The sequence below is a fragment of the Pseudacidovorax sp. NFM-22 genome, assembly GCF_021401245.1.
Taxonomy (GTDB): domain Bacteria; phylum Pseudomonadota; class Gammaproteobacteria; order Burkholderiales; family Burkholderiaceae_C; genus Xenophilus.
The window spans coordinates 114124-563913 of record NZ_JACBFY010000004.1 but is presented as its reverse complement, the minus strand read 5'-3'; the positions used below and the strand labels follow the sequence as shown (position 1 = coordinate 563913).

The 449790-nt window shown below is 69.2% G+C and carries 421 protein-coding genes, 10 tRNA genes, 1 other RNA gene, 1 pseudogene and 2 riboswitches (2 of these 435 cut by a window edge); of the genes and pseudogenes, 206 read left to right on the top strand and 227 right to left on the bottom strand.

Going from position 1 to position 449790, the window contains the following annotated elements; translation table 11 throughout:
* On the top strand, positions 1–375 hold the 3' end of the coding sequence (locus L0984_RS17530) for a PLP-dependent cysteine synthase family protein (protein ID WP_234195002.1). It extends 699 nt beyond the left edge of the window; only the last 375 of its 1074 coding nucleotides appear in the window; the start codon falls outside the window, past its left edge; its stop codon occupies positions 373–375.
* A 135-nt stretch (positions 376–510) separates the two neighbouring features.
* Positions 511–1617: a lipocalin-like domain-containing protein gene (locus tag L0984_RS17525; RefSeq protein ID WP_234195001.1), complete on the top strand. Its 1107-nt coding sequence runs from the start codon at positions 511–513 to the stop codon at positions 1615–1617.
* An 84-nt stretch (positions 1618–1701) separates the two neighbouring features.
* Here the strand turns inward: L0984_RS17525 and L0984_RS17520 are convergent.
* The 12 genes from L0984_RS17520 to folC form a co-directional block, all read right to left on the bottom strand.
* Positions 1702–1778 (bottom strand) — tRNA-Asp (locus tag L0984_RS17520).
* A gap of 47 nt (positions 1779–1825) precedes the next feature.
* A tRNA-Glu gene (locus L0984_RS17515) sits at positions 1826–1901 on the bottom strand.
* Between the two features lie 21 nt (positions 1902–1922).
* Positions 1923–1998 (bottom strand) — tRNA-Ala (locus L0984_RS17510).
* Between the two features lie 60 nt (positions 1999–2058).
* A tRNA-Asp gene (locus tag L0984_RS17505) sits at positions 2059–2135 on the bottom strand.
* A gap of 47 nt (positions 2136–2182) precedes the next feature.
* Positions 2183–2258 (bottom strand) — tRNA-Glu (locus L0984_RS17500).
* 46 nt (positions 2259–2304) lie between these two features.
* Positions 2305–2380: transfer RNA gene (locus L0984_RS17495), tRNA-Ala, on the bottom strand.
* A gap of 64 nt (positions 2381–2444) precedes the next feature.
* Positions 2445–3839, bottom strand: a complete 1395-nt coding sequence (gene gltX, locus L0984_RS17490) for a glutamate--tRNA ligase (protein ID WP_234195000.1) — start codon at positions 3837–3839, stop codon at positions 2445–2447.
* On the bottom strand, positions 3836–5062 hold the full coding sequence (locus tag L0984_RS17485; RefSeq protein WP_234194999.1) for an O-succinylhomoserine sulfhydrylase: 1227 nt from the start codon (positions 5060–5062) through the stop codon (positions 3836–3838). The genes gltX and L0984_RS17485 overlap by 4 nt, the downstream gene beginning before the upstream one ends.
* A 2-nt stretch (positions 5063–5064) precedes the next feature.
* On the bottom strand, positions 5065–6585 hold the full coding sequence (gene purF, locus L0984_RS17480; protein ID WP_234194998.1) for an amidophosphoribosyltransferase: 1521 nt from the start codon (positions 6583–6585) through the stop codon (positions 5065–5067).
* Positions 6586–6607: 22 nt separating this feature from the next.
* The gene (locus tag L0984_RS17475; RefSeq protein WP_234194997.1) at positions 6608–7093 is read right to left on the bottom strand and encodes a CvpA family protein; all 486 of its coding nucleotides are present in this window, start codon (positions 7091–7093) and stop codon (positions 6608–6610) included.
* Positions 7094–7105: 12 nt separating this feature from the next.
* Complete coding sequence (locus L0984_RS17470) at positions 7106–8038, bottom strand: SPOR domain-containing protein (protein ID WP_234194996.1); 933 nt, start codon at positions 8036–8038, stop codon at positions 7106–7108.
* Between the two features lie 70 nt (positions 8039–8108).
* Complete coding sequence (folC, locus tag L0984_RS17465) at positions 8109–9416, bottom strand: bifunctional tetrahydrofolate synthase/dihydrofolate synthase (RefSeq protein WP_234194995.1); 1308 nt, start codon at positions 9414–9416, stop codon at positions 8109–8111.
* A 163-nt stretch (positions 9417–9579) separates the two neighbouring features.
* On the opposite strand from folC, the gene L0984_RS17460 reads away from it, so the two are divergent.
* The 3 genes from L0984_RS17460 (at position 9580) to ppnP (ending at position 10995) form a co-directional block, all read left to right on the top strand.
* Positions 9580–9933, top strand: a complete 354-nt coding sequence (locus L0984_RS17460; protein WP_234194994.1) for an ArsC family reductase — start codon at positions 9580–9582, stop codon at positions 9931–9933.
* A gap of 79 nt (positions 9934–10012) precedes the next feature.
* The gene (locus tag L0984_RS17455; protein WP_234194992.1) at positions 10013–10585 is read left to right on the top strand and encodes a hypothetical protein; all 573 of its coding nucleotides are present in this window, start codon (positions 10013–10015) and stop codon (positions 10583–10585) included.
* A gap of 86 nt (positions 10586–10671) precedes the next feature.
* The gene (gene ppnP / locus L0984_RS17450) at positions 10672–10995 is read left to right on the top strand and encodes a pyrimidine/purine nucleoside phosphorylase (protein ID WP_234194991.1); all 324 of its coding nucleotides are present in this window, start codon (positions 10672–10674) and stop codon (positions 10993–10995) included.
* A gap of 8 nt (positions 10996–11003) precedes the next feature.
* Here the strand turns inward: ppnP and murB are convergent, their stop codons facing one another.
* On the bottom strand, positions 11004–12059 hold the full coding sequence (murB, locus tag L0984_RS17445; protein WP_234194990.1) for a UDP-N-acetylmuramate dehydrogenase: 1056 nt from the start codon (positions 12057–12059) through the stop codon (positions 11004–11006).
* Between the two features lie 104 nt (positions 12060–12163).
* Here murB and L0984_RS17440 point away from each other — a divergent pair, with 104 nt between their 5' ends.
* Positions 12164–12649 carry a YajQ family cyclic di-GMP-binding protein gene (locus tag L0984_RS17440; protein WP_234194989.1) on the top strand — a complete coding sequence of 162 codons (486 nt, stop codon included), beginning with the start codon at positions 12164–12166 and terminating at the stop codon, positions 12647–12649.
* A 263-nt stretch (positions 12650–12912) separates the two neighbouring features.
* Entirely contained in the window at positions 12913–13587 is a 675-nt protein-coding gene (locus L0984_RS17435) for a retropepsin-like aspartic protease family protein (protein ID WP_234194988.1), read from the top strand.
* 36 nt (positions 13588–13623) lie between these two features.
* Here L0984_RS17435 and L0984_RS17430 read toward each other — a convergent pair whose 3' ends face one another.
* The 12 genes from L0984_RS17430 to L0984_RS17375 form a co-directional block, all read right to left on the bottom strand.
* Positions 13624–14379, bottom strand: a complete 756-nt coding sequence (locus tag L0984_RS17430; protein ID WP_234194987.1) for a hypothetical protein — start codon at positions 14377–14379, stop codon at positions 13624–13626.
* A gap of 56 nt (positions 14380–14435) precedes the next feature.
* On the bottom strand, positions 14436–14789 hold the full coding sequence (locus L0984_RS17425) for a RidA family protein (protein ID WP_234194986.1): 354 nt from the start codon (positions 14787–14789) through the stop codon (positions 14436–14438).
* An 11-nt stretch (positions 14790–14800) separates the two neighbouring features.
* The gene (gene plsY / locus L0984_RS17420; RefSeq protein ID WP_370646041.1) at positions 14801–15445 is read right to left on the bottom strand and encodes a glycerol-3-phosphate 1-O-acyltransferase PlsY; all 645 of its coding nucleotides are present in this window, start codon (positions 15443–15445) and stop codon (positions 14801–14803) included.
* Positions 15446–15574: 129 nt separating this feature from the next.
* Positions 15575–16072, bottom strand: a complete 498-nt coding sequence (locus L0984_RS17415) for an aminoacyl-tRNA deacylase (RefSeq protein ID WP_076508675.1) — start codon at positions 16070–16072, stop codon at positions 15575–15577.
* 1 nt (position 16073) lies between these two features.
* Complete coding sequence (locus L0984_RS17410) at positions 16074–17135, bottom strand: aldo/keto reductase (RefSeq protein WP_234194983.1); 1062 nt, start codon at positions 17133–17135, stop codon at positions 16074–16076.
* 121 nt (positions 17136–17256) lie between these two features.
* Positions 17257–18270 (bottom strand): XdhC family protein, encoded by a 1014-nt coding sequence (locus L0984_RS17405; protein WP_234194981.1) that lies wholly within the window; start codon positions 18268–18270, stop codon positions 17257–17259.
* A 5-nt stretch (positions 18271–18275) separates the two neighbouring features.
* Entirely contained in the window at positions 18276–18830 is a 555-nt protein-coding gene (locus L0984_RS17400; RefSeq protein ID WP_076508682.1) for a CoxG family protein, read from the bottom strand.
* Positions 18831–18859: 29 nt separating this feature from the next.
* Positions 18860–20071 carry a vWA domain-containing protein gene (locus tag L0984_RS17395; protein ID WP_234194979.1) on the bottom strand — a complete coding sequence of 404 codons (1212 nt, stop codon included), beginning with the start codon at positions 20069–20071 and terminating at the stop codon, positions 18860–18862.
* Positions 20072–20087: 16 nt separating this feature from the next.
* Entirely contained in the window at positions 20088–21026 is a 939-nt protein-coding gene (locus tag L0984_RS17390; RefSeq protein WP_234194978.1) for an AAA family ATPase, read from the bottom strand.
* Positions 21027–21036: 10 nt separating this feature from the next.
* On the bottom strand, positions 21037–21828 hold the full coding sequence (locus L0984_RS17385) for an FAD binding domain-containing protein (RefSeq protein WP_234194977.1): 792 nt from the start codon (positions 21826–21828) through the stop codon (positions 21037–21039).
* Between the two features lie 26 nt (positions 21829–21854).
* Positions 21855–24296, bottom strand: coding sequence for a xanthine dehydrogenase family protein molybdopterin-binding subunit (locus L0984_RS17380; protein WP_234194976.1), 2442 nt, complete (start codon positions 24294–24296; stop codon positions 21855–21857).
* 17 nt (positions 24297–24313) lie between these two features.
* Positions 24314–24817, bottom strand: coding sequence for a (2Fe-2S)-binding protein (locus L0984_RS17375; RefSeq protein WP_234194975.1), 504 nt, complete (start codon positions 24815–24817; stop codon positions 24314–24316).
* A gap of 157 nt (positions 24818–24974) precedes the next feature.
* Here L0984_RS17375 and L0984_RS17370 point away from each other — a divergent pair, with 157 nt between their 5' ends.
* The 4 genes from L0984_RS17370 to trxC all read left to right on the top strand — a co-directional run bounded on the left by L0984_RS17370 (position 24975) and on the right by trxC (position 27475).
* On the top strand, positions 24975–26072 hold the full coding sequence (locus L0984_RS17370; RefSeq protein WP_234194974.1) for a GAF domain-containing protein: 1098 nt from the start codon (positions 24975–24977) through the stop codon (positions 26070–26072).
* Between the two features lie 115 nt (positions 26073–26187).
* Complete coding sequence (locus L0984_RS17365) at positions 26188–26508, top strand: thioredoxin family protein (protein WP_234194973.1); 321 nt, start codon at positions 26188–26190, stop codon at positions 26506–26508.
* A 76-nt stretch (positions 26509–26584) separates the two neighbouring features.
* Complete coding sequence (locus L0984_RS17360; RefSeq protein ID WP_234194971.1) at positions 26585–26941, top strand: hypothetical protein; 357 nt, start codon at positions 26585–26587, stop codon at positions 26939–26941.
* 69 nt (positions 26942–27010) lie between these two features.
* Positions 27011–27475 (top strand): thioredoxin TrxC, encoded by a 465-nt coding sequence (gene trxC / locus L0984_RS17355; protein ID WP_234194969.1) that lies wholly within the window; start codon positions 27011–27013, stop codon positions 27473–27475.
* Between the two features lie 179 nt (positions 27476–27654).
* On the opposite strand, the gene L0984_RS17350 is transcribed toward trxC, so the two are convergent.
* A complete protein-coding gene (locus L0984_RS17350; protein WP_304307964.1) occupies positions 27655–28002 on the bottom strand; it encodes a DUF1304 domain-containing protein in 348 nt (115 codons plus the stop codon).
* 89 nt (positions 28003–28091) lie between these two features.
* Here L0984_RS17350 and L0984_RS17345 point away from each other — a divergent pair, with 89 nt between their 5' ends.
* The 5 genes from L0984_RS17345 (at position 28092) to L0984_RS17325 (ending at position 35202) form a co-directional block, all read left to right on the top strand.
* On the top strand, positions 28092–28673 hold the full coding sequence (locus L0984_RS17345) for an IMPACT family protein (RefSeq protein WP_234194965.1): 582 nt from the start codon (positions 28092–28094) through the stop codon (positions 28671–28673).
* A gap of 193 nt (positions 28674–28866) precedes the next feature.
* A complete protein-coding gene (gene poxB, locus L0984_RS17340; RefSeq protein ID WP_234194964.1) occupies positions 28867–30591 on the top strand; it encodes a ubiquinone-dependent pyruvate dehydrogenase in 1725 nt (574 codons plus the stop codon).
* Between the two features lie 186 nt (positions 30592–30777).
* A complete protein-coding gene (mutS, locus tag L0984_RS17335) occupies positions 30778–33372 on the top strand; it encodes a DNA mismatch repair protein MutS (RefSeq protein ID WP_234195058.1) in 2595 nt (864 codons plus the stop codon).
* A 35-nt stretch (positions 33373–33407) separates the two neighbouring features.
* Positions 33408–34238 carry a proteasome-type protease gene (locus tag L0984_RS17330; protein WP_234194963.1) on the top strand — a complete coding sequence of 277 codons (831 nt, stop codon included), beginning with the start codon at positions 33408–33410 and terminating at the stop codon, positions 34236–34238.
* A 163-nt stretch (positions 34239–34401) separates the two neighbouring features.
* A complete protein-coding gene (locus L0984_RS17325; RefSeq protein WP_255697476.1) occupies positions 34402–35202 on the top strand; it encodes an alpha/beta fold hydrolase in 801 nt (266 codons plus the stop codon).
* A 210-nt stretch (positions 35203–35412) separates the two neighbouring features.
* Here the strand turns inward: L0984_RS17325 and L0984_RS17320 are convergent, their stop codons facing one another.
* From L0984_RS17320 to L0984_RS17265, 12 genes are all read right to left on the bottom strand, one after another.
* Positions 35413–36237, bottom strand: coding sequence for an undecaprenyl-diphosphate phosphatase (locus tag L0984_RS17320; RefSeq protein WP_234194957.1), 825 nt, complete (start codon positions 36235–36237; stop codon positions 35413–35415).
* 114 nt (positions 36238–36351) lie between these two features.
* A tRNA-Pro gene (locus L0984_RS17315) sits at positions 36352–36428 on the bottom strand.
* Positions 36429–36493: 65 nt separating this feature from the next.
* Positions 36494–37021: a MerR family transcriptional regulator gene (locus L0984_RS17310; protein ID WP_234195056.1), complete on the bottom strand. Its 528-nt coding sequence runs from the start codon at positions 37019–37021 to the stop codon at positions 36494–36496.
* 160 nt (positions 37022–37181) lie between these two features.
* Entirely contained in the window at positions 37182–37562 is a 381-nt protein-coding gene (locus L0984_RS17305; protein WP_017760992.1) for an integration host factor subunit alpha, read from the bottom strand.
* Between the two features lie 16 nt (positions 37563–37578).
* Positions 37579–40008, bottom strand: coding sequence for a phenylalanine--tRNA ligase subunit beta (pheT, locus tag L0984_RS17300; RefSeq protein WP_234194955.1), 2430 nt, complete (start codon positions 40006–40008; stop codon positions 37579–37581).
* Positions 40009–40023: 15 nt separating this feature from the next.
* Positions 40024–41067 carry a phenylalanine--tRNA ligase subunit alpha gene (gene pheS / locus L0984_RS17295; protein ID WP_234194953.1) on the bottom strand — a complete coding sequence of 348 codons (1044 nt, stop codon included), beginning with the start codon at positions 41065–41067 and terminating at the stop codon, positions 40024–40026.
* A 177-nt stretch (positions 41068–41244) separates the two neighbouring features.
* Entirely contained in the window at positions 41245–41604 is a 360-nt protein-coding gene (gene rplT / locus L0984_RS17290; RefSeq protein ID WP_017758897.1) for a 50S ribosomal protein L20, read from the bottom strand.
* 28 nt (positions 41605–41632) lie between these two features.
* Positions 41633–41836, bottom strand: coding sequence for a 50S ribosomal protein L35 (rpmI, locus tag L0984_RS17285; RefSeq protein ID WP_017758898.1), 204 nt, complete (start codon positions 41834–41836; stop codon positions 41633–41635).
* A gap of 142 nt (positions 41837–41978) precedes the next feature.
* Positions 41979–42575 carry a translation initiation factor IF-3 gene (infC, locus tag L0984_RS17280; protein ID WP_081682094.1) on the bottom strand — a complete coding sequence of 199 codons (597 nt, stop codon included), beginning with the start codon at positions 42573–42575 and terminating at the stop codon, positions 41979–41981.
* Positions 42576–42680: 105 nt separating this feature from the next.
* Positions 42681–44588 (bottom strand): threonine--tRNA ligase, encoded by a 1908-nt coding sequence (gene thrS / locus L0984_RS17275; RefSeq protein WP_234194952.1) that lies wholly within the window; start codon positions 44586–44588, stop codon positions 42681–42683.
* A 395-nt stretch (positions 44589–44983) separates the two neighbouring features.
* The gene (gene aceA / locus L0984_RS17270) at positions 44984–46315 is read right to left on the bottom strand and encodes an isocitrate lyase (RefSeq protein WP_234194951.1); all 1332 of its coding nucleotides are present in this window, start codon (positions 46313–46315) and stop codon (positions 44984–44986) included.
* Positions 46316–46654: 339 nt separating this feature from the next.
* On the bottom strand, positions 46655–47104 hold the full coding sequence (locus L0984_RS17265; protein WP_234194949.1) for a gamma-glutamylcyclotransferase family protein: 450 nt from the start codon (positions 47102–47104) through the stop codon (positions 46655–46657).
* Positions 47105–47226: 122 nt separating this feature from the next.
* On the opposite strand from L0984_RS17265, the gene L0984_RS17260 reads away from it, so the two are divergent.
* Both L0984_RS17260 and L0984_RS17255 read left to right on the top strand, forming a co-directional pair.
* On the top strand, positions 47227–48114 hold the full coding sequence (locus L0984_RS17260) for a DMT family transporter (protein ID WP_234194947.1): 888 nt from the start codon (positions 47227–47229) through the stop codon (positions 48112–48114).
* Between the two features lie 160 nt (positions 48115–48274).
* Positions 48275–48673 carry an SWIB/MDM2 domain-containing protein gene (locus tag L0984_RS17255; protein ID WP_017757410.1) on the top strand — a complete coding sequence of 133 codons (399 nt, stop codon included), beginning with the start codon at positions 48275–48277 and terminating at the stop codon, positions 48671–48673.
* 113 nt (positions 48674–48786) lie between these two features.
* On the opposite strand, the gene L0984_RS17250 is transcribed toward L0984_RS17255, so the two are convergent.
* Complete coding sequence (locus L0984_RS17250) at positions 48787–50493, bottom strand: thiamine pyrophosphate-binding protein (RefSeq protein WP_234194946.1); 1707 nt, start codon at positions 50491–50493, stop codon at positions 48787–48789.
* Positions 50494–50595: 102 nt separating this feature from the next.
* On the opposite strand from L0984_RS17250, the gene L0984_RS17245 reads away from it, so the two are divergent.
* The 12 genes from L0984_RS17245 to L0984_RS17190 all read left to right on the top strand — a co-directional run bounded on the left by L0984_RS17245 (position 50596) and on the right by L0984_RS17190 (position 62454).
* Positions 50596–51240: a TetR/AcrR family transcriptional regulator gene (locus tag L0984_RS17245; protein WP_234194945.1), complete on the top strand. Its 645-nt coding sequence runs from the start codon at positions 50596–50598 to the stop codon at positions 51238–51240.
* 100 nt (positions 51241–51340) lie between these two features.
* Positions 51341–52318 (top strand): tripartite tricarboxylate transporter substrate binding protein, encoded by a 978-nt coding sequence (locus L0984_RS17240; protein WP_234194943.1) that lies wholly within the window; start codon positions 51341–51343, stop codon positions 52316–52318.
* Positions 52319–52382: 64 nt separating this feature from the next.
* Positions 52383–53123 (top strand): phytanoyl-CoA dioxygenase family protein, encoded by a 741-nt coding sequence (locus L0984_RS17235; protein WP_234194941.1) that lies wholly within the window; start codon positions 52383–52385, stop codon positions 53121–53123.
* A complete protein-coding gene (locus L0984_RS17230; RefSeq protein WP_114802474.1) occupies positions 53123–53944 on the top strand; it encodes an ABC transporter permease in 822 nt (273 codons plus the stop codon). Before L0984_RS17235 ends, L0984_RS17230 begins: the two co-directional genes overlap by 1 nt.
* 46 nt (positions 53945–53990) lie before the next feature.
* Positions 53991–54989 carry an ABC transporter substrate-binding protein gene (locus L0984_RS17225; RefSeq protein WP_234194939.1) on the top strand — a complete coding sequence of 333 codons (999 nt, stop codon included), beginning with the start codon at positions 53991–53993 and terminating at the stop codon, positions 54987–54989.
* Between the two features lie 31 nt (positions 54990–55020).
* The gene (locus L0984_RS17220) at positions 55021–55848 is read left to right on the top strand and encodes an ABC transporter ATP-binding protein (RefSeq protein ID WP_234194937.1); all 828 of its coding nucleotides are present in this window, start codon (positions 55021–55023) and stop codon (positions 55846–55848) included.
* Positions 55838–57295, top strand: coding sequence for a hypothetical protein (locus tag L0984_RS17215; RefSeq protein WP_234194936.1), 1458 nt, complete (start codon positions 55838–55840; stop codon positions 57293–57295). The genes L0984_RS17220 and L0984_RS17215 overlap by 11 nt, the downstream gene beginning before the upstream one ends.
* A 42-nt stretch (positions 57296–57337) precedes the next feature.
* Positions 57338–58513 (top strand): Gfo/Idh/MocA family protein, encoded by a 1176-nt coding sequence (locus L0984_RS17210; RefSeq protein ID WP_234194933.1) that lies wholly within the window; start codon positions 57338–57340, stop codon positions 58511–58513.
* Between the two features lie 25 nt (positions 58514–58538).
* Entirely contained in the window at positions 58539–59726 is a 1188-nt protein-coding gene (locus L0984_RS17205) for a dihydrodipicolinate synthase family protein (RefSeq protein ID WP_234194932.1), read from the top strand.
* A complete protein-coding gene (locus tag L0984_RS17200) occupies positions 59726–60604 on the top strand; it encodes a sugar phosphate isomerase/epimerase family protein (RefSeq protein ID WP_234194930.1) in 879 nt (292 codons plus the stop codon). Before L0984_RS17205 ends, L0984_RS17200 begins: the two co-directional genes overlap by 1 nt.
* A 71-nt stretch (positions 60605–60675) precedes the next feature.
* Complete coding sequence (locus L0984_RS17195) at positions 60676–61590, top strand: DMT family transporter (protein ID WP_234194929.1); 915 nt, start codon at positions 60676–60678, stop codon at positions 61588–61590.
* Between the two features lie 64 nt (positions 61591–61654).
* Positions 61655–61827: riboswitch (FMN riboswitch) on the top strand.
* A gap of 123 nt (positions 61828–61950) precedes the next feature.
* Entirely contained in the window at positions 61951–62454 is a 504-nt protein-coding gene (locus tag L0984_RS17190; RefSeq protein ID WP_043112514.1) for a 6,7-dimethyl-8-ribityllumazine synthase, read from the top strand.
* A gap of 53 nt (positions 62455–62507) precedes the next feature.
* Here L0984_RS17190 and L0984_RS17185 read toward each other — a convergent pair whose 3' ends face one another.
* A complete protein-coding gene (locus L0984_RS17185) occupies positions 62508–62975 on the bottom strand; it encodes an EVE domain-containing protein (RefSeq protein ID WP_234194927.1) in 468 nt (155 codons plus the stop codon).
* Positions 62976–63050: 75 nt separating this feature from the next.
* Positions 63051–63887: an SAM-dependent methyltransferase gene (locus L0984_RS17180; protein WP_234194925.1), complete on the bottom strand. Its 837-nt coding sequence runs from the start codon at positions 63885–63887 to the stop codon at positions 63051–63053.
* A 29-nt stretch (positions 63888–63916) separates the two neighbouring features.
* Between L0984_RS17180 and arsC the strand changes: the two are divergent.
* A pseudogene (gene arsC, locus L0984_RS17175) lies at positions 63917–64270 on the top strand (arsenate reductase (glutaredoxin)); the annotation flags it as partial.
* A 126-nt stretch (positions 64271–64396) separates the two neighbouring features.
* Here the strand turns inward: arsC and L0984_RS17170 are convergent.
* A complete protein-coding gene (locus L0984_RS17170; RefSeq protein WP_234194923.1) occupies positions 64397–65644 on the bottom strand; it encodes an MFS transporter in 1248 nt (415 codons plus the stop codon).
* A 153-nt stretch (positions 65645–65797) separates the two neighbouring features.
* On the opposite strand from L0984_RS17170, the gene L0984_RS17165 reads away from it, so the two are divergent.
* On the top strand, positions 65798–66709 hold the full coding sequence (locus L0984_RS17165; RefSeq protein WP_234194921.1) for an AraC family transcriptional regulator: 912 nt from the start codon (positions 65798–65800) through the stop codon (positions 66707–66709).
* On the opposite strand, the gene L0984_RS17160 is transcribed toward L0984_RS17165, so the two are convergent.
* Positions 66657–67601, bottom strand: coding sequence for a LysR substrate-binding domain-containing protein (locus tag L0984_RS17160; protein ID WP_234194919.1), 945 nt, complete (start codon positions 67599–67601; stop codon positions 66657–66659). The genes L0984_RS17165 and L0984_RS17160 overlap by 53 nt on opposite strands.
* A gap of 209 nt (positions 67602–67810) precedes the next feature.
* On the opposite strand from L0984_RS17160, the gene L0984_RS17155 reads away from it, so the two are divergent.
* The 3 genes from L0984_RS17155 to L0984_RS17145 all read left to right on the top strand — a co-directional run bounded on the left by L0984_RS17155 (position 67811) and on the right by L0984_RS17145 (position 72082).
* Complete coding sequence (locus L0984_RS17155) at positions 67811–68911, top strand: tartrate dehydrogenase (RefSeq protein WP_234194917.1); 1101 nt, start codon at positions 67811–67813, stop codon at positions 68909–68911.
* Positions 68912–69168: 257 nt separating this feature from the next.
* Positions 69169–70257, top strand: coding sequence for a patatin-like phospholipase family protein (locus L0984_RS17150; protein ID WP_234194916.1), 1089 nt, complete (start codon positions 69169–69171; stop codon positions 70255–70257).
* Between the two features lie 163 nt (positions 70258–70420).
* Positions 70421–72082, top strand: coding sequence for a SulP family inorganic anion transporter (locus L0984_RS17145; RefSeq protein ID WP_234195055.1), 1662 nt, complete (start codon positions 70421–70423; stop codon positions 72080–72082).
* 58 nt (positions 72083–72140) lie between these two features.
* On the opposite strand, the gene L0984_RS17140 is transcribed toward L0984_RS17145, so the two are convergent.
* The gene (locus L0984_RS17140) at positions 72141–72761 is read right to left on the bottom strand and encodes a LysE family translocator (RefSeq protein ID WP_234194913.1); all 621 of its coding nucleotides are present in this window, start codon (positions 72759–72761) and stop codon (positions 72141–72143) included.
* Between the two features lie 113 nt (positions 72762–72874).
* Here L0984_RS17140 and L0984_RS17135 point away from each other — a divergent pair, with 113 nt between their 5' ends.
* Positions 72875–73348, top strand: coding sequence for an Lrp/AsnC family transcriptional regulator (locus L0984_RS17135; RefSeq protein WP_234194911.1), 474 nt, complete (start codon positions 72875–72877; stop codon positions 73346–73348).
* A 58-nt stretch (positions 73349–73406) separates the two neighbouring features.
* On the opposite strand, the gene L0984_RS17130 is transcribed toward L0984_RS17135, so the two are convergent.
* The gene (locus tag L0984_RS17130) at positions 73407–74348 is read right to left on the bottom strand and encodes an SDR family oxidoreductase (RefSeq protein ID WP_234194909.1); all 942 of its coding nucleotides are present in this window, start codon (positions 74346–74348) and stop codon (positions 73407–73409) included.
* Between the two features lie 85 nt (positions 74349–74433).
* Between L0984_RS17130 and L0984_RS17125 the strand changes: the two genes are divergently transcribed.
* Together L0984_RS17125 and L0984_RS17120 are read left to right on the top strand one after the other, a co-directional pair.
* On the top strand, positions 74434–75483 hold the full coding sequence (locus L0984_RS17125; RefSeq protein ID WP_234194908.1) for a CDP-6-deoxy-delta-3,4-glucoseen reductase: 1050 nt from the start codon (positions 74434–74436) through the stop codon (positions 75481–75483).
* 79 nt (positions 75484–75562) lie between these two features.
* Positions 75563–76543: a Bug family tripartite tricarboxylate transporter substrate binding protein gene (locus tag L0984_RS17120; protein WP_370646036.1), complete on the top strand. Its 981-nt coding sequence runs from the start codon at positions 75563–75565 to the stop codon at positions 76541–76543.
* A gap of 106 nt (positions 76544–76649) precedes the next feature.
* On the opposite strand, the gene L0984_RS17115 is transcribed toward L0984_RS17120, so the two are convergent.
* The 8 genes from L0984_RS17115 to L0984_RS17075 all read right to left on the bottom strand — a co-directional run bounded on the left by L0984_RS17115 (position 76650) and on the right by L0984_RS17075 (position 85705).
* A complete protein-coding gene (locus L0984_RS17115; RefSeq protein ID WP_234194907.1) occupies positions 76650–77366 on the bottom strand; it encodes an ABC transporter ATP-binding protein in 717 nt (238 codons plus the stop codon).
* A 10-nt stretch (positions 77367–77376) separates the two neighbouring features.
* Positions 77377–78147 (bottom strand): ABC transporter ATP-binding protein, encoded by a 771-nt coding sequence (locus tag L0984_RS17110; RefSeq protein WP_017757258.1) that lies wholly within the window; start codon positions 78145–78147, stop codon positions 77377–77379.
* A 21-nt stretch (positions 78148–78168) separates the two neighbouring features.
* Entirely contained in the window at positions 78169–79359 is a 1191-nt protein-coding gene (locus tag L0984_RS17105) for a branched-chain amino acid ABC transporter permease (RefSeq protein WP_114802462.1), read from the bottom strand.
* A gap of 16 nt (positions 79360–79375) precedes the next feature.
* A complete protein-coding gene (locus L0984_RS17100; RefSeq protein ID WP_043118477.1) occupies positions 79376–80305 on the bottom strand; it encodes a branched-chain amino acid ABC transporter permease in 930 nt (309 codons plus the stop codon).
* A gap of 227 nt (positions 80306–80532) precedes the next feature.
* Positions 80533–81840: a replication-associated recombination protein A gene (locus tag L0984_RS17095; RefSeq protein WP_234194904.1), complete on the bottom strand. Its 1308-nt coding sequence runs from the start codon at positions 81838–81840 to the stop codon at positions 80533–80535.
* A 29-nt stretch (positions 81841–81869) separates the two neighbouring features.
* The gene (lolA, locus tag L0984_RS17090; protein WP_234194903.1) at positions 81870–82502 is read right to left on the bottom strand and encodes an outer membrane lipoprotein chaperone LolA; all 633 of its coding nucleotides are present in this window, start codon (positions 82500–82502) and stop codon (positions 81870–81872) included.
* A gap of 10 nt (positions 82503–82512) precedes the next feature.
* Positions 82513–84903 (bottom strand): DNA translocase FtsK, encoded by a 2391-nt coding sequence (locus L0984_RS17085; RefSeq protein ID WP_305079915.1) that lies wholly within the window; start codon positions 84901–84903, stop codon positions 82513–82515.
* Positions 84904–85030: 127 nt separating this feature from the next.
* The gene (locus L0984_RS17075; protein ID WP_017757252.1) at positions 85031–85705 is read right to left on the bottom strand and encodes a Crp/Fnr family transcriptional regulator; all 675 of its coding nucleotides are present in this window, start codon (positions 85703–85705) and stop codon (positions 85031–85033) included.
* 166 nt (positions 85706–85871) lie between these two features.
* Between L0984_RS17075 and trxB the strand changes: the two genes are divergently transcribed.
* The 3 genes from trxB (at position 85872) to rpmG (ending at position 87550) form a co-directional block, all read left to right on the top strand.
* Positions 85872–86831 carry a thioredoxin-disulfide reductase gene (gene trxB / locus L0984_RS17070; RefSeq protein WP_234194901.1) on the top strand — a complete coding sequence of 320 codons (960 nt, stop codon included), beginning with the start codon at positions 85872–85874 and terminating at the stop codon, positions 86829–86831.
* A 294-nt stretch (positions 86832–87125) separates the two neighbouring features.
* On the top strand, positions 87126–87359 hold the full coding sequence (gene rpmB, locus L0984_RS17065) for a 50S ribosomal protein L28 (RefSeq protein WP_043118471.1): 234 nt from the start codon (positions 87126–87128) through the stop codon (positions 87357–87359).
* A gap of 17 nt (positions 87360–87376) precedes the next feature.
* Entirely contained in the window at positions 87377–87550 is a 174-nt protein-coding gene (rpmG, locus tag L0984_RS17060; protein WP_017757249.1) for a 50S ribosomal protein L33, read from the top strand.
* Between the two features lie 214 nt (positions 87551–87764).
* Here the strand turns inward: rpmG and L0984_RS17055 are convergent, their stop codons facing one another.
* From L0984_RS17055 to purN, 3 genes are all read right to left on the bottom strand, one after another.
* On the bottom strand, positions 87765–88976 hold the full coding sequence (locus tag L0984_RS17055) for a DesA family fatty acid desaturase (protein WP_234194900.1): 1212 nt from the start codon (positions 88974–88976) through the stop codon (positions 87765–87767).
* Positions 88977–89109: 133 nt separating this feature from the next.
* The gene (locus tag L0984_RS17050; protein WP_234194898.1) at positions 89110–90384 is read right to left on the bottom strand and encodes an RsmB/NOP family class I SAM-dependent RNA methyltransferase; all 1275 of its coding nucleotides are present in this window, start codon (positions 90382–90384) and stop codon (positions 89110–89112) included.
* 36 nt (positions 90385–90420) lie between these two features.
* Entirely contained in the window at positions 90421–91005 is a 585-nt protein-coding gene (purN, locus tag L0984_RS17045; RefSeq protein ID WP_304308121.1) for a phosphoribosylglycinamide formyltransferase, read from the bottom strand.
* A gap of 202 nt (positions 91006–91207) precedes the next feature.
* On the opposite strand from purN, the gene L0984_RS17040 reads away from it, so the two are divergent.
* From L0984_RS17040 to L0984_RS17025, 4 genes are all read left to right on the top strand, one after another.
* Positions 91208–92389, top strand: coding sequence for an acyl-CoA dehydrogenase family protein (locus L0984_RS17040; RefSeq protein ID WP_234194896.1), 1182 nt, complete (start codon positions 91208–91210; stop codon positions 92387–92389).
* Between the two features lie 12 nt (positions 92390–92401).
* Entirely contained in the window at positions 92402–93517 is a 1116-nt protein-coding gene (locus L0984_RS17035) for an acyl-CoA dehydrogenase family protein (RefSeq protein WP_234194894.1), read from the top strand.
* Between the two features lie 123 nt (positions 93518–93640).
* Positions 93641–95023, top strand: a complete 1383-nt coding sequence (locus L0984_RS17030) for an alpha/beta fold hydrolase (RefSeq protein ID WP_234194892.1) — start codon at positions 93641–93643, stop codon at positions 95021–95023.
* Between the two features lie 85 nt (positions 95024–95108).
* Positions 95109–95894, top strand: a complete 786-nt coding sequence (locus L0984_RS17025) for an enoyl-CoA hydratase (protein WP_234194891.1) — start codon at positions 95109–95111, stop codon at positions 95892–95894.
* 21 nt (positions 95895–95915) lie between these two features.
* On the opposite strand, the gene L0984_RS17020 is transcribed toward L0984_RS17025, so the two are convergent.
* Positions 95916–96473 (bottom strand): HNH endonuclease, encoded by a 558-nt coding sequence (locus L0984_RS17020; protein ID WP_043118462.1) that lies wholly within the window; start codon positions 96471–96473, stop codon positions 95916–95918.
* Between the two features lie 197 nt (positions 96474–96670).
* Between L0984_RS17020 and L0984_RS17015 the strand changes: the two genes are divergently transcribed.
* The 11 genes from L0984_RS17015 (at position 96671) to L0984_RS16965 (ending at position 111012) form a co-directional block, all read left to right on the top strand.
* On the top strand, positions 96671–97768 hold the full coding sequence (locus L0984_RS17015; protein ID WP_234194889.1) for a bifunctional riboflavin kinase/FAD synthetase: 1098 nt from the start codon (positions 96671–96673) through the stop codon (positions 97766–97768).
* A 125-nt stretch (positions 97769–97893) separates the two neighbouring features.
* The gene (ileS, locus tag L0984_RS17010; RefSeq protein WP_234194886.1) at positions 97894–100746 is read left to right on the top strand and encodes an isoleucine--tRNA ligase; all 2853 of its coding nucleotides are present in this window, start codon (positions 97894–97896) and stop codon (positions 100744–100746) included.
* Positions 100746–101258, top strand: coding sequence for a signal peptidase II (gene lspA / locus L0984_RS17005; protein ID WP_234195051.1), 513 nt, complete (start codon positions 100746–100748; stop codon positions 101256–101258). The genes ileS and lspA overlap by 1 nt, the downstream gene beginning before the upstream one ends.
* 356 nt (positions 101259–101614) lie before the next feature.
* Positions 101615–102673 carry a LacI family DNA-binding transcriptional regulator gene (locus L0984_RS17000; protein WP_234194884.1) on the top strand — a complete coding sequence of 353 codons (1059 nt, stop codon included), beginning with the start codon at positions 101615–101617 and terminating at the stop codon, positions 102671–102673.
* A 47-nt stretch (positions 102674–102720) separates the two neighbouring features.
* Entirely contained in the window at positions 102721–103731 is a 1011-nt protein-coding gene (locus tag L0984_RS16995; RefSeq protein WP_234194883.1) for an ABC transporter substrate-binding protein, read from the top strand.
* Positions 103732–103735: 4 nt separating this feature from the next.
* Positions 103736–104539 (top strand): ABC transporter permease, encoded by an 804-nt coding sequence (locus L0984_RS16990; RefSeq protein WP_234194881.1) that lies wholly within the window; start codon positions 103736–103738, stop codon positions 104537–104539.
* An 80-nt stretch (positions 104540–104619) separates the two neighbouring features.
* Positions 104620–105342: an ABC transporter permease gene (locus tag L0984_RS16985; protein WP_369822426.1), complete on the top strand. Its 723-nt coding sequence runs from the start codon at positions 104620–104622 to the stop codon at positions 105340–105342.
* Positions 105332–106390 carry an ABC transporter ATP-binding protein gene (locus L0984_RS16980; RefSeq protein ID WP_234194879.1) on the top strand — a complete coding sequence of 353 codons (1059 nt, stop codon included), beginning with the start codon at positions 105332–105334 and terminating at the stop codon, positions 106388–106390. The genes L0984_RS16985 and L0984_RS16980 overlap by 11 nt, the downstream gene beginning before the upstream one ends.
* The gene (locus L0984_RS16975; protein WP_234194878.1) at positions 106390–107220 is read left to right on the top strand and encodes a phosphodiesterase; all 831 of its coding nucleotides are present in this window, start codon (positions 106390–106392) and stop codon (positions 107218–107220) included. The genes L0984_RS16980 and L0984_RS16975 overlap by 1 nt, the downstream gene beginning before the upstream one ends.
* Positions 107221–107392: 172 nt before the next feature.
* Positions 107393–109060 carry a Na/Pi cotransporter family protein gene (locus tag L0984_RS16970; protein ID WP_234194877.1) on the top strand — a complete coding sequence of 556 codons (1668 nt, stop codon included), beginning with the start codon at positions 107393–107395 and terminating at the stop codon, positions 109058–109060.
* Between the two features lie 1283 nt (positions 109061–110343).
* Positions 110344–111012: an NAD(P)H-dependent oxidoreductase gene (locus L0984_RS16965; RefSeq protein WP_234194875.1), complete on the top strand. Its 669-nt coding sequence runs from the start codon at positions 110344–110346 to the stop codon at positions 111010–111012.
* A 95-nt stretch (positions 111013–111107) separates the two neighbouring features.
* Here L0984_RS16965 and L0984_RS16960 read toward each other — a convergent pair whose 3' ends face one another.
* Both L0984_RS16960 and L0984_RS16955 read right to left on the bottom strand, forming a co-directional pair.
* Entirely contained in the window at positions 111108–111665 is a 558-nt protein-coding gene (locus tag L0984_RS16960; RefSeq protein WP_234194874.1) for a DUF924 family protein, read from the bottom strand.
* 127 nt (positions 111666–111792) lie between these two features.
* Positions 111793–112806, bottom strand: a complete 1014-nt coding sequence (locus tag L0984_RS16955; RefSeq protein ID WP_234194873.1) for a bile acid:sodium symporter family protein — start codon at positions 112804–112806, stop codon at positions 111793–111795.
* A gap of 69 nt (positions 112807–112875) precedes the next feature.
* On the opposite strand from L0984_RS16955, the gene L0984_RS16950 reads away from it, so the two are divergent.
* Positions 112876–113793, top strand: a complete 918-nt coding sequence (locus L0984_RS16950) for a LysR family transcriptional regulator (RefSeq protein ID WP_234194872.1) — start codon at positions 112876–112878, stop codon at positions 113791–113793.
* A gap of 27 nt (positions 113794–113820) precedes the next feature.
* Here L0984_RS16950 and L0984_RS16945 read toward each other — a convergent pair whose 3' ends face one another.
* The 12 genes from L0984_RS16945 to L0984_RS16890 all read right to left on the bottom strand — a co-directional run bounded on the left by L0984_RS16945 (position 113821) and on the right by L0984_RS16890 (position 126654).
* Positions 113821–114816, bottom strand: a complete 996-nt coding sequence (locus L0984_RS16945; protein WP_234194870.1) for a quinone oxidoreductase family protein — start codon at positions 114814–114816, stop codon at positions 113821–113823.
* Between the two features lie 84 nt (positions 114817–114900).
* Positions 114901–115698 (bottom strand): SDR family oxidoreductase, encoded by a 798-nt coding sequence (locus L0984_RS16940; RefSeq protein ID WP_234194869.1) that lies wholly within the window; start codon positions 115696–115698, stop codon positions 114901–114903.
* A gap of 171 nt (positions 115699–115869) precedes the next feature.
* On the bottom strand, positions 115870–116793 hold the full coding sequence (locus L0984_RS16935; RefSeq protein WP_234194866.1) for a DMT family transporter: 924 nt from the start codon (positions 116791–116793) through the stop codon (positions 115870–115872).
* A gap of 1 nt (position 116794) precedes the next feature.
* On the bottom strand, positions 116795–118411 hold the full coding sequence (locus L0984_RS16930; RefSeq protein WP_234194863.1) for a gamma-glutamyltransferase family protein: 1617 nt from the start codon (positions 118409–118411) through the stop codon (positions 116795–116797).
* A gap of 44 nt (positions 118412–118455) precedes the next feature.
* Complete coding sequence (locus L0984_RS16925; RefSeq protein WP_234195050.1) at positions 118456–119421, bottom strand: Bug family tripartite tricarboxylate transporter substrate binding protein; 966 nt, start codon at positions 119419–119421, stop codon at positions 118456–118458.
* Positions 119422–119648: 227 nt separating this feature from the next.
* Positions 119649–121160 (bottom strand): tripartite tricarboxylate transporter permease, encoded by a 1512-nt coding sequence (locus tag L0984_RS16920; RefSeq protein ID WP_234194861.1) that lies wholly within the window; start codon positions 121158–121160, stop codon positions 119649–119651.
* Between the two features lie 12 nt (positions 121161–121172).
* Complete coding sequence (locus L0984_RS16915; protein WP_017757023.1) at positions 121173–121661, bottom strand: tripartite tricarboxylate transporter TctB family protein; 489 nt, start codon at positions 121659–121661, stop codon at positions 121173–121175.
* 115 nt (positions 121662–121776) lie between these two features.
* Positions 121777–123618 (bottom strand): GspE/PulE family protein, encoded by a 1842-nt coding sequence (locus L0984_RS16910; protein WP_234194860.1) that lies wholly within the window; start codon positions 123616–123618, stop codon positions 121777–121779.
* A complete protein-coding gene (locus L0984_RS16905; RefSeq protein ID WP_234194858.1) occupies positions 123615–124379 on the bottom strand; it encodes a spermidine synthase in 765 nt (254 codons plus the stop codon). Before L0984_RS16905 ends, L0984_RS16910 begins: the two co-directional genes overlap by 4 nt.
* Complete coding sequence (locus tag L0984_RS16900) at positions 124376–124906, bottom strand: DNA-deoxyinosine glycosylase (protein ID WP_234194856.1); 531 nt, start codon at positions 124904–124906, stop codon at positions 124376–124378. The genes L0984_RS16905 and L0984_RS16900 overlap by 4 nt, the downstream gene beginning before the upstream one ends.
* A 132-nt stretch (positions 124907–125038) precedes the next feature.
* Positions 125039–125614 (bottom strand): hypothetical protein, encoded by a 576-nt coding sequence (locus L0984_RS16895; RefSeq protein WP_234194854.1) that lies wholly within the window; start codon positions 125612–125614, stop codon positions 125039–125041.
* 197 nt (positions 125615–125811) lie between these two features.
* Positions 125812–126654: a TatD family hydrolase gene (locus tag L0984_RS16890; RefSeq protein WP_234194852.1), complete on the bottom strand. Its 843-nt coding sequence runs from the start codon at positions 126652–126654 to the stop codon at positions 125812–125814.
* An 89-nt stretch (positions 126655–126743) separates the two neighbouring features.
* Here L0984_RS16890 and L0984_RS16885 point away from each other — a divergent pair, with 89 nt between their 5' ends.
* The 4 genes from L0984_RS16885 to L0984_RS16870 all read left to right on the top strand — a co-directional run bounded on the left by L0984_RS16885 (position 126744) and on the right by L0984_RS16870 (position 130899).
* Positions 126744–127736: a S1C family serine protease gene (locus L0984_RS16885; RefSeq protein ID WP_234194850.1), complete on the top strand. Its 993-nt coding sequence runs from the start codon at positions 126744–126746 to the stop codon at positions 127734–127736.
* A 92-nt stretch (positions 127737–127828) separates the two neighbouring features.
* Entirely contained in the window at positions 127829–128845 is a 1017-nt protein-coding gene (locus tag L0984_RS16880) for an AAA family ATPase (protein WP_234194849.1), read from the top strand.
* On the top strand, positions 128846–129844 hold the full coding sequence (locus L0984_RS16875; RefSeq protein ID WP_234194847.1) for a DUF58 domain-containing protein: 999 nt from the start codon (positions 128846–128848) through the stop codon (positions 129842–129844).
* Between the two features lie 14 nt (positions 129845–129858).
* Positions 129859–130899 (top strand): VWA domain-containing protein, encoded by a 1041-nt coding sequence (locus L0984_RS16870; RefSeq protein WP_234195049.1) that lies wholly within the window; start codon positions 129859–129861, stop codon positions 130897–130899.
* Between the two features lie 177 nt (positions 130900–131076).
* Here the strand turns inward: L0984_RS16870 and L0984_RS16865 are convergent, their stop codons facing one another.
* Positions 131077–131574 carry a YciE/YciF ferroxidase family protein gene (locus tag L0984_RS16865; RefSeq protein ID WP_017757033.1) on the bottom strand — a complete coding sequence of 166 codons (498 nt, stop codon included), beginning with the start codon at positions 131572–131574 and terminating at the stop codon, positions 131077–131079.
* A 145-nt stretch (positions 131575–131719) separates the two neighbouring features.
* On the bottom strand, positions 131720–132985 hold the full coding sequence (gene icd / locus L0984_RS16860; RefSeq protein WP_234194846.1) for an NADP-dependent isocitrate dehydrogenase: 1266 nt from the start codon (positions 132983–132985) through the stop codon (positions 131720–131722).
* 255 nt (positions 132986–133240) lie between these two features.
* Between icd and L0984_RS16855 the strand changes: the two genes are divergently transcribed.
* On the top strand, positions 133241–133426 hold the full coding sequence (locus L0984_RS16855; RefSeq protein WP_017757035.1) for a hypothetical protein: 186 nt from the start codon (positions 133241–133243) through the stop codon (positions 133424–133426).
* Between the two features lie 165 nt (positions 133427–133591).
* Here the strand turns inward: L0984_RS16855 and ssrA are convergent.
* The 4 genes from ssrA to ompA all read right to left on the bottom strand — a co-directional run bounded on the left by ssrA (position 133592) and on the right by ompA (position 136152).
* Positions 133592–133977, bottom strand: a transfer-messenger RNA (tmRNA) gene (gene ssrA, locus L0984_RS16850).
* Positions 133978–133990: 13 nt separating this feature from the next.
* Entirely contained in the window at positions 133991–134668 is a 678-nt protein-coding gene (locus L0984_RS16845) for an HAD-IA family hydrolase (protein ID WP_234194844.1), read from the bottom strand.
* Positions 134665–135393, bottom strand: a complete 729-nt coding sequence (gene ubiG / locus L0984_RS16840; protein WP_234194842.1) for a bifunctional 2-polyprenyl-6-hydroxyphenol methylase/3-demethylubiquinol 3-O-methyltransferase UbiG — start codon at positions 135391–135393, stop codon at positions 134665–134667. Before ubiG ends, L0984_RS16845 begins: the two co-directional genes overlap by 4 nt.
* Positions 135394–135492: 99 nt before the next feature.
* Positions 135493–136152 carry an outer membrane protein OmpA gene (ompA, locus tag L0984_RS16835; protein ID WP_043113615.1) on the bottom strand — a complete coding sequence of 220 codons (660 nt, stop codon included), beginning with the start codon at positions 136150–136152 and terminating at the stop codon, positions 135493–135495.
* Positions 136153–136382: 230 nt separating this feature from the next.
* Between ompA and gyrA the strand changes: the two genes are divergently transcribed.
* The 11 genes from gyrA to L0984_RS16780 all read left to right on the top strand — a co-directional run bounded on the left by gyrA (position 136383) and on the right by L0984_RS16780 (position 149230).
* Positions 136383–139031 carry a DNA gyrase subunit A gene (gene gyrA, locus L0984_RS16830; RefSeq protein WP_234194840.1) on the top strand — a complete coding sequence of 883 codons (2649 nt, stop codon included), beginning with the start codon at positions 136383–136385 and terminating at the stop codon, positions 139029–139031.
* Positions 139028–139642, top strand: a complete 615-nt coding sequence (locus tag L0984_RS16825; protein ID WP_234194839.1) for a DUF2059 domain-containing protein — start codon at positions 139028–139030, stop codon at positions 139640–139642. The genes gyrA and L0984_RS16825 overlap by 4 nt, the downstream gene beginning before the upstream one ends.
* A gap of 30 nt (positions 139643–139672) precedes the next feature.
* On the top strand, positions 139673–140794 hold the full coding sequence (gene serC / locus L0984_RS16820; RefSeq protein WP_234194837.1) for a 3-phosphoserine/phosphohydroxythreonine transaminase: 1122 nt from the start codon (positions 139673–139675) through the stop codon (positions 140792–140794).
* Between the two features lie 21 nt (positions 140795–140815).
* On the top strand, positions 140816–141937 hold the full coding sequence (gene pheA, locus L0984_RS16815) for a prephenate dehydratase (protein WP_234194836.1): 1122 nt from the start codon (positions 140816–140818) through the stop codon (positions 141935–141937).
* A 10-nt stretch (positions 141938–141947) separates the two neighbouring features.
* Entirely contained in the window at positions 141948–142817 is an 870-nt protein-coding gene (locus L0984_RS16810) for a prephenate dehydrogenase (RefSeq protein ID WP_234194834.1), read from the top strand.
* A 95-nt stretch (positions 142818–142912) separates the two neighbouring features.
* Positions 142913–144922, top strand: a complete 2010-nt coding sequence (locus L0984_RS16805) for a bifunctional 3-phosphoshikimate 1-carboxyvinyltransferase/cytidylate kinase (protein WP_234194831.1) — start codon at positions 142913–142915, stop codon at positions 144920–144922.
* Between the two features lie 188 nt (positions 144923–145110).
* Positions 145111–146820: a 30S ribosomal protein S1 gene (rpsA, locus tag L0984_RS16800; protein WP_255697472.1), complete on the top strand. Its 1710-nt coding sequence runs from the start codon at positions 145111–145113 to the stop codon at positions 146818–146820.
* A 60-nt stretch (positions 146821–146880) separates the two neighbouring features.
* Positions 146881–147171 carry an integration host factor subunit beta gene (locus L0984_RS16795; RefSeq protein WP_017761062.1) on the top strand — a complete coding sequence of 97 codons (291 nt, stop codon included), beginning with the start codon at positions 146881–146883 and terminating at the stop codon, positions 147169–147171.
* A 168-nt stretch (positions 147172–147339) separates the two neighbouring features.
* A complete protein-coding gene (locus L0984_RS16790) occupies positions 147340–147657 on the top strand; it encodes a LapA family protein (protein ID WP_234194829.1) in 318 nt (105 codons plus the stop codon).
* Complete coding sequence (gene lapB, locus L0984_RS16785) at positions 147647–148801, top strand: lipopolysaccharide assembly protein LapB (RefSeq protein ID WP_234194827.1); 1155 nt, start codon at positions 147647–147649, stop codon at positions 148799–148801. The genes L0984_RS16790 and lapB overlap by 11 nt, the downstream gene beginning before the upstream one ends.
* A 114-nt stretch (positions 148802–148915) precedes the next feature.
* The gene (locus L0984_RS16780; RefSeq protein ID WP_370646033.1) at positions 148916–149230 is read left to right on the top strand and encodes a ComEA family DNA-binding protein; all 315 of its coding nucleotides are present in this window, start codon (positions 148916–148918) and stop codon (positions 149228–149230) included.
* Positions 149231–149247: 17 nt separating this feature from the next.
* On the opposite strand, the gene L0984_RS29820 is transcribed toward L0984_RS16780, so the two are convergent.
* Entirely contained in the window at positions 149248–149379 is a 132-nt protein-coding gene (locus tag L0984_RS29820; RefSeq protein ID WP_255697430.1) for a hypothetical protein, read from the bottom strand.
* 2 nt (positions 149380–149381) lie between these two features.
* Here L0984_RS29820 and L0984_RS16775 point away from each other — a divergent pair, with 2 nt between their 5' ends.
* From L0984_RS16775 to L0984_RS16660, 24 genes are all read left to right on the top strand, one after another.
* Positions 149382–150350, top strand: coding sequence for a TRAP transporter substrate-binding protein (locus L0984_RS16775; protein WP_234194826.1), 969 nt, complete (start codon positions 149382–149384; stop codon positions 150348–150350).
* Positions 150351–150365: 15 nt separating this feature from the next.
* Positions 150366–150872 carry a TRAP transporter small permease gene (locus L0984_RS16770; RefSeq protein WP_234194825.1) on the top strand — a complete coding sequence of 169 codons (507 nt, stop codon included), beginning with the start codon at positions 150366–150368 and terminating at the stop codon, positions 150870–150872.
* Positions 150865–152160, top strand: a complete 1296-nt coding sequence (locus L0984_RS16765) for a TRAP transporter large permease (protein ID WP_234194824.1) — start codon at positions 150865–150867, stop codon at positions 152158–152160. Before L0984_RS16770 ends, L0984_RS16765 begins: the two co-directional genes overlap by 8 nt.
* Positions 152161–152407: 247 nt before the next feature.
* Positions 152408–153643 carry an alpha/beta hydrolase family protein gene (locus tag L0984_RS16760; RefSeq protein ID WP_234194821.1) on the top strand — a complete coding sequence of 412 codons (1236 nt, stop codon included), beginning with the start codon at positions 152408–152410 and terminating at the stop codon, positions 153641–153643.
* Positions 153644–153812: 169 nt separating this feature from the next.
* A complete protein-coding gene (locus L0984_RS16755; protein ID WP_234194820.1) occupies positions 153813–156779 on the top strand; it encodes a monovalent cation/H+ antiporter subunit A in 2967 nt (988 codons plus the stop codon).
* A 1-nt stretch (position 156780) separates the two neighbouring features.
* Positions 156781–157128 (top strand): Na+/H+ antiporter subunit C, encoded by a 348-nt coding sequence (locus L0984_RS16750; protein ID WP_017761071.1) that lies wholly within the window; start codon positions 156781–156783, stop codon positions 157126–157128.
* Complete coding sequence (locus tag L0984_RS16745) at positions 157125–158834, top strand: monovalent cation/H+ antiporter subunit D (protein ID WP_234194814.1); 1710 nt, start codon at positions 157125–157127, stop codon at positions 158832–158834. The genes L0984_RS16750 and L0984_RS16745 overlap by 4 nt, the downstream gene beginning before the upstream one ends.
* Positions 158834–159325, top strand: coding sequence for a Na+/H+ antiporter subunit E (locus L0984_RS16740; RefSeq protein ID WP_234195047.1), 492 nt, complete (start codon positions 158834–158836; stop codon positions 159323–159325). The genes L0984_RS16745 and L0984_RS16740 overlap by 1 nt, the downstream gene beginning before the upstream one ends.
* Positions 159322–159600 (top strand): K+/H+ antiporter subunit F, encoded by a 279-nt coding sequence (locus L0984_RS16735; RefSeq protein WP_234194810.1) that lies wholly within the window; start codon positions 159322–159324, stop codon positions 159598–159600. Before L0984_RS16740 ends, L0984_RS16735 begins: the two co-directional genes overlap by 4 nt.
* Entirely contained in the window at positions 159597–159989 is a 393-nt protein-coding gene (gene mnhG / locus L0984_RS16730) for a monovalent cation/H(+) antiporter subunit G (RefSeq protein ID WP_017761075.1), read from the top strand. Before L0984_RS16735 ends, mnhG begins: the two co-directional genes overlap by 4 nt.
* 144 nt (positions 159990–160133) lie before the next feature.
* A complete protein-coding gene (locus L0984_RS16725; protein WP_234194808.1) occupies positions 160134–161153 on the top strand; it encodes a Bug family tripartite tricarboxylate transporter substrate binding protein in 1020 nt (339 codons plus the stop codon).
* Positions 161154–161216: 63 nt separating this feature from the next.
* Positions 161217–162137: an alpha/beta fold hydrolase gene (locus tag L0984_RS16720; RefSeq protein ID WP_234194807.1), complete on the top strand. Its 921-nt coding sequence runs from the start codon at positions 161217–161219 to the stop codon at positions 162135–162137.
* Positions 162138–162261: 124 nt separating this feature from the next.
* Entirely contained in the window at positions 162262–165753 is a 3492-nt protein-coding gene (locus tag L0984_RS16715) for a response regulator (protein ID WP_234194805.1), read from the top strand.
* A 146-nt stretch (positions 165754–165899) separates the two neighbouring features.
* Entirely contained in the window at positions 165900–166682 is a 783-nt protein-coding gene (locus L0984_RS16710) for a CheR family methyltransferase (RefSeq protein WP_234195045.1), read from the top strand.
* Entirely contained in the window at positions 166682–167347 is a 666-nt protein-coding gene (locus L0984_RS16705) for a chemotaxis protein CheB (protein ID WP_234194804.1), read from the top strand. Before L0984_RS16710 ends, L0984_RS16705 begins: the two co-directional genes overlap by 1 nt.
* On the top strand, positions 167337–168560 hold the full coding sequence (locus L0984_RS16700; protein WP_234194801.1) for a hybrid sensor histidine kinase/response regulator: 1224 nt from the start codon (positions 167337–167339) through the stop codon (positions 168558–168560). The genes L0984_RS16705 and L0984_RS16700 overlap by 11 nt, the downstream gene beginning before the upstream one ends.
* A 46-nt stretch (positions 168561–168606) precedes the next feature.
* A protein-coding gene (gene prfB, locus L0984_RS16695; protein ID WP_143476316.1) for a peptide chain release factor 2 occupies positions 168607–169711 on the top strand; the annotation gives its coding sequence in 2 pieces (ribosomal slippage) (positions 168607–168687 and positions 168689–169711; 1104 coding nt in all).
* Positions 169711–170421, top strand: a complete 711-nt coding sequence (locus tag L0984_RS16690; protein ID WP_234194800.1) for an HAD family hydrolase — start codon at positions 169711–169713, stop codon at positions 170419–170421. Before prfB ends, L0984_RS16690 begins: the two co-directional genes overlap by 1 nt.
* On the top strand, positions 170405–173104 hold the full coding sequence (pepN, locus tag L0984_RS16685) for an aminopeptidase N (RefSeq protein ID WP_234194798.1): 2700 nt from the start codon (positions 170405–170407) through the stop codon (positions 173102–173104). Before L0984_RS16690 ends, pepN begins: the two co-directional genes overlap by 17 nt.
* Before the next feature lie 26 nt (positions 173105–173130).
* A complete protein-coding gene (locus L0984_RS16680; protein WP_234194797.1) occupies positions 173131–174141 on the top strand; it encodes a class 1 fructose-bisphosphatase in 1011 nt (336 codons plus the stop codon).
* 77 nt (positions 174142–174218) lie between these two features.
* Positions 174219–174294, top strand: a tRNA-Thr gene (locus L0984_RS16675).
* Between the two features lie 140 nt (positions 174295–174434).
* On the top strand, positions 174435–178079 hold the full coding sequence (locus L0984_RS16670) for a hybrid sensor histidine kinase/response regulator (RefSeq protein WP_234194796.1): 3645 nt from the start codon (positions 174435–174437) through the stop codon (positions 178077–178079).
* Positions 178076–179110, top strand: coding sequence for an HD-GYP domain-containing protein (locus L0984_RS16665; protein ID WP_234194792.1), 1035 nt, complete (start codon positions 178076–178078; stop codon positions 179108–179110). Before L0984_RS16670 ends, L0984_RS16665 begins: the two co-directional genes overlap by 4 nt.
* Before the next feature lie 2 nt (positions 179111–179112).
* The gene (locus tag L0984_RS16660; protein ID WP_234194790.1) at positions 179113–179616 is read left to right on the top strand and encodes a thermonuclease family protein; all 504 of its coding nucleotides are present in this window, start codon (positions 179113–179115) and stop codon (positions 179614–179616) included.
* Positions 179617–179710: 94 nt separating this feature from the next.
* Here L0984_RS16660 and L0984_RS16655 read toward each other — a convergent pair whose 3' ends face one another.
* Positions 179711–181018 (bottom strand): hemolysin family protein, encoded by a 1308-nt coding sequence (locus L0984_RS16655; RefSeq protein WP_234194789.1) that lies wholly within the window; start codon positions 181016–181018, stop codon positions 179711–179713.
* Positions 181019–181044: 26 nt separating this feature from the next.
* Here L0984_RS16655 and L0984_RS16650 point away from each other — a divergent pair, with 26 nt between their 5' ends.
* Positions 181045–181887 (top strand): symmetrical bis(5'-nucleosyl)-tetraphosphatase, encoded by an 843-nt coding sequence (locus tag L0984_RS16650; protein ID WP_234194788.1) that lies wholly within the window; start codon positions 181045–181047, stop codon positions 181885–181887.
* Between the two features lie 31 nt (positions 181888–181918).
* Here the strand turns inward: L0984_RS16650 and L0984_RS16645 are convergent, their stop codons facing one another.
* From L0984_RS16645 to ahpC, 9 genes are all read right to left on the bottom strand, one after another.
* Positions 181919–183055 carry an aminotransferase class V-fold PLP-dependent enzyme gene (locus tag L0984_RS16645; RefSeq protein WP_234194785.1) on the bottom strand — a complete coding sequence of 379 codons (1137 nt, stop codon included), beginning with the start codon at positions 183053–183055 and terminating at the stop codon, positions 181919–181921.
* Positions 183056–183183: 128 nt separating this feature from the next.
* A complete protein-coding gene (locus tag L0984_RS16640) occupies positions 183184–184656 on the bottom strand; it encodes a DEAD/DEAH box helicase (RefSeq protein WP_234194784.1) in 1473 nt (490 codons plus the stop codon).
* A 91-nt stretch (positions 184657–184747) separates the two neighbouring features.
* Positions 184748–185620, bottom strand: coding sequence for a KPN_02809 family neutral zinc metallopeptidase (ypfJ, locus tag L0984_RS16635; RefSeq protein WP_234194783.1), 873 nt, complete (start codon positions 185618–185620; stop codon positions 184748–184750).
* A gap of 58 nt (positions 185621–185678) precedes the next feature.
* Positions 185679–185945, bottom strand: a complete 267-nt coding sequence (locus L0984_RS16630; protein WP_114802409.1) for a hypothetical protein — start codon at positions 185943–185945, stop codon at positions 185679–185681.
* A gap of 159 nt (positions 185946–186104) precedes the next feature.
* Entirely contained in the window at positions 186105–186671 is a 567-nt protein-coding gene (dcd, locus tag L0984_RS16625; protein WP_234194781.1) for a dCTP deaminase, read from the bottom strand.
* 81 nt (positions 186672–186752) lie between these two features.
* Positions 186753–188039: a guanine deaminase gene (gene guaD, locus L0984_RS16620; protein ID WP_234194780.1), complete on the bottom strand. Its 1287-nt coding sequence runs from the start codon at positions 188037–188039 to the stop codon at positions 186753–186755.
* Between the two features lie 293 nt (positions 188040–188332).
* Complete coding sequence (locus L0984_RS16615) at positions 188333–189430, bottom strand: BMP family ABC transporter substrate-binding protein (RefSeq protein ID WP_234194778.1); 1098 nt, start codon at positions 189428–189430, stop codon at positions 188333–188335.
* Between the two features lie 136 nt (positions 189431–189566).
* Positions 189567–191129 carry an alkyl hydroperoxide reductase subunit F gene (ahpF, locus tag L0984_RS16610; protein WP_234194775.1) on the bottom strand — a complete coding sequence of 521 codons (1563 nt, stop codon included), beginning with the start codon at positions 191127–191129 and terminating at the stop codon, positions 189567–189569.
* 253 nt (positions 191130–191382) lie between these two features.
* A complete protein-coding gene (ahpC, locus tag L0984_RS16605) occupies positions 191383–191946 on the bottom strand; it encodes an alkyl hydroperoxide reductase subunit C (protein ID WP_058642001.1) in 564 nt (187 codons plus the stop codon).
* A 252-nt stretch (positions 191947–192198) separates the two neighbouring features.
* Here ahpC and bfr point away from each other — a divergent pair, with 252 nt between their 5' ends.
* The 13 genes from bfr to hemP all read left to right on the top strand — a co-directional run bounded on the left by bfr (position 192199) and on the right by hemP (position 203610).
* A complete protein-coding gene (bfr, locus tag L0984_RS16600; RefSeq protein ID WP_234194774.1) occupies positions 192199–192675 on the top strand; it encodes a bacterioferritin in 477 nt (158 codons plus the stop codon).
* Positions 192676–192890: 215 nt separating this feature from the next.
* Positions 192891–193535: a PepSY-associated TM helix domain-containing protein gene (locus L0984_RS16595; RefSeq protein ID WP_234194770.1), complete on the top strand. Its 645-nt coding sequence runs from the start codon at positions 192891–192893 to the stop codon at positions 193533–193535.
* Between the two features lie 87 nt (positions 193536–193622).
* Positions 193623–194117, top strand: a complete 495-nt coding sequence (locus L0984_RS16590) for a DUF2271 domain-containing protein (protein WP_234195043.1) — start codon at positions 193623–193625, stop codon at positions 194115–194117.
* A 44-nt stretch (positions 194118–194161) separates the two neighbouring features.
* Complete coding sequence (locus L0984_RS16585) at positions 194162–194965, top strand: DUF4198 domain-containing protein (RefSeq protein WP_234194769.1); 804 nt, start codon at positions 194162–194164, stop codon at positions 194963–194965.
* A gap of 2 nt (positions 194966–194967) precedes the next feature.
* Positions 194968–196041, top strand: a complete 1074-nt coding sequence (locus L0984_RS16580) for an FAD:protein FMN transferase (protein WP_234194767.1) — start codon at positions 194968–194970, stop codon at positions 196039–196041.
* Positions 196038–197393, top strand: coding sequence for a sulfite reductase subunit alpha (locus L0984_RS16575; protein ID WP_234194764.1), 1356 nt, complete (start codon positions 196038–196040; stop codon positions 197391–197393). Before L0984_RS16580 ends, L0984_RS16575 begins: the two co-directional genes overlap by 4 nt.
* 231 nt (positions 197394–197624) lie before the next feature.
* Entirely contained in the window at positions 197625–199958 is a 2334-nt protein-coding gene (locus tag L0984_RS16570; RefSeq protein WP_234194762.1) for a catecholate siderophore receptor Fiu, read from the top strand.
* Positions 199959–200045: 87 nt separating this feature from the next.
* A complete protein-coding gene (locus L0984_RS16565) occupies positions 200046–200726 on the top strand; it encodes a Fe2+-dependent dioxygenase (RefSeq protein ID WP_234194760.1) in 681 nt (226 codons plus the stop codon).
* Positions 200727–200844: 118 nt separating this feature from the next.
* Positions 200845–201117, top strand: coding sequence for a (2Fe-2S)-binding protein (locus L0984_RS16560; RefSeq protein ID WP_043112580.1), 273 nt, complete (start codon positions 200845–200847; stop codon positions 201115–201117).
* A 104-nt stretch (positions 201118–201221) separates the two neighbouring features.
* On the top strand, positions 201222–201938 hold the full coding sequence (locus L0984_RS16555; protein ID WP_234194758.1) for an energy transducer TonB: 717 nt from the start codon (positions 201222–201224) through the stop codon (positions 201936–201938).
* A 19-nt stretch (positions 201939–201957) separates the two neighbouring features.
* Complete coding sequence (locus L0984_RS16550; RefSeq protein ID WP_017758514.1) at positions 201958–202674, top strand: MotA/TolQ/ExbB proton channel family protein; 717 nt, start codon at positions 201958–201960, stop codon at positions 202672–202674.
* 4 nt (positions 202675–202678) lie between these two features.
* The gene (locus L0984_RS16545) at positions 202679–203092 is read left to right on the top strand and encodes an ExbD/TolR family protein (RefSeq protein WP_234194756.1); all 414 of its coding nucleotides are present in this window, start codon (positions 202679–202681) and stop codon (positions 203090–203092) included.
* Positions 203093–203394: 302 nt separating this feature from the next.
* Positions 203395–203610 (top strand): hemin uptake protein HemP, encoded by a 216-nt coding sequence (gene hemP, locus L0984_RS30000; RefSeq protein WP_043116852.1) that lies wholly within the window; start codon positions 203395–203397, stop codon positions 203608–203610.
* 204 nt (positions 203611–203814) lie between these two features.
* Here hemP and L0984_RS16535 read toward each other — a convergent pair whose 3' ends face one another.
* Positions 203815–204222, bottom strand: a complete 408-nt coding sequence (locus L0984_RS16535) for a GlcG/HbpS family heme-binding protein (RefSeq protein WP_114802402.1) — start codon at positions 204220–204222, stop codon at positions 203815–203817.
* A 176-nt stretch (positions 204223–204398) separates the two neighbouring features.
* Between L0984_RS16535 and L0984_RS16530 the strand changes: the two genes are divergently transcribed.
* Complete coding sequence (locus L0984_RS16530; RefSeq protein WP_017758510.1) at positions 204399–205100, top strand: Bax inhibitor-1/YccA family protein; 702 nt, start codon at positions 204399–204401, stop codon at positions 205098–205100.
* 74 nt (positions 205101–205174) lie between these two features.
* Here the strand turns inward: L0984_RS16530 and rlmD are convergent, their stop codons facing one another.
* Genes rlmD through surE form a run of 4 tightly spaced genes read right to left on the bottom strand, consistent with a single transcriptional unit; the run spans position 205175 to position 209238 of the window.
* Positions 205175–206719, bottom strand: coding sequence for a 23S rRNA (uracil(1939)-C(5))-methyltransferase RlmD (gene rlmD / locus L0984_RS16525; RefSeq protein ID WP_234194753.1), 1545 nt, complete (start codon positions 206717–206719; stop codon positions 205175–205177).
* Between the two features lie 46 nt (positions 206720–206765).
* Positions 206766–207647, bottom strand: coding sequence for a peptidoglycan DD-metalloendopeptidase family protein (locus L0984_RS16520; RefSeq protein WP_234194748.1), 882 nt, complete (start codon positions 207645–207647; stop codon positions 206766–206768).
* 11 nt (positions 207648–207658) lie between these two features.
* A complete protein-coding gene (locus L0984_RS16515; protein ID WP_370646052.1) occupies positions 207659–208477 on the bottom strand; it encodes a protein-L-isoaspartate(D-aspartate) O-methyltransferase in 819 nt (272 codons plus the stop codon).
* A complete protein-coding gene (surE, locus tag L0984_RS16510; RefSeq protein ID WP_234194744.1) occupies positions 208474–209238 on the bottom strand; it encodes a 5'/3'-nucleotidase SurE in 765 nt (254 codons plus the stop codon). Before surE ends, L0984_RS16515 begins: the two co-directional genes overlap by 4 nt.
* 117 nt (positions 209239–209355) lie before the next feature.
* On the opposite strand from surE, the gene L0984_RS16505 reads away from it, so the two are divergent.
* The gene (locus L0984_RS16505) at positions 209356–210345 is read left to right on the top strand and encodes an NADPH:quinone oxidoreductase family protein (RefSeq protein ID WP_234194742.1); all 990 of its coding nucleotides are present in this window, start codon (positions 209356–209358) and stop codon (positions 210343–210345) included.
* 83 nt (positions 210346–210428) lie between these two features.
* Here the strand turns inward: L0984_RS16505 and L0984_RS16500 are convergent, their stop codons facing one another.
* The 7 genes from L0984_RS16500 to L0984_RS16470 form a co-directional block, all read right to left on the bottom strand.
* On the bottom strand, positions 210429–210782 hold the full coding sequence (locus L0984_RS16500; protein WP_017758504.1) for an H-NS histone family protein: 354 nt from the start codon (positions 210780–210782) through the stop codon (positions 210429–210431).
* A 159-nt stretch (positions 210783–210941) separates the two neighbouring features.
* Positions 210942–211658 carry an ABC transporter ATP-binding protein gene (locus tag L0984_RS16495; protein WP_234194740.1) on the bottom strand — a complete coding sequence of 239 codons (717 nt, stop codon included), beginning with the start codon at positions 211656–211658 and terminating at the stop codon, positions 210942–210944.
* A complete protein-coding gene (locus tag L0984_RS16490; RefSeq protein ID WP_234194739.1) occupies positions 211655–212434 on the bottom strand; it encodes an ABC transporter ATP-binding protein in 780 nt (259 codons plus the stop codon). The genes L0984_RS16495 and L0984_RS16490 overlap by 4 nt, the downstream gene beginning before the upstream one ends.
* Positions 212431–213417 carry a branched-chain amino acid ABC transporter permease gene (locus L0984_RS16485; protein WP_234194737.1) on the bottom strand — a complete coding sequence of 329 codons (987 nt, stop codon included), beginning with the start codon at positions 213415–213417 and terminating at the stop codon, positions 212431–212433. The genes L0984_RS16490 and L0984_RS16485 overlap by 4 nt, the downstream gene beginning before the upstream one ends.
* 136 nt (positions 213418–213553) lie before the next feature.
* The gene (locus L0984_RS16480; RefSeq protein WP_234194736.1) at positions 213554–214426 is read right to left on the bottom strand and encodes a branched-chain amino acid ABC transporter permease; all 873 of its coding nucleotides are present in this window, start codon (positions 214424–214426) and stop codon (positions 213554–213556) included.
* 119 nt (positions 214427–214545) lie between these two features.
* Positions 214546–215712: an ABC transporter substrate-binding protein gene (locus L0984_RS16475; RefSeq protein WP_234194735.1), complete on the bottom strand. Its 1167-nt coding sequence runs from the start codon at positions 215710–215712 to the stop codon at positions 214546–214548.
* Between the two features lie 181 nt (positions 215713–215893).
* Positions 215894–216664 carry a GntR family transcriptional regulator gene (locus L0984_RS16470; RefSeq protein ID WP_234194734.1) on the bottom strand — a complete coding sequence of 257 codons (771 nt, stop codon included), beginning with the start codon at positions 216662–216664 and terminating at the stop codon, positions 215894–215896.
* Between the two features lie 157 nt (positions 216665–216821).
* Between L0984_RS16470 and L0984_RS16465 the strand changes: the two genes are divergently transcribed.
* The 4 genes from L0984_RS16465 to L0984_RS16450 all read left to right on the top strand — a co-directional run bounded on the left by L0984_RS16465 (position 216822) and on the right by L0984_RS16450 (position 221753).
* On the top strand, positions 216822–217874 hold the full coding sequence (locus L0984_RS16465) for an aromatic ring-hydroxylating dioxygenase subunit alpha (protein WP_234194733.1): 1053 nt from the start codon (positions 216822–216824) through the stop codon (positions 217872–217874).
* A complete protein-coding gene (locus L0984_RS16460; RefSeq protein WP_234194732.1) occupies positions 217871–218827 on the top strand; it encodes a PDR/VanB family oxidoreductase in 957 nt (318 codons plus the stop codon). The genes L0984_RS16465 and L0984_RS16460 overlap by 4 nt, the downstream gene beginning before the upstream one ends.
* Before the next feature lie 233 nt (positions 218828–219060).
* Entirely contained in the window at positions 219061–220167 is a 1107-nt protein-coding gene (locus tag L0984_RS16455; RefSeq protein WP_234194730.1) for a 5-methyltetrahydropteroyltriglutamate--homocysteine S-methyltransferase, read from the top strand.
* Between the two features lie 212 nt (positions 220168–220379).
* Entirely contained in the window at positions 220380–221753 is a 1374-nt protein-coding gene (locus L0984_RS16450; protein WP_234194729.1) for a phospholipase D-like domain-containing protein, read from the top strand.
* A 134-nt stretch (positions 221754–221887) separates the two neighbouring features.
* Here the strand turns inward: L0984_RS16450 and L0984_RS16445 are convergent, their stop codons facing one another.
* The 6 genes from L0984_RS16445 to L0984_RS16420 form a co-directional block, all read right to left on the bottom strand.
* Positions 221888–223018, bottom strand: a complete 1131-nt coding sequence (locus L0984_RS16445) for an ROK family protein (protein WP_234194728.1) — start codon at positions 223016–223018, stop codon at positions 221888–221890.
* A 231-nt stretch (positions 223019–223249) separates the two neighbouring features.
* Positions 223250–224164 carry a LysR family transcriptional regulator gene (locus tag L0984_RS16440; RefSeq protein WP_234194726.1) on the bottom strand — a complete coding sequence of 305 codons (915 nt, stop codon included), beginning with the start codon at positions 224162–224164 and terminating at the stop codon, positions 223250–223252.
* Between the two features lie 170 nt (positions 224165–224334).
* A complete protein-coding gene (locus L0984_RS16435; protein WP_234194724.1) occupies positions 224335–225408 on the bottom strand; it encodes a purine-nucleoside phosphorylase in 1074 nt (357 codons plus the stop codon).
* A gap of 177 nt (positions 225409–225585) precedes the next feature.
* On the bottom strand, positions 225586–226389 hold the full coding sequence (locus L0984_RS16430; RefSeq protein ID WP_234194720.1) for an IclR family transcriptional regulator: 804 nt from the start codon (positions 226387–226389) through the stop codon (positions 225586–225588).
* 16 nt (positions 226390–226405) lie between these two features.
* Positions 226406–227023, bottom strand: a complete 618-nt coding sequence (locus tag L0984_RS16425; protein WP_234194718.1) for a flavin reductase family protein — start codon at positions 227021–227023, stop codon at positions 226406–226408.
* Positions 227024–227048: 25 nt separating this feature from the next.
* Positions 227049–228749, bottom strand: coding sequence for a tannase/feruloyl esterase family alpha/beta hydrolase (locus L0984_RS16420; RefSeq protein WP_370646051.1), 1701 nt, complete (start codon positions 228747–228749; stop codon positions 227049–227051).
* A 281-nt stretch (positions 228750–229030) separates the two neighbouring features.
* On the opposite strand from L0984_RS16420, the gene L0984_RS16415 reads away from it, so the two are divergent.
* From L0984_RS16415 to L0984_RS16385, 7 genes are all read left to right on the top strand, one after another.
* Positions 229031–230026 carry a Bug family tripartite tricarboxylate transporter substrate binding protein gene (locus L0984_RS16415; RefSeq protein WP_370646028.1) on the top strand — a complete coding sequence of 332 codons (996 nt, stop codon included), beginning with the start codon at positions 229031–229033 and terminating at the stop codon, positions 230024–230026.
* Positions 229984–230430, top strand: a complete 447-nt coding sequence (locus L0984_RS16410; RefSeq protein ID WP_234194714.1) for a RidA family protein — start codon at positions 229984–229986, stop codon at positions 230428–230430. The genes L0984_RS16415 and L0984_RS16410 overlap by 43 nt, the downstream gene beginning before the upstream one ends.
* A 17-nt stretch (positions 230431–230447) precedes the next feature.
* Positions 230448–231350 (top strand): amidohydrolase family protein, encoded by a 903-nt coding sequence (locus tag L0984_RS16405; protein ID WP_234194713.1) that lies wholly within the window; start codon positions 230448–230450, stop codon positions 231348–231350.
* The gene (locus L0984_RS16400) at positions 231347–232222 is read left to right on the top strand and encodes a fumarylacetoacetate hydrolase family protein (protein WP_234194712.1); all 876 of its coding nucleotides are present in this window, start codon (positions 231347–231349) and stop codon (positions 232220–232222) included. Before L0984_RS16405 ends, L0984_RS16400 begins: the two co-directional genes overlap by 4 nt.
* The gene (gene hpaH, locus L0984_RS16395) at positions 232219–233037 is read left to right on the top strand and encodes a 2-oxo-hept-4-ene-1,7-dioate hydratase (RefSeq protein WP_234194710.1); all 819 of its coding nucleotides are present in this window, start codon (positions 232219–232221) and stop codon (positions 233035–233037) included. Before L0984_RS16400 ends, hpaH begins: the two co-directional genes overlap by 4 nt.
* An 8-nt stretch (positions 233038–233045) precedes the next feature.
* Positions 233046–233861: an aldolase/citrate lyase family protein gene (locus L0984_RS16390; RefSeq protein WP_234194709.1), complete on the top strand. Its 816-nt coding sequence runs from the start codon at positions 233046–233048 to the stop codon at positions 233859–233861.
* A 250-nt stretch (positions 233862–234111) separates the two neighbouring features.
* On the top strand, positions 234112–235656 hold the full coding sequence (locus L0984_RS16385; protein ID WP_370646027.1) for an ABC transporter permease/substrate-binding protein: 1545 nt from the start codon (positions 234112–234114) through the stop codon (positions 235654–235656).
* Between the two features lie 185 nt (positions 235657–235841).
* Here the strand turns inward: L0984_RS16385 and L0984_RS16380 are convergent, their stop codons facing one another.
* Together L0984_RS16380 and L0984_RS16375 are read right to left on the bottom strand one after the other, a co-directional pair.
* On the bottom strand, positions 235842–236432 hold the full coding sequence (locus L0984_RS16380; protein WP_234194707.1) for an NADPH-dependent FMN reductase: 591 nt from the start codon (positions 236430–236432) through the stop codon (positions 235842–235844).
* Between the two features lie 78 nt (positions 236433–236510).
* Positions 236511–237419 carry a LysR family transcriptional regulator gene (locus tag L0984_RS16375; protein WP_234194705.1) on the bottom strand — a complete coding sequence of 303 codons (909 nt, stop codon included), beginning with the start codon at positions 237417–237419 and terminating at the stop codon, positions 236511–236513.
* A 303-nt stretch (positions 237420–237722) separates the two neighbouring features.
* Here L0984_RS16375 and L0984_RS16370 point away from each other — a divergent pair, with 303 nt between their 5' ends.
* From L0984_RS16370 to L0984_RS16345, 6 genes are read left to right on the top strand one after another with little or no spacing between them, the layout of a single operon-like run.
* A complete protein-coding gene (locus L0984_RS16370; protein WP_234194703.1) occupies positions 237723–238376 on the top strand; it encodes a hydrolase in 654 nt (217 codons plus the stop codon).
* A gap of 16 nt (positions 238377–238392) precedes the next feature.
* Positions 238393–238665, top strand: a complete 273-nt coding sequence (locus tag L0984_RS16365) for a XapX domain-containing protein (protein ID WP_234194701.1) — start codon at positions 238393–238395, stop codon at positions 238663–238665.
* 49 nt (positions 238666–238714) lie between these two features.
* A complete protein-coding gene (locus L0984_RS16360; RefSeq protein ID WP_234194700.1) occupies positions 238715–240607 on the top strand; it encodes an amidohydrolase in 1893 nt (630 codons plus the stop codon).
* A complete protein-coding gene (locus L0984_RS16355) occupies positions 240607–241002 on the top strand; it encodes a DoxX family protein (RefSeq protein WP_234194698.1) in 396 nt (131 codons plus the stop codon). The genes L0984_RS16360 and L0984_RS16355 overlap by 1 nt, the downstream gene beginning before the upstream one ends.
* Positions 240995–242578, top strand: a complete 1584-nt coding sequence (locus L0984_RS16350) for an MFS transporter (RefSeq protein WP_234194697.1) — start codon at positions 240995–240997, stop codon at positions 242576–242578. The genes L0984_RS16355 and L0984_RS16350 overlap by 8 nt, the downstream gene beginning before the upstream one ends.
* 59 nt (positions 242579–242637) lie before the next feature.
* On the top strand, positions 242638–243462 hold the full coding sequence (locus L0984_RS16345) for an alpha/beta fold hydrolase (RefSeq protein ID WP_234194695.1): 825 nt from the start codon (positions 242638–242640) through the stop codon (positions 243460–243462).
* A 33-nt stretch (positions 243463–243495) separates the two neighbouring features.
* On the opposite strand, the gene L0984_RS16340 is transcribed toward L0984_RS16345, so the two are convergent.
* Together L0984_RS16340 and L0984_RS16335 are read right to left on the bottom strand one after the other, a co-directional pair.
* Positions 243496–244401 carry a helix-turn-helix domain-containing protein gene (locus L0984_RS16340; RefSeq protein WP_234194694.1) on the bottom strand — a complete coding sequence of 302 codons (906 nt, stop codon included), beginning with the start codon at positions 244399–244401 and terminating at the stop codon, positions 243496–243498.
* A gap of 23 nt (positions 244402–244424) precedes the next feature.
* Positions 244425–245108, bottom strand: coding sequence for a TetR family transcriptional regulator (locus tag L0984_RS16335; RefSeq protein WP_234194692.1), 684 nt, complete (start codon positions 245106–245108; stop codon positions 244425–244427).
* A 95-nt stretch (positions 245109–245203) separates the two neighbouring features.
* Here L0984_RS16335 and L0984_RS16330 point away from each other — a divergent pair, with 95 nt between their 5' ends.
* The gene (locus L0984_RS16330; protein ID WP_234194691.1) at positions 245204–246373 is read left to right on the top strand and encodes an MFS transporter; all 1170 of its coding nucleotides are present in this window, start codon (positions 245204–245206) and stop codon (positions 246371–246373) included.
* Between the two features lie 258 nt (positions 246374–246631).
* Here L0984_RS16330 and L0984_RS16325 read toward each other — a convergent pair whose 3' ends face one another.
* The 5 genes from L0984_RS16325 to L0984_RS16305 form a co-directional block, all read right to left on the bottom strand.
* Positions 246632–248068, bottom strand: coding sequence for an aldehyde dehydrogenase family protein (locus L0984_RS16325; RefSeq protein ID WP_234194690.1), 1437 nt, complete (start codon positions 248066–248068; stop codon positions 246632–246634).
* 31 nt (positions 248069–248099) lie between these two features.
* A complete protein-coding gene (locus L0984_RS16320) occupies positions 248100–249437 on the bottom strand; it encodes an enolase C-terminal domain-like protein (protein WP_234194687.1) in 1338 nt (445 codons plus the stop codon).
* Between the two features lie 5 nt (positions 249438–249442).
* A complete protein-coding gene (gene kdgD / locus L0984_RS16315; protein WP_234194686.1) occupies positions 249443–250354 on the bottom strand; it encodes a 5-dehydro-4-deoxyglucarate dehydratase in 912 nt (303 codons plus the stop codon).
* Between the two features lie 53 nt (positions 250355–250407).
* Positions 250408–251382, bottom strand: coding sequence for a Bug family tripartite tricarboxylate transporter substrate binding protein (locus L0984_RS16310; protein WP_234194684.1), 975 nt, complete (start codon positions 251380–251382; stop codon positions 250408–250410).
* Positions 251383–251507: 125 nt separating this feature from the next.
* Positions 251508–252317 (bottom strand): FadR/GntR family transcriptional regulator, encoded by an 810-nt coding sequence (locus L0984_RS16305; RefSeq protein ID WP_370646050.1) that lies wholly within the window; start codon positions 252315–252317, stop codon positions 251508–251510.
* Positions 252318–252454: 137 nt separating this feature from the next.
* On the opposite strand from L0984_RS16305, the gene L0984_RS16300 reads away from it, so the two are divergent.
* From L0984_RS16300 to L0984_RS16275, 6 genes are all read left to right on the top strand, one after another.
* Positions 252455–253483 (top strand): LacI family DNA-binding transcriptional regulator, encoded by a 1029-nt coding sequence (locus L0984_RS16300; RefSeq protein ID WP_234194681.1) that lies wholly within the window; start codon positions 252455–252457, stop codon positions 253481–253483.
* Between the two features lie 128 nt (positions 253484–253611).
* Positions 253612–254442, top strand: coding sequence for an NAD-dependent epimerase/dehydratase family protein (locus L0984_RS16295; protein ID WP_234194680.1), 831 nt, complete (start codon positions 253612–253614; stop codon positions 254440–254442).
* A 4-nt stretch (positions 254443–254446) separates the two neighbouring features.
* A complete protein-coding gene (locus tag L0984_RS16290; RefSeq protein WP_234194679.1) occupies positions 254447–255337 on the top strand; it encodes an SMP-30/gluconolactonase/LRE family protein in 891 nt (296 codons plus the stop codon).
* 52 nt (positions 255338–255389) lie between these two features.
* Positions 255390–256364, top strand: a complete 975-nt coding sequence (locus L0984_RS16285; RefSeq protein WP_234194674.1) for a TRAP transporter substrate-binding protein — start codon at positions 255390–255392, stop codon at positions 256362–256364.
* Positions 256365–256504: 140 nt separating this feature from the next.
* Positions 256505–256993, top strand: coding sequence for a TRAP transporter small permease (locus L0984_RS16280; RefSeq protein ID WP_234194672.1), 489 nt, complete (start codon positions 256505–256507; stop codon positions 256991–256993).
* 79 nt (positions 256994–257072) lie between these two features.
* The gene (locus L0984_RS16275) at positions 257073–258368 is read left to right on the top strand and encodes a TRAP transporter large permease (RefSeq protein WP_234194670.1); all 1296 of its coding nucleotides are present in this window, start codon (positions 257073–257075) and stop codon (positions 258366–258368) included.
* A gap of 24 nt (positions 258369–258392) precedes the next feature.
* On the opposite strand, the gene L0984_RS16270 is transcribed toward L0984_RS16275, so the two are convergent.
* Positions 258393–259394, bottom strand: coding sequence for a LacI family DNA-binding transcriptional regulator (locus L0984_RS16270; RefSeq protein ID WP_234194668.1), 1002 nt, complete (start codon positions 259392–259394; stop codon positions 258393–258395).
* A gap of 168 nt (positions 259395–259562) precedes the next feature.
* On the opposite strand from L0984_RS16270, the gene garD reads away from it, so the two are divergent.
* From garD to L0984_RS16215, 11 genes are all read left to right on the top strand, one after another.
* Positions 259563–261146 carry a galactarate dehydratase gene (garD, locus tag L0984_RS16265; protein ID WP_234194666.1) on the top strand — a complete coding sequence of 528 codons (1584 nt, stop codon included), beginning with the start codon at positions 259563–259565 and terminating at the stop codon, positions 261144–261146.
* 44 nt (positions 261147–261190) lie between these two features.
* The gene (locus tag L0984_RS16260; protein ID WP_234194664.1) at positions 261191–262183 is read left to right on the top strand and encodes a Bug family tripartite tricarboxylate transporter substrate binding protein; all 993 of its coding nucleotides are present in this window, start codon (positions 261191–261193) and stop codon (positions 262181–262183) included.
* A gap of 112 nt (positions 262184–262295) precedes the next feature.
* Positions 262296–263150, top strand: coding sequence for an archaetidylserine decarboxylase (gene asd, locus L0984_RS16255; protein ID WP_234194662.1), 855 nt, complete (start codon positions 262296–262298; stop codon positions 263148–263150).
* A gap of 87 nt (positions 263151–263237) precedes the next feature.
* Positions 263238–263579, top strand: coding sequence for a winged helix-turn-helix transcriptional regulator (locus L0984_RS16250; RefSeq protein WP_017759147.1), 342 nt, complete (start codon positions 263238–263240; stop codon positions 263577–263579).
* Between the two features lie 65 nt (positions 263580–263644).
* Positions 263645–263995 carry an FKBP-type peptidyl-prolyl cis-trans isomerase gene (locus L0984_RS16245; protein WP_017759146.1) on the top strand — a complete coding sequence of 117 codons (351 nt, stop codon included), beginning with the start codon at positions 263645–263647 and terminating at the stop codon, positions 263993–263995.
* Between the two features lie 188 nt (positions 263996–264183).
* Entirely contained in the window at positions 264184–264738 is a 555-nt protein-coding gene (grpE, locus tag L0984_RS16240) for a nucleotide exchange factor GrpE (protein WP_234194661.1), read from the top strand.
* Positions 264739–264841: 103 nt separating this feature from the next.
* The gene (gene dnaK / locus L0984_RS16235; protein WP_234194660.1) at positions 264842–266785 is read left to right on the top strand and encodes a molecular chaperone DnaK; all 1944 of its coding nucleotides are present in this window, start codon (positions 264842–264844) and stop codon (positions 266783–266785) included.
* A gap of 89 nt (positions 266786–266874) precedes the next feature.
* Positions 266875–268017 carry a molecular chaperone DnaJ gene (gene dnaJ / locus L0984_RS16230; RefSeq protein WP_234194657.1) on the top strand — a complete coding sequence of 381 codons (1143 nt, stop codon included), beginning with the start codon at positions 266875–266877 and terminating at the stop codon, positions 268015–268017.
* 476 nt (positions 268018–268493) lie between these two features.
* Entirely contained in the window at positions 268494–270416 is a 1923-nt protein-coding gene (locus L0984_RS16225) for a PrkA family serine protein kinase (protein ID WP_234194656.1), read from the top strand.
* Between the two features lie 34 nt (positions 270417–270450).
* Positions 270451–271737, top strand: coding sequence for a YeaH/YhbH family protein (locus L0984_RS16220; RefSeq protein WP_370646025.1), 1287 nt, complete (start codon positions 270451–270453; stop codon positions 271735–271737).
* 33 nt (positions 271738–271770) lie between these two features.
* Positions 271771–273309 carry a SpoVR family protein gene (locus L0984_RS16215; RefSeq protein ID WP_234194653.1) on the top strand — a complete coding sequence of 513 codons (1539 nt, stop codon included), beginning with the start codon at positions 271771–271773 and terminating at the stop codon, positions 273307–273309.
* An 80-nt stretch (positions 273310–273389) separates the two neighbouring features.
* Here L0984_RS16215 and L0984_RS16210 read toward each other — a convergent pair whose 3' ends face one another.
* From L0984_RS16210 to L0984_RS16200, 3 genes are all read right to left on the bottom strand, one after another.
* The gene (locus L0984_RS16210) at positions 273390–274439 is read right to left on the bottom strand and encodes an adenosine deaminase (protein ID WP_234194652.1); all 1050 of its coding nucleotides are present in this window, start codon (positions 274437–274439) and stop codon (positions 273390–273392) included.
* A gap of 63 nt (positions 274440–274502) precedes the next feature.
* Entirely contained in the window at positions 274503–275033 is a 531-nt protein-coding gene (locus tag L0984_RS16205; protein WP_234194643.1) for a hypothetical protein, read from the bottom strand.
* On the bottom strand, positions 274999–275436 hold the full coding sequence (locus L0984_RS16200) for a hypothetical protein (RefSeq protein WP_234194641.1): 438 nt from the start codon (positions 275434–275436) through the stop codon (positions 274999–275001). Before L0984_RS16200 ends, L0984_RS16205 begins: the two co-directional genes overlap by 35 nt.
* Between L0984_RS16200 and L0984_RS29810 the strand changes: the two genes are divergently transcribed.
* A complete protein-coding gene (locus tag L0984_RS29810) occupies positions 275423–275557 on the top strand; it encodes a hypothetical protein (protein ID WP_255697481.1) in 135 nt (44 codons plus the stop codon). The genes L0984_RS16200 and L0984_RS29810 overlap by 14 nt on opposite strands.
* 141 nt (positions 275558–275698) lie before the next feature.
* On the opposite strand, the gene L0984_RS16195 is transcribed toward L0984_RS29810, so the two are convergent.
* The 9 genes from L0984_RS16195 to L0984_RS16155 form a co-directional block, all read right to left on the bottom strand.
* Entirely contained in the window at positions 275699–276871 is a 1173-nt protein-coding gene (locus tag L0984_RS16195) for a BMP family ABC transporter substrate-binding protein (RefSeq protein WP_234194640.1), read from the bottom strand.
* Between the two features lie 55 nt (positions 276872–276926).
* The gene (locus L0984_RS16190; RefSeq protein ID WP_234194639.1) at positions 276927–277847 is read right to left on the bottom strand and encodes an ABC transporter permease; all 921 of its coding nucleotides are present in this window, start codon (positions 277845–277847) and stop codon (positions 276927–276929) included.
* Positions 277848–277936: 89 nt separating this feature from the next.
* A complete protein-coding gene (locus L0984_RS16185) occupies positions 277937–279079 on the bottom strand; it encodes an ABC transporter permease (RefSeq protein WP_234194638.1) in 1143 nt (380 codons plus the stop codon).
* Complete coding sequence (locus tag L0984_RS16180; protein WP_234194637.1) at positions 279066–280607, bottom strand: ABC transporter ATP-binding protein; 1542 nt, start codon at positions 280605–280607, stop codon at positions 279066–279068. The genes L0984_RS16185 and L0984_RS16180 overlap by 14 nt, the downstream gene beginning before the upstream one ends.
* A 73-nt stretch (positions 280608–280680) precedes the next feature.
* Complete coding sequence (locus L0984_RS16175; protein WP_234194635.1) at positions 280681–281982, bottom strand: NCS2 family permease; 1302 nt, start codon at positions 281980–281982, stop codon at positions 280681–280683.
* Between the two features lie 45 nt (positions 281983–282027).
* Positions 282028–282969 carry a LysR family transcriptional regulator gene (locus tag L0984_RS16170; protein WP_234194633.1) on the bottom strand — a complete coding sequence of 314 codons (942 nt, stop codon included), beginning with the start codon at positions 282967–282969 and terminating at the stop codon, positions 282028–282030.
* 77 nt (positions 282970–283046) lie between these two features.
* Positions 283047–285479 carry a xanthine dehydrogenase molybdopterin binding subunit gene (gene xdhB / locus L0984_RS16165; protein WP_234194632.1) on the bottom strand — a complete coding sequence of 811 codons (2433 nt, stop codon included), beginning with the start codon at positions 285477–285479 and terminating at the stop codon, positions 283047–283049.
* A 3-nt stretch (positions 285480–285482) separates the two neighbouring features.
* On the bottom strand, positions 285483–287060 hold the full coding sequence (xdhA, locus tag L0984_RS16160; protein ID WP_234194630.1) for a xanthine dehydrogenase small subunit: 1578 nt from the start codon (positions 287058–287060) through the stop codon (positions 285483–285485).
* A 203-nt stretch (positions 287061–287263) separates the two neighbouring features.
* The gene (locus L0984_RS16155) at positions 287264–288190 is read right to left on the bottom strand and encodes a LysR family transcriptional regulator (RefSeq protein ID WP_234194629.1); all 927 of its coding nucleotides are present in this window, start codon (positions 288188–288190) and stop codon (positions 287264–287266) included.
* Between the two features lie 290 nt (positions 288191–288480).
* Here L0984_RS16155 and L0984_RS16150 point away from each other — a divergent pair, with 290 nt between their 5' ends.
* The 5 genes from L0984_RS16150 to L0984_RS16130 all read left to right on the top strand — a co-directional run bounded on the left by L0984_RS16150 (position 288481) and on the right by L0984_RS16130 (position 295083).
* Complete coding sequence (locus L0984_RS16150) at positions 288481–290634, top strand: thiamine pyrophosphate-dependent enzyme (protein WP_234194628.1); 2154 nt, start codon at positions 288481–288483, stop codon at positions 290632–290634.
* A 149-nt stretch (positions 290635–290783) separates the two neighbouring features.
* Complete coding sequence (locus tag L0984_RS16145) at positions 290784–292412, top strand: indolepyruvate oxidoreductase subunit beta family protein (RefSeq protein WP_234194627.1); 1629 nt, start codon at positions 290784–290786, stop codon at positions 292410–292412.
* A gap of 39 nt (positions 292413–292451) precedes the next feature.
* Complete coding sequence (locus tag L0984_RS16140) at positions 292452–293471, top strand: Bug family tripartite tricarboxylate transporter substrate binding protein (RefSeq protein ID WP_234194626.1); 1020 nt, start codon at positions 292452–292454, stop codon at positions 293469–293471.
* Between the two features lie 196 nt (positions 293472–293667).
* On the top strand, positions 293668–294093 hold the full coding sequence (locus L0984_RS16135) for an acyl-CoA thioesterase (protein ID WP_234194625.1): 426 nt from the start codon (positions 293668–293670) through the stop codon (positions 294091–294093).
* A 195-nt stretch (positions 294094–294288) separates the two neighbouring features.
* Positions 294289–295083 carry an EAL domain-containing protein gene (locus tag L0984_RS16130; protein ID WP_234194624.1) on the top strand — a complete coding sequence of 265 codons (795 nt, stop codon included), beginning with the start codon at positions 294289–294291 and terminating at the stop codon, positions 295081–295083.
* A gap of 22 nt (positions 295084–295105) precedes the next feature.
* On the opposite strand, the gene L0984_RS16125 is transcribed toward L0984_RS16130, so the two are convergent.
* Positions 295106–296452: a glycerate kinase type-2 family protein gene (locus L0984_RS16125; protein WP_234194623.1), complete on the bottom strand. Its 1347-nt coding sequence runs from the start codon at positions 296450–296452 to the stop codon at positions 295106–295108.
* A gap of 65 nt (positions 296453–296517) precedes the next feature.
* Here L0984_RS16125 and L0984_RS16120 point away from each other — a divergent pair, with 65 nt between their 5' ends.
* Positions 296518–297912: an 8-oxoguanine deaminase gene (locus L0984_RS16120; protein ID WP_234194622.1), complete on the top strand. Its 1395-nt coding sequence runs from the start codon at positions 296518–296520 to the stop codon at positions 297910–297912.
* 227 nt (positions 297913–298139) lie between these two features.
* Here the strand turns inward: L0984_RS16120 and L0984_RS16115 are convergent, their stop codons facing one another.
* Entirely contained in the window at positions 298140–299345 is a 1206-nt protein-coding gene (locus L0984_RS16115; protein WP_234194621.1) for a urate hydroxylase PuuD, read from the bottom strand.
* A 300-nt stretch (positions 299346–299645) separates the two neighbouring features.
* Positions 299646–300080: a helix-turn-helix domain-containing protein gene (locus L0984_RS16110; RefSeq protein ID WP_234194620.1), complete on the bottom strand. Its 435-nt coding sequence runs from the start codon at positions 300078–300080 to the stop codon at positions 299646–299648.
* A gap of 122 nt (positions 300081–300202) precedes the next feature.
* On the opposite strand from L0984_RS16110, the gene L0984_RS16105 reads away from it, so the two are divergent.
* Complete coding sequence (locus L0984_RS16105) at positions 300203–301051, top strand: class I SAM-dependent methyltransferase (RefSeq protein WP_234194619.1); 849 nt, start codon at positions 300203–300205, stop codon at positions 301049–301051.
* Here the strand turns inward: L0984_RS16105 and L0984_RS16100 are convergent, their stop codons facing one another.
* The 6 genes from L0984_RS16100 to L0984_RS16075 all read right to left on the bottom strand — a co-directional run bounded on the left by L0984_RS16100 (position 301052) and on the right by L0984_RS16075 (position 311203).
* Entirely contained in the window at positions 301052–306940 is a 5889-nt protein-coding gene (locus L0984_RS16100; RefSeq protein ID WP_234194618.1) for a hybrid sensor histidine kinase/response regulator, read from the bottom strand.
* A gap of 264 nt (positions 306941–307204) precedes the next feature.
* Complete coding sequence (locus L0984_RS16095; protein ID WP_370646020.1) at positions 307205–309466, bottom strand: methyl-accepting chemotaxis protein; 2262 nt, start codon at positions 309464–309466, stop codon at positions 307205–307207.
* Positions 309467–309503: 37 nt separating this feature from the next.
* The gene (locus L0984_RS16090) at positions 309504–310037 is read right to left on the bottom strand and encodes a chemotaxis protein CheW (RefSeq protein WP_234194617.1); all 534 of its coding nucleotides are present in this window, start codon (positions 310035–310037) and stop codon (positions 309504–309506) included.
* Between the two features lie 102 nt (positions 310038–310139).
* Positions 310140–310505, bottom strand: a complete 366-nt coding sequence (locus L0984_RS16085; protein ID WP_234194616.1) for a response regulator transcription factor — start codon at positions 310503–310505, stop codon at positions 310140–310142.
* Positions 310506–310548: 43 nt separating this feature from the next.
* Positions 310549–310959, bottom strand: coding sequence for a response regulator (locus L0984_RS16080; protein WP_017757129.1), 411 nt, complete (start codon positions 310957–310959; stop codon positions 310549–310551).
* Positions 310960–311032: 73 nt separating this feature from the next.
* Positions 311033–311203, bottom strand: a complete 171-nt coding sequence (locus tag L0984_RS16075) for a rubredoxin (RefSeq protein WP_234194615.1) — start codon at positions 311201–311203, stop codon at positions 311033–311035.
* A 110-nt stretch (positions 311204–311313) separates the two neighbouring features.
* On the opposite strand from L0984_RS16075, the gene thiD reads away from it, so the two are divergent.
* Positions 311314–312297: a bifunctional hydroxymethylpyrimidine kinase/phosphomethylpyrimidine kinase gene (gene thiD, locus L0984_RS16070; RefSeq protein ID WP_234194614.1), complete on the top strand. Its 984-nt coding sequence runs from the start codon at positions 311314–311316 to the stop codon at positions 312295–312297.
* A gap of 15 nt (positions 312298–312312) precedes the next feature.
* Positions 312313–313599, top strand: a complete 1287-nt coding sequence (hemL, locus tag L0984_RS16065) for a glutamate-1-semialdehyde 2,1-aminomutase (RefSeq protein ID WP_234194613.1) — start codon at positions 312313–312315, stop codon at positions 313597–313599.
* A gap of 31 nt (positions 313600–313630) precedes the next feature.
* Here the strand turns inward: hemL and L0984_RS16060 are convergent, their stop codons facing one another.
* The 4 genes from L0984_RS16060 to dusB all read right to left on the bottom strand — a co-directional run bounded on the left by L0984_RS16060 (position 313631) and on the right by dusB (position 317090).
* Positions 313631–314074: a c-type cytochrome gene (locus tag L0984_RS16060; protein ID WP_234194612.1), complete on the bottom strand. Its 444-nt coding sequence runs from the start codon at positions 314072–314074 to the stop codon at positions 313631–313633.
* Positions 314074–315681, bottom strand: coding sequence for a bifunctional phosphoribosylaminoimidazolecarboxamide formyltransferase/IMP cyclohydrolase (purH, locus tag L0984_RS16055; RefSeq protein ID WP_234194611.1), 1608 nt, complete (start codon positions 315679–315681; stop codon positions 314074–314076). The genes L0984_RS16060 and purH overlap by 1 nt, the downstream gene beginning before the upstream one ends.
* 40 nt (positions 315682–315721) lie before the next feature.
* Positions 315722–315958 carry a helix-turn-helix domain-containing protein gene (locus tag L0984_RS16050; protein WP_076509440.1) on the bottom strand — a complete coding sequence of 79 codons (237 nt, stop codon included), beginning with the start codon at positions 315956–315958 and terminating at the stop codon, positions 315722–315724.
* A gap of 70 nt (positions 315959–316028) precedes the next feature.
* Positions 316029–317090 carry a tRNA dihydrouridine synthase DusB gene (gene dusB / locus L0984_RS16045; protein ID WP_234194610.1) on the bottom strand — a complete coding sequence of 354 codons (1062 nt, stop codon included), beginning with the start codon at positions 317088–317090 and terminating at the stop codon, positions 316029–316031.
* Positions 317091–317298: 208 nt separating this feature from the next.
* Between dusB and L0984_RS16040 the strand changes: the two genes are divergently transcribed.
* Positions 317299–317784 carry a YqaA family protein gene (locus L0984_RS16040; protein ID WP_234194609.1) on the top strand — a complete coding sequence of 162 codons (486 nt, stop codon included), beginning with the start codon at positions 317299–317301 and terminating at the stop codon, positions 317782–317784.
* A gap of 79 nt (positions 317785–317863) precedes the next feature.
* Here L0984_RS16040 and ychF read toward each other — a convergent pair whose 3' ends face one another.
* Positions 317864–318958, bottom strand: coding sequence for a redox-regulated ATPase YchF (ychF, locus tag L0984_RS16035; RefSeq protein WP_234194608.1), 1095 nt, complete (start codon positions 318956–318958; stop codon positions 317864–317866).
* A 225-nt stretch (positions 318959–319183) separates the two neighbouring features.
* On the opposite strand from ychF, the gene L0984_RS16030 reads away from it, so the two are divergent.
* The 6 genes from L0984_RS16030 (at position 319184) to rbsD (ending at position 325204) form a co-directional block, all read left to right on the top strand.
* Positions 319184–320137 carry a sugar ABC transporter substrate-binding protein gene (locus tag L0984_RS16030; protein WP_234194607.1) on the top strand — a complete coding sequence of 318 codons (954 nt, stop codon included), beginning with the start codon at positions 319184–319186 and terminating at the stop codon, positions 320135–320137.
* 14 nt (positions 320138–320151) lie between these two features.
* Positions 320152–321702 (top strand): sugar ABC transporter ATP-binding protein, encoded by a 1551-nt coding sequence (locus L0984_RS16025; RefSeq protein WP_234194606.1) that lies wholly within the window; start codon positions 320152–320154, stop codon positions 321700–321702.
* Entirely contained in the window at positions 321699–322694 is a 996-nt protein-coding gene (locus L0984_RS16020) for an ABC transporter permease (protein ID WP_234194605.1), read from the top strand. The genes L0984_RS16025 and L0984_RS16020 overlap by 4 nt, the downstream gene beginning before the upstream one ends.
* A gap of 28 nt (positions 322695–322722) precedes the next feature.
* Entirely contained in the window at positions 322723–323733 is a 1011-nt protein-coding gene (locus tag L0984_RS16015) for a LacI family DNA-binding transcriptional regulator (RefSeq protein WP_234194604.1), read from the top strand.
* A gap of 116 nt (positions 323734–323849) precedes the next feature.
* A complete protein-coding gene (gene rbsK, locus L0984_RS16010; RefSeq protein ID WP_370646018.1) occupies positions 323850–324809 on the top strand; it encodes a ribokinase in 960 nt (319 codons plus the stop codon).
* On the top strand, positions 324806–325204 hold the full coding sequence (gene rbsD / locus L0984_RS16005) for a D-ribose pyranase (RefSeq protein WP_234194603.1): 399 nt from the start codon (positions 324806–324808) through the stop codon (positions 325202–325204). Before rbsK ends, rbsD begins: the two co-directional genes overlap by 4 nt.
* 27 nt (positions 325205–325231) lie before the next feature.
* Here the strand turns inward: rbsD and L0984_RS16000 are convergent, their stop codons facing one another.
* A complete protein-coding gene (locus L0984_RS16000) occupies positions 325232–326131 on the bottom strand; it encodes an MOSC domain-containing protein (protein WP_234194602.1) in 900 nt (299 codons plus the stop codon).
* A 161-nt stretch (positions 326132–326292) separates the two neighbouring features.
* On the opposite strand from L0984_RS16000, the gene L0984_RS15995 reads away from it, so the two are divergent.
* From L0984_RS15995 to L0984_RS15965, 7 genes are all read left to right on the top strand, one after another.
* Entirely contained in the window at positions 326293–327465 is a 1173-nt protein-coding gene (locus L0984_RS15995; RefSeq protein WP_234194601.1) for an FAD-dependent monooxygenase, read from the top strand.
* 95 nt (positions 327466–327560) lie between these two features.
* Positions 327561–328262 (top strand): DsbC family protein, encoded by a 702-nt coding sequence (locus tag L0984_RS15990; RefSeq protein WP_234194600.1) that lies wholly within the window; start codon positions 327561–327563, stop codon positions 328260–328262.
* Complete coding sequence (locus L0984_RS15985) at positions 328262–330145, top strand: M61 family metallopeptidase (RefSeq protein ID WP_234194599.1); 1884 nt, start codon at positions 328262–328264, stop codon at positions 330143–330145. Before L0984_RS15990 ends, L0984_RS15985 begins: the two co-directional genes overlap by 1 nt.
* Positions 330146–330278: 133 nt before the next feature.
* The gene (locus L0984_RS15980; RefSeq protein WP_017761397.1) at positions 330279–331058 is read left to right on the top strand and encodes an enoyl-CoA hydratase; all 780 of its coding nucleotides are present in this window, start codon (positions 330279–330281) and stop codon (positions 331056–331058) included.
* Between the two features lie 52 nt (positions 331059–331110).
* Positions 331111–331187, top strand: a tRNA-Met gene (locus tag L0984_RS15975).
* Positions 331188–331352: 165 nt separating this feature from the next.
* Complete coding sequence (locus L0984_RS15970; RefSeq protein WP_043115085.1) at positions 331353–332027, top strand: response regulator; 675 nt, start codon at positions 331353–331355, stop codon at positions 332025–332027.
* 28 nt (positions 332028–332055) lie between these two features.
* Positions 332056–333411: an ATP-binding protein gene (locus L0984_RS15965; RefSeq protein WP_234194598.1), complete on the top strand. Its 1356-nt coding sequence runs from the start codon at positions 332056–332058 to the stop codon at positions 333409–333411.
* 27 nt (positions 333412–333438) lie between these two features.
* On the opposite strand, the gene L0984_RS15960 is transcribed toward L0984_RS15965, so the two are convergent.
* The 6 genes from L0984_RS15960 to L0984_RS15935 all read right to left on the bottom strand — a co-directional run bounded on the left by L0984_RS15960 (position 333439) and on the right by L0984_RS15935 (position 338862).
* Positions 333439–334074, bottom strand: a complete 636-nt coding sequence (locus L0984_RS15960; RefSeq protein WP_234195037.1) for a tetratricopeptide repeat protein — start codon at positions 334072–334074, stop codon at positions 333439–333441.
* A gap of 165 nt (positions 334075–334239) precedes the next feature.
* A complete protein-coding gene (locus tag L0984_RS15955; RefSeq protein ID WP_017761393.1) occupies positions 334240–335121 on the bottom strand; it encodes an SDR family oxidoreductase in 882 nt (293 codons plus the stop codon).
* Positions 335118–335810: a TenA family transcriptional regulator gene (locus L0984_RS15950; protein ID WP_234194597.1), complete on the bottom strand. Its 693-nt coding sequence runs from the start codon at positions 335808–335810 to the stop codon at positions 335118–335120. The genes L0984_RS15955 and L0984_RS15950 overlap by 4 nt, the downstream gene beginning before the upstream one ends.
* Positions 335811–335850: 40 nt before the next feature.
* Positions 335851–337308, bottom strand: coding sequence for an AMP-binding protein (locus L0984_RS15945; protein WP_234194596.1), 1458 nt, complete (start codon positions 337306–337308; stop codon positions 335851–335853).
* Positions 337305–337958: a thermostable hemolysin gene (locus tag L0984_RS15940; protein WP_234194595.1), complete on the bottom strand. Its 654-nt coding sequence runs from the start codon at positions 337956–337958 to the stop codon at positions 337305–337307. Before L0984_RS15940 ends, L0984_RS15945 begins: the two co-directional genes overlap by 4 nt.
* Positions 337959–338091: 133 nt before the next feature.
* Complete coding sequence (locus L0984_RS15935; protein ID WP_234194594.1) at positions 338092–338862, bottom strand: transporter; 771 nt, start codon at positions 338860–338862, stop codon at positions 338092–338094.
* 276 nt (positions 338863–339138) lie between these two features.
* Between L0984_RS15935 and L0984_RS15930 the strand changes: the two genes are divergently transcribed.
* A complete protein-coding gene (locus L0984_RS15930) occupies positions 339139–340116 on the top strand; it encodes a tripartite tricarboxylate transporter substrate binding protein (protein WP_234194593.1) in 978 nt (325 codons plus the stop codon).
* Positions 340117–340329: 213 nt separating this feature from the next.
* On the opposite strand, the gene L0984_RS15925 is transcribed toward L0984_RS15930, so the two are convergent.
* Positions 340330–341772 carry an NAD-dependent succinate-semialdehyde dehydrogenase gene (locus tag L0984_RS15925; protein WP_234194592.1) on the bottom strand — a complete coding sequence of 481 codons (1443 nt, stop codon included), beginning with the start codon at positions 341770–341772 and terminating at the stop codon, positions 340330–340332.
* A gap of 197 nt (positions 341773–341969) precedes the next feature.
* Here L0984_RS15925 and L0984_RS15920 point away from each other — a divergent pair, with 197 nt between their 5' ends.
* From L0984_RS15920 to L0984_RS15885, 8 genes are all read left to right on the top strand, one after another.
* On the top strand, positions 341970–342617 hold the full coding sequence (locus L0984_RS15920; protein WP_017761386.1) for a TetR/AcrR family transcriptional regulator: 648 nt from the start codon (positions 341970–341972) through the stop codon (positions 342615–342617).
* A gap of 146 nt (positions 342618–342763) precedes the next feature.
* Positions 342764–343840: an NAD-dependent epimerase/dehydratase family protein gene (locus L0984_RS15915; protein ID WP_234194591.1), complete on the top strand. Its 1077-nt coding sequence runs from the start codon at positions 342764–342766 to the stop codon at positions 343838–343840.
* Positions 343827–344720, top strand: coding sequence for a GNAT family N-acetyltransferase (locus tag L0984_RS15910; protein WP_234194590.1), 894 nt, complete (start codon positions 343827–343829; stop codon positions 344718–344720). Before L0984_RS15915 ends, L0984_RS15910 begins: the two co-directional genes overlap by 14 nt.
* Positions 344721–344724: 4 nt before the next feature.
* Complete coding sequence (locus tag L0984_RS15905) at positions 344725–345789, top strand: dihydrodipicolinate synthase family protein (RefSeq protein ID WP_234194589.1); 1065 nt, start codon at positions 344725–344727, stop codon at positions 345787–345789.
* Between the two features lie 22 nt (positions 345790–345811).
* Positions 345812–346582: an ABC transporter permease gene (locus L0984_RS15900; protein ID WP_114802329.1), complete on the top strand. Its 771-nt coding sequence runs from the start codon at positions 345812–345814 to the stop codon at positions 346580–346582.
* A 65-nt stretch (positions 346583–346647) separates the two neighbouring features.
* The gene (locus L0984_RS15895; RefSeq protein ID WP_234194588.1) at positions 346648–347664 is read left to right on the top strand and encodes an ABC transporter substrate-binding protein; all 1017 of its coding nucleotides are present in this window, start codon (positions 346648–346650) and stop codon (positions 347662–347664) included.
* A 98-nt stretch (positions 347665–347762) separates the two neighbouring features.
* On the top strand, positions 347763–348542 hold the full coding sequence (locus L0984_RS15890) for an ABC transporter ATP-binding protein (RefSeq protein WP_370646048.1): 780 nt from the start codon (positions 347763–347765) through the stop codon (positions 348540–348542).
* 11 nt (positions 348543–348553) lie between these two features.
* A complete protein-coding gene (locus tag L0984_RS15885; RefSeq protein WP_234194586.1) occupies positions 348554–349993 on the top strand; it encodes a mandelate racemase in 1440 nt (479 codons plus the stop codon).
* 5 nt (positions 349994–349998) lie between these two features.
* Here the strand turns inward: L0984_RS15885 and L0984_RS15880 are convergent, their stop codons facing one another.
* From L0984_RS15880 to ruvB, 5 genes are all read right to left on the bottom strand, one after another.
* On the bottom strand, positions 349999–350808 hold the full coding sequence (locus L0984_RS15880) for an HAD-IIB family hydrolase (protein ID WP_234195036.1): 810 nt from the start codon (positions 350806–350808) through the stop codon (positions 349999–350001).
* A gap of 14 nt (positions 350809–350822) precedes the next feature.
* Positions 350823–352457, bottom strand: coding sequence for a peptide chain release factor 3 (locus tag L0984_RS15875; RefSeq protein WP_234194585.1), 1635 nt, complete (start codon positions 352455–352457; stop codon positions 350823–350825).
* 91 nt (positions 352458–352548) lie between these two features.
* Positions 352549–353424, bottom strand: coding sequence for a UDP-2,3-diacylglucosamine diphosphatase (locus L0984_RS15870; RefSeq protein WP_234194584.1), 876 nt, complete (start codon positions 353422–353424; stop codon positions 352549–352551).
* A gap of 160 nt (positions 353425–353584) precedes the next feature.
* Positions 353585–354577: a CDF family Co(II)/Ni(II) efflux transporter DmeF gene (gene dmeF, locus L0984_RS15865; RefSeq protein ID WP_234194583.1), complete on the bottom strand. Its 993-nt coding sequence runs from the start codon at positions 354575–354577 to the stop codon at positions 353585–353587.
* 36 nt (positions 354578–354613) lie between these two features.
* Positions 354614–355678 carry a Holliday junction branch migration DNA helicase RuvB gene (gene ruvB / locus L0984_RS15860; protein WP_234194582.1) on the bottom strand — a complete coding sequence of 355 codons (1065 nt, stop codon included), beginning with the start codon at positions 355676–355678 and terminating at the stop codon, positions 354614–354616.
* Positions 355679–355787: 109 nt separating this feature from the next.
* On the opposite strand from ruvB, the gene L0984_RS15855 reads away from it, so the two are divergent.
* Genes L0984_RS15855 through L0984_RS15830 form a run of 6 tightly spaced genes read left to right on the top strand, consistent with a single transcriptional unit; the run spans position 355788 to position 361648 of the window.
* Positions 355788–356396 carry a CDP-alcohol phosphatidyltransferase family protein gene (locus tag L0984_RS15855; protein ID WP_234194581.1) on the top strand — a complete coding sequence of 203 codons (609 nt, stop codon included), beginning with the start codon at positions 355788–355790 and terminating at the stop codon, positions 356394–356396.
* A 45-nt stretch (positions 356397–356441) separates the two neighbouring features.
* A complete protein-coding gene (locus L0984_RS15850) occupies positions 356442–358199 on the top strand; it encodes a bifunctional alpha/beta hydrolase/class I SAM-dependent methyltransferase (RefSeq protein ID WP_234194580.1) in 1758 nt (585 codons plus the stop codon).
* Positions 358196–359521, top strand: a complete 1326-nt coding sequence (locus tag L0984_RS15845; protein ID WP_234194579.1) for a phosphatase PAP2/dual specificity phosphatase family protein — start codon at positions 358196–358198, stop codon at positions 359519–359521. Before L0984_RS15850 ends, L0984_RS15845 begins: the two co-directional genes overlap by 4 nt.
* Entirely contained in the window at positions 359518–360003 is a 486-nt protein-coding gene (locus L0984_RS15840; RefSeq protein ID WP_234194578.1) for a hypothetical protein, read from the top strand. Before L0984_RS15845 ends, L0984_RS15840 begins: the two co-directional genes overlap by 4 nt.
* Positions 360000–360704 (top strand): lysophospholipid acyltransferase family protein, encoded by a 705-nt coding sequence (locus L0984_RS15835; RefSeq protein WP_234194577.1) that lies wholly within the window; start codon positions 360000–360002, stop codon positions 360702–360704. The genes L0984_RS15840 and L0984_RS15835 overlap by 4 nt, the downstream gene beginning before the upstream one ends.
* On the top strand, positions 360701–361648 hold the full coding sequence (locus L0984_RS15830) for a phosphatidate cytidylyltransferase (RefSeq protein ID WP_234194576.1): 948 nt from the start codon (positions 360701–360703) through the stop codon (positions 361646–361648). The genes L0984_RS15835 and L0984_RS15830 overlap by 4 nt, the downstream gene beginning before the upstream one ends.
* 139 nt (positions 361649–361787) lie before the next feature.
* Here the strand turns inward: L0984_RS15830 and ruvA are convergent, their stop codons facing one another.
* Entirely contained in the window at positions 361788–362369 is a 582-nt protein-coding gene (ruvA, locus tag L0984_RS15825) for a Holliday junction branch migration protein RuvA (protein ID WP_017761470.1), read from the bottom strand.
* 48 nt (positions 362370–362417) lie between these two features.
* Between ruvA and L0984_RS15820 the strand changes: the two genes are divergently transcribed.
* The gene (locus tag L0984_RS15820; protein WP_234194575.1) at positions 362418–363374 is read left to right on the top strand and encodes a PhoH family protein; all 957 of its coding nucleotides are present in this window, start codon (positions 362418–362420) and stop codon (positions 363372–363374) included.
* On the top strand, positions 363374–363835 hold the full coding sequence (gene ybeY / locus L0984_RS15815; RefSeq protein WP_234194574.1) for an rRNA maturation RNase YbeY: 462 nt from the start codon (positions 363374–363376) through the stop codon (positions 363833–363835). Before L0984_RS15820 ends, ybeY begins: the two co-directional genes overlap by 1 nt.
* Before the next feature lie 177 nt (positions 363836–364012).
* On the opposite strand, the gene dtd is transcribed toward ybeY, so the two are convergent.
* Positions 364013–364453 carry a D-aminoacyl-tRNA deacylase gene (gene dtd, locus L0984_RS15810; protein ID WP_234194573.1) on the bottom strand — a complete coding sequence of 147 codons (441 nt, stop codon included), beginning with the start codon at positions 364451–364453 and terminating at the stop codon, positions 364013–364015.
* Entirely contained in the window at positions 364450–365412 is a 963-nt protein-coding gene (locus L0984_RS15805; protein ID WP_234194572.1) for a cation diffusion facilitator family transporter, read from the bottom strand. The genes dtd and L0984_RS15805 overlap by 4 nt, the downstream gene beginning before the upstream one ends.
* A 103-nt stretch (positions 365413–365515) precedes the next feature.
* Between L0984_RS15805 and L0984_RS15800 the strand changes: the two genes are divergently transcribed.
* Together L0984_RS15800 and L0984_RS15795 are read left to right on the top strand one after the other, a co-directional pair.
* Complete coding sequence (locus L0984_RS15800) at positions 365516–365977, top strand: FecR family protein (RefSeq protein WP_234194571.1); 462 nt, start codon at positions 365516–365518, stop codon at positions 365975–365977.
* Positions 365974–366594, top strand: coding sequence for an OmpA family protein (locus L0984_RS15795; protein ID WP_234194570.1), 621 nt, complete (start codon positions 365974–365976; stop codon positions 366592–366594). The genes L0984_RS15800 and L0984_RS15795 overlap by 4 nt, the downstream gene beginning before the upstream one ends.
* Before the next feature lie 102 nt (positions 366595–366696).
* Here L0984_RS15795 and tyrS read toward each other — a convergent pair whose 3' ends face one another.
* Complete coding sequence (gene tyrS / locus L0984_RS15790; protein ID WP_234194569.1) at positions 366697–367929, bottom strand: tyrosine--tRNA ligase; 1233 nt, start codon at positions 367927–367929, stop codon at positions 366697–366699.
* 165 nt (positions 367930–368094) lie between these two features.
* Here tyrS and L0984_RS15785 point away from each other — a divergent pair, with 165 nt between their 5' ends.
* Together L0984_RS15785 and L0984_RS15780 are read left to right on the top strand one after the other, a co-directional pair.
* Complete coding sequence (locus L0984_RS15785; RefSeq protein WP_234195033.1) at positions 368095–369447, top strand: M23 family metallopeptidase; 1353 nt, start codon at positions 368095–368097, stop codon at positions 369445–369447.
* A gap of 106 nt (positions 369448–369553) precedes the next feature.
* Entirely contained in the window at positions 369554–370669 is a 1116-nt protein-coding gene (locus L0984_RS15780; RefSeq protein ID WP_234194568.1) for an anhydro-N-acetylmuramic acid kinase, read from the top strand.
* An 87-nt stretch (positions 370670–370756) separates the two neighbouring features.
* On the opposite strand, the gene mdtD is transcribed toward L0984_RS15780, so the two are convergent.
* The 4 genes from mdtD to rplM form a co-directional block, all read right to left on the bottom strand.
* Positions 370757–372184 carry a multidrug transporter subunit MdtD gene (gene mdtD, locus L0984_RS15775; RefSeq protein ID WP_255697420.1) on the bottom strand — a complete coding sequence of 476 codons (1428 nt, stop codon included), beginning with the start codon at positions 372182–372184 and terminating at the stop codon, positions 370757–370759.
* 90 nt (positions 372185–372274) lie between these two features.
* The gene (gene erpA, locus L0984_RS15770; RefSeq protein ID WP_370646013.1) at positions 372275–372649 is read right to left on the bottom strand and encodes an iron-sulfur cluster insertion protein ErpA; all 375 of its coding nucleotides are present in this window, start codon (positions 372647–372649) and stop codon (positions 372275–372277) included.
* 113 nt (positions 372650–372762) lie between these two features.
* Complete coding sequence (gene rpsI / locus L0984_RS15765; RefSeq protein ID WP_017761458.1) at positions 372763–373155, bottom strand: 30S ribosomal protein S9; 393 nt, start codon at positions 373153–373155, stop codon at positions 372763–372765.
* Between the two features lie 11 nt (positions 373156–373166).
* Entirely contained in the window at positions 373167–373595 is a 429-nt protein-coding gene (gene rplM, locus L0984_RS15760) for a 50S ribosomal protein L13 (protein WP_058640397.1), read from the bottom strand.
* A gap of 186 nt (positions 373596–373781) precedes the next feature.
* Here rplM and L0984_RS15755 point away from each other — a divergent pair, with 186 nt between their 5' ends.
* A complete protein-coding gene (locus tag L0984_RS15755) occupies positions 373782–374681 on the top strand; it encodes a 23S rRNA (adenine(2030)-N(6))-methyltransferase RlmJ (RefSeq protein ID WP_234194567.1) in 900 nt (299 codons plus the stop codon).
* Positions 374682–374729: 48 nt separating this feature from the next.
* On the opposite strand, the gene L0984_RS15750 is transcribed toward L0984_RS15755, so the two are convergent.
* The 5 genes from L0984_RS15750 to L0984_RS15730 form a co-directional block, all read right to left on the bottom strand.
* A complete protein-coding gene (locus L0984_RS15750; protein ID WP_234194566.1) occupies positions 374730–375407 on the bottom strand; it encodes a septal ring lytic transglycosylase RlpA family protein in 678 nt (225 codons plus the stop codon).
* Positions 375404–376237 (bottom strand): methylenetetrahydrofolate reductase [NAD(P)H], encoded by an 834-nt coding sequence (metF, locus tag L0984_RS15745; protein ID WP_234194565.1) that lies wholly within the window; start codon positions 376235–376237, stop codon positions 375404–375406. The genes L0984_RS15750 and metF overlap by 4 nt, the downstream gene beginning before the upstream one ends.
* Before the next feature lie 20 nt (positions 376238–376257).
* On the bottom strand, positions 376258–377031 hold the full coding sequence (locus L0984_RS15740) for a TlyA family RNA methyltransferase (protein WP_234194564.1): 774 nt from the start codon (positions 377029–377031) through the stop codon (positions 376258–376260).
* A gap of 123 nt (positions 377032–377154) precedes the next feature.
* A complete protein-coding gene (gene ahcY / locus L0984_RS15735) occupies positions 377155–378588 on the bottom strand; it encodes an adenosylhomocysteinase (protein ID WP_234194563.1) in 1434 nt (477 codons plus the stop codon).
* A 77-nt stretch (positions 378589–378665) separates the two neighbouring features.
* Positions 378666–378735: riboswitch (S-adenosyl-L-homocysteine riboswitch) on the bottom strand.
* 9 nt (positions 378736–378744) lie between these two features.
* Complete coding sequence (locus tag L0984_RS15730) at positions 378745–380442, bottom strand: adenylate/guanylate cyclase domain-containing protein (RefSeq protein ID WP_234194562.1); 1698 nt, start codon at positions 380440–380442, stop codon at positions 378745–378747.
* Between the two features lie 26 nt (positions 380443–380468).
* Between L0984_RS15730 and L0984_RS15725 the strand changes: the two genes are divergently transcribed.
* Entirely contained in the window at positions 380469–381185 is a 717-nt protein-coding gene (locus tag L0984_RS15725; protein WP_234194561.1) for a Crp/Fnr family transcriptional regulator, read from the top strand.
* An 18-nt stretch (positions 381186–381203) separates the two neighbouring features.
* On the opposite strand, the gene L0984_RS15720 is transcribed toward L0984_RS15725, so the two are convergent.
* The 8 genes from L0984_RS15720 to petA form a co-directional block, all read right to left on the bottom strand.
* Entirely contained in the window at positions 381204–381644 is a 441-nt protein-coding gene (locus L0984_RS15720; RefSeq protein WP_234194560.1) for a DoxX family protein, read from the bottom strand.
* Between the two features lie 8 nt (positions 381645–381652).
* Entirely contained in the window at positions 381653–382036 is a 384-nt protein-coding gene (locus L0984_RS15715; RefSeq protein WP_234194559.1) for a DUF4148 domain-containing protein, read from the bottom strand.
* A 365-nt stretch (positions 382037–382401) separates the two neighbouring features.
* Positions 382402–382477: transfer RNA gene (locus L0984_RS15710), tRNA-Thr, on the bottom strand.
* Positions 382478–382513: 36 nt separating this feature from the next.
* Positions 382514–383035, bottom strand: coding sequence for a ClpXP protease specificity-enhancing factor (locus tag L0984_RS15705; RefSeq protein WP_234194558.1), 522 nt, complete (start codon positions 383033–383035; stop codon positions 382514–382516).
* 37 nt (positions 383036–383072) lie between these two features.
* Positions 383073–383684, bottom strand: a complete 612-nt coding sequence (locus tag L0984_RS15700; RefSeq protein WP_017761645.1) for a glutathione S-transferase N-terminal domain-containing protein — start codon at positions 383682–383684, stop codon at positions 383073–383075.
* Between the two features lie 104 nt (positions 383685–383788).
* The gene (locus L0984_RS15695) at positions 383789–384544 is read right to left on the bottom strand and encodes a cytochrome c1 (RefSeq protein ID WP_017761644.1); all 756 of its coding nucleotides are present in this window, start codon (positions 384542–384544) and stop codon (positions 383789–383791) included.
* Positions 384545–384568: 24 nt separating this feature from the next.
* On the bottom strand, positions 384569–385972 hold the full coding sequence (locus L0984_RS15690) for a cytochrome b (protein ID WP_114802304.1): 1404 nt from the start codon (positions 385970–385972) through the stop codon (positions 384569–384571).
* A gap of 16 nt (positions 385973–385988) precedes the next feature.
* A complete protein-coding gene (gene petA, locus L0984_RS15685; protein WP_234194557.1) occupies positions 385989–386609 on the bottom strand; it encodes a ubiquinol-cytochrome c reductase iron-sulfur subunit in 621 nt (206 codons plus the stop codon).
* A gap of 241 nt (positions 386610–386850) precedes the next feature.
* On the opposite strand from petA, the gene mscL reads away from it, so the two are divergent.
* Positions 386851–387285, top strand: coding sequence for a large conductance mechanosensitive channel protein MscL (mscL, locus tag L0984_RS15680; RefSeq protein ID WP_234195029.1), 435 nt, complete (start codon positions 386851–386853; stop codon positions 387283–387285).
* A gap of 72 nt (positions 387286–387357) precedes the next feature.
* Here mscL and pdxA read toward each other — a convergent pair whose 3' ends face one another.
* Genes pdxA through L0984_RS15665 form a run of 3 tightly spaced genes read right to left on the bottom strand, consistent with a single transcriptional unit; the run spans position 387358 to position 390495 of the window.
* Entirely contained in the window at positions 387358–388410 is a 1053-nt protein-coding gene (gene pdxA, locus L0984_RS15675; protein ID WP_234194556.1) for a 4-hydroxythreonine-4-phosphate dehydrogenase PdxA, read from the bottom strand.
* Positions 388411–388420: 10 nt separating this feature from the next.
* Entirely contained in the window at positions 388421–389185 is a 765-nt protein-coding gene (locus L0984_RS15670; RefSeq protein ID WP_234194555.1) for a Nif3-like dinuclear metal center hexameric protein, read from the bottom strand.
* The gene (locus L0984_RS15665; protein ID WP_234194554.1) at positions 389182–390495 is read right to left on the bottom strand and encodes an MFS transporter; all 1314 of its coding nucleotides are present in this window, start codon (positions 390493–390495) and stop codon (positions 389182–389184) included. The genes L0984_RS15670 and L0984_RS15665 overlap by 4 nt, the downstream gene beginning before the upstream one ends.
* A gap of 301 nt (positions 390496–390796) precedes the next feature.
* Between L0984_RS15665 and L0984_RS15660 the strand changes: the two genes are divergently transcribed.
* Positions 390797–391954 (top strand): S1C family serine protease, encoded by a 1158-nt coding sequence (locus L0984_RS15660; protein ID WP_234194553.1) that lies wholly within the window; start codon positions 390797–390799, stop codon positions 391952–391954.
* Positions 391955–392074: 120 nt separating this feature from the next.
* On the opposite strand, the gene tatC is transcribed toward L0984_RS15660, so the two are convergent.
* The 7 genes from tatC to hisI form a co-directional block, all read right to left on the bottom strand.
* Positions 392075–392890, bottom strand: coding sequence for a twin-arginine translocase subunit TatC (gene tatC / locus L0984_RS15655; protein ID WP_234194552.1), 816 nt, complete (start codon positions 392888–392890; stop codon positions 392075–392077).
* A 92-nt stretch (positions 392891–392982) separates the two neighbouring features.
* Complete coding sequence (gene tatB, locus L0984_RS15650) at positions 392983–393444, bottom strand: Sec-independent protein translocase protein TatB (protein ID WP_234194551.1); 462 nt, start codon at positions 393442–393444, stop codon at positions 392983–392985.
* Between the two features lie 35 nt (positions 393445–393479).
* Positions 393480–393719 carry a Sec-independent protein translocase subunit TatA gene (gene tatA / locus L0984_RS15645; RefSeq protein ID WP_017761020.1) on the bottom strand — a complete coding sequence of 80 codons (240 nt, stop codon included), beginning with the start codon at positions 393717–393719 and terminating at the stop codon, positions 393480–393482.
* 43 nt (positions 393720–393762) lie between these two features.
* The gene (locus L0984_RS15640) at positions 393763–394119 is read right to left on the bottom strand and encodes a histidine triad nucleotide-binding protein (protein WP_234194550.1); all 357 of its coding nucleotides are present in this window, start codon (positions 394117–394119) and stop codon (positions 393763–393765) included.
* A 48-nt stretch (positions 394120–394167) separates the two neighbouring features.
* Positions 394168–394557: a DUF4870 family protein gene (locus L0984_RS15635; protein ID WP_234194549.1), complete on the bottom strand. Its 390-nt coding sequence runs from the start codon at positions 394555–394557 to the stop codon at positions 394168–394170.
* Between the two features lie 48 nt (positions 394558–394605).
* Positions 394606–394983 carry a phosphoribosyl-ATP diphosphatase gene (locus L0984_RS15630; protein WP_370646012.1) on the bottom strand — a complete coding sequence of 126 codons (378 nt, stop codon included), beginning with the start codon at positions 394981–394983 and terminating at the stop codon, positions 394606–394608.
* 23 nt (positions 394984–395006) lie between these two features.
* Positions 395007–395399: a phosphoribosyl-AMP cyclohydrolase gene (gene hisI / locus L0984_RS15625; RefSeq protein WP_017761024.1), complete on the bottom strand. Its 393-nt coding sequence runs from the start codon at positions 395397–395399 to the stop codon at positions 395007–395009.
* Between the two features lie 142 nt (positions 395400–395541).
* On the opposite strand from hisI, the gene L0984_RS15620 reads away from it, so the two are divergent.
* The 5 genes from L0984_RS15620 (at position 395542) to L0984_RS15600 (ending at position 402435) form a co-directional block, all read left to right on the top strand.
* Positions 395542–395901 carry a hypothetical protein gene (locus L0984_RS15620; protein WP_234194547.1) on the top strand — a complete coding sequence of 120 codons (360 nt, stop codon included), beginning with the start codon at positions 395542–395544 and terminating at the stop codon, positions 395899–395901.
* Between the two features lie 134 nt (positions 395902–396035).
* A complete protein-coding gene (locus tag L0984_RS15615) occupies positions 396036–396671 on the top strand; it encodes a YjbF family lipoprotein (protein ID WP_234194546.1) in 636 nt (211 codons plus the stop codon).
* Positions 396623–399634 (top strand): YjbH domain-containing protein, encoded by a 3012-nt coding sequence (locus tag L0984_RS15610; RefSeq protein WP_234194545.1) that lies wholly within the window; start codon positions 396623–396625, stop codon positions 399632–399634. Before L0984_RS15615 ends, L0984_RS15610 begins: the two co-directional genes overlap by 49 nt.
* Positions 399635–399742: 108 nt before the next feature.
* Positions 399743–400177: a low molecular weight protein-tyrosine-phosphatase gene (locus L0984_RS15605; RefSeq protein ID WP_234194544.1), complete on the top strand. Its 435-nt coding sequence runs from the start codon at positions 399743–399745 to the stop codon at positions 400175–400177.
* A 26-nt stretch (positions 400178–400203) separates the two neighbouring features.
* The gene (locus L0984_RS15600; protein WP_234194543.1) at positions 400204–402435 is read left to right on the top strand and encodes a polysaccharide biosynthesis tyrosine autokinase; all 2232 of its coding nucleotides are present in this window, start codon (positions 400204–400206) and stop codon (positions 402433–402435) included.
* A 127-nt stretch (positions 402436–402562) separates the two neighbouring features.
* Here the strand turns inward: L0984_RS15600 and L0984_RS15595 are convergent, their stop codons facing one another.
* The 35 genes from L0984_RS15595 to L0984_RS15425 form a co-directional block, all read right to left on the bottom strand.
* Entirely contained in the window at positions 402563–403654 is a 1092-nt protein-coding gene (locus L0984_RS15595) for a polysaccharide biosynthesis/export family protein (protein ID WP_370646011.1), read from the bottom strand.
* A gap of 194 nt (positions 403655–403848) precedes the next feature.
* Positions 403849–404628: an imidazole glycerol phosphate synthase subunit HisF gene (gene hisF / locus L0984_RS15590; protein WP_114802299.1), complete on the bottom strand. Its 780-nt coding sequence runs from the start codon at positions 404626–404628 to the stop codon at positions 403849–403851.
* A gap of 7 nt (positions 404629–404635) precedes the next feature.
* Positions 404636–405499: a D-hexose-6-phosphate mutarotase gene (locus L0984_RS15585; protein ID WP_234194542.1), complete on the bottom strand. Its 864-nt coding sequence runs from the start codon at positions 405497–405499 to the stop codon at positions 404636–404638.
* Positions 405500–405550: 51 nt separating this feature from the next.
* Complete coding sequence (gene hisA / locus L0984_RS15580) at positions 405551–406297, bottom strand: 1-(5-phosphoribosyl)-5-[(5-phosphoribosylamino)methylideneamino]imidazole-4-carboxamide isomerase (protein ID WP_234194541.1); 747 nt, start codon at positions 406295–406297, stop codon at positions 405551–405553.
* Between the two features lie 129 nt (positions 406298–406426).
* On the bottom strand, positions 406427–407074 hold the full coding sequence (hisH, locus tag L0984_RS15575; protein ID WP_234194540.1) for an imidazole glycerol phosphate synthase subunit HisH: 648 nt from the start codon (positions 407072–407074) through the stop codon (positions 406427–406429).
* Positions 407075–407126: 52 nt separating this feature from the next.
* Positions 407127–407774 (bottom strand): imidazoleglycerol-phosphate dehydratase HisB, encoded by a 648-nt coding sequence (gene hisB / locus L0984_RS15570; RefSeq protein WP_234194539.1) that lies wholly within the window; start codon positions 407772–407774, stop codon positions 407127–407129.
* The gene (gene hisC / locus L0984_RS15565; protein ID WP_234194538.1) at positions 407771–408883 is read right to left on the bottom strand and encodes a histidinol-phosphate transaminase; all 1113 of its coding nucleotides are present in this window, start codon (positions 408881–408883) and stop codon (positions 407771–407773) included. Before hisC ends, hisB begins: the two co-directional genes overlap by 4 nt.
* Before the next feature lie 21 nt (positions 408884–408904).
* Entirely contained in the window at positions 408905–409261 is a 357-nt protein-coding gene (locus tag L0984_RS15560; protein ID WP_234194537.1) for a hypothetical protein, read from the bottom strand.
* Positions 409258–410583: a histidinol dehydrogenase gene (gene hisD / locus L0984_RS15555; RefSeq protein ID WP_234194536.1), complete on the bottom strand. Its 1326-nt coding sequence runs from the start codon at positions 410581–410583 to the stop codon at positions 409258–409260. Before hisD ends, L0984_RS15560 begins: the two co-directional genes overlap by 4 nt.
* Positions 410584–410606: 23 nt before the next feature.
* Entirely contained in the window at positions 410607–411248 is a 642-nt protein-coding gene (hisG, locus tag L0984_RS15550) for an ATP phosphoribosyltransferase (protein ID WP_234194535.1), read from the bottom strand.
* Positions 411245–412525 carry a UDP-N-acetylglucosamine 1-carboxyvinyltransferase gene (murA, locus tag L0984_RS15545; protein ID WP_234194534.1) on the bottom strand — a complete coding sequence of 427 codons (1281 nt, stop codon included), beginning with the start codon at positions 412523–412525 and terminating at the stop codon, positions 411245–411247. The genes hisG and murA overlap by 4 nt, the downstream gene beginning before the upstream one ends.
* A 42-nt stretch (positions 412526–412567) precedes the next feature.
* Entirely contained in the window at positions 412568–412810 is a 243-nt protein-coding gene (locus tag L0984_RS15540; protein WP_234194533.1) for a BolA family protein, read from the bottom strand.
* A gap of 75 nt (positions 412811–412885) precedes the next feature.
* Positions 412886–413656: an ABC transporter permease gene (locus tag L0984_RS15535; RefSeq protein WP_017759879.1), complete on the bottom strand. Its 771-nt coding sequence runs from the start codon at positions 413654–413656 to the stop codon at positions 412886–412888.
* Positions 413657–413661: 5 nt separating this feature from the next.
* The gene (locus L0984_RS15530) at positions 413662–414609 is read right to left on the bottom strand and encodes an ABC transporter ATP-binding protein (RefSeq protein ID WP_234194532.1); all 948 of its coding nucleotides are present in this window, start codon (positions 414607–414609) and stop codon (positions 413662–413664) included.
* A 51-nt stretch (positions 414610–414660) separates the two neighbouring features.
* Positions 414661–414951 (bottom strand): STAS domain-containing protein, encoded by a 291-nt coding sequence (locus L0984_RS15525; RefSeq protein ID WP_017759877.1) that lies wholly within the window; start codon positions 414949–414951, stop codon positions 414661–414663.
* 13 nt (positions 414952–414964) lie between these two features.
* Positions 414965–415618, bottom strand: coding sequence for an MlaC/ttg2D family ABC transporter substrate-binding protein (locus L0984_RS15520; protein ID WP_234194531.1), 654 nt, complete (start codon positions 415616–415618; stop codon positions 414965–414967).
* Positions 415619–415739: 121 nt separating this feature from the next.
* The gene (locus L0984_RS15515; RefSeq protein WP_234194530.1) at positions 415740–416528 is read right to left on the bottom strand and encodes an MlaA family lipoprotein; all 789 of its coding nucleotides are present in this window, start codon (positions 416526–416528) and stop codon (positions 415740–415742) included.
* On the bottom strand, positions 416525–417031 hold the full coding sequence (gene mlaD, locus L0984_RS15510; protein ID WP_234194529.1) for an outer membrane lipid asymmetry maintenance protein MlaD: 507 nt from the start codon (positions 417029–417031) through the stop codon (positions 416525–416527). The genes L0984_RS15515 and mlaD overlap by 4 nt, the downstream gene beginning before the upstream one ends.
* 9 nt (positions 417032–417040) lie before the next feature.
* The gene (gene mlaE / locus L0984_RS15505; protein ID WP_234194528.1) at positions 417041–417823 is read right to left on the bottom strand and encodes a lipid asymmetry maintenance ABC transporter permease subunit MlaE; all 783 of its coding nucleotides are present in this window, start codon (positions 417821–417823) and stop codon (positions 417041–417043) included.
* Entirely contained in the window at positions 417820–418644 is an 825-nt protein-coding gene (locus tag L0984_RS15500) for an ABC transporter ATP-binding protein (protein WP_234194527.1), read from the bottom strand. Before L0984_RS15500 ends, mlaE begins: the two co-directional genes overlap by 4 nt.
* Positions 418645–418785: 141 nt before the next feature.
* On the bottom strand, positions 418786–420264 hold the full coding sequence (locus L0984_RS15495; protein ID WP_234194526.1) for a glutamate synthase subunit beta: 1479 nt from the start codon (positions 420262–420264) through the stop codon (positions 418786–418788).
* A gap of 35 nt (positions 420265–420299) precedes the next feature.
* On the bottom strand, positions 420300–425036 hold the full coding sequence (locus L0984_RS15490; protein WP_234194525.1) for a glutamate synthase-related protein: 4737 nt from the start codon (positions 425034–425036) through the stop codon (positions 420300–420302).
* 181 nt (positions 425037–425217) lie between these two features.
* Positions 425218–425922, bottom strand: a complete 705-nt coding sequence (locus tag L0984_RS15485; protein ID WP_234194524.1) for a transposase — start codon at positions 425920–425922, stop codon at positions 425218–425220.
* 2 nt (positions 425923–425924) lie between these two features.
* Positions 425925–426845 (bottom strand): class I SAM-dependent methyltransferase, encoded by a 921-nt coding sequence (locus L0984_RS15480; RefSeq protein ID WP_234194523.1) that lies wholly within the window; start codon positions 426843–426845, stop codon positions 425925–425927.
* A complete protein-coding gene (locus tag L0984_RS15475; protein WP_234194522.1) occupies positions 426842–427408 on the bottom strand; it encodes a DUF1415 domain-containing protein in 567 nt (188 codons plus the stop codon). The genes L0984_RS15480 and L0984_RS15475 overlap by 4 nt, the downstream gene beginning before the upstream one ends.
* 64 nt (positions 427409–427472) lie before the next feature.
* A complete protein-coding gene (locus L0984_RS15470; RefSeq protein ID WP_234194521.1) occupies positions 427473–428693 on the bottom strand; it encodes an MFS transporter in 1221 nt (406 codons plus the stop codon).
* Entirely contained in the window at positions 428690–429823 is a 1134-nt protein-coding gene (locus L0984_RS15465) for a deoxyguanosinetriphosphate triphosphohydrolase (RefSeq protein ID WP_234194520.1), read from the bottom strand. Before L0984_RS15465 ends, L0984_RS15470 begins: the two co-directional genes overlap by 4 nt.
* Before the next feature lie 25 nt (positions 429824–429848).
* Complete coding sequence (aroB, locus tag L0984_RS15460) at positions 429849–430961, bottom strand: 3-dehydroquinate synthase (RefSeq protein WP_234194519.1); 1113 nt, start codon at positions 430959–430961, stop codon at positions 429849–429851.
* Positions 430962–430991: 30 nt separating this feature from the next.
* Positions 430992–431516 (bottom strand): shikimate kinase, encoded by a 525-nt coding sequence (locus tag L0984_RS15455; protein ID WP_370646009.1) that lies wholly within the window; start codon positions 431514–431516, stop codon positions 430992–430994.
* Positions 431517–431597: 81 nt separating this feature from the next.
* Complete coding sequence (locus L0984_RS15450; protein WP_234194518.1) at positions 431598–433028, bottom strand: Ig-like domain-containing protein; 1431 nt, start codon at positions 433026–433028, stop codon at positions 431598–431600.
* 241 nt (positions 433029–433269) lie between these two features.
* Entirely contained in the window at positions 433270–435444 is a 2175-nt protein-coding gene (gene pilQ, locus L0984_RS15445) for a type IV pilus secretin PilQ (RefSeq protein WP_234194517.1), read from the bottom strand.
* Positions 435441–435986, bottom strand: coding sequence for a pilus assembly protein PilP (locus L0984_RS15440; RefSeq protein WP_234195026.1), 546 nt, complete (start codon positions 435984–435986; stop codon positions 435441–435443). Before L0984_RS15440 ends, pilQ begins: the two co-directional genes overlap by 4 nt.
* Positions 435986–436663: a type 4a pilus biogenesis protein PilO gene (locus L0984_RS15435; protein WP_234194516.1), complete on the bottom strand. Its 678-nt coding sequence runs from the start codon at positions 436661–436663 to the stop codon at positions 435986–435988. The genes L0984_RS15440 and L0984_RS15435 overlap by 1 nt, the downstream gene beginning before the upstream one ends.
* Positions 436664–436677: 14 nt before the next feature.
* Positions 436678–437289, bottom strand: a complete 612-nt coding sequence (locus L0984_RS15430) for a PilN domain-containing protein (RefSeq protein ID WP_017757748.1) — start codon at positions 437287–437289, stop codon at positions 436678–436680.
* Positions 437286–438362 carry a pilus assembly protein PilM gene (locus tag L0984_RS15425; protein WP_234194515.1) on the bottom strand — a complete coding sequence of 359 codons (1077 nt, stop codon included), beginning with the start codon at positions 438360–438362 and terminating at the stop codon, positions 437286–437288. Before L0984_RS15425 ends, L0984_RS15430 begins: the two co-directional genes overlap by 4 nt.
* A 245-nt stretch (positions 438363–438607) precedes the next feature.
* Between L0984_RS15425 and L0984_RS15420 the strand changes: the two genes are divergently transcribed.
* Positions 438608–441022, top strand: coding sequence for a penicillin-binding protein 1A (locus L0984_RS15420; RefSeq protein ID WP_370646008.1), 2415 nt, complete (start codon positions 438608–438610; stop codon positions 441020–441022).
* 64 nt (positions 441023–441086) lie between these two features.
* Here the strand turns inward: L0984_RS15420 and cyaY are convergent, their stop codons facing one another.
* The gene (gene cyaY / locus L0984_RS15415; protein WP_234194514.1) at positions 441087–441419 is read right to left on the bottom strand and encodes an iron donor protein CyaY; all 333 of its coding nucleotides are present in this window, start codon (positions 441417–441419) and stop codon (positions 441087–441089) included.
* Between the two features lie 55 nt (positions 441420–441474).
* On the opposite strand from cyaY, the gene lptM reads away from it, so the two are divergent.
* Positions 441475–441690 carry an LPS translocon maturation chaperone LptM gene (gene lptM, locus L0984_RS15410; protein WP_370646007.1) on the top strand — a complete coding sequence of 72 codons (216 nt, stop codon included), beginning with the start codon at positions 441475–441477 and terminating at the stop codon, positions 441688–441690.
* Complete coding sequence (gene lysA / locus L0984_RS15405; RefSeq protein ID WP_234194512.1) at positions 441687–442982, top strand: diaminopimelate decarboxylase; 1296 nt, start codon at positions 441687–441689, stop codon at positions 442980–442982. The genes lptM and lysA overlap by 4 nt, the downstream gene beginning before the upstream one ends.
* Before the next feature lie 38 nt (positions 442983–443020).
* Here the strand turns inward: lysA and L0984_RS15400 are convergent, their stop codons facing one another.
* The 5 genes from L0984_RS15400 to L0984_RS15380 form a co-directional block, all read right to left on the bottom strand.
* Positions 443021–443698: a sulfite oxidase heme-binding subunit YedZ gene (locus L0984_RS15400; protein ID WP_234194511.1), complete on the bottom strand. Its 678-nt coding sequence runs from the start codon at positions 443696–443698 to the stop codon at positions 443021–443023.
* Positions 443698–444699, bottom strand: coding sequence for a protein-methionine-sulfoxide reductase catalytic subunit MsrP (msrP, locus tag L0984_RS15395; protein WP_234194510.1), 1002 nt, complete (start codon positions 444697–444699; stop codon positions 443698–443700). The genes L0984_RS15400 and msrP overlap by 1 nt, the downstream gene beginning before the upstream one ends.
* Before the next feature lie 166 nt (positions 444700–444865).
* Entirely contained in the window at positions 444866–446197 is a 1332-nt protein-coding gene (gene ccsB / locus L0984_RS15390) for a c-type cytochrome biogenesis protein CcsB (RefSeq protein WP_234194509.1), read from the bottom strand.
* Positions 446194–448377 (bottom strand): cytochrome c biogenesis protein ResB, encoded by a 2184-nt coding sequence (locus L0984_RS15385; protein ID WP_234194508.1) that lies wholly within the window; start codon positions 448375–448377, stop codon positions 446194–446196. The genes ccsB and L0984_RS15385 overlap by 4 nt, the downstream gene beginning before the upstream one ends.
* 112 nt (positions 448378–448489) lie before the next feature.
* Complete coding sequence (locus L0984_RS15380) at positions 448490–449149, bottom strand: c-type cytochrome (protein ID WP_234194507.1); 660 nt, start codon at positions 449147–449149, stop codon at positions 448490–448492.
* Between the two features lie 97 nt (positions 449150–449246).
* Between L0984_RS15380 and yihA the strand changes: the two genes are divergently transcribed.
* Positions 449247–449790, top strand: the 5' portion of a protein-coding gene (gene yihA / locus L0984_RS15375; RefSeq protein WP_081682160.1) for a ribosome biogenesis GTP-binding protein YihA/YsxC. Its footprint extends 224 nt past the window's final position; the window shows 544 of its 768 coding nt (coding positions 1–544); it begins with the start codon at positions 449247–449249; its stop codon lies off the right edge, out of view.

Here is a 449790-nt window from a genome sequence, read left to right as displayed (position 1 = left end):
ACGGGCGACTGGGACTGCGAAGGCACCGGCTCGCGCATCGAGGGCATCGGCCGTCCACGCGTGGAGCCGAGCTTCATCCCCAGCGTCGTGGATCGCATGATCCCGATGCCCGACGTCGCCTCCATCGCCGGCATGCGGGTGCTGTCGAATCTGCTGGGCCGCAAGGTGGGCCCGTCGACGGGCACCAACTTCGTCGGCATGCTGGCGCTGGCGCACGAGATGCGCGAGCAGGGCCGCAGCGGCTCGGTGCTGTCGCTGCTGTGCGACTCGGGCGAGCGCTACCTTGCGACCTACCACGACGGGCGCTGGGTCGACGGCCGGTTCGGCGACTGCGCCGAGGCTGTCCGGGGCATCGAGGCGGCGCTGCACGGCTGAGAGTCTCGGAGCGGGCCACCGCCGATGCGCTCGGCAGACCGGTGTCTCCGCCCAATCGCCGTCCCGCGCCTCCGGTGAGAGGACGGTGCTTCCCCGCTTCTGCCACAGGCATGCGCCATCGGCGATCATCCACCGATGCCTTTTGTGCCCTTGAGTCCGCTACTGGCCGGCCGGACCGCCACCCGGCGACGCGTGTTGGCCCTGCTGGCTGGCGGGCTGCTGCCACTGCCCTCGTCCTGGGCGCTGCCTGCGCGCGCCCTGCACTTTCCCCGTGACCATGGCAGCCATCCCGGACTGCGCACGGAATGGTGGTACGCCACGGGCCATGCCGAGTCGCCGCAAGGCGCACGCTACGGCTTTCAACTGACCTTCTTCCGCTCTCGAGTGGATGGCACGCAGTCGCTGCGCTCGGCGTTCGCGGCACGGCAACTGCTGTTCGCCCATGCCGCGCTGACCGACCTGCAGGCGGGCAAGCTGCACCATGACCAGCGCATCGCCCGCACCGGCTTCGGCATCGGCGAGGCCGCCGAGGACGACACGCGAGTGCGGCTGCGCGACTGGTCGCTGGTGCGCAATGCCGACAGCGGCGCCTATGCCGCCGAGGCGCCGGGCGCCGATTTCGGCCTCTCCCTGCGCCTGCAACCCACCCAGGCCGTGCTGTTGCAGGGGAAGGCCGGCCTTTCGCGCAAGGGCCCCGAGGCGGCGCAAGCCAGCTACTACTACAGCCAGCCGCAACTGGCGGTGCAGGGTCGCATCGCCGTCAAGGGACAAGCACCCCTGCGGGTGGAGGGACAGGCCTGGCTCGACCACGAATGGAGCGAGGCGCTGCTGCACCCGGAAGCGGTGGGCTGGGACTGGATCGGCATGAACCTGGACGACGGAAGCGCGCTCACGGCCTTCCGCCTGCGCCGGGCGGACGGCAGCGCGCTCTGGGCGGGCGGCTCGTGGCGGCCGGCGGGCGGGGAGGCGCAGGCCTTCGAAGACGAGGACGTGCGCTTCGAGACGCTTCGGTTCTGGACCAGCCCGCTCTCGCGGGCCCGCTACCCGGTCCAGTGCCAGGTCCATACGCCCGCCGGCCGCTTCGAGGTGCGCGCCCTGGTCGACGACCAGGAACTGGACAGTCGCGCCTCGACCGGCGCCATCTACTGGGAGGGCCTGAGCGACCTGCTCGACACCACCGGCCGCCGCGTCGGCCGCGGCTACCTCGAGATGACGGGGTATGCGCAGGCATTGAGGCTTTGAACGGCGGCAAGGCTCACACTGTGAGCCTTGCGCAGCGCACAAAGAAAAAGCCCTTGCTGCAGAACGGCAAGGGCTTTGGATGACTGGCGGAGTGGACGGGACTCGAACCCGCGACCCCCGGCGTGACAGGCCGGTATTCTAACCAACTGAACTACCACTCCTGGCAGGCAGCTTTGCGCTCTGTAGACAGAGCCAAGTGCTACGAACTTGGCGACCCTACGGGGATTCGAACCCCGGTACTCACCGTGAAAGGGTGATGTCCTAGGCCTCTAGACGATAGGGTCAAAACCTGGACTGGTTTGAAGTGGTGGAGGTAAACGGGATCGAACCGATGACCTCTTGCATGCCATGCAAGCGCTCTCCCAGCTGAGCTATACCCCCACTGATCTTGGCTTTCACCGAGACCTTGAGATCGAAGGCTTGCGCCTGCGAACTGGAATCTGGCGGAGTGGACGGGACTCGAACCCGCGACCCCCGGCGTGACAGGCCGGTATTCTAACCAACTGAACTACCACTCCTGGCAGGCAGCTTTGCGCTCTGTTGACAGAGCCAAGTGCTACGAACTTGGCGACCCTACGGGGATTCGAACCCCGGTACTCACCGTGAAAGGGTGATGTCCTAGGCCTCTAGACGATAGGGTCAAAACCTTGGACGAAAGTCTTGCGACTCTCTACGACGACACCTTGATGGTGGAGGTAAACGGGATCGAACCGATGACCTCTTGCATGCCATGCAAGCGCTCTCCCAGCTGAGCTATACCCCCGTTTCGACCGACGCTTTTGACGTCGACCCTGTCAGGTGTCGAGCCTTGCATTATATGCAGGCTTTTACGCGTTGCGCAATCTTTCTTGCACGGTGTCCGGAGAAAAAAGCGCGAGCACGGCATCGAGCGACGGCGTCTGCGGCGTGCCCATCACCAGCACGCGCACCGGCATGGCCAGGGCGGGCATCTTGAGGCCGTGCTGGGCCAGCACTTCCTTGATCGCCGCGGCGATGGAAGGCTTGTCCCAGGACGCCACTCCGGCCAACTTCTGGGCCAGCGAAGTGATCGCCGGGCGCACAGCGTCGGTGATGTGCTGCGCGCGGTCCGCCTCGCTGGCGGTGACGGGCGCGTAGAAAGCTGCGGCCCAGTCGGCCAGGGCCACGGTGGTGTCGCAGCGGTCCTTGAACAGGCCGCAGATGGCCGGCAGGCGATCGTCAGCCGTGATGCCACGCTTGGCCAGTTGCGCCGCCACCAAAGGCGCGAGCTGGTCGTCGGGCATGGCCTTGAGGTGCTGGGCATTCACCCAGCGCAGCTTGGCCTCGTCGAACTGGGCGGCGCTGCGGCCGAGGTGGTCCAGGTCGAACCATTCCAGGAACTGCGCGCGGCTGAATATCTCGTCGTCGCCATGGCTCCAGCCCAGACGGGCCAGGTAGTTGACCATGGCGTCAGGGAGGTAGCCCTCGTCGCGGTACTGCGTCACCGGCTTGGCGCCGTTGCGCTTGCTCATCTTCTCGCCCTGCTCGTTCAGCACGGTGGGCAGGTGGGCATAGACCGGCGGCTCCTTGCCGAGCGCGCGGAAGATGTTGATCTGCCGCGGCGTGTTGTTGACGTGGTCGTCGCCGCGGATGACGTGGGTGATGCCCATGTCGATGTCATCCACCACCACGCAGAAGTTGTACGTGGGCGTGCCGTCGGGCCGGGCGATGACCAGGTCGTCCAGTTCGTCGTTGCGGATCTCGATGCGGCCCTTGACCTTGTCGTCCCAGGCCACGACGCCGCCGATGGGGTTCTTGAAGCGCAGCACCGGTTGCACGCCCTCAGGGACTGCCGGCAGCGTCTTGCCCGGCTCGGGCCGCCAGGTGCCGTCGTAGCGCGGCTTTTCCTTGGCGGCCATCTGGCGCTCGCGCAGGGCGTCGAGCTCGGCCACGCTCATGTAGCAGGGATAGACCAGGCCCTGGGCCTGCATGTCCGCCAACACCGCCTTGTAGCGGTCCATGCGCTGCATCTGATAGAAGGGACCTTCGTCATGGTCCAGGCCCAGCCAAGCCATGCCTTCGATGATCACGTCGACGGCGGCCTGGGTCGAGCGCTCGAGGTCGGTGTCCTCGATGCGCAGGATGAAGTCGCCGCCGGTGGAGCGCGCGAAGGCCCACGGGTACAGCGCCGAGCGGATGTTGCCCAAGTGGATGAAGCCCGTCGGCGACGGGGCGAAGCGGGTCCGGGTGCGTGCGTTCGTCATGCGGGAAGAGAGCTCAGGCCGCGGTCGAGGTCCGCGGCGACGTCGTCGGTGTGTTCGAGGCCCACGGCCACGCGGATCAGGCCCTGGCCCACGCCAGCCGCCTGGCGCTGCGCCTCGGTCAGGCGACCGTGCGAGGTGCTGGCCGGGTGCGCGCACATGGTCTTGGTGTCACCCAGGTTGGTGGCCAGCGACAGCCACTGCATCGCGTCCAGCACATGGAAGGCGCGGCGGCGCGCCTGCTCAGGGTCGGAGGCCTTCACGTCGAAGGACAGCACCGCCCCGCCGCTGCCCGACTGTTGAGCCATGGCGAGGTCATGCTGCGGATGGCTCGCAAGGCCGGGGTAGTACACGCGGCCGACGCCGGGATGCGCCTCCAGCCAGCGCGCCAGCGCCAGCGCCTTGGCGGCCTGCGCCTTCATGCGGATGTCCAGCGTCTCCAGACCCTTGAGCACCACCCAGGCGTTGAAGGGCGCGAGCGTCATGCCGGCGCTCTTGAGTACGGGCAGGAACTTCTCGGTCACCATCTTCTGGCTGGCGCACAGCGCGCCGGCCATCACGCGGCCCTGGCCGTCGAGGTACTTGGTGCCGGAGTGCATGACGATGTCTGCACCCATCGCCATGGGCCGCTGCAGCGCGGGCGTGGCGAAGCAGTTGTCCACGGCCATCAGCGCGCCGTTCTCGTGCGCCAGCTCGGACAGCGCGGCGATGTCGCACACCTCGGTGAGCGGATTGGTGGGCGTCTCGGCGAAGAGCAGGCGCGTGGTGCCCGGCCGCACGGCGGCCTTCCACGCGGCGAGGTCGGTCTGCGGCACGAAGCTCGACTCGACGCCAAACTTGGCCAGGTCCGAGCCGATCAGCTTGATGGTCGAGCCGAACATCGACTGCGAGCACACGACGTGGTCACCCGCCTTGAGCAGACCCATGCACATCATCAGGATGGCCGACATGCCGGACGCGGTGGACATGCACGCCTCGGCGCCCTCGAGCGCGGCCAGGCGCTGCTCGAAGCTGGCGACGGTGGGGTTGCCGTAGCGGCCGTAGGTGAAGCCTTCCTCGTCGCCGGCAAAGCGGCGGGCGGCAGCCTCGGCCGAGGGCTGGACGTAGCCGCTCGTCAGGTACAGCGCCTCGGAGTTCTCGCCGTACTGGCTGCGCGCCGTGGCGCGGCGCACGGCCTCGGTCTCGGGATGCAGGCCAGCCGGCAGGTCGCGTTCTTGCGGGCTCATGGTCATTCGGTGTGGTTGGGCAGGGTCAGGCGGGAGGAATCGATGTCGGTCTCCTCGATGCGCGGCCGGTTGCCGTTCATGCGGGTGATGGCCTCGGTGTCGATGTCGCCGGTGACGTACACGCCGTCGAAGCAGGAGGCTTCGAAGCCGCCCAGCGGCACGGCGCCGGGCGTCTTGGGCGCGGCCTTCATCACGGCGCGCTTCATGGCATCCACGTCCTGGTAGATCAGGGCGTCGCAGCCGATGATCTGGCGGATCTCCTCGATGGTGCGGCCGTGGGCCACCAGCTCGTCCTTGGTCGGCATGTCGATGCCGTAGACGTTGGGAAAGCGCACCGGCGGCGCGGCGCTGGCCATGTAGACCTTGCGCGCGCCCGCGTCGCGGGCCATCTGCACGATCTCGCGGCTGGTGGTGCCGCGCACGATGGAGTCGTCCACCAGCAGCACGTTGCGGTCCTTGAACTCGCTGGCGATCACGTTGAGCTTCTGGCGCACCGACTTCTTGCGCACCGCCTGGCCCGGCATGATGAAGGTGCGGCCCACGTAGCGGTTCTTGACGAAGCCTTCGCGGTACGGCACGCCCAGCAGGTGCGCGAGCTGCGTGGCGCTCGGGCGGCTGGATTCGGGGATCGGCACGATCACGTCGATCTCGCTCGGCGGCACGGTGGAGACCACGCGCTGCGCCAGCGTCTCGCCCAGGTTCAGACGGGCCTGGTAGACCGAGATGCCGTCCAGCGTGGAGTCGGGCCGCGCCAGGTAGACGAACTCGAAGATGCAGGGATGCAGGCTGGCATCGGGCGCGCACTGGCGGGCATGCACCTGGCCTTGCAGGTCGATGAAGACGGCCTCGCCAGGCAGCACGTCGCGCTCGAAGGTGAAGCCGGAGCCTTCCAGCGCCACCGATTCGCTGGCCACCATCACGCCGCCGTCGGCATTGCGGCCGAGGCACAGCGGACGGATGCCATAGGGATCGCGGAAGACCAGCAGGCCGTGGCCGGCAATCATCGAGATGACGGCGTAGGAGCCGCGCAGCCGGCGGTGCACCGCCTCGACGGCCGTGAAGATGTCCTGGATGTGCAGGGGGATGCCGCGCGTGGCGCGCTCGATCTCGTGCGCCAGCACGTTGAGCAGCACTTCGGAATCGCTCTCGGTGTTGGTGTGGCGGTGGTCGGTCGAAAACAGCTCGGCCCGCAGCGCATGCGCGTTGGTGAGGTTGCCGTTGTGCACCAGCACGATGCCGAAGGGCGCGTTGACGTAGAAGGGCTGCGCCTCTTCCTCGCTGTACGCATTGCCCGCCGTCGGGTAGCGCACCTGGCCCAGGCCGGTGGAGCCCGGCAGCGCACGCATGTTGCGGGTGCGGAACACGTCGCGCACCATGCCCTTGGCCTTGTGCATGAAGAACTTGCGCTCCAGCATCGTCACGATGCCGGCGGCGTCCTGGCCGCGGTGCTGCAGCAGCAGCATGGCGTCATAGAGCAGTTGGTTGACGGGCGCGTTGCTGAAAACGCCGACGATTCCACACATGGGAGATCCTTGATTTCCTGAACTACGGAAGGTAGCTGGCCAGTTTCTGCGGCAGCGCGGGCTTGAGGCCCTGCAATGCCGCATCGATGAAAGGCGCGCCGGCCGACTCGCGCCACCAGGCCTGGTCGTGCCAGGCCATCACATGAACCACCACCGCGATCGCCAGCAGCGCCACGGCTGCGCGGGCGGCACCGAACAGGGCGCCGAGCGACCGGTCCACCGGACGCAGCCCGGCCACCGTGACCAGGCGCCGCGTCATCGAGGCGATGGCGCCGCCGACGAAGGCGACGACGATGAAGATGAGCGCAAACGCCACGCCATAGCGCCAAGGTGCTTCCGGATCGCCGAAAGGCAAGACCGCGGCCAGGCTGCCCGCCAGCCACTGCGCGCACAGAAAGGCGGCGACCCAGCCCGCCAGCGACAGCACCTCATAGACCAGCCCGCGCCACAGGCCCATCAGCATCGACACCGCGATCAGCATCACGGCGATCCAGTCGAAGAGCGCCATGGCGCAGCGCGGTCAGAGTGTGAGCACGGCAGCCGGCAGGGCCAGCGCCTTGATGCGGGCGGCGGCCTTGTCGGCGTCGGCACGCGAAGAGAACGGCCCCACCCGTACGCGGGTGCGGTCACCCTGCGGCGTCTTGGCCACATGGGTATAGGTCTTGAGACCGGCGCGCTCCAGCTTCTGGCGCGTTTCCTGGGCCTTGGCGGCGTCGGCGAAGGCGCCCACCTGGACCACGAAGCGTCCGGCGACCTCGGCGGGTGCTGCGGCCGCGGGCTGTGCCTGCGCCACGACCTGCTGCTGCGGGGGCTTGCCTTCGAGCAGGGCTCGGGCGCGGGCGCCGTCGTCGCGGCCCGGCGCCGGCGAGGCTGGCTTGGCGGGCTCGGGCTTCGAGGGCTCGGCCTTGGCGACCTCGGTCTTGGCTTCGGTCTTGGAGGCCTCGGGCTTGGTCACCGGCGTCTTGGCCGGTTCAGGCTTGGGCTCCGGTTTGGCTTCGACACGTGCTGGCTCCGTTCGCGGTGCCTCGCTCTTGGCCGGTTCGGAACTGGCAACGGCCTCGCGGCGCGGCTCCGGTGGCGCGGCAGGGGGCGCCGCCGCCACCTCGCTGCCATCGGCGCGTTCCGTGATCACACCATTGGCAGGTGGCGGCAAGGCGATGCCGCCGGAAGCGCTGCGCGAGGTGTCGGCCGCCGGCGCCTCGGCCTGGGCCAGCGGCTTGACCTTGGCCCGGTCCGGCATTTCGATGGGAATGTCGACGGCCACGGGCCGCGGCTGGGTGTCGAACAGGAGGGGAAAGCCGATCACGCCGAGCAGCACCAGCACGGCGGCGCCGACGAGGCGGTGTCGCGCGCGGCGGCGCAGCGATTCGACGCTTTCGGCGGGTGCGGCCGAGACGTTGCCGCGGCCTTCCTTGCCCGGGGAACCTTTGGATCGAAGCTTGAAGAAAGCCATGTGGACGTCGAATCCCCGAGCGGAGCGGCTGTCTGGCGGACGAAGGGCGAAAGCGCCGCAGCGACCGAATTCAGGTACCCGGCTGCAGATGCCGGGCTGTCAGCCGGGGCACACCGTGCGCGAGAACACCGCCGACGGTGAAGAAAGAACCAAAGACAACGATTCTATCAGCCGGGTCCGCCGCCGCCGTGGCCGCGGAGAGGGCCGCCATGGGGTCGGCGTGCAGGGAGGCACTGGCGTCCGTGCGGCGGTTCAGCGCCGTCCACATGCGCATCAGGTCCGCGGCCCGCGCGGCGCGCGGCGTGGGCAGGTCCGTGAAGTACCAGCGGTCCACCAGAGGCCCCAGGCGTTCGAAGATGGGCGCCAGGTCCTTGTCTGCCATGGCGCCGAAGACGGCATGCGTGACCGGAAAGAAGCCCATGGCGTCCAGGTTCTCGGCCAGGGCCGCCGCCGAATGCGGGTTGTGGGCGACGTCCAGCACCAGCGCCGGCTGGCCGGGCACGATCTGGAAGCGGCCCGGCAACTCGACGGTGGCAAAGCCCTGGCGGATGGCCTGGGCCGACACCGGCAGCCGCGGGCGCAGGGCCTCCAGCGCTGCCAGCACGCCCGCCGCATTGATCAGCTGGTTGGCGCCGCGCAACGCCGGATAGGCCAGGCCCGCATAGCGGCGCCCACGGCCCGACCAGGCCCACTGCTGCTTGTCGCCGCTGACGGTGAAATCGCGGCCGGAGAGCCACAGGTCGGCGCCCAGTTCCTCGGCGCGGGCCACCACGCTGCGCGGCGGCATCGGATCGCTCACGATCGCGGGCCGTCCCGTGCGCAGGACGCCGGCTTTTTCCGCGCCGATGCTTTCACGGTCGGTGCCGAGGAATTCGATGTGGTCGATGTCCACGCTGGTGATCACGGCGCAGTCGGCATCGATGATGTTGACGGCGTCCAGCCGGCCGCCCAGGCCCACCTCGAGGATCGCGGCATCGAGGCCCGAGGCTGCCATGCACGACAGGATGGCGAGGGTGGTGAACTCGAAATACGTCAGCGCAACGGCTTCGCCGCCGGCCGTGCGGGCCGCCTCGACGGCCTCGAAATGCGGCAGCAGCGCCTCGCCCTCGACCGATTGCCCGCCGATGCGCAGGCGCTCCTCGAAATGGACCAGGTGCGGCGAGGTGTAGACGCCGGTGCGGTAGCCGGCCTGGGCCAGGATGGCCTCCAGCATGGCGCAGGTGGAACCCTTGCCGTTGGTGCCGGCCACCGTGATGACGGGGCAGTTCAGTGCGAGGCCCATGCGCCGCGCCACGGCCTGGACCCGGTCCAGCCCGAGGGCGATGTTCTTGGCATGCAGTTGCTCGGCGTAGGCGAGCCAGTCGGCGAGGGTCTTCATAGGAGGGCGGCATTGTCGCCGAGCCCTCTGACGCGCTCCCCGGCCCCGAACCAATGACCGGTCAAGCGGCGGGAGATGCCGCGGGACGGCGCTCGCTGCGCCGCGGCAGGGGGCGCGCGCCGTGCGCCCCGGGCAGCCGAAGCCTGAGGCATCATCGCGCCCCATGATCGACGTCTACGGCATTCCCAACTGCGACACCGTCAAGCGCGCCCGGACCTGGCTCGACAGCCAGGGTCAGGCCTACACCTTCCACGACTTCAAGAAGCAGGGCGTGCCCGAGGCCGCACTCGCCCGCTGGCTGGCGGCCGTGGGCTGGGAGCCGCTGGTCAACCGCCGCGGAACCACCTGGCGGCAACTGGACGAAGGCGCGCGCCAGGCGGTGGTCGACGCCGATTCGGCCGCCGCCGCCCTGCGCGCCAACCCCAGCCTGGTGAAACGCCCGGTCGTCGAATGGCCGGAGGGCGCGGTTACCGTTGGTTTCGATGCCGAGGTCTGGAAGGCCCGCATCGGCCGCTGAGGGATTGAACCCGCCGCAACGGGTGGCGTCCAATCGAGGCTGCGGCGCATCCGCCGCCTCTCACACGCAGGAGATGTCCATGACCTTCCCCCGTCCATCGCTCGGCGCCCTGGCCCTGGCCGTGCTCGGCAGCCTCGCCGCCCCGGCCTTCGCCCAGAGCCAGCCCCAGTACGCCGAGGGCCGCGTGCTCTCGAGCACCCCGGTCGTCGAGAACGGCCGCACCGGCTACAGCGTGCGCTACGAGTACAACGGCCGCACCTACACCACCCGCACCGACACGCCGCCCGGCCAGACCATCGGCCTGCAGGTGAGCGACCTGGGTGTCAGCACCTACCCGGTGACGCCGCAGCCGAGCATGCAGACGGGCCAGGTTCCGCCTCCTGCCGGCAACACCTACGCCACCCGCGCCCCTTGGGAGCAGGTGGCCCCGGAGCCCGGGGTGGTGGTGTCGAATGCACCGATGCCCGCCGCCACGCCCCAGGCCGTCGTGGCGCCCGGTTATCCCGTCTACACGACCACGTACCCGGCGCCCGTCTATTACCCCGCCCCGGTGGCTGCGCCGGTCTATGCCTACCCGGCGCCTTATGTGTACCCGCCGGTGGGCCTGTCGCTCAACTTTGGCTACTCGCGCGGCTGGCACCGGCGCTGGTGAGCGGACCCCGGAAGGCTGCGCCGGTGCGCGACCGACCGGCCCCTAGAATCCGCGGCCCTGTTCCATCCTCCTCATCGCTGCAGTCCATGAGCATCCAGAAGACCCTCGACGGCGTGTCCGTCGCCACCTCGGCCAACGTCTATTTCGACGGCAAGTGCGTCTCGCACGGCGTGACGCTGGCCGATGGCCGCAAGTGCACCGTCGGGGTGATCCTGCCGTCTTCGCTGACCTTCAGCACCGGCGCGCCCGAGATCATGGAATGCACCGCCGGCAGCTGCGAATACCGCCTGGAGGGCGAAAGCGACTGGAAGCGCTCCGCCGCCGGCGAGAAGTTCAGCATCCCCGGCAACGCCAAGTTCGAGATCCGGGTCAGCGGCGAGCCCTACAGCTACATCTGCCACTTCGGCTGAACGCGCGTTCAGACGACGACCGGCTCCGGCTCCAGCCGGATGCCGAAGCGCTCGTAGACGCTGGTCTGGATGGCCTTGGCCAGAGTCATCACCTCACCGCCGGTGGCGGGGTGCGTGTTTCCCCCGCGGTTGACCAGCACCAGCGCCTGCTTTTCGTAGACGCCGGCATTTCCCACCGACTTGCCCTTCCAGCCGCAGGCATCGATCAGCCAGCCCGCCGCCAGCTTCACCGTGCCGTCGGGCATGGGGTAGTGCACGATGCGCGGCTCGCGGGCGATGATGTCCGCGCACTGTTCCGGCGTGACCGTCGGGTTCTTGAAGAAGCTGCCCGCATTGCCCAGCACGCGCCAGTCCGGCAGCTTGGCCTGGCGAATGGCGCAGACCCAGTCGAAGACCTGCATGGGCGTCGGCTCGTGGATGCCGCTCTCGGCCGCCTTGCGCGCCAAGTCCAGATAACCCAGCTCCGGCTTCCAGGGCCGCGGCAGGCGCAGCCGCACCCGCGTGATGAGCGCGCGGCCGGCCAGGCCGAAGTCGTTGGGGCCGCTGCCCGGCGGATGCTTGAACACCGAATCGCGGTAGCCGAAGGCGCACTGGGCCGCGTCGAGGGTGAAGCGGCGGCCGGTTTCCAGGTCGATGCCGTCCAGCGACTCGAAACGATCCTGCAGCTCCACGCCATAGGCACCGATGTTCTGCACCGGGGCGCCGCCCACGGTGCCCGGGATCATGGCCATGTTCTCCAGGCCGGGGCAGCCCTGCTCCAGCGTCCAGCGCACGGTGTCGTGCCACAGCTCGCCGGCGCCGATCTCGACGATGCAGCCCTTCGGCGTGTCTTCGACCACGCGGCGGCCGGGAATCTCGACCTTGAGCACCAGCGGCTTGACGTCGCCGGTGATGACGATGTTGCTGCCGCCACCGAGCACGAACTTGGGCATCGCGCGCCAGTCCTCGCGGGCCAGCACCTCGGCGATGTCGTCCTCGCTGCGGATGCGGACAAGCTGCTGGGCGCGGGCGACGATGCCGAAGCTGTTGTGGGATTGAAGGGGGACGTTGCGCTCGGCGATCATGGGAGAATTTTCGCATCCAGCCGCCTCGGGCCCGCGCCCGCGGGCGGCGCCCTCTTCCGCCCCCGGCACCGCGCCCGGGCGCGACACCCTCAGGAGAACACCCCATGCCCTCTTTCGACACTGTCTGCGAACCCAACATGGTCGAGGTGCGCAACGCCATCGACACCGCCTCCAAGGAAATCGCCACCCGCTTCGACTTCAAGGGCACGCCGGCCTCGGTCGAGCTCAAGGACAAGGAAATCATCCTGATCGGCAACGCCGATTTCCAGCTGGCGCAGATCGAGGACATCGTGCGCGGCAAGCTCACCAAGCGCAACGTCGACGTGCGCTTCCTGGACAAGGGCGACGTGCAGAAGATCGGCGGCGACAAGGTCAAGCAGGTCTTCAAGGTCAAGAGCGGCGTCGACTCGGACACGGGCAAGAAGATCCAGCGCCTGCTCAAGGACAGCAAGCTCAAGGTGCAGGCGGCCATCCAGGGCGATGCCGTGCGCGTGACCGGTGCCAAGCGCGACGACCTGCAGGCGGCGATGGCGCTGATCCGCAAGGATGTGGCCGATCTGCCGGTCTCTTTTGACAACTTCAGAGATTGAGGCGTGAACCCCCCATGCCGCTTCGCGGCTCCGGGCGGCCGCCAGAGGCGGCTGCTCTTCGGGCACGTCCAAGCCTGCACTGGCAGGCTTGGAGCCGCGGCCCTCAGCCCCTCTCTGACGCCTTCGGCTTGGAGGGGGGCGCACCCGCAGGCCTGGCACAGCCAGTTCCTGGGGTGCACTGGCATGGCCTGCTCCGCGGCCTTCGGTGCAGTCGGGCGAGTTGCGTCACTGGCGGCAACGACGCTGCGCGATAGGTTTCGGCGATGAAACTCACACGCGCAGCCGTCCTCGCTTCAATCCTCGCGGCGGGCTTTGCGCTCAGTACGCACGCCCACGCTCAAGCCCAGAGCCAGACCCAATCGATCACGCTGACCGGCACCATCGGCAGCCGCGCGATCCTGATCGTGGGTGGGGGCGCGCCTCGCACGCTGGCGCCCGGAGAGAGTCTGCAGGGCGTGCGGCTGGTGAGCGTGCAGGACGGCGAGGCCGTGGTGGAGTCCGGCGGCAAACGGCTAGCGCTGCGCATGGGCGCGCCGGTGAGCGTCGGCGGGTCGGGGGGCGGCGGCGGGGGCAGCCGCATCGTGCTGACGGCGGACAGCCGGGGCCACTTCGTGACGGCCGGCGGGATCAACGGCCGACCGGTGACCTTCATGCTGGACACGGGCGCCACCGCGGTGGCCCTGTCCATGGCCGACGCACAGCGCATCGGCCTCGATCCCACACGCGGGCAGCCGGTGACCATGAACACCGCCAACGGCACGGCGCCGGGCTGGCGGATCAAGCTGGAGTCGGTGAAGGTGGGCGACGTGACGGTGTACGACGTCGATGCCGTCGTCTCGCCACAAGCCATGCCCTATGTGCTGCTGGGCAACAGCTTCATCAACCGCTTCTCGATGCGGCGCGACGCCGACCAGATGGTGCTGGAACGGCGCTACTGAATCGCCCGGCCGGGCAGCGCGGGAGCCGGGCGTGCGTCAGAGTTTGGCGACGATGAGCTGGCCGAAGAACTGCAGCATCAGGATGGTCATCGTGGCCGCCGTCGCGAAAGCCCACAGCCAGTTCATCTCGGCCCGCAGCACCAGGCGCGCGCGGGCGTCGAGCCGTCCTGCGTCCCGCCGGCGCCGCTGGCGGTGGGTCAGCGCGACGGCCAGCAACCCGAAGACGACGAGGGGCAGGTAGCCGAAGAGCAGCACCGGCAGTTGCCGCCGCGTGGCCGTGCCCGAGCCCAGCCGCCAGACCAGCCGCCCCAGCTCGACCTGGTGTTCATAGGGCATGAAGCCGTACAGCAGTCCGGCAAGCGTGAGCACGTAGAGCAGCGCATGCCGCGCGCGCAACGTCCACGGCCAGGACACCGACGGGGCTGGAGGCGTGGATCGAGGACCGGGTGGCGGCACCCGATCGCCCGGCCGCCATTCGCCGCGAGCCATGGCGCGTTCCTGGTTCCACAGCAGCCGGTACATCATGCGCTGGATCATGAAGAGCATGACCACGGCGATGAAGGGCACCAGCACGTACAGCAGCGCCACCGCCCCGGCATTGCGGTCCGTCGAGCCGCGCCACAGCGCCACCCCGATCCACGAGGCGAACAGCCCGCTGAAGGCCACGAGGAACGCCACCACGGCCACAGCCGCGCGGCGCAGCGGGCGGCCTTCCATCCAGGCCCACAGGCGGTCGATGAACCGGGGTGGGCCGACCGTCAGCGCATCGTCGTCCGAGCTGCTGCCGTGCATGGCGGTCCGAAGTCGCGTCGTGCTCGAAGCGCTCGCGCGCCGTTGCGGCGGGGCGGTCAGGCCAGCGCGGCCGTGACGACGATCTCGATCTTGTAGGCCGCATTGGCCAGCGCCGCCTGCACGGTGGCGCGCGGCGGCGTGTGACCGGCGGGCACCCAGGCGTCCCACACCTCGTTCATGGCGCCGATCTCGCTGATGTCGGTCAGGAAGATCTGCGTCATCAGGATGCGGGTCTTGTCGCTGCCGGCCTCGGCCAACAGGCGGTCGACCATGGCCAGCACCTGGGCCGTCTGGCCGCGGATGTCCTGCGTGGTGTCGTCCGGCACCTGGCCGGCCAGATAGACGGTGCCGTTGTAAACGGCCATCTCCGACAGACGGGGGCCGACGTGGAAGCGCTTGAGTTCTGGCATGGGAATCCTGATCAGGAGGAGGACGTCTTGACCTTGGCCTTCGCCTTGGAACCAAGCCGCGATTCGGTGCCGGCCAGCAGCCGGCGGATGTTCTCGCGGTGGCGCCACACCAGCAGCAGGCCCATGACCACGATGGCCGCGAGCACGCCACGGTGCAGCGGCCAGGCGATGCCGCCGCCCAGCAGGTAGTAGGCCGGCGCGAAGAAGGCCGCCACCAGCGCCGCCAGCGAGGAGTAGCGGAAGAAGAAGGCGATGATGATCCAGGTCAGCCCGGTCGCCAGGCCCAACATCCAGTCGATGCCCAGCAGCACGCCGGCGGCGGTGGCGACGCCCTTGCCGCCCTTGAAGCCGAAGAACACCGGGTACAGGTGGCCCAGGAAGGCGGCCAGGCCGGCGAGTGCGGCCACGCTCTCGTCCAGCCCGTAGGCCGCGCCGAAGCGCCGCACCAGGAACACCGGCAGCCAGCCCTTGGCGGCGTCCAGCAGCAGCGTGGCCAGGGCCGCGCCCTTGCGGCCGGAGCGCAGCACATTGGTGGCGCCCGGGTTGCCGCTGCCGTAGCTGCGTGGATCGTCCATGCCCATCAGGCGGCTGACGATCACGGCGAAAGACAGCGAGCCGATCAGGTAGGCCGCAATGATGACGAGGATGGAGGACATGGACAGGCTCATGGAAGGACCTTCGCCGGCCGCCTCATGCGCGGCCGCTGCGCGCCGCTCGGAAGGCGGCGTCTGGGTATTCGGGAATCGTGGAAGACGTGAGAGAGGCGGCCCCGCTCGGGCCGCGCCTCATTCTGCCAGCGCGCACTGCACCGGCCGCGCGCCGAGCAGTTGCACGCACACCTGCGGATCGATGCCGACCAGGTAGCCGCGCCGCCCGCCGTTGATGCAGATGCGCGGCAGGTCGAGGATGGTCGACTCGATGTAGACCGGCATGTCCCGCCGCGTGCCGAAGGGCGAGGTGCCGCCCACCTGGTAGCCGCTGTGGCGCTGGGCCACCTCGGGCTTGCAGGGCTCCACCGACTTGGCGCCGATCTGCCGCGCGAGGTTCTTGGTCGACACCGTGCGGTTGCCGTGCATCAGCACGATGAGCGGCTTGGCGTCCTGGTCCTGCATCACCAGCGTCTTGACCACCGTGAAGGGGTCGAAGCCCAGCACCGCCGCGCTGTGCTGCGCGCCGCCGTGCTCCAGGTACTCGTAGGGATGCTCGGTGAAGGCCACCTTGGCCGCGCGCAGCACGGCCGTGGCGGGCGTCTCCGACACATGGGCCTTGTCCTTCTTGGCCATCTCAGTTCGCGGGGTCGCGCATCTCCCAACGAATGCGGTCGATCTCGGCCAGCAGCTCGGGCGACAGCGTGGTGCCCCAGGCGTCCAGGTCCTCGTCCAGCTGCGCCTTCGTCGTGACGCCGATGATGGTGCTGGCCACCTGCCACTTGGTGTAGCAGAAGGCGAGCGCGAGGCGCGCGGGCGTCATGCCGTGGTCGCGCGCAAGCTGGTTGTAGCGGCGCGCGGCGGCGAGCGCCTCGGGCCGGCCCCAGCGCTGCTTGCGCACCGATTCGTAGCGAGCGATGCGGCCGTCCTCGGGCGCATCCGGGCCTTCGGTGCCGCTGGCGTCGTACTTGCCGGTCAGCAGGCCGAAGCCCAGCGGCGAATAGGCCAGCAGCGAGACATCCAGCCGGTGCATGGTCTCGTCCAGGCCGTTCTCCAGCGCGCGGCTGAGAAGGCAGTAGACGTTCTGCACCGTGGCCACGCGCGGCAGGTTGTGCTGCTCGGCCAGACGCACGAACTCGTGCACGCCGTAGGGCGTCTCGTTGGACAGGCCGATGTAGCGCACCTTGCCCGCCTTCACCAGGCCGGCCAGCGCGTCCAACTGCTCGTGGATCGAGGTCTGCGTGCGTTCCTTGGTGGGGTCGTAGTACATCGTGCCGAAGGCGGGCACGTTGCGTTCGGGCCAGTGGATCTGGTAGAGGTCGATGACATCCGTCTGCAGCCGGCGCAGGCTGCCTTCGCAGGAAGCCACGATGTCCGCGGCCGTCATGCCACCCCCTTCGCGCACCCAGGGCATGCCGCGCGACGGGCCCGCCACCTTGGTGGCCAGCGTGAGCTTCTGGCGCAGGCCGGGATTCTTGGCGAACCAGTTGCCGAGGATGGTCTCGGTGGCGCCGTAGGTTTCCTTGCGGGCGGGCACCGCGTACATCTCGGCCGTGTCCAGGAAGTCGACGCCGCGGGCCACCGCGTGGTCGAGGATGTCGTGCGCGGTGGGCTCGTCCACCTGTTCGCCGAAGGTCATGGTGCCCAGGCAGATGGGCGTGACGTGCAGATCGCTGCGACCGAGCTGGATGCGTTGCATGGCGGAAAAGAGCTGAAGCGGAAAAGCCCGGCACTGTAGCGCGACGGTTGCGGGCTTGCAGGCGCGCGCGCAGTGCCCCGCCCGGTCCGGCGCTCCAGACCGGCGCCGATGGGGTCGGCGCCTACCCCGGCTGCGCCTGCAACTGTTCCTTGGCCTGCGCCACCTCCATCTCGCGCGGGAGGGCCACGCCGTTCTTCACGGCCAGGATCTCGGCCATCACGCTCACCGCGATCTCGGGCGGCGTCTTGCTGCCGATGTACAGGCCGATGGGGCCGCGCAGGCGGGCGAGCGATTCGGGCGTCTGGTCGAAGTGCTCGATCATCCGTTCGCGCCGCGCCTGGGCGTTGCGGCGGGAGCCGATGGCGCCGACGTAGAAGGCGTCCGTCTCCAGCGCCGCCAGCAGGGCCAGGTCGTCGAGCTTGGGGTCGTGCGTGAGGGCGACGACGCAGCTGCGCCGGTCGGGCCGGAAGGCGGCGACGGCATCGTCGGGCATCTCGGTGGACAGGCGCACGTTGGGCAGCGACCAGGCGCCACGGTATTCCTCGCGCGGATCGCACAGCGTGACGGCGAAGCCGCTGAAGCTGGCCATGGTGGCCAGGTATTCGGCGAGCTGGCCGGCGCCGATCAGCAGCATGCGGTACTCGGGGCCGAAGGTGTTGACCAGCCGTGTGTCGTCGATGACGAGCTCGGCCGGGGCGTGAGCGGCTTCGAGCGTGACGGCGCCGTCGGCCAGTCGCACGATGCGCTGGGTGAGCTGGCCGCCCTCCAGCCGCTGCACCAGCTCGGCCAGCGCATGGGCGTCGGGGTCGAACTCCAGCACCAGCTCCAGCGTGCCGCCGCAGGGCAGGCCGAAGCGGTGCGCCTCGTCGGCGGTGATGCCGTACTTGACCCGCGCCGGTGCGCCGGTGGGCATGGCCTGCTGGCCGACGCGGCTGTGGCGGGCGATCAGGTCGTCCTCGATGCAGCCGCCGGAGACGGAGCCGACCACCGCGCCGTCTTCCGCCAGCGCCATGATGGAACCCACAGGTCGCGGCGACGAGCCCCAGGTGCGCACCACCGTCGCCAGCAGCGCCCGGCGGCCAGCCTGGCGCCAGTCGCGCAGTTGGCGCAGCACCATCACGTCGAGGTTTTCCATCGTGTTCAGCCCTCCTCGGACTTGTCCTTCTTGCCGAAGCCCATCTTCTGCATGAGGCCGGCGACGGCGCCGGTCTTGGCTTCCTCCGCCGGCTCGCCAGCGGCGGGCGGCACGCCGTGCAGGCGCTGCATCTCGGCATCGAAGCGCTTGAAGAAGTCGTCGGCCATGGACTTGGCCGCGCCGTCGATCAGCCGCTGGCCCAGCTGCGCGATCTTGCCGCCCACCTGCGCCTGCACGGTGTAGCTGAGCGTGCAGCCGGTGTCGGTGGGTGCCAGCGACACCGAAGACGCGCCCTTGCCGAAGCCGGCCACGCCGCCCTGCCCTTCGAAGCTGAGTCGGTAGCTCTCGGGCGGCTGAATGTCGCTGAGCGTGACCTTGCCCGCGAACTTGGCCGACACCGGGCCCACCTTCACGGCCATGGTGACGGTGTACTGGCCTTCGCCCGTGGCCTCGAACTTGTCGCAACCGGGCAGGCAGCGCTTGAGCGTCTCGGGGTCGTTGAGGGCCTCCCAGGCCTGTTGCTGGGTCACGCCCAGGGGGCGGCTGCCTTGCATGTCCATGTGGGTCTCCTGAGGAAAGAAATGATGATTCAGCGCAGTCGGCGCAGCAGCGCGGCCAGGCTGTCGGCCAGCTCGTCCAGCGCCTGCAGGTTGTGCACGGCCAGCATGGCATCGGCATGGCGGTCGAGCAGTGCGGCGCCGCGCGCCAGCGGCGCATAGCCGGCGAAGCGCAGAAGGGGATTGAGCCACAGCAGCGCGCCCGTGTGGCGGCGCAGCCATTGCAGCTGGGCGTCCAGTTCGGCCGGCTCGCCGGTGTCCAGCCCGTCGCTGATCAGCAGCACCAGCGTGCGACGGCCGACCAGGCGACGCGCATGCTGCCGGCGCAACTGGGTCAGGGCCTCGCCCAGGCGCGTGCCGCCCGCGAAGTCGGCGATGGCGCGACCGGCCTCGGCCAGCATCACGTCGGTGTCGGCATGGCGGAAGGCGGGGGTGAGGTCGGTCAGGCCGGTGCCGAAGGCAAAGACGTCGCGCCGCGCGCCCTCGCCCACCAGCGGACGCGTGGCCGCATGCAGGTAGGCCAGCAGCAGCCGCGCGTAGCGCTCCATGGAGCCGGAGACATCGACCAGCACCAGCAGCGGCCGGGGCCGTGCGCGCCTGACCTGCCGCGGCAGGCGCGGAATCTCGCCGCCGTGCCGCGCGGCCTGGCGCCACACGCCGGGCCAGTGGATGCGGGCCGAGGCACCCGCCTGCGCCACCGGCCGCAGCCGGCGCGAGGCATAGGTGTGCACAGGCAGCGCCTTCTCGCGCGCCAGACGCTCGACCAGGCGGTACTCGGCAGCGCCCAGGCTGTTGAAGTCGGCCTGCTGCAGTCGTTCGCGCGTGCCGGCGCTCATGGCGGCGTCGAGCTGCACTTCTTCGTCCTGCGGGGCGGGCTTGAGCGTGGTGGGCGCGGCCAGTGCCTCGCGCACGCGGTTGCGGCGCTGCACCGGCTCGGCGCGGCCCTCGGCGTTGGGCAGCATGCGCGCCAGCATCTTCTGGGCGAGGGCCGGGTCCTGGAACCAGGCATCGAAGAGTTCGCGGAAGACCAGCCGGTCCTGCTCGCGGCTGACCAGCACAGACTCGAGCGCGGCCTGCAGGTCGGCACGTTGCTCGACGCCGACCAGCAGCGCCGCCTCCAGGCCCAGCGCGATGCGCGACGGGTCGATGCGCACGCCCGCCCGCCGCAGCGCGCGGCCGAAGCCGATCATGTGGCCGGCCAGCTTGCCGCGCCGTGCGTCGCCGAGTTGCTGGATGCCTGGCATGGCTGAAAGCCTGCGCTCAGGCGGTTTCGGGCGCGAGCAGTTCGGTGGCGAGCTGGTGGTTCAGCGCCGCCACGTCGTCGCGCTGCTTGAACAGGATGCCGGCGGTGTCGACCACCACTTCGGGGTCGAGCACCACCGTGTCCAGCGCCACCAGCGCCCGTGCCCATTCCACGCTCTCGGCAATGCCGGGCGCACGCTGGAAGGCGTTGGCGAAGGGCTGCGCACGCACGCGCTGTACGAAGTCCGCCACCTGGGCCGACAGCGCCTCGCCGGCCTGCGGCACCTGGGCGCGGACGATGGCCAGCTCGCGTTCGCGCTCCGGGTAGTCCAGCCAGTGGTAGAGGCAGCGGCGCTTGACGGCGTCGTTCAGGTCGCGCGTGCGGTTGCTGGTGAGCAGGGTCACCGGCGGCACCGCGGCGCTCACCGTGCCCAGCTCGGGAATGCTGACTTGGTACTCGCCCAGGTATTCGAGCAGGAAGGCTTCGAAGGGCTCGTCGGCGCGGTCCACCTCGTCGATCAGCAGCACGGCACCCGGCGCCGGCGACTGCAGGGCCTGCAGCAGCGGGCGCTGGATCAGGTAGCGCGGCTGATAGACCTCGGCCTCCACGTCGCGCGCACCTTCGTCCTTCGCATGGCCACCCGCTTCGGAGGCGCGCAGGTGCAGCAACTGCGCGGCGTAGTTCCATTCGTACAGCGCCTCGCGCTGCTCCAGGCCGTCGTAGCACTGCAGGCGCAGCAGCTGTCGGCCGAGCAGGCTGGACAGCGCCTTGGCCAGTTCGGTCTTGCCGACGCCGGGCTCGCCCTCCAGCAGCAGCGGGCGCTGCAGCTTCAGGGCCAGGAAGACGGCGGTCGCCAGCCGCCGGTCGGCCAGGTAGCCGCGCGACGCCAGCCCCCGTTCCAGCGCGTCGATGGAGGAAAGGTCGGGCGCAGGTGGGAGGTGGGCGGCGTCGGTCATCGTGCCGAGCTTAGCGGCTCGCCTTGATCACCGCGCGCTGGGCCAGCACGCTGATCAGGTTGGCGCGGTAGGCCGCCGTGCCGTGCAGGTCGCTGTTGAGCTCGCTGGCGTCGATCTCGACACCGCCAGCCGCCTGCGCCGTGAAGGACTGCGACAGGGCCTGCTCCAGCCCCGCATGGCGGAACACGCCGTTGCCCGCGCCGGTGACGGCCACGCGCACGCCGTCGTCGAAGCGGGTCACGAACACACCCACCAGTGGGAAGTGCGAGGCCTTCTGGCGCAGCTTCTCGTACGCCGCCTGCTTGGGCACCGGGAAGCGGATCGCCTTGATCAGCTCGCCCTCCTCCAGCGCGGTGGCGAACAGGCCCAGGAAGAAGTCGTCGGCCGCGATCTCGCGCTGCGTGGTGACGATGGTCGCGCCCGAGGCCAGCACGGCACTCGGGTAACACGCCGCCGGGTCGTTGTTGGCCACCGAGCCGCCCAGCGTGCCCATGGCCCGCACCTGGCGGTCGCCGATGCGCGAGGCCAGGTCGGCCAGCGCCGGGTAGCTGCTCTGCACCTGCGGGTTGACCGCAACCTCGGCATGGCGCGTCATGGCGCCGATGACCAGCTCGCCGTTCTGCAGGCCGATGCCCGACAGCTCCTTGCAGCGGCCCAGGTCGACCAGTTGCTCGGGCGCCGACAGGCGCAGCTTCATCGAGGCCAGCAGGGTCTGGCCACCGGCAAGGGGCTTGCCCCCAGCGGCCACCAGGCCCAGTGCGTCGTCGAGCGCGGCGGGCTGTTCGAAGGTGAATGCGTACATGGAAAAGGCTCCTTCCTTCGCGGGTTTCAAGCGGCCGGACGGCCCTGGGTGCTGGCCGCCAGCGAGGGCGTCTGCGGTTGCTGCTGGGGCGTGGTGCTGCCGCGCTGCATGGCTTCCCACACGCGGGCCGGGGTGGCGGGCATGTCGAACTCCTTCACGCCCATGGGCGCCAGCGCGTCCAGCACGGCGTTGATGACCGCCGGCGGCGAGCCGATGGCGCCGGCCTCGCCGCAACCCTTGGTGCCCAGCGGGTTGTGGGTGCAGGGCGTGCAGATCGTGTCGAGCTTGAAATTGGGGAAGTCGGCCGCCCGCGGCATGGCGTAGTCCATGAAGCTGCCGGTGAGCAGCTGGCCGGTCTCGTTGTCGTAGACGCAGTTCTCCAGCAGCGCCTGGCCGATGCCCTGCACGATGCCGCCCTGCACCTGGCCTTCCACGATCATGGGGTTGATGATGGTGCCGAAGTCGTCCACCGCAGTGAACCGGTCCACCCGCACCTCGCCCGTGGCCTTGTCGATCTCCACCTCGCAGATGTAGGTGCCGGCCGGGTAGGTGAAGTTGGTGGGGTCGTAAAAAGCGGTTTCGTTCAGGCCCGGCTCCAGCTTGTCGAGCGGGTAGTTGTGCGGCACATAAGCCGTCAGCGCCACCTGGCCGAAGGGGATCTTCTTGTCGGTGCCCTTGACGCTGAATTCGCCGCCTTCGAAGTCGATGTCGGCATCGCTCGCTTCCATCAGGTGGGCGGCGATCTTCTTGGCCTTGGCCTCGATCTTGTCCAGCGCCCGCATGATGGCCGCGCCGCCCACGCTGATCGAGCGGGAGCCGTAGGTGCCCATGCCGAAGGGAATGCGGCCGGTGTCGCCGTGCACGATGTCCACGTTCTCGACCGGAATGCCCAGGCGCGCGGCCACGACCTGTGCGAACGTGGTCTCGTGGCCCTGGCCATGGCTGTGCGAGCCGGTGAACACCGTCACGCTGCCGGTGGGATGCACCCGCACCTCGCCGGCTTCGAACAGGCCGGCCCGTGCACCCAGCGCCCCGGCGATGTTCGACGGCGCCAGGCCGCAGGCCTCGATGTAGCTGGAATAGCCGATGCCGCGCAGCTTGCCGTTCTTCTCGCTCTCGGCGCGGCGGGCGTCGAAGCCGCTCACCTCGGCCAGTTCCTGCGCGCGCTTCATGCAGGCCTCGTAGTCGCCCACGTCGTACTGCAGCGCGACGGGCGTCTGGTACGGCCATTCGCGGATGAAGTTGCGGCGGCGGATCTCGTCCTGCCCCAGACCAATCTCCCAGCCGCAGCGGGTGACCAGGCGTTCAAGCAGGTAGGTGGCCTCGGGCCGGCCGGCGCCGCGGTAGGCATCGACCGGCGCGGTGTTGGTGAACCAGGCATCCACCTCCACATAGATCTGCGGCGTGGTGTACTGGCCGGCCAGCAGCGTGGCGTAGAGGATGGTGGGCACCGCCGTCGAGAAGGTCGACAGGTAGGCACCCAGGTTGGCGTCGGTGTGCACGCGCATGGCGAGGAACTTGCCGTCCTTGTCCATGGCCATCTCGGCATGGCTCACATGGTCGCGGCCATGGGCGTCCGAGAGGAAGCATTCCGAGCGCTCGGCGGTCCACTTGATGTTGCGGTTGAGCTGCTTGCTGGCCCAGGTCAGCGCCACGTCTTCCGCGTACAGGAAGATCTTGGAGCCGAAGCCGCCGCCCACGTCGGGCGCGATCACGCGCACCTTGTGCTCGGGCAGGCCCAGCACGAAGGCGGTCATCAGCAGGCGCTCGACGTGCGGGTTCTGGTTGGCCACGTACAGCACGTATTCGTCGCCGGCGCGGTTGTAGCCGGCCACGGCCACGCGCGGCTCAATGGGGTTGGGGATCAGGCGGTTGTTGACCAGGTCCAGCTTGGTGACATGCGCGGCCTTCTCGAAGACCGCATCCACCTGCGCCTTGTCGCCCAGCGTCCACTTGTAGCACTGGTTGTCGGGCGCGGCCTCGTGGATGGCGGGGCCGGTCTTCTTGGCGGCATCGACGAGGCTCACCACGGCGGGAAGCACGTCGTACTCGACCACGATGGCCTCGGAGGCATTGCGCGCCTGCTCCACCGTCTCGGCCACCACCATCGCCACGTGGTCGCCCACGTAGCGCACCTTGCCGATGGCCAGGATGGGATGCGGCGGCTCCTTCATGGGCGAGCCGTCGGGGTTGTTGATCTGCCAGCCGCAAGGCAGGCCGCCCATCTTCCCGTCGATGTCGGCGCCGGTGAAGATGCCGATCACGCCCGGCATCTGCTTCGCAGCCGAAGTGTCGATGGACTGGATGGCCGCATGCGCGTGCGGCGAGCGCAGGAAGACGGCATGCGCCTGGTTGGCCAGCACCACGTCGCCGGTGTAGTTGCCGGCGCCGGTCAGGAAGCGCAGGTCTTCCTTGCGGCGGATGGCCTCGCCGATGTGCGGCAGCTTGGAGAAGTCGGAAGCACCCATGGCGGACTCCTTTTCGCTCAGGCCGTGGCGGTGGCGGACGAAGTGGCGGGCTGGCCTTCGGCCATGCCCTGGCCGCCCATCTTCACGGCCTTGACGATGTTCTGGTAGCCGGTGCAGCGGCACAGGTTGCCGTCGAGCAGCTCGCGGATCTCCTGCTCGTCGGCACCGGGATGCTGCTGGCACAGGTCGATGGCGCTCATCACCATGCCGGGGGTGCAGAAGCCGCATTGCAGGCCATGGCATTCCTTGAAGGCGGCCTGCATCGGATGCAGCGTGCCGTCGGGCTGGGCGATGCCCTCGATGGTGGTGATGTCGGCGCCGGCCGCCTGGGCCAGCAGGATGTTGCAGGACTTCACCGCCCGACCGTTCATGTGCACCGTGCAGGCGCCGCACTGGGCGGTGTCGCAGCCCACATGGGTGCCCGTGAGCTGCAGATGCTCGCGGATGGCCGTGACGAGAAGGGTGTTGGGCGGCGCGTCCACGTTGACGGCGCGGCCATTGACGCTGAGGGATACCTGCATGCTGGCTGTCTCCATTCGAGGGGATGGCTGGGCGGCACGAGGGCCGAAGCGTCGCATGTTCCGCGCGCACCCAGGGGCGGCGCTCAGGCAAAACCCTAGCGCGATGGACGGTCGGGCCCGAAATTCTCAAAATGGAACACCCCCACGAAAGCCCCTCATGGAGACACCGGTCCGTCCCGCGCCCGACCGTGCCGGCGCCATTGCGCTGGCGCGCGGGCACTGGCTGCATGGCACACAGGGACGCCATGCGCCCCCCATCGAACCCTGGATCACGCGCTCGTGGCAGCGCTGCCTGGCGGCCGGCCGCCAGCCGGGCGAGCGGGTGCAGTTCGAGCCCGTCTCGGCGCCCCGGCTGCGCCAGGCCACCGAGGGCAGCCGGCGGTTGATCGAGGCTGCCCGGCCGGTCATGGACCGGCTCTCGCGCGCCATCGCCGCCACCCGCTACTTCGCGCTGCTGACCGATGCCCAGGGCATGGTGCTCGAAGTGGGCACGCTGCCGGCGCAGGACGAGCGCGCCATCGCGGACATCGCGCGCGTCGGCGTCGACCTGTCGGAACGCGCCGTGGGCACCACCGCCATCGGCGCGGCCCTGGCCGAACAGGCGCCCGTCTGGTTGCACCGCGGCGAGCATTTCTTCGACGACACCAGTGGCTACACCTGCGCCGGCGCGCCGCTGTTCGACCCGCAGGGCCGCTGCATCGGCATGCTGGACCTGACCGGCGTGCAGGTGGACGAACGGCCCGAGCTGCAGCACCTGGCCCGCCACGCGGTCCAGGCCATCGGCAACCGGCTGCTGCGCGCGCAACCCCATGCGCTGCTGCTGCAGCTGAACTGGCCGGGCTGCCTGGCCCCGGTCGAGGGCGCCGACGGCGACGGGCTGCTGGTGCTCGACGCCGACGGCCGCATCACGGGCGCGAACGCGCTCGCGCGGCAACTGCTGGGCCTGCAGGGCACGGGGCCCTGGCCGGCGGACGAGGTGTTCGCTGCACCGGCGCATCTGCTCTTCGATGCCGCCACCCGCGGCGGGGCGCCGCTCGAAGTCCCGCTCTGGAGCGGCCTGCGCACCCAGGTGCGCGCCACGCGAAGCGGCAGCGCCAGCCCCCGCGTCGCCGCACGCCCGCGGCTGAAGGAGGCGCAGGACGCCTGGATCCGCCAGGCCGTCGACGACGCCCAGGGCAATGTCGCCGAGGCGGCGCGGCTGCTGGGCGTGAGCCGGGCGACGGTCTACCGCAAGCTGGGGCGGCGCGGCGGCTGAGCGCGTCGCCCGCCTTGCGGCCCGCCGCTCACGCCCCGTCATCCGACGCCCCCGCCGACATACCACGCCGGCACGGCCGCACACACCGCCCGCGCAGCGCTGCCACACTCGCCCCATGACACGACCCTACGAACCCGAAAGCCTGCGCCAGGACGAGGTGGCCGCCCTCACCGGGCCCACCGTCCTCGAATTCGGCGCCAACTGGTGCGGCATCTGCAAGGGCGCCCAGCCCGCCATTGCCGAAGCCCTGGCCGAGGCGCCGGAAGGCCTGCGCCACATCAAGGTGGAAGACGGCAGTGGCCGGCCGCTGGGCCGGGCCTTCGGCGTCAAGCTATGGCCGACGCTGGTCTTCCTCAAGGACGGCCGGGAAGTGGCCCGGGTGGTGCGCCCCGCATCGGCCGACGCCGTGCGGGAACCGTTGCGGCAGTTGGCCTGAGGCACGGCGCCAACCGGCCGGGGGCGGCGCGGGGGCGCCTCTTGCAAAGCGCCTGCATGCCCCAAAACTCGGGGGCATGAACACCTCTCGCACCCACACCCCCCATGCCGTGCTGCTCGCCCACGATCTGGAGCGGATGGAGCGCGGCCACCCCGATGCCGGCCAGTACCGGCTGGTGGCGCAGCGGCTGGCCGCCGCGCTGGACCAAGTCCAGGACACGGACGTGCTGCAGCCGCTGCTGCAGGCGTCGCCCGCCGCAGCGGCCATCTACGAGAACCTGCGCTACCAGCACGCCGGCCTGTGCCGGGCGCCGCTGGAGGCAGCACTCGCGGCCGAGCAGAGCGCCCGGGCCGCCATCGCCCGCGCGCAGGATCGCGCCCGCAGTGGCGCCGCCCCGTCGGGCGAAAAGGCCGAAGGTCCGTCGGCCCCCTGACTGCGCGGCCCGTGCCGCCACGACGCCGCCCCGTCACCGCCATTGCCGCCGCAGGAAGGACACCCCGCCATGACCACCGCCACCGCTGACAGCCTGCATGTCGTCTGCCCGCACTGCCAGACCACCAACCGCGTGCGCACGGCCCAGCTCGGCAGCGCGCCCGACTGCGGCCAGTGCCACCAGCCCCTGTTCACCGGCCATCCCGTGGCGCTGGATGCCGCCGCCTTCGAGCGCCACGTGGGCCGCGGTCAGTTGCCGGTGCTGGTGGACTTCTGGGCGCCCTGGTGCGGCCCCTGCCGGCAGATGGCCCCGGCCTTCGAACAGGCGGCCCGCACCCTGGAGCCGCAGGTGCGGCTGGCCAAGGTCGATACCGAGGCACAGCCTGGGCTGGGCGCACGCTTCAACATCCGCAGCATCCCGACGCTGGCCCTGTTCGTCAGTGGCCGGGAGATCGCCCGCCAGCCCGGGGCGATGGGCGCCGCGGACATCGTGCGCTGGACGCAGCAGGCGCTCGCGCGAGCAGCAGCCGTGTAGGGAACGGCTGCCACCATTGCCCTGTGATCGCGCAACGCCGTTCGGGCTGAGCCTGTCGAAGCCTCGCGCTGGCGCTTCGACAGGCTCAGCGCGAACGGGGGTGATGGCATGGGGCTGAGGCGAGGCAGCGAACGGGCCTCACGCCATTGGGAGCACCGCAAGTGCCAACCCCGCCCCTCTCAGCCGAGCAGCAGCGCCGCCATCGCCAGCACGGCCGGCACCGTCTGCACGAACAGGATCTTGCGGCTCGACGTGGCAGCGCCGTACAACCCTGCCACCGCCACGCAGGCCAGGAAGAACAGCTTGACCGCGATGCCCGCGGCGCCGAGCCACAGGCCCCAGAACAGGCCCGCCGCCAGGAAGCCGTTGTAAAGGCCCTGGTTGGCCGCCAGCACACGCGTGGCACGGGCGAACTCGGGTTTCAGGCCGAAGGCCTTGTGGCCGCGCGGCGTGTCCCAGAAGAACATCTCCAGCACCAGGATGTAGACGTGGATGAGGGCCACCAGGGCCGTCAGCAGGTTTCCGATCACGTTGTTCTCTCTTTCCTCTCGACCGCCATTCGGCCTGGGGCATCATCGCCGACCCGCCCCTCATGGCGCCTGCCGCCCTCCTTCCCATGCCTTTCTCCATCGCGGCGCCCGCCAATTTCGAACTGCTGGTGCGCAAGAGCCGCTTCCTGGCCTGCGTGCAGGCGGTGCCCGACCGGGCGGCCGCGCAGGCCATCGTGGCGCAGTTGCGGGCGCAGCATCCGGATGCGGCCCACGTCTGCTGGGCCTTGATGGCGGGCGGCCAGTCCGCGGCCGTGGACGATGGCGAGCCTACGGGCACCGCCGGCCGGCCGATGCTGGAGGTGCTGCGCCACCATGAGCTCGAAGGCGTTCTGGCCACGGTCGTGCGTTACTTCGGCGGCGTGAAGCTTGGGGCCGGCGGGCTGGTCCGCGCCTACACCGACGCCGTCGCACAGGCGCTGAAGGCCGCGCAGACCGTGCCGCTGCAGCGGCGCGTCACGCTGAGCTGCGAAGTGCCCTACGCCCTGGAAGGGACCGTCCGCCGCGAACTGGCGCACGCCGGCGCCGCCCTGCTGGAGGTGAACCACGGCAGCGTCGTGCGGCTTCGCTTCGAGGTGGTCGACGATGCGGCGTCCGCGCTGAAGGCGGCCATCACCGACGCGGCGCAGGGACGCGTGGGCTGGGGCTGACACGCGCCGTTGGGGGCAAGCGGCCAAGCGTCACAGGGGCGGAGGCGCTGACGGCACCGCGCCGTGCAGACCGCTTGGGGCGCAGGCCGCAGGCATCGAGGTCCGCTATCGCTCCGTTCCTACGCCAGCGCCTCGCCGAAATTCTTAGGATGAATGCGAGTCCATTCGTATTTACCCTTGTTTTGGAGCCGCCATGCCCTTCACCGTCGCCGACCTCCTCGCCCACAGCCTTGCCGACCTCGGCGTCGAGCGCATCTGGGGCGTGACGGGCGACAGCCTCAACGGTCTCAACGACAGCCTGCGCCGGCTGGGCCGCATCGAATGGATGCATGTGCGGCACGAGGAATCGGCCGCCTTCGCCGCGGGTGCCGAGGCGGCGCTGACCGGCAGTCTGGCGGTCTGCGCCGGCAGTTGCGGGCCCGGCAATCTGCACCTGATCAACGGTCTGTTCGACTGCCAGCGCAACCGGGTGCCGGTGCTGGCCATCGCGGCGCACATTCCCTCCTCGGAGATCGGGCTGGGCTACTTCCAGGAGACGCATCCGCAGGAGCTGTTCCGCGAATGCGCGGACTATGTGGAGCTGGTCTCCAACCCGGCGCAGATGCCGGCTGTGCTGCACCGCGCGATCCAGACGGCCGTGGGCCGGGGCGGCGTGGCGGTGCTGGTGATCCCGGGCGACGTGGCGCTGGCCGCCTCGCCGGTGGAGCAGGCGCCGCGCATCCCGCTGGCGCCGCGGCCGCGCATCGTGCCGCCGGACGCCGCGCTCGACGAACTCGCCGCCCACCTGGACGGCAGCGGGGCCATAACCATCCTTGCCGGCAGCGGCTGTGCCGGCCATCACGATGCCGTGGTCGCCCTGGCCGAACGGCTCAAGGCGCCCATCGTCCATGCGCTGCGCGGCAAGGAGCATGTGGAATGGGACAACCCCTACGACGTGGGCATGACCGGCCTGATCGGCTTCGCCTCCGGCTACCACGCCATGGAGAACGCCGACACCCTGCTGATGCTGGGCACCGACTTTCCCTACCGCGCCTTCTATCCCAAGGACGCGCACATCGTGCAGATCGACCGCGACCCCGGCGCCCTCGGCCGCCGGGCGCCGCTGGCGCAGGGTCTGGTCGGCGACGTGGGTGACACCATCGCCGCACTGCTGCCGCGACTCCAGGACCACCACGACCGGCGCTTCCTCGATGGCGCACTGGCCCACTATGCGAAGGCGCGCGAAGGCCTGGACGACCTGGCCGTGGCCACCGGTGCGGGTCGACCGCTGCACCCGCAGTACGTGGCGCAGCGGGTGAGCGCGATGGCGGCGGACGATGCCGTCTTCACCGCCGATGTGGGCACCCCCACGGTGTGGGCCGCGCGCTACCTGAAGATGAATGGCCGGCGCCGGCTCATCGGCTCCTTCAACCATGGCTCCATGGCCAACGCCATGCTGCAGGCCATGGGCGCCCAGGCCGCGGCGCGGGGGCGGCAGGTGGTCTCGCTCTCGGGCGACGGCGGCTTCACCATGATGATGGGCGACTTCCTGAGCCTGGTGCAGCTGGGCCTGCCGGTGAAGGTGATCGTCTTCAACAACGGCAGCCTGGGTTTCGTCGCCATGGAGATGAAATCCGGCGGCTATCTGGACACCGGCACCGACCTGGCCAACCCGGACTTCGCGGCGATGGCGACGGCCATGGGCGTGCGCGGCATCCGCGTCACCGACTCCGCCGAGCTGGACGGCGCCCTGGCCGCCGCCTTCGCCCACGACGGCCCGGCGCTGGTGGACGTGGTCACGGCCAAGCAGGAACTGGTGCTGCCGCCCAAGATCGAGGCGGAACAGGCCAAGGGCTTCGGCCTGTACCTGCTCAAGGCCATCATCAATGGCCGCGGGGACGAGGTGGTGGAGCTGGCGCGCACGAACCTGTGGCGCTGAGGACCGGGCGTCCGGGTCGATAATCCACGCCCTTCGTCGGCCCGCCCCGCAGCGGGCCGACCTCGCGCACAGCATTCGCCATCCGGCAGCAGGCATGCGCGGCCCCTGGACATCGACAAGCAATTGCAAGACCCGAGCACCGCCCTGCCGACGCCGGCCAGCGCAGACCTCTCCGCGCACACGCCAATGATGGCGCAATATTTACGGTTGAAAGCCGACCATCCCGAGACATTGCTGTTCTACCGGATGGGCGACTTCTACGAGCTCTTCTACGCCGATGCCGAGAAGGCGGCGCGCCTGCTCGACATCACCCTCACCACGCGCGGCCAGTCGGCCGGCTCGCCGGTGGTCATGGCCGGCGTGCCCTTCCATTCGGTCGACACCTACCTGGCGCGCCTCATCAAGCTGGGTGAGTCGGTCGCCATCTGCGAGCAGGTGGGCGAGGTCGGTGCCGCCAAGGGCCCGGTCGAGCGCAAGGTGGTGCGCGTGGTCACGCCCGGCACGCTCACCGACGCCGAGCTGCTTGCCGACAAGAGCGACGCCATCCTGATGGCCGTGCATGCCGGCCCGCGCAATGCCTGCGGCCTCGCCTGGCTCAGCGTCACCGGCGCCGAGGTGCACCTGGCCGAGTGCGACGCGAATGCCCTGGAAGGCTGGCTGCAGCGGGTGGGCCCGAGCGAGTTGCTCTACAGCGCAGAGGTCACGCCCGCCTTCGAGCAGCGCCTGAAGCTGCAGCGGGAGCCCGGCGGCTTCACGCTGTCGGTGCGGCCCGCCTGGCAGTTCGACCCCGGCCTGGGCGAGCGCAAGCTGCGCGAGCAGCTCGGCGCCGCCAGCCTGGCGGCCTGGGGCGCGGAATCGCTGGGCCAGGCCCATGCCGCCGCCGCGGCGCTTCTGGGCTATGCCGAGCACACGCAGGGCCGCACGCTGTCGCACCTGCAACGCCTGGCCGTCGAGCGCGATGGCGAGCTGATCGAGCTGCCCGCCACCACGCGCCGCAACCTCGAATTGGTGCAAACGCTGCGCGGCGAGGAGTCGCCCACGCTCTTCTCGCTGCTGGACACCTGCATGACCGGCATGGGCAGCCGCATGCTCAAGCGCTGGCTGCTGGCGCCGCGCCGCGACCGGGCCGAGGCCCAGGCCCGGTTGGGCGCCATCGCCGCCCTGCGCGCACCCGCGCCCGGTGAGACCGCGGCACCCTGGAAGCTGCTGCGTGAGCAGCTCAAGAACACCAGCGACGTGGAGCGCATCGCCGCGCGCGTCGCGCTGCGCCAGGTGCGGCCGCGCGAACTGGTCGCGCTGCAGCTGGCGCTGGCCAAGTGCGAGCGCCTGGGGCCGCTGCTGCCCACGGGCGCAACACTGCTGGGCTACTTCGCCGAAGAGCTGGTGCCGCCGCCCGGTTGCGCCGAGTTGCTGGCGCGTGCCATCCAGCCCGAACCCGCCGCGCTGGTCCGCGAGGGCGGCGTGATCGCCACCGGCTTCGACGCCGAGCTGGACGAGCTGCGCGCCATCGGCGAGAACTGCGACGGCTTCCTGCTGGAGCTGGAGACGCGCGAGCGCGCCCTCACCGGCATCGCCAACCTGCGGGTGCAGTTCAACCGCGTGCATGGCTTCTACATCGAGATCACGCAGAGCGCCCTTTCGCGCGTGCCCGAGCACTACCGCCGCCGCCAGACGCTGAAGAACGCCGAGCGCTTCATCACGCCCGAACTCAAGGCCTTCGAGGACAAGGCCCTGTCGGCACAGGACCGCGCCCTGGCGCGCGAAAAGTGGCTCTACGAGCAGTTGCTCGACCAGCTGCAGCCGCATGTGCCGGCCCTCACCCGTGTGGCCGCTGCGCTGGCCTCGCTCGACGCCCTTGCGGCCCTGGCCGAGCGTGCGCACATGCTGAACTGGAACGCGCCGAGCTTCGTGGCCCATCCCTGCATCGAGATCGAGCAGGGCCGCCATCCGGTGGTGGAGGCGCGTCTGGCCGAAAAATCCAGCGGCGCCTTCATCGCCAACGACACGCGCCTGGGTCCCAGCCAGCGCATGCAGGTCATCACCGGCCCGAACATGGGCGGCAAGTCGACCTACATGCGGCAGGTGGCCATCATCGTGCTGCTGGCCTCCATCGGCTCCTGCGTGCCGGCCCACAGCTGCAGGCTGGGCCCCATCGACGCCATCCACACCCGCATCGGCGCGGCCGACGACCTGGCCAACGCCCAGTCCACCTTCATGCTGGAGATGACCGAGGCCGCGCAGATCCTGCACAGCGCCACGCCGCATTCGCTGGTGCTGATGGACGAGATCGGCCGCGGCACCAGCACCTTCGACGGCCTCGCACTGGCCGCGGGCATCGCGGCGCATCTGCACGACAAGGCCAGGTCCTTCACCCTCTTCGCCACGCACTACTTCGAGCTGACGGAGTTTCCGGCCACGCACCGCGCCGCACTCAACATGCACGTGAGCGCGACCGAGAGCGGGCGCGACATCGTCTTCCTGCATGAGATGCAGCCCGGCCCCGCCAGCCGCAGCTACGGCATCCAGGTGGCGCGGCTGGCCGGCATGCCGGCGGCGGTGCTCCACCATGCCCGCGGTGCGCTGGAGGCGCTGGAGTCGCAGCAGACCCAGGCGCAGGCCCAGGTGGACCTGTTCGCGCCGCCACCGGCAGCCGAGACGCCACAGGAGAGCCCCGTAGAATCCGCCTTGGCCACGCTCGACCCCGATGCGATGAGCCCCCGGGAGGCGCTCGAAGCGCTCTACACACTCAAGAAGCTGCAACAACGCGAGCGTCGGGACTGAAGCCTCCGCGGCCCGCCCGCCGACCGCGCATCACCATGACGTACTGCGTAGGCATCAAACTCAACGCCGGCCTGGTCTTCCTGTCGGATTCCCGCACCAATGCGGGCGTGGACCACATCAGCACCTTCCGCAAGACCATCGTCTACGAGCAGCCGGGCGACCGCACAATGGTGCTGCTGTCGGCCGGCAACCTGTCGATCTCGCAGTCGGTGCGCGAGATCCTGCAGATCGAAGAGCTGGAAGAGCACGGCCGCGAAGGCCCGCCCATCACCATCTGGAACGCCCGGAGCATGTTCGACGCCGCGCGCGTGCTGGGCTCGGCCGTGCGCCATGTGTACGACCGCGACGGCGAGGCGCTGAAGGCGGCCGGCGTGGACTTCAACGTGAGCTTCATCCTCGGCGGGCAGGTCAAGGGCGAAGGCATGCGGCTCTTCCTGGTCTATTCGGCCGGCAACTTCATCGAGGCCACGCCCGAGACGCCCTACTTCCAGATCGGCGAAGCCAAATATGGCAAGCCGGTGCTCGACCGCGTGCTCACGCCCGACACGCCGCTGGACGAGGCCGCCAAGTGCGCGCTGGTGTCGATGGACTCGACCATGAAGTCCAACCTGTCGGTGGGCCTGCCGCTGGATCTGGTGGTCTACGAGGCCAACCGCCTGCAGACCGACAAGGTGATCTGCATCGACGCCGACAACCCCTACTTCCGCATGATCCGCGACGGCTGGGGCCGCAAGCTGCGCGAAGTGTTCGACAGTCTCGAAGACCCGGTCTGGAACGATGACCACACCGCGCATCCGCTGAAGATGCCGGCCGGCCGCCACGGCGCGCTGCGCAAGATCTCGACGCGGGACGAGAAGCTCATCTGAGAAGACCCGCCCGCTCGGCCTGCGGATTCGTCCGCGCGTCGTGAGCCGGGCGGTGCGGCACCTCGCTCGGCGCCTGCCCCTGTCCTCCCACCCCGATTCCCGATTCCACCGCCTGCTGCCGACCGTGCCTGCCTCCGCGCCCTTGCCATCCGCCACGGCCACGCTGCCGCCCATCGTCTTCTCGCACGGCAACAGCTTTCCGGCCAGCACCTACCGGGTCATGCTCGACAGCCTGCGCGCCCGCGGCTTTGCCGTGCACGCCATCGAGAAGTTCGGCCATGACCCGCGCTTTCCGGTCACGGACAACTGGCCGCACCTGGTCGAGCAGCTGGCCGAGTTCACGGCGCCCATCGCCGACGCCGCGGGCACCGCGCCCTTCCTCGTCGGCCATTCGCTCGGCGGCATCCTGAGCGTGATGTGTGCGTCCCGGCATCCGCTGCTGGCGCGCGGCGTGGTGATGATCGATTCGCCCATCATCGACGGCTGGCGCGCCGGCACGCTGGGGCTGGTCAAGCGCACGCCGCTGATGCGCCGCGTCTCGCCGGGCATGGTCAGCCGCAAGCGCCGCGACAGCTGGGAAGACCGCGAGGCGGTGTTCGAACACTTCCGCCACAAGAAGGCCTTCGCGCGCTGGGACCCGCAGGTGCTGCACGACTACATCGACCACGGCACCTTCGTGCACGGGGATGCACGCGCCCTCGCCTTCGACCGCGACGTCGAGACCGCGATCTACGACAACCTGCCCGACAACATCGGCCGCCTGCTGCGCAGCCGGCCGCTGCAGTGCCCCTGCGCCTTCATTGGCGGCCGCCAGTCGGTGGAGATGAAGCGCGCCGGCATGGCCGCCACCCTGCGGCTGACGCGTGGGCGCATCAGCATGCTGGACGGCACGCACCTCTTTCCGATGGAAAAGCCCATCGCCACGGCAGCAGCCATCGAAGCGATGCTGCGCAACCTGCTCTGAGGACTTTCTCGGCCCGCGTGGGGCGTGGAGGTCGGCGAGCACGATGCGGGCGCCAAAGGACAAAAGCCACCGGCCTGCGACCGGTGGCTTTTCTGTTTGCACCTGATGTGAAGGCTCAGGGAAGCGCGCTACGCCTGGCGGATGCGCCCCTCCAAAACCGTTCGGGCTGAGCTTGTCGAAGCCGGGGCGCGATAACCCGCCCCGCGCCACTCAATCCGCCCAGACCACCATCCCGCTCCAGGCCGTGCCCAGCACGATCAGGCCGAACACGATGCGGTACCAGGCGAAGGGAATGAAACTGTGGGTGGAGATGTAGCGCAGCAGCCAGCGCACACACAGCCAGGCGCTGATGAAGGAGAAGACCAGGCCCACCGCGAACATCGGGATGTCGGCCACCGACAGCAGCGCCCGCTCCTTGTAGAGGCTGTAGACGCCCGCGCCGATCAGCGTCGGGATGGCCAGGAAGAAGGAGAAGTCGGTCGCCGCCTTGCGCGAGAGGCCCAGCAGCATGCCGCCGATGATGGTGGAGCCGCTGCGGCTGGTGCCGGGGATCATGGCAAAGCACTGCACCAGGCCGACCTTGACCGCGTCCCAGGGCGTCATGTCATCCACATGCTCGACGCGCACGGCACCCGGCGGCCGCTTCTCGGCCCAGAGGATGATGAAGCCGCCAATGATGAAGGTGCTGGCCACCACGGTGGGGATGAACAGGTGTGCCTTGATTGCCTTGCCGAACAGCAGGCCCAGCACCACGGCGGGCAGGAAGCCGATCAGCACGTTGAGCGCCAGACGTTGCGCTTTTCGCTGACGGGGCAAGGCCACGACGGTGGACTTGATCTTCTGCCAGTACACCAGGATCACCGCGAAGATCGCGCCGGTCTGGATCGCGATGTCGAAGACCTTGGCCTTGCCGTCATCGAAGCCCAGCAGCGAGCCTGCGAGGATGAGGTGACCGGTGGAGGAAATCGGAAGGAACTCGGTGAGCCCTTCCACGATGCCCATGATGGCGGCCTTGGTCAGCAGAACGATGTCCAAAACGGAACTCCTGTTTTCGAAAGCCGGGCCGTTCAGCCCGCGAGACACACAAAACCCAAAACAAAAAAGCCGCTGTGGATTTGACTCCACAGCGGCTTTCAGCTTCTTTAATAGTGGTCGGTGTGAAAGGATTCGAACCTTCGACCCCTTGCACCCCATGCAAGTGCGCTACCAGGCTGCGCCACACACCGAAGCCATAAAGTATATACCGGATTTCACTGTCTTCGCGAACTTCGAAGGGAGAAATTCGCTTCGCTCAGTAGAAGCTGAGCAGGTCGCGGATCTCCACCAGTTCGCGGCGCAGTAGCGCCACGGGATAGGCGTCCGAGATCATCGGCAACGGCGATCCGACGACCAGTTCGGCCTCGGCTGCGACAAGATGCGCCGAGTGGCGCGCGCCCTCCGCCACGAACGGGGGCGGCTCCTCGAAGACGGGCTCGTCGTCGAAGGACGGCTCGGCGAAGGCAGGCTGGGCGTCGGCCTCGTCGGCAGGCATGTCCCCCCGGCGGCGACGCTCGCGCTCGGCTTGCGCCAGTTCCTGCAGCCGGTTGCGGGCGCCGCTGATCGTGAAGCCCTGCTCGTAGAGCAGGTCCCGGATGCGACGGATCATCAGCACCTCGTGGTGCTGGTAGTAGCGGCGATTGCCCCGGCGCTTCATGGGCCGCAACTGCGTGAATTCCTGCTCCCAGTAGCGCAGCACATGCGGCTTGACCCCGCACAACTCAGCCACCTCACCGATGGTGAAGTAGCGCTTGACGGGAATCGGAGGGAGGCTGTTCTCCATCGAAATCAACACGGTGCGAGGCAAACGTGCGAGGTTACTCCAGCAGTGCAGCACATACCAGACACCGAACGTTCAAAGTGCGCGCAGATGTGACCGGGTCCTCGTGCCCGGGTGCCGCAGCGCTGCGTGCGCTTGGGCGCCCTGCGGGCTCGCACTGACATCAGCCAAGCTCGGCGCGCTCGGCCTCGATGGGGGCGGCCGTGACCGGGGATGCGGCGTCGGCCGCGACGGCCTCGTGCAACTGCTCCTTGAGCTTGGCGCTGGCGTGGAAGACCGCCACCCGGCGCGGGCCGATCGGGATCGATTCGCCCGTGCGCGGATTGCGCCCCGGCCGCGCGGCCTTGGTCCGGATCTGGAAGTTGCCGAAGCCCGAGATCTTGACCTCGTCACCTTCGATCAGGCGCTGGGCGATGACCTCGAAGAAGGCCTCGACCATGTCCTTGGCTTCGCGCTTGTTGAGGCCGATCTGCTCGAACAGCAGTTCCGACAGCTGCGCCTTGGTCAGCGCGGGCGTCTCGATGGCGTCGATCTTGAATTCCATGTCGTCGTCCTCGGTGTCAGCCGCGCAGGCGGGCGCCGACCTGTTGCTGGGCCTTCGCCACGATGGCCGCCACGGCGGCATCGACCTGCTCGTCGGTCAGCGTGGCCTCCCCCAGGAAGGCCAGGCGCACGGCCATGCTCTTCTCGCCCGCGGCGAGGGCGCCGGGCGCAGCAGCGTTTGCCTCAGGCGCCGGCCGGTAGATGTCGAACAGCGCCGCATCGCGCAGCAGGCCACCGGTGTCGGCGGCGCGCACGGCGTCCAGCAGGGCGTCGTGGCTCACCGATTCGGCCACCACCACGGCGATGTCGCGCTCCACGGACTGGTGGCGCGGCACCGGACGCAGGGCCGGCATGGCCCGCGCCGTCACGGCGTCGAGGGACAGTTCGAACAGCATGGGCGCGAAGGGCAGATCCCACTGCTGGCGCCAGCGCGGGTGCAGCTCGCCGATGAAGCCGACCGGCTGGTCATCCACGAGCACCCGGGCGCAGCGGCCCGGATGCAGCCCGGGATGCTCCGCCTTCTCGAAACGCACGGCGCGCGGCGCGAGCAGCGCCTCGACATCGCCCTTGGCATCGTAGAAGTCCACGCGCTGCGGCTTGCCGTCCCAGCGCGAGGCCTCGTCGTCGCCCCAGGCCAGGCCCGCCACGTGCACCGGCTGGCGCACGCCCTTGACGCTGCTGTCGCTGGTCACGACGGCGTCGTCGCGCACGAACACGCGGCCGACCTCGAACACGCGCACGCGCGGTGCCTTGCGGTCCAGGTTGAACTTGAGCACGGCCAGCAGCGACCCCATGAGCGAAGAGCGCATCACGCTCATCTGGCTGGCGATGGGGTTGAGCAGCTGCACCGGGTTGGCATTGCCCGCCAGGTCGCGCTCCCAGGCGGCTTCGACGAAGCTGAAGTTGATCGTCTCCTGGTAGCCCAGGTCGGCCAAGCGATGGCGCACGGCGAAGCGGCTGCGCTGCGCTTCCGAGAGCACCCGGGCGCGGATGGGCGCCAGCGGCGGCGTGGACGGCAGGTTGTTGTAGCCGACGAGGCGGGCGACCTCCTCGATCAGGTCTTCCTCGATGGCGATGTCGAAGCGGTGCGGCGGCGGCGTGACGGTGAGGGTGCCCTCGCCTTCGGTGAAGTCGAGGTGCAGCTTGCGCAGCACGTCGGCGCACTGGGCCTGGGTGATCGGCATGCCGATCACGCGCTCGGCACGCGCCACGCGCAGCGTGACGGGCGTGGCCTCGGGCAGCTTCAGGACCTGGTCGTCGATGGGGCCGGCCTGGCCGCCGCAGATCTCCTGCACCAGGCGGGTGATGCGCTCGATCATGGCCACGGTGCGGCTCGGATCCACGCCGCGCTCGAAGCGGTGGCCGGCGTCGGTCGAGAAGTTGAAGCGGCGCGAGCGGCCCTGGATGGCGGCCGGCCACCAGAAAGCCGCCTCGATGTAGATGCTGCTCGTGTCGTCGGACACGGCCGTGGCGTCGCCGCCCATGATGCCGGCCAGGGACTCGACCTCGCGTTCGTCGGCGATCACGCCCACCTGCGCGTCGACCGTGACGGTGTTGCCGTTGAGCAGCTTGAGTTGCTCGCCCGGCTTGCCCCAGCGCACCGTCAGGCCGCCATGGATCTTGCCCAGGTCGAAGATGTGCGAGGGCGAACCGTACTCGAACATCACGTAGTTGGAGATGTCCACCAGCGGCGACACGCTGCGCTGGCCGCAGCGCGCCAGGCGCTCGACCATCCAGGCCGGCGTGGCCGCGCGGGTGTTGACGCCGCGCACGATGCGTCCCGAGAAGCGACCGCACAGGTCGGCGGCCTCGACGCGCACCGGCAGCTTGTCGTCCAGTTGCGGCTGCACCGGCTCGATGGCCGGCGTCTGCAGAGGCGCGCCGGTCAGCGCCGACAGTTCACGCGCGATGCCGTAGACCGACAGGCCATGCGCCAGGTTGGGCGTGAGCTTGATGGTGATCAGCACGTCGTCGAGCTGCAGCAGATCGCGCACGTCGGCGCCCACCGTCGCATCGCCAGCGAGTTCGAGCAGACCGCCGTGGTCGTCGCTCAGGCCCAGTTCGCGGGCGGAGCACAGCATGCCCTGGCTTTCCACGCCACGCAGCTTGCCCAGCTTGATCTTGAAAGGCTTGCCGTCCTCGCCGGGCGGCAGTTCGGCACCGACCAGCGCGCAGGGCACCTTGATGCCCACGCGGGCGTTGGGCGCGCCGCAGACGATGTTCAGCAGGGCACCCTGGCCGGCGTCCACCTGGCACACACGCAGGCGGTCGGCGTTGGGATGCTGCACGGCCTCCTTGATCTCACCGACGACGATCTTGGTGAAAGGCGGCGCGGCGGAACGGCGCTCCTCGACTTCGAAGCCGCCCATGGTCAGCGTGTCGGCCAGGGCTTCGGAGGACAGCGGCGGATTGCAGAAGGCGCGCAGCCAGGATTCGGGGAATTGCATCGGGTCGCCCTCGTCTTATTGGAATTGGTTCAGGAAACGCAGGTCGCCGTCGAAGAAGAGCCGCAGGTCGCTCACGCCATAGCGCAGCATGGCCAAACGATCAATACCCGAGCCGAAGGCGAAGCCGATGTACTTCTCCGGGTCCAGGCCCATGTTGCGCACCACCTGCGGATGCACCTGGCCCGAGCCCGAGACCTCCAGCCAGCGGCCGGCCAGCGGCCCCTTCTCGAACATGATGTCGATTTCGGCGCTGGGCTCGGTGAAAGGGAAGTAGCTGGGGCGGAAGCGCAGCTTGAGCGCGCTGGTCTCGAAGAAGGCCTGGATGAAGTCCAGGTACATCACCTTCAGGTCCTTGAAGCTGACGTTCTGGCCGATCCACAGCCCCTCGACCTGATGGAACATGGGCGAATGCGTGGCATCGCTGTCCACACGGTAGGTGCGGCCCGGCGCGATCACGCGGATGTCGGGCATGCTCTCCTGGCCGGCGTACTGGCGCGCATGGGCCTGGGCATAACGCACCTGCATCGGCGAGGTGTGCGGGCGCAGGTTGAACAGCTGGCCGTCGTCGTCCTTCATGTCGACGTAGAAGGTGTCCTGCATCGACCGCGCGGGGTGGTTCGGCGGGTTGTTCAGCGAGGTGAAGCTGAACCAGTCGGTCTCGACCTCGGGGCCGTCGGCCACGTCGAAGCCCATGCTGGCGAAGATGGCCTCGATGCGCTCCTGCGCGCGCGCCACCGGGTGCAGGCCGCCCCCGACACGGCGACGGCCAGGCAGCGTGACGTCCAGCGCCTCGGCCTGCAGCTGGGCGTTGAGTTCGGCATCGGCCAGTTCCTGGCGGCGGGCATTGAGCGCGGCCTCGATCGCCTGCTTGGCCACGTTGATGGCGGCGCCGCGGCTCTTCTTCTCGTCGACCGGCAGTTGGGCCAGGCCCTTCATCAGTTCCGTGACGCGGCCGGACTTCCCCAGGAACTGCGCCTTTGCGTTCTCGAGCTCAGCGGGTGCCCGGGCGCCGGCAAAGGCGGCACGGGCTTGGTCGACCAGGGTGTCCAGTTCGTTCATGGAATGCGTGCGATGCGGAGAAAGGAGTGGGCCGTGGCCGCTGGATGCGACAGCACCGACCGGGAGTCGATGCGCGCACCGCGGGGCCCATGAAAAAGGGCCGGAGCTTTTTCAAGCGCCAGCCCTGGAACCGTGGGCGTGCGCGGCTCCGCCGGAGCGGACGCGCACTGGGCGGAATCAAGCAGCCAGCTTGGCCTTGACCTGCTCCACGATGCCGGCGAAAGCCGCCTTGTCGTGCACGGCGATGTCGGCGAGGACCTTGCGGTCGATCTCGATGCCGGCCTTGCGGATGCCGTTGGCAAACTGGCTGTAGGTCAGGCCCAGTTCACGGGAGGCGGCGTTGATACGCGCGATCCACAGACGACGGAAAACGCGCTTCTTGGCACGGCGGTCACGGTAGGCGTACTGGCCCGCCTTCATCACCGCCTGCTTGGCGATGCGGAAGACGTTGCCGCGACGACCGCGGAAGCCCTTGGCAAGGGCGAGAACCTTCTTGTGGCGGGCGCGAGCGGTTACACCACGTTTGACGCGAGGCATATTGAATCCTTCCTAGTTCGTCGGTTGATCAAATGCCTTGGCCGGGCAGCATGGCGGCCATCGAAACCATATTGGTCTCGTGAACCGTCACCGCACCGCGCAGGTGGCGCTTGTTCTTGGTGGTCTTCTTGGTCAGGATGTGACGCTTGAAGGCTTGACCGCGCTTGACGGTGCCACCGGGACGAACGCGGAAGCGTTTCTTCGCGCTGCTCTTGGTCTTCATCTTGGGCATGTGAATGCTCCTTTTACTTGTGCTCGCAAGGCGCCGGGAATCCTTCCCGGACTTGTTGGCCTTCGAGGCACTTCTTCATTCCGCCACCCGCGCCTTGCGGCGCCAGCGGCGAAATCCTTTGCAGGCAGGCGAAGCTCGCGCTTCAGGCCTGGCCGGACGTTGCCGGCTCGGCGGCCTTGGGAGCCGCCCCACCCTTCTTGCGGCCCGGCGCGATCATCATGATCATCTGCCGGCCTTCCAGCTTGGGGAACTGCTCGACCACGATGGCGTCGCCCAGTTCGTCCCGGATGCGCTGCAGCAGGGCCAAGCCCAGCTCCTGGTGCGTGATCTCGCGACCGCGGAAGCGCAGCGTGATCTTGCACTTGTCGCCGTCGTCCAGGAAACGACGGATGTTGCGCATCTTGATGTTGTAGTCGCCATCGTCGGTACCGGGCCGGAACTTGACTTCCTTGACCTCGATGACCTTCTGCTTCGACTTCGCCTCGGCGGCCTTCTTCTGTTCGAGGAATTTGAACTTGCCGTACTCGATCAACCGGCAGACCGGCGGATTGGCGGCAGCAACCACCTCGACCAGGTCCACGTCGTGCTCGCCGGCCAGACGCAATGCCTCGGAAAGGCTCACAACGCCCAGGGCCTCGTTTTCGGGTCCGAACAGGCGAACTTCCGGGGCCATGATTTCCCGGTTCAGGCGGTGTTGGCGTTCCTCGCGTTGGCGACGGTCGCGAAATGCAGTAGCGATGGCTTCAGTCCTTCATCAGATGCTACAAATTCTGTAGCTAACGCCGTTATTGGCACGCACCAAGCAAAGCACAGACCCGGCAGTAAAGCTCGGACCTGAGGGTTGTCAACGCTTGCTGGAGATGTCGTCGGCGATCTTTTGGGAGAACGCCTCCACCGACATGACACCGAGGTCGACATTGCCTCGGGCGCGCACCGCGACGGCACCGGCTTCCTTTTCCTTGTCACCCACGACGAGGATGTACGGAAGCTTTTGCAGCGAATGCTTGCGTATTTTATACGTGATCTTCTCGTTCTGCAGATCGAGCTGCACCCTAAACCCTTGATGGCGCAGCGTTTTCGCAACTTCCGCAGCATAGTCGGCCTGCGCATCCGTGATGTTCAGCACCGAAATCTGCACCGGCGCGAGCCAAACAGGCATGGCGCCGGCGTGGTGCTCGATCAGCATTCCGATGAAGCGCTCGAGGCTGCCGACGATGGCCCGGTGCAGCATCACCGGGTGGGCGCGACCGCTGGACTCCGTCACGTACTCGGCGCCCAGGCGCTCGGCCATGTTGAAGTCCACCTGCATCGTGCCGCACTGCCACTGGCGGCCGATGGCGTCGCGCAACGTGTACTCGATCTTGGGGCCATAGAAGGCCCCATCGCCCGGGGCGATGACGAAGTCCACGCCCGATCGGCGCAGCGCTTCCATCAGCGCGCCTTCGGCCTTGTCCCAGAGCTCGTCGGAGCCGATGCGATGCTCGGGGCGCGTTGCCACCTTGTAGAGGATGTCCGTGAAGCCGAAGTCCGCATACACCTTGAGCAACTGCGACGTGTAGGCCACGCATTCCTCGAGGATGTGGTCCTCCGTGCAGAAGATGTGGCCATCATCCTGCGTGAAGCCGCGCACACGCATGATGCCGTGAAGGCCGCCCGAGGGCTCGTTGCGGTGGCACTGGCCGAACTCGCCGTAGCGCAGCGGCAGTTCGCGGTAGCTGCGCAGGTCGCTCTTGAAGATGAGCACGTGGCCAGGGCAGTTCATCGGCTTGAGCGCGTAGTCGCGCTTCTCCGACTCCGTGACGAACATGTTCTCGCGGTAGTTCTGCCAGTGGCCCGTCTTCTCCCACAGGCTCTTGTCGAGGATCTGCGGGCCCTTCACTTCCTGGTAGCCCGTGTCCTTGTAGACCTGGCGCATGTACTGCTCCACGGCCTGCCACAGGGCCCAGCCCTTGGGATGCCAGAAGACCACGCCGGGTGCCACGTCGTCGATGTGGAACAGGTCGAGTTCCTTGCCCAGCTTGCGGTGGTCGCGCTTCTCGGCCTCCTCGATGCGCTGGATGTACTGATCGAGCTGCTTCTTGTCGGCCCAGGCCGTGCCGTAGATGCGCTGCAGCTGCTCGTTCTTGGCATCACCGCGCCAGTAGGCGCCGGCCAATTTCGTGAGCTTGAAGACCTTCAGGAAGCGCGTGTTGGGCACGTGCGGGCCGCGGCACATGTCCACATATTCCTGGTGGTAGTACAGGCCCATGGCCTGTTCATCCGGCATGTCCTCCACAAGGCGCAGCTTGTAGTCCTCGCCGCGGGACTTGAAGACATCGATCACCTCGGCGCGCGGCGTCATCTTCTTGATGACGTCGTAGTCCTGCGCGATCAGTTCCTTCATGCGCTGCTCGATGGCCGCCATGTCGTCGGGCGTGAAGGGGCGCTCGTAGGAGATGTCGTAATAGAAGCCCTCGTCGATCACCGGGCCGATCACCATCTTGGCCGTGGGATAGAGCTGCTTGACCGCATGGCCGACCAGGTGGGCGCAGGAGTGGCGGATGATCTCCAGCCCTTCCTCGTCCTTGGGCGTGATGATCTGCAGGCGAGCGTCGTGGTCGATGACGTCGCTGGCGTCCACCAGCTTGCCGTCCACCTTGCCGGCCACCGTGTTCTTGGCGAGGCCGGGGCCGATGGACTGGGCCACTTCGGCCACCGTCACGGGGCCGGGGTATTCGCGGCGGGAGTTGTCGGGGAGCGTGATCTGGATCATGGGAAACCTTGGAGCGGAAAACAAAAAAGCGCGGGGGTGAGCCGCGCTTCGTGCTGGATGAGCGTGCCGGACCTGCCGGCGCTGCGCGGGCCTACCGGCCGCTCCCCTGGGGAAGCAGACCGAACGATGCGGTGCCAGTAGTTCGCGGTGTCATAACCAGATTGCCTTTCTCGCCCTTGTTGGTGAACAGACGATGAGCGCGCGATTGTAGCGGCCGCTCGGCCGCAGCCCTGCTGCAGGTGCCGATGCGCAACACGCTGCAAAGAAAGATCAAGGCACTTCTCAGAACCGCAAGAGGCCAGAGCGGCGCAGCGCATTCCCGACGCGCACCCAACACGCAAAAAGGGCCCGGCCACCGGCCGAGCCCTGCTCCCTGAGCGAACCTGCTGAACCGATCAGTGGAACTGCTCTTCCTCCGTCGAGCCCGTCAGCGCCTTCACGCTGGACGAGCCGCCCTGGATGACGGTGGTCACGTCATCGAAATAACCGGCGCCGACTTCCTGCTGGTGCGACACGAAGGTGTAGCCCTTCTCGCGCGCGGCGAACTCGGGCTCCTGCACCATCTCGGTGTAGTGCTTCATGCCTTCGCCGCGGGCATAGGCATGGGCGAACTGGAAGGTCTGGAACCAGTTGATGTGGATGCCGGCCAGCGTGATGAACTGGAACTTGTAGCCGAGGGCCGACAGGTCTTCCTGGAACGAGGCGATCTGCTTTTCGTTCAGGTTCTTCTTCCAGTTGAACGAGGGCGAGCAGTTGTAGCTCAGCAGCTTGCCCGGGCAGGCGGCATGCACGGCCTGGGCGAACTCGCGGGCGAAGCCGATGTCGGGCACGCCGGTCTCGCACCACACCAGGTCAGCATAGGGCGCGTAGGCGACGCCGCGGCTGATGGACTGCTCCAGGCCATTCTTGACGCGGAAGAAGCCTTCCTGCGTGCGCTCGCCCGTCAGGAAGGGCTTGTCGTTGGCGTCGTGGTCGCTGGTGATCAGGTTGGCAGCCTCGGCGTCCGTGCGGGCCAGCACGATCGAAGGCACACCCATCACGTCGGCGGCAAAACGCGCGGCGATCAGCTTCTCGACGGCCTCTTGCGTGGGCACCAGCACCTTGCCGCCCATGTGGCCGCACTTCTTGACGGCCGCCAGCTGGTCTTCGAAGTGCACGCCCGCGGCGCCGGCCGCGATCATGTTCTTCATCAGCTCGAAGGCGTTGAGCACGCCGCCGAAGCCGGCTTCGGCGTCGGCCACGATGGGCAGGAAGTAGTCGACGAACTCGGCATCACCGGGGTTGATGCCGCGGCCCCACTGGATCTCGTCGGCACGCTTGAAGGTGTTGTTGATGCGGCGGACCATGGTGGGCACCGAGTCGTACGCGTACAGCGACTGGTCGGGGTACATGGTCTCGGACGTGTTGCCGTCGGCGGCGACCTGCCAGCCCGACAGGTACACGGCCTCCAGGCCCGCCTTGGCCTGCTGCATGGCCTGGCCGGCGGTGATGGCGCCGAAGGCGTTGACGTAGCCCTTCTTGGCACCGCCGTTGATCTTCTCCCACAGCTTCTCGGCGCCGCGCTGGGCCAGCGTGTACTCGATCGGCACGGAGCCGCGCAGGCGGACCACGTCGGCCGCGCTGTAGCCGCGCTTCACGCCCTTCCAGCGCGGGTTGGTCGCCCAGTCCTTCTCGAGGGCGCTGATCTGCTGGTCGCGGCTGAGTTGTTCGGTGACGGCTTGAGGCATGGTGCTGGACTCCAAGGTTGCAATGCGTGGTCGGAAGGCTGGGCGGCGAGGTCGCCGCTTGGCCTCTACTTTACGACCACCTCTTGTGTCTTATGTCTTATATAAGACTTTTTTTAGTCCAATGAATTCAATGAGTTAGAGAGCGAATTCCGCATCAAGAAATCAACTTCTTTGCCATGAAAGACGGAAGTGCGTCCGCCCACCGCCTTATCTCACCATGAGAAATGCCTTTTCCGTGCGTGGAAGGCGATGCGGCTGGCCATCGAACCGCGGCAACGCGTAAACCCACAGGTGCACCGCGGGCGAGAAGACGGAGCCTTGACCTCATGGAGCCGTCGCTCAACCACGCCCTTGCCGCGCCTGCCAATGCGCAATCCAGTCGCCCGAAGGAATCACCGGCGTCCCGCGGACGTGCCGGGGATGGATCTCGTAGACCAGGCACGTGACGTGCCGGCCCTCGTCGAGCGCAACCGACACGTGGCGCCGGCGGTACTCGCCCTCGTCGTCATCCTGGACCTCCTCCAGCGCATCGAGCGCGCGCTCGACCTCCGGCGCGACCTCGTACACCTCGCCCACGACCCGGCCGTCTCCCCCGAGCACCACACCCGGATACGGCCCCAGGTCGTGCAGCACACCGGCGATGCAGCCTGCGCCGCGGAAGCGCGGGGCCGGCGGTCCGAAGCGATGGATGTCATTGCTGCCCCCGCGCCGCAAGGTGCCATAGACGAACACGGCGCATGGCTGCGCCGGGGAGCGATCCGGAAGGAAGGTGTTCAGGGGCTCAGGCATGATCGACCGCCCCGCGCACGCAAGCGCGGGACATGAAGGAAAGAAAGAACAGTCTAGTGACGCCCTCCTCTGCGCCGACCTCGTCCCATCGCCTGCTTTCCTATGGTTGCCTGGCGCTCAGCATGACGCTCGTCGGCAGCTATGTGGCGCTGTCCAAGCCACTGGTGGCGACCTTTCCCGTGCTGCTGCTGGCCTGGCTGCGCTTCGGCATCGCCGCACTCGCGATGCCGCACTGGCTGCGCAAGCCCGCCGACGAGCCGCCGATGACCGGGCGAACGCGCGGGCTGGTGTTCCTCGAGTCCTTCCTCGGCAACTTCCTCTTCTCCATCTTCATGCTGTTCGGCGTGCGCATGACGAGCGCGGTCTCGGCGGGCGTGATCATGGCGGCCATTCCCGCGATGGTGGCCATCGGCAGTTGGATGTTCCTGCGCGAGCGCATCGGCGCGCGCGTGGTGGCGGCCATCGGTTGCGCCGCCGCGGGCATCGGCCTGCTGGCGCTGGCCCCGCATCCGGCCCATGCGGAAGCCACCGGCGGCGCGCCCGCAATGCCGTGGCTCGGCAACCTGCTGGTGTTCTGCGCGGTGCTGTGCGAAGCGGCCTATGCGGTCATCGGCAAATCGCTCACGGGTCGGCTGGGGCCTCGCCGCATCTCCGCACTGATCAACCTGTGGGGCTTTGCGCTGAGCACCCCGTTCGGCGTCGTGCTGGCCTGGCATTTCGACTTCGCCGCGGTTCCGGCGGGCATGTGGATGCTGCTGGTGGCCTACGCCCTGGCGGCCAGCATCTGGACGGTGTGGCTCTGGATGACCGGACTGAAGGGCGGCGTGCCAGCCTCGCAGGCCGGTGTGTTCACGGTGATGTTGCCGGTGGCGGCGGCGCTTGTGGGCGTGTTCGTGCTCGGCGAGTCGCTGTCGGCGTTGCAACTGCTGGCCTTTGCTGCCGCGCTGGCCGGTGTCGTGCTGGCCACATGGCCTTCGCGCAGCCGCGGAACAACGCAGACGCAGCTTTGAATGGCGCAGGCCCGTTCCCTCGGAAAAAAAGCAACGCACCCCTTTGAAAAGCCTTGTTCTCCCTTGGAAAGGCGTTTCTTCTCCATTAGCATCAGGGACACCCAGGAAGACACCGTTTTCATTGGGAAGACTGCATCTATCCAACGACAAGGACTCAACCATGGCAACTGCAAAGAAAGCTCCGGCGAAGGCGCCGGCGAAGAAGGCCGCGGCGCCTGCCAAGAAGGCGGCCCCGGCGAAGAAGGCGGCTCCGGCCAAGACGGCCGCCGCACCGGCGAAGAAGGCCGCTGCCAAGAAGGTCGCAGCCAAGCGCACCCCCAACGCCGCCTTCATGAAGGCCCTCACCCCCAGCCCCGCACTGGCCGCCGTGGTGGGCAGCACCCCGCTGCCCCGCACCGCCATCGTGAGCAAGCTGTGGGACTACATCAAGAAGAACAACCTGCAGGACAAGGCCAACAAGCGAATGATCAACGCCGACGCCAAGCTGAAGGAAATCTTCGGCAAGGCCCAGGTCTCGATGTTCGAACTGGCCTCGCTGATCGGCTCGCACGTCAAGTAAGACGCGCCTTACGGCCAGCAGAAAGGGACGTGCAATGCACGTCCCTTTTTCTTTGCCGATCGGCCTGACAGTGGGCCCGGATCGAAAAAGCCGGCACCGGGCCGTTCAGCACGTCAGCCAGCAGCAGCCCCCTTGGCGATGGCAGCCTCGCGGATCGCGCCGAGCGTCGTGCGTGTGGTGATCACTTCCGGGTCGAGCGGAATCTCGATCAGCGTGCCTGTCGGCGCCTCCAGCGCACGCAGCAACGCCGCCTCGAAGTCCTCCGTGCGCGTCACGCGCTCCGCCGCATAGCCGTAGGCGCGGGCGAGTGCGCAGAAATCCGGATTGCCCAGGACCGTCCCGCTGATGCGCGTGGGGTACTCGCGCTCCTGGTGCATGCGGATGGTGCCGAACATGCCGTTGTTGAGCAGCACCACGATGCTGCGGCCACCGTGCTGCATGGCCGTGGCCAGTTCCTGGCCGTTCATCAGGAAGTCGCCGTCGCCTGCCACGGTGAAGGCCACCCGGCCCGACACGATGTTGGCGGCGATGCCCGCCGGCACGCCGTAGCCCATCGCGCCGCTGGTGGGCGCGAGCTGCGTCTTGAAGCCCTTGGCCAGGCCATGGTGACGAAAAAAGCGGTGCATCCAGCTGGCGAAGTTGCCGGCGCCATTGGTCACCACCGCATCGGCGGGCAGGTGCTTCTGCACGACGCCGACGATGGCGGCCATGTCGACGGGCCCGGGCAGTGGTTGCGGCACCAGGTTGGCCTCGTAGCTGGCATGGACCTGCTGCGCCCAGCCGGCCCAGGGCACCTCCGGCGGGGCGGTCAGCACTTCCAGCGCACGGGCCGCGGCATTCATGGTGGTGTTGAACGCCAGGTCGGCCTGGTACACGCGATGAAGCTCTTCCCCGCTGGCGTGGAAATGCACCAGCTTCTGGCGACTGCGCGGCGCCTCCAGCAGCGTGTAGCCGCCCGTGGTCATCTCGCCCAGCCGCGGGCCGATGGCGATCACGAGATCGCTCTCGCGCACATGGGCCGCCAAGCGCGGGTTGATGGCGATGCCCACGTCGCCGGCGTAGAGCGGATGGTGGTTGTCGAAGGTGTCCTGGAAGCGGAAGGCATTGGCCACCGGCAGCTGCCAGTTCTCGGCAAAGCGCTGCAGTGCCTGGGCAGCCTGCGGCGTCCAGCCACCGCCGCCCGCGATGACGAGCGGCCGCTCGGCGGCCAGCAGCATCGTGCGCAGGGTGCGAAGCGCGCCCGGATCGGCCCAGGCCTGCGGCGGTTCGACGCGCGGCAGCGGCAGGGCTGCGGTCGGCGCACGCAGCATGTCCTCGGGCAGCACCAGCACCACCGGCCCCGGGCGGCCGCTCATGGCGGTCGCGAAGGCGCGGGCCACGTACTCCGGCAAGCGATCGGCATCGTCCACGCGCTCGACCCGCTTGGCGAACCCCTTCGTGCTGGGGCCGAAGAAACTGGCGAAGTCCACCTCCTGGAAGGCCTCGCGGTCGCGGAAATCGCTGCCCACATCCCCGACCAGCAGCACCATAGGCGTCGAATCCTGGAAGGCGGTATGCACGCCGATGGACGCGTTGGTGGCGCCCGGCCCGCGTGTCACGAAGCACACGCCCGGACGGCCGCTCAGCTTGCCGTGGGCCTCGGCCATGAAGGCGGCGCCGCCTTCCTGCCGGCAGGCCACGAAGCGGATCTGCGCCTCGTGGTCATGGAAGCCATCGAGCGCCGCCAGGAAGCTTTCGCCCGGCACGCCGAACACATGGGAAACACCTTGGGCGACGAGGCATTCGACCAGCAGATGGCCGGCGGGACGGGAAGCGGTCATGAGGTGAAGTGAGGCGCGGACGCCGGAAGCTGCAGAAAGTTGGGCGATTATCGGCAGCCCGCGTTGCCGGCGGCCTTAGTTAACCATATAGTGAATTAAAAGATGAGCGACGATCCCACCCTCTCCGAAACGCGCCTGCGCGATGCCGACCGCTCGCAGGCCGCCATCCTGCTGGCTGCGCGCGAGGAGTTCGCCGGACACGGCCTTGCCGGCGCACGGATGGACCGCATCGCCGAACGCGCCGACGTCAACAAGCGCCTCATCTACTACTACTTCGGCAGCAAGGACGACCTGTTCCTGGCCGTGCTCGAGCGCGTCTATGCCGACATCCGCACGGCCGAGCAGCAGTTGCACCTGGACGAGGTCGAGCCGGTGGAGGCGGTGCGGCGCCTGATCTCCTTCACCTGGCACTACTACCTGGAGCATCCGGAGTTCATCACCCTGCTCAACAGCGAGAACCTGCACCGCGCCGAGCATCTGCGCCGCTCCGACCGCATCCAGGAGATGAACTCGCCGCTGGTGCAGCTGCTGGACGGCGTGGTCGAGCGAGGCCGCCGGTCGGGCGTCTTCCGAGCGGGCGTCGACCCCATCCAGCTCTACATCTCGATCGCCTCGCTGTGCTACTTCTACCTGTCGAACAACCACACGCTCTCGGCCATCTTCGGGCGTGACCTGCGCGCGCCCAAGGCCATGGCGCAGCGGCTGTCGCACATGACGGAACTGGTGCTGGGCTACCTGATGCACTGACCCGGGTATCTACCGACGAGGACGCGTTGACGGCGCGAGAGCCTCGGAGACAGAATCTCCTAAATTCACCAATTGGTGAATAAAACAGGAGACAAGACCGATGCGCTTCGTTGCCGGCGCCGCCCTGGCGGCCGCTTTCACCCTGTCCGTCGCCCCGGTGCCCGCGCTGGCCGAGGCCGCCTACCCCAGCAAGCCGATCCGCGTGATCGTGCCCTTCGCGGCCGGCAGCACCACCGACATCATTGCCCGCGCCATCACCGACAAGATGAGCCAGAGCATGGGCCAGCAGCTGGTCATCGACAACCGCGGCGGCGCGAGCGGCACCATCGGGCAGGCGGCCGTCGCCTCGGCCGCGCCGGACGGCTACACGGTGATGATCCATTCGTCCTCGCACACCGTCAGCCCGTCCACCTTCGCCAAGCTGCCCTTCGACACGGTGCGCGACTTTGCGGGCGTGACACCGATCTCCTCGCTCTCCAATGCGCTGGTGGTGTCGCCGCAGAAGGGCTACCGCACGCTGGGCGATCTGCTGGCCGCCGCGCGCGCCCAGCCGGGCAAGCTCAACTTCGCCTCGGCCGGCCAGGGCAGTGCCACGCACCTCAATGCCGAGAAGTTCAAGCTGGCGGCGCGCATTGATGCGACCAACATTCCCTTCAAGGGCTCGGCCGAGGCCGTCACCGAGGTGCTGGCGGGCCGCGTCGACTACTACTTCTCGCCCATCGCCCCCGTGATCGGACAGATCCGCGAAGGCCAGTTGCTGGCCCTGGCCGTGGGATCGCCGCAGCGCGCCGGCGCCCTGCCCGACGTGCCCACCACGGCCGAAGCCGGCGTGCCCGGCTCCGAATTCAACTTCTGGATCGGCATGATGGCCCCGGCCAAGACACCGCGCCCCGTGATCGAGCGGCTGCATGCCGAGGTGCTCAAGGCGCTGGCCACGCCCGAGGTCAAGGAGCGCTTCGCCAAGCTGGGCGCCGACACCTGGACGCTCAAGCCCGAGCAGTTCGACGCCTACATCAAGGACGAGATCGCCAGCAACGCGTCGGTGGTCAAGGCCGCCGGCCTGGCGGCCCAGCAGTGACGCACGGCGGCGGCGCCGCCGCCCCGGCCCCTTCCGCCTTCCAAACCCCGAGGAGCGAAGTCCCATGATGGATGCGTACGACGCCGCCTATTACCGGCACCATGGCCACCTGACGGTCAATGGCGTGTTCACACCGCCCGAGATGGATGCCGTGGTGCACGACATCGAGGCCTGGGGCGAGTCCTTCCTGGGCGCCCTGCCGCCCGAGCAGCGCGCCTGGTACGTCGACGGCGGCGTTCAGGCCCGCACCGTGTTGCGCAAGCTGGACAACCCCCACACCCAGCGCATGGCCGTGCAGGCCCTGGCGCGCGACCGCCGGCTGCTCGATCTGGTGGAGGCGCTGATCGGCCCGGGCGTGTCCGTGTACTTCAGCCAGATCTTCTTCAAGCCGCCCGAAGGGGGTGGCCCCAAGCCGGCGCACCAGGACAACTTCTATTTCGGCCCCGAGGATCCGGAGGGCATGGTGACCGCCTGGATCGCCCTGGACGACGCCACGCTGGAGAACGGCTGCCTCTACTACGGCGCCGGCACCAACCTGGGGCCGGTGTACGAACACTTCGCGCCGGAGAACGAGCCCTACAACCTGCAGGTGCCGCACGAGATCCTGGACCGCCAGCCGATGACCCCCGCGCCGGTGCGCAAAGGCGGTGTGAGCTTCCACCATGGCAACACCTTCCACTACTCCGGCCCCAACCAGAGCCGCCACTGGCGCCGGGCCTGCGCGCTGCACTTCGTGAGCAACACCAACCATTTCGCGAAGCCGGCCCTGCCCTATGACCACTCGCTGAAGCTGCAGGTGTCGTGATGGATGGATCGACCCCCTCCGCCCGCCCGCGCTTCGAGCTGCAACGCTGGCTCATGCATCCGGCCACGCGCCCCGTCTGGCTGCTCGTGCTGCTGCTGGTGCTGTGGGACCTGGCCGTGCGCGTCTTCTCGATCCCGCCCTACCTGATCCCGCCGCCCGCCGCGGTGGTCAAGCAGCTGGTGGCCGAGTGGCCGATGCTGCTGCAGCAGAGCCTGCCCACGCTCTATGCCACGCTGGGTGGCTTCATCGCCTCGGCGGTGATCGGGGTGCCGATCGCGATGTGGATCGCCTATTCGCGCACGGTCGAAAGCTTCGTCTACCCGCTGCTCGTGTTCTCGCAGTCCGTGCCCAAGGTGGCGGTGGCGCCGCTGTTCGTCGTGTGGTTCGGCTTCGGCATCGTGCCCAAGGTCATCGCCGCCTTCCTGCTGGGCTTCTTTCCGGTGGTGGTCTCCACCGTGCAGGGCTTCAAGTCGGTGGAACCGGACGTGATCGACCTGGCCCGCTCGATGGGCGCCAACCCGCTCAAGATCTTCCTCAAGTTCCGCCTGCCGCAAGCCTTGCCCGCCATCTTCAGCGGACTGAAGGTGTCGGTCACGCTGGCGGTGGTGGGCGCCGTGGTGGGCGAGTTCGTCGGCGCCAACTCCGGCATCGGCTTCGTGCTGCAACGCGCCACGGGCACCTTCGACCTGCCGCTGATGTTCGCGGCGCTGGTGGTGCTTTCGATGATGGGTGTGCTGCTGTTCCTGGCGGTCGAGGTGGTGGAGCGATGGCTCATGCCCTGGCACGCCTCGCAGCGCCACGACCTTCAGGCCACGGCCTGATCGACGCCGCCCCCTTTCGCCTTCGCCCCTCAAGGAGACACTTCGCATGGAACGTCGACACCTTCTGCGCGCGGCCGCTACCGCCGCCCTGGCCGCCAGCATGGCCGCGCCTGCCTTCGCGCAGCAGCGCGACAAGGTCACGCTGCTCTTGAACTGGTACGTGTACAGCGAGCACGCGCCCTTCTTCATCGGCAAGGAGCGAGGCTTCTATGCCGACGAGGGCATCGACCTCGACATCCAGGAGGGCCGCGGCTCCGCGGTCTCGATCCAGGCGGTGGCCGCCAACTCGGCCACCTTCGGCTACGTGGACGTGCCGACCATGATCAAGGCTGCCACCAAGGGCGCACCGGTCAAGGCGGTGGGCGTGGCGCTGCAGGTCAGCCCCATGTCGGTCATGGGCCTGGCCGAGAAGAACATCAAGACACCCAAGGACATCATCGGCAAGACGGTGGCCATGACGCCCGGCGACTCGATGAGCCAGATCTGGCCGCTGTTCCTGAAGAAGACCGGCCTGCAGGAAGGCCAGTACAAGGTGGTCTCCGGCGATGCGCAGACCAAGCTCAATGCCGTGATCCACGGCCAGGCCGACCTCCTGCTGGGCTACCTGATGGACCAGAACATCAAGGTGCAGGACGCCACCAAGAAGCCGGTGCAGGTCATCCGCTTCGCCGACTACGGCGTCAACCTGATCAGCTCGGGCATCGTGGCCCACAAGGACACGCTGGCCAACAAGGGCGACCTGGTGCGGCGCTTCATGCGCGCCACCACGCGCGCCTTCGAGGCCACCGAGAAGGAGCCGGAGGCCGCCATCGATGCGATGCTCAAGGCCAACAGCAAGGCCGGTCAGCGCGACACGCTGATCATCGGCATCAAGCTCACCACGCCGCTCTATCACACGGCCGACACGCAGAAGCTGCGGCCGCTGCGCGCCTCGATGAAGGACATCGACGAATCGCTCGACCTGCTGGTGCAGTACGGCGGCCTCGACGCCGCCCAGCGCGGCAAGGCCCAGGACTGGGTCACCAACGACTTCCTGCCGCAATGAGCGCGGCACTGGCCACCCCGAAGGCGAATCCATGAGTGCCGTGCCGTCCAACGTCGTTCCGCTGGCCGCCGGTGCCCGCACCGGCCAGGTGCTGATCGAAGGCCGGGGCGTTCGCAAGGTCTACCGCACCCGCGAGGGCGAGGTCGAGACGCTGCGGCCGCTGGACTTCCAGATCCGCGCCGGCGAGTTCGTCTCGGTGGTCGGTCCCTCCGGCTGCGGCAAGAGCACGCTGATGAAGATGGTGGCGGGCCTGCTGCCGATCTCCGGCGGCGAGTTGCGGCTGGCGGGCAAGCCCGTCACCGGACCGCAGACCGACGTCGGCATCGTCTTCCAGAGCGCGCTGCTGCTGCCCTGGCGCCGGGTGATCGACAACATCCTGCTGCAGGCCGAAATCCGCGGCATGCCCATGGCCGCCGCGCGCCAGCGGGCCGAGTCGCTGATCGCCATGGCCGGGCTGCAGGGCTTCGAGCACAAGTACCCCTGGCAGCTGTCGGGCGGCATGCAGCAGCGCGTGGCGATCCTGCGGGCCCTGCTGCACGACCCGCCCGTGCTGCTGATGGACGAGCCCTTCGGCGCGCTGGACGCCATGACCCGCGAGCGCATGAACCTGGAGCTGCAGCGCATCTGGCAGGCCTCGGGCAAGACGGTGCTGCTGATCACCCACAGCATCCCGGAGGCGGTGTTCCTTTCCGACCGCGTGCTGGTGATGAGCGAGCGGCCCGGCCACATCGCCGCCACCTACGACATCGACCTGCCCCGCCCCCGCCCGCTGGACGTGATGGGCACCGAGGCCTTCGCCGCCTATGCGCGCCAGCTGCGCGCGCACTTCTACGCGCAGGGTCACCTGGATGCGCACTGAGGCGGGTTCCTCGTCGGCCGGCGCCGGCTTGCCGCTGCGCGTGCGGCGGGTGGAAGCCGGCGTGCGCGACATGCGGCTGCGCCTGCCCTTCCGCTTCGGCCAGGTCACGCTCACCCGCTGCCCGCAACTCTTCGTGCGGGCCGAGGTCGAGATGGCCGGCCACGGCAGTGCAGTCGGCCATGCCGCCGAGATGATGGTGCCGCGCTGGTTCGACAAGCGCTCCGAGCGCGATGCGGCCCACAACATCGCCGACCTGGCCGCCGCCTTCACACGCGCCGCACAGGCGTACGAGAACGACCAGCCCGCCAGCGCCTTCGGCCTCTTCGAGCGCCACTGCAGCGCTCTGGCCGCCGCGGGCCGATCCGCTGGCGAGACCGCCCTGAGCACCACCTTCGGCCAGGCCGTGCTGGACCGCGCCGTGCTCGACGCCCTGTGCCGCGCCGCCGGGTTGCCGGTGCATGAGGCGCTCGCACACAACCTGCCGGGCCTGGCCGACACGCCCCTGCTGCCCGACCTGGCCGGCTGGGACTGGAACGGCTGGCTGCGCACGCGCCGCCCGGCCGCCACCCTGCAGGCGAGGCACACCATCGGCATGCTCGATGCGCTGGACGACGCGTCGGCCGCACCCGACGCCCAGGCCCTGCCCGCCACCCTGCCCGCGGTGATCCGCCGCTACGGCCACCGCTTCTTCAAGATCAAGCTCGGCGGCGACCCGCAGGCCGACCTCGACCGCCTGGACGCCGTGCTCGCCGTGCTGGACCTGCTCTGCCCGCAGCACCGCTACACGCTCGACGGCAACGAGCAATACGCCGACACCGACCGCTTGGCGCAACTGGCCGACGGCCTGCGCACGCTGCCGCGCGTGGCGCAGCGGCCGCAGGCGCTGCTCTACCTGGAGCAGCCGCTGCCGCGCGACGGCAGCTTCGCCCACGGCCTGGCGGCGCTGCGCCTGCCGACGCCGCTGCTGCTGGACGAGGGCGATGCCGCGCTGGACAGCTTCGTGCAGGCGCGCGCGGCCGGCTGGGCCGGCATCTCCAGCAAGGGCTGCAAGGGCATCTGGAAGGCGCTGGCCAACCGCGCGCGCTGCGAGCGTCAGGCGAGCGCCCCGGGCACGCCGCCCTTCCTGTCCGCCGAGGACCTGACCTGCCAGGCCGGCCTGTCGGTCCAGCAGGACCTGGCCTGGGCCGCGCTGCTGGGCCTCACCCATGCAGAGCGCAACGGCCACCACTATGTGGATGGCTTCGGCCCCGCATCGGATGCCGAAGCCCAGGCCTTCGCCGAGGCCCATCCGGACCTGTACGAATGCAGCGCCGGTCGGCCCCGGCTGGCCATCCGCGACGGCGCCATCGCCCTCGGCTCGCTGTTCGCCCGGCCCGGCTTCGCCACCGGCGCCCTGCCCGACTTCGATCACCTGGCACCGCTCGACCGCGCACCGTCGATGGTCTGAGCCGCCCCTTACCCCCGCCATTTCCAGAGAGAGGAGCCTTCCATGGCCACACAACGACTCGGACTGATCATGCACGGCGTCACCGGACGCATGGGCATGAACCAGCACCTGATCCGCTCCATCTGCGCCATCCGCGCTCAAGGCGGCGTCCCGCTCGCCAACGGCGACCGCGTGATGCCCGACCCCATCCTCATCGGCCGCAATGCCGACAAGATCGCGGCGCTGGCCCGTGCGCATGGCATCGAGCGCTGGGGCACCGACCTGGAGGCCGCGCTGGCCAATCCGGACGACACCGTCTTCTTCGACGCCGGCACCACCCAGATGCGCCCGCAGCTGCTGGCCCGGGCCATCCGCGCCGGCAAGCACGTGTATTGCGAGAAGCCCATCGCCACCAACCTCAACGAGGCGGTGGAGATCGCGCGCCTGGCCGACGAGGCCGGCCGCACGAAGGGCATCAAGCACGGCGCCGTGCAGGACAAGCTCTTCCTGCCCGGCCTGCGCAAGCTGGACATGCTGCGCCGCGCCGGCTTCTTCGGCCGCATGCTGTCGGTGCGGCTGGAGTTCGGCTACTGGGTGTTCGAGGGCGACCTGCAGCCCATCCAGCGCCCCAGCTGGAACTACCGCAAGGAAGACGGCGGCGGAATGATCCTGGACATGATGTGTCACTGGCGCTACGTGCTCGACAACCTCTTCGGCGAGGTGAAGTCGGTCAGCTGCCTGGGCACCACGCACATCCCCAAGCGCTGGGACGAAGCCGGCCAGCCCTACGAAGCGACGGCCGACGACGCCGCCTACGCCACCTGCCAGCTCACCGGCCACAACGGCGAGCCGGTGATCGCGCAGATCAACATGAGCTGGGTCACGCGCGTGCGCCGCGACGACCTGGTGACCTTCCATGTCGACGGCACCGAGGGCTCGGCCGTCGCCGGCCTGCAGAGTTGCCGCGCCCAGTCGCGCGTGGCCACGCCGCGGCCAGTGTGGAACCCGGACATCAAGCAGACGATGAACTTCTTCGACCAGTGGCAGGAGATCCCGGACGTCGAGACCTACGACAACGGCTTCAAGATCCAGTGGGAGCACTTCATCCGCCACGTGGTCGAGGACGCGCCGTACAAGTGGACGCTGCCCGAAGGCGCCAAGGGCGTGCAGCTGGTGGAGGCCGCGCTCGACTCCTGGAAGGAGCGGCGCTGGATCGACGTGCCGCCGCTCAAGGTCTGATGGCCGCACCGACGAGGAAACTGCCATGGCCCTGACCCTTCGCCTGCCCGACGCCGACGGCCGCCTGGCCGCCTACACGCTCAGCGGCGCCACGCCGGTGCAGCCGCAGCCAGGCGCCCGCTTCGACCGCATCGCCTATTCCGCCGCGCATGTGGTGGCCGATCCGCTGGCCGCCATCGACCCCTGGCTGCAGTGCGCTGTCGACTGGGACGCCACCCTGGACTACCGCCGCCACCTGTGGTCGCTGGGCCTGGGCGTGGCCGAGGCCATGGACACCGCCCAGCGCGGCATGGGCCTGGACTGGCCCACCTCGCTGGAACTCATCCGCCGCTCCATCGACGCCGCGCGCGACGTCCCCGGCGCCTTCCTCGCCTCCGGCTGTGGCACCGACCACCTGGACCTGGCCGAGGTCCGCAGCGTGGACGACGTGATCCGCGGCTACGAGACGCAGATGGCCGCCATCGAGGCCCTGGGCGGCAAGCTGATCGTGATGGCCAGCCGCGCGCTGGCCCGCGTGGCGACGAGCCCCGCCGACTACGAGCGCGTGTACGACCGCGTGCTGAGCCAGGCGAAGCAGCCGGTGGTGCTGCACTGGCTGGGCGACATGTTCGACCCGGCGCTGGCCGGCTACTGGGGCACCACCGACGTGGACGCCGCCATGGACACGGCCCTGGGCATCATCGCCGCGCATCCGCACAAGGTGGACGGCATCAAGATCTCGCTGCTCGACAAGGACAAGGAGATCGCCATGCGCCGCCGCCTGCCCGCGGGCGTGCGCATGTACACCGGCGACGACTTCAACTATGCCGAGCTGATCGCCGGCGACGGTGCCGGCACCGAGCCCACGCATGGCAAGAGCGATGCGCTGCTGGGCATCTTCGACGCCATCGCGCCCGCAGCGAGTGCGGCGCTGGCGGCGCTGGCGCAGGGCGACACGGCGCGCTTCCACGAGATCCTGGCGCCGACGGTGCCGCTGTCGCGCCACATCTTCCGGGCGCCCACGCGCTTCTACAAGACGGGCGTGGTCTTCATGGCCTGGCTCAACGGCCACCAGTCGCACTTCACCATGGTGGGCGGGCAGCAGAGCACGCGCTCGCTGCCGCACCTGGCCGAGCTGTTCCGCCTGGCCGATGCGGCCCACCTGCTGGCCGACCCGGACCTGGCCGTGCGCCGCATGAAGGCGCTGCTGGCCACGCACGGGGTGGAGGGCTGATGCGCGACCTGTCGCAGGACAGCCGCTGGCTGTCAATCAACACCGCCACCATCCGCCGCCAGCGCGGTGCCGAGGTGCCGCTGGCGCGCATCATCGACCAGTGCGCCGCGCGGGGCATCCGCGCCATCAGCCCCTGGCGCGATCAGGTGGCCGCCGCCGGGCTGGAGGCCGTGGGCCGGCAACTGCGGGCACTGGACATGCAGCTCTCAGGCTACTGCCGCGGCGGCTTCTACCCCGCGGCCGACGCCGCCGGCCTGCGCGCCGCGCTGGACGACAACCGCCGCGCCATCGACGAAGCCAAGGCGCTGGATGCGCCCTGCCTGGTGCTGGTGGTCGGCGCGCTGCCCGGCGCCCTGGAAGGCAAGCCGGTCCACAAGAACATGGCCCGCGCCCGCGGCGAGGTGCGCGATGGCATCGCGGCCTCGCTGGAGTACGCGCGCAACGTCGGCATGCCGCTGGCCATCGAGCCGCTGCATCCCATGCAGGCCGCGGAACGGGCCTGCGTCAACACGCTGGAGCAGGCGCTGGACCTGTGCGACGCCCTCGATCCGGATCGCACGGGCATGCTGGGTGTCGCCCTCGATGCCTACCACTGCTGGTGGGACCCGAAGCTCGAAGCGCAGACGGCCCGCGCGGGCCGGGACCGCCTGCTGGCCTACCACGTGTGCGACTGGCTCACGCCCACGCGCGACCTGCTCAACGACCGCGGGATGATGGGCGACGGCGTGATCGAGCTGCAGCAGCTGCGCGGCTGGGTCGAGGCCGCGGGCTACGCGGGGTACTGCGAGGTGGAGATCTTCTCGACGCAGGACTGGTGGCAGCGCGACGGGGAAGAGACGCTGCGTATCTGCATCGAGCGGCATCGCAGCGTGGTGTGAGGGGCGCGCGCCCTTCGGCCCTTCGACAGGCTCAGGGCGAACGGATTTGGGCCGCGTTACCCTCGCCCTCCGTGCCTTCCCTCCTCTCCTCCGATCCGGCCCGCCGCGGCCGACGCGCCATCGGCTGCATGCTCGGCGCCATGGCCTGCTTCGTCGTCAACGACGCCCTCAGCAAACTCGTCAGCCAGGGGCTGCCGGCCGGGCAGCTCATCTTCCTGCGCGGGCTGATGGCCACGCTGCTGGTGCTGGCCGTGGCCGTCGTGCTCGGCGAGCACCGGCGCCTGGGCGCCCTGCGCCACCCGCGCGTGCTGCTGCGCGCCAGCGTGGATGCCTGCGCGACGGTGATGTACCTGCTCTCGTTGTTCCGCCTGCCGCTGGGCAATGCCACCGCCATCAACCTCGCGGCCCCGCTCTTCATGACGGTGTTCGCCGCCATCTTCCTGCGCGAGCGGCCGGGCGCGGCGCGCTGGTGGGCCGTGGGGATCGGCTTCGTCGGCGTGCTGCTGGTGGTGCAGCCGCGCGGCGACGGCTTCAACGCCTGGGCGCTGCTGTGCCTCTCGGCCACGCTGTTCCATGCGACGCGCGATCTGCTGACGCGCGGGCTCGACCCGGCCATTCCCTCCATCGTGGTCACGCTCTCCACCGCATTGGCCGTCACGCTGCTGTCGGGCGCGCTGTCGGTGGCCGAGGGCTGGCAGCCGGCCGCGGCCGGGCAGCTCGGGCTGCTGGCGCTGTCGTCCGCCTTCCTGGCCACCGCTTACTTCCTGCTGATCCAGTGCATGCGCCAGGGCGAGGTGTCCCTCACCGCGCCCTTCCGCTACTCGGCCCTGCTCTTCGCGGTGGGGCTGGGCTATGCGGTCTGGGGCGACGTGCCCAATGCCTGGGCCTGGGCCGGCATCGCGCTGCTGGTGGGCTCGGGCCTGCAGGTGATCCGCAGCGAGCGCAACCGCCAGCCGGTGCGCACGCTGGAGGCGCAGGCGGAATGAAGGCGACAGCAAGGGCTTTGACCCGCTCCTAGAATCCGCCCGCAGCCACCCTCGGGTGGCCGCCAAGCGTTCTCAGGGCAGGGTGGAATTCCCTACCGGCGGTCATGGTGGAAGGCGACTTCCGCACGAGCCCGCGAGCGCCCGCCGCCGCCGCCTTCACGGGCCGTGGCGGCGGGGTCAGCAGATTCGGTGCGATTCCGAAGCCGACGGTCACAGTCCGGATGAAAGAGAGCGCGAGATGCGGCCAGGCCCTTGGCTGCGTGCGGCGCCATGCCGCGCGCAGCCAAGGGCCGGGCGCGGCTTTTCGTGCATGTTCTCGATGCCCTGATTCAGGCCCACCCTTTGTTCAAAGGCAACACCATGAGTCAGCTCAACGACCTTCCCCTCCAGATCCTGCCCGCCTTGGGCGACCGGCGCATTGCGCTGGTCGAGGCCCAGTGGCATGCGGACATCGTCCACCAGGCGCGCGACGCCTTCCTTGCCGAGATGGAACGCCTGGGCGTGCCCGCCTCGCAGATCGACATCTTCGACGTGCCCGGCGCCTTCGAGATCCCGCTGCATGCCAAACGGCTTGCCCGCAGCGGCCGCTATGCCGCCGTGGTGTGCTGCGCGCTGGTGGTCGACGGCGGCATCTACCGCCACGAGTTCGTGGCCAGCACCGTGGTCGAGTCGCTGATGCAGGTGCAGCTGGAGACCGAGGTGCCCATGATCTCGGCCGTGCTCACGCCGCACCACTTCCACGAGCACATCGAGCACCGCAAGTACTTCCACCGCCATTTCGCGGTGAAGGGCACCGAGGCGGCCGAGGCCTGCGTGAAGACCATCGCGGGGCTCTCGCGGCTGGACGCGCTGCTCGCGGCCTGATCGCGCGCAGTGGCGGGCGGCCTGGCAGCGGGCCGCCCGAGCCTTGCGTCGGTTCAGCGATCCGCCAGTGCCAGCACGGCCGCCCACTCGGCCGGCGTCACCGGCGTGATCGACAGCCGGTTGCCCTTGCGCAGCAGCAGCATGTCGGCGAGCGCCGGCTCGGCGCGCAGCTCGGGCAGGCCCAGCAGCCGCGTCTTGCGCACCGCCTGCACGTCCAGCAGCAGCCAGCGCGGCGCATCGGGCTTGGACGCCGCGTCGTGGTACGGCGAGGCCGCATCGAACTGCGTCGGGTCGGGCCGCACGCCCGAGGCCACGCGCGCGATGCCAGCCACGCCCGGCTGCGGGCAGCTGGAGTGATAGAAGAGCACACCGTCGCCGACCTGCATCGCATCGCGCATGAAGTTGCGCGCTTGGTAATTGCGCACGCCCGTCCAGGGCACGGTCTGCGCGGGCGCGACCAGGGCGTCGTCGATGGAGCATTCGTCGGGCTCCGACTTCATCAACCAGTAGCGGGAACTCATGGCGGCATTGTCCGGGCTGGGGCCGGGCACAGGTTGACGACGTCTCACCTGCGCACCCCGGCCGGTCAGGGCGGCTCAGGACGGGCAGCCGGCAGCGGGCCGCCGCGAGAGGCGGATGCCGTCCGGCAGCCCTGGGATGCCGCGCCGCACCAGCAACTGGCCGTCGCTCCAGATCAGCCAGGGCCGCAGTGGGCCACCGACCGGCGGCGGCAGGCTCGCGCCGTCGATGCGGCCGCGCCATTGCACGGGCGTCCCGGCGCCGCGCGCGAAGGTGGCCTGGTACGCCAGCATCGACTGACGAAAGCTGAGCTGGAAGCCGCCCGGCGCGCACCATGCGCCGTCGACCGGTGCCGGCACGCGCCAGAGAGAGATGCGCTGCGTCCGTAGACGGCCGGGACTGCGGTCGGGCAGTTCCACGGTCTGCGTCTGCTCGGCCGGCCAGCCGGACAAACCGTCCGTGTCGGAGATCACCCGCGTGCCCGGCGCCAGGCGCAGCAGCGCCGGACGCAGCTGCTGCTGCGATTCGGGCGGCAGGTGCATCACGACGATGCTGGCACCGGTGAGGGGCGTGCGCAGAAGGTCCTCCTCCCGGAACACGACCCGGTCCGCCACACCCGCCTGGGCCGCGCGCTGGCGGGCGCGGTTGAGCAGCTCGGGTTCGGTCTCGACGCCGGTGGCGCGTGCACCGGCCAGCGCCGCGGCCACCACCACGCGGCCTTCTGCCGTGCCCAGGTCGAGCAGATGGTCGTCGCTGCGCAGCGCGGCCATCCGGACGATGGCCTGGGCGAGCCGCTCGGCCGCCACCATCGATGCCACGGCGGCTGCATCGCCCCGCGGCTGCGCCCCGGCCGTGGGCACCGCGGCCGTCGCCGCGAGCCCAGGCAGCAGAAGCAGGAGAGGTCGGCAGCGCATCCGGCCAGTATGGTGGGAATAATTCCCGGATGCCAAGCAACGACACCACGATCTATCACAACCCCGCCTGCGGCACTTCGCGCAACACGCTGGCGATGCTGCGCGAGCGGGGCATCGAGCCCACGGTCATCCACTACCTGAAGACACCGCCCGACCGCGACACACTGCAGCGCCTGTGTGCGGACAGCGGCCTCGGCGTACGGGGCGTGCTGCGCGAGAAGGAGGCGCTGGCCGCCGAACTCGGCCTGCTCGATCCCGCCCGCAGCGACGAGGACCTGCTGGACGCGATGCTGGCCCACCCGGTGCTCATCAACCGCCCGCTGGTGGTCACGCCCAAGGGCACGCGGCTGTGCCGGCCCAAGGAGGTGGTGCTGGAGATCCTCTGAGCGCCGTCGCCCAGTGCCGGGCGAAGAGCGCGACAGCGACGGCGCGGCGGATCGGTCGGCGGCGGCCTGGAAGTCCTTGCCGCGTTCCTGGGGCCTGCAGCGCCTGACCGTGGCGCGGGAAAGTCAGGCCGAAGCCGGCGTCAGCAGCTCGCGCCGCGCCCGGCGCACGTTGAAGGCACTGGCGATCAGCACCGCCTGCACCATCGCCAGCCCCAGGATCACGCTGGTGTACTGGCCGGCGTCCATCAGGCGGCCGAAGATCAGCGGCGCCACTGCCTGGCCGATGTCCAGGCCCGCGTACACCACGCCGTAGACGCGGCCGCTGGCGTTGGCGGGGGTGGAACGCTTGACGATCAGGTCGCGCGAGGGGCCCGCAATGCCCGAGGCGAAGCCCATGGCGCCGAACAGCACCGGCACCACCGCGGGCGGAAAGCTCGCCAGGCCCAGCACCAGCGCCAGCGCGGCCGCAATGCCGAAGCCTGCCCCCACGATGCGCTCGCAGCGCGTCGGGTCCGAGGCCAGAAAGCCGCCCAGCACCATGCCCACCGAACTGGCCACCATGTAGACCGTCACGCAGATGGCGACCAGCGCCACCGGCACGGCGTGCAGCCGGCCAGCGGCCTGCGGCGCGAAGGTCTGCACCACGCTGATGACCATGGCGTAGAAAAAGAAGAAGCCGAAGCACATCCACACCGCCGGGATGCGCAGGAAGGCGAAGGCGCCTTCGCTGCCGGGGCCCTGGCCGGTGGCCTTCTGCACGGCCTTGACGTCCAGCGCCAGCGCGGCGCGGCCGACCCACAGCACCACCAGCACCACCAGGGCCAGCACGCCCGCGCTGGCCAGCGCCACACGCCAGGAGAAGGCGATGGCCAGCGGCACCACGAAGGCCGGCGCCAGCGCCCAGCCCAGGCTGCCGGTGATGCCGTGCACGCTGTAGGCATGACCCAGGCGCGTGGGCGCCACCTTGCGGTTGAACAGCGTGTAGTCCACCGGGTGGAAGACGCCATTGCCCACGCCCGCCACGATGGCACTGCCGACCAGGCCCCAGTAGTTGGGCGCCATCGCGTAGCCGAAGGCCGCCAGCCCCAGGCAGCCCAGGCCCACGAAGAGCACCGGCCGCGGGCCCAGCTTGTCGACGATGAAGCCCGAGCCCGCCTGCACCGCGCAGGAGGTGACGAAGAACACGGTCAGTACCGCGCCCAGCTCGGTGTAGCTGACGCCGAAGGCGTCCTTCAGCCAGGGGAAGAGCGGCGGCAGGATCAGCTGGCTGAAATGGCTGATGGCGTGCGCCAGGCCGACCAGGCCGATGAGGGTGGCATCGGAGCGAAGAGAGGAAGAGCCGCCGGGGGGCGACGCAGAAGCAGTGGTCATGGCAGCGGGCCGTGCGTCCCGGGGACGCAGCAGGCGGGTTTCTTGTCGTTGGAGGAAGCGGCTGCGTCACCCGACCCGGGCCCGCAGCGCCCCGCCATGGTAGGCGCCGGAAAACGGCAGAATGCCGACACCCTGCCAACCTGTGTCGAGAACATGCCAGATCTTGCAACGCCTGTCGAAGCGGCCCCGGTCGCGGACATCTCCGCCCGGAAACGGCGCCCGTCCGGCACGCGCCATGCGCTCCCCGCGACGGCCCCGGCCGCCCTCGCCCACAGCGTTGGCCCGCTCACGCCGCACCTCTACGCGCCCGATGCCGTGCGCCCGCTGCGGGCCAAGGAGCATTTCCTTTCCGCCGACACCCAGGTCGAGCCCCACACCCATCCCTGGCCGCAACTCACCTTCTCCACCCGCGGCGTGATCCGCCTCTCGACCCGGGACGGCAGCTACATCATCCCGCCCTCGCGTGCGCTCTGGGTGCCGGCGGACGTGCCGCACAGCATCACGCTGGTGGAAGACGCCGAGCTGCGCACGGTCTACCTGCACCGCTGGCTGGGCCCGGACTGGGCGCGCTGCGAGGTGCTGGAGATCAGCCCGCTGCTGCGCGCCCTGATGCTGGCGCTGGACACCACGCCCGACGGCCTGCCGCCCGCCGACCCGGCGGCGCCGCAACGCGAGCGCTGGATTGCCCCGCTGCTGGTGGACGAGCTGGAGCGCGCCCAGCAGATCCGCATCGACGTGCCGCTGCCGCAGGACAAGCGCCTGCGCCAGCTGTGCGAGGCCGTGCTGCGCGCGCCCGACGACCGCGCCACGCTGGCCGAGCGCGCCCGCGGCATCGGCGCCAGCGAGCGCACCGTGGCGCGCCTGTTCCGCGACCAGCTGGGCATGAGCTGGCAGGCCTGGCGCCAGCAGGCGGTGCTGGCCCATGCGCTGCCGCTGCTGGCCCGCGGCATGGCCGTGAGCCAGGTGGCCACCGCCTGCGGCTATGCCACCGACAGCGCCTTCTGCGCCATGTTCAAGCAGGCGACGGGGAAGTCGCCGACGGCCTTCCAGCATCGGCGGCGCTGACCTCGGCAAAGGCCTCGATCAGGTATTCGACGCAGACCCGCACCTTGGCCGAGCTGGCCAGGCGCTCGGGGTAGACGGCCCACACGTTGGCCTCCTGCCGCCAGTCGGGCAGCAGCTGCACCAGCCGGCCATCGGCCAGCAGCGGCGCCACATCCCACAGCGAGCGCAGCACCACGCCGTGGCCGTCCACCGCCCACTGCACGGCCACCTCGCCATGGTTGGACGACAGCGGGCCGGTGACCTTCACCGCCTCCTCCTGCGCGCCGGCGCGCAGCCGCCACACGCCGAAGGGATGGTCACGCTCCTTGATCACCAGGCAGTCGTGGCTGGCCAGGTCCTGCAGGGTGCGCGGCGCTTCGCGGCGGGCCAGGTAGGCGGGCGCGGCGCACAGCACGCGGTGGTTGGCCGCCAGCCGGCGGGCGATGAGGTGCGGCGCGATCTCGTCGCCCACGCGCACGTCCACGTCGTAGCCCTCGGCGGCCACGTCCACCAGCCGGTCCAGCACCTCCAGCCGCACCTGCAGGCCGGGGTGGCGCCGCGCCATGGTCGAGAGCATGGGCGCCACCACCCGCCGGCCGAAGCCGAAGCTGCTGCTGATGCGCAGCAGCCCGCGCGGCTCGCCGCGGGTGACGGCCACCTCCTGCATCAGCTGCTCCACGTCGTCGAGCACGCGCTGCGCCCAGTGGAAGACGCGCTCGCCCTGGTCGGTCACGCTCACGCGCCGGGTGGTGCGGTGGAGCAGACGCACACCGAGCACGTCCTCCAGCACGCGGATGCGCTTGCTCACGTAGGCGGTCGAGACGCCCAGCTGCTCCGCCGCCGCCGCGAAGCTGGACTGGCGGGCCACGATGAGGAAGACGCGCAGGTCTTCGTTGGCGGGGATATTGCTCACGTTTCGTGGCCAATGTCTTCACGGAAGAGGGATTGTATGAATAACGTGTGCAACGAGAATGCGCACTCTTCCTTCGATGCCAGTCAATTGATCCGTTCGCCCTCTTGTCGAAGGGCTTGTGCCCAGGCTTCGACAGGCTCAGCCCGAACGGTCTTTGGTCGACGGCCCGCATTGCGCCGTTCCTTTCCTTTTCGCTCCCGGAGACCCACATGTCCGCAGCCACCCCCAACCGCCCCTTCCGCATCGCCGTCCTGCCCGGCGATGGCATCGGCAAGGAAGTCATGCCCGAGGGCCTGCGCGCCCTGGACGCCGCCGCCCAGCGCTTCGGCATCGCCATCGAGTACAGCCACTTCGAATGGGCCAGCTGCGACTACTACGCGGCCCACGGCAAGATGATGCCGGACGACTGGAAGGCCCAGCTGCAGGGCATGGACGCCCTGTTCTTCGGCGCCGTGGGCTGGCCGGCCACGGTGCCGGACCATGTGTCGCTGTGGGGCTCGCTGCTGAAGTTCCGCCGCGAGTTCGACCAGTACGTCAACCTGCGCCCGGTGCGCCTGTTCGAGGGCGTGCCCTGCCCGCTGGCCGGCCGCAAGCCGGGCGACATCGACTACTTCGTGGTGCGCGAGAACACCGAGGGCGAGTACACCTCGCTCGGCGGCGTGATGTACGAGGGCACGGAGCGCGAGATGGTGATCCAGGAGTCGGTCTACTCCCGCGTCGGCGCGCAGCGGCTGCTCAAGTTCGCCTTCGAGCTGGCGCAGTCGCGGCCCCGCAAGCACGTCACCCTGGCCACCAAGAGCAACGGCATCGCCATCAGCATGCCCTGGTGGGACAAGCAGGCCGACGAGGTGAAGAAGGCCTACCCGGACGTGGCGCTGGACAAGCAGCACATCGACATCCTGTCCGCGCGCTTCGTGCTGCAGCCGGGCCGCTTCGACGTGGTGGCGGCCACCAACCTGTTCGGCGACATCCTGTCGGACCTCGGCCCGGCCACCACCGGCACCATCGGCCTGGCGCCCTCGGGCAACCTGAATCCGGACCGCACCTTCCCCTCGCTGTTCGAGCCGGTGCACGGCTCGGCGCCGGACATCTACGGCAAGAACATCGCCAACCCCATCGCCATGATCTGGTCGGGCGCGATGATGCTGGACTTCCTGGGCCACGGCGAAGGCGCCTGCCGCCAGGCGCACGACGCCATCCTGGCGGCCATCGAGACGGTGCTGCGCGAAGGGCCGCGCACCCCCGACCTGGGCGGGCAGGCCAGCACGACGGAACTGGGCGAGGCCGTGGCGCGACACATCGCGGGCTGATGCATGAGCCCCTCTCCCCTCGCGGGAGAGGGGTTGGGGAGAGGGGGCCCGCCATGAGGCTCCCCTCAGGGCAGGGCAGGTGCCGTCGCCCCCTCTCCCCAGCCCTCTCTCGCGAGGGGAGAGGGAGCCAGAAGAGATGCCACGGCGGATCCGGCCCCGGACGCTGGACGCTGGACGCTGACGCCAAAAGCCAGACGCCAGACGCCGCGGGCCGCGGCCCGGGCACTTTTTGCCGCTGTCACACTCCGTCCTCTCCGATGACAGCAGGACTTTCTTCTTCCCTTCCCCGCCGCGCGCTCCTCGGGTGGTGGCCCATCGCCGCCCTCGGCCTCGCGGCACTCGCCGGTTGCGGCAGCGCGCCCCGCACGCCCGCAGCCGCGGCAAGCGCCGCGCCCAGTGCCACGGCCTCGCCCGCACCCGCCGGCAGCGGCGCGCCCGCCCCCATCCGCATCGGCATCGCCCTCGGCGGTGGCGCGGCCAAGGGCTTCGCCCACATCGGCGTGATCAAGATGCTGGAGGCCAACGGCCTGGCCCCCGCCGTGGTGGCCGGCACCAGCGCCGGCAGCGTGGTGGGCGCCCTGTACGCCAGCGGCATGAACGCCTTCGAACTCCAGCAGAAGGCCGTCGCGCTCGACGAGGCCAGCATCCGCGACCTGCAGTTCTCGTCCGGCGGCCTGGTGCTGGGCCAGAAGCTGGAGGACTACGTCAACGCCCAGGTCCACAACAAGCCCATGGAGCAGCTGGCCAAGCCCTTCGTGGCCGTGGCCACGCGGCTGGAGGACGGCGAGCGCACCGTCTTCGCCCGCGGCAACACCGGCCAAGCGGTGCGGGCTTCCAGCAGCGTGCCGGGCGTGTTCCAGCCGGTGGCCATCGGCAAGTACCACTATGTCGACGGCGGCGTGGTCAGCCCCGTGCCCGTGGATGCGGCGCGGCAGCTGGGTGCGGACGTCGTGATCGCCGTCGACATCTCCAGCAAGGCGCGCGGACGCGCGCCGGGCGACCTGCTGGGCACCGTGGGCCAGTCCATCGCGATCATGGGTCAGAAGCTGGGTCACGCCGAGCTGACCCGGGCGGACGTGACCATCCGGCCGGCCGTGCTGGACATCGGCGCCGCCGATTTCACGCAACGGGCCAATGCCATCCTCGAAGGCGAGAAGGCGGCGCTGGCCGCCATGCCCCGCATCAAGGAGCGCGTGGCGCAACTGCAGGCGCAGCGCGCCCAGGCCGCCCAGCAGGCACAGGCCCAGGCGGCCCAGGCGCGGCAAAAGACCTGCCTCGAACAGCGCTCCAGCTGGCGCAAGCTGGCCAGTGCGGCCGGGCTCGATGACAGCTGCCAGGCGCCCTGAGCGCCCGCGCTGCGCAAGCGGCGCGCCCTACACCGGCATGACGCCGATCGGCATGCAGTGAGCGGACAATCGCGCGCCACCGTCGCCTGAGCACGGTGCCCGCTTCATGACTGCCCCTGCCGATCCCGACCTCCCCGACTCCACCTCGCCCGCGGTCCCTCCCATGGGCCGGGCCCGCGCCCTGAAGCACTGGTTGCCCTTCCTGAACTGGCCCCGGCCCACGCGCGGCCTGCTGGTCAGCGAGGCACTGGCCGGCCTCACCGTGGCACTGATGGTGATCCCGCAGGGCGTGGCCTATGCGGCGCTGGCCGGCATGCCGCTGGTCACGGGCATCTATGCGGCCCTGCTGCCGGCGCTGATCGCGGTGCTGTTCAGCTCGTCGGCACGGTTGTCGGTGGGGCCCACCGCCCTGACCAGCCTCCTGGTGGGCGCGACGCTCGCGCCCATGGCGGTGCCGGGCAGCGCCGAATGGGTGTCGCTGGCGGTGTGGCTCACCCTGCTGTCGGGCGCCATGCAGATCCTGCTGGGCGCGGCGCGCTTCGGCTGGCTGCTGCGGCTGGTCAATTCGCCGGTGCTGATGGGCTTCACCCAGGGCGCGGCGGTGCTGATCACGCTCTCGCAGCTGCCGGCGCTGCTGGGCTACACCGGCCGCACGCCGCTGCAGGTGATGCAGGGGCCGCCACCGGACTTCATCGCCATCGGCTTCGGCCTGGGCAGCATGGCGCTGCTGTTCTTCGGCAAGCGGCTGTCGCCGCGCATGCCGACGACCATGCTGCTGGTGGCCGGCACCGCCTTGATCAGTGCACTGCTGGGCTACGCGCTGGGCGGCGGCGCCGTGGTCGGCCAGTTGCCAGGCGGCCTGCCCGACTTCTACCTGCCGCAGGCGCTGGGCTGGCACACGCTGGGCACGCTGCTGCTGCCGGCCTTCCTGATCACGCTGGTGAGCTTCCTGGAGACGGCCTCCAGCGCCAAGGTGGACAACGCCCGCGCCGGCAAGCTCTGGAACGAGAACCAGGACCTGATCGGCCAGGGCCTGGCCAAGGTGGCCTCGGGCCTCACGGGCAGCTTTCCGACCAGTTCGTCCTTCTCGCGCTCGGCCATCACGCTGTACGCGGGCGCGCAAACGCAGTGGGCCACGCTGTTCAACGTGGCGGTGGTGGCCGTGGCGCTGCTGTGGGCCATGCCGCTGCTCTACCACGTGCCGCAGGCGGTGCTGGCGGCCATCGTCGCCACAGCCACCATCGGGCTGCTCAAGCCGCGTTCCTTCCTGCAGCTGTGGCGCATCTCGCGCATCGAGGCCGGCATCGCCTTCGGCACCTTCGTGCTGACCATCGCGACGGCGCCCTCGATCTACTGGGGCGTGCTGGGCGGGCTGCTGGCGGCGCTGTCGCACTACATGTACCGGCATCTGCATCCGCGCATCATCGAGGTGGGGCTGCACGGGGACGGCAGCCTGCGCGACCGCCACCTGTGGCACCTGCCGCCGCTGGCGCCGGACCTCTACGCGCTACGCATGGACGCGGAACTGGACTTCGCCTCCGCCAGCACGCTGGAGCGTCACATCACCGAGGCGCTTGCCAGGCATCCGGACCTGCGCCACGTCTGCCTGTTTGCGCAGCCCATCAACCGCGTGGACCTGACCGGCGCCGAGGTGTTCGGCAACATCCGGCGGCTGCTGGAGGGGCGCGGCGTGATGCTGCACCTGTCGGGCCTGAAGCTCCCCGCGCAGCAGGTGCTGGACCGTGCAGGGCTGCTGGCGCCGGGGCCGCTGTTCGCGCAGTACCGCACGGACGGCGAGGCGCTGGCGGCACTGGCCCGTTCATGACCTCCATGCCACGCCCTCGCGGCAGGCACTGACTGCCGCTCTCCCGCACAGCAGCGGGTCACCGAAGTCCCGCGACCAGCTTCAGCCCCAGCCCGACCAGCGCCACGCCCGCCAGCCGGGTCGCGACGGTGCGGGCGGCAGGACGCGTGGCGAAACGCCGCGCCACCTCGCGGCCCATGACCACCAGCAGACCCTGCCAGAGCAGGCTCAGCAGCGTCACGTGCAGCATCATGAGGGGCAGCGTGACCGCCGAAGCGCCGGGCGCGATGAAGAGCGGGAAGAAGGCCACGAAGAAGAGCATCACCTTGGGATTGGCCAGGCTGATCGCGAAGGCGCGCCGGGCATATTCGCGCGGGCTGCGGGGCGCGTGGGGCGAGGCGCTCGACGCGGAAGCGGTGGACCGCAGCATGCCCCAGCCCATCCACAGCAGATAGCCCGCGCCCAGCCACTGCAAGGCGCCGAAGAGCACCGGGCTGGCCTGCAACAGCGCCGCGAGCCCCAGCGCGGCGGCGGCCATGAATAGCGCGTCGCCCGCCAAGGTGCCCCCCACGCAGGCCATGCCGGCCCGCACGCCGCCGCGCGCCGTGGCGTCGAGGATGGCGACGGTGCCCGCACCCGGCACGGCCTGGAAGATCAGGATGGCGATGAGGAAGCTGCCGTAGTTCTGGATGTCGGCCATGGGAATCTCCGCGTTGGGACGACAAGGATCATCCGAGGTCGAAAGCTGCATTCCCAGCCAATATTTCCGGCACTGGTTTTGATTTCCGCTTCTTTTTCCGGCCCAATGCGACGATGGCCAGAACACCCACCGACCCGCTCGACGACACCGCCTGGCTGCTGCTCGGCGCCCTGCAGCAGGAAGGCCGGGCACCACTGAAGAGCCTGGCCGAGCAGGCGGGCCTTTCCGTCGCCGCCACGGCGGAACGGCTCAGGCGCCTGCAGGAATCCGGCGTGGTGCGACGCATCGGCGCCGAATTGGATCCGGCTCTCGCCGGCTACCCGGTCAAGGCGATGGTGGGCATCACGGTCCATCAGCCGGGCAAGAAGGCCTTCCTGGAGCGGCTGCGCACCGCCGCGGAAGTCCTGGAGTGCCATCACGTGGCGGGCGCCGACTCCTACCTGATGACGGTGGTCGCGCCCAGCCTGCCCGAGCTCGAACGCTTCCTGGGCACGATCAATGGCTATGGCGAGACGCGCACCTCCATCGTGTTCTCCACGCCCATCGAACGCCGCGGTCTGGTGCCGGTGGGCAGCCAGCGCGCGTGACCGACCCTCGGCAGGCTAACCATGGCGGCGTCCCTGCCCGGTACGCCGCCTGCGAAAGCTACGAGGCGCTGCCCTGGAGACCCCGGGCCACGTCGGGCCAGGCCAGCCGCACCCGCAGTTCCTGCTTGAGCCGCCGGTTTCGTAGCCGTCGCGACTCGCTCATGAAGCTCATCTGCATGGGCGACAGCTGCGCGACCGCCTCGGCACGCGACAGCCGCGGCGGCCGGGGCAGGCCGAAGAGATCGGCCGCCAGGTTGAAGTACTCGCCCATGCGCAACTGCGTGTCGTCGCTCGCGTGGTAGACGCGCTGCGCCTTCCCGCGCCAGAGGGCGGCGATGCAGGCGCGCGCCAGGTCGTCGGCATGGATGTGGTTCGTGTAGACGTCGTCTTCCGCGCGCAGTGCCGGCGTGCCGCGCAGCAGGCGCTCGCGCGGCGTGCCCGCTGGCCGGTCGGGCGCGTAGATGCCCGGGATGCGCAGGATGCTGGCCCGCAGGCCACGCGCACCGGCTTCGCGCATCGCACGTTCCGCATCGACGCGACGTCGGCCGCGCGCGGTGGCCGGCGCGACCGGGCGGGTCTCGTCGATCCAGTCGCCGCCGCAATCGCCATACACGCCGGTGGTGGAGCCATAGACCAGCACGTCCGGCGCCGCCACCGCGCCGCTGCGGGCCAACGCCTGCAGCAGCGCGCGGGTGCGGGTGTCGCGGTCGCCACCCGCACCCGACTCGCGCGGCGGCGGCGCCAGATGGAGCACGCGGGGCGCCAGCCCGGCCAGGCGGCGCAGCGTGGCGGGCCGGTCCAGGTCGCCCACCAGCGGCACTGCGCCCGCCGCGCGCAGGGCCGGCACCCGCTCGGGTGAGGAGGTCAGTGCCAGCACCCGCATCCGCCCGCCGAGCTGGCGCAGCACTCGCTGGCCCACGTCGCCGCAGCCGACGACGAGCAGCCGCATGCGGCGGAAGCGCGCCGGCAGCGCACCGAGGGGAAGACGGTTTGAAGGCAAAATCGAACGCTTTCCGCAGTCTTGACCGGCCGCGCCCGCCCCACGCGGCGCCAGCGCCGGCACAACCCCCGAAGAATACCCACCCATGTCCGACACCGTGTTCTCCGTGAGCGTGGAGCCCAGCGGCCGCCGCTTCGACGCCGAGGCCGGCGAATCCATCCTGTCCGCCGGCATCCGCCAGGGCATCGGCCTGCCCTACGGCTGCAAGGACGGCGCCTGCGGCTCCTGCAAGTGCAAGAAGCTCTCCGGCGAAGTGACGATGGAGGCCTACCAGTCCAAGGCCCTCAGCGCCGAGGAGGCCGCCGCCGGCTACATCCTGACCTGCCGCGCGCACGCCACCAGCGACGTGGTGCTCGAATCGCGCCAGGTGGTCGATGCCGACGCCTTCCCCATCCGCAAGATGCCTGTGCGCGTGCAGACGCTGGTGCGCCTGTCGCACGACGTGATGCAGCTGCGCCTGCAGTTGCCGGCCGGCGAGCCGATGAAGTTCCATGCCGGGCAGTACGTCGAGTTCCTGCTGCGCGACGGCGCGCGGCGCAGCTATTCGATGGCCAATGCGCCGCACACGTTGTCCGAGCCGGGCACCGGCATCGAACTGCACATCCGCCACATGCCCGGTGGCAAGTTCACCGACCATGTATTCGGCGCGATGAAGGAAAAGGAGATCCTGCGCGTCGAAGGCCCCTACGGCAGCTTCTTCCTGCGCGAGGACAGCACCAAGCCCATCGTGCTGCTGGCTTCCGGCACCGGCTTCGCGCCCATCAAGGCGCTGATCGAGCACATGAAGTTCAAGCGCATCGAGCGGCCCGCCACGCTGTACTGGGGCGGCCGCCGGCCGCAGGACCTCTACATGAACGGCTGGATCCGCGAGCAGCTGGCCGAGATGCCCCAGCTGCGCTACGTGCCGGTGGTGAGCAATGCCGTGCCCGAGGACAACTGGACCGGCCGCACCGGCTTCGTCCACCAGGCCGTGCTCGAGGACACACCGGACCTTTCTGGCCACCAGGTGTATGCCTGCGGCGCGCCGGTGGTCGTGCAATCGGCACAGCGCGACTATGTGGCCCAGGGCGGCTTGCCCGAAGAGGAATTCTTCGCCGACGCCTTCACCTCCGAGGCGGACAAGGCCGCCCCCTGAGCGCCTGCTCCGCCGCATGCCGCGCCTGCCGTCGACCGACGGCGCACGGCCTTCCGATCACAAGACAACCAGAGACACCATGACCCGCCTGATCACCCGCCGCCCCGTGCTCTCCCTTCTGGCCGCCAGCGCCGCCCTGCCCTTCGTGGCGCACGCCGACAGCCGGCCGATCCGCCTGGTCGTGCCCTATGCCGCCGGCGGCCCCATCGACGTCACGGCCCGCGCGCTGGCCGAGCGAGCCAAGGACGCATTCGGCGGCCCGATCATCATCGACAACAAGCCGGGCGCGGGCGGCAACATCGGCGCCGACATGGTGGCCAAGGCGCAGCCCGACGGCCTGACCATCGGCATCGCCGCCACGGCGACGAATGCGGTCAATCCCTGGCTCTACAGCCGCATGCCCTACAACGCGGCCACCGACTTCGCGCCCATCACCCAGATGGTGCGGGTGCCCAACGTGCTGGTGATGAATGCCGAGACGGCGCAGCGCCTGAAGATCAACAGCCTCAAGGACCTGATCGCCTACGCCAAGGCCAACCCGGCCAAGCTGAACTACGGCAGCGGCGGCAACGGCAGCGCCGGCCACCTGGCGGGCGAGATGTTCAAGAAGGCGGCGGGCATCTTCGCCGTGCACATTCCCTACAACGGCGGCAACCCGGCGCAGCTGGCGCTGCTGAGCGGCCAGGTCGACTTCAACTTCGACAACCTGGCCACCGCCGCGCCCAACATCCGTGGCGGCAAGCTCAAGGCACTGGCCGTGACCACGCTGCAGCGCAGTCCCTTCCTTCCGGACGTGCCGCCGGTGGCGGACACGCTCAAGGGCTTTTCCATCGACACCTGGTGGGGCCTGGTGGCGCCGGCGGGTACGCCGCGCGATGTGATCGACCGGCTGAACCAGGCCTTCGTCGGCGCGCTGAACGCGCCCGAGACCAAGACCCGCTTCGCCGCCCTCTTTGCCGAGCCGGTGCCGACCACGCCGGATCAGTTCGGCGCCTTCATGAAGAGCGAACTGGCCAAGTACGAGCAGGTGGTGAAGGCCACGGGCGCGAAGGTGGACTGAGCGCCTGGCGCCGCCCCGGCGGTGCCCCCAAAGCAGAACGGGCCGGCGAAAGCGCGGCCCGTTTTCTTTTTCCTGGCTGTGGCGGCCCACAGGGCCGCCTGCCACGTCACTCGCCCAGGTAGGCCGCGCGCACCTTGGGGTCGCTCAGCATCACCTTGGCGTCACCATCCATGGTGATCAGGCCCGACTCCATCACGTAGCCACGGTCGGCGATCTGCAGTGCGCGGCTGGCGTTCTGCTCCACCAGCAATACCGTCACACCCTGGTCATAGACCTGCTTGACCACTTCGAAGATCTTGTCGCACATGATGGGCGACAAGCCCATGGTCGGCTCGTCCAGCAGCAGCACCTTGGGCCGCGCCATCAGCGCACGGCCCATGGCCAGCATCTGCTGCTCGCCACCCGACATGGTGCCCGCCAGTTGCGTGGCGCGCTCCTTCAGGCGCGGGAAGGTGGTGAACACGCGGTCGATGTCCTGCGCGATGCCGGCCTTGTCGTTGCGCGTGTAGGCGCCGATCTGCAGGTTCTCGGTGATGGTCATGCGCGTAAACACGCCGCGGCCTTCCGGCACCATCACCAGGCCTTCCTTGACCAGGTCCCAGGCGCCACGGCCCTTGATGGACTTGCCCATGAACTCGATCTCGCCGGCCAGCGCGGGCAGCGTGCCGGTGATGGCCTTCATGGTGGTGGTCTTGCCGGCGCCGTTGGAGCCGATCAGCGAAACCAGCTCGCCTTCGCGCACCTCGAAGTCCACGCCCTTGACGGCCTGGATGCCGCCGTACGCGACCTTCAGGCCGCTCACTTTCAACAGAGTCTGTGCCATGCGCGGCCTTTCAGTGTCCACCGGTGCCGAGGTAGGCCTCGATCACCTTCTCGTTCTTCTGCACCTCGGCCGGCGTGCCTTCGGCGATCTGCTTGCCGTAGTCGAGCACCGTGACGCGGTCGCACAGGCCCATGATGAGCTTCACGTCGTGCTCGATGATGAGCACCGTGCGGTTGTCCTTGCGGATGCGGTCGATGAGCTCGCGCAGCTGCACCTTCTCGGTGGCGTTCATGCCGGCAGCGGGTTCGTCCAGCGCGATCAGCTGCGGATCGGTGGCCAGGGCACGGGCGATCTCGAGCCGGCGCTGGTCGCCGTAGCTCAGCGTGCGGGCCTTGAAGTCGGCGTACTTGCCCACGCCCACATAGTCGAGCAGCTCGCGTGCGCGATCGGCGATGGCCCGCTCTTCGGCCTTGAAGCCCGAGGTGCGGAAGATGGCGCCGAACACGCCCGAATGCGTGCGCACGTGGCGGCCGACCATCACGTTCTCCAGCGCCGTCATCTCGGCGAAGAGGCGGATGTTCTGGAAGGTGCGCGCAATGCCGGCCTTGGCCACTTCGTGCACCGCCGTGGGCTGGTAGGGCTTGCCGGCCAGCTCGAAGCTGCCGCTGTCCGGCGTGTACAGCCCGGTGATGACGTTGAAGAAGGTGGTCTTGCCCGCGCCGTTGGGGCCGATCAGGCCATAGACCTGGCCGCGCTCGATGCGGATGCCCACGTCCGACAGGGCCTGCAGCCCGCCGAAGCGCTTGGAGATGCCCTTCACGTGAAGGATGGTGTCTGCCATGAGAGTGGTCCTTCCTTCGGCTCAGGGGTTGATGGACATGGGCCGGTTGGCGCCGCCGGGCACCTCTTCGGCCGGCGTGTCGATGCCGGGCGTGACGGCCTGGGTCGAGCCAGCAATCGGATCGGGAGCACGCGGCGTGGTCTTGAGCGACTTGCCATGCTCCGGCGACGGCCACAGGCCGCGCGGACGCACCAACATGATCAGGATCATGGCCAGCGCGATGAAGAGCTGGCGCAGGATGGAGGCATCCAGCCGGCCATCGGTCATGTCCTGCAGCGGACCGGCCACATAGCGCAGCACCTCGGGCAGCGCCGCCAGCAGCACCGCGCCCAGGATCACGCCGGGCAGGTGGCCGATGCCGCCGAGCACCACCATCGAGACGATCATCACCGACTCCATCAGGCTGAAGGACTCGGGCGAGACGAAGCCCTGGAAGGCCGCGAACATGGCGCCCGAGACGCCGCCGAAGCTCGCCCCCATGCCGAAGGCCAGCAGCTTCATGTTGCGGGTGTTGATGCCCATGGCCTTGGCGGCGATCTCGTCCTCGCGGATCGCCATCCAGCCGCGGCCCACGCGCGAGTTCTGCAGGCGGTGCGACAGGATGACGGTGAAGATCACCAGCACCAGGAACAGGTAGTAGTACAGCGACACCGAAGAGATGGTGTAGTCGCCGATCTTCAGCGGCCGGCCCAGGTTCAGGCCGAAGATCCGGATGGGATCGATGCTGCTGATGCCCTTGGGACCGTTGGTGATGTTGTAGGGATGGTCCAGCGTGTTCATGAACACGCGGATGATTTCGCCGAAGCCCAGGGTCACGATGGCCAGGTAGTCGCCCCGCAGCTTGAGCGTGGGCGCACCCAGCAGTGCGCCGAAGATGCCGGCCAGCACCAGCGCCGCCGGTATCACCAGGATCAGCGAGGTGTGAAACCCGTTCGGGAACATCGCCTGCAGCGCCGGGAAGGAATCGGTCAGCTGCGTGGAGCCGAGCAGCGCATACAGGTACGCGCCGATGGCGAAGAAGGCGACGTAGCCCAGGTCCAGCAGGCCGGCGTAGCCGACCACGATGTTCAGGCCCAGCGCCAGCATCACGTACAGCAGCGCGATGTCGACGATGCGCACCCAGGCATTGCCCTGCGTCTGCAGCAGCAGCGGGAAGGCCAGCAGCGCGACGGCGGCGATCAGGAAGACGACGAGGTTCTTGGAATTCTTCATGGAGCCTCCTTGGCCGTCAGGCCCGGTCCGCCACGCGTTCGCCGAGCAGGCCGGACGGCCGCACGGTCAGCGTGATGATGAGGATGATGAAGGCGAAGATGTCGCTGTGCTGGCTGCCCAGCACGCCGCCCGTGACGTCGGACAGGTAACCCGCGCCCACGGCCTCGATCACGCCGAGCAGCAGGCCGCCCACCACGGCACCAGCCAGGTTGCCGATGCCGCCGAACACGGCGGCGGTGAAGGCCTTGAGGCCGGGAATGAAGCCCATGGCGTGCTGCGCGATGCCGTAGTTGGAGGCATACATGACACCCGCGATGGCCGCCAGCACGGCGCCGATGATGAAGGTGGCCGAGATGACCGTGTCCGGCCGGATGCCCATAAGCGCAGCCACGCGCGGGTTCTCGGCGGTGGCCCGCATGGCGCGACCCAGGCGCGTGTAGTTGACCAGCCAGGTCAGCACCGCCAGCGAGATCGCGGTGACCACCAGGATCATGATCTGCGTCGGCGAGATCGCCGCACCCGCGATGTGCACCGAGTCGCTGGGCAGCAGCGTCGGATAGGCCTTGTTGGTGGGGCGCCAGATGATCATGGCCAGCGTCTGCAACAGGATCGACATGCCGATGGCCGTGATCAGCGGGGCCAATTTGGGGCTGTTGCGCAGCGGCCGGTAGGCGACTTTCTCGATGGTGAAGTTGAGGGTGGCCGCCACCACGCAGGCGATCAGGGTGGCCAGGATCAGGATGATCCAGCCGGGGGTGCCCGGCATGGCCGACTGCATCCAGCCGATGATGGTCCAGCTGGTCAATGCGCCGACCATGAGGACCTCGCCGTGGGCGAAATTGATGAGGTTGATGATGCCGTACACCATGGTGTAGCCGAGGGCTATCAGGGCGTACATGCTGCCGAGAACCAGACCGTTGATGATCTGCTGCAGCAATATTTCCATAAAGAGAGGTCCCTTTTGTTATGCGTCCCGGTGAGGACGCCTTCTGCCAAGCCGGAGCACCGGATTGGCGCCGTGGTTCAGGTAGCAAAAAACCCGCCAGCATGGGTGGTCGGCGGGTTGAAGTGGGCGGGATTGTAGACACGGCCCCGCGCCAATCTGGTGCAGGCGGCGTGGGGGTTTTCCGCAAGCCTGGAGCGGCTCGACGGAGTGCCGGCGTCAGGCCGGTGTCAGTCCTCGCGGGCCTGTTCGTCCAGTTGCCGCAGGTGGGCGAGCTTGTCGGCGATCTTCGTTTCGAGCCCACGCGGCACGGGTTGGTACCAACGGGGTTCGGCCATGCCGTCAGGCAGGTAGGTCTCGCCGGCCGCATAGGCCTCGGGCTCGTCGTGCGCGTAGCGGTAGGCCTTGCCATGGCCCAGGGACTTCATCAGCTTGGTGGGCGCGTTGCGCAGATGAATGGGCACTTCGCGCGACTTGTCCTGCCGCACGAAGGCCCGCGCCTGGTTGTAGGCGTTGTAGCCGGCGTTGCTCTTGGGCGCGATCGCCAGGTAGATGACGGCCTGGGCCAGGGCCAGGTCGCCTTCGGGCGAGCCGAGGCGCTCGAAGGTGGTGGCGGCATCGTTGGCCACCTGCATCGCGCGTGGGTCGGCCAGGCCGATGTCCTCCCAGGCCATGCGCACGATGCGCCGCGAGAGGTAGCGTGCATCGGCACCGCCGTCGAGCATGCGCGTGAGCCAGTACAGCGCCGCATCGGGATGGGAGCCGCGCACCGACTTGTGCAGGGCGGAGATCTGGTCGTAGAAGTTGTCGCCGCCCTTGTCGAAGCGTCGCGCGTTGAGCGTGAGGGCGCTCTGCAGGAACTCAGGCGTCACTTCCTGCACGTCCGCGGCACGCGCCGCCGTGTCCGTCTGCTCCAGCAGGTTGAGCATGCGGCGCGCATCGCCGTCGGCATAGCCCACCAGCGTGTCGACGGCGGCATCGCTCAAAGCCAGGTGGGTCAGCACCTTCTCCTGCGCGCGGCGCACCAGCTGGCGCAGTTCGTCTTCGCTGAGGGACTGCAGCGTGTAGACCTGGGCCCGCGACAGCAGCGCGGAGTTAACCTCGAAGGACGGGTTCTCGGTGGTGGCGCCGACGAAGGTGACCAGCCCCGATTCGACGAAAGGCAGCAGGCCGTCCTGCTGGCTCTTGTTGAAACGGTGGATCTCGTCGACGAAGAGGATGGTCTTGCGGCCCAGCGCCAGGTGCTGCTCGGCCCGCTCCATGGCGGCGCGGATGTCCTTGACGCCCGAGAACACGGCCGACAGCGCAATGAACTCGTAGCCGAAGGCCTTGGCCGTGAGCCGCGCCAGCGTGGTCTTGCCCACGCCGGGCGGACCCCACAGGATCATGGAATGCGGCTTGCCCGATTCGAAGGCCAGCCGCAGCGGGCGACCCGGGCCGATCAGGTGGGTCTGGCCGATGACCTCGTCGAGGCTGGCAGGGCGCAATGCCTCGGCAAGGGGCGCCGCAGGCGAAGGGGAATCAAACAGATCGGCCATGGGCCGATTGTCCGGCCGTCAGCGCGGCCTCACTGCCGGACGACGTCGGCACCCGCGGGCGGCTTGAACTGGAAGCTGCCGGCGGGCAGCGAAGGATTGACCTGCACGTTGGAAAAGCGCAGCACCGAGCGCTGGCCGAAGGCGTCCAGGATGTCGAGGGCTGCCAGCGCGTCGCCCTGAAAGCCGATCTCCACGCTCTGCAGTTGCGCATCGCGGGACTTGGGCGTGGCCTTGACCCATTGCAGGCCGTCGCGCGCCGGCGCATCGGCCAGGGTGAAGTCGGCCTCCAGCGCACGCAGGTCGGCAGCCGAGGCGATCAGCGCCGCTGGCGTGGAGCCCAGCGCCTGGGCCTGCGGACGCTGCGTCACCTGGTTGAGGTCGGCGTCGTAGAGCCACAGCGTCTTGCCGTCGGCCACGATGGTCTGCGCAAAGGGCTTGCGGTACTCGAAGCGGAATTGGCCGGGCCGCTGGAATTCGAAGGTGCCGGTGGAGGTCTTGGCGCGCATGGGCTGGCCGTCCTTCGGGGGGGCGGTCACCGTCTGTGTGAAATCGGCCTTGCCGGAGCGCGCACTTTTCAGAAACGTGCCCAGGCTGTCCAAGCCGCCGGCCCACGCGCCGCATGCCATGGCCGCGAAGACACAGCCCACCATCAACTTCCGCATTCCGTTCCTTTCACTCGCTGCGCGCCGGTACAAGGATCTCGCGCTGGCCCGCACCGCTCATGGCACTGACCAGGCCCGCGTTCTCCATGTCCTCGACCAGCCGCGCCGCGCGGTTGTAGCCAATCTTGAGGTGGCGCTGCACCAGCGAAATGCTGGCCTTGCGGTGCTTGAGGACGACCTCGACCGCCTGGTCGTACATCGGATCCTTCTCGCCACCGGCGTCGCCGCCCTCCCCCATCGGACCGTCCTCGCCATCCACAGTTCCGCCTTCGAGCACGCCCTCGATGTAGTCGGGCTCGCCCTGGCTCTTGAGGTAGGCCACCACACGGTGCACCTCGTCGTCGCTGACGAAGGCGCCGTGGACCCGGATGGGCAAGCCGGTGCCGCTCGGCATGTAGAGCATGTCGCCCATGCCCAGCAGCGCTTCGGCCCCCATCTGGTCGAGGATGGTCCGGCTGTCGATCTTGCTGCTGACCTGGAAGGCGATCCGTGTAGGAATGTTGGCCTTGATCAGGCCGGTGATCACGTCGACGCTGGGTCGCTGCGTGGCCAGGATCAGGTGGATGCCGGCCGCGCGGGCCTTCTGCGCCAGGCGGGCGATCAGCTCTTCGATCTTCTTGCCGACCACCATCATGAGGTCGGCCAGTTCGTCGATCACGACCACGATGTGAGGCTCGCGGCGCAGCGGCTCGGGATCGTCCGGCGTCAGGCTGAACGGGTTGTAGATGAACTCCTCGCGCGACTTGGCCTCGTCGATCTTGGCGTTGTAGCCCGCCAGGTTGCGCACGCCCAGCTTGGACATGAGCTTGTAGCGCCGCTCCATCTCGGCCACGCACCAGTTGAGGCCGTGGGCCGCCTGCTTCATGTCGGTGACCACCGGCGCCAGCAGGTGCGGAATGCCTTCGTAGACCGACATCTCCAGCATCTTGGGGTCGATCATGAGCACGCGCACGTCGCTCGCTTCGGCCTTGTAGAGCAGCGACAGGATCATCGCGTTGATGCCCACCGACTTGCCCGAGCCGGTGGTGCCGGCCACCAGCACGTGCGGCATCTTGGCCAGGTCGGCCACCACGGGGTTGCCGATGATGTCCTTGCCCAGGCCGATGGTCAGCATCGACTTGGCTTCGTGGTAGACCTGCGAGCCCAGGATTTCCGACAGGCGGATCGACTGCCGCTTGGCATTGGGCAGTTCCAGCGCCATGTAGTTCTTGCCCGGGATCGTCTCGATCACCCGGATGGACACCAGCGACAGCGAGCGCGCCAGGTCCTTGGCCAGGTTGACGATCTGCGAGCCCTTCACCCCGGTGGCGGGCTCAATCTCGTAACGCGTGATGACCGGGCCCGGCGACGCCAGCACCACGCGCACCTCGACGCCGAAGTCCTTGAGCTTCTTCTCGATCAGGCGCGAGGTCATCTCCAGCGTCTCGGGCGACACCGTCTCCTGACGGCCGGCGGCTGCATCGAGCAGGTCCACCTGCGGCAGCTTGCTGTCGGGCAGTTCCTTGAACAGCGGCTTCTGGCGCTCCTTGACCACGCGCTCGCTCTTGGGCACGTCGGCCACGGCCGGTTCGATCTGCACGGGTGCGGCCTTCTCGCGCCGGCGCGGCGCGGGCGGCGGCACGTCGTCGAATGCAGGCTCCCTGTCGTCGGAGGGCGACGGCGCATCGCGGTCGTGGGCCGCCACCTCTTCACGTTCGCGGCGCGCCTTTCGGCCCATGGCCAGGTCCTGCGCGAGTTCGCGCTTTTCGCGACCCCGCTCGAAGAGCGAATAGAGGCGTGCGCCGATCGCCTCGGCCACCTGGGCCCAGGAGAAGCGGAAGACGAGGGCGGAGCCGATCACACCCGCCGCAATGGCCACCAATGCGGAGCCGGTGAACCCCAACCAGCGCACACCGGCCGGCCCCACGAGGTAGCCCAGCACGCCGCCGCCGTGCCCGGGCAGCCGGAACTCCAGGCGATAGAGCCGCGACCATTCCAGCATGGCGCTGGCCACCAGCAGCAGCACTAATCCAAGCCAGAACATGAGCCGGCTGCGGTTCAGGCGCGGCAGTTCGGGCTCGCCCTGCGGCCGGCCCCCGCGCAGCCACTGCGCGAGGGACGACAGCCAGACGCGCACCGACGCCGCGAATGCCCACCAGATCGAATAACCGGCCAGGTAGTAGCTCGCGTCGGCCAGCCACGCACCCAGCGCGCCGCCCCAGTTCTTGACGACGCCGCCTGTGCCGGACGTGGACCACGCCGCATCGGACGGCGTGTAACTGAGCATCGCGAGCAGCCAGAACAGCATGAGGGCAAAGCCCGCGACGAGCGAGATTTCATGCGCGAAGCGCAAGGCGCGCTGGCGCACGGGCGGCACGTCGGGCGCCGCCGTGTTGTGAAGTGTGTGCAAGGAATAGGTCATGGACGCAGACACGCACGGCCATGCCGCGCGCAATGCGTAAGCCTAAACCATCTTGGGCCGGACACACCGCGGGCAGGCTGCGGGGCGGGCCCGTCGACGCAGGGCCGCGCGTCCGGATAGCGCGGACTCAGCCCAGCGCGGACAGGCGGTCCTTCACCAGCATCGAGCCATCGGGCTGCGTCTGCACGAAGCCGCGCTCCTCCAGGTCCTTCATGACGCGGCTGACCATCTCGCGGGACGCTCCGACCATCTTGGCCAGGTCCTGGCGCGAGATCCGCTCCCGCACCACGAAGTTGCCGGCGCCGTCCTCGGTGACGAAATCCATCAGCGCACGCGCCACGCGGCCATAGACATCCATCAGTGCCAGCGATTCGATCTTTCGATCCGCATGGCGCAAGCGCCGGACCAGTCCGCGCATGATGTTGTAGGACATCGAGGAACTGTCCGGCAGGCAACGTGAGAACGCCTCGCGGCCGAGGACGAGCACGTCCGTCTGGACGTCGGCGCGCACCGTGGCCGAATGCGGCTCGTCGTCGATGAGGCTCATCTCGCCGATGTAGTCGCCGGACTGGAGGGTTGCCAGGATCACCTCCCGACCGCGGCTGTCCGCACTGAGCACCCGGGCCCGGCCGGCCAGGATGATGTACAGGGCATTCGTCTTCTTGCCCTGTTCCACGATGAGTTCGCCGCGCTTGAAGCGCCGCTTGACGATCGCATCGGCGATGTTGGCCGCCTGCGAGGGCGTGAGCGCCGCAAAGAGCGGCACGCGGCGAAGCAGTTCCAGGTTCGAAAGCATCGACATCTATTTCCTCCCTCTGCCGCGCCATTCGAGGGGCACGGCATCAATAAATACAATCACGCACATAAGAAGAGCGCTCCGCATGCATTGAACCTGAACAGGATACTGACGTCCCACCGGTGACCCAATGTACACGCGGTCCCCCGTTCACCATTCAGGCTCGCAGTTTATGACCACTCCCTTGCATACCCAGGTCCTCATTCTGGGCTCCGGCCCCGCCGGCTACACCGCCGCCATCTACGCCGCCCGCGCCAATCTCAAGCCTTTGCTCGTGACGGGGCTCGCCCAGGGCGGGCAGTTGATGACCACGACCGAAGTCGACAATTGGCCTGCCGACGTGCATGGCGTTCAAGGCCCGGAACTGATGCAGCGCTTCCTGGAACACGCCGAACGCTTCAACACGCAGATCGTGTTCGACCACATCAACAAGGTCGACCTGAGCAAGCGCCCGTTCACGCTGACGGGCGACAGCGGCACCTACACCTGCGATGCGCTGATCATCGCCACCGGCGCCTCGGCCAAGTACCTGGGTCTGCCGTCGGAAGAGAAGTTCATGGGCCGCGGCGTCTCAGCCTGCGCCACCTGTGACGGCTTCTTCTACCGCGAGCAGGACGTCTGTGTGATCGGCGGCGGCAACACCGCCGTGGAAGAGGCGCTCTACCTGTCGAACATCGCGCGCCGGGTCACCCTGGTCCACCGCCGCGACAAGTTCCGCGCCGAGCCCATCCTCATCGACAAGGTTCACGAGAAGGTCAAGGAAGGCAAGATCGTGCTCGAACTGCACAGCGAACTGGACGAGGTGGTGGGCGACGACAGTGGCGTCACCGGCATCCGGCTGCGCAACGTCCAGTCCGGGGACAAGAAGCAACTCGACCTCAAGGGCTGCTTCATCGCCATCGGCCACCATCCCAATACCGATCTGTTCCAGGGGCAGATCGAGCTCAAGGACAACTACATCGTCACCCGCTCCGGCCTGAACGGCTTTGCCACCATGACCAGCGTGCCCGGTGTCTTCGCAGCAGGCGACGTCCAGGACCATGTGTACAGGCAGGCCATCACCAGCGCCGGCACCGGGTGCATGGCTGCGCTGGATGCGCAACGGTTCCTGGAGCAGGAAAGTACCGCCTGACCGAGCATTCAAAGAGGCGGGGCCGCTTCAACGGCTTGAAACCGGAGTCCCCTGCAGCGCAGCCTCGCCTCGCGGTTCGCGTGTGTTTGCCGAGCCGGCGCGCCGGGTCGTGGACAAAACTCCGCCACCCTTCATATAATCATTGGCTTTGCCGCTTGAGCGCCCCGGCGTGCGAGCGGCATCCGGGCCACCGCCACCCGTTTTCTGGCGAGGTCAAGCCGATCCACCCCACGGTCTGTGCATCACGCGCAGACCGCAGCGACTGGTGACGGCTGTTCATGAAAGAGTGTCCTCATGGCACGCGTATGTGAAGTCACGGGCAAGGGCCCGATGGTCGGGAACAACGTTTCCCACGCCAACAACAAAACCAAGCGCCGGTTCATGCCGAACCTGCAATACCGTCGTTTCTGGGTCGAGAGCGAAAATCGTTGGGTGCGTCTGCGCGTCTCCAGCGCCGCCCTGCGCCTGATCGACAAGAACGGCATCGACGCCGTGCTCGCAGACATGCGCGCACGCGGCCAAGCCTGAGCTGAAAGGAGCACACCATGGCAACGAGCAAAGGCGGACGCGAAAAGATCAAGCTGGAGTCCACCGCGGGCACCGGTCACTTCTACACCACCAGCAAGAACAAGAAGACGACGCCTGAAAAGATGTTGATCATGAAGTTCGACCCCAAGGCGCGCAAGCACGTCGAATACAAGGAAGTGAAGCTGAAGTAATTCGGCCCGCGCCTTCTTCAAAAAACCCGCTGTGATCCAGCGGGTTTTTTGTTGCCTGCATCGTGGCGGCGCGTGGTGTGCATCAGCAGGAGTTGCCCCCGGCCCTTGCGCCCCAGCCCAGTGCGCAAGCCTCCATCCAGACAACAAAAACCGGCACAAAGCCGGTTTTTGGGATACCCGACGCCAGGGCGTCGAGCAAAGCGCGGAGCTCAGGTCACACGTGCGCCGCGCGCAGACGGATCGAGAAATCCTGCAGGGCCTTGATGCCGCTGGCCTCGGCGCGGTGGCACCAGGCGGCCAGGTCAGCGGCCAGTTGCTCGCGCGACTGGGAGGTGTTCATCCACATCTGGCGCAGTTCCTCGCGCATGGTGACCATCTTGTCCAGCACCGGATGGGCAGCGCGGGCCTCGGCGAGCTTGGGACGGGCGGCGGCCGGCACCTTGTCGTCGTCGCGGTGCAGCCAGCGGCGGGCTGCCTTGAGCACCGACAGGTCGGCGCCACGGGCCTGCAATTGCGACAGCTCCTGCTTGCAGGTACGGCGCATCTCGCGGGCATAGCCGGCCATCACCTCGTAGCGGTTGGCGATGACGGCCTCGAGCGTCTTCTCATCAGCCACCGGGCGGACCTCGCCCATGCGCAGCTTCGGCGGCACCTTCTTGACCTTGGCCCAGCCCAGCTTCTGCATCAGCATGATGTAGCCCCAGGCGATGTCGAACTCGTACTTCTTGACCGAGAACTTCGCGGCGGTGGGATAGGTGTGGTGGTTGTTGTGCAGCTCTTCACCGCCGATCACGATGCCCCAGGGCACCAGGTTGGTGCTGGCGTCCTGCGCCTCGAAGTTGCGGTAGCCCCAGTAGTGGCCCAGGCCGTTGACGACACCGGCGGCCCAGAAGGGGATCCACAGCATCTGGATGGCCCAGATGGTGGCGCCGATGCCACCAAACAGCGCCAAGTTCAGGATCAGCATGAGACCCACACCCTGCCAGCCGAAGCGGCTGTACAGGTTGCGCTCGATCCAGTCGTCGGGCGTGCCGTGACCGAACTTGGTGATGGTTTCGCTGTTCTTCGCCTCGGCGCGGTACAGCTCGGCGCCGCGCCACATGACGGTGTCGATGCCGCGTGTCTGCGGGCTGTGCGGATCTTCCTCGGTCTCGCACTTGGCGTGGTGCTTGCGGTGGATGGCGACCCATTCCTTGGTGACCATGCCCGTGCCGACCCACAGCCAGAAGCGGAAGAAATGCGAGGGAATGGGCCCCAGGTCCATGGAGCGGTGGGCCTGCGTGCGGTGCAGGAAGATGGTCACCGCCAGGATGGTGATGTGCGTCGTGGCGAGCGTGTACAGCACGATCTGCCACCAGGACAGATCCCACAGGCCGTGGGCAAGCCAGTCGAGGGCCGAGCTCAGAACGGCGGAATCGAAAATCATCAAGTTGGGTACTCCACACGGACGGACGGGGGCGTCCTGTCAGAACAGTCCGACAATTTTAGTGTGCCGGGCTTGAAATCCACCCCGTTTTTCGTGTAACGGCGTTGAATCCCTGAGGATTGGACGCCGTGCTCTAGCGCCGGTTCCACGCGGCGGCGAAAAAACCGTCGGTGGCGTGGCGGTGAGGCCACAGCCGCAGGTAGCGCGTGCCGCCCTCGCCGCCGGCGCATAGTGCCGCGGCACCCTCCACCTTCTGGGCCGCCAGCAGGTCCGCAGCCTCCAGCGGCAGGAAATCGGGATGCGCGGCACCGAAGGCTTCGGCGATGGCCTCGTTTTCCTCCGGGAGCACACTGCAGGTGGCATAGACCAGGCGCCCGCCCGGCTTCACCAGTCGCGCGGCGCTGGCCAGGATGGCGGTCTGCTTGGCGACCAATTCCTGCACTGCCTCGGGCGACTGGCGCCACTTCAGGTCCGGATTGCGGCGCAGTGTGCCCAGCCCCGAGCAGGGGGCATCGACCAGCACGCGGTCGATCTTGCCGGCCAGCCGCTTGATGCGGTCGTCCCGCTCGTGGGCGATGGCGGCCGGGTGCACATTCGACAGGCCGCTGCGCGCCAGCCGCGGCTTGAGCGCGTCCAGCCGATGGGCGGAGGTGTCGAAGGCATAAAGCCGGCCGGTGCTGCGCATGGCCGCGCCCAGCGCCAGGGTCTTGCCGCCAGCACCGGCGCAGAAATCGACCACCATCTCGCCGCGACGCGCCTCGACCAGCAGCGTGAGCAGTTGCGAGCCTTCGTCCTGCACCTCAATGGCGCCGCGCTCGAAGGCGGGCAGGCGGTTGACGGCCGGCTTGCCGTCGATGCGCAGGCCCCAGGGCGAGAACGGCGTCACCTTCGCGGCGATGCCGGCGGCCTTGAGTTCGCGCTGCACCTCCTCGCGCTTGGCGCTCAGGGTGTTGACCCGCAGGTCCAGCGGCGCCGGCTGCTGCAGCGCGTCGGCCAGGGCCATGAAGTCAGTGTCGCCCAGCTGGGCGCGCAGCGGCTGGGCCAGCCAGTCGGGCAGGTTGTGGCGGTGCTGGGCCATCAGCTCCGAGGGCGCGACGGCATCGCAGGCATCCAGCCAGCGCTTTTCGGCGTCGCTCAGCACGGTCTTGAGGAAGTCGCGCGAGCCATGGAAGCCCAGGATGGCCAGGCGCCGCTCGCGCGCGCCGCTGCCGGAGCGGGCCAGGTGCTCGAACAGCAGCTTCTTGCGCAGGATGGTGTAGACGGTCTCGGCAAGCGTCGCGCGCTCGCGGGGGCCGAGCGACCGGTGCTCACGGAAATAGCGCGAGACGATGGCGTCGGCCGGATGATCGAATCGGAGCACGCGGCCGGTGAGTTCGGCGCAGGCTTCCAACAGGGCTTGGGGATGCATAGGGGGCGATTGTCGCCGCCCACTCTGCCCAGGGACTCAGCGCGCCGCGAGCCAGCCCTCGATGGCCTCGGGATAGAGCCGGTGCTCCTGGCTCAGCACCCGGGCCGCCAGCGCCTCGGGCGTGTCGCCGGCAAGCACCGGCACCACGGCCTGGGCCAGGATCGGGCCATGGTCGAGTTCGGCCGTCACCAGGTGCACCGTGGCACCGGCGACCCGGCAACCGGCCTCGATGGCGCGCCGATGCGTGTGCAGGCCCGGGAAGGCCGGCAGCAGCGAAGGATGGATGTTGACCAGCCGCCCCTCGTACCGCGCCACGAAGCCCGGCGTGAGGATGCGCATGAAGCCCGCCAGCACCACCAGCACCGGCTGCCAGCGGTCGATGGTGTCGGCCAGCGCGGCGTCGAAGGCCTCGCGGCTGTCGAAGCCGCGGTGGTCGACAACGGCCGTCTCCAGGCCCAGTTCGCGGCCGAGGGCCAGGCCGCCGGCCTCGGGCTTGTTGCTGACCACGGCCGCCACGCGCACGCCGAAGCGCGCCGCCCAGCGCCGCGCCTGCGCCGTGCGGGCGATGGCCGCCATGTTGGAGCCGCCGCCGGAGACGAGGATGACGATGTTGCCGCTCACCGGCGGCCTTTCGCGCCGGCACCGGCGGCCGCCCAGCGACGATGGCGGGACGCTGCGGCGGAGACTGGCACCCGGTTGAAAACCCCGGCGCCGCGTAGAAGGGAACTCTGCATACTGGCGCGGGATTATCCGTGTGTCGCACGGCGGACTCGGCCTTGCGAACGAGCGTGCTAAAAATCCCGCTTCTCTGGAGACAACCCCCATGGATCTGGCATTCACCCCTGAAGAACAGGCGTTCCGCGAAGAGGTCCGCGCCTGGGTGGCGGACAACCTGCCCCAAGACATCGCCCACAAGGTCAACGAAGGCCTGGAGCTTTCCAAGGAAGACCACCAGCGCTGGGCAAAGATCCTCGGCAAGAAGGGCTGGCTGGGCTACGGCTGGCCCAAGCAGTTCGGCGGCCCCGGCTGGACGGCCGTGCAGAAGCACCTGTTCGAGGAAGAAACCGCCCGCGCCGGTGCGCCGCGCGTGATTCCCTTCGGCCCGGTGATGGTCGCCCCGGTCATCATGGCCTTCGGTTCGCGCGAGCAGCAAGAGCGCTTCCTGCCCGGCATCGCCAGCGGCGAGGTCTGGTGGAGCCAGGGCTACAGCGAACCCGGCTCGGGCTCGGACCTGGCCTCGCTGCGCACCCGCGCCGAGCGTCGCGGCGACAAGTACATCATCAACGGCCAGAAGACCTGGACCACGCTGGGCCAGTACGGCGACTGGATGTTCAACCTGGTGCGCACCAGCACCGAGGGCAAGCCGCAGACCGGCATCAGCTTCATCGTGCTGGACATGAAGTCGCCCGGCGTGAGCGTGCGGCCCATCCGCCTGCTCGACGGCGGCTACGAGGTCAACGACGTGTTCTTCGACAACGTCGAGGTGCCGGCCGACCAGCTCATCGGCGAGGAGAACAAGGGCTGGACCTATGCCAAGCACCTGCTCAGCCACGAGCGCACCAACATCGCCGATGTCAACCGCGCCAAGCGCGAGCTGGAGCGCGTCAAGCGCATCGCCAAGGCTGAAGGCGTGTACGACGACCAGCGCTTCCGCGACGAGATCGCCAAGCTGGAAGTGGACATCGTGGCCCTGGAGATGCTGGTGCTGCGCGTGCTCTCGGCCGAGAAGTCGGGCAAGAACTCGCTGGACATCGCCGGCCTGCTCAAGATCAAGGGCAGCGAGATCCAGCAGCGTTATTCCGAGCTGATGATGCTGGCGGGCGGCCCCTTCTCGCTGCCACTCATCCGCGAAGCCATGGCGGCCGGCTGGCAGGGCGACTTCCCGGGCGGCCACGCCGCGCTGGCGCCGCTGGCCTCGACCTACTTCAACTACCGCAAGACCACGATCTACGGCGGCTCGAACGAAGTGCAACGCAACATCGTGGCCCAGACGGTGCTGGGCTGACAGGAGGCAGACATGGATTTCGATTTCACTGAAGACCAGCAGCAACTGCGCGACGCCGTCGGCCGCTGGGTCGAGAAGGCCTACGACTTCGACCGCCGCCGCGGTATCGAGAAGGACGGCGGATTCTCCCGCGACGCCTGGAACGAGCTGTCCGAACTGGGCCTGGGCGGCCTGTACATCCCCGAGGATGATGGCGGCCTGGGCATGGGCCCGGTCGAGGCCATGGTCGTGATGGAAGAACTGGGTCGCGGCATCGTGCTGGAGCCGCTGGCGCAGTCCTTCATCAGCGGCTCGGTGCTGGCCCGCCATGCCAACGAAGCGGTGCGTGGCGAATGGCTGCCGGGCATCGGCAGCGGCGAGAAGCTGGTCGTTCTGGCCTACCAGGAGCGTGGCGCGCGCTATCGCCTGGACCGCTGCGAGACCCAGGCCACGAAGTCTGGCGACGGCTACACCGTCAGCGGCACCAAGAGCCTGGTGCCGGCCGGCGACCAAGCCGCCGCCTACCTGGTGCCGGCGCAACTGGAAGGACGCATCGCCCTCTTCCTGGTGCCGCGTGCCGAGGGCAGTGTCCAGGCCTCCGGCTACGCCACGCAGGACGGCAGCCGCGCAGCGGAAGTCGTCTTCACCCAGGCCCCCGCGCAGCTCCTGGCGGCCGATGGCCTGCCGGTGCTCGAAGAGGCCGTGGACATCGGCATCGCCGCCACCTGCGCCGAAGGCGTGGGCGTGATGGACAAGACGCTGGCGCTGACGGTGGAGTACCTCAACACCCGCAAGCAGTTCGGCGTGACCATCGGCAGCTTCCAGGCCCTGCGCCACCGCGTGGCCGACATGAAGATGCAGCTGGAGCTGGCCCGCTCGATGAGCTACTACGCCACGCTCAAGCTGGGTGCACCCGCCGCCGAACGCCGCCAGGCCCTGGCCCGCGCCAAGTACCAGCTCGGCGTGTCGATGCGCTTCGTCGGCCAGGCGTCGGTGCAGCTGCACGGCGGCATCGGCGTGACGGACGAGTACATGGGCAGCCACTACTTCCGCAAGCTGACGCAGATGGAGATGGTGTTCGGCGACACGCTGCACCACCTGGGCGAGGTGTCGGCACGCATGGAAGACAGCGCGGGGGTCTTCGCCTGAGCGTGGGCGTGTCCACGTCATGACACCGCAGGCCTGCCGGCATACGCTGGCGGGCCTTTGTTCTTTCTGGGGGAGTGGCCGTGCGCCTCGCCGCCCTTCTTCCTTCTTGCCAGGAGCTTCGGGATGATCCGACGCCGCACCTTGTTGATCACCGCCCCCGCCAGCCTCGCACTGGCCGCCTGCGCCACGCCGGGCGCCGGCCCCCGCCGCGACACGCCCGTCGTCTTCATGCATGGCAACGGCGACTCCGCCGCGCTGTGGCAGACCACGCTGTGGCGCTTCGAATCCAATGGCTGGGCCCGTGAGCGGCTGTTCGCCCTCGACCAGCCCATGCCGCTGTCCCGCGACGACGATGCCGTGGCCCAGCCGGGCCGAAGTTCCACGGCCGAGTCGATGGCCTTCCTGAGTGCGGAGGTCGACCGCGTGCTGCGCCAGACAGGCGCACCCAAGGTCGTCCTGGTCGGCAATTCGCGCGGCGGCAACACGATCCGCAACTACGTGCAGAACGGCGGCGGTGCGGCCAGGGTCAGCCATGTCGCGCTGGGCGGCAACCCGGCGCATGGCATCTGGGCCATTCCCGGCTGGCGCGAGGGCAGCGAGTTCTCGGGCCTGTCGCCCTTCCTGCGCCAGTTGAACGCGCCCAAGGGGCCCAACGGCGACGAGGTGACACCCGGCCCGCGCTGGCTGACGCTGCGCTCCGACGGCAACGACAAGTACGCCCAGCCGGACGGGCTGTGGATCGGCGCGCCGGGCAAGCCCACGAACATCACGGCCGACGGGCCGGCGCTGCGCGGCGCCACCAACATCGTGTTGCCGGGCGCGGACCACCGAGAGGTGTCGTTCTCGCCCGCGGCTTTCGACGCCACCTGGCGCTTCCTGACCGGCGACGCGCCGGGCGCCACGACCATCGCCGCCGAGCCCCGGATCGTGCTCGACGGGCGCATCACCGGGCTGGGCCTGAATCCGGTCGACCCAGCCAGCGGTGCATTCGTCAACAACCTCCCGCTGGTCGGCGCGCAGCTGAACGTCTACGAAACCGATCCCGCCACCGGCGAACGCCGCGGCGCGCCGGCCTGGCGCAAGACGGTGGGCGCCGAGGGCCGCTGGGGCCCGTTCGCGGCGCGCGCAGGCGCCAGCTACGAATTCGAGATCGTCGCGCCCGGCTACGCCACCACGCACATCTACCGCAGCCCCTTCCCGCGCTCCAGCGACGTGATCCACCTTCGGCCCGAGCGGCTGGCGGCGGCGGACCGGCAGGCGGGCGCGGTGGTCGTCTTCACCCGGCCGCGCGGCTACTTCGACGCCCAGCGCGACCGCATGCGCTTCGATGGTCAGACGCAACTGGCCGGCGTGCCGCCGCGCGGCGCGGGCGTGGCCAGCTCGCGGCTGCGGCTCACGGCCGGACCGGCACGCACCGTGGAAGGCGAATTCAATGGCGAACGCATCGCCGGGCGAAGCTGGGCCGTGGCCGAGGGCCACCTGAGCGTGCTGGAACTGACCTACTGAACGGCGCCATGACGGCTCGGCGAAGCGCTCGCGCCGGGCTCGAGACTGCATCGACCCGCGACCACCAGTGAAGCAAGGAGACGCGATGACCACCGACGAACCCATCCTGCTGGAATCGCGCGACGCCCGCGGCGTGGTCACGCTCACGCTGAACCGGCCGGCCGCCTTCAACGCGCTGTCCGAGGCGCTCATCGACGCCCTGCGCGCCGCCTGCGACCGGCTGGCGCAGGACGCCGAGCTGCGCGCGGTCGTCATTGCCGCCAACGGGCGCGCCTTCTGCGCCGGCCATGACCTGCGCGAGATGCAGGCATCGCCCTCGCAGTCGTACTACCAGGCGCTGTTCGACCGCTGCGGCGCCATGATGCTGGCGCTGCATCGGCTGCCGGTGCCGGTCATCGCCCGCGTCCATGGCCTGGCGACCGCCGCCGGCTGCCAGCTCGTGGCGCTCTGCGACTTGGCCGTAGCGGCCGACAGCGCCAGCTTCGCCACCAGCGGCATCAACGTCGGCCTGTTCTGCGCCACGCCCAGCGTGCCGCTGTCGCGCAACCTGCCGCGCAAGAAGGCCTTCGAGCTGCTGGTGACGGGCGACTTCATCAACGCCCAGACAGCCATGGCCCAGGGCTTGGTCAACCGCGTGGTGCCCGCCGACACCCTGGACGCCGAGGTGGAAACGCTGGTGGCGAGCATCGTCGCCAAGCCGCGCATCGCACTGGAGATGGGCAAGGCCCTCTTCTACCGCCAGTTGGAGACCGGACTCGAAGCCGCGCTGCACGACGCCGCGCGCACCATGGCCTGCAACATGGCCGATGCGACGGCGCAGGAGGGCGTGCAGGCCTTCATCGAAAAACGGGCGCCGTCCTGGCGACCGTGAGGCTTCTGTCCAGCCGCGCCGCTAGCCGTGCAGGCGAGAGCTCGACGGCAGGTGCGCCGACAGGAACTCCATCTGGTCCGCCAGGATGCGGCGGTTGCGCAGAATGAAGTCCTCCCACAGGCTGGGCACGTAGGGCGTGTACAGCAGCGGCATATGCGCCTGTTCCGGCGTGCGGTTGCCCTTGCGGTGGTTGCAGGCCCGGCAGGCCGTCACCACGTTCATCCAGTGGTCCACGCCGTTCTGCGCGAAGGGCACGATGTGCTCGCGCGTCAGGTCGTCCTCGTGGAAATGGTCGCCGCAATAGGCGCAGACATTGCGGTCCCGGGCGAAGAGCTTGCTGTTGGTGAGGCCGGGCCGCAGGCTGAAGGGGCTGATGCGCGGCACGCCGCGTGTGCCGATGATGCTGCTGACGGCGATCTGCGACTGCTCGCCCGTCATCGCGTTGTGGCCGCCGCGGAACAGGGCCACCTGTTCGCCGGCCTCCCAGCGCACCTCGCCGGCCGCGTAATGGATCACCGCCTGCTCGAGCGAGATCCACGACTGGGGCAGCCCTTGGGCCGACAGCTTCAATACCTTCACCACAAACGCCTCCTCGTCGAACGAAGAAAACACAGGGAACGTACGCCACGCAGAACCGTCCGCACCGCCGGCCAAGACCGCCAGGGCGGCCCGGCAGTGCCGGAAAGCGACACAATATAACCGGCATTCATGACAGCCCGTCCACGCCGGAGGATTCCCGAGCGCACGCGGCCAGCTATCAAAAAGATAACAGGACCATGCAGATCTTCCGCGGCTTCCGCCATCCGGGCGTTGCGCCTGCCAGCGCCGTCACCATCGGAAATTTCGATGGCGTGCACCGCGGCCACCAAGCCATGCTGGGCCTGCTGCAGACCGAAGCCCGCCACCGGGGCTTGCCCAGCTGCGTGCTGACCTTCGAGCCCCATCCTCGCGACTACTTCGCCGGCGTCGCCAGGCGGCCCGAACTGGCGCCGGCGCGCATCGCCACGCTGCGCGACAAGCTCGGCGAGCTGCAGGCTTGCGGCGTGGCCCAGACCGTGGTGCTGCCCTTCGATGCGCAGTTGGCCAGCCAGTCGCCCGAGCAGTTCATCGACGAGGTGCTGGTGCGCGGCCTGGGCGCGCGCTACGTGCTGGTGGGCGATGACTTCCGCTTCGGCGCCAAGCGCGCGGGCGACTTCGCCATGCTGCACGCGGCGGGCGCTGCGCGCGGCTTCGACGTCGCACGGATGAACAGCTACGAGGTCTCTTACCCCGCCGCACCGGGCAGTGGCGAGGGACCGCGGGCGCTGCGCGTGTCCAGCTCGGCCGTGCGCGGGGCGCTGGCGGCCGGCCGCATGGACGACGCCGCCGCGCTGCTCGGCCGGCCGTACGCCATCTCCGGCCATGTGGTGCACGGCCGCAAGCTGGGCAGGGCGCTGGGCGCCAGCGCACCCGGCGGCACGGACGGTTTCCGCACGCTCAACCTGCGCTTCAAGCACTGGAAGCCGGCTGCGAGCGGCATCTTCGCGGTGCGGGTTCACGGGCTGGGCGAGCGCCCCTTGCCGGGCGTGGCCAACCTGGGCGTGCGTCCCTCGCTGGACCCGAACGACGTCAACGGCGGCCGCGTGCTGCTGGAGACGCATTGCCTCGAATGGCCGGCCAGCCTGGGCCCGGAGGGGGCCTACGGTAAAATCGTGCGCGTGGAACTGTTGCACAAACTGCACGACGAGCTGCGCTACACCAGCCTGGAAGCCCTGACCGCGGGCATCGCCCAGGACCTGGCCGACGCACGCGCGTATTTCGCCGCCGGCAGTGCCGGCGCGGCGGGCAGCACCCACGCGGAAACGCGGCGCCAGACCACGCGCGACCGAATTTAACCGGCACGCCTGCCGTGCCGGCGCCCCACCGACAAGCTCGGGGCGAGCGGCCTGACCTCCTCCCCTCCCGCGCGGGCCTTCGCCGCCAGCGGGCCGAGCCTGTCGAAGCCTTCCCCCTCCGCCCCATGTCCGACGCTGCCGATTCCTCCGCGACCCCCGACTACCGCGCCACCCTGAACCTGCCCGACACGCCCTTCCCCATGCGCGGCGACCTGCCCAAGCGCGAGCCGGGCTGGGTCAAGGCCTGGAACGACGAGGGCCTGTACAAGCGCCTGCGCGTGGCCCGCGCCGGACGGCCCAAGTTCATCCTGCACGACGGCCCGCCCTATGCCAACGGCCAGATCCACATGGGCCATGCGGTGAACAAGATCCTCAAGGACATGATCACCAAGGCGCGCCAGCTGGAAGGCTACGACGCGCTCTACGTGCCCGGCTGGGACTGTCACGGCCTGCCGATCGAGAACGCCATCGAGAAGAAGCACGGCCGCAACCTGAGCCGCGACGAGATGCAGGCCAAGAGCCGCGCCTACGCCACCGAGCAGATCGCGCAGCAGATGAGCGACTTCCAGCGCCTGGGCGTGCTGGGCGAATGGGACCATCCGTACAAGACGATGGACTTCGCCAACGAGGCGGGCGAGATCCGCGCCTTCAAGAAGGTCATCGAGCGCGGCTTCGTCTACCGCGGCCTCAAGCCCGTCTACTGGTGCTTCGACTGCGGCTCGTCGCTGGCCGAGTTCGAGATCGAGTACGCCGACAAGAAGAGCCAGACGCTGGACGTCGCCTTCAAGGCGCACGACCGCGCCAAGCTGGCCGCTGCCTTCGGCCTGCCGGCCATCGACAAGGACGCCTTCGCCGTCATCTGGACCACCACGGCCTGGACCATCCCGGCCAACCAGGCGCTCAACCTCAACCCCGAGCTGACCTACGCGCTGGTCGACACCGACCGCGGCCTGCTGATCGTGGCGGACACGCTGGTCGAGAGCTGCCTGAACCGCTACGCGCTGGATGGCAAGGTCGTCGCCATCGCCCCCGGTCGTGCGCTGGGCGGGCTCGAGTTCGAGCATCCGCTGTACGACGTGCACGAGGGCTACCGCCGCCTGTCGCCGGTGTACCTGGCCGACTACGCCACCGCCACCGACGGCACCGGCCTGGTCCATTCCTCGCCCGCCTACGGCCTGGACGACTTCCAGTCCTGCATCGCGCACGGCATGGCCTACGACGACATCCTCAACCCGGTGCAGGGCAACGGCGTGTACGAGCCGGACTTCCCCCTCTTCGGCGGCCAGCACATCTGGAAGGCGGTGCCGCACATCATCGAGGCGCTGCGCGAAGCCGGCCGGCTGATGGCCACCGAGACCATCACCCACAGCTACCCGCACTGCTGGCGCCACAAGACGCCGGTGATCTACCGCGCGGCGGCCCAGTGGTTCATCCGCATGGACGAGGGCGAAGGCGTGTTCACCCTGCCCGGCGCCAAGCCGGCCAAGACGCTGCGGCAGATCGCGCTGGAAGCCATCGAAGACACCAGCTTCTACCCCGAGAACGGCAAGGCCCGGCTGCACGACATGATTGCGCACCGGCCCGACTGGTGCATCTCGCGCCAGCGCAGCTGGGGCGTGCCGATCCCCTTCTTCCTGCACAAGCTCACGGGCGAGCTGCATCCGCGCACGATGGAGATCCTGGACCAGGCGGCCGCCATCGTCGAGCAGGGTGGCATCGAGGCCTGGAGCCGGGTGACGACCGAAGAGATCCTGGGCGCCGAGGACGCGCCGCACTACACCAAGAGCAGCGACATCCTGGAGGTGTGGTTCGACTCCGGCTCCACCTTCTTCCACGTGCTGCGCGGCACGCACCCCACGGTGCACCACGACCAGGGCCCCGAGGCCGACCTGTACCTCGAAGGCCATGACCAGCACCGCGGCTGGTTCCACAGCTCGCTGCTGCTGGCCTGCGCGCTGGAAGGCCGCGCGCCCTATCGCGGCCTGCTGACCCACGGCTTCACCGTGGACAGCCAGGGCCGCAAGATGAGCAAGTCGCTGGGCAACGGCATCGACCCGCAGGAGATCACCAAGAAGCTGGGCGCCGAGATCATCCGCCTGTGGGTGGCCGCCTCCGACTATTCGGGCGACATCGCCGGCGACGACAAGATCCTGGCGCGCGTGGTCGATGCCTACCGCCGCATCCGCAACACGCTGCGCTTCCTGCTGGCCAACACCAGCGACTTCGATCCGGCCAAGGACGCGGTGCCGCTGGCCGAGCTGTTCGAGATCGACCGCTGGGCGCTGTCGCGCGCGGCGCAGTTCCAGGCCGAGGTGCTGGGCCACTACAAGGTCTACGAGTTCCACCCGGTGGTGGCCAAGCTGCAGGTCTTCTGCTCGGAAGACCTGGGCGCCTTCTACCTGGACGTGCTGAAGGACCGGCTCTACACCACGCAGCCCGGCTCGCGCGCACGGCGCAGCGCGCAGACGGCGCTGTGGCACATCACCCAGGCCATGCTGCGCTGGATGGCGCCCTTCCTCAGCTTCACGGCCGAAGAGGCGTGGAAGTTCGCGGGCCAGTCGGAATCCATCTTCATGGAGACCTTCTGCGACCTGGGCACGCCCGACGAGGGGCTGCTGGCCAAGTGGGGCCGCATCCAGGCGATCCGCGACGCGGTCAACAAGGAGATCGAGGCCGTGCGCACCGCCGGCGGCGTGGGCTCTTCGCTGCAGGCCAATGTGCGGCTCACGGCCGCGCCGGAGGACCATGCACTGCTGGCCGCCCTGGGCGATGACCTCAAGTTCGTCTTCATCACCTCGGTGGTGGATCTGCAGGCCGGCGACGCGCTCGCCATCGCCGTGACGCCCAGCACCGCCATCAAGTGCGAACGCTGCTGGCACTGGCGCGACGACGTGGGCCACGACAGCGCGCATCCCACGCTGTGCGGGCGCTGCACCAGCAACCTGTACGGCGCCGGCGAAGCGCGGAGCGTCGCATGATGACGAAGGCGCACAGCGGATTCGAGTCCACCCGGCCGGGCCTGGGCATCTGGGGCTGGCTGGCGCTGGCGGTGCTGATCTTCATCGCCGACCAGTACACCAAGACGCTGATCCTGGGCCACTACCAGCTCGGTGACGCGACGCGCATCACCGAGTTCTTCAACATCGTGCGGGCGCACAACACGGGCGCGGCCTTCTCCTTCCTGGCCGGGGCCTCGGGCTGGCAGCGCTGGTTCTTCACCGGCATCGGCGTGGCGGCCGCCGTGTTCATCGTCTGGATGCTGCGCTCGCATGCGGGGCAGAAGCTGTTCTGCTTTGCCATGGCCTGCATCCTGGGCGGCGCCATCGGCAACGTGGTGGACCGCCTGATGCACGGCTACGTGGTGGACTTCCTGGACTTCCACTGGGCCGGCTCGCACTTCCCGGCCTTCAACCTGGCCGACAGTGCCATCACGCTGGGCGCCATCTGCCTGGTGCTGGACGAGGTCCGGCGCATGCGGCGCAAGCGCTGAGGCGGGCGCGCTGCGCGCCCGTCGCTCCTGCGTGATCCCGGCGCCCCCGCAGGCGCACGACGGCGCGAGGCTTCGGTCTCGCGCTTTTTTTGCGCTCGCGCCGCCCCAAACCCGTTCGACCTGAGCCTGTCGAAGGCCCGCCCCGGGGGCAATGTGGATCAGCCAACCCGTTCGCCCTGAGCGCGTCGAAGGACCCGTGCCCCGGCTTCGACAAGCTCAGCCCGAACAGATGTTCATCAACTGACCGGCATCACGCCCCGCGGGTAATCCCGGTACCGGATTCCGTCATGACGGTGTCACATGCACCCTTCAAATGAAAACGTTTACATGATGTTTTCCATCGAAGGTTTCCGCGCATGAGCATCCAGGCCGTTGCCGACAAGGCCGGCGTTTCCATCGCCACCGTCTCGCGCGTGTTCAACGCGCCCGACAAGGTGCTGCCCGCCACGCGCGCGCTGGTGGAATCGGTCGCGCGCGAGCTGGGCTACCTGCCCAGCGCCAGCGCGCGCACCCTGCGTACCCAGCGCAGCCGGGTGCTGGGCGTGGTGCTGCCCACGCTGCTCAACCCCACCTTCGCCGAATGCCTGCAAGGCCTGGCCCAGGCCGCGGCCGAGGCCGGCCATGCCATCGTGCCGCTGACCACCGGCTACGACCTGGACGCCGAGCAACGCGCGGTCGACCAGCTGCTCGCCCGCGAAGTCGAAGGCATGGTGCTGGTCATCTCCAACCCGCAGACCTCCGCCGCACTGGCCCGGTTGCAGGCCCGCCAGCGGCCCTATGTGCTGGCCTACAACCGGCATCCGGCCCACTGCTGCGTGGCGGTCGACAACGAGGCCGCCTCGGCCGAGGCCGTGGCGCACCTGGCCAGACTGGGCCACCGGCGCATCGCCATGGTGAGCGGCACGCTCGCGCAGTCCGACCGCTCGCAGCAGCGCCATCGCGGCTTCCTGGCCGGCATGGCGGCCGCCGGCCTCGATGCGCCGCCGCTGATCGAAGTGCCCTTCGTCGAAGCCGCGGCCGACACACTGCGCGCGCGCCTGGCCGCCGACGACCGGCCCACCGCCCTGTTCTGCTCCAACGACCTGCTGGCCATCCGCGCCGTCCGCGCCGCGCACCTGGCCGGCCTGCGCGTACCGCAGGACCTGTCGGTGATGGGCTTCGACGGCATCGCGCTGGGCGACGAACTCACGCCGCGCCTCGGCACCATCGAACAGCCCGCCGCCGACATCGGCCGCCGGGCCGCGCAGCTGCTGATGGCGGCACTGGACGAGCAGCGCACGCCGCTGCCCGCCGACAGCCTGCTGCTGCCGCACCGCCTGCGCACCGGTGAATCGTGCGCACCGCCGCCGCATGCGGCGGCCAGCAACCGTCCCTCCCCCACAACCCCCAAGAGCCGGCGCCGCCCCGCGCGCTGAACCGGCCTGCCTCCGTCCGTCCCTCCCCCATCCAAAGGAACGCTTCCATGACCTCCAATCTCCTCGCCGCCACCCGCCTCGCGGTCGCCGCTGCCGGCTTCGCCGCCACGGCCGCCTTCGCGCAGACGGCCATCTGCTACAACTGCCCGCCCGAATGGGCCGACTGGGGCAGCCAGATCAAGACCATCAAGGCCAAGACTGGCGTCACCGTGCCGCCCGACAACAAGAACTCCGGCCAGGCCCTCGCGCAGCTGGTCGCCGAGAAGGGCAGCCCGGTGGCCGACATGACCTACCTGGGCGTGACCTTCGCCATCCAGGCACAGAAGGACGGCGTGGTGCAGCCCTACCAGCCCGCCAACTGGAAGGACATCCCCGACGGCCTGAAGGACCCGCAGGGCCACTGGTTCACCATCCATTCGGGCACCCTGGGCTTCATGGTCAACGTGGATGCGCTCAAGGGCAAGCCGATCCCGAAGTCCTGGGCCGACCTGCTCAAGCCCGAATACAAGGGTCTGGTGGGCTACCTGGACCCGGCCTCGGCCTTCGTTGGCTACGTGGGCGCAGTGGCCGTGAACCAGGCGCGCGGCGGCAGCATGGACGACTTCAAGCCCGCCATCGACTACTTCAAGGCCCTGCAGAAGAACGAGCCCATCGTGCCCAAGCAGACCGCCTATGCCCGCGTGCTCTCGGGCGAGATCGGCATCCTGCTGGACTACGACTTCAACGCCTACCGCGCCAAGTACAAGGACGGCGCCAACGTGGCCTTCGTGATCCCCAGCGAAGGCACGGTGGTGGTGCCCTACGTGATGAGCCTGGTGGCCAAGGCGCCGCATGCGGCCGACGCCAAGAAGGCGCTGGACTTCGTGCTCTCCGACGAAGGCCAGGCCGTCTGGGCCAAGGCCTACCTGCGGCCGGTGCGCGCCAGCGCCATGCCCAAGGACGTGGAAGCGCAGTTCCTGCCCGCCAGCGAGTACGCCCGCGCCAAGCCGGTGGACTACGCGAAGATGGCCGGCGTGCAGAAGGCCTTCTCCGAGCGCTACCTGAAGGAAGCGCGCTGAGGCGATGCAGCGACCGCAGCTGATCCTGCTGGCCTGCGCCCTGCCGGCCGGCATCTTCTTCCTGGCCTTCTGGCTGCTGCCCGCGCTGCAGCTGCTGGCCCTGCCGGCGCGCGAAGGGGCTTCGGCCTACTTCGCGGTGCTGACGCAGCCGCGCTATCTCACGAGCATGCTGCAGACGCTGGCGCTGTCGGTGGTGGTCACGCTGGCCACGCTGGTGCTGGGCGCGGCCGTGGGCCTGTACCTGGCGCGCCAGCGCTTCGCCGGCCGCCGGCTGCTGCTGGCGGTGCTGACGCTGCCGCTGTCCTTCCCGGGCGTGATCGTGGGCTTCTTCGTGATCCTGCTCGGCGGCCGGCAAGGGCTGGTGGCCGACATCTCGTCCAGCCTGGGCGGCGAGCGGATCACCTTCGCCTACGGGCTGCTGGGGCTGTTCCTGGCCTACCTGTACTTCTCGCTGCCACGGGCCATCGCGGCCTACACGGCAGCGGCCGAATCCATGGACCCGGCGCTGGAAGAGGCGGCCCGCTCGCTCGGCGCCTCGCGCCTCGCCATCGCCCGCGACGTGTGGGTGCCCGAGCTGGCGCCCACCACGCTGGCCTGCGGCGCCATCGTCTTCGCCACCGCCATGGGCGCCTTCGGCACGGCCTTCACGCTGGCGAGCAAGTTCGAGGTGATCCCGATCACCATCTACGACGAGTTCACCAACTACGCCAACTTCGCGCTCGCGGCCTCGCTGTCGATCGCGCTGGGGCTGGTGACCTGGGCCGTGCTCTTCATCGCGCGGCGCTTCAGTGGGGAGGCCGGCGCATGACGACGGCACGCAGTGGAACTTCGCGCTCGCCCGTGCTGGCGACGCTCACCGGCCTGGTGGCCTTCTTCACGCTGGCGCCCATGCTGCTGTCGGTGCTGGCCGGTCTGGTGACCAACTACGGCCGCGGCTGGCGCAGCGGCTTCACCCTGCGCTGGCTGGTGGAGGTGTGGGACAGCTACGGCAGCACCGTCACCGGCTCGCTGCTGCTGGCCGCGACCTGCGTGCTGTGCACCGTGCTGCTGGGCGTGCCCTGCGCCTGGGCGCTGGCACGCAGCCGCACACGCGCGGCACGCCTGTTCGAGGAGCTGCTGACGCTGCCCGTGGCCGTGCCGGGTCTGGCCACGGCGCTGGCGCTGATCCTGGCCTACGGTCAGGTGCAGGGTTTCCGCCAGAGCTATGCCTTCATCCTGGTGGGCCATGTCGTCTTCACCCTGCCCTTCATGGTGCGCACCGTGGCCTCGGCCTTCCAGCGGCGTGAGCTGGTGGCGCTGGACGAGGCCGCACGCACGTTGGGCGCGAGCTTCATGCAGCGCTTCCTGGGCGTGCTGGTGCCGGCCGTGTTCCCGGCCATCGTGGCGGGCTGCCTGATGGTGTTCACGCTGTCGGTGGGCGAGTTCAACCTCACCTGGATGCTGCACACGCCCCTGACCCGCACGCTGCCCGTGGGCTTGGCCGACAGCTATGCCTCGGCCCGCATCGAGATCGGGTCGGCCTACACCCTCGTCTTCTTCCTCGTCATCCTGCCCGTGCTCTGGGGCCTGCAGGCCGCCGCGGACTTCATTCGCAAACACCATGGAACTTGAACGAACGGCCATCGACATCGAGCGCTGCGCCAAGACTTACGCCGACGGCACGCGCGGCCTGCAGCCCACCGACCTGCATGTGGAACCCGGCGAGGTGCTGGCCCTGCTCGGCCCCTCGGGCTGCGGCAAGACCACGCTGCTGCGGCTGATCGCCGGGCTGGAGGGCATGGACGCGGGTGGCCGCATCCTCTTCGGCGGTCAGGACGTGAGCGACCGGCCGGTGGAGCGGCGCAACGTGGGCATGGTCTTCCAGAGCTACGCCCTCTTTCCGCAGATGAGCGTGGCGGCCAACATCGGCTACGGCCTGCGCATCCGCGGCACGCCAGCGGCCGAGGTCGAACGCACGGTGGGCGAGCTGGTGGAGCTGACACGGCTGAACGGCCTCGAGCACAAGCGCCCCTCCGAACTCTCCGGCGGCCAGCGCCAGCGCGTGGCCCTGGCCCGCGCGGTGGCGGTGCGCCCGCGCGTGCTGCTGCTCGACGAGCCGCTGGCCGCACTGGACGCCAAGCTCAAGGAGTCGCTGCGCGACGAGCTGGCCGAGCTGCTGCGCCGGCTGCACATCACGGCCGTGCACGTCACGCACGACCAGCAGGAGGCCCTGGCCATCGCCGACCGCCTGGCCGTGATGCGCGGTGGCCGCATCGTGCAGGTGGGCCGCGGCGAGGACCTGTACCGAACGCCGGCCCATCCCTTCGTGGCCGAGTTCCTCGGCCGCGTGAACCGGCTGGACCGCAGCGATGCCGCGCGCCAGCAGGGCGTGGTGATGCTCGGCGGCGTGGCACTGCCCTGCCCCGATGGCCTGGCCGCGCAACCCGCCCTGCTGGTGCGGCCCGAGGACATCGAGCTCGGCCCGCCGCAGGCCGGCTGGGGCCAGGCCCGGGTCGTGCAACGCACCTTCCTGGGCGAGCGCGTGCAGCTGCGGCTGGACGCCGGCGACCAGCCGACACTGCTGGCCGAAGCCGGCCGCGACTGCCCCTGGCAGCAGGACCAGCAGGTGGGCATCCGCACCACCGCCGACCGCCTGATGCCCGCCACGGAGATTGCCTGATGACCCGACCCACTTTCCTCGTGCAGCTCACGGACCTGCACATCCGCGAGCCCGGCCGCCTGGCCTATGGCCGCATCGACACCGCGCCCTACCTGCGCGAGGCCGTGGCCAGCGTATTGCGGCTGCGGCAGGCGCCTGACGCCATCGTCATCACCGGCGACCTGAGCGACTTCGGCCGCGAGGCGGAATACGCGCACCTGGCCGATCTGCTGGCGCCCCTGGGCGCCACGCCCCTCTACCTCCTGCCGGGCAACCATGACGAGCGGGTGCAGCTGCGCCGCAGCTTTCCCACCCACGGCTACCTGGGCGACGGCGAGTTCGTGCAGTTCAACGTGGCCGTGGGGCCGCTGCGGCTGATCGCGCTCGACACCGTCACCCCCGGCGCCTCGCATGGTTCGCTGTGCAGCCGCCGGCTCGACTGGCTGGCCCGCGAGCTGGAGGCCAGCCGCGGCCAGCCGGTGGTGATCGCCATGCACCATCCGCCCTTCCGCACGCTGATCGGCCACATGGACGACATCGGCCTCCTCGAAGGCGCGTCCGAGCTGGAGGCGCTGGTGCGGCAGCACCCCAACGTGGAACGCATCATCTGCGGCCACCTGCACCGCGCCATCGACGTGCGCTTCGGCGGCACCATCGCCAGCACCGCGCCGGCCCCGGCGCACCAGGTCTGCCTGGACCTGGCGCCCGATGCGCCCTCGGCCTGGACGCTGGAGCCACCGGGCTTCCGCGTGCATGCGTGGGACGGCCAGCGGCTGGTGACGCACCTGGCCGCGAGCGGCGTCTTCGAGGGGCCGTATCCCTTCCACGACAACGGCGCGTTGATCGACTGAACGCCCCATCCATGACGGACCGGCCAAGGCCTGCGCTCTGCTGTCGCTGCGCACCCGCATGCAGCGGCGGCGGCGAACTGGTCCTCAGCCTACGGCCAGGCTGGCACGAGGCGTGCAGAATGGTTGCCCCGTTTTCCGCTGCCCCTCTTCACGAAGGAGACGCACCCCGTCCATGAAGCATCTGCTGAACCTGCTTGCCGCCGTCGCCCTGCTCGTGTGGGGCACCCATCTCGTGCGCACCGGGGTGCTGCGCGTGTTCGGGGGCGACCTGCGCAGGTTCCTGCAGCGCAGCCTGGGCAACCGCTTCTCCGCGGCGCTGGCGGGCATCGGCGTGACGGCGCTGGTGCAGTCGAGCACGGCGACCTCGCTGATGACCTCGTCGTTCGTGGGGCAGGGCCTGATCACGCTGCCTTCGGCGCTGGCGGTGATGCGCGGGGCGGACATCGGCACGGCGCTGATGTCGGTGCTGTTCTCCACCGATCTTTCCTGGCTGTCGCCGCTCTTCATCTTCACGGGCGTGGTGCTGTCGATCACCCGCCCGGCCAGCGCGGCGGGCCGCTTCGGCCGCATCCTGATCGGGCTGGGGCTGATGCTGCTGGCACTGCAACTCGTGGTGCAGGCCACCGGCCCGCTGTTCGAGAGCGAGGCCATGCGCGCCGTGATCGCCTCGATCACCAGCGACCTGATGCTGGAGATCACGGTAGGCGCGGCGCTGGCGGTGGTCGCCTACTCCAGCCTGGCGGTGGTGCTGCTGGTGGCCGCCATGGCCACCGGTGCGGTGGTGCCGCTGGACGTGGCGCTGGGGCTGGTGCTGGGCGCCAACCTGGGCAGCGGCCTGCTGGCGGTGCTGACCACGGCCAAGTCGCCGCCAGCGGTGCGGCAGGTGACCGTGGGCAACTTCCTGTTCAAGCTGCTGGGCGTGGTGATCGCGGCGCCCTTCGTCGGGCTGGTGCTCCGGCATGCGCCGACTTCGCTGGTGGATTCGCCGGCGCAGTTGGTCGTCATGTTCCACCTGGCCTTCAACGTGATCGCGAGCGTGGCCTTCATCGGCCTCACGACCGCCGTGGCCAGGCTGTCGATGAAGCTGGTGCCGGTGCCGCGCACGCCCGCCACCGGCACGCGGCCGCGGCACCTGGATCCTTCCGCCCTCTCGACGCCCACCCTGGCCATCTCCAACGCCGCGCGCGAGGCGCTGCACCAGGCGGATGTGGTCGAGAGCATGCTGATCGGCGTGCTCACGGTCATCCGCAGCAACGACCTGCGGCTGGCCGAGGAGCTGCGCAAGATGGACGACCAAGTCGACCGGCTCTACTCGGACATCAAGTACTACCTCACCAAGATCTCGCGCGAGGCGCTGGGCGAGGAGGAAAGCCGGCGCTGGACCGACATCATCAGCTTCACCATCAACATGGAGCAGATCGGCGACATCATCGAGCGGGTGATCTCCGACATCGAGGACAAGAAGATCCGCCCGCACCGCAACTTCTCCGAGGCGGGCATGGCCGAGATCGTGGAGATGCACGAGCGGCTGGTGGCCAACCTGCGGCTGGGCATGAGCGTGTTCCTCAACGGCAATGTGCGCGACGCGCAGAAGCTCCTGGAGGAGAAGGTGCGCTTCCGCGACCTGGAGCGGGCCTATGCCAACACCCACCTCACGCGGCTGATGGACCGCACGGCGCCGAGCATGGAGACGAGCTCACTGCACATCGACCTGATCAGCGACCTGAAGCGCATCAACTCGCACATCTGCTCGATCGCGTACCCGATCCTGGACTCGGCGGGGGCGCTGGCGCCCAGCCGGTTGCGGTCGTCGCTCGTCGGGGCGGACGACCCGCACTGAGGGTTGCGGGCCCGATGAGTTGGGGCCGTGATCCTTGCCGTCACGGATGACACCGGCCTTTCGCAGGACGGGGGCGCAGTGTCTCGTCGCATGCTTGTGCGATTGGTCTTGTCGTTGCAGGCGTGGGCGTTGACGTAGGCGTGGACGCGGGTGCGTTCGCGGAGGCGGGTGCGCCGGTCCGGGCGGCGGCGGGCACCGCGGCGTGCTTCAGTGAGGCGGTCGGCCCTGCGGGCCGACTCCCCTGCGATGCTCGCGCACCCGGCCCGCGGCATAACTCGCTGCGCTGCCTGACGGCAGCTCCGCTCAAACAAACGCCGCGAGTCAGATCACGAAGCAGGCCTGTCCTTCGGCAGGCCTGCGGCCGGGCACGCTGCGCTTCTCGGCGCCTCACAGGCGCACGCCGCGGTGCCCGCCCCCGCCCGGACCGGAATTGACCGCCGGTGCTGTACTCCCGCACTCCCGCACTCCCGCACTGACGCACTGACGCACTGACGCAGTGACGCAGTGACGCAGTGACACGAGAACGCGAAAACGCGAAGAGCGAGGAGCGAGGCGCGAAGAGGCGAAAAGGCGCAGACGCGTCCGTGTCACCGCCCCCAACCGTTCGGGCTGAGCTTGTCGAAGCCCTGCACAGCCCTGAAGAAGCGAGACACGCCTCAAGCATCGTTGCTGCAATGGCATGACTCCGGCCATGACCTCGAACCGCCACCGGAAGCCCACAACCCTCATGCCGGCCGATCGAGCGCCCGGTGTCCGCGCGCGAGGAATGGCCTGGCGTGGGCGATTTGCGAGGCGGCGAGAAGCGCAGCGGACCCGGCCGCAGGCCTGCCGAAGGACAGGCCTGCTTCGTGATCTGACTCGCGGCAGTTGTTTGAGCGCAGCGCGAAGCGCGTAGCGAGTTCTGCCGCGGGCCGGGTTCGCGAGCATCGCAGCGGAGTCGGCACGCAGTGCCGACCGCCTCGCCATGAGCCCGCGCCAGGCCATTCCTCGCGCGCCGCCCCACCCTCAAACCGCCCCTCCTCGAACCGCCCAGACCAAACCAGGCCGCCGCACTAAGAAGCGTGCACCCAGCCACACCCAATGCGCACCGATCCGACCGCCCCACCCCCCGCACGCCTGATCCGCCAACCCCAGCCACGCGTACACGATTCGCCACCCCCTTGCAGGCAGCCCCATAGACCACCCGCCCCGCTCAGGATATTGAGCTGACCCGAGACTGACTCCTCGCCACCCGCACGATGATCAGCGCCCTCTGAAAACCACGCCTGGGAGAAGGCTCCGCCATGAACGACATGACCCAAAAGCACCAGGACGCCACCGGCCTGCTGGACAAGCTCCAGTGGCGCTACGCCACCAAGAAGATGGACCCGGCCCAGTCCGTGCCCGCCGACAAGGTCGAACGCATCCTCGAAGCGATCCGCCTCGCGCCCACCTCCAGCGGCCTGCAGCCCTTCGAAGTGATCGTGGTGACCAACCCCGAAGTGCGCCAGCGCATCCAGGCCATCGCCTGGAACCAGGCACAGGTCACCGAAGGTTCGCACCTGCTGGTCTTCGCCGCCTGGGACCACTACACGGCCGAGCGCATCAACCACATGTTCGACCTGGTGAACGAAGAGCGCGGCTTCCGCAATGAAGGCTGGGAGGCTTATCGCCAGAAGCTGCTGGCCGCCTACCCGGGCCGGCCCGCCGAACAGAATTTCGAGCACGCCGCCCGCCAGGCCTACATCGGTCTGGGCGCGGCCGTCATCGCCGCCGCCTTCGAGCAGGTCGACAGCACGCCGATGGAAGGCTTCGACCCCGCCGCGCTGGACGAGATCCTGCAACTGCGCGCGCGTGGCCTGCGCAGCGTCGCCATCCTGCCGCTGGGCTACCGCCAGGCCGACGGCGACTGGCTGGTGAACCTGAAGAAGGTGCGCCGCCCGCGCGAGCAGTTCATCACCGAAGTGCGCTGATCGCGCACAAGCCCCGTGGCGCGCTTCGACGCAGCGCTGCGGGGCCTGTGTTCAGGCCTTGCGCCGGTTCGACGCCGATGACCGACGACGTCGGCTCAACCCGCGAAGCCGCCCTCGGCCAGGAAGGCCTCCTCCTCCGCCGTGCTCTGCCGCAGGAGGATCGCGTTGCGGTGCGGGAAGCGCCCGAAGCGCTGGACGATGTCGCGATGCTCCTCGCCATGGCGCAAGGCTTCCGGCGCAAGGCGACGATAAAGATCGACCGAGCGCTGCTGGTCGGCCAGTTCTTCCGAATGCGCGAAGGGCAGGCAGAAGAAGAGCCGCAACGGCGGCTCCACCCCCATCTCATGTCCTTGATCCAGCGCCCGGCTGGCAACGGCCCGCGCGCGCGGATCGGTCGCATACATGTGGGCCGTGCCACGGAAGGCGTTGCGCGGGAACTGGTCCAGCAGGATCAGCAGCGCCAGCGCGCCCGTGGGCGTCGCAGCCCAGTCATCGAGTGCGCCGCGCGCCGCCGCCAAGTGCAACTGAAGGTAGCGGTCGAACAGCGCTGCATCGAAGGCATCGCTCTTGCGGAACCAGTTCGGCTGCGAGGCACGCCAGAAGTCCACCAAGGCAGCGGCTTCGGGCGGAACGGAGGCGGAGGTCGACTTCATCGGCGGTGGCGGCCATGCAGGCCGCGGCAGAAAGGATGGCCGGCATGATGCCAGCCACGGTCCGCCCGGCTCCGTCGGACCTCGAAAGGGCCCGACTCACAGCGGTCGCTCTACAGGAAACGACCGCTCAGGCAGTCCGCGGCGCCGCAGCCGCCGCGCCATCCGCCAAAGCTGGCTCAGCCCGCCGTGCATAGCGCTGCGCCAGCACCGCGCACACCATCAACTGGATCTGGTGGTACAGCATCACCGGCAGGACGATGGGGCCCACGATTGACGCCGGGAACAGCACGTTGGCCATGGGCACGCCGCTGGCCACGCTCTTCTTGGAGCCGCAGAACACGATGGCGATGCGGTCCTCGATGGAGAAGCCCAGGCGCTTCGCAATGGTGTTGGTCACACCCAGTGCCAGCGCCAGCAGCAGCGCACTCACCACCGCCACGGCGATCAGGGCCGACAGCGGCAACTGATGCCACAGGCCCTTCACCACCGCGGCGCTGAAGGCCGTGTAGACCACCAGCAGGATGGAACCCTGGTCCACCCACTTCAGCATCTTGGCATTGCGCTGCACGAAGCCGCCCACCCAGGGGCGCAGCAGGTGGCCCGCGACGAAGGGCACCATCAGCTGCAGCAGGATGCGGCCGATGGCATCCAGCGAGGCATCGGCATGGTGGCCAGGCACCACCAGCAGGTTGACCAGCACCGGCGTCAGGAGCACGCCCAGCAGCGTCGAGGCCGAGGCACTGCACACGGCCGCCGGCACATTGCCGCGGGCCATCGCGGTGAGTGCGATGGACGACTGCACCGTCGAAGGCAGCACGCACAGGTACAGCACGCCGGTGTAGAGCGTGGGCGTCACCAGCGGCTGCAGCAGCGGCTTGAGCGCCAGCCCCAGGAGCGGAAACAGCACGAAGGTGCTGGCCAGCACCAGCAGGTGCAGGCGCCAGTGGCCCACGCCGGCGAGCACGGCCTCGCGCGAGAGGCGCGCGCCGTGCAGGAAGAACAGCGCCGCGATGGCGGCGGTGGTCAGCGTCTCCATGCCAGCGGCCACGCGCCCCTGCGCGGGGAGCAGGCTGGCCAGGGTCACGGTGCCGATCAGCATGAGCGTGAAGCGGTCGGGCAGGAAGCGGGCGAGCGATTTCATGCCGTGATTGGACGCTTCGGCTTCAGCAAAGGGAAATGGATTTATCTGATGGTTTTATGATCTTGCCGCATGAATGTGTCGCTGCGCCAACTCCGTGTCTTCCTTGCCGTGGCGCAGCTGCGCAACTTCAGCCGCGCCGGGCAGGAGGTGGGGCTGACCCAGCCCGCCGTCAGCCGCGCCATCCATGAGCTGGAGTCGCAGTTGGGCCTGAAGCTGCTGGACCGCACCACCCGCGAGGTCGCCCTGACCGAAGCGGGCCGTGCGCTCGCGCTCAAGCTCGCGCGGGTACTGGACGAGTTGGACCAGTCCCTCGCCGAGGTGCGCGATCTGGGCCGCCTGCGCCGCGGCAAGGTGCGCGTGGCCAGCAGCCCCACGCTGTCGGCTTACCTGATGCCGGCCTGCATCGCCGCCTGCGTGCGCGAGGAGCCCGACATCCAGCTGCTGCTGCTCGACCGCATCCAGCAGGACGTGCTGACCAGCGTGCGGGCTGGCGAAGTGGACTTCGGCGTGGTGATCGAGCCCTCGGCCGACGAGGACCTGCATTCGGAGGCCATCATGCGCGACCCCTTCGTGCTGGTACTGCCGCAGGGGCACCGCCTGGCGCGCAAGCCGGCGGTGCCCTGGGCGGCGCTGGACGGCGAGCCGCTCGTGCTGCTGGACCATGCCTCGGGCAGCCGGCGGCTGATCGACGAGGCGCTGGCGCGGCACGGCGCGCAGTGCCCGGTGGCACAGGAGCTGGGCCACCCGACCACCGTCTTCCAGATGGTGGTGGCGGGCCTGGGCATCAGCGTGATGCCGGCCCTCGGCCTGCCGCCGGGCGGCCTGAACGGCCTGCAGGTGCGACCGCTGACGCCCAAGGTGGAGCGGGCCATCGTGCTGGTGCACCGGCGCAACCGCCAGCCTTCGCCGCTGGCGTTGCGCGTGTGGGAGCTGGTGCGTGCGACGGCCCGCGAGCGCGAAGCGCAAGGCGCCCTTCCGCCGGTATGAGGCCCCCGCAAGGCGAGGCCGCGGCGGTCAGTCCAGCGTGAGCACGGTGCAGCCGGTGGTCTTGCGTGCCTCCAGGTCGCGGTGCGCCTGCTGCACGTCCTCCAGCCGGTAGCGCTGCTCGACGGGGATCTTCACCGCGCCGCTCTGCACCACGGCGAACAGGTCGTCGGCCATGGCCTGGGTGCTCTCGCGCGTGGCGATGTGGGTGAACAGCGTCGGCCGCGTGATGTAGAGCGAGCCCTTGGCGCCCAGCTGGCCGATGTTGACCGGCGGCACCGGGCCCGAGCCATTGCCGAAGCTCGCCAGCAGGCCGAAGGGCCGCAGGCTGTTCAACGAGCCCTCGAAGGTGTCCTTGCCCACCGAGTCGTAGACCACCTTCACGCCCTTGCCGCCAGTGATCTGCTTGACCCGCTCGGCAAAGTCCTCGCGGCTGTAGTTGATGCAGTGGGCCGCGCCGTGGGCCAGGGCCAGTTCGCACTTGGCGTCACTGCCGGCGGTGCCGATCAGCTGCAGGCCCAGCGCCTTGGCCCACTGGCACGCGATCAGGCCGACGCCGCCGGCCGCCGCGTGGAAGAGCACGAAGTCGCCCGGCTGCAGGCCTTCGGCGGGCAGCGTCTTCTTGAGCAGGTACTGCGCCGTCAGGCCCTTGAGCATCATGGCCGCGCCGGTCTCGAAGGAGATGGCGTCGGGCAGCCGGCACACGCAGCGCGCCGGCATCACGCGGCGCTCGCAGTAGGCGCCGGGCGGCTGGCTGGCATAGGCCACACGGTCGCCCACGGCCAGGTGCGTCACGCCCTCGCCCACCGCCTCGACCACGCCGGCCGCCTCCATGCCCAGCTGCAGCGGCATGGGGAAGGGATAGAGACCATTGCGCTGGTAGACGTCGATGAAGTTCAGGCCCACGGCATGGTGGCGCACACGGATCTCGCCGGCGCCGGGTTCCCCGACCTCCACCTCCACCAGCTTCAGTTCCTCGGGACCGCCCTGGCGGTCGATGCGGATGGCTTTGCTCTTCTGGCTCATGGGTTCATCTCCTGGGTTGTCGTGCGGGATCGCAGCCGGTGCGGGGCGGGACCGGCGCCATTGCAAGGCGCCGGGCGCAGCGGGTCAGTAGGTGCCCGGGTAGGCGCCGCCGTCCGCCAGCCAGTTCTGGCCGGTGACATAGGCCGCGTGCATGCTGCACAGGAAGGTGCAGATGGCACCGAACTCCTCGGGCGTGCCGAAGCGGCGGGCCGGGATGGTCTTCTTGCGCGCCTCGTGGATGGCGTCCACGCTCTGGCCGGTCTTCTTGGCGGCAGCGGCGGCCGTGCCCTGCAGCCGGTCGGTGTCGAAGCTGCCCGGCAGCAGGTTGTTGATCGTCACGCCCTTGGCCGCCAGGCCGGTGCGCGCCACGCCGGCCACGAAGCCCGTGAGGCCGCTGCGTGCGCCGTTGGACAGGCCCAGGATGTCGATGGGCGCCTTCACCGAGCTGGAGGTGATGTTGACGATGCGGCCGAAGCCCCGCGCGGCCATGCCGTCCACCGTGGCCTTGATCAGCTCGATGGGCGTGAGCATGTTCGCGTCCACGGCCTTGATCCAGGCCTCGCGGTCCCAGTCGCGGAAGTCGCCGGGCGGCGGGCCGCCGGCATTGGTGACGACGATGTCGTAGTCGGCATGAGCGGCGAAGGCCTGGGCGCGGCCCTCGGCGGTGGTGATGTCGGCCGCCACCCATTTGACGAAGGGGACGTCGCCGCTGGCCGGGCGCTCGGCCTCCAGCTTGGCCGCCGCGGCCTGCAGCGCCTCGGCGCCGCGCGCCACGATCACCACGTTGACGCCCTCGCGCCGCAGCGCCTGCGCGCAGCCGAAGCCTAAACCCTTGCTCGCGCCGCACACCAGCGCCGTCTTGCCTGCAATACCCAGATCCATGTGAAGAAGACTCCTAAATGAATGCCGCGCCGGACCGGCCGGGCGGCGATGGGGCGCAAGGGTAGCGGAGGTGGGCGATCCGTGCTCGGCTGTGGGGAGTGCCTGTGCGGACTGCAGGACCTGCAGGCGTAGCGGCACGCGCCTGCGCCCTGCGCGCGATGACCTGCGTGCTCAGGGGCGAGTGAAGACGAAGATGCCCGCCAGCACCAGCGCCGTGCCCGCCGCGATCCACACGGTGAAGGGCTCCCCCAGCAGCACCACGCCCATCAGCAGCGTGGACATGGGGCCGATCATGCCGGTCTGGGCCGCCACGGCCGGCCCGATGCGCTCGATGGCCATCATCACCGCCAGCACCGGCACGGCCGTGCACAACGTGGCATTGAGCACCGAGAGCCATACGACCTGGGGTGCCACGTCCAGCACCGTGCCGACGGGCCGCAGCACCAGGTACTGGGCGATGCACAGCAGGCAGGCCACGGTGGTCGCCAGCCCCACCAGCCGCAGCGAGCCCAGCCGCTTGACGAACTCGCCGCTCCACACGAGGTAGATGGCATAGCTGATGGCGCTGAGGAAGACGAGGAAGGCGCCCCAGGCCGTCGCACTGCCCTGCCCCAGGCCCAGCTCATGGCCGAAGACCAGCATCACCCCCGCATAGCTGATCGCCGCGCCCAGCAGTTGCTTGCCACGTACCTTGCGGCGGTACACGGCCCAGCCGAACACCATCACCAGCGTGGGGTTGAGGTACAGGATCAGCCGCTCCAGGCTGGCCGTGATGTACGCCAGCCCGGCGAAGTCGAGAAAGCTCGCCAGGTAGTAGCCCGTCAGCCCCAGCCCGAACACGCCCAGCCAGTCGCGCTGCGTGAGCGGCGGCTTGCCCCGCCCGGCCCACCACGCCATGACCGCGAACAGCGGCAGCGCGAAGAGCATGCGCAGCATGATCAGCGTCACGGCGTCCACGCCATGGCGATAGGCCAGCTTGACGATGATGGCCTTGCCGCTGAAGGCGATGGCCCCGAACACCGCCAGCAGCAGGCCGGTGCCCGTGCCGGCGCGGGCCTTGGGGGAAACGGAGGAAGACGCCGCGCCGCTGCTCATCTCACCAACCGGCGGCGAGGCCGTCGCGTCGCGGATCGCTCGCGATCACGTAGCCCTCGGTCTTCGGATCGCCCATGCGCCAGATGAACTGGCCGGCGCCGAAGTCCTGGTACGAGTCGTTGATGACGTCGATCTCGTGGCCCATGCCGCGCAGGCCGTCCACCACGCCCGCGCTCATGGCCGACTCCACGTTGATGTTCAGCCCGGCGTTGAAGCGCCAGCGCGGCGCATCGCAGGCGGCCTGGGGGTTCTGGTGGTGGTCGATCATGCGCACCAGCGTCTGCATGTGGCCCTGCGGCTGCATGTTGCCGCCCATCACGCCGAAGCTCATCACCGGCTGGCCATCCTGCGTGAGGAAGCCCGGGATGATGGTGTGGAAGGGCCGCTTGCCCGGCGCCACCTGGTTGGGGCTGCCGTCCTTCAGGCTGAAGCCGTGGCCGCGGTTCTGCAGGCTGATGCCGAACTCCGGCTCCACGCAGCCGGAGCCGAAGCCCATGTAGTTGCTCTGGATGAAGCTGACCATCATGCCGCTCTCGTCGGCGGCCGTGAGGTAGATGGTGCCGCCCTTGACCGGGTTGCCGGCCTGGAAGTCCTGTGCGCGGTGCATGTCGATCAGTTTGGCACGGCTCGCCAGGTAGGCGTCATCGAGCATTTGCTCGGGGGTCACCGTCATCGACGATGGCTCCGACACGTAGCGGTAGATATCGGCGAAGGCCAGCTTCATGGCCTCGATCTGCAGGTGCTGGGCCTGGGCCGAATCGATCGCCATCGAGCCGATGTCGAAGTTGGACAGGATGCCCAGCGCGATCAGCGCCGCGATGCCCTGGCCGTTGGGTGGGATCTCGTGCAGCGTGTAGCCGCGGTAGTCCTTGCTCACGGGCTTGACCCATTCCGGCTTCCAGTTGGCCAGGTCGGCCGTCGTCAGGCTGCCGCCGTTGGTCGCCGAGAAGCGGGCCAGGGCCTCGGCGATCTCGCCGCGGTAGAAGGCCTCGCCGCGGGTCTGGCCGATGGCGCGCAGCGCGCGGGCCGCGGCCGGAAAGCGGAACAGCTCGCCCACCTCGGGCGCGCGGCCCCAGGGCATGAAGGTCTGCGCGAAGCCCGGCTGGTCGTGCAGGATCGGCGTGGCCGCGGCCCACTTCTGCTGCACCACGGGCGGGATCAGGTAGCCGCGCTCGGCCACCTCGATGGCGGGCACCATCAGGTCGGCGAAGGGCAGCTTGCCGAAGCGCTCCGACAGCGCCGCCCAGGCGCCCACGGCGCCCGGCACCGTCACCGAGTCCATGCCGCGCATGGGCGGCGTGGGGCCATCGGCACCGTGCTTGCGGCGGAAGTAGTCGGGCGTCCAGGCCGCGGGCGCACAGCCCGAGCTGTTGAGGCCATGCAGCTGCTGGCCGTCCCACAGGATGCAGAAGGCATCGCTGCCCAGGCCGTTGCTGACGGGCTCCACCAGCGTCATGACGGCCGCGGTGGCGATGGCCGCGTCCACGGCGTTGCCGCCCTGGTTCAGCATGCGCAGGCCGGCCTGCGCGGCCAGCGGGTGCGAGGTCGACACCACGTTGCGGGCGAAGACGGGGATGCGGGTGGAGGGATAGGGGTTGCCGTAGTCGAAGCGCTTCATGGGTCTCTCCTGCAAAGTCCTGGTTGTCTGGGGGTCGAGGGCGGTCAGTCGTTGGTGATCTTGCGCTCGACGATGATCTTCTTCCACTTGGCGGCGTCCTGCGCCACCATGGCCGCGAACTGGGCCGGCGTGCTGGTGGTGGGCTCGATGCCCAGCTTGTCCAGCTTCTCGCGCACCTCGGGGTCGGTGATGGCCTGCGCCGCCGCGGTGTTGACGCGCGCCACCAGGTCCGCCGGCAGGCCCTTGGGGCCGTAGAGGCCGAACCAGGTCACCGACTCGAAGCCGGGCAGCGTGTCGGCCACCGGCGGCAGGTCCGGCACCAGCGGGCTGCGCTTGAGGGAGGTGACGGCCAGCGCGCGCAGCCGCCCATCGCGCACGAAGGGCAGGCCCGTGGGCAGCGAGTCGAACAGCAGGTCCACCTTGCCGCTCATCAGGTCGGGCATGGCCAGGGCCGTGCCCTTGTAGGGGATGTGGGTGACGAACACGCCCGCCATCGACTTGAACAGCTCCGCCGTCAGTTGCACCACGGTGCCGTTGCCGCTGGAGGCGTAGTTGAACTTGCCGGGGTTCTTGCGGGCCAGCTCGATCCATTCCTTCACGCTGCGCGCGGGCGAACTGTTGGGCACCAGCATGATGCTGGGTGCATTGCCCACGTGGGCGATGGGCGTGAAGTCGCGCACCGTGTCGTAGGGCAGCTTGGGGTTGATGGACGGGCCCACCGAATGCGTGCTGGTGGTGGCCAGCAACAGCGTATAGCCGTCGGCCGGGGCCTTGGCCGCCAGGTCGGAGCCGATGGCGCCGCCCGCGCCGGGCTTGTTGTCCACCACCAGCGCGTTGCCGAGCTTCTCGCCCATCTTCTGCGACAGCGTGCGGGCGAACAGGTCGGTGGCCCCGCCGGCCGGAAAGGGCACGATCAGCCGGATGGGCTTGGACGGATAGCTCTGCGCCAGCGCGGCGCCGGCGGGGAGCAGCGAGGCCGAGGCGGCCTGCAGGAAATGTCTGCGTTGCATCGTCATGGGCGAAGAGGAAAGAGAAAACGTTCGGGGGCCGGTCGGCCGGCAGTCGGGCGGCGCCGATTGGAACGCTTTCCGCACTGATGAGGAAATGGATTTGGTTGATGAATTCATGCGGCCGATCTATGAATCGGGCCACAGGTGCCGCCCCAATGAAAAACGGCACCCGAAGGTGCCGTCGTCCTGTGCAAGGGGCGTGCCGCTGGCGGCCCGCCCGCGCCCCGTCATTCCTCGACGAAGGCTTCCTCGCGCTTGGATTTGACCGAGGGCAGCAGCACGATCACCAGCAGCAGCACCGCCAGCAGCAGCAGGCCCGCCGAGATCGGCCGCGTGACCAGCACGCTCCATTCGCCGCGCGACAGCAGCAGCGCCCGGCGCAGGTTCTCTTCCATCATCGGCCCCAGGATGAAGCCCAGCAGCAGCGGCGCCGGCTCACAGCCCATCTTGATGAAGGCATAGCCGACCACGCCGAAGATGGCCACCATCCACACGTCGAAGGTGTTGTTGTTGGTCGAGTACACGCCGATGGCGCAGAACAGCACGATCGCCGGGAACAGCCACTTGTACGGGATCGACAGCAGCTTGATCCACATGCCGATGAGCGGCAGGTTCAGGATGATCAGCATCAGGTTGCCGATCCACATCGAGGCGATCAGGCCCCAGAACAGCTCGGGGTTGCTGGTCATCACCTGCGGGCCCGGCTGGATGTTGTGGATGGTCATCGCGCCCACCATCAGCGCCATGACGGGGTTGGGCGGGATGCCCAGCGTCAGCAGCGGGATGAAGGAGGTCTGCGCACCGGCGTTGTTGGCCGACTCGGGGCCCGCCACGCCGCGGATGTTGCCCTTGCCGAACGGGACTTCGCCCGGACGCGGCTTGAGCTTCTTCTCCAGCGTGTACGACGCAAAGGAGGACAGCAGCGCGCCGCCGCCCGGCAGGATGCCCAGAGCCGAACCCAGCGCGGTGCCGCGCAGCACGGCCGGCGTCATGCGCTTGAAGTCTTCCTTGGTGGGCCACAGGCCCTGCAGCTTGGCGGTGAAGATCTCGCGGTCTTCCTCCGGCTTGGCCAGGTTGGAGATGATCTCGCCGTAGCCGAACACACCCATGGCGATGGCGATGAAGCCGATGCCGTCGGTCAGTTCCGGAATGTCGAAGCTGTAGCGGGCCACGCCCGAGTTCACGTCCGTGCCCACCAGGCCCAGCAGCAGGCCCAGCACGATCATGCAGATGGCCTTGAGCAGCGAGCCCGAGGCCAGCACCACGGCACCGATCAGGCCCAGCACCATCAGGCTGAAGTATTCGGCCGGGCCGAACTTGAAGGCCAGCTCGGTCAGCGGCGGCGCGAAGGCGGCCAGGATCAGCGTGCCCACGCAGCCGGCGAAGAAGGAGCCCAGGCCGGCCGCCGCGAGCGCGGGCCCGCCTCGTCCCGCCTTGGCCATGGCATGCCCGTCGATCACGGTCACCACTGAAGCCGATTCCCCTGGCAGGTTCACCAGGATGGCGGTGGTCGACCCGCCGTACTGCGAACCGTAGTAGATGCCGGCCAGCATGATCAGCGCGGCCACCGGCGGCAGCGCGTAGGTGGCCGGCAGCAGCATGGCGATGGTGGCGACCGGCCCGATGCCGGGCAGCACGCCGATCAGCGTGCCCAGCAGGCAGCCGACGAAGGCATAGATCAGGTTCTGCAGCGTGAACGCCGCGCCGAAGCCGATCGAAAGGTTGTTAATCAGGTCCATGGATAGCGCCGATCAGCCGGTGATGAACGTGGGCCAGACCTGGAACTGCAGCTTCAGGCCGACGATGAATGCGAGGTAGCTGCCCACCGCGAGGATGGTGCCGAGGATCAGCGCCAGCTTGAGCGAGAACTCGGCGCCTGCCAGCGCCGCGATGACCACCAGCGCGTAGATGCCGATGATCAGCCCCATGGCCGGCAGGCCGATGCTGGGCAGGCCACCCAGCAGCACGCCGAACACCAGGTTGGCCGCGATGATGAACACCAGCGGCTTCCAGGCGATCTTGCCGATGGGCTCGCCGTCCACCGTTTCCACGGTCAGCGAACCGAAGATGACGACGAGGCCGAGGACGGCCAGGACGATGCCCAGCATGAGGGGGAAATACCCCGGACCCATGCGCGCCCCGCTGCCCACGGTGTAGGTCGTGGCGCCCCAGGCGAACCCGGCCCCGACCAGCGTGAACATGAGGCCCGCGAAAAAGTCCTTCTGACTTTTGATCTTCACGAACGGTCTCCACACAAAAAAGAGTGGGCGGATTTTTGGTCAGCCACCAGTCAGCTTTGATGTGGATTCCACCTAACCTGAGTTCAGGGTAAGCCCGGGGTTGCCCCGGCGCCGATCAGCTTCTTTCCTGAAGGGGCGGCGTGGCCACGAGCACTTCGGCCACGGTCGTGAGGCCCTCGGCCACGCGCAGCAGGCCCGCCAGGCGCAGCGGCCGCATGCCGTCGGCCACCGCCTGCCGACGCAGCGCGCCGATGTCGGGCGCCTGGCCCAGCAGGCCGCGGAAGCTTTCGCTCACCGTCATCAGCTCGTAGAGGCCGGTGCGGCCGCGATAGCCGGTCATGCGGCATTCGATGCAGCCCACGGGCTTGTAGGCCCGCACGGTGCCGCCGCTAACGCGCCAGGGCGCAGCGAGCTCGTCGAGCGTCTCGCGCGTGACCGTGTCGTCGGGCTGCTTGCAGTGCGGGCACAGCGTGCGCACGAGGCGCTGGGCCATCACGCCCAGCAGCGTGGCGTTGACCAGGTAGGCCGGCACGCCCAGCTCCATCAGGCGCGAGATGGCGCTGGGCGCGTCGTTGGTGTGCAGCGTGCTGAACACCAGGTGGCCGGTGAGCGCGGCCTGCACCGCCATCTCGGCGGTGTCCAGGTCACGGATCTCGCCCACCATGATGATGTCCGGGTCCTGCCGCATCAGCGCGCGCAGGCCCTCGGTGAAACCGAAGTCCAGCTGGTGCTGCACCTGGGTCTGGTTGAACGAGGGCTCGATCATCTCGATCGGATCCTCGATGGTGCTGACGTTGACCTCCTCGGTGGCCACGCGGCGCAGCGTCGAATACAGCGTGGTGGTCTTGCCCGAGCCGGTGGGGCCGGTGACGAGGATGATGCCGTGCGGATGGCCGACCAGCGACTTCCACCGCGCGGCATCGTGGGCCGAGAAGCCCAGCGCGTCCAGGTCCTTGACCACCGTGTCGGGATCGAAGATGCGCATCACCATCTTCTCGCCGAAGGCGGTGGGCAGCGTCGACAGGCGCATCTCCACCTCCTCGTGCGCCGCGGTACCGGTGCCGGCGGCCTCTGCACCGGGCAGCGCCGGGCGCAGGCGGCGGGTCTTGATGCGGCCATCCAGCGGGCGGCGCTTCTCGACCACGTCCATGCGGCCCAGCAGCTTGATGCGGGCAATCATGGCGCTCATCACCGTCAGCGGCATCTGGTAGGCCGGATGCAGCACGCCATCGATGCGGAAGCGGATCACGCCTTGCTCGCGCCGCGGCTCCAGATGGATGTCCGATGCGCGCTGGTCGAAGGCGTATTGCCAGAGCCAGTCCACCACCTGCACCACGCTCTGGTCGTTGGCATCGAGCTGGCGGTTGCTGCGGCCCAACTCCACCAGCTGCTCGAAGCTGGTGGCCGCCGCCTGCCCGCCGGCCTTCTGCGCGGCCCGCACCGAGCGCGCGAGGGCGAAGAACTCGGCGGTGTAGCGATGGATCTCGACCGGGTTGGCGACCACGCGCCGGACCTGTCGGCGCGACTGGCGCTCGACCTCGGCCACCCAGTCGGCGATGAACGGCTCGGCCGTCGCCACGATGACCTCGGTGGGGCCGACCTGCACCGGCAGCACCTTGTGGCGCTCGGCATAGGCCGCGCTCATCACGTCGGCCACCTTGCCCACGTCCACCTTGAGCGGATCGATGCGCAGGTAGGGCAGGCCCGCGCGGCCGGCCAGCCACTCTGTGAGCCGCTCCAGGTCGAGCGGCCGCCCGTCCGCAGCGCCGGTGATGGCCACGTTGGCCAGTCGCACCAGCGGATGCTGGCTGCTCTCGGCCTGGGCGCAGCGGGCGATGGTGCGGTCGGCCTCTTCGCGGCTGATGACGCCGTCCTGCGCCAGCCACTCCACCAGGGTGCGCAACACCACCGGGCCTTGATGGACGTTCGGCATGCCGGCGTGTGCGGATCGCGTCATGGCTGCAGGGGTTTGAACACGCGCAGCCACTTGGGCGCCGGCAGGCCCCAGCGCGCCGAGACCGCTTCGGCCTGCTGGGCCAGCCGTTCGCGCTTGGGCCGGGAGGGCGTACGCTGGGCCAGCACGATGGTGTTGCCCTCGCGCGTGGGCTTGAAGGCCCACAGGGCATCGGCGCCGAAGGCCTCGGCGATCTTCTCGACGCTGCGGTCGTAGCTGGAGGATCGGCCGAAGAGGTTGACCGTCATGCAGCCGTCCTCGGCCAGCACGCCGCGGCAGTCGGCATAGAACTCGGCGCTGTCGAGCACCGGCGCGGCCGCCTCGTGGTCGTACAGGTCGACCTGCAACGCATGCACGCTGCCCTGCCACTGAGGCTGTCGCACCTCTTCGGCGGCATCGGCGATCACGACCTGGAGCTTGGCGTCGTCCTGCGGCAGCTTGAACCAGCCGCGGCAGGCGGCCACCACCGCCGGGTTCAGCTCGATGGCGGTGGTGCGCATGCGCAGTTGCTTGCGGCAGAACTTGGTGAGCGAGGCCGCGCCCAGCCCCAGTTGCATGGCATGGCGCTTGGCCACCTCGGACGGCTCGACGAAGAGCAGCCAGGCCATCATGCGCTGCACGTACTCCAGCTCGATCTCGAAGGGCGCGTCGATGCGCATGGAGCCCTGCACCCACTCCGTGCCCAGGTGCAGGTAGCGGATGTCGCCCCAGTCCGAGAAGTTGACCTCGGGCAGGTCCTGAGGCTTGCTGCGGCGGGCCTTCATGCGCAGAGCCCGTGTCGTGCGAAGACCTCGCGCCAGGCCTCGGTCTTGCGCGCCAGACTCCAGGCGGCATGGGCCGGGCTGGTGGAAGGCAGGCGATGGACGACCACGCCTGTCATGCCCAGCCGCATGGCCTGGGCATGGCTGGCGGCGCCGTTGTGGGCGACGCCTTCGAGGCGGGGAAGATCGAGCTGGCGCAGGTCGTTCGGCTCGGCGTCGCGGATGGCGGAATCCAGGCTGCCTGTGCGCCGGCAGCGTGCGTACACGTCCCACAGCCCCAGGCCTCGATCGAGGATCCACCGGCAGCGCCCGGCATAGTCGTGAGAAGGCGGAAGCGGCTGCTCGGGCCAGAGGGCTTGCAAGAGTGTCCAGAGCTGGTTGCGGGGGTTCGCATAATACTGCCGCCTCTCGAGCGAGATGCGGCTCGGGAAGCTGCCCAGGATCAGCAGCCGGGTGTGGGCGGCGACCACGGGCGCAAGCCCTTCCAGGAGCGGCGGCTCAGGTTGGGACGAAGGAGACGACACCGGCATGGCGCCATCATCGCGCGGTCGAACCCAGCGTCTGGGCCACCATGCGAAAGAGCCCGCCGAAGCGGGCTCTCTGCCATGGGCCGGGTGGGCCGCCGATCCCGCGGGATGCAGGACTCGGCGGCACTCACCCCATCACTGCTTGCCGGCTGCCTTGGCCGCTTCGTTCTGCTCGGTGCCGGGGATCTTCTCGCCGATCTTGTCGCCGGCCGTGCGCATGCCGTCGGCCGTCTTGTGGGCCACGTTGGCCGTTGCATCGCCGGCCTTCTGCACGCCGTGCTTGGTCGCGCTGTAGGCCTTCTTGGCGCCGCTTTCCGTGGCGTCGACGGCCTTGCCGCCCACTTCCTTGGTCTTGCGATAGGCCTTCTTGGCGCCGCTTTCGGTGGCATCGACCGCTTCGCCGCCGACTTCCTTGGTCTTGCGGTAGGCCTTCTTGGCGCCATGCTCGGTAGCGTCGGCCGCCTTCTCGGCGGTGTTCTTGGTGGCGTGGTAGGCCTTCTTGGCGCCGCGCTCGGTGGCGTCGACGGCCTCCTTGCCGGTTTCCTTGGCCCGCTCCGTCACGGTGGGTTGCGTGGTCGCGGGCATGGCCGGCGTCGTCGCCGTGGTGGTCGTCGTGGTCGTGGCGCTGGTCTGCGCGACCGCCGGCAGGCCGATGGCGGCCATGGCCACGATCAGGGCAGCAGGAAGGGCGCGGAGGTTGTACGTTGTCATCGGAATCGCTCCTTTGGAGATGGGCCGCCTGGGGCAGCCCCGGTTGGGGACACACGGGGTGGTGCCCCGTATGGCCTGCAACGGCAGGCCGTGACCGGAGGATGACACCGAAGAACGCCTTGCAATCGCTGGAACGCCATGTTGCGACCTCCGCCTACGAAGCCGTATCGGCCGCGTCCGACAGGCCGGCAAGCCCTTCATCCCGCGAGGGGCATCAATGCCGCCAGTCGGGGCACCGCCTGGAGGGCATTTCGCGTCGTGGCCGCTGCCACGTCGCCCACGGGCAGGCCGCGCAGTTCGGCCAGCACCTGCGCGATGCGCGGGACTTCCGCCGGCTCGTTGCGCCCCTGGGGCAGGCCGGCTTCGCGCGCCTCCCGGGTCTGGTAGAGCCAACTGGGCGGGATGTCCGGCGCATCGGTCTCGAGGACGAAGGACTCCAGCGGCAGTTGCGCCGCCAGGTCGCGCAGCCGGGTCGCCCGCTCGAAAGTCATCGCGCCGCCCAGTCCGAGCTTCAGTCCCAGTGCCAGGCATTCCTCGGCCTGCTGACGGCTGCCGACGAAGGCATGGGCGATGCCGTGCCAGGGCCGGCCGCCGCCCACCTCGCGCAGCTGGCGCAGCACCTTGTCGACCGAGCGGCGCACATGGAGCAGCACCGGCAGTTGCCGCTGCCAGGCCATCTGAAGCTGACGCCGGAACAGCCGCTCCTGCGTCGTGCCGTCGAGGCCGGGTACGAAATAGTCCAGCCCGATCTCGCCCACCGCCACCAGACGCGGATCGTCGGCATGGCGATCCAGCGCACCTTCCAGGGCCGAGAGCGCCGCCTCGCCAGCCCCCGCGGTGCACAGCGGATGGATGCCCAGCGCATAAGCGTCCTTCTGCGCATGCGCCAGCACACGCACGGCGTCGAAATTGGAGGCGGACACGGCCGGGATCAGGCACAGCGCCACGCCCGCTTGCCGCGAACGCGCATGCACCTGCGGCGCCTGCGCACCGAATTCGGGCGCATCCAGGTGACAGTGGGTATCGATGAAGACCGCCATGCGGGGAGATCATGCCGCAGGGGCTGCAAAGCGGTACGAAGCGTGCTAGGGTGACCCCACCCCTGCATCACTTTTCCGGAGGTGCATCGATGCGCAGGCCCGCCCGCTACAGCCCGTCGCCCCGTCGTCCCGTTGCCGAGGACGAGCCGATGTCCTCCCCGTTGCCGCCAGCGGGAGGGCAAGGCGACGCCCCCTCCCCCGGGCCGACCGCCCGCCCGGCGGCATGGCAGCCTGGCCGCCGCACCGTGGCAACGCTCACGGTGGCCGTGCTGGCCCTGGGCGCCACCAGCGCCTGGCTGTGGCAGCGCCCGACCGCCGGGCTCCAACTGACGCAGAAGGACATCGACGCCGCCGTGCTCAAGACGCTGCAGACGCAGACGCTGCCTTCGCAGGCGACGCGCGCGGCGGACACGATCCGGCCCTCGGTGGTGCGCGTCGTGAGCTACGGCGAGGAAAAGGAAACCCCCGCTGCCCGCACCGAAAAGCGCGGCCGCAACATGGCGCGCGGCAAGCCGCCCGAGGCCTCGGGCCCGCCGGGCGAGGTCGAGCGCGGCATCGGCACCGGCGTGGTCATCGTCGACAAGGGCGTGATCCTGACCAACCTGCATGTGGTCGCGGGCGCGCAGAAGATCAAGGTGACCTTCTTCGACGGCCTGGAGTCGGTGGCCACCGTGACCGGCGTGCAGCCCGAGAACGACCTGGCCGTCCTCCAGGCGCAGAAGATCCCCGACGACCTGGTGGCCGCCACCATGAAATCGACCGCCGACCTGCGCCCCGGCGATCAGGTCGCGGCCGTGGGCTTTCCCTTCGGCATCGGACCCTCGGTCTCCGCCGGCGTGGTGTCCGGGCTCAAGCGCTCCTTCCAGTCGCCGGAGGGCAGGCAGGAACTGTCCAACCTGATCCAGTTCGATGCGGCGGCCAACCCCGGCAACTCCGGCGGCCCGCTGATCAACATGGACGGCGAGGTGCTGGGCATCGTCACCGCCATCCTCAACCCGACGCAGCAACGTACCTTCATCGGCATTGGCTTTGCGGTGCCCATCGAGAACGCCGCCTCGGCGGTGGGCTCGCCGCCCTTCTGACGCTGTCCGCTGCCCAGCACCAGCCCGTGCGGCTGGCATCGTGATTGCCCCATCCACAGACCGCCGCCTACCGACCGTCCACCGGAAGCCTCATGACCACACCGACCGCCCTGCCCGACACCGCCGCCACCACCGCCGAGCTGATGGAACAGATCCTCTACCAGGTCAAGCGCGTGGTGGTGGGCCAGGACCGCTTCCTCGAACGCGTGATGGTGGCCATGCTGGCCGGCGGCCACCTGCTGGTGGAAGGCGTGCCGGGCCTCGCCAAGACGCTCACCGTCAAGACGCTGGCCGAGACCATGCGCGGCAGCTTCAAGCGCATCCAGTTCACGCCCGACCTGGTGCCGGCCGACCTGGTGGGCACGCGCATCTACAACCAGAAGACCGGCGACTTCTCCACCTCGCTCGGCCCGGTCTTCGCCAACCTGCTGCTGGCCGACGAAATCAACCGCGCGCCGGCCAAGGTGCAGAGCGCGCTGCTGGAGGTGATGCAGGAACGCCAGGTGACCATCGCCGGTGAAACCCACCGCGTGCCGCGCCCCTTCCTGGTCATGGCCACGCAGAACCCCATCGAGACCGAAGGCACCTACCCTTTGCCCGAGGCCCAGGTGGACCGTTTCATGATGAAGGTGCTGGTCGACTATCCCACCGACGACGAGGAGTTCGTCATCGTCCAGCGTGTCATCGGCGAGAAGCTGGAGGCCGCGCCGGTGGCCACCATCGAGCAGCTGGCGGCGCTGCAGGCCCAGTCTCGGCAGGTGTATGTCGACCCGTCGCTGATCCAGTACGCGGTCAAGCTGATCTCGGCCACGCGCGACCCCGAGAAGTTCGGCCTCAAGGACACGCGCCGCTTCATCACCTTCGGCGCCAGCCCGCGCGCGACCATCGGCCTGGCCGAAGGCGCACGCGCCCTCGCCATGCTGCGCGGCCGGGCCTACGTGCTGCCGGAGGACATGAGCGACCTGGTGCCCGATGTGCTGCGCCACCGGGTGACGCTGTCGTACGAGGGCTTGTCCGAAGGCCTCACGCCCGACCTGCTGATCGAGAAGATCATGCGCGCCGTGCCCGCGCCGCCGCGGCCGCTCGAACACGACAAGCTGGTGGCCTGAATGAAGCTGTGGCGCCGCAAGCCCGCCGCCGCGCCGGCGGCCAACGACCCGGCTCCCGAGGCCGGGGCAGCCGACCGCCTGCTGCGGCGGCTGGAGTGGACCGTCATCCGCCGCCTCGACGGCCTGCTGCAAGGCGACTACCGCACGCTGATGCGCGGCACCGGCCTGGACCTGGCCGACCTGCGCGAATACCAGATGCACGACGACGTGCGCCACATCGACTGGAACGTCACCGCGCGCCAGCAGGTGCCGCACGTGCGCGTCTTCACCGAAGACCGGGAGATGGCCGCCTGGTTTGTGCTCGACCTCAGCCGCTCGGTGGATTTCGGCTCCGGCCCGCGCGCCAAGCGCGAGATCTCGGCCGGCTTCGTCGGCGTGCTCGCGCGGCTGCTCACGCGCCATGGCAACCGCGTGGGGGCGCTCGTCTATGGCCACGACCTCGAGGCTGTGCTGCCCCCGCGCAGCAGCCGAACGCATGTGCTGCGGCTGCTGCACGAGATGGAACGCCGTGCGCATGCCGCAGCGGACGCCAAGGCGCCCCACCGCGGCATGACGCGCCTGGCCGACATGCTGCAGTCGGCCGCAGGACTGATGCCCCGGCGCAGCACCGTCTTCGTCGTCTCCGACTTCCTCACGGAGCCCGGCTGGGAGAAGCCGCTGGCCCGCCTGGCTCAGCGCCACGAAGTGGTGGCCGTGCGCCTGTTCGACCCCCTGGAGCGTGAGCTGCCCGACCTGGGCCTGGTGCCGCTGGCCGATGCCGAAACCGGCGAGCAGGTTTGGGTTGACACCCACGACGCGGCCTTCCGCCGCCGCTTCGCCAGGCTCGCCGCCGAGCGCGAGGACGCCCTGCGCGAGGCCCTGGCCAACGCCGGCGTCGATGCGCTGGAACTCTCCACCGCCGACGATCTGGTCGAAGCCATCGTCCGATTTGCCGACATGCGCCGTCGCCGGGTGCGCGCCACCGGCGCCCCGCCACGACGGGCTGGAGAACTGCGATGAATGCCACGCTGCCCCTGACCTTCCTCTGGCCGCAGTTCCTGTGGCTGCTGCTGCTGGTGCCCGCGCTCGTGCTGCTGTACGTGTGGCTGATCCGGCGCAAGAAGAAGCTGGCTGTGCGCTATGCCAGCCTGTCCATCGTGCGCGAGGCGCTGGGCGCCCGGCAGTCGCTGCGCAGGCACCTGCCGCCCGTGCTCTTCCTGCTGGCGATCACGGCCATGCTGCTCGCCGCGGCCCGCCCGCTGGCGGTGATCACGCTGCCCTCCAACCAGCAGACCATCATCCTGGCGATGGACGTGTCGGGCAGCATGCGGGCCGAGGACGTGAAGCCCAACCGCCTGGTGGCGGCGCAGGAAGCCGCCAAGGCCTTCATCAAGGACCTGCCGCGCAACGTCAAGGTGGGCGTGGTGGCCTTCGCCGGCAGCGCGAACGTGGCGCAGTTGCCCACCACCAGCCGTGACGAACTGGTGGCGGCCATCGACTCCTTCCAACTGCAGCGGGCCACCGCCACGGGCAATGCCATCGTGGTGTCGCTGGCCACGCTGTTTCCAGACGCCGGCATCGACATCGCCGACTTCGGGCCGCAAAGCCGACAGCAGGGCATCTCGCTGGATCGCGCGGGCCGCAAGCCGGCCGAGCCGTTCAAGCCCGTCGCGCCGGGCTCCTACTCGTCGGCCGCGATCATCATGTTGACCGACGGCCAGCGCACCACCGGCGTCGATCCGCTGGACGCCGCCAAGGCCGCGGCCGATCGGGGGGTGCGCGTCTACACAGTCGGGGTGGGTACGGTGGATGGCGAAACCATCGGCTTCGAAGGCTGGTCGATGCGCGTGCGCCTGGATGAGGAGACGCTCAAGGCGGTCGCCAACCGGACGGCCGCCGAGTACTTCTACGCCGGCACCGCGCAGGATCTGCACAAGGTCTACGAAACCCTCAGCTCGCGCCTCACAGTCGAAAAGAAGGAAACCGAGGTCTCCGCACTTTTCGCCATCGCAGCGGCCGCCCTCTCGCTGCTGGCAGCGGGCCTGTCATTGCTGTGGTTCAACCGGATTCTGTAAGCCTGCCAGGGGCGGGCCGGCCGAGGCTGGTCAGCGCCGAGTCCTCTGCAGGCCCACGGGAGAAAGCACGAAACCCCGCGCTGGCGGGGTTTCGTTCCTGGGTCTGACTGAGGGCGCAGATGCGCCCTTACGTGTCAAGGCGGGCGGCGGGGCATCAAGACGCGGGAGAGCGCCGGATCAGGCGGCAGCCTGCGCCTCGTCGATCTGCATCGCCTCCGCCAACGTGCCCAGCCGCTGGTCCGTGGCCTGCTCCTCGCCCAAAGTCTCCTTGAGCAGCGAGACCGCCTCCTGGAAGCCCAGCTTCTGCGCCACCAAGCATAGCGAGGTGTAGCCGGCGATTTCGTAGTGCTCTGCCTTCTGCGCCGAGGCGATGAGCGCCGCATCGAGCACCGGACCGGCTTCGATCTGATCGATGAGCGAGGTGGCTTCCTCGATGAGGCCTTCCATGCCCTCGCACTTGATGCGCTTGAGCTTGAAGCCGCACTGCTCGGCGACCTGCTCGATGCGTTCGACCTGCGCGCGTGTCTCTTCCAAGTGGGCTTCGAAGGCGGCCTGCAACTCGGGATTGGTCGCCGCGCGCGCCATCTTCGGCAGCGAACGGGTCATCTGCTTCTCGGCGCTGTAGGTGTCGGACAGGTCGTGGATGAACAGGTCCTGGACGGTCTTCATGGGCATGGGGAGGCTCCTTGGCAAACGATGGAGCCCCTACCCTCTCATGCCGCTCCAGGACTGCTGTAGGAAGCGTCGCGGGGAGGCGTGCGCCCCGCGCGGTGAAGGCCGTACGCGCCGCAGCAACGTGCGGCGCATCCGGCGGCCGCCCTCACTCCGCCATGGCGTCGATCATCACCTGCCCGAAGCCGGAGCAGCTCACCTGCGTCGCACCATCCATCAGCCGTGCAAAGTCATAGGTGACCCGCTTGCTCTGGATCGCGGACTCCATGGCCCGGATGATCAGGTCCGCCGCCTCCTTCCAGCCCATGTGGCGCAGCATCATCTCGGCCGAGAGGATGCTGGAGCCCGGGTTGACGTAGTCCTTGCCCGCGTACTTGGGCGCCGTGCCGTGTGTGGCCTCGAACATGGCCACGGTGTCGGACATGTTGGCGCCCGGTGCGATCCCGATGCCGCCCACCTGCGCCGCGAGTGCGTCGGAGATGTAGTCGCCGTTGAGGTTGAGCGTGGCGATCACCGAGTACTCGGCCGGCCGCAGCAGGATCTGCTGCAGGAAGGCATCGGCGATCACGTCCTTGATGACGATGTCCTTGCCGGTCTTCGGGCTCTTGACCCGCAGCCACGGTCCGCCGTCGATGGGCTGGCCGCCGAACTCGCGCGCCGCCAGGGCATAGCCCCATTCGCGGAAGCCGCCTTCGGTGAACTTCATGATGTTGCCCTTGTGCACGAGCGTGACACTGGGCTTGTCGTTGTCGATGGCGTACTGGATGGCCTTGCGCACCAGGCGCTCCGTGCCTTCGATGGATACCGGCTTGAGGCCGATGGCCGAGGTCTCGGGGAAGCGGATGGTCTTGGCGCCGAGCTCGTCGACCAGGAAGCGGATCAGCTTCTGCGCTTTTTCGGAGCGGGCCTCGTACTCGATGCCGGCGTAGATGTCCTCCGAGTTCTCGCGGAAGATGGCCATGTCGGTCTTGCTCGGCTCGCGCAGCGGCGAAGGCACGCCATTGAAATAGCGCACCGGGCGGAGGCACACATACAGGTCGAGTTGCTGGCGCAGCGCGACGTTCAGGCTGCGGATGCCGCCGCCCACGGGCGTCGTCAGCGGCCCCTTGATCGAGACGACGTAGTCGCGCACCGCAGCCAGGGTTTCGTCAGGCAACCAGACGTCGGGACCATAGAGCTGGGTGGACTTGCCGCCAGCATAGATCTCCATCCAGTGGATCTTGCGGGCGCCGCCATAGGCCTGGGCCACCGCCGCATCCACCACTTTGAGCATCACCGGCGTCACGTCGCGACCGACGCCGTCGCCCTCGATGAAGGGGATGATCACGTGATCCGGCACGTCGAGCGTGTTGTCGGCATTGACGGTGATCTTCCGGCCCTCCGCCGGGACTTGGATGTGCTGGTAGCTGGACATGGATGAGCTTGGGTGGAAGAAGCGCCACTTCGTACGACAACGGTCGCGCTCAGCCGCGGATGGGCCGGCGTGGTAAGGAATTCTAGACGCGGCCCTCCAGGCGACGGGGCGCATGGGGCTACCCGCGCGATGTTCACCGGCGCCGTCAACCGGATCGCGTCTGCGCCGTTTTACAAGCAGCCGGCCACGATCCCGTGTATGGCTGAGTGCTCATCAAGGCAGTCCCAAAAACCGTCAATCCCAAAGGATGTTCTTATGAAGAAGCTTCTCGCTTTCGCCACCGCCGGTCTGATCGCCACCGGCGCCTTCGCCCAGGCCCCCGCCGCTGCGCCGACCGACGCGCCGGCCGTGAAGGCCGCCTCGGCCAAGCACACCAAGAAGGCCACCAAGCACAAGGTCGCTCACAAGGCCAAGGCCAAGAAGAGCGTCAAGGCCGCCTGAACGCTGCATCAGCGCATGCACGAAAGCCCGGCTCCGCCGGGCTTTTTTGTGGGCTCGCCGAGCGCTCTGTCCCACAGGCTGCGGCAAGGCAGGCGTCAAAGAAAAGAGCCCGGATCTGCTCGCAGTCCGGGCTCGGAGGGCGTTGGCGATAGCAACGCTGATGTGTGGTGGAGCTGGGGGGATTTGAACCCCCGTCCGCAAGCCTTCGCCGCGCAGATCTACATGTTTAGCGCTCTGTTTTGGATCTCGCCACCGGCAACGCGCAGACGCACGCTTTGCCGACAGCCAGCACCCTTAGATCTCGCAACGGCCCAAGGTACCCGGACCGCTGCCAGCCAATGTGATTAACCTTGCAGCCGGGAGGCGTCAGATTGCTCTAACGCCCCCTTGCCCAGCCCATCGGCCGACTGTTGCAAGGCTCGCAGCGATTAGGCTGCGAGTGCGAAACGTTCGTCGTTTGCAGTTAGTTTGTTTGAATCTGTTTTACGAGCACATTCAGCTCGACATGCACCACTGCGGTCCCGAACCCACGTCGAAACCAATGCAGCCCCAGAACCGTTCATTTTAGGCCGACGGCAACCATTGCAAGAGGTCGAGGGGCAAAGAAATCACCGCATCCGCCTCCCAGAGGGTGACATCGGCCTCCGCGCCAAGGTAGCCGTAGGCGACGGCAACCGTCTTCATGCCAGCAGCCCGGCCTGCGACGATGTCTCGCTGGTCATCGCCCACATAGACGCAGCGAGCCGGGTCGACCCCCATGCGTCGTGCCGCCTCGAGCAACGGGGCCGGATGCGGCTTCGAATGCGGCGTGGTGTCCCCGCTGATGATCGCCTGTGCTGTGCGGAACAACGGCATGCTCCCAGTCAGTGGCACCGTGAAGCGGCTGGCCTTGTTGGTGACCACACCCCAGGGCAGGCGACGAGCGCCGAGTTGGGTGATGAGTGCCTCGACGCCCTCGAAAGCATGGGTGCCATCGAGCATGAGCGCTTCATAGTTCTTGAAGAACTCCTCCCTCAGTTCAGGGAACTGCGCGTCCTCGGGTCGCAACCCGAATGCCACACCCAGCATGCCCCGCGCACCGGCGCCAGCCATGGACCGGTAGGCGCTCAGCGGCAGCGAGGCCATGCCCCGTTCGACCCGCATCCGATCAGCGGCCGCACCCAGTTCGGGCGCGCTGTCGACGAGGGTGCCGTCGAGATCGAACAGGACCGCCTGAATGTCCGCCCACGGCACTTTGCTCATGCGCCGGCCGCCTCGACCGCGCGCCGCGCTGCCAGCATGTAGTTGACACTCACGTCGTCATTGAGCCAGTAACGGCGGGTCAACGGGTTGTATTGGAGCCCCCGCGAATGATCGATCGTCAGCGATGCCGCCCGGCAGTGCGCCGCAAGCTCCGCCGGCCGGATCAGCTTGGCGTACTCATGGGTTCCCCGGGGCAGCATGTTCAGCACGTACTCCGCGCCCACGATCGCCAGCATGAACGCCTTGGCATTGCGATTGATGGTGGAAAAGAACACCCATCCACCAGGCTTGACCAGCTTGGCGCAGGCCTGCACCACTGAAGCCGGCTTCGGCACATGCTCCAGCATTTCCATGCAAGTGACGACATCAAAGCTGCCGGGAGCCTCTTCGGCCAGCGCCTCCACCGCCACTTCGCGATACCGCACGCCCTGGGTGCCTGCATCGAGGGCGTGCAATTGCGCGACCTTGAGCGCCTTGCCCGCGAGATCGATGCCCAGGACGTCGGCGCCGCGACGCGCCATGGCATCCGAGAGGATGCCGCCACCACAGCCCACGTCCAGCACGCGCTTGCCCGCAAGAGACACCTGCCCCTCGATCCATTCGAGCCGCAACGGATTGATCTCGTGCAAGGGGCGGAATTCGCTGTCCACATCCCACCAGCGGTGGGCCAGTTCAGAAAATTTGGCCAGTTCGGCCGGATCTGCGTTGGGATGAGTTGCCGTCATCGTTGAATTATGGAGTTCGCGTCGAAGCCATCGGCCGGATACGAGGAATGGCCATAAAAAAACCCCGCCGAGGCGGGGTTTTCAGCGGGCTGATCGAAATCAGTTGGCGCGGGTACCGACCACTTCGATTTCCACGCGACGGTTCTTGGCGCGGCCTTCCTTGGTACGGTTGTCGGCGACGGGCTGCTTCTCGCCCTTGCCTTCGGTGTACACGCGGTTGCGCTCGATGCCCTTGGAGACCAGATAGGCCTTCACGGCTTCAGCGCGGCGCACCGACAGCTTCTGGTTGTAGGCATCGGTACCGATGGAGTCGGTGTGACCCACGGCGATGATGACTTCCAGATTGATGCCCTTGATCTTGGAGACCAGATCGTCCAGCTTGGCGCGGCCTTCCGGCTTCAGGACCGACTTGTCGAAGTCGAAGAAGGCGTCGGCAGCGAAGGTGACCTTCGAAGCGGCAACGGCCGGCGGTGCGGGCGGCGCGGGCGGCGTCACGGCGGCCGGGGGCGCAGCAACGGGAGCCGGGGCAGCGGTAACCAGAGCGCCATCGCAACCCACGGCGGCCGTGGCGGGGGTCCAGTTGGCATCGCGCCAGCACAGTTCGTTGGTGCCGTTCTTCCAGACCAGCTCGCCAGTGCCGTTCTGCCAGTTGTCGATCACGGGACCACCGTTCGCGGCGGTGACCTTGGTCTGCGCGCCGGCGGCCGTGGCGAGCGCAGCGACTGCAAACATCATCGCCACTTTATTCAGTTTCTTCATGGTTCTCCTCTTGGGGAAAAAGCCGCAGCCGCAGCCGCGAAACAAGGACGTCTCAAGTGACCACCACCCAAAACGCTGGAGTTCATTGTGCCATAGGGTCTTTCTCAAACCGGGCGCGCCCGCCCCGGCCGGCGTAGGACTGCAACGGAAAGCCGCACTTGTGTTGCTGTCTCGCGACACCGCGGGCGACGTAAAATCCGCCGTTTCGCCCGCCGACCTGCTGCCGCCTCATGACATCGTTCGCCAAGGAAACCCTGCCCATCAGCCTCGAGGAGGAGATGCGGCGCAGCTATCTCGATTACGCGATGAGCGTGATCGTCGGGCGCGCCCTGCCCGACGCGCGAGATGGCCTCAAGCCCGTGCATCGCCGTGTGCTGTACGCGATGCACGAGCTCAACAACGACTGGAACCGGCCCTACAAGAAGTCGGCCCGTATCGTCGGCGATGTCATCGGCAAGTACCACCCGCATGGCGACCAGTCGGTCTACGACACGATCGTGCGTCTGGCGCAGGATTTCTCCATGCGCCACATGCTGGTCGATGGCCAGGGCAATTTCGGCTCGGTCGATGGCGACAGTGCGGCGGCGATGCGATATACCGAAATTCGCCTTGCAAAAATCGCGCATGAAATGCTGGCGGATATCGACAAGGAAACCGTCGATTTCGGCCCCAATTACGACGGCAGCGAAAAAGAGCCCTTGGTATTACCCAGCCGCCTGCCCAACCTGTTGGTCAATGGCTCCGGCGGCATTGCGGTGGGCATGGCCACCAACATTCCCCCCCACAACCTGAACGAGGTGGTGGACGCCTGCCTGCACCTGCTGCGCCACCCCGACGCCAGCATCGACGACCTGATGGAAATCGTGCCAGCGCCCGACTTCCCGACGGCCGGCATCATCTACGGCATCAACGGCGTCAAGGAAGGCTATCGCACCGGCCGCGGCAAGGTCGTGATGCGGGCCAAGTGCCACTTCGAGGACATCGACCGCGGCCAGCGCCAGGCCATCATCGTCGACGAGTTGCCCTACCAGGTGAACAAGAAGACGCTGCAGGAGCGCATGGCCGAGCTGGTGCACGAGAAGAAGCTCGAGGGCATCAGCCACATCCAGGACGAGTCCGACAAGTCGGGCATGCGCCTGGTGATCGAGCTGAAGCGCGGCGAAGTGCCCGAGGTCGTGCTCAACAACCTCTACAAGCAGACGCAGCTGCAGGACACCTTCGGCATCAACATGGTGGCCCTGGTGGATGGCCAGCCCAAGCTGTGCAACCTGAAGGACCTGGTGCAGGTCTTTCTGCAGCACCGCCGCGAGGTGGTGACGCGGCGCACGGTGTTCAACCTGCGCAAGGCACGCGAGCGCGGCCACGTGCTCGAAGGCCTGGCCGTCGCGCTGGCGAACATCGACGAGTTCATCCGCATCATCCGCGAGTCGCCCACGCCGCCGGTGGCCAAGGCCGAGCTGATGACCCGCTCGTGGGACAGCAAGCTGGTGCGCGAGATGCTCACCCGCGCGCGCGCCGACGGCGGCACCATCAATGCCGACGACTACCGGCCCGAAGGCCTGGAGCGCATCTACGGCCTGATGGGCGACGGCCTCTACCGCCTGTCCGAGACGCAGGCGCAGGAAATCCTGCAGATGCGCCTGCAGCGCCTGACCGGCCTGGAGCAGGACAAGATCGTCGCCGAGTACAAGGAAGTGATGGCCGAGATCGACGATCTGCTCGACATCCTGGCCAAGCCCGAACGCGTGTCGGTCATCATCGGCGAGGAACTCGGCGCCCTGCGGCAAGAGTTCGGCCAGACCAAGCTGGGCGCGCGCCGCAGCGAGATCGAATACAGCGCGCAGGATCTCTCCACCGAAGACCTGATCACGCCCACCGACATGGTGGTCACGCTCTCGCACAGTGGCTACATCAAGAGCCAGCCACTGTCGGAATACCGGGCGCAGAAGCGCGGCGGGCGCGGCAAGCAGGCCGCCGCCACCAAGGAAGACGACTGGATCGACCAGCTCTTCATTGCCAACACGCACGACTACATCCTCTGCTTCTCCAACCGCGGGCGGCTGTACTGGCTCAAGGTGTGGGAAGTGCCTTCGGGCTCGCGCAATTCGCGGGGCCGACCGATCGTCAACATGTTCCCGCTGGCCGAGGGCGAGAAGATCACCGTGGTGCTGCCGCTGACCGGCGACACGCGCAACTTCCCGTCCGACCGCTACATCTTCATGGGCACGTCGATGGGCACCGTCAAGAAGACGGCGCTCGACGAATTCAGCAACCCGCGCAAGGCCGGCATCATCGCCGTCGACCTGGATGATGGCGACTACCTCATCGGCGCGGCCCTGACGGACGGCAAGCACGACGTGATGCTCTTCTCCGATGGTGGCAAGGCCGTGCGCTTCGACGAGAACGACGTACGCCCCATGGGCCGCAATGCCCGCGGCGTGCGCGGCATGATGCTGGAGGACGGCCAGGGCGTGATCGCCATGCTGGTGGCCGAGGATGAGACGCAGAGCGTGCTCACCGCCACCGAGAACGGTTACGGCAAGCGCACCAGCATCACCGAGTACACCCGCCACGGCCGGGGAACCAAAGGCATGATCGCGATTCAACAGAGCGAGCGCAACGGCAAGGTCGTGGCCGCCACGCTGGTGCATGTGGATGACGAGATCATGCTCATCACCGACAAGGGCGTGCTGGTACGTACACGCGTATCAGAAATCCGCGAACTCGGCCGCGCGACGCAAGGTGTCACGCTCATCAACCTCGACGAAGGCGCCAAGCTCAGCGGGCTGCAGCGCATCGTCGAGAACGACGCCAACGCCGCCGTCGAGGCAGAGGAAGCCGACGACAGCGCCAACCCATCCCAGGAGAACCCCCAATGAACAAACACATCAAGACCGCCCTGATCGGCGCCACGCTCGCCGCAGCCGTCTCCGGCGCCTGGGCACAGGACAAGGCTGCCCTCATCAAGCAGTTCATCGAACTGCAGCGTCCGGGCGTGGAAGCGCTGGCGCGCGGCTTGGTCGAGGAGTCGAGCCTGCCGATCGCCCGCGCGGGTGCCGGCTACCTGCAGACGCAAGTGCCCGAAGCCAAGCGCGAAGCCGCCGGCAAGGCCGCCGACGCCGAACTGAAGAAGTACTTCGACGACGCCTATCCGCTGGTGCGCGACAAGGCCGTCCAACTGGCTCCCGCGGCCCTGACGCCGGTGCTGGACCAGAACTTCAACGAAGAAGAGATGCGCCAGCTCGTGGCCTGGGTCAGCTCGCCGGTGAGCAAGAAATACCAGGAACTCAATCCGCAGCTGCAGAACGCGCTGACGGAGAAGCTGGTGGCCGAGACCCGCACGTCGGTCGAGCCCAAGCTGCGCGCCCTGGACACCAACGTCGCCAAGGCCCTGGGCGCGCCCACCGATGGTGGTGCGGCCAAGGGCAACGGTGCAAGCAGCAGCGGCACCAGCGGCAGCGCCGCACCCAAGGCCCCCGCCAAGAAGTAACTCCCCGCCCGCGTCTCCGCCCGCCGCCGAATGACACCCGCCGCCCCACGCCGTCCTTACAACTTCTCCGCCGGCCCGGCCGCCATGCCGGAAGCCGTGCTGTCCCGCGCGGCAGCGGAGATGCTCGACTGGCACGGCAGCGGCATGGGCGTGATGGAGATGAGCCATCGCGGCAAGGAGTTCGGCGAGATCATCGGGCAGGCGGAGGCCGACTTCCGCCAACTTCTGGCGGTTCCGTCCAACTTCCGAATCCTGTTCATGCAGGGCGGTGGGCTGGGCGAGAACGCCATCGTGCCGCTGAACCTCTCGCGCGGCGGCACGGTCGACTTCGTGGTCACCGGCAGCTGGAGCACCAAGTCGCTCAAGGAGGCGGGCCGCTATTGCAAGGCGCGCACGGCCGCCACCAATGCCGAAGGCGGCCATGTGGCGATTCCTGAAGCCGCCCAGTGGTCGCTGAGTCCGGATGCCGCCTATGTGCACCTGTGCTCCAACGAGACCATCAACGGCATCGAGTTCCAGGAACTGCCCGACCTGAAGGCCCTCGGCAGCGACGCGCCGCTGGTCATCGACTTCTCCTCGCATGTCGCATCGCGCAGCGTGGATTGGAGCCGCGTGGGCCTGGCCTTCGGCGGTGCCCAGAAGAACCTCGGCCCCGCCGGCCTGACGCTGGTGGTGGTGCGCGAAGACCTGCTCGACCGCGCCCTGCCCATCTGCCCGAGCGCCTTCAGCTACAAGCTCGTGGCCGAGAACGACTCGATGTACAACACGCCGCCGACCTGGGGCATCTACATGGCGGGCCTGACCTTCCAGTGGCTGCTGCAGCAGAAGGAAGGCGAGCTCACCGGCGTGGCTGCCATGGAGGCGCGCAACATCGCCAAGGCCAGTCTGCTGTACGACTTCATCGACGCATCGGCCTTCTATGTGAGCAAGGTCGATCCGGCCTGCCGCTCGCGCATGAACGTGCCTTTTCTGCTGGCCGACGAATCGCGCAACGAAGCCTTCCTGGCAGGCGCAAAGGCGGCCGGGCTGCTGCAGCTCAAGGGCCACAAGTCCGTGGGCGGCATGCGCGCCAGCATCTACAACGCCATGCCGCTGGAAGGCGTTCAGGCACTTGTGTCCTACATGAGAGAATTCGAGCGCCTGCACGCCTGAACACAGGCGTGAGTCCGCTCGATGACCGCTCACCAATCCCCTCCCCCCTCTTCTTCCTCCGCCGCCGACAGCCTTGCGCCCTTGCGTGAGCGCATCGACGCGCTGGATGCCCAGTTGCTCGACCTGCTGAACCAGCGCGCCCATGTGGCCGAACTGGTGGGCGAGGTGAAGAAGCGCGAGGGCACGCCCTACTTCCGGCCTGACCGCGTCGCGCAGGTCATCGAGAAGGTCAAGCGCAACAACCCCGGGCCGCTCAAGGGCGCGCACGTCGAAGCAATCTGGCGCGAGATCATGTCCGCCTGCCTCGCACTCGAATCGCCCCAACGCGTGGCGGTGCTGGGCCCGGAGGGCACCTTCTGCGAACAAGCCGCCATCGAGTACTTCGGCGGCGCGGCCGACCTGGTGTACTGCGCCACCTTCGACGAAGTCTTCCACGCCACGGCCGCCGGCAGCGCGCAGTACGGCGTGGTGGGCGTGGAGAACTCCACCGAAGGCGCCGTCGCCCGTTCGCTCGACCTGTTCCTGCATTCGCCCGCCCATGTGGTCGGCGAGGTCAGCCTGCTGGTGCGCCACAACCTCCTGTGCAGCCGCAACTCGCTGGACGACATCGAGGTGGTGATGGCCCATCCGCAGGCATTGGCCCAGTGCCATGGGTGGCTGTCCAAGCACCTGCCCAAGGCCGAGCGGCGCGCCGTCTCCAGCAATGCCGAAGGCGCCCGCCTGGCGGCCACCAACCCGGCGTGGGCCGGCATCGCTGGCGAACGTGCCGCCACGCAGTTCGGCCTGCACATCGTGGCCCATGCCATCCAGGACGATCCGTACAACCGCACGCGTTTCGCCATCATCTGCCTGCCGCACACGCTGGCGATGCCGCCGGCCTCGGGACGCGACATGACCAGCCTCGTGGTCTCGGTGCCCAACAAGCCGGGTGCGGTGCATGACCTCCTCGTGCCGCTGAAGGAGCACAAGGTTTCGATGACGCGCTTCGAGTCGCGCCCCGCCCGCACCGGCCAGTGGGAGTACTACTTCTACATCGACCTCGACGGCCATCCCAGCCAGCCGAACGTGGCCGCCGCCCTGGCCGAACTGCGCGGCCTGTGCGCCTTCTTCAAGATCATCGGCGCCTATCCAGTCAAGGCCTGAGATTTCGAGGATGTTCCAGCAACTCGGCCTGATCGGCTGTGGCCTCATCGGCGGCTCCTTTGCCCTGGCGCTGCGCCAAGCGGGCTTGGTGCGCCGGGTCGTCGGCTACAGCAAGTCGCCCTCGACCACCGAGCGCGCGCGCCAATTGGGCGTGATCGACACCGGGGCGCCTTCCGCCCTGCAGGCGGTCGCGGGCGCCGACCTCGTGGTGCTGGCGGTGCCCGTGGCCGCGACGGAGTCGACGCTGAGCGCCATCCGCCACGGCCTGGGCGAGCAGACGCTGCTGATGGACGTGGGCTCGACCAAGGGCGACGTGGTGCAGGCCGGCCTTCGCGCGCTGCAGCACCAAGCTGGCAACTTCGTGCCCGCCCACCCCATCGCCGGCAAGGAAGTCGCAGGCGTCGAGCATGCCGAAGGCGCGCTGTTCGTGGGCCGGCATGTCATCCTCACGCCCACCGAACGCTCGCGCGCCGAGCAGGTGCAGCGCGCCATCGAGGTCTGGAGCCGGATCGGCGCCCGCGTGCTGACGATGGACGCAGCAAGCCACGATGCAGCCCTGGCGGCGGTGAGCCATCTGCCCCACCTGCTGGCCTTCGCCTTCATGCAGTCCGTCGCGCAGCAACCCAATGGCGCCCGCTGGCTCGAACTGGCGGGCCCTGGCTTCCGTGACTTCTCGCGCATCGCCGCCGGCGATCCGGCCGTCTGGCGCGACATCCTGCTGGCCAACCGCGAGGAAGTCCTGCGTCAATCGCGCGCCTTCCGCGAGACGCTGGCGGACTTCGAGGCGCAGATCGCCGCCGGCGACGCGAGCGGCCTCAGCGATGCCATCGGCCGGGCCAGCCGTGCCCGCGCCGCCCTGAAGCCCGCCTTCTCTCACTGAGCGCACGCGCGCGTCGGCCGATGGTGATCCTTGTCGCCCCTGCGTTCGAGCGCTGAGTCCCCGATTCCCGCGGCCCTCCTTCATCTGCTTCTTCCATGTACGCCACCGAGTTCCTCGACCTTCCCGCGCTGGCCGGCGCCGGCGGCACCGTGCGGTTGCCCGGCTCCAAGAGCATCTCCAACCGCGTGCTTCTGCTGGCTGCACTGGCCAGCGGCACGACCGAGATCCACGACCTGCTGGATTCGGACGACACCCGCGTCATGCTGGATGCGCTGGCCCAGTTGGGCTGCACCCTCACCCGTGACGGCGCGGTGCTGCGCATCGAGGGCCTGGGCGGCCAGGTGAAGCAGCGGCAGGCCGACCTGTTCCTGGGCAATGCCGGCACTGCAATGCGGCCGCTGACGGCGGCGCTGGCGCTGCTGGGCGGCGACTTCCAGCTGCGCGGCGTGCCGCGCATGCACGAGCGCCCGATCGGCGACCTGGTCGATGCGCTGGTGCAACTGGGCTGCCCCATCGACTACCTGGGCAACCCCGGCTACCCGCCGCTGCGCATCCGCCCGGCCCAGCTCTCGGCCCTGCAGCTCGACACGCCGATCCGCGTGCGCGGCGACGTGTCGAGCCAGTTCCTCACCGCGCTGCTGCTGGCCCTGCCGCTGGCGGCCGGCAGCCGCGACGTGGTGATCGAGGTGGTGGGCGAGCTGATCTCCAAGCCTTACATCGAGATCACGCTCAACCTGCTCGCCCGCTTCGGCATCCAGGTGCAGCGCGAGGAATGGCGCCGCTTCACCATCCCGCAGGGCAGCCGCTACGTCACGCCCGGACGCATCCATGTGGAGGCGGACGCCTCCTCGGCCAGTTACTTCATCGGCCTGGGCGCGCTGGCCGCGCCGCTGCCGGGCGCGAACGGCATCCGCATCGAAGGCGTGGGCGCCGATTCGATCCAGGGCGACATCCGCTTCATCGACGCCGCCCGGCAGATGGGCGCACAGGTGGACAGCGGCCCCAACTGGCTGGAAGTGCGCCGCGGCGCCTGGCCGCTCAAGGCCATCGACCTGGACTGCAATGCGATCCCCGACGCCGCCATGACGCTGGCCGTGATGGCGCTGTATGCCGACGGCCCGTGCCGGCTGCGCAACATCGCCAGCTGGCGCGTGAAGGAAACCGACCGCATCGACGCCATGGAGGCCGAGCTGCGCAAGCTGGGCGCCATCGTCGAGTCCGGCCCGGACTTCATCGTCGTGCAGCCCCTGCCCGCCGGCGGCTGGAAGCCGGCCGCCATCCACACCTACGACGACCACCGGGTCGCCATGTGCTTCTCGCTGGCCGCCTTCAACCCCGACCGCCGGCCGGTGCGCATCCTCGATCCGAAATGCGTCGCCAAGACCTTCCCCGATTATTTCGAGACGCTGTTCTCCGTAGTCGCGGCGGACGAGGTGCCGGTACTGTGCGTCGACGGCCCCACCGCCTCGGGCAAGGGCACGCTGGCGGCCGAACTGGCGCTGCGCCTGGGCTACCACTACCTGGACTCGGGCACGCTCTACCGCGTGGCGGGCCTCGCGACGCGGCGCGCCGGCCTGGAGCCGGAACCGTCCCACGAGGCAGCCATCGCCGCCCTCGCCCGCGCCCTGCCCCTGCGCTTCGACGCCGGCCGTGTGCTGCTCGGCGACGAGGACGTGACAGACGCCATCCGCACCGAGGCGGCCGGCATGGACGCCTCGCGCGTGTCTGCCCTGCCTAGCGTACGGACGGCCCTCACCGAGCTGCAGCACAGCTTCCGCCGCCTGCCCGGCCTTGTGGCCGACGGCCGCGACATGGGCACGGTGATCTTTCCCGACGCGCCGCTGAAGGTCTACCTCACGGCCAGTGCCGAGCACCGCGCCGAGCGCCGGCATAAGCAATTGATTTCCAAAGGGATTCCCGCTATACTCGCCGACCTTCGCGCGGACCTGGAAGCGCGCGACGCCCGCGATTCGAACCGCAGCGTCGCCCCCCTCAAGCCCGCGCAGGACGCCCGCCTCCTGGACAACTCCTTCCTCAGCATCGATCAGTCGGTCGAGCAGGTACTGGACTGGTGGCGGCAGGTGCAGCCCTTCGAGACGCATTAAGCGCGTTCGTCGGGCTCGGCGCCCCGGCCCCCGGCCGGGTGCGCCTATCGCTCCAGTCAGGCTCCTCTCGCGCGTCAGCGCACCGGCCTGCTGGTTGTTCAACCTCAAACCCCCGGGCTTCACTGCCCAAACCACCGGTTCCAGTCATAGAAACAGCCGCACGCGATGTTGCAGGGGCGGCTGGAAACCTGGAAAGACCGGAAGGAAACTCAATGTCCGAATCTTTTGCCGCCCTCTTTGAAGAGTCCCTGAAGCGTTCCGAAATGCGCGCGGGCGAAGTGATCACCGCCGAGGTGGTCCGCGTCGAGCACAACCACGTCGTGGTCAATGCCGGCCTGAAGTCCGAAGCCTACGTGCCGATCGAGGAATTCAAGAACGACAAGGGCGAACTCGAAGTCCAGGCTGGCGACTTCGTCTCCGTGGCCATCGGCTCCGTCGAGAACGGCTATGGCGACACCATCCTCTCGCGCGACACGGCCAAGCGTCTGGCTTCGTGGCTGGCGCTCGAGAAGGCCCTGGAATCCGGTGAATTCGTCACCGGCACGACCAGCGGCAAGGTCAAGGGCGGCCTCACGGTGCTGGTCAACGGCATCCGCGCCTTCCTGCCGGGCTCGCTGATCGACACCCGTCCGATCAAGGACCTGACTCCCTTCGAAAACAAGACGATGGAGTTCAAGGTCATCAAGCTCGACCGCAAGCGCAACAACGTCGTGCTGTCGCGCCGTGCCGTGGTCGAAGCCTCGATGGGCGAAGAGCGCGCCAAGCTGATGGAGACGCTGAAGGAAGGCGCCATCGTCCGCGGTGTGGTCAAGAACATCACCGAATACGGTGCCTTCGTCGACCTCGGCGGCATCGACGGCCTGCTGCACATCACCGACATGGCCTGGCGCCGTGTCCGCCACCCGAGCGAAGTCGTTCAGGCTGGCCAGGAAATCACCGCCAAGATCCTCAAGTTCGACACCGAGAAGAACCGCGTCTCGCTGGGCCTCAAGCAGATGGGCGACGACCCGTGGCTGGGCGTGTCGCGCCGCTACCCGCAAGGCACGCGCCTGTTCGGCAAGGTCACGAACATCGCCGACTACGGCGCGTTCGTCGAACTCGAGCCGGGCATCGAAGGCCTGGTGCACGTGTCCGAGATGGACTGGACCAACAAGAACGTGGCTCCCAACAAGATCGTCTCCATGGGCGACGAAGTGGAAGTCATGGTCCTGGAAATCGACGAAGACAAGCGCCGCATCAGCCTGGGCATGAAGCAGTGCAAGGCCAACCCGTGGCAAGAGTTCGCGCAGAACACCAAGCGCGGTGACCGCGTCAAGGGCCCGATCAAGTCGATCACCGACTTCGGCGTGTTCGTGGGCCTGGCTGCCGGCATCGACGGCTTGGTGCACCTGTCCGACCTGTCGTGGAACGAAGCCGGCGAGACCGCCGTCCGCAACTACAAGAAGGGCCAGGAAGTCGAAGCCATCGTGCTGGCCGTCGACGTGGACCGCGAGCGCATCAGCCTGGGCATCAAGCAACTGGACGGCGACCCGTTCACCACCTTCTCGTCCGTCAATGACAAGGGCCAGATCGTGACCGGCAAGGTCAAGACCGTGGACGCCCGGGGCGCCGAGATCGACCTGGGCGGCGACGTCGTCGGCTACCTGCGCGCTTCGGAAATCTCCCGCGACCGCGTGGAAGATGCCCGCAACGTGCTGAAGGAAGGCGACGAAGTCACGGCCGTGGTCACCAACGTGGACCGCAAGAACCGCAGCATCCAGCTGTCGATCCGCCAGAAGGACATGGTCGACCAGCAGGAAGCCATGGCCAGCCTGAGCCAGCAGTCGGCCCGCGAGAACGCCGGCACCACCAGCCTGGGCGCCCTGCTGCGTGCCAAGCTGGACGGCAGCGACAAGTAATCGACCCGGATCGCGGCAGGCCGTGGACGCGCAAGCGTCCTGGCCCGCCGTGTGCCAGCAATGACACGTTCCGATCTGGTCGAAGAACTCGCCGCCCGCTTTGCGCAGCTCACGCACCGCGATGCCGAGCAGGCCGTCAAGACCATTCTTGACGCCATGAGCGACGCGCTGGTGCGGGGGCATCGCATCGAGATCCGCGGCTTCGGCAGCTTTTCGGTGAGCCGCCGCCCGCCTCGCCTGGGACGCAACCCGCGTTCGGGCGAAAGCGTGCAGATCCCCGAGAAGCGCGTGCCGCACTTCAAGCCGGGCAAGGCCCTGCGCGAAGCCGTGGACCGTTCGAGCGAGGCATGAGCCAGGCCTCGGCCCTTCGTCCTTGATGGGGGCGGATGGGCCCAGGCCTCCTACTTAGAATCGTCCCGCCATCGGGACCTTCATGACGAGATATTGCCTTCACGCGCCCTGCTTCGTGTGGCCGCTGCCCCCTTACCGGACCGCAGCTCGCACCGGAGTGGCCTGGCGATGAAATACCTCCTGTGGCTGCTCAAGGCAGCCATTTTTTTTACCCTGTTCGCCTTCGCGCTGAACAACCAGCACGAGACCACCGTGCACTTCTTCTTCGGCACCTCCTGGCGCGGGCCGTTGGTGCTGGTGGTGCTCGCAGCCTTCGCCGCCGGCCTGGTGGTCGGTGCGCTCGGCATGCTGCCCGGGTGGTGGCGCCATCGCTCGGCGGCCGCTGCGTTGCGCCAGCCGCCGGCGCCCCCGGACGGTGTGGCAGATGTGCCGCTGACCCCGCCCCCGGTGGCAGAACCCTCCCACGCCCGACGCCATGGACTTTGACCTGAGCTGGCTGCTGCTGGGCCTGCCCCTGGCCTTCGTGCTGGGCTGGCTGGCCTCGCGCCTGGACCTGCGCCAACTGCGCTTCGAGAACCGGCAGGCGCCCAAGGCTTATTTCCGCGGCCTGAACTTCCTGCTCAACGAACAGCAGGACCAGGCCATCGATGCCTTCATCGAGGCGGTCCAGAACGACCCCGACACGCAGGAACTGCACTTCGCCCTGGGCAACCTGTTCCGCCGCCGGGGCGAGTACCAGCGCGCGGTACGCGTGCACGAGCACCTGCTGTCGCGGGCCGACCTTAACCGCGCCGACCGCGACCGCGCCCAGCATGCGCTGGCGCAGGACTTCCTGAGCGCCGGCCTGCTCGACCGGGCCGAGACGGCGCTCCAGAAGCTGGAAGGCACGCGCTACGAAAACGAGGCCCGGCTCGCCCTCCTCGCCATCTACGAACGCTCGCGCGAATGGGCGCAGGCCGAGGCCGTGGCGACCAAGCTCGATGCCTCCGACCAGGCGAGCTACGCCGCCCGGCGTGCCCATCACCTGTGCGAGCAGGCGGCGGAGCACAGCGCCCGCGGCGATGCGGACGCGGCGCTGCGCCTGCTCCAGCAGGCGGCACAGCTCGCGCCCGACGCGCCCCGCCCGGCCATCGACACCGCGGCACTGCAACTGCGTCAGGGACGGTCCATTGAAGCCTGGACCACGCTGTCGGGACTCAGCCGCACGGCGCCGCTGGCCCTTCCGCTCTACGCGGCCGCGCTGCAGCAGGCGGCACAGGCCGCCGGCGAACAGGCGGCGGCCGCAGACCTGCTGCGGGCACGCTACGAAGCCGAGCCATCCATCGATGTGCTCGAAGCCCTCATGGCGCTGGAAGCCGCCGGCGGCGACGCGCCACGCGACCGCTACCTGGAACACCTGGCCCGGCAGCCGGGCTCTCTGCTCGCCGCCTCCCGCTGGCTGGCCGGCGAGACCCTGCGCGACGATGCACGCACGCATCCGCCGGTGCAGCGCGCGCTGGACCAGGTGGCCCGCCCGCAGATGCGCTACCGCTGCGCCGCCTGCGGCTTCGAGGCCCACCAGTACTTCTGGCACTGCCCGGGCTGCCAGGCCTGGGACAGCTATCCGCCCCGTCGCGTCGAGGAACTGTGACGCGCTTCACGCGCGCCGGCACTGGATGCATTGACAGCTTCCGTCCGCCTGAATTCTGATGGTCGGGCTGCGCGCAATGCGCAGCGCATTCCAATCACATTCAGGAGGAAATTCATGATGATCAAGAAGCTCGTCGCAGCCCTGGTGCTGGGCCTGTCGGCCCTGGGCGCCTTCGCCGCCGTCGATGTCAACAAGGGCAGCGCCGCCGAGCTCGACGCGCTGCCCGGCGTGGGTCCGGCCATGTCGCAGCGCATCGTCGACGCGCGCAAGCAGGGGGAGTTCAAGGACTGGTCCGACCTCATGGCCCGGGTGAAGGGCATCAAGAGCAAGTCCGCCGCCAAGCTGTCGGCCGCCGGCATGACCGTGGGCGGCAAGCCCTTCGACGGTGCCGGCGCCCCGGGCAGGGAAGCCGCCAGCAAGAAGAAATAGGAACAAGGCCACGTCGCTCAGACCAGGGCCGCCTTCGGGCGGCCTTGTCGTTTCCGCACCGCATGCGGCCAGACAAACCCCCAGCCGGTGGCCTGATATTTGCACGTATCCTGGATTTCCAGATCTTCAACAACAGTCGGAGTGTTCATTCATGAAGTTCAAGTCCAGCCTCGCCCTGGCCACGTTGGCTCTCGCGACCGCCGCGTCCGCCCAGGTCAAGTGGGATCTGCCCACGGCCTATCCGCCGAGCAACTTCCACACGGAGAACCTGGCCAAGTTCGCAGGCGAGGTGGACCAGGCCACGGCCGGCAAGCTCAAGATCACCGTGCATTCCAACGCCTCGTTGTTCAAGGCACCCGAGATCAAGCGCGCGGTGCAAGGCGGCCAGGCGCAGATGGGCGAGATCCTGCTGGTGAACTTCCAGAACGAGTGGCAGGTCTTCGGCGTGGATGGCATTCCCTTCCTGGCTGACAGCTACGACGCTGCCTGGAAGCTCTACCAGGCACAAAAGCCCGTGCTCTCCAAGAAGCTCGCCGAGCAGGGCATCGTGCTGCTGTACACCGTGCCCTGGCCCCCGCAGGGCATCTTCATCAACAAGCCCATCGCCTCGGCCGCCGACCTCAAGGGTGTGAAGTGGCGGGCCTACAGCCCGGCCACCGCACGCATCGCCGAGCTGGTGGGTGCCCAGCCCGTGACCGTGCAGCAGGCCGAGCTGTCGCAGGCCATGGCCACCGGCGTGGTGGAGTCGTACATGTCTTCGGGCTCCACGGGCTACGACACCAAGACCTACGAGTACATCAAGAACTTCTACGACACCCAGGCCTGGCTGCCCAAGAACGCCGTGCTGGTGAACAAGAAGGCCTTCGATGCGCTGGACAAGCCCGCCCAGGATGCCCTGCTCAAGGCCGGCGCCGACGCCGAGAAGCGCGGCTGGGAGGTCTCCAAGGCCAAGACGCAGGAATACCTCGACCTGCTCAAGAAGAACGGCATGGCCATCCACGTGCCGTCGCCCCAACTCAAGGCCGACATGAAGAAGGTCGGCGACACGATGATCAAGGAGTGGTCGGAGAAGGCGGGCGCAGACGGCCAGGCGGTGCTCGACGCCTACCGCAAGATGTGACGTCCGGCACCGGCGATGCGAAAGGCCCTGGACGCCCTCTACGACGCCGCCGCCGGCCTGGCGGCGCTTTCCATGGTGGGCCTGCTGCTCGCGGTGCTCACCTCCATCCTCGCGCGGCAGCTGCACTTCAACGTGCCGGGCATCGATGCCTACGCCGGCTACCTGATGGCCGGCACCGGCTTCCTGGCGCTGGCCCACACGCTGAAGAAGGGCGAGCACATCCGCGTGACGCTCGTGCTCACGGCCATGGGCGTCACGCCGCGCCGCTGGCTGGAGCGCTGGGCGGCACTGGCCAGCGCGGCGCTGGCCGCCCTCTTCGCCTTCTACAGCGTGCGGCTGGTGCTTCAGTCCTACCAGTTCAACGACATGTCCACCTCGAATGACGCCACGCCGCTGTGGCTGCCGCAGCTGGCGATGGCGATCGGCACGGTCACCTTCGCCATCGCGGCGCTGGACGAATGCGTGCTGGAGTGGCGCGGACGCGTGCGCCAGTCCGACGGGGAGATGCTGCGCCATGAGTGACCTCGGCATTGCCGGCCTGCTGATCCTGGCGCTGTTCCTCATCCTCGGCAGCGGCGTCTGGATCGGCCTGACGCTGTCGGGCGTGGCATGGATCGCCATGCAGCTCTTCACCTCCCGCCCGGCGGGAGACGCCATGGCCGTGACGATCTGGGGCTCTGCGTCGAGCTGGACGCTCACCGCGCTGCCGCTCTTCGTGTGGATGGGCGAGATCCTCTTCCGAACACGGCTGTCGCAGGACATGTTCAAGGGCCTGTCGCCCTGGATGCAGCGCCTGCCCGGACGGCTGCTGCACACCAATGTGGTGGGCTGCGCGATCTTCGCGGCCGTTTCGGGCTCCAGCGCCGCAACCTGCGCCACCATCGGCAAGATGACCCTGCCGGAGCTCGGCCGGCGCGGCTATCCGCAGAACATGATCATCGGCACCCTGGCAGGCGCGGGCACGCTGGGGCTGCTGATCCCGCCCTCGATCATCATGATCGTCTACGGCGTGGCGGCGGATGTGTCGATCGCCCGCCTGTTCATCGCCGGCGTCGTGCCGGGCGTGCTGCTGGCGCTGCTGTTCTCGGGCTACATCGCGGTCTGGGCCCTGCTGCATCCGGACCAGGTGCCCGCGCCTGACGGCCGGATGCGCTTTGCCGAGAAGCTCGCCGCCTCCCGCAGCCTGATCCCGGTGACGCTGCTCATCCTCGCGGTGCTGGGCTCGATCTACGCCGGCTTCGCCACCGCGACGGAGGCAGCTGCCGTCGGCGTGCTGGGCGCGCTGGCGATCTCGGCCGCCCAGGGCTCCCTCCGTTGGCAGACCTTCAAGGATTCGCTGCTGGGCGCGACCCGCCTCTACTGCATGATGGCGCTGATCCTGGCCGGCGCCGCCTTCCTGACGCTGGCCATGGGCTATGTCGGCCTGCCGCGCCACCTGGCGGAATGGATCGGCTCGCTCGGTCTCAGCCGCTTCCAGCTCGTGCTGAGCCTGGCCGTGTTCTATATCGTGCTGGGCTGCTTCCTGGACGGCATCTCGATGGTGGTGCTGACGATGGGCGTGATCATGCCCACCGTGACGGCGGCGGGCATCGATCCGATCTGGTTCGGCATCTTCATCGTGGTGGTGGTGGAGATGGCGCAGATCACGCCGCCCGTGGGCTTCAACCTCTTCGTGCTGCAGGGCATGACCGGCAAGGACCTGCTCTACATCGCGCGGGTCACCCTGCCGATGTTCCTGCTCATGGTGCTGGCCGTGTTCATCATCTATGCCTTCCCGGCGCTGGTCACCTGGCTGCCTCGCCAGATGTAGACCAGGGCAGCGGCGGTCGCGCCTGTTGCGGCTTCGCCGCAGCACCCGGCAGCCCACCTTGCTGGCATGCGTTCCTTGGACTACGCTCTTAACTTCTAGTTAAGAGATTTCACATTCAGAAACAAGTTGGGAGGGTTGGGCGCAACCTGAGCACGACGAGGCCGGGTCTGGGCCGTCTCTCCCCCGCGGCTGAATGTGGCCAGCGGCGCCGCCTTGCGGGCGCCATCACGTCCAACAGGAGGATCCCATGTTCAAGTTCTTGAAGCCCTTGCTGGTGGCCGGCTTCGTGGCCGCCACGGCCACGCTGCCCGTCCACGCGCAGGCACCGGCGGCAGCCGCAGCCGCCCCTTCCGCCAAGACCATTGCGGGCGATGTGCAGTACGAATTGATCGGCCAATGGGACGTGAACCGGCTCAACGCCATCCTGACCACTGATACGCCCAAATTCGCCGGCGTCACGGTGTCCTACACACCGGCCCGCACGGGGGTCAAGCTCTACCGCATCAGCTACAACTCGGTGGTGCCCGAAAAGGGCAACAAGCCGATCCGCGCCTCCGGCCTGCTGGCGCTGCCCGACACGGCGGCCACCACGCTGCCGGTGGTCTCGTACCAGCACGGCACCGTCTATGGCCGCCAGGAAGTGCCCGGCTTTCCCGAGCAATCGCCCGAAACCCAGTTGATGATCGCCCAGTTCGCTGGGCAGGGTTATGCCCTCATCGGCGCGGACTACTTCGGCATGGGCATCTCGACGGAACCCGAGGGCTACATGGTCAAGGCCAGCCACCAGCAGGCCTGCTTCGACTTCCTCACAGCGGCAAAGGGCGTGATGACCGACCTGGGCCGCCAGTCCAACAAGCTCTACCTGGCGGGCTGGTCGCAGGGCGGTTTCGTCACGATGGCTTTCCTGGAGAAGCTGGAACGTTCGGGCGTGAAGGTGGACGGCGCCGCAACCGCCAGCGCCCCGCTCGACCTGGGCGCGGCCATGAACGGCTTCCTCAGCTTCCCGCGCTCCTACGACGCGGTCTGGCTCAACAGCATCTTCATCCTGTCCGCGTTCGCCTACGAGAACTACTACGGCGTGCCGGGAATGGCCCGCTCGCTGTTCAACGAGTCCTACTACGAGGTCGCCCGCAAGGCCTACGAGCGGCAGCCCTTCAACCCGTCCGACGTCCCGACCGACCTGCACAAGCTGCTCAAGGCCGAGTATTTCGATCCGCAGTACTTCGCCGATTCCGCCTTCGGCAAGCTGATCGCGGCCACGCAGTCGTACCGCTGGGTGATCAAGTCGCCGGTGCGCAACTACTACGGCGAGACCGACGAAGCCATCAGTGTCGGCGTGGGCCGCATGGCGCAGACCTATGCCGAGGCCCAGGGCGCCGGCAATCCCATGGTCCACGCCGTCTCCACGGGCAAGACCACGCACCGGGGCACCTTCGCCACCGCCGTGCCGCAGTGGAAGACCTGGTTCGATACCGGACGCTGAGCCGGCGCTGATAGGGCCTCCGGCGCGCCCGCCGAAGGGCGGCATCGCGAGGCCTGAAGGAACTTGAAAAAGTCCTACGGGGAGGCGGCGCCCCGCCCTTCGAAAACCGGCCGGAGTGCAGAGGTTTTTGCAATGGAAGGGCAGAGGTCGGTCGATAGAATCGATTGAGATGCCCCTGGTCGCCCTCGTCCTCCTCCCCTTTCTGGCCAGTGCGCTGGCGGCCATGATGCCGTCCGACGCCCGCAACCGAGGGGCGGCCATCGCGGGATTCACGGCCCTGGGCTGCGCCGTCTTCGCCGCCTGGCAGTTCCCGGCGCTCGCCGCCGGCGAGGTGCTGCAGGAAGGCCATCGGTGGATCCCCACCCTGGGTGTCGACCTGTCCTGGCGCATGGACGGTCTGGCCTGGCTGTTCTGCATGCTGGTGCTGGGCATCGGCGCGCTGGTGGTGCTCTATGGGCGCTACTACATGTCCTCCTCGGACCCGGTGCCGCGCTTCTTCGCCTTCTTCCTCGCCTTCATGGGCGCGATGGTGGGTGTGGTGCTGTCGGGCAACCTGATCCAGCTGGTGCTGTTCTGGGAACTGACCAGCCTGTTCTCCTTCCTGCTGATCGGCTACTGGCATCACCGCCGCGACGCACGGCGCGGGGCCCGCATGGCGCTCACCGTGACAGGCGCCGGCGGGCTGTGCCTGCTGGCCGGGGTGCTGCTGCTGGGCCGGATCGCCGGCAGCTACGAACTGGACGTGGTGCTGAACTCGGGCGACGTGGTGCGGGCCGATCCGCTCTATCCGCTGACGCTGGTGCTGCTGCTGCTGGGCGCCTTCACCAAGAGCGCGCAGTTTCCCTTCCACTTCTGGCTGCCGCGCGCCATGGCGGCGCCCACGCCGGTGTCGGCCTACCTGCATTCGGCCACCATGGTGAAGCTGGGCGTGTTCCTCATGGCGCGCCTGTGGCCGGTGCTGTCGGGCACCGACCTGTGGTTCTGGCTGGTAGGCGGCGCGGGCGCCGTCACGCTGCTGCTGGGTGGCTATGTCGCCATGTTCCAGCGCGACCTGAAGGCGCTGCTGGCCTACTCGACCATCTCTCACCTGGGCCTCATCACCCTGCTGCTGGGCATGAACAGCCCGCTGGCCGCCGTGGCGGCGGTCTTCCATGTGATGAACCACGCCACGTTCAAGGCGTCGCTGTTCATGGCCGCCGGCATCATCGACCACGAGACGGGCACCCGCGACATCAGCCGGCTGAGCGGGCTGCTCAAGTCCATGCCCATCACTGGTGCGCTGGCCATCATCGCCAGCGCCTCGATGGCCGGCGTGCCGCTGCTCAACGGCTTCCTGTCGAAGGAGATGTTCTTCGCCGAGACGGTGTTCCTCGACGGCGCGCCCTGGCTGGAGATCGCGCTGCCGGTGCTCGCCACCCTGGCCGGCGCGTTCAGCGTCGCCTATTCGGCGCGCTTCGTCTTTGACGTCTTCTTTGGCCCGCGCTGCGACACCGAAGTACCCAAGCCGCCGCACGAGCCCCCGCACTGGATGCGGGTGCCGGTGGAGTTGCTGGTGCTGCTGTGCCTGGTCGTGGGCGTGGTGCCGGCCTGGTCGGTGGGCGCCTTCCTGGCGACGGCCGCGGCGCCGGTGGTCGGCGGCACGCTCCCCGAATACAGCCTCGCGGTCTGGCACGGCTTCAACCTGCCCCTGGCCATGAGCGTCGTGGCGCTGGCGGGCGGCGCGGCCATCTATCTGATGCAGCGTCGCAGCCGTGCGCATGGCGGCCTCCACCGCACGCCGGTGATCTGGATGTTCGACGGCCAGCGCATCTTCGAGAACCTGCTGGCGCGGCTGTCCCAGCTCGGGCGCAATGGCCGCCGGGTCCTTTCCACCAACCGGCTGCAGCCGCAGTTGCTCCTGCTGGTGATGGTGGCGGTGCTGGGCGCGGGCGCCTCGCTGTGGCTGGCGCCGGCCGACACCGGCAGCCGCGCGCGCCTGCCCTTCTCGCCCATGTTCCTGATGACCTGGGTGATCGGCTGCACCTGCGCAGTCGCGGCCGCCTGGCAGGCGAAGTTCCACCGGCTGGCTTCGCTGATGCTGGCCTCCGGTGCGGGGCTGGTGAGCTGCATCACCTACATCTGGTTCTCGGCGCCCGACCTGGCACTGACGCAACTGGTGGTCGAGACGGTGACCACCCTGCTCATCCTGCTGGGCCTGCGCTGGCTGCCGATGCGCAAGGCCGAAGTCCAGCCCCCGCGCGAGCGCATGCGCCCCTGGGGCCGCCGCGGGCGCGACCTGCTGCTGGCCACGGTGGCCGGCTGCGGCATGGCGGCGCTGGCCTGGTACATGATGACCCGGCCCTTTCCGCAGAGCATCTCCCCCTTCTTCCTGGAACGCGCCCTGCCCGAGGGCGGCGGCACCAACGTGGTCAACGTGATGCTGGTCGACTTCCGCGGCTTCGACACCTTCGGCGAGATCACCGTGCTGGGCATCGTGGCGCTGACGGTCTATGCGCTGCTGCGCCGCTTCCGTCCCGCCGCCGAGGCGATGGCGCTGCCACCGCAACAGCAGGTGCAGCAGGACCAGGGCGGCACCGACCTCGTCAATCCGCGCCGCGCCACGGACACGGCCATCGGCTACCTGATGGTGCCCGCCGTGCTGGTGCGCCTGCTGCTGCCGCTGGCGGCCATGGTGTCGGTGTACTTCTTCATGCGCGGCCACAACCAGCCAGGCGGCGGCTTCGTGGCCGGGCTGGTGATGTCGGCGGCGCTGATGCTGCAGTTCATCGTCTCGGGCGCGGCCTGGACGGAAGAACACCTGCGGATCTACCCGCGGCGCTGGATCGCGCTGGGCCTGCTCATCGCGCTGGCCACGGGCGCCGGTGCCATCGCGATGGGCTATCCCTTCCTGACCACCCACACGGCCCATGTCACGCTGCCGGTGCTGGGCGAGCTGCACGTGCCCAGTGCCATGTTCTTCGACATCGGCGTCTTCGCGCTGGTGCTGGGCGCCACGCTGCTGATCCTCACCGCCCTGGCGCACCAGTCCATCCGCAGCCACCGCTGGGCCGAGGAGCAGGAGGAAAAGGCCGCCGCCAAGGCCGCCCTCGAAGCCGCGAATGCCGAGGCCATCCGCATCACCGGCGGAGCCGTCTGACATGGAAGCCGTTCTCGCCATCGCCATCGGCGTGCTCACCGGTTCGGGCGTGTACCTGCTGGTGCGCCCCCGGACCTTCCAGGTGATCATGGGCCTCACGCTCATCTCGTACGCCGTCAATCTGTTCATCTTCAGCATGGGCCGGCTCAAGGTCGACAGCGAGCCGGTGCTGCGTAAGGGCGTGGAAGCCACGCTGCAGAACACGGCCGACCCCATGCCGCAGGCCCTGGTGCTGACGGCCATCGTGATCGGCTTTGCCATGACGGCGCTCTTCCTGGTGGTGATGCTGGCCTCGCGCGGCATCTCGGACACCGACCACGTGGACGGCCAGGAGCGGGAGGAGACATGAGCAACGAAATCCTCGCCCTGCTCGACCGGCTGCTCGACGCCACCATGCCGCACCTGGTGGCGGCGCCCATCCTGCTGCCGCTGCTCACGGCCGCGCTGATGCTGCTGATGGGCGAGCAGCGCCGGCGCGCCAAGTCGGCGCTGACGGTCATCTCGGGCCTGTTCGGCCTGCTGGTGGCGCTGGCCCTGCTGCGCTGGGTGAACACGCCCGACACCGGTGGCGGCCCGGGCTCCATCGGCGTCTACCTGCCGGGCAACTGGGCGGCGCCCTTCGGCATCGTGCTGGTGGCCGACCGCCTGTCGTCCATGATGGTGGCGCTGACGGGCGTGGTGGCCTTTGCGGCCTCGATCTATTCCACCTCGCGCTGGGACCGGGCCGGCGTGCACTTCCATCCGCTGCTGCAACTGCAGCTGATGGGCCTGAACGGCGCCTTCCTCACCGGCGACCTGTTCAACCTGTTCGTGTTCTTCGAGGTCATGCTCGCCGCCTCGTACGGGCTGCTGCTGCATGGCTCCGGCGCCCTGCGCGTGCGCGCCGGGCTGCATTACATCGCCATCAACCTCGCGGCCTCGTCGCTGTTCCTGATCGGCGCGGCCATGCTCTACGGCGTGACCGGCACGCTCAACCTGGCCGACCTGAGCCAGCGCATTGCCGAAGTAGCACCGGCCGACCGCGGGCTGCTGCATGCCGGCGTCGCCATCCTGGCCGCCGCCTTCTTCGCCAAGGCCGGGGCCTGGCCGCTCAATTTCTGGCTGGTGCCCGGCTACAGCGCGGCGGTGTCGCCCGTGAGCGCCGTCTTCGCGCTGCTGACCAAGCTGGGCGTGTACGTGGTGCTGCGCACCTGGACGCTGTTCTTCGGCCCCGACGCGGGCGACTCGGCGCTGTATGGCCAGCCGGTGATCATCGGCCTGGGGCTGGCCACGCTGACCGTCGGCTCGCTGGGCCTGCTCGGCTCGCAGCGGCTGTCGCACCTGGCGAGCTTCGCGGTGGTGGTGTCGGCGGGTACGCTGCTGGCCGCCGTCGGGCTGGGGCAGGAAGGCGTCTGGGCCGGCGCGCTCTATTACCTGCTCGGGTCCACGCTGGCGGCCAGCGCCCTCTTCCTGCTGATCGACATGATCGAGCGCTGGCGCAACGCCGGCCACAGCATCGCGCCCCACGAATCGGCCGCGACCACGCCCTTCCTCACCGAGGACCTGCAGGCCCTGGACGACGTCAACCTGGACGACGAGGCGCAGGCGCTGTATGGCCGCGCCATCCCGGCCGGCGTCGCCTTCCTGGGCCTGGCCTTCGTGTGCTGCGTGCTGCTGCTGGCCGGGCTGCCGCCGCTGCCCGGCTTCATCGGCAAGTTCGCCATGCTGTCGGGCCTGCTGGATGCCCAGCAGGTCAGCCGCTGGGGCTGGGCCTTCATGGGGCTGCTGCTGGTCTCGGGCTTCATGACGCTGGTCGCGTTCTCGCGCAGCGGCATCCGGCATTTCTGGACGCACACCCAGGGCTCGCTGCCGGCGCTGCGTGCGCTGGAGGTGCTGCCGGTGGCGGGCCTGCTGGCCGCGTGCATCGCCCTGGCGGTGGGCGCCGGGCCGGTACTGCTGCACGCCCAGGCCACCGCCGCCAACCTGGCCGACACCCGCGACTACCGTGCCGCCGTGTTCGCGGCCACCCAGAAGGCCGGTCCGACGACCACTCGGCGGGCGGAGGTCCGGCCATGATGCGACGCCTGATTCCCTCGCCCCCGCTCACCATCGCGCTGTGGGTGGTGTGGCTGCTGCTGAACCAGTCGCTGCATCCGGCCACCATGCTGCTGGGTGCGGTGCTCGCGGTGGCGGTGCCGCTGCTCACCAAGGGCCTGCGGCCGGCGACAGTACGCATGCGCCGCCCACTGGCGGCACTGCGCCTTCTGCGCCTGGTGATGGCCGACCTGCTGGCGTCGGCACTGGGCGTGGCGCGGGCCCTGCTCACCCGCCGGACGCCGCAGATCCATTCGGCCTTCGTGCGCGTGCCGCTGGATCTGCGCGACCCCAACGGACTGGCCGTGCTGGCCATGATCCTGTGCCTGACGCCCGGCACGGCCTGGGCCGAACTGGCCGTGGACCGCAGCCAGCTGCTGCTGCACGTCTTCGATGTGGACGACGAGAGCGATCTGATCGAGCGCATCAAGCTGCGCTACGAGACCCTGCTGATGGAGATCTTCGAACCATGACGCCACTGTTGTTCTGGGCGCTCAAGGCCGCGCTGTTCCTCCTGGCCGTCGCCATGCTGTGCGCGCTGACGCGGCTGCTGAGGGGCCCCACGGCCCAGGACCGCGTGGTGGCCCTGGACTGCCTCTACATCAACGGCATGCTGATGATGCTGACGCTGGGCATCGTCTATTCGAGCGCCGTCTATTTCGAGGCGGCCATGCTGATTGCGCTGTTCGGCTTCGTGGGCACGACGGCGCTGGCCAAGTTCCTGCTGCGCGGCGAGGTGATCGAATGAGCGGGCCGCTGCCCTGGTGGGCCGAGGCGCTCACGGCCCTCCTGGTGGTGGTGGGCGCCGGCTTTGCGGCCATCGGCTCCTTCGGCCTGGTGCGCATGCCCAGCTTCTTCCGCCGCATCCACACGCCCACGCTGGGCGCCACGGCCGGGGTGTGGTCCATCTCGCTGGCCACGGCCGTGTATTTCTCGGCCCAGGGCTCCCATCTGTTCCTGCACGCGGCGCTGATCGCGATGTTCGTGGCGCTGACGGCGCCGATCACCACCATCTTCCTGACCCGGGCTGCGCTGTTCCGCGAACGCCAGAAGGGCGGCGACGTGCCGCCGCCAGCCGCCACGCGCAGCGAAGACGGCACCCCGGTCACGGTCCAGCTCGACAAGACGCCGGACTGACCGCGTCGGCGGGCGCGCGGCACCGCGCGTTGTGCAGACGCCTCGCCACCCGCAGCACGTCGATACCAGCCCGGCAAGCCCGCCTTGCGCGTCGGCAGCGAGTCCGTTAACGTCTTGTAACTTTAGTCAATTTCGGACACGTTCATGGTCGACAAGCGCCGCCTGCTCCATTCCTGTGCCGCCCTGGCGGCCAGCGCTTGCCTGCCGGCCTGGGCGCAATCCGGCACAAAGTCGCCCCGACCCGCCATCGCGCCGGATGGCGGCGCCAGCTGGCCGACCCGGCCGGTGAAGCTGCTGGTGGGATTTCCGCCCAATTCCTCGCCCGACACCGCGGCACGCATCGTGGCCGAGCCGCTGGCGCGGCTGCTCGGCCAGACCGTGGGTGTCGAGAACAAGCCCGGTGCCAGCGGCAACATCGCCGCCAACGCGGTGGCCAAGGCCCGCGACGACCACACCTTCGGCGCGCTGATCAACGGCAACCTCACCATCGCCCGGCTGCTGGACGCCGCCGTGCCCTTCGACCCTGAGACCGACTTCGCCCCGGTCGGCCTGATCGGCACCGCACCGCTGGTGCTGGCGGTCGCGGCGCAGGCCCAGGGCAGCCGGCCGGACGAGCTGCTGCTGTGGGCGCGCAACCTGGGCACCGATGCCCGCTACGGCACGCCCGGCAACGGCACCGTCGGCCACCTGGGCATGGAACTGCTGAAGATGCGCACCAGCATCCGCGCGCAGTACCAGGGCTTTGCCGGCAATCCGCAGGTGATCGAGGCCATGCTGGCCAACCAGATCCAGCTGGCCCTGCTGCCGCCGGGGCTGGCGCTGCCGCACATCCGCCAGGGGCGGCTCAAGGCCATCGGCATCACCGCGCCCGAGCGCAGCCCCCTGACCGGCGAGATGCCCACGCTGCGCGAGGCCGATGTCCGCGGCGCCGACCTGGAGATCTGGACAGCCCTGGCCGCGCCGGCCGGGCAGTCGCCAACGGCCATCGCGCGGCTCAATGGCGCACTGCAGACGGTCCTGCGCACCGCCGAGGTGAGCGAGGCCCTGCTCAAGGCCGGCTGGCAGGCCCGCGGCGGCACGCCCGAGGCGCTGGCGCGGCGCATCCGCAGCGACACCACCACGCTCGGCGGCGTCATCCTGATGCGCGGGATCAAGGCCGCCTGACGGCGGGGCGCCTGTCCGGTGGCGGACTGCCCGCCGGCGGGCGCCTTTCTATGATCGCCGTCCATGTACGCTCCCCGCCGCCTGCCGCAGTCCGACTTCGTTCCCGTGCGCAACCTGCGCTACCACGTGCTCACCTGGGGCACGCCCTCGCTGGCGCGCCCGCCCCTGGTGCTGCTTCATGGCTGGATGGATGTGGCAGCCTCCTGGCAGTTCGTCATCGATGCCCTGGCGCAGGAGCGCTTCGTCATCGCGCCCGACTGGCGCGGCTTCGGCCAGACCGGCGGCGGCGACGTCGACAACTACTGGATGCCCGACTACCTGGCCGACCTCGACTGGCTGCTCGACCACTACGCCGCCGACCGCGCCGTCGACCTGGTCGGCCACAGCATGGGCGGCAACGTCGCGATGCACTATGCGGGCGTGCGACCGGGGCGCATCCGGCGGCTCGTCAACCTCGAAGGGTTCGGCATGCCCGCCTATGCGCCCGACGAGGCGCCCAAGCGCTACGCGCGCTGGATCGACGAGAACAGGCAGCTGCACGAAGGCGGCATGCGCCTGTCGGGCTACAGCACGCCCGATGGCGTGGCGCGCCGCCTGATGAAGACCAACCCCCGGCTGTCGCAGGACAAGGCCGACTGGCTGGCCCGGCAGTGGGCCCGGCCGGTGCGCCAGGAGGATGGCAGCGAGCGCTGGGAGATCCAGGGCGATGCCGCGCACAAGGTGATCAACGCCAACATCTTCCGCGTGGACGAGACGCTGGCCCTCTATGCCGCCATCACCGCGCCGGTGCTGGCCGTGGTGGCCAGCGACGACAGCCTGCACGGCTGGTGGAACGGCCGCTACACCCTCGACGAATTCCACCGGCGCCTGGAGGTGCTGCGCGAACTGCGCACCGCCCGGGTGGAGGACGCGGGCCACATGCTGCATCACGACCAGCCCGACCAGGTGGCGGCGCTGATCGAGGACTTCTTCCGGCCGTCGTGAGCGCCGGCGGCGCAAACGGGGTCGGCCAGCGCCCGCCCGTCCCGGCATAAGCGGCGTTTTCCGACACCCCCCGGGCACGTCCTCGGGCAGACTCGGTCGGTTTTGCTCCGACCAAGCCCCACCCATGGACCGACGCCCTGCCATCGCCAACGATGAGTTCCGCCGCCTGCTCAGCCGCAACGTCAAGCTGCCCCTGCTGCTGGGTGCCCTGGGGGCCGTCGTCTTCGTGGCGCTCATCGGCTACCTGTTGTCGGTCATCAGCTGGGTGGAGCACACGGACCGGGTCACCCGCACCGCCACCGAGACCCAGCTGCTGCAGGCCGACATGCAGGCCGCCGTGCGCGGCTACCTGCTGACCGGCAACGGCGCCTTCCTCCAGCCCACCGACGCGGCGCGCACCCGCGCCCACGCCCTGCTGGGCGAGCTGCGCGTGCTGGTGGCCGACAACCCTCAGCAGGTCGGCCGTGCCACCAAGCTCGACGAGCTGCAGCGGGCATGGGAGAGCTATGCCGACGACGTGGTGGAGTCCAAGCAGCGCGGCGAGGACATCGGCGACCGCCTGCAGTCCGGCCGCGGCAAGCGCATCGCCGACGAATCGCGCTCCACGCTGGATGCCTTCCTCGCCACCGAACAGACCCTTCGCGCCGAGCGCAACCGCAGCGCCAACCGCGCCGCCGTGGGCGTGGTGGCCGGTTACCTGCTGCTGAGCGTCCTGATCAGCGTGGTGCTCTCCATCCTGGGCCGCCGGCAGATGCTTCATCTGTCCGACCGCTATGGCCAGGCACTCGCGGAGCAGGCCGATCATTCCGAACGCATGGAGGCGCAGGCCTGGTTGCGCGGCGCCCAGAACGAACTGGCCAGCCGCACCGTGGGCCAGTTGACGGCGCAGAACCTGGGCCGCCAGGTGCTGGAGTTCTGCGCCCGGCACCTGCGCAGCGCCGTGGGCGCTGTCTACGTACACGACACCGACGGCAGCCTGCGCCGCGTGGCCAGCTATGGCTTCTCGCGCGAGTCCGAGGCCGCCTCGCAGAGCTTCCTGCCCGGCGAAGGCCTGGTGGGCCAGGCCGCCGCGCGCGGCGAGCTGATGGACATCACGCCCGTACCGCCCGGCTACCTGCGCGTGAGCTCGGGACTGGGCGAAGCGCCGCCGCACACCGTGCTGCTGCTGCCGATCTCGCACGAGGGCCAGGTCAACGGGGTCGTCGAACTGGGCCTGCTGGCGTCGCCCTCCCCGCGCGAGCTGGAACTGCTGCGCGGCGTGGCCGACGACGCCGGCAGTTCCATGGCGGCCGCGCGCTACCGCGAACGCCTGCAGCAGGTGCTGGCCGAGACCCAGCAGCTCAACGAGGAACTGCAGGTGCAGCAGGAAGAGCTGCGCACCGCCAACGAGGAGCTGGAGGAGCAGTCCCGCGCCCTCACCGAAAGCCAGGTCAACCTCGAGAACCAGCAGGCGGAGCTGGAGCAGATCAACAGCCAGCTGGCCGAGCGCACCGAGCAGCTCGACCAGCGCAATGCCGCGCTGCGCCGCGCCCAGTCCGACCTGGAGGAGCGTGCCGACGCCCTCGCCCGCGCCAGCCGCTACAAGTCGGAGTTCCTGGCCAACATGTCGCACGAGCTGCGCACCCCGCTCAACAGTGCGCTGATCCTGTCGAAGCTGCTGGCCGACAACAGCCAGGGCAATCTGAGCGAGGAGCAGGTGCGCTTCGCGCGCTCGATCCACGACTCGGGCAACGACCTGCTCACGCTCATCAACGACGTGCTGGACATCGCCAAGGTCGAGGCCGGCCGGCTGGACATCCATGCCGAATACCTGCCCGTGGCACGGCTGGTGGAATCGCTGCAGTCCACCTTCACGCCGCTGGCGCAGAACAAGTCGCTCGCGCTGCGCATCGAGCTCTCGCCCGACGCGCCGGCGCACCTCATCTCGGACCGGCAGCGCGTGGAGCAGATCCTCAAGAACCTGCTGTCCAACGCCATCAAGTTCACCGACCGGGGCGAGGTGCTGCTGAGCGTGCAGCCCGGCCCGCAGGGCGGCGTGCGCTTCGACGTGCGCGACTCGGGCATCGGCATCGCCCCGGACCAGCAGGCGCTGATCTTCGAGGCCTTCCACCAGGCCGACGGCACCACCAGCCGCAAATACGGCGGCACGGGGCTGGGGCTGTCGATCTCGCGCGACCTGACGCGCCTGATGGGCGGCACCCTCACCGTGAGCAGCGAACTGGGCAAGGGCAGCACCTTCACGCTGAGCCTGCCCGCCGACATCGCGCAGCGCCTGGAGGGCGACGACGCCGCGCCGCTGCCGCGCAGCAGCACGGCCGCGGCACCGGTCGCACTGGCCCCGCTGGCCGCCCCGGCGCAGGCCGCGCCGCCGGCACCCCAGCCAGCGCCCGCCCCCACCTTCGCGGACGACCGCGACCAGTTGGCGGACGACGTCCGGCGCGTGCTGGTGATCGAGGACGAGCCGCAGTTCGCCCGCATCCTGTACGACCTGGCGCACGAATACGGCTGGCGCTGCCTGGTGGCCCATGGCGCCGCCGACGGCTTTGCGCTGGCCCAGGAGCTGCAGCCGCACGCCATCCTGCTGGACATGCGCCTGCCCGACAGCTCCGGCCTCGCCGTGCTGCAGCAGCTCAAGGACGATGCCGGCACCCGCCACATCCCGGTGCACGTGGTGTCCGCGCAGGACCAGGCCGAGGCGGCACTGCACATGGGCGCCGTGGGCTATGCACTCAAGCCCACCACGCGCGAACAGCTGCAGGCCGTGTTCTCGCGGCTGGAGGCGCGCCTGGCCCAGAAGGTCAAGCAGGTGCTGCTGGTGGAGGACGACGACGTGCAGCGCGAGAGCGTGGTGCACCTGATCGGCGACGACGACGTGGCCATCACCGCCGTCGGCACCGGCGAGGAGGCCCTGGCGCTGCTGCGCGAGCGGGTCTTCGATTGCATGATCACCGACCTGCGCCTGCCCGACATGCAGGGCGGCGAGCTGCTGCAGCGCATGTCGTCGGAGGAGATCTGCTCCTTCCCGCCCGTCATCGTCTACACAGGCCGCAACCTCACGCGCGACGAGGAGGCCGAGCTGTTGCGCTACTCGCGCTCGATCATCATCAAGGGCGCGCGCTCGCCCGAGCGGCTGCTCGACGAAGTGACGCTGTTCCTGCACAAGGTGGAATCGCAGTTGTCGGCCGAGCGCCAGAGCATGCTGCGCACGGCCCGCGAGCGCGACCGCGTGTTCGAAGGCCGGCGCATCCTGCTGGTGGACGACGACGTGCGCAACATCTTCGCCCTCACCAGCGCGCTGGAGCAGCGCGGCGCCAAGATCGAGGTGGCCCGCAACGGCCGCGAGGCGCTGCACAAGCTCGACGCGGTGCCCGACATCGACCTGGTGCTGATGGACGTCATGATGCCGGAGATGGACGGCCTGGAGGCCACCCGCCGCCTGCGCAGCGACCCGCGCTTCCGCAAGCTGCCGGTCATCACCGTCACCGCCAAGGCCATGAAGGACGACCAGGAACAGTGCCTGGCCGCCGGCGCCAGCGACTACCTGGCCAAGCCCATCGACCTGGACCGGCTGTTCTCGCTGCTGCGGGTGTGGATGCCGCACATGGAGCGCCTGTGAGCGCCCGCCCCGCCAGCCCGGACGCCGAGGAGGCCGGGGGCCGCCTCGCGACGCCGCACCCGCCGGGCCTTGCCGCGTCGGGCACGGACACCGCCCGCCCCGCGCCACCGCCGCCCAGCGCCTCCGACATCGAGCTGCGCCTGCTGATGGAGGCCATCTATCTGCGCTACAGCCACGACTTCCGCGACTACACCGGCGCCTCGCAGAAGCGTCGGGTCAACTACGCGCTGGAGCAGATGGGCTACCGCAGCATCTCCGCACTGCAGGAGCAGGTGCTGCGCGACGACCAGGTCTTCGGCCGGCTGCTGCAGTACCTCACCGTGCCGGTCAGCGAGATGTTCCGCGACCCGGACTACTTCCTCGCGCTGCGCCAGCAGGTGGTGCCGGTGCTGCACACCTATCCGTCGATCAAGGTCTGGGTGGCGGGCTGCAGCACGGGCGAAGAGGTCTATTCCCTGGCCATCCTGCTGCGCGAGGAGGGACTGCTGGAGCGGGCGCTGATCTACGCCACCGACATCAATCCGCAATCGCTGGAGAAGGCGCGGCAGGGCATCTTCCCGGCCGACGCGGTGCGCGAGTACACGGCCAACTACCAGCGCGCCGGCGGGCGCAAATCCTTTTCCGACTACTACACCGCGGCCTATGGCGGCGCGCGCTTCGACCCGGCGCTGCGGGCCAACGTGATCTTTGCCGACCACAGCCTGGCCACCGACAGCGTGTTCGCCGAGACGCACCTCGTCTCCTCCCGCAACGTGCTGATCTACTTCAACCGCCGGCTGCAGGACCGCGCCCTGGGCCTGTTCCACGATTCGCTGTGCCACCGTGGCTTCCTGGGACTGGGCTCGAAGGAGAGCGTGGATTTCTCGGCCTATGCCGAGCGGTTCGAGCCGGTGGCGCGGGCGGAACGCATCTTCCGCAAGGCGGCCTGATGTCGGCGGTCCGCTCCCCCTACGCCGCCGTTCACGCCGCGCCACCGTCGGCGCCGGACGATGGCGACTTCGACCCCGGCCCGCTGCCGCAGGTGGATGCAGTGGTGGTCGGCGCCTCCGCCGGTGGCGTCGACGCCCTGCTGCGCCTGACGGCGGCCCTGCCCACGCCGTGGCACCTGCCGCTGATCGCGGTGCTCCACCTGCCGCAGGACCGGGAAAGCCGCCTGGCGGACATCTTCTCGCACCGGCTGCCGATCCCAGCCTGCGAGGCCCGCGACAAGGCCGCCGTCGAGGCGGCCACGCTGCACTTCGCGCCGCCGGGCTACCACCTCTTCATCGAGGCGGACCACCACTTCTCGCTGAGCTGCGAGCCGCCGGTGCACTTTTCGCGCCCTTCCATCGACCTGCTGATGAGTTCCGCCGCCGACGCCTACGGGCCACGCCTGGCCGGCCTGCTGCTGACCGGCGCCAACGAGGACGGTGCGCAGGGGCTGGCCGACATCGCCGCCGCGGGCGGCCTCACTGCCGTACAGTCGCCGGGCGAAGCCATGGCGCCCCAGATGCCCCAGTCCGCCCTGGCCCTGCGCCAGCCCGATTACGTCCTGCCCCTGGCCCAACTGCGCCGGCTGCTGATCCTGCTCGACGCCCAGCACCATGCCCACTGACCCGTCCGAGATCGAAACCAAGCTCCTGATCGTCGACGACCTGGACGAGAACCTGATCGCGCTCGAAGCACTGATCCGCGACCCGGGCCGGCGCGTGTTCCAGGCGCGCTCGGGCGACGAGGCGCTGGCGCTGATGCTGGAACACGAGTTCGCGCTGGCGGTGCTGGACGTGCAGATGCCCGGCATGAACGGCTTCGAGCTGGCCGAGCTGATGCGCGGCACCGAGCGCACGCGCACCATCCCGATCATCTTCGTCAGCGCCGCGGGCCGCGAGCTCAACTACGCCTTCCAGGGCTACGAAAGCGGCGCAGTGGACTTCCTGCACAAGCCGCTGGACGCGCACATGGTGCGCAGCAAGGTCAGCGTCTTCGTCGAGCTGTACCACAGCCGCATGGCGCTCCAGCGCGAGATGGACGCCCTCGCCACGCTCCACCGCGAGCAGCAGGCGCTGGTGGCCGAGCTGCGCGAGGCCCGCGCCGACCTGGAGCGCGCCGTGCGCATGCGCGACGACTTCATGTCCATGGTCTCGCACGAGCTGCGCACGCCGCTCAACACGCTCTACCTGGAGACCCAGGTGCGCAAGATGCACCTGGCGCGCGGCCACATGTTCTTCTTCACGCCCGAGCGCCTGAAGGAAACGGCCGAGCGCGACCAGCGCCAGATCCAGGCCATGGTGCGGCTCATCGACGACCTGCTGGACGTCACCCGCATGCGCAACGGCCGCCTGTCGATGAGCCCGCAGGCCTTCGACCTGAGCGCCATGGCGGCGCGCGTGGTCGCCGCCCTGGCGCAGCAGGCCGAGGCCGCCGGGGCCGCCATCCATCTGGAGGCGCCCGAGCCGCTCACCGGCGTCTGGGACGAGTTCCGCCTGGAGCAGGTGCTGACCAACCTGCTGACCAACGCCCTGCGCTATGGCGGCGGCAAGCCGGTGGACGTGAACGTCGGGCTGCGCGGCGAGGAGGCCGTGATCAGCGTGCGCGACCACGGCATCGGCATCGCGCCCGAGGACCAGGCCCGCATCTTCCAGCAGTTCGAGCGCGCCGAATCTGGCCGCCGCGAGGTGGCCAGCGGCCTGGGGCTGGGCCTGTTCATCACCCAGCAGATCGTCCAGGGCCACGGCGGGCGGATCGAACTGGAGAGCACGCCGGGCGAAGGGTCCACCTTCCGCGTGGTGCTGCCCTTCGAGCCGCCCTCGGCCGAAGACGCCGCGTGAGAAAATCCCGCGTTTCCCCGAACACCCGCAAGAACAGGACCGCACCATGGACGCAGAACAGATCAACCTCATTGGCACCACCCTGGCCGACCTGAGCACCCGGACGGCCGACTTGCGGAGGTATCTTTGACTTCGATGCCAAAGCCGAACGCCTGAGGACCGTCAACGCCTCGCTGGAAGACCCGACGGTCTGGAACGACCCCAAGAAGGCCCAGGAACTGGGCAAGGAAAAGAAGGCCCTGGATGGCGTGGTGCTGGCCATCCAGCGCCTGGAGCGCGATCTGGCCGACAACACCGAGCTCTACGAGATGAGCAAGGAAGAAGGCGACGAGGCAGGCCTGAAGGCCATCGCCGACGACGCCGAGGAACTGCGCAAGGAGATCGAGCAGCTCGAATTCCGCCGCATGTTCAACAACCCGGCCGATCCCAACAATTGCTTCGTCGACATCCAGGCCGGCGCGGGCGGCACCGAGGCGCAGGACTGGGCCAGCATGCTGCTGCGCCAGTACCTCAAGTACGCCGAGCGCAAGGGCTTCAAGACCACCGTCGAGGACGAGTCCCCGGGTGAAACCGCGGGCATCAAGAGCGCCACGATCAAGGTCGAGGGCGAATACGCCTTCGGCCTGCTGCGCACCGAGACCGGCGTGCACCGCCTGGTGCGCAAGTCGCCCTTCGACTCCTCGGGCGGGCGCCACACCAGCTTCGCCTCGCTCTTCGTCTATCCGGAGATCGACGACTCCATCGAGATCGAGATCAACCCGTCCGACGTGCGCGTGGACACCTACCGCGCCAGCGGCGCCGGTGGCCAGCACATCAACAAGACCGACTCGGCGGTGCGACTGACGCACATCCCGACCGGCATCGTGGTGCAGTGCCAGGACGGCCGCAGCCAGCACAGCAACCGCGACGTGGCCTGGAAGCGCCTGCGCTCGCGGCTGTACGACTTCGAGATGCGCAAGCGCATGGAAGAGCAGCAGAAGCTGGAGGACAGCAAGACCGACGTCGGCTGGGGCCACCAGATCCGCAGCTACGTGCTGGACAACAGCCGCATCAAGGACCTGCGCACCGGCGTCGAGATCTCGGCCACGCAGAAGGTGCTCGACGGCGACCTCGATCCCTTCATCGAAGCCTCGCTGAAGCAGGGCGTCTGATGCCCGACCGCAGCCCGCGCCCCGAGGGCGCCGCCCTGCCCGTGCAGGCCCTGATCTTCGACATGGACGGCACCATGATCGACTCCATGCCCTGGCATGCGAAGTCGTGGGTGACCTTCGCCCAACGGCACGGCATCACGATGCCGGCCGATGAGATCCTGCGTCGCACCACGGGCCGCACCGGCACCGAGTGCATGCGCGAGGTCTTCGAGCGCGAGCTGCCAGCGGACGAATGCCTGGCGCTGGTGAACGAGAAGGAAGCGATCTACCGCGAGCTTTTCGACGCGCCCTTTGCCGAGGTGGCGGGCTTCACCGCCTTCGCGCGGCAAGCCGCCGCGCGCGGCCTGAAGGTCGCCGTCGGCACCGCGGGCGACCGGCACAACGTGGCCTTCGCCCTGGACCGCCTGAAGATGGACCCGCCCCCGCTGACGGTCGTCGGCGGCGACGAGGGCCTGCGTGGCAAGCCCGAGCCCGACATCTTTCTCGAAGCGGCCCGCCGCATCGATGCCGATCCCGCGCGCTGCATCGTCTTCGAGGACGCGCCCTTCGGCATCGAGGCCGCGCGCCGCGCTGGCATGCGTGCGGTGGCCGTGTGCAGCACCCACGGCGCCGACGAACTCGCCGGTCCGCATGTGATCGCGACCGTGCGCGACTACCACTCCCTCCTTCGCTCAAATTTTCTGGAGACGCTCGATGTTGCTCTCTCGTGACGCTCAATCGGCTGCGCCCGTCGCCATCCAGCGCGAGGACTATGCCCCGCCGGCCTACTGGATCGACACCGTCGACCTCTGCTTCGACCTGGACCCGGCCAAGACCCGCGTGCTCAACCGCATGAAGCTGCGCCGCAATCCGGACGTGGCGGCACAGCCGCTGCGCCTGGACGGCGACGAGCTCAACTTGGCGCGCGTGCTGGTCAATGGCCAGGGCGCTGCCTTCCGCATGGAAGGAAGCCAGCTGGTGCTGGACGGCCTGCCCGACGAATTCGAGCTGGAGATCTTCACCACCTGCTGCCCGGCGAAGAACACCAAGCTGATGGGCCTGTTCGTCAGCCAGAACACCTTCTTCACCCAGTGCGAGGCCGAGGGCTTCCGCCGCATCACCTACTTCCTGGACCGTCCGGACGTGATGGCCAGCTACACCGTCACGCTGCGTGCCGACAAGGCCGCCTATCCGGTGCTGCTGTCCAACGGCAACCTGGTCGAACAGGGCGAGCTCCCGGAAGGCCGCCATTTCGCCAAGTGGGTCGACCCCTTCAAGAAGCCCGCCTACCTGTTCGCTCTGGTGGCCGGCAAGCTGGTGGCGCGCGAGCAGCGCATCAAGGCACGCAACGGCCGCGAGCACCTGCTGCAAGTCTACGTGCGCGCGGGCGACCTCGACAAGACCGAGCATGCGATGAACTCGCTGATCCACTCAGTGCTGTGGGACGAGGCCCGCTTCGGCCTGCCGCTGGACCTGGACCGCTTCATGATCGTCGCCACCAGCGACTTCAACATGGGCGCGATGGAGAACAAGGGCCTGAACATCTTCAACACGAAGTACGTTCTGGCCAGCCAGGCCACGGCCACCGATGCCGACTACGCCAACATCGAGAGCGTGGTGGGCCACGAGTACTTCCACAACTGGAGCGGTGACCGCGTCACCTGCCGCGACTGGTTCCAGCTCTCGCTCAAGGAGGGCCTGACGGTCTTCCGCGACCAGGAGTTCAGCATGGACCTGTGCGCCGAGCCCTCCGCGCGCGCGGTCAAGCGCATCGAGGACGTGCGGGTGCTGCGCACCGCCCAGTTCCCCGAGGACGCCGGCCCGATGGCCCATCCGGTGCGGCCCGACAGCTACATCGAGATCAGCAACTTCTACACCGTCACCATCTACGAGAAAGGCGCCGAAGTCGTCCGCATGATGCAGACGCTGGTGGGCCGCGAGGGCTTCGCCCGCGGCATGACGCTGTACTTCGAGCGCCACGACGGCCAGGCCGTGACCTGCGACGACTTCGCCCAGGCCATCGCCGATGCCAACCCCGACAGCGAGCTGGCCCGTCGCCTGCCGCAGTTCAAGCGCTGGTACAGCCAGGCCGGCACGCCGCGCCTGGCCGCCACGGGGCACTACGACGCCGAGGCCCGCACGTACACGCTGGCCTTCACGCAGAGCTGCCCGCCGACGCCGGGTCAACCGGTGAAGGAGCCCTTCGTCATTCCGGTGGCCGTGGGGCTGCTGGGTGCGGATGGCCGCGCGCTCCCGTTGCAGCTGGAAGGCGAGCCGCAGCCCGCTGGCGAATCGCTCACGCTGGTGCTGCACGAAGCCGAGCAGCGCTTCACCTTCACCGGCCTGGACGAGGCACCGGTGCCCTCCATCCTGCGCGGCTTCAGCGCGCCGGTGGTGCTGCAGTTCGACTACACGCGCGAACAGCTGCTGGCCCTGCTGGCGCACGACAGCGACCCCTTCAACCGCTGGGAGGCCGCCCAGCGCCTGGCACTCGGCGCCGCGCTCGCAGCCATCGGCGACGACAGCCGCCTGCCCGACGCACCGGTGCTGGACGAGGCCTTCATCGGCGCCATGCGCGAGGTGCTGCGCAACGGCTCGCTGGATGCCGCCTTCAAGGAGCTGGTGCTGACGCTGCCTTCCGAGGTCTATATCTCCGAGCAGCTGGACGTGGTCGATCCGCAGCGCGTGCACCGCGTGCGCGAGGCCATGCGCACCCAGCTGGCGACGGCCCTGTACGCCGAATGGCAGCAGGCCTACGAGGACAACAAGGACACCGGCGCGTACCGGCCCGAGCCGGTCTCGGCCGGCCGCCGTGCGCTGGCCGGCATGGCGCTGGCGCACCTGTGCATTGCCGCACGCGAGTCGGGCGATGCCGTCTGGCCGGGCAAGACGCTGCAGCGCTTCAAGGACGCGTCGAACATGACCGACCGCTTCAACGCGCTGACGGCGCTGGTCGTGTCGGGCCACCCGCTGGCGGCGCAGGCCCTGGCGCGCTTCCATGCCATGTTCAAGGACGAGGCCCTGGTCATCGACAAGTGGTTCAGCCTGCAGGCCGGCGCGCCCGACCGCGGCGGCGACGTGCTGCCGCTGGTCAAGCAGCTCACGCGCCATCCGGACTTCTCCCTCAAGAACCCGAACCGCGCGCGCAGCGTGATCTTCAGCTACTGCAGCGCCAACCCCGGCGCCTTCCACCGCCTGGACGCCGCCGGCTACGTGTGGTGGAGCGAGCGGGTGATCGAGCTGGACGAGATCAACCCGCAGGTCGCCGCCCGCCTGGCGCGCGCGCTGGACCGCTGGAACAAGCTGGCCGAGCCCTACCGCGGCGCCGCACGCGAGGCCATCGCCCGCGTGGCGGCCCGCCCCGGCCTGAGCAAGGACACGCTCGAGGTCGTCAGCCGCGCCCTCGCCCCCTGATTTTTGAAACCCTCCCAGGAGTCCCCATGGCCTCTCAGAACATTTCACTCACCCGCTACCTCGTCGAGCAGCAACGCGTCGACGGCCTCATCCCTGGCCAGCTGCGCCTGCTGCTGGAGGTGGTGGCCCGCGCCTGCAAGCGCATCAGCCTCTCGGTCAACAAGGGCGCCCTGGGCGGCGTGCTCGGCTCCGCCGGCAGCGAGAACGTGCAGGGCGAGGTGCAGAAGAAGCTGGACATCATCGCCAACGAGGTGCTGATCGAGGCCAACGAATGGGGCGGCCACCTCGCCGCCATGGCCAGCGAGGAGATGGACAGCATCTACGTGGTGCCCAACCGCTATCCGCAAGGCGAATACCTGCTGATGTTCGACCCGCTCGACGGGTCCAGCAACATCGACGTGAACGTCAGCATCGGCACCATCTTCAGCGTGCTCAAGAAGCCCGACGACCACCCGGGCGTGCAGGAAGGCGACTTCCTGCAGGCCGGCTGCAAGCAGGTGGCCGCCGGCTACTGCCTCTATGGCCCGCAGACGGTGCTCGTGCTCACCGTGGGCGATGGCGTGGCCATGTTCACGCTCGACCGCGAACAGGGCAGCTTCATCCTCACGCAGGACAAGATGGAGATCCCGGCCGACACCAAGGAATTCGCGATCAACATGAGCAACATGCGCCACTGGGACGCCCCGGTGAAGCGCTACATCGACGAATGCCTGGCCGGCAAGGACGGCCCGCGCGGCAAGGACTTCAACATGCGCTGGATCGCCAGCATGGTGACCGACGTGCACCGCATCCTCACCCGCGGCGGCGTGTTCATGTACCCCTGGGACAAGCGCGAGCCCGAGAAGCCGGGCAAGCTGCGCCTGATGTACGAAGCCAACCCCATGGCCTGGCTGGTGGAGCAGGCCGGCGGTGCGGCCACCAACGGTCGCGAGCGCATCCTCGACATCCAGCCCCAGAAGCTGCACGAACGCGTGTCGGTGATCCTCGGCTCCAGGAACGAAGTCGAGCGTGTGACGAAGTACCATTTGGAGGCGTGAGCTTTTTGGCGCTATACTCTTGGGCTGCTTACGAAGGCGCTCACCACAGTGCCTTCTTGCCCTAGAATAGGTTTTTCGCCGGCGTAGCTCAGTTGGTAGAGCAACGCACTCGTAACGCGTAGGTCACCAGTTCGATTCCGGTCGCCGGCACCATCTCCAAAGCCCGCAAGCTGACGCTTGCGGGCTTTTTTGTTGGCCCCTCGCGCACAGGCGGCAGTGGCCCCGGTCCGCGGCGAGCGCAGCCCGCGCGTTGTAGGGCCCAGTAAGCTCTTCCCCTCCCCACACTCAACCCCATGCCTACGCAGACCGACTGGCTCGGCATCCTTGCGCCCCTGCAATCGGCCGCAGGCGTGTGGCTGGCCGCTGCCGCCGCCGTGCTGTGCGGCTGGCATGTGCTGCAGGCCGGCCGCCAAGCCGGGACGGCCGCCGATCGCAGCGCGGCCGCGCTGCTGGCCACGCTGCTGTGGACGATGGCCCTGGCGCTTTCCATCCACGCCGGCCTCGGCTTCGGCCTGCACGGCACCGGGGCGGACGAGGTCGCCTGGGGCTGGCCCCTGCTGCCCGGGGCCGCCGCCGCTGCGGCGCTGGCCGCCAGTTGGAGCGGTGCCACACGCTGGCGGGCCGGGGCTGCCGGCCTGGCAGGCCTGGCGGGCACGGCGCTTTTCATCGGCCAGACCGCGACGCCCCTGGGCTTCATGAGCGTACTTCTGGCCGCCGCCGCGCTGATCATGCTGCTGGCCTATGCGCTGCTGCGGGCACCGCGCTCGCCAGCGGCCACGATGGGCTGGCAGCCCGGGCTCTGGGCCCTGGCAGCGCCGCTGGTCGTCGCCGTCGTGGCCGCCGTGGGCACCCTGCCGGGTCCGGTCGGGGCGCCGGCGCTGCCCTACTGGAACGGCCTGCCATGGCCACAGCAAGGGTTCGGCCTGTGTGCCCTGGCCCTTCTGTACATCGGCATGTGCGGCACCCGGCAGGCGCGGGCGCAGGCGGCGGCGCTCGACGCCTTGCAGCAACGCTTCGACCTCGCGCCGGACGGCCTGCTCGTGCTCGACGCCGAGCACCGGATCACGGCCGCCAATGCCGCGGCACTGCGGCTGCTGGCGCTGCGCCCGGAAGAGGCCACCGGCAAGACACTCCCGACCCTGCTCGACGCGGCCGACACCGACCTCGCGGAATGGCTCAGGGATCCGGCCAGCAGCCCCGCCGGGCCCGGCGAACGCCGCGCGCTGCGCCCCCTGGCAGGCGGCGGCGCGCTGGCGCTGCGCCTCGCGCGCGCCGGCCTGGGCGTCGACGGCCAGGGTCGCGACGCCGCCTGCATCGTCACCCTGGCCGACATCAGCGCACAGCACGCCGAGGAAGAAGCGATCCGCCAGCGCGAGCGCCGCTATCGCGGGCTGATCGACAACATCCCGGGCGTGTCCTTCAGCACCCTGCTCGACGAGCCCCACACGACGCTCTTCGCCAGCCCCAGCGTGGACGCACTGACGGGCTGGCCCGCCTCCGACTTCACCTCCGGGCGGCGCACCCTGGCGCACCTCATCCATCCCTCCGACCGGCAGCGCATCCAGCAGGCCCTGATCCTGGCGGCCGGCCTGCCCGAGGGCGGGCCGGTGACGGCGGAGTTCCGGCTGCTGCACCGCAGCGAGTCCGAACGCTGGGTCTGGTTCACCGGCCAGGTGACCCATCCGCGCGAGGGCGGCCCGCCGCGCCTGGACGGCGTGCTGCTCGACATCACGGAAACCCGCCGCCACCACTGGATGCAGGGTGGCACCGCCGAGGCGGTGCAGCGGGTGATGGGGGTCGCGGTGTTCGCCATGGACGGCCGTATCGAGTGGGCCAACGACCGCATGCTCGGCTGGATGGGCTACACGCTCGAGGAGTTCACCGCCCGCCACCACCACGACCTCGTGGATGCCGCCGCCGGCCGCCAGACCGCCTTCGATGCCCTGTGGCAGCGCCTGCGCCGCGGCGAATTCGAGGTGGGCGAATACCGCCGCGTGACCCGGCAGGGCCAGGAGTTCTGGCTCCAGGGCTCGTACAACCCGATCTTCGACGCCGACGGCATCGTGGTGCGCGTGGTGCTCCTGGCGCAGGACATCAACCCCCGCCGCCAGATGGAAGGCGCCCTGCGCGAAGCCAAGGCCCGCGCCGAGCAGGCCGCGGCGGCGCGCACCATGTTCCTGGCCAACATGAGCCACGAGATCCGCACGCCCATGAACGCCATCCTCGGCTTCACCGAACTGCTGCTCGAGGGCCCGCTGGCGGTGGAGCAACGGCGCCACCTGCAGACCGTGCGCCAGTCGGCCCAGAGCCTGCTCGGCCTGCTCAACGGCATCCTGGACACCGCCAAGCTCGACCGCGGCGCGCTGGAACTGGAACTCGCCGACTTCTCCCTCCGGGAGTTGCTGGAGCAGACCGCCGCCTCGCTGCGACTGGAGGCCGAGCGCAAGGGCCTGGCGCTGCAGGTGCTGTGGGACGACGCGCTGGACATGCATTTCCGCGCCGATGCCGTGCGCATCCGCCAGGTGCTGACCAACCTGCTGGGCAATGCCATCAAGTTCACCGAGCGCGGCGAGGTGCGGCTCGCCGCGCGCCGCGCGGGCGATCTGGTCGAGCTGTCGGTGCAGGACACGGGCATCGGCATCCCCGCGGACCGGCTGGCCGCCATCTTCGACCCCTTCGCGCAGGCCGATGCCTCCACCAGCCGGCGCTTCGGCGGGACGGGCCTGGGCACCACCATTGCCCGCCAGCTCACCGAGCTGATGGGCGGGCGCATCGAGGTCCAGAGCACGCCGGGCCAGGGCAGCGTCTTCCGGGTGCTGCTGCCGCTGAAGACCGCGCTGGCACCGGATCCCCTCCCGCGCCTGCCGGAGCCGCCCGTGGAGCCGCCGCCGCTGTCGGTGCTGGCCGTGGACGATGTGCCCGAGAACCGCGACCTGGTGCGCCTGGCGCTCGGGCAGCGCGGCCATCAGGTGAGCACCGCGGCCGACGCGCCGAAGGCGCTGGACCTGCTGATGAAGCACCGCTTCCACGTGGTGCTGCTGGATGTCCACATGCCCGGCATCGACGGCCTGGAGGCCGCCCGGCGCATCCGCGCCTACGAGGCCTCGCGCAGCCTGCCGCCCACCCCGCTGATCGCGCTGAGTGCGAGCGTCTTGCCCGCCGACCGGCAGGCCGCGCGCACGGCCGGCATGGAAGGCTTCGTGCCCAAGCCCTTCGAGGCCTCCCAGCTCCTGGCGGAGATGGCGCGCGTCACCGGCCTGCAGCGCGGCGGCGACCTCGCCCTGCCGATGCCAGCGGCGGCGCCCGCCGGCACGATGCTGCCGGCGGGCGTCGACTGGGCCCGCGGCATCCGCAACTGGACCCACGAAGCCGCGCTGCGCCGGGCGCTGGACAAGATGCTGGCGCAGCATGGCGGGGCCGCTGCCGCCATCGCCGAACAGGTCGAGCGCGGCCAGTTGGACGACGCGCGCCAGATCGCCCATCGCCTGCGCGGCCTGGCCGGCAACCTGGCCTGCGACGAGCTCTACGCCGCCGCGACGAACGTCGAGCTGGCCCTGGCGCAGGGCGAGCCGGACGCCGCGCGGCAGGGCATTCCGGCACTCAGCGCCGCGTTCGACGCCGTGCAGGCCGCGCTCGACAGCCGGCCCCTGCCGCCCTCCACGCCGGACGGCGAACGCGTGATGCTCGACGGCGCGCGGCTGCGCACGGCGCTGGCGGAACTGCTGCGGGCGATCCACCGCAACGAGATGGCCGGCGACGAGGACTGGCCCGACGTCGCCGCCACGCTGGCCTTCATGGGCGAGGGCCCGACCGCCGATGCGCTGCGGCAGGCGCTGGACGGCTTCGAGTTCGGCGCCGCGGCCCGGCTCCTAGAATCGCTGATCGACCGGCTGCCCCCCGACGCGGCCCTGGCAGGCGAGAAGGCTTCCCATCCATGACCGACCTCTCCGCGATCCAGCGGCCCACCGTCCTCGTCGTCGACGACGAACCCCTGAACCTGCAGGTGGTGCGCAGCATGCTGCACACGGACTACCGCCTGGTCTTCGCCAAGGACGGGCGAAGCGCGCTCGCCCTGGCCTCGGCCGCGGCGCCCGACCTGGTGCTGCTGGACGTGATGATGCCGGGCATGACCGGCTACGAGGTCTGCCGCGAGCTCAAGAGCCAGGAACTCACCCGCTACGTGCCGGTGATCTTCGCCACGGCGCTGGCCGACGAGGCCAACGAAGAGCTGGGCCTGGCCTGCGGCGCCGTCGACTACGTCGCCAAGCCGCTCAACGCCGGCATCCTGCGCGCCCGCATCCGCACCCACCTGTCGCTGGTGCGCATGGAAGAACTGCAGGCCACCCGGCTGCAGGCCATCCGCTGCCTGGGCGCCGCCGCGGAGTACAAGGACAACGAGACGGGGATGCACGTGGTACGCATGAGCCACTATGCGCACCTGCTGGCGCTGGCCTCGGGCTATGGGCCCGCCGAAGCCGACGACCTGCTGCATGCCGCGCCCATGCACGACATCGGCAAGATCGGCATCCCGGATGCCATCCTGCAGAAGCCCGGCTCCCTCACCCCCGACGAGCGGACCGTGATGATGGCCCACCCCGTCATCGGCGCGGACATCCTCGGCAACCATCCCTCGCGGCTCTTCCAGCTGGCCCGCACCATCGCCCTGACCCACCACGAGAAGTGGGACGGCAGCGGCTATCCGCACGGGCTGGCGGGCGCGGACATCCCGCTCGTGGGCCGCATCGTGGCGCTCGCCGACGTCTTCGACGCCCTGACCAGCGTGCGCCCGTACAAGCCGGCCTGGCCCGTGGAAGAAGCCATGGCCTGGATCCAGAGCCAGAGTGGCAGCCACTTCGATCCCACGCTCGTCGAGCTGCTGCAGCAGAACCTGCCGCGGGTGCTGGAGATCAAGGCCCAGTTCGGCGACGACGCGGCCGACATCGTGGTGCTCGACGCGGAAGACCACTGACGGTGGCCCTGGCTGCAGCCCTGCTGCTGTGCCTCGTCACGGCAGTGAGCGACGGCGACACCCTCCACGCCGACTGCGACGGTGGCGAGGCGCTGACGGTGCGCGTGCATGCCATCGACGCCCCCGAATCGGGCCAGCCCCAGGGCCGCAACGCGCGGCGCCTGCTGGCGCGGCTGGCGCTGCACCGCGAGGTCGAGCTGCGCTGCGTGGACCGCGACCGCTATGGCCGGGCCGTCTGCGCCGTGCAGGTGCCGCCGCCGGAAGATCCGGACGCGCCGCCCAGCGTGGATGCCGGAGAAGCCATGCTGGAGGCGGGCATGGCCTGGTGGTACCGCCAGTACGCCGAGGCGCAGACGGCCGCCGCCCAGCGCCGCTATGCCGCCGCCGAAGCGCGGGCGCGCCGGGCGCGTGTCGGCCTGTGGAAGGCGGCGAACCCGACGCCGCCCTGGCAATGGCGCCGCGAGCAACGCGAACTCGACGCCGATCGCGCAGAACAGGCGCATTGAACGCGCAGGCGGCGCGGGCCGCGCGCCCGGCCGGACATCGATCCTGCGCAGCCGCCGGCGGCCTCGTCGGCCGACAGGAACCGGGGCGCCGGACTCAGCGGGCGTCCGCCGGGAGCAGCGGACGCGCCTGCACGCGGTCGATGCGGCGGCCTTCCAGCGCGAGCACCTCGAAGCCCCAGCCCGCGCATTCGATCTGCTCGCCCACCGCCGGAAGGTGGCCCGACACGGACATCAGCAGCCCGGCCACGGTGTTGTAGCGGCCCCGCTCCTCGTCCGGCAACTCGCGGATGGCCAGCCGCGCCCGCAGTTCCGACACGGGCATCAGGCCGTCGAGCGCCCAACTGCCGTCGGGCTGCGGCATGGCCCAGGCGTCCGCCGGCACGTGGGGGTGGAGCTCGCCAGTGATGGCCTCCAGCAGGTCGCGGGGCGTGAGCAGGCCCTGCACCACGCCATATTCGTCCACCACCATCACCATGCGGCCGGCCTGGGCGCGGAACTGCTCCAGCAGCTCCAGGCCGGTCAGCGTCTCGGGCACGAAGGACGCCGGCTGCGCCAGCGTGCCCAGCACCCCCTCGTGCGACGGCCCCAGCTTGAGCAGCTGTGCCACGCTCACCACGCCCACCACGTCGTCCAGCGAGTTGCGGCAGACGGGATACCAGGAATGCATCAGGTTGATGGCGCCGGCCGCGGCCACCTTCTGCAGGGCCTCGGCCACCGTCAGGTTGGCGGGCATCCACTCGATGTCGCTGCGCGGCACCATCAGCGAGGACAGGCGGCGGTCGTCCAGGTGGAACACGTTGCGCACCATCTGGTGCTCATGCCGCTCGATGACGCCGGACTCCACGCCTTCCTCCAGGCTGGCGGAGATCTCTTCCTCGGTCACCGCGCGCGCGCCCGTGGCATCGATGCGCAGCAGCCGCAGCGTGGCCGCCGTGGTGCCGGAGAGCAGGTAGACGAAGGGCTTGGTGCCCTTGGCCAGCGCGCGCATCGGGCGCGACACCCAGCGCGCCACCGGCTCGGGATAGAGCTGGCCGATACGCTTGGGCACCAGCTCGCCGAAAATGATGGTGAAGAAGGTGATGCAGGTCACCACCAGCGCGGTGGACAGGATGCTGGCCGCGCCTTCTGCCAGTCCCCATTCCTGCATCCGGATGGCCAACGGCCCGGCGAAGGCCGATTCGCCCACGATGCCGCTGAGCATGCCGATGGACGTGATGCCGATCTGCACGGTGGACAGGAACTGCGTCGGCATGTCCATCAGCTTGAGCGCCGCCGCGGCCCCCGGGTCGCCCGTCTCCGCCAATGCCGCCAAGCGGGCGCGGCGGGAGGTGGCCAGGGCCATTTCGGACATCGCGAACAACGCATTGCACGTCGTCAGCAAGGCCAGCAGAAGGATATCCATCGAGAGGTCAAGGGGAGAATGAGGGCATGGCACTCTATCTCATCGGTGATGTGCAGGGCTGCGACGAGGCGCTGGGCCGCCTGCTCGACACCCTGGACTTCTCGCCCAGCCGCGACCGGCTGGTGCTGCTCGGCGACCTGATCAACCGCGGGCCCGACTCGCTGGCCGTGCTGCGCCGGGTGCAGGCGCTGGGCGATTCGGCCCGCAGCCTGCTGGGCAACCACGACCTTCACCTGCTGGGCGTGGCGCATGGCGTGCGCAAGCCCGGGCGGCGCGACACGCTCGCGCCCATCCTGGACGCCCCCGACAGGGAGCCTTTGCTGGACTGGCTGCGCCACCGCGCGATGGCGCTGCACGAGCGCATCGGCGGGCGCGACCTGCTCATGGTGCACGCGGGCGTGCTGCCCGCCTGGACCGTGGAAGACACGATGGCACGCGCCCGCGAACTCGAAGCCGTATTGCGCGGCCCGAACCTGGGCAACTTCCTGCAGGAGATGTACGGCAACGCGCCCGCCGCCTGGTCCGACGATCTCTCGGGCAGCGCACGCCTGCGGGTGATCGTCAACGCCCTCACCCGACTGCGCTTCTGCAGCGCCCACGGGGTGATGGAGTTCGAGGCCAAGGACAGCGCCGCGGAGGCGCCGGCGGGCTACATGCCGTGGTTCGACGTGCCCGGCCGGCGCACGGCCGAGGCGGTGGTCGCCTTCGGCCACTGGTCCACGCTGGGCTGGCTGTCGCAGCCGGATCTGCTGTCGACCGACACCGGCTGCGTCTGGGGCGGCTGCCTCACGGCCGTGCGCATCGGCGCCACGCTGGAAGAGCGGGAGCGCATCGACGTGCGCTGCACCCAGGCGCAGGCGCCGGGCTGAGCGCGCCCCCTCACGCAGCAGCAGCAGCGACTCAGGCCGTGCCGAGCACCTTGTCCAGGCCGGCCTTCAGGTGGCCCACGCTCCGGTCCACGTTGCGCCACTTCTCCAGGCCGAACAGCCCGATGCGGAAGGTCATGAAGTCCGGCCCCTCGCCGCACTGCAGCGGCACGCCGGAGGCGGTCTGCAGGCCGGCCTCGATGAACTTCCTGGCGCTCTGGATGCCGGGGTCGGTGGTGTAGCTCACCACCACGCCCGGCGCCTTGAAGCCCTCCGCCGCCACGCTGGGCAGGCCGCGTGATTCGAGCAGCGCGCGCACCTTGTCGCCCAGTTCGAACTGCGCCTGGCGCGCCGCCTCGAAACCCCAGTCGCGGGTTTCCTTCATCACGTCGCGCAGCAGCACCAGCGCGTCTGTCGGCATCGTCGTGTGGTACGCATGCTGGCCGCGCTCATAGCCTTCGGCGATCTGCATCCACTTCTTGAGGTCGCAGGAGAAGCTGCTGCTCGTGGTGCCGTCGATGGCCTCGCGGGCGCGTTCGCCCAGCATCACCATGGCGCAGCAGGGCGAGCCGCTCCAGCCCTTCTGCGGCGCGCTGATCAGCACGTCCACGCCGGTGGCCTGCATGTCGACCCAGACGGCGCCGGAGGCCACGCAGTCCAGCACGAACAGGGCGCCCACCTCGCGGGCGGCAGCGCTCACGGTGCGCAGGTAATCGTCGGGCAGCAGGATGCCGCTCGCGGTCTCCACATGCGGCGCGAAGATGACCTTGGGCTTCTCGGCACGGATGGTGGCAGCGACCTCCTCGGCCGGGCACGGCGCCCAGGGCGCCTGCGGGCCTTCGCCCTGCTGGCGGGCCTGGCAGACGATGGCGCCGCCGCCCAGGCCGCCTGCGTCGAAGATCTGGCTCCAGCGATAGCTGAACCAGCCATTGCGCACGATCAGCACCTTCTCGCGGTTGGCGAACTGGCGCGCGACGGCTTCCATGCCGAAGGTGCCGCTTCCCGGCACCAGCACGGCCGTGCGGGCGTGGTAGACCTCTTTCAGCGTCGCCAGGATGTCCTGCATCACACCAGTGAAGCGCTTGGACATGTGGTTGAGGGCGCGGTCGGTGTAGACGACCGAGAACTCGAGCAGGCCGTCGGGATCGACGTCGGGCAACAGGCCGGGCATGGGAGTCTCCTTCTTGTGGATGCAGGGTACCGGCCAGTGACCGGCAGAAAGACAAAGGCTGGCACGCGTGCCAGCCCTGGGGACCATCGCAGCGGCCCGACCCGCGAGGGCCGGCCGCGCAGCGGCACTCAATTCTGCTGCTGCGGCTCCGCCGACTTGAACAGCGCGGCCACCTTGCGCTTGGTGCGGATGTTGCCCGATCCCGGCTGCTTGGGCGCCGGCGCCTTGGCGGACTGCTCCCAGGCGGGGGCCTCGTCACCGCCAGCGGCCTCGTAGGGCTTGTCGAAGAAAGGATCGCGCGGTGCGTGGGTGCGCTGCGGGCGCGGGGCGCGGTAGCCCTCGGCCGCCGCGGGAGCGCTGCTGCGGGGCCGGTCGAGCGTGTCGCGGGCATCGCCCGTCTCGCCGTCCTCGCGCCAGCGGCGGCGACCGTCGTTGATGCGGCCGCGCGGACGCTCGTCGTCCATCTCCAGCGCCTGCAGCTCGATCTTCTTCTTGATCAGCTTCTCGATGTCGGCCACCAGGCGGGCGTCATTGCCGCCGCCCGCAAAACTCACGGCCAGGCCCGAGGCGCCGGCTCGGCCGGTGCGGCCGATGCGGTGCACGTAGTCCTCGGCGTTGAAGGGCACGTCGTAGTTGAAGACGGCGGGCACGTCCTTGATGTCCAGGCCGCGGGCCGCGACGTCGGTGCACACCAGCAGGTCCACCTCGCCGGCCTTGAAGGCGGCCAGGGCCTTGAGGCGCTCGTCCTGGCTCTTGTCGCCGTGCAGGGCCGTGCAGCGCAGGCCCTCGCGCTCCAGCGAGCGGGCCAGGCGGGCGCAACCCAACTTGCTGTTCACGAAGACGAAGGCCTGGGTGATGCCGCGCTGGCGCACGATCTGCTTGAGCGCGCGGCGCTTGTCGTCCTCGTGCACGCCATAAAAAACCTGCTCGACGGTGGAGGCCGTCTCGTTGGGCCGGGCCACCTCGATGGTGATGGGGTCCTGCAGGTAGCTGGAGGCCAGGCGCTTGATCTCGGGCGAGAAGGTGGCCGAGAACAGCAGCGTGGTGCGTTGCTTGGGCAGGTACGACAGGATGCGCTGCAGGTCGGGCAGGAAGCCGATGTCCAGCATGCGATCGGCTTCGTCGAGCACGACGTACTCGACCTGGTTCAGCACCGCGTTCTTGGCCTCGATGTGGTCCAGCAGCCGGCCAGGCGTGGCCACCAGCACCTCCACGCCCTTCTTGAGCTCGGCGGTCTGAGGCTTCATGTCGATGCCGCCAAAGACCACCGTGCTGCGCAGCTGCGTGTACTTGGCGTACATCTTCACCTGCTGGGCAACCTGGTCAGCGAGTTCGCGCGTGGGCAACAGCACCAGCGCGCGCACCGGATGCCGGGCGGGCGAGGTCGAGGCGTTCTCGTGTTTGAGCAGGCGATGCAGCAGCGGCAGGGAGAAGGCGGCGGTCTTGCCGGTGCCGGTCTGGGCGGCGCCCATCACGTCCTGGCCGGACAGCACCACCGGAATCGCCTGCGCCTGGATCGGCGTCATGTGTTCGTAGCCCATGTCGGCCACGGCGCGCTTCAACGGGTCCGCCAGCGCGAGGTCGGAATAGAGAGTACTCATAGGAAGTCCGCGATTGTCGCATTGCCGCAAAAAACGGCAGTGACAGCGGGGTGACGGGCGTTTCGGGGCCTTCAGGCCGACCGTGCAAGGCTCAGAGCGTGGAGGCGTTGAAGGTGTCGCAGGCCTTCACCTGACCGCTCTTGTAGCCGTTCATGAACCAGCGCTGGCGCTGGGCGCTGCTGCCGTGGGTGAAGCTGTCGGGCACCACCGCCCGGCCGGCGGAACGTTGCAGGGCGTCGTCGCCGATCTTCTCGGCCGCATTCATGGCGGCGGCGATGTCGGACGGGTCGAGCCACTGCTTCGACTCCTGCGAGCGCTGGGCCCATACGCCCGCGAAGCAGTCCGCCTGCAGTTCGACCCGCACGCTCGTCGCGTTGGCCTGGGTCTCGTTCTGGCGCCGGCGCATGGCGTCGACCTTGTCGGTGATGCCCAGCAAGTGCTGAACGTGATGGCCCACCTCATGCGCGATGACATAGGCCTGCGCAAATTCCCCAGGCGCTCCGAGCCGGTCGCGCAGGGTGTCGTAGAAGCGCAGGTCGATGTAGACCTTGCTGTCGCCCGGGCAGTAGAAGGGGCCCATGGCACTCTGCCCGGTGCCGCAGGCCGTGGGCGTGCTGTTGTCGAAGAGCACCAGCGTGGGCGCACGGTACTGGGCGCCGCCTTCGCGGAACACCTCGCCCCAGACCACCTCGGTGTTGCGCAGCACGGTGCGTACGAATGCGGTCTCGCGGTCGTTGCGCGGCGCATGGGCGGGGGCTTGCTGCTGGACGACCGGGCTGCCGCCTCCGCTGAGCAGGCCCAGCAAGGTCAGCGGGTTGATCCCGAACAGCCAGCCCGCCACCACCGCCACGGCCACCGTGCCGAGGCCGATGCTGCGGCCGCCGATGGGGAAGCCGCCACCGCCGCCGCCCATGCCGCGGCGGTCTTCGACGTTGTCGGATTGGTCGTTGCCTTCCCAGCGCATTGCTTTCCTTTCGAATCGGCCCGGCCGGCCAGTGGCGCGACGATGCGCCGCGTTTGCGTCAGCGGGCCAGGGTGTAGCTCACGGACTGTACGCCCGCGGGCTGTTCGAAGGCCGCCGTCAGCCGGGCGCGCTGGGCACGGACCTCTTCGGCCGTCTGGACGGCGATGCGCGCCTGGGCGTCACGCAGTTGGGCGGCCTGGACCTGCCCGCGCGCCACCTGGTAGATCGCGGCAAGAAGGAACAGCGCCACCACGGCGAGAGAGCCGATCAGCAGCCACTGAGAGGGCGAAAGGAAGGAAGGGCGTGCGGCAGGGTGTTGGGACATCGGCGTCTCCTGCACGGCCCATCCGTGCGGGTGGCCGAAGGTTCGTGGGCAACCGGGCCGGGCCGTGGCGGCCCGCTGCGCGAATCCTTGTAGGCGCCCCCAAGCGGCGGCTGTCAGCCGCGCCGGGCACCCGCCCTGGCATCCGCCGGCGGCAAAGCCTCAGGCCTTGGGCAGCGTCACGCCGCTCTGCCCCTGGTACTTGCCGCCGCGGTCCTTGTAGCTCACCTCGCAGACCTCGTCGCTCTCGAAGAACAGCACCTGCGCACAGCCCTCGCCCGCGTAGATCTTGGCGGGCAGCGGGGTGGTGTTGGAGAACTCCAGCGTCACGTAGCCTTCCCACTCCGGCTCGAAAGGCGTGACGTTGACGATGATGCCGCAGCGCGCGTAGGTGCTCTTGCCCAGACAGATGGTCAGCACATTGCGGGGAATGCGGAAGTACTCCACCGTCCGCGCCAGCGCAAAGCTGTTGGGCGGGATGATGCAGACGTCGGCCTCGATGTCGACGAAGCTCTTCTCGTCGAAGTTCTTCGGGTCCACCACCGTGCTGTGGATGTTGGTGAAGACCTTGAATTCGGGCGCGCAGCGGATGTCGTAGCCATAGCTGCTGGTGCCGTAGCTGATGAGCTTGCGACCGTCCTGCTGGCGCACCTGGCCCGGCTCGAAAGGCTCGATCATGCCGTGCTGCTCGGCCATGCGCCGGATCCATTGGTCGCTCTTGATGCTCATGGGAAGACTCGCGCTGGGCGTGCCGGGGCACGCGTCGGAAAAGAGGGCCCGCATTGTGGCACGCGGGGCCCGGCCGGCCGCTCAGCCGGCACGGGCGATCACCGTGCGCTCGATGACACGGTCGTCGCCCAGCACGATGAGGGCGAACAGCAGTTCCTCCAGCGAGGCCGCGTTGGCCGACTTGCGGGCCAGCAAGGGCGTCGCCGCCGGATCCAGCACCAGGAAGTCCGCCTCGCAACCCGGTTGCAGGTTGCCGATGGTGCCGGCCAGCCCCAGGGCCTGCGCGGCGCCCGCCGTGTGCAGCCACCACAGGCGCGAGGGGGCGAGACTCAGGCCCGGCTTGGTCTGTCCTTCACGTCCCGCGTAATAGGCGGCCAGCATGGTGTGGAAGGGGCTGAAGCTGGTGCCGCCGCCCACGTCGCTCGCCAGTCCATGCAGGTAGTCGACGCGCTGGGCGCCGTCGAAGTCGAAGAAACCGCTGCCCAGGAACAGGTTGCTGGTGGGGCTGACGGCCGCCGCGGTGCGGGTGGCACGCATCAGGTGGCGGTCGTCGTCGTCGAAATGGATGCAGTGGGCGTACACCGCCCGCTCGCGCATCAGGCCGAAGTCGTCGTAGACGCCCAGGTAGGAGCGCGCGGCGGGAAACAGCTCGCGCGCCCACTTCACCTCGTCCTTGTTCTCGGCCACGTGCGACTGGATCCAGGTGTCGGCGTAGCGCGCCGCCAATTCGCCGGCCCCCCTCAGTTGCGCTTCGGTGCTGGTCGGTGCAAAGCGGGGCGTGATGGCGTAGCCGAGCCGGTCCACGCCGTGCCAGCGGCGGATCAGGTCTTCGGTATCGGCCAGGCTGCGTTCGGTGTCGTCACGGACGCCGTCGGGCGAATGGCGGTCCTGCAGCACCTTGCCGGTGATCAGGCGCATCTGCCGGTGCCGGGCGGCCGAGAAGAGCGCATCCACCGAGGCCGGATGCGAGGTCGCGAAGGTCAGCGAGGTGGTCACGCCGTGGCGCAGCAGTTCGTCCAGGAAGACCTCGGCCACCTCGGCCGAATGCGCGGCTTCGGCGAAGCGGGTCTCGGCCGGGAAGGTGTAGTTCTCCAGCCAGGGCAGCAGGCCGTCGGCGGGCGCGCCGATGATGTCCGTCTGGGGAAAGTGGATGTGCATGTCCACGAAGCCCGGCGCCAGGATGCGGCCCGGCAGGTGTTCGGGCTCCACGTCGGGATGGCGAGGCTGCACCGCGCCGTGGCTGCCAGCGTCGACCACGCGCTCGCGGCCCTGGGCATCGGGCGCGACGACCAGCAGGCCGTCGGTGTCGAACAGGGGTCGGCCGGCGTCGTCGAAACGCAGCAGCGAGGCGCGGTAGGCTTTTTTCATCGGTCGGAATCGGGGGGAAGGATGCAGCGGCCCAAGGCCGCGGCAGGTACTTCGGCGGAGCGTACTGGAAGAAGCGGTGCCCCGGCTGCCGCTCGGCTTATAGCGGCTATATGCCGCGCGGCAGCGCAGGGTCAGAAGGCGTGAATGAATCCGGCGTGGCCGAGCGGGCTGCCAAAACGCGCCCAATCAAGGCGCAAAGCGCAGCCATAGCTCGGACCATGGCGAGCATTTGCAACGCGGAGTGGGCGTGTTTTGGCGGGACGAGCGGGCGTGACGGGGTCGTTCACACCTTCTCAGGGCTCAATGCGGCCCTGCACGCCCTCGACCAGCCAGTTCATCTTGAGGATCTGTCCGTCGTCCAGCGCCTGGCCGCGTGCAATCACGACGCGGCCCTGGTTGTCGCGCACATCGGCGGCCACGGCACGGAAGGGCTGCAGCCGGCCAGCCGCAATGTCCTGCTGGCGCGCCATCACCTCGTCCTGCACCGCCTTGGGCACCTTGGGGCCGAAGTCGCCGACACGGATCATCCCTTCCTTGACGCCGCCCCAGGTGTCGGTGCTCTTCCAGGTACCGTCGAGCACGGCCTTGGCGCGCTGCACGTAGTAGTCGCCCCAGCGGTGCGTGACTGCAACGATCTGCGCGTCGGGCGCCACCTGCCGCATGTCGGAGTGATAGGCCACGGCCATCCGGCCACGCTCCTGCGCCGCCTTCATCACGGCGGAGGAGCCGGTGTGGAAGGCCAGCACGTCCGCGCCCTGGTCCATCAGCCGCATGGCCGCGTCGCGCTCCAGGGCTGGGTCGAACCACTGGTTGAGCCACACGACCTTGACCTGCGCGGTGGGGTCGACCGAGCGCATGCCGAGCGTGAAGGCATTGATGCCCTGCAGCACCTCGGGAATCGGGAAGCCCGCCACATAGCCGGCGACATGCGACTTGCTAATGCGCCCCGCCGCTACGCCGGCCAGGTAGCGGCCTTCGTAGTAGCGCGCATTGGCCGTCGCCACGTTGTCGGCCCGCTGGTAGCCGGTGATCGATTCGAAGCGCACCTGCGGAAATTCGCGCGCCACGCGCATCGTCGGCGCCATGTAGCCGAAGCTGGGCGTGATGATGAGCTGGTTGCCCTGGCGCGCCAGGTCGCGGATCACGCGCTCGGCGTCGGGCCCTTCGGCCACGTTCTCCACATAGGTGGTCTTCACCTTGCCAGGCAGCGCCGCCTCGATGGCCTGGCGGCCCAGCTCGTGCTGGTGCACCCAGCCGGCGTCGCTCAGTGGGGCGACATAGACGATGCCAACCTTCAGCGGTGCCTGAGACGGCGCCGGCTGGGCATGGGCGAAGGGAGAAGAAAGAAAACAGCAGGCGGCCGCGAGCGCGGCTGCGAGGTTTTTGTACATGGTGTTCCTCGACATGGCCCCGAAAACGAAAACGCCGTGCAGCGGGGCACTGCACGGCGGGCGGGATTCTAAGGAGCGGCGGCGCGACACCGCGGCCTGGGGGCAAAGGCGGCACCCTTCGCGGGCGCCGCCTCGCTCAGGCGGCCACGGGCGCGCTGGTGCGGATCAGGTGGTCGAAGGCGCTCAGCGCCGCCTTCGCGCCCTCGCCGGCGGCAATGATGATCTGCTTGTAGGGCACCGTGGTGCAGTCGCCCGCCGCGAACACGCCGGGGACCGAGGTCTGGCCCTTGGCGTCCACGATGATCTCGCCGTGGCGCGACAGCTCGACCGTGCCCTTGAGCCAGTCGGTGTTGGGCACCAGCCCGATCTGGATGAACACGCCCTCCAGGTCCACGCGCTGCTCCTGGCCGGTCGCGCGGTCCTTGTAGGTCAGGCCGTTCACCTTGTCGGTGCCGGTGATGGACGTGGTCTGCGCGTTGGTCAGCACCGTCACGTTGGGCAGGCTCGTGAGCTTGCGCTGGAGCACGGCGTCGGCACGCAGCTGGGTGTCGAACTCGATCAGCGTCACGTGACCGACGATGCCGGCCAGGTCGATGGCCGCCTCGACGCCGGAGTTGCCGCCGCCGATCACCGCCACGCGCTTGCCCTTGAACAGCGGACCGTCGCAGTGCGGGCAGTAGGCCACGCCCTTGTTCTTGAACTCCTGCTCGCCCGGCACGTTGATGTTGCGCCAGCGCGCGCCGGTCGACAGGATCACGGTCTTGGCCTTGAGCGTCGCGCCACTCTCCATACGGACTTCGATGAGGTCCTTCCCCGGCACCAGCGCCGCGGCGCGCTGCAGGTTCATCACGTCCACGTCGTAATGGCGCACGTGTTCGTCCAGCGCGAGCGCGAAGTGTGGGCCCTGCGTTTCCTTGACCGAGATGAAGTTCTCGATGCCCAGCGTGTCCAGCACCTGGCCGCCGAAACGCTCCGCTGCCACGCCGGTGCGGATGCCCTTGCGGGCGGCGTACACGGCCGCCGCGGCGCCGGCGGGGCCGCCGCCGACGATCAGCACGTCGAAGGCGTCCTTGGCGCTCAGCTTCTTCGCCTCGCGCTCGACGCCGCTGGTGTCGATCTTGGCCAGGATCTCTTCCAGGCTCATGCGGCCGGAGCCGAACATCTGGCCGTTCATGAAGACCGTGGGCACGCCCATGATCTGGCGGTCTTCGATCTCCTTCTGGAAGGTGCCGCCCTCGATCATGGTGGTCTTGATGCGCGGGTTCTGCACCGCCATCAGGTTCAGCGCCTGCACCACGTCCGGGCAGTTGTGGCAGGTCAGCGAGACGTAAACCTCGAATTCGAAGTCGCCGTCGATCTGCTTGATCTGGTCGAGGATGGCCTGCTCGACCTTGGGCGGATAGCCGCCCTGCTGCAGCATGGCCAGGATGAGCGAGGTGAATTCATGGCCCATCGGCAGGCCGGCGAAACGCGGGCCGTCCGTCTGGCCGGGCTTGTTGATCGAGAACGAGGGCTTGCGCTCGCTGCTCTCTGCACGGTCGATCACGGTGACCAGCTGGGACGTGCTGGCGATGTCCTGGAGCAGTTCGCGCGTCTGTGCCGACGCCGGCGAGTCGTCCAGCGCAGCCACGATCTCGATGGGCTGGGAAATGCGCTCCAGGTAACTGGAAAGCTGGGCTTTGGTGGCGGCGTCAAGCATGGTGGTGTCTTTCTGGCGTTCGGGTCTTCAATGGGAGAGGAGCTTCGGGGCTCTTGCCCGGCGGCGGGGCTCGTCTCCAGCATCTAGGGACGGGCCGGCAATAAAAAAAGCCCGGGTCACGAGGGTGCCCCGGGCTCGGGGGCAGCTGCTGCGCAGCCACCCGGCAGGCAGGTTCAGGCGTGCGCCGTCCACCCTTTCTCAAGGGACCGGACAGGGTGCGCGGCGCCTGACGCCAGCCGGGCGAAGGGCATGCTCAGATCTTGCCGACCAGGTCGAAAGAAGGCTTCAGGGTGGCGGCGCCTTCTTCCCACTTGGCGGGGCAGACTTCGCCGGGGTGGGCGGCGACGTACTGGGCAGCCTTGACCTTGCGCAGCAGGTCCTTGGCGTCGCGGCCGATGCCTTCGGCGGTGATTTCCAGCGCCTGGATCACGCCTTGCGGGTCGACGATGAAGGTGCCGCGGTTGGCCAGGCCCTGGTCTTCACGCAGCACTTCGAAGTTGCGGCTGATGGCCAGCGTGGGGTCGCCGATCATCGTGTACTTGATCTTGCCGATGGTCTCGGACGAGTCGTGCCAGGCCTTGTGGGTGAAGTGGGTGTCGGTCGAGACCGAGTAGATCTCCACGCCCATCTTCTGGAACTCGGCGTAGTGGTCAGCCACGTCGCCCAGCTCGGTCGGGCAGACGAAGGTGAAGTCGGCCGGGTAGAAGAAGAAGACGGACCACTTGCCCTTGACGTCGTCACTGGAGACGTCGACGAACTTGCCGTCCTTGTAAGCGGTGGCCTTGAAGGGCTTGATTTCGGTGTTGATCACGGACATGTGCGGTTCCTCTTGAGGTCGAAAAAACTTGCGAGGCTCTAGTATATGCATGAGCTACAGGAAATTGATAGATAAACACTATCAATCGGGAACCCGGTGGCTATGGCGGAGTCGGTGTGCACGGCCGAAGCGATACGAACGCCTCTCACGATCAAACGCATGCAGACCAGAGCGGGCGGGTCTTGCCTTGTGGGCACTGGAGTGCACCCGCACAATCCGCCGCTTTGGGCCCTCCGGTCCGAGGACGAGAACATGCAAGGCGATCCCCAGGTCATCGATCATCTCCAGGCCCAGCTCAAGATCGAGCTGACCGCCATCAACCAATACTTCCTTCACTACCGGATGCTCAAGCATTGGGGCTTCGACAAGCTGGCGAAGAAGGAATATTCCGAATCCATCGAAGCGATGAAGCACGCGGACAAGCTGATGGACCGCATCTTCATGCTCGACGGCCTGCCCAACCTGCAGGACCTGGGCAAGCTCAACGTGGGCGAGGACGTGCCCGAGATCCTCGACTGCGACCTGCGCACCGAGCAGGGCGCGCAATCCACGCTCAAGGCCGGCATCGCCCACTGCGAGTCGGTGCGCGACTTCGTCTCGCGCGACCTGCTGGAGGACATCCTCGAAGACACGGAAGAGCAGATCGACTTCCTGGAGACGCAGATCGATCTGGTGGGCAAGGTGGGCCTGCAGAACTACCTGCAGTCGCAGATGGGCGACGCCGACTGAGTCGGCCGGGCGCACGGCGCCCCGATTCGCCGAGCTTTCATCAAGGGCCCCTCGCGGGCCCTTGCCGCTTCATGAAACTTTACCGACCAAAATCGCTGCGAATTCGATAGCAAGAGACATCGACGAAACAACGACATTTCCGCATCGGCGACTTTCCGCGCCAAAAAATCAAATAGCATCCATTCTCATTTGCGCCGATAGAATCCGCGGCGCCGATGACACCCCCCGCCTCTTCCGCCCGCCGCGCCTACTGGCTCAAGACCCTCCATGAATGGCACTGGGTGAGCTCCGCCTTGTGCCTGGTGGGCATGCTGCTGTTCAGCCTCACGGGCATCACGCTCAACCATGCGGCGGACATCCAAGCCAGGCCGGACGTCCTCCACGAGACGGCCACCTTGCCACCGGCGCTGCGCGACGTCTTGCGGCAGCAGCAGCCCGATGTCGACCGGCAGCACCATGGCCGCGCACCCGCCCCGGCCGCACTGGCCACCTGGCTGAAGTCGCAGTGGGCCGTCGACGCCCGCGGGCAAGACGCCGAATGGTCGGCCGACGAGTTCTACCTGTCCCTGCCCCGACCGGGCGGCGACGCCTGGGTGCGCATCGCCCTGGACGACGGCAGTGCCGAATACGAGCGGACCGATCGCGGCTGGATCGCCTACCTCAACGACCTGCACAAGGGCCGCCACACCGGGGCGGCGTGGCGATGGTTCATCGACGCGTTCGCGGCCGCCGCCCTGCTCTTTTCGCTCACGGGCCTGCTGATCCTGAAGATGCACGCCGGCCGCCGCCCCTTCACCTGGCCGATGGTCGGCATGGGCCTGCTCGCGCCGCTGCTGCTGGCCTTGCTGCTCATCCATTGACCGCCTCCGCCCTCGCCTTTCCTCCGCTTCTCTTTCAAAGGACGCTCCGTGCAGCTTCGCTATCCCCTTGCGCCTCTCACCCTGTCGATGCTGTTCGCCGGCCCGGCCGTGGCCGCCGGGCTCGGTGTCAACATCGAGATTCCGCGCCTTTCGGTCTCCGAGTACCACCGGCCCTATGTGGCAGCCTGGATCGAGCGGCCCGACAACACGGTGGCCACGACGCTGGCCGTCTGGTACGACGTGCGCACGCGGGCCAACAACCCGGAGGGCGAAGGCACCAAGTGGCTCAAGGACCTGCGCCAGTGGTGGCGCCGCACCGGCCGCGAGCTGTCCGTGCCCATCGACGGCGTGACCGGCGCCACCAAGCCGGCGGGCCGCCATGCGCTCGCCTTCGCCGAAGGCAGCAAGCCGCTGGGCCAGCTGGCGCCCGGCAGCTACCGGCTGGTCGTCGAGGCCGCGCGCGAGGTCGGCGGCCGCGAGGTGGTGACCGTCCCCTTCCAGTGGCCGCCCGCGAAGGCCGAGCAGGCCGGCGCCGCCGGCAAGGAAGAGCTGGGCGAGATCAAGCTCGATCTCAAGCCCTGACCGTCGCCAGCCACCCCTTCCCCGTCCTTCATCCGGAGCCTCTCATGCGCACTCCCTTCCGTCTCGCCACCCTGGCCCTGGGCCTTTGCGCCACCCTCGCCGCCCAGGCGCACAACCTCTGGCTGCTGCCCTCCACCACCGTGCTGTCCAAGCCCGACTGGGTGACCGTGGACGGCGCCGTCTCCAACGACCTGTTCGTCGCCAACCACTTCCCGCTCAACCTCGACAACCTGCAGGTGACGGGCCCGGACGGCGCCGCCGTGAAGCCCGAGAACACGGCCAAGCTCAAGTACCGCAGCGTGTTCGACCTGAACCTGGCGCAGCCGGGCACCTACCGCATCGCCGTGGTCAACAACGGCGTCTTCGCCAGTTGGAAGGACAAGACCACCGGCCAGCCCCGCCGTGCACGCGGTACGGCCGAGACCATCGGCCGCGAGATCCCGGCCGATGCGCAGGACGTCGCCGTCACGCAGTCGCTGGGCCGCGCGGAGACCTTCGTCTCGGTGGGCAAGCCGACGGCGCTCAAACCGACGGGCCAGGGCCTCGAACTGGTGGCGGCGGGCAGCGCCACCGACCACGCCAAGGGCGAGAAATCCGGCTTCACGCTGCTGATCGATGGCCAGCCCGCGGCGGGACTGGACGTGACGGTCACGCAGGGCAACACCGTCTACCGCGACAAGCTGAACGAAACGACCGTCAAGACCGACGCGCAGGGGCGGTTCGACATCACCTGGCCCGCGGCCGGCATGTACTGGCTGGAGGCGAGCACGCGCGACGCCAAGACCTCGCTGCCGCAGGCCAAGGAGCGGCGGCTGAGCTACGCGGCCACGCTCGAGGTCCTGCCCTGAGCGTGAGCGCTTCGTCCTCCATCGGGCGCGACCGCCCAGCCAGTACGCCACTGTCCTTCGCCCGCTGGCAGGCCGGCGGCTACGCACCGATGCGGATGCCGCGAGCGGCCGACCCCGCACGGCTGCAGTCGCTGGCGGGCCAGACCATGGGCACCCACTGGTCGCTGCGGCTGGACAACCCGCGGATGCTGCCGCTGGGCGATGTCCGTGCGGCGGTCCAAGCGGTGCTGGACGATGTCGTTGCGCAGATGAGCCATTGGGCGAAGGATTCCGCACTCGGTCGCTTCAACGACGCGCCGCCGGACAGCTGGCATGCCCTGCCCGACGGACTGGCGCAGGTGCTCGGTCGCGCCCTGCATTGGGCGCAGGCCAGCGACGGCGCCTTCGATCCGACGCTTGGCGCCCTGGTGGCGGCCTGGGGCTTCGGGCCTGACGCCGGCGCCTCGCCCGCCTGGCCAGACTCGCGCACGCTGGCGATGGCGCGGGCGCGCTGCGGCTGGCACCAGCTCGATCTCCGAGAGGAAGCGCAGGGGCGTTCGGCCAGGCAGCCCGGCGGCCTCAGGGTGGACCTGTCCGGCATCGCCAAGGGCCACGCCGTGGACCGCGGGGCAAAGGCGCTCGCGGCCATGGGCCTGCACGACTTTCTCTTCGAGATCGGCGGCGAACTGATCGCCCGCGGCCAGCGCCCGGACGGACAGCCCTGGCGGGTGCAGGTCGCGGCCGCCGACACCGATGCCCAGGCGCCGCTGGTCCTGCCGTTGCGCGACGAAGCCGTCGCCACCTCGGGCGACCACTGGCATGTGCGGGAGCACGCGGGGCGGCGCTGGTCGCACACGCTCGATCCGCGCACCGGCGAGCCGGTCGGCCACGCCCTGGCCGCCGTGACGGTGGTGCACGCCAGTTGCATGGATGCCGATGCGCTGGCCACGCTGCTCACGGTCATGGGCATCGAGGAAGGGCTGGCCTTCGCGGATGCCCATGAGGTCGTCGCGCTCTTCACCGAGCGCCGGCCGGATGGAACGCTGTACCGGCAGGCCAGCCGGTGCTGGCGCTTCGGCATCGGCGCCGCGTCGTGAACGAAGCGCTGCGCCACTGGACGGCCGGCGGCGCCACGCTGGCCTATGCCGCGCTGTGCGCCGCCATCTACGCCAGGCAGCGGCATCGGGCGAAGGCGCGAGTTGCAGCGGCGGTGGATCTCGCTGGCACCGCCGATTCCCCGGTGCTGGTCCTGCACGCCACGCAGACTGGCCTGGCCGAGCAGTGGGCCTGGGCCACCGCAGAAGCCCTTCACCGCAGCGGCCAGCCCGCGCGCGTGCTGGCACTCAACGCACTGGACGCAGACCTGCTGGCCGGCACGCCCCGCGCCCTGTTCATCGCCAGCACCTACGGTGAAGGCGACGCCCCCGATGGGGCGGGCGCTTTCGCCGATGCAGTGATGTACCACCCGGCCGCGCTGGCCCACCTGCGCTATGCGGTGCTGGCGCTGGGCGACCGGCAGTACCGCGACTTCTGCGGCTTCGGCCGGCGGCTGGACACCTGGCTCCAGGCGGCGGGCGCCACGCCGGAATTCGCGCGCATCGACGTGGACCGCGGCGATCCCGAAGCACTTCGGCGTTGGCACGAACACCTCGGCCTGACCGCGCCGGCCGCCAGCGCCGACGCCGAAACGGCCTTCCACCCCTGGACCCTGCGCCAGCGCGAGCACCTGAACCCCGGCAGTCTGGGCGGACCGATCCATCGACTGCACCTGCATGCGCCTGCCGGCATGGCCCCGCACTGGGAGGCCGGCGACCTGGTCGACCTCCACCTGGACAGCGACCCCGCGCGGCCCCGCGCCTACTCGATCTGCTCCATTCCCGAGGAGGGCGATCTGCAGCTGATGGTGCGGCAGACCCGGCATCCGAATGGCCGGCCCGGTGCCGCGTCGGGGCTGCTGACCGAGACGCTGCAGCCCGGCCAGTCGGTGCCGCTGCGGCTGCGCCCCCATCCCGGCTTCCGCCTGCACCCCGACGCGCAACGACCTCTGCTGCTGATCGGCAATGGCACCGGCCTGGCCGGCCTGCGCGCGCTGCTGCGCGAGCGCATCCGCCGCGGGCAGCATGAGAACTGGCTGGTCTTCGGCGAGCGGCAGCGTGCGCACGACCGGCTGCTCGACGACGAATTGACGGCGTGGCAAGCCGAGGGCCGGCTGGCGCGGCTGGACCGGGTCTTCTCCCGCGACGGCGACGATGTTGCCTATGTCCAGCACCGCCTGCTGCACGAAGCGGCGCAGGTCAGCGCCTGGTGCGAGCGCGGCGCAGTCGTCCACGTCTGCGGCAGCCTGCAGGGCATGGCAGCGGCGGTGGACCTCGCCCTGCGCCAGATCCTGGGCGAGCCCGCGATGCAACGGCTCCAGCGCGAAGGCCGTTACCGGCGCGACGTGTACTGAGGCGCGGAAACGCCGTCCCCGGCATCACGACCGTGGGGCAGCGTTGCCGCAGGGCCACAGCGCTGCGATTCCGATGCGCCGAGACCGCCTCGATCTCTCCAATATTGTTGCGAGTCGTTATCATTCACGGCGCCGCAGCATCGACTGCTGTGGCTCCTGCCAGCCACGCGCCCTCCCCGTTGCGCCAGCCAAGCGAAACACGCAACGCAATCAGCTTCCGGAGGGAATCCCATGGCACAACACATCAAGAGCCGCAAACACGCGGTGCCGCGCAAAGCTGCGGGCTGGACCGGCGCCGCAGCCGCCACGCTCGTGGCGATCGCCGCACCTGCGGGCGCGCAGACCGCCCCGTCCACCACCGATACCACCGCCAGCACCAGCACCAGCACGCTGCGCGAAGTCCGCGTGGAGGGCGCCCGCGAGTCCTTCAAGGCCGACACCGTCTCCTCGCCCAAGTTCACGCAGCCGCTGGTCGACACGCCGCAGACCATCACCGTCATCAAGAAGGAAGTGCTGCAGGAGCAGGGTGCCAACACCCTGACCGAGGCGCTGCGCAACACGCCCGGCATCACCTTCCAGATGGGCGAGAACGGCAACACCTCGACCGGCGACGCCATCTTCCTGCGCGGCTTCGACAGCTCCGGCAGCATCTTCGTGGACGGCGCGCGCGACGTCGGCACCGTCACGCGCGACATGTTCAACATCGAGCAGGTCGAAGTGGTCAAGGGCCCGGCCAGCGCCGACATCGGCCGCACCGCGCCCACCGGCTACATCAACCTGGTGAGCAAGGTGCCGCAGGCCTCCAACTTCTTCACTGGCAGCGTGAGCCTGGGTTCGGGGGACCAGAAGCGCGCGACGGCCGACATCAACCGCGTGCTCAACGCCGAGGGCACGATGGCCCTGCGCCTGAACGTGATGACGCAGGACAGCGGCGTGCCGGGCAGAGACGATGTCAAGAACAAGGGCTGGGCCATCGCGCCCTCCATCGCCTTCGGGCTGAACACGCCGACGCGCGTCATCCTGCAGTACCAGCACGTCAATCAGCGCAACCGACCGGACGGCGGCATTCCCACGGTGGGCCTGAAGGGCTACTACCTCGACCAGTTGAAAGGCATCGGCGGCAACGGCCCGCAGCCCGACACCAGCAACTACTACGGCTCGCTTTCCGACCACGACAACGTCGACGGCGACATGTTCACGGCGCGCATCGAACACGACTTCGACTCGGGCGTGAAGCTGCGCAACCTCACGCGCTGGGGCCGCACCGACCAGGACCTGGTGCTCACGGGCGTGTTCAGCAGCGGGCTGCTGACGCCCTCGGTCACCAACCCGTTGACCTGGTCGACGCGGGTGCTGCCGCAAGGCAAAGGCCAGCGCAACGAGATCCTGACCAACCAGACCAACGTGACGGCCGAGGCCACCACGGGCAGCATCAAGCACTCGATCAGCGCCGGCCTGGAACTGGCGCGCGAGCAGCAGGACAACACCACGATGGCCGCCACGATCAATGCCGCCAATGGCGTGCGCACGGTGTCGGGCGGGACGGTGTCCTACCAGGCCTACAACAGCCTGTACATGCCGAACCCGTACCGCGCCTTCGTGCCCGTGCTGCCCACCGGCGCCACCACCGAAGGCAGCACCAGCACGGCCGCGCTGTATGCCTTCGACACGCTCAAGTTCAACGAGCAGTGGCAGCTCACGGGCGGCCTGCGCTGGGAGCATTACCGCACCCGCTTCACCAGCCTGGCCGCACCGGTGAATGGTGTGCAGACGGCACTCACGCAGGAAGGCTCGGACAACCTGCTGACCGGCAAGCTTGGCCTGGTCTACAAGCCGGCGGACAACGGCAGCGTCTACGCCGCCTATGCCACCGGCGCGCAGCCGCCGGGCGGCAACTTCAGCTTCCCCACCTCACTGACCACGGCCAACGTCAACAACCTGAGCCTCGATCCGCAAAAGTCCAAGACCTTCGAGCTGGGCACCAAGTGGGATGTGCTGGACAAGCGCCTGGCCCTGTCGGCCGCCGCCTTCCGCACGAAGAACGAGAACGAACAGGTGCAGGTCGACACCTTCGGCAACTTCGAGCAGTACGGCAAGACGCGCGTTCAAGGCCTGGAGCTGAGCGCGGTCGGCCAGATCACGCCGGCCTGGCAGGTCATCGGCGGCCTGGCGCGCATCGACACGAAGATCCTCGAAGGCTCGCGCACCAGCACCACGCAGAACGGCGCGCAGATCCGCTATTCGCCCAAGCTCACGGCCACGCTGTGGACCAGCTACAGGTTCCCGTTCGGCCTGACAGTCGGCGGCGGGGTGCGCTACGTGTCGACGCAGCAGCGTTCGACCAGCAACGCAGCCATCACGGCCACCAGCTTCTTCCCCGAGGTGCCGAGCTACACCGTGTGGGATGCGATGGTGGGGTATGAGATCAACCGCAACGTCAGCATCCAGCTGAACCTGTACAACCTGGCCGACAAGTTCTACCTGGCACGGGTGAACAACGGTGGCAACCGGCTGGTCATGGGCACGCCGCGCTCGGCCCTGCTGAGCGCCAACTTCCGCTTCTGATGGCCAGACGCCGCCCCCCGGGCGGCGGGCTTCCATCGCACCCGGCCGCCTGGCCGGGTTTTTCGCTTGTCGAGGAGAACCGACACCATGATGGTCCATGTCCCCGAAGTCCTCAGCCCCGAGCAGGTGCGGCAGCTGCGTGCGGCGCTGGACGCCGCCGACTGGATCGACGGCCGCGACTCGGCGGGCCCGCAGGGCGCGCGGGTCAAGAACAACCGGCAGCTCTCGGAGCAGTCGCCCGTCGCCCAGGAACTGGGCGGCGTGATCCGCGAGGCGCTGGCACGGCATCCGCAGTTCTTCTCGGCGGCCCTGCCCCTGCGGCTGGTGCCGCCGATGTTCAACCGCTACGAGGGCGGCGAGACCTACGGCCTGCATGTGGACGGCTCGGTGCGCACACTACCTGGCGGCGGCGGACAGCTGCGCACGGACCTGTCGTGCACGCTCTTCCTGTGCGACCCGCAGGACTACGACGGCGGCGAGCTGGAGGTGGTCGACACCTACGGCACGCATGAGGTCAAGCTACCCGCGGGAGACCTGGTGCTGTATCCGTCGAGCAGCCTGCACCGCGTACAGCCGGTAACCCGCGGTGCGCGGGTGTGCTCCTTCTTCTGGCTGCAGAGCATGGTCCGCGACGACGCCCGCCGCGGGCTGCTGTTCGAGCTGGACCAGAACATCCAGAGCCTGCGCGCCCGCCTGGGCGAGACCGACGAGACCGTGGCGCTGACCGGCACGTACCACAACCTGCTTCGGATGTGGGCCGAGGTGTAGCTCACGCCCCGGCGAAGACACCCTTCTTTGCAGTGAGGATAGAGATTGCGAATGCGAGAAATTCGTATTTATAATCGCCCAACTTCTTCCTCACAGCCAGCCAACTGCAGCCACCGCCATGATCGTCTGTGTATGCCGCCGAGTGTCGGACCGCGAGATCGTGCGGCATGCCCGTGCAGGCATGAGTTTCGACGAGATCCAATTCGAGCTCGGTGTGGCCACCCAGTGCGGCCGCTGCGAAACCTGTGCCCGCGACGTGGTGGCCCAATGCAGTGCGTCGCATCCGGTTGCCGCCCTCCACAGCGACATCGAACCCCGCGCGATCCAGCTTGCCACTGCCATCACGGAGAGCAAAGCATGGAATTCGTCGCAGCCCTCGTCGGCGGCCTGATCTTCGCCGGCTCGGTCTGGTGGGTACTGCGCCGCTAGATCCTCTTTTCTGATCTACGCTCACCGGCTCTGCATGCATGGCCGGGCTGTGTTTCTGGGTTGACCGTGTCGAGCCGCTTTTCCTCTCCCCCCTCTTCCCCCCTTGGCGTCTCCCGCACGACCGTGATCGTCGGCGGCGTGGTGCTCTTCCATGCCGCGGCGCTCTGGGCGCTGCAGAGCGGGCTCATCCGCAAGGCCGCCGAAGTGATCGTGCCGGTGGAGATCCTGGCGCAGATCATCGAGCCGCCCCGGCCGGCACCACCGCCCCCGCCCCCACCGCCGCCGCCCGCTCCACCGCAGAAGCAGGCACCCAAACCGCCACCCCGGCCGATTGCGATCCGGGAGCCCAAGCCCGTGCCGGCGCCCAACGCGCCCACCGGCGTGGTGGAGCCGCCGCCCGTCACCGCGCCAGCGCCCATGCCACCCGCGCCCCCGGCACCCGCCGCCCCCGTCGCGCCGCCGGCGCCGGTCGCGCCGCCGGCACCGCGGCTGGTGGAGGTCACGCAGGGACAGACCACCTACGTGCGCGAACCACGCGCGACCTACCCGACCATGAGCCGCAAGCTCGGCGAGACGGGCACCGTGGTGGTGGCCGTCTATTTCAATGCCGACGGCATGGCCAAGCGGGCCGAGATCGCCAAGTCCAGCGGCTACGAGCGGCTGGACCAGGCCGCGCTGAGCGCGGCCATGACTGCGCAGGTCACGCCCTTCCGCCAGTTCGGCGGCGGCGACGCCCAGACGGTGTACCTGCTGCGCGCCCCCTTCAACTTCGTCCTGAACTGATCTTTTCGCTGGAGTATTTATGGATTCCCAATTTGGCCTGATGCACGTCTGGACGCAGGGCGACTTCGTCACCAAGGCCGTGGCCCTGCTGCTGCTGGGCATGTCGCTCGCATCGTGGATCGTCATCCTCATCAAGGCGATCGACATCGTGCGCTACAAGCGCATGGCACGTCAGTCCGGCAACTTCTGGCACAGCGAGGATTTCGCCGCGGCGCTGGACAAGCTGGGCAAGGACGACAGCAACCCCTTCCGCGTGCTCGCGCTCGAAGGCCGCGAGGCCGCCGCCCACCACCGCAACACCAAGGCGCACCTGCACGACGCGCTCGACGTGAGCGACTGGATCACCCGCTGCCTGCGCAATGCCATCGACGAATTCACGGCCCGCCTGCAGGGCGGCCTGGCCATCCTGGCGTCGGTGGGCTCAACGGCGCCCTTCATCGGCCTGTTCGGCACCGTCTGGGGCATCTACCACGCGCTGCTGGGCATCGGCACCGCGGGACAGGCCACCATCGACAAGGTGGCCGGCCCGATCGGCGAGGCGCTGATCATGACGGCCCTGGGCCTGGCCGTGGCCATTCCTGCCGTGCTGGGCTACAACGCGCTGGTGCGCGGCAACAAGTTCGTGCTGAACAAGCTCAACAGCTTCGCCCACGACCTGCACGCCTACTTCGTCACGGGTGGCCGCGTGCAGGCCAATGGCGAGGCCGCCACCATCCTGCCGCTCAAGAAGGGCTGATGCCATGGCCTTCGGAACCCAGGACGAAGCCGACGACGTGATGAACGAGATCAACATGACGCCCCTGGTGGACGTCATGCTGGTGTTGCTCATCATCTTCATCATCACCGTGCCGGTGATGAAGCATGCGGTGAACATCGACCTGCCGCGCGCCACCAACGAGCGCGAGGAGAGCAAGCCGCAGACCATCCAGCTGAGCGTGGCCGCCGATGGCAGCTACTACTGGAACCAGGAAAAGATCGACGACGCGACGATGGTGTCGCGCCTGGCCGCCGAAGGCGCGAGCGATCCGCAGCCCGAACTGCACATCCGCGGCGACAAGGACGTGCGCTACGAACGCGTCGCGACGGCCATGGCCGCGGCCCAGAAGGCCGGCGTGCGCAAGATCGGTTTCATCACCGATCCGACGCCGCAGTGACTTCCTTGGACCCGTCCGGAAGGCGGGCGCATCCTGAACGAGCCGGCAGCAGCCGGCTTTTTCTTTGGCGCGCCGGCAAGGGCGATGCCCAGTGGGCGGCATCCGGGCGCATCGCCCCGGCCACGGCCCCCGCCTGGTCGAAGCACTCGCGGAACTCAGCTTGGCCGCAAGGGATGGCGAGCCGGTCCGACCGACTGGCGGTTCACTCCTCAAAAAAACTCATGACGACGATTGCTTTTCTAAGTGCGAATCGTTATCATTTGCTCATCCGCTTCACCGATCCGATTCGAAAGGTCCATCCCGTGCAAGCCCAGTCCTCGCATTCCCAGAAAGTGCTCAGCCATCCTTCGCTCGACCAAGGCGGCAGCGGCGCATCGGCGCACATCACGCCCTCCCCGGCCCAGCTGCTGCAGAGCAGCGAGCTGCTCAAGGGCCAGAAGACCATCGGCATCCTGCACAACGGCGCGCTCTATCGCCTGCAGGCCACCAAGCTCGGCAAGCTCATCCTGACCAAGTGATGCAGCCCCTGCCCTGACCGTTCATCGTGGGGCGACTCGAGGAGATCTGACTCTCCAAGGGTCGTTTTTGGCCAGCCAGTGTTCGACCAGCCACGCCTTTTTTTGCGCTGAACGCGTCTTGATGTCCAAACGAAAACGCCCCGCCGGCATTGCCCGGCGGGGCGTTTTTCATTGGCGCGGCGGCCAGGGCCGCCTGCCGTCCTGTTACAGGCCGATGGCCGCGATGCCCGCCTTGGCGATCTGCGCGTCCTCGTTGGACTTCACACCGCTGACGCCCACCGCGCCGATCACCTGGCCGTCCTTGACGATCGGCACGCCACCTTCGAGCAGGCCGTCCACCGTGGGCGCCGACAGGAAGGCGGTGCGGCCGCCGTTGATGATGTCTTCATAGACCTTGCTCTCGCGACGGCCGAGGGCGGCCGTGCGGGCCTTGGCCGGGCCGATGTGGGCCGACACGGGCGCGGCACCGTCCAGGCGCTGCAGCCACAGCAGGTGGCCGCCGTCGTCGCAGATGGCGATGGTCACGGCCCATTGGTTCTTGACGGCTTCCGCTTCGGCAGCGGCGGCGATCTTCTTGACGTCTTCGAGTTCGAGAAAGTGCTTGGTCTTCATGGGGGCGAAGAATACAGGATGCGTCGCAGGCGCCCTGCACCCACGCGCGCCTGCAAGACCCCATGGTTCCAAAGGGCGACGCGCCGTCCGGATATGCCGGTGCGGCCCTTGATCTTTCCTAGAATGACCTGCAACTGCCCGTCAAGCAGTCCCCTCAACCCCTTCAGGAGTTTTGCATGAACGACAGAGCCCCCACCTTCGACACACCGGCCGGCTACGGCCAGGTGCTGCCCCAGGCAGAGCGCCACCGCGTTCTGCGCAATACCTACTGGCTGCTCGCGCTGAGCATGATTCCCACCGTACTGGGCGCATGGCTGGGCGTGGCGACGGGCATCACGGCCGCGCTCACGGGCGGCCTGGGCCTGGTGGTGTTCCTGGCCGGTGCCTTCGGCTTCATGTTCGCCATCGAGAAGACCAAGAACTCGGCCGCCGGCGTGCCCGTGCTGCTGGGCTTCACCTTCTTCATGGGCCTGATGCTGTCGCGGCTGATCGCGATGGTGCTGGGCTTCAAGAACGGCTCCGAGCTGGTGATGACCGCCTTTGCGGGCACGGCCGGCGTGTTCTTCGTGATGGCCTCGCTGGCCACGGTGATCAAGCGCGACCTGAGCGGCATGGGCAAGTTCCTGTTCGTCGGCGTGCTGGTGCTCTTCGTCGGCTCGATCATCAATGTCTTCATCGGCTCCAGCGCCGGCATGATGGCGATCTCGGTGGCGGCCATCGGCATCTTCTCGGCCTACATGCTGTACGACCTGAAGCAGATCATCGACGGCGGCGAGACCAACTACATCAGTGCCACGCTCGCGCTCTACCTGGACGTGTTCAACGTCTTCCAGAGCCTGCTCGCCCTGCTGGGTATCTTCGGCGGCGAGCGCGACTGACGCCCGCCCGAGCGCACTGAAACGGAAAAAGGGGCCCACGCGGGCCCCTTTGCTTTTTGGACGACCCGCCTGCCTCAGTCCGCCAGGTCGAAGACGGCGATGGACTCGACGTGCGCCGTGTGCGGGAACATGTTCACGGCGCCGGCGAAGCTGCAGCGGTAGCCGCCCTGATGCACCAGCAAACCCGCGTCGCGCGCCAACGTGGCCGGGTTGCAGCTGACGTAGACGATGCGCTTCGGCGGCGTCCAGCCGCCGGTGCGCAGTTCAGGCTGCTGATGCAGGTCGGCCAGCGCCTTCACCAGCGCGAAGGCGCCCTCGCGCGGCGGATCGACCAGCCAGCGATCGGCATACCCGTCCGCCACCAACATCTCGGGCGTCATCTCGAACAGGTTGCGGGCGACGAAATCCGCCTGGCCCCAGGGCCGCTGCGCGGCCTGCCTGTTGCCGGCTGCGTTGTGACGCGCACGCGCCACCAGCGTCTCGCTGCCCTCGATGCCCAGGACTTCGCGTGCCTGGGTGGCCAGCGGCAGGGTGAAGTTGCCAAGGCCGCAGAACCAGTCGATCACGCGCTCCTCCGGCTTCACGTCGAGCAGGCGCAGGGCGCGGGAGACGAGCACGCGGTTGATGTGCGGATTGACCTGGGTGAAGTCGGTGGGCCGGAAGGGCATGGTGATGCCGAATTCAGGCAGTTCATAGGCCAGGTCGGGCACGGCCTCGTCGAGCAGGTGGACGGTGTCCGGTCCCTTGGGCTGCAGCCACCACTGCACGCCGGGGTGCGCCGCGGCAAAGGCGCGCAGGCGGTCCCGGTCGGCCTCACTCAGCGGCTCCAGGTGGCGCAGCACCAGGGCGATGACGCCGAGTCGGGTGGTGCCCGCCGCATCGCCGCAGGCCACCTCGATCTGCGGGCAGGTCAGCCGTGCATCCATGGAGTCGATCAGCCCGCGCAGCGGCATGAGCATGTCGCTCACCGGCTTCGGCAGCACGGGGCAGATTTCCATGTCGGCCACATAGCGGCTCTTGCGCTCGTGGAAGCCGATCAGCGTCGTGCCCTTCTTCTGGACGTAGCGCACCGACAGGCGGGCGCGGTAGCGGTAGTGCCAGGCCGGGCCCTCGATGGGGCGCAGCAGCGTATCGGGCCGCACCTTGCCCAGGTGCCACAGGTTGTCTTCGAGGGCCCGCTGCTTCACGGCCACCTGGGCGGAGGCATGCAGGTGCTGCATCTTGCAGCCGCCACAGGCGCCGGCATGCAGACCGAAGTGCTGACAGCCCGGCCTCACGCGCAGAGGCGACTCGCGCCGGATGTCGGTGAGCTGGCCCTGCTCCCAGTTGTTCTTCTTGCGGTGCACATTGGCCCGGACGATCTCGCCGGGCAGCGCGCCATCGATGAAGACGACCTTGCCGTCTTCCCGTCGGGCGACACCCTGGGCCTCCAGGTCGAGCGATTCGACGGCGAGCCAGCCCGGCTCGAGCGCTGCACCAGCGACGGCGGCCGGCCGGGCGGGAGGCACGGCAAGGTCGAGGAGAGAGGAAGAAGCGGCCGAGACGCCAGCGGGCACAGAGGCGTCGGCAGAAGCGGGGGACGTGGGGAGCGTGTCCTTGTTGTCGAGGAAATCCGTCATCCCCCGATTGTCGCCGGCCGCCCTGATGGGGACGGCCGGCGCATGCTCAGGGCCGCGCCGGCAGGTAGCGCGAGGGATCCACCGGCTTGCCCTGGCGGCGGATCTCGAAGTGCAGCTTCACGCGGTCGGCGTCGCTGCTGCCCATTTCGGCGATCTTCTGGCCCTTCTGCACCGACTGGTCTTCCTTGACCAGCAGCGCCTGGTTGTGCGCGTAGGCCGTGAGGAAGGTGTTGTTGTGCTTGAGGATGATCAGGTTGCCGTAGCCGCGCAGGCCGGCACCGGCGTACACCACCTTGCCATCGGCCGCCGCCAGCACCGGATCGCCGGCGCGGCCGGCGATGTCCAGGCCCTTGTTCTTGGCATCGTCGAAGCCGGCGATCAAGGCGCCCTGGGCGGGCCAGATCCACCCCAGGTCGTCCTCGCCACTGGCGGCGGGTGGATTGCCCGCCGGCTTGGCCGGAGGCGTCGCACCGGCCACCACCGGCGGGGGCACCGGGGTGGTCGTCGCCGGCGGGATGGCGCCCGTGCCCGCGACGGCAGGCGGCGGCACCAGGGGCGCGCCCGCGACGGGAGGCACGACGCGCAGCACCTGACCCACTTCGATGCGGTCGGGGTTGTCAAGGTTGTTCCAGCGGACGATGTCCCGCCAGCTGTGGCCGGTATCCAGTGCGATGCGCCGCACGGTGTCGCCCGGGCGGACGGCGTAGTAACCCGGCTTGCCCAGGTTCTCGATGCCGGGCAGCGGCTTGCCGCTGGCGTCCGTGGTCGGCAGTCCCGACGCCGCTGGGCTCGCGGCGCCCGCCCCACTCACGGGCGCGCGATCTTCGACCGGGGCCGGTCCGCGCGAAGAGGCGCAACCCGCCAGCACGACGCAGGCCGCCGCAGCGCCCATCCAAGCCAGCCTGTGCCAGCGACCAGAACCCTGCATATGTTTTTCCTTCATGCAATTCCCGATTTTAGAGGCACGAAGTTGACGGCCTCAAGAAACCGGCGCTCAACCCCCCTGTTCGTTTTGTCAATGATGACAAGTGCTTGGCCCGCATTTCCAGACTGTACTGGAGCAACGATGCGCCCGCCCGGCGCCAGTTGGTCCAGCCAGGCCGCCGGCAGGTCGGCCCCGCCCGCGGCCGCGATGATGCCGGCGTAGGGTGCGCCCGCCGGGTAGCCCTGCATGCCATCGCCCAGCAGCAGATGCACCGTGGCCAGCCGCAGGGGCCGCAGGTTGGACCGCGCCTTCTCATGCAGGCCGCGCAGCCGCTCGATGCTGTAGACCTCGCGGGCCACGTGGCTGAGCACGGCCGCCTGGTAGCCGCAGCCCGTGCCGACCTCCAGCACCCGCCCCAGCCGTGCCTGCGGCTGGTCGGCCAACGCCGGGGCCGCCAGCAACAGTTCGACCATCCGCGCCACGACGCTCGGCTTGGAGATGGTCTGTCCCAGGCCGATGGGCAGGCTGGTGTCCTCGTAGGCCTGCGCGGCCAGGGCGCCATCGACGAAGGCATGCCGCGCCACCGCGCCCATGGCCTGAAGCACGCGCTCGTCGGCGATGCCCTGCGCGGCCAGCCGACGCACCATGCGCTGCCGGACCGCCTCCGAGGCCATGGCCGGGGTGGCACTGAGTGGCGGCGGCGGAACCGCGGGCAGCTTGGCCCGCAGAGGTGTCGGCGCCGCCGGCGCGGGCGCGCGGTCGAGGGTGACGGGAAAGGTGGGACGGGAACGTGGAGGCTGCGACACCGGGACTCCTGCGTCGATCCGGCTCAGTCGCTCGCGTCGAGCCGGCGCACGGCCTCGCGCCACTCGCCCAGGCTGGCGTGGTCGGTCAGGTCGATCTGCAGCGGCGTGACCGCCACGTGGCCAGCGGCGGTGGCGTGGAAATCGGTGCCTTCACCGCTGTCCTTGGCGCCGCCCGCGCCGGCGATCCAGTACATGGTCTCGCCGCGGGGGCTCTGCTGGGTGATCACCTTTTCGGCCGCATGGCGGCGGCCCAGGCGGCAGATCTTGATCGGCTTGAGGGACTCGGCCGGCAGGTTGGGAATGTTGACGTTCAGCAGCCACGCCGGCTGCTCGTGCATGCGTTCGCGCTGGATGCGCTCCACCAGCCGCCGGGCCGCCTGGGCGGCCGCGTCGACGTGGGCCCAGCCCTTCTCGGTCTGCGAGAAGGCGATCGCCGGGATGCCGAACAGGTAGGCCTCCATGGCCGCGCCGACGGTGCCCGAATAGATGGTGTCGTCCCCCATGTTGGCGCCGTTGTTGATGCCGGAGACGACTAGGTCGGGCCGGTAGTCCAGCAGGCCCTTGAGCGCGATGTGCACGCAGTCGGCCGGCGTGCCGGTGACGTAGCGGAAGCCGTTGTGCGCACGGTGGACGTACAGCGGGGCCGCCAGGGTCAGGGCGTTGGACTTGGCACTGTTGTTGTGCTCGGGCGCGATGACCTCGACATCGGCCACCTCGCGCAGCGCGTCGTGCAGGGCCACGATGCCGGGGGCCTGGTAGCCATCGTCGTTGGAGATGAGGATCTTCATGGGCGGCGGGATTTTAGGAGGCGAAGCCCCACGGGCACGGGGTCGCCGCAGAGACAAGAACGCCACAAGGCGGCCCCCTATCATGCCTGCGCCTCAATGAAGACGGAGACTGATTCCATGCACGCATGGCTTTGCGAAAACCCGGTCGGCGTCGATGCGCTGATCTGGAAGGAATTGCCCACGCCACAGCCCGGTCCGGGCGAAGTGCTGGTGGAAATCAAGGCGGCCAGCCTGAACTTTCCCGATCTGCTGATCGTGCAGAACAAATACCAGATGAAGCCGAAGCTGCCCTTCGTGCCGGGCTCCGAATATGCGGGCATCGTGCAGGCCGTCGGCGAAGGCGTCACCCACCTGAAGGTCGGCCAGCCCATTGCCTGCCTTTCCGGCACGGGCGGCTTCGGCACCCACACGCTGGCGCCGGCAGCCATGTGCATGCCGCTGCCGCCGCAATTCGACATGGTGGACGCGGCCGCCTTCATCATGATCTATGCGACTTCCTGGCACGCCCTAATGGATCGGGCCGCGCTCAAGGCGGGTGAAACCGTGCTGGTGCTCGGCGCCGCGGGCGGCGTCGGCACCTCCGCCATCCAGATCGCCAAGGCGGCGGGCGCGCGCGTCATTGCAGCGGCGTCCACCGACGAGAAATGCGCGCTGTGCAAAAGCATCGGTGCGGACGCGACCATCAATTACAGCCAGCATGCGCTGCCCCAGGGCTTCCGCGACGCCATCAAGGACGCCACCGATGGCAAGGGACCCGACGTGATTTACGACCCGGTAGGCGGCGATTTCGCCGAACCGGCATTTCGCTCCATCGCCTGGCGCGGACGCTATCTGGTGGTGGGATTTGCTTCGGGGCCCATTCCTTCGCTGCCGCTGAATCTCACGCTGCTCAAGGGCGCTTCGCTGGTCGGTGTGTTCTGGGGCGATTTCGCGCGGCGCGAGCCCAAGGCCAATGCCCGGATGATGGAAGAACTGGCCGGCTGGTATGCCCAGGGCAAGATCAAGCCGGTGATCGACCGCACGATGCCGATGAACGAGTTGAAGGCGGCCTACGCCCACATGGGCTCGCGGGGGGTCAAGGGAAAGCTGGTGATGGTGAACCCGTAGATCGGCGACCCGTCAACAAAAATCCCGCGCAACGCGCGGGATTTTTGTTTGTTCACGCTGCAGCAAGTGCAGCGGTGTATTGCTTACTTGACTTCGAACTCGTCCAGCGATTTGCCAGCGGCCAGCGCCTCGGTCACCCAGCGGGGCTTGCGGCCGCGGCCACCCGACCAGGTTTCACCGGTGGGGCTGCGGTATTTGACGACCGCAGCCGCCTTGGCCGGAGCGGCCGAAACGCTGCGCTTGGCGCCCGTAGCGGCACCGCGGCCATTCAGCTTGAGGTCAGCCGCGGTAATGCCGTATTCGGCGATCTTCTTGCGGAGTTCTTCGATCACGCCAGCGCGCTCGTGGCTGCGCAGTTCCTCGGCTTGGCGGCGCAATTCCGCGATTTCCTGGTCCCGCTGCTGGATCTGCGCGGTGATCTCTGCCAAAGTTGCCATTGCTCGAATCCTTTGTATTGAGAAAGCAGTGCGCGAATTCTAATTCAAGAATTGAACGCCACAAGCCACGGCGGGCGCGCACGAATTGAATACCCCCGGACTACAAGGGTATTCGCATCCCAATAACGGCGCCGGCGACCAGGCACCGGCACGGCCTTCTCAGCGGGCCAGCCCCAACAAGCGATCCAGCAGGGCGGGCTGCGCCAGCAATTCGGCCGCAGCACCCCGATGCACCACCGAGCCATGATCCAGCACGGCGGCGCGGTCCGAAATCGCCAGAATGGCTTGCGGATGCTGTTCCACGATGACGGCGGTCAATCCTTCATCGCGGGTCAGCCGGCGAATGGCGCGCAGCAATTCCTCCACGATGATCGGCGCCAGGCCTTCCAGCGGCTCGTCCAGCAGCACCAGGCGCGGGTTGAGCACCAGGGCACGGCCCACGGCCAGCATCTGCTGCTCGCCGCCCGACAGCTGCGTGCCCAGGTTGCCCTTGCGCTCCGCCAGGCGCGGGAACATCTCGTAGACGCGCGCCGGCGTCCAGCGGCCGGGGCGCGCCACCGCCGTGAGGTTCTCGTGCACGGTGAGCGACTTGAAGATGTTGCGCTCCTGCGGCACCCAGCCGATGCCGGCGGCGGCCCGGCGGTAGGCCGGCAGCGTGTGCAGCGGCTGGCCGCCCAGCAGGATGCGTCCGCCATGCTGGCGCGTGGCGCCGGCCAGGGTGTTGATCAGCGTGGTCTTGCCCGTGCCGTTGCGGCCCAGCAGCGCCAGCGTCTCGCCCTCGCCCAGCGACAGCGAGACGTCGTTGAGCACCACGGCCTCGCCATAGCCGGCGCTGAGGCCCTCGATCTGCAACAGCGCATTCGTCGTGCCGCTCATGCGTGCACCTCCGTCTGGCCCAGGTAGACCTCGCGCACCCGCGGGTCGGCTGCGATCTCCTCGGGCGTGCCCTCGGTGAGCAGGGCGCCGTTGACCAGCACGGTCATGCGTTTGGCAAAGCTGAAGACGAGATCCATGTCGTGTTCGATCAGCAGGACGGAGACATCGGCCGGCAGCGCGGCCACGGTCTGCAGCAGTTCCTCGCGCTCGCCGGCAGGCACGCCGGCCACCGGCTCGTCCAGCAGCAGCACGCGCGGCTCGCAGGCCAGGGCGATGGCGATCTCCAGCAGTCGACGCTTGCCGTAGGCCAGGTGACGCACTTCCGTGTGCGCCACATCGGCCAGGTGGAACTGGGTCAGCAGCTCGCCGGCACGCTCGGCCACCGCCGCATCGCGGCCCAGCGGCTGCCACCAGCGGGCGCCCTGCCCCCGGTGCTGCGCCACCACGAGGGCCAGCGTCTGCAGCGGCGTCATGCTGTCGAAGAGCTGGTTGATCTGGAAGGTGCGCACCAATCCGCGCGTCACGCGCCGGTGCGGCGCCAGGCGGGTGATGTCCTCGCCCAGCAGCCGGATGCGCCCTTCGCTGGGCGTGAGCACGCCGGTGAGCTGGTTGATGAGCGTGGTCTTGCCGGCCCCATTGGGGCCGATGAGCGCATGGCGCGCGCCCTTGGCCAGGCGCATCGACACATGGTCGGTGGCGGTGATGCCGCCGAAGCGCATCACGAGCGACTCGGCCTCGAGCACGATCTCGGGAGTGCCGGGAGAGGTGGCCGTCATGCCGCACCTCCCTTGCGGAACCAGGTCCGTGGACGCAGCAGGCGCTCGCGCCCCACCAGCATCAGCAGCACCAGCAGCAGGCCGATCCAGAACATCCAGTACTGCGGCGTGACGCTGGAGAGCGTGTCCTGCAGCAGCTTGAAGACGATGGCGCCCGCCACGCCGCCATAGAGCCAGCCCACACCGCCGATGACCAGCATCAGCAGCACGTCGGCCGAGCGGTCGAAGGCCAGCACGTCCAGCGAGGCGAAGCCGGTGGTCTGCGCCAGCAGCGCGCCCGCGGCGCCGGCGACGGCCGCGGCGATGGTGTAGATCACCGACATGCGCGAGGTGACCGGAATGCCGATGGCCATGGCCCGCAGCCGGTTGTCGCGGATGGCCATCAGCGTGGCGCCGAAGGGCGAATGCACGAGGCGCCGCATCAGCAGGAAGAGCACCAGCGCCACCGCGAGCGAATACCAGGCCGCCACGCGGCCGTAGAGGTCGAAGTCGAACAGGCCCAGCACCGGGCCCATGACCACGCCCTGCAGGCCGTCGGCGCCGCCGGTCAGCCAGTCGAGTTTGTTGGCCAACTCCAGCAGCAGCAGGGCCGTGCCCAGCGTCACCATCAGCCGCGTGAGGTCGCTGCCGCGCAGGATGGTCACGCTGGCGGCCAGGCCCAGCACCGCGGCCAGCACCGTGGCGACGACCAGGCCCACGGTCGGGTCGGGCATCACCAGCTTGGCGAACAGCGCCGCCGCATAGGCACCGAAGCCAAAGAAGGCCGCATGGCCCAGCGAGACGATGCCGGTGTAGCCCAGCACCAGGTCCAGCGACATGGCGAACAGCGCCACGATGGCGATCTCGTTGACCATCAGCGCATGCTGCGGCAGCACCAGCGGCGCGGCGAAGGCCAGCGCCCAGAGCAGGAACTCCCACCAGCGCCAGCGGGCCTGGCCGAGCAGCGGGGCGCGCCAGTCGTTGTTGCTTCCTTTGGTGATCATGCTGCGACTCCTTTCGAGAGGCCGCGGAGCAGGCCATGCCAGTGCACCCGTCGAACCGGCTTGGCCGGGCGACCGGGTGCGCCCCCTGCGAGGGGGGATTCGGCTACACGCAGTGAGCAAGAAACGGGGGTGGGCATCATTTCCCTCCCTTACGGGTGAAGAGGCCTTGCGGGCGCCACATCAGGATCAGGATCATCAGCAGGTACACCGTGAAGGCGCCCATCTTGGGAATGAAGTACTTGCCGCCCACGTCGGCAATGCCCAGCAGCAGGGCCGCCGCCAGCGGGCCGGTGATGGACGAGGTGCCGCCCACCGCCACCACGATCAGGAAATAGATCATGTACTTGAGCGGGAAGGTCGGGTCCATGCCCAGCACCTCGGCGCCCAGTGCGCCGCCCAGGCCCGCCAGGCCCGAGCCCACTGCGAAGGTGGCCAGGAAGACCTGGTTCACGTTGATGCCCAGGCCCGCGGCCACGGTGGGGTCGTCCACCGCCGCACGCAGCCGGCTGCCGAAGCGGGTGCGCGTGAGCACCAGCTGCAGCACCACCGCCAGCACCGCGCACACCGCGATGATGAAGAGGCGGTAGTGGCCCATGCCCAGCAGCATCGCGCCATCGCCGATCTCGGTGCGGCCGCGCAGCCACTCGGGCAGCTGCAGGTTCTGCTGCGAGGAGCCCACGAAGTAGTCCAGGCCCGCGACCGCCATGAAGGCCAGGCCGATGGAGAACAGCACCTGGTCCAGGTGCGGCTTGCCGTACATCGGCCGGTAGAGCGTGCGCTCCAGCAGGGCGCCGATCAGCGCCGTCAACACGAAGGCCAGCGGCAGGCACAGCAGAAAGGGAAGCCCCAGCTTCTGCATCGCATAGACCGTGATGTAGCCGCCCGCCATGGCGAAGGCGCCGTGCGCGAGGTTGATGAAGTTCATCAGCCCCAGCGTCACGGCCAGCCCCACGGCGAGCACGAATAGCAGCATGCCGTAGGCAATGCCGTCGAACAGGATAGTCAGCATGGGCGCCGCATCGAGAGAGAAATAGAAGAGGCCGTGGGACCGGCGTTGCCGGCCTACGGATGCGCCCCCGCGAAGGGGCTGGCGCAGCGGCCCTCAGGGCCGCGCAGCCTGGGGGCGATTTACTTCTTCGCCGGGTCCTTGACGGCCTTGATCACGTCGAACTCCACGTTGTAGAGCGACCCATCCTTCTTCTCGACCTTGCGCAGGTACACGTCCTGCACGATGTCGCGGGTCTGGGCGTCGATCAGCACCTGGCCGCGCGGGCTTTCGAAGATCTGGCCCTTCATCTTGTCCAGCAGCGCCGGGCCGTCGCCCTTGCCGCCGGTGGCCTTGAGCGCTTCGTAGATCACGCGCATGCCGTCATAGCCGCCCACGGCCATGAAGTTGGGGCGCATGCCCTTGTTGGCCTTCTCGAAGGCCTCGACGAACTTCTTGTTCAGCGCCGACGGGTGCGCCGCCGAGTAGTGGTGCGAGGTGACCACGCCCAGGGCGCCGTCGCCCATGTCGGCCAGTTGGTCGTCGTCCGTCACGTCGCCGGTGGCGATCAGCTTGATACCGGCCTTGTCCATGCCGCGCTCCAGGAACTGCTTCATCACCGCCGCGCCCGCGCCCGAGGGCACGAAGACGAAAAGCGCGTCGGGCTTGGCATCGCGCACCTTCTGCAGGAAAGGCGCGAAGTCGGGGTTGCGCAGCGGCACGCGCAGCTTCTCGATGACCTTGCCGCCGTTGAGCTGGAAGCGCTCGGTGAAGTACTTCTCGGCGTCGTTGCCCGGGCCGTAGTCGCTGACCAGCGAAACCACGCTCTTGATGCCGTTCTTGGGGGCCCAGTCGCCCATGGCCACCGACACCTGCGGCAGCGTGAAGCTGGAGCGCACGATGAAGGGCGAGGCCTCGGTGATGCTCGACGTGGCGGCAGCCATGACCACCTGCGGCGTCTTGCTCTGCGTGGCGATGGGGGCCACGGCCAGGGCCAGCGGCGTGAGGCCGAAGCCGGCCAGCACGTTAACCTTCTCGTTGACCACCAGCTCCTGCGCCAGGCGCTTGCTCACATCCGGCAGGCCGGTGTCGTCCTTGACGATCAGCTCGATCTTGCGGCCGGCCACGGTGTCGCCGTTCTGCGCCATGTACAGGCGCGCGGCGGCTTCGACCTGCCGGCCGGTGGAGGCCTGCTGGCCGGTCATCGGCAGGATCAGGCCGATCTTGAAGGGCGCGCCCTGCGCCCAGGCCGGGGCGCTGGCCAGGGCCGCGGCCGCGAGCGTGGCCTGGACGAACAATCGCTTTTGCATGGGAAGTCTCCGTGGGTCAGAAGAAGCAGAAAGGGAGGAGGACGGGCGCGGCGGGCCCCATGAAGGGACGTCGCGGCACGTCGCGGAAAGCGCTCGGCGCAGGGCCTGCGCCGGTCGAGCCGGCGATTGTGAACCGCACAGCGGGCGATGGTTTGGGGGCAGACACCGAGACGACACCTTCTCAGGCCGCCCGCGACGCATCGGGCCGGATCAGGCCCACGCCCGGCAGGCGCTGGCCCTCACGGTCGCGCATGGCCTCGCGCAGGTTGCGCTGGGCGATGCGTGCGTGTTCGCGCACCAGCGCCTCGGCGCGCGCCCCTTCGCGGTGGCGGATGGCTTCGAGGATGGCGCGGTGGTGGTCCTGCGCCACGATGAACATGTCGCGCGCCTGGGGCGAGTTGGCCTGCACCACCACGAAGCCCGAGGGCGAGGCGAAGGGCATCTGCACCACGCGGTCCAGCTCGCGCTGCAGAACGCTGCTGTCGGCCATCTGGCCCAGCAGGCGGTGGAAGCGCCGGTTGGCCTCCACGTAGCGCAGGAAGTCGGCGTCGTCCAGGCGCGGCCGGGCCAGCACGGCGTCGATGTCGGCCAGGCTCTCGTCGGCCTGGGCCAGCAGCGCAGACGCCGCGCCGCGCTCGGCGGCCAGCCGGGCCATCAGGCCTTCGAGCGTGCCGCGCAGTTCGATGGCGTCGGACACCTCGCGCTCGGAGAAGGAACGCACCGCAAAGCCGCCGTGCGGCAGCGCCTGCAACAGACCTTCCTGCTCCAGCCGAACCAGTGCCGTGCGGATGGGCGTGCGGGAGATGCCCAGCTTCTCGACGATGGCCACCTCGCCCACGCGCTCGCCGGGCGGCAGTTCGCCCGCCAGGATCATTTCCCGCAGCCGCAACTGGGCCCGCACCGCCTGGGAGGCGCCGGCGTCAGCAGGGTTGGAAAGGGCAGCGTCGTGCATGGTGGCCGAGTCTATCTGTATACATTGCGACAAAGATCAAAGCACTATTTCGTGGTTTTCCCTAGGTTTTGGTCGATTTGAAGGAGTGTTCTGTATACATCGACCATCCCGCTTTCCATAATCGCGCCATTCCCAAGCCGATTCCCGAGGACCCCCGATGTTTCCCAAGAACGCCTGGTACGTGGCCTGTACCCCCGATGAGATCGCCCACAAGCCGCTTGGCCGCACCATCTGCGGCGAGCGCATCGTCTTCTACCGCGGCGAAGGTGGCCGCGTGGTCGCCCTCGAAGACTTCTGCCCGCACCGCGGCGCCCCGCTGTCGCTGGGCCAGGTGTGCGAAGGCAAGCTGGTCTGCGGCTACCACGGCCTGGTGATGGGCGAGGAGGGCAAGACCATCTCCATGCCCGGCCAGCGCGTCGGCGGCTTTCCCTGCATCAAGCGCTTTGCGGTGGAAGAGCGCTACGGCTTCATCTGGGTGTGGCCCGGCGACCAGGCGCAGGCCGACCCGGCCAAGATCCATCACCTGGAATGGGCGCAGAACCCGGACTGGGCCTACGGCGGCGGGCTGTATCACATCCAGGCCGACTACCGGCTCATGATCGACAACCTGATGGACCTGACGCACGAGACCTACGTGCACAGCACCAGCATCGGCCAGAAGGAGATCGACGAGACGCCGGTCACCACCAAGACCGAGGGCGAGCAGGTGGTCACCAGCCGCTTCATGGACAACGTGATGGCCCCGCCCTTCTGGCAGGCCAACCTGCGCGGCAACGGCCTGCCGGACGACCAGCCGGTGGACCGCTGGCAGGTCTGCCGCTTCACGCCGCCCAGCCACGTGATGATCGAAGTGGGCGTGGCCCTGGCCGGCCACGGGGGCTACCACGCGCCGGCCGACAAGAAGGTCTACAGCGTCGTGGTGGACTTCATCACGCCCGAGACCGAGACCTCGCACTGGTACTTCTGGGGCATGGCGCGCAACTTCAACGTCAAGGACGAGGCCCTCACGGCCCAGATCCGCGAGAACCAGGGCAAGGTCTTCGCCGAGGACACCGAGATGCTCGAAGCCCAGCAGCGCTCGCTGCTGGCCCATCCGGCACGGCGCCTGCTGATGCTCAACATCGATGCCGGCGGCGTGCAGTCGCGCCGCATCATCGACCGCCTGCTGGCGGCCGAGCGTGCACCGGCCGGCGAGGCGGTGGCTGCATGACGTCGTTGCAGGTCCGCGTCCAGCGCAAGTCGCAGGAGGCCGAAGGCATCGTCTCGCTCGAACTGGTGAGCGCCGACGGGCGCCCGCTGCCGGGCTTCGGCGCCGGCTCGCACATCGACGTCAACCTGCCCAACGGGCTGGTGCGCCAGTATTCGCTGTGCAACAGCGCGGCCGAGCGCCACCGCTACCGCATCGCGGTGCTGCGCGAGCCCACCTCGCGCGGCGGCTCGGCCGCGGTGCACGACCTGGTCAAGGAAGGCGACGTGCTCACCATCAGCGCGCCGCGCAACCACTTCGCGCTGCACGATGCGCCGCGCAGCCTGCTGCTGGCCGGCGGCATCGGCGTCACGCCCATCCTGTGCATGGCGCAGCGCCTGGCCACCTGGGGCGCGGACTTCGAGATGCACTACTGCACCCGTTCGCCCGCCCGCACCGCCTTCCGCGAGGAGATCGCCGCCAGCGCCTTCGCCGACAAGGTGCACCTGCACCACGACGACGGCCCCGAAGCGCAGAAGCTGCGCGTGGCCGAGCTGCTCAAGACGCCCGAGCCCGGCACGCAGATCTACGTCTGCGGCCCCGGCGGCTTCATCGACCACGTGGTGAACACCGCCAAGGCCAACGGCTGGCCGGCGCAGCAGATCCACCTGGAGTACTTTGCCGCCGCGGCGCAGGACACCAGCGGCGACCAGCCCTTCGAGGTCAAGCTCACCAGCAGCGGCCAGACCTACCGCATCCCCAAGGACCAGACCATCGTGCAGGCCCTGCGCGCCGAGGGCGTGGAGATCATGGTCTCGTGCGAACAGGGCGTGTGCGGCACCTGCATCACCCGCGTGCTCGAAGGCGTGCCCGACCACCGCGACTGCTACCTCACGGACGACGAGCGGGCGGCCAACGACCAGTTCACGCCGTGCTGTTCGCGGTCGAAGACGCCGCTGCTTGTCCTGGATCTGTGAGGCACCCTCAAGCCGCTGCGCGCAATGCCAGTCAGTTAACCACGGACCGTTCGGGCTGAGCCTGTCGAAGCCAGGGCACTGCGGATCAAAGCCCTTCGACAAGCTCAGGGCGAACGGGTTAACTGACTGGCATTGGCCGCTACGCGGCCCTTTGATCCAGAAGAGTCAGCGGCTACGATCCTTACGCCGCCCTCCGCAGGGCGGCGTTCTTTTTTTCCCTCTCAGGAGACACCATGCAACTGCCCGCCCGCTACGACCATGTCGGCAGCTTCCTGCGCCCGCAATACCTGCTGGAGGCCCGCGACAAGAAGGCCAAAGGCGAGATCGGCGCCGAGGCGCTGCGCGAGGTCGAGGACAAGGCCATCGCCGAGATCGTCAAGTTCCAGCAGGACGTCGGCCTCAAGAGCATCACCGACGGCGAGTTCCGCCGCACGTATTTCCACATCGACTTCCTGGAGCAGCTGGGCGGCGTCAAGACCGACATCCCGGTCACGGTCAAGAAGGCCGACGGCACCGAAGAGCTGGCCCCGCCGGTGATCCGCGTCATCGACAAGGTCCGCCACGCCAAGGACATCCAGCGCGCCGACTTCGAATACCTCAAGGGCCAGGTGGCCGCCAGCTGCACGCCCAAGGTGACCATCCCTTCGCCCACCATGCTGCACTTCCGCGGCGGCCGGGCCGGCATCAGCAAGACGGCCTACCCCGAGCTGGACCCGGCCTTCTACGACGACGTGGCCAAGGCCTATGGCGACGAGCTCAAGAGCCTCTACGACGCCGGCTGCCGCTACGTGCAGATGGACGACACCAACCTCGCCTACCTGTGCGACGAGAAGATGCGCGAGGCCGCCCGCCAGCGCGGCGACGACCCCAACGAGCTGCCGCACCGCTATGCCGGCTTCATCAACAAGGTCGTGGCGCACAAGCCCGAAGGCATGCTGCTGGCCATGCACCTGTGCCGCGGCAACTTCAAGAGCACCCACGCCGCGGCCGGCAACTACGAGCCCGTGGCCGAGGCCCTGCTGGCCGAGATGAACCTGGACGCCTTCTTCCTGGAGTACGACGACGACCGGTCCGGCGACTTCCGTCCGCTGCGCTTCCTGCCCAAGGGCAAGACCGTGGTGCTGGGCCTAGTGACCACCAAGTTCGGCGAGATGGAAAGCAAGGACGACCTCAAGCGCCGCATCGACGAGGCCGCCAAGCATGCGCCGCTGGAGCAGCTGGCCCTGTCACCGCAGTGCGGCTTCTCGTCCACCGTGCACGGCAACAACATCGCCGTCGAAGCGCAGCGCCAGAAGCTGCGCCTGGTGATCGAGACCGCGCAAGAGGTCTGGGGGAACTGAGCCGTGCCTGAGCCCCTCTCCCCTCGCGGGAGAGGGGTTGGGGAGAGGGGGCTCGCCGACGACCAAGGCTGGACCCGCGCAAGCGCCGCAGCCCCCTCTCCCCGGCCGTCTCCCGCAAGGCGAGAGGGAGCAAAGCCAGAGGCGCCCGCCTTCTTCCGCAAGGGAAACGACGCCGAGCCCGGGGCCGCCGCCGGGTATGCGAAGCTCGGCCCATGCTCCACTCCTTCGCGCCCTGGCTGCCCAGCATCTCCGAGCACTTCCTGGCCGTCGCGCTGGCCTTGCTCGTGTATGTGCTGACCACCCGAGGCCGGCGCGAGCAGCGGGCGCCCACCGCCGCCATCGCCTGGGTGCTGGGCATGCTGCTCATGCCTTACCTGGCACTGCCGGCCTACCTGATGTTCGGCCAGCGCAAGCTGCGGCCCACCGTGCCGCCTCGCCCCGCGCGGGCCGCCCTGCCCGGCCACTGGGCGGCCGAACTGCTGGACAGCTTCGGCCTGGCGCCGCCCAGCCGCTGCGCGCTGCGCTTCCATGGTGACGGCGAGGCTGCACGCGAGGCGCTCTGGACCGTCATCGACAGCGCGCAGCAGCGGCTGGACGTGTGCACCTTCATCATCGGCAGCGACCCGCTGGGCCAGGCCGTGGTCGAGCGGCTCACGGCCCGCGCCCGGGCCGGCGTGCAGGTCCGCGTGCTGCTGGACGGCTTCGGCGCGCTGCAGCTGCCGCGCCGCTATTTCGATGCGCTGCGTGCCGCCGGTGGCGAGGTCCGCGTATTCCGGCCGCTGCTGCGCCTGCGCGCCGGGGGCCCGCGCAATCTGCGCAATCACCGCAAGCTCACCATCGCCGACGACCGCTGGCTCTGGAGCGGTGGACGCAACCTGGCGGGCGAGTACTTCACCGGCAAGGGCGACGGCGAGCGGCCCTGGGTCGACCTGTCCTTCGACGTGCAAGGTGACGCGGCCGCGGCAGCGGCCCGGCAGTTCGCACAGGACTGGGCCTCGGTGCAGGAGGAAACGCCGCGCACGGTGCCGCCCATCGAGGACGTGTCCGAGGGCCGCCTGGTGCAGTTCCTGCCCAGCGGGCCGGACCAGGCCGAGGACACGGCCCAATCGCTGCTGATCGGCGCCTGCTTCCATGCCGAGCACCGCATCCTGGCGGTGTCGCCCTACTTCGTGCCGGGCGACGGGCTGCGCGATGCCCTGCGGCTGGCAGCGCGGCGCGGCGTGCAGGTGACGCTGGCCATCCCGCAACGGTCCAACCACCGCATGGCCGACTTCGTGCGCAGCCGCGCCATGCGCGACCTGGCGCGGGCCGGCGTGCAGTTCCGCATGCTGCCCTTCATGGCCCATGCCAAGGCGGTGGTGGTGGACGACGACCTGGCCCTGTGCGGGTCGATCAACCTCGATCTGCGCAGCCTGCTGCTCAACCACGAGGCCGCGACGGTGTTCTACGACCCGCAGGATGTGGCGTGGCTGTCGGACTGGGTGGAGGCGCTGGCGGCTGCGGGGCAGCCCTACCGGCCGCGGCGGCCGGGGCTGGTGCGGGATGTGGCTGAGGGTCTGCTGCTGACCATCGCCTTTCAGCTCTGATGCGGTTGGACGCGGGCTTGTGAGGGGCGGAGCGGCACTTCGACAGGCTCAGTGCGAACGGGTGCGGATGAACAGGAAATGCAGCCGCTCCACCGTTCGGGCTGAGCCTGTCGAAGCCCTGCCCCGTCGCGCCTTCACCCCTTCTTCGCCCCCGCCTTCACCACCCGCGCATTCACGTAGCTCGCATTGCCCAGCCCCGTGCCGATGGTCAGCACGGCCCAGCGCTTGACGTCGCGCATGAAAGGGAGCTCGGACAAGCCCTGCACCACCGCGTCGTTGTGCATCAGCACCTGCGTGGGCTGGTGCCGGATCAGCGGCAGCCGCTCGCGCAGCCGGGTGGGCAGGTGGAAGGTGTCGGCCGCCCAGTCGCCGGGCAGGTTCTGCGCGCCGCGGGCGATGGTGCCGTCTTCGCGGATCAGCCCCGGACAGGCGATGCCGACAAAGGGCGCCAGCTTGATCTTCTTGCGGTGCGCGAACTCGATGGCCTCTTCCAGCATTTGGGCCAGCCGCTCGACGAGGGCGGCGCGGCTGGGCTTGTCGTCCGCATGGCGCCACTTCTCGCGCCACACCACGTCGGCGCGCGACAGGTCCTCGGCCTTGTCGCGGCGGAAGCGCACCACGCCGCAGCGCACGTTGGTGCCGCCGATGTCCAGGGCCAGCAACGCATCGTCGTGCTCCACGAAGTGCGCCGGCGCCAGGTGCACCCAACCGATCAGGCCGCCGTCGTCCACCTCGTGGCGCAGGCGGGCCAGTTGCACGGGCAACTCCTGCACATGGCACAGGGCCGCGGCCTCCAGGATGGCGCGCTCGCCGGCATCGCTCTCGGGAAAGCCGCCACCCACCACGATGCGCTGCACGCCCTTCCACGACTTCTGCCGCATGAAGCGCTGGATGATGTGGGTCAGCTCGAAGGCGAACTCTTCGATGGCGCCGTTGACCAGGTCGGCCCCCACGTTGGGCGAATCCGCGAGCGCCTTGTCGATGCGCTTCTTGCTGAGCTTGCGCGAGGGCAGCCTGCCGAAAGGGTCGGCCTCGCCGCGCTCGCGGTAGCGACGGCGCCAGTCGTCGAGCAGGTCGCGGAAGGCGCCCTGGCTGGCCCGGTCGCCGATGAAGCCCTCCTCGTCCTTGACCTCCAGGTTGTAGCCAGCGATGGTCACCGAGGCCAGCTCCAGCATGCCGTGATGGGCGCCGACCACGCTGGGCGGGTGATGCTGGCGGCGGCGAGGGGACGGGGCGGCGTCGCGGTCGGCGGTCTTGTTGGGCATCGTTGGGCAGGAAGTGGAAGAGGTGATGCTGACGGCGGAAGGCCGCTTCGGGAGCGCGTTGTGGTCGGCAACGGGCATCGGCTTGCGGCGGTAGCGGCCGTAGGAGAGGGGCCCGCGTCGGGGCGCTGCGTGTGCGCGGCGCCCCCTCTCCCCGGCCCTCTCCCGCGAGGGGAGAGGGAGGAAGACCGTGTTCCGCCCCTCAGTACATGGCGCAGAGGGCGCGGACTTCGGCTACAGCGCGCTCGCCGCCCGCTCCAGCTGCGCCAGCCGCCGCGCCATGCGCTCGGCGAAGTCGCGGCACACGCCCGGCACGCTGCGCTGCGAGGGCAGCAGCACGCCCACCTGCAAGGCGTTGACCGCCGGCAGCGCGAACGGCCGCCACACCAGCTCGCCGCGCGCCAGTTCCTGCATGAAGGCGATCTTGGAGAAGCACGAGACGCCGCGCCCCGCGCGGATCAGGCGCTTGAGCAGCGGCGTGGAATTGCAGGTGGCGGCCGGCGTCATCGCCTCCCAGAAGGCGGCGAAGGCGGGCGACAGCGCCGCGTCGATGACCGGCTGGGTGCCCGAGCGCAGGAAGGGATAGCGCGCGCATTCGTCCAGCGGCACCTCGTCCAGCGCCGCCATGGGATGGCCGGGCGGCATCACCAAGCCCAGCGGCAGCCGGGCGCGGGCCACCACGTCCACGCCGGCTGGCAGGCGATGCAGGAAGCACAGGCCCAGGTCCGCCTCGCCGGCCAGCACCATCGGCGGCACGGCCATGGGCTGCACGGCGGCCAGGCTGTAGGTGGCGGCGGGAAAGACCTGGAGAAATTCCTCCAGCGTGGCGGGCAACAGCTCCTCGAAGAAGGAATCCATGGCCGCCACCTTGACCTCGCCACTGCGCTCGCCGCGCAGGGCATCGATTTCGGTGCGCACCAGCTGGTACTGCTGCAGGGTCTCCTGCGCATGGCGCAGCAGGCGCTCGCCCGCCGGGTTCAGGCGCAGGCCGGCGGGCAGGCGGTCGAAGAGTTCGCAGCCCAGTTCCTCTTCCAGCTTGAGGATCTGGCGGTTGACCGCACTGGCCGCGACGAAGAGCCGCTCGGAGGCCTTGCGCACCGAGCCGCAGCGGGCCACTTCGACGAAGTACTTGAGGACGCTGGCATGCATGCCGGCACTGTAGCGGCGGCGCAAGTCTTGCGATGCCGGTCCGCTCCGCCCCGAAACGCAAGGGGCAAGGGGCAAGGCCGTTCAGTCAACCCAAGTCCGTTCGGGCTGAGTCTGTCGAAGCCGGGCCACAAGCCCCTCGACCCTTTCGACAAGCCCAGGACAAGCCAGGCTCAGGGCGCCATCGGCGGCACGCCGCCGCGCCACTGCGGCCAGTTGGCGACGATGTGGTCCACCACGCGCGAGCCCACGCGCTCGATGTTCAGCACCGTCTCGGCAAAGCCGCCCGCCGTCTCCCCCGGGGCCGGGTCCAGATGGGCCAGCGTTGTCTCGCGCGGGTTGCCCTGGTCGAAGTTGACGGCGCCGCGCAGGCTCATCACGCGGCTGGTGCCGTGGGTGCGGTTGATGACCAGCGTGATGGCCGCGGCCTCCATCTCGGTGATGACATAGTCGTCGGCGCCGTAGAGCTTGGCGATGTACTGCGCCTCCTTCGACAGGCCGGGGCCGTGGAAGAAGGTGTCGCCCGTCATGTGCGTGCCGGTGCCCACGAAGGGCGCACGGCGGGCCGCGGCGTCCGGGTAGCGCAGCCGGTAGGCGCGGGCCTTGTCGTCGTCGGCCAGCGGCGTGTCGGCCGACAGCTTCACGGCCCAGCCGACCAGGGCCGGGTTGAGCTGAAAGCGGCGGTAGTTCTCGTAGCCCTTGCGCGGCATGAAGGTGGGCGCGCCGGCCGTGTTCTCTTCGGGTGCCCAGCGGTGGCCCAGATCGTAGTCGACGAGCCAGGTGGCCCAGCTCACCATGCCGATGGTGCCGCGCGAGGGCGGCGTGCCGGCCACGCCCGACAGGATGTAGTACGACTCGGAGAAGTCGAAGCGCGGGTCGAGCAGGATGGCCTGCATCGACGACGAAGAATTGACCTTGCCCATGCCCAGCACGGCGCCGCAGACGCCGTCGGCGTTGCAGTACACGGGGCTCAGCGCCCCCTTCACCGCGATGGGCGCGCTGCTGCGCCAGTAGCGCTCGTACCAGTGCTGGAACTCGCCGGCGCGGTCGCCGGTGTTCTGGCCGATCTCGAACATGGCGGCCACGAAGACCTTGACGCGCACGGGTGCGGCGGCGGTGGGCGCCGGCGCAGCGGTCGTCGAAGCCGCCGTCGGCGCGGCGCTCTGGGTGGAGGCGCAGCCAGCGGCCAGCACGGCCACGAGGGCCACGCCGGCCATGCGCAGCCAGGAGAAGGTGGAAGAGGACATCGGCAAGGGTCTTTCGAAGGAGGGTGTCGTCGTCGAGGGGCTGGAGACTTGTCGCCCCCGGGCGCCCGCGGGTGCGGATGCTAGGCAGCCGGCCCGATGCCGGGAAGCGCCGAATTTCGCGCGGGGCGTGCGAAGGCTTCGAACACCTGCAAGGCGACCGGGCAGCGCCCGACGCGCTCAGCGCCGACGCGCCTGCTCCCGCTGCGCCCATTGCTGGCCGATGAGCCGGGCGTGCCGCTCCATGGCCTGCACCAGCTTCGGCACCCGCTCGTCCGGCAGCCGTTCGCGGATGGCTGTGATCGCCAGGCCGGCGAGGATCTGCCCATCCGGATGCCGCACCGGCACCGCCAGCGCACGCGTGCCCGGCACCACGCCCACCGGCGCATAGGCATGGCCGCGCCGCTGGAGCAGCCGCAGGCGCTGGCGCAGTTCCTCGGGCTCGATGCGCAGGGCGCGCAGCCGCCGCGCATTGCGCGCGATGGTGTCGGCGCGCTCGTCGTCGGACAGGCCGCCCAGCAGCACCAGGCCGCTCACGCCCACGCCCAGCGGCCGGCGCGCGCCCACCTCGATGGACAGCACCTTCACCACATAGCTGCCTGGATGCCGCGCCAGGCAGACCGAGTCGTCGCCGTTGCGGATGGTGAGGAAGCAGGTCTCGCCCTCGGCCTCGGCCAGGGCCTGCAGATGCGGGGCGGCCACCGCTCGCAAGGGAAAGCCGGCCGAGCGCGCCAGGCCCATCAGCGAGACCTCGCCACCGATCAGGTAGCGGCGCGTGGCGGCGTCCTGCTCCACCGCGCCCTCTTCCACCAGCACCTGCAGCAGGCGGTGCACCGTGGCGCGGTTCAGGCCGGTGGCCTGGGCCACGTCGAGCAGGCGCACGCCGTGCTCCTGCCCGGCCGCCACGATGCGCAGCACGGCCAGCGCGCGCCGCACGGACTGGGCGCCGCTGGTCGGTGCGGTGGCGGTCTCGCTGCCGGGCATTCGTGATGCGGTGGGATCAGACGACCGACTTCTCGGTCTGCTGCATGCGCCGCAGCGTGACGATGCGACCGAGCGTGGCGTAGTTGGGCCCGCCGATGCGGCAGACGGGATCGAGCGCCAGCGTCTCGACCTTGCCGTCGTTCATCAGACCGTCGCGCAGGTGGAAGCGCGTGACCTCGCCGACGATGAATTCCGCGCCCGTGTCGCCAAAGGGAATGACCTGCGACAGCCGGCATTCCATGGCCACCGGCGCATCGCGCAGGCGCGGCACGGTCACCGTCTCGCCGGGCAGCGTGGCCAGGCCCAGCAGCTCGGCCTCGCTCACGTCCTCGGGGTGCTCCTCGCTGCTCTCGTGGATGGCGTTGAGCTGCGAGGCATCGCCGATGTGCACCACGTACTCGCCGCGGCTGTGGATGTGGGCCGCCGTGTCCTTGCGCCGGCCAGCCTTGCGGCCGACGTTGACGCCCAGCAGCGGCGGCTTGTTCGACACGAAGGTGAAGCAGGAGAAGGGCGCGAGGTTGACCACGCCGGTGGGCGAGAGCGTGCTGATCCACGCGATGGGCCGCGGCACCACCAAGCCGCTGAGCAGGCGGTAGGTGGCTTCGGGCGTGAGGGTGTGGGGGTCGATCTGCATGGAGGTGTCCGTGAAAGATAAGGCCTCAGTCGGCCGTGCGGCAGACGAAGCTGTCTGCCCGTTCGAGGCTGCCCTGGCCCTTGTACTGGGCAAAGGCGGGATAGGCGCACAGTGGCCGGGTGCGCGTCGGCGACCAGTCCGCGGGCACATCGGCATTCGCGCCGCCGGCATTGCCGGGCCCGCGTGCCTGCGCCACCACGGCGTCGGGCGGCTGCCCGCGCTCGACCCAGGCCACGAGGGCGCCGAGCAGGTCGAACTGATCGGTGGCCGGGCCGGCGCCGCAATGGGCCATGCCGGGAACGAGGAAGAGGCGCGAGAAGTCCGCCGCTTCGGCAGGCCCCGAGGCAGCACGAAGCTCGTCGTACCAGCGCGCCGTGTCCAGCGGCGAGAAGGTGCCATCGGCCATGCCGTGGTAGACGATCAGCTTGGCGCCGCGCTCGCGCAGTGCCCGCAGGTCGGTGGCGTGAGGCGGTGCCATGAAGGCCATCGCCGAATCGGTGTAGCGCGCGTCGGTGGCCTCGATCAGCGGCGCGTCGCGGTCCATGTCGAAGCCAAGCGCGAAGGCGGCGCGGTTCTTCAGCACCTCCGCGGACGCCGGTGGCGTGCGGAACAGCACGGCCATGTTGCCCGCCGACAGCGTCAGCGGAAAGGCGAAGCGCCACTGCGCCCAGTTGGCCGAGGTCAGACCCGGGTCGTAGGGAAAGGCGGTGTACAGCGCGCGGCCCCGGCTGTCCTGCGGGCCCCGGTAGATGCTGGCCAGTGCCTGCTTCTGGGGCTCGGTCAGGCACTGGCCATCGCGCGCGCCGCGACAACTCGGCACGTCGCGCACCAGGTCGAAGCGTTGGCGGCAGGCAGCGATGGCGTTGACCTGGCCGTCGCGCGCACCGTCGAGCGCGTCGCACTTGTCGAGGATGGTGCGCGCCACCAGGGCCCGCTCGGCGGGCGTGAAGGCCGTCGCCAAGTCGGCGGGATCGGTGGCGACCCGGCTGAACTGCTGCGCGGTGTGGATCATGGCCACGCCGGAGCGCGGCAGCTGAAAGCCCGGGTTGCCGGCCAGGATGCCGTCGTATTCGTTCGAATAGCGCGAGGCCGCGACGAGGGCGTGCCGCCCGCCGTTGGAGCAGCCGACCATGTAGGAGCGATCGGCCGGCCGGCCATAGGCGGCGCGGATCATCGCCTTGGCCATGGGCGTGAGCTTGCCGACGGCCTGGTAGCCGTAGTCCAGCCGCGCTTGCGGGTCGAGGCCGAAGAGCGGGTTCTGGTTGCTGGCATGGCCCGCATCGGAGCTGAGCACGGCGAAGCCTTCGCGCAACCCGTTGGTCAACGGCCCGCCGCCACCAATCTCGCCCGTGGCCAGGACGACATTGCCGTCGGTGCCGCCGTTGGCTTGATAGAAGAAGCGGCCATTCCACTGGACGGGCAGCCGCATCTCGAAGCCGATGGCATAGCGCTGTCCATCCACCGGGCTGATCCGGTCGAACATGCGGCCGGTCACCAGGCAGTGCTCGCCCACCTCCGCACCCGCCACCTTCAGGCGGCCCGCAGGCACGCGCGTCGCGGCGGTGATGGTGGTGTGCGGATCGGCCATGGACTGGGCCAGCGATTCACAGGCCTGCAGCCGTCCCGGCGACGCCTGCCCCAGCTGGGGAAGCGGTCCTGCCGTCGAGGACGAGGTGTCATGAACCCCGGGGCGGCCGCTGCCACAGCCGGCCATCAACAGCCCCATGAGCGGCCAGGCCAGCGCATGGGCCACGCGCGTTGGAAGGAAGGTCAAGCGTGTCTCCTTGTTGTCTCTCTTGCTCGGTCGCAGGCCTGCAGGGCGAAGGCGCGACCACCTGCGGCTTGCCGATGGATCGTAGCCACGACCCCCGGCCGGCGGCCAGTCCAGCCTCCAGGAAAGTCCACATCATGGACTTATCTGCGATGTTCGCATTGCAGGTTCATGCCATCGCTTCCTACAGTGGGGCCATTGCGAACGCTGCCCGAGCAGCCCAACGGAGACACACCATGCATCGATCCAAGGCCCTGTGCCTGGCCGCGGCCACGGCCGCCGGCGCCCTTCTTTCCCTCGCCCCCATGGCGGCCCAGGCGCAAGGCGCGGGCAACTGGCCCGACAAGCCCGTGCGCCTGGTGCTGCCCTACCCGCCCGGCGGCAACGTGGACGGGGCCGCGCGCATCATCAGCGACCAGTTGCAGGCCCAGTTCAAGCAGCCCTTCCTGGTGGACAACAAGCCCGGCGCGGGCGGGCTGATCGCCGGCGAGTACGTCGCCAAGGCGGCGCCCGATGGCTACACCTTCTTCATGACGGCCAACGGGCCGCTGCTGTTCTCGCCCACCATCTTCAAGCGCGACGCCTACGAATGGCGGCGCGACTTCGTACCGGTGAGCTCGGTCTCGTTCACGCCGCTGGTGCTGCAGGTCAGCCCCTCGACGCCGTACAAGACCATCGGCGAGCTGATCGATGCCGGCAAGAAGCCCGGCAACAAGCTCACCATGGCCTCGCCGGGCGCCGGCACGCAGAACCACCTCGTCAGCGAATACCTGCAGCGCGAAAGCGGCGCCCATTGGGTCACCGTGCACTACAAGGGCAACGCCCCCGCCACCACCGACCTGCTGGGCGGCCAAGTGGATTTCAACTTCGACCAGGTGTCGGTGGCCCAGCCCTTCATCCAGCAGGGCCGCACGCGGCCGCTGGCCGTCACCTCGCCGCAGCGCCTGCCGCAGCTGCCCGACGTGCCCACGCTGCAGGAGTCCGGCTTCAAGGACTTCAGCACCGAGACCTTCACCGGCCTGATGGCGCCCAAGGGCACGCCCGACGCCATCGTGCAGAAGCTCTCGCAGGCGCTGCAGAAGATCCTGGCCGACAAGGCCGTGCAGGAGCGCTTCAACGTGCTGGGCTCGCAGGCCCGCGCGATGACACCCGCCGAATTCACCCAGTTCCTCGACAAGGAAGACAAGCGATGGATCCCCATCATCAAGCAGGCCAACATCACGGCCCAGTGAGCCTGGGGCGCGCCGCGCCCGCCGGCCGCACCGCCGTCTACGTGGGCGGCTTCAGCCACAAGAACCCGATTCCCGCCGCCTGCCGCATCGGCCCGCTGGTCGAAAGCGGCAGCGTGCTGGGCACCGACCCGGCCACCGGCCAGGTCGCCGAAGGCATCGAGGCCCAGTGCCGCCACATGCTGGACAACCTGCGCCGCATCGTCGAGGCCGCCGGCGGCAGCACGGCCGACGTGGTCAAGGTCACGGTGTGGATGAAGGACCGCAGCCAGCGGCCCGCCCTCAACGTGCCCTGGCTGGAGATGTTCCCCGACGCCGCCACGCGCCCTGCGCGCCATGCCATCCACGCACCCGAACTCGACATGGGCAAGCTCATCGAGTGCGTCTTCACCGCCTACATCGCCTGATCCGCCCGACTGCCCCCATGCCCGACTACCTGCCCTTCGACCCCCATCCGCGCGCGCCGGCCAAGCCGCTGCCGCCGCTGGCCTGCGACAGCCAGTTCCACGTCTTCGGCCCGCCCGAGCGCTACCCCGTGCGCCCCGGCGCCGCCTACGAGATGCCCACCGCCACCTGGCAGGTGGCCCAGCGCCTGCATGCCACGCTGGGCATCCAGCGCGGCGTGATCGTGCAGGCCACCACCTACGGCGCCGACCACCAGGTGGTGCTCGATGCGCTGGCCGGCCTCAACGGCGACGGCCCGCGCCGCTACATGGGCTGCGCCAATGCGGCCGTGCTGATCGAGCGCGACGACGCCTACCTGCAGCAGCTGCACGACGCCGGCGTGCGCGGCGCCCGCTTCACCCGCGGCGGCCTGGGCATCAGTTTCGGCCCCGCCGAGATGGACCGCGCCCTGGGCCGCGTTCGCGAGCTGGGTTGGTACGTGAAGGTGCAGCCCGAGCCCAAGGGCGTGGCCGAGCAGATGAAGGCCTTCGCCCATCTGGACGTGCCGGTGCTGGTGGACCACATGGGCCGCGCCGACCCGGCTGCCGGCGAGTCCGATGCCAGCCTGCGCTGCCTGCTGGAGCTGTTCCAGCGCGGCAACTTCTGGGTGATGCTGTCGCTCTCCGAAAAGCTCTCGCACAGCGGCGAGCCGTGGGACGACGTGGTGCCGCTGGCGCGCCGCCTGATCGACGCCGCGCCGGATCGCTGCGTGTGGGGCAGCGACTGGCCGCATCCCATCTCGCTCAAGCAGCCCCCCAACGAGGGCGCCCTGCTCGACCTGCTGACCCGCTTCGTGCCCGACGAGGCCATGCTGCGCCGCATCCTGGTGGACAACGCCGCCGCCTTCTTCGGCTTCGACGCCCACGCGGAGGTGGCCGCATGAAGCTGCTGAGCTTTACCCACCAGGGCCGCGCCGGCTGGGGCGCCCTCGATGCATCCGGCCACGGCGTGATCGACCTGGGCCGCCGCCTGCCCACCCTTGCTGGCGTGCGCGAACTGCTGGCCGGCGGCGAGGCCGCCATGGCCCAGGCCCGCGAGGCCTGGGCCGGCGCCAATGCCGACCATGCGCTGGCCGACGTGCAACTCGATCTGCCGGTACGCGAACCGCGCCGCATCTTCTGCATCGGCGTCAACTACGCGCACCGCAATGCCGAGTACAAGGACGGCAGCGACCTGCCGCGCTATCCGAGCATCTTCATGCGCGTGCCCGACTCCTTCTGCGGCCACGGCGAGGCGCTGCTGCAGCCGGCCGAGTCGCAGCAGCTGGACTACGAAGGCGAGATCGGCATCGTGATCGGCCAGGGCGGACGGCGCATCGCGCGCGAGTCTGCGCTGGACCACATCGCCGGCCTCACCTGCATCAACGAAGGCACCCTCCGCGACTGGGTGCACCATGCCAAGTTCAACGTCACGCAGGGCAAGAACTGGTTCCGCTCGGGTTCCATCGGTCCCTGGCTGGTCACGGCCGACGAGTACCCGGCCGGCTTCGGCAACCTGCGCGTGCAGACCCGTGTGAACGGCGAAGCGCGGCAGGACGACACGACCGAGCACCTGATGTTCGACTTCGCCTACCTGGTGCACTACCTGTCCACCTTCACGCCGCTGCTGCCCGGCGACGTGATCGCCACCGGCACGCCCATCGGCGCCGGCATCCGCTTCGACCCGCCGCGCTTCCTGCAGCCGGGCGACGTGGTGGAGGTCGAGGTCACCGGCGTCGGCGTGTTGCGCAACGTGGTGGAAGCCGAGCCGCGATGAGCACCACCCTCAGCCCCGAGGCCTGCCGCGAGGCCGCCGCACGCCTGGAGGAAGCCGAGCGCAGCCGCGTGCCCTGCGGCCAGCTGTCGCTGGCCCATCCCGGCATGACCACGGACGACGCCTATGCCATCCAGGCCGCGTGGATGGCGCTCAAGCAGCAAGCCGGCCGCACGGTCAAGGGTCACAAGATCGGCCTGACCTCCAAGGCCATGCAGCGGGCCGTACGCATCGACGAGCCCGACTTCGGCGTGCTGCTGGACGACATGTTCTACCGTGATGGCGCCACCATCCCGGCCGGGCGCTTTCTGCAGCTCAAGGTCGAGGCCGAGCTGGCCTTCATCCTCGCCAAGCCGCTGACCGGGCCCGACTGCACGCTCTTCGACGTGCTGGACGCCACCGCCTACGTGGTGCCGGCGCTGGAGATCCTGGACGCGCGCATCCAGCGCGTGGACCCGGCCACCGGCCGCACCCGCACCGTGCTGGACACCATCGCCGACAACGCGGCCAATGCCGCCATCGTGCTGGGCGGGCGGCCCTTCCGGCCCGACGCCCTGAACATCGACATGCGCCGCATCGGCGCCATCGTCAGCCGCAACGGCGAGGTGGAAGAGACCGGCCTGGCTGCCGGCGTGCTCAACCATCCGGGCCATGGCATCGCGTGGCTGGCCAACCGGCTGCACCGGCACGGCGTGACGCTGGCGGCGGGCGAGGTCGTGCTGGCCGGCTCCTTCATCCGCCCCATCGACGTGGCGCAGGGCGACACCATCGTGGCCGACTACGGCGACTTCGGCAGCGTGGCCTGCCACTTCGGCTGAGGATGGCGATGGCGCTGCTTCCCAACCCTTTCAAGAAGGCCCTGGCCGAGGGCCGGCCGCAGATCGGCGTCTGGTCCACCCTGCCTTCGCCCTACGTGAGCGAGCTGGTGGCCGGCGCCGGCTTCGATTGGATGCTGCTGGACACCGAGCACACGCCCAGCGACGTGCCGCTGATGCTGCAGCAGTTGCAGGCCGTGACGGCGGCCCAGCCGGCTGCCGGCTGCGCGCCCTGCGCGCCGGTGGTGCGCCCCGCGTGGAACGACCCGGTGCTCATCAAGCGCTACCTGGACGTGGGCGCGCAGAGCCTGCTGCTGCCCTTCGTCCAGAACGCCGAAGAAGCCCGCGCCGCCGTGGCCGCCACGCGCTATGCGCCGGCCGGCCTGCGCGGCATGGGCGGCTCCATGCGCGCGAGCAACTTCGGCCGCACCACCGACTACGTGGCCCGCGCGCACGAGGAACTGTGCGTGCTGGTGCAGGTGGAAACGCGCGAGGCGCTGGACCAGATCGAGGCCATCGCCGCGGTCGAGGGCGTGGACGGCATCTTCATCGGCCCGGCCGACCTCTCGGCCAGCATGGGCCACGCCGGCAACCCGCGCCACCCGGAGGTGGATGCCGCCATCGACGACGCCATCCGCCGCATCCGCGCGGCGGGCAAGGCGCCCGGCATCCTGATGGTGGACGAGTCGCGGGCGCGGCAATGCCTGGAACTGGGCGCACTCTTCGTGGCGACGGCGCTGGACCTGGTGGCCCTGCGCGGCGCGCTGGATGCGAGCGCGGCGCGGTGGCGGCAGGCGGGTGCGGCGCCTGTTCGCACGGCGTACTGACAGGTCTCGGTCCAGGCCACGCGTCATGCTGAGCCCCGCTCCCCTCGCGGGAGAGGGGTTGGGGAGAGGGGGGCAGCGCGCGCGCGCAGGCAACCCTGGGCATCTCAACCGCTGCAGCCCCCTCTCCCCAGCCCTCTCCCGCAAGGGGAGAGGGGGCCATACCCGAAGAGCGGCAAGGCGACGGCCGCTGACGTCCCGGGCGGCGGCGCGGCCACTGCCACCCTCCGCGCGACCCGGCCATACTGGCCTGATGACCACCGCCCCTCGCTCTTCACGCTTGCGCCTCTGGCTGGCCTTCCTGCTGCTGCCACTGCTCGCCATGCAGGCCGCCTGGGCGCAGCAACGCGAGGCGGGCGAGCTGCGCATCGGCTCCAAGCGCTTCACCGAGTCGTACATCCTGGCCGAGGTGCTCGCCCAGACGGCCGCGCCCCATCTGCAGCGCCCGCCCACCGTGCGCCAGGGCCTGGGCAACACGGCCATCGTCTACGAGGCGCTGCGCTCGGGCGGCATCGACCTCTATGCCGAATACACCGGCACCATCGCGCTGGAGATCCTCAAGAGCGCCAAGCCGCTCGCGCCCGACGCGATGCGCGCCGCGCTGCAGCCGCTGGGCCTGGGCATGGCCGTGCCGCTGGGCTTCAACGACGGCTATGCGCTGGCCATGCGCGCCACCGAGGCCAAGCGCCTGGGCATCCGCACGCTGGGCGATCTGGCGAAGCACCCCGAACTGCGCCTGGGCCTGACCAACGAATTCATCGGCCGCGCCGACGGCTGGCGCGGCGTGGCGGCGCGCTATGGCCTGCCGCAGCGGCCCACCGGGCTGGACCATGGCCTGGCCTACGACGCCATCGGCGCCGGCCAGGTGGATGCGATCGACATCTACACCACCGACGCCAAGATCGAGCACCTGGGCCTCACGGTGCTGGAGGACGACCGCCACTACTTCCCGCGCTACGACGCGGTGCTGCTCTACCGCCTGGACCTGCCCGAGCGCCTGCCCGCGGCCTGGGCCGCGCTGCAGAAGCTGGAAGGCCGCATCGACGAGGCCGCCATGATCCACATGAACGCCCGGGCCGAACTGCAGGGCGTGGGCTTCGCGGACATCGCACGCGACTTCCTCGCGGGCGGCGCTGACCAGGACGCGCAGGCCGCGCGCGGCTTCGTCGCCAAGCTCTTCGGGCCCGACCTGGGCCGCCTCGCGCGCCAGCACCTGATGCTGGTGGCCGTGTCGGTGGGCCTGGCGGTGCTGATCGGCGTGCCGCTGGCGATGGCGGTGTTCGCCCATGTGCGGCTGCGGGCGCTGGTGCTGGGCCTGACCGGGCTGCTGCAGACCGTGCCCTCGCTGGCGCTGCTGGCCATCCTGATCTCGCTGCTGGGCGCCATCGGCACGCTGCCGGCGCTGGTGGCCCTCACGCTCTATGCGCTGCTGCCGATCATGCGCAACGCCGTCACCGGCCTGGCCGAGGTGCCCGCGGGCCTCACCCAGGCCGGCACCGCCCTGGGCATGACCGGGGCGCAGAACCTGCGGCTGGTGCAACTGCCGCTGGCCCTGCCCACGCTGATCGCCGGCGTGCGCACCGCCACCACCATCGCCGTGGGCACGGCCACCATCGCGGCCTTCATCGGCGCGGGCGGCTTCGGCGAGCGCATCGTCACCGGCCTCGCACTCAACGACCGTGCACTACTGATGGCCGGCGCCCTGCCGGCGGCGGCGCTGGCGCTGGTGTCGGAGCTGCTGTTCGAGGGACTGGAAGCGCTGCTGCGGCGCGGCCGTTCCTCGACCCGTGTGGGCTAAGGCCGCACAGCGCTTCGTGTCGATGCAAGCCGGCAGCTCAGGCTGATGCAACCCGCCTTCAAGCGGATGCCACCCGGCACTTCAGCCTGATGCACCCCGACCGTTCGGGCTGAGCCTGTCGAAGCCGGGGCGAACCCCGATCGCCTGGCAACAGCCCTGCGCCAACGAGACGATCACGGCTCGCCTCAATACGGCGGCGCCTGCGTCGCCCGCTGCACCCGCGCCGCATTCGTCCACCAGGCCAGGTCGTCCGCCCAGCGCGGAAAGGCCTTGGCCAGCGACTTGCCGGCATCGCCCGTGGGCTCGCCCGCCTCGTCCAGCGTCTGCGAGATGGGGCCCACCGCCAGCGTGCTGGAGATCACCACCATGCCCATCTCCGACAGGATCGAATGCCAGGCCGTGCCCGAGCGCACGCCAGAGAAGCGGCCGGCCGAATAGCTGGCGATGGCCGCCGGCCGCCAGAACCATTCCTCCAGGAAGTGGTCGGTGAGGTTCTTCAGCCCCGGCTGCACGCCCCAGTTGTATTCGCCGGTGACGAAGACGAAGGCATCGGCGTCGCGGATCTTGCCGGCCAGCGCCTCCATGGCCGCGGGCGCCTGGCCCTTGGGATATTCCTTGTACATGCGGTCCAGCATCGGCAGGCCCACGGCCTGTGCATCGATGAGCTCGGGCTCCGCCCCTCGGGCCTTGAGCTGGGCCACGATGTAGTCCGCCAGGCGGATGCCCATGCGGTCGGCACGGTAGGAACCGTAGAGGACGAGGATCTTGTCGGGCATGCGTACGCCTTGTTCCGGTGTGGGGCCCCGATCATCCGTGATCGGAGTGGCCCCGAAGCGCCAAGGGGCCGGGTCGGATCACACACTGCGCGGCAGCAGCGCCGGTACGAGCGGGCGTCGCAGCCGCTCGCGCCACCACTGCAGGGCGCGGCCCTCGGCGCCGGTCTTCCACGCCAGGTAGAAGACCTCGGGCGGCCGGGCCTCCTCGATCTCCAGCGCCACCAGGCTGCCGCGTGCCAGGTCGGCCTCCACGCAGGCCCGCGGCAGGAAGCCGTGGCCCAGGCCGCTGCGCTGGCAGGCGATCTTGGCCGTCATGGAGGGCACGGTGATGCGCGGCTGCCCCGCCATCAGGCCCACCGTTCGGTCCGACAGCGAGCGGGCGGTGTCGCCCACCACGACGGCGTTGTGCGCCACCAGGTCGGCCCGGCGCAGCGGCGGCCTGGCACGCGCCAGCGGATGCTGCGGCGCCACGCAGAAGACGAAGTCCAGCGCCCCCACCGGATGCACCTGGTAGCCCCCGCCGGCCGGCCCCTCGCCCGCGGCGATGACGAGGTCGGCCCGGCCATCGCGCAAGGCTTCCCAGCTGCCCGACAGGGCCTCGCAGCCCAGCCGCAGGCGGGTGCCGCAGCGCAGGGCCTCGAAGTCGCGCAGGTCGTCGATCAGCGCCTCGGTCGGGATCAGCGAGTCGTGCACCAGCCGCAGCTCGGATTCATAGCCCGTGGCCACCTGCCGCATGCGCGATTCCAGCGTGGCCGCCGCGCCGAGCAGCCAGCGGCCCTCGTCCAGCATCTCGCGGCCTGCGGCACTGAGTTCGACGCGCGGGCCCTGCCGTTCGAAGAGGCGCAGGCCCAGCTGCTCCTCCAGCCGGGCCACGGCATAGGAGACGGTGGACGGCACCCGGTTCAGCCGCGTGGCGGCGGCGGCGAAGGAGCCATGGCGGTCGATGGCGTCGACCAGTTCGATGGCCTCGAGGGTGAGCTTGAGCATGGCGATCCTTGGGTAGGGCAGATCATCGAAAACTTCGATGCTGGCGAACGGAAAAACTCGCCAACAGGCCCGGACGGGCCGCCGATGATTCCTTCAACGCCTCGGTTTCACAAGCACGGCGGCCAGGCGTGGACCGGCGATCCATCGATGAAGGATTTCGATGGCGCCCACCGCGTCCTCGGTCGGCCTGGCGCGCATCCGCGCCCGGCAAACGTGCAAAACGCCAGACCAATCGACAAGACAAGTGCCGTTGCGCCGCCGAGCATCCGGCCCGATTCCTCAGCTCAAGAACAGGAGTTCACCATGCCCCTCCAAGCCACCGCCACCCCTGGCCCCACCCTGCTCAACCCGCAGGACCACACGCTGATCCTGATCGACTTCCAGTCGCAGATGGCCTTCGCCACGCATTCCATCGACGCCGCCACGCTGCGCAACCATGCGGCCCTGGTGTCGCGCGCGGCGGCGGGCTTCGGCGTCTCGACGATCCTGACCACGGTGGCCGAGAAGAGCTTCTCCGGCCCCATGTTCAGCGAAATCACCGAGGCCTTCGCCGGCCAGCCGATGCTGGACCGCACCTCGATGAACACCTGGGAAGACGCGGCCGTGATCGCCCGCGTGAACGCCATCGGCAAGCCCCGCATCGTGCTGGCCGGCCTGTGGACCAGCGTGTGCATCGTCGGCCCCGCGCTGTCGGCCCTGGCGCAGGGCTTCGAGGTCTACGTGATCGCCGATGCCTGCGGCGATGTCTCGGCCGAGGCGCACGAGCGCGCCATGCAGCGCATGGTGCAGGCCGGCGCACGGCCCATGACCGCCGTGCAGTACCTGCTCGAACTCCAGCGCGACTGGGCACGCGGCGAGACCTACGACATGACCACCGGCATCGCCCGGCGCTTCGCCGGTGCCTACGGCCTGGGCATCGACTATGCCCGCGCCATGTTCGGCGCCCACGAAGGCTGAGCCGGGCGCACACACGATGAAGCCCTACCTGCTCTCGCTTGCCGTCGGCGTCCTGGTCGGCGTGATCTATGCCCTGGTGCAGGTGCGCTCGCCCGCACCGCCCGTCATCGCGCTGGTGGGCTTGCTGGGCATCCTGGTGGGCGAGCAGATCCCGCCGCTCATCCGCGGCTGGATCCGCCCCGATGCGGTGTCGACGTCCTGGCTGCAGCACCAGGTCAAGCCGCACGTCTTCGGCAAGCTGCCCCAGTGCGCCAAGGCCGAGCCGCCCCAGCCCCACGACCCGGCCTGACCGGCGGCACCCCACCGCTCCCGCCCAGCGCCACTTCACGGAAGACCCCATGGCCGACGACACCCTGCCTCCCGACCTCATCCTTCACAACGGCCGCTTCACGACGCTGGACCGCGCCAATCCCGTGGCCGACGCGGTCGCCATCCGCGACGGCCGCTTCCTGCGCGTGGGCCGGCGCGAGGACGTGCTGCCGCTGGCCGGCCCCACCACCCGCGTGGTCGACCTGCAGGGCCGCGCCGTGCTGCCGGGCCTGATCGACAACCACCTGCACATCATCCGCGGCGGCCTGAACTTCAACCTGGAGTTGCGCTGGGACGGCGTGCGCAGCCTGGCCGACGCCATGGCCATGCTGCGCCAGCAGGTGGCCATCACGCCGGCACCGCAGTGGGTGCGCGTGGTCGGCGGCTTCACCGAGCACCAGTTCGACGAGAAGCGCCTGCCCACCATCGACGAGCTCAATGCCGCCGCGCCCGACACGCCGGTCTTCATCCTGCATCTGTACGACCGCGCCCTGCTCAACGGCGCCGCGCTGCGGGCCGTGGGCTACGGCAAGGACACGCCCGCGCCGCCCGGCGGCGAGATCGTGCGCGACGCCGCCGGCAACCCCACCGGCCTGCTGCTGGCCAAGCCCAATGCGGCCATCCTCTACGCCACGCTGGCCAAGGGGCCGAAGCTGCCGCCCGAGTACCAGCTCAACTCCACGCGGCACTTCATGCGCGAGCTCAACCGGCTGGGCGTGACCGGCGCCATCGACGCGGGCGGCGGCTTCCAGAACTACCCGGAGGACTACCAGGTCATCCAGCAGCTGGCGGATGCCGGCCAGCTCACGATACGCCTGGCCTACAACCTCTTCACGCAGAAGCCCAAGCAGGAGAAGCAGGACTTCCTGAACTGGACGGCCACCTCGACCTACAAGCAGGGCGACGACTACTTCCGCCACAACGGCGCCGGCGAGATGCTGGTGTTTTCGGCCGCCGACTTCGAGGACTTCCGCCAGCCGCGGCCCGACATGGGCCCCGAGATGGAAGGCGAGCTGGAAGAAGTGGTGCGCGTGCTGGCCCAGAACCGCTGGCCCTGGCGCCTGCATGCCACCTACGACGAGACCATCGCCCGCGCGCTGGACGTGTTCGAGAAGGTGGACCGTGACACGCCGCTGGCCGGCCTCAACTGGTTCTTCGACCATGCCGAGACGATCTCGGAGCGCTCCATCGACCGCATCGCGGCGCTGGGCGGCGGCGTGGCCGTGCAGCACCGCATGGCCTACCAGGGCGAATACTTCGTCGAGCGCTACGGCGCCGCCGCGGCCGAGGCCACACCGCCGGTCAAGCGCATGCTGGAGAAGGGCATCCATGTCTCGGCCGGCACCGACGCCACGCGCGTGGCCTCTTACAACCCGTGGGTCTCGCTGTCGTGGCTGATCACTGGCCGCACCGTGGGCGGGCTGCAGATCACGCCGCAGCGCAACCTGCTCGACCGCGAGACCGCCCTGCGCATGTGGACCGAGAAGGTCACCTGGTTCTCGAACGAAGAAGGCCGCAAGGGCCGCATCGAGGCCGGCCAGTTCGCCGACCTGATCGTGCCGGACCGCGACTTCTTCGCCTGCCCCGAGTCCGATATCGCCGGCACCAGCGCGCTGCTCACGGTGGTGGGCGGCAAGGTGGTCTACGGCGCGGGCCCCTTCGCCACGCTGGACGAGGGCGGCCCGCCGCCCGCCATGCCCGACTGGTCGCCGGTGCGCCGCTATGGCGGCTACGGCGCCTGGGGCGCGCAGGAGGGCGCACCGCTGCAGGCCACCCTGCGGCAGGCGGCCGCGTCCTGCGGCTGCGCGAGCGCCTGCAACGTCCATGGCCATGCGCATGCCAGCGCCTGGGGCAGCCGGCTGCCGGTGGGCGACCTCAAGAGCTTCTGGGGCGCACTGGGCTGCGCCTGCTGGGCGGTCTGATGGGCTGGACGCTTTCTCCCTGGGTGCGGCGGCTGTGCCTGCTGCTGCTGTGCGCGGCCTACCTGCAAGGCGGCCTGGTCAAGGCCTTCGACTTCGCGGGTGCCGTGGCCGAGATGCAGCACTTCGGCATCGCGCCGGCCGCGCCGATGGCGCTGGCCGTGATCGTGCTCGAACTCGGCGCCTCGGCCCTGGTCATCAGTGGGCGGCTGCGCTGGCTGGGGGCGCTGGTGCTGGCGGCCTTCACGCTGGGCGCCACCCTGGTCGCGCTGCGCTTCTGGGAAATGCCCCAGCCGCAGCGTTTCATGGCGGCCAATGCCTTCTTCGAGCACCTGGGTCTGGTCGGCGGCTTCCTGCTGGTGGCCTGGCTCGACGGGCGGGAACGGCGGCATGGCTGAGGCGGCCAAGGAAGGCGGCAGCTTCGCGCCCCTGCGCCTGCCGGTGTTCGCCGTGCTGTGGTGCGCCACGGTTCTGGGCAACATCGGCAGCTTCATGCGTGACGTGGCCAGCGGCTGGCTGGTCACCGACCTGTCGCCCAGCCCCACGGCCGTCGCGCTGATCCAGACCGCGGCGACGCTGCCGGTCTTCCTGCTGGCCATCCCGGCCGGGGTGCTGTCGGACATCCTGGACCGCCGGCGCTTCCTCATCGCCGTGCAGCTGCTGCTGGCGGGCGTGAGCGCGGCGCTGCTGCTGCTCTCCCGCAGCGGCGCGCTGACGGTGGAACTGCTGATCGTGCTGACCTTCGTGGGCGGCGTGGGCGCCGCGCTGATGGGGCCGACCTGGCAGTCCATCGTGCCCGAACTGGTACCGCGCGCGCAGCTCAAGAACGCGGTGGCGCTCAACTCGCTGGGCGTGAACATCGCCCGCGCCGTCGGTCCGGCCGTCGGCGGCCTGCTCCTGGCCAGCTTCGGCGCGGCCATGACCTACGGCGCGGACGTGCTGAGCTATGTCTTCGTCATCGCTGCGCTGCTGTGGTGGCGCCGGCCGGCGCCCGCGGCGGACGAGGGCCTGTCCGAGAACTTCCTCGGCGCCTTCCGCGCCGGCCTGCGCTACGCGCGCGCCAGCCGCGAGCTGCACGTGGTACTGGTGCGCGCGGCGGTGTTCTTCCTCTTCGCGAGCGCGGCCTGGGCGCTGCTGCCGCTGGTCGCGCGGCAGATGCTGCAGGGCACGGCCGGCTTCTACGGCGTGCTCATGGGCGCCGTCGGCGCGGGCGCCATCGTCGGCGCACTCGTCATGCCCAGGCTGCGCGGGCGACTGGATGCGGACGGCCTGGTGCTGCTGGCCTCGGTGCTGACGGCGGGCGTGCTGGGTGCGCTGGTGCTGGCCCCGCCGCAGTGGCTGGCCGTGCTGTTGCTGCTGGTGCTCGGCATGGGCTGGATCACCGCCCTGACCACGCTCAACGGCGTGGCCCAGGCCGTGCTGCCCAACTGGGTCCGCGGCCGCGGCCTCGCCGTCTACCTGACGGTCTTCAACGGTGCCATGGCTGCCGGCAGCCTGGGCTGGGGCCTGGTGGCACAGCAGATCGGCGTGCGCGGCGCGCTCGCCGCCGCGGCGCTGGGCCTGCTGGCGGTGGCGCTCCTGTTCCATCGTGTGCGGCTGCCCACGGGCGACGCGGACCTGCAGGCCTCGCGCCACTGGCCGGAGCCGCTGCTGGCCGAGCCCGTGGCCCATGACCGCGGCCCCGTGATGATCCAGATCGAGTACCGCATCCGCGCCGAAGACCGGCCGGCCTTCCTCGCCGCCGTGCGGCGCCTGGCGCCCGAGCGCCGCCGCGACGGCGCCTATGCCTGGGGCCTGCACGAGCACACGGCCGATCCGCAGCGCATCGTCGAATGGTTCATGGTCGAGTCCTGGGCCGAGCACCTGCGCCAGCACCACCGCGTGTCCCAGGCCGATGCGGACCTCCAGGGCGAGGTGGTCCGCTACCACATCGGCCCGGGCCAGCCCGAGGTCCACCACTTCCTGGCGCTCTGACCTCCTCTGCCCCTTTTCCCTTTCCCCATCCCTGTCTTCCTCAACCCCTGGAGATTTGCATGAGCTTCCTCACCCTGCGCGACGGAACCGACCTCTACTACAAGGACTGGGGCAGCGGCCAGCCCATCCTGTTCAGCCACGGCTGGCCGCTGAGCGCCGACATGTGGGACGCGCAGATGATGTTCTTCGCCGAGCGCGGCTACCGCACCGTCGCCTTCGACCGCCGCGGCTTCGGCCGCTCCGGCCAGCCCTGGACCGGCTACGACTACGACACCTTCGCCGACGACATCTCGGAACTGATCGAAGCCCTGGACCTGAAGGACGTGGTGCTGGTGGGCTTTTCGATGGGCGGCGGCGACGTGACGCGCTACATCGCCCGCCATGGCAGCAGCCGCGTGGCCCGGCTGGCGCTGGTCAGCGCGGTGACGCCACTGTTCGTGAAGACGGCGGACCATCCGGACGGGCCCGAACCCGCCATGTTCGAGGGCCTGCGCGCCGGGCTGATGGCAGACCGGCCGCAGTTCCTGGACGACTTCAGCGCCATCTTCTACGGTACCAACCGGCCGGGGGCCACGCCGGTGTCGCAGGGCATCTTCAAGCAGACGCTGCAGATCGCACTGCAGGCCTCCATCAAGGGCACGCTGGACTGCGTGACCGCGTTCTCGGGGACGGACTTCCGCGCCGACATGGCGAAGATCGACGTGCCCACCCTGGTCATCCATGGCGACGACGACCAGGTCGTGCCCATCGAGGGCACGGGCAAGCTGGCGGCGCAGATGATCAAGGGCGCCACGCTCAAGGTCTACCCCGGTGCGCCCCACGCCACCTGCACCACGCACAAGGACCAGGTCAACGCCGACCTGCTCGCGCTGATCGAGGGCTGAGCGCGCAGCGGCAGCTGGCGGCGGCAGCGGGCCTCAGTGCCCAGCCCCGCGCCGCCAGGCGCCCGGCGGCAGGCCCATGTGCCGGGTGAAGACACGGGTGAAGTGGCTCTGGTCGGCGAAGCCGCAGGCCAGCGCGATGGCGGCCAGCGACAGGTCGGCTCGCGCCAGCAGGGCCTGGGCCCGCGCCACGCGCTGGGCCTGCGCCCATTGGTACGGCGTCTGGCCGGTGGTCTCGCGGAAGGCTTCGATAAAGTAGCTGCGCGACAGGCCGCAGGCGTCGGCCACGGCCTGGGCGCTGTGGGGACCCTCCGCACGCACGGACAGCATCTCCTTGGCCCGCGCCTCCTGCAGGGCCGACAGCCGGCGGCGCGGAGACGTGGCCGGCGGCCGCACATCGCCATAGCGCAGCACCACATGCGCGGCCATGGCGGCCGTGACCTGCTCGACGAACAGGCCGGTGCCGGCGTGCGGCCGGCCGAGCGCCGGAAGCAGGGCCAGCGCCAGGTGGTGCAGCACGGCGTCGTGCGCACCGGTCGGCGGGGCCGACAGCAGCGCCCCGAGGCTCACCGGCTGCTCGGTGGCCTGCTGGAGCACGGCCTGCGGAAACTCCACCAGCAGGAAGTCGAAGCCGGTCTTCATGTCGGCGCGGTAGCGCTCGCCGAAGTCGCGCAGGTAGATCGCGCCGCAGGCGAAGTCGTGCGTACTCGCATGGCGCCCATGCAGGATGCGGCGCCGGTGCCCCGGCGCGAGCGAGATGCCCAGCAGCAGGCCCCGGTCGGAGGGCGCCGTCTCCACCGGCCCGATCTGGGACTTCGCCACCGCCTTGCGATAGACGCGGACGCTGCCGGCCTCGACCTCCTCGTCATGCACCAGCGTGCTGGCGGTGCAGCCGAGCGCATCGCGCGGCATGGGCAGTGACAGCGCAGTGGCTGGGTGCATGGGACCTCCGCAGTGGCTCTCGATCATCCGCGCCTTTGCGCAACGCGCCGGCGGCGGGCCGGGGGTGCGGGCTCCGGCGCCGCACCCAGCCCCACAAGATACGCGCAAAACATGTCGGCGAGCGCGTCCGCATAGGCCTCGATCTCGGCCGGCTTGCGGGCCTGGTCGGAGAAGGCCTTGCCCACGCCGCTCAACGTGTCGAGGATCAATGTGCTGGCCCGGCTGCGGACGCCGCTGGAGGTGTCGGGCAATGCGGCCTTCAGGAAGACGCGGAAGGCCTGGGCACTGGTCGTCCGCGCCGAGCCGGCCTCGGGCGCATCGCGGTACAGCGGCGCCGCATCGGCGAGCGCCGTGCGCACCTCGGCCTCCTCGCATTCGGAGCGGATGAAGGCGTGGACCAGCCGCCGCAGCCGGGCCAGCGGTGGCGTGGATTCGTCCTCCAGGAGGCCGCGCATCAGCGTGGTGGTGCGCTGCCACTCGTCGCTCTGCAGCCGGAACAGGATCGCCGCCTTGTTGGGGAAGTACTGATAGAGCGAGCCGACGCTCACGCCGGCCTTCTCTGCCACGCGGGCCGTGGTGAAGCGCTGTGCGCCTTCCTGGGCCAGAACCTGAACAGCCGCTTCGAGCACCGCCGCCACCAGGTTGGCGGAGCGGGCCTGCTGGGGCTCCTTTCTCGAGGAGAGGGGGGCGCTGCGACGGGGGCTCATGGCGAGGGTTGCGAATGCGAATGGAAAACCTGACGAACTCGTCGCATTATCGGCGCATGACTTCCACATCCTCTCCAACAGCTTCTTCTGCGCCGATGCCGCTGCCCTTCTGGTGGCTGGTCGGCGTGCTCTTCGTGGCCTGCCTGTGCGTGGGCATGACACTGCCGACGGTGCCGCTCTTCGTGGCCGGCACGCTGGGCCTGGGCAATGCCTGGGCCGGGCTGGCGGTGGGCATCGCCTTCCTGGCCACCATCCTCAGCCGCGGCTTCGCCGGCACGCTCACCGACCGGCAGGGCACCAAGGTGGCGGTGGTGCGCGGCCTGTTCTGCTACATCGCTGGCGCGCTGGTGTGCCTGGCCGCCGGCCTGCCGGGCTTGCACGCGATCACGGCGTACGCCGTGCTGCTGATCGGGCGCCTGCTCATCGGCGTGGGCGAGAGCCTGGTCGCCGTGGGCACCATCACCTGGTGCATCGGCTTGCTCGGGCCGGCCCGCTCGGGCCAGGTGCTGGCCTGGATCGGGGCGGCCATCTATGGCGCGCTGGCCGTGGGCGGGCCGCTGGGCATCGCGCTGTACGACCGGCTGGGACTGGCGGGCGCGATGGCTGTGGCCATGGCACTGCCGGCGCTGGCGCTGCTCGCCGTGCTGCCGCTGCAAGCCCTTCCCGTGATGGCGGCGGCCCAGCGGCCGTCGCTCTGGCGGGTGGTCGGCCGCATTGCGCCCCAGGGCGCCATCGTGTGCCTGCAGGGCATCGGCTTCGCGGCCATCGGCGCCTTCTTCGCGCTGCACTTCCGGGCCCAGGGCTGGGCGCATGCGGGCCTGGGCCTCACGGCCTTCGGCGCCGGCTTCGTGCTGGTGCGGCTGCTGTTCGGCGGCCTGCCCGACCGCATCGGCGGCCTGCCGGTGGCGGCGGCCTCGCTGGCGGTGGAGACGCTGGGCCAGGCGCTGCTCTGGAGCGCCGCCACGCCCAATGCGGCGCTGGCCGGCGCCTTCATGACGGGCCTGGGCTGCTCGATGGTGTTCCCGGCCATGGGCCGCGACGTGGTGCACCGTGTGGCGCCGCCCCTGCGCGGCACGGCCATGGGCGCCTTCTCGGCCTTCCAGGACCTGGCCTACGGCCTGACCGGGCCGCTGGCGGGGCTGCTGGCCGACCGCGCGGGCTACCGCGGCGTGTTCCTCGTCGGCACCGTGGCGGCGGCGCTGGGACTGGCCATTGCGCTGGGGCTGTGGATCGCCACCCGCCGGCCCGCCGCGACGTCCCATTGAAACGACCGCGGCCGGCAGACGGCGATGAAGCCACCTGCCGGCCGCAAGGCCGAGCGCGTCATGTCAATTTTCCCCAGCGCTCGTGCCACCCACGCCGCATAAAACTGGCGCGACGCCAACGATCAAATGGCCGCGGAGCAGGCCACGCCAGGGCACCCGAGGAACTGGCTTTGCCAGGCCTCCGGGTGCGCCCCCCTCCAAGCCGAAGGCGCCAGAGAGGGGGGAGCCGCGAAGCGGCATGGGGGGGCTTTCTTAATGTCAGGCCAGCGTGTAAGCGGTCTTCACCGTGGTGAAGAACTCCTGCGCATAGCGCCCCTGCTCGCGCGGACCGTAGCTGCTGCCCTTGCGACCGCCGAAGGGCACGTGGTAGTCCACGCCCGCGGTGGGCAGGTTGACCATCACCATCCCGGCCTGGCTGTGACGCTTGAAGTGGGTGGCGTACTTGAGGCTGGTGGTGGCGATGCCGGCCGACAGGCCGAACTCGGTGTCGTTGGCCGTGGCCAGGGCCTCGTCGTAGTCCTTCACGCGGATCACGCTGGCCACCGGGCCGAAGATCTCCTCGCGATTGATACGCATGGTCTTGGCGCTCTCGCTGAACAGCGCCGGCGCCATGTAGAAGCCCTCGGTGCCGCGCGACAGGCGCTCGCCCCCCACGGCCAGCGTGGCGCCTTCGGCCTTGCCGATCTCGACATAGCCGAGGTCCTGCTCCAGCTGCGACTGGCTGGAGACGGGGCCGATGTCGGTGCCCTGCGCCAGCGCGTCGCCCACGTTGATCTTCGCCATGCGGGCCTTCATCGCCTCGATGAAGCGCGGGTAGATGCCCTCGGTCACGATCAGCCGGCTCGACGCCGTGCAGCGCTGGCCGGTGGAATAGAAGGCGCTCTGCACGCACAGCTCGACGGCCTGGTCCAGGTTGGCGTCGTCCAGCACCACCTGCGGGTTCTTGCCGCCCATCTCCAGCTGGACCTTCTTGCCACTCTTGACGCATTCCAGCGCGATGCCGCGGCCCACGCCCACCGAGCCGGTGAAGCTGATCGCATGGATGCCCGGATGCTGCACCAGCGCATTGCCGATGACGCTGCCACGGCCCATCACCAGGTTGAACACGCCGGCCGGGATGCCCGAGCGGTGGATGATCTCGGCCAGCGCCCAGCTGCTGCCCGGCACCAGGTCGGCCGGCTTGAGCACCACGCAGTTGCCGAAGGCCAGGGCCGGTGCGATCTTCCAGGCCGGGATGGCGATGGGGAAGTTCCACGGCGTGATCAGGCCCACGACGCCCACCGGCTCGCGCGTGATCTCCACGCCGATGCCCGGGCGCACCGAAGGCACGGTCTGGCCCGACAGGCGCAGGCATTCGCCCGCGAAGAACTTGAAGATCTGGCCGGCGCGGGTGACCTCGCCGATGCCTTCGGCGCGGGTCTTGCCCTCCTCGCGCGCCAGCAGCGCACCCAGCTCTTCCTTGCGGGCCAGGATCTCGGTGCCGATCTTGTCCAGCGCGTCGCTGCGGGCCTGCACCGAACCGGTGGACCAGGCCGGGAAGGCCGCGGTCGCGGCCGCCACGGCGGCATCGACATGCGAGGCGTCGCCCTGCGTGTACTGGCCGATGACGTCCGCCAGATTGCTGGGGTTGAGGTTGGGGCTGTAGCTGGCACCGGCCAGCCATTCGCCGTTGACGAGGTTGTTGAATTCGCTCATGAGGGGGCTCCTTGTCGGATGACGGGATGGATCAGCGCACCATGGCCGGGCGCTTGTTGTCGAACTTCCAGCCCGGGATCAGGTACTGCATGGCGATGGCGTCGTCGCGCGCGCCCAGGCCGTGCTGCTGGTAGAGGGCGTTGGCCCGCTGCAGCGCGGCGCGGTCCACCGTCACGCCCAGGCCCGGGGTCTTGGGCACCTCGACGAAGCCACCGCGGATCTGCAGCGGATTCTGCGTGAGGAACTGGCCGTCCTGCCAGATCCAGTGCGTGTCGATGGCCGTGACCTTGCCCGGCACGGCCGCCGCCACGTGCGTGAACATGGCCAGCGAGATGTCGAAGTGGTTGTTGGAATGCGAGCCCCAGGTCAGGCCCCAGTCGCGGCAGGTCTGGCCCACGCGCACGCTGCCGGCCATGGTCCAGAAATGCGGGTCGGCCAAAGGAATGTCCACCGACTGCAGCGACAGGGCATGCACCATCTGCCGCCAGTCGGTGGCGATCATGTTGGTGGCCGTGGGCAGGCCGGTGGCGCGGCGGAACTCCGCCATCACCTCGCGGCCGCTGAAGCCGCCTTCTGCGCCGCAGGGGTCTTCGGCATAGGCCAGCACGCCGCGCATGTCGCGCATCAGGCGAATGGCGTCCTTGAGCAGCCAGCCGCCGTTGGGGTCGAGCGTGACGCGCGCTTCGGGGAAGCGCTGGGCGAGCGCGCGGACGGCCTCGATCTCCTGCTCGCCGGCCAGCACGCCGCCCTTGAGCTTGAAGTCGTTGAAGCCGTAGCGCGCATGGGCGGCCTCGGCTTGGCGCACGATGGCCTCGGGCGTCATGGCGGTCATGTGCCGTACCTGGGCCCAGTCGTCGCTGGCGCTCGTGTCCTCGCCCGGCTTCACGTAGGGCAGGGCGGTCTGGTCGGAAGGGCCGACGAAGAAGAGGTAGCCCAGCATCTCCACCCGCTCGCGCTGCTGGCCTTCGCCCAGCAGGGCCGCGACGGGCACGCCCAGGTGCTGGCCCAACAGGTCGAGCAGCGCCGACTCGATCGCCGTGACCGCGTGCACGCCGATGCGCAAGTCGAAGGTCTGCAGGCCGCGCCCGCCCGGGTCGCGGCCGGCCAGCGCCTGCTGCACGCGCTGCAGCAGCTGCAGGTGCGTGCCGATGGACTGGCCGACGAGCTGCGGGCGGCTGTCCTCCAGCGCCTGCCGGATGCCCTCGCCGCCCGGCACCTCGCCCACGCCGGTGCGGCCGGCGCTGTCGTGCACCAGCAGCACGTTGCGGGTGAAGAAGGGCGCGTGGGCACCGCTGAGGTTCATCAGCATGCCGTCGCGGCCGGCGACGGGGATGACTTCGATGTCGGTGATGGTGGGCGTGTGGCTCATGGCGCTTACTGCGGGCCCAGCTTGGCGATCAGCGCCTCGAGCGCCGCGTACTCGTCGGCCTTGAGGTCGGTCAGCGGCGTGCGCACCGGGCCGGCACCATGGCCCACGATCTTCGCGCCGGCCTTGACGATGCTGACCGCATAGCCCTGGCCCTTGTTGCGGATGGCCAGGTAGGGCATGAAGAAGTCCTTCAGCAGGCGATGCTGCGTGGCCATGTCGTCATCGCGAACGGCTTCGTAGAACTGCATCGCCGTCTTCGGGATGAAGTTGAAGACGGCCGACGAGTACACCGGCGTGCCCAGCGCCTTGTAGGCGGCGGCATAGACCTCGGCCGTGGGCAGGCCGCCCAGGTAGGCGAAGCGGTCGCCCATGGTCAGGAAGATGGAACTCATCAGCTCGATGTCGCCGATGCCGTCCTTGAAGCCGATCAGGTTGGGGTTGCGCTCGGCCAGCTTGGCCAGCGTCTCGGGCATCAGCTTGGCCTGGCCGCGGTTGTAGACGATGACGCCGAACTTGACGCTCTTGCACACGGCCTCGACATGGGCAGCCAGGCCTTCCTGGCCGGCTTCGGTCAGGTAGTGCGGCAGCAGCAGGATGCCGTGGGCACCGGCACGCTCGGCCGCCTGCGCGCACTGGATGGCGAAGCGCGTGGGGCCACCGGCGCCGGCAATGATCGGCACCTTGCCGCGGCAGGTGTCGACGGCGGTCTTGATGATCTCGGGGTATTCGTCGGCGGTGAGCGAGAAGAACTCGCCGGTGCCACCGGCCGCGAACAGGGCACTGGCGCCGTAGGGGGCGAGCCATTCGAGGCGCTCGATGTAGCCCTTCTTGTCGAAGTTGCCCTCGGCGTCGAAGTCCGTCAGCGGGAAGGACAGCAGGCCGGAGCCCATGATGGACTTGAGATCTTGCGGGTTCATGTGCGGGTTTCCTGGAAGCGTGTATTGAAAGAAGAAGAAGAAAAGGGGGGCGCTCAGTCGAGCTTGATGCCGGCCTGCCGCACCACGGCGGCCCAGCGGGCGCGTTCCTTGTCGAAGAACTGCTCTTCCTGGGCGCCAGTCATGGTCACGACCTCGGCGCCCTGCCCGGCCAGGCGCGAGCGCACCTCGGCCGAGCGGATGGCGGCGATGAATTCGCGGTTGAGGCGCTGCACGATGGCGTCGGGCGTGCCGCGCGGCGCCTTGACGCCCTGCCAGGTGCCGGACTCGAAGCCGGGCACGCCCTGCTCGGCGATGGTAGGCACGTCGCCCACCAGGGGCATGCGCGTGGGCTTGGAGACGCCCAGCAGCTTGAGCTTGCCGCTCTGCACATGCGGCAGGGTGGCGAGCATGCCGTTCATCAGCACCTGCGTCTGCCCGCCCACCGTGTCCTGGATGGCCTGCACGCCGCCCTTGTAGGGCACGTAGGTCCAGCGGGCGCCGCTGGCGCGCTCCAGCGCCACGCCGGCCAGGTGCGGCGCGCTGCCGGTGGCGGTGACGGCGAAGTTGAGGTCGCTGGTCTTGGACAGCGCCACCAGCTCCTGCAGCGTGTTGGCCTTGACGGACGGGTGCACCACCAGCAGGTGCGGCGAATAGGCCAGCATGGTCACGCCGCGCAGGTCCCTGGACGGATCGAAAGGCAGCTTGGTATAGACCGAGGGACTGATGGCCAGGGCGCCCACGTCGCACAGCAGCACCGTGTAGCCGTCGGGCGCGGCCTTGGCGACCATGTCCGCGCCCAGGTTGCCGTTGGCACCGGGCTTGTTGTCCACGATCACGCTCTGGCCCAGCGCCTGCGACAGCGGCTGGCTGATGGACCGCGCAATGATGTCGGACGAGCCGCCCGGCGGATAGGGCACCACGATGCGGATCGGCTTGGCGGGCCAGTTGTCGGCGGCCTGGACGGCGCCTGAGGCGACGAACGCCGCGCCAGCGGCTGCGCTGACGAATTGGCGGCGGTTGAGGGTCATGTCTGTCTCCGTCTGGGTGTGAAACACGGGCGCGGCCTTCACCGGGCGTGATCGCCCGCCGCCTTGTTGTCAGTCATCGTACAACTAAGTCCACACACAGCCACGCCAAAGACCCCGCGCCGGACTCAGGTTGGGGAGGAGGTCGCCTGCCGCTGCGCTGCTTCCTCACGGGCGCGACGCAGACGCTCCCGGCTGTTGGTCAGGTGGATGCGCATGGCAGCCCGCGCGGCATCGGCATCGCCGCGGGCGATGGCCGAGAAGATCTCCTCGTGCTCGCGGTTCACGCGCTCCAGGTATTCGCCGCGGTGGGCCTGGTTGCGGATCGCGCTGACGCGCGTGCGCGGGATGATGTTGGTGCCCAGGTGGCCCAGGATCTCGGCGAAGTAGGGATTGCCGGTGGCCTGCGCGATGGCGAGGTGGAAGCGGAAGTCCGGCGAGATGGAGTCGCCCGCATCCCCCGCATCCTGCTCGAAGGCATCCAGCGCCTCGCGCATCGCCTGGAGATGGGCTCCGGAGTGGCGTTGGGCGGCCAGGCCCGCCGACTCGGTCTCCAGGCTGATGCGCAGCTCCAGCACCGCCATCACATCGACCGCCGTGGGAATCTCGGACGCATCCAGGCTGAACATGCCGGCCGCCCGCGGCTGCAGCACGAAGGTGCCGATGCCATGACGCGTCTCGACCAGCCCGGCCGCCTGCAGCCGCGACAGCGCCTCGCGCACCACCGTGCGGCTGACGCCGTAGGTCTGCATGATGGCCGACTCGGTGGGCAGCTTGTCGCCCGGCTGCAGATGGCCGGCCCGGATGCGTTCGCCCAGGTCATCTACCAGGCCATGCGCCAGGCCGCGCGCCCGGCGCTGCGGCAGCGCCCGCACCGCCTCGTTCTCGGCAGGGGTCGCGGGCGTGGCTGGAGCGGTCGAACGGGACATGGAGGCCATCATAAGACGGCACCCGGTTGTACGACAACCTATGACCCGACTACTTTCCGGCCGGGGTCCACACGCGCCGCCGCCGCAAGGCGTGCACTTTGTGGCATGGTCGCGCTCCCGCCCTGCCCTCTCTGCCCTGCCTGTCCATGAGTTCCTCGCGCAAGCGCGCTGCCACTATCCGCGACGTCGCCCTGGCAGCCAAGGTTTCCACTGCCACGGTGTCGAAGTTCGTCAACGGCGGCCAGCGCTTCACGGCCGAGGTCGAGGCCCGGATCACGCAGGCGGTGCGCGAGTTGGGCTATTCGCTCAACCCCATGGCGCGGGGCATGATCACCGGCCGCACGGGCAACGTCGGCGTGGTGATCCTGGACATCCGCAACCCCTACTTCACCAGCCTGGTCAGCGGCGCCGCCCGCGTGGCGGCTGCAGCGGGGCTCAACCTCATCATTGCCGATGCGGCCGAGAGCACCTCGCCCGAACTCGGCGTGCTGCAGTCGCTGGTGCGGCGGGTAGACGGGCTGGTGGTGAGCGCGCGCCTGCCCGCCACCGCCATCCAGGGCGTGCTGGACAGCGGCACGCCAGTGGTCTTCTTCGGCCGGCCCTCGCCCTACCCGCAACATGCCAGCGTGGGCTGTGACAGCCACCAGGCCGGGCTCATGCTGGGTCGGCACCTGCGCGACCTTGGCCATCGGCGCATCACGTATCTGGGCTTCTCGGGCGCGCGCTGGAGCGCCGACCGGGAGCGCGGCCTGCGCGAGGCCTTCCAGGGCATCAAGGCGAGCGTGCGCACCGTCGATGCCTCGGCGCCGTCGACCGAGGAAGGCGAGCGCCTCGCCTCCAGCCTGCTGTTGTCGCCCGAACGCGGAGACGCCATCGTGGCCTACAACGACCTGCTGGCCATGGGCCTGCTGCTGGAAGCCAAGTCGCTAGGCATCGTGGTGCCGGACGAGGTCTCGGTGGCGGCCTTCGACAACATCGCCTACGGCCGCCTGGTGAGCCCCGCACTGACCAGCGTGGACATGATGGGCGAGGCGACAGGCGAGCTCGCCATGCGCCGGCTGATCAGCGCCATCCATGGCGAAGATGTTTCAGCGCAGGAAAACGTTATACCTCCCCGTCTCGTCGCCCGGAATTCGACGCGCAGCCTCATCAAGGGTAAGCACCTAGCGCGCTGAACTTGACGCGCGAACGGCGGGTGCGCACCATCGCGCCCAGCCCTTCGTGGCTTTTTTCGAGCCGCGAAGTTAAACGTTTACCTTCGATGCAGCACCGTTGCATCCGTCGATCACAGGCCGCCGATTCCATGACCGCCCTTCCCTCCTCCAGTCCTGCCCGTCGCCTGCAGCGGCTGCTGCTCACCGGCGCTGCCGGCGGCCTCGGCCAGGTGCTGCGGGAGCGGCTCGTGCCCTTTGCCGAGCGGCTTCGCGTCTCGGACATCGCGCCGCTCGGCGCCGCGCGCGGCGCGCACGAGGAGGTCGTGCCGTGCGACCTGGCCGACAAGGCGGCCGTGCACGAGCTGCTGGCCGGCTGCGACGCCGTCGTCCACCTGGGCGGCATCTCGGTGGAGCGGCCCTTCGAGCAGATCCTCGAGGCCAACATCAAGGGCATCTACAACGTCTACGAGGCCGCGCGCCGCCAGGGCGTGGGCCGCATCGTGTTTGCCAGCTCCAACCATGTGATCGGCTTCTACAAGCAGACCGAGCACATCGACGCCACGGCGATGCGCCGGCCCGACGGCTACTACGGCCTGTCCAAGTCCTTCGGCGAGGACATGGCCCAGTTCTACTGGGACCGGTACGGCATCCAGACGGTGAGCATCCGCATCGGCTCCTCCTTCCCGGCCCCCGCCAACCGCCGGATGATGAGCACCTGGCTCAGCTACGACGACCTGACGCGGCTGGTGGAGCGGTCGCTGTTCACGCCGGACGTCGGTCACACGGTCGTCTTCGGTGCCTCGGCCAACCGCGAGGTGTGGTGGGACAACCGCGCCGCCGCCCACCTGGGCTGGGTGCCGCAGGACGATTCCGAGGTCTTCCGCGCGCAGGTCGAGACCCAGCCGCCGGTGGCGGCCGACGACCCCAACGCCATCTACCAGGGCGGCGCCTTCACCGCCCAGGGCCCCTTCGGAGACTGAGACCGTGCAGGCATCCCGAGCCGAACTCGTCGTCGACGCGCGCCATGGCACCGGCGAGAGCCCGGTGTGGCAGGCGGGCGAGCAGGCGCTGTACTGGGTGGACATCCCCGGCCGCACGCTCAACCGCTGGACGGCGGCCGAGGGCCACCGGCAGTGGGCCACGCCGCAGATGCCCGCCTGCATCGCCGCCGTGGCGGACCGGCCCGGCCAGTGGCTGGCCGGCATGGAGGACGGCGTGCACACGCTCACCCTCGGCACCGACGGCCCCGCGCAGCTAACGGCCCTGGCACCGGTGCAGCATGCCCGGCCAGGCATGCGCTTCAACGACGGCCGCTGCGACCGCCAGGGCCGCTTCTGGGCGGGCACCATGCTCATGGACATGGGCGCCGCCGCCCGGGTCGGCGTGCTCTACCGGCTGGACGGCGCCACGCTGCAGCCCGTGCTGGACGACCTGATCACGCCCAACGGCCTGGCCTTCAGCCCCGACGGCCGCACGATGTACCTGTCGGACTCGCATCCCGAGGTGCAGGCCATCTGGGCTTTCGACTACGACCCCGACACGGGCACGCCGTCCAACCGCCGACTCTTCGTCGACATGAAGCCGCTGCCCGGCCGACCGGACGGTGCCGCCATCGACATCGACGGCGGCTACTGGATCTGCGGCAACGATGCCGGCCTGGTGCACCGCTTCACGCCCGAGGGCCGGCTCGACCGCTCGCTCGAAGTGCCGGTGAAGAAGCCCGCCATGTGCGCCTTCGGCGGCCCCGCGCTCGACACCCTCTTCGTCACCTCGATCCGGCCGGCTGGCGACCTGTCGGATCAACCCCTGGCCGGTGGCGTGTTCGCGCTGCGGCCCGGCACGCAGGGCCTGCCCGAGCCGGCCTGGCGACCCTGAAGCTCCAAGAAGACCGCCACACCACCCCCAGGATCCACCCGAGGAAGACAACATGAAGACCCTTCGTTTCAAGACCACCCTGCTCGCCCTGGCCGCCAGTGCCGCGGCACTGGCGGCACAGGCCACCGAGTTCCGCTCGGCCGACATCCACCCCGACGACTACCCCACCGTGACGGCGGTGAAGTTCATGGGCGAGCGGCTCAAGCAGCTGTCGGGCGGCAAGCACAGCATCAAGGTGTTCAACAACAGCGCGCTCGGCAGCGAGAAGGACACCATCGAGCAGACCAAGATCGGCGCGCTGCAGATGGTGCGCGTGAACATCGCGCCCATGAACAACATCTGCCCCGAGACGCAGGTGCCGACCATGCCCTTCCTGTTCCGCTCCACCGACCACCTGCACAAGGTGCTGGACGGCCCGATCGGCGAAGACATCCTCAAGAGCTGCGAGAAGCAGGGCTTCATCGGCCTGGCCTTCTACGACAGCGGCGCCCGGTCGATCTACACCGCCAAGAAGCCGGTGCGCACCCTGGCCGACGTCAAGGGACTGAAGATCCGCGTGCAGCAGTCCGACCTGTGGGTGTCGCTGGTGGAGGCCATGGGCGGCAACGCCACGCCCATGCCCTTCGGCGAGGTGTACACGGCCCTCAAGACCGGCCTGGTGGACGCAGCGGAAAACAACTATCCGTCGTACGAAAGCTCGCGCCACTTCGAGGTGGCCAAGTACTTCAGCAAGACCGAGCATTCGATGGCGCCGGAGATGCTGCTCTTCTCCAAGCGTGCGTGGGACCGCCTCTCGCCCGAGGAACAGGGCTGGATCCGCCAGGCGGCCAAGGAATCGGTGCCCTACATGCGCAAGCAGTGGTCCGAGCGCGAGGCCAAGTCGCTGGCCGCGGTGAAGGCCGGCGGCGCCGAGATCATCGAGATCGACAAGAAGCCCTTCGAGGCCGCCATGAAGCCCGTCTACGACAAGTTCATCACCGACGCGCGGCTGAAGGACCTGGTCAAGCGGGTGCAGGACACGCAGTAAGCGCCGAGGGGGCGGCCCCTTCCCCCTCTGGGGGAAGGCAGGGATGGGGGCCAGCAGCGCATCGAACGCTGCAGCCTCGCCACCGCCGCCGGCCCCACCCTGCCCTCCCCCAGCGGGGGAGGGAGAAAGAGAGAAACCCCATGTACTCCCGCTTCTGCCGCGCCCTCGCGCGCGCCTGCATGGTGCTGGGCATCGTCGGCCTCGTCGCAGTGATCTGCGCCGTGAGCTGGCAGGTGTTCGGCCGCTACATCCTCAACAGCACGCCCACCTGGGCCGAGAGCCTGGCGCTGCTCATGGTGCTCTACGTCACCATGTTCGGCGTGGCCGTGGGGGTGCGCGACGCCGGCCACATCGGGCTGGAATCGCTGCTCGTGCTGGCACCGCCCCGGCTGCGCCTCAAGCTGGAGATGCTGATCCACGTGCTGGTGGGCCTGTTCGGCGCCGCGATGGCCTGGAACTGCGCCTACCTCGCCGAGTCGGTGTGGGACTACCGCCTGCCCACGCTCTTCATCTCCGAAGGCTGGAAGTACGTGCCGCCCAGCTTCGCCGGCGTGCTCATCGTGCTGTTCTCCATCGAGCACATCCTGGCGCTGGCCCAGGGCCGCGAACTGGAGCCGTCGTGGACCTGATGCCCATGCGCTGCCGTCGCTCCCCCCTCGTCATGCGCCCCGCGCACCTTCCTCGTCCCGCTGCGCGCCCGGAGGCCGCATGACCATTCCGCTGCTCATCCTCACCCTCTCGTTCACCGCCCTGCTGCTGCTGGGCGTGCCGGTCGCCTTCTCCATCGGGCTGTCGGCCCTGGCCACGCTGCTCTACGAGGGCCTGCCGCTGGCGGTGGGCTTCCAGCAGATGATGTCCGGCATGGGGATCTTCTCCTTCCTGGCGATCCCCTTCTTCATCTTCGCGGGCGAGCTGATGCTCTACGGCGGCATCGCCGACCGCATCGTCGACTTCGCCAAGTCGCTGGTCGGCCATGTGCGCGGCGGCCTGGGCATGAGCAACGTGGTGGCCTGCACGCTGTTCGGCGGCGTCTCGGGCTCGCCGGTGGCCGACGTGTCGGCCATGGGCGCGGTGATGATCCCGATGATGAAGAAGGAGGGCTACCACGCCGACTACGCGGTCAACGTGACCACGCATGCGGCCCTGGTGGGGGCGCTGATGCCCACCAGCCACAACCTCATCATCTATTCGCTGGCGGCGGGCGGAAAGGTGTCGATCGCGGCGCTGATCCTGGCCGCGCTGATGCCCGCCATCATCCTCACGCTGTGCAACCTGCTGGCGGCCTACGTGGTGGCGGTGCGCCGCGGCTACCCGGCCGGCACCTTCCCGGGCTGGGCCATCGTGGCGCGCAGCTTCGCGGCGGCACTGCCGGGACTGTTCATCGTGGTGCTGATCCTGGGCGGCATCCTGTCGGGCATCTTCACGGCCACCGAGTCGGCGGCCGTGGCGGTGCTCTATGCGCTGGCGCTGACGATCTTCCTGTACCGCACGCTGAAGTGGGCGCACTTCATCAAGGCCGCGGCCAAGGCGGTGCGCACCACGGGCGTGATCCTGCTGCTGATCGGCATCTCCAGCACCTTCGGCTACCTGATCAGCCTGTATGGCGTGGCGGAGCTGACGGGCCAGATGCTGTCCAAGGTGTCGACCACGCCGTGGGTGATCTTCCTGCTGATCAACGTCATCCTGTTCCTGCTGGGCACCTTCCTGGACATGGCGGCGACCATCCTGCTGTGCACGCCCATCTTCCTGCCCATCGCGCAGCAGTACGGCATGACCTCGGTGCAGTTCGGCATCCTGATGCTGATCAATTGCGCGCTGGGGCTGAACACGCCGCCGGTGGGCACGACGCAGTTCGTGGGCTGCGCCATCGGCGGGTTGTCGGTGGGCGAGGTGATGCGCACCATCTGGCCCTTCTACGGCGCGCTGATCCTGGCGCTGGGGCTGGTGACCTTCGTGCCGCAGTTCTCGCTGTGGCTGCCCAGCATGTTCATGGTCGTGAGGTGACGACGCCCCCCGCATGAACGCCGTTCAGCCGGCCGTGGATTCGCGTTCGACGATGCGGAAGCCCACGTCCACCACCGGCTGAACGACCGGCTCGCCGCGGCAGCGGGCCAGGACCATCTGCGCGGCCCGGCGGCCGATGTCGGCCCCGTCGACCGCCACGGTGCTGAGGCTGGGAAACAGGTGGGCCGAGAAGTCGGCATTGCCGAAGCCGCAGATGGCCAGGTCCTGCGGCACACGCAGGCCGCGGGCCAGGGCCTCGACCATCACGCCGTGCGCCAGCTGGTCGGAGCTGCAGCACACGGCCCGCAGGTCGGGCGCCTGGCGCAGCAGTTCCGCCAGCGCGCCGCGACCGAGCAGCAGGTTGCTGGGCGCCGACACCTGGGCGATGGGCACCGGCGCGCCGAAGGCGGCGGCAAACGCATGGGTGCGCTGCAGCGCCCGGTGGTCGTCCGCCGTGGCAATGCCCACCCGCGACCAGCCCTTCGCGCGGAAGAAGGCGGCCAGCGCCTCGCCCACCGCCGGGTGCGAAAAGCCCACCAGCATGTCCACCGGGGAGCGCGACAGGTCCCAGATCTCCACCGTGGGGATGCCGGTGCGGCGCACGCGCTCGCGCACGGCCTCGTCCTGCACCAGGCCGGCGAAGACGATGCCGTCGGGCTGGCGGCTGATCATGGTGTTGAGCACCAGCGCCTCGCGGGCCCGGTCGTAGCCGGTCTGGCCCAGCAGCAGCTGGTAGCCCTCTTCCGCCAATGCCTCGGTCAAGGTCTGCACCGAAGGCAGGAACTGGGACACGTTGAGCGCCGGCACGATGCCCGCCACCATCCGGCTGCGCTTGGACTTGAGTCCACCCGCCAGCAGGTTGGGGATGTAGCCGGTGGCCTCCACCGCCTGCTGCACCCGGGCGATGGTGGCCGGCGAGACCAGCGAAGGATTGCCCAGCGCACGCGACGCCGTGATCGGCGACACGCCGGCATGGCGGGCCACGTCGTGCAGCGTGGCGGACTTGGAAGGAGGAAGGGTGCGCATGGAAGGCGGCCGAGCCTACCAGTTCAGCGCCTGCCGGCTACGGGTCAACCCGCAATGGCGGGAAAGAATGACAACGATATCATTTGCGCCGCGTGTTCCGTTTCTCCCACTCAGCTGGGCTTCGCGCCGGATGACAACGATGTCAGCCGCTACCGAGCCACCCTCCCGATGACCGCCGACCGCCCCCCTCTTCGCATCGCCATGCATCCCGCCGACAACGTGGCCATCGTCGCCAACGATGGCGGCCTGCCGGCGGGCACCGTGTTCCCCGACGGCCTCGTGCTGGTCGACAAGGTGCCCCAGGCCCACAAGGTGGCGCTGGAGGACATTCCCGAAGGCGGCGCCATTCGCCGCTACGACGTCGTCATCGGCTATGCGCTCAAGCCGATTCCCCGCGGCAGCTGGGTGCACGAGCGCCTGCTGCGCATGCCCGAGGCGCGCTCGCTCGAAGGCCTGCCCATCGCCACCGTGCGCCCGCAGCCGCAGCCGCCCCTTGAGGGCTACACCTTCGAGGGCTACCGCAACGCCGACGGCTCGGTGGGCACCCGCAACATCCTGGCCATCACGCAGACGGTGCAGTGCGTGGCCGGCGTGACCGACTTTGCGGTGCAGCGCATCAAGGCCGAGTTGCTGCCGCGTTACCCGAATGTGGACGACGTGGTGGCACTGGAGCATTCGTACGGCTGCGGCGTGGCCATCGACGCGCCGGACGCGGTGGTGCCCATCCGCACGCTGCGCAACATCAGCCTCAATCCCAACTTCGGCGGCGAGGTGATGGTGGTCAGCCTGGGCTGCGAGAAGCTGCAGCCCGAACGCCTGCTGCCGCCGGGCAGCATCCCACTCGTGGACGAACGCAACGTCGCCGACGTGGGTGCCAGCGAGGAAACGAAGCTCGACGTCGTCTGCCTGCAGGACGAGGCCCATGTGGGCTTCATGTCCATGGTCGAGTCCATCCTGCGCCAGGCCGAGGTGCACCTGGCGCGCTTGAACGCCCGACGCCGCGAGACGGTGCCCGCCAGCGAACTGGTGGTGGGCGTGCAATGCGGCGGCAGCGACGCCTTCAGCGGCGTCACAGCCAACCCGGCCGTGGGCTTCTGCACCGACCTGCTGGTGCGCACCGGCGCCACCGTGATGTTCAGCGAGGTGACCGAGGTGCGCGACGGCATCGACCAGCTCACCGCGCGCGCCGCCACGCCTGAGGTGGCGCAGGCCATGATCGACCAGATGGCCTGGTACGACGCCTACCTGCAGCGCGGCCAGGTGGACCGCAGCGCCAACACCACGCCGGGCAACAAGAAGGGCGGCCTGTCCAACATCGTCGAGAAGGCCATGGGTTCCATCGTCAAGAGCGGCAGCGCACCCATCAGTGGCGTGGTGGCGCCGGGAGAGAGGGCGCGACAGAAGGGCCTGCTCTATGCCGCCACACCCGCCTCGGATTTCATCTGCGGCACGCTGCAACTGGCCGCCGGCATGAACCTGCACGTCTTCACCACCGGCCGCGGCACGCCCTACGGCCTGGCCGAGGCACCGGTCATCAAGGTGGCCACCCGCAGCGACCTGGCGCGCCGCTGGCACGACCTGATGGACGTGAACGCCGGCCGCATCGCCGACGGCGAGGCCAGCATCGAGGACATGGGCTGGGAGCTGTTCCGCCTGATGCTCGACGTGGCCTCGGGCCGCAGGAAGACCTGGGCCGAGCAGTGGAAGCTGCACAACCAGCTGGTGCTGTTCAACCCGGCGCCGGTGACCTGACCCATTCCTTTTCGATTCATCCAGCAAGAGACGGAGACGACTGCATGCAACGACGCCACTTCATCCGCACCACCGCCGCAGCCGCCGCCCTGGCGACAGTCGGCCTGCCGGCCCTGGCCCAGGGCAACTGGCCCACGGGCAAGGCCATCACCTACCTGGTGCCCTTCCCGGCCGGCGGCACCACCGACACGGTGGGGCGACTCATCGCACAGAAGCTCGGCCCGGTGCTGGGCACCAGCGTGGTCATCGACAACCGCGGGGGCGCCGGCGGCAGCATCGGCTCGGAGATCGCCTCGCGCGCGCCCGCCGACGGCTACATGCTGCTGGGCGGCACCATCAGCTCGCATGCGATCAACGTCAGCCTGTACCCGCGCATCGGTTACGACCCGGTCAAGTCCTTTGCGCCGGTCACGCTGATCGGCACCAACCCGGTGGTGCTGGTGGTACCGGCCAACAGTCCCTACAAGAACCTGCAGGACGTGCTGGCTGCGAGCAAGGCCAAGAGCGGCGGGCTGTCCTCGGCCTCGGCCGGCACCGGCACCTCGCAGCACTTGGCGCTGGAACTGCTCGCCTACAAGTCGGGGGTGAAGTTCACCCATGTGCCCTACAAGGGCAGCGGCCCCGCCATCCAGGACGTGATCGGCGGGCAGGTGGACATGATGTTCGACACCACCGTGGTGGCCGGCCCGCACATCCAGAGCGGCAAGCTGCGCGCCATCGCGGTCACTTCGGCCAAGCGCCTGGGCTCCATGCCCGACGTGCCCACCGTGGCCGAGTCGGGCATCCAGGGCCTGAAGGATTTCGAGGTCGTCTCGTGGCAGGCCATCTTCGTGCCGGCCGGCACACCGGCCCCCGTCGTGGACCGCCTGCACAAGGAGATCCGCACCATCCTGGCCGAGCCCGAGATGCAGGAGCGCCTCAAGGGCCTGGGCATGGAGCCGGCCGACATGACGACGGCCCAGATCGCCGACTTCCAGAAGGCCGAGGTCCAGAAATGGGCCCAGGTGATCAAGGCGGCCAACATCAAGGCCGAGTAGGCCCGCACGCAGGCCGCTCGCTGCGCTGGCCTGCGCCGCACCGTACAAATCCCGGGGCGGCCCGCCGGAACCCCGTCGATAGAATCGAACGCCCACGATCGCCGGTGTCCCCTTGTCCGACCGTTTCGCCGTTCTCCCCCAGTACCTCTATCCCAAGCAGGCATTGACCTCCTTCGCAGGCTGGGTGGCCGGCAAGGAGCGCGGCGCACTGACGACCTGGATCATCCGCAACTTCGTCGCCAAGTACGGCGTCGACATGGGCGAGGCGATCGAGAGCGACATCGCCCGCTACGCCAGCTTCAACGACTTCTTCACGCGCGCCCTCAAGCCGGGCGCCCGGCCCATCGCCGAGGCGCCGCTGGTCTGTCCGGTGGACGGCGCCATCAGCCAGTTCGGCCCCATCGCGGGCGACCAGATCTTCCAGGCCAAGGGCCACCGCTACACCACCACCGCTCTGGTCGGCGGCGACGCGGCCCTGGCGGCGCAGTTCCGCGACGGCAGCTTCGCCACGCTCTATCTGAGCCCGCGCGACTACCACCGCATCCACATGCCCTGCGACGGGCGCCTCACCCGCATGATCTACGTGCCGGGGGCGCTGTTCTCGGTCAACCCGACCACGGCGCGCGGCGTGCCGGGGCTCTTCGCCCGCAACGAGCGCGTGGTCTGCGTGTTCGAGGGCGAACGCGGCCCCTTCGTGCTGGTGCTGGTGGGCGCCACCATCGTGGGCAGCATGGCCACGGTCTGGCACGGCGTGGTCAATCCGCCGCGCGGCGGCGAGATCCGCGAATGGCGCTATGACGATCCGGCCCTGCGTTTCGTCAAGGGCCAGGAGATGGGACGCTTCCTGCTGGGTTCGACGGTGGTGATGCTCTTTCCGCCGCCAGCCCTGTCGTTCAACAAGGACTGGGCGCCAGGGCGCGCGGTGCGTCTGGGCGAGCCGATGGCCGGTGCGGGTGCGCACCGATAGACTGCGACACGACCGGCCGTGGTGCCGGCACCAGCCCCGAGACGACATCCCGGGCCGCCCCGCGCCCATGACGAGGAGGGTTTGCCGATGAGCTCCAAGGACCAGGCCGCGGTGCGGCAACTGCTGGCGCTGCTCGAAGCGCGGTATGCGCTGCGCGTGCTCTGGGCGCTGAGGGACGGCCATCCGCAGACCTTCCGCCTGCTGCAGGACAGCGTGGGCGGCATCACGCCCAACACCCTCAACACCCGCATCAAGGAACTGCGCGAAGCCGGCCTGCTGTGCCATGGCGGCGACGGCTACTGCCTCACGACCAGCGGGCAGGACTTGCTCAAGCGCCTGTCCGACCTGCAGGCCTTTGCCGGCCGCTGGCAGGTCGGACTGGTCAAGAAGACACCCGCGACGCCGGCCGAGGCATCGCCCTCCGCCTAAACTCGCGTTTGCCCCGCCGCCCGGCCCCTGCTGCCGTCGCGGCCCGTCCATCCAAAGGAATCCCCATGCCCACCACCGCATCCGGCCTGCAATACGAAGACACCGTCGTCGGCGAAGGCGCCGAGGCCAGCGCCGGCCAGTACGTCCATGTGCACTACACCGGCTGGCTCTACAACGACGGCCAGCAGGGCGCCAAGTTCGATTCCAGCCTGGACCGCAACGACCCCTTCGCCTTCCCGCTGGGTGCCGGCCATGTGATCAAGGGCTGGGACGAAGGCGTGGCCGGCATGAAGGTCGGTGGCAAGCGCACCCTGATCATCCCCCCGGGCCTGGGCTACGGCGCCCGCGGCGCCGGCGGCGTGATTCCGCCCAACGCCACGCTGAAGTTCGACGTCGAACTGCTCGACGCCCGCTGAGCCCCGCGCTCCTGCGCACCCAGGCGGCCCACGACGGCCGCCTTTTTGCTTCGGCTCAATCGCCTTCCTCGATGGCCCTGGCGGCCCTCATTGGAAATTTCTTAGCCTTTGCGCAGCATCCCCACCTTGAAAAGGGCCTTGGGGCCCCTAGCTGCTGGGCAGTTTCGAACCCCAAAGTCCCATCGACCATGACGGAGAACACACCCCACACGCCCGCCCCCGAAGGCCAGCAGGCCGCCGCCGACGCCCAGAACGACGCCGTGCACAGCGAGGGCACGGCCGTGCAGAACCTGGAAGCCGAGCTGGCCGAGCTGAAGGCCAAGTCGGCCGAACTGGCCGACCAGTACCTGCGCGCCCAGGCCGACGTGCAGAACGCCCGCCGCCGTGCCGACGAGGAAATCTCCAAGGCCCGCAAGTTCGCGGTGGAATCCTTCGCCGAAAGCATGCTGCCCGTGCTGGACAGCCTGGAAGCCGGCCTGGCCATCAAGGAAGCCACGCCCGAGCAGATCCGCGAAGGCGCCGAAGCCACGCTGCGCCAGCTCAAGAGCGCACTGGAGCGCAACAAGGTGATCGAGGTGGCGCCTGCCGCCGGCACCAAATTCGACCCGCACCAGCACCAGGCCATCTCGATGGTGCCCGCCGAGCAGGAAGCCAACACCGTCGTGAGCGTGCTGCAGAAGGGCTACACCATCGCCGAGCGCGTGCTGCGGCCGGCGCTGGTGACCGTCGCGGCGCCCAAGTAATTCGACATTGCTCCACAGGAAATCCCCGGCGCATCCCTTGAATCCGGCCGGGTTATCCACAAGTTCAGCACAACAGATTCTTCAGATTCAGGAGTAACGACACATGGCCAAGATCATCGGCATCGACCTGGGCACGACCAACTCGTGCGTGGCGATCATGGAGGGCAACAACACCCGCGTGATCGAGAACTCGGAAGGCGCGCGCACCACGCCGTCCATCATTGCGTATCAGGAAGACGGCGAAGTGCTGGTCGGCGCCTCGGCCAAGCGCCAGGCGGTCACCAACCCGCGCAACACCCTCTATGCGGTCAAGCGCCTGATCGGCCGCAAGTTCGAGGAGAAGGAAGTGCAGAAGGACATCGACCTGATGCCCTATGCCATCTCCAAGGCCGACAACGGCGACGCCTGGGTGGAAGTGCGCGGCAAGAAGATGGCGCCTCCGCAGATCAGCGCCGAGGTGCTGCGCAAGATGAAGAAGACCGCCGAGGACTACCTGGGCGAGCCCGTGACCGAGGCCGTGATCACGGTGCCGGCCTACTTCAACGACAGCCAGCGCCAGGCCACCAAGGACGCCGGCCGCATCGCCGGCCTGGAAGTCAAGCGCATCATCAACGAGCCCACCGCGGCTGCGCTGGCCTTCGGCCTGGACAAGCAGGACAAGGGCGACCGCAAGATCGCCGTGTATGACCTGGGCGGCGGCACCTTCGACGTGTCGATCATCGAGATCGCCGACGTCGACGGCGAGAAGCAGTTCGAAGTGCTGTCCACCAACGGCGACACCTTCCTGGGCGGCGAGGACTTCGACCAGCGCATCATCGACTACATCATCACCGAGTTCAAAAAGGAACAGGGTGTCGATCTGTCGAAGGACGTGCTGGCCCTGCAGCGCCTGAAGGAAGCGGCCGAGAAGGCCAAGATCGAGCTGTCGAACTCGTCGCAGACCGACGTCAACCTGCCCTACATCACGGCCGACGCCACCGGCCCGAAGCACCTGAACATCAAGCTGACCCGCGCCAAGCTGGAAAGCCTGGTCGAGGACCTGGTGGAACGCACCATCGCCCCCTGCCGCACGGCCATCAAGGACGCCGGCATCAGCGTGAACGACATCAGCGACGTGATCCTGGTGGGCGGCCAGACCCGCATGCCCAAGGTGCAGGAGAAGGTCAAGGAGTTCTTCGGCAAGGAGCCGCGCAAGGACGTGAACCCTGACGAGGCCGTGGCCGTCGGCGCCGCCATCCAGGGCCAGGTGCTCTCCGGCGACCGCAAGGACGTGCTGCTGCTGGACGTGACCCCGCTGTCGCTCGGCATCGAGACGATGGGCGGCGTGATGACCAAGATGATCACGAAGAACACCACGATCCCGACGAAGTTCGCGCAGACCTTCTCGACGGCCGACGACAACCAGCCGGCCGTGACGATCAAGGTGTTCCAGGGCGAGCGCGAGATCGCCTCCGGCAACAAGCTGCTGGGCGAGTTCAACCTGGAAGGCATTCCGCCGGCACCGCGCGGCACGCCGCAGATCGAGGTGAGCTTCGACATCGACGCCAACGGCATCCTGCACGTGGGCGCCAAGGACAAGGGCACGGGCAAGGAAAACAAGATCACCATCAAGGCGAACTCGGGCCTCTCCGAGGACGAGATCCAGAAGATGGTGAAGGACGCCGAGCTGAACGCCGCCGAGGACAAGAAGAAGGTCGAGCTGGTGCAGTCGCGCAACCAGGGCGAGGCCATGGTCCACAGCGTCAAGAAGTCGCTGGGCGAGCATGGCGACAAGCTGGACGCCGGCGAGAAGGACAAGATCGAGGCCGCCATCAAGGAGCTCGAGGAAGTCCTGAAGGCCGACGACAAGGACGCCATCGAGGCCAAGACCACGGCGCTGATGACCGCCAGCCAGAAGCTGGGCGAGAAGATGTACGCCGACGCGCAGGCGGCCGAAGCCGCAGCGGGCGCTGCCGGCGCCAGCAGCGCTGGCGCAGAAAATGCGAGCGCCAAGCCGGCCGACGACAACGTGGTCGACGCCGAGGTCAAGGAAGTCAAGAAGGGCTGATTGCCTTGAGCTGACGCGGGGCTGGTCACCTGTCCAAGGGTGGTCCAGCCTCTTTTCGTTTTCCACCGAACCGCTTCCGCGCGAGTCCCATGGCAAGCAAACGCGACTACTACGAGGTCCTCGGCGTTCCCAAGAACGCGGGCGAGGACGAGATCAAGAAGGCCTATCGCAAGCTGGCGATGAAGTACCACCCTGACCGCAATCAGGGCGATGCCGCCACCGAGGCCGAGGCGAAGTTCAAGGAGGCCAAGGAGGCCTACGAGATGCTGTCGGACGCCGACAAGCGCGCGGCCTACGACCAGTATGGCCACGCCGGCGTCGACCCCAACATGCGCGGCGGCATGGGTGGCGGCCCGGAGGGCTTCGGCGGCTTCGCCGAAGCCTTCGGCGACATCTTCGGCGACGTCTTCGGCGGTGGCGGTGCACGCCGTGGCGGAGGCCGCCAGGTGTTCCGCGGCAGCGACCTCAGCTACGCGATGGAGATCACGCTGGAAGAAGCCGCCGACGGCAAGGACGCGCAGATCCGCATTCCCAGCTGGGACGAATGCAGCACCTGCCACGGCAATGGCGCCAAGCCGGGCACCAAGCCGATCACCTGCACCACCTGCCACGGCTCCGGCGCCGTGCAGATGCGCCAGGGCTTCTTCAGCGTGCAGCAGACCTGCCCGCAGTGCCGCGGCACGGGCAAGATCATTCCAGAGCCCTGCCCCACCTGCCACGGTCAGGGCAAGGTCAAGAACAACAAGACGCTGGAGGTGAAGATCCCCGCCGGCATCGACGACGGCATGCGCATCCGCAGCACCGGCAATGGCGAGCCGGGCACCAACGGCGGGCCGCCGGGCGACCTCTACATCGAGATCCGGCTGAAGAAGCACGAGGTCTTCGAGCGGGACGGCGACGACCTGCATTGCATGGTGTCGGTCAGCATGACCACCGCTGCGCTGGGCGGCGAGATCGAGGTTCCCACGCTCAAGGGCCCGGCCGCCATCGACATTCCCGAAGGCACGCAGAGCGGCAAGCAGTTCCGCCTGCGAGGCAAGGGCATCAAGGGCGTTCGCTCCAGCTATCCGGGCGACCTGTACTGCCACATCCGCGTCGAGACGCCGGTCAAGCTCACCGAGTACCAGCGCAAGCTGCTCAAGGACCTGGACGAGTCGCTCAAGAAGGGCGGCGACAAGCACAGCCCGCAGGAGAAGGGCTGGCTGGACAAGGCCAAGGAATTCTTCAGCTGACTCCGCGGGGAGGGCTTCGTGCCCTCCTCTGCCCCCGCTCAGGCGCTGCGCGACTCCGGTCGCCCAGCGCCTTTTTCGTGTCCCGGCCCGGCGGGCGCCGTGCCCGCAGCCGCCAGGAAGTGTTGTCGGCGGGCCACGCTCCCTTCGCTGGTTTCGCTGAGGTCCTCGGCCTACGCGCCTGTGGGCCGGCACCGACGGACGTAGGTCTTTCCCTTGATTCCTGCGGGTTTGCCTGCATGGTTCCATCCAGCGGCACGTCTTTTGCGTAATAGCCGGTGTGCCAGCCGGGGTGGAACTTCGGCCCGGCGTGCGGCCCCAAGAATTGGGCGGGTTTCGGCCCCTTCATCGAAGCGCACGCCGCGCGAAGTTCTGCCGTATGCTGGAACCGCGTCTTGAGGAGTTTCCGGAGCCTGGCGGCCTGGTCATCCGCTGTGGCTCGATGTTGAATCCTGCCGACCCATTGGAGGTGTGCACCCATGGACGTCATCAGCAACTTCACCGCCCGGTACGAGCGCACGCGCGAAGAGGTCATGTCGCTGCAGGACTATCTCAACGTCTGCAAGCGCGACGCCACGGCCTACGCGACCGCCGCCGAGCGGATGCTGAAGGCCATTGGTGATCCCGAGGTGGTCGACACCCGCAACGACCCCCGCCTGTCGCGCATCTTCGCGAACAAGGTCATCAAGATCTACCCGGCCTTCCGCGAGTTCTACGGCATGGAAGACGCCATCGAACAGGTGGTCTCGTACTTCCGCCACGCGGCCCAGGGCCTCGAAGAAAAAAAGCAGATCCTCTACCTGCTGGGCCCGGTGGGCGGCGGCAAGAGTTCCATCGCCGAGCGCCTCAAGCAGCTGATGGAGCAGGTGCCCTTCTATGCCATCCAGGGCTCGCCGGTGAACGAGTCGCCGCTGGGCCTCTTCGATGCCGCCGAGGACGGCGAGATCCTCGAGAAGGAATACGGCATCCCTCGCCGCTACCTGCAGCGCATCCTGTCGCCGTGGGCCGTCAAGCGGCTGGAGGAATACGGCGGCGACATCCGCCAGTTCAAGGTGGTCAAGCGCTACCCGTCTGTGCTCAAGCAGATCGCGGTCGCCAAGACCGAGCCGGGCGACGAGAACAACCAGGACATCAGCTCGCTGGTGGGCAAGGTCGACATCCGCAAGCTCGAGACCTTTGCGCAGGACGACCCCGACGCCTACAGCTACTCCGGCGGCCTGTGCCTGGCCAACCAGGGCCTGCTGGAGTTCGTGGAAATGTTCAAGGCGCCGATCAAGGTGCTGCATCCGCTGCTGACGGCCACGCAGGAAGGCAACTTCAAGGGCACCGAAGGCTTTGGGGCGATTCCCTTCGACGGCGTGGTGCTGGCCCACAGCAACGAGAGCGAGTGGAAGGCCTTCCGCAACAACAAGAACAACGAGGCCTTCCTCGACCGCATCTACATCGTCAAGGTGCCGTACTGCCTGCGCGTGTCCGAAGAGATCCGCATCTACGACAAGCTGGTGCGCAACTCCTCGCTGGCCGCGGCGCCCTGCGCCCCGGGCACGCTGAAGATGATGGCCCAGTTCTCGGTGCTCACGCGGCTGAAGGAGCCGGAGAACTCCAACGTCTTCAGCAAGATGCAGATCTACGACGGCGAGAACCTGAAGGACACCGATCCCAAGGCCAAGTCGCTGCAGGAGTACCGCGACTATGCGGGCGTGGACGAGGGCATGAGCGGCGTCTCCACCCGCTTCGCCTTCAAGATCATCTCCAAGGTGTTCAACTTCGACAGCACCGAGGTCGCCGCCAACCCGGTGCACCTGATGTATGTGCTGGAGCAGCAGATCGAGCGCGAGCAGTTCCCGCCCGAGACCGAGCAGAAGTACATCGGCTACATCAAGGAGATGCTGGCCCCGCGCTACGCGGAGTTCATCGGCAAGGAGATCCAGACAGCCTACCTGGAGAGCTACTCCGAGTACGGCCAGAACATCTTCGACCGCTACGTGACCTATGCCGACTACTGGATCCAGGACCAGGAGTACCGCGATGTCGACACCGGCGAGGTCTTCGACCGCGCGGCCCTCAATGCCGAGCTGGAGAAGATCGAGAAGCCGGCGGGCATCTCCAATCCGAAGGACTTCCGCAACGAGATCGTCAACTTCGTGCTGCGGGCCCGCGCGAGCAACAGTGGCCGCAACCCGACGTGGACCAGCTACGAAAAGCTGCGCACGGTGATCGAGAAGAAGATGTTCTCGAACACCGAGGAGTTGCTGCCCGTGATCAGCTTCAACGCCAAGAGCAGCGCCGACGAGCAGAAGAAGCACGAGGACTTCGTCACGCGCATGGTGGAGAAGGGCTACACGCCCAAGCAGGTGCGCCTGCTGTGCGAGTGGTACCTGCGCGTGCGCAAGTCGTCCTGATCGATCCTCTCCGCCACCATGGAGGTGCTGCACCTTGGCGATGTTCCAGCAGATCATTGACCGGCGCCTGTCGGGCAAGAACAAGTCGGTCGGCAACCGCGAGCGCTTTTTGCGCCGCTACCGCACGCAGATCCGCGATGCGGTGCGCAAGGCGGTCAGCGGCCGGGGCATCCGCAACCTGGAGGCGGGCGAGGACATCACGCTGCCGCGGCGCGACGTGTCCGAGCCCACCTTCGGCCATGCGCAGGGTGGCAACCGCGAATACGTGCACCCGGGCAACCAGGAGTACGTGCGCGGCGACCGCATCGAGCGGCCCAAGGGCCAGGGCGGTGGCGGCTCGGGCAGCGGGCAGGCCAGCGACAGCGGCGAAGGCGAGGACGACTTCGTCTTTCGCCTGACGCGCGAGGAGTTCATGCAGGTCTTCTTCGAGGACCTCGCCCTGCCCCACCTGATCCGCACCCAGCTGGCCGAGGTGCCGGAGTGGAAGAGTCACCGGGCCGGCTTCACCAGCGACGGCACGCCCAACAACCTGCATGTGGTGCGTTCCATGCGCGGCGCGCTGGCGCGGCGCATCGCGCTGGGTGGGCAGGACCGCAAGGACATCCGGGCGCTCGAAGCCCGCATCGCCGACCTGGCGCGCGAGCCCGAGCCCGACGCGGAGTTGATGAAGGCGCTGCAGGAGGAGCTGGATGGCATCCGCCGCCGTGCCCGCCACGTGCCCTACATCGACCCCATCGACCTGCGCTACCGCAGCCGTGTGCGTACGCCGGTGCCGAGTGCCAAGGCCGTGATGTTCTGCCTCATGGACATCTCCGGCTCCATGGACGAGTCGCGCAAGGACATGTCCAAGCGCTTCTTCATGCTGCTGTACCTCTTCCTCACCAAGCACTACGAGAAGATCGAGCTGGTCTTCATCCGCCATCACACGCAGGCGCAGGAGGTGAGCGAGGACGACTTCTTCCATGCCACCGAGACCGGCGGCACGGTGGTCTCCAGCGCACTGGTGCTGATGCGCGACATCATCCGCGCCCGCTACCCGAGCAGCGAGTGGAACATCTACGGCGCGCAAGCCAGCGACGGCGACAACTGGCATCAGGACAGCGGCCGCTGCCGCGAGCTGCTGGCCGACTCGATCCTGCCGCTGGTGCGCTACTACGCCTATGTGCAGGTGGCCGAGGCCGAGCAGAACCTGTGGCAGGAATACACACATCTCGAAGACCGCTTCGGCCACTTCGCCATGCGCAAGGTGTCGAGCGCGCAGGACATCTACCCGGTGTTCCGGGAGCTGTTCAAGAAGGAAGGCGCGGCAGCCGCCGCCTAAGTGGGAATGAACCCGCCAGGAGCCAAGGACACGATGACACCGTCCCGCCTGCCCCCCGTCTTCGAGCGCGCGCCGGAGCGCCTGCCCAGCCCCTCCGACTGGACCTTCGAGCTCATCGAGACCTACCACGACGAGATCGCCAGAACGGCACGCGCCTTCGGCCTGGACACCTACCCGAACCAGCTGGAGATCATCTCGGCCGAGCAGATGATGGACGCCTACTCCAGCGTGGGCATGCCGGTGCTCTACCGCCACTGGTCCTACGGCAAGCAGTTCATCGCCACCGAGAAGAACTACCGCCGCGGCCACATGGGCCTGGCCTACGAGATCGTCATCAACTCCGACCCGTGCATCTCCTACCTGATGGAGGAGAACACGATGGCCATGCAGTCGCTGGTGATCGCCCACGCGGCCTACGGCCACAACAGCTTCTTCAAGGGCAACTACCTCTTCCGCATGTGGACGGATGCCTCGTCCATCATCGACTACCTGGTCTACGCCAAGAACTACATCGCCGAATGCGAGGAGCGCCATGGCGTGGAGGCGGTGGAAGACCTGCTCGATTCCTGCCACGCGCTGATGAACTACGGCGTGGACCGCTACCGCCGGCCGCAGAAGCGGTCGCTGGCGCAGGAGAAGGAACGGCGCGCCGAACGCGAGGCCTACATCCAGCGCCAACTCAATGACCTGTGGCGCACGGTGCCACGTTCCGGTGCCGCGGCGCAGGACCCACAGGCGGCGCGCCGCTTTCCCGAGGAGCCACAGGAGAACCTGCTGTACTTCATCGAGAAGAACGCTGCCCTGCTGGAGCCCTGGCAGCGCGAGGTGGTGCGCATCGTGCGCAAGGTGGCGCAGTACTTCTATCCGCAGCGCCAGACGCAGGTCATGAACGAGGGCTGGGCCACCTTCTGGCACTACACCCTGCTCAACACCATGTACGACCGTGGCCTGCTGGCCGACGGCTTCATGATCGAGTGGCTGAGCTCGCACACCGCCGTGGTCTACCAGCCGCCGGTGGGTCACCGCGCCTACAGCGGCATCAACCCCTACGCGCTGGGCTTCGCGATGTACAGCGACCTGAAGCGCATCTGCGAGAAGCCCACCGAGGAAGACCGGCAGTGGTTCCCGGACATCGCCGGCTCCAACTGGCTGACCACGCTGGACTACGCCATGCGCAACTTCAAGGACGAGAGCTTCGTCGGCCAGTTCCTGAGCCCCAAGGTGATGCGCGACTTCCGCTTCTTCGCCATCCGCGACCACGAGGCCGACCCGGAACTGGAAGTGGCCGCGATCCACGACGAGGCCGGCTACCGTGCGCTGCGCGAATCGCTGGCACGGCAGTACGACCTGGGCAGCCGTGAGCCCGACATCCAGGTCTGGAATGTGGACCTCCGCGGCGACCGCTCGCTGACGCTGCGCCATACCCAGCGCAACAACCGGCCGCTGCATGAGGAGACACCCGAGGTGCTCAAGCATGTCGCGCGGCTATGGGGATTCGACGTTCACCTGGAGAGCGTGGACGACAAGGGACGCGTGGGATACCGCAAGACGGTCAGCCCGAAGCGCAGTTAGCGGGACTGGCCTTGGGGCGCTGGTGGCTGCGCTATGGCCGCACCACGTATCGCGCCCCTTATGCCCAGGCGCTCGGCCGCTCAGGCGTACGACGCGAAATGCGCGTCCACCTTGTCCAGCCACGCGCGCTTGGCCGCCGCGTCCGCGAAGCTGCCGTCGAAGCCGTTGCGCGCCAGCTGCCAGGCGTGCTTTGCGCTCAGGCCGGTGGCGGCGAAGGTCTGCAGGAAGTTCTCGTTCATGTAGCCGCCGAAGTAGGCCGGATCGTCCGAGTTCACCGTCGCGACCAAGCCGGCGTCCAGCAGTTGTCCCAGGTTGTGCTGCGACAGCTGCGGGAACACGCACAGCTTGAGGTTGGACAACGGGCACACCGTCAGCGGAATGCGGTCGGCGGCCAGGCGCTTCATCAGCGCCGGGTCCTTGGTGCTCTGGACGCCGTGGTCGATCCGCTCGACCTTGAGCACGTCGAGCGCGCTCCACACATAGGCCGGCGGGCCTTCCTCGCCCGCATGGGCGACCAGGTGAAAGCCCAGTTCACGGCAGCGCGCGAAGACGCGGGCGAATTTCTCGGGCGGATGGCCGACCTCGCTCGAATCCAGGCCCACGCCGATAAACTGGTCTCGGAAGGGCAGCGCCTGCTCCAGCGTCTCGAACGCCGATTCTTCGCTCAGGTGGCGAAGGAAGCACAGGATCAGCGCAGCATCCACGCCCAGCGCAGCCTTGGCCTCCACGCACGCCCGGTGCAGGCCGCCGATCACCGTGCCCATCGACACACCGCGCTCGGTGTAGGTTTGCGGGTCGAAGAACATCTCCGTGCGACGGACGTTGTCGGCCGCCGCGCGCTGCAGGTAGGCCCAGGCCATGTCGTAGAAGTCCTGCTCGGTGAGAAGCACGCTGGCGCCCGCGTAGTAGATGTCCAGAAAGCTCTGCAGGTTGGTGAAGGCATAGGCCTTGCGCAGTTCCTCGACGCTGGCATAGGGAATGCCCACGCCGTTGCGCTGCGCCAGCGCGAAGATCAGTTCGGGCTCCAGCGAGCCCTCGATGTGCATGTGCAGTTCCGCCTTGGGCATGGTGCGCAGCAACTCGGGCAGGCGCTCGGCGGGGATGGCGGTGGGGTCGAAGGGCAGGCTCATGGTGGGGTGGGGTCGGCAATCACGACGCCCGAGCATAAGCCGCACCGCCCACCGCGGCGCGATTCATTCGAAGCGCGTGAGCAGCCGGTCGTCGCACGTGGGCTCTACGTCGTAACCGAAATACATGTAAAGGTGCGCCTTCGGACGACCTTGTTCCAGCAGCAGAAGATGCGCACCTTCGTTGCTGGTGCAGACCGTCGGCATCGGCTTGCGAACTTTTCCCTTGAACGAGCCCGTCCATGCGGCGCCGATGAAGGGCACGCCATTGATCCGATCTGAGGCTGGTAATTGGTACGAATAAACGTGCTCCTCGTTCAACTGATCGGTGACGCGGGACGAATCCGGCAGCGCTTTAAGTACCCGCAACTTCATGCAGCATCGGGGCTGTCCGCTGGGGTCAGGAAATTGGCTTTGAATCTCTTCACCCGGAGCCAGTACGCGGGTCGTGAATAGCTCGCGCTTGCCGTCAGGCAACACCTGCACAAAAGCTAGTTCCGCGTACGCAACGGTGGCCGTAAGCCAAAAGATGGCGAGAAGTACAAGTCGCTGCATTAGAGCCTCAATGGCCATTGTCGGACCAGTGGGGGCGGTCAAGGCGATGCTTCATCACGCCATAGCTCTCGCCCACTTCATAGAGATCACTGTCCGTCTTGATCGAAATGTCAGCGCCCGACGCATCCTTAACAGTCTTGTTGCGCAGACCCGAAATCGTCATGTCGATCGCTGCGCGTTCCGTGTGGCGTGTGAGCAGAGCCGGCGGATAGACGATATCGTAGGCTGCCGCCATTTCTCGGGCTGCTGCGAGTGATGCTTCGTTCGCCCCATGATCCCATTCGATGTCCACTCCGGCCATGGAAGGTACCCGATCCGGGGCAACGATGCCTCTTGCTATTGCTGCAGCGTAGTGCATGAGATATGCACGCTCTTTCGGGCGGTAGGTAGCAGAAATGCGCACGGTCCCGCCTGCTGCACGGATGGCACTGATGAATCTGTTCACGTTGCCTCTGAAAGGAGGAGCCAAGTCGTCGCAAGATGTGCTGGTTGGAAATCTTGGAACCCATCGAATTCCGCTCAATTCCTTTCTGCTTGTTGTGACTACGCTGGTGTTTGTTGCTTGAGTTGCCATCGTGCTCTCCCTGATGTGCGAATGCCGAAGCGGGCATGAACATGCCCATCAGCATCATCGCGTGCCGGGGTCAGGAGAAGAGACATGAAAAAGGCCACCCGAAGGTGGCCCGTGATGTTTTCGGCAGCGCTGCTTACTTCTTTTCGCCGCCGGGCACCTTGCCTTCCACGCCCTTGACGTAGAAGTTCACGCCCGACAGGAACTTGTCGTCGGCCGCAGCGCCGGCAGCGATGAGTTCCTTGCCGTCCTGGCCGACGATCGGGCCCTTCCAGATCTGGAAAGTGCCGTCCTTCAGGCCCTTCTTGACCTCGTCGACCTTGGCCTTGATGTCGGCCGGCACGTCGTCGGCCACGGAGACCAGATCGATCGCACCTTCCTTGACGCCCCACCAGGTTTGGCCGGTGGTCCAGGTGCCGTCCAGCACGTCCTTGGTGGCCTTGATGTAGTACGGGCCCCAGTTGATCACGGCCGAGGCCAGGTGGGCCTTGGGACCGTAGGCGGTCATGTCGCTGTCCCAGCCGAAGGCGCGCTTGCCCTTCTCCTGCGCCGTCTTGAGCACGGCCGGCGAGTCGGTGTTCTGGAACAGCACGTCGGCGCCGCCGTTGATCAGGGCCGTGGCGGCCTCGGTTTCCTTCGGCGGGCTGAACCACTCATTGACCCACACGACGTTGGTGGTGATCTTGGGGTTCACCGACTGGGCGCCCAGCGTGAAGCTGTTGATATTGCGCAGCACCTCGGGGATCGGCACGGAGCCCACCACGCCCAGCTTGTTCGACTTGGTCATGGCACCGGCGATGATGCCGGCCATGTACGCGCCTTCGTAGGTGCGGCTGTCGTAGGTGCGCATGTTCTCGGCCGTCTTGTAGCCGGTGGCATGCTCGAACTTCACGTCCTTGGCGTCGCCGGCGACCTTGAGCATGGGCTCCATGTAGCCGAAGGTGGTGCCGAAGATCAGCTTCTTGCCCTGGCCCACGAAGTCGCGGAACACGCGCTCGGCGTCGGCCGACTCGGGCACGCTCTCGACGAAGGTGGTCTTGATCTTGTCGCCGAATTCCTTCTCCAGCGCCTTGCGGCCGTTGTCGTGGGCGAAGGTCCAGCCGCCGTCGCCCACCGGGCCGACATAGGCGAAGGCGATCTCCAGCGGTGCCGTCGAAGCCGGGGCCGGCGCGGCGGCGGTGGGCGCGGGCGCCGCGGGTGCTGCCGCAGCAGGCGCCTCTTCCTTCTTGCCGCAGCCCACCAGGGCAGCCGCAGTCGCGGCGGAGATGGCGGCGAGCTTGAGCAGCGAACGCTTGTTCAGATCGGTCATTGTCTAAAGGTCCTTGGCAGCAAGACGTTGAGGGAGGTGAAAAATGCAGCGCGCATTATGAGCCGGGGTAGAACGGTTTCCCGATCGAGGCCGGCATGTTGACGCGGATGAAGGCGGGGTTGCGCGAGATCAGCGCCAGCACCACGATGGTGGCCACGTAAGGCATCATGGCCAGGAACTGGCTGGGCACGTCGACACCCACGCTCTGCAGGTGGAAACCCAGCTGCGTCACGCCGCCGAAGAGGTAGGCCCCCAGCAGCACCCGCAGGGGCCGCCAGGTGGCGAAGGTGGTGAGCGCCAGCGCGATCCAGCCGCGGCCGGCCACCATGTTCTCCACCCACAGGCCCGTGTAGACCACCGACAGGTAGGCACCCGCCAGGCCGCACAGCGCGCCACCCGCCATGACCGCCATCAGCCGGATGCGCCGCACCGGATAGCCCAGCGCATGCGCCGACTCGGGCGACTCGCCCACCGAGCGCAGCACCAGCCCGGCCCGCGTGCGGTACAGGAACCAGATCAGCGCGAAGGTGAGCGCCACCGCGAAGTACACCAGCGGATGGTGGCGGAACAGCGCCGGCCCGATGAAGGGAATGTCGCCCAGCACGGGAATGGCGAAGGCCATCCCGCCCGGCGCCTTGGCCTGCACGTAGTTGATGCCGACGAAGGCCGAGAAGCCCACGCCGAAGAGCGACAGCGCCAGGCCCGTCGCGTACTGGTTGGTGTTGAGCCAGATGACCAGCACGCCGAACAGGCCCGCCAGCAGCGCGCCCACCGCCATGCCGGCCGCGAAGCCGATCCAGGCGTTGTGCGTGTGCACATAGGCCGCGAAGCCGCCGATGGCCGAGCACAGCATCATGCCTTCGGCGCCCAGGTTGACGATGCCGGCCTTCTCGTTGATGAGCAAGCCGAGCGCGGCGATGGCCAGCACCGTGCCGGCGCTGAGCATGGCGCCCAGGAGGAGTGCGTAGCTTTCCATTCAGGCCTCCTGCCGGACCGCCCCAAAGGAGGCCTGCGCCCCCGCGGGGGGCAACGAATACACGAAGTGATGAGTGTGGGGGGCCATCTTCAGGCTTCTTTGATTTGAGGGGCGACGACGTCGGGCGTCGATGCCTGCAGCGACGACATACCCGCAGTGGGCGACACCGGCCGCGCCGCCGCCTTCATGCGCACGCGGTACGCCACCAGCGTGTCGCAGGCCAGCAGCGTGAACAGCAGCAGGCCCTGGAACACCGCCGTGAGCGACTTGGGCAGGCCCAGGCGCGACTGCGCGAGTTCGCCGCCGATGTAGAACATGCTCATCAGGATGGCCGAGAAGACCATGCCCACCGGATGCAGCCGCCCGACGAAGGCCACGATGATGGCCGCGAAGCCGTAGCCTGCCGGCACATAGGGCGTGAGCTGGCCGATGGGGCCGGCCACTTCCAGCGCGCCGGCCAGACCGGCGGCGCCCCCCGAGGTCAGCAGCGCGATCCACACCGCGCGCCGGGCCGAGAAGCCTGCATAACGCGCCGCCGCCGGCGCCAGTCCGCCCACCTGCTGCGCGAAGCCCAGCCGCGTGCGGAACAGGAAGACCCACAGCGCCGCCACGCCCACCAGCGCGATCACGATGCCGATGGTCACGCGCGAGCCCTTCATCAGCCGCGGGATCTGCGTCACCGCCTCGAAGGTCTTGGTCTGCGGGAAGTTGTAGCCCATGGGGTCTTTCCACGGGCCGCCCACCAGCCACAGCAGCAGCAGCGTGGCCACGTAGACCAGCATCAGGCTGGTGAGGATCTCGTTGGCATTGCACACGTCGCGCAGCCAGGCCACGATGGCCGCCCACAGCATGCCGCCCAGCACCCCCGCCACCAGGATGGCCGGCACGATCCACGGGCCGGTGTTCTTGTCGGCCAGCAGCGCCATGCCGCCCGCCGCGATGGCGCCCAGCACGAACTGGCCCTCGGCGCCGATGTTCCACACATTGGAGCGGAAGCACACCGCCAGCCCCAGCGCGATGACCAGCAATGGCGTGGCCTTCACCAGCAGCTCGCCAATGGCATAGCTGCTCTTGATCGGCTCCCAGAAGAAGACCTGCAGACCGCGCACCGGGTCCTTGCCCAGCGCGGCGAACAGGATCACGCCGATCACCACCGTGATCAGCAGCGCCAGGATGGGCGAGCCGTAGCTCCAGAAACGCGACAGCTGCGGCCGCAACTCAAGCTTGAGCATGGATGCCCTCCTCCTTCGCGCGCGAAGCCGCGCCCTCCCACAGTCCGCTCATCCATTCGCCGATCTGCGGCACGGTGGCCGCGGCACGGTCGATGGAAGGCGACAGCCGCCCCTTGGCGATCACATGCAGCCGGTCGCTGATCTCGAACAGCTCGTCCAGCTCCTCGCTGACCACCAGCACGGCGCAGCCCGCGTCGCGCAGCGCCAGGATCTCGGCGCGGATCAGGGCGGCAGCGCCCACGTCCACGCCCCAGGTCGGCTGCGACACGATGAAGAGCTTGGGGCTGGCGTCGATCTCGCGGCCGACGATGAACTTCTGCAGGTTGCCGCCCGACAGCGACTTGGCCGCCGACTGCGGCCCGCCGGCCTTGACCTTGAAGCGCTCGATGATGGCGCGGGCCTGCTGCTCCAGCTGGCCGATGCGCAGCCAGCCGCCGCTGCCCACCGCGTCGTCGCGCGTGAGCAGCAGGTTGTGCGAAAGGCCCAGCGTGGGCACGGCGCCGCGGCCCAGCCGCTCCTCGGGCACGAAATGCAGGCCCAGCCTGCGGCGCGCCCGCGGGCGCAGCCGGCCGGCGCCCTGGCCGAAGAGGCGGACCATGCCGGGCTCGGCCCGCACGTCCTCGCCCGACAGGGCGTAGAGCAACTCCTTCTGGCCGTTGCCGGACACGCCGGCGATGCCCACCACCTCGCCCGCGCGCACCTGCAGCGAGACGCCGTCCAGGTCCACGCCAAACTGGTCCTCGCGCGGCAGGCTCAGGCGCTCGACCGCCAGCGCCACCTCGCCCACGTTGGACGGCCGGTGCGTCAGCGGCGGCGGCTCGGCGCCGATCATCAGGCGCGACAGTGACTCGTTGGTCTCCTGCTGCGGATTGCACACGCCCGTGACCTTGCCGCCACGCAGCACGGTGCAGGCGGTGCACAGCTCACGGATCTCGTGCAGCTTGTGGCTGATGTAGAGGATGGAGCAGCCCTCGGAGGCCAGCTTCTTGAGCACCACGAAGAGCTTCTGCACGGCCTGCGGCGTCAGCACCGAGGTGGGCTCGTCCAGGATCAGCAGCTTGGGGTCGGTGAGCAGCGCGCGGATGATCTCCACCCGCTGCATCTCGCCCACGGACAGGGTATGGACCGGCCGCAGCGGGTCGATCTCCAGCCCGTACTCGCCCGCCTTGGCCACGATGCGGCGCGTGACCTCGGCCAGCGCCAGGCTCTTGTCCAGGCCCAGCCAGACGTTCTCGGCCACCGTGAGCGTGTCGAACAGGCTGAAGTGCTGGAACACCATGCTGATGCCCAGCTGACGCGCCTCCTGCGGATTGCGGATCGCCACCGGCTGGCCGTTGAAGTTCACCGTGCCCTCGTCCGGCTTGACCGAGCCGTAGATGATCTTCATCAACGTGGACTTGCCGGCGCCGTTCTCGCCCAGCACCGCATGGGTTTCGCCGGGCTGGACGGTGAGCGACACGTCGCTGTTGGCGACCACCGAGGGATAGCGCTTGGTGATGTGCGCGAGCTGGAGTCTGGGGGGGGACATGGGGGTGGCCTTCGGGGGTCGCTCTTTTAAGAAAAACGGTGAATGCTAGTCGCCTGGGGCCGGCCCGGATAGGTCAGTGACCCGGCAGGTAGATGTACTTGAACAGGAAGATCCCGCCGATCACCCACACCATCCAGTGCGCCTCCCGCGCCCGGCCGGTGATCAGCTTCAGCACCGCATAGCTGATGAAGCCGAAGGCCAGGCCATTGGCGATGGAATAGGTGAAGGGCATCGCCAGCGCGGTGATGGCCGCGGGGATGACCTCGGTGGTCTCGTTCCAGTCCAGTTCGGTCAAGTCCCTGAGCATCAAACATGCCACGAAGAGCAGGGCCGGCGCCGTCGCATAGGCCGGCACCACGCCGGCCAGCGGCGCGATGAACAGGCAGGCCAGGAAGAGCACCGCCACCGTCAGCGCCGTCAGGCCCGTGCGGCCGCCGGCCTGCACGCCCGCAGCGCTCTCCACATAGGCCGTGGTGCTGGAGGTACCCAGCAGCGAGCCCGCGAAGATGGCGCCCGAATCGGCCAGCAGCGCCTTGTTGAGCCGGTCCATCTTGCCCGGCACCAGCAGGCCGGCGCGCTTGGCCACGCCCATCAGCGTGCCGGTGGCGTCGAACAGCTCGACCAGGAAGAACACCAGGATCACGTTGAGGATGCCGCCGGCCAGCGCGCCCTTGATGTCCAGCTGCAGCAGCGTGGGTGCGATGGAGGGCGGTGCCGACACCACGCCCTTGAACTGGTTGCCCGCGAAGAAGAAGCTGGCCAGCGTCACGGCCACGATGCCGATCAGGATGGCGCCCGGCACCTTGAGCCGGTCCAGCATCACGATCAGGAAGAAGCCCAGCACCGCGAGCACGGCCGCGGGCTGGTGCAGGTCGCCCAGCGTGACGTAGGTGGCCGGCGAGGCGGCGACGATGCCCGCGCTCTTGAGCGCGATCAGCGCCAGGAAGAGACCGATGCCCACCGTGATGGCATAGCGCAGCGACAGCGGAATGCCCCGGATGATCAGCTCGCGGATGCGGAACAGCGTGACCAGCAGGAACAGGCAACCCGAGACGAACACCGCCCCCAGCGCCGCCTGCCAGGTGAAGCCCATGTGCTGCACCACGCCGTAGGCGAAGTAGGCGTTCAGGCCCATGCCCGGCGCCAGAGCGATCGGGTAGTTGGCATACAGGCCCATGATGGCCGAGCCCAGCGCGGCGATCACGCAGGTGGCGACGAAGACGGCCTCCTTCGGCATACCCGCGTCGCCCAGGATCGAGGGGTTGACGAAGATGATGTAGGCCATCGTGAGGAAGGTGGTCAGGCCTGCCAGCAGTTCGGTGCGCACGGTCGTGCCGTGCTCCTGCAGCTTGAACAGCCGCTCGATCGCATTCATGGGTTTTGTCTCCGGTGTTGTTGTGAATGAGGAAAGCGAAAGGAATCAGGGGCCGCCGGGCTGACGTAGCGAGGCGGCCGCGTTCTTGACCTGCTCGCGCAGCCATTGCGCCGCACTCGACGAATGCGTGCGCTCATGCCAGAGCTGGTAATAGAGCAGGCGCGGCAAGGTGGCCGGGCAGTCGAGGATGCGCACCGGCAGCTGCTGCGCGAAGCGCTCGCAGAACTGGCGACCCGTGGTCAGCACAAGCAGGCTGCTGGCCACCATCTGCGGGATCAGGCTGAAGTGCGCGCAACGCGCCGTGATGTTGCGCTGGCGCCCGATGGCGTCGAGCAGCTGGTCGATGATGCCGCGCGCGCCCGGGTGCGTGGGCGTGGGCGCGATGTGCTCGGCCTCCAGCCAGGTTTCGATGTCCCAGCCGCGGCGGACGGCCGGATGCTCCTGGCTCACCATCGACACCACCTCGTCGCCGAAGAGGCGCGACATGTGCAGGTCTTCCGGCGGCTTGAGCCAGTTGCCGATCACCAGGTCGAGCGTGCCTTCGGCCAGGTGGGCGTGGTAGTCGGAGTCGGACGAGAGCGGATGGATCTCGATGCGCGTGAGCGGTGCCAGCCGCTTGATCTGCGTCACCACGAGCGGCAGGAACAGCGGGTCGAGGTAGTCGTTGGCGGCGATGCGGAAGGTGGTGGCCGCCGTCTGCGGGTCGAAGCCGCGCACGTCTGAGAACAGCATCTCGGCGGCGCGCAGGATGCTGGCCGCGGGCTCGATCATGCGCAGGCCAGCCTCGGTGGGCACCATGCCGGAACCCGAGCGCACCAGCAGCGGATCGCCCGACAGCTCGCGCAGCCGCTTGAGCGCCGCCGAGACTGCCGGCTGGTACATGCCCAGCCGCAGGGCAGCGCGCGAGACGCTGCGGTCGGTGAGCACGGTGTAGAGCACCCGGATGAGGTGCAGATCGATCTTGTCGAAGAGGGCCTGGTCTCGCATGGGGCCTCACTCTGCCAGAGACAGGCGGCGCCCGGCCCCGTGGCGGGGCCATGGCGACGACGACCCCGGCCGAACGATCAGGCGGCGGCGGGAGCGGCCTGGACCGCGTTCAGTGCACGCAGGATCGCCTCGCTGGTGGCCGGGGCTCGCAGCGGTGGATCGACCCGGTGGCCGCCGGCCGCCGACACGGCATCGCGGATGGCGAAGAACACCGAGAAGGGCAGCAACAGCGGCGGCTCGCCCACGGCCTTGCTGCGGTGGATGGAGTCCTCGGCGTTAGGGCCGTCGAAGAGCCGCACATTGAACACGGGCGGGCAGTCGTTGGCCGTAGGGATCTTGTAGGTGCTCGGCGCGTGCGTCAGCAGCTTGCCGTTGCCCGGCTGCCAGACCAGCTCCTCGGTGGTGAGCCAGCCCATGCCCTGGATGAAGGCGCCCTCCACCTGACCGATGTCCACCGCCGGGTTGAGCGAGCGGCCGGCGTCGTGCAGCACGTCGGCGCGCAGCAGCTTCCACTCCCCGGTGAGGGTGTCGATGACCACCTCGCTCACGGCCGCGCCATAGGCGAAGTAGTAGAAGGGATGGCCCTGCATGGTCTGCGAGTTCCAGTGCAAGCCGGGCGTGCTGTAGAAGCCGTCGGACCACAGCTGCACCCGGTCGGTATAGGCCTCGGCCACCAGCGTGGCGAAGGTGAGTTCGCGCCCGGCCACCTGCACCTTGCCGTTGGCGAAGCGCACCGCATCTGGCGTGCCGCCATGGCGACGCGCGGCGAAGTGGGCGAGCCGCTCGCGGATCTGGCGGGCCGCGTCCTGCGCGGCCTTGCCGTTGAGGTCGGCGCCGGTCGATGCGGCCGTGGCCGAGGTGTTGGCCACCTTGGTCGTGTCGGTGGCCGTGGCGCGCACGCGCTCGAATTCCACCCCCAGTTCGTGCGCCACCACCTGCGCCACCTTGGTGTTCAGGCCCTGGCCCATCTCGGTGCCGCCGTGGTTCACGAGGATGGAGCCATCGGTGTAGACGTGGACCAGCGCCCCGGCCTGGTTGAAGTGCGGCACGTTGAAGCTGATGCCGAACTTGATCGGCGTGAGCGCCATGCCGCGCTTGAGCACGGGGCTCTTCGCATTGAAGTCGTCGATGGCCTCGCGCCGCTCGCGGTAGCTGCTCGAATCCTCGAGTTGGCCGACAAGCTCGTGGATCACGTTGTCGCGCACCGTCTGGCCGTAGGGCGTGACGTTGCGCTCGGTCTTGCCATAGAAGTTGGCACGGCGCACGTCCAGCGCATCGCGGCCGAGCTGGCGGGCGATGGAGTCGAGCACGTACTCCACCGCGATCGCGCCCTGCGGTCCGCCGAAACCGCGGAAGGCGGTGTTGCTCTGGGTGTTGGTGCGACCCGAGAAGCCGTGCATGCTCACCTCGGGCAGCCAGTAGGCGTTGTCGAAGTGGCACAGGGCGCGGGTCATCACCGGGCCCGAGAGATCGGCCGAATGGCCGGCGCGCGAGACCATGCTGATCTCGGCGCCGAGGATGCGGCCTTCGTCGTCGAAGCCCACCTCGTACTCGTACCAGAAGCAGTGCCGACGGCCGGTGATCAGGAAGTCGTCGTCGCGGTCCGGGCGCAGCTTGACCGGCCGCCGCAGCTTGTTGGCCGCCACGGCGGCGATGCAGGCGAACAGGCCCGACTGCGACTCCTTGCCGCCGAAGCCGCCGCCCATGCGTCGGCATTCGATGTGCACCTCGTTGGAATGCAGGTGCAGCGCATGCGCCACCAAGTGCTGCATCTCGGTGGGATGCTGGGTCGAGCAGTAGACCTGCATCGTCCCGCCTTCCTTGGGGATGGCGTAGCTGATCTGGCCTTCGAGGTAGAACTGTTCCTGGCCGCCGACGTCGAGTTCGCCCTTCAGGCGATGCGGCGCGGCCTCGATGGCGGCACGCACGGCCAGCCCCTTGTCGCTGCGGGCCAGGTGCATGGGCGGCACCACGTACTCGCCGCGGGCATGGGCCTGCTGCGGCGTGAGCACCGGCTCGGCCGGCACCACGCGGGCGGCTTCCTTGGCGCGGGCGGCAGCGCGGCGGGCCTCGGTGCGGGTGCGGGCGATGACGGCGAACAGCGGCTGGCCCAGGAAGCGGATGTCACCGTCGCACAGAAAAGGATCGTCATGCACGATCGAGCCGCAGTCGTTGGCGCCCGGAATATCGTCGGCCACGATCACGTCCACCACGCCGGGCATGGCGCGGATGGCGTCCAGGTCCAGTCCTTCCAGCCGGCCGGCCGCCACGGGCGACAGGCCCAGCGCGCAGTGCAGCGTGCCGGCCAGCTCGGGCAGGTCGTCGGTGTAGGTGGCCTCGCCGGCCACATGAAGGTGGGCGGATTCGTGCGGACGGCTGATGCCCACGCGGGCGCCCTGGGCCAGGGCCTGGGCTTCGGCCCGGGTGTCGATGCGGGCGGCCGTGTTGGCGGCGTAGTCGGCGAAGGCCTCGGCGGACTGCAGCAGGGCGGGGTCGATCGGCTTGTTCATCGTTCAGGCTCCGAAGGCAGGGGCGTGGGGCATCACCGTCCAGACGCTGGTCTCCTGCGCCTCCAGCGGCTCGTCGGCGCGCGTCTCCAGCCAGAAGCGCTGCAGCAGGTTCTGCGCCACCTGCAGCCGGTAGTCGGCCGAAGCGCGCAGATCGGTCATCGGCTTGAAGTCCTGGGCCAGCGCGGCCTTGGCGGCTTCGACGGTCTCCTGGGTCCAGGGCTTGCCGACGAGGGCGGCCTCGGCCTGGGTGGCACGGCGCACGATGGCGGCCATGCCGCCGTAAGCCAGGCGGATGCTGCGCACCACCTCGCCGTCCAGCTCCAGCGCGAAGCCGGCGCACAGGGCCGAGATGTCGCAGTCGAAGCGCTTGCTGATCTTGTAGCCGCGCAACTGGCGCTCGAACGCCGACAGCGGCAGCGCGATGCCCTGCACGAACTCGCCGCTCTGCAGCTGGTTCTTCATGTAGTCGACATAGAAGTCGGTCAGGGGCATGCGGCGCACGCAGTGGCCCTTGCGCAGTTCCACCTCGGCATCGAGCGCCATGAGGATGGGCGGCGAGTCACCGATGGGCGAGCCGTTGGCCACGTTGCCGCCCAGCGTGCCCGCATGGCGGATGGGCGGCGAGGCGAAGCGTAGCCACACGTCCTGCAGCGAGGGGGCGCGCTGCACGATGGCGGACCAGGCGTCTTCGAGCGAGACAGCGGCGCCGATCCACAGCTCTTCCTGCTCCACCACGTCGATGCGCTTGAGCTCGGGCACGTTGCCGATGTAGAGGATGTCGCCCAGGTCGCGGAACTGCTTGTTGACCCACAGGCCGATGTCGGTGGAGCCGGCCAGCAGCCGCGCCTGCGGCTTGGCCACGCGCAACTCGGCGAAGGCCTCCAGGCTGACGGGTGCGTGGAAGTGGTCGGTGCGGTGGCCGAGCGGCGCGGCGTAGTCGAAGGTGGCGTCGGAGCGCAGGGCCTGCAGTGCCTGCACCACCGGGGCGGTGTCCAGCCTGACCGGCGGCAGGTCGAACATCTTCTGGCCGGCGTCGAGGATGGGCCGGTAGCCGGTGCAGCGGCACAGGTTGCCCGACAGCTCGTCGGCCAGCTGCTGGCGCGTCGGCCGGCTGCCGCGCTCGCCATGCTGCTCGTAGCTGGCCCACATCGACATCACGAAGCCCGGTGTGCAGAAGCCGCATTGCGAGCCGTGGCAGTCCACCATCGCCTGCTGCACCGGATGCAGCTGCTTCACAGGGTGCTTGGCGTGGCGCTCGCCGTCGTGGACGCAGGCCGTCTGCGCCTTGAGGTCCTCGACGGTGAACAGGGCCTTGCCGTGCAGCGTGGGCAGGAACTGGATGCAGGCATTGACCGTCTGCAGCTTCAGCCCGCCGACGGCGCCGGATTCACCTTCGGCCGCCAGTTCGCCGATCACCACGGTGCAGGCGCCGCAGTCGCCTTCGTTGCAGCCTTCCTTGGTGCCGGTGCAGCGCGCGTCCTCGCGCAGCCAGTCGAGCACGGAGCGCGTGGGATGCACGCCGTCGACCGCCACCACGCGGCCGCGGTGGAAGAACTGGATGGGTTGGGTGGAGGTGCTCATGGATCTCGTGGGGGCAGCGAAGCCGCAGGCGGCGCGGCGATGGGCGAAGTTAGTCGGAGTCGAGCTTACGCGGATACGCCCTGGGCCATAGAGGCCATCTGCCAATCGTTATGCGCCGCGCGTGGGCACCCTCGCCGTGCACCGGGGCGTCACCTGCGCGACCCATGCTGGTGCCGCAGGCCCTGCGGCGGTGCAGCATCCGTTCAGGCCGGCAGGCCGGTGTCCTCGCCGAACAGGCGCACGATCTCGCCGCGCAGCCAGCGGTTGGGCGCATCGTCCTCGAAGCGGCGGCTCCAGTGCAGGGCTACGCCGAAATCGCGCAGGGGAAAGTCGGGTTCGACGATGGCGAAGCCGGCGCCTTCGCCGAAGCTGCGCGCGATGTTGCGCGGCATGACCACCGCCAGGTCGGTCTCGCGCACGATGGCGGGCAGCACCATGAAATGCTCTGTCACCAGCCGCACGCGGTCCTCCAGTTCCATCAGCTGCAGGATGCGCAGGGTGTCGGCATGCGAACGCACCGCCACGAAGTCCAGCCCCTGCAGTGCCGCCAGCAACGCCTTGCCGCGCAAGGCGCGTTGGGCGAAGGGATGGCCGGCGCGCACCAGCACGATGTAGCGGTCGTTCAGCAGGTGCTGGTGACGCGTGTCCTTCACCTTGGGCAGGAAGCCGAAGGCCAGGTCGATGCGGCCCTCGTCCAACGCGGCGGCGATGTCCTGCGGGCGCAGCGGCAGCGTCTCCAGCCGCACACCGGGCGCCAGGGCGCGCAGGTGCTGCATCAGGGGCGGCAGGAAGCGGCCCTCGCCGATGTCGCTCATGTGGATGCGGAAGGTCTTGCGCGAGCGGGCCGGGTCGAAGCGCTCGGGCTCGGCCACGGCCTCGTCCAGCGTGGCCAGTGCGGCCCGCACGGCCGGCGCGAGCCGCTCGGCCCGCGGTGTGGGCGCGACACCGCCGGCCACCCGGGTGAACAGCGCGTCGCCCAGCGCCAGCCGCAGCCGGGTCAGGCCGTGGCTGACGGCCGGCTGGGTCAGGCCCAGGGCCTCGGCGGCGCGGCTCACGTTGCGGGTGCGGTGCACGGCATCGAAGACGCGCAGCAGGTTGAGGTCCAGCTTTTCCATATGCACGCCGTTCATAACACTTAGCTGCTCCATTGCATTGAGGGCATGCCCGATGCGCCGGACACTGCGCAGTGCCGGTTGGCGATGCCGTTCGCCCTGAGCTTGTCGAAGGGCCTGTCCTGAGCTTGTCGAAGGGCCTGTCCTGAGCTTGTCGAAGGGTGGGTGCCCAGGCTTCGACAAGCTCAGCCCGAACGGATTTGGGTTGACTCAGCCCGAACGGTCCTGGGTCGACTGGCCCGCATCACGCACGCTGCCGCCGCCCCAGGACGGGCGGCCATGAAGCCCCACGACGGAGAGACAAGAACATGGAAGTTTCCTTCAGCAAGGAAGTGCAGGCGCTGCGCCTGGGCGCGGGCCAGACCTTTCACGGCGAGGGCATCCTGGCCATCACCAAGGGCCTGCTGCAGGCCGGCGTGGCCTACGTGGGCGGCTACCAGGGCGCGCCGGTGTCGCACCTGCTGGACGTGATGGTGCAAGGCCGCGACTACATGCAGGAGCTGGGCGTGCACGTGGAGGCCTGCTCCAACGAAGCCTCGGCCGCCGCCATGCTGGGCGCCTCCATCCACTACCCGCTGCGTGGCGCGGTGACCTGGAAGTCCATCGTCGGCACCAACGTGGCGGCCGATGCGCTGTCCAACCTCAGCTCGCCGGGCGTGACCGGCGGCGTGCTGATCGTGGTGGGCGAGGACTACGGCGAAGGCGCCAGCGTGATCCAGGAACGCACCCATGCCTATGCGCTCAAGTCCAGCCTGTGCCTGCTCGACCCGCGGCCGCACCTGCCGACCATGGTGCGCATGGTGGAGGAAGGCTTCAACCTCTCCGAGGCGTCGAGCATGCCCTGCGTGATGGAGCTGCGCATCCGCGCCTGCCATGTGCGCGGCAGCTTCGACTGCAAGGACAACCGCGCCCCGGCCGTCAGCACCCGCAGCCTGATGGAGGAGCCGGCCCGCTTCGACTACGAGCGCCTGGCCCATCCGCCCGTCACCTTCGGCCACGAGAAGCGCAAGAGTGCCGAGCGCATCCCGGCGGCGCAGCGCTACATCGCCGAACACGGCCTCAACGAACTGATGCCCGGCCAGCGCGAGGACCTGGGCATCGTGGTGCAGGGCGGCCTGTACAACGCCCTCATCCGCGCGCTGCAGCAGCATGGCCTGGCCGATGCCTTCGGCCAGAGCGAGATCCCGATCCTGGTGCTCAACGTCACCTACCCGCTGGTCCCAGACCAGATCGTCGACTTCGCCGCCGGCAAGCGCGCCCTGCTGGTGGTGGAAGAAGGCCAGCCCGAGTACATCGAGCAGGACATCGCCACCCTGCTGCGCCGCCGGGACCTGCAGACGCCGCTGCACGGCAAGGACCTGCTGCAGATGGCGGGCGAATACACCACCGAGGTGCTGACCCGCGGCCTGGCCGCCTTCGCCACGCGCTACCTGCCCGAGGGCGCCGGCCAGACCGGCACCGACTGGCTGGCCGCCAACGACGCGCGCCGCCGCGCCGTGGCCGAGCTGCTGGGCCAACCGCTGCCCGGGCGGCCGCCGGGCTTCTGCATCGGCTGCCCGGAGCGGCCGGTGTTCTCGGCCCTCAAGCTCGCGCAGCAGGAAGTGGGCAAGGTGCACATCGCCGCCGACATCGGCTGCCACGCCTTCGGCACCTTCGAGCCCTTCAGCGGCGGCCATTCGATCCTGGGCTACGGCATGAGCCTGGCCAGCCGCGCGGGCGTCTCGCCCATGATGCAGCGGCGGGTGCTGTCGATCATGGGCGATGGGGGCTTCTGGCACAACGGCCTGCTCACCGGCGTGCAGAGCGCCCTCTTCAACGGCGACGACGCCGTGCTGCTGATCTTCAAGAACGGCTACACCAGCGCCACCGGCACGCAGGACATCATCTCCACGCCCGACGAGGACACCAAGGCCCGCGCCGAGGACAAGCAGCAGAGCCTGGCACACAAGAACCACACCATCGAAGACACGCTGCGCGGCCTGGGCGTGAAGTGGATGCGCACCGTCCACACCTACGAGGTGGCGACCATGCGGGCCACGCTCACCGAGGCCTTCACGACGTCCTTCGAGGGCCTGAAGGTCATCATCGCCGAGGGCGAATGCCAGCTGGAGCGCCAGCGCCGCATCAAGCCCTGGCTCGCGCAGCTGCTGAAGAAGGGCGAGCGCGTGGTGCGCGTGAAGTACGGCGTGGACGAGGACGTGTGCAATGGCGACCACGCCTGCATCCGGCTGTCCGGCTGCCCCACGCTCACGCTCAAGGACAACCCCGACCCGCTCAAGGTGGACCCGGTGGCCACCGTCATCGACGGCTGCGTGGGCTGCGGCCTGTGCGGCGCCAACGCCCATGCGGCCACGCTGTGCCCCAGCTTCTACCGGGCCGAGGTGGTGCAGAACCCGCGCTGGCACGAGCGGCTGCTGCACGGCCTGCAGTCGGCCCTGGTGCGCGCCCTGCGCCCAGACTGACACGCCATGCCATTCAATCGACCGGAACCCTTCGGGCTGAGCTTGGCCTGTCCTGAGCCTGTCGAAGGGTCGCAGCCTCGTGCGGCGCTTCGACAGGCTCAGCGTGAACGGTTCGACTTTTCTTACGGCGCTTGCGCATGACACGACCGATGACCGCAACAATCCCCTCCCCCCGCCCCCTCACCCTGCTGCTGTGCGCCCTCGGCGGCGAAGGCGGCGGCGTGCTCACCGAATGGCTGATCGAGGCCGCCCGCCACGCCGGCTATGCGGCGCAAAGCACCTCGGTGCCCGGCGTGGCCCAGCGCACCGGCGCCACCACCTACTACGTCGAGGTCTTCCCGGTTCCGCTGGCGCAGCTGCAGGGGCGCCAGCCGGTGTTCAGCCTGGTGCCGGCGCCCGGCGCGCTGGACGTGATCGTCTCCTCCGAACTGCTGGAGACCACGCGCCAGATCGCCAATGGCATGGCCGACCCGGCGCGCACCCAGGTCATCACCTCCTCCAGCCGCAGCCTGACCACGGCCGAGCGCATGGCGCTGGGCGATGGCCGGGCCGATGCGGCGCAGCTGCTGGAGGTGGTGCGCCGCTTCAGCCGCGCGCACCAGGTGCTGGACATGGCAGCGATGGCCCGCGAATGCGGCACCGTCATCAGCAGCATCATGTACGGCGCCATCGCCGGCAGCGGCGTGCTGCCCTGGACGCGGGCGGCCTTCGAGGCGGCGATCCACGACCCGGCCTCGGGCAAGGCGCCGGGCGCCACGGCGGCGGCCAGCCTGCGCGGCTTTGCGCGTGCGTACGAAGCCGTGCACGCGCCGCGGCAGCAGGCCGCCTTCGTCGATGCCTTGCTGAAGGCCCCGAAGGTGGAAGCCGCACCGGCCCCGACGCTGCCCGCCGACCTGGCCAGCCGCTTTCCGGCTGCCGTGCACGAGATGCTGGCCCTGGGTCATGAACGCACGCGGGAGTACCAGGACGCCGCCTACGCCCGCCGCTACACCGACCGCCTGGCGCGCGTGCTCGACGCCGAACGCGCCACCGACCCCTCGGGCGCGCAAGGCTGGGCCGTCACCCGCGAGATGGCCCGCTGGCTGGCCCTGTGGATGGCCTTCGACGACATCGTGCGCGTGGCCGCGCTCAAGGCCCGCGCCAGCCGGGCCGACCGGGTGCGCACCGAGGTCAAGGCCGGCGAGGCCGACCTGCTGCGCGTCTACGACCACTTCAAGCCCGGTGTGCCGGAATTCGCCGCCCTGCTGCCGCCCGCCCTCGCCCGCCGGCTGCAGGACTGGGACCGCGCCCGCCAGCGCCGCGGCCAGTCGCCGTGGGCCCTGCCGCTGAAGGTGGGCAGCCATTCGGTCGTCGGCATGGCGTCGCTGCGGCTACTGGCCAGCCTGCGCCGGCTGCGCCCCATCGGCAGCCGCTTCGCCGAGGAACAGCGGCTGATCGAGCACTGGCTCGCCGCCGTCGAGGCCGGCACGCGCGAGGACTGGGCGCTGGGCCATGAACTCGCGCTGTGCGGCCGGCTGATCAAGGGCTACGGCAGCACCAACGAGCGCGGCAAGGCCAACCTGCTGCACATCGTCGACCACCTGGCGCGCAGCCCCGGCCGCACACCGGCCGAGCGGGCGCAGGCCATCGCCAAGGCCCGCGAGGCCGCGCTGGCCGACGAGGCCGGCACGGCCCTCGACGCCACGCTGCGGGCGCACGGCGCGCCGCCGCGGCCGGTGGCCGAGCAGCCCATCCGCTGGATGCGCCGGCCGCCCCGCTCGCAAGGCCAGAGCGCCTGAGACGCCGAGATCCCCAAGAAACCAAAAAGGAGACAAGCGATGACCCCTCAACCCCACACCACGATCCGCAACCCGCGCCGCCGCCTGGCGCTGAACCTGGCCGGCGCCGCCTGCATGGCCGCGGCACTGGCCGCCCCGCTGGCCGCGCAGGCCCAAGCCCAGGCCTGGCCGACCAAGCCCATCCGGGTCGTCGTCAACTTCCCGCCCGGCGGCGCGGCCGATCAGTTGGCGCGGCTTGTGGGCCAGCCGCTGTCGGAGGCGCTGGGCCAGCCGGTGGTGGTGGAGAACCGCGGCGGCGCCAACGGCAACATCGGCGGCGAGGTGGTGGCACGCGCGCCAGCGGACGGCTACACGCTGCTGATGAGCTCCGGCGGCATGGTGTCGGTGAATCCGCACCTGTACGAGAAGATGCCCTTCGATCCGGCCAAGGACCTGGTGCCGGTGGCCGCCGCCGCGCGGGTGCTGGTCTACCTGGTGATCCGGCCCGAGCTGCCGCCCAAGAACATCCAGGAATTCATCGCCTACCTCAAGGCCCGGCCGGGCAAGCTGTCCTACGGCTCGCCGGGCGTCGGCAGTTCGCCGCACCTGGCCGGCGAGATGTTCAAGTCGCAGACCGGCACCTTCGCCACGCATGTGCCCTACCGCGGCGCGGCGCCCGCGCTGCAGGACCTGCTGGCGGGCCAGATCGACTACTACTTCGACCCGGGCATCGCGCTGCAGCAGGTCAAGGCCGGCAAGCTGCGGCTGCTGGCAGTGGGCAGCCCTCAGCGCTCGCCGCTCTTTCCCGACGTACCCACGCTGGCCGAGGCTGGGCTGAAAGGCTTCGACGCCGACACCGTGTTCGGCTTCTACGCGCCGGCCGGCACGCCCGCGCCAGTGATCGCACGGCTCAACACCGAAATCAACAAGGTGCTGGCGCTGCCCCTGGTGAAGGAACGCATCCAGCAGCTGGGCGGCGAGGCCGCGCCCGGCACACCGGCCGCCTTCCACGACCGGGCGATGGCCGATTCGACGCGCTTCGGGGCCATCATCAAGGAGCGGGGCATCAAGGCCGATTGAGGCCCGCCCCGCCCCCATGAGCCCCTTCCCCCTCGCGGGAGAGGGGTGGGGGAGAGGGGGCGCACGCATCGACGCCGCCCGCACAGGGCGACCGTTGCTCCCCCTCTCCCCGACCCTCTCCCGCAAGGGGAGAGGGAGTCCACCCCTCGGCGCCAGGCGGGGAGGCCCCCGGTCGCGCCGCCGTTAACCTGCTGCCATGCCCAAGACCATCACCTACACCGCCCGCGTCGAATTCGGCGACTGCGATCCTGCCGGCATCGTCTGGTTTCCCAACTTCTTCGGCTGGATCGATGCCGCCTCGCGCCACTTCTTCGCCGGCTGCGGCGTGCCGCGCTGGGAAGAGACGACCCGCACCCTCGGCGTCATCGGCACGCCGCTGGTGGACACGCAGGCCCGCTTCGTCAGCACCGCCAGCTATGGCGACACGCTCCACTTCGCCGTGCAGGTCCGCGAGTGGCGCGAGAAGAGCTTCGTGCAGGCCTACCGCGTGACCCGCGACGACCCCGAGGGTGAGACGCTGATCCTCGAATGCGAGGAGGTGCGCATCTTCGGCGGCAAGCGGCCCGACGGGCGGCTGCGCGCGCTGCCCATTCCGCCCGAGATCCGCGCCTTGTGCGAATGAGGCGGCGCCCGGCGCCCCGGCGCGGGAGACCTCAACAGCGCGGCACACGCGCCTACACGCGGACAGGACGCCGCAAGGGAACATCACGCGACTCGTGACGTCGGCTGCGCGCGCAGCGCCCCAATGCGGACGGTACGCCCGTCCGCGGCAGCGGCCGCCGAAGCCGCGCCGCCCATCCTGCCCGAACGTCCGTCCATGATCCACACCATCGCCCTGCAACCGGCCCCTGGGGGCTCGCCATCCGCTGCCAGCGGGCGCTGCAAGGGATGCCGCGAAGGCGAGGTGCCGCTCTTTCCCTTCAGCTTCGCCTACCAGCCGATCCTGGACCTCCAGGCCGGCGAGATCTGGGCGCACGAGGCGCTGGTGCGCGGGCCGGACGGCGAAGGCGCCATGACGGTGCTCGACCAGGTCAACGCCGACAACCGCTACCGGTTCGACCAGTCCTGCCGCGTCAACGCGATCCGCATCGCCGCCGCGCTGGGCATGGAGACGCGCCTGTCCATCAACTTCCTGCCCCAGGCGGTGTACCGGCCGGAGATCTGCATCCGCACCACGCTCGAGGCGGCCGACAGGTACGGCTTCCCGCGCGACCGCATCGTGTTCGAGGTGACCGAAGGCGAGCGGGTCAGCGACGGGCCCTGGCTTGCCTCCATCCTCACCGAGTACCAGCGCTGCGGCTTCCTGACGGCCATCGACGACTTCGGCGCCGGCTACGCGGGCCTGACGCTGCTGGCCGACTTCCAGCCCGACGTCGTGAAGCTGGACATGGCCCTGGTGCGCAACGTCGACACCAGCCGCGCGCGCCAGGCCATCACCCGCGGCATCCTGCGCATGTGCGAGGAACTGGCCATCACGGTGATCGCCGAGGGGGTCGAGACGGCCGGCGAGCGCGACTTCTTCCTGCACGAGGGCGTGCGGCTGATGCAGGGCTACCTGTTCGCCCGGCCGCGCTTCGAGGCCCTGGCGCCGAGGGCCGAGATCTTCGGCTGAACCGGCGCCGGGCGGCCCTGCGTCAGTCCGGCAGCACCAGCAGCGCGCGGAAGTCGTTGACGTTGGTGTGCGTGGGCCCGGTCACGAGCAGGTCGCCGAGCGCATCGAAGAAGCCATACGCGTCGTTGCGGTCCAGGTGGTCCGACAGCTTGAGGCCGGCTTGCGCCGCGCGGGCCAGCGTGTCGGGTGCGACGAAGGCGCCGGCGTTGTCCTCCACGCCGTCGATGCCGTCGGTGTCGGCGGCCAGCGCCCACACGCCGGGCTCCCCCATCAGCGCGCCGGCCAGGCCCATGCAGAACTCGCCCGCGCGTCCGCCCCGCCCCTTGGCGGTGCCGGGCGGGCGCTGGCGCACGGTCACCGTGGTCTCGCCGCCCGACAGGATCACGCAGGGCCGCGCGAAGGGCGTGCCGTGGCGCGCCACCGCGCGGGCCAGGGCGGCGTGCACCTTGCCGACCTCGCGCGACTCGCCTTCCATGTCGTCGCCCAGCACATGGGCCTCGATGCCCGCCGCGCGGGCCGCCTGCGCAGCCGCCTCCAGCGACTGCCGCGGCGTCGCGATCAGGTGCACCGCATGGCCGGCAAACACGGCATCGGCCGGCTTGGGCGTTTCAAGGCAGCCGCCGCGCAGGCCTTCCATGACACGGGCCGGCAGCTCGATGCCGTAGCGCTGCAGGATGGCGAGGGCGTCTGCGCAGGTGCTGCCGTCGGGCACCGCGGGGCCGCTGGCGATGACGGCCGGGTCGTCGCCGGGCACGTCGCTGATGGTGAGCGTGACCACCCGGGCTGGCGCGCAGGCCGCGGCCAGCCGGCCACCCTTGATGCGCGAAAGGTGCTTGCGCACGCAGTTCATCTCGCCGATGTGCGCGCCCGATTCGAGCAGCTGGCGGTTGATGCGCTGCTTGTCCTCCAGCATCAGCCCCTCGGCCGGCAGCGTCAGCAGCGCCGAGCCGCCGCCGGAGATCAGGCACAGCACCAGGTCGTCGGCCGTGAGGCCGTGCGTGAGGGCGAGCATGCGCTCGGCGGCGCGCAGGCCGGCGGCGTCGGGCACGGGGTGCGCGGCCTCCACCAGCTCGATGCGCGACGGCACGCCGGCGGGCCGCGGCGGGATGTGGCCATAGCGCGTGACCACCAGGCCCGACAGCGGGGCGTCCTGCGGCCAGAGGGCTTCCAGCGCCTGCACCATGGAGCCCCCGGCCTTGCCGGCGCCCAGCACCAGCGTGCGGCCGCGCGGCGGCGGGGGCAGGTACTGGCCCATGCGCGCAAGGGGCAGCGCCTGGTGCACGGCGACACGGTAGAGGTGTTCGAGGAAGGCGCGCGGCTGCTGCTTCGGATCAGGAAGCGAAGCGGACGCGGTGTCGGATGCGATCATGTTCTTTGTCTCCAGGGACCCGGCAAAGCCGCCGAGGTCTTTGAATGCGCGAGAGGACTGTACCGATGAAAACCCTGCTGATCCGCCACGCCAGCTGCGTGGCGACCTTCGACGACGCGCGCACCGAGCTGCGCGATGCCTCGGTGCTGGTGCGCGGCCACCGCATCGAGGCCATCGGCCCCGCGGCCGACCTGCCGCAGCAGGCCGACGAGGTGATCGATGCGCGCGGCCACCTGGTGATGCCGGGCCTGGTCAACACCCACCACCATATGTACCAGTCGCTGACGCGCGCCATACCGGCGACGCAGGACGCGGAACTCTTCGGCTGGCTGCGCGGGCTCTACCCGATCTGGGCCGGGCTCACGCCCGAGATGGTGAACGTCTCCACGCAGGTGGCCATGGCCGAGCTGCTGATGTCGGGCTGCACCACCAGCAGCGACCATCTCTACATCTACCCGAACGGCGTGCGGCTGGAGGACAGCATCGAGGCCGCGCAGGCCATCGGCATGCGCTTCGTGGCCTCGCGCGGCGCCATGAGCCTGGGCCAGTCCAAGGGCGGCCTGCCGCCCGACCGCGTGGTGGAGGACGAGGAGGCCATCCTGCGCGACACCGAGCGTCTGATCACCACCTGGCACGACCGCAGCCATGGCGCCATGGTCAACGTGGCGGTGGCGCCATGCTCGCCCTTCTCGGTCAGCCGCGAACTGATGCGCGATGCCGCGGCCCTGGCCCGCCGGCATGGCGTGCGCCTGCACACCCACCTGGCCGAGAACGACCACGACATCGCCTTCACCCGCGAGAAGTTCAACTGCACGCCGGCCGAGTACGCGCAGGAGCTCGGCTGGCTGGGCGACGACGTCTGGCATGCCCACTGCGTGAAGCTGGACGAGGCCGGCATCGGCCTGTTCGCGCGCACGCGCACCGGCGTGGCCCACTGCCCCTGCAGCAACATGCGCCTGGCCTCGGGCCTGGCGCCCATCCGCCGCATGCTCGATGCCGGCGTGCCGGTGGGCCTGGGCGTGGACGGCAGCGCCAGCAACGACGGCGCGCACATGGTGGGCGAGGCGCGGCAGGCGCTGCTGCTGGCGCGGGTGCGGCGATCGCTCGATGCCTTCGGCTGCGACCACGGCCCGGCCGAGATGACGGCCCGCGATGCCCTCGCGATGGCCACCCGCGGCGGCGCCCAGGTGCTGGGCCGCGCCGACATCGGCCACCTGGCGCCCGGCATGTGCGCCGACCTGGCCCTGTTCGATCTGCGCACCCTGGGCTTCGCCGGCGGCGCCGTGCACGACCCCGTGGCCAGCCTGCTGCTGTGCGCAAGCCCGCAGGCGGCGTACACGGTGGTCAACGGGCGGGTGGTGGTGCGCGAAGGCCAGCTGGCGACGGTGGAACTGCAGCCGCTGGTGGAGCGGCACAACCGGCTCGCCGTCCAGCTCGCCGAAGCGGCCCGCAGCGCCTGATCGATCGCGGATGACTCCCTCTCCTCTCGCGGGAGAGGGCTGGGGAGAGGGAGTGACCGCCTGTGCGCCCCATCGATGCTTGCGTGGGGCATCTCCCCCTCTCCCCAACCCCTCTCCCGCGAGGGGAGAGAGGCTCGAAGCCACGCCTCGCCGCTCTGGATTTCTCATGCCAGCAGCAGCCATGGGCGGAGACGGGCGGGCCCAAGCATGCCCGTCACCCAGCGACCTCAGTTCGTTTTCGCCCCGCCCTGGAACCAGCGCCCGATCAGCGCCCGCTCCGCGTCGGTGATGTGGGTGGCGTTGTTCATCGGCATGATCTTTGTCACCACCACCTGCTGGTAGACGGCCTGCGCATGCGCGGCCACCTGCTCGGGCGAATCGAGCCGCACGTTCTTCATCTGCACGGCGGCACCGTGGCACAGGTAGCAGCGCTGCTCCAGCACCTTCTGCACCTCGGCATAGGCCACGGGCGCGGCCTGTGCGGCGGCGGGTTGCGGCGCCACGGGCTCGGGCTTCATCCAGACGATGGTCAGGCCCAGCACGGCGATGCCGAGCATGGCGTAGGGCAGCGGGTTCTTGGCGTTGCCCAGCTTCCAGCGGTGGCGCACCACGAAGAACTGGCGGATGGCGGCGCCGCCCAGCATGATCAGCAGCAGCACGATCCAGTTCTGCGGATGCGTGTAGGTGAAGCTGTAATGGTTTGACAGCATCGCGAACAGCACCGGCAGCGTGAAGTAGGTGTTGTGCACGCTGCGCTGCTTGCCGCGCTGGCCGTGGATCGGGTCGACCGGCTTGCCCTCGCGCAGGGCGGCCACGCTCTTGCGCTGGCCCGGGATGATCCAGAAGAACACGTTGGCGCTCATGGTCGTGGCCATCATCGCGCCCACGAGCAGGAAGGCGGCGCGCCCGGCGAACCAGTGGCAGGCCAGCCAGGCCGCGAAGGCGATGAAGAGCGCGATCAGCACGCCGACGATGGTGTCGCCGTTCTTGCGCCGGCCGAAGATCTGGCAGATGCCGTCGTACACCATCCAGAACACGACGAAGAAGGCGAGGGCCACGGCGATGGCGGCACCGGGCTGCCAGTCCATCTTGCTCTTGTCGATGAGGTAGGTGCTCGCGTTCCACAGGTACGACACCGTGAAGAGCGCAAAACCGCTCAGCCAGGTGGAGTAGCTTTCCCAGAAGGACCAGTGCAGGTGCTCCGGGATCTTGCGCGGCGCCACCGCGTACTTCTGCATGTTGTAGAAGCCGCCGCCGTGCACGGCCCATTGCTCGCCGCCCACGCCCTTGTCCAGCGATTCGGCGTCCTTGGGCTTCTCGAGGCTGTTGTCCAGCATCACGAAGTAGAAGGAGGCACCGATCCAGGCGATCGCGGTGATGACGTGGAGCCAACGCAGCAGCAGGTTGGCCCAGTCGAGGTAGTAGCTTTCCATCGCTCAACCCTGAAGTGATGAGAGTTCTGTCCTGCTCACCACCGCGGGCGCTGTAAGCAGAAGGTGCCGCGAACGCCGGGCACCGGGGATGGTGCACCTCATCGCTCCGCTGCGGCGATTTTGTTGTGGACGCAAGTGTATACAGTTTGCCGGCCCCGACGCAGACTCGCTGCAGCAGAGCGCGGGTTTTCACCGGGCCGACAAGGTGTGAACGCCGGTCAGCAATAAGTGTGCCTTTGGCGCCGCGACCCCCACCGTCCCAGCGTGAGCACCGACGCTGCCTCGGCGCATCCGCGCCCCTTACATCGGCGCAGGCGGCGCCGCCCTCTGTCGCGCGCCCAGGCGGCCGGACTCTGCCGCCTTCAGCAGGCGCTGGAAGCTGGCGCACTCTAGATGGCTGGGCGCCGGGCACGCCGCGGCGTGCCGCAGTCCATCGCGCAGGGCGCGCAGATGCCGGATCCGGGCGTCGAGCTGGTCGGCCTGGGCGGCCAGTTGCGCCCGGTCGATCCGCGGTGCGCCTTCGCCGCCCAGCATGACGCGGATCTCCTCGAGCGAGAAGCCGGCCACCCGGCCAAGGGCGATGAGCGCCAGTCGCTGGAGCACACCCGGGCCGTACACCCTGCGCAGGCCCCGCCGGCCCAGCGGCGCGATCAGCCCCTTGTCCTCGTAGAAGCGCAGCGTGGATGCCGGCAGTCCGCTGCGGCGGCCGACTTCGGCGATATCCAGTTCAGCCATGGGCTTGACTTCAAGTGCAGTTGAAGCAGCACATTGTGGACCGCGCCTTGTTCGGCGGCCGCACCGACCCGGGACCTTGCCGCCGAAGACGCGTTCCCCATCATTCACACGAGGACTGTCCCATGCCCGCCTTTCCCCCCTCCCATGGCGATGACCAGGCCGCGCTCTGGAACGGCAATGCCGGCCGCGCCTGGGTCGATGCCCAACCCATCCTCGACCACCTTTTCGCGCCAGTGGCAGAACGGTTGATCCAGGCCGCGGACATCTCACCGGGCCACACGGTCCTCGACGTGGGCTGCGGCACCGGTGCCACCACCCTGCGTGCCGCCGAGGCGGCCGGACCGGGCGGCACCTGCACCGGCATCGACCTGTCCGAACCCATGGTCGCGCATGCCCGCCAGCGCGCCGCCGGCGCCGCAAGCCCGGCGCGCTTCGTCTGCGCCGACGCCCAGACCCATGCCTTTGCGCCCCGGGCGCACATGCGGCTGCTGTCCCGCTTTGGCCTGATGTTCTTCGCCGATCCGGTGGCCGCCTTTGCCAACCTGCTGCGCGCGACAGCGCCGGGTGGCACGCTGACGGCCATGGTCTGGCGCTCGGCGGCGGAGAACCCGTTCATGACCACCGCGGAGCGCGCGGCCCTGGCTGCCCGGCCCGACCTGCCCTTGCAGCGCGCCGCGGGACCGGGCCAGTTCGCCCTTGCCGATGAGCGCCGCGCCAAGCACATCGTTGAGGAAGGCGGCTGGACGGACATCTCGCTCACGCCCGTGGACCTGCCCCTGGAACTGCCGCTGGACGCGCTGCCCACCTACGTGATGCGGCTGGGACCGCTGGGCCGGGTCCTGCCGTCCGTGCCCGAGGACGCGAGGGCAGCGCTCCTGGCCGAGGTGCATTCGGCCTTTACGCCCTTCGTCCGGGACGACGCGGTCCACTTCGACGCGGCCTGCTGGCTGATGCGCGCACGGCGCGGCTGATCAGAGGACCGTCGCCTCGGTCTCCGGCTGCGCCACCGTCACGGGTGCCGCATAGCGACGCACCAGCGCCAGCAGTTCGTCCTCGCCATAAGGTTTGCCGAGGTAGTGGTCCACGCCCAGCGTCTGCGCATGCTCGCGGTGCTTGGCCGCGATGCGCGAGGTGATCATCACCACCGGCAGGTCGACCAGTTGCGCGTCGGCGCGGATGTTGCGCACCAGGTCGAAGCCGTCCATGCGCGGCATCTCGATGTCCGACAGCACCAGCGCGGGCCGCTCGCCCTGCAGCAGCTCCAGCGCCTGCAGGCCGTCGGCGGCCAGCGCCACGCGCCAGCCTTCGCGCTGCAGCAGGCGCTGCGTCACGCGGCGCACGGTGATGGAGTCGTCCACCACCATCACGAGCGGCACCTGGGCCGCCGTGCGGCCCGGCTGGCCGGCGGCATCGGGCGCGGGCAGGTCCGCGGCCAGGCGCTGGCGCCGCCGCGCCTGCCCGCCGTGCAGCGTGCCGAGCACCACCGGGTTGTGGATCATCACCACGGCGCCGGAGGCGAGCACGGTGATGCCCACCAGGCCCGGCACGCGCGCGAGCTGCGGCCCCAGGTTCTTGACCACCACTTCCTGGCTGCCGAGCACCTCGTCCACATGCAGCAGCACGCGCTGGGCGGCGCTGCGCACCACCACCAGGGTGTTGGCGCGGCCGGGTGGCTGCTCGCTGGCGTCGGAGGCCTGCAGCAGCGCACCCGCCCAGTAGAAGGGCAGGCGCTCCCCGCCGTAGCCGCTGTGCGCCTCGGCATAGGCCTGGGCCAGCTCGGCGGCGCCGGCGCGCTGCACCAGCTCGACCAGGCTGGCGGGCACGCCGAAGGTCAGCCCGCCCGCGCGCAGCATCACCACCTGGGTGACGGCCGTCGTCAGCGGCAGCACCAGGCGGAACTCGGTGCCCTGCCCCGCCGTGCTGCGGGTCTCGATGCGGCCGCCCAGGGCCGTCACCTCGGCGCGCACCACGTCCATGCCGATGCCGCGCCCGGCCAGTTCCGAGACCTCGGTCGCGGTGGTGAAGCCGGGACGGAAGACCAGCTCGGCCAGTGCCCGCTCGTCCAGCGCCGCGCCGGGCTCGATCAGCCCCTGTGCCTCGGCGCGGTCGCGGATGCGCTCGGCCCGCAGGCCGCCGCCGTCGTCGGCGAAGCGGATGGCGATGTCGTTGCCGTCCTGGCGCATCTCCACGCGCAGCTGCCCGGTGGCCGGCTTGCCGGCGCGCTCGCGCTCCGCGGGTGGTTCGATGCCATGGACCACGGCATTGCGCAGCAGGTGCTCGAAGGCCGGCGCAATGCGGTCGAGCACGCCGCGGTCCATCTCCACCTCGCCGCCGAGCAGGTCGAGGTGCACCGGCTTGCCCGTTTCCTTGGACGCCTGGCGCACCACGCGGTACAGCCGCTCGGCCAGGTTGTCGAAGGCCACCATGCGGGTGCGCAGCAGCGAGCGCTGCAGCTCGCGCGTCTGGCGCGCCTGGGTCTGCAGGCCGTCCTCGGCCACCTGCACGGTGCGCTGCAGCGTGCGGTGCACGGCGGCGACGTCGTCCACCGACTCGGCCATCATGCGGGTGAGTTCCTGCACGCGGGTGAAGCGGTCGAACTCCAGCGGGTCGAAGCCCTGCGCATCGCGCGACTGCATCTGGCGCGACTGCATCTGGCTTTCGGCCTGCACCTCCAGGTCGCGCAGCTGCTGGCGCAGGCGCTGCAGGTTGCCGGTGAGTTCGCCCAGGGCGCCGCGCAGCTGCTCGACGGAGGCCTCGACACGGCCACGGGTGATGGTCACCTCGCCGGCCTCGGCCATCAGCCGGTCCAGCAGCTGGGCGCGGATGCGCACCACGGCCCCGGCCCCGGGGGTGGCGGCCAGCGCCGCAGCGGGCTGGGCGGCCGCGAGCGCGGCGTCGAGGCCGGCGGGACGCGGCACCTCGGCCGGCATGTCGCCGGCCGCCGCCGCCTCGGCGGCCGGCGCCAGCGGCGCGGAGGCATCGCCGGTCTCGATGCGCAGCGCAGGCGCGCTGTGCTCGGCCGCGACGGAGTCGGCCGCCAGTTGCTGGCGCCGCGCCTCGTCGGCCGAATCGGCGGCGCGGAGCTGGTCGAAATCGGCCTGCAGCACGTCCAGCCGGCCCAGGGCCTGCTCCAGCGCCTCGCGCACGACGTCGCCCAGACCCAGCGGCTCCAGCGCCGATTCCATCTGGTGGGCGCGCTGGCCCAGGCGCATCGCCCCCGCCAGCCGGGCGCTGCCCTTGAGGGTGTGCAGGGCCCGCAGCACCTGGGCGCGGGCGTCGCCGTCGTCCGGCTGCGCGGCCCAGGCGCGCAGCGCCCGGCTGAGGGCAGGCAGCAGTTCGGCCGCCTCCTCCTCGAAGATGGGAAAGAGCTCGTGGTCGACGGCGTCCTGCACCGCGCCGAGTTCGTCCTCGGGCTCCAGCGCGACATCGGGCCCGGGCGCCGACGCCGGCCCCAGCGTGGATGCCGGGGTGGCGGCGGGCAGTTCGAGCAGGGCGCGCAGCCGCTCGGGCAGGCCGGCGTTCGGCGCCTTGACGAAGCCGGCCGCGAACTGATGCAGCAGCCGGCGGATGTCTTGCGCAGCCTCGACGAGCACGGCCGCCTGGGCCGCGCCCGCGCGATGTTCGCCCTGCAGGTGCTGCAGCGCGTTCTCCACCAGCCGCGCGAGTTCGGACAGCAGCGCGAAGCCGACGGTGGCCGAACTGCCGGCCAGCGAATGCGCCGCGGCGATCGCCTCGTCAGGCAGGCGCGTGCCCGGCGACGGGGCCCAGGCCGCCAGCCGTTCGACCAGCTGGCGGGACCATTCGTCGGCCTCGCTCAGGTAGACGTTGTAGAGCGCGAGCGGAATGCGCAGTCCGCCGACCAGCCGCACGTCGTCGCCCGCGACGGGCGCCGGGACTTCCTGCGGCGGTGGCGTGGCCGGCGCCGCGTCGTCCTGCGCGGGCTCAGGGGCTGCATCGTCGGCCGTCGGCGGCTCGCCGCCTGCGGGCTCGGGCGGCGCCATCGACAGCTCGAAATCCACGCCGTAGTCCGAGGACAGCGGCACCGATTCCTCCGCCGGCTCGGCCTGCGTGGTGCGCTCGAAGTCGGCGAGCGCGGCATCGGCCTCGGACTCGTCCTCCTCGCGGCGCATCGGGGCCGGCAGCGTGGGCGGCTCGTCGAAGGCGAACTCGGCCTCCATGCGGGTGTGGCCGAAGCTGGCGGGCGCCGGGATCGGCGGGCGCGGCGGCGGATCGGGCAGCAGGAAGTCGAGGTCGGCCGGCTGGGTCGGGCCGCCCAGGTCCAGCTCGGGCAGCAGGTCGACTTCTTCCACCTGCGCCGGCAGCGGCTCCAGCGGGGCCGGCAACGTGGTGGCCTCGAAGTCGGGCTCGAAGACCGGCAAGGGGGGCAGTGCCTCGGCCGCCGGGAGCGGCTCGGCCGGTGCAGGCGGCGCCCAGGCTGGCGCGGGCACAGGCGTCGTCGCACGGGCCGGCGGCACCGGCGCGGCGGACGCGGGCGCCGCGGCCAGCGCGCGCATCGGCGCCAGCCAGGACTCGCTGGCCGGCGCCGTGCGGCCTTCGGCGATGGCGTCGATCCATGCGGCAAAGCCGGGCAGCGCGCCTTCGGTCGCCGACATCAGCGCCGGGTCGGCACGGCGCTGCTCGGCCAGCCAGGTGTTGAGCACCTGCTCGCAGGCCCAGGCGGCGTCGCCGAATTCGGCCAGCCCCACCATGCGGGCACTGCCCTTGAGCGTGTGGAAGGCCCGGCGCAGCACCGTGAGTTCGTCGCCGCTGCCCGGCGGCTCGGCCAGCGAGCGCAAGGCGGCGCGGGCGGACTGGAGCACCTCGCGGGCCTCGTCCAGGAAGATGGCGCGCAGGTCGTCCTCGTCCAGCTCGGCCACATCCATGCCCGGGGGCGATGCAGCCTCGGGCGGTGCCACGTGTGGCGGCGACGCGGTCGGCCAGGTCTCGGCGGCCCGGCTGAATTCCTCGAGGGCCGGCGCCACGGGCGTGCCCACCTCGGCCAGGCGCTGGGCGATCTGCGCGTCCACGGCGCGGGCGCTGTCGATCACCTCGGCCGGCAGCTCGTCGCGCGGCGGCACCACGGGCGCCGGCGCGCCCTGCCGGCCCATGAGGGGATCGAGCCGGCCGGCGGCCTCGTCGAACACGAAGAGCCGCCGCGCCAGCGCCGGCTGGTAGGCCAGCATGTCGATCAGGAAGCCGAGTGCGCCCAGGTTGTGACCCAGCCGCTCGACGCCCGGCGCGCCGGGCGCGATGGCACCCTGGCCGGCGCCGTCGGCCAGCAGTTGCTCCACGTCCTCGCGCATGCGCTGCACGGCGCGCGCGGCCTGGTCCAGGCCCAGCACCGAGAGGACGCCGCGCATCTGCGTGAGCTGGGCCGGCACGGCGCGCAGCACGCTGCCGTCGCCCGGCCGGCGGAAGAACTGGTCGAGCGATTTCTCCAGCTCGCCCAGGCGCGCGCGCAGTTCGTCGACCACGGTGCCCAGGCTCTGGCGGTCGCTCACGCGGTGGTAGAGCGCCTCCATCCAGGGCGCCAGCGGCTCGGACGGCGCGCCGCGCCGCGCGCGCTCGATGCGGCCGGCCAGTTGGACGATGCGCTCGGCCAGCTCACGGTCCTGCGGATCGAGGTCGTCGAAGGCGGCCTCCATGTGCAACAGCGCGGTGGCCACTTCGAGCGCCAGCTCGGTCGACGGCGGCTCGCCGCGGTGGATGACCTCGCCCAGCACCTGGTCGAAGGCCTGCACCAGCGGCGCGGCGGCCGGGTACACCGCCATCAGCGATTCGCCCAGCTGCGCGAAGCTGTCGGCGGCGGGGCGCAGGCGGTTGAGGTCGCCCTCGGAGATGGCGGACCAGCATTCCTTGGCGGCCTCGGCGCGACGGCGGGCCTGCGCCAGCACCGCCGGATCGAAGCGGCCGAAGCGGCGCTGCTCGTAATCCACCGGATCGCCGCGGCCCAGGCCCCAGGCGCGGCGCACGGTCGTCAGCAGCGGCAGGGGGGCCGGCGGGGGCACCGGCACGCGCGCCTGGGCGCAGAAGAAGAGCAGGTCCTGCCCCAGCCGGTCGGCCACGGGCGCCGTGCCGCGGGCCAGGGCGGCGTACTGCAGCATCACCCGCGAGGCGGTGCGGCGCACGTACGCATCGGCCACCAGCACGCTGGCGCCCAGGGCCTCGAAGAAGGCACCGGACAGCAGCCAGAAGCCGGCGGGCGGCGTGCCGGGCGGCTGCCCGGCCATCAGGCGCAGGCACAGCGCAGCCAGGCGGCGGGCCGACTCGGCATTGCCGCTCTTGACCACCTGGAGCAGGTCGCGGTCGAGCCCGGCGCGCACCTGTGCATCGAGCACCAGCGGCGGCACGCCCTCGGGCCGAGGCAGCGCGGGCCAGGACCACGGCTCGGGCCACAGGTCGGCGGGGTGGATGCGGTCGGCACCCGCCAGCTCCAGCATGTCGCGGTAATGCGGGAACAGCCCCAGCACCGGTGCCGGACGGCCGGCCATGAGGCGGGCCAGGAAGTCGGCCAGCGCGAAGCCGGCCCGCTCGATGGCGGCCGTCGAGGCATCGGTCTGCAGCGCCGGCTCGCGCTGCAGCCGCTGCACGGCCCATTCCATGCCCGATGCCAGCCGCCCCGCCCCGCCCTGCCCCACCAGCTGCAGCGCGCCCGCCGCCTGATGCAGGTGATGGACCGCCGCCTGCAACTCGGCGTCGTCGCCCGCCTGCCCCGGCGCCCGTCCCAGCTGATGCCGGTGCATCGCCTTGGCCGCGTTCTCCAGCGACTTGCGCACCTCGCCATGCACCCAGGCCAGGGGGCCGAGGTCGGTGGTGGTGCCGTCCATCGCCGATGTGCCGCTCACGTGAGGTGCGTTCATGCGTTCACTCCGGCAAGCCAAACCTGGCGCACGGCGCCAGCAACCGCCGCCGGCTTCCCGCTCGAATGGCCGCGGAGCAGGCCATGCGGGAACATCCGCGGAACCGGCTTTGCCGGGCCGCTGGAGAGGTCTTGCAGACCACGCTGCGCCAGTGGCGCAGCCCCTCGCCAGTCGGGCCTGGTCCACTGGACCAGGCCCGTACGGGCTCGGCCCCCTGGAGGGGGCAGGCGAAGCGCGAAGCGCGCAGCCTGGGGGTGTTCCATATCACGCGATCTTGAAGCGCGCAACCGACTGGCGCAGCTCCTCGGCCATCTGCGAGAGCTCGCGCACCTGCCGCGCGGTGGCACGCGTGCCTTCGCCGGTCTGCTCGGTCACGGCGAAGATGTGCTGGATGCTCGCCGCCACCACGTTGGCCGACTCGGCCTCGCGCGAGGCCGACTGCGAGATCTCCTCGATCAGCTCGGCCAGGCGGCGCGACACGCGGTCGATCTCGGACAGCGCCGTGCCCGCGTTGTCGGACAGCCGCGCCCCTTCGACCACGCCCTGCGTGGAGCGCTCCATGGCACCCACGGCGTCCTGCGTGTCGGTCTGGATCGCCTTGACCAGCGCGGCGATCTGGCGCGTGGCGTCGCCCGAGCGTTCGGCCAGCCGCTGCACCTCCTCGGCCACCACCGAGAAGCCGCGGCCCGCCTCGCCGGCCGAGGCGGCCTGGATGGCGGCGTTGAGCGCCAGCACGTTGGTCTGCTCGGTGATGTCCGAGATCAGCTCGGTGATCTCGCCGATCTCCTGCGAGGACTCGCCCAGCCGCTTGATGCGCTTGGCCGTGTCCTGGATCTGGTCGCGGATGGCGTTCATGCCGCCGATGGTGTTCTGCACCGCCGACAGGCCCGACTCCGCCGCCTGCAGCGACTGGCGCGCCACCGCGGCCGACTCCTGCGCCTGCGCCGACACGCCGTTGATGCGCGCGGCCATGCTCAGCACCGACTGGCCGGTCTCGCGGATCTCGCGCAACTGCTCGGTCGAGGCCGCCAGCAGCTCGGTCGAGGTCTGGTCGACCTGGCCCGTGGTGTGGGCCACGCGGGTGGCCGTGTTCTGCACGTTGCCCACCAGCAGCCGCAGCTCCTCGACGGTGTAGTTCACCGAGTCGGCGATGGCGCCGGTGATGTCCTCGGTCACGGTGGCCTGCTGCGTGAGGTCGCCCTCGGCCACGGTCTGCAGCTCGTTCATCAGCCGCAGGATGGCGCTCTGGTTGGCGCTGTTGACGCGGTTGGACTCGCGGGCCTGTTCCTCGGCCTGCTGGCGCTCGCGATCGGCGGCGGCGGCACGCTGGCGGCCCTCGCGCACCTGCAGCCAGCCGATGGCGGCGGCCAGGCCGAGCGCGGCCAGCGACAGCATGACCAGCAGCGCCAGCTCCTCGAAGCCCAGGCCGGTGCGCGACTGCAGGCGCGTCTGCAGTTCGCCCAGGGCGCGGCGCAGGGGCTCGCTGTCGGCCAGCACGGCCGCCTGCGCCTCGCGCGCGGCCACCACGCCCTGCAGGTTCTCCAGCACGGCGCGGGCCTGGGCCTGGTTCTGCTGATGGCTGGCCAGCAGGGCGCTGAGCGACTCGCGCGCCGCGGGGTCGCGCAACGGCGACAGGCCCAGCGAGGCGCTGCCGTCCTGAAGGCCACGCACCAGCTCCTCGAAGCGGGTCATGTCCTTGCCGAGCAGGAACACCGCGTCGGGGCTCACGCCCTCGACGGTCAGGAATTCGCTGGCCGACTTGCCGATGCGCTGGGTGAGCATCGGCAGCTGGCTCGCGGCCTGCGCCTCGGCCGGCGAGGCGCCGCGCAGGGCGGCGGTGGCCACGACCTGCGCCGCGTCCAGTTGGTCGGCCGACTGGCGGGCGATGCCGCGCAGGCCCGCGCCCACCTCGATCAGCACCTTCTGCTGGCCCAGCACCACCTTGGCGCCGGCCTCGGCCCGCGCGGCCAGCGGCTGGATGCGGGCCAGGATCTCGGCATCGGCGGCGCCCAGCGGCGACAGGGCCAGTTCGTCGTCGCCACGCGCCAGGCCGGCGACGCGCCGCGTGAGGTCGTCCGTGCTGTCGCGCAGCTCGGCGAAGGCCGGCACCGTGCCGACGAGGGCCTGCGACACCGACTTGGCCAGCCGCTGCGACTGCATCAAGGCCTGGCCGGCCGAGGCCAGCTGTTGCGAGACACGGTCGGCGCGCACGGCCGTCCAGCCGGCGGCCGCCAGCAGCATCAGCACGAGCAGCGCCAGCAGGGCGATGAGCCAGCGCTGGCGCACGGCGGGCATGCGGCCGGCCGCGGCCGGTGCAGCGGCAGGGCGGAGCGCATCGGCCTTCGGCTCGCGGACCGGCGGCCGTGGCTCCAGTCCCGCGGGCCGCGTCTCGGTGCGGCGTGCGGCGGCAGCCGGCGCGGGCCCGGGCGAATCGGCGCCGATCACGGTGGTCGGCTGGTCCAGGTCCGCGGCGCCGGGGTCGCGGCCGGGCAGGTACTTCTTGAGCGTATCGACGATCGGGGTCACGGTCGGTCCTTCGGAACGGAGACGGCGGCGCGGATCGTCACGCCGCGATGTGCAGGAAGGCGGGATCGGCCGCCAGCGCCTGGAGGTCGAGCACCTGCCAGGCCCGGCCCTCGCCGTCGGCCAGGCAGGCGCCCAGCCAGGGCGGGCGCACCGCCTCGGCATGCAGCACGCCGGTGAAGGCGCTGCCGCTGCGCAGGCCGGCCAGCGCATCGACCCGCAGCGCGGCGTTGACGCCCAGTGCTTCGCCCAGCGCCACCAGGTGCGATCCCTCCTCGGCCGGCTGGCCCGCCTCGGCGGGCAGGGGCGAATCGGCCAGCCAGTGGGCCAGCCGGATCACGCCGCACAGCCGTCCGCGCAGGTTGGCCACGCCGAGGAACCAGGGCTTGACGTAGGGAACGGGCTGCGGCGCCGCGGCCGGAAAGATCTCGCCGGCCTGCGGCAGGGGCAGCAGGCAGGCACGGCCACCGGCCTGGACCGCCAGCCACTGTGCCGCCAGCGGACGCGCCTGGGCGGCCTGCAGCCGCTCGGCCAGGCGGGCCTGGAAGGCGCGCAGGGATTCACGCTGCGACATGGGCCACCCGGACGCGGATGCGTGCGCGCCACCGCGGCCCGCCCGGGGCGGCAGCACGGTCGGCAGCGGAGGGGCCGGCGAGGCGCATGGTGCTGGCTCAGCTCAGTCCAGCGCGCGGATCTTGGCCAGCAGTTCGTCGGCCTGCACCGGCTTGACGATGTAGTCGCGCGCCCCCTGGCGCAGGCCCCACACGCGGTCGGTCTCCTGGCCCTTGCTGCTGCACATGATCACCGGCACCTGGGCGAAGCGCGGATCGCGCATCAGGCTGCGGGTGAACTGGAAGCCGTTCTGCCCCGGCATGACGATGTCCATCAGGATCAGGTCGGGCAGGCCGACCTCCAGGTGCCGCATCGCGGCATCGGCGTTCTCGGCGGTGCGCACGGCAAAGCCGTTGCGCTGCAGCAGGTCCGACAGGAATACCAGCTCGGTGCGGGAGTCGTCGACGACGAGCACGCTGCGGATGGTCATGGGCGGTGTTCTCTCGTGCCTGCGCGCAGGGCGGCGCAGGCCATCATGTCGCGGATGGCGCCGGGGCGGTGCCGTCGCCGCCGAACTGCCGCACGGCCTGCAGCAGCTGGTCCTTGGTGAAGGGTTTGGTCAGGTAGTCCTGCGAGCCCACCATGCGCCCGCGGGCCTTGTCGAAGACGCCGTCGCGCGAGGAGAGCATGACCACCGGCACATGGCTGAACTGGGCATTGCGCTTGATGATTGCGCAGGTCTGGTAGCCGTCCAGCCGGGGCATCAGGATGTCGCAGAAAATCAGCTGCGGCTGGTGGTCGTTCACCTTCGAGAGCGCGTCGTAGCCGTCCTCGGCCAGCAGCACCTCGTGGCCGCCCTGCTTGAGGAAGATCTCGGCACTGCGCCGGATCGTGTTGCTGTCGTCGATCACCAGCACCTTGAAACCCGATCCGTTCGCACTCATCGCCATCCTCTCGTCTTGGCCGCCGGCCGCACTGCGCGGCCGCGGCAACCGGGCGGTGCCGTCGCCGCGAGGCTCAGATCTCGACCATTTCGAAATCTTCCTTGCGCGCGCCGCACTCCGGGCAGGTCCAGTTCATCGGAACATCGGCCCAGGGCGTGCCCGGGGCAATACCATCGTCGGGCCAACCTGCCGCTTCGTCGTAGATCCACCCGCAAATCAGGCACATCCAGGTTTTCGTATTCATCGCAGCTTACGGGCCTCGTTCAAATAATGCAACAATTGTATCTAGACGTCACCCCTTTTGACGTTGTCAAAAGGACCCGTGACATGCTTCCGCGCAGCGCCCGCCCATTCATGCAGAGACCCGGCATCCGGGCCCTCTCGGCAGCGCAACCGGGCGATGTTAACGAAGGTGACGCAGCGGGGGATGACCCTGCGCAGTCCACGCTTCTTCCCGCCGAAGAGCTGCGCCAGCCCTGCGTGCTGGTCTTCAACGCCGGCGACGCCAGCGGCGCCACGGGCCTGAGCGCGGACGCGCTGTCGGTGGCCTCGGTGGGCGCCCACATGCTGGGGGTGACCACCGGCGTCTATGTGCGCGACACCGCCGAGGTCTTCGACCATGTGGCGCTGGACGAGGAGCACGTGGCCGAGCAGGCCCGCGCCATCCTGGAGGACGTGCCCGTGCAGGCCATCAAGGTGGGTTTTGCCGGCAGTCCCGACAACCTGAGCCTGGTGGCGGAGATCGCCTCCGACTATCCCGAAGTGCCCGTGGTGGCCTACATGCCCAACCTGTCGTGGTGGGAGGACGAGCCGATCGACAGCTACCTGGACGCCTTCCGCGACCTCGTGCTGCCGCAGACGGCCGTGCTGGTGGGCAACGAGGGCACGCTGCGCCGCTGGCTGCTGCCCGACTGGGACGGCGACCGCCCGCCGACGCCGCGCGACATCGCCCGCGCGGCCGGCGAACTGGGCGTGTCGTACACGCTGGTGACCGGCATCCTGCGGCCCGACGGCTGGATGGAGAACGTCCTGGCGTCGCCCCAGTCCACGGTGCTGAGCGAGAAATACGAGCGGCTCGATGCCGTCTTCGCCGGTGCCGGCGAGACGCTGTCGGCCGCGCTGGCCGCCCTGCTGGCCACCGGCGCCGACCTGAGCTCGGCCACCGCGGAGGCCCTGGCCTACATGGACCGCAGCCTGGACGCGGGCTTCCGCCCCGGCATGGGCCAGGTGCTGCCCGACCGCCTGTTCTGGGCCCAGCCCGACGACGACGACGAAGAGGAGGACGACGGCCTGGACCGGGCCGACTTCGCCCTGCCTCCCCATGACACGCGGCATTGAATGCCACCCCCTTCCATGACCATCGACACCAATCTCCAGCTCTTCGACCGTGCCCGCGCCGTGATTCCCGGCGGCGTCAATTCGCCCGTGCGCGCCTTCCGTGCCGTCGGCGGCACGCCCCGCTTCATCGCCCGTGCCCAGGGCCCCTACATGTGGGACGCCGCCGGCCAGCGCTACATCGACTACATCGGCTCCTGGGGGCCGATGATCCTGGGCCACGGCCATCCTGCCGTGGTCGAGGCCGTGCAGCGCGCCGTGGCCGAGGGCTTCTCCTTCGGCGCGCCGACCGAACGCGAGATCGAGCTGGCCGAGGCCATCCTGGCGCTGATGCCGTCGATGGAGATGGTGCGGCTGGTCAGCTCCGGCACCGAGGCCGCCATGAGCGCCCTGCGCCTGGCGCGCGGCGCCACCGGCCGGCGCCACATCGTCAAGTTCGAGGGCTGCTACCACGGCCATGCCGATGCGCTGCTGGTCAAGGCCGGCTCGGGCCTGGCCACCTTCGGCAACCCCACCTCCGCCGGCGTGCCGGCCGAGGTGGTGCAGCACACGCTGGTGCTCGAATACAACAACATCGCCCAGCTCGAAGAGGCCTTCGCGCTGCATGGCCACGACATCGCCTGCGTGATGATCGAGGCCATCGCCGGCAACATGAACTTCGTGCGGGCCACGTCCGAGTTCGCCCGCCGCTGCCGCGAGCTGTGCACGCAGCATGGCGCACTGCTGGTGTTCGACGAGGTGATGACGGGCTTTCGCGTCGGCCTGCATGGCGCGCAGGGCGTGCTGGGCATCACGCCCGACCTCACGGTGCTGGGCAAGGTGATCGGCGGCGGCATGCCCCTGGCGGCCTTCGGCGGGCCGCGCGCGATCATGGAGCAGCTGGCGCCGCTGGGCCCGGTCTACCAGGCCGGCACGCTGTCGGGCAATCCGGTGGCCACCGCCTGCGGCCTGGCCACGCTCAAGGAGATCGCCCGCCCCGGCTTCTACGAGACGCTGTCGGCCAAGACCCGCGCCCTGGCCGAAGGCCTGCGCCATGCGGCAGCCGATGCCGGCGTGCCCTTCAGCGCCGACTGCGAAGGCGGCATGTTCGGCTTCTTCCTGCTGCCCGAGCTGCCCCAGAACTACGGCAAGGTGATGACCAGCAACGGCGCGAAGTTCAACGCCCTGTTCCACGGCCTGCTCGACCGCGGCGTGTACATCGCACCGGCGCTGTACGAGGCCGGCTTCGTGAGCGCCGCCCATGCGGCGGAGGACATCTCCGCCACCATCGAGGCGGCGCGCGAGGTGTTCAAGACGCTGGGCTGAGCGCCGGCAGCCAGCAGCCGGCGGCGCCGCGTCAGCGACTGGCCGGCCGCTGCGCCAGCACCCACTGCGCCATCAGCCGCGCATCGGCCTCGCCGATCTGCGGATGGCGCGGCATGATCACCCGCCCCCAGTCGCCGACGCTGCCCTCGCGGATCTTGCGCGCGAGCAGCGCCACGGCCTCGGGGTTGTCCGCATGGCGGGCCGCGATGCCCTGCCAGCCCGGACCCACCGCCTTGCGCTCGGCCAGGTGGCAGCGCATGCAGTCGCTGGCCTGCACCAGTGCGTAGCCCTGCGCCACCGGCCCCGTGGCGGCCACGGGCGGCTTGAACACATAGCCGCGCAGGATGAGCCAGCCGGTGATCAGCATGCCGGCCGCGGACATCGCCACGAACAGCGCCAGCAGCACCAGCAGCCAGCGCGGGCGCCGGGGCGGCGCCTCGTCTTCCGTCGCGCCCGGGCGGCCCGTCGTGCCCATCAGTGGCGGAAGTGGCGCACGCCGCTGAAGACCATGGCCACGCCACGCTCGTCGGCGGCGTCGATCACTTCCTTGTCGCGCATCGAGCCGCCGGGCTGGATGACGCAGGTGGCGCCGTGGTCGATCACCACGTCCAGGCCGTCGCGGAAGGGGAAGAAGGCATCGCTGGCCACCACCGAGCCGGCCAGCGACAGGCCGGCATGCTCGGCCTTGATGCTGGCGATGCGGGCGGAGTCGAGGCGGCTCATCTGGCCGGCGCCCACGCCCAGCGTCATGCCGCCCTGGCAGAAGACGATGGCATTGCTCTTGACGAACTTGGCCACCTTCCAGGCGAAGAGCAGGTCCTGCAGCTCGGCCTCGGTCGGCTGCTTCTTCGTCACGACCTTCAGGTCGGACAGCTGCAGCTCATGGTTGTCGGCGGTCTGGATCAGCAGGCCCGAGCCCACGCGCTTGACGTCCTGCGCATTGAGGCCGCGCGCCCAGGCGCTGGCGCCGTCGCGCTTGATGCCGTCGAGCGAAATCTGCAGCACGCGCACATTGGGCTTGGTCTTGAGCAGCTCCAGCGCGTCGGCGCTGAAGGCGGGCGCCATCAGCACCTCGACGAACTGCTTGCCCACGGCCTGCGCCGTGCCGGCGTCCACCGGGGTGTTGAAGGCGATGATGCCGCCAAAGGCCGAGGTGGGGTCGGTCTTGAAGGCCTTGCCGTAGGCCTCGCCCGCGTCGGCGCCGATGGCCACGCCGCAGGGGTTGGCGTGCTTGACGATCACGCAGGCCGGCACGTCGAAGCTCTTGACGCATTCCCAGGCGGCGTCGGCGTCGGCGATGTTGTTGTAGCTCAGCTCCTTGCCCTGCAACTGCTTGGCCGTGACAAGCGAGCCGGGCGCCGGGAACAGGTCGCGGTAGAAGGCGGCGGCCTGGTGCGGGTTCTCGCCGTAGCGCAGGTCCTGCACCTTGACGAAGCGGCCGTTGCTCTGCGCCGGGAAGGCGCTGCGCTGCGGCACGGGCTGGCCGGCGCTGGCTTCGAAGTCGACGGACGACAGCCAGTCGCTGATGGCGGCGTCGTAGTTGCTGATGCGGTTGAAGGCGGCGACGGAGAAGCCGAACTTGGTCTTGTCGCTGATGCGGCCGTGGGCCTTGAGTTCTTCCAGCGCCGCGCCGTACTGGCTGGCGTCGGTGAGCACAGCGACGTCCTTCCAGTTCTTGGCGGCGCTGCGCACCATGGCCGGGCCGCCGATGTCGATGTTCTCGATGGCGTCCTCCAGCGTGCAGCCGGCCTTGGCCACCGTGGCCTCGAAGGGATAGAGGTTGACCACCAGCAGGTCGATGGTGGCGATGCCGTGCTCGGCCAGCGCGGCCATGTGGGCCGGCAGATCGCGACGGGCCAGCAGGCCGCCGTGGATCTTGGGATGCAGCGTCTTCACGCGGCCGTCGAGCATCTCGGGAAAGCCGGTGTGGTCGGCCACCTCGGTCACGGGCAGGCCGGCCTCGGCCAGCAGTTTGGCCGTGCCGCCGGTGGACAGCAGCTGGACGCCCAGCGCATGCAGCCCCTGGGCGAGGTCGAGGACGCCGGTCTTGTCGGAAACGGAAATGAGTGCGGTCAGTGCCATGGGGATGCCAGTCGGGTCTGGGGCTTCGTTGGAATGGGGGTCACTTGGCGAGCTTGTGCTCGAGCAGCTTCTTGCGCAGGGTGTTGCGGTTCAGGCCCAGCCACTGGGCGGCGCGCGACTGGTTGCCCTCGGCGCGGTCCATGACCACCTCCAGCAGCGGCTTCTCGACGGCACGCACCAGCATGTCGTGCAGGCCGTCGGGCTCGGTGCCGCGCAGGTCGCGGAAGTAGTCTTCGAGGCTGGATTTCACGCACTCCTCGATCGTGTGTTTGCTCATGTCGTTGTTCGTTCGATGTGTCTTGTGACGGCGCCCGATCCCCCGCGCGCCGCGCAACCACCGCCTGCGTTCAGCAGGTGAGGCAGCCGCTGTCTTCTTCGTCTTCTTCCTGCAGGGCACCCGGCCCGGCGGCGGCCTCGGGCATGCGGTCCATCCGCTCGCCCAGGGCCTCGAAATAGTCGGCCACGGCCTGCCACTGCGTGGCGGAGTCCTCCAGCCGGTTCATGCGCTGGCGGAAGTCCTCGCCGCCCGGCAGCGCGCGCACGTACCAGCCGATGTGCTTGCGGGCGGTGCGCACGCCGGTCACCTCGCCGTAGAGGGCGTAGTGCTCGTGCAGGTGCGCGAGCAGCAGCCGGCGCACCTCGGCCACCAGCGGCGGCGCCATGGTCTCGCCGGTGGCCAGGAAGTGGCCCACCTCGCGGAAGATCCACGGCCGGCCCTGCGCCGCGCGGCCGATCATCACGGCGTCGGCACCGGTGGCGGCCAACACGTCGCGCGCCTTCTGCGGCGAGTCGATGTCGCCGTTGGCCACCACCGGAATGCCCACCGCCGCCTTGACGGCCGCGATGGTGTCGTATTCGGCGAAGCCCTTGTAGCCCTGCTCGCGCGTGCGGCCGTGCACCGTCAGCATGCGGACGCCGGCGGCCTCGAAGCGGCGCGCCAGTGCCACGGCGTTGCGGTGCTCGGTGCTCCAGCCGGTGCGCATCTTGAGCGTCACGGGCACGCCATGCGGCGCGGCGGCGGCCACCACCGTCTCGGCGATGGCCAGGGCCAGCGGCTCGTCGCGCATCAGCGCCGAGCCCGCCCACTTGTTGCAGACCTTCTTGGCCGGGCAGCCCATGTTGATGTCGATGATCTGCGCGCCGCGGTCGATGTTGTACTGGGCCGCCTCGGCCATCATGGCCGCGTCGGTGCCGGCGATCTGCACGGCGATGGGCCCTGGCTCGCCGTCATGGTTGGCCCGGCGCGAGGTCTTGAGCGAACTCCACAGGTCCTTGCGGGAGGTGACCATCTCGCTCACCGCATAGCCCGCGCCGAGCGAGCGGCACAGCATGCGGAACGGCCGGTCCGTCACACCCGCCATGGGGGCGACGAACAGGCGGTTCTCCAGCGTGATGTGGCCGATCTGCATGAGGTGGGGAGGAAAAGCGCGCAGCGCCGCGGGCGCTGCTGAAAAATGAGGCACGGATTCTAGCCACCCGCGATTTCAGCGGCTGAAACGCGCAGCGGGCTACGGACCTGAGCCCCGAGGCCCGCGCTGCATGCAGCATCCCAGAGGGCAGACGCACGGCCTGCCCGCCGACGCGAGCCCCGGACACCGTTCCTATACTCCCGCCCCCATGGAAGCCTGGTTCGAGTCCGTGATGGCCGCCGCGATGGCGGCACTGGCACTGCCGCAATTCGGGCTGTCGACGCTGTTCGTCGTCGCCTTCGTCTCGGCGACGCTGCTGCCCCTGGGCTCGGAGCCCGCGCTCTTCGGCCTGCTCAAGCTCAATCCCGACCTGTTCTGGCCGGCCATCCTCGTCGCCACCGCCGGCAACACCCTGGGCGGCGCGCTCACCTGGTGGATGGGCTACGGCGCCCACAAGGTGGCGGACAAGTACAGCCATTCGAGCCACCACCTGCGCGCCCTCGCCTGGCTGGAGCGACTGGGCCCCAAGGCCTGCCTGCTGAGCTGGCTGCCGCTGGTGGGCGACCCGCTGTGCGCCGTGGCGGGCTGGCTGCGCATGCCCTTCTGGCCCTGCGTGGTCTACATGTCCATCGGCAAGTTCGGGCGCTACCTGTGCATGACGGTGGCGCTGCTGTACATCTGGCCGAACCATTGAAGGCGCCCGGCAAAAGGGCCTGCCCCGTCGCCGGAGCAGGCCCTTGTACGGGTCTTGTCTGCGGCCACTGCCGCGACGCTCAGACGTTGAACAGGAAGTTCATCACGTCGCCATCCTTGACGACGTATTCCTTGCCTTCGCTGCGCATCTTGCCCGCGTCCTTGGCGCCCTGCTCGCCCTTGAAGGCGATGTAGTCGTCGAAGGCGATGGTCTGGGCGCGGATGAAGCCGCGCTCGAAGTCGCCATGGATCACACCGGCCGCCTGGGGCGCGGTGTCGCCGATGTGGATGGTCCAGGCGCGTACTTCCTTCACGCCGGCGGTGAAGTAGGTCTGAAGGCCCAGCAGCTTGAAGGCGGCACGGATCAGGCGGTTCAGGCCCGGCTCCTCCTGGCCGATCTCTTCGAGGAACATCTTCTTGTCCTCGTCGTCCATGTCGGCCATGTCCGCTTCCATCTTGGCGCAGATGGCCACCACGGGCGCGTTCTGGCTGGCGGCGTAGTCCTTCAGGCGGTCCAGCAGCGGGTTGTTCTCGAAGCCGTCCTCGCTCACGTTGCCGACGAACATGGCCGGCTTGGCGGTGATCAGGCACAGGGGCTTGAGCAGCAATTGGTCGTCCGCCGACAGGCCCAGCGCACGTGCCGGCTTGCCTTCGTTCAGCGCCGCCTGCACCGGGCCCAGCAGCTTGACCATGGCGATGGCTTCCTTGTCGTTGCCGCTCTTGGCTGCCTTGGTGTAGCGCTGCAGGGCCTTGTCGACGGTGCCCAGGTCGGCCAGGCACAGCTCGGTCTGGATGACCTCGATGTCGGCGATGGGGTCGACCTTGCCGGCCACGTGGATGACGTTCTCGTCCTCGAAGCAGCGCACCACGTTGACGATGGCGTCGGTCTCGCGGATGTGGGCCAGGAACTGGTTGCCCAGGCCTTCGCCCTGGCTGGCGCCCGCCACCAGGCCGGCGATGTCCACGAACTCGACGATGGCCGGCAGGATGCGTTCGGGCTGGACGATCTGCGCCAGCTGCGTCAGGCGCGGATCGGGCACCTCGACGACGCCCACATTGGGCTCGATGGTGCAGAAGGGATAGTTCTCGGCGGCGATGCCGGCCTTGGTCAGCGCGTTGAACAGGGTGGATTTACCGACGTTGGGCAGGCCGACGATGCCGCATTTCAAGCTCATGGGGGTCCTCTGGATTAGGCGCGGGATTTTAGGCGGGCGCCCCTGCCGGCCGGAAACCCGGCCCCCATGGCCCTGCCCAGCCCGCCGAGCTCAGGGAAAAACCTAGGTGAAACGGCCCCGCAAACGTTTGCGCAAACGTTTGCGACCCCACTATCATCCGCCCCGCTTCGCGCCGGGCAGGCCCTGATGCCGCCCCGATCCATCCATCCACCCGGAGACACCGTCATGACCTTCACCCGCCGCACGGCCCAGGCCGCCGCCGCCCTCGCCGTTCTGGGCGCCTTCGCCCTTGCGCCCGCCCATGCCCAGGAGAAGCCCAAGGTGGCGCTGGTGATGAAGTCGCTGGCCAACGAGTTCTTCGCCACGATGGAAGACGGCGCCAAGGCGCACCAGAAGGCCCATGCCAGCGAGTACACGCTGGTGGCCAACGGCATCAAGAACGAGACCGACACCGCCGCCCAGATCAAGATGGTCGAGCAGATGGTGGCCCAGAAGGTCAATGCGCTGGTGATCGCACCGGCCGATTCCAAGGCGCTGGTGCCGGCCCTCAAGGCGGCCGTCGACAAGGGCATCCTGGTCGTCAACATCGACAACCGCCTGGACGCCGGCGCGCTGAAGGAAAAGAACCTCCAGGTGACCTTCGTCGGCCCCGACAACCGCGCCGGCGCCAAGCTGGTGGGCGACTACCTGGACAAGAGCCTCAAGTCCGGCGACAAGGTCGGCATCATCGAAGGCGTCTCCACCACCTTCAATGCGCAGCAGCGCACCCTGGGCTACCAGGACGCCATGAAGGCCGTCGGTGCCAACGTGGTCGGCGTTCAGTCCGGCCAGTGGGAAATCGACAAGGGCAACACGGTGGCTGCCGGCATGCTGCGCGAGCACCCCGACCTGAAGGCCCTGCTGGCCGGCAACGACAGCATGGCCCTGGGCGCCGTGGCCGCCGTCAAGGCCGCCGGCAAGACCGGCCAGGTGCAGGTGGTGGGCTACGACAACATCGGCGCCATCAAGCCCATGCTGGCCGACGGCCGCGTGCTGGCCACCGCCGACCAGTTCGGCGCCAAGCAGGCCGTGTTCGGCATCGAGACCGCCCTGAAGGCCCTGGCCGAGAAGAAGACCCAGGCCCAGATGCCGGCCGAGATCAAGACCGACGTGGTCCTGGTCACCAAGGACAGCAAGTAAGCGAACCCGCAGCGATGCCCGACGCCCTGCTCTCGCTCGACGACATCGGCAAGGACTACGCCGCCACGGTGCTGGACGGCGTGAGCCTCACGCTGGCGCCGGGCGAGGTGCTGGCCCTCACGGGCGAGAACGGCGCGGGCAAGAGCACGCTGTCGAAGATCGTCTGCGGCCTGGTCTCGCCCACGCGCGGGCGCATGCAGCTGGCCGGCCAGCCCTTCGCGCCGACCTCGCGCCGCGATGCCGAGGCGCAGGGCGTGCGCATGGTGATGCAGGAGCTGGGCCTGGTGCCCACGCTCACCGTGGCCGAGAACCTGCTGCTGGACCGCCTGCCGCAGCGCCTGGGCTGGCTGCGCCGCGGCGCGCTGCACGAGGCGGCGCGGGCGCAGCTGGCCAAGATCGGCATGGACGGCATCGACCCCGCGCTGCCGGTGTCGGCCCTGGGCATCGGCCAGCAGCAGATGGTGGAGATCGCCCGCAACCTGCAGGACGACACCCGCGTGCTGATCCTCGACGAGCCCACCGCCATGCTGACGCCGCGCGAGACGGCGCACCTGTTTGCGCAGATCGAGCGGCTCAAGGCGCGCGGCGTGGCCATCGTCTACGTGTCGCACCGGCTGGAAGAGCTGCAGCGCATCACCGACACGGTGGCGGTGCTGCGCGACGGCCGGCTGGTGGACGTGCGGCCCATGGCCGGCGTGCGCGAATCCGAGCTGGTCGAGCGCATGGTCGGCCGCGCCGTCCACGAGCACGAAGGCCGGCCGCGCCGCACCGCCGGCGCGCGCCTGCTGAGCGCCCGCGGCCTAGGCCGCGGCCAGGTGGTGCAGGACGTGGACCTGGACCTGCATGCCGGCGAGGTCATGGGCATCGCCGGCCTGGTGGGCGCGGGCCGCACCGAACTCATCCGCCTGCTCTTCGGCGCCGACCGGGCCGACCGCGGGCGCATCGACCTGCACTGGCCCGGCGCCGCCTCGCCCCCTGGCGGGCGCTGGCGTTCGCCCATGCAGGCCATCCGCGCCGGCATCGGCCTGGTGACGGAGGACCGCAAGTCGCAGGGCCTGCTGATGCCGCAGTCGATCCGCGTCAATGCCACGCTGAGCGACCTGGGCGCCATCTCGCGCGGCGGCTGGCTGCGCTTTGCGCACGAGCGCGGCATCGCCCGCCGGCTGGTGCAGACGCTGCGCATCCGCTCGCGCAGCGAGGAGCAGCCCGTCTCGACCCTGAGCGGCGGCAACCAGCAGAAGGTGGTGTTCGCCCGCTGGCTGCACCGCGAGTGCAAGGTGCTGCTGCTGGACGAACCCACGCGCGGCGTGGACGTCGGCGCCCGCGCCGACCTGTACGCCGAACTCGACCGCATGGCCGCCGCCGGCCACGCCATGCTGATGGTCTCCAGCGACCTGCGCGAGCTGATGGCGATGTGCGACCGCATCGGCGTGATGCATGCCGGCCGCCTGGTCGCCGTCTTCGAGCGCGGCGCCTGGAGCGAGCAGTCGCTGCTGGCCGCCGCCTTCGGCAATGCGCCGGCTGCCGAAGCTGCTGCGCCCACCTCTTCCCCTGTTTCCGCATGAACCCGCCCGCCCAATCCCCTGCCGCCGCCACGCCGGCGCCCACCACCCGGCCGCTGCGCGGCCAGCTCGGCACCTACCTCGGCCTGGCCGCGGTGCTCATCGGCATGGTCGTGCTGTTCAGCAGCCTGTCCGAATACTTCTTCACGGCCGAGACCTTCATCACCATCGCCAACGAGGTGCCGGCGCTCACCGTGATGGCCGTGGGCATGACCTTCGTGCTGATCATCGCGGGCATCGATCTGTCGGTGGGCTCGGTGCTGGCGCTGAGCGCCGCCGTGACGGCCGCCGCCATCCTGCAATGGAAGCTGGCCGTGCCCGCCGCCGCGGCGCTGGGCCTGGCCACCGGCCTGCTGTGCGGCGCCGTCACCGGCGCGGTGTCGGTGGCCTGGCGGCTGCCCAGCTTCATCGTCTCGCTGGGCATGCTGGAAGCCGTGCGGGGGGGCGCCTACCTGGTGACGGATTCGCGCACGCAGTACGTGGGCGATGCCATCGCCGGCCTGGCGGCGCCTTGGATCGGCGGCGTCTCCTCGGCCTTCGTGCTGGCCGTGGTCATCGTCATCGTGGGCCACCTGGTGCTCACCCGCACCGTGTTCGGCCGCCACGTGGTGGGCATCGGCACCAACGAGGAAGCCATGCGCCTGGCGGGCATCGACCCGCGGCCGATCCGCATCGCCGTGTTCGCCGTCACCGGCCTGCTGGCCGGCCTGGGCGGGCTGATGCAGTCGGCCCGGCTGGAGGCCGCCGACCCCAATGCCGGCGCCGGCATCGAGCTGCAGGTGATCGCCGCCGTGGTCATCGGCGGCACCAGCCTGATGGGCGGGCGCGGCTCGGTCGTCAACACCTTCTTCGGCGTGCTGATCATCGCGGTGCTCGAAGCCGGCCTGGCCCAGGTGGGCGCCAGCGAGCCCGCCAAGCGCATCATCACCGGCGCCGTGATCGTGGCCGCCGTGATCATCGACACCGTGCGCCAGCGGCGCGCCAGCGCGGCCTGACCGGCGCCATCGCCTTCGCACTGCCGCCATGGCCACCATCAAGGACGTCGCCCTGCGTGCCGGTGTGTCGGTGACCACCGTGTCGCACGTGGTCAACGGCACGCGCACCGTCAGCCCCGAAGGCCGCGCGCGCGTGGAGGACGCCATCCGCGCCCTGGGCTACGTGCCCAGCGCCGTGGCGCGCAGCCTCAAGAGCAACAGCACGCGCACGGTGGGCATGCTGATCCCGAACAGCTCCAACCCCTACTTCGCCGAGATCGTGCGGGTGGTGGAAGACCGCTGCTTCGGCGCCGGCTATGCGCTGGTGCTGTGCAACACCGACGACGAGCCGCAGCGCCAGAGCGTGTACCTGCAGGTGCTGGCCCAGCGGCGCATCGACGGGCTGATCGTGGTCTCCAGCGGCGGTGATGCCTCGTTGCCGGCATTGCTGGCCGGCCTGCGCATGCCCACCGTGCTGGTGGACCGCGAGGTGGAAGACCCGGCCTGCGACCTGGTCGAGACGGCCCACATGCAGGGCGGCCTGCTGGCCACGCGGCATCTGCTGTCGCTGGGCCACCGGCGCATCGCCTGCATCGGCGGGCCGGCCGACCTCACGCCCAGCGAGCAGCGCATCGACGGCTGGCGCATGGCGCTGGCCGAAGCCGGCCATTCCGCGACCAGCGCCGCGCTGCTGTGGCACGGCGGCTTCACGCCGCAGGGCGGCTACGAGGCCATGCATGCCATCCTGCGCACGGCCGAGCGGCCGTCAGCCGTGTTCGTGGGCAACGACCTGATGGCGATGGGCGCGCTGCGTGCCGCCCACGAATGCGGGCTGCGCGTGCCCGACGACATGTCGCTGGTGGGCTTCGACGACATCGAGCTGAGCGCCTATGCCAGCCCGCCCCTGACCACGGTGGCCCAGCCCAAGGCACGCATCGGCGCGCTGGCGGTGGACATGCTGCTGGAGCGCATCGACGGCCGGCGGCAGATCGGCCGCAAGGTGCTGCTGCAGCCGGAGCTGCGGGTGCGCGACTCGACCGCGCGCTTCGGGCCGGGCTGAAGCGGGCACGGCGCTCTGTCGTCACGCCTCGCCGCCCGCCATCGAATCGCCTTGCGCCCTGACTTCGCCTGACACGCCCCTTCAATCCAACACATCTCTTGCCCGAGTCCGACGCCGTGAACCGCTCTCCCGCCCCCGCCGACGCCCCGCTGCTGGTCGTGCTCGGCAGCCTCAACATGGACGTGGTGGTGCGCGTGCCGCAGGCGCCCGCTGCCGGCGAGACGCTGCAGGGCCGCTCCATCGACCACCTGCCCGGCGGCAAGGGCGGCAACCAGGCCGTGGGCTGCGCCCGCCAGGGCGGCGCGGTGCGAATGCTGGGCTGCGTGGGCGCCGATGCGCACGGCACCGCGCTGCGCGATGCGCTGGCCCGTGACGGCATCGACACCGGCGGTGTGCGTGTCGAGGCGGCCACGCCCACGGGCGTCGCGCTGGTGATGGTGGAGGACAGCGGCCAGAACCGCATCGTCGTGATCCCCGGTGCCAATGCCGCGGTGCAGGTGGACCCGGCCGCACTGCGCGCGCAACTGGCGGGTGCCGCCTTCCTCGTGCTGCAGTTCGAGACGCCGCTGGACCAGGTCGGCCTGGCGATGGAGGTCGCGGCGCAGGCCGGCTGCAAGGTGCTGCTGAACCCTTCGCCCATGCAGGCGCTGCCCGAGGCCTTCTGGCTGCGCATCGACACGCTGGTGGTCAACGAGCTGGAGGCGCAGATGCTCTCGGGCCTGCCGGTCACGGGCATCGCCGACGCCGCCGTGGCCGCACGCGCCCTGCTGTCCCGCGGCCCCGTGCGCGTCGTCGTCACGCTGGGCGGCGAAGGCGCCGTGGCCGCCGATGCAGACGGCTGCCGCCACCACCCCGCGCTGCGCGTGAAGGCGGTGGACACCACCGCCGCCGGCGACACCTTCCTGGGCGCGCTGGCCGTCTCGCTGGCGCGCGGCGAGACCTTCGACGCCGCCGTGCAGCTGGGCATCCGCGCCGCGGCCCTGTGCATCGGCCGCCCTGGCGCCCAGCCTTCCATTCCTTCGCGCGACGAGGTGCTCGCCAGCCCCGTCCCGCCCGAACCGATCGCCCTGCCATGAAACGCACCCACCTCCTGCACGCCGAACTCTCCCAGGTCATCGCCGCCATGGGCCATGGCGACATGCTGGTCATCGGCGATGCCGGCCTGCCCATTCCCGACGGCCCGCGCCGCATCGACCTGGCGGTGGCGCGCGGCGTGCCCCGGCTGGATGACGTGCTGGCCGCCGTGCTGAGCGAGCTGACGGTGGAAAGCGCCGTCGTCGCCTGCGAGGCCCTGCCCGCGGGCCGTGACCGGCCTGCCTGGTACCCCGCGGCGCTGCCCGCGGCGCCGCTGGCCGTCTCGCACGAGGACTTCAAGCAGCGCAGCGCCAAGGCCCGTGCCATCGTGCGCACGGGCGAGTGCACGCCCTACGCCAACATCCTGCTGATCGCGGGCGTCAGCTTCGAGATCTGAGCCTGGGCGCCATGGCGCGCCTGCACTTCAGTCGAAGCGCAGGTCCGCGCCCACCGGCTGGCCCACCTTGAGCAGGTGGTCGATGCCCTGGCGCACGATCAGGTTCATGCCGAAGGTGGTGGCGCCCTCCATGCGCGGATCGGCGCGGTAGCTGCGCAGGGTCTCGCCCACGGCGGGCTGCGACTGCGCCGTGGCCGGATCGACGTCTGGGATGCTGCAGCGCACGCAGGGCTTGACGGGCTGCAGCTGCGCCTCGCCCTCGGCCGTGGGGATGTGCAGCATCGCCACCCGGTCCTCATCGTGCGCTTCCATGCTGTCCAGCACGAGATTGGGGCGGAAGCGGATCGCATCCACGGCCGCGTGGCCCTCCGCAGCAAGACGGGCGTTGAAGTCATCCACCGCCGCCTGGCTCACGACCAGCAGCGCATAGCCGTCGGAGAACTGCGTCTGCGCCTCGACGCCACCGGTCCACTTGAGGCTGGACAGGCGCTTGTGCTCCGGATCGAAGCGCACCATGCGCAGCCGCTGCGGCCGGTCGGGTTCGGAGAGGAAGTCGCTGAACCACTGCGCCGCCACGTCGCCCATGTCGTAGGCCGCCACCTCGTCCTTCCAGATGGCGGCGCGGACCGGTTCCTCGACGCGGTCGTAGGCGATGTGCAGCGCCAGCATGCCGGGGGCGCGCAGGATCATCTCGTAGTGCTTCATCTGCGGCCGGATCAGCGCCATGCGCGGCAGCTCGCGCTGGCTGACGAAGCGGCCGGCCTCGTCCACCAGCATCCAGGCGCGGTCGAACTCCAGGCCGGTCTCGGTGAGCAGGGCTTCCTGCACCTCGACCCCGGCGCAGGACTTGACGGGGTAGACGATCAGCCGCGCGATGCGGGCCTGGAGGTCGAAGCGCGAGAGGTCGGGAGTGGCGGCAGCGGTCACGGCGAAGAGGGGGCGGCGAGCCCTGGACGGTCAGAGAGAGGAAGCGGCGGCAGGTGGCGACATGCCGCGCGCTTCGCGAGCACAAAGCGGGCCGCCCGCGGCGGCGGGCCGCATTGTCGAGCCATCCCCGGGGGCGCAGGGGCGCTCCCTACAATGTTTCGATGGCTCTTCCCCCCGAGGTTTGCATTCGCGGCGCCGGCATCGTCGGCCGCACGCTGGCGTTGCTGCTGGCCCGAGAACGGGTCCGCGTGGCCCTGGTAGCCGAGGCCCCTTCCACCCCCTCCCCCGACCGCCCGGACGTGCGCGCCTATGCGCTCAACGCGGCCTCGCGCAGCCTGCTCGAATCGCTGCGGGCCTGGCCCGACGCGGCGCAGGCCACATCGGTGCGCGAGATGCAGGTCTTCGGCGACGAGGACGGCCGGGTGCGCTTCGACGCCGCCGAGCAGAAGGTCGACGCCCTGGCCTGGATCGTCGACGTGCCGGCACTGGAAGAGCAGCTGGCGGCCGCCGTCCGCTTCTCGCCCCAGGTCGAGGTCGTGAGCGCACCGGTCAAGGCCGCGCTCACCGTGGTGTGCGAGGGCAAGGCCAGCCTCACGCGCGAGACGCTCGGCGTGCAGTACGAGGTGACCCGCTATCCGCAGATCGCCATCGCCGCGCGGCTGAAGGCCGAACGCCCGCATGGCGGCGTGGCGCGCCAGTGGTTCGGTGCCCAGGGCGACGTGCTGGCCCTGCTGCCCATGGGCGGAGCCGAAGGGCGGCAGCTGGCCCTGGTGTGGTCGGTGGGCCAGTTGCGCGCGCCCGAGCTGCTGGAGCTGGATGCCGACGCCTTCTGCGCCCGCCTGCGCGAAGCCAGCCACGAGGTGCTGGGCGGCTTCACGCTGGCCAGCGAGCGGGCCGCCTGGCCGCTGCAGCGCGCCACGGCCGACCGCTGGGCCGGGCGCTTTGCCGAAGGTGGTGCCTGGGTGCTGGCCGGCGATGCGGCGCACACCGTGCATCCGCTGGCCGGCCAGGGACTCAACCTCGGGCTGGCCGACGCGGCCGAACTGGCCCGCGTGATCCGCGAACGCGACTACTGGCGCAGCGTGGGCGACGCCCGCCTGCTGCGCCGCTACGAGCGCGCCCGCCGTGCCGACGTGCTGGCCATGGGCCTGGCCACGGACGGCCTGCAGCAACTCTTCGCCCAGGGCATCGAGCCGCTGGCGCGGCTGCGCAACTGGGGCATGCTCGGCTTCGACCGCACCCATTTCCTCAAGGGCTGGGTGGCGCGCCATGCGATGGGCCTGGCGTCCGGCATTTCTTCTTCTCCTTCTCCCTCCGGGAGAGGGCTGGGGTGAGGGCCTTGGGCCTCCCCATCGTTCCTGGTGCTGCACAAGCCCAGGCCCCTAACCCGACCTCTCCCCGGCGGGGAGAGGCGCAACACCCTCGCACCATGAAGTACTTCGCCCCCCTCCTCCTCGCTGCCGCGCTGGCCACCGCCCATGCCGGCGAAGCCGAGATCCGCAAGAACCTCGGCGGCAGCTTTCCGCAGCTCGCGCAGATCGACGAGGTGCGCAAGGCCGCCATGCCCGGCCTGTGGGAAGTGCGGCAGGGCTTCGACCTGTACTACACCGACGAGCAGGGCAACTTCCTGATCCAGGGCCACCTGATCGACGTGAAGAACCGCCGCAACCTCACCGAAGAGCGCGTGGACAAGCTCACCGCCGTCGACTTCGACAAGCTGCCGGTGCAGGACGCCATCAAGATCGTGCGCGGCAACGGCAAGCGCAAGCTGGCCATCTTCGAAGACCCGAACTGCGGCTACTGCAAGCAGTTCGAGCGCGAGCTGCGCAAGGTGGACAACGTGACGATCCACCTCTTCCTGTACCCGGTCCTGGGTCCGGATTCGGCCGTGAAGTCGCGCGACATCTGGTGCGCCAAGGACAAGGCCAAGGTCTGGAGCGACTGGATGATGGACGGCGTGAAGCCCGCCACCGGCGAATGCGACACGCAGGCGCTCAAGCGCAACGTCGAGTTCGGCCGCAAGTACAACATCACGGGTACGCCCACCCTGCTGTTCGCCAACGGCACGCGCACCCCCGGCGCCGTGCCGGCCGCGCAGGTGGAGCAGCAACTCTCGGCCACGAGCAACTGATGGCCGGCGCCCCGGCCGGCCTGCGCTACCGCATCGCGGTGGCGGACCTGAACGCCCACCTGTACGAGGTCACCCTCACCATCGACGAACCCGCGGCGGACCAGGTCGTCTCGCTGCCGGTGTGGATCCCGGGCAGCTACCTGGTGCGTGAATTCGCGCGCAACCTGCAGGGCGCGCCCAAGGCCACGCAAGGCCGACGCGCCGTGGCCGTGACGCAGCTGGACAAGGCCAGCTGGCGCATCGCCGCCAGGGCCGGACAGCCGCTCACCCTGCGCTACCAGGTCTGCGCCTTCGACAACTCGGTGCGCACCGCGTGGCTCGACCGGACCCGCGGCTTCTTCAACGGCACCAGCCTGTGCCTGCGCGTGGACGGCCAGGACGAATCGCCCTGCCAGATCGAGATCGTGCCGCCCGCCCTGCCCGAGGGCGAGGCGCCCTGGCAACTGGCCACCGCGCTGCGCCCGCTCAAGACCGACCGCCGCGGCTTCGGCACCTACCAGGCCGCCAACTACGACGAGGTGGCCGACAGCCCGGTCGAGATGGGCGCCTTCTGGAGCGCCGAGTTCGACGTGCTGGGCGTGCCGCACCGCTTCGTGGTGGCCGGCGCCCCGCCTTCGTTCGACGGTGACAAACTCATCGCCGACACGCGCGCCATCTGCGAGACGCAGATGCGCTTCTGGCACGCGGATGACGCCGGTCTTCCGCCTCTCTCCCCTGGGGAGAGCCCGGGTGAGGGGCCAGCGGCCTCCGCCAAGGCGAAGCGCCCCGCCAGGGCCCGCGCTGCCACCCAGCACCCCGCCCCCCACGACCGCTATGTCTTCATGCTCAACGCCACCGACGACGGCTACGGCGGCCTGGAGCACCGGCACAGCACCGCGCTGATCTGCACCCGCCGCGACCTGCCGCGCCGGGGCGCCGCGCGGCAGCCCGAGGGCTACACCACGCTGCTGGGCCTGATCAGCCACGAGTACTTCCACACCTGGAACGTCAAGCGCCTGCGGCCGGCCGAGTTTGCGCGCTACGACTACACGCGCGAGAACTACACCCGGCTGCTGTGGTTCTTCGAAGGCTTCACCAGCTACTACGACGACCTGCTGCTGCGCCGCGCCGGCTGCATCGACGACGCCACCTACCTCAAGCTGCTGAACAAGACCATCAACCAGGTGCAGCAGACGCCCGGGGCCGCCATGCAGTCGGTGGCCGAGGCCAGTTTCGACGCCTGGATCCGCTACTACCGCCCCGACGAGCAGACGCCCAACACCACGGTGAGCTACTACACCAAGGGCGCGCTGGTGGCGCTGTGCCTGGACCTGACGCTGCGGCGCGAGGGCCAGGGCTCGCTGGATGCGGTCATGCGCGAGCTGTGGCGCGCGAGCGAAGGCGGCCCCATCGACGAGGCCGCCGTCGCCGCGGCCCTGGCCCATGTCGGGGGCCGGGCCTACACGACCGAGCTGTCGCGGTGGGCGAATGGCACGGCTGAACTGCCGCTGCGCGACCTGCTGCCGGCGCACGGCGTGGCCATCCACGACGACCCGGCGCAGCTGGCGCAGGCGCTGGGGCTGCGAGTCGATGAGAGCGGCGGCACCGTCAAGGTCAAGATGGTGCTGCGCGGCGGCGCGGCCGAGAAGGCCGGCTTCGCCGCCGGCGACGAATGGCTGGCCGTCGAGGCCGCCGCCCGCGGCGCCAAGGCCGCGGAAGGCTGGCGCATCGGCAAGCTCGACGACATCCCGCTGTACCTCGGCGCCGCCAGAAAGTGCTTCGCCCTGCTGGCCCGCGACCGCCGTCTAATGCGCCTGCCGCTGGCCTGGCCGTCGGGCGACGCCCGTACTTGGCGCTTGGCCGGCAGCGACGCCGAGCTGCTCAAGCGCTGGCTTCAGGGCTGAGCCGCGGCCGGTCGGCCTGACGGCATCGACGTCTCCGGGCGGACAGCCGCCCACCACGCCGGCCGGATGGCCCTCGGTATAGTGCGCGAGGGCCTCGCCGGCCCGCCCTGTCCGTTCATTCCAGGAGACCCCCGTGAGCTACGAGAACATCGAAGTGCGCGTCGAAGCCGGCAAGGTCGGCATCGTCACGCTCAACCGTCCCAAGGCCCTCAACGCGCTCAACGATGCGCTCATGGACGAGCTGGGCGCCGCGCTCAAGGCCTTCGATGCCGACGAGGCCATCGGCTGCATGATCATCACCGGCAGCGAGCGCGCCTTCGCGGCGGGCGCCGACATCGCGCTGATGGCCAAGTACACCTTCGTCGACACCTACAAGGGCGACTACATCACGCGCAACTGGGAGTCGGTGCGCTCCATCCGCAAGCCGGTGATCGCAGCCGTCAGCGGCTTCGCCCTGGGCGGCGGCTGCGAACTGGCCATGATGTGCGACTTCATCATCGCCGCCGACAACGCCCGGTTCGGCCAGCCCGAGATCAAGCTGGGCGTGATTCCCGGTGCCGGCGGCACCCAGCGCCTGCCCCGCGCCGTCGGCAAGGCCAAGGCCATGGACATGGCCCTCACCGGCCGCATGATGGACGCCGCCGAGGCCGAGCGCGCTGGCCTGGTCAGCCGCGTGGTGCCCTACGACAAGCTGATGGACGAGGCCCTGGGCGCCGCGCTGACCATCGCCGACTTCTCGCAGATCGCCGTGATGGCCGCCAAGGAGTCGGTCAACCGCGCCTTCGAAGGCTCGCTGTCGGACGGCGTGATGTTCGAGCGCCGCCTGTTCCACGCCCTCTTCGCCACGGCCGACCAGAAGGAAGGCATGGATGCCTTCCTGAACAAGCGCAAGGCAGAGTTCAAGAACCAATGACGGCAAGGGGGCTTGCGCCCGCCGATTTTTGCCCCCTATAATCGCGGGCTTCGGCGCTTTAGCTCAGTCGGTTAGAGCGATGGAATCATAATCCACAGGTCCGCGGTTCGAGTCCGTGAAGCGCCACCAAAACCTCGAAAGGGACCCCGTGCAAACGGGGTCCCTTTTTCTTTTGCACGAGGCAGGGTGCGATATCCTGACTGCCACCTGAACCACTCTCGGCAACTGCAGGCGCTGCAGGCCAGCCTCCCTCGCGCGGATGGGCCTGCCACCCTGCCCCCGTCGCCGCCTGCCATGCGCCTCATGATCGTGGAAGACGACACCCTGCTGGGCGACGCCCTCGCCCAGGGCCTGCGGCAGCGCGGCCATGCGGTGGACTGGTTCCGCGACGGGACGCAGGCAGATGCCGCCCTTGCCGGCGCCCCCTTCGACGCCGTGGTGCTCGATCTGGGGCTGCCGGGCGGCGATGGCATGAGCTGGCTGCGGCGCTGGCGGCAGGCCGGCCGCGTGCTGCCGATCCTGGTGCTGACGGCGCGCGACGGCGTCGAGCAGCGCATCGACGGCCTGGACGCCGGCGCCGACGACTACCTGATCAAGCCCATCACCATCGACGAACTGGCCGCGCGCCTGCGCGCCCTGGTGCGGCGCACCGCCGGCCATGCGCAGGCGGTGTGGCAGCACGGCCAGCTCAGCTATGACCCGGCCAGCAAACTCGTGCACTGGCGCGGCGCGCGTGTGGAGCTCACCGGCCGCGAGCTGGCGCTGCTGGAGATCTTCCTGAGCCAGCCGCAGCGCGTGCTGTCCAAGTCCACGCTGCTCGAGAAGCTCTACGACTGGAGCGGGGGCGAGCCGGAGGGCAATTCGCTCGAAGTCCACATCCATCACCTCCGCCGCAAGATCGACCCGGCCATCGTGCGCACGGTGCGCGGCGTGGGTTACGCACTGGGCACGGGCGAGGCATCGTCCTGAGCCCCACCATGCGACACGGAAGCCCCGCATGAGCCTGCAGCGCCGCCTGCTGCTGTACCTGCTGATCTGCGCGCCGCTGGTGTGGGGCCTGGCGCTGTACTTCTCGACCCAGCGGGCCCGCCACGAGGTCAACGAGATGTTCGACACCGAACTCGTGCGCCTCGCGCGGCAGGTGCAGGCCACGTTGGGCCATGGCTATCCCGGCGCATCGGCCACGCTGCCGCCCGCACCCAGGGAGGGTGCACCCGACGCGGGCGACTCCGATGTGCGCGACCTGGCGATTGCCGTCTGGTCGGCCGACGGCAAGCTGGCCCTGTCCGACCGGGAGGGCGTGGATCTGAACTTCCGCGCCGACGCCCAGGGCTTCATCGATGACGAGGTGGACGGTCGGCCCTGGCGCATCTACTACATGCGCTCGGTCGACGGCCAGTGGCTGGTGGCGGCCGGCCAGGGTGCCTACGAACGCGACGAGCTCGTCTATGGCCTGACGGTCACGCAGGTCGTGCCCTGGCTGCTGGTGCTGCCGGTGCTGCTGGCCGTGATGGCCTGGGCGGTGCGTGCCGCCCTGACGCCGATGCGCCGGCTGACCAGCGAACTCGCCCACCGCGATGCGCAGGACCTGCGCCCAGTGCCGAGCGCCCGCGCGCCGGCCGAGCTCAAGCCCCTGCTGGTGGCGATGAACGGCCTGTTCCAGCGCATCGAGCAGCTGCTGGTGCGCGAACGCCGCTTCACCGCCGACGCCGCGCACGAACTGCGAACCCCACTGGCCGTGCTGGCCGCGCAGTGGGACGTGGTGCGCCATGCCGGCACCCCGGCCGAGCGCCGGCAGGCGGAGGAAAAGCTCAGCGCCGGCCTGCGCCGCATGGAGCGGCTGGTGACGCAGATGCTGTCGCTGTCGCGCGTGGAATCGGGCGTGCTGCCTTCGCTGGATGCCGAGATCGACTGGCCGCCCATCGTCGAGCAGGCCATGAGCGACTGCCTGCCCCTGGCCGAGCGCCGCCGCATCGACCTGGGCTGCGAATGGCCGCCGTCGGGCACGCACCCGATGCCGCTGCTGGGCGATGGCCACCTGATGACGGTGCTGGTGCGCAACCTGCTGGACAACGCCGTGCGCTATGCGCCCGAGGGCAGCAGCGTGCTGCTGCGCATCGGCCGCGAGCAGCTGGAGGTGGAGAACGACGGGCCGCCGCTGTCCGCCGGGCAGCTTGCGCGCATGGGCGAGCGCTTCTACCGGCCCGAAGGCCACCACGAGGTGGGCAGCGGCCTGGGCGTGTCGATCGTGCGGCGCATCGCCCAGCTGCACGGGCTGGAACTGCAGCTGGGCCCGCGCGCCGACGGCCGCGGGGTGCGCGCCGTGCTGCAGTTCGACGCGGCGCATCGCTGACCGGCGCCGCCTGCACCAGAGCGCCGCTCAGCGCGCCTTGATCTTGTCCATCAGCGCCTTCACCTCCTCGCGGCGGCCGGTGTCGGCGATCTGCCGGCCGGGCCGCGCGGGCGCCTGCAGGGCGCGCTCCAGGTAGGTCATCGCCTGGTCGGGCTGCTTGGTCTCGACCAGGTATTCGCCGTAGAAGAAGTTGGGGTCGATGCCCTTGGGGTTGAGCGCCAGCGCCTTCTGCAGCAGTTCCTTGGCCTTGGCCTTGTCGCCGAAGCCCACGGGCCAGCCGGGCACCTTGTAATAGAGCACGCCCAGGCTGTTGTAGGCCGAGCCTTCGAGCACGTCGCCGTTGATGGCGATGGCCGACTCGTACAGCGCCTTGGCCTGCTTGACCAGGCCCAGCGCGCCCAGGCCGCCCTTCTCGCCGGCCACGGAGCTCACGATGATGCCCTCCCACACCAGGGGCTCGGCCCGACCGGGGTTGGCTTCGCTCAGCTTGTGCGCCTTGGCGGCCAGCGCCTCGAAGCGCTTCTCGCGCTCGGCGGGCGGCGCCTGGTAGCGGATCACTTCCCAGTCGTGCTGCAGCTCGGCGACGCCGTCGTCGACGGGCGCGGCGCGGCTGATCAGCGGCGTGACTGCCGCCAGCACGCCGGCACCGGCCAGCAGGGCCATCGACAGCCAGACGCGGCGGCGCGGTCCTGCGCCGGCGGGCCTGGCGGCAGCGACGGCACGGGATGAGAAGGTGGCAGGGGGGGTCTTCATGGAATTCGCAAAGGAAGGTGGAGGGGGTCGAAGGCGGGCCGGGGTCCGGGGCTCAGAGCTGCAGGGCCTGCAGCCTCAGAGCTGCGGCGCCTGCAGTGAATGCGCGTCGGCGGACTCGGGCCGCTGCGACTCGAAATGCTCGAGCGTGAGCGGCGCGGGCGGCTGCACCGGCGGCAGGCTGTTGCGGTGGGCGGCGAAGGCGCCGTCCAGCAGGGCGGGCGCCATGCCGTTCAGGCGGACCGCCAGCTTTTCGGGAAAGCCCAGGAAGCGCTCGGCCGTGCCGCGCTCCAGCAGTTGCACCAGGGCCTGGGCGACCGTGTCGGCATCGTCCATGGCGGTCTTGGTGGCCTGGTTGTAGCGCTCGACGGCTTCGCTGTTGAACTCGGTCTTCGTGCTGCGCGGTCCGAGGTACTGCACCTTGACCGACGTATCGGCCAGTTCCCGGCGCAGCGACTCGGCAAAGCCGCGCAGACCGAACTTGCCGGCGCTGTAGACGCTGAAGCCCGGCAGCCCCAGCCGGCCCAGCACCGAGCCGACGAAGAGCACGCTGGCCTGCTTCTGCTGCCGCAGATGCGGCAGCAGCGCCTGCGTGAGCAGCATGGGCGTGAACAGGTTCAGCTGCAGCACCTGGGCGACGGCGCCGGCATCGAAGGACTCCAGCCGGCCGAACGCGGGCGTGCCAGCGCCATGGACCACGGCATTGCACTGCCACTGCGCCGCCACCTGCACCAGAGGATCGAGGCTGTCCACCCGGGTCAGGTCGGAGGCATACCACTCGACGCGATGGCGTTCCACGCCCAGCTCGCGCACCAGGGCACGGGCCTGGGCCGCCAGCCGCGCGGGCGAACGGCCGGCGAGCATCACGCTGGCACCCGCCTGGATCAGCCGACGCGCGGCGGCGGACCCGATGCCGCCGCTGGCGCCGGTGAGCAGTACCCGGCTGTCGGCCGCCTTCATGCCGCCACTCCCGCGGCAGAGGTCACCGCCGTCTGGCCCTGCGGCAGCGGCAGGCTGCGGAAGACGTCGCCATAGAGCCGGTAGAAGGCCTGGGCCGCGTGGACGATGGCGTCCTGGTCGGCCGGGTCCTCGATCTGCTCCATCAGCAGCGCGAAATGGGCGGTGTGCTCCTGGTCCAGCGTGCCGTGCGAGCGCAGGTAGCTGAAGGCCGAGTCGGGCAGGCCCAGTGGCTTCTGGATCTGGTCGGCGGCCATCAGCGCGATCGAGACGCTGGTGCCTTCCAGCACATGCACCATGCCGAAGAAGCCCAGCGGATTGCGGCGGGCGATGGTGTCGTAGGCATAGGCCACCATCACCTCGGTGGCATGGCCGGGCGGGCCGCGGCGCACGGCCTCGGCATCGCCGCCGCAGGCGCGGATGTCGTCGAGGATCCACTCGTCGTGGCCCTGCTCTTCCTCGATGTATTCGTCGAGCGCGCCTTCGAGCCAGGCATGGCTGGCATCCAGCCTCGCCTTGAAGGCCCGCATCAGCGGCACGGTGTGGCTGACGTGGTGGTACGCCTCGCGCAGGAAGGCCAGGTAGCTGGGCAGGGACACGTCGCCGCGCAGGCAGCCCTGGATGATCGGGGTGCCGAGCAGGCCGACGCGCTCGGTGGCGGTCTCGGCGACAAGGCGGGCATGGAAACTCATCGGAAGCTCCGTGAAGGGATGAGAAGGAAGAAGGTGGGGCTCAGGCAAGGGCCGGCGCGGGCAGTTCCAGCGCCTGCGCATGGCGCGCCAGCACGGCCGCGCGCTGCGGCCGGCCGTTGGCGGTGGCCATGCCGGACTCGGCCGTGAAGGGGACGACGGCGCGGGCCCAGCGCTGGATGCGCGCGTAATCGGGCAGGTGCGCATTGGCGGCGTCGACGGCCGCCTGCAGCCAGGCATCGTCGGCATCGGCCGCCAGCGGCCAGAGCACCGCCGACAGGGCCGGCTGCCCATCGCCGAAGACCACCGCTTGGCCGATGGCAGGATGGCCGCGCAGCGCGGTCTCCACCCACTCGGGCGAGACGTTGCGGCCAAAGGCGGTGATCAGCAGGTTCTTCTTGCGGCCATCCACATGCAGGAAGCCGTCGGCATCCAGATGCCCCAGATCGCCCGTCGGCCACCATTCGCCCGGCGCGCGCGCATCGCCCAGGTAGCCGGCGAACAGGCTGCCGGCCACCTCGATCTCGCCATCGGCCGCGATGCGCAGGCGGGCATGGGGCAGCGCAGCGCCGGCGCTGCCCGGGCGGTCGCAGCCGGGCAGGTTGAGTGTCTGCACCGAGGCACCTTCGGACAGGCCATACCCCTCGTAGGCCGGGATGCCCAGCGAACGCGCGCCCTGCACCAGACCCACGCCGACCGCGGCGCCGCCCACGGCCACCAGCTTGAGCGACTCGGGCGCGCGCTGGCGCGTCTGCGCCAGATAGCCCGCCCAGGCCCGCAGCATCTGCGGCAGCAGGATCAGGCTGTTCGGCTGGTGCCGGACGACGGCGGCGTGGAAGGCGGCGACATCGAAGCTGGACGAACCCGTGAGTCCCACATCCTGCAGGGGCAGCACGATGCAGGTGGCACCGGCCGTCAGGGGCGCCATCAGTCCAGCGATGTTCTCCAGCAGCACGGCGAAAGGCAACGCGCACAGGTGGCATTGCACCTGCAGCGGCGCCATGGCCACCACCAGGCCATCGGCCACGCGCTGCATGGACGCGGCCGTCAGGCACACGCCCTTGGGTGCGCCCGTGGTGCCCGAGGTGAAGGTGATCTTGGCCGTGCCCGGCGGCATGGGCACCTTGCGCGCGGGCAGGCGCAGCATCGTGAAGGGCTGGCCGGCGATCTCGCACGGCACGGCCGGCGCCTGCGGCCAGCGGGCGGCCACGGGCGGCAGGGTGAGCACGGTGTCCACGCCCGACGCGCCGATGGCATGGGCGATCTGCTCCGGCGTGAAGAAGGCGGGCAGCGGCACATGCACGATGCCGGCCCGCAGCGCCGCCCGGTCGGCGATCACCCAGGCGGGCGAGTTGTCCATGAGCGTGGCCAGCACGCGGGTGCCCTGCGCGGCCAGTCGCTGCGCGAGCGAGGCGGCCTGGGCATCGACGTCGGCCGCGCGCCAGGTGCGGATGCCGTCGTCAAGGGCGATGGCCTGCGGGTCATGCGAAGTGGCGGTCATGCGCGGCCTCCGGCGGCAAGGCGGGCGCGGCGCGTCATGAAGTGCCGCAGGGCGCGCCGCAGGTGGATGGCCATCACCACCGGCTCGTGGTCGTAGTAGCTGCCCCAGCAGCGGGCCTGGTCGCCCAGCGCATCGGGCACGGCGCGGCCCAGCGTGAGCGGGGCCACGCCCAGGCGCACGAGCATCGCGCGCAGTTCCTGCGTGACGGTGCCCACGACCCAGTCGAAGCCCTCGCCGATCAGGTAGGGCCCGAGCAGCTGCACGAGGCGGCGGCCTTCGCCACCCCGCGGCGCGGCCAGGTTGCCGACCTCCACGATGCCGGCACGATCGACGGGCCGGCCGGCATGCGCGGCGATCAGCGACTCGACGGGCGCGTCGAGGTACTGCTCCAGGAAGAGCGGACCTTCGTCCGCCCGACGGTAGCCCACCGCGGCGAGCACATGGCTGCCCTCGCGCAGCGCCAGCAGCATGGGCGCGAAGGCCGGCACCAGGGCGCCATAGCGCTGGGCATACATCTCGCGGATGCTCTGCTCCACCGCGGAGCGTTGCGGGTCGGCCTCCGGATGCCGCGTGAGATGGCCCGCCACGGGAAAGGCGGAGGGGATCGGCGATGTCGGCATGGCATCGCCCAGGGGAGAGAACAGGCGCATGGGTGGTCCGTGTCGCGGCGGCAGAAAAGCCACTGCGCAGGTTGACGAATGGCCGTGATGGTCAGCGGACGCGCTTAACGCCAAATTAAGTGCAGAGCGGCGTTCCGCGCCCTTTGGCTGACCGGCAGATGACTCAGAAATGGCCCGTGAGGCCCAGCGTGCCGGTGGTGGTGCGGACCGCCGGCTGCTGGTCGTCCCGCGCGCGGATCACCCCCGCGGCCAGGTCCCAGCGCGGGCCCAGGCTGTAGACAACACCGAGCTCGGCATAGCGCGTGCGCTGGCGCGTCGCGTCGACGCCCTGGCGCTGCTGCAGGCCCACATCGGCGGCCAGCTTCCAGTCGTCGGCGATGTTCCAGACCAGCGCCGTGGACAGGCGCCGCTGGATGGCACCGGCCATCGGATCGATGTCGCGCTGGCGGCCCCACGCATAGTTGACGTGCAGGGCGCCGAAGGGCAACTGCTGGCTCAGCAGCAGCGTCAGTTGCGCCGAGCTGCGGCCGTCGCCCAGGCCTCGCGCCTCGCGGCCCCTGCTCACGGGTGCGTCGAACTCGGGCTTGATGCCGAGGCTGGTGCCGGTGGCCTCGTTCTCGTAGAAGCGCCACTTGAGGCCGAAGGCGGTGTTGCCCCAGCCGCTCGTGCGGCTGCCGTCGGCCTGCATGCGCAGGAAGGTGGGCGCAGCATAGAGGTCGACGGTGTCGGTGAGGCCATAGGTGTAGGTGGCCGCGAGGCTGTCGCCGGTCTGGCGCCCCGGGCCGGTGGACTGGCGGGCGCGTGCGGCGGCCAGTTCGATCTGCTCGACGCCGGCGCCCTGGGTGCCGGTGTCGTCGGTGATCAGCGGCTGCATGGCCTGCGCCGTCAGGGCGGACAGCAGGATGGCCAACGCCGTCAGGCTGGCACGCGGCACGGGGGTCGGTCGCGGCTGCGCGGCCGCCGGCGGGCACGGGCATGCCGGCGGATTCGGGATGTTCTTCATCGTGGTCGGGACAAGCGCTGCGCATTGGACGCAGGAGGAGTGAACTCTTCATGAATCCGGCTTCTGCGGCACGGCCGCGGCAGCCCTGGAGAGCGCGTCACCTTGGCTACAGCAAAGCCCCTTCGACGGGGCCTCCACCGATTGCCGCGCGGCCCCGCCTCCCGCCTAATGGCCGGCCTTACGAAGCAAGACCCGGAGACCTCTTCCATGCACCGTCGCCCCCTCCTCGGCGCCCTGATGATCGCCGCCCTCGGCACTGCCGCCCTGAGCGCGCAGGCCCAGCAGGCCGCACGCGCCTTCCCCGAGAAACCCATCCGCCTCGTCATCGCCTTCCCGGCCGGCGGTCCGACCGACATCACCATGCGCCAGCTGGCCGAGAACGCCAGCAAGGTGCTGGGCCAGCCGGTCATCATCGACAACAAGCCCGGTGCCGGCGGCACGCTGCCAGCCCAGCAGCTGCAGACCGTGCAGCCCGACGGCTACACGCTGGCGCAGATCCCGCTGGGCGTGTTCCGCCTGGGCTACACCACCAAGATCAACTGGGACCCGATCAAGGACATCAGCTACGTGCTGAACGTCACCGGCTACGCCTTCGGCATCGTCGTGCCCGCCGACAGCCCGTTCAAGAACTGGGCCGACTTCGTGGCCTATGCCAAGGCCAACCCGGGCAAGCTCACCTACGGCTCCACCGGCACGCTCACCAGCCCGCACCTGACCACCGAGCTGGTGGCGCAGCGCGCCGGCATCCAGCTGCAGCACGTGCCCTACAAGGGCAGCGCCGACCTCACGCTGGCGCTGATGAGCGGCCAGTTGATGGCCGGCGCCGACAGCACCGGCTGGGCGCCCTATGTGGAGTCCGGCAAGATGCGCGTGCTCAACACCTGGGGAGACAAGCGGCTCGCGCGCTTCCCGGATGCGCCCACGCTCAAGGAGCTGGGCTACGACATCGTGCAGAACTCGCCCTTCGGCATCGGCGCCCCGCGCGGCACGCCGCCCGAGGTGGTCAAGAAGCTGCACGACGCCTTCAAGCAGGCGATGGAAGAGCCCAGCTACCTGGCCTCGCTCGCCAAGTACGACATGGTGCCGATCTACATGGGCAGTGCCGACTACACCCGCTTCGCCCGCGAGACGGTGGAGCGCGAGAAGGCCGTGATCGACAAGCTGGGGCTGGGCAAGCCGCAGTGAGCATTGAGCCATCCTGCGGCCCAACGTTGGCCGACCATTCACCCAAGGCCGTTCGGGCTGAGCTTGTCGAAGCCGGGGCGCAAGCCCTTCGACAGGCTCAGGGCGAACGGTGCTGACTGAATGACTTTGGCTCGGCGCCCTGCGTTGCACGGGCGCCGGACGCAAAAAGGGCCGCGCGATGCGGCCCTTTCTGCTGCTGAGCGACGAGGTCGCTCAGGCGGCCATGATGGTCACGGACTTGGTGTTGAGGTAGGCCTCGATGGCCTCCGGGCCACCCTCCGAGCCATAGCCCGAATCCTTGACGCCACCGAAGGGCATCTCGGGCGTGGGCGTGGCGGGCTGGTTGATCCAGACCATGCCGGCCTCGATGCGCTGCGACAGCAGGTGTGCGTTCTTGATCGAGCGCGTGTACGCATACGAAGACAGGCCGAAGGGCAGGCGGTTGGCTTCGGCGATGGCGTCCTCGAGCGTGTCGAAGCCGCGGATGGCCGCCACGGGGCCGAAGGGCTCGTCGTTGAACACCGAGGCGTCCAGCGGCACGTCGTCCAGCACGGTGGGCGCGAAGAAGTTGCCTTCGCTGCCGATGCGCTCGCCGCCGGCCACCACCTTGGCGCCCTTGGCGCGGGCGTCCTGCACCACGTTGGCCATGGCCGTCAGGCGGCGCGAATTGGCCAGCGGGCCCATCGACGTGCCTTCGGCCAGGCCGTCGCCGACCTTCAGGCCCTGCGCATGCTTGACCAGCGCGGCGGTGAACTCGGCCTTGATGCTGTTGTGCACCAGGAAGCGCGTGGGCGAGATGCAGACCTGGCCAGCGTTGCGGAACTTGGCGGCACCGGCGGCCTTGACGGCCAGGGCGATGTCGGCGTCGTCGGCCACGATCACCGGCGCATGGCCACCCAGTTCCATGGTGGCGCGCTTCATGTGCTGGCCGGCCATCGCGGCCAGCTGCTTGCCCACCGGCGTGGAGCCGGTGAAGGTGATCTTGCGGATCACCGGATGCGGGATCAGGTAGCTGGAGATCTCGGCCGGATCCCCGAACACCAGGCCGACCACGCCGGCCGGCACGCCGGCGTCGACGAAGGCCTTGATCAGGGCGGCGGGCGAGGCGGGCGTCTCTTCGGGCGCCTTCACCAGGAAGGAGCAGCCGGCGGCCAGCGCGGCGCCCAGCTTGCGCACCACCTGGTTGATGGGGAAGTTCCAGGGCGTGAAGGCCGCGACGGGACCGACCGGCTCCTTGATGACCAGCGACTGCGCGGCCAGGTTGCGCGAGGGCACGATGCGGCCGTACACGCGGCGGCCTTCGTCGGCGAACCATTCGATGATGTCGGCGGCGGCCACGACTTCGATGCGGGCCTCGGCCAGCGGCTTGCCCTGTTCCTGCGTCAGCAGCGGCGCGATCTCGTTGGCGCGCTCGCGCACCAGGCCGGCGGCCTTGCGCATGAGGGCGGCGCGCTCGTGCGCTGGCGTGAAACGCCAGACTTCGAAGCCCTTCTGCGCGGCGGCCAGGGCCCGGTCCAGGTCCTCCTTGCCCGCATGGGCCACCTTGCCGATGGGCTGGCCGGTGGCCGGGTTGATCACGTCCAGGGTCTTGCCGCTGGCGGCATCGACCCATTCGTTGGCGATCAGGAGCTGGGTGTTGGGATAGGAAGCGGTCATGCGCGTCGTCGTCCTTGGTGGTCGGTCGGGAGGAGCGGCAGGGGCCGGGGCAGAGAGGCTCGGCGAAGTGCCGCAAGGCGGGAGAGAACGAACAATGCTACCCGCTCGCCACGCCGGTCGCAGCGCCGCGCGCGCAAGCCCGGGCGGCACGAGGCCCCGCGGATAATCGCCTCCCCCTTCTTCCCGCCCCCTTCGCCATGACCGCACGCCGCGCCGCAGCCCCCGTCGCCGACGACAGCTCGCACAACGCGGCCCGGCAGGCCATCCTGGAGGCGGCTCGCGCCGAGTTCGCGGCCAAGGGCCTGGCCGGTGCCCGCGTCAACGAGATCGCGGCCCGGGCGGGCGTGAACAAGCAGCTGCTGTACTACTACTTCGGCAACAAGGAAGACCTCTACCGCACCGCCCTGGAAGCGGTCTACGCCGAGATCCGCTCGCTGGAGCGGGACCTGCACCTCGGCGACATGGAACCCACCGCCGCCATGGCGGCGCTCATCGGCTTCTCCTTCGACTACCTGGCCCGCCACCCCGACTTCATCGGGCTGCTCAACCACGAGAACGCGCACGGCGCCGCCCATGTGCGCGACTCGGCGGCGATCCGCGACACCAATTCCCCGCTGATCGAGCTCATCGCCCAGACGCTCGCGCGCGGCATGGCGGCGGGCGTCTTCCGCGCCGGCATCGATGCGGTGGAGTTGTACGTGTCGGTCGCCGGCATGTCGTACTTCTTCTTCTCGAACCGGTTGACCCTGTCCTCCATCTTCGGCCGCGACCTGTGCGAGGGCGGGGCCGTCGAGTCCTACCGCGCCCATGTGGTGAGCTTTGCCATGGCCGGGCTGCGCCCCTGAAGGTTCCCCCGGCTGGCGCGGGCCCCACGGGCCTGCAGCCGGCCCCACCTGCCTTTCGCCCATTTTCAACCAAACGGTTGACAGCACCGGAAGCGGTGCCTACAGTGCATCTCCAAGGCGCCGGAACCGGTGCCGCGGAGTCACCCATGAGCCCAAGCCTTTCCCCCGCGGCGCCTGCGTCCGCGGCCCTGCTGGACCCCACGCAACTGCCCGAGCGCTTCGACTCGGTGGAGGCGCTGGATGCCTTCCTGGCCCGTCCGACCCAGGCCCTGGTGGACGATCTGGCCGCGGTCGATGGCGACCTGATGATCCTGGGCGTGGCCGGCAAGATGGGGCCGACACTGGCCCGGCTGGCCCGCAACGCCGCACCGCACAAGCGCGTGATCGGCGTGGCCCGCTTCAGCGACCCGGCGGTGCGCGAACAGCTGGAGGCCTGGGGTGTGCACACCATCGCCTGCGACCTGCTCGACCGCGACGCACTGCAGGCCCTGCCGAAGGTGCCCAACATCGTCTTCGCCGCCGGCCACAAGTTCGGCGCCAAGGACAACCAGGCCCTGACCTGGGCCATGAACACCCATGTGCCGGCGCTGGTGGCCGACACCTTCCGCGAATCGCGCATCGTGGCCTTCTCCACCGGCAACATCTATCCGCTGACGCCGGTCGGGCGCCAGGGCGCCTCGGAGCTGACGCCGCCGGCGCCCATCGGCGAATACGCCCAGTCCTGCATCGGCCGCGAGCGCATGTTCCAGTACTTCGGCGCTCGCCATGGCACGCCGGGGCGGCTGTTCCGCCTCAACTACGCCATCGACATGCGCTACGGCGTGCTGCACGACATCGCCGCCAAGGTGCACCGGGGCGAGACCATCGACCTGGCCATGGGCCATGTGAACGTGATCTGGCAGGGCGATGCCAATGCCCAGGCGCTGCGCAGCCTGCGCCACTGCACCACGCCGCCCTCGCCCATCAACTGCACCGGCCCCGAGACCCTCTCCGTGCGCTGGCTGGTCGAGGAATTCGCCCGCCGCATGGACGTGCCGGTGCGGGTGAGCGGGCAGGAGGCGCCCACCGCCCTGCTGTCGGACACCACGCAGGCCACCCGCCTCTTCGGCTATCCCGTCGTGCCGCTGGGCGCGATGCTCGACTGGGTGGCCGACTGGGTGATCCAGCAACGCCCCAGCCTGCACAAGCCGACCAAGTTCGAGGTGCGGGATGGCGCCTTCTGAGGCGACCGGCAGCCGCACCGACGCCGAGCCGACGCGCGCGGTGCGGCTGGGCGACGCGGACGTGTTCGCCGGCGTGGCACTGTCCGATGCCGCGGGCTGGAACCAGACGGCCGACGACTGGGCCTTCTTCGCGCGCCACGGCGTCGCCATCGGCCGGCGCACCGCGCGCAGCGAGCTGGTGGCCACCGCGGCCGTGCTGCCCTATGGGCCACTGGCCTGGATCTCCATGGTGCTGGTCGACCGCGAATGGCGCCATCGGGGCCTGGCCAGCGACCTGCTCCATGAGGCGCTGGCACACCTGGACGAGCACCGGCTCACCCCCGTCCTCGACGCCACGCCGGCCGGCCAGGCGGTGTACGAGCGCCTCGGCTTCCGGCCCGGCTTCGGCTTCTGCCGCTGGGCGGGCGAGGCCGGCCGACATCCTGCCTCGGTGGTGGACAGCGCGGTGCGGCCCGCCCGGGGCGACGACGAAGACGCATTGACCACCCTCGACCGCAACGCGAGCGGCCTCACGCGCGGCCTGTTGCTGCGCGACCTGCTGGCCCGCCGCGGCACGCGGACGTGGCTGTGGGCGGGCGACGGCGGCCCTTCGGCCTTCGTCATCGCGCGCGAAGGCCGGCGGGCCTGGCAGATCGGCCCCCTGGTGGCGCCCACGAGCGCCCAGGCCCAGGCGCTGCTGCAGACCGCCCTGGCCGAACTGGACGGGCCGGTCTTCATCGACGTGCCGGATGCCCACACCGGCCTGCGCGCATGGCTCGGCGCCCAGGGCTTCACCGTGCAGCGGCCCTTCGTGCGCATGGCGCGGGCGCAGGCCCTGCCCGACTGCGTGACCCAACCCTCGGCCCCTCTCTTCGCCGTGGCCGGCCCCGAATTCGGATGACCCCATGCCTCTTGCCGACGACGCCGTGACCCATGCCCGCCAGCTGCTGCAGCGCGGCCTGGCCATTCCTGCCCACCCGCTCGCCCTGGATGCGCAGCGACAGCTGGACGAGCGCCGCCAGCGCGCCCTCACCCGCTACTACCTCGACGCCGGCGCGGGCGGCCTCGCCGTGGGCGTGCACACCACGCAGTTCGCCATCCGCGAGCGGGGGCTGTACGCGCCGGTGCTGAGGCTGGCGGCCGAGACGGCCCGCGACTGGGTGGGCACGCAGCGGGAACTCGCGCTCGTCGCCGGGCTGTGCGGCCCGACCGCCCAGGCCCTGGCCGAGGCCCGGCTGGCGCGCGATCTGGGCTACCACGCCGGCCTGCTGAGCCTGGCCGCCCTGAGCGACCGCAGCGAGGACGAACTCATCGCCCACTGCCAGGCCGTGGCGGCCGAGCTGCCGCTGGTGGGCTTCTACCTGCAGCCGGCGGTCGGCGGCCGTGTGCTCAGCGCAGGCTTCTGGGCCCGCTTCGCGGCCATCGAGCAGGTGGTCGCCATCAAGGTGGCGCCCTTCCACCGCTACCGCACCCTGGACGTGGTGCGCGGCCTGGTGGCGGCACGGGCCGAAGAGCGGGTGACGCTCTACACCGGCAACGACGACCACATCGTGCTGGACCTGCTCACGCCGTTCACCGTGATGCGCGACGGCGCGCCGGTCACCGTGCGCTTTCGCGGCGGGCTGCTGGGGCACTGGTCGGTCTGGACGCAGAAGGCCGTGCAGCTGCTGCAACGCTGCCAGGCCGCGGTCGCGGCCGGCGCCGTGCCGGCCGAGCTGCTGGCACTGGACAGCCGCGTCACCGACTGCAACAGCGCCTTCTTCGACGTGGCGAACGACTTCCGCGGCTGCATCGCCGGCTGCCACGAGATCCTGCGCCGCCAGGGCCTGCTCGACGGCATCTGGTGCCTCGATCCGCAGGAGGGCCTGAGCCCCGGCCAGGCCGACGCGCTGGATCGCGTGTGCCGCGAGCACGCCGACCTGTCCGACGACGAGTTCGTGGCCGCGAACCGCGACCGCTGGCTCCGCTGAAACCCCACTCCAGGAACGCCGCATGCACCGTCTGCGCCAGGCCCTCGCCCACTACCTGCCGGCCGTGGGCATCTTCGTCGGCTTCGTGCTCCTGTGGCAGCTGGCGGTGTCGGTCTTCGACATCCGCGAGTACCTGCTGCCCAGCCCCGGGGCCGTGCTGCAGGCCATGGTGAGCCAGGAGATCCCGTGGCTGCAGCATGCCTGGATCACCGCGGTGGAGATCCTCGGCGCCTTCGTGCTGGCCGGCGCTTCCGGCGTGCTGCTGGGCATGGCCATCGCGTGGTCGCCCGGGCTCTCGCGGGCCCTCACGCCCTTCCTGGTCTTCGTCAACACGCTGCCCAAGGTGGCGATCGCGCCGCTGTTCCTGATGTGGCTGGGCTACGGCATCCTGCCCAACATGCTGATCGGCGCGCTCATCGGGTTCTTCCCGGTGGTCATCAACACCGCCGTCGGCCTCACGCAGATCGACCAGGACCTGGTGGACCTGGGCCGCGTGTTCAGCGCGCCCAAGTGGAAGGTCTTCCTCAAGATCCGCATTCCCAATGCCTATCCCTACATCCTGAGCGCGCTGAAGGTCACCGCCACCTCGGCAGTGGTGGGTGCCATCGTGGGCGAGTTCGTCGCCTCGCAGAAAGGCCTGGGCTACGTGATCATCACCACGCAGAGCAGCATGAACACGCCGGCCGCCTTCGCCGCGCTGGTGTGGATCTCCCTGCTGGGCCTGCTGCTGTACGGCCTGGTGGCCGGCCTGTCGCGCCTGCTCGCGCCCTGGGCCGAGGACCGCGCCGGCTGAGGCGCCCGCCCATTCCCGAATCCTCCTCCACCGCTTCGTCCTCCCTCCCCAGAAAGGAAGCTGCCATGCCTCTTCGTTCCGCCGCCCTGCAGGCCACCATGGCCGGCCTCGCGCTGCTGTCGGCCCACGGCCCGGCCCTCGCCCAGCCCAAGGAGAAGTTCACGCTGGCGCTCAACTGGTTCGCCGTGGGCGACCACGCGGCCTACTGGGTGGCGCTGGACAAGGGCTACTACGCCCAGCGCGGCCTGGACGTGAGCATCGAGGCCTCCAAGGGCTCGGGCGACGCCATCGCCAAGGTGGACACCGGCCGCGCCGACGCCGGCCTGGCCGATGCGGTGCCGATCATCTCGGCCGTCTCGCGCGGCGCGCGGGTCAAGATCGTGGGCATCGTCTTCGACAAGACGCCCATGACCTTCTTCAGCCGCAGCGACGCACCGCTGGTGAAGCCCGCCGACCTGGAGGGCAAGACCGTGGGTGCGCCGGCCGGCGACAGCCAGCGGCTGGCCTTTCCGGCCTTCGCGCGGCTGAACAGGATCGACCCGCAGAAGGTCACCTGGGTCAACATCGAGCCCACGGCCAAGGTGGCGTCCATCGCCGAGAAGCGCATGGATGGGGTGGCCGACTACACGACGGGCCAGCCCTTCTACGACAAGGCGATGGGCGAGGGCAAGGTGGTGCGCATGGCCTGGGCGGACCATGGCTTCGACCTGTATGCCATGTCGCTCATGGCCAGCGACAAGACCATCGCCGACCGGCCCCAGCAACTGCGGGCCTTTCTCGAGGCCTCGTACCAGGGCTGGCGCGACGTGATGAGCAACCCGGAGGAGGCCCTGGCCATCTACAAGAAGCGGGTGCCGGAGATCGACGTGAACGTGATCCGCGCCAACATGCTGCTCGGCTTCGATCTGATGCGCACCCGCAATTTCGCCGACAACGGCCTGGGCGCCATCGACGACAGGAAGATGTGCGCGTCGGTCGACATCGTGAACACCTACATGGGCCTGCCCCGCAAGGTGGACTGCCAGGCCGTCTACACCAAGGGCCTGCTGGCCAAGGTGGCACTGCCGCTGGCCGCGAAGTGAGCGCGCGTCACGAAGGCGGCACCGGCATGGCCTCCACCGCTTCCCCGCCGCCGGGCCCCGGCACGGCGCGGCCGCTGATCGAGGTCGACCATGCCGGCATGGTCTACCCCGCCGAAAGCGGCCCGGTGGAGGCGCTGCGCGACATCTCGCTGTCCATCCACGAAGGCGAGTTCGTCGCGCTGGTCGGGCCGAGCGGCTGCGGCAAGTCCACGCTCATGCGCGCCATGGCCGGGCTGCGGCCGGTGACCAGCGGGCAGGTGCGCGTGCAGGGCGTGCCGGTGGACAAGCCCATTCCGCAGGTGGGCATGGTCTTCCAGGCGGCGCTGCTGCTGAAGTGGCGCAGCGTGCTGGACAACGTGCTGCTGCCGGTGGAGCTCGCCGGCCTGGACCGTGCCCGCTACCGCGAGCGTGCGCATGAACTGCTGCGGCTGGTGGGGCTCGGCGACTTTGCCGGCAAGCGGCCCGGCGAGCTCTCCGGCGGCATGCAGCAGCGCGCTGCGATGTGCCGCGCACTCATCCTGGACCCGCCCATCCTGCTGATGGACGAGCCCTTCGGCGCGCTCGACGCCATGACGCGCGACGACATGAACCTGGAACTGCTGCGCATCTGGGGCCAGGACCAGCCCCGCGCCGCGCGCAAGACCATCGTCTTCGTGACGCACTCCATTCCCGAGGCCGTCTTCCTGGCCGACCGGGTGGTGGTGATGTCGCCACGCCCGGGCCGCGTGGCGGAGATCCACGACGTGCCCATCGCCCGCCCACGCACTGCCCGGACGCGGGCCACGCCCGAGCTGGGGCAACTGGCCTTCCGCATCTACACCGAGCTGTCGGGCAGCGCCGGCCGTGGCGACGAAGGCCGCGACGGGCCGCACTGGTAGGCGGCGCATCCATGGACGCGCCGCGCCTTCGCGTCACGGCGGTGGACCTGTTCGAGTCCACCTACCGCATGCGCTTGCCCTTCCGCTTCGGGGCCATCACGGTCACGGGCGGCCAGCAGGCCATCGTGCGGCTGCGCATCCGGCTGCCGGACGGCCGGGAAGGCGAAGGCTTCGCGGCCGACGCCCTGGCCGCCAAGTGGTTCGACAAGGATCCACGCCTGTCGGACGAGGACAACCAGCACCAGCTGCGCGCCTCGCTGCAGCAGGCGCGCGAGGCCTACCTGGCCGCGCCACCGCTGAGCGCCTTCGCCCTGTTCGCGCAGCACCACGGCCCCTTGCAGCAGGCCGGGGCACGCCGGGGACTCAATCCGCTGGTGGCCAGCTATGGGCCGGCCCTGCTCGACCGGGCGGTGCTCGACGCGCTGTGCCGGCTGGAAGGCGTCGGGCTCTGGCAGGCGCTGCACGCCAACCTGCCCGGCATCGAGGCCGCCCCCGTGGCGCCCGACCTGGCGCGGCTGGACCTGCCCGCCTTCCTGGCGGGGCAGCAACCGCTGCGGCGCCTGGCCGCTCGCCACACGGTGGGCCTGCTCGACCCGATCACCGCCGCGGACGTGACCGCCAGCGCCCAGGTGCACGACGGCCTGCCGCAGACGCTGGAAGCGGTGATCGCCGCCTACGGCAACCGGCACTTCAAGATCAAGCTCTCCGGCCAGCCCGGGGCCGACCTCCCGCGCCTGGGCCGCATCGCGGCGCTGCTCGACACCCAGCCGCCCGGCTGGGCCGTGACGCTGGACGGCAACGAGCAGTTCGAGGACGCGGCCGCCGTGATCGCGCTGTGGCGCCAGATGCGCGCCGATCCCGCGCTGGTGTCGCTGTGCGCCGCGGTGCGCTTCATCGAGCAGCCCATCGCCCGCGGCCGAGCGCTTGCCGCGCCGCTGCCGGACCTGCAGGGCCTGCCGCCGCTGCTCATCGACGAGTCGGACGGCGAACTGGACGCCTTCGTGCGCGCCCGCCAGCTGGGCTACCGCGGCGTCTCCACCAAGGCCTGCAAGGGCTTCTACAAGTCCATCCTGAACCGGGCGCGCTGCCTGCTGTGGAACGCCGCGAGCCCGGCCGACCCCTGCTTCATGTCGGCGGAAGACCTCACCACACTGCCGGGGCTGGCCCTGCAGCAGGACCTGGCCCTGGTCGCCTGGCTGGGCATCGGCGACGTGGAGCGCAATGCGCACCACTTCGTGGACGGATTCCAGGGCCGGCCGGCGGCCGAGGCGCAGGCCTTCCTGGCTGCACACCCCGACCTGTACCAGGCCACACCCGCCGGCCCGCGGCTTCGGATCGTGGACGGCGAACTGGCCGTCGGCTCGCTGGCGGCGGCCGGCTTCGGCACAACGGTGTCACCTACGCTGGACGACACGCCGGCGATGCCCGCGTCGGCTTGGCCGGCCGGCTGATCCGCTCAGCGCCGGGCCGCCAGCGCGGCGCGCGCCGCCTGCGCGAAGCCGGCGCCGCGTTCGCCCTCGGCCACGTAGTGCGGCAGGTGCGACAGGTGCGGCACGAAGCGCGCCACGTTGGCCACGCCGATGCTGTGGTCGAAGGCCTGGAACATCAGCGCGTCGTTGGTCGAATCGCCCACGTAGGCCCATTGGTCCATCTCGGCGCCCAGGTCGCGGCCCCAGAGTTCGCGCACGATCCAGCGCGCGCCCGAGAGCTTGTTGTGCTCGCCGTACCAGCCGTTGATGTGGATGCTGCTGACGGTGGCGTGCATGCCCTCGTGCCGCATGGCCATCACCACCTTGTCGATCTGCGCCTCGGACAGTTGCGTGAACTCGCTGTGGTCGATGGCGATGTCGCATTCGCGGCCCGCGCTGTCGGTGGCGCGGCGCGCGCCCGGGATGCTGGCCTCGATGTGCGCCAGCACGGCCTGCATGCGCGCGAAGTTGGCGGCGCGGGTGGCGGCGTCCTGCTGGTAGCGCTTGTGCAGTCTGCGCACACCGCCCGGCTGCCAGGTGCCTTCGGGCACCAGCGCCACGGCGCCGTTTTCGGCCACGATGGCATCGAGCGGCCAGCGGGCCGCGAAGGGCTCGCTCCAGCCCACGGGCCGGCCGGTGATGGCCACCACCTGCAGGCCGGCGGCCTGCAGGGCGGCCAGCGCATCCAGCGCTTCGGGCGTGATGGCGCCGTCGGTGGTCAGCGTGTCGTCGATGTCGGTGAACACGCCCACCAGGCCGCGGCGGGCGGCTTCGGGCCAGTCGGCCAGCGGCCGCATCGTCTCGTGCCCCATCAGCCGGCCGTCTGCAGCGCCAGGCCGGCGTGCTCGCGCAGCGGATGGAAGTGGATCTTGGGAAAGCGCTCCTGCGCCAGCCGCACGTCGTAGGGACTGGTGCAGAGGAAGGCCAGCGTGTCGGCGGCGTCGCGCGCCATGCGCATGGGGTAGGCGTTCTCGAACTCGCGCAGCTCGGCCGGCGTGTCGGCGGTGATCCAGCGCGCGCCGGTGTACTGGCAACCTTCGAGGCGGATGTCGCAGTCGTACTCGGTGTTCAGGCGGTGCTGCACCACCTCGAACTGCAGCTGGCCCACCGCGCCCAGCAGCATGTTGCCGCCGGCCTCGGGCTTGAAGACCTGGATGGCGCCCTCCTCGCCCAGCTGCATCAGGCCCTGCTGCAGCTGCTTGGTGCGCAGCGGGTTCTTGAGCACCACGGTCATGAACATCTCGGGCGCGAAGAAGGGCAGGCCGGTGAACTGCAGGCTGGCGCCGTCGGTGAGGGTGTCGCCCAGCTGCACGCCGCCGTGGGTGGTGAAGCCCACGATGTCGCCGGCATAGGCCTCTTCCACCGCCTCGCGGCGCTGGCTCATGAAGGTGACGACGCTGGTGGGACGCAGCTCCTTGGCGGTGCGCTGCACGCGCAGCTTCATGCCCGGCTGGTACTTGCCGGAGGCGATGCGCACGAAGGCGATGCGGTCGCGGTGGTTGGCGTCCATGTTGGCCTGCACCTTGAAGACGACGCCGGCGAAGTCCTTGTCCTCGGGCTGGATCTCCTTGACCACCGGCTGGCGGTTCACCAGCGTGGTGCTGGTACGCGGGCGCGGCGCGGGCGCAAGGTCCACCAGCGCGTCCAGCACTTCCATCACACCGAAGTTGTTGACGCCGGAGCCGAAGAACACGGGCGTCTGCTTGCCGGCGAGGAAGGCCTCGTGGTCCCACTCGGGCGAGGCGCCGGTGGCCAGCTCCATGCTCTCCAGGGCGCTGTCGAACTCGGCGCCGAAGCGGGCGCGCAGCCTGTCGGTGTCGCTGAGCGGAATGGTCTCGAAGTCCTGCGGGCGGCGCTCGCTGCCGGACTCGAACACCGTCATGGCCTGCGTGCGCAGGTTGATGATGCCGCCGAAGCTCTTGCCCTGGCCCACGGGCCAGGTCATGGGCACGCAGGGCATGCCCAGCTCGCGCTCCACCTCGTCGAGGATGTCCAGCGGCTCGCGCACCTCGCGGTCCATCTTGTTGACGAAGGTGATGATGGGCGTGTCGCGCTGGCGGCAGACCTCGATCAGCCGGCGGGTCTGCGATTCCACGCCGTTGGCGGCGTCGATGACCATCAGGGCCGAGTCCACGGCCGTGAGCACGCGGTAGGTGTCTTCGGAGAAGTCCTTGTGGCCGGGCGTGTCGAGCAGGTTGACCACATGCTCGCGGTAGCTCATCTGCATGACCGAGCTGGCCACCGAGATGCCGCGCTGCTTTTCGATCTCCATCCAGTCGGAGGTCGCATGCCGGCTCGCCTTGCGGCCCTTGACGGCGCCGGCGATCTGGATCGCGCCCGAGAACAGCAGCAGCTTTTCCGTCAGCGTGGTCTTGCCCGCGTCGGGGTGGGAAATGATGGCGAAGGTGCGACGGCGGCGCGTTTCGGCGGCGTAGGGAGAGGACACAGGCGGGCTCCAGGGCAACCCGCCATTTTCGCAGACGGCAGCGCGCCCGCCGTGCGGACCGGGGCTTTGGGGCGGCGCTCGCGCCGGGCGATCAGCCCAGGGCCGGCAGGGCCTGCGCCGCGCGGCGGCCCTGCTGGCGCACGCGGGGCGTCCAGTCCACCAGCGCCAGCCGGCCGTCGGCATGCTCGGCCAGCGCCGTCAGGCTCTCGACCCAGTCGCCGTCGTTGCAGTACAGGATGCCGTCGATCTCGCGCATCTCCGCATGGTGGATGTGGCCGCAGACCACGCCCTGCATGCCGCGGCGCTCGGCCTCGCGGGCCACCGCCTGCTCGAAGTCGCCCATGTAGCTCACGGCGCGCTTGACCTTGTGCTTGAGGTACTTGGACAGCGACCAGTAGGGCAGGCCGATGCGCGCGCGCAGCGAATTGAAGTGCCGGTTCAGGCGCAGCGTGAATTCGTAGAGCGAGTCGCCCACGTAGGCCAGCCACTTGGCGCACTGGATGACGCCGTCGAACAGGTCGCCGTGGATCACCCAGAGCTTGCGGCCGTCGGCCGTCTCGTGCACCCATTCGTCGGCCACCTCGATGCCGCCGAAGTTGTGGTGCAGGTACTTGCGCGCGAATTCGTCGTGGTTGCCCGGGATGAAGATCACCCGCGTGCCCTTGCGCGCCTTGCGCAGCAGCTTCTGCACCACGTCGTTGTGGGCCTGCGGCCAGTACCAGTGGCGCTTGAGCTGCCAGCCGTCGACGATGTCGCCGACCAGGTACAGCGTCTCGCACTCGGTGTTCTTCAGGAAGTCGAGCAGGGCATTGGCCTGGCAGCCGGGCGTGCCCAGGTGCAGGTCGGAGATCCACAGCGTGCGAAAGCGCAGCACGGGGCGCTCGCCCCCGCCTTCGTCCTCGCCGGCATCGGACAGGCGACCGGCGTTGTCTTGCCAGGCGCGCAGGAAGGCGTCGTCGCGTTGCATGGACCGGCAGCATCGGCGCGGCGCATGACGGCAGCATGGCGGTGGCGTGACGACGATGTGACGTCGGGGCCTACTGTCTCGACGCCAACGGCAGGTGCCAGGTCGCCGTCGCCCGGCGTGATGCGAAGCGGCGGCGCGACCGGACCCGCCGATGCGCGGCTCAGGCGCTGCAGCGCTGCACTTCCACGGTGGAGTGCCGGATCTCCTCGTGCATGGAGAAGCAGGCGCGCACGCCATCCGCGTCCAGCGTGGTCGAATGTGTGACGACCGTCACCGCGCAGGCGTAGGCGCCGCGGCCCACGCGCCAGACATGCAGGTCGGCCACGCGGGTGTGCGAATCGGCCAAGCCGGTCTCGATGCCCTCGCGGATCTCCTCGGTGACGGGATGGTCCATCTCGCGGTCCAGCAGCACGGCGCTGGTCTGGCGCAGGAGGCTGCGCGCCCAGTTGGCCACCAGCACCGCGCCCACCACGCCCATCACCGGGTCGAGCCAAGCCCAGCCCAGGAACCAGCCGCCCAGCAGCGCGGCGATGGCCAGCACCGAGGTGGCGGCATCGGCCAGCACGTGCAGGTAGGCCGAGCGCAGGTTCAGGTCGTGGTGGTGGCCGTGGTCATGGCCATGGTCGTGTCCGTGCCCGCCGTGACCGTGCCCATGCCCGCCGCGTGCGTGGCCATGGCCGTGTCCGTGGTCATGCCCGTGCGCGCCGGCCAGCAGCCAGGCGCACAGCAGGTTCACCGCCAGGCCAAGGGCCGCCACGATCACCGCCTCGCGGTAATGAATCGGCTCCGGCGACCACAGCCGCTCCAGCGAGCCGAAGACCATCAGGCCCGCGACCACCAGCAGGAAGACCGCGCTGGCAAAGCCGCCCAGCACCTCGATCTTCCAGGTGCCGAAGGCGAAGCGCCGGTCGCGCGCCAGGCGGCGCGCCGCGGTGTAGGCGAAGGCACTGACGCCGATGGCCACCGCATGCGAGCTCATGTGCCAGCCGTCGGCCAGCAGCGCCATGGAGTTGAACCACCAGCCGGCGGCGATCTCCATGACCATCGCGGCGGCGGTGATGGCGAGCACCCAGCGGGTGCTGCGCTCGGCGGCGGGGTTGCCAGTGTCGAACTGGTGGCTGTGCTGCCAGGGGCTGAGGTCGTGGGTGTGCATGGCGGCGGCGATTCTGGCAGCCGCCCCGCCGTCCGGCTAGCCGCCGAACAAGTCCCCGTCGGCGATGCGGCTGCTGGGCGCCGCCACGCCGAGGTGGCGGTAGGCCGCCAGCGTGGCGATGCGCCCGCGCGGCGTGCGCTGCAGGTAGCCCTGCTGGATCAGGTAGGGCTCGATCACGTCTTCGATGGTGCCGGACTCCTCGCCGATGCTGGCGCCGATGTTGTCCAGGCCCACCGGACCGCCGTCGAAGCGGTGGATCACCGCTTCCAGCAGCTTGCGGTCCATCAGGTCGAAGCCTTCGGGGTCGACGTCGAGCATGGCCAGCGCCTTGTGCGCGATGGACTGGGTGATGCGGCCATCGCCCTTCACGTCGGCATAGTCGCGCACACGGCGCAGCAGCCGGTTGGCGATGCGGGGCGTGCCGCGCGAGCGGCGGGCGATCTCGAAGGCGCCCTCGGGGTCGATGGGCGCGTTGAGCAGGCCGGCGCTGCGGGTGACGATGAGCGTGAGCTCGTCGGCCGTGTAGAACTCCAGCCGCGCCACGATGCCGAAGCGGTCGCGCAGCGGGTTGGTCAGCATGCCGGCGCGCGTGGTGGCGCCCACCAGCGTGAAGGGCTGCAGGTCGAGCTTGATGCTGCGCGCCGCCGGCCCCTCGCCGATCATGATGTCGATCTGGTAGTCCTCGAGCGCGGGGTACAGGATTTCCTCGACGACCGGCGAGAGCCGGTGGATCTCGTCGATGAAGAGCACATCGTTGGGCTCGAGGTTGGTCAGCAGCGCGGCCAGGTCCTTGGGCTTTTCGAGCACCGGCCCGCTGGTCTGGCGCAGGTTGACGCCCAGTTCGGCCGCGACGATGTGCGACAGCGTGGTCTTGCCCAGGCCCGGCGGGCCGAAGAGCAGCACATGGTCGAGCGCCTCGCGCCGCTTGCGGGCGGCACCGATGAAGATCTCGAGCTGCTCGCGCACCTTGGCCTGGCCCACGTATTCCTGCAGCAGCTTGGGCCGCAGGGCGCGTTCGATGGCTTCTTCGTTGGGCGAGGCGGGGGCCGCGGACACCACGCGCTGCGGTACCGGGGCGAAGTCGTCGGTGTGGATGGACATGTCGCGGGGGGAAGCGGCGGATTGTAGGCGGCGCCTGCCGCGGCCGGGACGCGGTCAGCCTGCATTCAGGCGGCAGAATCGACCGCTCCTGCCGCTCACCGTCAACACCTTGTCCATCTACCAGCTCAAGCCCCGCTTCCAGGCCCTGCTCCGCCCCCTGGTCCAACGCCTCGCCCGCGCGGGGGTCACGGCCAACCAGGTCACGATGGCGGCCTGCCTCGTCTCCGTGGCGCTCGGCCTGTGGCTGTTCTGGACCGCCCCCTCCCGCGCGGCCTTCGCGCTGGTGCCGCTCTGGATGCTGGTGCGCATGGCCTTCAATGCCGTGGACGGCATGCTGGCACGCGAGCACGGCCAGCAGAGCGCGCTGGGCGCCTTCCTCAACGAGCTGACGGACGTGGTGTCCGACGCGGCGCTGTACCTGCCCTTCGCCCTGGTCGCGCCCTTCTCGGGCTTCTGGGTGGGCGTGGTGATCGTGCTGGCGGGCCTGTCCGAGTTCGCGGGCGCGCTGGGGCCGACGGTCGGCGCCAGCCGCCGCTACGACGGGCCGATGGGCAAGAGCGACCGCGCCTTCGTGTTCGGCGCATTGGGGCTGTACGTGGCCCTGGGCTGGCCGCTGCCGGCCGCGGCGGCCTGGCTGATGCCACTGCTGGCCCTGGCCGTGGGCTGGACGGTGGTGCGCCGCGTGCGCGCCGCCCTGGCCGAGCGCACCGCCGGATGAGCCGGCGCCGATGAGTTTCACAACAACCCCGGGGACGAATCACGCATGACGGCCACACCACGCATCGCCGAGGAACTGCATTTCCAGACGCACGACGGCGAATCGCTCTTCTATCGCCATTGGCCTGCCACCGGCAGCGCGCGCCGTGGGGCGGTCCTGCTCTTCCACCGCGGCCATGAGCATGGCGCCCGCATGGCCCACCTGGTGGACGAGCTGGACCTGCCCGACTTCGACTTCTTCGCCTGGGATGCCCGCGGCCATGGCCGCTCGCCGGGCCAGCGCGGCCACAGCCCCAGCTTCGCGCACTCGGTGCGCGACGTGCAGACCTTCGTCGAGCACATCGCCGCGCAGCACGGCGTGGCCGAGCAGGACATGCACGTCGTGGCCCAGAGCGTGGGCGCCGTGCTGATCTCGACCTGGGCACACGACTACGCGCCCAAGGTCCGCGGCCTCACGCTCGCCTCGCCGGCCTTCAAGGTCAAGCTCTACGTGCCCTTCGCGCGGCCCGGCCTCGCACTCATGCACAGGCTGCGCGGGCTGTTCTTCGTCAACAGCTACGTCAAGCCGAAGTTCCTCACGCACGACCCGGCGCGCATCGCCAGCTACCAGGTCGACCCGCTGATCACGCGGCCCATCGCCGTCAACATCCTGCTCGACCTGTACGAGGCCGCCGAGCGCGTGGTCGACGACGCTCAGGCCATCGTGCTGCCGACGCAGTTGCTGATCTCCGGTGCCGACTGGGTGGTGCACCACGGGCCGCAGCATCGCTTCTTCGACCGGCTGGGCAGCCGGGTGAAAGAGAAGCTGGAGCTGCCCGGCTTCTTCCACGACACGCTGGGCGAGCGCGACCGGGCCAGCGCCGTGGCCGCGGTGCGCGGCTTCATCCTGCGGCTCTTCGACGCGCCGCCCGCGCCGGTCGACCTGCGCACGGCCGACCGCCAGGGCTTCACGGCCGACGAGGCCCGGGCACTTGCGGCCCCGCTGCCGGCGCTGTCGCCGCGCGGGCTGTACTGGGCCGCCACGCGCGCCGGGCTGCGCCTGGGCGGCCGGCTGTCCCGTGGCATCGCCCTGGGCCATGCGACCGGCTTCGATTCCGGCAGCACGCTGGACTACGTCTACCGCAACGAGGCGGCGGGTGCACCGCCGGTGGGCCGGCTGGTGGACCGGACCTACCTCGACTCCATCGGCTGGCGCGGCATCCGCCAGCGCAAGCTGCATGTCGAAGAGCTGCTGCGCGAAGCCATGGGCCGGCTTGCCCACGAAGGCCGCGAGGTGCGGCTGATGGACATCGCGGCCGGCCATGGCCGCTATGTGCTCGATGCCGCGGCAGGCAGCGCCGTCGCGCCCACGTCGATCCTGCTGCGCGACTACAGCGACATCAACGTGCGCGATGGGCAACGGCTCATCGCCCAGCGTGGCCTGCAGGACATCGCACGCTTCGTGCAGGCCGATGCCTTCGACCGCGCGAGCCTGGCGGCCGTCACGCCGCGACCCACGCTGGCCGTGGTGTCGGGGCTGTACGAGCTGTTCCCCGACAACGACATGGTGGCCCGCTCGCTGGCCGGCGTGGCCGATGCCGTGGAGTCCGGCGGCTACCTGGTCTACACCGGCCAGCCCTGGCATCCGCAGCTGGAGATGATCGCCCGGGCGCTCACCAGCCACCGCCAGGGCCAGGCCTGGGTGATGCGCCGGCGCACGCAGGCCGAGATGGACCAGCTGGTGGAAGCCGCGGGCTTTCGCAAGATCGCCCAGCGCGTGGACCGTTGGGGCATCTTCACCGTCTCGCTCGCGCAGAAGGCATGAAGCGGCCCTGGAAGCGCGCCCTCGCCTGGCTGGCCCTGCTGGGGCCCTTCTTCTACCTGAGCTACGGCCTAGCCAACTGGTGGGCCGGCACGCGGGCCCATGTGCCCTCGGTGGTGTTCGACTGGGAGCGGGGCCTGCCCTTCTGGGCCTGGACCATCTTTCCGTACTGGTCGATCAATGCCTTCTATGCGCTGTCGCTGTTCCTCGGACGCACGCGGCATCTCGTGGACCGGCATGCGGCGCGGCTGCTGACGGCGCAGGTCGTGGCCGTCGGCTGCTTCGTGCTCTGGCCGCTGGGCTTCAGCTTCGGGCAGCCGGCGGTCCAGGGCGCGCCCGCCTTCCTGTTCGAAGCGCTGCGCGGCTTCGACAAGCCCTTCAACCAGGCGCCCTCGCTGCACATCGCGCTGGCCGTGATCCTGTGGGACTGGTACCGGCAGCTCGTCCGCCCGCGCTGGGCGCGCGCGGTGCTGCACGTGTGGACGCTGCTGATCTGCGCCTCGGTGCTGACCACCTACCAGCACCACTTCATCGACATCCCGACCGGCGCGCTGCTGGGCCTGCTGTGCGTGTGGCTGTGGCCGCTGGAGCGGCAGGTGGCGCTGCCGCGCGCCTGGCGGTGGGCGCGGGATGCCGCGCGCTGGCGGCTGGCCGGCGCCTACGCCGTGGGCGCCCTGCTGTGCCTGGCCCTGGCGCTGCAGGGGGGCGGATGGCTCCTGTGGCTGGGCTGGCCCGCCGCGTCGCTGGCCCTGGTGGCGCTGAACTACGCCGGCCTCGGCGCGCGCGGCTTCCGCATGGACCGGCATGGCCGCATGCATTACGCCGCGCGCTGGCTCCTGGGCCCCTACCGGGCCGCGGCCGCCGTCAACGCGTGGGCCTGGACGCGCAAGCTGCCCGCCCGCGCGGAGGTGACGCCGGGCTTGTGGCTGGGACGCCTCCCCTCCAAGGCGGAGTGGCAGGCCGCCGGCCGGCCGCGGCTGCTGAGCCTGTGCGCCGAGCTGCAACTGCCGCGCGTGCCGGGCGCCCGCTGCGTGCCGATGCTGGACCTCGCCACGCCCTCGCCAGCGCGGCTGCGTCGGGCCGTCGAGGTGCTGGAAGGCCAGCGGCGGTCCGGCGACGGCGCCGTGTGGGTCTGCTGCGCGCTGGGCTTTTCGCGCAGTGCTGCGACAGTCGTGGGCTGGCTGCTGCGGCACGGCGGTGCGTCCGAGCCGGCCGCGGCGGAGGCGATGGTCCGGCGCGCGCGGCCGCAGATCGTGCTGCGTGCGCCGTGGCGGGCAGCGCTGTCGGCCGTGCAGCACGCCGAACCATCGCCGCGCCAGCCATGACCCTGCCGTCGTCCCCCCCTGATCCGCAGGCACGCAGCCGCTGCGCCGCCCTGGCCGCGCGGCTGGCCGCCCAGCGACCCGTGGCCGCCTGGAGCCTGCTGCTGTCGGCCGCCTGCCTCCTTGCCCTGGCGGCGGTCGCCGCCGGACGGGCCATGCCGGCCAGCCGCCTGTGCCTTGCCGCCTGGTCGCTCGGCGCGATGCTCGGCTTGGCCGAACGCTACCTGGCGCTGCGCCTGCGCCTGGACGAGGGCCTGTTCGCGGCCCTCGGCCGCGGCGCCCTGCCCGACCTGGCCGCGCTGGACGACGCGCTGGCCTGGGTGGGCCTGCGCCCCGCGTCGCCGGGCACCCCACGCCCGCTGGACGAGCGCCTGCGCGGCACGCAGGCCCTGATGCGCCGGCATCTGGGCGTCGTGCTGCTGCAGACCCTCTGCGTCCTGATCGCCCTCATCGCCGGCCTCCACGCCGGTCTGCCTTCGTCATGAACGACATCCTCGACTCCGACACACCGCCCGCGCGCGTCCTGCTGCGGCAGGCTGGCGCCTTCGTTGCCGCCCGGACCATCGTGCTGGTCGCCAACCTGCTCACGGGTGTACGCGCCATCTGGAGCGGCACCACGCCGGTGGCCGAGACCACGCTGTACTTCGCCAACCATTCGAGCCATGGCGACTTCGTGCTGGTCTGGGCCACGCTGCCGCCCGACCTGCGGGCCATCACCCGGCCCGTCGCGGGGCAGGACTACTGGCTGGCCTCGCGGCTGCGTCGCTTCATCGGCCAGGACGTGTTCAATGCGCTGATGATCCGCCGCGACGGCAGCGGTGCGGCGGGCGGCGCGGCCACCAATCCCGTGGAGCAGATGGTGCAGGCGCTGGAGGCCGGCGATTCGCTGATCATGTTTCCAGAGGGCACGCGCAACACGGGCGATGCGGTGATGCTGCCGCTCAAGAGCGGACTCTTCCACATCGCCCGCGCCTGTCCACGCGTGCGGCTGGTGCCGGTGTGGATCGAGAACCTCAAGCGCGTGCTGCCCAAGGGGCAACTGGTGCCGGTGCCGCTGGCCTGCTCGGTGCGCTACGGCGCGCCGGTGGTGCTGGCCGACGGCGAGGACAAGGCCGCCTTCCTGGCGCGCGCGCAGCAGGCCATGCTGGACCTGCGGCCGGACCATGACAAAGCGGAGGAACGATGAGCCCCATCACCCACACCACCCTGATGCTCTTCGGCGGCGTGGCCGGCGTGCTGGTGCTCGCCTCGGCCATCGGCGCGCTGCTCAAGTGGCGCGTGGCCCACGGCGCGCCCCATTCGGTCATCGACAACCTCAACGCCCGGGTCAACGCCTGGTGGGTGATGGTGGCCGTGATCGGCATCGCCTTCGCCTTCGGCAAACTGGGCGTGATCCTGCTGTTCTACCTGGTCTCGTTCTACGCGCTGCGCGAGTTCCTGAGCCTGACCTATACCCGGCGCGGCGACCACCTGGCCATGGCCGCCGCCTTCTACGTGGCGCTGCCGGTGCAGTACTTCCTGGTCTGGATCGAGTGGTACGGCATGTTCGCCATCTTCATCCCGGTGGAAGTGTTCCTCATCCTGCCCATCCTGTCGGCCCTGGGCGGCGACACGCAGCGCTTTCTGGAGCGCACGTCCAAGGTGCAGTGGGGCCTGATGGTCTGTGTGTTCTGCATCAGCCATGTGCCGGCGCTGCTGACGCTGAACATTCCCGGCTTCGAGGGGCGCAACCTGCTGCTGATCGCCTTCCTGGTGATCGTGGTGCAGGGCAGCGACGTGTTGCAGTACGTGTGGGGCAAGCTCATGGGCAAGCGCAAGGTGGCGCCGGAACTGTCGCCCTCCAAGACCTGGGAAGGGCTCATCGGCGGCGTGGCCAGCGCCACGCTGCTGGGCGCGGCGCTGTGGTGGGCCACGCCCTTCGCGCCCTGGCAGGCGGCGCTCATGGCCTTCATGATCTGCGTGATGGGCTTCTTCGGCGGGCTGGTGATGTCCGCCATCAAGCGCGACCGCGGCGTGAAGGACTGGGGCACCATGATCGAGGGCCATGGCGGCATGCTGGACCGGCTGGATTCGGTGATCTTTGCGGCCCCGATGTACTTCCACGCATTGCATTACTGGTGGGTGCCATGACCCCCCCAGGCTGCGCGCTTCGCGCTCCGCCTCCTCCTCAAGGGGGCACATCCAGCGGCCCGGCAAAGCCGGTTCCGCGGCTGTTCGCGCGTGGCCTGCTCCGCGGCCTTCCGAGCAAAAGTCAGCGGGAACTCAACGCTTACTTCGCCAGCGCCTTCAGCGCCATCTTGATGCCCTCGCTCACGCCCACGTCCTTGGGCAGGGCCTTGAGGGCGGCGGCGCCTTCCTTGTCGTTGTAGCCCAGCGCCAGCAGGGCCTGCAGGATGTCGGCCTGGGCGTCGCTGGCGGGCTGGGCGGCAGCGCCGGCGGTGCCCACGGCGTCGCCCAGCTTGCCCTTGAGCTCCAGCAGCAGCCGTTCGGCGGTCTTCTTGCCGATGCCGGGAATCTTCACCAGCCGGCCCGGCTCCTGCAGCGCGATGGCCTGCACCAGCTCGCCCACGCTCAGGCCCGACAGGATGCCCAGCGCCGTGCGCGGCCCCACGCCGGCGATCTTGATCAGCTGCCTAAAGGCCGCACGTTCTTCCGCCGAGGCGAAGCCGTAGAGAATCTGCGCATCCTCGCGCACGATGAAATGCGTGAGCAGCGAGACCTTCGCGCCCACCTGCGGCAGGTTGTAGAAGGTGCTCATCGGCACGTCCACCTCATAGCCCACGCCGCCGCAGTCGATCACGATCTGCGGCGGGTTGCGTTCGGCCAGGGTTCCGGTGAGTTTTCCTATCATGACTTGCTTGCCGATCCTTCGATTCCATCTGCCAGAGAAAAAAGCCGCGTGATTCTCCGCCACAGCTTCACCCCCGCGAACAACACCCGCCTGGCCCACCTGTGCGGCCCCATGGACGCGCACCTGCGCCGTATCGAGGAGGCGCTGGAGGTCAAGATCGCCCACCGCCACGAGGTGTTCAAGATCGACGGTCCCAAGGCCCGCGCAGAGCGCGCGCTGGAGGTGCTACAGGCCCTCTACGAAATCGCCAGGCATCCGCTCGATGCCGCCATGGTGCAGCTCACCCTGGCCGGCGACGGCCAGATGGCCGAGGCCGAGGACGGCGCGCTCACGCTCGCCACCCGCCGCGGTGACCTGCGCGCGCGCACGCCCAACCAGAGCGTGTACCTCGACAACATCGCCAACCACGACATCACCTTCGGCATCGGCCCGGCCGGCACCGGCAAGACCTACCTGGCGGTGGCCTGCGCGGTCGATGCGCTGGAGCGCAGCAGCGTGCAGCGCATCGTGCTCACCCGCCCGGCGGTGGAGGCCGGCGAGCGCCTGGGCTTCCTGCCCGGCGATCTGTCGCAGAAGGTCGACCCCTACCTGCGCCCGCTCTACGACGCGCTGTACGACCTGATGGGTTTCGAGAAGGTCACCAAGGCCTTCGAGCGCAACGCGCTGGAGATCGCGCCCCTGGCCTTCATGCGCGGGCGCACGCTCAACAACGCCTTCGTCATCCTCGACGAGGCGCAGAACACCACGCCCGAACAGATGAAGATGTTCCTGACCCGCATCGGCTTCGGCAGCAAGTGTGTGGTGACGGGCGACATCAGCCAGATCGACCTGCCCAAGACGCAGACCAGCGGCCTGGTGGAGGCCGAGCGCGTGCTGCGCCGGGTGCAGGGCCTGGCGTTCACCCGCTTCGACACCGGCGACGTGGTGCGGCATCCGCTGGTGGCGCGCATCGTCGATGCCTACGACGCCTCCCGCAAGCGCAGCAGCAGCGCGAAGGCCGAGTGATGGCGATGCCGCCCCTTGCCCTGTCGCTGCAGTTCGGCCGCATCGACGCACTGGCGCGCCACCGCGCCGCCCTGCCCCGCCACCGCGTGGCCCGCTGCATCCGACATGCGCTGGACGCGCCCGGCGAGATCACCGTGCGCATCGTGGACGCCGAGGAAGGCCAGCAGCTCAACCGCGAGTTCCGCGGCAAGGACTACGCGACCAACGTGCTGACCTTCGACTATGCGCAGTCGCCGATGGTGATGGCCGACCTGGTGCTGTGCGCGCCCGTCGTGGCCCGCGAAGCGAAGGAGCTGGGCGTGACCCTGGCCGCCCATTACGCGCACCTGCTGGTGCACGGCACGCTGCATGCGCAGGGCTGGGACCACGAGACCGGCGACGAGGACGCCGAAGCGATGGAAGCGCGCGAGATCGAGATCCTGGCCGGGCTGGGCGTGCGCAATCCGTATCGGGGTCGCTGAACGGCGCGATGCCAGTCCGTTGACCCGTTCGCCCTGAGCTTGTCGAAGGGCTTGCGCCAAGCTTCGACAAGCTCAGCCCGAACGGACCTTGGTCAATCGACTGGCATTGCGCTGACGGCGCGCCTTTCACAGACCCGCTTGAACAACAGTCTGAGGCCCACAGCCCCAGCTCGGCTTTCAGCACATGTCGATGGGGATGGTGACCGGCCCGTCGTTGACCAGGTGCACCTGCATGTCGGCCCCGAAGCGCCCGGTCGCCACCACCGGATGCAGCGCACGGGCGCGCTCGACGAACGCGTCGTAGAGCCGCCGCCCCTCGTCCGGCGGGGCGGCGCCCGTGAAGCTCGGCCGGTTGCCGCCGCGCACGTCCGCCGCCAGCGTGAACTGGCTGACGATCAGCAGCCCGCCATCCACGTCCTGCACGCTGCGGTTCATCTTGCCGAACTCGTCCGAGAAGATGCGCAACTTCAGGATCTTGGCCAGCAGGCGCTCGCCCACGGCCTCGGTGTCGCCCGGCTCGGCGCAGACCAGCACGAGCAGGCCTGGGCCGATGGCGCCCGCCACCTCGCCGGCGATTTCCACGCGCGCCTCGCGCACCCGCTGCAGCAGCGCCTTCACGGCAGCACCCGGCCGACCGGATCGCGGTCCTGCGCCAGCGCGGCCCGCGATTCGAATTTCAGCGGCAGCAGCTGGATGGTCACCCGCAGGTTGGGCAGCACCGCCATCAATGCCCGCTCGACGTCGTCCCGCATCAGCGCGGCGCGGCGCAGCGTCCAGCCGCCGGGCAGGTGCATGTGCAGGTCGGCAAAACAGCGGCGGCCGGCACGGCGGGTCACGAGGTGGTCGAAGCGCAGCTCGGTCTCGGCCGGTGTCTCGGCGGCAATGCGATCGAGCACCGACTGCAGCAGCGCCTGGTCGGCCGGCGCCAGCGCCTCGTCCATCAGGCCCTGGGCCGAGCGCCAGACCAGCTGCCCCCCCTCCCAGATGATGTTGATCGCCACCCCGATGGCTAGCAGCGGATCGAGCCACAGCCAGCCGGTGAAGCCCACGGCGATCACGCCGATGATCACGGCGACGGAGGTCCACACATCCGTCATCAGGTGCCGGCCATCGGCCTCGAGCGCGATGGAGTTGTGCTTCTTGGCCGCGCGGAACAGCAGCCAGGCCAGCCCGCCGTTGAAAGCCGAACTCACGGCCGACAGCACCAGGCCCCAGCTCAGTTGCTCCAGCGGCTGGGGATTGAGCAGCCGGTGCGCCGCCGCGCCGCCGATGCCCAGCGCGGCGCCGACGATCAGCACGCCCTCGAAGCCGGACGAGAAGTACTCCGCCTTGTGGTGGCCGTAGGGATGCTCGTCATCGGCCGGCCGCGCCGCCACCGTCACCATGCTGAGCGCGAACACCGCGCTGGCCAGGTTGACGAAGGACTCCATCGCATCGGAGATCAGGCCCATCGAATGGGTCACGTAGCCGGCGATGCTCTTGAGCAGGATGGTGACCAGCGCGACCCCGATGGACAGCTTCAGCAGGTTGCGCGGCTGCCAAAGTGGCGAATCGTCACCGATAGGGAAATATTTCATGTTCTTTGTCAAAAACTCTACTGAACGCGCCACAGAGCGCCGCGGGGCGCGCCCTATCATGCGCGGTTTTCTTTAGCGCCAGATTAAGGTCATGAGACAGAGGATGCTTCAAGGCCTGCTCGCCGCCGCTGCCCTGTGCGCCGGCATTGTGGGCCCGGCCCAGGCGCAGGACGCCGTGAGCGGCGGACACGCCGGCTTCATCAAATCGGTCCAGGGGCAGGTCCTCATCGTGAACGCGGCCGGGCAATCGCAGGCCGCCCAGGCGGGCAGCACGCTGCGTGCCAGCGACCGCGTCGAGACGGACGCGCAAGGCGCCGCCGGCCTCGTGCTGCGGGATGGCACCACCCTGGTCGTCGGCCCCGCCTCGCGCGTGGACCTGCGCGACTACCGCTTCGACAGCACCACGCAGGACGGCAACCTGCTGGTCGGCCTGCTGCGGGGCTCGCTGCGCATGATCAGCGGCCTGCTGGGCAAGGCCCATCCGGAAGCGGTACGCGTGGAGACGCAGACGGCCACGATCGGCATCCGAGGGACGGACTTCATCGTGTCCGCCGAGGCCCCATGATGCGCCGCCCGCTCACCCTGCTGCGTTGGACCGTTCCCGCCGTGGCCGTGCTGCTCGCGGCCTGCGCGGCGCCACCGCCGCCCTCCACCCGCGTGGTGCTGCTGCCGCAGGACGACGGCACGCCGTCCGCGGTGGTCGTGAAGACGGCTGGCGGGCAGCAGCGGCTGGACAAGCCGTACGAACGCGCCTCGGTGGTCGCCACCAGCCAGCCGCCGGTGGTCGACACCACCGATGCGGCGACGGTGCAGGCCCGCAACCCCAGCCTGTTCTCGATGCGGCCCGCCCGGCCGCAGCGCTACGTGCTGTTCTTCGACACCGGCGGCACGCGCCTGGCCGCGCAATCGCAGCGCGACCTCGATGCACTGCTGGGCGACGCCCTGGCCCGGCCGGGCGCCGACCTGGTCATCACCGGCTATACCGACACCCGGGGTGCGGCGGCTGCCAACGACACGCTGTCGCTGGCCCGGGCACAGATGGTGCGGCAGATGCTGATCCAGCGCGGCTTCGCGCAGGAACGCATCGAAGCCGCCGGACGCGGCGAGCGCGAACTGGCCGTGCCCACGGCCGACGAGGTGGACGAGCCGCGCAACCGGCGCGTGGTGGTCGATCTGCGCTGAAAGCCCCGGGCGCTTCTTGGCAGCGCCCGCCCGGCCGCCTGACGCGCAGCCGGCGTGGCCGACGCATGGAAGCAGGCGTGCCGGTCGGCACGCCTGAAACGGTCAGGCCAGCAGCACCCGCGCGAACTTGCGCTTGCCCACCTGCACCACGTAGCTTCCGGCCTCCAGCTTGAGCCCCTTGTCGCTCACCACGCTGGAGTCCACCCGCACGCCGCCGCCGTCGATCAGGCGGTTGCCCTCCGAAGTGGACGCCGCGAGCCCCGCCTGCTTGAGCACATGGGCGATGCCCAGCGGCGCACCGCTGATCTGCACCTCGGGGATCTCGTCCGGCACGCCGCCGCGACTGCGGTTGATGAAGTCCTGCTCGGCCGCATCGGCCGCCTGGGCGCTGTGGAAGCGGGCCGTGATCTCCTTGGCCAGCATCACCTTGGCGTCCTTGGGATTGCGCCCGCCATCGACCTCGGCCTTGAGCGCGGCAATCTCCTTCAACGAGCGGAAGCTCAGCAGCGTGAACCACTTCCACATCAGTTCGTCCGAGATCGACAGGACCTTGGCGAACATGGTGTTCGGCGCCTCGCTGATGCCGATGTAGTTGTTCTTGCTCTTCGACATCTTCTCGACGCCGTCGAGCCCTTCGAGCAGCGGCATGGTCAGGATGCACTGCGGCTCCTGGCCATATTCCTGCTGCAGGTGGCGACCCACCAGCAGGTTGAACTTCTGGTCGGTGCCGCCGAGCTCCAGGTCGCTCTTGAGTGCCACCGAGTCGTAGCCCTGCATCAACGGGTACAGGAACTCGTGCACCGAGATCGACTGGCCGGCCTTGAAGCGCTTGGTGAAGTCGTCGCGCTCCATCATGCGCGCCACCGTGTACTTGGCCGCCAACTGGATCATGCCGCGCGCGCCCAGCGGGTCGCTCCATTCGGAGTTGTAGCGAATCTCGGTGCGGGCCGGGTCCAGCACCAGGCTGGCCTGGCGGTAGTAGGTCTGCGCGTTTTCCTCGATCTGCTCGCGCGTCAGGGGCGGGCGGGTGCTGTTGCGGCCCGAAGGGTCGCCGATCAGGGTGGTGAAGTCGCCGATCAGGAAGATCACCTGGTGGCCCAGGTCCTGCAGCTGGCGCATCTTGTTGAGCACCACGGTGTGGCCGATGTGGATGTCGGGCGCCGTCGGGTCCAGGCCCAGCTTGATGCGCAGCGGCTGGCCGGTCTTTTCGGCGCGCTGCAGCTTGCGGACCCACTCGTCCTGAGGCAGCAGTTCGTCGGCGCCTCGCAGCGAAATTTCGAGCGCTTGTCCTACACCATCCGATAGTGTTTGACCAATAGGAGACTGGGGATTCATTGCGATTTTGAGGGGCGGAAACAACACACGCCGCTATACTCCGCCGGGTTTTGCGCTGTGCATTCTACGCAGCGCCTCTTTTCGCCCCGCCCTGGCATCAGCGCTCACCTACAGCGCTGCAGGGCGGCCGCCGAACCCGAGCCCTGGATTCCTACGTTGTCGAAACTGATCAACGGCATTCTGGCCGCCGAGGAAGCGTTTGCGTCTCGCGTGGCCCTGGTCATCCGGACCCATCCCCGCCATCTCACCGCCGCCGTCGCCGCGATGCTGATGACCGCCGGCGGCGGCGCCTTCGCCGTCGCCTCACTGGGCCCCGATGCCGCGGATCTGCCGATCCGCCAAGTCCTCGAAACCGTCACCCCTGTCTCTGTCGAAAGCCAGAGCCAGGCCCTCGACGGCTACAGCTTCACCCTCTTCCGCACCGAATCCACCCGCGCCAGCGACACGGCGGACGCCCTGCTCGGCCGCCTCGGCGTGAACGATCCGGCGGCCGCCGCTTTCGTGCGCGGTAACAGCGAGGCGCGCGCCGCCATGCTCAGCCGCGTGGGCCGCACCGTCTCCGCCGAGATCGGCCAGGACGGCCGCCTGCACCGCCTGTCGGCTCGCTGGGTGCCCGACAACGCGGGTGGTTTCCGCCGCATCACGATGCAGCCGGACGGCGCCAGCTTCGCCGTGCGCAGCGAGGCCGAGACGCTGGACGTCAACCAGCGCGTGGCCGGCGGCACCATCCAGAGTTCGCTCTTCGCCGCCACCGACGCCGCAGGCATCCCCGACGCCGTGGCCAGCCAGTTGGCGGACATCTTCTCGGGCGACGTGGACTTCCGCCAGTTGCGCAAGGGCGATCGTTTCGCCGTGCAGTACGAAAGCCTGGAAGCCGATGGCCAGGCCATGCGCACCGGCCGCGTCCTGGCCGCCGAATTCGAGACCGGCGGCAAGGTGCACCAGGCCATGTGGTTCGAGCCGGCCGGCCAGAAGGGCGGCTACTACCGCTTCGACGGTGAAAGCCTGCGCCGCGCGTACCTGGCGTCGCCGGTCGAGTTCACCCGCGTGTCCAGCGGTTTCGCGATGCGGCTGCACCCCATCCTCAACAGCTGGCGGCAGCACACCGGCACCGATTTCGCCGCACCGCCCGGCACGCCGGTGCGCACGGTGGGCGACGGCACGGTCGATTTCGCCGGCTGGCAGAACGGCTACGGCAACATCGTCATCATCAACCACCGGAACCGCCAACAGACGGCCTACGCGCACCTCAGCCGCATCGACGTCAAGGCGGGGCAGTCGGTGAGCCAGGGGCAGCGCGTGGGCGCGGTGGGCTCCACCGGCTGGGCCACGGGCCCGCACCTGCATTTCGAGTTCCGCATCGACGGCCAGTACTTCGATCCGCAGCGCATGCTGGCCGAGCAGGATGGCGGCACGCCGATTCCCGCCTCCGCCCGCGCGGCCTTCGCCAAGGCCATGGGTGCGGCGCGCACCGAACTCGCCGCCGCCAGCGCGGTGCTGCAGGCCCGCGCGGACTGACGACGGCACGGCGGCCTGCCCCGAACCGGCGGCCGGGCCCCATTTCCCCTCCAAGCAGCGCCGGCCCTCCGGCGCTTTTTTTCTTGGCGACATTCGAGAACCCCGCATGACGGCGCTTTTCATCGGCCTGATGTCCGGCACTTCCCTCGACGGCGTGGACGGCGTGATCGCCGCCTTCGACGGCGGCGTGACGGTGCATGCCCATGCGAGCGTCGACTTCGACGCCGCCCTGCGCGCCGAACTGCTGGCGCTGAACCAGCCGCAGGGCGTGGACGAGCTGCACCGCGCCGCGCTCGCCGCCAACGGGCTGGCGCGCCACTACGCTGCGGTGGTGCGGCAACTGCTCGATCGGACCGGCCTGGCCGCAGGCTCGGTCCGCGCTGTGGGCGCCCATGGCCAGACGGTGCGCCACCGGCCGGGCGCCTTCGACGGCACGGGCTACACGTTGCAGCTGAACAATCCGGCCCTGCTGGCCGAACTGACGGGCCTGCCCGTGGCCTGCGACTTCCGCTCGCGCGACGTCGCAGCGGGCGGCCAGGGCGCCCCGCTGGTGCCGGCCTTCCATGCCGCGCTGTTCGGTTGCCCCGGGGAGGTCCGTGCGGCACTCAACCTGGGCGGCATTGCCAATCTGAGCCTGCTGCCGGGCGACGACGGGCCCGTGCGTGGCTTCGACTGCGGCCCGGCCAACGCCCTGCTCGACCACTGGTGCCAATTGCATCGCGGTACTGCCTTCGATGCCGCAGGTGCCTGGGCCGCGTCGGGGACGGTCCGCCCCGCGCTGCTCCAGCGCCTGCTGGCCGAGCCCTACTTCGCCCACCCCATCCCCAAGAGCACGGGGCGCGACCTGTTCCATCCGCAATGGCTCGCGCAGCACCTGCACGCCGACGACCTGGCCGCGGATCCGCGCGATGTGCAGGCCACCCTGGCGGAGCTGACGGCCCGCAGTTGCGCCGACGCGCTGCGCCTGCATGCGCCGGACGTCCGGCGGCTGATCGTCTGCGGCGGCGGCGCCGCCAATGAAGACCTGATGCGCCGCCTCGCGCTGCACCTGCCCGGGGTTGCCGTCGACAACTCCGCCGCGCACGGCCTGCCGGCCCAGCAGGTCGAGGCCACGGCCTTCGCCTGGCTGGCGCAGCGGCTCTTGGCCGGCGAGCCCGGCAATCTGCCGACGGTCACGGGCGCCCGCGGCCTGCGAGTGCTCGGCGCGCTCTACCCGGCCTGACTGCCGGCGCGGCCGCGTCGACCCGACGAGGGCCAGCCCCCGGAAAGCGCCGACCATTGATCGCAGCGGCCGGGCGGCCGCCCGGCCTCAATGGCGGCCGGCTGCGTCGGGCTCTTCGAGTTGGGGCGAGCGCGCCTCGGGCGGCACCTGCCAGAAGATGAAGGCCGAGGCCACGGTCACCAGCCCCACCGTCACGAAGGTGGCCTGGAAGGCCGGCAGGGCATGGTCGCCGAAGGTGCCGCTGAAGCCCGACAGCACCGCGCCGGCCATGGCCACACCCAGGCTCATCGCCAGCATCTGCACCATCGAGAACAGGCTGTTGCCGCTGCTGGCGCTGGCACCGTCCAGGTCCTTGAGCGTGAGCGTGTTCATGGCGGTGAACTGCAGCGAATTGAAAGCGCCGAACAGGGCGAACTGCAGCAGCCGCAGCCACAGCGGCTCCCCCGGCGACGCCAGCGCAAAGCTGGTCATGAGCAGCCCGATGATGCAGGTGTTGGCCGTCAGCAGGTTGCGGTAGCCGAAGCGCAGGATCAGTTGCGCGGCCACCCGCTTCATGCCCATGCCGGCGAGGGCCGTCGGCAGCATCATCATGCCGGCCTGCATGGGCGAATAGTCCAGCGACACCTGCAGCGACAGCGGAATCAGGAAGGGCATGGCGCCGCTGCCCAACCGGCAGAACAGGTTGCCCAGCAACCCGACCGAGAGGGTCCGCACCTGGAAGAGGTGGGTCGAAAACAGCGGGGCCGGATGCCGGACCGCATGCAACCAATAGGCCACCACCGCGGAGAAGCCGAACACCGCCATCACCAGGGCGCCCGCGTGCCCCATGCCCGTGGCACCTTCGATGGCCAGCGACAAGGTGGCCATGCCGAAAGCCAGCAGCACGTAGCCCAGCAGATCGAAGCGCCCGGGTGCATCGGCCCGCACGTCGGGCATGAAGCGCTGGGTGGCGGCCAGACCGAGCAGACCCACCGGCAGGTTGATCAGGAAGACCCAGTGCCACGAGGCGTACTCGACCAGCCAGCCACCCAACGTCGGACCGAGCAGCGGCCCGATCAGGCCGGGAATCGCCACGAAACTCATGGCCTGCAGGAACTGGGCGCGGGGAAAGGTGCGCAGCACCGTCAACCGCCCCACCGGCAGGAGCAGCGCACCGCCCAGGCCCTGCAGCACCCGCGCCGCCACCAGCTCGCCCAGGTGCCGCGATGCCGCACAGGCCAGCGAGCCGAGCGTGAACAGGGCGATGGCCACCATGAACATCCGCCGCGTGCCGAAGCGATCGGCCAGCCAGCCCGAGGCCGGAATCAGCAAGGCCATGGTCAGCGAATAGGACACGACCACGGACTGCATGCGTAGCGGACTTTCGCCCAGCGCACGCGCCATCGACGGCAGCGCCGTGTTGATGATGGTGGCATCCAGCGTCTGCATGAAGAAGCCGATGGCCACCAGCCACAGCAGGATGCGTTGCGAGGTGTCGGTGGCCGCAGGGGCGGCTTCGGGTCGGGAGGCGGTCAAGGGCGGGCTCGGGCGCAAAGGGAAACAAAAAGCCGCCCGAAGGCGGCTTTCATGGCGGCGACAGATGTTGTTGTCGCACGGTGCGGCGGATCAGACCGAGAAGCTCGAACCGCAGCCGCAGGTGGTGGTCGCGTTGGGGTTCTTGATCACGAACTGGGCGCCCTGCAGATCTTCCTTGTAGTCGATCTCGGCGCCGACCAGGTACTGGTAGCTCATGGCATCGATGAGCAGCGACACGCCGTTCTTGGTCATCGTCGTGTCGTCCTCGTTGGTCACCTCGTCGAAGGTGAAGCCGTACTGGAAGCCGGAGCAGCCGCCGCCCTGGACGAACACACGCAGCTTCAGGTCGGGATTGCCTTCCTCGGCGATCAGGTCGGCCACCTTGGCGGCGGCGGAATCGGTGAACACGATCGGCTCGGGCATCGCCTGCACGGCGGGCGCGGTGGTTTCGGCAACTGCGGTCATGGGGTATCTCCGTGGAGGGCCGAACCCGGCGGGCGCGACCAAGGGAAGGAATGCTAACGCAGGCAAAGAAAAACCGCCCCGAGGGCGGTTTTTCTCTGGCAGATGCGAAACGCTCAGCGCTTCGAGAACTGCTTGCGGCGGCGTGCAGAGTGCAGACCGACCTTCTTACGCTCGACTTCACGCGCGTCGCGGGTGACGAAGCCAGCCTGGCTCAGCACCGGCTTGAGGGTCGCGTCGTAGTCGATCAGCGCACGGGTGATGCCGTGGCGGGTGGCGCCGGCCTGGCCGGACTCACCGCCGCCGTGCACGTTCACCTGGATGTCGAAGGCTTCCAGGTTCTCGGTCAGCGCGAGCGGTTGCTTCGCGATCATGATCGAGGTCTGGCGGCCGAAGAACTGCTCGATCGGCTTGCCATTCACCGTGATCTTGCCGCTGCCCTTCTTGAGGAACACGCGGGCGACGCTGGACTTGCGACGGCCGGTGCCGTTGTTCCAATCACCAATCATCTCGGGACTCCTCAGATTTCCAGCGGCTGCGGCTGCTGGGCGCTGTGCGGATGCTCAGCGCCGCCGTAGACCTTCAGCTTCTTGATCATGGCGTAGCCCAGAGGACCCTTGGGCAGCATGCCCTTGACGGCCTTCTCGAGCGCGCGGCCGGGGTGCTTGGCCTGCATGTCGCGGAAGTTGGTGGCGGTGATGCCACCCGGGAAGCCGGAGTGACGGTAGTAGACCTTGTCGATGCTCTTGGTGCCGGTGACCTTGAGCTTGGACGCGTTGACGATGACGATGAAGTCACCGGTGTCGACGTGAGGCGTGTAGATGGCTTTGTGCTTGCCGCGCAGACGGAGGGCCACTTCGCTGGCGACCCGTCCGAGAACCTTATCGGTTGCGTCAATCACAAACCACTCGTGCTTCACGTCAGCGGGCTTGGCGCTGAACGTAGACATGAGATTTCCTTGAGAACAGGAGGTTTGGAGGAGCCCTTTTCCGCGGTCGGTCTTTCTCTGAAGGAAAGCTCTTAGGCGGGTGTCGAGCTTCGCCGCGGGGCTCGGTAAAACGCTGCGAAGCCTTCCATTATATGCACAGGCTTCAGATTGACGCCACCTGGAGGCTGCCGCGGTTAGCATTGCTCCATGTTCAGCTACCGCCATGCCTTCCACGCCGGCAACCACGCCGACGTGCTCAAACACACGGTGCTGATCGCCGTGCTCGACTACCTGCTCGAGAAGGAAACCGCCCTCACGATGGTCGACACCCATGCTGGTGCCGGCCTCTATCGCCTGGACGGAGACTATGCCGGCAAGAGCGGCGAGGCCGCCGAGGGCGTGCTGCGACTGGCCGAGGCGGCCGCCGCGTCCGACACCCCCCTGCCCGATGCGCTCGGTCGCTACCTGGCACTGGTGCGCGAGTTCAACCGCGGCGAGGCGCTGCGCGTGTACCCGGGCTCGCCCTTCGTCGCCCATCAGCTGCTGCGCGAGCAGGACCGCCTCAAGCTCTACGAGCTGCATCCCACGGACGCCAAGACCCTCGACGGCAACGTGGCACAGCTCGACGCCGGCCGGCGCATCGCCGTGCTGCGCGAAGACGGCTTCGGCAGCGCCACCAAGTTCCTGCCGCCGCCCTCGCGCCGCGCACTCGTGCTCACCGATCCGAGCTACGAGATGAAGACCGACTACAGCCGCACCGCCGCCTACGTGGGCGAGGCGCTCAAGCGCTTCGCCACAGGCGTCTATGCGGTCTGGTATCCGATCATTCCCCGGCCGGAGGCGCACGAGCTGCCGCGCCGGCTCAAGACGTTGGCGACCAAGGCCGGCAAGCCGTGGCTCAATGCCAGCCTCACGGTCAAGTCCAGCCGCATGGCCGTCGCGCTGCCGGGCGAGACCAGCCGCCGGCCCGGACTGCCCGCCAGCGGCATGTTCATCATCAATCCGCCGCACACCCTGGCCGCGCGGCTGCGGCCCAGCCTGGCCCGCATGGCGCAGGTGCTGGCGCAGGACGCCAACGCCGCCTTCACGCTGGAGCACGGCGGCTGACCCACCGCTGCGGCAGGGCGGGCTTCCCCGCCACGGCCGGCCGCCCCCTCAGCGCCGGCGCTTGTTGGCCACGCGCGCTGGCGGACGGCGCGCCGGCGCGGGACGCGGCGCCGCCGCCACGTTGATGGGCGCTAGGCCGCCTTCGACGCGCTCGCCCGCGCAACGACCGCCCTCCTCCGGGATCACCGTCAGCGACACCTGCTTGAAGCCGATGGTGGTCAGCTGGATCTGCTCGGCCGCCGCCTGGCTCAGGTCGATGATGCGGCCCGGCGTGAAAGGCCCGCGATCGTTGATGTAGACCAGCACCTCCCGCCCATTGACCAGGCTGCGCACGCACACCTTGGTGCCGAAAGGCAGCGTCTTGTGGGCGGCGGTGAAGCTGGTCATGTCGAACAGCTCGCCGCTGGCGGTGCGCCGGCGGTGGAACTGCACGCCATACCAGGAGCCCCCGCCCCGCTCGAATTCCTCGACCTGCAGGTCGTCGGGCGGACCGTCCGGCGTCTCGCCCAGGTCGGGAAAGATCTGGACCACGCGCGAACGCGGCGCCTCGGCGGCGGCCGGCGGTTGCCGTTCCAATGGCCGAAGCTTCGGGCGGACGGCGGCGGTCTCGGGCGGCGCCGTGCCACCCGCCCCGGCCTCCGGCGTCGTCGGCAGCGGCGCACAGGCCACGGCCAGCAGCGTCGCGAGTGCCGCACATGCGGCCCGCGCCGTTGCCCAGACGCTCATTCGCCCAGGCCCAGCCGGTCCAGCAGCGCCAGGGTGGGCGCGGCCTGGTTCATGGTGTAGAAGTGCAGCGCCGGTGCGCCGGCCGCCACCAGCCGCTCGCACAGGGCCGCGACCACGTCGAGGCCGAAGGCCTTGATCGAGGCCGTGTCGTCGCCGAAGGACTGCAGCCGCAGCCGCACCCAGCGCGGGATCTCGGCGCCGCAGGCATCCGAGAAGCGCATCAGCTGCGTGGAACTGGTGATGGGCATGATGCCCGGCACGATCGGCACGTCGGCACCGGCCGCGCGCGCCTCGTCGACGAAGCGGAAGTAGGCCTCGGGCGTGAAGAAGTACTGCGTGATGGCCGAATCGGCGCCCGCACGCACCTTGGTCGCGAAGGCCTGCATGTCGGCCTGGGGCGTGCGCGCCTGCGGATGCACCTCGGGATAGCAGGCCACTTCCAGGTGGAAGTCGCGCCCGGTCTCGGCACGGATGAAGGCGACCAGGTCGCTCGCGTACTGGAATTCGCCGCCGATGCCGTAGCCGCTGGGCAGGTCGCCGCGCAGCGCCACGAGGCGACGCACGCCCATGGCCTTGAGCTGATGCAGTTGATCGCGCACCGTCTCGCGCGTGGCGCCGATGCACGAGAAGTGCGAGGCGGCATCGGTGCCTTCTTCCAGGATCTCCTTCACCGTGGCGAAGGTGCCCGCCTGGGTGGAGCCGCCCGCGCCATAGGTCACCGAGCAGAACTGCGGCGCGCGGGCACGCAGCTGCGCCCGCACGGCCCGCAGCTTGACCGCGCCTTCGGGCGTCTTGGGCGGGAAGAACTCGAAACTGATCGGCAGCGCCATGGGGAACCCTTTTCTTGTCGTTAGTTGTCGTGCACGGCCGCCGAAGGCGCCGCGTGGATGAAGAACTCGCGGTTGCCATCGCCACCGGCAATGGGGCTGTCCAGCCATTGGAGCAGCCGCAGGCCGGCATCGGCGCAGCCCTGCCGCAGCCGGGCCTCGACCTCGGCGTACAGCGCCGGATCGCGGACGATGCCGCCCTTGCCGATCTGCGCCGGCTGCAGCTCGAACTGCGGCTTGACCAGCATCAGCAGGCGCCCCGTCGGCGCCATCAGCGGGACCAGCGCCGGCAGCACCAGCGTGAGCGAGATGAAGGACAGGTCGCCGACGACGAGGCCGAAATCCGCGCCGCCCACCGGCGCGAACTGCGCCGGCTGCAGATGGCGCGCGTTGACCTTCTCCAGCGCCTGCACGCGCGCATCGGCCCGCAGCCGTTCATGCAACTGCCCATGGCCGACGTCCACGCCCACCACGGCGGCGGCGCCGCGCTGCAGCAGGCAATCGGTGAAGCCGCCGGTGGACTGGCCCACGTCCAGGCAGCGCAGGCCGGCGACATCGAGCCCCGCCGCATCGAGCGCGCCTTCGAGCTTGAGGCCACCGCGCGAGACGTAGCGGGCCTCGGCCGCGTCCGCCAGTTCGAGCTCGGCGGTGGGCGGCACCTCGTCGCCGTTCTTGGCGGCCGAACGCCAGGGCTGGCCGGCATGCAGGCGCCAGCGCAGGCCGCCCGCGATCAGGCGCGCCGCCTGCGAGCGTGAAGCGGCCAGGCCGCGTTCGACGAGCAGCTGGTCAGCGCGCATGGGAGCAAACAGGAGCAGGCCGGGCCGCCCCGTGCGAGGCGCCGCGGCCACCGGCTCCGGCGCGCCGCCTTGCGCGCGCCCTGCACGGGCGCCCAAGGTGGCGGCACGAAGCCCGGCGGATGCTCAGTAGCGGTAGGTGTCGGGCTTGTAGGGCCCGGTCTTGGCCACGCCGATGTAGGCGGCCTGCGCGTCGGTCAGCTCGGTGAGCTGGGCGCCGACCTTCTTCAGGTGCAGGCGCGCGACCTTCTCGTCCAGCACCTTGGGCAGCACGTAGACCTTGCCAGCCTCGTAGGCGTCAGGCTTGGTGAACAGCTCGATCTGCGCGATGGTCTGGTTGGCGAAGGAGGACGACATCACGAAGCTCGGGTGGCCCGTGGCGCAGCCCAGGTTGACCAGGCGGCCCTTGGCCAGCAGGGTGATGCGCTTGCCGTCCGGGAAGATCACGTGATCGACCTGCGGCTTCACCTCTTCCCACTGGTACTTCTCGATCGAGGCGACGTCGATCTCGTTGTCGAAGTGGCCGATGTTGCAGACGATGGATTCGTTCTTCATCGCCAGCATGTGCTCGTGGCGGATCACGTCCTTGTTGCCCGTGGTGGTCACGAAGATGTCGGCCTTGTCGGCGGCGTATTCCATGGTGACGACCTTGAAGCCTTCCATGGCGGCCTGCAGGGCGTTGATGGGGTCGATCTCGGTCACCCACACCTGGGCGCGCAGGGCGGCCAGGGCCTGGGCGCAGCCCTTGCCCACGTCGCCGTAGCCGGCCACGACGGCCACCTTGCCGGCGATCATCACGTCGGTGGCGCGCTTGATGCCGTCCACCAGCGATTCACGGCAGCCGTAGAGGTTGTCGAACTTGCTCTTGGTGACGGAGTCGTTCACGTTGATCGCGCGGAACAGCAGCGTGCCCTTGGCGGACATCTCGTTCAGGCGGTGCACGCCCGTGGTCGTCTCTTCGGTCACGCCGATGATCTCGGCCGACTTGCGGCTGTACCAGGTCGGGTCTTGGGCGATCTTGGCCTTGATGGCGGCGAAGAGGATGCGCTCTTCCTCGCTCGACGGGTTGGCCACCACCGAGAGGTCCTTCTCGGCACGCTGGCCCAGGTGCATCAGCAGCGTGGCATCGCCGCCGTCGTCCAGGATCATGTTGGGGCCTTCGCCCTTCGAGCCCTTGGGGCCGAAATCGAAGATGCGGTGGGTGTAGTCCCAGTAGTCCTCCAGCGACTCGCCCTTGATGGCGAACACGGGGGTGCCGCCGGCGGCGATGGCGGCGGCGGCGTGGTCCTGCGTCGAGAAGATGTTGCAGGAGGCCCAGCGCACGTCGGCGCCCAGGGCCTTGAGGGTCTCGATCAGCACCGCCGTCTGGATGGTCATGTGCAGCGAACCCGTGATGCGGGCGCCCTTCAAGGGCTGCGCTGCAGCGAATTCCTCGCGGATGGCCATGAGACCGGGCATCTCGGTCTCGGCAATCTTGATTTCCTTGCGGCCCCAGTCGGCCAGCGAGATGTCGGCGATCGCCAGGTCGGCGGAAAGGTCGGCTTTGAGAACGGCGCTCATGCAATGCTCCAGAACACGGGTTTCAGGGTTTCCGCTGCACGTCGGGAGAGGGAGAGAAAGCACTCACCACGGCGCGATGCGGGTGAGCGTGGTTGCGTATGAATTCCGAGCCTCACGCCTGACGGCGCTGCAACGCTCCTCGGTTGGGGGCGGATTCTACAAAAGCGGCGATGCACCCTGGCCCTGCACGGCCACGGCCAGCACCTCGGCCGACCAGGCGACCACCTCGATGGGCTCGCGGCGGCCCCGCACCTCGATGCGCCGCATTTCCCCGGCCGCCGGCGACAGGCCGGCATGCCGCACCGCGAAGCGCGAGGCCACCAGCGCCGCGCCAGCCGCCTTGGTCTGCTCCTGCAGCCGGCTGGCGGTGTTCACGACCTCGCCCACGGCGGTGAAGCTCTGCACGTCCAGATGGCCGACCTCGCCCACGGCGGCCGTGCCCGCATGCAGGCCCATGCCGAAATCGAGGGGCTGGCCGAATTCGCACTCGAACTCGGCGCTCCACGCGCGCAGCCGCGCGCTGATGAGCGCCGCCGCGCGGAAGGCACGCCGGCAGGCGAGATCCAGGCCTTCCTCCAGGCCGAAAAGGGCCATCACGCTGTCGCCGATGAACTGGTTGGGCACGCCACCTGCCTCCCGCACGGCCTGGCCGACCAGCGCGAAGTAGCGGTCGAGCACATAGACGAGGTCGAAGGGCCACTGGCGCTCGGCCAGGCCGGACCAGCGGCGCAGGTCGACGAAGAGCACGGCCACCTCCCGCTCGCCGTCCAGCCGCGGACGGTGGCCTTCGGCGGCCGCGCCGGCGCCCAGCAGCGGGGAGACCTCCAGGTCGCCCGTCGGCCTCAATTGGCAGGCGAGCCTGACCTGGGCGCCGGCACGCACGCGGGCCAGCGTGCGTTGCTCGTCGGGGCCGGGCGGCGGGCAGTGCCCGGCGGGCCCCGCCACCCGCACGCGGCAGGTGGAGCAGCGCGCCCGGCCGCCGCACAGCGACAGGTGGGCGATGCCATGGGCCCGGCTGGCCTCCAGCACGCTCCAGCCGACGGGCACCTGCACGCTGCGATCCGGATAGCGCAGCGTCAGCATGCGTGCGCCGGAGAGCCGGTGCAGGCGCCCTCGGGCCAGCCGCGCGAGCAGGCACGCCGTCAGCAGCGTCACGTAGAGGTCCTGGCCGTGCTCGGCGAGCATGCCCAGCCGGTGTCCCTGGACGGCGTCGGGCGCGTTCACCGGCCCTGGCGCGAACTGCCACTCGCGCCCCATCGCCACGAAGCCCAGCGCCGCCAGCGTGGGCAGCAACACGGCCGCCGCGAGCAACAGCGGCTGCGCCCGCCGCCAGCGCGGGTCCGCCCGCAGGGCGAAGTGCAGGCCCATGCAGCCGTGCGTCCAGGCCGCGGCCAGGGCGATGACCTGGAAGACACCGCCGGCCGACCCCCACAGGCCCTCGACCACCCGTGCATAGCTGCCGTTTAGTCCGAAGAGGGTGTAGCCGCCGCGCATCGACGCCAGGTGCGAGGCCAGCAGCAGCGGCAGGGCGAAGCCCAGCACGATGCGCAGCCCCTGCGACGGCGGCATGCGCAGGCTGCGCCGCTCCCACAGCGCCACGAAGGCGAGGGCCAGGTGGACGGCGACCGCGCCATAGAGCAGCAGCGTGCCCGGCCAGGAATGCCAGAAGGCGCGAAGCGGCCCCAGCGCCCCTTCGGCCACCCGGAGCGAGACCAGCCCCAGCGCATGGTTGAGCAGGTGCAGCGTCACGTAGGCCATCAGCACCAGGCCGCTGGCCCAGCGCAGATCGCGGCGCGAACGCAAGGAGAAGGGGGCGGGGGCGGCCGGTGCGGCGACCGGCGGAGGCGGGCTCATGGGCGGCTGAGCATAATCGCGCGCCCATGAGCGACCGGCCTTCCAGTCTTGCGCTTCGGCGCTTTGCCCTCTTCGACGACCTGCCCCCGGCGCGCCTGGACGCACTGGCGGGCCGCTGCGCCTGGCGCCGGGTGGCCGCGGGCCAGCCCCTGCTGCTGCGGCGCCAGCGGCGCGCCGACGTCTACCTGGTGATCGACGGCGCCGTGCGCGTGACCACCTACGGCGCCAACGGCCGGCAGGTCACCTTCCGCGATCTGGGCGCCGGCGAGATCGTCGGCGACCTGGCCGCCCTGGACGGCCAGCCGCGCTCGGCGGACGTGATGACCGTGGAGGACAGCCTGGTGGCGGTGCTCGACCGCGAGGCCTTCCTGGAGCTGCTGCAGGAAGAACCGACGGTGGCGCGGCGCCAGATGCAGCGCCTGACCACCCTGGTGCGCCAGTTGTCGGAACGGGTGATCGAGCTGAGCACGCTGGGCGTGCAGAACCGGCTTCACGCCGAATTGCTCCGGCTGGCCCGCACCGCCAGCCCGGATGCCACCACCGGCGAGGTGCGGCTGTCGCCAGCGCCCCGCCATGCCGAACTCGCCAGCCGCATCAGCACCAACCGTGAGCAGGTCACCCGCGAACTCAATGCGCTGGTGCGCAGCGGCCTGCTGCGCAAGGAGGGCGACGCCCTCGTCGTCACCGACGTGGCGCGCCTGGCCCGCGTGGTCGCCGAGGTGATGGGCGACGGCGGCGCCTGAAGGCGCGTCGCGCTCAGTTCAGTTCAGCCCGCGCTGGCCGCCGGCCACGGCATAGCGGCCCGCCCCCAGCAGCATCACCGCCAGGGCACCGAAGAGGTACAGCCCCTGCAGTTCCAGCGCCCAGCCGCCCTGGCCGGTCAGCGAGAAGAACTGGCTGGTGTGCACCAGCAGGAAGGCCACGATCATGTTGATCACGACCACCGCCGCGGCCGGGCGCGTCCACAGACCCAGGATCATCAGCGCCGGCGCCAGCACTTCGCCCACATAGACGAGGTAGCCGATGGCCCCGGGAAGGCCGTGGGCGGCCAGCATCTTCACGATGAAGCCCGGGCCCGTGCCCAGCTTGAAGATGCCGTGCAGCAGCACCAGCACGCCGACCGCCAGGCGCAGCACCAGCTTGCCGGCATCGTCATGGCGGGGGACCAGCGCGGCGCCCGTCTCGGAAGAAGCGTAGGACATGGCGGGCCTCACAGGGGTTGTTGGGCGGTGCCGGAGGCCTGCTGACGCTGCGGCTCACGCTGCATGTTGGCGGGCAGGCGGCTGTCGACGAAGGCGCGCGGGTCCAGGTTCTGGTTGGGGGCATGGGCGGCGGCCACTGCCTCGGCCTGCACCTGGGCGCGGGTGCGGGCGCTGACGAACACGGGCTGCTGGCCGAAGCTGCTCGCTTCGCCGATGGCGGCCACGTCGCCGCTGCGCTCGGCGGCAGCCAGTTGCTGCTGCACCTCGGCACGCGACAGGGTGCTGTGCACCGGCGTGCGGTTCTGCTGGATGTAGTCCTCCTGCGTTTCGGCGGAGGCTGCACCGGCAGCAAGCGTCAGCAGGGCGGCGGCGAGGAGAGCGGTCTTGTTCATGGCGAATCCTTTCGAGGGTCGGGAGAGAGAGGTCGATCCCCGCGGGCCATGCCGTGCAGCGATCGATGGGACGAGTCTCCGCCTCGCGGCCGCCGCCGTCGGTGCGTTTACGCACATCGAACGACAGGTCGTCCAAAGAACGACGGATGCCCTCCGAGTACAGGTTGTCCCGGCTTTCTGTGGATAAGCCTGGGCATAGATCGGGGAGGACGGCGCCAAGCCATGCTCCGCCGTGCCTTCGCGACAGATTGCCCATTAATCGGGCAGGCGGATGCAGACGCACGATGAAGAAAGCCCCTGACCGCAGAAACGGTGCAGGGGCTTCGGGTGGCAAGCGGCCCGGGGACGGGACGCCGACTCTGATTTGGTGCCGCTTGTCGGAATCGAACTGACGACCTACCGCTTACAAGGCGGGTGCTCTACCAACTGAGCTAAAGCGGCAAAGCCCGCGATTCTATCGAAAGGGTCGCGGGCCGATCACTTCACGCGCTTGAGCGCTGGCCGGCCTCCGCTGGGGGGCCGCGGCGGCTCGTCCGGCGGCGGCTCGATGGCGGCGGCCGACCCGCCCGGTTGGGACTCGGCGGCTTCGCCCACCAGATGCATGCCCGGCCGGGGATCCGGCGTGGCCTGAGCCATGCCGGGCGCGATGACCTCGCCCGCCTCGGACGCCTGCGCGTCGAGCGGCGGGAAGGCCATGCCCTGACCGTTCTCGCGCGCATAGATGGCCACCACCCGTCCGATGGGGACGATGATGTCGCGCGCGGTGCCGGCGAAGCGGGCCTTGAACTCGATGAAGTCGTTGCCGATCTTCAGCGCGCTGGTCGCGTCGTAGCTGATGTTCAGCACGATCTCGCCGTTCTTGACGTACTCGCGCGGGACCTGGACGGTCTCGTCCACCACGACCGCGATGTACGGTGTGAAGCCGTGGTCGGTGCACCATTCGTAGAGCGCACGCAACAGGTACGGCCGCAACGATGTGGATTCGAGGGCGCTGATCATGAATGGCGCGTCGTTCTCTCTTGCCGTCGCCGCGCGCTTACTTGCGCATCACCTTCTCGGAAGGCGTCAGCGCCTCGATGTAGGCGGGGCGCGAAAAGATGCGCTCGGCGTACTTCAGCAGCGGCGCGGCGTTCTTGCTCAGGTCGATGCCGTAGTAGTCCAGGCGCCACAGCAGCGGGGCGATGGCCACGTCGAGCATGGAGAAGTTCTCGCCCAGCATGTACTTGTTCTTGAGGAACACCGGGGCCAGTTGCGTCAGGCGGTCGCGGATGTGCGAGCGGGCCTTCTCGATGGCCTTGTCGTTGCCCTTGGCGCCGCGGTTCTCGAGCGTGGAGACGTGGACGAACAGTTCCTTCTCGAAGTTCAGCAGGAACAGGCGCACGCGGGCGCGGTCGACCGGATCGCCGGGCATCAGCTGCGGATGCGGGAAGCGCTCGTCGATGTACTCGTTGATGATGTTCGACTCGTACAGGATCAGGTCGCGCTCGACCAGGATCGGCACCTGCCCGTACGGATTCATCACGCTGATGTCCTCGGGCTTGTTGTAGAGGTCGACGTCACGGATTTCGAAGTCCATGCCCTTTTCGAACAGCACGAAGCGGCAGCGGTGGGAGAAAGGGCAGGTCGTTCCGGAATACAGCACCATCATGGCGAAAGGCTCCAAAAAATCAAAAAAGAGTGGGCCGCTTGAGCAGCCCACTCTGTACGTTCACGCACCCGGCAAGCCCGGGCCACGCCGTCCGCGTTTTCTCTCTACTTCACGTCCTTCCAGAACGCGGCATTGAGACGCCAGACGAAGACCAGCGACACCGCCAGGAACAGCAACACCCAAACGCCGACGCGCACGCGGGTGTTCTGCGCGGGCTCTGCCATCCACTGCAGGTAATTGACCAGGTCGCCAACGGCCTGGTCGAACTGCAGGGGCGTCATCTTGCCCGGCTTGACCTGCTCCCAGCCCTTGAGCACCTCGGTTTCGTGGCCGTGCTGCTCCACCTTGTCATAGACCGGGCGGCGCTCGCCCTGGAGTTCCCACAGCACGTTGGGCATGCCCACGCTCGGGAAGGCCAGGTTGTTCCAGCCGGTTGCCTTGGTGTCGTCGCGGTAGTAGGTGCGCAGGTAGGTGTAGAGGTAGTCGGCACCGGTGCCATTGTGACCTGCGCGCGAACGCGCCACCAAAGTGAGGTCGGGCGGGGTGCCGCCGAACCATTCCTTGGCCTGTCGGGCATCGATGTTGGCCTTCATCGTGTCACCCACCTTTTCGGTGGTGAACAGCAGATTGTCCTTGATCTGCTGTTCGGAGAGGCCGATGTCCTGCAGGCGGTTGTAGCGCATGAAGGCGGCCGAGTGGCAGTTGAGGCAGTAATTGACGAAGAGCTTGGCGCCGTTCTGCAGCGACGCGAGGTCGTTGGTGCGCACCGGCGCCTTGTCCCAGGCGATGCCGCCTTCGGCCGCCAGGGCGCCCGTGGCAAGGCCCAGCGCCATCATCAGCGAGAGGATCAGTTTCTTCATGGGGATGCTTCTCCGGCGGCTCGGTCAGTGCGCGGCAAAGGTCACGCGCTCGGGCACGGGCTTGAACTCGCCCAGGCGGGTCCACCACGGCATGAGCAGGAAGAAGCCGAAATAGAACAGGGTACCGACCTGCGACACGCGCTCGCCGATGGGCGACGGCGGCTGCACGCCCAGGTAGGCCAGCACCACGAAGACGACGACGAACACGCCGTAGAGGTACTTGTGCCAGGAAGGACGGTAGCGGATCGACTTGACCGGGCTCTTGTCCAGCCAGGGCAGGAAGAACAGGATGATCACGGCGCCGCCCATGACGACCACGCCCCAGAACTTGGCGTCGATGGACAGCATCATCGCGCAGGCGATGACGGCGGCCACCACCACGGCGATCTTGGCGACGCTGGCCATGCGCGTCTTCCAGACGCCGAACACCGCGGCACCGACGACGCAGGCGATGAGCGCATACATCATCTCGCTGGTGATGGCGCGCAGCATCGAATAGAAGGGCGTGAAGTACCAGACCGGGGCGATGTGGTTGGGCGTCTTGAGCGGGTCGGCCGGGATGAAGTTGTTGTACTCCAGGAAGTAGCCGCCCATTTCCGGCGCAAAGAAGATGACCGCCGTGAACACGATCAGGAACATCACGACCGCGAAGATGTCGTGCACCGTGTAGTACGGGTGGAAGGGGATGCCGTCCAGCGGCCGGCCCTGCGCGTCCTTGTTGGCCTTGATCTCGATGCCGTCGGGGTTGTTGGAACCCACGTCGTGCAGCGCCAGCAGGTGCGCCACCACCAGCCCCAGCAGCACCAGCGGCACCGCGATCACGTGGAAGCTGAAGAAGCGGTTGAGGGTGGCGTCGCTCACCACATAGTCGCCACGGATCAGCAGCGCCAGGTCGGGACCAATGAAGGGAATCGCGGAGAACAGGTTCACGATCACCTGCGCGCCCCAATACGACATCTGGCCCCAGGGCAGCAGGTAGCCCATGAAGGCCTCGGCCATCAGGCACAGGAAGATCGCGCAGCCGAAGATCCAGACCAGCTCGCGCGGCTTGCGGTAGCTGCCGTAGAGCAGTCCGCGGAACATGTGCAGATACACCACCACGAAGAAGGCCGAGGCGCCGGTCGAGTGCATGTAGCGGATCAGCCAGCCCCAGGGCACGTCGCGCATGATGTACTCGACCGAGGCGAAGGCCTGCGTCGCATCCGGCTTGTAGTGCATCACCAGGAAGATGCCGGTGACGATCTGGATGACCAGCACCAGCAGCGCCAGCGAGCCGAAGATGTACCAGAAGTTGAAGTTCTTCGGCGCGTAGTACTCCGACATGTGGACGCGGTAGGCGTCGAAGGCGGTCGGGAAGCGGTTGTGCAGCCAGTTGCCCAGCTTGGCGCCCGCAGGCGCGTTAGGCGAGATGTCCTTGAATTCGGCCATGGGTGTCTCCTCCCGCTCAGGCGTTGGCGTTGCCGTCTTCGCCGATCAACAGGCGCGTGTCCGACAGGTACTTGTGCGGAGGAACGGGCAGGTTGTCGGGCGCGGGCTTGTTCTTGAACACGCGGCCGGCCAGGTCGAAGGTCGAGCCGTGGCAGGGGCAGAGGAAGCCGCCCTGCCAGTCGTCGGGCAACGAAGGCTGCGGACCGGCCTGCAGCTTGTCGGTGGGCGAGCAGCCCAGGTGGGTGCAGATGCCGACCACGACCAGCACCTCCGGCTTGATCGAGCGGTTCTCGTTCTGGGCGTACTTCGGCGTGAACTCGGAAGGATTGCGCTTGGACAGTGGATCGGCGAGCAGCGGATCCAGCTTGGGCAGCTCCGCGATCTGCGCGGGCGAGCGCTTGAGGATCCAGACGGGCTTGCCACGCCATTCGACCGTGATCTTTTCGCCGACCTGCAGGCCGCCGATGTCGACCTCGACCGGCGCGCCGGCCGCCTTGGCCTTTTCGGACGGCTGGAAGGTGCTCACGAAGGGAATCGCTGTGGCAACCCCACCCACAGCGCCGGCACAGCCGGATGCAATCAGCCAGGTCCGCTTGCTGGCGTCGACCCGTTTCGGGCCGACCGGGATATCACTCATGGGGGTTCCTCGATGTACTTGTGGGCTGTGCCGGGTCAACAAACAATTTTAGCGGAGGGGTTTTCGCTGCTTCAACGCGGGACACCCCCGATATCCAAGCCCCCGCGGCCGGCCGCCGAGGGGCAGAAAAAGGCCCGCGAACCACGGAATGGGGGCCGTCATGCCTTCGGGTTCGACGCCCCTTCGACTCTCTATACTTTCCTCTAAAGTGTTAACACACATGGGAAAGGAGAAACTTTTCATGAGCTTTTTCAGCGAGTTCCGCGAATTTGCGGTCAAGGGCAATGTGGTCGATCTGGCCGTGGGCGTGATCATCGGCGGCGCATTCGGAAAGATCGTCGACTCGCTGGTCGGCGACGTCATCATGCCGCTGGTGGGACTGGTCTTCGGCCGACTCGATTTCTCCAACCTCTACGTCGTGCTCGGCACGATACCTGCGGGCGTGGCCAATACCTTGGCCGATCTCAAGAAAGCCGGTGTTCCCGTCCTGGCCTACGGCAACTTCCTGACGATCGTCGTCAACTTCCTGATCCTGGCCTTCGTGATCTTCATGATGGTCAAGCAGATCAACCGGCTGCGCCGCGAAAAGGCGGAGCCGGCCGCTGCCGCGCCTGCCGCGCCGCCGGAAGACATCGTGCTGCTGCGCGAGATCCGCGACAGCCTCGCACGCCACTGAACATCCAGCCGCCCCTGTCACCCGTACGGCGCAGGGGCCGTCGGCGCAGCACGCTGTTCGCCGGCAGCGCGCTCAGCAGCCGGCCAGGCTGCGCGCCATCCGCACGGCGGCGATCAGGCTGTCGGCCTTCGCGATGCCCTGACCGGCAATGTCGAAGGCGGTGCCGTGGTCTGGGCTGGTGCGCACGAAGGGCAGGCCCAGCGTCACGTTGACACCGGTCTCCACACCCAGGTACTTCACCGGGATGAGCCCCTGGTCGTGGTACATCGCGATCACGGCGTCGAATTCGCCTCCGGCCTGGCCCGGCTGGCGTCGAGCCCGCATGAACACCGTGTCCGGCGCGAAGGGGCCGAAGGCCTCGATGCCCTCGGCGCGCGCGTCGGCCACCGCCGGGGCGATCTGCTCGATTTCCTCCCGGCCGAACAGGCCGCCCTCCCCCGCATGCGGATTGAGGCCCGCCACGGCGATGCGTGGCACGCGGCCCAGCATACGGGCCAGCGAGGCATGCGTGATGCGCAGCGTCTGCAGCACGCCGCTGCGGCTCAGGCGATCGATGGCCTCCCTCAGCGACACATGGATGCTGACCAGCACGGTGCGCAGTTCGTCGTTGGCCAGCATCATCCGCACCGGAACCTCATCGATGCCCACGCCCCGGAAGGCCGCCGCCTCGGCCTGGAGCAGTTCGGTGTGGCCCGGAAAACCGTAGCCGGCCGCAGACAACGCCTCCTTGTGCAGGGGGGCCGTCACCATGGCCGCGATCTCCTGGCGCAGCGCGGCGCGCGCCGCCCATTCGACGGCCGTGCCCGCGCTGCGGCCCGCTTCGGCCGTGATACGGCCATAGTCTGGCGGCACCAGCGGAGCGCCGACCTGCAGCACGGGAATGCATCGAGGCGGCACGGCCAGCGCATCGGCCGGTTGCTCAATCTGCGCGACGGGCCAGGCCAGGCCCTGCGGACCGGCCATCAATCGGGCAGCACGGCGCATCACGGCGACATCGCCGGCGACGAAGCAATGCCGCAGCGCATCCGGCGCCTCCTGCCAGGCACGCACGATGATCTCCGGACCGATGCCCGCCGGGTCTCCCTGGGTGAGTGCCAGGACGGAAGAAGCATCAGGGGCAAGCATGGCGAACGGCTCAGGCAGGGTTGTCGATGTCGATGAACTCGTGCGCCAGTCCAAGTTGTGCCGCGACATGCGCGGCGACAGCGGGGGCGCCATAGCGCTCGGTGGCATGGTGGCCGCAGGCGAGGAAGGCCACTCCCGACTCCCGGGCGTAGTGCGCCTGCGGCTCGGAGATCTCGCCGGTGATGAAGGCATCGGCCCCGGCGGCGATGGCGGCCTCGAAGAAGCCCTGCGCGCCACCCGTGCACCATGCGATGCGCCGCAACGGCCGGCCGTCGCCGGGAACGGCAGTGACGCGCCGCTCCAGCCGCGCCTCGATGTGCAGGGCCAGTTGCTGCGCGCTCTCGAACTGCAGCCCCGCGCCCGGCGCGCCGAGCCAGCCCAGGTCCTGGTCGCCGAATCGCGGGGCCCGGGGGATCAGCCCCAGTTGCCTGCCCAACTGCGCGTTGTTGCCCAGTTCGGCATGGGCGTCCAGCGGCAGGTGATAGGCAAAGAGATTGACGTCATGGCCGATCAGCAGGCCCAGGCGCTGGCGCATCCAGCCAGTCACCCGCCCGTCCTGGCCGCGCCAGAACAGACCGTGGTGGACGAACAAGGCATCCGCGCCCGCGGCGATGGCCGCTTCGATGAAGGCGCGACTGGCGGTCACGCCGGAGACGATCTTGCGGATCTCGCCTCGCCCTTCCACCTGGAGGCCGTTGGGCCCGTAGTCCTTGAACCGTTCGGGCGACAGCAGCTCGTCGAAGGCGTGCAGCAGGGCGGATCGCGTGATGCTCATGCGTGCATTGTCGCGGGCCGCATGGCATGGCCGCGCGCAGCCAGCGGCAACCAGGCCAGCACGAAGCCCAGCACTGCGAGCGCACCGACATAGTGGGCGGGCGCCATCAGGTCGCGCTGCAGCCAGAGCGTCAGGATCACAGGCGTCAGCCCGCCGAAGATGGCGTACGACATGTTGTAGGCAAACGACAGACCGGAGAAGCGCACCGGCGCCGGAAAGGCGCGCACCCCGGCGATCGGCACCGTGGCGATGGTGCCGACGAACAGGCCGACCAGCCCGTAGTGCCAGAAGAGCGAGGCGGTGGTGCCCGGCAGCCCCTTGTAGAAAAGATAGGCCGTGATGAAGAGACCCGCCCAGCCCACCAGCATGGTCGGTCGCGTGCCAAAGCGGTCGCAGGCCCAGCCGACGATCACGCAGCCGAGGGTCAGCGTCAGCGTGGCCAGGGCATTGGCCTCCAGCGCGATGGCCGCAGGGATGTGGTGCACCTTCTGCAGGTAGGTGGGCGTGTACAGCACCACCACCACGATGGCGGCGGACAGCACCCAGGTCAGGAGTGCCACGAAGAAGACGGGGCCGCGGTGGTCGCGCACGATGGTCTTGAGGGGCAATTCGGCCGCCACATTGCGCCGCTGGGCCAGCTCCTGAAACACCGGCGTCTCGTGCAGGAAGCGCCGCAGGTACACCGACACCAGGCCGAACACGCCACCCAGGATGAAGGGAATGCGCCAGGCGAAGTCGCTCACCTCGGTCGGGACGTAATGGGTGTTGATGGCCACGGCCACCAGAGACCCGAGCAGGATGCCGCCGGTGATCCCGGCCGTGAGCGTGCCCACGCCCAACCCGTAGCGCTGGGCCGGCACATGCTCGCCGATGAAGACCCAGGCGCCCGGCATCTCGCCGCCGATCGCGGCGCCCTGCAGCACACGCATGAGCAGCAGCAGCAACGGGGCGGCCACGCCGATCGCCGCGTAGGTGGGCAGCAGGCCGATCACCAGCGTCGGCACCGCCATCAGGAAGATCGACAGCGAGAACATGCGCTTGCGGCCCAGCAGATCGCCGAAGTGGGCGATGACGATGCCGCCGACCGGCCGGGCCAGGTAGCCCGCTGCGAAGATGCCGAAGGTCTGCAACTGGCGCAACCAGTCGGGCATCTCTGCGGGGAAGAACAACGCCCCGATCACCGTGGCGAAGAAGACATAGATGACGAAGTCGTAGAACTCGAGCGTGCCGCCCAGCGCCGAGAGGGCGAGCGTCTTGTAATCGCGCGCGGTAAGCGAGCGTGGGCCGGCGGAGGAGGATGCAGAGGACATGGCAGAGCAATGCAGCGGAGACGGCCGCCGGCCGGCGCGTCCGACACGGGACACGGAAGGTGAGAAGACAGCGAGGGGCGTCGACAGGCATGAGACGCAACAACCGGTTGGGTTGCGCGGGCCACTGTCGTGGCGGCCGGATAGGCCGAGGTCGGAGATTTTAGGGTTTACCCCTGGCTTCGAGCCGCAACGGGGTCTTGTCCGACGTCGAATCAAAAGTCGGTTCCGACCGTTGGGAGACAATTCCGGGCCGGCGGAACCCTCCGCCTTCCCTCTGCCACAGCACCCCTCCTCTCTCCTCATGAAGCGCATCTGGCTGCTCTTTGCCCAGGCCGTGACCGTCCTGCTCGCGGGCTATTTCGTCGTCGCCACCCTCAAGCCCGAATGGGTCCGGCGAGGCAGCACCTCCCTGGGCGGCGTCGTCTCCATCATCGAGGCGCCCGCCTCGGCGCCGGCCGCGCCGGCGCCCGGCAGCTTTGCGGCCGCCGCGCAGAAGGCGGCGCCCGCGGTCGTCAGCATCAACACCAGCAAGGCAGCGCCGCGGCATCCGCGCTCGAACGATCCCTGGTTCCGCTTCTTCTTCGGCGACCAGGACAACGAACAGCCCCAGGTCGGCCTGGGCAGCGGCGTGATCGTCAGCGCGGACGGCTACATCCTGACCAACAACCATGTGGTCGAGGGCGCCGACGAGATCGAGGTCACCCTGAACGACGGCCGGCATGCCAGCGGCCGCCTGATCGGCACCGACCCCGACACCGACCTGGCGGTCATCCGCATCGCCCTGGACAAGCTGCCGGTGATCGTGCTCGGCAATTCCGACGCACTGCTGGTGGGCGACCAGGTGCTGGCCATCGGCAATCCCTTCGGCGTCGGACAGACGGTGACCAGCGGCATCGTCTCGGCGCTGGGCCGCAACCAGCTCGGCATCAACACCTTCGAGAACTTCATCCAGACGGATGCCGCCATCAACCCCGGCAACTCCGGCGGCGCGCTGATCGACACCGAGGGCAATCTGCAGGGCATCAACACCGCCATCTATTCGCGCTCGGGCGGCAGCATGGGCATCGGCTTCGCCATTCCCGTGTCCACGGCCAAGCAGGTGCTCGAAGGCATCGTGAAGGATGGCCGCGTCACCCGCGGATGGATCGGCGTGGAGCCCGCCACGCTCACGCCCGAGATGGCCGAGACCTTCGGCGTCAAGGCGACCCAGGGCGTGATCATCACGGGCGTGCTGCAGAACGCGCCCGCCGCGCAGGCCGGCATCCGGCCGGGCGACGTGATCACCGGTGTGGGCGACAAGGCCATCGGCAATGTGCAGGAACTGCTGACTGCCGTGGCCGGGCTCAAGCCGGGCACGGCCAGCCGCTTCCAGGTTCAGCGCGGCAACGACCGGATCGAGGTCGACGTCACCGCCGGAACAAGGCCGGCCACGCCGGTGCAGCGGCGCCAGGCCGAGTAGCGCAGGCGAATCCTGTCCGGACGATGGGGCCGCAGCGCATGCGTGCCGGCCCCTGGGTCGCCTGAGCGAGAAACGCCTCGCCTGGACAACAGGCGTGCGCGGCGCCGGGTCCGCGCTTGTTTACTGTCCCGCCGACTTCGCTTCTTCGCTCGCGGCCTCGGTCTCTTCGGGCGCCCGCGTGGCGTTGGCGAAGTACCGCGCGGCGACGATGCCGATTTCGTACAGCACGCACATCGGCACGGCCAGCGCAAGTTGCGAAATGACGTCGGGCGGCGTGACCACCGCCGCCACCACGAAGGACAGCACGATGAAGTAGCCACGGAAGCTGCGCAGCTTCTCGATGGTCACCATCTCGAACCGCACCAGCAGCATCACCACGATCGGCACCTGGAACGCGAGGCCGAAGGCGATGTACAGCGAGAGGATGGACTCCACGTACGACGAAATGTCGGGCGTGGCCGCCACCGAGGCCGGTGTGAAGCGCTGGATGAAGGCGAACATCTTGTCCAGCACGAAGAACTGCACGAAGGCAATGCCCGCATAGGCCAGGAAGCTGCCGAAGATGATCAGCGGCAGGGCAAAGCGCTTCTCATGGCTGTAGAGGCCCGGCGCCACGAAGGCCCAGACCTGGTACATGAGCCAAGGCAGCGCCAGCAGCACGGCCGCCATGGCCAGCACCTTCAGCGGCACGAAGAAGGGCGAGAACACACCAACGGCGATCAGCTTGGCATCGGGCGGCATGTGCGCCTTGATGGGCATGGCGATCCAGTCGATCAGGCCCCCGGGCCCCGGCCAGACGGCCAGCAATGCCGCCGCCAGTGCGATGCCGTAGATGCAGTAGAGGAGCCGGTCACGCAGCTCGGTCAGGTGGGCAACGAACGGCTGCTCCGTGCCTGCAAGCTCGTCTTCTTTGTCGTGGGAGGGAGAGTCAGCCATCAGAGGTCACCGCGTGGCCGGATTCGGGCGCACAAATGAACGGAAAGGAAAAAAGCCGCGGAGCCGGGATGTACCGTGCAGGCTTCCGCGGCTCAGGCGCCGGGCCGTGGCCGATGACGGGCCACGCGAGCGGCTCCGGACTGCGCGCGGGTGCGAACCTTGTTGCGCGCCTTGTACCAGCTTGGAACGGCGCCCTGCTTGAGGCGCCAGTTCTTCTTCGGATGGCGGTAGACGGGGTAGACCGGCGCGGCGTCGTACGAGGTGGCCGGCGTGACGGTGTCCAGGCCGGAGAGGTCGTTGTGCACGTCCTGCGCGCCTTCGCGGATGCTCTGCTCCACGTCGCGCGCCGCGCCTTCGACGCTGTCCTTCATCTTGCGCAGCTCATCCAGCTCCATGGAGCGGTTGACCTCCGCCTTGACGTCGTTGACGTAGCGCTGCGCCTTGCCCAGCAGCGTACCAACCGTCCGCGCCACGCGCGGCAGCTTCTCGGGGCCGATCACGACCAGTGCAACGGCGCCGATCAGCGCCATCTTCGAAATGCCCAGATCGATCACCGGCGTGCCCCTCGCTCAGGAATTGCGCGCAGCACTCAGGACTTCTGACGCGCCTCGACGTCGATGGTGGACTTGTCGGCCGAAGGCTGGCCGGTCACCTGCTGCGTGGGCGTCCCTGCGGCGGGCGCGTCGGACGATCCGTCCTTCATGCCGTCCTTGAAGCCCTTGACGGCACCGCCGAGGTCCGAACCGATGTTCTTCAGCTTCTTGGTGCCGAAGACCATGACCACGATGAGCAGCACGATCAGCCAGTGCCAGATGGAAAACGAACCCATGGAAGACTCCTAACAATGTTCAAATTTTAGACTGCGGACGGGCTCAGCCCTTGAGCCAGGGACGCGGACCGCCCATGACGTGGACATGGAGATGGTGCACCTCCTGCCCGCCTTCCTTGCCGGTGTTCACCACCACGCGGAAGCCACCCTCGGGATAGGCGCCACAACCCTGCTCCAGGGCCAGACGGGGCGCCAGGGTCATGATGCGGCCCATCAACGACTCGTGCTCGGGCGTGAGGTGCGCCATCGAGGCGATGTGCCGCTTCGGCACGATCAGGAAATGCACGGGTGCCCACGGCGCGATGTCGTGGAAAGCATACAGGTCGTCGTCTTCATACACCTTCCGCGAAGGAATCTTTCCTTCGACGATCTTGCAGAAGATGCAGTCGGGCTCAGCCATTCGATAGGGTCTTTTTATGGAGGGGAAGGCAGGAAGACGGGCTGGCGGTCACGCGGCAGCCGCAGTGTCCATGGGGCGGCCGGCATTCATCCGGACCATGCCCTTGACGATGCGGTACAGGAACCACAGCGAGATCAGGCTCCACGCGATCCATCCGGGCACGAGAAAGAGCAGCCAGAGCCACGAGGTCAGGACGTAGAGCAGTCCCGCCCACAGCACCGACCGGATGCGCCACGTGAAGTGCGAGGCCTGCCAGGTGCCAGCCGCATCGTCGCGTTTGACAAAGTCGATCAGCAGGGCAATGAGCAGCAGCAGCACCGACACCTGGGCGCCCGGCACCACGGCCGCGATGGCGACGATGAGGTGCAGCACATAGCTCACCCAGCCCACGGCGCGCAGCGAATCGCTGCCTCCCACGTCGATGATGTCCTTGCTCATGGCTTCCTCCAGCTGAATGTCGAAGCGCCCGCGGCGCGGGCCGAGGCGTCAATCACCCGCCGCCTCGCGCGCCTGCGCCTTGCGCAGGGCCTTTTCCTCGATGCCGCTCATCCCTTCGCGGCGCGCCAGTTCGGCCGCCACGTCCCGGGGCGAGAGCCCGTAATGGGCCAGCGCCACCATGCAGTGGAACCACAGGTCGGCCACTTCGTTCACTATTTTTTCCCGCGGTGCGCCGTGATCGGCATCCTTGCAGGCCATGACCACCTCCGTGGCCTCTTCGCCCACCTTCTTGAGGAAGCCATCGGGCCCCTTGTGAAGCAGTCGGGCGACATAGCTGCTGCTCGGATCACCGCCCGCGGCGGGCCGGCGGCTTTCGATCACCCCGGCAAGGCGCTCTAGGATGTCGAGCGTCGGGGAGGCAGGCATCGGGTCGGAGGAATCGGGAACTGTCATTTGTAGATCGAGGTCGGGTCCTTCAACACCGGTTCGACGGCGACCCACCGGCCATCAGAATACTTTTGGAAGAAACAACTATGACGGCCCGTGTGGCAGGCAATGCCGGGATCATGCCCCTCCTGTGTCACCGAGAGCAGGACGACATCGTTGTCGCAGTCCAGCCGGATCTCGTGCACACGCTGGACATGCCCGGACTCCTCGCCCTTGAACCAGAGCCTGCCGCGCGAGCGACTGAAATAGACCGCCCGCCCCGTCTCCACGGTCTTGGCGAGGGCCTCCCGGTTCATCCAGGCGAACATCAAAATGTCCTTGGAACCGTGCTCCTGGGCGATCACGGGCACCAGCCCCGCTGCGTCCCAGCTCACTTCATCGATCCATGTGGTCATGGGACAGATTGTTACCCAGCTGCACTGCAACAAAAAATGGCCTTCCGCGGCCACGGCCGTTAAACTTCGGGAAACATTTTGGGTCAGGTGCGCCTTGGGCGCGGCTGGCATGTTGGCCACACAGGCTTTTTGGGGAAGTGCCATGAACTTTGCTCGTTTCGTTTCGATGGTCGCTGCGGCCGCTCTGGTGTCCGCACCCATGATCGCCTCCGCGCAGACGCCTCCTCCGCCGTCTTCGACGCCCACCGAGGCGACGCCCGGCGCTGGCGGTGGGGCAGGTGGCGCCGGTGGCGCGGCCGGCGGCGGGACCGCTGGTGCGGCCGGCGCTACGGGCGCGGCTGCAGGTGGCCTGGGCGCTGCGGGTCTCGCCGTGGCTGGCCTGGCTGGCGCCTTGGCCATTGGCGCAGCGGCCGGCGGCGGCAGCGACGGCGGTAACGCCGGCGTCTTCCCCGGCACGGGCACCACTGGCACGACGGGCACCACCGGCACCACGAGCCGGTGAGATCCAGCACCCTTCGTGGCCGAGGGGTGCGCTCTTCCACGCGGCGGCAGCCTTCGATGCATCTCCATCTGAGGCTGCTTTGTTGCGTTCTGGCAACGGCTTTGGTGGGAGGCTGTAGCACCGGCAGTGCAGCGTTGGGCGACAGTGCCCGGCTTTTGTATGACCGCACGGCAGGCGGCATCCGGGACCAGCAGCCCTCGGTCTTCAATCCGTCCTTCCGCTACCTGCGCGTGACGCATGCCGGCACCGCCATCTACATGGTGCTGGGTTACCTCGATCCCACGCCGGAAGGCACGGTCGAGGTGTGGTACAGGGGAGAGGGCGAAGTCGTTCGCCTCCTGGATGGCAGGGTCGTCGGCACCACCGGGTTGAATCCGGACTGGCGGCGCGCCCAGGTGGAGCGGCTCCCGCTCTGGCCGGTCGGGGCACAGGCACAGACCTCCGGCAGCTATCTGCGCGTGCGCGACGTCATGCCGGGCTACCACTTGAACATCCGCGAAACCGTGCGCGTCACGCCGCTGGCAAGCTACACGCCCGCGGCCCTGCAGGGCGCGCGCGCCGCTTCGCTGAGGTGGTTCGAAGAACAAGTCACCGAATCAACATCCCCCGGCCCTATGCTGCCTCCCGCCAGATTCGGGATTGCCATGACGGCGAACGGTTCGCCGTCGGTCGTGTACTCGGAGCAATGCCTGAGTGCCGAGGCCTGCTACACCTTCGAGCGGTGGAGCGCGCCCTCAGCGACAGCCACGCCGACATCTGCCGGCTCATGAAGACGCGCGAACGCACTTTCCGCCTCCATCCCCTCAGGATCCATCTGCTTGCCGCGTTCGGGCTCGGCGCCGCCGTGGCGGCGCAGGCGCAGCCTGCGGCGCCACCGGCCGAGGATCCTGCCCCCCTGCCCACCCTGGAAGGCGAGCGGCTGAGCCACTGGCTGCTGCGCCAGTCGCCCCAGCCTGCCGATCCGGCGTTGGCCTGGCTGGTGCCGCAGGAGAAGCTGCCGCAGCAATACCTGCGCAATGTCCTGCTGGTCCACCTGGAGCGGTCCGCCGCCCAGTTGTCGGGGCAGGACCGGGAGATCCGCCAGCGCCTGCTGGCCTGGCTGCACAGCCTGCCGGCCACGGGCCGGGTGGCACTGAGCATCACCGACCCACGCTGGCTTGAAGTGAATCCCGGGCAGGACCCGGTGGCGCGTGACCGCGCCCGCTTTGCGCTGCCCACGGGCCGCACGGCCGATGTGGTGGTGGTCCAGCCGGACGGCACCCTGTGCCATGTGCCGCACGCCAGCGGCCGCTGGGTGGGCGATTACCTGCAGGCCTGCGGACGGATGGGCGCCGCGGACTGGGCCTGGCTGGCGCAGCCCGATGGCCGCACCACGCGCATCGGCGTCGCCGGCTGGAATGCGGAAGCCGGCGTGGAGCCGGCGCCCGGCGCCTGGCTCTGGGCCCCTCCGCGCACGATGGCCGACCTGGTTGCTGCGTCTGAAGGGCTCATCAAGTTCCTGGCCACCCAGGGACCGGCCCCCGCGCGGCAGGGCCCCGTGGTGCCGCCCGCCAGTGCTGCCACGCCATCGAGCGCCTTCGTCGCCGACGGCAGCCTGCCCGCGGTGGTGAGTGCGCTGCCCCGCCCGCTGGACGTCAGCGCCAACGACTGGGGCGAGACCGGCCTGCTGCAGACGCCCACGGCACGCATGGGGTCTGCGGGCGAGATCCGCGCGTCGTACAACTCCGTGTGGCCCTACAGCCGGTTGAACATCATGTTCCAGCCCTTCGACTGGATGGAGGCGGGCTTCCGCTACACGAGCATCTCCAACCGCGAATACGGTCCCAACATCAGCACGCTGAGCTACAAGGACAAGAGCATCGACGTCAAGTTCAGGCTCATGCGTGAATCGGCGTACCTGCCCGAGGTGTCGCTCGGTTTCCGGGACATCGGCGGTACGGGCCTGTTCTCCAGCGAATACCTGGTCGGCAACAAGCGCTGGGGCGACCTGGATTTCAGCCTGGGCATCGGCTGGGGCTACATGGGCTCGAGCGGCAACATCAGCAATCCCTTCACGCTGCTGAGCGATCGCTTCAAGACGCGGCCCGCGGCCAGCACGGCCGGCGAGGCCAACCTGAGCAGCTACTTCCGCGGCCCGGCCGCCCTGTTCGGCGGCGTGCAATGGCGCACGCCCTGGGATCCGCTGACCCTGAAGATCGAATACGACGGCAACAACTACCAGAGCGAACCCTTCAGCAACGCGCTGCCGCGCCGCTCCCCCATCAACGTGGGACTGGCCTACAAGCTCAACAAGAACGTCACTCTCGCCGCCGGCTTCGAGCGGGGCGACAAGTTCATGATCGGCCTCACCCTGTCCGGCAACGCGGCGGAAGCCCAGACGCCCAAGCTGCTCGATCCACCGTTGCCCCGCTTCATGCCCGAGGCCCCGGCGAAGCCGCCCGGCTGGGCGAGCACGGCCGAGCAGGTCGAGGCGCAGACGGGCTGGCGCGTGCTGCGCATCGCGCCCAAGGACGACGTGCTGCACCTCTGGGTGAGCGACAGCGATGCCGTCTACCGGGAGGTGCGCTCGGACCGCGCCGTGGCCGTGCTGCATCACAGCGCGCCGGCCGGGATCCGCACCTTCGTCATCCATTACGAAGAGCGCGGCATCGCGATCCAGGCCCAGGCCTTCCAGCGCGAGGAGTGGGTCGCGGCGCATGCGCAGCCCCTGCCGCCGCACCTGGCGCGCGACGTGACGCAGCGCGACTACGCGCCGGTGCCGGACGAACTCACCGAGGCACAGTTGCCCCCCGCCACGGGCTCGGGCGGCCCTGCCGAGACGGCCACGGCCTGGGAGCGGCCCGCGGACCGCTTCAACTTCAGCATCTCGCCGAACTTCAGCCAGGTGGTGGGCGGCCCCAACAACTTCGCGCTCGTCGAACTGGGCGCGAAGGCCAATGCCCAGTACCGCTTCACGCAACAGACATGGCTGCAGGGCCAGGTCAACCTGCGGCTGGCCGACAACTACGGCAGCTTCACCTACGACGCGCCCAGCAACCTGCCCCGCGTGCGCACGGACCAGCGGCTCTATCTGACGACCAGCCGGGTGACGGTCCCGAACCTGCAGCTGACGCATGTGGGCCAGCTGGCCAGCGACCAGTACTACAGCGTCTATGGCGGCTACCTCGAATCGATGTTCGCGGGCGTGGGCGGCGAATGGCTGTACCGCCCGTGGGGCAGCCGCCTGGCCTTCGGCATCGACATCAACCACGTGCGCCAGCGCGAGTACGCACAGCACTTCTCGCTGCGCGACTACCAGGTCAACACGGGCCATGCTTCGCTGTACTGGAACACCGGCTGGAACGGCGTGCTCGTGCGGCTGAGCGCCGGCCAGTACCTCGCTGGCGACCGCGGCGTGTCGATCGACATCGCCAAGCGCTTCGACAACGGCCTGACCATGGGCGCCTACGCCACCAAGACCAACGTCTCGTCCGCCCAGTTCGGCGAAGGCAGCTTCGACAAGGGCATCTTCCTCTCGATCCCGCTGGACGCGCTGCTGCCCCGGTCCAGCCGCTCCGTCATCGGCTTCAACTGGTCGCCGCTGACCCGCGACGGCGGCGCCCGCCTGGGCCGCGCCGTGACGCTGTACGACCTCACCTACGCCCGTGACCCGGATTCGCGCAGCTTCGGCCCGCCACCCGATACACGCCCGCGTGCGGGAGACAACATTCTCGACTTCGATGTCCAACGCTGAATTCATCGTGCCGGTTAGCATCCGGGCGACCGGTGTGTGCGTAATCCTCGCAGCGCCCGCTGCAGCCGCGCCCCGTGCGCGCTGCGCCCTTTCTCTTTGCGTTCGTCCATGAATTCCCTCCTCGTCCTCTGCGTCGGGAACATCTGCCGCAGCCCGATGGCCGAGGCCCTGTTCGCACAGCAGCTTCCCGGCGTCGCCGTGAGCTCCGCCGGCATCGGCGCGCTCATCGGCCACGGTGCCGATCCCACGGCGCTCGCCCTCATGAGCGAACGTGGCATCGACATCGGCGCGCACCGCGCGCGTCAGGTGAGCCTGGCCATGTGCCAGGAGACGGACCTGATCCTGACCATGGACGATGCGCAGAAGCGCTTCGTCGAACAGAGCTATCCCTTCGTGCGCGGCAAGGTCTACCGGCTCGGCGACGCCGCCCGGCTGAACGTGCCCGACCCGTACAAGCTCGGCCGCGAAGCCTTCGAGAACGCACTGCAGCTGATCGATGCCGGCGTCCAGACCTGGACCGAACGCATCCGCAAACTCTCCTGAAGTCCTCCGCCATTCCGGCAAGCCCCATGCAAACACCACCCGCTCCCGCTGCGTCCCTGGAGAACGACGATGACGAAATCCACCTGGCCGAGTATTTCGACATCCTGGTCGACAACAAATGGCTGGTGGCCGGCATCACGGCACTGGCACTGATCGTCGGCGCCGCCTACGCGCTGCTGGCCACGCCGATCTACCGCTCGAACCTGCTGATCCAGGTCGAGGATGCGGCACCGGACGCCAAGAACTTCCTGGGCGATGTCTCCAGCCTGTTCGAAGTCAAGACGCCCGCCACGGGCGAAATACAGGTGCTGGGCTCGCGACTGGTCGTGGGGGGCGCCGTGGACGCCACCCGGTACTACATCGACGCCAGGCCGGCCTACATCCCGCTGATCGGCGAGTGGCTGTCGCGCCGGGCCGACTCGCTGTCCACGCCGACTTCCTTGCCCGGCTTGGATGGACGAGTGTCCGGCACCGAAAAAATCGAGGTGCGCCGCTTCGACGTTCCTCCCAGCCTGTTGGATCAGAAGCCGTTCATCGTGACGGCGCTGGGGGAAGGCCGGTTCCGGGTGGAACATCCGGAACTCGACTCGAGCCTTGAAGGCCGGGTCGGCGAAGACCTCCGAACCAAGACGGCCGACGGCGACTTCGCCATCCGCATCGACAGCCTGGAGGGCCTCCCTGGTGCCAAGTTCTTCGTGAGCCGCACCTCTTGGTTACTCAGCGTCGAGGACCTGCAGAAGAAATTGCAGATCAGTGAGCAGGGCAGGCAATCGAACGTGATCAGCGTGGAACTGGAAGGAAGTGACCGTGCCCGCCTGATCTCCATCCTGAACGCACTGGGCACCAAATACGTCGATCAGAACAGGGAGCGCAAGGCCGCGGAGGCCGAACGCACGCTGACCTTCCTCGACGAGCAGCTGCCTGAGTTCAAACGCCAGCTTGAACGCTCCGAAGAGGCCTACACGCGTTTCAGAAATCAGAACAACACCGTCGCTTTTAGCGACGAGGCAAAGGCGGCGCTCACGCAAATCGTCGATCTTCAGACCAAGTTGCTGGAGGCGCAGCAGAAACGCCGTGAGCTCATCGCATTGTTCACCGCCAATCATCCACGCGTGCAGACCATCGACCAGCAGATCAGCTTGGTCCAACGCGACATCGATGCCATCAACGCCCGCGTTGGGCGTATGCCGACGATCCAGCAGGACGCCTTCCGCTACGAGCGCGACGTGCGCGTCAACAGCGAGCTGTATCAGTCGCTGCTGACCAACTCGCTGCAGCTTCGCCTTGTCAAGGAAGGCAAGACCGGCAACGTGCGCCTGCTCGACTCCGCGGTCTCGCCGCGCCTGCCCGTGAAGCCGCAAAAGGCCCTGGTGGTGGCACTGGCCGCCGTGCTGGGCCTGCTCGCCGGCGTCGCGGTCGCCTTCGTGCGCAGCATGTTCTTCAGCGGCATCCGCAATCCGCAGGAGATCGAGAGCCACACCGGCATGAGCGTGATGTCGGTCATCCCGTACACGCAGGAGCAAGGGGTGCTGGAAGTGCGCATGGAGTCCGGCCAGCAGGGCGTGCATGTGCTGACCGTCACCAACCCCGAGAGCACAACGGTGGAAAGCGTGCGCAGCCTGCGCATCGCGCTGCAGTTCGCCATGCTCGAAGGCGCCAACAACCGCGTGCTGATCACTGGCCCGACACCTGGCATCGGCAAGAGCTTCGTCTCCGCCAACTTCGCGGCCATCATGGCGGCGGCGGGCAAGCGGGTGTTGCTGCTCGACGCCGACATGCGCAAGGGCTACATCAACAAGCAGTTCGGGCTCGCGCGCGAGGGCGGCCTGTCCGAACTGCTGGTGGGCGAGGTCACCACGGAGCAGGCGATCCATCGTGAGGTGGTGCCCAACCTGGACGTCCTGACCAGCGGCCGCTATCCGCCCAATCCCGCGGACATGCTGATGTCCGACACCTTCGCCCGGCTGCTGGACACCCTGTCGGCCCAATACGACCTGGTGGTGATGGATGCCCCGCCGGTGCTGGTGGCAGCCGATGCCGCCGCGGCAGGCACGCATTCGGCCGTGGTGCTGCTGGTGGCGCGTGCCGACCAGACGCAGATGGGAGAGCTCGTCGAAAGCGTCAAGCGCCTGCGCCAAGGCAACGTCACGCCGACGGGCGTGGTGTTCAACGCCATGGACATGACGCGCCGCCACTACGGCAGCTATGGCTACCGCTACGGCGGCTACCGCTACACCGAGTACAAGTACAAGCGCTGAGTTCTCCGGCCCTGGCCTCTCCTCGGCGGGAGGCTGCGGCCCGGCGATCAATGCACGAAAAAAATGGCCGCCTCCCGGGCGGCCATTTTTTTCGCGGGCACGGCCTGCAAGGCAGGCCGTGCCGCCCTTACCAGCCTCGGGCGCGGTCGACCACCTCCGAGCCGTAATTCACAGCGGAGGCGGACGGCAGGATCAGGCTGATGACGCGGTTCCAGCGAACGAGCGGCACCGGATCGATGTACACCACGTCCTGGGGACGCAACGGGAACTGCGTGGCCAGGGCAAAGGCCGCGGGGTTCTTGGCGTCGAGCTGGAAGATCGCCGGCGAGCCCGTCGCTCCCTTGCGGATCACATAGATCTGTCCGGGATTGGAAGTGTCCAGCGACGGACCGCCCGCTTCGCCCAGCGCCTCGTTGAGGGTCAGGCGACCCGAGCCCCGCAACGCAAGTGCGGTGGGACGCAGCACCTCGCCCATCACGTAGATCTTGGTGTCTTCGCGCGTGCCGACGGTGATGGTGTCGCTGCTGCGCAGCGGGATGTCGTTGAGATCGTGGCCGGCTTCGCGCAGTGAGGTCAGGTCGATGCGCACCGACCGTCCACCACGCATCAGCATGATCGAGGAGCGGTCACCCGCATCCGTGATGCCACCGGCCCGATTGATGGCCTCGGCCAAAGTCATGGGCACGTCGGTGAAGATCTGCATGCCCGGCGTGCGCACCTGCCCTTCCACATAAGCCCGGCGGCTGCGGAAGGACTGGATGCGCACCGAAACCTGCGGGCTCTGGATGGTGCGCTCCAGGCGGCGTGCGATCAGGTCCGACGCTTCCGCCTCGGTCAGCCCTTCAAGCTTGACGCGGCCCACATAGGGGAAGTAGATCTCGCCATTGCCACCGACGATGAAGCCGGGGGCCACGCTGACGCCCGTCGGATCGGTCTGTTGCGAAATCACGGCGCCCGCGTTGGGCAGCAACTCGGGGTGGTCGTACACGATGACGCCGACCACATCGCCGGGCCCGATGGAATAGGGCTCCGGTTTGCCGAACAGGGCCTGCACTTCAGGCGGAACACCACGCGGCGCGACTTCCTGCAATGTGCGCACCAGCGCCTGAGTGATGGGAGTAATGCGCCCTTCTGGCGCCTCATCCGGCACATATTGAAACTTAGGTGGTAATTCGGCCTGATCCGAATAAGGACCGACAGGTCCCATGCCGGGAACCACGGTGCAACCCTGTAGAAGCGCTGCAGTCGCCAACGCCGTCCACGCCGGCAAATTCACTGGGAGTTTCAAATCAAATACCTGTCAGATCGTGGATCACGCACTGCTGCAGCAACGGCCCTGCGCGCAGCGGTGGCCAAAAAGGTCAACGCTATGTTGATGATATTCGGCTTTGGATGCGGCTTTGTATAAGTCTGTCAGGTACGCACCACTATGCCGCGTTTAGCCATGTGGGCCTTGGCTTCGCCCACCGTGTGCTGGCCGTAATGGAAGATGCTGGCGGCCAGCACGGCGTCTGCTCCGCCCTGCTGCACGCCATCCGCCAGGTCGGCCAGCGAGCCGACGCCGCCCGAGGCGATCACCGGCACGCTCACCGCATCGCTCACGGCACGGGTGAGAGCAAGATCGAAGCCACTTCGGGTGCCGTCGCGGTCCATGCTGGTCAGCAGGATCTCGCCGGCGCCCCGGCGTGCCATCTCGCTGGCCCACTGGACGGCATCCAGGCCGGTGTTCTTGCGGCCACCGTGGCTGTAGACGTCCCAGCCTTCGCCCCGCGTCGCCGCTTCCTCGGGCGTGCGCCGCTTGGCGTCGATGGCCACCACGATGCACTGGGCGCCGTACTTGGACGAGGCGTCCTCGATCACCTGCGGATTGGCGATCGCGGCGGAATTGAAGCTGGTCTTGTCGGCGCCGGCATTGAGCAGCCGGCGCACGTCTTCCACCGTGCGCACGCCGCCGCCCACCGTCAGCGGGATGAAGACCTGCGAGGCCACGGCCTCGATGATCGGCAGGATCAGGTCACGGTCGTCGCTGGTGGCCGTGATGTCCAGGAAGGTCAGTTCGTCCGCGCCCTGCGCGTTGTAGCGGGCAGCGATTTCCACCGGATCGCCCGCGTCGCGCAGTTCCAGGAAGTTGACGCCCTTGACCACCCGTCCTCCGGTGACGTCGAGGCAGGGAATGATGCGTTTGGCGAGCATGGCAGGATCAGGAAGTCGAGGAGGAGGAGGAGGAAGGCCGGGCATCGAGCTGCTGCCACAGGCGCACTTCACTGCCCGGCGCCAGTTCGACGGGGGTATCGATGGCCGCAGCCTCGACGCAGAGCATGTGGCGCCAGCCATCGGCCGGCATGTCGGCCAGGCGCGCGCACAGCGCGAGACCGGGATTCCACACCACCGTCTCCGGGCAGGTGGGCGCGGCGGTGATGCGCAGTTCGCCAGCCGTCGCGCCAAGCACCAGAGGATGGGCGGGCGCGGCATAGACGCTGTCGAACTCCTCGCCGAAGCGCAGCACTTCGCGGCCTTCGGTCGAACGCTCGTCGCGCACCGCGTCCCAGCGGGCGGCGCCCTGCAGCCCCTGGAGTTGCACGTCCGCCAGGTCGTCGACCCGCAGGTAGCTGTGAAGCGCCGCAGTGAAGGACCAGGGCGTCGTGCCCGTGTTGCGCACTTCCAAATCGATGCGCAGCACATTCGCCTCGGGCACGTGCACGCTCAGGCGAAGCTGAAAGTGCTCCGGCCAGACCGCCAGGGTTTCGTCGCTGGCCGTCAGGCCCAGGATGACGGTGTCGGCAGCCGCGTCGGGAATCACCTGCCAGGGCAGGTTGCGCGCAAAGCCGTGCTTGACGAGCGGGCCGCGCTGGTTGAACTGGGGAAAGCAGACCGGGACGCCACCGCGGATGGCCGCTCGTCCATCGAACACCGCCTTGGGGCTGAGGTAGAGCCGCTCCGTGCCGTCCGCGCTGCGCCAGGACAGCACATGGCCGCCATGCAACGCCACCGTGACCTGGTCGCCCGTGGTGGCCCAAAGTTCGACGGCCGGCTGGCCCTGGACGGTGATCTCGCGCAGGCTCATCCGAAGATCCTGAGGCAGGCCGTGAATGCGGGAACGGAAAGTGCTGCGGCGTCAGGCCGCATTGGCCAGCTCGTCGGCCCGGGCCTGCGCCTTGCCGAAGTCCAGGTCGCCCGAGTAGATCGCGCGGCCGCAGATCACACCCTCGACGCCCTCGCCTTCGACCGCGCACAGCTGCTCGATGTCGGCCATGTTGGACAGGCCGCCCGACGCGATCACCGGGATGGTCAGCGCCTGCGCCAGCCGCACGGTGGCGTCGATGTTGATGCCCGAGAGCATGCCGTCGCGGCCGATGTCGGTGTAGATGATGGACTCGACGCCGTAGTCCTCGAACTTCTTGCCCAGATCCACCACCTCGTGGCCGGTGAGCTTGCTCCAGCCATCGGTGGCGACCTTGCCGTCCTTGGCGTCCAGGCCCACGATGATGTGGCCGCCGAAGGCCACGCAGGCGTCCTTCAGGAAACCGGGATTCTTCACCGCCGCCGTGCCGATGATCACGTAGCGCAGGCCGTCGTCGATGTAGCGCTCGATGGTGTCCAGGTCGCGGATGCCGCCGCCCAGCTGCACGGGGATGTCATCACCCACCTCGCGCAGGATCGCCTTGATGGCCGCATGGTTCTGCGGCTTGCCGGCGAAGGCGCCGTTCAGATCCACCAGGTGCAGGCGGCGGGCGCCGGCCTCCACCCACTTGCGCGCCATGGCCGCGGGGTCTTCGCTGAAGACGGTCGATTGGTCCATGTCGCCCTGCTTGAGCCGAACGCAATGGCCGTCCTTGAGATCGATGGCGGGAATGAGGAGCATGATGAGGCGCTGAAGAGTGCCGGGAACGAAGGAGAAGAAGGCGAAACGATCGGTTCCCAACCGGCCGCCGAGGGCTGCAAGCGGGGCACGCGGGCACCCACCGCAGCCGCGGTGATCGGCTTGGCCGATTCAGGGAGTCCAGTGGAGGAAGTTCCGGTAGAGCTGCAGACCATGGTCCGCGCTCTTCTCCGGGTGAAATTGGGTCGCAAAAATGTTATCGCGGGCCACCGCAGCGGTAAAGCGGCCCCCATAGTCCGCCTCGCCCACGCTGTGCGCCGCATCCTGCGGCCGGGCGTAGAAGCTGTGGACGAAATAGAACCACGCATCGTCGGGAATGCCCTGCCACATGGCATGCGGCCGGGCCTGCGAGACCTGGTTCCAGCCCATCTGCGGCACCTTGAAATGGCTGCCGTCGGGCTGCAGGCGACCGGCCAGCTGGAAGCGCAGCACCTCGCCGGGGATCAGGTCCAGGCCCTCGCTGGGCCCTTCCTCGCTGCGGCCCAGCAGCATCTGCATGCCCACACACACACCGAACAGCGGCTTGCTGGCCGCGGCTTCGAGCACCGAGGCGAGCAGGCCCGACTCGCGCAGCTCGCGCATGCAGTCGGGCATGGCGCCCTGGCCGGGCAGCACCACACGGGTGGCGGCACGCACGACCTCGGGGTCGGCCGTCACATGCACCTCCACGCCGGCGGCATCGGCCGCATGGCGCACGGCCTGGGACACGGACCAGAGGTTGCCCATGCCGTAGTCCACCACGGCGACGCTGTTCTTCATCGGAGTCATTCGGGTCGGATAGGACCGGTCGGGCGACGGTGCGCCGGGAGGTTTACAGGGAACCCTTGGTGGAGGGGATCACGCCCGCCGAGCGCGGGTCGAGCTCGAGCGCGGCGCGCACGGCGCGAGCGAAGGCCTTGAAGATCGTCTCGCACTGGTGATGCGCGTTGACGCCCTTCAGGTTGTCGATGTGCAGCGTCACGCCGGCATGGTTGACGAAGCCCTGGAAGAACTCGAAGGCCAGTTGGGTGTCGAAGCCGCCGATCATGCCGCTGGTAAAACGCACGTCCATGTGCAGGCCCGGACGGCCCGAGAAGTCGACCACCACGCGCGACAGCGCCTCGTCCAGCGGCACGTAGGCATGGCCGTAGCGGCGGATGCCCTTCTTGTCGCCCACCGCGCGGGCGACGGCCTGGCCCAGGGTGATGCCGACGTCTTCCACCGTGTGATGGCCGTCGATGTGCAGGTCGCCCTCGCAGTGCACGTCCAGGTCGATCAGGCCATGGCGGGCGATCTGGTCGAGCATGTGGTCGAAGAAGCCGATGCCGGTGGCCAGTTGGGCCTTGCCGCTGCCGTCGAGGTCGACGCGCACGCGGATCTTCGTCTCGGCCGTGTTGCGGGCGACCTCGGCAATGCGCGCCGTGGGCGTGGCGCCGCCGGCGGCGGCAACGATGGCGTTGGGAGCCGTGGGGGTGTTCATAGGGAGGCTTGGAGGGCCGCCAGCATGCGCGCGTTGTCGTCGGGGGTGCCGACCGTCAGGCGCAGGCAGTTCGCCAGCAGCGGGTGCATTCTAGAAACGTTCTTGATCAGGACCCCGCGCGCCTTCATGCCGGCGAAGGCGGCATCGGCATCGGGCACGCGCAACAGGACCATGTTGGCCTCGCTGGGCCAGACGGTGACGCCGGGCAGCGCCTTCAGTGCATCGACCAGCCGGCTGCGCTCGTCACGGATCGCGCGGGCCTGCGCCTCGAAGACCCCGGCATGCTCGAGCGCGAAGAGCGCACATTCGGCATTGAGTACGCTGATGTTGTAGGGCGGGCGCACCTTGTCGATCTCGGCGGCCAGCGCCTCGGGCGCCAGCAGGTAGCCCAGGCGCACGCCGGCCAGGCCGAACTTGCTGAGGGTGCGCATCAGCACGACATGGCCATGCGCGGCCGGGTCACGGCGGATCTCGTCCAGCCAGCTGTGGGCGGCGAAGGGCTGGTAGGCCTCGTCGATCACCACCAGGCCGCCCTGCTCGCCCTGGGCGGCGATGAGCCGGCGCATGACGGCGGCGTCGAACAGGTTGGCGGTCGGGTTGTTGGGATAGGCCAGGTACAGCAGCGCCGGCTTGTGCTCGGCGATGGCGGCCAGCATGGCGGCCTCGTCGAGCTGGAAATCGGCATCCAGCGGCACGCCGACGAACTTCAGCCCCTGCAACTGCGCGCTCAGCGCGTACATCACGAAGCCGGGCAGCGGCGCCAGGATGGTGGCGCCCGGCTGGTCGCAGGCGATGGCCAGCAGCGAGATCAGTTCGTCGGAGCCGTTGCCCAGCACCAGCGACTGGCCCGCGGGCAGGTCCACGTGGGCGGCGATGGCGGTCTTGAGCCGCTGCGCCTCGTCGCCGGGATAGCGGTTGACGGCCAGCGCCCCCAGGCGGGCGCCCAGCTCGGCATGCAGCGCGGGCGGCAGGCCGTAGGGGTTCTCCATCGCGTCGAGCTTGAGCAGGCCTTCGGCGGACTGCACGACGTAGGCATGCATGTCGCGCACGTCGGGGCGGATGCGTTCGAGCGCGCGGCGGGTGAGGTCGGACATCGGGGGCATGGTCATGGGTAGGGCGCCTTTCGTCGCTCAGGGCGCGCAGCGGTAGGCGCTCTGAAGCGCCGCCGACAGCACCAGCTGCACCGGCATGTCGGCCTCGTAGAGCTGCCCGTTACGCGCCAGCTCGCCCTGGAACAGCGAGCGCGCCATCGAAGGCTCCAGCCGGCGGCCTGCCACGCAGAAGGGCGGTTTCTGGCCGCTGCGCTGCGTCGCCTCGGCGGATTCGCGCAGGCCCTCGACCACGCCGACCAGGTAATAGCTGGCGTAATTGGGGCCCTCTTTGCCGGCGGCCTCCAGCGTGCGGAACTCGCGCAGGCTCATGGCTGGGGCCGCCGTGGCCGCGGCCAGCAGCGCCAGCGCGATCAATGGCCGCCGCAGCGCGGTCACGGTCGGCCTTCCAGTCGCAGCTCGGCCGCGCGGGCATGGGCCTGCAGGCCCTCGCCATAGGCCAGTTCGGCGGCGATGGGTCCCAGGGTGCGCGCACCGGCCTCGCTCACCTCGATCAGGCTGCTGCGCTTCTGGAAGTCGTACACGCCCAGCGGCGAGGAGAAACGGGCCGTGCCCGAGGTGGGCAGCACATGGTTGGGCCCGGCGCAGTAGTCGCCCAGGCTCTCGCTGGTGAAGGCGCCCAGGAAGATCGCGCCGGCATGCTTCAGCAGCGGCTCCCAGCGCTGCGGCTCGCGGCTGGAGACCTCCAGGTGCTCGGGCGCGATGCGGTTGCTGATGGCGCAGGCCTCTTCCATGTCGCGCGTGTGGATCAGCGCGCCGCGGCCGTTCAGGCTCGCGGCAATGATCTCGCGCCGCGGCATGGCGGGCAGCAGGCGGTCGATCTCGCGCTGCACGGCGTCGATGTAGGCGGCGTCGGGGCACAGCAGGATGCTCTGGGCCAGCTCGTCGTGCTCGGCCTGACTGAACAGGTCCATGGCCACCCAGTCGGGCGGCGTGGTGCCGTCGGCCAGCACCAGGATCTCGCTGGGACCGGCGATCATGTCGATGCCCACCGCGCCGAACACGCGGCGCTTGGCGGCGGCCACGTAGGCATTGCCGGGGCCGGTGATCTTGTCCACCGCCGGCACGGTGGCCGTGCCGTAGGCCAGCGCGGCCACGGCCTGCGCGCCGCCGATGGTGAAGGCGCGCGTGACGCCGGCCACGTGCGCGGCGGCCAGCACCAGCGGGTTCTTTTCGCCGCGCGGGGTGGGCACCACCATCACGATCTCGCCGACGCCGGCCACATGGGCGGGAATGGCGTTCATCAGCACGCTCGACGGATAGGCCGCCTTGCCGCCGGGCACGTAGATGCCGACGCGGTCCAGCGGCGTGACCTTCTGGCCCAGCAGCGTGCCGTCCTCGTCGCGGTAGGTCCAGCTCTCGCCGCTGGCCTTCTTCTGGGCCTCGTGGTAGCTGCGCACCCGGCGGGCGGCGGCTTCGAGGGCTTGGCGCTGCGCATCCGGCAGCGCGTCGAAGGCGGCCTTGAGCTCGGCAGGGTCCAGCGCCAGCGCGGCCAGCGAGTCCGCCTCCAGGCCGTCGAAGCGGCGCGTGTACTCCAGCACCGCCGCATCGCCGCGCTGCTGCACGTCGGCCAGGATGTCCGCAACGCGCTGCTCGATGGCCGCGTCGGTGTCCGCCGCCCAATGCAGACGCGCCTTGAACGCGGCCTCGAAATCGGGCGCGGAGGTGGCGAGACGCAGGGGGGTGGCTTGCAGGGTCATGGCAACGGCAGGGGTGGAAGGAATCAGTTCTGCGGAAGGGCCGACGCGAAGGCGTCGATGATGCGGCGGATGGGCTCGCGCTTGAGCTTGAGCGCGGCCTGGTTGACGACCAGGCGGGCGCTGATGTCCATGATGCGCTCGACCTCCACCAGGTGGTTGGCACGCAGCGTGTTGCCGGTGGAGACCAGGTCGACGATGGCATCGGCCAGCCCGGTGAGCGGCGCCAGCTCCATGCTGCCGTAGAGCTTGATCAGGTCCACGTGCACGCCCTTGCGGGCGAAGAACTCTCGGGCCAGACCCACGTACTTGGTGGCCACGGCCAGGCGCGCGCCCTGGCGCACCGCGTGGGCATAGTCGTAGTCGGCGCGCACGGCAACGCTCAGGCGGCACTGGGCGATGCGCAGGTCCAGCGGCTGGTACAGGCCTTCGCTGCCATGCTCCAGCAGCACGTCCAGGCCGGTCACGCCGAGGTCGGCGCCGCCGTACTGCACATAGGTGGGCACGTCCGACGCACGCACCAGCACCACGCGAACATCGGGCCGGGTCGTGGGCAGGATCAGCTTGCGCGACTTCTCGGGGTCCTCGGTCACCTCGATGCCGGCGGCGGCCAGCAGCGGCAGGGTCTCTTCGAAGATGCGTCCCTTGGACAAGGCGAGCGTGATCACGCGGCGGCTCCGGTGGAAATGCGTTCGATGTCGGCGCCCAGGCTGCCGAGCTTGCGTTCGATGCGGTCGTAGCCGCGGTCCAGGTGGTAGATGCGGTCCACCAGCGTCTCGCCCTCGGCCACCAGGCCGGCGATGACCAGGCAGGCGGAGGCGCGCAGGTCGGTGGCCATCACCGAGGCGCCCGACAGGCGCGGCACGCCCTCGATCACGGCCGTGCGGCCGTCGGTCTGGATGCGGGCGCCGAGCCGCAGCAGCTCGTTGACGTGCATCATGCGGTTCTCGAAGATGGTCTCGGTCACCGTCGACGCACCCTCCGAGATCACGTTCAGCGCCATGAACTGCGCCTGCATGTCGGTCGGGAAGCCCGGGTATTCGGTGGTGCGGAAGCTCTGGCCCTTGAGGCGGCCCTGGGAGCGGATGCGCAGGCCGGCAGGCTCCTCGGTGATCTGCGCACCGGCGTCGCGCAGCTTCTCGACCACGGCGTCCAGATGGTCGGCGCGGGCACCGCGAAGCAGCACGTCGCCCCCGGTGGCCGCCACGGCGCACAGGAAGGTGCCGGCCTCGATGCGGTCGGCCACCGTCGCATGCTCGCAGCCGTGCAGGCGCTCCACGCCCTGGATGCGGATGCGGCTGGTGCCATGGCCTTCGATCTTCGCACCCATCTTGATGAGCATCTCGGCCAGGTCGGGGATCTCCGGCTCCTGGGCCGCGTTCTCCAGCACCGTCTCGCCTTCGGCCAGCGTGGCGGCCATCAGCAGGTTCTCGGTGCCGGTCACGGTGACCATGTCGGTCGTGATGCGCGCGCCGCGCAGCCGCGTGAGGCCGGGCTGCAGCCGGGCCATCATGTAGCCGTGCTCGACGTCGATCTCGGCGCCCATGGCCCGCAGGCCCTTGATGTGCTGGTCGACCGGCCGCGACCCGATGCCGCAGCCGCCCGGCAGCGACACCTTGGCATGGCCGAAGCGCGCCACCAGCGGGCCCAGCGCCAGCACGGAGGCCCGCATGGTCTTGACCAGCTCGTAGGGCGCCTCGGGCTGCGTCAGGTCGGCGGCATTGAGGCGCACCGTGCCGTTGTCGTCACGCTCGGCGGTCACGCCCATGTGGCGCACCAGCTTGAGCATGGTCGAGACGTCCTGCAGGCGCGGCACGTTGTGCACGACCACCGGGTCGGTGGTCAGCAACGCCGCGCACAGCTGGGGCAGCGCCGCGTTCTTGGCGCCGGAAATGGTGACTTCGCCGCCGAGCTGACGCCCGCCGCGAATGAGGAGTTTGTCCATCAGGATTCCTTGGAACGGCGGCCTCGCCGTTCGGTCAACGGGTCAGGCGCTCTGCTTGGCCCACTCGGCAGGCGTGTAGGTCTTCATCGACAGCGCATGCACCTCGTCGGTGTGCATTTTCTCACCGAGGGTGGCGTAGACCCGCTGATGGCGCTGGATGAGACGCTTGCCCTCGAACTCGGCCGAGACGATGGTGGCGAACCAGTGGCGGCCGTCGCCCTCCAGCGTGATGTGCTGGCAGGGCAGGCCGGCCTCGATCAGGGCCTGGAGTTCTTGGGCGGTCATGGTGATGCGCGGGGCGGTCGTTGGGTGCGGCGACGGCCGGCGAGGCAGTCGTGGCCGCGAAGTGGCGGGCCTTCTTCAGCCTCGGATCTTGTAGCCGGTACGCAGCAGGTGCACCGCCACGGTACTCACCACGGCCAGCGCGCCGGCCACGACGCCCAGGCTCAGCCAGGGAGACACGTCCGACATGCCGAAGAAGCCGTAGCGGAAGCCGTCGATCATGTAGAAGAAGGGATTGAGGTGGCTCACCGCCTGCCAGAACGGCGGCAGCGAACCGATGGAATAGAACACGCCCGACAGGAAGGTCATGGGCATGATCAGGAAGTTCTGGAACACCGCCATCTGGTCGAACTTCTCGGCCCACAGGCCGGCGATCAGGCCCAGCGTGCCGAGCAGCGCGGCCCCAAGCAGGGCAAACAGCACGATCCACAGCGGCTGCGCGAAAGGCGGCACCGCGAAGAACATCGTCACCAGCAACACGCCGGTGCCCACCACCAGGCCACGCACCACCGACGAGCCCACATAGGCGAAGAACCAGCCCCAGTGCGACAGCGGCGTGAGCAGCACGAAGACCAGGTTGCCCATGATCTTGCTCTGGATGATGGACGACGAACTGTTGGCGAAGGCGTTCTGCAGCACGCTCATCATCACCAGACCGGGGATCAGGAAGGCGGTGTAGCTGAAGCGGCCGTAGACCTGGACGTGATCCTCCAGCACATGGCCGAAGACCATCAGGTAGAGCACCGAGGTCAGCACCGGCGCGCCGACGGTCTGGCCGGCGACCTTCCAGAAGCGCAGCACTTCCTTGGCCAGCAGGGCGCGCCAGCCCATGGCACGCGACAGCAGCATCTCCCTCATCGCGCCACCTCCAGCGGCGTCTGTTCGCCGGCCATCAGGTCGATGAAGACGTCCTCCAGGTCGGCCTTGCGCATCTCCACGTCCTCGACCGGCACGCCGGCCTGGCGCAGGTTGGACAGCAGCTGTTCCACCTCCAGCGCGTTCTGCGCCGGCAGCTGGACGATGCGGCCCGTGATGCGCGCATTGCGGGCCAGTTCCCAAGGCAGTTCGGCATCGGTCTTGAAGCGCAGCACGTTGCTGGCGGCCGATTTCAGCAGCTCGCTGGTGCGGTCCAGCGCCACCACCCTGCCCTTCTTGAGCATGGCGATTCGGTTGCACAGCGCCTCGGCCTCTTCGAGGTAGTGGGTGGTCAGCAGCACGGTGCTGCCTTCGCGGTTGAGTCGGGCGACGAACTGCCAGAGGGTCTGCCGCAGTTCGACGTCGACACCCGCCGTCGGCTCGTCGAGCACGATCACCTGCGGCTTGTGGACCAGTGCCTGCGCCACCAGCACGCGGCGCTTCATGCCGCCGGAGAGCTGGCGCATGTTGGCATCGGCCTTGTCGGCCAGACCCAGGCTGGTGAGCAGCTCGTCGATCCAGTCGTCGTTGCGCGCAATGCCGAAGTAGCCGGACTGCAGCCGCAGCGTCTCGCGCACGTTGAAGAAGGGATCGAAGACCAGCTCCTGCGGCACGATGCCCAACTGGCGACGGGCATCGGCGAAGTGGGTCTGCACGTCGAAGCCATGCACGCTCACATGACCTGATGTGGGCCGCGACAGCCCGGCGAGGATGCTGATGAGGGTGGTCTTGCCCGCACCGTTCGGGCCCAGGAGGCCGAAGAACTCGCCTTCCTCGATGTCGAAGCTGACGTCTTCCAATGCTCGAAGACCGGGGTTGCCATGGGCCCGCTGTGCGCGGGATGGAGTATAGGTCTTGGAGACGGACTGGAAGGAGACGGCGGCCATAGGGGGTGGGGATTCTAGGTCGTTCCCCTTGGCCCCGCCCCTGGCGGGAGATCAGGGCGCGGAAGGCAGCAGGCCGGCCACGCCGTAGAGCATGGCCAATTCGCGCAGGCGCGCGGGCAGGCCCTTGACGGCAAAGCCCCGGCCCAGCGCCGCCGCCTCCCGGCGGCATTCGAGCAGCACGGCGATGGCCGAGGAATCGAACTGGTTCAGGGCGCTCGCGTCGACCACGGCCGAGGACCCCGGCTGCGCCGTCAGCCCCTGCTGGAGCATGCGCATGCAGGCCGGTGCCTCGTCGTGCGTCAGACGAGGCGGCAGCATCAGCGTCAGGGCATCGAGCGCCATGCGGTCACCTCGGTCAGCTGCGGGCGTTGGCCTTGTTGCGGGCCGCGAGCGTCGCGATCAGGCCGTCGATGCCCTTGGCGTTGATCTCCTGGGCGAACTGGGTGCGATAGGTATCGACCAGCCAAACGCCCATCACGTTGAAGTTGAAGACCTTCCAGCCATAGCCGTCGCCCGGGGTCTTTTCGAGCCGGTAATCGATCTGCACCGGGTCACCGGAGCCGCCGCGGACCTCTGTGCGCACCAGCACTTCCTTGTCGTCAGGCGAGCCACGGAAGGGCTTGATGGTCACGGTCTGGTCGCTGACCTGGTCCAGGGCGCCGGCGTAGGTGCGCACCAGCAGCGTCTTGAATTCCTGCTGCAGCTGGGTGCGCTGCTCCGGCGTGGCCTGACGCCAAGCGGGGCCCACGGCCGAGGAGGTCATGCGCTGGAAATTCACGTTGGGCATGATCTTGGCGTCCACGAGCGCCATGATCTTCGGGATGTCCCCGGCCTTGATCGACTTGTCGGCCTTGATGGTGTCCAGCACTTCGCTGGACAGCCGCTTGACCAGCGCATCGGGGGCTTCATCGGCGGCCATTGCCGACAGCGAGGCGCTGCCCAGCGCCACGAGGATCGCGCCCATTCCGGCCCAGCGGCCGATGGTGCGTCGTTGGATGGCGAAGTTCATGGTGGGTATCCCTTCTATCGTTGTGTGTGGCGACGCTGCCTGCCCTTTCGAGCGGCTCCGTCCGGCGCGGGTTTCCGTCGAGTCGGCGGCACTTGCAACCAACTGCAAGGGCCCCGCTTGATCACTGGTCGTCGTCTTGACGCGTGCGTCCGTCGTTCACTTCTGCGCGGCGCCGCTGGAGGTAGGCGTCGCGGGAGAAGCTGTACGGGTCGAGTGCCGCGTCCTCCAGGAGACTGGTGGTCCGCAGCAACCGCGCGCGCCGGTCCACCAGCCACAGGCCAGTCAGACTCCAGCGCACCGTCTTGTCGTCGATGGAGGGCACCGGGTCGCCCTGCCAGTCGATGGGCAGCGCGGCGGTGTCGCGTACGGTCGAAGGGCCCAGGAGCGGCAACATCAGGTACGGCCCGGACGGCACGCCCCAGTAGCCCAGCGTCTGGCCGAAGTCCGCGCTGTGCCGCTCGATGCCGAGGTCGGAGGCCACATCCAGGATGCCGCCCAACCCGAACACCGTGTTCACGTTCAGGCGCATGAAGGTCTCGGCACTGTTCTGCGCCTTCAATTGCAGGACGTTGTTGGCGAAATTCCAGATGTCGCCCAGGTTGTTGAAGAAGTTCGTGACACCGCTTCGCACCATCGACGGCAGCACGTCACGGTAGGTGGTGGCCACCGGCTTGAGCACCGCGTCGTCCAAGGCCTTGTTGAAGCGGAACATGCGGCGGTTGAAGGGCTCGAAGGGATCCGCGGGATTGCGCAGGTCGGCAGGCGCCGCGGTCGCGTCCTCAGTGGCCGGCGCAGCAGCCGGCTGCGGCGCCTGGGCCCACGCCAGGCCGCAGCCTGCGAGCGCCATGCCCAGGGCCACGGCGCGCACGCCGCGCCACGGGGCCGCAACGGGGGTTCTTCTCGTCGTCATTTCTTCGCACCCTCTCCGGTCTTGTTGTTGGCATCGCCGGAGGAGCTTCCGTCGGCCGCCTTGCTGTAGAGAAACTGGCTGATCAGGTTTTCGAGCACGACCGCGGACTGGGTCGACGAGATGGTGTCGCCGGCCTGCAGGTTCTTGTCGTCGGCGCCGGCCTCGATGCCGATGTACTGCTCGCCCAGCAGACCGCTGGTGAGGATCTTCAATGAGCTGTCCTTGGGGAAGCGGTAGCGGTCCTGCAGCGCCAGCGTCACGCTGGCCTGGAAGGTCTTGTCGTCGAAGCCGATGGATTCCACGCGCCCCACCACCACGCCGGCGCTCTTGACCGCCGTCTGGGGCTTGAGCCCGCCGATGTTGTCGAAGCGGGCCGTGACCTTGTAGGTCTTCTGGAAATTCAGGCTGAGCAGGTTGGCCGATTGCAGGGCCAGGAAGAGCAGCGCCGCCGCGCCGATGAGCACGAACAGGCCAACCCAGAGATCGCTGCGGGAACGTTGCATTGGTTTACCTCAGAGGCTGAACATCATGGCGGTGAGGAGGAAGTCCAGCCCCAGCACCGCCAGCGAAGCCACCACCACCGTGCGCGTGGTGGCGCGGGAGACACCCTCGGGCGTCGGCTGGGCCTCGAAGCCCTGGAGCAGCGCGACGAAGCTGACGGTGAAGCCGAACACCACGCTCTTGACGATGCCGTTGCCGACATCCTGCAGGACATCCACCCCGCTTTGCATCTGCCCCCAGAAGGCGCCGGAATCCACGCCCAGCATCAGCACGCCCACCACCCAGCCTCCGAGCACGCCCACGGCGCTGAACACGGCGGACAGCAGCGGCAGGGTGATCACGCCCGCCCAGAAGCGTGGCGCCAGCACCCGGCGGACCGGATCGACCGCCATCATCTCCATGGCACTGAGCTGCTCGCCCGCCTTCATCAGGCCGACTTCTGCGGTGAGCGAGGTGCCGGCCCGGCCCGCGAAGAGCAGCGCCGCGACCACCGGGCCCAGCTCGCGCACCAGCGAGAGCGTGACCAGCAGGCCCAGCGCCTCCGAGGCACCGTAGCGCTGCAGGGTGTAGTAGCCCTGCAGCCCCAGCACGAAACCCACGAACAGCCCCGAGACCGCGATGATCGCCAGCGAGTAGTTGCCCAGGAAGTGGATCTGGTCACGCACGAGGCCGAAACGGCGCACGCACGGCCCCAGGTCGGCCACCAGACGCACGAACAGCCGGGCGCCATGGCCCAGATCCGCCAGCTTGCGCCGTGCGGCAAAACCCACGTCGGAGGGATGCCACCACCTCATGGCCGGCCTCCCTGCATGTGGCCGAAATCCTCGTCGACCGTCGGACCGGGATAGTGGAAGCGCACCGGCCCCTCCGCTTCGGCATTGACGAACTGGTGCACCAGCGGATCGGTGCTGGCCCGCACCTCGTCCGGCGTGCCCTGCGCCGCAACCTTGCCGTTGGCCAGGATCACCACGTGATCGGCGATGCGGAAGGTTTCGTCGAGGTCGTGGGAGACGATCACGCTGGTCAGCCCGAGCGTGTCGTTCAGCCGGCGGATCAGTCGGGCGGACGTGCCCAGCGAAATCGGATCGAGCCCGGCGAAGGGCTCGTCGTACATGACCAGTTCGGGGTCGAGCGCGATGGCCCGGGCCAGCGCCACGCGGCGCGCCATGCCACCGGAGACCTCGCTGGGCATCAGCCCCCGGGCCCCGCGCAGGCCCACGGCGTCCAGCTTCATGAGCACGATGTCGCGCACCAGCGGCTCGGGCAGCTGGGTGTGCTCGCGCAGCGGAAAGGCCACGTTATCGAACACCGTCATGTCGGTGAACAGCGCGCCGAACTGGAACAGCATGCCCATGCGGCGCCGGGCGGCATAGAGCGCAGGGGGTGCCATGCGACCCACGTCCTGGCCGTCGAAGCGCACCTCGCCGGCGTTGGCACGCACCTGCCCGCCGATCAGCCGCAGCACCGTCGTCTTGCCGCCGCCCGATGCGCCCATCAGCGCCGTCACGCGCCCGCGGGGCACGGAGAAGGACACGCCATCGAGGATGGCGCGCTCGCCGTAGCCGAAGCGCACGTCACGAAACTCGACGAAAGGAGCGGAATCGACGGGGGACAAGGCCGGGAGGGAGGGTGGGAAGGACGGACAGTCTCAAGAAAACACAAAGCCGGGGCGCCTGTGCGGCATCCCGGCTTGGCGGCGGCCGATGATAAGGGAAAGCACGTAGGCCGGTTTTCGACCTTACGGCTGCCCTTTGGTTCAACGGGGCAGGTCGCTGAAACCCATCAGGAATTCGTCGACGGCCCGTGCCGCCTGGCGGCCTTCGCGGATCGCCCACACCACCAGCGACTGGCCGCGGCGCATGTCGCCTGCCGCGAACACCTTGGGCACATTGGTGGCGTAACCGCCCGTGAAGTCGACCGTGGCCTTGGCGTTGCCGCGCGCATCCTTCTCGACGCCGAAGGCTTCGAGCACCGGCGAGACCGGGCTCACGAAGCCCATGGCCAGCAGCACCAGGTCGGCCTTGTGGATCTTCTCGGTGCCGGGCACTTCGACGAACTTGCCGTCCTTGAACTCCACCTGCGCCGTCTTCAGGCCGGTGACCTTGCCCTTCTCGCCGATGAACTCCTTGGTCGAGATGGCGAACTCGCGCTCGCAGCCTTCCTCATGGCTGGAAGAGGTACGCAGCTTGTACGGCCAGTAGGGCCAGACCAGCGGCTTGTTCTCCTGCTCGGGCGGCATGGGCATCAGTTCGAACTGGGTCACGCTGGCCGCGCCATGGCGGTTGCTGGTGCCCACGCAGTCGGAGCCGGTGTCGCCGCCGCCGATCACGATGACGTGCTTGCCGTCGGCGCGCAGCTGGCCCTTGACCTTGTCGCCGGCGTTCACGCGGTTCTGCTGCGGCAGGAACTCCATCGCGAAATGGATGCCGTCCAGGTCGCGGCCCGGGGCGGGCAGGTCGCGCGACTGCTCGGCGCCGCCGGTCAGCAGCACGGCGTCGAACTCGGCTTGCAGCTGCTCGGGCGTGACGGTCTCCTTGGCCAGGTTGGTGACCTTGGAGCCCTTGCCCAGCGTGTCCTTGGCGGCGCCAACGACCACGCCGGTGCGGAAGACCACGCCTTCGGCCTTCATCTGCTCGACCCGGCGGTCGATGTGCGACTTCTCCATCTTGAAGTCGGGGATGCCGTAGCGCAGCAGGCCGCCGACGCGGTCGTTCTTCTCGAACAGCGTGACGTCGTGGCCGGCGCGGGCCAGCTGCTGGGCGGCCGCCAGGCCGGCCGGGCCGGCGCCGACGACGGCGACCTTCTTGCCGGTCTTGTGCTTGGCCGGGCGGGGCTTGACCCAGCCTTCGGCCCAGGCGCGGTCGATGATCGCGTGCTCGATGGACTTGATGCCGACCGCGTCGTCGTTCACGTTCAGCACGCAGGCCGCCTCGCAGGGCGCGGGGCAGATGCGGCCGGTGAACTCGGGGAAGTTGTTGGTCGAGTCCAGCACCGCGAAGGCGTTCTTCCAGTCCTGGCGGTACACCAGGTCGTTGAAGTCCGGAATGATGTTGTTGACCGGGCAGCCGTTGTTGCAGAAGGGCGTGCCGCAGTCCATGCAGCGCGCGCCCTGCACCTTGGCCTGCTCGTCGTCGAGCGCGACGACGAATTCCTTGTAGTGCTTCAGACGCTCATCGACCGGGCGGTAGCCCTCCTCGAGCCGCTCGAATTCCATGAAGCCGGTGACTTTTCCCATCGTGTGTTCCTCGTTCTGGTTCGTGGCGCGGCGGCTCAGCCGGCTGCGGCGGCGGAGACGGCATGCGGCTCCAGGCCGGCCTTGGCATCGTTGCCGGTGCTGGCCAGCATCATCTTGCGGTCGTGCAGCTCGCCCAGGGCGCGCTTGTATTCGTTCGGGAAGACCTTCACGAACTTCGTGCGCGACAGGGCCCAGTCGTCCAGCAGGTCGCGGGCGCGCTTGCTGCCGGTCCAGCGGTGGTGCTCTTCGAGCAGCTTGCGCAGCTGGGCCTCGTCGGTCTGGGCGTTGTGCCAGAACTTGCGGTCGACGCCGGCGGTCTGCTCGCCGGTGGTCAGCACCTTCTCGAGCGTGACCATGGCCATGTTGCAGCGCGAGGCGAACTGGCCGTCCTCGTCGTAGACGAAGGCGACACCGCCGCTCATGCCGGCCGCGAAGTTGCGGCCCGTCTTGCCCAGCACGACCACCGTGCCGCCGGTCATGTATTCGCAGCCGTGGTCACCCGTGCCTTCGACCACCGCCGTGGCGCCGGACAGGCGCACCGCGAAGCGCTCGCCCGCCACGCCGGCCAGGAAGGCCTCCCCGGTGGTGGCGCCGTACAGCGCGGTGTTGCCCACGATGATGTTGCGCGCCGCCTCGCCGCGGAAGTCCAGGCTGGGGCGCACCACCACGCGGCCGCCCGACAGGCCCTTGCCGGTGTAGTCGTTGGCCTCGCCAATCAGGTACAGCGTGATGCCGCGCGCCAGGAAGGCGCCGAAGGACTGGCCGCCCGTGCCTTCCAGCTGGATGCGGATCGAGTCGTCGGGCAGGCCTTCCGGATGCACCTTGGTCAGCGCGCCGGAGAGCATGGCGCCCACCGAGCGGTTGACGTTGCGCACCGTCTCGATGAACTGCACCTTCTCGCCGCGATCGATGGCCGGGCGCGACTTCTCGATCAGCTTGTTGTCCAGGCTCTTCTCGAGGCCGTGGTCCTGGCTGTCGACATGCAGGCGCGGCACCTCGGCCGGCACCTGCGGCTGGGCGAACAGGCGGCTGAAGTCCAGGCCGCGGGCCTTCCAGTGGGCGATGCCCTTGCGCATGTCGAGCAGGTCGGCGCGGCCGATCAGCTCGTCGAACTTGCGCACGCCCAGCTGGGCCATGATCTGGCGCACTTCCTCGGCGACGAAGAAGAAGTAGTTGACGACGTGCTCGGGCTTGCCGGCGAACTTCTGGCGCAGCACCGGGTCCTGCGTGGCCACGCCCACAGGGCAGGTGTTCAGGTGGCACTTGCGCATCATGATGCAGCCCTCGACCACCAGCGGCGCAGTGGCGAAGCCGAATTCGTCGGCGCCCAGCAGCGCGCCGATGACGACGTCGCGGCCGGTCTTCATCTGGCCGTCGGCCTGCACGCGGATGCGGCCGCGCAGACGGTTGAGCACCAGCGTCTGCTGGGTCTCGGCCAGGCCGATTTCCCACGGGCTGCCGGCATGCTTGATGGACGACCAGGGCGAGGCGCCCGTGCCGCCGTCATGGCCGGCGATCACGACGTGGTCGCTCTTGCACTTGGCCACGCCGGCCGCGATGGTGCCCACGCCCACCTCCGACACCAGCTTGACGCTGATGGAGGCATGCGGCGCCACGTTCTTCAGGTCGTGGATCAGCTGGGCCAGGTCCTCGATGGAGTAGATGTCGTGATGCGGCGGCGGGCTGATCAGGCCCACGCCGGGCACTGAATAGCGCTGCTTGCCGATGTACTCGGTGACCTTGCCGCCGGGCAGCTGGCCGCCTTCGCCGGGCTTGGCGCCCTGGGCCATCTTGATCTGGATCTGGTCGGACGAGGACAGGTACTCGGCCGTCACACCGAAGCGGCCCGAGGCCACCTGCTTGATGCGCGAGCGCAGCGAATCGCCTTCCTTCAGGGGCAGGTCGACCTCGACGTTCTGCGCGCCGATCTCGCTCTTGAGCGTGGCGCCCTGCTTGATCGGGATGCCCTTGAGCTCGTTGCGGTAGCGCGCAGGATCTTCGCCGCCTTCACCGGTGTTGCTCTTGCCGCCGATGCGGTTCATGGCGATCGCCAGCGTCGAGTGGGCCTCGGTGCTGATCGAGCCCAGCGACATGGCGCCGGTGGCGAAGCGCTTGACGATCTCGGCCGCGGACTCCACCTCGTCGACGGGGATGGCCTTGGCGGTGTCGAACTTGAACTCGAACAGACCGCGCAGCGTGAGGTGACGGCGGCTCTGGTCGTTGATGATCTGCGCGTATTCCTTGTAGGTGTTGAAGTTGTTCGCGCGGGTGGAATGCTGCAGCTTGGCGATGGCGTCGGGCGTCCACATGTGGTCTTCGCCGCGGGTGCGCCAGGCGTACTCGCCGCCGGCGTCCAGCATCGACTCCAGCACGGGATCGTCGCCGAAGGCGGCCTTGTGCATGCGGATGGCTTCCTGCGCGATCTCGAACACGCCGATGCCCTCCACGCGGCTGGCGGTGCCGGTGAAGTACTTGGCCACCGTCTCGGTGTTCAGGCCGATGGCCTCGAACAGCTGGGCGCCGCAGTAGCTCATGTACGTGCTCACGCCCATCTTGGACATGATCTTGGACAGGCCCTTGCCGATCGCCTTGACGTAGTTGTAGATGGCCTTCTCGGCCGACAGGTCGACCGGCAGGTCCTGGTGCATCGCAGCCAGGGTCTCCATGGCCAGGTACGGGTGCACGGCCTCGGCGCCGTAGCCGGCCAGCACGGCAAAGTGGTGCACTTCGCGGGCCGAGCCGGTCTCCACCACCAGGCCGGCGCTGGTGCGCACGCCTTCGCGGATCAGGTGCTGGTGGATGGCCGACAGGGCCAGCACCGCCGGGATCGGCAGCTGCTCGGCGGCCACTGCGCGGTCGCTCACGATCAGGATGTTGTGGCCGCCCTTGATGGCGTCCACCGCCTCGGCGCACAGCGAGGCCAGCTTGGCTTCCACGCCCTCCTCGCCCCAGGCGAGCGGATAGGTGATGTCCAGCGTGTAGCTCTTGAACTTGCCCTGCGTGAAGGTGCCGATGTCGCGCAGCTTGGCCATGTCATTGAAGTCGAGCACGGGCTGGCTCACTTCGAGGCGCATGGGCGGGTTGACCTGGTTGATGTCCAGCAGGTTGGGCTTGGGGCCCACGAAGCTGACCAGCGACATGACGATGGCCTCGCGGATCGGGTCGATCGGCGGGTTGGTCACCTGGGCGAACAGCTGCTTGAAGTAGTTGTACAGCGGCTTGTTCTTGCTGGAGAGCACGGCCAGCGGACTGTCGTTGCCCATGGAGCCGATGCCTTCCTCGCCGGCCACGGCCATCGGGCTCATCAGGAACTTGATGTCTTCCTGCGTGTAGCCGAAGGCCTGCTGGCGGTCCAGCAGCGAGACGGCGCTGGCCGGGGCCTCGCCCGCGCCCTCGACGTCGTCGAGCTTGATGCGCAGGTTCTCGATCCACTGCTTGTAGGGCTTGCTGTGCGCGAGGGTGGCCTTGACCTCCTCGTCGTCGATCATGCGGCCCTGGTCGAGGTCGATCAGGAACATCTTGCCGGGCTGCAGGCGCCACTTGCGGATGATCTTGGCCTCTGGGATCGGCAGCACGCCGGCCTCGGAACCCATGATGACCATGTCGTCGTCGGTCACGCAGTAGCGCGCGGGGCGCAGGCCGTTGCGGTCCAGCGTGGCGCCGATCTGCTTGCCGTCGGTGAACACCACGGCGGCCGGGCCGTCCCACGGCTCCAGCATGGCGGCGTGGTACTCATAGAAGGCGCGGCGGCGCGGATCCATGGTGGCATGCTGCTCCCAGGGCTCCGGGATCATCATCATCACGGCCTGGCTGATCGGGTAGCCGGCCATCGTCAGCAGCTCGAGGCAGTTGTCGAAGGTGGCGGTGTCGGACTGGCCGGCGAAGCTGATGGGGTACAGCTTGGCCAGGTCGGCGCCCAGCACGGGCGAGCTCATCACGCCTTCGCGGGCGCGCATCCAGTTGTAGTTGCCCTTGACCGTGTTGATCTCGCCGTTGTGGGCGACGTAGCGGTAGGGGTGGGCCAGCGGCCACTCGGGGAAGGTGTTGGTGGAGAAGCGCTGGTGCACCAGGCCGATGGCCGAGACGCAGCGCGCGTCCTGCAGGTCCAGGTAATAAGTGCCCACCTGGTCGGCCAGCAGCAGGCCCTTGTAGACCACGGTGCGGCTGCTCATGCTCGGAACGTAATATTCCTTGCTGTGCTTCAGGCCCAGGGCCTGGATGTTGGCGCTGGCCGTCTTGCGGATGACGTAGAGCTTGCGCTCCAGCGCGTCCTGCACGATCACGTCGGCGCCACGGCCGATGAAGACCTGGCGCATCACCGGCTCCTTGTCGCGCACGGTGGGCGACATGGGCATCTCGCGGTTGACCGGCACGTCGCGCCAGCCCAGCAGCACCTGGCCTTCGGCCTTGATGGCGCGCTCCATCTCCTGTTCGCAGGCCAGGCGCGAGGCGTGTTCCTTGGGCAGGAAGATCATGCCGACGCCGTATTCGCCGGCCGGTGGCAAGGTGACGCCTTGCTTGGCCATCTCTTCGCGGTAGAGCGCGTCGGGGATCTGGATCAGGATGCCCGCGCCGTCGCCCATCAGCTTGTCGGCGCCGACGGCGCCGCGGTGGTCGATGTTCTCGAGGATCTTCAGCGCCTGGGTGACGATGTCGTGGCGCTTCTCGCCCTTGATGTGGGCCACGAAGCCCACGCCGCAGGCGTCGTGCTCGTTGGCGGTGACGTACAGGCCTTTTTGCTGGAGGTGTTCGATTTCTGCTGCCAGGGTCATGGCACGCTCCTCGGAGATATCGTGGGGAATGCGGGGAGCATAGGGACTTGCACGAAGAATGCCAAACGTTTTAATTGGGGTCAGACTCCATTTCGACGTCGGCCATTTCTTACTGCTCCAGAATTGGGGACAGATCAAAAATCGACGGGAACAAGCGGTCTTACGCGCTGCTTGCGAGGCATCAGCCCCCGCTGAGGCTGGGATCTTTCGGCTTACGCCCCGCACGCCCGACCGCCAGTCGGCGCGGCGTATCGGCCTGCAGTTGCTCGACGAAGGCTGCCTCGCCCGCGGCCCATCCTTTGCGGGTGGCTTCGGTCAGCATGAGCTGTTCAGCGCGCGTCGGCCCCACATGCACCATTTCGGCGTACGCGGCCTCGCGCGCGAAGGGCGTGTTGCCCAGGGCCCAGTACAGCGCATGGGGCGTGAGGAAGCGATCCGTGCGCAGCCCCACGTAATGGCCATGACTGGACCACGCGTAGTCGCGCGCCTGCTCCACCAAGCCCGCCCGCACCGGATGCAGGTCGATGTAGGCCATGCAAGGCAGGAAGTAGCGCTCGGCCTGCAGCACCGTGCCACGGTAGCGGCCTTCCCACAGCGTGCCGCGCCGTCCATGGCGGTCGTTGAAGTGGCGCACATAGCGCCGCCCCACAGCCTGCATCCACAGCGACAGCGCCTCGGCCGTCGGCGGCGTCGCCAGGACGTGGAAATGGTCCTCCAGGATCACGTAGGCATGCAGGGCCACGCCCGCGCGCTGGGCCTGCTCGCCCAGCGTATCCAGCAGCATCTGCCGGTCGGTGGTGTCGACCACCACCGCCTGGTCGTTGTTGCCGCGCTGGATCAGGTGGTGCGGATGACCGGCCAGCGCCAGCCGGGGCTGCCTGGCCATGTTCAGGCCTCGTGCACGGCCTCGGTCGCCGACGCCGCGGGCGGCAGTGCCGGAAAGCGGCGCCCGGCCAGCTCGTCCAGCCCGAACTCGGCCAGCAGCGCACGCAGCCGCTGCGCCGCGCTGGTCTTGCGATGACCGGTGCGGCGGGCCAGGATGAGCTCGTTCTTCATGCTGTGCTCCCAGCCGACCAGTTCGGTCACCGTCACCTGGTAGCCACAGGCTTCCAGGTACAGGCAGCGCAGCACATTGGTGAGCTGGCTGCCGATCTCGCGCGTGTGCAGCGGATGCCGCCACAGCTCGGCCAGCGGCGTGCGCGCCAGCGACAGCGCCTTGTTGTGCCGCAGGCTGGCCGCCACCTCGGCCTGGCAGCAGGGCACCAGCACCATGAAGCGCGCCTGCTTGGCCAGGCCGAAGGCGATGGCGTCGTCGGTGGCGGTGTCGCAGGCATGCAGCGCGGTGACCATGTCGATCTGCGCCGGCAGCTCGGTGGCAGTGGCCGACTCGGCCACCGACAGGGCCAGGAAATGCATGCGCGCAAAGCCCAGCCGGTCGGCCAGCGCCCGCGAGCGCTCGACCAGCTCGGCCCGGGTCTCGATGCCGTAGATGTGCCCGCCGCCTCGGGCCTTGAAGAACAGGTCGTGCAGGATGAAGCCCAGGTAGGACTTGCCGGCGCCGTGATCCGCCACGGTCGCGGCGGCGCCCTCCTCCGGCAGCTCCAGCAGCAGCTTCTCGATGAACTGGTAGAGGTGGTAGACCTGCTTGAGCTTGCGCCGCGAATCCTGGTTGAGCCGGCCCTCGCGGGTCAGGATGTGCAGTTCCTTGAGCAACTCGACCGACTGGCCGGGCCGCAGCTCCTCGGCCAGCGCTGCGTCTGCCACGGCCGGTGCGCCCGCGCGCGGCCCCTTGTCTGCCTGGCGTTTCATGGCCGCCCCCCTGCCCCGGCGCCCACGTCCAGGGCCGCCCAGCCCGCCGCCCCCAGGGTGTCGAGCGTGTCGATGTTGCGCTCGAAGATGTCCGCCGCATCCGGAAAGGCCTCGACCGCGCGGTCGATGCTCGCCTCGCGCAGCAGGTGCAGCGTGGGATGGGGCGAACGGTTGCTGAAGTTGCCCAGCGCGTCCTCGTCCTCGCCGGCGAACTGGAAGCGCGGATGGAAGCTGGCCAGCTGAAGCTCGCCCTCGTGCCCGGCGCGGCGCATCAGGCGCTCGCAGCGGCCGGTGAAATCGTGGAAGTCGTAGAAGTCGTGCAAGGCGTGGGGAACGATCAGCAAGGTGGTGTCGCGGGTGTCGGCCGGTGTCTCGCGCAGCGCCTGTGCCTCGGCCAGCAGGCGCTCGGCCAGCTGGTCCAGGTCGTCGCCGGCATGGACGGCGTAGTGCACCTGGCCCTTGGCCTGCACGGCCTTGGCAAAGGGGCACAGCTGCAGGCCGATGACCGCCCGGTCGACCCAGCGGCGCGTGTCGGCGATGGCCTGGGTGGCATCGATGGTCATGAAGAATTCCTTGGGTGTGCAGGAGCCGCGGCGGGCCCAGCGTCCGCCGATTGTCCCGTCCTTCTCAATCGCCGGCCTGCGTGCGACGCCCCAGCCAGCGGGCCATCTGCATGCCGGCCAGCGAACAGCCGAGTGCGAACACCCAGGTCCAGTGCCAGCCTCCGACGCGCTGGGCCAGCCAGCCCACCACGGGCGGCGCCAGGAACTGGCCGAACGACGAGGCCTGCTGCATCAGCCCCACCGTGGTGGAGGCCGCCTGCGGCACCACGCGCCCCGCCAGCAGGAAGAGCGTGGCGGGGACCATGCCGCCCGCCAGCGAGAACACGCAGACAGCAAGGTAGCGGACGGGCATGGGCAGCGCCCAGACCTGATCGCCGCTGCCGATCTGGGCGAAGGCCAGGGCAGCCATCAGCGCCATCGCCAGAAAACCGCGCATCAGCAGGCGTTGCGGCGCGTGCCCGCGCTGCAGCAGGCGGCCGCCGCTCACGTTGCCGACGATGTTGACGGCGGCCGCCACCGCGGTGAGCAGCGCCGTCCAGGCGGCCGGCATACCGGCCGACGCGTAGATGGTCGGCAGGAAACCGATCACGGCCATCCACTGCGCCGCATAGACGCAGAAGGCGCCCGCCACCAGCCAGGCGTCCGGCTCGCGCAGCGTCAGACCCAGGCGCGACGACCAGCCCGCGCCAGCGGATGCGGCGCGCCCCCCATCGGCCGGCACGGCATGGATCAGCCCCAGCATGGCCATGGCGGACACCAGCGCGGCACCCTGCCACCAGCCCGTCCAGCCCGCGACGTGCAGGAACACGGGCCCCGCCAGCAACGCGAGCGACACCCCCAGGGGCATGTAGGCGCCCCACCAGCCCAGCGCCGCCTTCTCGGTGCCGGTCACCGCCAGCCGCCGCACCAGCGCCGGGCCGGGCATCACCGCCAGCAGAAAGCCCGCCCCTTCCACCACGCGCAGCGCGAGCATGGCCCCGAAGCCGATGCCCATCTGTCCCCAGGCACCCGCCGCCGCCGACGCGCCGGTGAGCAGCCCGAGTCCGATGAGCATGCAGCGCCGCGCGCCCAGGCCGTCGGCCAGCACGCCCGCCAGCAGGCCGAATCCCATGCCCGCGAACTGCAGCACCGACAGCAGGAAGCCGGCCTGAACCAGCGACAGCCCCAGCTCGTCGTGCAGCGCCGGCAACGCAGGCGGCAGCTTGCCCAGATGGATGGCGGCGCTCACACCACCAAAAACCACGAAGAAGGCGGCGTGGCGGGACACGGGCGTGGCCGTGCTCATTCGTCCGTCCACGGCCGGCCCGTCAGCCGCTCGTGTTCGCGCACGGCGAAGCGATCGGTCATGCCGGCGATGTAGTCGGCCACGGCACGGCGGCGGTCGGGGCGCCGCGCGTGCCGCTCGGGCAGGCTCAGGTCGCCCTGCACATAGGCCGCGAACAGGTCGCGCACCACGTCCTGCGCCCGCCCCGTCGTGCGGGTGACCTGCGGATGGCGGTACAGGTTGGCAAAGAGAAAGCGCTTGAGTGCCACCGACTGGCCGCGCATGTCCTCGCTGAAGCGCACCAGCGGCGGCAGCCGGCGCACCGCCTCCGCATCCCGCGGGTCGGCCTGCGCGAGCGCGGCGCGCGTGGTGTCGATCAGGTCGTAGACCTGCTCGCTCAGCATGCGGCGGATGGCCTCGTAGAGCAGGCGGCGGTCGTCCAGCGCCGGGTGCTCGGCCAGCGTCTGGCGGCGGTGGCGCTCGAACAGCGGCACCTCCTGCAGCGCCTCCAGCCGCAACAGCCCCGAGCGCACGCCATCGTCGATGTCGTGGGCGTTGTAGGCGATCTCGTCGGCCAGGTTGGTGAGCTGCGCCTCGAGGCCGGGCTGCGTGCCATCGAGGAAACGCCGTGCGATGCCGCCCGGCTCCTGCGCCTCCAGCCGCTCGGCATTGGCGCGCGAGCAGTGCTTGAGGATGCCCTCGCGCGTCTCGAAGCAGAGGTTCAGGCCGTCGAAGCCGGGGTAGCGGTGCTCCAGCGCGTCGACCACGCGCAGGCTCTGCAGGTTGTGCTCGAAGCCACCGTGCTCGGCCATGCAGCCGTTGAGCGCATCCTGCCCCGCGTGGCCGAACGGCGTGTGGCCCAGGTCGTGCGCCAGGGCGATGGCCTCGACCAGATCCTCGTTGAGCCCCAGGGATCGCGCCACCGAGCGGCCGAGCTGCGCCACCTCCAGCGAATGCGTGAGCCGGGTGCGGAACAGGTCGCCCTCGTGGTTGAGGAAGACCTGCGTCTTGTAGACCAGTCGGCGGAAGGCCGTCGAATGGACGATGCGGTCGCGGTCGCGCTGGAAGTCGTCGCGCGTGGGCGCGGGCGGCTCGGCGAAGCGGCGTCCGCGGCTGCGGGCGGGGTCGCTGGCCCAAGCCGGCGCGCTCATCGCCATGCCCTGCCGGCGCGCACGCTCAGGCCGCCACGCATTCGGCCAGCACCTCGCGCACCAGGGCATCGGGCGCCGGGCGCATCACGGCGCTGCCGGGCCGGTCGATGACCACGAAGCGGATCTCGCCGGCCTCGGCCTTCTTGTCCACGCGCATCAGGTCGAGGTAGCGCTGCGCGCCCAGCGCCGGCGCCACGACCGGCAGGCCGGCGCGGCGCACCAGCGCGGTCAGCCGCTCGACGAAGGCCTTGTCCACGCCGCCGAGCTTCTGCGACAGGTGGGCCGCCATCACCATGCCGCAGCCCACCGCCTCGCCATGCAACCATTCGCCATAGCCCAGGCCGGATTCGATGGCATGGCCGAAGGTGTGGCCGAAGTTGAGGATGGCGCGCAGGCCCGACTCGCGCTCGTCCTGGCCCACCACGGCCGCCTTGATCTCGCAGCTGCGGCGCACCGCATGGGCCAGGGCGGCAGGTTCGCGCGCCACCAGTGTGTCGATGTTCGCCTCGATCCAGTCGAAGAAGGCCATGTCGTAGATGGGCCCGTACTTGATGATCTCGGCCAGCCCCGCCGATACCTCGCGCGGCGGCAATGTGCGCAGCGTTTCCAGGTCGCAGACCACCAGTTGCGGCTGGTAGAAGGCGCCGATCATGTTCTTGCCCAGCGGATGGTTGATGGCCGTCTTGCCGCCCACCGACGAATCGACCTGCGCCAGCAGCGTGGTCGGCACCTGCACGAAGGGCACGCCGCGCATGTAGCAGGCGGCGGCGAAGCCGGTCATGTCGCCCACCACGCCGCCGCCCAGCGCGAACAGCACCGTGCGGCGGTCGCAATGGGCGGCCAGCAGTGCGTCGAAGATGGTCTGCAGCGTCTCCCAGTTCTTGTGCGACTCGCCATCGGGCAGCTCGACCACGCGCACCGTGGCGAAGCGGCCGGCCAGCGTGTCGCGCAGTTGCTGCGCATAGAGCGGCGCGACGGTGGTGTTGGTCACGATCACGGCGGTCGATGCCGCCGGCAGCGCGGCATAGGTGGCGGGCTCGGCCAGCAGGCCGGCGCCGATCAGGATGGGGTAGCTGCGCTCGCCAAGGTCGATGCGGACTTGCTCGACGGCCGGCGCAAGGGAGGGGGTAGCGGCCATGACCCGAGTTTAGAGGGCGGCCTCTGTCCTTCAGCCTTGGGAGGCTGCTTGCAGCTGCCGCTGGACGTCCGTCACCACGGCACCGACCGAGGCACGGCCGGTCTCGACGACGACATGGGCCACCTCGCGGTAGAGCCCGTCGCGCGCCGCGTAAAGCTCGCGCAGGCGGGCCAGCGGATCGGCCACCTGCAGCAGCGGGCGCTTGGTGTCGTGGCGCAGGCGGCGGTACAGGTCCTCGGGCGCCGCATGCAGGTAGACGACTCGGAAGGACTGTTGCAGGCAGGCGCGGTTGGCCGGCCGGATGACGATGCCGCCCCCCGTGGCCACGACGCCGGCGCCCTGCGCGCCCAGCTCGGCGAGCACCTGCTCTTCGAGCTGACGGAAGGCGGCCTCGCCCTCGCGTTCGAAGTACTCGCGGATCGAGCAGCCGATGCGCTGCTCGATGACCACGTCGCTGTCGGCAAAGGCACGCTGCAGGCGGCGGCCGAGTTCCTTGCCCACCGCCGACTTGCCGGCGCCGGGCATGCCGACCAGGGCGATGGAAGAAATGGACACGCTTGAGACAAAACGGACGGCCTTGGAAGAGGCCGTCCGCGCGACAAAAAAGGGTCAGCAGTCTAACAAGACGCACCAGCCTCAAGGCACGGTGGTGATCGTCAACGTGCTGACTTGCTTGACGCCGTTAGGCGAGGTGAAAGTCACATCGACGAAGGCCGTGCCCGCGGCACAAGCACTCGCACTGGGCGTGAATTGCAGATCGACGCGGCTGCGTTGCCGCGGGATGGCCACCAGATCATCGATCGTCGCCGGCGAGTTCAGGGCTACCGCCAGATCAGTGCTCGAAGACCGCACCGTCACCGAACTGCCCGAGGGTGCCGGAAAGGCCGACGGCGTGCCGGCAAACAGCGAGACCACCTGCGCAACCCCGCACTTGCCGCTGCCGAGGCTGAGCGCACCGATCTGCGCCGCGCCGCTGGAAGGACCGTCATAAAGCGCAATCCTTGCAACGTCGTCGGCCGTGAATTGCACCGACTTGCTGATCGACGTGCTCGATCCCACCCGCGTCGAAGCGGTCACGGTGACATATTGACCGTCGGCCGGCCGCGGATCCTGCACGACCAGATCCACGCTGCAGGCACCGCCGCTCGTCACGCACCCGCCGCGCGAGGAGCTGCCGACCGCGAGAAAGTCGGAAGTGAAAACCACCGGCACGCCATCGGACACCGGATTGCCGTTGGCATCCACGATCCGCACCGTGATCGTGCTCTTGTCGCCAGAGAAGCGGGAATCGAGGTTGTACTTCGTGGCCGCCAGATCGAAGCCGGCCTGCGTGGCGGTGCCCGTCGTGACGGTAAGCTGGTCGGACTGGGTGGAAATGGAGCGGCCATTGACGGTCGCCACCACGATGGCCACCGTCGCCGTGGTGCCGGAGGAAACCGTCGTGAGCACCACGCCATCGGAATCACTGGTGGCACTGACGATGTTCAGCGTCACTTCGGGATTGACCGAGAAATTGACCACGACGCCCTGGAGCGGCGAGTTGTTCTTGTCCACTACCCGGAAACGCAGCGTGGCGGATTCGGAGCGGCCGTTGCCACCGGCACCCTTGATCACGATCGACTTGTCCGCCGGGTTCGCATCCAGGAAGTTCAGCGCTGCCGCCATGGCCTGCGGGTCGGTCGTCGACGTGGTCGGTGCGCTTGAGACAGCGATGGACTTCTGACCGGTCACGGTAGCGCCGCCGACGGTGGCAGTGGCCGTCAGCGTGGTGGCACCCAGGGACGTCGTGGACGCAGCCCGAACCTCGACCACAGCACGGCCGGAACCATCGGTGAGTGCCGTCGCCGCGGCTGGAGAGATGGTCAACAGGCTGCCCCCGGTCTCCGCGAACTTCACGATCACCCCGCTGGCCGGCTGCCCCTTGGCGTCCTTGATGACCGCGACGCCCTGCCCGATCTCCAGGGCCGAAATGGAGGTGGTGGAGGCGCCAGAACCACCCAGGACGTCGAGCGTGGCCGTCGCGGTCGCGGGCGTGGGAGTGGGCGTGGTCGTACCGCCGCCCGACACGGGCGCGGGCGTACTCGGGGAGGAACCTCCTCCCCAGGCGGCCGGCAGCGCAAATCCGCCACCCCCACCGCCGCCGCCTCCACCGCCGCAACCACTTGTCGCCATCGCGATTGCGGCCAGACCCGCCCAGAGCGCGGACCGAAGACTCTTCATTCCCATTAACGATTCCCCTCTACAGAATTCTTGTGGCCCCTCAGCGGCCGTCGCGCCGCTCGGCACGAATGCGCGGCGTGCCAAGCCCTCAGCGCGCGGCGTTGCGGTCGGTGATCATCTTCGGCGTGATGAACACCAGCATCTCGGTCTTGTTCGACACGCGATCACGCTTGCGGAACAGGGCACCGACCACCGGCACCTCGCCCAGCACCGGGATGCGCGACTCGTCGTTGGTCTCGGTCAGCTCGAAGATGCCGCCGATCACCACCGTGCCGCCGTTCTCGACCAGCACTTCGGTCTGCACATGCTTGGTGTTGATGGCGGGGCCGGCCGAGGTGTTCACGCCGCGGGAGTCCTTGTTCACGTCCAGCGTCAGGATGATGTTGCCCTCGGGCGTGATCTGCGGCGTCACCTCGAGCTTCAGCACCGCCTTGCGGAAGGAGATCGAGGTCGCGCCGCTGGAGGTGGCCTGTTGGTAGGGAATCTCTTCGCCCTGCTCGATCAGCGCCTTGGTCTGGTCGGCGGTGATGACGCGCGGGCTGGAGATCACGCGGCCCTTGCCATCGGCCTCCAGCGCCGAGATCTCCAGGTTCAGCATGCGGGAGAAGCTGGAGTTGAACAGCGCCAGCGTGAACGCACCCGCCGCGTTGCCCGTGCCGCCGGCATCGCCGGCCGGCAGGTTGACGAAATTGCTGAGCGATGCCGAGCCGAAGCTCAGCGTGGGGCTGGTGTAGTTGGATGTGGTGGTGGTGACCCCGCCCGTGGTCGTGCTCGTGGAGCTCGAGCTGCCGCCGGACAGCGAGGGATAGGTGCCGAAGGAGCTGCGGCTGTTGATGGCGCTGCCACCCAGGCGCGCACCCAGCGACTTGCCGAAGGTGTCGGTGGCCTCGACGATGCGCGCCTCGATCATCACCTGGCGCACGGGCACGTCCAGCTTCTGGATCAGCTCGGCCACCTGGGCCAGCTTGGACGGCACGTCCGAGACGAACAGCTGGTTGGTGCGCGATTCGGCGATCACGCTGCCGCGGGCGCTCAGGATGCGCGTGGCAGTCCCCGTGCCGCCACCGCCGCCGGCGGCCGTGCCAGTGCCGGTCAGGCCCTGGGCGATGACGACCGCCTTGGTGTAGTTGAGCTGGAAGGACTGGGTGCGCAGCGGCTCCAGGTTCTCGATGGCCGCCTTGGCCTCGTATTCCATCTTCTCCTTGGCGTTGATCTCGTCCTTGGGCGCGATCCACAGCACCGAGCCGTTCTTGCGCATGCCCAGGTTCTTGGCCTGCATGATGATGTCCAGCGCCTGGTCCCAGGGCACATCCTTCAGGCGCAGCGTCAGCGAGCCGGTCACCGAGTCGGAGGTGACGATGTTGAAGTTGGTGAAGTCCGCGATCACCTGCAGCAGCGAGCGGATCTCGATGTTCTGGAAGTTCAGCGACAGCTTCTCGCCGGTGTAGCCCACGCCCTGGGTCAGCTTGGTCGGGTCGACCTTGCGGGCGCGCACCTCGACCACGAACTGGTTGTCGCTCTGGTAGGCGCTGTGCTCGTAGTCGCCACGCGCGTCGATGGTCAGGCGCACGCGATCGCCCACCTGCTGGGCGTTGACGAACTGCACCGGCGTGTTGAAGTCCGTCACGTCCAGCCGTCGGCGCAGGCCTTCGGGCAGGGTCGACTTGGTGAATTCGGCCACCAGCGCGCGGCCTTGCTGGCGCACGTCCACGCCGACCTGGTTGTTGGCGAGTTCGACGATCACGCGACCCGTGTTGTCCGGGCCCAGGCGGAAGTCGATGTCGCGCAGCGGCTGGCTGTCGCGGTTGAAGTTCTCGGAAAAGGACTGCTGGGCCGGCGCGGCCAGCGCCTGGCCGGGCGCGGGGCTGAGCACCACGAGCAGCGAACTCCCCTGGATGTCCGTGCGATAGGCCGTGGCCTGCTTCAGGTTGAGCACCAGCCGCGTGCGATCGGCCGCCTGCACCACGTTCACCGACCGCAGGTTGCCCTGGTTCACGTCGACGGAAGACCGGCCCAGGGCATTGGTGGTGGCCGGAAAGTCCAGCGCGATGCGCGCCGGGTTCTGGACGGTGAAACCGGTGGGCGGCGCGGCCAGCGGCCGGGCGAAGTCGATGCGCACGACCTCCGAGCCCGACTGCACCGAGCCCGTCACGGCCTGGATCGCGTTCTGCGCCTGCGCCAGCGCCATGCTTCCCAGGCAGAGCATCGCCATGCCCGCGCGCCGCAGCCAACCCAGTGCGGGAGTGCTGACCAATGACTTCATTTCGACCTCTCTTGCAGCTGCAGCGTCGCCGTGCGCTCGATCCATTCACCCGCGGCGTCCTGCACGATCTCGCGCAAGGCCAGCTCCGTCTCGTCGATGCGCATCACGCGCCCGTAGTTCTGTCCAAGGTGGTTGCCCACCCGCACCTGGTAGAGCAGCTTGTCCACCATCACCAGCGCCACCTGCTGGCCTCCGCGCTTGAGGCTGCCCACCATGGCCATCGAATCCAGCGGATAGGCCTCCAGGGGCTCCTTGGGCCGGTTGAGTTCGGGCGCGATCAGGTCCGAGCGCACGGCAGGGCTCGTGCTGTCCCGTCGCAGGGCCTGCAGCAGCCGCTGGTTGTCGAAGGGCTCGACGGCGCCGGTTTCGGTGTAGGCCTGGGGCACGAACTTCTTCGGCTCGGAAATCTGCTCGATGCGCGGCTTGGCGTTGGCGCGTTCCTGGCGCATCCACTCCACCAGGTCGTCCTGATCGGATCCCAGGCAGCCGGTGAGCAGGATGGCTGCCGAACAGGCCAGCAGCAGGAGGCCGGTCTTCTTCATCATTTCTTGGCCTGGGCGGCGGACGCCTTGCGCTGCGCGGCCTGCTCGTCGGCATCCAGGTAGCGGTAGGTGCGGGCGGTGGCGTCCATGGTCAAGCCGCCGCCGTCCTTCTGGGGCACGATGGACAGGTTGTTGAGCGTCACGATGCGCGACAGGTTGGCAATGTCGGCAGCGAAGGCACCCATGTCGTGGTAGCGCCCCGTGACGCGCACGGCGATCGGCAGCTCGGCGTAGTAGTCGCGCACCTCGACCTGGCCCGGGCGGAAGAGCTCGAACTGCAGGCTGCGGCCCAGGCCGGCCTGGTTGATGTCGGACAGCAAGGCATCCATCTCGGCCTTGCTGGGCAGTTGCTTCTCGAGCACGAGCACGTACTGCTGCACCTGCTCGCGCTGCTTCTTCAGCTGCTCGAGGTTGACGGCCCGCGCCACCTTGGTCCGGTAGTCCTCGCGCAGCGACTGCTCGCGGCCGAGGTCGGCCTGGTACTCCTCGTCCACGCCCCCCAGCCAGACGAACCACAGCACCACCACCACCGCCGCCGCGATGACGGCGCACAGGGCGTAGCGCGGCACGGCCGGCCAGCGGGACGGATCGTTGGGATCGAGACCGCGGAACTGCCGCGCGGCCGCACGCAATGCGGCACTCACATCCGCGCGTGGCAATGAAATGCGCGACGCCATCTCCGCTCGCCCTTTCAACCCTTGGTCGATGCCGCGGGCGCCGGCGACGTCGGCTTCTGGGCCTCCGTCGGACGGCGCACGCCCACGCGCATCGTGAAATTCGACACCCGGCGCTGATCCCGGGGACTGAGCGTGACCACGCCCGCAGTGATTTCCACCAGCTCGGGCTTGACCAGCCAGGGGCTGCTGTTGCCCAGGTTGCGCAGCAACTCCGAGACCCGCTCGTTGGACTGGGCGGCGCCCTGCAAGGTCACGGTCTGGTTTTCCTGGCGCATGCTGGTCAGGTAGACGCCGTCGGGCAGTTGCCGGACCAGCTCATTGAGCAGGTGCACCGGCAGGTTGCGGTCGGCCTGCAGGTCTTCGACCGACTTCTGGCGCGCGCGCAGCCCGGCGATTTCGCCCTGCAGCGTGGCGATCTCCTTGATCTCGGTGTCCAGCTTCTGGATCTCCGAACTCAGCAGCGCGTTGCGCGTCTGCTGGTCCAGGATCAGGGCCTGCAGGTACAGGAAGGCCACGCCGGCGATCAGGCCGCCGGCCAGGGCCGCGGCGCCCAGCGAGGCGTAGAAGTTCTCCTTGCGGCGCTTGCGGGCCGCCTCGCGGTGCGGCAGCAGGTTGATCAGGATCACTGCAGGAACCTCCGCATCGCCAGCCCGCAGGCCGTGAGGTAGGAGGCGGACTCGCGCTGGAGCCGCTTGGCACGCACGCCCGAATCGAACTCCATGCCCTCGAAAGGATTGAGCAGCGAGCAGGCGAAGGAGGTCTGGCGCGTCACCGCATGGGTGAGCCCGGGCAGCCCCGCGGAGCCGCCGGCCAGCAGCACGTAGTCCACGCGGTTGTGCGGCGTGCTGGTGAAGAAGAACTGCAGCGCCCGCGCGATCTCCTGCGCGATGCTGGCCACGAAGGGCTTGAGCACGGCGGATTCGTAGTCCTCGGGCAGGTCGCCGCTGCGCTTCTTGGCCTCGGCCTCCTCGGCCGAGAAACCGTACTGGCGGACGATCAGCTGGGTGAGCTGCGCGCCGCCGAAGGCCTGGTCGCGGTCGTACAGCACTTCGTCGTTGCGCAGCACCTGCATGCTGGTGGTGCTGGCTCCCACCTCGAACAGCGCGACGACGGCGTCGCGGCCCTGGGCGGGCAGCTGCTCGATCAGCCGCGCCGCGGCGAGCCGGGAGGCGAAGGACTCCACGTCCAGGATCACCGCCTTCAGGCCGGCCGCCTCGGCCAGGCCCTGGCGATCCTGCACCTTCTCCTTGCGGGAGGCGGCGATCAGCACCTCCACATCCTCGGGGCTGCCCGCGCTGGGGCCCATGACGCAGAAGTCGAGGCTGACCTCGTCCAGCGAGAAGGGGATGTATTGGTTGGCTTCGGACTCGACCTGGACCTCGAGCTCCGTTTCGCTCAGGCCGGCCGGCAGGATCACCTTCTTGGTGATCACGGCCGACGGCGGCAGCGCCAGGGCGGCGTTCTTCGTTCTGGCGCCGCTCTTGCGGACGGCCCGACGGACGGCTTCGGCCACCTCGTCGAACTTCTCGACGTTGCCGTCAGTGATCCAGCCACGCTCCAGGGGCTCGATCGCGCATCGCAGAAGCACCAGCTTGCCTGCGGGGTTGCGCTCGAGTTCCACCAGCTTCACGCTGGACGAAGAGACGTCCAGACCCAGAAGAGGCGGCGGCTGTCGACGAAAAAGTGATCCAAGGGCCATCGGAGGACGCTCAGCCGTTCACGTGCTTGTAACACTTGGCAAGAAATGCGTGTGAATAGATGCTATCAGCGCAACACCCCCCGCACCAACAGCCGCCGTCGGCTTTTTTTAACGAAATTGCATTAGTTGTTAAAAGAATACGAAGCCAGACCCCCGCATCCTCAACCCAAAGTAACGATCAGTGTAACCAGGGGTGAGAAGCGACCCGGTTTTTATAATCCGCGGCCCCAAGAGCCTCTCGCCCCATGCCCCCCTCCTCACGCGCGCCGGCGCCCTCCCCCCGAGAAGACAAGGCCCAGAAGCGCCCGCCCGGGCCCGCCTGGCTGCGTTGGACCACGCGCATCCTCCTGTGGATGCTGGGCATTGCGGGTGCCGCCGTCGCCAGCGCGCTGCTGGTGGGGGCGGTCGCCCTCGCCGTCGCCTATCCCAACCTGCCGGACGTCTCGGAGCTCGCCGACTACCGGCCCAAGCTGCCGCTGCGCGTCTTCTCCGCGGAAGGCATCCAGATCGGCGAGTTCGGCGAGGAGCGCCGCAACCTCACGCCCATCGCCACCGTGCCCAAGGTGATGAAGGAGGCGGTGCTGGCGGCGGAAGATGCCCGCTTCTACGACCACGGCGGGGTGGACTACAAGGGCGTGATCCGCGCCGGCCTGGCCAACCTCAACCGGGTGAAGAGCCAGGGCGCATCGACCATCTCCATGCAGGTGGCGCGCAACGTCTACCTCAGCTCCGAGAAGACGCTCACCCGCAAGATCTACGAGATCCTGCTGGCCTTCAAGCTGGAGCATCAGCTCAGCAAGGACCAGATCCTCGAGATCTACCTGAACCAGATCTACCTGGGCAACCGCTCCTACGGCTTCGCGGCGGCCTCCGAGTCGTACTTCGGCAAGCCGCTGCAGGACATCACCATCGCCGAGGCCGCCATGCTGGCCGGGCTGCCCAAGGCACCGGGCGCCAACAACCCGGTCAACAACCCCTCCCGCGCGCGGGCGCGCCAGCTGTACGTCGTCGACCGCATGGTCGAGGCCGGCTTCATCACCGAGGCACAGGCCAAGGAGGCCCGCGCCGAGCGGCTGCACCTGCGCAACGCCAACGACCCGGACCGCCTGCATGCCGAATACGTGGCCGAGACGGTCCGCCAGCTGATGTACGCGCAGTACGGCGACAGCACCTACACCCGCGGGCTCAAGGTCTACACCTCGCTGGTTGCCTCGCAGCAATCGGCGGCCTACAGCGCCCTGCGCCGCGGCATCATGGACTACGAGCGGCGGCAGATCTACCGCGGCCCCGAGAAGTTCATCGACCTGCCGAGTGACCCCAAGGAGCTCGACGAGGCCGTTGACGACGTCCTGGCCGAGCATCCCGACAACGGCGACGTGATGTCGGCCGTGGTGCTCAAGGCCAGTCCCAAGGAAGTGACCGCCATCCGTGCCAGCGGCGAAGAACTGCAGATCACCGGCGAAGGCCTGCGCCCGGCCCAGTCGGGCCTGTCGGACAAGGCGGCGCCCAACGTGCGCATCCGCCGCGGCGCCGTCATCCGCGTCGCCAAGACGGCCAAGGGGGCCTGGGAGATCACGCAGCTGCCCGAGGTGGAAGGCGCCTTCGTGGCCATGGATCCACGCGACGGCGCCATCAAGGCGATGGTGGGCGGCTTCGACTTCGGCAAGAACAAGTTCAACCACGTCACGCAGGCGTGGCGGCAACCAGGCTCCAGCTTCAAGCCCTTCATCTACTCGGCCGCGCTGGAAAAGGGCTTCATGCCCAGCACCGTGGTCAACGACGGGCCGCTGTTCTTCGATGCCGGCACCACCGGCGGCCAGCCCTGGGAACCGAAGAACTACGACGGCAACTTCGAGGGCCCGATGCCGCTGCGCCGGGCGCTGATGAAGTCCAAGAACATGGTGTCGATCCGTGTGCTGCAGTCCATCGGTACCCGCTACGCGCAGGACTGGATCACCAACTTCGGCTTCGAACGCGAGAAGCACCCGGCCTACCTGCCGATGGCGCTGGGCGCCGGCTCGGTCACGCCGATGCAGATGGCGGCGGCCTATTCGGTGTTCGCCAATGGCGGCTACCGCGTGAATCCCTACCTGATCACCCGCATCACCGACCACAAGGACCGGGTGCTGGTGGACGTGCAGCCGCCGCTGCGCGGGGAGACCTCGCGCGCCATTCCCCAGCGCAATGCCTACATCATGGACAGCCTGCTGCAGTCCGTGGCCAGCGGCGGCACCGCGGCCAAGGCCCAGGCCACGCTCAAGCGCGTCGACCTCTACGGCAAGACCGGCACCACCAACGATTCGCTGGACGCCTGGTTCGCCGGCTTCCAGCCCACGCTCACCGCCGTGGTGTGGATGGGCTACGACACGCCCCGAAAGCTGGGCGACCGCGAGACGGGCGGCGGCCTGAGCCTGCCGATCTGGATCAGCTTCATGCAGACCGCCCTCAAGGGCGTGCCGGTGAGCGAGATCCAGGCGCCGCCGGGGGTGGTCAACATCGGTGGCGAGGTCTACTACGACGACTACACGCCCGGCCGGGCCGTGAGCACCCTGGGCGTCGAGCCCGTGACGGTGCCAGGCATCGACGGCAGCAACCACCCGGCCGGCGCCCCCTCGGGCGGCGAAGAGCGCAACCGGATCCTCGACCTGTTCCGCAACTAGGCCGGCGGCCGCGGGCTTCCCGGCTGCCCCGACGCGGCCGGAGGCCCGCCGGGGCGCCTGCGGCTCAGCCCGCCTTGAAGCCCAAGGGCTCGCCCGCCTGCAGGCTGCACTCCTGCGACAACCGGGCAAAGAGCTCCTCGCCGGTCTTGGTGTCCACCCACTGCTGCCCGTCGTGGCGGAAGTGGTAGCCGCCGGTGCGGGCCGCCAGCCAGATCTCGTGCAGCGGCGGCTGCAGGTTCACCACCACCTGGCTGCGGTTGGCGAAGGTCAGCGTGATCATGCCGCCGACCCGCTGGTTGTCGATGTCCGCGTCGGTGTTCTCGTTGATCTGGTCGCAGCATCGTTCGATGGCTGCCAGGGCGGATTCCGCGAGATCGAGGTACTGGGCGTCGGTCATGACTGGATAAAATTTCGCGATGTTGAATGCTCGGCAAATTCTAGTGAGCGCCCCCTTGCGCCACCTCGCCAAGGCCTTTGCGCTCGCGGCCCTTGCCGCCTTGTCGGCCTGTGGCCAGCGGGGCGCGCTCTACCTGCCGACCGAGCCCGCCGCCGCCCAGCGCGCCACCCTGCCGCAGGTGCTCACCGGCTCCGGCAACAAGGCCGCGCCCACACCTGCCGACGCCGCCAGCGCACCGGCCTCCACCTCGGCTCCCGCTTCCCGTCCATGACCGCCTCTCCCGCTTCCACCGGCACCGTGCTGCCGGGCCAACCCCATATTGCCCGCGAGGACGGCACGCTGCGTGTCGAGCAGGCCGACCTGCAGGCGCTCGCGCGCGAACATGGGACGCCGCTGTTCGTCTATTCCAAGCAGTGGATGCTCGATGCGCTCGCCGCCTACCGCCGCGGCTTCGAAGGCCGCGACGCGCTGGTCTGCTATGCGATGAAGGCCAACTCCTCGCTGGGCGTGCTGCGCGTCTTCGCCGAAGCCGGCTGCGGTTTCGACATCGTCTCCGGGGGCGAACTGGCCCGCGTGCTGGCGGCAGGCGCCGATGCGCGCAAGGTGATCTTCTCCGGCGTAGGCAAGACCCGCGCCGAGATGCGCCAAGCCCTGGACGCCGGCATCGCCTGCTTCAACGTCGAGAGCGAAGCCGAACTCGACGTGCTGAGCGACGTCGCCGTGGCCGCCGGCAAGCGCGCGCCGGTCAGCCTGCGCATCAATCCCAACGTCGACGCAAAGACGCATCCGTACATCTCCACCGGCCTCAAGGGCAACAAGTTCGGCATCGCGCACGACCGCGCGGTCGAGGTCTACCGGCATGCCACATCGCTGCCTGGCCTGACCGTCGTCGGCATCGACTGCCACATCGGCTCGCAGATCACCGAGGCCTCCCCCTACCTGGACGCGCTGGAGCGCGTGCTCGATTTGGTGCAGGCCATCGAGGCCCAGGACATCCGGCTGCAGCACCTGGACTTCGGCGGCGGCCTGGGCATCGACTACAACGGCGACACGCCGCCTGCGGCCGATGCGCTGTGGCAGCAGCTGCTGGCCCGGCTGGACGCCCGCGGCTTCGGTGACCGCAAGCTGGTCATCGAGCCGGGCCGATCACTGGTGGGCAACGCCGGCGTCTGCCTGACCGAGGTGCTCTACACCAAGCCCGGCGAAGAGAAGAACTTCTGCATCGTCGATGCAGCCATGAACGACCTGCCCAGGCCTGCCATGTACGAGGCCTTCCACCGCATCGAACCGGTGGTGCTGAAGGCGGATGCCGAGCCGGTGCGCTACGACGTGGTCGGCCCGGTGTGCGAAAGCGGCGACTGGTTGGGCCGCGACCGCGACCTCGCTGTGCAGTCCGGCGACCTGCTCGCGGTGCTCTCGGCTGGGGCCTATTGCATGAGCATGGCCAGCAACTACAACACCCGCGGCCGCGCGGCCGAAGTGCTGGTCAGTGGCACCGAGGCCCGACTCATCCGCCGGCGCGAGACGGTGGAAGACCAGTTGCGCACAGAGCAACTGCTTTGACATGACGAAGGCGGCCCAGGCCGCCTTCTTTCATTGTGCTACGGCGCGGCGCTTGCTCTGCGCGTGGCAACGGCATGCCACACGCGCCAGCCCAGCAACACCGCGATGACGACCGCGTAGATGCCGACTTCGCCGAAGTTGTTCTTGCCAGCCCGCATCCAGAAGAAGTGCAGCAGCCCCAGCCCGGCGCACAGGTAGACCAGGCGATGCAGCCGCTGCCAGCGCTTGCCGCCCAGGGCCTTGATCGCGCGGTTGAAGGAGGTGGCGGCCAGCAGCGTCAGCAGCACGAAGGCCGCGAAGCCCACGAGGATGAAGGGCCGCTTGGGAATGTCCGCCACGATGGCCGGCAGGTCGAAGCCCATGTCGAACCACGAGTAGCACAGCAGGTGCACCACCACGTAGAAGTAGGCGAAGAGCCCCAGCATGCGGCGCCAGCGCGCGATCGCGGTGAGCCTGGCCATGACGCGCAGCGGCGTCACGGCCAGCACGATGCAGAGAAAGCGCAGGGCCCAGTCGCCCGTGGCACGCAGCAGGTACTCCGCCGGATTGGCACCGAGCTGGTCGGCCACGGCGCCATAGAGCAGCCACGCGAAGGGCAGCAGGCACAGCACGAACACCGCCGGCTTGGCGGCCGGCTGCATCAGCAGCCGGTTGAGCCCGTGACCGCCCGCGGGCCGGGCTGTCGGCCTGCGGCCCGCCTGTGCAGCCGTCGCCATCAGTAGAACTTCTTCAGGTCCATGCCCGCATAGAGCTGGCCGACCTGCGCCTCGTAGCCATTGAACATCAACGTCTTACGCCGCTTGGCGAACAGGCCGCCAGGCTCGCCGATGCGGCGCTCGGTGGCCTGGCTCCAGCGCGGATGGTCCACCTCGGGATTCACGTTGGAATAGAAGCCGTATTCGTTGGCCGCCGCCTTGTTCCAGGCCGTTCCCGGCTCCTTCTCGACGAAGCGGATCTTGACGATGGACTTGGCCGACTTGAAGCCGTATTTCCAGGGCACCACGATGCGCACCGGCGCGCCGTTCTGGTTGGGCAGCACCTCGCCGTACATGCCGAAGGTCAGCAGCGTCAGCGGATGCATGGCCTCATCCATGCGCAGGCCCTCGGCATAGGGCCAATCGAGCACGCGCGAGCCGACAAAGGGCATGGTCTTCGGGTCGGCCAGCGTCACGAACTCCACGTACTTGGCATTGCCCTGAGGCTCCACGCGCTTGATCAGCTCGGCCAGCGAATAGCCGACCCACGGGATCACCATCGACCAGCCCTCGACGCAGCGCAGGCGGTAGACCCGCTCTTCCTGCGCGGAAAGCTTGAGCAAGTCCTCGATGCCGTACTTGCCGGGCTTCTTGACCAGGCCCTCGACCTCGACCGTCCACGGCCGGGTCTTGAGGGTGTGGGCGTTCCTGGCCGGGTCGGCCTTGTCGGTGCCGAACTCGTAGAAGTTGTTGTAGGTGGTCGCGTCCTTGTAGTCGGTGACCTTTTCCATCACCTGCGCGCCCGGCACGCTGGACTTGGCACCCGGCAAGGGCGCCAGCTTGCCGCCGGAGTTCTGGGCCTGCGCCATCGCCTCGCGGCCGGCCCAGCCGGCCAGGGCCGCACCGGCGGCGCCGGTCGCCATCAGGCGCAGGAGCTGCCGGCGCTGCTCGTACACCGCGCGCGGCGTGATTTCGCTGGAGATGGGATGAACGAAGCCGTCATCGCGGGAACGGATCAGCATGGGGGAGCCCTTTCGCAGGCGGTGGGACACAGGTGGACCCTGAGGAGTTCGGTGCCCACGTCCATTTGGTTACGCAGGTGGGCTCCACCTGGATTTCAGTCTGCCCCAAAAGCCCTGCCCCCGCCGCGGGTGGGGCTGCGCCGGCACGCGGGCCGGCGGTCGTGGCCTACAGCGTGCCGTAGCTGTGCAGGCCCGACAGGAACATGTTGACGCCCAGGAAGGCGAAGGTGGTCACCGCCAGGCCCACCAGCGCCCACCATGAAGCGACCGTGCCCCGCAGGCCCTTGACCAGCCGCATGTGCAGCCAGGCCGCGTAGTTGAGCCAGACGATCAGCGCCCAGGTCTCCTTCGGGTCCCAGCTCCAGTAGCCGCCCCAGGCGTCGGCGGCCCACAGCGCGCCCAGCACCGTGGCGATGGTGAAGAAGGCGAAGCCGACGGCGATGGCCTTGTACATCACGTCGTCCAGCACCTCGAAGGCCGGCAGGCGGGCGGCGATGCGGCGACGGCCCAGCAGGATGCCGGCCGCGATCAGCGCCGAGATGAGCGCATAGCCCACCCAGTAGCTGCCGCCCGCCTCGGCCACACCACGCTGGCGGAAGGCAATGGGCACGAAGCACAGCGCCGCGCCCAGCAGCCAGATGGGTGTCAGGCGCCACCAGCGGGTCTCGGCCGCCTGCTGCTTGATGAGGTACGCGAAGGCCACCATCGCGGCCAAAGAGAAGGTGCCATAGCCGATGAAGTTGGCGGGCACATGCAGCTTCATCCACCAACTCTGCAGCGCGGGCACCAGCGGCTGGATCTCGTGCGCGCCGCGCACCAGCGTGTACCAGAGCAGGAAGCCCACCGCCGCGCTCACCACCAGCATGACGAAGGCGCCGAGGGCGCGGGTGCGGTAGCGCTCCTCGTAGTAGAGGTAGAAGGCTGCCGTCATCCAGCAGAAGAGCACGAAGACCTCGTAGAGGTTGCTCACCGGGATGTGGCCGATGTCGGGGCCGATCTGGTGGCTCTCATACCAGCGCACCATGGTGCCGATCAGCGCCATGGTCACCGCCGCCCAGGCCAGGCGCGAGCCGATGCGCTCCATGGCGCAGGATTGGCCGCTGGCAAAGAAGCCCAGCCAGTAGAAGACGGTGCTCATGAAAAAGAGCACGCTCATCCACAGGATGGCCGACTGGCTGGAGATGAAGTATTTGAGCCAGAACACGGTGTCGGCCCGCGCCAGGTCGCCCTGGTAGCTCACGATGGCCAGCACCGAGGCGGCGGCCACCACGATGCCGAGCCGCTGCAGCGGACGCCAGAACCAGCCCAGCCACACCAGCGCCGGCAGCGTGCCGAGCAGGATGGCCTTTTCGTACCCGTCCATCGCGCCGTGATAGCGCGCCAACGCGAACAACCCGCCCGCCAGCACGAAGGCGGCAAACAACCAGTCGGTCAGGCTGCGGCGGGAGAACCAGCCTTCGTTGAGGCTCAGCGTGGTGGTGCTGGTGACGGTGTTCATCGGGATGGTGTCTCCGCAGAAGAAGGCGTGTCGGCCGGGGACAGGCCCAGCAGGCGCTCGCGCAGGCGGTGGAATTCCTTGTCGGTGTCCAGGCCGCGGCGGTTGACCGAGAGGGCCATCGACGCCTCGGCGCCGGTTCCGTCGGCACGGGGCGCCAGCCACACCCACAGCCGCCGCTCGCGGACGTAGAGCATGGCAAAAATGCCCACGATCAGCAACAGGCAGCCCAGGTAGACCACGCTCTTGCCCGGCGCGCGGGCCACCTGGAAGACGCTGGCCTGCACCTGCGTGAAGTCGGTGAGCATGAGCGCCACGGGCGCCGGGTAGAAGGCGGCGTCGCTCAGCGAGAGCACGGCCTGCGTGAGCCAGGCCTGCGATTTGTCGTCGTGCGGCAGGGGTGCCTGGCCGGCCTGCGTGCGGCTCAGGTTGAGCAGTTCGAACAGCACGTCGTTGACCACGCGCACCAGGATCTGCCCAGCGCGCTCGCGCTCGGCCTCGGGCACCTGCTGGTCGATGAATTCGGCAATCGCCTGCCAGCCGGAGGCATTGCCCCCATCCGCACGCGCCGTGCCGCCCTGCAGTTGCTCGGCGCCGGCAAACAGGCCGATGGCCCGCAGCGCCGAGGCGCGCAGTTGCTGCGCCTGCTCCGGACGGTCGGGACCGATGGCCTGGGCGACGTAGCGATCCACGGCCTGGGCGCGCACGGCGGGATCGGCCAGCGCCTCGCGCAGGCGGGTGAAGCCGGCCAGCCCCATCTCGTCGTCGGCGGGCACGCGCAGGTAGCGGAAGGGCTGGTCGGGTTGCTCGCGCACGCCGAGCAGGAAGACCGGCGGCGCGCCCTCTTCCATCACCGTGGGCACCATGTAGTTCTGGTATTCGCGCGCCTGGCCGGCGGCGTCTCGCAGCTTGTAGCCGATGCTCGGGCCGATGTTGCGCAACTCCTTGGGCTTGTCCACCTTGTGGGCCGCGCCCAGGCGCGATTCGAGGCTGCCGACCAGGTCCACCTTGCGCACGTCGGCGCCGCTGCCGCCGTTGGCACCGGCGAAATTCTCGACGTTGATCACGCGCAGCGCGGTGTATTCGAGCGTGAGCTTGTCCTTGCCGTTGGTCAGCTCGGTGCTGGTGCCGATGGTGCCCTCGACCTCGAAGGGCTTGGCCGCCGCGCCCATGGGCACGGCGCGCAGCTTCACGCGCGAGCCGCCATCGTCGAAGCTGGACTGGTAGATCTCGACACCCTTCCAGCTGGCCGGGTGGTTGACCTCGATGCGCGCGTTCTTCGTCTCGCCGGTGGCGCGGTCGTGCAGCACCACCTCGCTGGCGAAGAGCTTGGGCATGCCGGTCGCGTAGTAGTCGACGATGAACTTCTTGAGCTCGATGGCGAAGGGCAGCTCCTGCAGCAACACGCCATCGGCCTGGTTGAGGATGGCCACCGAGGACTGCGCGCCCTCGGGCACCAGGATGTTGCCGCGGAAGGTCGGGTTGGTCGGCGCCAGGCGGTGCTGTGCGGGCACGTCGGCGATCATGCCGCCGCCGGTGTAGACCGACTTGCCGCCCAGCCAGGTCTGCGCGCGCACGATCAGGTCGCCGTCGAGCAGGCCGCCCAGGCAGATCAGCACGATGGCGCCGTGGGCGGCGATGTAGCCCAGCTTGTTGGCGCCGCCCGCACGGGCCGCCACCATCCAGCCCGCCGGTGCGCCGGTCGTCTCGCGCTTCTGCAGCTTGACCTTCCAGCCGCCCCCCACCAGCTGCTGGCCGATGCGGTTGGCGGCGGCGTCGGGCGACTCGGCCAGCACCGTCTCGGCGCGCAGGCCGAAGGCCTTCAGGCCCTGCACGCGCAGGTCTTCCTTGTAGCTGCGCAGGTCGCTCATGATGCGCGGCGTGTTGCGCGCGATGCACAGCGAGGTGCTGACCACCAGGAAGGCCAGGATCAGCAGGAACCACCAGGCGCTGTAGATGGTGTCCAGCCGCGCGCTGCGGAACACCTGCGCCCAGAAGGGCCCGAACTGGTTGATGTAGTTGTTGATCGGCTCCTGCTGCTTGAGCACGGTGCCGATGACCGAGGCGATGCAGATGACCGTCAGCAGCGCGATGGCAAAACGCATCGACGACAGCAGTTCCACGGCAGCGCGCAGGGCCTGCGAGCCGGTTCGAAGGCGAAGGCCGTGGGTGGAGACGCTCATGACGGAAGGCAGCGGTGGACAGGAAAAAGGGCGGGCGATCCCAGGGATCGGCCCGCCCTTGTGGAGTTGGATTGTCGGCGGTTGGTTCTGCGGTTTTTTGACTTGCGTCGAATCAACGCAAGCCAGCGATGTAGTCGGCGACGGCCTTGATCTCGCGGTCGTTCATCTTGGCGGCCACGCCGGTCATCTGCGGGCTGTTGGTGCGGATGCCGTCGCGGAAGGCCTTGAGCTGGCCTTCGGTGTAGTCGGAATGCTGGCCGCCCAGGCGCGGATACTGCGCGGGGATGCCGGCACCGGTGGGGCTGTGGCAGCCGGCGCACGCAGGCACCTGACGATCGGCGATGCCGCCGCGGTAGATGCGCTCGCCCAGCACGACCAGGTCCTTCTCCTTGGCGAAGCCGGGCTTGACCGTCTTGCTGCCCAGGAACCAGGCGATGTCGCGCATGTCCTGCTCGCTCAGGTTGGCCACCATGGGCTGCATGATCGGGCTCTTGCGCTTGCCGGACTTGAACTCGTGCAGCTGCTTGAGGAGGTATTCGGGATGCTGCTGGGCCAGCTTGGGATTCGCCGCGATGGCCGAATTGCCGTCGGCGTTGTGGCACGAGGCGCAGGCGACGCCGTTGGGCGGCGCTGTCGTGAAGAGCGTGTCGCCCTTGGCCGGATCCGGCTTGGCGGGCTTGGCCGCAGCGGCCGGAGCATCTGCCGCCATGGCCGTTCCCCCCAGAACGGATCCCAGCACGGCAGCAAGCAGATAAGGCGCGAACAACTTCATATCGTGGGCTTCTTCTCTCGTACGCTGACTGGCGCAAAACCGGGCAATTCTACAATCGCGCTCCCTTTCCACGGCCTCCTTGAGAACCCTGTACCGAATGGATCAAACTTTTCCGCCCTCTCCTGCGGATGACGCGGCCGACGCCGCAGCGGCACCCGCCAGCGGATCGGCGGAGAACGCCAGTCCGCCCGCCTCCACCGTCCCTGCGACGCCTGCACCCGCCGCCAGCTTCGCCGAGCGCTCGCGCACGGCCCTGGGCTGGATGCACACCGCCCACTTCCTGCTCAGCTCGCCGCGGCTGGACACCCTGCCCCCGCTGGGCCTGCCCGAGATCGCCTTCGTGGGCCGCTCCAACGCCGGCAAGTCCACCGCCATCAACACGCTGACGCAGCAGAAGCGGCTGGCCTTCGCTTCCAAGACGCCCGGCCGCACGCAGCACATCAACCTGTTCGGCGTGGGCAAAGGCCAGGTCGACGATGCCGTGCTGGCCGACCTGCCCGGCTACGGCTATGCGGCCGTGCCGCGCGAGGCCAAGCTGCGCTGGCAGCGCGTCATGGGCAACTACCTGATGACGCGCGAGCAACTTTCGGGCGTGGTGCTGATGTGCGACCCGCGCCTGGGCATGACCGAGCTGGACGAGG

Bases quoted from the DNA above. Each gene is read 5' to 3' on its own strand.
- L0984_RS17525 (WP_234195001.1), top strand. From the start codon at position 511: ATGCCTTTTGTGCCCTTGAGTCCGCTACTGGCCGGCCGGACCGCCACC.
- gltX (WP_234195000.1), bottom strand. From the start codon at position 3,839: ATGACGAACGCACGCACCCGGACCCGCTTCGCCCCGTCGCCGACGGGC.
- L0984_RS17485 (WP_234194999.1), bottom strand. From the start codon at position 5,062: ATGAGCCCGCAAGAACGCGACCTGCCGGCTGGCCTGCATCCCGAGACC.
- purF (WP_234194998.1), bottom strand. From the start codon at position 6,585: ATGTGTGGAATCGTCGGCGTTTTCAGCAACGCGCCCGTCAACCAACTG.
- L0984_RS17475 (WP_234194997.1), bottom strand. From the start codon at position 7,093: ATGGCGCTCTTCGACTGGATCGCCGTGATGCTGATCGCGGTGTCGATG.
- L0984_RS17470 (WP_234194996.1), bottom strand. From the start codon at position 8,038: ATGGCTTTCTTCAAGCTTCGATCCAAAGGTTCCCCGGGCAAGGAAGGC.
- folC (WP_234194995.1), bottom strand. From the start codon at position 9,416: ATGAAGACCCTCGCCGACTGGCTCGCCTACGCCGAGCAACTGCATGCC.
- L0984_RS17460 (WP_234194994.1), top strand. From the start codon at position 9,580: ATGATCGACGTCTACGGCATTCCCAACTGCGACACCGTCAAGCGCGCC.
- L0984_RS17455 (WP_234194992.1), top strand. From the start codon at position 10,013: ATGACCTTCCCCCGTCCATCGCTCGGCGCCCTGGCCCTGGCCGTGCTC.
- ppnP (WP_234194991.1), top strand. From the start codon at position 10,672: ATGAGCATCCAGAAGACCCTCGACGGCGTGTCCGTCGCCACCTCGGCC.
- murB (WP_234194990.1), bottom strand. From the start codon at position 12,059: ATGATCGCCGAGCGCAACGTCCCCCTTCAATCCCACAACAGCTTCGGC.
- L0984_RS17440 (WP_234194989.1), top strand. From the start codon at position 12,164: ATGCCCTCTTTCGACACTGTCTGCGAACCCAACATGGTCGAGGTGCGC.
- L0984_RS17435 (WP_234194988.1), top strand. From the start codon at position 12,913: ATGAAACTCACACGCGCAGCCGTCCTCGCTTCAATCCTCGCGGCGGGC.
- L0984_RS17430 (WP_234194987.1), bottom strand. From the start codon at position 14,379: ATGCACGGCAGCAGCTCGGACGACGATGCGCTGACGGTCGGCCCACCC.
- L0984_RS17425 (WP_234194986.1), bottom strand. From the start codon at position 14,789: ATGCCAGAACTCAAGCGCTTCCACGTCGGCCCCCGTCTGTCGGAGATG.
- plsY (WP_370646041.1), bottom strand. From the start codon at position 15,445: ATGTCCTCCATCCTCGTCATCATTGCGGCCTACCTGATCGGCTCGCTG.
- L0984_RS17415 (WP_076508675.1), bottom strand. From the start codon at position 16,072: ATGGCCAAGAAGGACAAGGCCCATGTGTCGGAGACGCCCGCCACGGCC.
- L0984_RS17410 (WP_234194983.1), bottom strand. From the start codon at position 17,135: ATGCAACGCATCCAGCTCGGTCGCAGCGATCTGCACGTCACGCCCATC.
- L0984_RS17405 (WP_234194981.1), bottom strand. From the start codon at position 18,270: ATGGAAAACCTCGACGTGATGGTGCTGCGCCAACTGCGCGACTGGCGC.
- L0984_RS17400 (WP_076508682.1), bottom strand. From the start codon at position 18,830: ATGGACATGCAAGGCAGCCGCCCCCTGGGCGTGACCCAGCAACAGGCC.
- L0984_RS17395 (WP_234194979.1), bottom strand. From the start codon at position 20,071: ATGCCAGGCATCCAGCAACTCGGCGACGCACGGCGCGGCAAGCTGGCC.
- L0984_RS17390 (WP_234194978.1), bottom strand. From the start codon at position 21,026: ATGACCGACGCCGCCCACCTCCCACCTGCGCCCGACCTTTCCTCCATC.
- L0984_RS17385 (WP_234194977.1), bottom strand. From the start codon at position 21,828: ATGTACGCATTCACCTTCGAACAGCCCGCCGCGCTCGACGACGCACTG.
- L0984_RS17380 (WP_234194976.1), bottom strand. From the start codon at position 24,296: ATGGGTGCTTCCGACTTCTCCAAGCTGCCGCACATCGGCGAGGCCATC.
- L0984_RS17375 (WP_234194975.1), bottom strand. From the start codon at position 24,817: ATGCAGGTATCCCTCAGCGTCAATGGCCGCGCCGTCAACGTGGACGCG.
- L0984_RS17370 (WP_234194974.1), top strand. From the start codon at position 24,975: ATGGAGACACCGGTCCGTCCCGCGCCCGACCGTGCCGGCGCCATTGCG.
- L0984_RS17365 (WP_234194973.1), top strand. From the start codon at position 26,188: ATGACACGACCCTACGAACCCGAAAGCCTGCGCCAGGACGAGGTGGCC.
- L0984_RS17360 (WP_234194971.1), top strand. From the start codon at position 26,585: ATGAACACCTCTCGCACCCACACCCCCCATGCCGTGCTGCTCGCCCAC.
- trxC (WP_234194969.1), top strand. From the start codon at position 27,011: ATGACCACCGCCACCGCTGACAGCCTGCATGTCGTCTGCCCGCACTGC.
- L0984_RS17345 (WP_234194965.1), top strand. From the start codon at position 28,092: ATGCCTTTCTCCATCGCGGCGCCCGCCAATTTCGAACTGCTGGTGCGC.
- poxB (WP_234194964.1), top strand. From the start codon at position 28,867: ATGCCCTTCACCGTCGCCGACCTCCTCGCCCACAGCCTTGCCGACCTC.
- mutS (WP_234195058.1), top strand. From the start codon at position 30,778: ATGATGGCGCAATATTTACGGTTGAAAGCCGACCATCCCGAGACATTG.
- L0984_RS17330 (WP_234194963.1), top strand. From the start codon at position 33,408: ATGACGTACTGCGTAGGCATCAAACTCAACGCCGGCCTGGTCTTCCTG.
- L0984_RS17310 (WP_234195056.1), bottom strand. From the start codon at position 37,021: ATGGAGAACAGCCTCCCTCCGATTCCCGTCAAGCGCTACTTCACCATC.
- L0984_RS17305 (WP_017760992.1), bottom strand. From the start codon at position 37,562: ATGGAATTCAAGATCGACGCCATCGAGACGCCCGCGCTGACCAAGGCG.
- pheT (WP_234194955.1), bottom strand. From the start codon at position 40,008: ATGCAATTCCCCGAATCCTGGCTGCGCGCCTTCTGCAATCCGCCGCTG.
- pheS (WP_234194953.1), bottom strand. From the start codon at position 41,067: ATGAACGAACTGGACACCCTGGTCGACCAAGCCCGTGCCGCCTTTGCC.
- rplT (WP_017758897.1), bottom strand. From the start codon at position 41,604: ATGCCTCGCGTCAAACGTGGTGTAACCGCTCGCGCCCGCCACAAGAAG.
- rpmI (WP_017758898.1), bottom strand. From the start codon at position 41,836: ATGCCCAAGATGAAGACCAAGAGCAGCGCGAAGAAACGCTTCCGCGTT.
- thrS (WP_234194952.1), bottom strand. From the start codon at position 44,588: ATGATCCAGATCACGCTCCCCGACAACTCCCGCCGCGAATACCCCGGC.
- aceA (WP_234194951.1), bottom strand. From the start codon at position 46,315: ATGCCTCAAGCCGTCACCGAACAACTCAGCCGCGACCAGCAGATCAGC.
- L0984_RS17265 (WP_234194949.1), bottom strand. From the start codon at position 47,104: ATGCCTGAGCCCCTGAACACCTTCCTTCCGGATCGCTCCCCGGCGCAG.
- L0984_RS17260 (WP_234194947.1), top strand. From the start codon at position 47,227: ATGACGCTCGTCGGCAGCTATGTGGCGCTGTCCAAGCCACTGGTGGCG.
- L0984_RS17255 (WP_017757410.1), top strand. From the start codon at position 48,275: ATGGCAACTGCAAAGAAAGCTCCGGCGAAGGCGCCGGCGAAGAAGGCC.
- L0984_RS17250 (WP_234194946.1), bottom strand. From the start codon at position 50,493: ATGACCGCTTCCCGTCCCGCCGGCCATCTGCTGGTCGAATGCCTCGTC.
- L0984_RS17245 (WP_234194945.1), top strand. From the start codon at position 50,596: ATGAGCGACGATCCCACCCTCTCCGAAACGCGCCTGCGCGATGCCGAC.
- L0984_RS17240 (WP_234194943.1), top strand. From the start codon at position 51,341: ATGCGCTTCGTTGCCGGCGCCGCCCTGGCGGCCGCTTTCACCCTGTCC.
- L0984_RS17235 (WP_234194941.1), top strand. From the start codon at position 52,383: ATGATGGATGCGTACGACGCCGCCTATTACCGGCACCATGGCCACCTG.
- L0984_RS17230 (WP_114802474.1), top strand. From the start codon at position 53,123: ATGGATGGATCGACCCCCTCCGCCCGCCCGCGCTTCGAGCTGCAACGC.
- L0984_RS17225 (WP_234194939.1), top strand. From the start codon at position 53,991: ATGGAACGTCGACACCTTCTGCGCGCGGCCGCTACCGCCGCCCTGGCC.
- L0984_RS17220 (WP_234194937.1), top strand. From the start codon at position 55,021: ATGAGTGCCGTGCCGTCCAACGTCGTTCCGCTGGCCGCCGGTGCCCGC.
- L0984_RS17215 (WP_234194936.1), top strand. From the start codon at position 55,838: ATGCGCACTGAGGCGGGTTCCTCGTCGGCCGGCGCCGGCTTGCCGCTG.
- L0984_RS17210 (WP_234194933.1), top strand. From the start codon at position 57,338: ATGGCCACACAACGACTCGGACTGATCATGCACGGCGTCACCGGACGC.
- L0984_RS17205 (WP_234194932.1), top strand. From the start codon at position 58,539: ATGGCCCTGACCCTTCGCCTGCCCGACGCCGACGGCCGCCTGGCCGCC.
- L0984_RS17200 (WP_234194930.1), top strand. From the start codon at position 59,726: ATGCGCGACCTGTCGCAGGACAGCCGCTGGCTGTCAATCAACACCGCC.
- L0984_RS17190 (WP_043112514.1), top strand. From the start codon at position 61,951: ATGAGTCAGCTCAACGACCTTCCCCTCCAGATCCTGCCCGCCTTGGGC.
- L0984_RS17185 (WP_234194927.1), bottom strand. From the start codon at position 62,975: ATGAGTTCCCGCTACTGGTTGATGAAGTCGGAGCCCGACGAATGCTCC.
- L0984_RS17180 (WP_234194925.1), bottom strand. From the start codon at position 63,887: ATGCGCTGCCGACCTCTCCTGCTTCTGCTGCCTGGGCTCGCGGCGACG.
- L0984_RS17170 (WP_234194923.1), bottom strand. From the start codon at position 65,644: ATGACCACTGCTTCTGCGTCGCCCCCCGGCGGCTCTTCCTCTCTTCGC.
- L0984_RS17165 (WP_234194921.1), top strand. From the start codon at position 65,798: ATGCCAGATCTTGCAACGCCTGTCGAAGCGGCCCCGGTCGCGGACATC.
- L0984_RS17155 (WP_234194917.1), top strand. From the start codon at position 67,811: ATGTCCGCAGCCACCCCCAACCGCCCCTTCCGCATCGCCGTCCTGCCC.
- L0984_RS17150 (WP_234194916.1), top strand. From the start codon at position 69,169: ATGACAGCAGGACTTTCTTCTTCCCTTCCCCGCCGCGCGCTCCTCGGG.
- L0984_RS17145 (WP_234195055.1), top strand. From the start codon at position 70,421: ATGGGCCGGGCCCGCGCCCTGAAGCACTGGTTGCCCTTCCTGAACTGG.
- L0984_RS17140 (WP_234194913.1), bottom strand. From the start codon at position 72,761: ATGGCCGACATCCAGAACTACGGCAGCTTCCTCATCGCCATCCTGATC.
- L0984_RS17135 (WP_234194911.1), top strand. From the start codon at position 72,875: ATGGCCAGAACACCCACCGACCCGCTCGACGACACCGCCTGGCTGCTG.
- L0984_RS17125 (WP_234194908.1), top strand. From the start codon at position 74,434: ATGTCCGACACCGTGTTCTCCGTGAGCGTGGAGCCCAGCGGCCGCCGC.
- L0984_RS17120 (WP_370646036.1), top strand. From the start codon at position 75,563: ATGACCCGCCTGATCACCCGCCGCCCCGTGCTCTCCCTTCTGGCCGCC.
- L0984_RS17115 (WP_234194907.1), bottom strand. From the start codon at position 77,366: ATGGCACAGACTCTGTTGAAAGTGAGCGGCCTGAAGGTCGCGTACGGC.
- L0984_RS17110 (WP_017757258.1), bottom strand. From the start codon at position 78,147: ATGGCAGACACCATCCTTCACGTGAAGGGCATCTCCAAGCGCTTCGGC.
- L0984_RS17105 (WP_114802462.1), bottom strand. From the start codon at position 79,359: ATGAAGAATTCCAAGAACCTCGTCGTCTTCCTGATCGCCGCCGTCGCG.
- L0984_RS17100 (WP_043118477.1), bottom strand. From the start codon at position 80,305: ATGGAAATATTGCTGCAGCAGATCATCAACGGTCTGGTTCTCGGCAGC.
- L0984_RS17095 (WP_234194904.1), bottom strand. From the start codon at position 81,840: ATGGCCGATCTGTTTGATTCCCCTTCGCCTGCGGCGCCCCTTGCCGAG.
- lolA (WP_234194903.1), bottom strand. From the start codon at position 82,502: ATGCGGAAGTTGATGGTGGGCTGTGTCTTCGCGGCCATGGCATGCGGC.
- L0984_RS17085 (WP_305079915.1), bottom strand. From the start codon at position 84,903: ATGACCTATTCCTTGCACACACTTCACAACACGGCGGCGCCCGACGTG.
- L0984_RS17075 (WP_017757252.1), bottom strand. From the start codon at position 85,705: ATGTCGATGCTTTCGAACCTGGAACTGCTTCGCCGCGTGCCGCTCTTT.
- trxB (WP_234194901.1), top strand. From the start codon at position 85,872: ATGACCACTCCCTTGCATACCCAGGTCCTCATTCTGGGCTCCGGCCCC.
- rpmB (WP_043118471.1), top strand. From the start codon at position 87,126: ATGGCACGCGTATGTGAAGTCACGGGCAAGGGCCCGATGGTCGGGAAC.
- rpmG (WP_017757249.1), top strand. From the start codon at position 87,377: ATGGCAACGAGCAAAGGCGGACGCGAAAAGATCAAGCTGGAGTCCACC.
- L0984_RS17055 (WP_234194900.1), bottom strand. From the start codon at position 88,976: ATGATTTTCGATTCCGCCGTTCTGAGCTCGGCCCTCGACTGGCTTGCC.
- L0984_RS17050 (WP_234194898.1), bottom strand. From the start codon at position 90,384: ATGCATCCCCAAGCCCTGTTGGAAGCCTGCGCCGAACTCACCGGCCGC.
- L0984_RS17040 (WP_234194896.1), top strand. From the start codon at position 91,208: ATGGATCTGGCATTCACCCCTGAAGAACAGGCGTTCCGCGAAGAGGTC.
- L0984_RS17035 (WP_234194894.1), top strand. From the start codon at position 92,402: ATGGATTTCGATTTCACTGAAGACCAGCAGCAACTGCGCGACGCCGTC.
- L0984_RS17030 (WP_234194892.1), top strand. From the start codon at position 93,641: ATGATCCGACGCCGCACCTTGTTGATCACCGCCCCCGCCAGCCTCGCA.
- L0984_RS17025 (WP_234194891.1), top strand. From the start codon at position 95,109: ATGACCACCGACGAACCCATCCTGCTGGAATCGCGCGACGCCCGCGGC.
- L0984_RS17015 (WP_234194889.1), top strand. From the start codon at position 96,671: ATGCAGATCTTCCGCGGCTTCCGCCATCCGGGCGTTGCGCCTGCCAGC.
- ileS (WP_234194886.1), top strand. From the start codon at position 97,894: ATGTCCGACGCTGCCGATTCCTCCGCGACCCCCGACTACCGCGCCACC.
- lspA (WP_234195051.1), top strand. From the start codon at position 100,746: ATGACGAAGGCGCACAGCGGATTCGAGTCCACCCGGCCGGGCCTGGGC.
- L0984_RS17000 (WP_234194884.1), top strand. From the start codon at position 101,615: ATGAGCATCCAGGCCGTTGCCGACAAGGCCGGCGTTTCCATCGCCACC.
- L0984_RS16995 (WP_234194883.1), top strand. From the start codon at position 102,721: ATGACCTCCAATCTCCTCGCCGCCACCCGCCTCGCGGTCGCCGCTGCC.
- L0984_RS16990 (WP_234194881.1), top strand. From the start codon at position 103,736: ATGCAGCGACCGCAGCTGATCCTGCTGGCCTGCGCCCTGCCGGCCGGC.
- L0984_RS16985 (WP_369822426.1), top strand. From the start codon at position 104,620: ATGCTGCTGTCGGTGCTGGCCGGTCTGGTGACCAACTACGGCCGCGGC.
- L0984_RS16980 (WP_234194879.1), top strand. From the start codon at position 105,332: ATGGAACTTGAACGAACGGCCATCGACATCGAGCGCTGCGCCAAGACT.
- L0984_RS16975 (WP_234194878.1), top strand. From the start codon at position 106,390: ATGACCCGACCCACTTTCCTCGTGCAGCTCACGGACCTGCACATCCGC.
- L0984_RS16970 (WP_234194877.1), top strand. From the start codon at position 107,393: ATGAAGCATCTGCTGAACCTGCTTGCCGCCGTCGCCCTGCTCGTGTGG.
- L0984_RS16965 (WP_234194875.1), top strand. From the start codon at position 110,344: ATGAACGACATGACCCAAAAGCACCAGGACGCCACCGGCCTGCTGGAC.
- L0984_RS16960 (WP_234194874.1), bottom strand. From the start codon at position 111,665: ATGAAGTCGACCTCCGCCTCCGTTCCGCCCGAAGCCGCTGCCTTGGTG.
- L0984_RS16955 (WP_234194873.1), bottom strand. From the start codon at position 112,806: ATGAAATCGCTCGCCCGCTTCCTGCCCGACCGCTTCACGCTCATGCTG.
- L0984_RS16950 (WP_234194872.1), top strand. From the start codon at position 112,876: ATGAATGTGTCGCTGCGCCAACTCCGTGTCTTCCTTGCCGTGGCGCAG.
- L0984_RS16945 (WP_234194870.1), bottom strand. From the start codon at position 114,816: ATGAGCCAGAAGAGCAAAGCCATCCGCATCGACCGCCAGGGCGGTCCC.
- L0984_RS16940 (WP_234194869.1), bottom strand. From the start codon at position 115,698: ATGGATCTGGGTATTGCAGGCAAGACGGCGCTGGTGTGCGGCGCGAGC.
- L0984_RS16935 (WP_234194866.1), bottom strand. From the start codon at position 116,793: ATGAGCAGCGGCGCGGCGTCTTCCTCCGTTTCCCCCAAGGCCCGCGCC.
- L0984_RS16930 (WP_234194863.1), bottom strand. From the start codon at position 118,411: ATGAAGCGCTTCGACTACGGCAACCCCTATCCCTCCACCCGCATCCCC.
- L0984_RS16925 (WP_234195050.1), bottom strand. From the start codon at position 119,421: ATGCAACGCAGACATTTCCTGCAGGCCGCCTCGGCCTCGCTGCTCCCC.
- L0984_RS16920 (WP_234194861.1), bottom strand. From the start codon at position 121,160: ATGGACCTGATTAACAACCTTTCGATCGGCTTCGGCGCGGCGTTCACG.
- L0984_RS16910 (WP_234194860.1), bottom strand. From the start codon at position 123,618: ATGACGCGATCCGCACACGCCGGCATGCCGAACGTCCATCAAGGCCCG.
- L0984_RS16905 (WP_234194858.1), bottom strand. From the start codon at position 124,379: ATGAAGGCCCGCCGCAGCAAGCCTCAGGACCTGCCCGAGGTCAACTTC.
- L0984_RS16900 (WP_234194856.1), bottom strand. From the start codon at position 124,906: ATGCCGGTGTCGTCTCCTTCGTCCCAACCTGAGCCGCCGCTCCTGGAA.
- L0984_RS16895 (WP_234194854.1), bottom strand. From the start codon at position 125,614: ATGACAACGTACAACCTCCGCGCCCTTCCTGCTGCCCTGATCGTGGCC.
- L0984_RS16890 (WP_234194852.1), bottom strand. From the start codon at position 126,654: ATGGCGGTCTTCATCGATACCCACTGTCACCTGGATGCGCCCGAATTC.
- L0984_RS16885 (WP_234194850.1), top strand. From the start codon at position 126,744: ATGCGCAGGCCCGCCCGCTACAGCCCGTCGCCCCGTCGTCCCGTTGCC.
- L0984_RS16880 (WP_234194849.1), top strand. From the start codon at position 127,829: ATGACCACACCGACCGCCCTGCCCGACACCGCCGCCACCACCGCCGAG.
- L0984_RS16875 (WP_234194847.1), top strand. From the start codon at position 128,846: ATGAAGCTGTGGCGCCGCAAGCCCGCCGCCGCGCCGGCGGCCAACGAC.
- L0984_RS16865 (WP_017757033.1), bottom strand. From the start codon at position 131,574: ATGCCCATGAAGACCGTCCAGGACCTGTTCATCCACGACCTGTCCGAC.
- icd (WP_234194846.1), bottom strand. From the start codon at position 132,985: ATGTCCAGCTACCAGCACATCCAAGTCCCGGCGGAGGGCCGGAAGATC.
- L0984_RS16855 (WP_017757035.1), top strand. From the start codon at position 133,241: ATGAAGAAGCTTCTCGCTTTCGCCACCGCCGGTCTGATCGCCACCGGC.
- L0984_RS16845 (WP_234194844.1), bottom strand. From the start codon at position 134,668: ATGAGCAAAGTGCCGTGGGCGGACATTCAGGCGGTCCTGTTCGATCTC.
- ubiG (WP_234194842.1), bottom strand. From the start codon at position 135,393: ATGACGGCAACTCATCCCAACGCAGATCCGGCCGAACTGGCCAAATTT.
- ompA (WP_043113615.1), bottom strand. From the start codon at position 136,152: ATGAAGAAACTGAATAAAGTGGCGATGATGTTTGCAGTCGCTGCGCTC.
- gyrA (WP_234194840.1), top strand. From the start codon at position 136,383: ATGACATCGTTCGCCAAGGAAACCCTGCCCATCAGCCTCGAGGAGGAG.
- L0984_RS16825 (WP_234194839.1), top strand. From the start codon at position 139,028: ATGAACAAACACATCAAGACCGCCCTGATCGGCGCCACGCTCGCCGCA.
- serC (WP_234194837.1), top strand. From the start codon at position 139,673: ATGACACCCGCCGCCCCACGCCGTCCTTACAACTTCTCCGCCGGCCCG.
- pheA (WP_234194836.1), top strand. From the start codon at position 140,816: ATGACCGCTCACCAATCCCCTCCCCCCTCTTCTTCCTCCGCCGCCGAC.
- L0984_RS16810 (WP_234194834.1), top strand. From the start codon at position 141,948: ATGTTCCAGCAACTCGGCCTGATCGGCTGTGGCCTCATCGGCGGCTCC.
- L0984_RS16805 (WP_234194831.1), top strand. From the start codon at position 142,913: ATGTACGCCACCGAGTTCCTCGACCTTCCCGCGCTGGCCGGCGCCGGC.
- L0984_RS16795 (WP_017761062.1), top strand. From the start codon at position 146,881: ATGACACGTTCCGATCTGGTCGAAGAACTCGCCGCCCGCTTTGCGCAG.
- L0984_RS16790 (WP_234194829.1), top strand. From the start codon at position 147,340: ATGAAATACCTCCTGTGGCTGCTCAAGGCAGCCATTTTTTTTACCCTG.
- lapB (WP_234194827.1), top strand. From the start codon at position 147,647: ATGGACTTTGACCTGAGCTGGCTGCTGCTGGGCCTGCCCCTGGCCTTC.
- L0984_RS16780 (WP_370646033.1), top strand. From the start codon at position 148,916: ATGATGATCAAGAAGCTCGTCGCAGCCCTGGTGCTGGGCCTGTCGGCC.
- L0984_RS29820 (WP_255697430.1), bottom strand. From the start codon at position 149,379: ATGAACACTCCGACTGTTGTTGAAGATCTGGAAATCCAGGATACGTGC.
- L0984_RS16775 (WP_234194826.1), top strand. From the start codon at position 149,382: ATGAAGTTCAAGTCCAGCCTCGCCCTGGCCACGTTGGCTCTCGCGACC.
- L0984_RS16770 (WP_234194825.1), top strand. From the start codon at position 150,366: ATGCGAAAGGCCCTGGACGCCCTCTACGACGCCGCCGCCGGCCTGGCG.
- L0984_RS16765 (WP_234194824.1), top strand. From the start codon at position 150,865: ATGAGTGACCTCGGCATTGCCGGCCTGCTGATCCTGGCGCTGTTCCTC.
- L0984_RS16760 (WP_234194821.1), top strand. From the start codon at position 152,408: ATGTTCAAGTTCTTGAAGCCCTTGCTGGTGGCCGGCTTCGTGGCCGCC.
- L0984_RS16755 (WP_234194820.1), top strand. From the start codon at position 153,813: ATGCCCCTGGTCGCCCTCGTCCTCCTCCCCTTTCTGGCCAGTGCGCTG.
- L0984_RS16750 (WP_017761071.1), top strand. From the start codon at position 156,781: ATGGAAGCCGTTCTCGCCATCGCCATCGGCGTGCTCACCGGTTCGGGC.
- L0984_RS16745 (WP_234194814.1), top strand. From the start codon at position 157,125: ATGAGCAACGAAATCCTCGCCCTGCTCGACCGGCTGCTCGACGCCACC.
- L0984_RS16740 (WP_234195047.1), top strand. From the start codon at position 158,834: ATGCGACGCCTGATTCCCTCGCCCCCGCTCACCATCGCGCTGTGGGTG.
- L0984_RS16735 (WP_234194810.1), top strand. From the start codon at position 159,322: ATGACGCCACTGTTGTTCTGGGCGCTCAAGGCCGCGCTGTTCCTCCTG.
- mnhG (WP_017761075.1), top strand. From the start codon at position 159,597: ATGAGCGGGCCGCTGCCCTGGTGGGCCGAGGCGCTCACGGCCCTCCTG.
- L0984_RS16725 (WP_234194808.1), top strand. From the start codon at position 160,134: ATGGTCGACAAGCGCCGCCTGCTCCATTCCTGTGCCGCCCTGGCGGCC.
- L0984_RS16720 (WP_234194807.1), top strand. From the start codon at position 161,217: ATGTACGCTCCCCGCCGCCTGCCGCAGTCCGACTTCGTTCCCGTGCGC.
- L0984_RS16715 (WP_234194805.1), top strand. From the start codon at position 162,262: ATGGACCGACGCCCTGCCATCGCCAACGATGAGTTCCGCCGCCTGCTC.
- L0984_RS16710 (WP_234195045.1), top strand. From the start codon at position 165,900: ATGGAGGCCATCTATCTGCGCTACAGCCACGACTTCCGCGACTACACC.
- L0984_RS16705 (WP_234194804.1), top strand. From the start codon at position 166,682: ATGTCGGCGGTCCGCTCCCCCTACGCCGCCGTTCACGCCGCGCCACCG.
- L0984_RS16700 (WP_234194801.1), top strand. From the start codon at position 167,337: ATGCCCACTGACCCGTCCGAGATCGAAACCAAGCTCCTGATCGTCGAC.
- L0984_RS16690 (WP_234194800.1), top strand. From the start codon at position 169,711: ATGCCCGACCGCAGCCCGCGCCCCGAGGGCGCCGCCCTGCCCGTGCAG.
- pepN (WP_234194798.1), top strand. From the start codon at position 170,405: ATGTTGCTCTCTCGTGACGCTCAATCGGCTGCGCCCGTCGCCATCCAG.
- L0984_RS16680 (WP_234194797.1), top strand. From the start codon at position 173,131: ATGGCCTCTCAGAACATTTCACTCACCCGCTACCTCGTCGAGCAGCAA.
- L0984_RS16670 (WP_234194796.1), top strand. From the start codon at position 174,435: ATGCCTACGCAGACCGACTGGCTCGGCATCCTTGCGCCCCTGCAATCG.
- L0984_RS16665 (WP_234194792.1), top strand. From the start codon at position 178,076: ATGACCGACCTCTCCGCGATCCAGCGGCCCACCGTCCTCGTCGTCGAC.
- L0984_RS16655 (WP_234194789.1), bottom strand. From the start codon at position 181,018: ATGGATATCCTTCTGCTGGCCTTGCTGACGACGTGCAATGCGTTGTTC.
- L0984_RS16650 (WP_234194788.1), top strand. From the start codon at position 181,045: ATGGCACTCTATCTCATCGGTGATGTGCAGGGCTGCGACGAGGCGCTG.
- L0984_RS16645 (WP_234194785.1), bottom strand. From the start codon at position 183,055: ATGCCCGGCCTGTTGCCCGACGTCGATCCCGACGGCCTGCTCGAGTTC.
- L0984_RS16640 (WP_234194784.1), bottom strand. From the start codon at position 184,656: ATGAGTACTCTCTATTCCGACCTCGCGCTGGCGGACCCGTTGAAGCGC.
- ypfJ (WP_234194783.1), bottom strand. From the start codon at position 185,620: ATGCGCTGGGAAGGCAACGACCAATCCGACAACGTCGAAGACCGCCGC.
- L0984_RS16630 (WP_114802409.1), bottom strand. From the start codon at position 185,945: ATGTCCCAACACCCTGCCGCACGCCCTTCCTTCCTTTCGCCCTCTCAG.
- dcd (WP_234194781.1), bottom strand. From the start codon at position 186,671: ATGAGCATCAAGAGCGACCAATGGATCCGGCGCATGGCCGAGCAGCAC.
- guaD (WP_234194780.1), bottom strand. From the start codon at position 188,039: ATGAAAAAAGCCTACCGCGCCTCGCTGCTGCGTTTCGACGACGCCGGC.
- L0984_RS16615 (WP_234194778.1), bottom strand. From the start codon at position 189,430: ATGTACAAAAACCTCGCAGCCGCGCTCGCGGCCGCCTGCTGTTTTCTT.
- ahpF (WP_234194775.1), bottom strand. From the start codon at position 191,129: ATGCTTGACGCCGCCACCAAAGCCCAGCTTTCCAGTTACCTGGAGCGC.
- ahpC (WP_058642001.1), bottom strand. From the start codon at position 191,946: ATGTCCGTGATCAACACCGAAATCAAGCCCTTCAAGGCCACCGCTTAC.
- bfr (WP_234194774.1), top strand. From the start codon at position 192,199: ATGCAAGGCGATCCCCAGGTCATCGATCATCTCCAGGCCCAGCTCAAG.
- L0984_RS16595 (WP_234194770.1), top strand. From the start codon at position 192,891: ATGACACCCCCCGCCTCTTCCGCCCGCCGCGCCTACTGGCTCAAGACC.
- L0984_RS16590 (WP_234195043.1), top strand. From the start codon at position 193,623: ATGCTGTTCGCCGGCCCGGCCGTGGCCGCCGGGCTCGGTGTCAACATC.
- L0984_RS16585 (WP_234194769.1), top strand. From the start codon at position 194,162: ATGCGCACTCCCTTCCGTCTCGCCACCCTGGCCCTGGGCCTTTGCGCC.
- L0984_RS16570 (WP_234194762.1), top strand. From the start codon at position 197,625: ATGGCACAACACATCAAGAGCCGCAAACACGCGGTGCCGCGCAAAGCT.
- L0984_RS16565 (WP_234194760.1), top strand. From the start codon at position 200,046: ATGATGGTCCATGTCCCCGAAGTCCTCAGCCCCGAGCAGGTGCGGCAG.
- L0984_RS16560 (WP_043112580.1), top strand. From the start codon at position 200,845: ATGATCGTCTGTGTATGCCGCCGAGTGTCGGACCGCGAGATCGTGCGG.
- L0984_RS16550 (WP_017758514.1), top strand. From the start codon at position 201,958: ATGGATTCCCAATTTGGCCTGATGCACGTCTGGACGCAGGGCGACTTC.
- L0984_RS16545 (WP_234194756.1), top strand. From the start codon at position 202,679: ATGGCCTTCGGAACCCAGGACGAAGCCGACGACGTGATGAACGAGATC.
- L0984_RS16535 (WP_114802402.1), bottom strand. From the start codon at position 204,222: ATGAAGACCAAGCACTTTCTCGAACTCGAAGACGTCAAGAAGATCGCC.
- L0984_RS16530 (WP_017758510.1), top strand. From the start codon at position 204,399: ATGAACGACAGAGCCCCCACCTTCGACACACCGGCCGGCTACGGCCAG.
- rlmD (WP_234194753.1), bottom strand. From the start codon at position 206,719: ATGACGGATTTCCTCGACAACAAGGACACGCTCCCCACGTCCCCCGCT.
- L0984_RS16520 (WP_234194748.1), bottom strand. From the start codon at position 207,647: ATGCAGGGTTCTGGTCGCTGGCACAGGCTGGCTTGGATGGGCGCTGCG.
- surE (WP_234194744.1), bottom strand. From the start codon at position 209,238: ATGAAGATCCTCATCTCCAACGACGATGGCTACCAGGCCCCCGGCATC.
- L0984_RS16505 (WP_234194742.1), top strand. From the start codon at position 209,356: ATGCACGCATGGCTTTGCGAAAACCCGGTCGGCGTCGATGCGCTGATC.
- L0984_RS16500 (WP_017758504.1), bottom strand. From the start codon at position 210,782: ATGGCAACTTTGGCAGAGATCACCGCGCAGATCCAGCAGCGGGACCAG.
- L0984_RS16495 (WP_234194740.1), bottom strand. From the start codon at position 211,658: ATGAGCGGCACGACGAATGCGCTGTTGCAGATCGAGGGCCTCAGCGCC.
- L0984_RS16490 (WP_234194739.1), bottom strand. From the start codon at position 212,434: ATGACGGCCACCTCTCCCGGCACTCCCGAGATCGTGCTCGAGGCCGAG.
- L0984_RS16485 (WP_234194737.1), bottom strand. From the start codon at position 213,417: ATGATCACCAAAGGAAGCAACAACGACTGGCGCGCCCCGCTGCTCGGC.
- L0984_RS16480 (WP_234194736.1), bottom strand. From the start codon at position 214,426: ATGCTGACTATCCTGTTCGACGGCATTGCCTACGGCATGCTGCTATTC.
- L0984_RS16475 (WP_234194735.1), bottom strand. From the start codon at position 215,712: ATGCAAAAGCGATTGTTCGTCCAGGCCACGCTCGCGGCCGCGGCCCTG.
- L0984_RS16470 (WP_234194734.1), bottom strand. From the start codon at position 216,664: ATGCACGACGCTGCCCTTTCCAACCCTGCTGACGCCGGCGCCTCCCAG.
- L0984_RS16465 (WP_234194733.1), top strand. From the start codon at position 216,822: ATGTTTCCCAAGAACGCCTGGTACGTGGCCTGTACCCCCGATGAGATC.
- L0984_RS16460 (WP_234194732.1), top strand. From the start codon at position 217,871: ATGACGTCGTTGCAGGTCCGCGTCCAGCGCAAGTCGCAGGAGGCCGAA.
- L0984_RS16455 (WP_234194730.1), top strand. From the start codon at position 219,061: ATGCAACTGCCCGCCCGCTACGACCATGTCGGCAGCTTCCTGCGCCCG.
- L0984_RS16450 (WP_234194729.1), top strand. From the start codon at position 220,380: ATGCTCCACTCCTTCGCGCCCTGGCTGCCCAGCATCTCCGAGCACTTC.
- L0984_RS16445 (WP_234194728.1), bottom strand. From the start codon at position 223,018: ATGCCCAACAAGACCGCCGACCGCGACGCCGCCCCGTCCCCTCGCCGC.
- L0984_RS16440 (WP_234194726.1), bottom strand. From the start codon at position 224,164: ATGCATGCCAGCGTCCTCAAGTACTTCGTCGAAGTGGCCCGCTGCGGC.
- L0984_RS16435 (WP_234194724.1), bottom strand. From the start codon at position 225,408: ATGTCCTCTTCCACCTTCTCCTGGCTGCGCATGGCCGGCGTGGCCCTC.
- L0984_RS16430 (WP_234194720.1), bottom strand. From the start codon at position 226,389: ATGCCCGGCAGCGAGACCGCCACCGCACCGACCAGCGGCGCCCAGTCC.
- L0984_RS16425 (WP_234194718.1), bottom strand. From the start codon at position 227,023: ATGCAGATCGACCCCCACACCCTCACGCCCGAAGCCACCTACCGCCTG.
- L0984_RS16420 (WP_370646051.1), bottom strand. From the start codon at position 228,749: ATGGGGCTGTTGATGGCCGGCTGTGGCAGCGGCCGCCCCGGGGTTCAT.
- L0984_RS16415 (WP_370646028.1), top strand. From the start codon at position 229,031: ATGCATCGATCCAAGGCCCTGTGCCTGGCCGCGGCCACGGCCGCCGGC.
- L0984_RS16410 (WP_234194714.1), top strand. From the start codon at position 229,984: ATGGATCCCCATCATCAAGCAGGCCAACATCACGGCCCAGTGAGCCTG.
- L0984_RS16405 (WP_234194713.1), top strand. From the start codon at position 230,448: ATGCCCGACTACCTGCCCTTCGACCCCCATCCGCGCGCGCCGGCCAAG.
- L0984_RS16400 (WP_234194712.1), top strand. From the start codon at position 231,347: ATGAAGCTGCTGAGCTTTACCCACCAGGGCCGCGCCGGCTGGGGCGCC.
- hpaH (WP_234194710.1), top strand. From the start codon at position 232,219: ATGAGCACCACCCTCAGCCCCGAGGCCTGCCGCGAGGCCGCCGCACGC.
- L0984_RS16390 (WP_234194709.1), top strand. From the start codon at position 233,046: ATGGCGCTGCTTCCCAACCCTTTCAAGAAGGCCCTGGCCGAGGGCCGG.
- L0984_RS16385 (WP_370646027.1), top strand. From the start codon at position 234,112: ATGACCACCGCCCCTCGCTCTTCACGCTTGCGCCTCTGGCTGGCCTTC.
- L0984_RS16380 (WP_234194707.1), bottom strand. From the start codon at position 236,432: ATGCCCGACAAGATCCTCGTCCTCTACGGTTCCTACCGTGCCGACCGC.
- L0984_RS16375 (WP_234194705.1), bottom strand. From the start codon at position 237,419: ATGCTCAAGCTCACCCTCGAGGCCATCGAACTGGTCGACGCCATCGAC.
- L0984_RS16370 (WP_234194703.1), top strand. From the start codon at position 237,723: ATGCCCCTCCAAGCCACCGCCACCCCTGGCCCCACCCTGCTCAACCCG.
- L0984_RS16365 (WP_234194701.1), top strand. From the start codon at position 238,393: ATGAAGCCCTACCTGCTCTCGCTTGCCGTCGGCGTCCTGGTCGGCGTG.
- L0984_RS16360 (WP_234194700.1), top strand. From the start codon at position 238,715: ATGGCCGACGACACCCTGCCTCCCGACCTCATCCTTCACAACGGCCGC.
- L0984_RS16355 (WP_234194698.1), top strand. From the start codon at position 240,607: ATGGGCTGGACGCTTTCTCCCTGGGTGCGGCGGCTGTGCCTGCTGCTG.
- L0984_RS16350 (WP_234194697.1), top strand. From the start codon at position 240,995: ATGGCTGAGGCGGCCAAGGAAGGCGGCAGCTTCGCGCCCCTGCGCCTG.
- L0984_RS16345 (WP_234194695.1), top strand. From the start codon at position 242,638: ATGAGCTTCCTCACCCTGCGCGACGGAACCGACCTCTACTACAAGGAC.
- L0984_RS16340 (WP_234194694.1), bottom strand. From the start codon at position 244,401: ATGCACCCAGCCACTGCGCTGTCACTGCCCATGCCGCGCGATGCGCTC.
- L0984_RS16335 (WP_234194692.1), bottom strand. From the start codon at position 245,108: ATGAGCCCCCGTCGCAGCGCCCCCCTCTCCTCGAGAAAGGAGCCCCAG.
- L0984_RS16330 (WP_234194691.1), top strand. From the start codon at position 245,204: ATGCCGCTGCCCTTCTGGTGGCTGGTCGGCGTGCTCTTCGTGGCCTGC.
- L0984_RS16325 (WP_234194690.1), bottom strand. From the start codon at position 248,068: ATGAGCGAATTCAACAACCTCGTCAACGGCGAATGGCTGGCCGGTGCC.
- L0984_RS16320 (WP_234194687.1), bottom strand. From the start codon at position 249,437: ATGAGCCACACGCCCACCATCACCGACATCGAAGTCATCCCCGTCGCC.
- kdgD (WP_234194686.1), bottom strand. From the start codon at position 250,354: ATGAACCCGCAAGATCTCAAGTCCATCATGGGCTCCGGCCTGCTGTCC.
- L0984_RS16310 (WP_234194684.1), bottom strand. From the start codon at position 251,382: ATGACCCTCAACCGCCGCCAATTCGTCAGCGCAGCCGCTGGCGCGGCG.
- L0984_RS16305 (WP_370646050.1), bottom strand. From the start codon at position 252,317: ATGGCCTCCATGTCCCGTTCGACCGCTCCAGCCACGCCCGCGACCCCT.
- L0984_RS16300 (WP_234194681.1), top strand. From the start codon at position 252,455: ATGAGTTCCTCGCGCAAGCGCGCTGCCACTATCCGCGACGTCGCCCTG.
- L0984_RS16295 (WP_234194680.1), top strand. From the start codon at position 253,612: ATGACCGCCCTTCCCTCCTCCAGTCCTGCCCGTCGCCTGCAGCGGCTG.
- L0984_RS16285 (WP_234194674.1), top strand. From the start codon at position 255,390: ATGAAGACCCTTCGTTTCAAGACCACCCTGCTCGCCCTGGCCGCCAGT.
- L0984_RS16280 (WP_234194672.1), top strand. From the start codon at position 256,505: ATGTACTCCCGCTTCTGCCGCGCCCTCGCGCGCGCCTGCATGGTGCTG.
- L0984_RS16275 (WP_234194670.1), top strand. From the start codon at position 257,073: ATGACCATTCCGCTGCTCATCCTCACCCTCTCGTTCACCGCCCTGCTG.
- L0984_RS16270 (WP_234194668.1), bottom strand. From the start codon at position 259,394: ATGCGCACCCTTCCTCCTTCCAAGTCCGCCACGCTGCACGACGTGGCC.
- garD (WP_234194666.1), top strand. From the start codon at position 259,563: ATGACCGCCGACCGCCCCCCTCTTCGCATCGCCATGCATCCCGCCGAC.
- L0984_RS16260 (WP_234194664.1), top strand. From the start codon at position 261,191: ATGCAACGACGCCACTTCATCCGCACCACCGCCGCAGCCGCCGCCCTG.
- L0984_RS16250 (WP_017759147.1), top strand. From the start codon at position 263,238: ATGAGCTCCAAGGACCAGGCCGCGGTGCGGCAACTGCTGGCGCTGCTC.
- L0984_RS16245 (WP_017759146.1), top strand. From the start codon at position 263,645: ATGCCCACCACCGCATCCGGCCTGCAATACGAAGACACCGTCGTCGGC.
- grpE (WP_234194661.1), top strand. From the start codon at position 264,184: ATGACGGAGAACACACCCCACACGCCCGCCCCCGAAGGCCAGCAGGCC.
- dnaK (WP_234194660.1), top strand. From the start codon at position 264,842: ATGGCCAAGATCATCGGCATCGACCTGGGCACGACCAACTCGTGCGTG.
- dnaJ (WP_234194657.1), top strand. From the start codon at position 266,875: ATGGCAAGCAAACGCGACTACTACGAGGTCCTCGGCGTTCCCAAGAAC.
- L0984_RS16225 (WP_234194656.1), top strand. From the start codon at position 268,494: ATGGACGTCATCAGCAACTTCACCGCCCGGTACGAGCGCACGCGCGAA.
- L0984_RS16215 (WP_234194653.1), top strand. From the start codon at position 271,771: ATGACACCGTCCCGCCTGCCCCCCGTCTTCGAGCGCGCGCCGGAGCGC.
- L0984_RS16210 (WP_234194652.1), bottom strand. From the start codon at position 274,439: ATGAGCCTGCCCTTCGACCCCACCGCCATCCCCGCCGAGCGCCTGCCC.
- L0984_RS29810 (WP_255697481.1), top strand. From the start codon at position 275,423: ATGAATCTGTTCACGTTGCCTCTGAAAGGAGGAGCCAAGTCGTCGCAA.
- L0984_RS16195 (WP_234194640.1), bottom strand. From the start codon at position 276,871: ATGACCGATCTGAACAAGCGTTCGCTGCTCAAGCTCGCCGCCATCTCC.
- L0984_RS16190 (WP_234194639.1), bottom strand. From the start codon at position 277,847: ATGGAAAGCTACGCACTCCTCCTGGGCGCCATGCTCAGCGCCGGCACG.
- L0984_RS16185 (WP_234194638.1), bottom strand. From the start codon at position 279,079: ATGCTCAAGCTTGAGTTGCGGCCGCAGCTGTCGCGTTTCTGGAGCTAC.
- L0984_RS16180 (WP_234194637.1), bottom strand. From the start codon at position 280,607: ATGTCCCCCCCCAGACTCCAGCTCGCGCACATCACCAAGCGCTATCCC.
- L0984_RS16175 (WP_234194635.1), bottom strand. From the start codon at position 281,982: ATGAATGCGATCGAGCGGCTGTTCAAGCTGCAGGAGCACGGCACGACC.
- L0984_RS16170 (WP_234194633.1), bottom strand. From the start codon at position 282,969: ATGCGAGACCAGGCCCTCTTCGACAAGATCGATCTGCACCTCATCCGG.
- xdhB (WP_234194632.1), bottom strand. From the start codon at position 285,479: ATGAACAAGCCGATCGACCCCGCCCTGCTGCAGTCCGCCGAGGCCTTC.
- xdhA (WP_234194630.1), bottom strand. From the start codon at position 287,060: ATGAGCACCTCCACCCAACCCATCCAGTTCTTCCACCGCGGCCGCGTG.
- L0984_RS16155 (WP_234194629.1), bottom strand. From the start codon at position 288,190: ATGAACGGCGTGCATATGGAAAAGCTGGACCTCAACCTGCTGCGCGTC.
- L0984_RS16150 (WP_234194628.1), top strand. From the start codon at position 288,481: ATGGAAGTTTCCTTCAGCAAGGAAGTGCAGGCGCTGCGCCTGGGCGCG.
- L0984_RS16145 (WP_234194627.1), top strand. From the start codon at position 290,784: ATGACCGCAACAATCCCCTCCCCCCGCCCCCTCACCCTGCTGCTGTGC.
- L0984_RS16140 (WP_234194626.1), top strand. From the start codon at position 292,452: ATGACCCCTCAACCCCACACCACGATCCGCAACCCGCGCCGCCGCCTG.
- L0984_RS16135 (WP_234194625.1), top strand. From the start codon at position 293,668: ATGCCCAAGACCATCACCTACACCGCCCGCGTCGAATTCGGCGACTGC.
- L0984_RS16130 (WP_234194624.1), top strand. From the start codon at position 294,289: ATGATCCACACCATCGCCCTGCAACCGGCCCCTGGGGGCTCGCCATCC.
- L0984_RS16125 (WP_234194623.1), bottom strand. From the start codon at position 296,452: ATGATCGCATCCGACACCGCGTCCGCTTCGCTTCCTGATCCGAAGCAG.
- L0984_RS16120 (WP_234194622.1), top strand. From the start codon at position 296,518: ATGAAAACCCTGCTGATCCGCCACGCCAGCTGCGTGGCGACCTTCGAC.
- L0984_RS16115 (WP_234194621.1), bottom strand. From the start codon at position 299,345: ATGGAAAGCTACTACCTCGACTGGGCCAACCTGCTGCTGCGTTGGCTC.
- L0984_RS16110 (WP_234194620.1), bottom strand. From the start codon at position 300,080: ATGGCTGAACTGGATATCGCCGAAGTCGGCCGCCGCAGCGGACTGCCG.
- L0984_RS16105 (WP_234194619.1), top strand. From the start codon at position 300,203: ATGCCCGCCTTTCCCCCCTCCCATGGCGATGACCAGGCCGCGCTCTGG.
- L0984_RS16100 (WP_234194618.1), bottom strand. From the start codon at position 306,940: ATGAACGCACCTCACGTGAGCGGCACATCGGCGATGGACGGCACCACC.
- L0984_RS16090 (WP_234194617.1), bottom strand. From the start codon at position 310,037: ATGTCGCAGCGTGAATCCCTGCGCGCCTTCCAGGCCCGCCTGGCCGAG.
- L0984_RS16085 (WP_234194616.1), bottom strand. From the start codon at position 310,505: ATGACCATCCGCAGCGTGCTCGTCGTCGACGACTCCCGCACCGAGCTG.
- L0984_RS16080 (WP_017757129.1), bottom strand. From the start codon at position 310,959: ATGAGTGCGAACGGATCGGGTTTCAAGGTGCTGGTGATCGACGACAGC.
- L0984_RS16075 (WP_234194615.1), bottom strand. From the start codon at position 311,203: ATGAATACGAAAACCTGGATGTGCCTGATTTGCGGGTGGATCTACGAC.
- thiD (WP_234194614.1), top strand. From the start codon at position 311,314: ATGCAGAGACCCGGCATCCGGGCCCTCTCGGCAGCGCAACCGGGCGAT.
- hemL (WP_234194613.1), top strand. From the start codon at position 312,313: ATGACCATCGACACCAATCTCCAGCTCTTCGACCGTGCCCGCGCCGTG.
- L0984_RS16060 (WP_234194612.1), bottom strand. From the start codon at position 314,074: ATGGGCACGACGGGCCGCCCGGGCGCGACGGAAGACGAGGCGCCGCCC.
- purH (WP_234194611.1), bottom strand. From the start codon at position 315,681: ATGGCACTGACCGCACTCATTTCCGTTTCCGACAAGACCGGCGTCCTC.
- L0984_RS16050 (WP_076509440.1), bottom strand. From the start codon at position 315,958: ATGAGCAAACACACGATCGAGGAGTGCGTGAAATCCAGCCTCGAAGAC.
- dusB (WP_234194610.1), bottom strand. From the start codon at position 317,090: ATGCAGATCGGCCACATCACGCTGGAGAACCGCCTGTTCGTCGCCCCC.
- L0984_RS16040 (WP_234194609.1), top strand. From the start codon at position 317,299: ATGGAAGCCTGGTTCGAGTCCGTGATGGCCGCCGCGATGGCGGCACTG.
- ychF (WP_234194608.1), bottom strand. From the start codon at position 318,958: ATGAGCTTGAAATGCGGCATCGTCGGCCTGCCCAACGTCGGTAAATCC.
- L0984_RS16030 (WP_234194607.1), top strand. From the start codon at position 319,184: ATGACCTTCACCCGCCGCACGGCCCAGGCCGCCGCCGCCCTCGCCGTT.
- L0984_RS16025 (WP_234194606.1), top strand. From the start codon at position 320,152: ATGCCCGACGCCCTGCTCTCGCTCGACGACATCGGCAAGGACTACGCC.
- L0984_RS16020 (WP_234194605.1), top strand. From the start codon at position 321,699: ATGAACCCGCCCGCCCAATCCCCTGCCGCCGCCACGCCGGCGCCCACC.
- L0984_RS16015 (WP_234194604.1), top strand. From the start codon at position 322,723: ATGGCCACCATCAAGGACGTCGCCCTGCGTGCCGGTGTGTCGGTGACC.
- rbsD (WP_234194603.1), top strand. From the start codon at position 324,806: ATGAAACGCACCCACCTCCTGCACGCCGAACTCTCCCAGGTCATCGCC.
- L0984_RS15995 (WP_234194601.1), top strand. From the start codon at position 326,293: ATGGCTCTTCCCCCCGAGGTTTGCATTCGCGGCGCCGGCATCGTCGGC.
- L0984_RS15990 (WP_234194600.1), top strand. From the start codon at position 327,561: ATGAAGTACTTCGCCCCCCTCCTCCTCGCTGCCGCGCTGGCCACCGCC.
- L0984_RS15985 (WP_234194599.1), top strand. From the start codon at position 328,262: ATGGCCGGCGCCCCGGCCGGCCTGCGCTACCGCATCGCGGTGGCGGAC.
- L0984_RS15970 (WP_043115085.1), top strand. From the start codon at position 331,353: ATGCGCCTCATGATCGTGGAAGACGACACCCTGCTGGGCGACGCCCTC.
- L0984_RS15965 (WP_234194598.1), top strand. From the start codon at position 332,056: ATGAGCCTGCAGCGCCGCCTGCTGCTGTACCTGCTGATCTGCGCGCCG.
- L0984_RS15960 (WP_234195037.1), bottom strand. From the start codon at position 334,074: ATGGCCCTGCTGGCCGGTGCCGGCGTGCTGGCGGCAGTCACGCCGCTG.
- L0984_RS15955 (WP_017761393.1), bottom strand. From the start codon at position 335,121: ATGAAGGCGGCCGACAGCCGGGTACTGCTCACCGGCGCCAGCGGCGGC.
- L0984_RS15950 (WP_234194597.1), bottom strand. From the start codon at position 335,810: ATGAGTTTCCATGCCCGCCTTGTCGCCGAGACCGCCACCGAGCGCGTC.
- L0984_RS15945 (WP_234194596.1), bottom strand. From the start codon at position 337,308: ATGACCGCCACTTCGCATGACCCGCAGGCCATCGCCCTTGACGACGGC.
- L0984_RS15940 (WP_234194595.1), bottom strand. From the start codon at position 337,958: ATGCGCCTGTTCTCTCCCCTGGGCGATGCCATGCCGACATCGCCGATC.
- L0984_RS15930 (WP_234194593.1), top strand. From the start codon at position 339,139: ATGCACCGTCGCCCCCTCCTCGGCGCCCTGATGATCGCCGCCCTCGGC.
- L0984_RS15925 (WP_234194592.1), bottom strand. From the start codon at position 341,772: ATGACCGCTTCCTATCCCAACACCCAGCTCCTGATCGCCAACGAATGG.
- L0984_RS15920 (WP_017761386.1), top strand. From the start codon at position 341,970: ATGACCGCACGCCGCGCCGCAGCCCCCGTCGCCGACGACAGCTCGCAC.
- L0984_RS15915 (WP_234194591.1), top strand. From the start codon at position 342,764: ATGAGCCCAAGCCTTTCCCCCGCGGCGCCTGCGTCCGCGGCCCTGCTG.
- L0984_RS15910 (WP_234194590.1), top strand. From the start codon at position 343,827: ATGGCGCCTTCTGAGGCGACCGGCAGCCGCACCGACGCCGAGCCGACG.
- L0984_RS15905 (WP_234194589.1), top strand. From the start codon at position 344,725: ATGCCTCTTGCCGACGACGCCGTGACCCATGCCCGCCAGCTGCTGCAG.
- L0984_RS15900 (WP_114802329.1), top strand. From the start codon at position 345,812: ATGCACCGTCTGCGCCAGGCCCTCGCCCACTACCTGCCGGCCGTGGGC.
- L0984_RS15895 (WP_234194588.1), top strand. From the start codon at position 346,648: ATGCCTCTTCGTTCCGCCGCCCTGCAGGCCACCATGGCCGGCCTCGCG.
- L0984_RS15890 (WP_370646048.1), top strand. From the start codon at position 347,763: ATGGTCTACCCCGCCGAAAGCGGCCCGGTGGAGGCGCTGCGCGACATC.
- L0984_RS15885 (WP_234194586.1), top strand. From the start codon at position 348,554: ATGGACGCGCCGCGCCTTCGCGTCACGGCGGTGGACCTGTTCGAGTCC.
- L0984_RS15880 (WP_234195036.1), bottom strand. From the start codon at position 350,808: ATGCGGCCGCTGGCCGACTGGCCCGAAGCCGCCCGCCGCGGCCTGGTG.
- L0984_RS15870 (WP_234194584.1), bottom strand. From the start codon at position 353,424: ATGCAACGCGACGACGCCTTCCTGCGCGCCTGGCAAGACAACGCCGGT.
- dmeF (WP_234194583.1), bottom strand. From the start codon at position 354,577: ATGCACACCCACGACCTCAGCCCCTGGCAGCACAGCCACCAGTTCGAC.
- ruvB (WP_234194582.1), bottom strand. From the start codon at position 355,678: ATGTCCATCCACACCGACGACTTCGCCCCGGTACCGCAGCGCGTGGTG.
- L0984_RS15850 (WP_234194580.1), top strand. From the start codon at position 356,442: ATGACGGCCACACCACGCATCGCCGAGGAACTGCATTTCCAGACGCAC.
- L0984_RS15845 (WP_234194579.1), top strand. From the start codon at position 358,196: ATGAAGCGGCCCTGGAAGCGCGCCCTCGCCTGGCTGGCCCTGCTGGGG.
- L0984_RS15840 (WP_234194578.1), top strand. From the start codon at position 359,518: ATGACCCTGCCGTCGTCCCCCCCTGATCCGCAGGCACGCAGCCGCTGC.
- L0984_RS15835 (WP_234194577.1), top strand. From the start codon at position 360,000: ATGAACGACATCCTCGACTCCGACACACCGCCCGCGCGCGTCCTGCTG.
- L0984_RS15830 (WP_234194576.1), top strand. From the start codon at position 360,701: ATGAGCCCCATCACCCACACCACCCTGATGCTCTTCGGCGGCGTGGCC.
- ruvA (WP_017761470.1), bottom strand. From the start codon at position 362,369: ATGATAGGAAAACTCACCGGAACCCTGGCCGAACGCAACCCGCCGCAG.
- ybeY (WP_234194574.1), top strand. From the start codon at position 363,374: ATGGCGATGCCGCCCCTTGCCCTGTCGCTGCAGTTCGGCCGCATCGAC.
- L0984_RS15805 (WP_234194572.1), bottom strand. From the start codon at position 365,412: ATGAAATATTTCCCTATCGGTGACGATTCGCCACTTTGGCAGCCGCGC.
- L0984_RS15800 (WP_234194571.1), top strand. From the start codon at position 365,516: ATGCTTCAAGGCCTGCTCGCCGCCGCTGCCCTGTGCGCCGGCATTGTG.
- L0984_RS15795 (WP_234194570.1), top strand. From the start codon at position 365,974: ATGATGCGCCGCCCGCTCACCCTGCTGCGTTGGACCGTTCCCGCCGTG.
- tyrS (WP_234194569.1), bottom strand. From the start codon at position 367,929: ATGAATCCCCAGTCTCCTATTGGTCAAACACTATCGGATGGTGTAGGA.
- L0984_RS15780 (WP_234194568.1), top strand. From the start codon at position 369,554: ATGACGGCGCTTTTCATCGGCCTGATGTCCGGCACTTCCCTCGACGGC.
- erpA (WP_370646013.1), bottom strand. From the start codon at position 372,649: ATGACCGCAGTTGCCGAAACCACCGCGCCCGCCGTGCAGGCGATGCCC.
- rpsI (WP_017761458.1), bottom strand. From the start codon at position 373,155: ATGATTGGTGATTGGAACAACGGCACCGGCCGTCGCAAGTCCAGCGTC.
- rplM (WP_058640397.1), bottom strand. From the start codon at position 373,595: ATGTCTACGTTCAGCGCCAAGCCCGCTGACGTGAAGCACGAGTGGTTT.
- L0984_RS15755 (WP_234194567.1), top strand. From the start codon at position 373,782: ATGTTCAGCTACCGCCATGCCTTCCACGCCGGCAACCACGCCGACGTG.
- L0984_RS15750 (WP_234194566.1), bottom strand. From the start codon at position 375,407: ATGAGCGTCTGGGCAACGGCGCGGGCCGCATGTGCGGCACTCGCGACG.
- metF (WP_234194565.1), bottom strand. From the start codon at position 376,237: ATGGCGCTGCCGATCAGTTTCGAGTTCTTCCCGCCCAAGACGCCCGAA.
- L0984_RS15740 (WP_234194564.1), bottom strand. From the start codon at position 377,031: ATGCGCGCTGACCAGCTGCTCGTCGAACGCGGCCTGGCCGCTTCACGC.
- ahcY (WP_234194563.1), bottom strand. From the start codon at position 378,588: ATGAGCGCCGTTCTCAAAGCCGACCTTTCCGCCGACCTGGCGATCGCC.
- L0984_RS15730 (WP_234194562.1), bottom strand. From the start codon at position 380,442: ATGAGCCCGCCTCCGCCGGTCGCCGCACCGGCCGCCCCCGCCCCCTTC.
- L0984_RS15725 (WP_234194561.1), top strand. From the start codon at position 380,469: ATGAGCGACCGGCCTTCCAGTCTTGCGCTTCGGCGCTTTGCCCTCTTC.
- L0984_RS15720 (WP_234194560.1), bottom strand. From the start codon at position 381,644: ATGTCCTACGCTTCTTCCGAGACGGGCGCCGCGCTGGTCCCCCGCCAT.
- L0984_RS15715 (WP_234194559.1), bottom strand. From the start codon at position 382,036: ATGAACAAGACCGCTCTCCTCGCCGCCGCCCTGCTGACGCTTGCTGCC.
- L0984_RS15705 (WP_234194558.1), bottom strand. From the start codon at position 383,035: ATGATCAGCGCCCTCGAATCCACATCGTTGCGGCCGTACCTGTTGCGT.
- L0984_RS15700 (WP_017761645.1), bottom strand. From the start codon at position 383,684: ATGATGGTGCTGTATTCCGGAACGACCTGCCCTTTCTCCCACCGCTGC.
- L0984_RS15695 (WP_017761644.1), bottom strand. From the start codon at position 384,544: ATGAAGAAACTGATCCTCTCGCTGATGATGGCGCTGGGCCTTGCCACG.
- L0984_RS15690 (WP_114802304.1), bottom strand. From the start codon at position 385,972: ATGGCCGAATTCAAGGACATCTCGCCTAACGCGCCTGCGGGCGCCAAG.
- petA (WP_234194557.1), bottom strand. From the start codon at position 386,609: ATGAGTGATATCCCGGTCGGCCCGAAACGGGTCGACGCCAGCAAGCGG.
- mscL (WP_234195029.1), top strand. From the start codon at position 386,851: ATGAGCTTTTTCAGCGAGTTCCGCGAATTTGCGGTCAAGGGCAATGTG.
- pdxA (WP_234194556.1), bottom strand. From the start codon at position 388,410: ATGCTTGCCCCTGATGCTTCTTCCGTCCTGGCACTCACCCAGGGAGAC.
- L0984_RS15670 (WP_234194555.1), bottom strand. From the start codon at position 389,185: ATGAGCATCACGCGATCCGCCCTGCTGCACGCCTTCGACGAGCTGCTG.
- L0984_RS15665 (WP_234194554.1), bottom strand. From the start codon at position 390,495: ATGTCCTCTGCATCCTCCTCCGCCGGCCCACGCTCGCTTACCGCGCGC.
- L0984_RS15660 (WP_234194553.1), top strand. From the start codon at position 390,797: ATGAAGCGCATCTGGCTGCTCTTTGCCCAGGCCGTGACCGTCCTGCTC.
- tatC (WP_234194552.1), bottom strand. From the start codon at position 392,890: ATGGCTGACTCTCCCTCCCACGACAAAGAAGACGAGCTTGCAGGCACG.
- tatA (WP_017761020.1), bottom strand. From the start codon at position 393,719: ATGGGTTCGTTTTCCATCTGGCACTGGCTGATCGTGCTGCTCATCGTG.
- L0984_RS15640 (WP_234194550.1), bottom strand. From the start codon at position 394,119: ATGGCTGAGCCCGACTGCATCTTCTGCAAGATCGTCGAAGGAAAGATT.
- L0984_RS15635 (WP_234194549.1), bottom strand. From the start codon at position 394,557: ATGAGCAAGGACATCATCGACGTGGGAGGCAGCGATTCGCTGCGCGCC.
- L0984_RS15630 (WP_370646012.1), bottom strand. From the start codon at position 394,983: ATGCCTGCCTCCCCGACGCTCGACATCCTAGAGCGCCTTGCCGGGGTG.
- hisI (WP_017761024.1), bottom strand. From the start codon at position 395,399: ATGACCACATGGATCGATGAAGTGAGCTGGGACGCAGCGGGGCTGGTG.
- L0984_RS15620 (WP_234194547.1), top strand. From the start codon at position 395,542: ATGAACTTTGCTCGTTTCGTTTCGATGGTCGCTGCGGCCGCTCTGGTG.
- L0984_RS15605 (WP_234194544.1), top strand. From the start codon at position 399,743: ATGAATTCCCTCCTCGTCCTCTGCGTCGGGAACATCTGCCGCAGCCCG.
- L0984_RS15600 (WP_234194543.1), top strand. From the start codon at position 400,204: ATGCAAACACCACCCGCTCCCGCTGCGTCCCTGGAGAACGACGATGAC.
- hisF (WP_114802299.1), bottom strand. From the start codon at position 404,628: ATGCTCGCCAAACGCATCATTCCCTGCCTCGACGTCACCGGAGGACGG.
- L0984_RS15585 (WP_234194542.1), bottom strand. From the start codon at position 405,499: ATGAGCCTGCGCGAGATCACCGTCCAGGGCCAGCCGGCCGTCGAACTT.
- hisA (WP_234194541.1), bottom strand. From the start codon at position 406,297: ATGCTCCTCATTCCCGCCATCGATCTCAAGGACGGCCATTGCGTTCGG.
- hisH (WP_234194540.1), bottom strand. From the start codon at position 407,074: ATGAAGAACAGCGTCGCCGTGGTGGACTACGGCATGGGCAACCTCTGG.
- hisB (WP_234194539.1), bottom strand. From the start codon at position 407,774: ATGAACACCCCCACGGCTCCCAACGCCATCGTTGCCGCCGCCGGCGGC.
- hisC (WP_234194538.1), bottom strand. From the start codon at position 408,883: ATGACCATGCCCCCGATGTCCGACCTCACCCGCCGCGCGCTCGAACGC.
- hisD (WP_234194536.1), bottom strand. From the start codon at position 410,583: ATGACCCTGCAAGCCACCCCCCTGCGTCTCGCCACCTCCGCGCCCGAT.
- murA (WP_234194534.1), bottom strand. From the start codon at position 412,525: ATGGACAAACTCCTCATTCGCGGCGGGCGTCAGCTCGGCGGCGAAGTC.
- L0984_RS15540 (WP_234194533.1), bottom strand. From the start codon at position 412,810: ATGACCGCCCAAGAACTCCAGGCCCTGATCGAGGCCGGCCTGCCCTGC.
- L0984_RS15535 (WP_017759879.1), bottom strand. From the start codon at position 413,656: ATGCTGCTGTCGCGTGCCATGGGCTGGCGCGCCCTGCTGGCCAAGGAA.
- L0984_RS15530 (WP_234194532.1), bottom strand. From the start codon at position 414,609: ATGGCCGCCGTCTCCTTCCAGTCCGTCTCCAAGACCTATACTCCATCC.
- L0984_RS15525 (WP_017759877.1), bottom strand. From the start codon at position 414,951: ATGGCGCTCGATGCCCTGACGCTGATGCTGCCGCCTCGTCTGACGCAC.
- L0984_RS15520 (WP_234194531.1), bottom strand. From the start codon at position 415,618: ATGAACTTCGCCATCCAACGACGCACCATCGGCCGCTGGGCCGGAATG.
- L0984_RS15515 (WP_234194530.1), bottom strand. From the start codon at position 416,528: ATGACGACGAGAAGAACCCCCGTTGCGGCCCCGTGGCGCGGCGTGCGC.
- mlaD (WP_234194529.1), bottom strand. From the start codon at position 417,031: ATGCAACGTTCCCGCAGCGATCTCTGGGTTGGCCTGTTCGTGCTCATC.
- mlaE (WP_234194528.1), bottom strand. From the start codon at position 417,823: ATGAGGTGGTGGCATCCCTCCGACGTGGGTTTTGCCGCACGGCGCAAG.
- L0984_RS15495 (WP_234194526.1), bottom strand. From the start codon at position 420,264: ATGGGAAAAGTCACCGGCTTCATGGAATTCGAGCGGCTCGAGGAGGGC.
- L0984_RS15490 (WP_234194525.1), bottom strand. From the start codon at position 425,036: ATGACCCTGGCAGCAGAAATCGAACACCTCCAGCAAAAAGGCCTGTAC.
- L0984_RS15485 (WP_234194524.1), bottom strand. From the start codon at position 425,922: ATGGCCAGGCAGCCCCGGCTGGCGCTGGCCGGTCATCCGCACCACCTG.
- L0984_RS15480 (WP_234194523.1), bottom strand. From the start codon at position 426,845: ATGAAACGCCAGGCAGACAAGGGGCCGCGCGCGGGCGCACCGGCCGTG.
- L0984_RS15475 (WP_234194522.1), bottom strand. From the start codon at position 427,408: ATGACCATCGATGCCACCCAGGCCATCGCCGACACGCGCCGCTGGGTC.
- L0984_RS15470 (WP_234194521.1), bottom strand. From the start codon at position 428,693: ATGAGCACGGCCACGCCCGTGTCCCGCCACGCCGCCTTCTTCGTGGTT.
- L0984_RS15465 (WP_234194520.1), bottom strand. From the start codon at position 429,823: ATGAGCGCGCCGGCTTGGGCCAGCGACCCCGCCCGCAGCCGCGGACGC.
- aroB (WP_234194519.1), bottom strand. From the start codon at position 430,961: ATGGCCGCTACCCCCTCCCTTGCGCCGGCCGTCGAGCAAGTCCGCATC.
- pilQ (WP_234194517.1), bottom strand. From the start codon at position 435,444: ATGAAGTCATTGGTCAGCACTCCCGCACTGGGTTGGCTGCGGCGCGCG.
- L0984_RS15440 (WP_234195026.1), bottom strand. From the start codon at position 435,986: ATGAAGAAGACCGGCCTCCTGCTGCTGGCCTGTTCGGCAGCCATCCTG.
- L0984_RS15435 (WP_234194516.1), bottom strand. From the start codon at position 436,663: ATGGCGTCGCGCATTTCATTGCCACGCGCGGATGTGAGTGCCGCATTG.
- L0984_RS15425 (WP_234194515.1), bottom strand. From the start codon at position 438,362: ATGGCCCTTGGATCACTTTTTCGTCGACAGCCGCCGCCTCTTCTGGGT.
- L0984_RS15420 (WP_370646008.1), top strand. From the start codon at position 438,608: ATGCCCCCCTCCTCACGCGCGCCGGCGCCCTCCCCCCGAGAAGACAAG.
- cyaY (WP_234194514.1), bottom strand. From the start codon at position 441,419: ATGACCGACGCCCAGTACCTCGATCTCGCGGAATCCGCCCTGGCAGCC.
- lysA (WP_234194512.1), top strand. From the start codon at position 441,687: ATGACCGCCTCTCCCGCTTCCACCGGCACCGTGCTGCCGGGCCAACCC.
- L0984_RS15400 (WP_234194511.1), bottom strand. From the start codon at position 443,698: ATGGCGACGGCTGCACAGGCGGGCCGCAGGCCGACAGCCCGGCCCGCG.
- msrP (WP_234194510.1), bottom strand. From the start codon at position 444,699: ATGCTGATCCGTTCCCGCGATGACGGCTTCGTTCATCCCATCTCCAGC.
- ccsB (WP_234194509.1), bottom strand. From the start codon at position 446,197: ATGAACACCGTCACCAGCACCACCACGCTGAGCCTCAACGAAGGCTGG.
- L0984_RS15385 (WP_234194508.1), bottom strand. From the start codon at position 448,377: ATGAGCGTCTCCACCCACGGCCTTCGCCTTCGAACCGGCTCGCAGGCC.
- L0984_RS15380 (WP_234194507.1), bottom strand. From the start codon at position 449,149: ATGAAGTTGTTCGCGCCTTATCTGCTTGCTGCCGTGCTGGGATCCGTT.